Origin of the sequence: Embleya sp. NBC_00888 (genome assembly GCF_045207655.1) — a bacterium.
In the GTDB taxonomy this organism is placed as follows: domain Bacteria; phylum Actinomycetota; class Actinomycetes; order Streptomycetales; family Streptomycetaceae; genus Embleya.
Window position 1 is genome coordinate 1,553,393 of sequence record NZ_CP108784.1, and the last position, 461,373, is coordinate 2,014,765.

The window sequence follows — 461,373 nt, forward strand, 5'->3', positions numbered from 1 at the left end:
GCAGGCCCAGCGCGGGCAGGCCGGCCCGGGTCAGATCGGCGGCGGCCAGCATCGCGCGGGCCTCGGCCTTCCTGGCCGGGTGGGTGGAGTCCTCCAGGTCCAGGACGAGCATGTCCGCGTGTACCTTGCCCGGTTCGGCCACCGCCGCGATGCGCAGCGCCGGGGTGTACAGCAGGCTCGCGTGCGGCTTCATCGGGCACTCTCCCGTCCGAACAGCAGGTTCATCTTCCGCAGCGAGAACTCCTCGTAGCGGATCGGCTCGTAGCGCGCGGGGCGGTCGGCGGCGAACTTCGGGAAGCACTCGATGACGGTCTCGTCGTTGGCGAGCTTGAAGAACGCGATGGATTGGCGTCGCCGGTCGGCCAGGCGCACCCGGTGCGGGGTGGAGACGTACTCGTCGTTGGACCAACGGGCCATCAGGTCACCGATGTTGACGATGAAGCTGTCCCGGTCGCGGACCTCGATGTCCAGCCAGCGGCCCGAGCGGTCGCGGATCTGCAGGCCGGGTCCGTCCTGGGTGAGCAGCGTGATCAGGGTGCCGTCGGTGTGCTCCCCCATGCCCTGGTCGTTGACGAACTCGGGGTCGGTGCCCGGGTACAGGTGCGAGCGGAGCGAGTCGTTGGAGGTGTCGGTGCGGGTGGCGAAGAAGGTGCGCGGCAGGTCCAGGGCCAGCGCGAGCAGTTCGGCGATCCGGCCCGAGACCGCTTCGCAGGCCACGAAGTAGCGCTTGAGCGCGATGCGCAGCGCGGCCCCGGACTCGTCGGCGGGGAACGGCAGTTCCTCGTCGTCGTTGAGGATCAGTCGGCCGACGCTGAACTTCTCCACGTAGTCCGAGGGCATGTTCTGTTTGCCGGTGTAGGCGTAGGCGTTCTCGGACAACAACGCGCTGTGTCCGTAGGGGCTGTAGTCGTTGTCGCCGCGCGCGGTGCTGGTGCGCATCGCGAACTCGCGCTTGGTGGCCGGCGGGAGCCGGAAGAAGCGCAGCGACTGGGTGTAGGCGTCGTCGAAGACCTCGGGGGCGATGCCGTGGCCGCGCGCGATGAAGAATCCGGTGGTCCGGCACGCGTCGGAGATCTCGTCGGCGATGCGCCGTTCGGCGTCGGGGTGTTCGGCGTGCAGGCTGATGACCGGGATCATCGGTCTTCCTTCTGCCGGGGGACGAGGATCGTCCGCTCGAAGTCGATCACGGTCGCGCCGTCCTGGTTGAGGCCGGTGGAGTGCACGGTCACGATGCCCTCGCCGGGTCGGCTCGCGGATTCGCGTTTGCCGAGCACGCGGGTGCGCGCGTAGAGGGTGTCGCCGACGAACACCGGTGCGGTCAGCCGGACCTTGTCCCAGCCGAGGTTGGCCACGCCCTTGGCGCTGATGGTGGCCACCGTCATCCCGTTGACGATCCCGAAGGTGACCAGGCTGGAGACCACCAGGCGGCCGAAGGGCGTCTGTTCGGCGTAGACGGCGTCGATGTGCAGCGGGTGCTGGTTCAGGCACAGCAGCGAGCTCCACACGTTGTCGCTCATGCTGATCGTCCGGCCAGGCCGGTGTTCGACGACCTCGCCGGGGACGAAGTCCTCGTAGACCATGCCGCCGTCCTCCCGGTAGGTCCCGGGACCGACGGCGATGAAAGAGTTCGTCTTCACCGTTCTCCTTCTTCGATGCCGGCCCGGCGCAGTGCCGACCGGGTCGATCTCAGCGCCGCGTCGGCGGCGGTCGCGGCCAGGCCCAGGCCCCAGAACGTGCGTCCGTCCGCGTCCAGGGCCGTGAAGCAGGCCTTGGCCTCGCGGCTCGCACCCGCGGTGTCGGTGACGAGCACCTGGGTGAACTCGACGCCGTACGCCGCGGCGACGTCGGCGCGCACCTCGTGCTCGTCGGCGTAGGCGTGCGTGGTGGGCGCGTCGTCGACGCAGTAGGTCTCCCGCAGGAGCCGGTGGATCTCCGGCGGGTCGAGTTCGCGTCCGGTGGCGTCGGTGACGTCCTGGACGACGGTCGCGAAGTCGCGCCGCAGGGCGATCGGCAGGTCCAGGCCCCATCCGCTCTTGAGGACGTAGGCGATGCCACCCTTGCCCGACTGGCTGTTCACCCGGATGATCGCCCGGTAGTCGCGGCCGACGTCCCGGGGGTCGATCGGCAGGTACGGGACCTGCCACGGCGCGTCCCCGGTGTGCCTGCGGGCGCGTTCGGCCTGGGCGGCCAGCCCTTTGGCGATGGCGTCCTGGTGGGTGCCGGAGAACGCGGTGTAGACCAGGTCGCCGGCGTAGGGGTGTCGGGGGTGCACGGGCAGCCGGTTGCAGTCCTCGACGATCTCGCGGACCGCGTCGATGTCGGGGATCTCCAACTCGGGATCGACACCGCGGCTGAACAGGTTGAGGGCGAGTGTCACCAGGCAGACGTTCCCGGTGCGTTCGCCGTTGCCGAAAAGCGTGCCCTCGACCCGGTCGGCGCCTGCCAGCAGGGCCAGTTCGGCCGATGCGACGGCTGTGCCGCGATCGTTGTGCGGATGCACCGACAGGATGATCGCATCGCGTCGATCGAGGTTTCGGTGCATCCACTCCACCTGGTCGGCGAAGAAGTTGGGTCCGTGTGTCTCCACGGTGGTCGGCAGGTTCAGCACGAGCGGCCGCTCGGGCGTGGCGTCGACGACCTCCGCGACCCGGTTGGCGATCTCCAGCGCGAAATCCGGCTCGGTCACGTTGAAGGTCTCCGGCGAGTACTCGAACCGGATGTCCGAGCCGCTCTCCTGCTCCGCCAGGCGCACCATGTGCCGGGCGCCGTCGACGGCCATCCGCAGCACGTCCTGCCGCGACATGCCGAACACCACGTCGCGCCACAGGCACGCGGTCGCGTGGCACAAATGCACCACCGCGCGTTCGGCTCCGCGAATTGCGTCGAAGGTCCGCTCGATGAGTTCGGGACGCGCCGGTGTGAAAACCGACACCGTCACGTCGTCGGGAATCCCTTCCTTGATCACCGTTTCCCGTACGAAGTCGAAATCATCGACACTGGCCGCCGGATATCCGATCTCGATATCCTTGAAACCCATCGCGACGAGCAGTTCGAACATTCGCTTCTTGCGGCGCAGGTCCATGGGTTCGGCCAGCGCCTGATTTCCGTCCCGGAGATCGACCGAGGCCCACATCGGGGCCCGCTCCAGTATCCGGGTGGGCCACTCGCGCGGGAAATCGGCCGCCGGTCCCGGTGGCTCGTCCCGCGTGTAGCGGTGGAACGGCATCGATGAGGGGCGTTGCGGAAATCCCCGCCTCGGCCCCGGCAAAGAAAATGGCGAGCCCGGCGCACTCACGTCCACGACGACTCCCTCTCACAGTTTTCAGCGCTGCGAAGGTACCGAGCGCCCACGCACCGGGAAATCAGAGGATCCTCTAGAGCGAACCCTGGAATCGGGCCAATTGCCCGCATATTGGCCGATGGCGTGAACTCCGCGGTTGACGGCACCGGTTTCGTCCCGGCTAGGATTTCGGCATACCGATCGGCACCGAATTCATCGGCTCCTGCGAAATGGCGGCCCATGGCCAACTCGACCAGTTCGGACAACCACGCGCCGAAGGTGGCCGACCCGACCGTGCGGACCGGCCGGGTGCTGACGGTGGTCAGCCTGGGCTACGGGATGATCGTGATCGACATCAGCATCGTCAACGTGGCGATCCCGGCGATCCGCTCCAGTCTCGACGCGAGCCTGGCCACGATGCAGCTCGTCGTGGACGCGTACGTGATCGTGTTGGCGAGCCTGGTGCTGGCCGGCGCGGCGGCGGTCGGCCGGTTCGGCGCGGTGTCGATGTTCCGCTTGGGCATCGCGGTGTTCGGGGCGACGTCGGTGTTGTGCGGATTCGCGCCCGACGGGGGCACGCTCGTGGCGATGCGGGCCGCGCAGGGGTTGGGCGCGGTGTTGCTGGTGCCGGCCACGCTGGTGATGCTCACCGAGACCTACCGGGATCCGAACGACCGGGCCAAGGCCGTCGCGGTGTGGGCGATGGTCGCCGGGAGTCCGGTCGCGTTCGGCCCCATCCTGGGCGGCGCCCTGGTCACCGCGATCGGTTGGCGCAGCATCTTCCTCGTCAACGTGCCGATCGTGCTGGTCACGTTGTGGTTGTCGGCCGCGCACATGCCGCGCGACGATCCGCGGGCGCGGGCCGCCGCGCGCGAACCCCAGGATCTCCCGGGCCAGTTCCTGGCCATCGTGCTGCTCGGGGGCGTCGCGGTGGCGCTCACCGAGGGCCGCGAGCTGGGTTGGACCGCGCCGCTGCCGGTCGCCGCCGCGGTGACGGCGATGGTCGCGCTCGTCGCGTTCGTGATCAGACAGCGCACGTACGCGTTTCCGATGATCCCGGGCGACCTGTTCCGGGCCCCGGGGTTCCGCGGTTTCGTCACGGTGGGGTTGTTGTTGTTCACCGGCTACTACGGACTGGTCTTCTCCATCAGCGTGTTCCTCCAACAGGTGCACGGGTACGGTCCGGTCGCCACCGGACTGTGCTTCCTGCCCTCCGCGTTGCCGATCACCTTCATGCCGCTGGTCGCGGGGCGGGTCAACGCGCGACTCGGTCCCCTGCGGGTCCTGGTCGTCGCGATCGTGCTGACCCTGGTCGGCGGCGTGCTGCTGGCCCTGATCGGCGGGGACGCGCCGATCGGCGTCGGTGTCGGGCTCACCTTCATCGGCCTCGGCTTCGGTCTCGCGACGGTTCCGCAGATCACCCTGGTCATGACGACCGCGCCGGCGCACCGGATGGCGATCGCGAGCGGACTGCTGTCGGCGGCCCGGCAGTCCGGAACCATGATCGGCGTCGCGCTGCTCGGCGGCCTCCAGTCCGGCGACGACATCGCCGCGCCGGCGATCGGTGCGGTCGTGGCCTACCTGTTGATGGGGGTGGCCGCCGGGCTGGGGGGCCGGAGACTGCCGGCGCACGGCACGACGTAGCGACATCGCCGCGCGGCCCGCGGGGGCGCACATCGGTTCATCGGAACTCATCACATCCCGGAGTACTCATGTCCGATCAGCAACCGGATCGCGGTCGCGGCCTCGCCGCCCGGGTCGCACAACTGCGCGCGAGCGACCCGGAGTTCGCGCGGGCGGCGCCGTCAGCGGAGGTCGTCGAGACGATCCGCCGTGCGGACGGCGGCCTGATCGCCACGATCGCGGCCGCCATGAGCGGCTACGCGGACCGGCCGGGGCTCGGACGACGGGCCGAGCGCATCGTCCGAGATCCCGTCACCGGTCGCAGTGGCCTCCAACTCCTGCCCGAGTTCCGGATGTCGACCTATGCCGAGGTGTGGCAGCGGGTGGGGGTGCTCGCCGCCGCCTGGGCCGGCGAGCACGCCGGCGGCCTGGGCGTCGGCGACTTCGTGGGTGTACTGGGCTTCACCGGCGTCGACTACGCGACGATCGACCTGGCCTGCATGTACCTGGGCGCGGTGCCGGTCCCGCTGCCGACCGGATCGCCCGCCGAACGACTGGCGCCGGTCGTCGCCGAGACGCGGCCGCGGATCCTCGCGGCGGACGTCTCTTCGATCGAGGCCGCGGTCGACACCGTCCTGGGCTGCGACTCCATCGAGCGCCTGGTCGTCTTCGATCACGACGCGCGCGTGGACGACCACCGGGACGCGCTCGTCGCCGCGGCCGACAAGCTGAACGGGCGCGCCGCGGTGGTCTCGCTCCGGGACGAGCTGCGTGCCGGTGCGCGGCTGCCGGCGGTGGAACCCTACGACGACGACGATCCGGATCGGCTGGTCGGCCTGATCTACACGTCCGGCAGCACCGGCACCCCCAAGGGCGCGATCTACACCGCGTCGATGCTCACCCGGATGTGGCAGACCGGGCGCGGCGGCATGAGCAACGCGGGGGCGAACGGCGACACTCCGCTGCCGACGATCGTCCTGCACTACATGCCGATGAGCCACGTCAACGGCCGCGCGTGGCTGATCTCCGGCCTCTCCTCCGGCGGGATCGGGTACTTCGCGGCCCGCGCGGACATGTCGACCCTGTTCGAGGACATCCGCCTGTCGCGCCCCACGGTGCTGAGCCTGGTGCCCCGGATCTGCGACATGGTCCACCAGCGGTACCTCCTCGAGGCCGACCGGCTGTGCCGAACCGCCGCGGGCGCCGGCATCGAGCGGTCGGCGGCCGAGACCATCGCGCGCGAACGAGTCCGGGACGACATGCTCGGCGGCCGGATCGTCAGCGCACTGTGCGGCAGCGCGCCGTTGTCGGCCTCGATGCACACGTTCATGGCCTCGGTCCTGGGCACGAAGGTCGTCGACTGCTACGGGTCCACGGAGACGACCCGGGCGGTCGTCGTCGATCAGCGCGTGCGCCGACCACCGGTGACCGACTACAGGTTGGTCGATGTACCCGAGCTCGGCTACTTCGCGACCGACCGGCCGCACCCGCGCGGCGAGCTGCGGCTGAAGTCGGTGGGGCTGGTTCCCGGCTACTACCGGCAACCCGACGTCGACGCACGGACCTTCGACGAGGACGGCTACTACCGCACGGGTGACGTGTTCGCCGAGATCGCGCCCGACCGACTGGTCTACGTCGACCGGATCAACAACGTCGTCAAGCTCTCCCAGGGGGAGTTCGTCGCCATCTCCGCGCTGGAGGCGCTGTACGCCACGAGTCCGCGCATCGCGCAGATCTACGTCTACGGCAGCGCCGAACAGGCGTTCCTGCTCGCGGTGGTCGTCCCCGACCGGGAGCGCACCGACACGAGCGACGACGACCGGCTGCGGGCCGCGATCCTCGACTCGATGCGCGAACTCGCGCGTGCGGGCGGACTCCAGGCGTACGAGGTGCCGCACGACATGATCGTGGAAGCGCACCCGTTCTCGGTCGGGAACGGACTGTTGTCGGGAGCCGGGAAGGTGGTGCGACCCGCCCTCAAGGAGCGTTACGGGGCGCGGCTGGAGCGGTTGTACGCGGACATCGCGGCCGGGCGCGCGGGGCGGTTCGCGGCACTGCGGGACGCGGGCGGCGGCGTCGAGCCGTTGCCGGCCGTGCTGGCCGCGGTGCAGATCACCCTCGGGTATCCCTCGTCGCTGGTCCGGCCCGACGCGAACTTCACCGAGTTGGGCGGTGATTCGTTGTCCGCGCACACGTTCTCCACCGCGCTCGAGCAGATCTTCGAGCTGGAGGTCCCCGTCCAGGTGATCCTCGCGCCCACCGCGACGCTGATCGGCGTCGCGGAGTACATCGAGGCGGTGCGTGGGGGCGGCTCGACACGCCCCACGTTCGCGTCGGTACACGGCCGCGGCGCGGTGGAGGTGCGGGCGAGCGAGTTGACCCTCGACCGGTTCGTGGACGCGCGTGTCCCGGCCCGGATACCGGCCGCTCCGGCCGTCCCGGACCCTGCGGGTCCGGTCCGGAACGTGCTGCTCACCGGGCCGACCGGGTACCTCGGCGGCTTCCTGGCGATCGAGTGGCTGCGGCGTGTGGTGGCAACGGGTGGGCGGCTGACCTGCCTTGCCCGTGCGGGCGACGACGCCGCGGCACGGCGACGGGTGCGGGAGAGTCTGCGCGCCGCGGCGGCGGACCGTCTCGAGTGGTTCGACACGGTCGCCGCCGGGCACCTGGACGTGCTGGCCGCGGACGTGTCCGCGCCGAGGCTGGGCCTGGACCGGGCCGCGTGGGAGCGGGTGGCCGCCGAGACGGATCAGATCGTGCACGCCGCCGCACTGGTCAACCATGTGCTGCCGTACAGCCGGTTGTTCACGCCGAACGTCGTCGCGACGGCGGAGCTGATCGAGCTCGCGCTCACCGGTCCGATGAAGCGCTTCGCCTTCGTCTCGACGATCGCCGCCGCGATGGAGGCGGACGGGTCGATCCTGGACGAGCGGGTGGACGTCCGTACGGCCTCCCCGTCGCGGCGGTTGCACGACTCCGACGCGAACGGATACGCGACGGGCAAGTGGGCCGCCGAGGTCCTGCTGCGCGACGCGCACGAGCGTACGGGTCTGCCGGTCGTGGTGTTCCGTCCCGACATGATCCTGGCGCACAGTCGCCTGCCCGGCCTGCTGAACGTCCCCGACCGGTTCACCCGACTGATCCTCAGCGTCGTCGCCACCGGCATGGCGCCGCACTCCTTCTACCGACTCGACGAGAGCGGCGAACGCCGGCGGGCCCACTACAGCGGGCTGCCGGTCGACTTCACCGCCGAGGCGATCACCACACTCGCCGCGCGGCACCGGGACGGATACGCCACCTACAACACCGTCAACGCGAACGACGACGGCGTCTCACTCGACGAGATCGTCGACTGGCTCGTCCACGCGGGCCGTCCGATCACCCGATTCGCCGACTACGACCAGTGGCGCATGCGCTTCGAGGCGGCCATCCGCGGCCTCCCCGACCACCAACGCCGGGCGTCCCTGCTCCCCCTCCTTCCCGCCTACGCCCACCCGGCCACCCCGCGACCCCCCACCACGATCCCCACCACCCGCTTCACCGAAGCGGTGGCCGGTCTGCCCGTCGCCGAAGGCCGAATCCCCTCGATCACCCCGGAGTTCATCACCAAGTACGTCACCGATCTCACCGAACTCGGCCTGCTCCAGGGCTGATCCGAGACGGGCCGATTCCGGGAGCCACATGCGGGCCGCGGATGTCAAAGAGTGGGTGGGGCCTCACCAGGGCCGCGGGGCCGCGATGGGTTCCTTATCGATCCGCCCGAACTCGTCCTGTTCCAGCGCTGATCCGCACACGGCCCGACTCCGGGGGCCAGATGCGGCCGCGGATGTCAGGGAGTTGTCGGGACGCCGAACCAGTGGCGCAGGGCCTCGGTGAGGGAAGTGGGGTCGGCGGTCGGGGTGTCGGTGGCCCAGGCGGTGATGCCGTCGGGGCGGATCAGCAGCGCCGCCGTGGGGGTGGTGGCCTGGGCGGTGAGGATGGTGATCCGGTCGGGGTAGGCGGCGGCGGGCTTGCGGAGTTCGGGGGTGTCGCGGAGGTCCAGGAGCAGGGCTCGGCCGTCGTGCAGGTGCTCTGCCAGGCGCGTGCCGTCGGCCAGTTCGAGGTCGGGGGCGCTGCGGCCGACCAGGGGGTGGTCGCCGGGCAGGTCGTAGCGATGCAGCACGCCGGAGATGTGTTTGACGAAGTACGTGGTGCCGGTGGTGGTTTCCATCAGGCCCTTGACCACGGCGCGCAGCGCGCGGGCGTGTCGGTCCGGGCGCATCATCGCCACCTGGGCCCGGCTCCAGTCCAGCACCCAGGCGCCGATCGGGTGTCGTTCGGCGGTGTAGGTGTCGAGCAGGCCCTCGGGCGCGGGGCCGGTGATCTCGGCGGCCAGCTTCCAGCCCAGGTTCATCGCGTCCCCCAGGCCCAGGTTCAGGCCCTGGCCGCCGAACGGCGAGTGCACGTGCGCCGCGTCGCCGGCCAGCAGCACGCGGCCCTTGCGATACGTGCTCGCCTGGCGGGCGTTGTCGGTGAAGCGGGTCGCGGTGTGCACCTTGGTGACGGTCACCTCCACGCCGGACACGGCGCGCAGGGCGGCCTGCAACTCCGCGGCGGTGACGGGTGTTCGGCGGTCGGCCGGTGGGCCGTCGAACTCCACGGTCAGGATCCGCCCCGGCATCGGTCCGTGTGCGTAGATGCCGGTGTCGGTCGTGTTCCAGCCGAGGGCGAGTCCCTCGGCGCCGGTCATCTCCACCATCGCCTGGTGGCCGGTGATCTCGGGGGGTGTTCCGGGGAAGTCGAATCCGGCGAGCTTGCGCACGGTGCTGCGCCCGCCGTCGCATCCCACCAGCCAACCGGCCCGGATCCGGGTGTCGCCCGCGCGGACCGTGACCCCGTGCTCGTCGGCGGTGAAGTCGGTCAGTTCGCCGCCCCGGCGGACTTCGACGCCCGACCGGGCGGCGCGCTCGCCGAGCAGGCGCTCCAACGGCTCCTGCGGGATGAGGCCGATGTCACCGGCGGGGCCCAGGCCGGCGAACGCCGGATCGTCGTCGTCCAGCCGGGCGCCGCTGAGCGGGATCCCCGCGAAGTGCCCGGCGAACCTCGGAGCCGACTTCATCGGCGGCGCGTCCCCGTCGGGGAATCGTTGCCGGATGAACATGGCGATGCCTTCGAACGCCTTCGCCTGTACGTCCGCCAACGCGGGCAACAGCCCGCGCCGATCCAGTGCCGTGGCACTGGGCGCGTTGATCGCGCCGGCCTTGATCGTGGTGTCCACCTCGGTCAGTCGCTCCAGGACCACCACCGAGACCCCGGCCAACCGCAACTCGCAGGCCAACAGCAGCCCGACGGGGCCGCCGCCGGCCACCACGACGTCGTAATCCGTGCGCGCACTCGCTTCGCTGTCCGTGTTCATGATTTCACTATAGTCACTAAAAGTTTCGAGTCACTATAGTGTTCTCCTGTGCAGCGTAAGGATGAGGGTGACGAGGCGGCCGAGCGCCCGGGTGGTCTGCGGTTGCGGAAGAAGTTGGCGACCCGACAGCGGATCTCCGACGTCGCGACGTCGCTGTTCGCCGCGCGCGGGTTCGACCGCGTGACCGTCGCAGAGGTGGCCGAGGCCGCGGGTGTGTCGACGATGACCGTGTTCAACCACTTCCCGCGCAAGGAGGACCTCTTCCTGGATCGCATCCCCGAGGGCGTCGAAGTGGTGACGTCGGCCGTACACGATCGGGCCGAGGACGAGTCGCCGCTCGCCGCGCTGCGCCGGGTGTTGCTCGACCTGGCCGATCGGCGCCACCCGTTGTCGGCGGTCGGGGACCGGTTTCCGCACTTCTGGCAGGTGGTCCTGGACTCCCCCGCGTTGCGGGCCCGCACGCGCGAGGGATTGGCGGAGGCCGAGGACGCGCTCGCGGCGGCGCTCGCGCACGACCGCGGAACGCGGCCGGACGATCCGCGCACCCGGCTGTTCGCGGCCCTGGTCGTCGCGGCTTACCGCTGCGTCTACACCGGCACCGCCGCCCGGCTGATGGCAGGCGAGTCGGCCGACGACGTGGTCGAGGACCACCGGAGACGCCTGAACGACGCCTTCGACGCCTTGGCACGCGCCCTGGAGGCGTGAACCCGCCCGGGCCGCCCGGCACCGGCGACACCGCGGGCCGCCGACAAGACTGCGCCGACCTCACCCGCAAAGGTGAGGTCGGCGCGGTCGGGGTCTGCGGCCCGGGGCTCGCCCCGGTTACGGCGTTGCGGGCTTGCCGGCGGTGAAGAGCCAGGTGGTGAAGAGCGAATCGAGGTTCTTGCCGGAGATCCGCTTACTCAGGGCGATGAACTGGCGGGTGTCGCCGTGGCCGTAACGGCGGTCCGTAACCCAGGTCTTCAGGATGGTGAAGAACGCCTTGTCGCCGACGGTCTGGCGGAGCTTCTCCAGGACCATGGCGCCGCGCTCGTACGGCGGCTTGGCGAAGAGGTGCCCGCCGTCGCCCGGGTCGGCGGCCGGGAAGGACCACAACGAGTCGGTGGCCGGCAGCGCGTAGTCGGCGGCGAACTGCTGGGCGGTGCTGAGGCCGCCGTGCTCGGCGTCCCAGAGCCACTCGGCGTAGGTGGCGAAGCCCTCGTTCAGCCAGATGTCCTGCCACTTGGTGAGCGACACCGAGTTGCCGAACCACTGGTGTGCCGTCTCGTGCACGAGCGTGCCGATGCTGGGCGCCCGGTCGTAGATCGGCCTGGTCTGGGTCTCCAACGCGTAGCCGACGTCGGGCGCGTCCTCGACGATGGCGCCCGCCGCCTCGAACGGGTAGCGGCCGAACAGCTTGGTCTCCCACTCGATCACGGCGGGGAGTTGGTCCAGGACCGGCTTGGTCGCCGCGGCCTGGCTCGGCGCGACGGCGTTGTAGACGGGCAGGCCGTTCGCGGTCACGTACTGCTCGACCTGGAACCTGCCGATGCTCGCGGTGGCCAGGTAGGCGGCCATCGGCTTGGCCTCGCGCCAGGAGAAGGTGGTCTTGCCGGCCCGGTGCCGCTGGTCGCGAAGACGCCCGTTGGACACGGCGGTCCAGCCGTCGGGAACGGTCACCTCGACGTCGTAGGTGGACTTGTCGGTCGGGTGGCTGTTGCTCGGGAACCAGGTCATCGCGCCCTGCGGTTCACTGGCCACGAAGACCGAGTCGTCCGGCTGGATGATCCAACCGTCGGGCGAGCCGTCCGGGTCGTACACGTGCGCCGGGACACCCGAGTAGCCGATGACCACGGTGAACCTGCGGCCCTTGTCCAGCGGACGGGCCGGGGTGATGGTGAGTTCGGTGCCGTTGCGACTGAAGCCGGCCCGCCTGCCGTCGACCCGGACGCTGTCCACGTTCAGGCCGGACAGGTCGAGGTTGAAGGAACTCAGCCGCTGGGTCGCCGTGACGGCGAGCTCGGCGGTGGCCTCCAGGCGTCTGGTCGTGGGGGTGTAGTCGAGATCGAGATCGTAGTGGGCGACGTCGACCCCGCCGTTGCCGGACAGCGGGAAGTACGGGTCGCCCGCGCCCGGGGCACCGGGCGTCGCGGCACCTCCCGAGGTGGCGGCGCCGACCAGGAGCGCGGCGAGTACGGGGGTCGCGACGAGCGCGAGGGCGGGACGAGCGAACTTCGATGCCAAGGCGTGGGCCTCCTGTGTCGTGGCTGAATTCCGAGCCGGCGGCGGATCTGGCGGGCGCACGATCAACGCGTCGCCGGGTCCGCGCGCCGGTCTTCGCGCGTCGACCGTCGACCCGGCCATGGCGCGACGCGACACACGAATCCGACCCGGCGAAGGGTCGAACAGAGGACGAGTCGGACGAAGGATGACAAGAAGAACGTACGGAGGGACGTGATCACGGACGTGAGTGCCGACGGACGTACCGGAGAGGGACGAAGGAGCGGAGCGGGAACAAGGCGGGCGGGTCGAGGCACGCGGCGAAGCGCTCCGCGCCGGCAATCACTCTACGGTCGAACTCCCGGGCGAAGAACCTGCTGCGGGCAATCATCCGGATGAAGATCATCGCGCTCGGGCCGAGGCTCGGGCTCCGCTCCGAGCCCGAACGAACCCGCCCCCGGGGACCCGCGCCCGAACGCATCCCGGCCGCACCGGACTTCGGCTCGGGCCGACGCGCGGCCCCGCCGGCCGAGGTCGGCACGGTCCCTGGTCCATGTCCGAAACTGTACGACCCATGTCGTTCCAGCCGCTGGTAGCGCCCGAACCGCTCGGACATGATGATCGAGCGCTCCTTCCCACCAGGGAACTTCCGCTCGGGAACCTCCGGACGGATCCAGCGGAACCAGAAAGAGAAGCGATGACCGACAACGCCTCGAACCCGCCGGCCGCCGAGACCTCGGAGGCCGGCTCGGCCCGCCCGGTCGCCGTCTACGGTGCCTACGGGCACACCGCGCGCTTCGTGGTCGCGGAGTTGATCGCCCGAGGCCGGGCCGTGGTGCTCGTCGGTCGCAACGCCGGAAAGCTCCGGGAGATCGGCGACCGTTACCCGGGCGCGCCGGTGTGGGTCGCCGCCGCCGACGATCCCCAGGCGCTGGACCGCGCGTTCGCCGGCGTCGGGGCCGTGATCAACTGCGCCGGTCCGTTCTCGAGCACCTCGCTGCCGGTGGCCGACGCGGCGGCCCGCGCGGGTGCGCACTACCTGGACGTCGCGGCCGAACAGGCGGCTTCGGCCTCCCTCTTCGACACCCGCTCCGAGCGGTTCCGCGCGGCGGGCCTGGTCCTCGCGCCGTCCGTGGCCTTCTACGGCGGTCTCGGCGATCTCCTGGCCACCGCCGCGATGGGCGACTGGTCGGAGGCGGACGAGATCACCATCGCCTTCGCCCTGGACAGTTGGCTGCCGACCCAGGGCACCCGGCTCACCGGCGAGAGCAACGCGGGACACCACCTCGTCTACACCGGGGGCCGGTTGAGCCCGTTCTCGTACTCCACCGAGGTCTCCGACTGGGAGTTCCCGGCGCCGTTCGGCAAGCAGCGGACCAACGAGTTCGCCACGGCCGACCAGGTCACCATCCCTCGGCACCTGCGCACCCCGGAGGTGCGCGCCGTGATGAACCTCGCACCGCTGGAGGACATCCGCCACCCGGCCACGCCGGAGCCCTCCGCCACCGACGACCGGGGCCGCTCGGCCCAGACCTACCTCGTCGAGGCGGTCGTGCGCCGCGGCGACCGCGAGCGGCGCGCCGTGGTCGCCGGAAACGACATCTACGCGGTGACCGCGCCGATCGTGGTGGAGGCCACCGAGCGTGTCCTCGCCGGGCGGCACACCGGCACCGGCGCGCTCGCCGCCGGCCAGGCGTTCCCCGCCGCCGACTTCCTGCGCGCGCTCACCCCGGAGCACCTGACCCGCTTCGAGGTCTTCGCCGAGACCGGCGTGAGCTGACCGGGTCGCGGCGAGACGACCGCCGCCGGGCGTTCTCCGGAGGTTCATCCGTGGGCCACGGGTTCGTCCTGGCGGGGGGTCGGCCGATGCGGGTTGACTCGGCGTGCTCGCACGATCGGTGCTCCCGCGCGGTTTCGCCGCGTCCGGACGCAGAGAACAGGAGATGGCGTTGCGACGTATCCTTCCCGCGCTCGGTGTGGCCGGCGTGCTGCTGGCGACCCTGGTCGCGGTACCCGCCGCCGCGGCCCAGGACGACACCTCCCGCGCCTCGTCGCGGCCCTCGGCCGACCCGATCGTGATCGGGCACCGGGGTGCCAGTGGTTACCGCCCCGAGCACACCCTGGAGAGCTACCGCCTCGCGATCCGGTTGGGCGCCGATTACATCGAGCCCGACCTGGTCTCGACCAAGGACGGCGTACTGGTCGCCCGGCACGAGAACGAGATCTCCGGCACCACCGACATCGCCGCGCACCCGGAGTTCGCCGCGCGCAAGACCACCAAGACCATCGACGGGACATCGGTCACCGGCTGGTTCACCGAGGACCTCACCCTCGCCGAGCTCAAGACGCTGCGGGCGAAGGAGCGGCTGCCGCAGGTCCGGCCCACCAACACCGCGTTCGACGGCAGGTTCGAGGTGCCCACCCTCCAGGAGGTACTGGACCTGGCCCGGACCGAGGGCCGTCGGGCGCACCGCACGATCGGGGTGTACCCGGAGACCAAGCACCCGACCTACTTCCAGTCGATCGGTCTGCCGCTGGAGGAGCCGCTGGTGCGGACCCTGCGCGACAACCGGCTCACCGGGCGCAAGGACAAGGTTTTCATCCAGTCCTTCGAGACCGCGAACCTGCGCAAGCTGAACCGGATGACCGACGTCCGGCTGGTGCAGTTGCTCGACGCGAGCGGTCGGCCGTACGACCTGGTGGTGGCCGACGACCCGCGCAGCTACCAGGACTTGGTCAAGCCGGAGAACCTGAAGTGGATCCACACGTACGCGGACGGCATCGGCACCAACAAGAACCTGCTCGTCCCGCGTGACGCGGCGGGCAAGCTGCTCGCGCCGACCTCGGTGATCCGCGACGCGCACCGCACCGGACTGGTCGTGCACGCCTGGACGTTCCGCGCGGAGAACCAGTTCCTGCCGCTGGACTTCCGCCTCGGTGCCGACCCGAACGCGCGCGGCGACATCACCGCCGAGTACGAACTCTTCTACGGCCTGGGCCTGGACGGCGTCTTCGCCGACCAGCCCGACACCGCGGTCGCCGCCCGCGCGGGGCTGCCCGACTAGGCAGGCCCCGGATCCGCCACGCGCGACCGCCGGGCCACCCCCTCCGGCGCGATCGCCGCGTAACGGCAATCACGATCGCCACGTTCGACGCGCAGGGCCCCGTCCCGTCCACCCGGCGGCGCGGGGCCCTGCGTACGCCCGGGCGGGTGGTCGCCCGACCGGCTGCCGGGCGGACCGCACCGCCTCGTCGACCGGCTACCCGCCGAGTGCCGGCGCCGGCTTCGGGTCGGCGGGCAATCGGGGCAGCGCGCTGAGCAGTTCCCGGGTGTAGGGGTGTTGTGGGCGCTCGAAGAGCTCGTCGACCGGGCCGGACTCGACCACCCGCCCGGCCTGCATGACGATCACGTGGTCGCTGGTGTGGTGGATCACGCCGAGGTCGTGCGAGATGAACAGCAGAGCCACGCCCAGGCGTTCGCGAAGGTCGGCGAACAGGTCCAGGATCTGCGCCTGGATCGACACGTCGAGTGCGGAGACCGGCTCGTCGCACACCACGATCTCCGGTTCGGGCGCCAACGCCCGGGCGATGGCCACGCGTTGGCGTTGACCGCCGGAGAGCTGCTGTGGGCGACGGGTCAGCACCGTTTCGTCCAGGCCCACCAGGCGCAGGAGTTCGACGATGCGCTCCCGGGCGGCCCGGGTCGCGCGGCGGGTGAACGCGCCCAGGGCCTCGCCGACGATGCGTTCCACCGTCCAGCGCGGGTCGAACGAGCCCAGCGGGTCCTGCTGCACGTGCTGGATGTGCCGGCGCAGGTCTCGGCGCTCGGATTCGGGTCGGTCGGACCACCGTCGGCCGAGCAGATCGATCTCGCCCGCGTCGGGCGCCAGCAGACCCAGCACCAACTGTGCGACGGTGGTCTTGCCCGAGCCGGACTCGCCGAGCACGCCCAGCGATTGCCCGGCCCGCAGCGTGAACGAGACGTCCTGGACCGCGGGGCGCTCCACCCGATCGGGGCCCCGGTAGCTCTTGGCGACGCCGCGTACGTCCAACACCACATCGTCGGCGCCCCGTTCGCGCGCGGTGGTCGGCTCGGCGACGATCCGCGCGGCCTCGGGTCGCGGCCACGGCTCCGCGGTGTGCAGGCAGCGCGCGGTGTGTCCGGCGGCGAGTTCGACGCGCGGGGGCGGCTCGGTCCGGCATCGGTCGGTGACCAGCGGGCAGCGGGCCGCGTACGGGCAGGCATCCTCGACCACGGGACCCGAGATGCCGGCACGACCCGAAACGGCCGGGGAATCCGGGGAGGGGTCCGAGGAAGAGCCCGAGCCGGCCGGGGAATCCGAGGCGGTGGAGGAGCCCGAGCCCGCCGAAGCCGCCGCTCCCGGCAGCGACAGCCGGGTCCGTCGCGCGCGCGCCGACGGCACCGCCGCGAGCAGCGCCCGCGTGTAGGGATGGGCCGGCGCACGCAGCAGGTCCTCGACGGTCCCCTCCTCCACGAACCTCCCGCGGTACATCACCGCCACCCGGTCGGCCAGTCGTGCCACCACCGACAGGTCGTGGCTGATCAGCAGGATCGCGGTGCCCGCCGCCTTCTTCGCGGCGAGCAGATCCAGGATCCGGGCCTGCACGGTGACGTCGAGCGCCGTGGTGGGCTCGTCCGCGATCAGCACCGAGGGCTCGGCGGCGAGCGCGGACGCGATCAGGGCGCGCTGGCGCAGGCCGCCGGAGAGTTGGTGCGGGTATTGCCGGGCGCGCAGCTCGGGTTCGGGCACCCGGGCCTCGTCCAGCAGGGCGACGGCCCGGGCGGCGCGTGCGCGGGCCGGGACGACCCGATGGTTGGCGAGGGTCTCGGCGATCTCCGCGCCCACCCGGCGCAGCGGGTCCAGCGAGACCAGCGCGTCCTGGAGTACGAAGCCGACCCGGCGCCCGCGAATCGCCCGCCACCGGCGGTTGTCCAGGCCGGTGAGGTCCTCGCCGTCGAGTTCGAGGCGATCCGCCCGCACGCTCGATCGTGCGCCGGCCAGGCCGACCAGCGAGCGGGCGGTGACGCTCTTGCCGGAGCCCGACTCGCCGACGATGGCCAGGCATTCGCCGGCGGCGAGCGTGAGGCTCACCCCGCGCACCGCGTGGATCCGATCCCGCCCGCTGCCGAAGGCGACGTCGAGTCCTTCGACGACGAGCGTGGGATCGTCCGGGGCCGAGGTCGCGGTGTCGACCGCCGAGGCGGTCCCGGTCGCTCTCGTGTCACTGGCCGGCATCGACGCGCCGCCCTTCGAATCGACGTTGCAGGGTGCGGCCCACCACGTTCACCGCGACCACGGTCACGGTCACGGCCAGGCCCGGGAAGACCGCCGGGGCCCAGGCGATCTCCAGCAGGTCCCGGGACTGGGCGAGCATCGCGCCCCATTCGGCCGTGGGCGCCTGCGGCCCCAGGCCCAGGAAGCTCAGCGAGGAGCCGGCGATGATCGCGGTGCCGATGTTGACCGTGGCGAAGACCAACAGGGGTGGCAGCGCGTTGGGCAGGATGTGGCCGAGGAAGATGCCGCTGCGCCGGCGGCCGAAGGTGATCGCGGCGCGCACGTAGTCCGACTCGCGCACCACCAGTGCCTGGCCTCGGGAGAGCCGGACGAACCCGGGCGTGGCGGCGATCCCGATGGCCAGGGTGGCGTTGCCGGTTCCGGGGCCGAGCACCGAGACCACGATCAGCGCGAGCAACAGGCCGGGGAAGGCCAGCAGGATGTCGGTCACACGCATGATCGTCTCGTCCAGCACCCGGCTGCCGGTCGCCGCGAGCACCCCCAGCAGGGCGCCGGCCACGACCGCGACCAGGGTGGAGCCGAGACCGATCAGCAGCGACGGGCGGGCGCCGTGCACGACCCGGCTGAACACGTCGCGGCCGAGTTGGTCGGTGCCGAACAGGTGTTCCGCGCTGGGGCCCTGCAACCCGTGTACCGGGTCGACGGCGTTCGGCGGGTCGGTCGCGAACAGGCCCGGCCACAGTGCGGCGAGCGCGATCAGCGCCAGGACCACCCAGGCCACCGCGACTCCGGGGCGCAGCAGGCGGACCCAGTCGCGGGTGCGGGCCCGCGCGCCGACTCGGCCGCCGCCGGTGGCGGTGGTGCCGGCGAAGGCGCCGACGTCGACGGCGGTCATCGCGGGATCCCTTCCGCGCCGACCGGCACCGGCACGCGCCGGGCGTCCGGTTCGCCCTCGACCGCCGGCGACCCGAGTGCGGCGCCCAGGCCGCCGTCCGCCGGGGTGTGTACCCGGCCGCGCGCGAGCACGAGGCGGATCGCGCGCAGTACGGCGAGGTCCTCGCGCGGGTCGCCGGTCACCACGATCAGGTCCGCGTCCAGGCCCGGGGCCAACCGGCCGGTGCGCTCTGCCAGGCCGAGCGCCTCGGCGGCGATCACGGTGGCGCTCTCCAGCGCGGCCGTGGTCGGGATACCGGCGCGCGCGAACCATTCCAGACCGTCGACGTACAGCTCGAACGGCACGCCCGGCGTGCCCGCGTCGGTGCCGGCGATCAAGCGCACGCCGTTCTCGTACTGGTGGCGGGCCACCTCCAGCCACGGGCGCATGCGGGCGTCGCCGATCCGCGCGGCGGTCTCGCTCATGGTGATGCTCCAGGTCGGGCACACGAAGGCGCCGCTCGCGGCGATGGTGGCGATCAACGCGTCCCGCGCGGCGGGTTCGATCACCGGGCCGGCGGGCGTGCCGAACGAACAGTGCTCCAGGGTGCGCACGCCGGCCGTGATGGAGGCCTCGATCGCTTCCGCGCCCAGCACGTGCGCGGCCACCGGTCGGCCGAACCTGCGGGCCTCCTCGACGGCGGCGACGATCTCCTCGTCGGTGAGTTGGCGGTGCCAACCACGCGGTCCGCCGGGGGTCAGCCTGCTGCCGTTGACCAGCAGCTTGATCACGTCGACGCCGGCGCGCAGGTTGCGCCGTACCGCCGCCCGGATCTCGGGTACGCCGTCCGCCTCGCCGCCGAGGAACCAGAAGTGGCCGCCGGTGACCGTGATCGGCACGCCGGCGGTGAGGATCCGCGGGCCCGGCAGGTCGCCGGCGGCGACCGCGTCGCGCAGGCAGCCGGCGAGGTTGCCCCGGCCGCCGAGGTCGCGCACCGTGGTGACGCCGATGTCCAGCAGGCGCCGCGCGTGCCCGGCCATCGCCAACAGGAGTTCGCCGTCGCCGGCCTTGCCGATCGCGGACGCCTGCGCCGCGGTGGGGTCCAGGCTGAGGTGCACGTGCGTGTCGATCAGCCCGGGCAGGATGGTCGCGCCCGGGAACCGGTGGTGCGGCGTGCCGGGTTCCGCGCGTGCCAGGACGTCCGCGCGTGGGCCGAGGTCGGCGATCACGTCGTCGCGGACCAGTACCGCGCCGTCGGCGATCGCCTCTCCCTCGGGTCCGGCCAGGAGCAGATCGGCGCTGAGGATCCTCGTGGTCACCAGCTCGCCTCTTTCAGTCGGGGGTCCACGACCCGGTACAGCCAGTCGACGGCCAGGTTGATGACGGTGAACAGCAGCGCGGAGACGACCACGATCCCGGTGACCACGTTCAGGTCCCGCGAGGAGATGGCGGTCGCCAGGGTGCGGCCGATGCCCTGCCGGCTGAACACGCTCTCCACCACCACGGCGCCGCCCAGGAGCGCGCCGACCACCCAGCCGGAGAGGGTGATCATCGCGACCATCGCGTGCCGCAGGGCGTGCCGCAGGCGCACCGTGGTCTCACCGGTGCCGCGGGCCCGGGAACTGGTCACGAACGGTTCCTCCAGGGCCCGTTCGAGACCTTCGCGGAGCACCTGGGTGAACACGCCGACCATGCTCAGGCTGAGGGTGACCGCCGGCAGCACCAGACCGCGCAGGCTCGTTCCGCCGGTGGCCGGGAACAGCCGCAGGTGGAAGGAGAACACGGTGAGCAGCAGTACGCCGACCCAGAAGCTCGGGCTGGAGGTGAGGATCAGCTCGATGCCGGAGGACAACCGGCGCAGCGCCGGTCGGCGGCCCGCCGTGGCCACCGCCAGGAGCAGCGCGATCACGATCGCGATCAGGAAGCCGGCCAGGGCCAGTTGCACGGTGGGCCACAACTGGCTGCCGATGATGTCCGAGACCGAGTCGTTGAGTTGGTAGGAGGTGCCCAGGTCGCCGTGCAGGAGTCGGCTCAGGAAGTTGCCGTACTGCTGGATCAGCGGGCGGTCCAGGTCCATGTCGGCGCGGATCTGCGCGACCGCCTCGGGGGTGGGGGTGGTGCCGCCGAGCATCACCCGCACCGGGTCGCCCGGGGTCAGGCGCATCGCGCCGAAGGCGAGTGTGGCCGCGCCCAGCAGGACCAGGACGGCGAGCAGGACGCGGCGGATCAGCCATCGCAGGGTGTTCGAGCGCATGGTCACTTCCCCAGCCAGGCGTCGTAGAACAGCGGATAGGCGGCGGCCTCGAAGGTCACGCCGTGCACCTTCTTCTCGGCACCGATCAGGTAGGTCGGTACGTACATGGGCAGCGTGAGCGCGTGCTCGACCAGGTACTTCTGGATCTCGCCGTAGCGGGCCGCGCGGATCGCCGGGTCGGTGGTCGTCACGGCCTGCTCGAGCCAGGTGTCGATCTGCCGGTCGGCCAGCTTGAAGACGTTCAGGCCGCCCTTGGCCAGGGTCTGGCCGGAGCCGAACAGGGTGCGCAGCACGTCGGGTTCGGCCCGCACGTTGCTGGTGTCCCAGATGTCCATGTTCCCGGCGTAGACGTCCTTGCTGTAGGTGCCGGTGTCCTGGCCCACCCGGTCGATCTCGATGCCGACCTGCCTGGCCTGGGCCTGGATGCCCTCGCCGAGGATGTCCCGCTGTTCGCGGATCTTGGCGGTCAGCACCGGCCAACGCAGGCTGAGCCGGGTGCCGTTCCTGGTGCGCACGCCGTCCGAGTCGCGCCCGGTCCACCCGGCCTCGTCCAGGAGTCGGTTGGCCAGCGCCGGGTCGCGCGGCCAACTGCCCTCCACCGCGCGGTTGTAGCCGACCCCGTTGGGGCTGAGCGCACCCCAGGCGCGGTGGTACTGGCCGAAGTAGATGGCCTTGATCAGGCCCTCGACGTCCACGGAGCGTTGGAAGGCGATCCGGACGCGTTCGTCGGCGAAGGGTCCGCGCCCGGAGTTGAGGAACACGCTGTACACGCCGCCCGGGGCGTCGGCGCGCAGCAGTTGCAGCGAGCCGTCGCGCTTGACGGTGCGCACGTTCGCGGCGGGCAGACTGCCGATCACGTCGACCTGACCACTGGTCAGCGCGCCGACGCGGACCGCGTTCTCGGTGATGAAACGAATGCTCAGCCCGTCCAGGTGGGCCGGTCCGTCGTGCGCGGCGGTCGGTGGGGCCCACGCGTAGTCGGGGTTGCGGCGCAGCGAGATGCTCTGCTTCTTGGTCCACTTCTCGAACCGGAACGGCCCCGAGCCGACCGGCCGCGCGCAGGGGGCGGCGGGGTTGGTCAGCGACCTGGGTGACTGGATGCCGAGGTAGGCGGTGCTGAGCACCTGGAGGAAGGGCGCGTACGGGCGGGACAGGGTGATCCGCACGGTGGTCGGATCCGGCGCCGCGCTGCCCTTGTAGGCCGCCATCAGGCCGGCCGCGCCCTGCGACTTGGTCTTGGGGTCGACCACGTGGTCCAGGCTCGCCTTGACGGCGGCGGCGTCCAGCGTGGCGCCGTCGTGGAAGCGCACTCCCGATCGCAGCCGGAAGGTGTACGTCAGGCCGTCCGGCGAGATGTCCCAACTCTGTGCCAGCCACGGGTGGATCACGCCGTCGGGGGTGAGGTTCACCAACGAGTCGAAGATGTTGCGGTCGATCAGCGCGGTGACGTCCAGGGGGCTGACCGCCGGGTCGATGCAGGCCGGTTCCACGTCGGTGGCGAAGCTCAGCGTGCCGCCCGGGCGCGGTGCGGCGCCCGCCTGTTCGGCGGGGCCGTCGTCCGCCGCACAGCCCGAGAGGAGCACCGCCAGGGCCGCGCCGAGGGCCACGAGCAGGCGGGGTCTGCCCCGAGCCGTGCGTCGAACGATCGTGTGCATGCTGGGGCTCCTCGAGGGTGTGGCCGGTTCCGCCCGACGAACGCGGAACCCGTGCGGTGCGGACGGGCCGGCACCGGGGCGCCGGGGAACCGGGCACGGGGACGTTGATCGATCACTCTCGGTACGGGCGCTAAAGCCGTGCTGAAGTCCGGCGCGGCCACCGGCCCGCGGGCCTTCCGGCAACCGGTCCGCAAACCCTTCGACAGCCGGTCCGCGAGCCCCTCGACGCCCGGCCCGCGAACTCTTCGGCAACCGCCCACGAGCCCGTCGGCGCCCGGCTCGGCGGGCCGGTCTTAGCCGCGTTTTAGCGCGCCCGCACAGCCTTGCCGCAGCCGTCCCCGCAGCACGGGCACCCACGGGGGCAGCCGGAAGGCGCGTACGCGGCACCGGACGCGGGCTCGTCACCGCTGCGGGCCGACGGCGCCGCCGGCACTCGCACACGTGAAGGAAGGGCAAGGATGCACGCCTCGGATATCCACATCCTCGCGGTCGGCACGGCACTCCCGGGCCCGGCCGTGGACAACGCCGCCCTGGCACGACGGTTCGGCATGGAGGCGGTGTGGGAGCAGTGGATCGACGTCTTCATCGGCACCCGCACACGCCACCTCTCGGTCGACCTGGACAGCGGCGAGATCCGCTCCTCACTGGCCGAACTCGCCACCGCCGCCGCCGGGCGCGCACTCGCCGAGGCGGGCTTGGCCGCAAGCGACATCGACGTGATGGTGCTGGGTACGGCCACCCCGGACGTGCTGATGCCCGCGACGGTGAACATCGTCGCGGACCGGCTCGGCATCAACGAACTGCCCACCTATCAGCTTCAGTCCGGCTGTGCGGGCGCGGTGCAGGCGCTGGACGTGGCGAGCACCCTGCTGGCGACCGGCCGGCACCGCACCGCGCTCGTCCTGGGCGGCGACGTGTCCGCGAAGCACTTCGACCTCGACGTCGACCTGCGTGCGTTGTCCCCGGAGGAGCTGGTCAACTTCGTGCTCTTCGGCGACGGCGCGGGGGCCGCCGTGCTGAGCACCGAGCCGGTGTCCGGGTCGGTGGCGATCCGCGCGATCGTCAACCGGCTGACCGGGCTGGGCCGGGCGCCCGGACAGGTCATCGAGTGGTTCGGCCTGGCCGATCGGCACGCAGACCGGCCCGCCGCGAGCGAGGACTACAAGATGATCGAGGAGTCGGTGCCGGTGATGGCCGGCGAGATCCTCACCGAGCTCCTGGACGGGCTCGGCTGGGACGCGGACGACGTCGACTACCTCCTGCCGCCGCAGTTGTCCGGCCGGATGACCGCCCGGATCATGCGGACCCTGGACGCGCCTCGCGCGCAGGAGATCACCTGCGTGCACGAGACCGGCAACAACGGCAACGCGTTGCCGTTCCTGCAATTGGAGCGGGCGCTGCCCAAGATGGCCGCCGGCGACCGCGCCGTGGGCATCGCGGTGGAGTCCAGCAAGTGGATCAAGGCGGGCTTCGCCCTGGAGAAGATATGACCACCACCCCATCGCCCGCGGCCGCGAGCGCAGCTCCCGCCCCGACCGGAGTCGACGCGCTGCTCGCGCTGCACCGGGCCGACCGACTGGTCGCGCGGTACCCGACCGTGCGCGAACTGTTGACCGACGCGACGCCCGCGGAACTGGCGCGGGCCGGGGTGTTGTTGTCCCGCCTGGATCCGGACGCGGTCCTGGCCGCCCACCCGGGCGTGCGCACCGTCTCGGTCACCATCACCGGACACGGCACCCTGTCCGCGCTGACCGGCGCGCTCACCGGCGAACTGGCCCGCCACGGCCTGGTGTCCCGCCCGCAGGTCACCGACTTCGACAGCTACGTCTTCGAACTCTCGGACCCGGACAGCTCGTTGTACGCGGCCAAGGCGGACCTGGTGCTGTGCGTGCTCGACGCTTCGGTGGTCTTCGACGAGGTACCCCTGCCGTGGACCGCCGCCGACGTGGAACGGGTGTTGTCCGCCAAGGTGGGCCTGCTCGAACAACTCGCCGCGCGCTACGCCGGCACCGGGACCGGCACGCTGGTGCTCAACACGCTGCCGCTGCCCCGGGCGCACTCGGCGCAATTGGTCGATCACCGCTCCCGGGCCCGGCTCGGCGCGGTCTGGCGCGAGGCCAACGCGCGCCTGCTCCGGATCGCCGACGCGCACGCGAGCGTCGTCGTCCTGGACCTGGACCCGCTGCTCGCCGACGGCATCGCGGCCACCGAGCCGCGCCTGCACGTGTACGCCAAGGCGCACCTGTCCGCCGAACTCCTGGCCGGGTACGCCCGCGAGGCCGCGCACCTGGCCAACAACGTGGTCGGCCGGACCCGCAAGGTGTTGGTGCTCGACCTGGACAACACGCTGTGGGGCGGCGTCCTGGGCGACGACGGGATCGAGGGCATCGAGGTCGGCGCCGGCTACCGGGGCGAGGCGTTCACCGCCTTCCAACGCGTGGTCAAACAATTGGGCGCCCAGGGCGTCCTGCTCGCGGCGGTGAGCAAGAACGATCCCGACCCGGTCCGTGAGGCGCTGCGCGAGCATCCCCGAATGACACTGCGGGAGGCCGACTTCGTCCGGGTTGTGGCCAACTGGGCTCCCAAGCACGAGAACCTGGCCGAACTCGCGGCCTCGCTCAACCTCGGCCTGGACGCCTTCGTCTTCGTCGACGACAGCCCCTACGAATGCGGCCTGATCCGACGCGAGTTGCCGGAGGTCGCGGTGGTCCGGCTGGACGAGGAGCCGGCGCTGCACCCGGGTCGGCTGCTCGCCGACGGCTGGTTCGACACCCGCGAGCTGACCAGCGAGGACCGGGCCCGGACCTCGCGCTACCGGGACGAGCTGGATCGGCGCGACTTCCTGGACTCGTTCACCTCGCTCGACGACTACCTGAACGAACTGGGCGTGACCGTACGCGTCGCCCCCGCCGGCCCCGACGACACCTCCCGGGTGTCCCAGCTCACGCTGCGCACCAACCAGTTCAACCTGACCACCCGGCGGCTGCAACAGCCCGCCGTCCAGGCTCTGCTCGCCGACCCGGACGCCCTCGTCCTGACCATCCACACCGCCGACCGCTTCGGCGACAACGGTCTGGTCGGCGCGATCCTCGCGCATCGCCGCGACGACGCACTGTACGTGGACAACATGCTGCTGAGCTGCCGGGTGTTCGCCCGGGGCGTCGAGCAGTCGGCGCTGTCCGCGCTGCTGCGGCACGCGCGCGCGACCGGCGCCGAGGCCGTCTACGGCACATATCGGGCCAGTGCCAAGAACGGCAAGGTCCGCGACCTCTACCCCCGGTACGGGTTCGTGCCCGTCCCGGGCGAACCCGCGGTGTCCGGCGCGGATCCGCTGGATCCGGCCGCCGCGGACGAAGACGCGCTGACCTTCCGACACGACCTGGTCGACATCGTCCCGGTGCCCGGGCACGTCGCGCTGACCGAGACCTTCGAAGGAGAACCCGAGCGATGAGCACGTTGAACACCCTGGACGACTTCGTCGCGCTGGTCCGCGACGAACTGGGCCTGCCGATCACCTCGGCGAACGCGGCGGACTCCTTCGACCGATTGGCCGGCTGGGACTCGGTCCACCTGCTGTGGCTGCTCACCGCGCTGGAACGGCACACCGGTCGACGCATCTCGCTGCCGGACGTGCTGGAGGCGACCAGCCTGGAGGCCGTCTACACGCTGGCGGTGTCCGGATGAGCGGCGCGGGCGTCCCGGCGGCCCGCGAACGCCGGCACACGCTGTACTTCCTCGGCGAGATCCGCGCGTTCGCCCCCGTCTTCCTGGACACCGAGGTCGACATGAGCGCGGTGCTGGCACACCGGACCGCGACCCGGGGCACCGGCCGACCGTACTCGCTGGTGACCTACGTGTTGCACGGTGCCGCGCGGGTGCTCGCCGACCATCCCGAGGCCAACGCGGCGGCCCTGGGCGGGCTGGTGCCGCGCGTGCTGCGGCACGGTTCGGTGGACGGCAAGCTGACCCTGGACAAGACCCTCGGCGGCCGGCGCGTCGTGCTCTCGGCGGTGCTGCCCGATCTGGATCACGCGAGTCTGGCCGAGATCCAGCGGCAGGTGTGGCACTACGCCGACGGAGACCCGGCGACCATGCCCGAGTTCGCCGCGCTGACCAGACTCCAGCGGCTGCCCAGGCTGATCGGCGCCGTCGCCTTTCGCCGGGTGGTCCGGCCGCTGCGGACCCGGGCGCGGCGCTTCGGCACCTTCGCGGTCACCTCGCTCGGGCATCGCGCCGTGGACGGCTTCCACTCGGTCGGCGGCACCACCGTCACCCTGGGCGTGGGCCGGATCGTGCAGCGCCCGGTGGTGCGCGACGGGCGGATCGTCATCGCTCCGATCATGCGCCTGAACCTGGCCTTCGACCACCGCGTCATCGACGGCGCGGAGGCCGCGGACGTGCTGACCGAGATCAAGCAGGCCCTGGAGGACTTCACCGAGCCCGACCCGGGACCGGCCGAGCCGGCCGCCGCCCCGGAGCCGGCCGAGGCCGCCGAACCCCGCTCCCCCCTCACGGAAGGCAGCCCGAGGTGAACGACATCGACGAGCTCAAGCAGTTCGTACTCGTGCACGCCAAGGCCCAGAACATCCCGCCGGCGCACTACGGCGAGCTGCTCGGCCGGATCGACAACGACGACGACGGCGCGCCCGGCTCCTGGGCACGCGAGTGGTCGCGGGGCGCGGCCCGGCTGGCGGGCGACGGGAAGCTGCTGGAGGCGTGCCGGGACTACAACATGGCGCGTTTTCCCTACGTCGACGGCCCGGCCCGGCAGCAGGCGCTGGAGGGCTGCGTGTCCACGTTCGTCCGCTGGGCCGCCGAGCAGCCCGATCTGGAGCGGATCGACCTGGACCTGCCCGGCGGTCGGGTGGGCTGCTGGGCCACCGGGTTGACCGACGGGCCCGACGGCGTACGCAAGCCGCTGCTGCTGGTCACCGGCGGCATCGTGAGCGTCAAGGAACAGTGGGCCCCGGTACTGCTGATGGCCCGCAGACTCGGCCTGGCCGGGGTGGTCACCGAGATGCCCGGCGTGGGCGAGAACACGCTGGCCTACGACCGGGACAGTTGGCGGATCCTGTCCGACGTGCTGGACGCGGTGGCCGATCGCGCCGACGTCTCGCGTACGTACGCGGTCGCGCTCAGCTTCAGCGGCCACCTCGCCCTGCGCTGCGCGGTGTCCGACCAACGCATTCGGGGCGTCGCCACCGCCGGGGTCCCGGTCGGCGCGTTCTTCACCGACGCCGACTGGCAGAGCCGGCTGCCCAGGGTGACCGTGGACACCCTGGCCCGGCTGACCGGTGCCAAGCCCGAGAACCTGTACGCCCGGATGTCCGACTGGGCGCTGACGCCGGATCAACTGGCCGCCCTGGACATCCCGGTGGCCTGCACGGTGAGTCTGCGCGACGAGATCATCCCGCCGGCCGACCCGGACCTGCTGCGGGCGCACGTGCGCAAGCTGAGCCTGAACACCTATGACGACGTGCACGGTTCGCCCCGGCACGTGACCGAGACCAGGTTGTGGATCATCGTCTCGGTGCTGCGCATGATGGGCGCCCGCACCCCGCAACGCGCGATCCTGGAGGGCCTGTTGGCTGTGCTCCGGTTGCGCCGCCGGCTCACCGGGAGCGGCGGATGAGCGCGCGGGCGGGCACCTCGTCCCGCTTCCTGCCGCGTGAACCCGACGAGATCGGCGCGCCGCTGCGACTGTTCTGCTTCCACCACGCGGGCGGCGCGGCCTCGTCGTTCGGCGACTGGCGGCGCGCGCTCGGCCCGGGCGTGGACGTTCTGCCGATCCAACTCCCCGGCCGCGAGGGGCGGGCCCGGGAAGCGCGCGCCGGGGAGCTGACCGAGCTGGTCGCCGAGCTCGACGCCGACCTGGATCCGTGGCTGAGCGACCGGCCGTACGTCTTCTACGGACACAGCATGGGCGCGCTGGTGGCCCACGCGTTGACCCGACGGCGCTTCGAGCACGACCGCACACTGCCCGAACGGCTCGTGGTGGGCGCGTGCCCGGCACCGCATCTGCGCACGCCCCTGGACGGCGCCGCCGAGCGCACCGACGAGGAACTGGGCCGGTTCCTCCTGGACATCGGCGGCATGTCGCCGACCCTGCTCCGGTATCCGGAGTGGCGCCGCGCGGCGATCGCACTGCTGCGCGACGACCTGCGGTTGTGCGCGTCCGACCCGCATCGGGGCCACCCGGAGTACGGCGCGCGGCTGCCCTGCCCGATCGAGGTCTTCGCCGGCGTCGACGATCCGCTCGTATCGCTCCCGCACGCCGCGGCCTGGCACACCTACACATCGGCGCGGTGCCGCGTACACGTGCAATCGGGCGGCCACTTCTTCGCCCAGGAACCGGGCGCGGCCTTCGCGGCCCGCGCGCTGGCCCCACTCCTGCGCGCACCGGCGGTCGCCCGGGCCTGTTGACCGCCGACGCCCGGCCGTCGAGCGTACGACCACGAGCGTCGGACGTGGGCGTCGCCCGACACGGGGCCGGGGCCGCGTGACGGCTGTCGCACGACGACGCCCGGCCGAAGCGGGCCGCCGCCGAAGGCTGTACCGCGAGCGTCGAAAACCGGATATCGGACCAGGTCCGGTGGGGTGCCCAAGCGCCGTCCCACCGGGCCTTGTCGCGTCCCGGCGCCGGTCGGCACCCGGTCCCGGACGGTCCGCGCCGACGGCGGCGGTGCGCGGCCGGCCGCTTTAGACGATTCAAAGGCCGGCGTTAGTACCCGCGACAACTTTGGAGCCTGGCAGCACACGAACGGTCCTCAGGCATCCCCGCACGGTGCGGCCGCCGCGACCTGTTCACGACGAGGGGCAGTGACACGCGATGACAGGAAAGCCCGTGCCCGCCGCGACGACGCCGGCGACCGACGTCGACACCGCCGGCATCGACACCGACGCCGTCGCGATCGTCGGCATGTCCTGCCGGTTGCCCAGGGCGGAGCACCCGGCGGCCTTCTGGCGGCTGCTGCACGACGGCGTCGACGCGATCACCGAAGTCCCGGCCGACCGCTGGGACATCGACGCCTACTACGACGAGGACCCCTCGGCTCCGGGCAAGGTGGCCACCCGGCACGGCGGATTCCTGGACCGTGTCGACGGCTTCGATCCCGCCTTCTTCGGCATCGCCCCACGCGAGGCGGTGGCCATGGACCCGCAGCAGCGGCTGATCCTGGAACTGGGCTGGGAGGCCCTGGAGGACGCCGGCATCGTCCCCGGCACCCTCGCCGGCAGCCGAACGGGCGTCTTCGTCGGCGCCACCATGGACGACTATGCCGCGCTGCTGCACCGCGGCGGTCCCACCGCGATCACCCGGCACAGCCTCACCGGCGTCAACCGCGCCATCATCGCCAACCGCCTCTCGTACACGCTGGATCTGCACGGGCCCAGCCTCACCCTCGACGCCGCCCAGTCCTCCGCGCTGGTCGCCGTGCACACGGCCTGCGAGAGCGTCCGGCGCGGCGACTGCGAACTCGCCATCGCCGGTGCCGTCAACCTCAACCTCGTGCCGGAAAGCACCGTCGGCGCGAGCAAGTTCGGTGGGCTCTCGCCCGACGGTCGCTGCTTCGCCTTCGACGCCCGGGCCAACGGCTACGTGCGCGGCGAGGGCGGCGGCGCGATCGTCCTCAAGTCGCTCGCCCGCGCGCTGGCCGACGGCGACCGGGTGTACTGCGTCATCCGCGGCGGCGCGATCAACAGCGACGGCGCCACGCCGGGTCTGACCGTCCCCGACGCACGGGCCCAGGAAGCCGTCGTCCGCCTCGCGCACCGCGCCGCCGGCGTCGGTCCGGACGACGTCCAGTACGTGGAGCTGCACGGCACCGGCACCAAGGTGGGCGACCCGATCGAGGCCGCGGCGCTCGGCGCGGCGCTCGGGACCCGTCGCACCGCGTCCGGCGAACCACTCAGGGTCGGGTCGGCCAAGACCAACGTCGGGCACCTGGAGGGTGCGGCGGGCATCGTCGGGCTGCTCAAGATCGCGCTGAGCATCCATCACCGAGTGCTCCCGGCCACCCTCAACCACGAGACGGCGCACCCCGACATACCGCTGGCCGAGCTCAACCTGCGCGTACAGACCGAATCGGGTGCCTGGCCGCAGCCCGATCGACCGCTGATCGCGGGAGTCAGCTCGTTCGGCATGGGCGGCACGAACTGCCATGTTGTGCTGACGGAATCGCCCACCGCACGACTTCGGGACGATGTCGCGACGGCTGGGGGCGCGAGCGCCGGAGCGGACTCGGGCGCGGGCCCGGGTTCGGACTCGGACTCGGGCGCGGACTCGGGCGCGGACTCGGGCGCGGAGCAGCCGTTGGCACCGACGCCGTGGGTGCTGTCCGCCCGTACCCCGCAGGCGCTGCGGGACCAGGCGACCCGCCTGCACGCGTACGTCACCGCGCGCCCGGACGCGGACCCGGCCGCGATCGCCCGGACACTGGCGACCCGGCGGACGTTGTTCGCCCATCGGGCGGCCGTCGTCGCGGACCGGCGGGCCGGCTTCCTGGCCGGGCTGGCCGGACTCGCGGAGGACCAGGGCGGCGCCTCGGTCGTGCAAGGCACGTACTCGGGATCCGCCGGCGGGACGGCGTTCATGTACACCGGGCAGGGCAGCCAACGACCCGGCATGGGGACCGAACTGCGCGCCGCGTACCCGGTGTTCGCCGACGCCTTCGACGAAGCCGTGGCCCACCTCGACCCGCACCTGGACCGACCCCTCCGCGAAGTGATCGACCACCACCCCAAACTCCTCAACCAGACCCGCTACACCCAACCCGCGCTCTTCGCCCTCCAGAGCGCACTGCACCACCTGTTGATCCATCACGGCATCACCCCGAACTACCTCATCGGCCACTCCATCGGCGAACTCACCGCCGCCCACCTCGCCGGAGTCCTCACCCTCCCCGACGCCGCCACCCTCGTCACCGCACGCGGGCGACTCATGCAGACCGCGCCTTCCGGCGGCGCGATGATCGCGATCGACGCCACGCCGGAACAGCTCGCGGAACTCCTGGCCGATCACCACGACTTGGTGTCCATCGCCGCGCACAACGCGCCTCGGGCCACGGTGGTCTCCGGCGATCGCGACCGGTGCCGCCGGATCGCGGAACAGGCACGCGGCGCGGGACACAAGACCAAGGAACTCACCGTCAGCCACGCGTTCCACTCGCCGCACATGGACCCCGTGCTGGCGGAGTTCCGGGACATCGCGGCATCGCTGACGTATCACGCGCCGCACACCCCGCTCGTCTCCAACATCACCGGCACCATCGCCACCACCGAGCAACTCGCGGATCCCGCCTACTGGACCGAGCACATCCGCCACGCCGTGCACTTCCACGACGGCGTCACCACGCTCCACGGGCACGACGTCGCCACCTACGTCGAACTCGGCCCCGACAGCACCCTCACCACTCTCGCCCGGGGCACCGTCGAGAGCCTGCGATCGGGTGACTCCGCCCGGGACGCATCGCCCGCCTTCATCCCGACCCTGCGCCGCAGGCATCCCGAGGCCCACACGGTCGCCACCGCCATCGCGCACGCTCGGCTCCTGGACGCCGCCCCCGACTGGAGCACGCAGCTCACCACCGACCAGGTCGTCGACGACCTGCCCACCTACGCGTTCCAGCGTCGCCGCTACTGGCTCGCCGACCCGGCGCCGGGCGCCGATTCCGGACCGAGCGTCGAAGCCGCCGCGAAGACGGGCCCGGATCCCGCGTCGAACGCGGAACCCACGGAGGACGCGAAGAACACCGACGACGCGGAGACCCCGGAGCCGGCCAACCCGCTCGCGCGCCGCCTCGGCGGCCGGTCCGAAGCCGAACAAAAGCGCGTGCTGCTGGAGTTGATCCGCACCCAGGCCGCCATCGCGCTGGGCCACGTGACCTCCGACGCCGTCGACCCCGGGCAGAGCTTCAAGGAGTCGGGATTCGACTCGCTGACGGCGGTGGAGTTCCGCGACCGGCTCGCGACCTCCACCGGGCTGGACCTGTCCGCGACCCTCACCTTCGACCATCCGACGCCCCGGGTCCTGACCGACCACCTGTTGGCCCGGTTCTCCGGGATCGGCACCACGAACGACTCGCGGGCCCGGGTGATCGCGCCGCGCGACGACGATCCGATCGCGATCGTGGCGATGAGCTGCCGCTATCCGGGTGGCGTGCAATCCCCGGATCAGCTCTGGCAGTTGGTCAGCCAGGGCATCGACGCCATCACCCCGTTGCCGACGAACCGGGGCTGGGACGTCGACGAGTTGTACGCGCCGGAGCCGGGTGTACCGGGCAAGACGTACGCGCGAGCGGGCGGATTCCTGCACGACGCAGACGGGTTCGACGCGGAGTTCTTCGGCATCAGTCCGCGCGAGGCCGCCGCGATGGATCCCCAACAACGCTTGTTGCTGGAGACCGCGTGGGAGGCGTTCGAACAGGCGGGCATCGACGCGTCCACGATTCGCGGCAGCGACGCCGGAGTCTTCGTGGGCGCGATGAGTCAGGACTACGGCCCGCGCCTGCACGAACCGGCCGACGGCTTCGAGGGCTACCTGCTCACCGGCAGTACGGCGAGTGTCGCGTCGGGTCGGGTGGCCTACACGTTCGGGTTCGAGGGGCCGGCGGTGACGGTGGACACCGCGTGCTCGTCCTCGCTCGTCGCGATCCACCTGGCCGCACAGGCGCTTCGACACGGGGAGTGCTCGCTGGCGCTCGCCGGCGGCGCGGCCGTGATGGCAACGCCGGGCATGTTCGTGGAGTTCAGCCGCCAGCGCGGGTTGTCGCCGGACGGCCGCTGCAAGGCGTTCTCGTCGACGGCGGACGGCACCGGCTGGGCCGAGGGCGTCGGCCTGCTCCTCCTCGAACGCCTCTCCGACGCCCAACGCAACGGCCACCCCGTCGTCGCCGTCCTACGCGGCTCCGCCATCAACCAGGACGGCGCCAGCAACGGACTCACCGCACCCAACGGCCCCTCCCAGGAACGCGTCATCCGCCAGGCACTCGCCGCCGGCAACCTCACCCCCGACCAAATCGACGCCGTCGAAGCACACGGCACCGGCACCACCCTCGGCGACCCCATCGAAGCCCAAGCCCTCCTCGCCACCTACGGACACAACCGCCCCACCCAACACCCCCTCCACCTCGGCTCCCTGAAGTCCAACATCGGCCACACCCAAGCCGCAGCCGGCGTCGGCGGCGTCATCAAAATGGTCCTCGCCATCCAACACGGCCTACTCCCCAAAACCCTCCACGTCGACGAACCATCACCCCACATCGACTGGACCTCCGGCGCCGTCACCCTCCTCACCGAACCCACACCCTGGCCCGACACCAACCACCCCCGACGAGCAGGCGTCTCCTCCTTCGGCGTCAGCGGCACCAACGCGCACGTGATCATCGAACAAGCGCCGGTAGCCGATCCGGCACCGGCACCGGGCGATCCGGAGCCGGAAACCCCGGTCACCGCCGACCCATTGCCGCTGCCTTGGGTCTTGTCGGCGCGTACGCCGCAGGCCTTGCATGATCAGGCGCGGCGGCTGACTGAACATCTCGACGCTCGACCGGAGTCGGACCCGGCGGCTGTCGCCCGCGTACTCGCCGGGCGCACGCTGTTCGAGCACCGCGCGGTGATCATCGGCAACCACACCGCCACCCTGAGCGCCCTCGCACAGCAGCAGGAAGTCCCCGACCTCATCCAGGGCAGCGCCACCACCGACCCCGGCAAGATCGTGTTCGTCTTCCCCGGCCAGGGCAGCCAATGGGACGGCATGGCACTCGACCTCTACGCCACCTCCACGCCCTTCCGCGAGCACCTGGACGCCTGCGCCGAGGCACTCAAACCCTACGTCGACTGGAACCTCATCGACGTCCTCCACGCCAAACCGGGCACCCCCGACCCCAAACGCGTCGACGTCATACAACCCACACTCTTCGCCGTCATGACCTCACTCGCCCACCTCTGGCAACACCACGGCATCCACCCAGACGCCGTCATCGGCCACTCCCAAGGCGAAATCGCCGCCGCCTACACCGCCGGAGCACTCACCCTCGACGACGCCACCCGCATCGCCGCACTCCGCTCACAAACCCTCACCACCATCGCCGGACACGGCGGCATGACCAGCATCCCGCTCTCCGCCGACGACACCCACACCCTCATCCAACCCTGGAACGGCCGCATCCACATCGCCGCCCACAACGGACCCCACAACACCGTCGTCTCCGGCGACGCCACCGCACTCGACGAACTCCAACAACACACCCAGACCCGCGACATCCACGCCCGACGCATCGCCGTCGACTACGCCTCACACTCCCACCACGTCGAACCCCTCAAACAACGCCTCCTCACCGAACTCGCACCCATCAAACCCCAACCCGCCCACACCCCCTTCCACTCCACCGTCACCACCACCCACATCCACGACACCACCACCCTCAACCCCCACTACTGGTACGACAACCTCCGCAACCCCGTCCTCCTCCAACCCACCATCGAACAACTCACCACCACCGGCCACCACACCTACATCGAAACCAGCCCACACCCCGTACTCACCCACCCCATCACCGACACCACCGAAAGCCACAACGTCCACATCACCGAAACCCTCCGCCGCGACCAAGGCACCCACCACCGCTTCACCACCAGCCTGGCAACCCTGCACACCCACGGCATCGCCCCGTCCTGGCACGCCCACATCCCCGCGCATCGCACCACCGCCGACGATCCCCAACTGCCCACCTACGCCTTCCAACACCAGTCCTACTGGCTCGAGTCACTGCCCTCGGATCGAAACGCGACCGGGCTGGGGCTGCACCCGGTCGAGCACCCGCTGCTGACCGCCGCCGTCGAACTCGCGGACGCCGGAACGCACTTGTTCACCGGGCGGATCTCGGTCCGCACCCATCCGTGGCTCGCGGACCATGCCGTCCTGGACACCATCCTGTTGCCGGGTACCGCGTTCCTGGACCTCGCACTGCACGCGGTGGAGGCGACCGACACCGTCGCCCTCGAGGAACTCACCCTGGAGAGCCCCCTCGTCATTCCCGCCGTGGGCGCCGTCCAGCTTCAGGTCGCGCTCACCGCCCCGGACGACACCGGCCGACGCACCATCACCATCCACTCCCGCACCGACGACCCGAACACCGACCAACCCTGGACCCGACACGCCGTAGGCGCGCTCACCGCCGACGAATTCGTCTCCGCGGCACCCGCGTTCGATGCGACGAGCTGGCCTCCGCCCGGGGCGGTCGAGCTGGATGTGTCCGACCACTACGACCGGTTGGCCCTGCACGGCCTCGGCTACGGACCGGTCTTCCAAGGACTCCGGGTCGCCTGGCAGCTCGGCGACGAGCTGTACGCCGAGGTCGACCTGCCCCCGGACACCGACGTCTCCCGCTTCGGCCTGCACCCCGCGCTTCTCGACGCCGCGCTGCACCCGATGGGGCTGGCTCCGGCGCCGGAGCCGGTGGCGGATTCGAACGCGTCGGAGGTGACCCGGCCGGTGGTGCTCCCGTTCTCCTGGAACGGGGTACGGCTGCACCGCACCGAGTCGACCTCGGTCCGGGTGCGGCTCACCCCGGTCGGCGAGCACGCGGTGGCGCTGGAGGTCGCCGACCGCACCGGCGCCCCGGTGGTCACCGTCGAATCCCTCACCGTACGTCCGCTCTCACCCGAGCAGCTCGCCTCGGCGCGCGGCGGCGGCGCGACGGACTCTCTGTTCCGGTTGGGTTGGCAGCCGGTACCGGCCGGCCCGGTCGAGTCGGATGCCTGGGTCACCCTGGGTGCGGACAGCCCATTCCACCACTCCGACGCCGAAGGTGTCTCGTACGCCGATCTCGCCGCGCTGCGGGAGTCGTTGCGCGAGTCTCCGGGCTCGTTGCCGGGCATCGTCCTCGCGCCGGTCGGGTCCGCGCTCGACGGGGACGCCGCCCCGAAGGCGGTACGTACGGCCGTCGGCGAGGCGCTGGCCCTGCTCCAGGAGTGGCTGGCGGACGAGCGGCTCGTGGACAGCCGGCTCGTGATGGTCACCACCGGCGCGGTCGCCACCCGGCCCGGCGAGAACACGTCCGATCTGGCGGGCGCGGCACTCTGGGGCTTGTTCCGGTCCGCACAGAGCGAGCACCCCGAGCGGTTCACCCTGGTCGACACCGACGGCGGCGCCGGGTCGCGCCGGGCCCTGGCGTACGCCGTCGCGGGTAGCGAACCGCAACTGGCCTTGCGGGAAGGGAAGATCCTGGTCCCGCGCCTGGCTCGGGTCGGCGCGGCGGTAGCCGGGGACGATCCGGCGCCGCGCGTCCTCGATCCGAAGGGCACGGTCCTGATCACCGGCGGGACCGGTACGCTCGGCCGGCTGGCCGCGCGGCACCTGGTCACCGAACACGGGGCCAGGCATCTGCTGTTGACCAGCCGACGTGGACCGACGGCCGAGGGTGCCGGCGATCTCGCCGACGAACTCATTGGTCTCGGCGCCACCGTGACCATCACCGCGTGCGACACCGCCGACCGCGCGGCGCTCGCCGAGGTGCTCGACGCGATCCCCGCCGAGCACCCGCTCGGCGCGGTCATCCACACCGCCGGCACGTTGCGTGACTCGGTCGTCACCGGCCTGACGGGTGAACATCTCGACGCGGTCCTGCGGCCCAAGGTCGACGCGGCCTGGCACCTGCACGAACTCACCCGCGACCACGACCTCAGCCACTTCGTCCTCTACTCCTCGGCGGCGGGTTGCTTCGGCAATCCCGGGCAGGCCAACTACGCCGCCGCGAACACGTTCCTGGACGCGCTCGCCCACCATCGCCGGGCCCGGGGGCTCGCCGGCACGTCGCTCGCGTGGGGCCTGTGGGCCGAGACGAGTGCGCTGACCGGCGGCCTGGACCCCACCGACCGGGCCAGGGTGACCCGAGGCGGACTGCTGCCGCTGGACACGCGGGAAGGACTCGAACTACTCGACGCGGCACTCGGACTCGGCGCGCCGGCCTTGCTGCCGGCCCGGCTCGACCCGGCCGCGTTGCGCGCGCAGGCGGCCGACGGCACGCTGCCGGCGATCCTGCGCGAGCTGATCCGGCTGCCCGGTCGACGCACGTCGGCCGTCGGTGTGGAGCCGCTCGCCGATCGGTTGAACGGGTTGTCCGATGCCGAGCAGACCGCGCTGCTGCTCGACCTGGTGCGCGGCCAGGTGGCGGCGGTACTCGGGCACGCGAGTCCCGATGCGGTGGTCGCCGATCAGGGCTTCAACGATCTCGGCTTCGATTCGCTCACCGCCGTCGAGTTGCGCAACCGACTCAACGGCGCGACCGGCCTGCGGCTGCCCGCGACGCTGGTCTTCGACTACCCGACCCCGGTCGCGCTGGCGGGCTACCTCCGGGACGGCCTCGCGCCACGCACCTCGCCGTCCGCGCCGGCGCTGGCCGACCTGGACCGCCTCGAGGCGAGCCTGGCGCGCCTGGAAGCCACCGAGGACGAGGCCACGCGCGGTCGCATCACCCAACGCCTCCAGGCGGTGCTCTCCCGCTGGACCGCCCCCACGACCACCGCCGACGCGGACGTCACCGACCGCATCGACACCGCCTCCACAGACGACATCTTCGACTTCATCGACAACGAACTCGGCCGCTCCCTCCAATAGCCCTCACTCACCCAACCGAACCGCCCATGGCCAAGGCCAAGCCCAAGCCCAAGCCCAAGCCCAAGCCCAAGCCCAAGCCACGGTCTCGCACACCGCCGCGCCCACCACGCACCTTCCGCCCCCGTCACCACGCCCTCTCCGCCCCACTCCTCTCCGCCCCACTCCTCTCACCCCCGTGTCGCCACCACCGCGACCCAGACCACCCATCCCCCACCCATGCCTCCCCACCCGCGCGCCCCGCGCTACATGCGCCTCCTTGTCGAGGAGAAGTTCCGATGGCAACGAATGAAGAGAAGCTCGTCGACTACCTCAAGTGGGTGACCAACGACCTGCACCAGACCCGCCGTCGGCTCCAGGAGGTCGAGGCCAAGGAGGCCGGTCGCGGCCGCGAGCCGATCGCGATCGTCGCGATGAGCTGCCGCTATCCGGGCGGCGTCCGCACGCCCGACGACCTGTGGCGACTCGTCGCCGACGGCACCGACGCGGTGGGCGGCTTCCCGACCGACCGGGGTTGGGGCGTCGAGGAGCTCTACCACCCCGATCCCGATCGGCTCGGCACCTCCTACACCCGCGACGGCGGCTTCCTGCACGACGCGCACCACTTCGACCCGGAGTTCTTCGGCATCAGTCCGCGTGAGGCGATCGCCACCGACCCGCAACACCGGCTGCTCCTGGAGACGGCCTGGGAGGCGTTCGAGCGCGCCGGGATCGAACCGACCTCGCTGCGCGGCAGCCGTACCGGCGTGTTCGCCGGCGTGATGTACAGCGACTACGGGTCACGGCTCCAGACCCACGCGGCCGAGGAGTTCGAGGGATACATCGGCAACGGCAGCGCGAGCAGCATCGCGTCCGGACGCCTGTCGTACACGTTCGGCCTCGAAGGACCCGCGCTGACCATCGACACGGCGTGCTCCTCGTCCCTGGTCGCCATCCACCTGGCCGCCCACGCGCTGCGTCAGGGCGAGTGCACGCTCGCCCTGGCCGGAGGCGTCACCGTGATGGCCTCCCCGGGCCTGTTCGTGGAGTTCAGCCGCCAACGCGGTCTCGCGCCCGACGGCCGGTGCAAATCGTTCGCCGCGGCAGCGGACGGCGCCGGCTTCGCCGAGGGTGCCGCGTTGTTGCTGCTGGAGCGGCTCTCCGACGCCGAACGCAACGGACACCCCATCCTCGCCGTCCTGCGCGGCTCCGCCGTCAACCAGGACGGCGCCAGCAACGGACTCACCGCACCCAACGGCCCCTCCCAACAGCGAGTGATCCAACAGGCCCTCGCCGGCGCCGGACTGACGGCCGATCAGGTGGACGCCGTCGAGGCGCACGGCACCGGCACCACCCTCGGCGACCCGATCGAGGCACAGGCCCTGCTCGCCACCTACGGCCAGGACCGACCCACCGAACAACCCCTCTACCTCGGCTCGTTGAAGTCCAACATCGGCCACACCCAGGCCGCCGCCGGTGTCGCCGGCGTGATCAAGATGGTGCTGGCCATGCGGCACGGCCTACTGCCCAAGACACTGCACGTCGACGAACCGTCACCACACGTCGACTGGACCGCCGGCGCCGTCACCCTCCTCACCGAGGCCGAACCCTGGCCCGAAACCGACCACCCCCGCCGCGCCGGCATCTCCTCCTTCGGCATCAGCGGCACCAACGCCCACCTCATCATCGAGCAGGCACCCACCGTCGAACCCGACGCGGCGTCGGCGGCCGATCCGACCACCGGGACCGGTGACGCCCGCCCCGTCCCATGGCTGCTCTCCGCCCGTACTCCGCAAGCGCTTCGGGACCAGGCGCTGCGCCTGCACGCGCACATCGACGCGCATCCCGAGCTCGATCCGATCGCGGTCGCGCACACACTCGCCACCCGGCGGACCACGTTCGACCACCGCGCGGCCGTCGTCGCCGACAAGCGCGAGGACTTCCTGCTCGGCCTCACCGCACTGGCCCAGGGCCAGGTGAGCACCACGACGCTCCGGCACCACCACACACCCGCGGCCGGTCGCGTCGCGTTCATGTACACCGGCCAGGGCAGCCAACGCCCCGGCATGGGTGGTCAACTACGTTCGGCCCACCCGGTGTTCGCGGATGCCTTCGACGAAGCCGTAGCCCACCTCGACCCGCACCTGGACCGACCGCTCCGCGAAGTGATCGACCACCACCCCGAACTCCTCAACCAGACCCGCTACACCCAACCCGCACTCTTCGCCCTCCAAACCGCCCTCCACCACCTCCTCACCCACCACGGCGTGAAACCCGACTACCTCATCGGCCACTCCATCGGCGAACTCACCGCCGCCCACCTCGCCGGAGTCCTCACCCTCCCCCACGCCGCCACCCTCGTCACCACACGCGCCCGCCTCATGCAAACCGCACCCACCGGCGGCACCATGATCGCCGTGAGCGCCGCACCCAACGAACTGGCCGAACTCCTCACCGGACACGAGCACCTGGTCTCCGTCGCCGCCCACAACGCACCTCGGGCCACGGTGATCTCCGGCGATCGAGAGCTCTGCCTCCACATCGCCGAACAAGCCCGCGCAGCCGGCCACAAAACCAAAGAACTCAAGGTCAGCCACGCATTCCACTCACCCCACATGGACCCCATCCTCGACGAGTTCCGAACGATCGCGAGCACCCTCACCTACCACCCCCCACACACCCCACTGATCTCCAACACCACCGGCACCATCGCCACCACCGAACAACTCACCGACCCCACCTACTGGACCAACCACATCCGCAACGCCGTGCACTTCCACCACGGCATCACCACCCTCCACCACCAAAACGTCACCACCTACCTCGAACTCGGCCCCGACACCACCCTCACCACCCTCACCCAGGAAACCGTGCACGAGCTCCGCCGGGACGAGTCCGGTGCCCGGGGGGAATCGGCGTTCGTCCCGCTCCTGCGCGGACACCGCCCGCAGGCCCGGAGCGTGGCGACCGCCCTGGCCACCGCCCACCTGCACGGGGTGTCCGTCGACTGGCCGTCGGTACTCACCGGACCCGCCGGTCCGCCGCCGCCCGTCGGCCTGCCGACGTACGCCTACCAGCGGCAGCGCCTGTGGCTGGACGTACCGGAATCCCCGGGCTCCGAGGACGGGTTCGACGGTGTGGCGGAGGCGCCGGCCGACGCGCGCTTCTGGGCGGCGGTGGAGAACGACGATCCGGATGCGCTGGCGGACGCGTTGCACGTGGATGCCGACGGACAAGCCGCCCTGCGTGCGTTGTTGCCCGCGCTGACCGCGTGGCGGCGGCAGCGCCGGTGGTGGCACCGGGTGGTCTGGCAGCCGGTACCGGAGCCGTCGAGCGCGGTGTTGTCGGGCACGTGGCTGCTGCTCGCGCCGGCGGATCATCCGGCCGCCGACGACGTGTTCGCCGCGCTCGGCCGGCACGGCGCGCAGCCGATCCGGATCGAAGTCCCGGTCGCCGCGGACGGCGCGCCGGACGGGCCCGCGTTGTCCGCCGCGCTGGCACGGCATTGCGATCCGGACGGAGTGCTGGCCCTGGCGCCGGTCGACCCGGCCCCGGACCCGAATCCGGACCCCGCCGGTCGGCTGGTGCGGGTGCTGGCGGAGAGCGGGATCGAGGCGCCGCTGTGGTTGGTCATGCACGACGCGGTCGCGCTCCGCGGCGACGCAGCGCCGGCGCGGCCGGACCGGGCGCTCGCGTGGGGCCTGGCCCGGGCGGTGGGCGCGGGCGCACCGGACGGCCCGGGTACGGTCCGCCTGTTGGATCTGCCCGAGCGGCCGGACGAGCGGGCGACGGCGCGGCTGGCCGGGGTACTGGCGGGTGCCGACGTCGAGGACCAGGTGGCGATTCGGGCCACCGGGGTGTTCGTCCGGCGACTGGTGCGGGCCGCGCCCGGTGCGCGGGCGGCCGACGGCGGCGGCTGGAAGCCGCGTGGCACCACGCTGATCACCGAGGGCACCACATCCCTCGGTGCCCAGGTCGCCCGGTGGCTGGCCCGACGCGGCGCCGATCATCTCCTGCTCACCCGGGCCGTCCCGGGTGACACATCGGCGCTGGAGCAGGAACTGGCCGGCCTGGGCACGCGGGTGACGGTTGCCGTGTGCGACCCGGCGGATCCGGCCGAGGCGGTGCGGTTGCTCACGCTGGTCCCGGCCGAGCACCCGCTGGCCGCGGTGCTGCACACGACACCCGCCCCGGCCGCCGAGAGCGAGGCAACCACGCTCGTGGACAAGGGCGTTCACCGGTCGGCGGCGGCGAACCTGGATCGGGTCACCGAGCACCTGGACCTGTCCGCGTTCGTGCTCTTCTCCTCGCTGGCCGGTCTGCTCGGCACCTCGCCGGATCCGGCCGACGCCGGTACACACGCGTATCTGGAGGCGCTCGCCCAGGCACGCCGGCAGCGGGGGCTGCCGGCCGGTGTGGTGGCGTGGGGTCCGTGGGACTCGACCGGCGCGGGGGCGGTCGAGGTGGACGGGCTGCGGCCGGTGGCCGCGCAGCCGGCGATCGAGGCGCTGTTCGAGGCGCTGGCTCAGGCGCCGGATCGGGACGTGCCGAGCCTGGTCGTCGCGGACGCCGCGTGGGATCGCCTGCCGGCCCGCTTCGCGGGGGTGGGCGCGTCCGCGCTGGTGCGCGATCTCGCGGCGACGGACGCCCCCTCGGACCCGGCCGGCACCGGCGCGGCGGCCGACGCGGGTGATCGGTCCGTCGAGGTTCGGCGGCGGGTGCTGGCGGCCCCGGACGACGCGGCGGGCGAGCGTGTCCTGCTCGACATCGTGCTCGGACACGTGGCGGCGCTGCTCGGGCACGGGTCGGGCGCGGCGATCGACGCCGACGAGGACTTCGTCGCGTTGGGTTTCTCCTCGTTCACCGCACTGGAGTTGCGCAATCTGCTGAGTGCCGCGATCGGGATCGAGTTGGCCACGGTGGCGGTGTTCGACAATCCGACGCCCACCGCGCTGGCCCGGTTCCTGCGGCTGGAGATCGAGGCGAGCGAGCCGGTCCCGGCCGCGGTCTGAGCGAACTCCCGGTACCCGCACGGCGTCCCGCGACCGATTCGGTCGCGGGACGCCGTGCGTGGGTGTGGGTGCTCGGTGCCGTGACCGGCAAACGCACACGGGCACTCGGGTGCCGTGGCCGGGAACGCGCACAAGTGCTCGCTCTTGTGATCGGAAACTTGCCCGGGGGCAGGATGCCCCGGCCGCGAACCGTACCCGGGTGCTCGCTCCGGGACCGGAACCATGCCCGGGTTCTCCGTCCGCGCCGGGCGCCGGTCGGTCAGCCCGCGCGCGCCGGTGTGGCCTCGGCGGTGCGCAGGCCGCCCATGGTGAGTTCGAGGAGCCGGTCGGTCTGGCCCGCGTCGCTGGGGGCCTGTTCGATGGCCCAGGCGATGCCGTTGGCGATCTTGAGCAGGTCGGAGATGTCGGTGTCCTTGCGCACGGTGCCGGCCTGCTGGGCGCGCAGGAGCAACGCGGCGCCGGCCGAGCGCATCCGGGTGTGGCACGAGGACGCGGTGGATTCCTGTTCGAGCATGGTGGCCATCAGCGACGCGGCGAGCCCGCGGTAGGTGGTCGCGTAGGCGATCACCGAGCGCAGCCAGGTGGCCAACGCCTCCTCGGGCACAGGTGCGCCCAGCAGGGCCTGTGCCTCGCTGCACAACCCCTCGACGCCGTCGTGGAACACCGCTTCGAGCAGTGCGTGTCGGGTCGGGAAGTTGCGGTACAGCGTGCCGGGGCTGACTCCGGCGCGGCGCACGATGTCGTCCAGTGGCGCGTCCGGCCCGTGCTCGGAGAATGCCTCGCCGGCCGCGACGATCAGCCGTTCGTAGTTGCGCCGGGCGTCCGCGCGCATCGCACGTGCCGGGGGCTGCTCAGTCGTCATCGCCGATCCCCTGGTTGCACTGTTGCCGAAATCCTGGAAACGGGGCGTCCAGGATACGTCGGGGGCCGAACGGCCTTTGTACACGGTACCCGGCGGGCCCGGCGTCCGGTGCCGCACCGGGCCTGCCGGGGGACCGCCTTTCGGTCGATTGCCGAGTCCCAAAGGCGGGATTAGCGCGAGCAAAGAACGGCTTAAGCCCGCGACCGCACGCTCGAACCGACCGCCGCGTGATACCGGTTCGCCCCGGAGCGCTCGGCGCGGTCGATCGGCTCCCCGCCCGTACCGCCCGCCGTTGCCGGGCCGCCGACAGGAATGGCGATCCATGACCGGAATCGATTCCGCAAAGAAACAGAGCACGCTGCCCTCTCTCACCGGCATGCGGTTCTTCGCCGCACTGATGGTGTTCCTCGCGCACGCCTCGGATCAGCGGTTCTTCCGGGACGCCGGTTTCAGCGCCGACTTCAATGATGTCGTGCGCGGTTCCGGATATGTGGGGGTCGCCTTCTTCTTCGTGCTCAGCGGCTTCGTGTTGACCTGGTCCGCTCGGGCCGGCGACACTGCCCGGGCCTTCTGGCGCCGGCGCGCGGCGAAGGTGTATCCGAACACGGTGGTCGCGGTCGTACTCGCCGCGATCTTGTTGAGCACCACCGATCGGGTGCTCGAGGCGAGGGTCCTGATCCCGAACCTGCTGCTGATCCAGTCCTGGATTCCCGACCTGGAGATTTTCCTCGGGGTGAACCCGCCCACCTGGTCGCTGGCTTGCGAGTTGTTCTTCTATCTCTCGTTCCCGCTGCTGCTGGTGGGCATCAAGCGCATCCCGGGCCGCTACCTGTGGCCCGCGGCGGCGGGCGTGGCGGCGGTGGTGGCGGTGATGCCGCTGGTGGCCGAACTCATCCAGGGCGGCGTGATGTTCCCCCCGCCGGTGTCGGTGTCCTTCCCCAGGTTCTGGTTCGTGTACGCGTTCCCGCCGGTGCGGATGCTGGAGTTCGTGCTGGGCATGCTGATGGCCCGGATCGTGCTGAGCGGTCGGTGGATTCCGCTCGGTCGGCTGCCCGCGCTGGCGCTGGCGATCGGCGCGTTCGTGGGGCTCAAGCACGCGTCGACGCTGTTCTCCATCGTCGCGGTGATGGTGGTGCCGATCGCGCTGTTGATCTCCTCGGTGGCCGCCGCCGACGTGCGCGGCGCGCGGTCGTGGCTCGGCAGCCGGTTCGTGGTCCGGCTCGGCGAGATCTCGTTCGCGTTCTACCTGTTGCACCAACTCGTGCTGTCCTACGGGCATCGCTGGTTGGGCCTGCACCGAACCTGGAGCACCCCGGGCGCGTTCGGTGTGCTGGCGGCGCTGCTCGTGGTGGCGCTGGCGTTGAGCGCGGTGCTGCACGCCGTGGTGGAGCAGCCCGCGATGGCGCGATTCGCCCGGCCGAGGCGGCGGCCCGCCCCGATCGAGCCGGCCGCCGAGCCCGATTCCCGAGGCGGACCGGGCGCCGGGTCCGATTCCGGAGGCGGTACGGGTTCCGCGTCCGATCCGCGCGGCGGTCCGGGCGCCGGGTCGTCCGAACAGCGCTCGACGCTGCCGGCGGCGAACGCGTCGTCCGCTCGCGGCGAGCCGTCCACCGTGGACTGACGGCCCGTCACCCCAGATCTCCGGTACCACCGGCGCGGACGTCCGCGTCGCACCTTTCGCCCTCCTCGTTCGTTCGTCGCCCATCGGGCAACGGACCCACGGGGAGGGCGTCCTGTGTTTCCGTCCGGTTTCCCCAGCGTGTCCGCCCGTTGGACGCTCGGTCACGCCCAACGCGGATTTTCAGACAAGATCTGCACTCGGTGACCGGCCACCGCCTGTTGCGTAACGACTCGTGTGATCACCGGGTCGTTCGTCGTCCGGCCGTCGCGGACCAGGGCGGATACGGTGTCCGCGAGTGCCCGGATCGAAGAGACGTTCGGTTGGTGGGTGACCGAAAACCGCGTGCGGGCCGGATCGAACGGCTAAACGGAGAGAGTGTCGGGTTAGCCTGATCCCGCACCTGAACCCTGCGGGCCCGACCGACCCGGGGCCTACAGCCGAGGACGTTGACAGCACTCGAGGGGTCATCGTGATGTGCTTCATTCGACACCGCTCCACCTCAGCGATCCATGTGGGCACCACCTCCGACCGCTGCTGTCCGGGGCACTGTCCGCGCCCGTAGGGTCACTCGTCTCGCGTCCGAATCAGCCGGAGTCGCCCCATCCGCCCGCCCCGGCGGGGGGGTGATCCTCCCCAAGGCATCGGATCGCGACATTCGACGTCGCATTCGTCCGCGCCCGGTTCCGGGTGCGATCGAACATGCCGCCCGTCGCCACTTCGGCGAGGTCGGCGAATCCTTCCCGGAGCCTTGTGCCCGGGGTGAATTTGGTGTGCGCGGGGGAATGGAGTTGTGCCGTTATGCACGGGGATACGGTCGGATTGGTGGAACGCGGACGCGAGTTGGCGATATTCGGGGAGCTGCTGACCGGCTGCCGGGACCGGCGGGGCCGATTGTTGTTGGTGGAGGGCGCGGCCGGGGCCGGAAAGTCGTCGCTGCTCCTGGGCTTGCGCGAAGAGGCGTCGACGCGCGGATTCCGGATTCTCCAGGCCCGGGGTTCGCGGTTCGAGGAGAGTTTTCCGTTCGGGATCGTGCGCCAATTGTTCGAGCCTTTGCTGGCCTGCGCGCCGCCGGAGCTGCGGGCGGCGATGTGGTCCGGCGCGGCGGAATTGTCGGCTCCGTTGTTCGAATACGCCGGTGGTCTGCTTCCGCTCGGGGGCGACGACGGGCGGGGCAGCGCGGCCGAACGGCAGGCGTTGTTTCACGGTCTGTATTGGCTGTGCGTGAATGTCGCCGACCGCGAGCCGCTGGTGCTGGTCGTCGACGACGTGCAATGGGCCGACGAGTCGTCCCTGCGTTTCCTGCATTATCTGGCCACCCGGCTGGACGAGTTGCCCGTGGTCGTGGCGGTGGCCACCGAGTCGATGCGCTGGGGACCGCAGGCGGACGTGGTGCGCGCGATGGTGTCCTCGCCGCTGGCCCGGGTCGTGCGTGCCGAGCCGTTGACCGAGACGGGTGTGCGCGAGTTGGTGATCCGCGTGGTCGGCGCCGATCAGGGCACCGGATTCGCCCGGTTGTGCCACGAGGCCACCGGCGGCAACCCGTTCTTCCTGCGCGAGTTGCTGGGCGAACTCCAGGCGGACGGCGTGGTTCCGGTCGATGCGCCCGGCTCGCCCGCCGCGGGCGTTCCCGAATCGGCCGGCCCGGACGGCGAGGGGGTGCGGGTGTTGTCCCGGGCGGGCGACGCCCGCTGCGTGTCCGTCCCGGTGGGCCCGTGGGCCGGTTCGGCGTCCGGCGGCGATACCGGGGCGGTGGCCTTCGGGAAGGCCGTCGACCGGAGCGTACGGGCCGGCGAGGCGGTCCTGGGCTCCGAGGACCGCGCGCGGGGCGCCCTGGTCGAGGTGGGATCCGGCGCGCGCGCCGACGGGCCGGTCGCCGGCACCGGGCGGGCCGGCGTGTTCACCTCCCGAGCGGGCTCCACGTTCCCGGTGGCCTGGCGCAACGAGCCCGCCCCGGCGTTCGACGGTGTGGGCACCGGTGTGCCCGGGCCGGCTCCCGGGGGCGGCGCCGAGCGCGACGACCCCCAACGCGCGGTGTCCGTCCGTACGGTCCCCGCCGAGGACGGGATCGACGCCCCCACCGAGGACGGTCGTCGTGGGGACGTGGTGGCCCGGGTCTCCCGGCTCGCGCCGGGCAGCGTCTCGCGCAGCGTGGTGCGCCGGTTGCGGCTGTCGCCCGGCCCGGTCGCGGTGTTCGCCGAGGCGATGGCGGTCGTGGGATTGACCGCGGATCCGGTACTGGTGGGCCAGATCGCCGGGTTGAGCCGGGCCGAGGCCACCGAGGCGGTGGGCGTGCTGGTCGAACTGGGCATGGTGCACGCCGGTTCGCCATTGCGCTTCGTCCACCCGATCGTGCGCGAGACGTTGTACCGGGATCTGCCGCTGCGCCTGCGCCACCGCGCGCATGTGCGGGCCGCGCGGGCGCTGACCGGCGCGGGCACGTTGCGGGGCGAGGCGGCGGGCGAGGCCGCGGACCATCTGATGGAGGTGCCGCCGGCCGCGGATCCCTGGGTCGCGGACGTCCTGGCGGTGGCCGGGCGCGGCGCCCTGGCCCACGGCGACCCCGGAGCGGCGGTGCGCTATCTGCGCCGGGCCCTGCACGAACCGGCGCCGCCCGCGACCGTGCCGGCGTTGTGCGCGACGCTGGGTCGGGCCGAGTTGCGCGCGCGTGGCGGGCACGCCTGCCGCCGACTGGCCCAGGCCCTGGACGCCGCGCCCGATCCCGAGGCCCGGGCCCGGGTCGGTGTGGATCTGGCCTCGGCGCTGGTGGCCGCGTGCCGGCACGACGAGGCGATCACCCTGCTCCAGGGGTTACGCGAGGAACTGGCCGCCGTCCTGCCGAGGGACGGCTCCGATCCCGACGGCGAGGGCTTCCTGCGGGTGTGCATGGCGCTGACCGTGGTCGCCCAACTGATGCCCGCCACCCGGCACGTCGCCGCCCGCGAGCTGGCCGGCCTCGGCGAGTGGGCCGGCGAGCACCAGTGCGACGACCCGGCCACCAACCCGGTGCCCACCACCCGATGGGGGCCCGACTGCGTCTGCGCCGACATCCGCCGGGTGCTCATCGCCGCCGACACCGTGCAGGCGCTGAGCGAGGGCAGACCCGCCCAACAGATCGTCGAGCGTGTGCAACACGCGCTCACCCAGGGCTGCTTCGCGTACGGCAGGCTGGTCACCGGGCCGGACGGGGAACTGCATCCCATCCTGCTGCTGGCCGGGGCGCTCGCGCACTGCAACCGGCTGACCGAGTCGGACACGCTGCTCACCCGCGTCCTCTCCGACGCGCGCGATCAGAACCTGACCCTGGCCGCGGACGCCGCGCGGGCCTCCCGGGCCTGGGTTCGGTGGCAGCGCGGCATGCTCGCGGAGGCCGAGACCGACGCGCGCACGGCCCTGCGGGCGATCCATCCGGACGTCGCCGCCGAGGCCCCGCCACCGCCGGGGAGCGTGTTGTGCCTGGCCACCGCGGCGCTGGCGTCGACTCTGGCCGTCCGGGGCGATCTCACCGGCGCGGCCCGGCTGTTGGAGGACGCGCCGGACCTGGACACGCCACAGACCCTGACCCTGCTGCCGCTGCTGGTCGCCCGGGGGCGAGTACGGCTGGCCCAGGGGCACTCGGAGAACGCGCTCGACGACATCCTGCACGCCAGGGCGCTCTTCCATCGCTGGACCGCGCCGACCCCGGTCGCGTTCCTGCCCACCATCGACGCGGTCACCGCGCTGGTCCGGCTCGGCCGCACCGACGAGGCCCGGGCGCTGGCCGAGGCCCAGGTGCCCGCCGGGCGCGCGTTCGGGGCGCCGCGCACCATCGCCGGCGCCTTGCGGGCCACCGCGCAGACCGCGCGCGGTACCGACCGGGTACGGATCCTGGAGGAGGCCCTCCAGCACATCCGCACCACCCCGGCAGTGCCCGACCACACCCTGACCCTGCTCGAACTGGGCATCGCGCACCGACACAACGACCAGCACATGCAGGCCCGTTGCCGGTTGCGCGAGGCGGCCGACCTGGCCGAGAGTTGCGGCGCGACCGCGCTGGTCGCCCGCGCCCGGCAGGAGCTCGAAGCGATCACCTCACGCACCCGGGGCCGGCAACCGCGCCGGACCGGCCAGACCGGTCTGACGCCCCAGGAGCGCCGGGTCGCGGACCTGGCCGCGGCCGGATACCGCAATCAGGAGATCGCCCACACGTTGTTCGTGACGGTCAAGACCGTCGAGTGGCATCTCAGTCAGGTCTACCGCAAGCTCGGCATCAACTCCCGCGCCGAGTTGGGCGACACCCTGGAGACGGACGGCACCGAGAGCGCCTGACCGACCGACGACACCGGGACCGGCCGCACCAGGGCCGGTCCCACGTCTTCGCCTCGGCGGCCCGGGGCGGTTCGCGTCCTTGCGACCGGCGGCCCGAGCCACTCCCGTGTCCCCGCCCCGGCGGCCCGCGGCCGGGGTCGGCCGGACCTCGGCGCCGGGCCGCCGTTCGTGGTCGGATCCGTCCCGCCCGGTGGTTTCCCATACCGGTTTCGGTGCCACCCCTGGGCGGATGGCTGGGGGCATGCTGGGGTGCCCGGGGGGCGTGACCGGGGTCCGGGCGAGACACAATCGTGGTGAGGCTCCGTATACGGCCGCCGGCGTCCGAGTCCGGCCGGCGCCGAGGTCTCGACGGGACGTCGCCCGACGGCGCGCGATACCCCGGCCATCCGTCATCGCGTCGAGTGCGGTCCGCCCGGGCCGGCCAAGCCGGCCGGTCCGCCCGTCTCGACCGAAACCCATGGGGGAAGTCATGCGATATTCGATCCTGGGCCCACTGCACGTCATCGACGAGGCGGGCAACGGCGCCCCGATCAGCGCGCCCAAACTGCGCACACTGCTGGCGGCACTGGTCATCCGAGGTAATCAGGTCGTCTCGATAGATCAACTGATAGACGAGATATGGGGCGAGAATCCGCCCCGTCGGGTGACAGCCGCACTGCATGTGTACGTGTCCCAGCTCAGGCGATTGATCGGCAGGCCGGACGATCCCGAAGGCCCGATCGTCACCGGGGCGCCCGGATATCTGCTGCGGATGGCGCCGGAGGACCTCGACCTGTGGACCTTCCAGCGCCATGTGCAACAGGGGCGCGCGCATCTGCGGGTCGGCGCGTACCGCCAGGCGTCCGAGTCGCTGCGGGCCGCCCGGGACCTGTGGCGCGGGCCGGCGCTCGGGGAACCGTACGGCCAGGGGCCGCTGATCCGCGGGTTCATGACCTGGCTGGAGGAAGCCCGTTTGGAATGCACCGAGTTGCTGGTGGAGGCCGACCTGGAACTGGGCCTGCATCGGGAGTTGGTCGGCCCGCTGTACGCGCTGACCACCGAGCACCCGCTGCGTGAGGTGTTCCATCGGCAGTTGATGCTGGCGCTGTACCGCTCGGAGCGGCAGGCGGACGCGCTGCGGGTGTACCAGCAGGCCCGAGAGACGCTCAACGGCGAACTGGGCCTGGAGCCGGGACGGGCGTTGCGGGACCTGCAATTGGCGATCCTGACCGCCGACGAGCAACTCGACACCAGACTCGCGAGTTGACGTCGGTCCGTCGGCGGCCCGAAGGGGTCGCCGACGGACCGCGACTCACACGGTCGGCTCCTCCGCGATCGTGATCGCCTTCTCCGGACAGGCCCGCGCGCCGCGCAGGGCGGCGGCCCGTCGGGCCGGGTCGACCTCGAAGTCGCCCATCTCGTTGAAACCCTCGTCGGTGACCTCGTAGACCTCCGAGGCCAGCGCACTGCACATGGAATGCCCCATGCAGGCATCGGAGTTCACCCGGACGCGCATGCCCGCTACCCCCGTGCCCGGCCGAGCACGAGGTCGAGGTTGTGCAACCCCCGGCCGGGCGAGTAGTGATGCAGCGGCACGGTGCCCTCGGCGACGTGGTAGTTCGGCACGCGCTTGTGCCACTCCTCGACCGCGATGCCGATGATCCGGCGCGCGAGGTGCATCCCCAGGCACCGGTGCGGTCCGGTGCCGAAGGCGAGTTGACGGGTGGCGTTGCGATCGAAGTCCACCTCGTCGGGGTTCTCGAACGCGTCCGGGTCCAGGCCCGACATGCCCCAGGACAACAACACCCGATCGCCCTTGCGCATGGTCACGCCGTGCCGCTCGACGTCGCGGGTGACCAGACGCCCGGTCGAGGAGACCGGTTCGTGCCGGATGAGTTCCTCCACCACGGCGGGGATCCGGTCGGGATTCGCGTTGATCAGATCCTGGATCTCGGGGTGGCGGGCCAGGTACAGGAAGATCAGGCCGAGCTGCGCGGTGGTGCTGTCCAGGCTGGCGAGCATGGTCACGAACGCGGCGTTGATCATCTCGTCGCGGGTGAGTTCACGGCCGTCGAAGCGGCCCTCGACGAGTTGGCTGATCACGTCCCGGCGGCCCTGGGTGCCCTCCGCGCGGCGCTGATCGACCGCCTCGCCGAAGAAGTCCCAAAGCGGCTTGTTCGCCACTCGCAGATCCTCGTCGGTACGGGCGTTGGGGATGCCCTCGCGCCGCAGCCAGGTCTTGTGGTCGAGCAGTGTGCGCAGGTGCTCCCGGCCGATCCCGAAGCTGATCAGAAAGGTCTCGGCGGGCAGTTGGATGCCGAAGTCGGTGAGGAACTCGCAGCGCCCCGCGGCCACGATCGGCTCGATCGCGTCCACGGCGGCCTCCCGGATCCGGGGCGCGAAGTGGTTGACCACCCCGGGGTTGAACAGACTCGCCAGCGTCAGGCGCCACTTGCGGTGCTCCTCGCCGTCGAGCTGGATCGGGATCTGCTTGGTCGGGAAGATCTGCCGGTGCGGGATGACCAGTTCCGCGTTGGAGAACAACTCGGGGCTGCGCGCCGCCCATTCGATGTCCTCATAGCGGGTGAGGATCCAAAAGCCGCCCGCCTCCTCGGAGCGCACGATCGGCGCGCTCGCGCGCATCTGCTTCCAATACGGGATCGGGTCCTGCTGAAGCCAGGGCTGGTACAGGCTCCACTGCCGCGAGCGCTCGTCGACGGTGGCCGGCGCCTCGGGCACGGATGCCGGGGTCGGTGCCGGGGTCGGGGTCTGGGTCCGGGTGGTGTCGGTCATGCTCCTGCTCCTTCATGTCCTGGATCGGCCCGAAGGACGACGCCGGTGGGTGGATCCGCACGTGCGGTGGCCCGTCGTCGATCGCTCGCCGAGTGGGCACGCCGCCGCGGTCCGGGTCAGGCGGATGGGGCCGCCGGCGCGGCGGACGCCGCCTCGTCGGGTTCGCCGAACCACGTGGTCAAGGCCGAGCCCAGACCCTTGGCCCGGGCTCCGGCCGCGTCGTCGGCCCACGCGACGAACCCGTCCGGGCGGACCAGGACGAGCGTCGCGTCCAGGGCCGGTTCGGCGGAGCCCGCGGTGACGATGTCGACGCGGTCGGCCCACGCGATCGCCTCGGCCGGATCGGCCCCGCCGCCCGCGCCGCCGGTCAGGTCCACGAGCAGGCCGCGTCCGGTGCGCAGGAGTTCGAGCAGCTTCGTGTCGCCGGCACCGGTGTTCAGCGTGACCCCCGGGACCCGCCGGCCGACCAGCGCGTGCGGGTCGGCACCCGGGTCGGCGTCGGCCGGCGCCGGGTAGCCGACCGCCGTGGTCATCTCCAACAGGTGCCGGTTGACGCTCTCGATCGCGGTGAGTTCGGCGACCATGTCGCGCAGCGGGGTGATCTCGGCCAGCGGGTGCATCAGCGCCATCTGGGCCCGCGAGTGCAGCGCGACCCGCTCGCCGACCGGGCGGCGCTCGCTCTCGTAACTGTCCGGCAGGCCGGGCGAGGCGTGCCCGGCCAGCGTCGCGGCCAGCTTCCAGCCCAGGTTGAGCGCGTCGTGCAGACCGGTGTTGACGCCTTGCGTGCCGGAGATGAACAGCACGTGCGCGGCGTCGCCGGCCAGGAACACCCTTCCGTCCCGGTAGCGTTCGGCCAGCCGGGTGGGGCCGCCGTAGCGGGCGAGGTAGTGCGTCGTGGCCACCCGGGGCGCCTTGCCCAGCACCCGCCGTACGCTGTCGAGCAGTTCCTCGGTGCTCACCGGCACGTCGGCGGCCGGCGGCGTGGCGCCGAACTCGATCGTCATCAGCCGCAGCCGGCCCGGCTGGAGCGGCAGCGCGCCGAACACCCCGGCCGGGTACAGGCCGCCGTCGAAGGTGTCGTGCTCGCTCTCCTCGAGTTCCACGTCGCCGAGCACCCCGGCGTACTCCTTGCCGGACGCGACGAACTCGATGCCGGCCAACCGTCGTACGGTGCTGTCCGCGCCGTCCGCGCCGACCAGGTAGGCGGCGCGCAAGGTCTCCTCGGTGCCGTCCTCGGCGCGCGTGTGCACCGTGACGCCGTCCGCGTCCTGGGTGTAGTCGCTCACCCGCACGCCTCGGCGCAGCTCCACGCCCAGCTCGCCGGCCCGCGCGCGCAGCAGCCGCTCCAGGCGCCACTGCGGGTAGGCGTAGGTGTATTCGTTCGGGCCGACCGAGGTCAGGTCGAGCCAGTGGAAGGCGAACGGGGTGCGCGGCCAGGCGAACATCTCGTGTTCCCCGATGCGGTCCGCGAGTCCGCGCTGTTCCAGGATCTCCAGGGTGCGGCCGTGCACGGCCATGCCCGGGGAGAACTCGGGATCGTCGGTGCGCGGCTCCACCACCACGGGTTCGGCTCCGGCCAGGGCGAGTTCGCACGCGAGCAGGAGGCCGGTGGGGCCTCCCCCGGCGATCACGACGGTGCGGCTCATGCTCTTCTCCTCCGCGCTGGGCGTTGGGGGTCGGCCCAGAGCTTGAGCGCAACGGCTAAGGCTGGGCTTAAGGGCGCCGGGCGACCGGGCTCGCGAGGGCGTGCCGGAGTGCCCTTCACCCGGGCTCGGGAGCGCCGTCCCGGCGCCCCCGACGGGCAATCCCGGCGGGCCGCCGGCACCGGCCGCGTGAGCGGTCGTAAGAGTCGCTTTAGAACCGGCTGTGACAGTGGGCGCGAACGACCGGGGGCACCCGCCGGCGAGGCAGTGGGAGGGCCTGCCGCGGGCGTGGTCCCGCCCGGCGGTTGCGGTCTCACGGTGCCGAGGAGAAGCAGTCCATGACAGCACGGATCATCGCCGCCGACCGGGTGTTGCCCGGCGCGGGGGCCCCGGAGGTGCCCGACGGGGCGGTCCTGGTGGCGGACGGGCTGGTCCGGGACGTGGGCCCGCGTGCCGAGGTCCTCGCCCGGGCGCCGGTCGGCACACCGGTGGCCGATCATCCGGGCGCGAGCGTCCTGCCGGGGTTGATCGACAGCCACGTCCATCTCGTGTTCGACGCGAGCGCGGATCCGGTGGCCGCGTTGGCCGGAGTCGACGACCTGGACCTGCTTCCGGCGATGGCCAGCCGGGCAAGGCAGTTGCTGGACAGCGGTGTGACCACGGTGCGCGATCTCGGCGATCGGGGCGGCCTGGCCCGGCGGTTGCGGGACGCGATCGCCGCCGGGCTGCTGCCGGGGCCGCGGGTGCTCGCCGCGAACACGCCGCTTACCGTGCCCGGCGGGCACTGTTGGTTCCTCGGCGGCGAGGTGGCCGACCACGACGAGTTGCTCGCGGCGACCCGCGCGCACATCGCCTCCGGCGCCGACGTGCTCAAGGTGATGGCGACCGGCGGGAACCTGACCCCCGGCGGCCCCCAGGCGTGGCAGCGCCAGTTCGGCGCGGACGCGATCGCGCTGGTCGTGCGCGAGGCGCACGCCGCGGGACTGCGGGTGGCCGCGCACGCGCACGGCGCGGTCGGCGTCGAGGCCGCGCTGGCGGCGGGCGCGGACACCCTGGAGCACTGCACGTTCATCCCGGAGGCGGGCCCGGCGGCGGGCCCGGACGTACGGCTCGACCTGGTCCGCGAGATCGCCGACCGCGGGGTGTTCGTGTGTCCCACCTTCAGTCGCGCGTTCGACCTGACCCGGGAGCGGATCGGCCACGAGGCGATGGGCCCGTGGCTGGACGTGGCCCGGGTGTTGCACGAGCACGGCGTGCGCCTGATGGCCGGTACCGACGCCGGCATCGCGGGGGCGCGCTTCGACGCCTACGTGACCGGCCTGGAGTGGTTGGCGCGATCCGGCCTGGCCAACACCGACGTGTTGGAGATGGCCACCACGAACGCGGCGGACGGGCTCGGGCTGGGTGATCGCACCGGGCGGCTGGCCCCGGGCTTCGCCGCCGACCTCGTGGTCGTCACCGGCGATCCGCGCGCCGATCTCGCGGCGCTGCGCGCGGTCCGGCTGGTGCTGGCCGACGGCCGCGCGCATCTGCCGCCGGCCGAGGTCGAATCCCGGCTTCGCGCCCACCGCTGAGCGCCGGGCGGGCCCGCGCAGGATTGCCCGCTCGCCCCGAGGCACCCGGGGCCGCACCCGCCTGTCGGCGGACCCCCTCGTCACACATCGCACATCGGACATCGCACATCGCCGAGGAGTCGAGATGGAACGCACCGAGCACAGCGATCGCACGGTAGTCGTCGCGGGGGCCGGGCCCAGCGGCCTGATGTTGGCCTGTGAGCTGGCGCTGGTCGGCGTGCGCACGATCGTGCTGGAGCGATTGGTGGAGCCGCCGGGGTGGTCCCGGGCGCTCGGGCTGCAGTACGGCTCGATCCGGGCGTTGGAGCAACGCGGCCTGGCCGCACCGGTGTTCGAGTACGCACCGATCAAGCACTTCGGTTTCGGCATGTTGCGCTTCACCGGGCTGGAGGAACACCTGGTGCCGCGCCGGGTGCCGCAACGCCGGATCGAACAGCATCTGGAGGAGCGCGCGGTGGAGTTGGGGGTGGACGTGCGCCGGGGGCACGAGGTCGCCGACTTCACCCAGGACGAGTCCGGGGTCACCGTCACGGTGCGGACGGCGGACGGCGAGTACCGGGTGGCCGGCGCGTACCTGGCCGGGGCCGACGGCGGCGCCAGTGTGGTGCGCAAGCGGGCGGGCATCGACTTTCCCGGCACGCCGTCGGTGGCCGACGGCATCACCGGCGACCTGCGGATCCCGGTGGAGCGGCAGATCCGGATCGACCCGTCACTGCATCCGAACGGGATGTTCGCGCTGATCCCGTTGGAGGACGAACTGGTCCGGGTCACCGTCGCGGAGTTCGGCGCGCCCCGGACCGGGCGCGATGTCCCGGTCACCGAGGAGGAGTTGCACCGGCAGATCCGACACGTGGTGGGACGGGAGTTCGACCTGGGCACGCCGCAACTGTTGTCCCGGTTCGGCTCGTCCGCGCGGCAGGCCGAGCGCTATCGGCAGGGGCGGGTGATCCTGCTGGGCGACGCCGCCCATGTGCACTTCCCGATCGGCGGCCAGGGCTTGAACACCGGCTTGCAGGACGCGGTGAACCTGGGCTGGAAACTGGCCGCGACGATCCAGGGATGGGCTCCGGAAGGGTTGTTGGACACCTACGCCGTCGAACGACACCCGGTGGCCGCGCGGGTGTTGATGAACACGCGGGCCCAGTTGTCGCTGATGTTCCCGCTCTCCGAGGCCGAGCCGCTGCGCGAGGTGCTGGGCGAGTTGCTCGCGCAGGAGGAGGTCAGCCGGCATCTGGTGCACATGATGGCGGGAGTGGACATCCGCTACCCGGTCGCGGAGCGGTCCGGGATCGGCGCGGACGGGGGCGCCGCCGCCGAGGTGGGCGGGCACGCCCTGCTGGGCGAGCGCTTCCCGGACGCGACGCTGCTCACCGAGGCGGGCGAGACGAGCGTGGACCGGGTGCTGCGTACCGGCCGTGCGGTGCTCCTGGACCTGTCCGCGGGCGGCGCCGAGCCGTTCGACATCACCGGCTGGAAGGACCGGGTGGACGTGGTGCAGGCCGCCCCGATCCCGGAGTCGGCCGCCTCGGCGGTGCTGCTGCGGCCCGACGGGTACGCGGCCTGGATCCGCCCGGAAGGCGTGAGCGGGGACGGTGGCCTGCGACTCGCCCTGACCGGCTGGCTCGGCGCGCCCGCGTAACGACCGCCTGTTCGCCCGGTCGGCGCGCCCGCGTCACGATCCGCCCGTTCGCCCGTTCGGCGCACCGTGTTCTCGGCCCGAATTGCCGGGCCGGACACGCGTGTTGCCGATGCGATTGAAAAGTCGAGAGATCCTCCGTATCGTAAGTCGAGAGATCCTCCGGTTTGCTTTCGGCCCGGAAGGGGTGCCGTCGCGTGCCTCGCCCCGGCCGGCCACACCCGACCGGCACAACGGTCATCGCTGCGGACGCGCGAGCCCGCGCACGCTCACCGTTCCCCCTTCTTGGCCCCTTGTGGAGGCACCATGTCGACCCCGCCGGCAGTTGGCACACCGGCCGATCCGGTCTCGGCCGTCGAACGACGTGAGCGCCGCCCCGGCCTCGCGCTGGCCGTGATCCTGGCCTGCCAGCTGATGGTCATTCTGGACGCGACCATCGTCAACATCGCGCTGCCGGACATGCAGGAGGCCCTGGACTTCTCACCCACCGGCCTGACCTGGATCATCAACTCGTACACGCTCGCCTTCGGCGGGCTGCTCCTGCTCGGCGGTCGCGCCGGCGACATCCTCGGGCGCCGCAAGGTCTTCATCGCCGGCATCGCGCTGTTCACGCTCGCGTCGCTGGTCGGCGGCTTCGCCAACTCCGAGGCGATGTTGCTGACCGCCCGGGCCTTCCAGGGCGTGGGCGCCGCGTTCGCCGCGCCCAGCACCCTCGCGCTGTTGAACACCAACTTCGAGGGCCCGGCCCGCGCCAAGGCGCTCGCCGTCTACTCGGCGGTGTCCGGCGCGGGCATGGCCTTCGGCCTGGTCTTCGGCGGCCTGCTCACCGACGCCACCTCCTGGCGCGCGGTGTTGTTCATCAACGTGCCCATCGGCATCGGCATCCTCGCCCTGGCACCGCTGTACATCCGCCAGCCCGAGCGCCACCCCGGCCGCTTCGACATCCTGGGCGCGGTCACCTCGACCGCGGGCATGGTCGCCCTGGTCTACGGCTGCATCCGGGCCGCCTCCGACGGCTGGGGCGACGGTCTGACCATCGGCGCGCTCGTCCTGGCCGGGGTGTTGCTCACCGCGTTCATCGCGATCGAGTCCAAGGCCGCGCAGCCGATCACCCCGCTGCGCCTGCTCGCGCACCGCAACCGGGCCGGCGCGTACCTGAACATGCTGCTGCTGCCGGCCACCATGTTCGCGATCTTCTTCTTCCTCACCCAGTTCCTGCAGACCGTGATGGGCTACAGCCCGCTCAAGGCCGGCTGCGCGTTCCTGCCGATGGCGCTGTGCCAGTTCGCCTTCGCCCGGGCAACGCCCAAGCTGCTGCCCAAGTTCGGCCCCAAGCCGATCCTGGTCTTCGGCGGCGTCCTGGTCGCGCTGGGCATCCTGTGGCTGACGCAGATCGACGACTCCAGCAGCTACGCCGGCGGCGTGGTCGGACCGATGCTGCTGTTCGGCATCGGCTCGGGACTGAGCTTCATGCCACTGAACATGATCATCCTGTCCGAGGTCCCGCCCAAGGACGCGGGCGCCGCCTCCGGCCTGCTCCAGGCCCTCCAGCAGGTCGGCGCGAGCCTGGGTCTGGCCATCCTGGCCACCATCTCCGGCACCGCGAGCAAGAACGCCGCCAAGCACCCGCCGGCCGGCCTCGATCCCGAACAGACCGCACACCACGTGCTCACCGAAGGCATCTCCACCGCGGCCATCGGCGCGTCCGTCTTCGCGGTCGGCGCACTCGTCGTGTCGATCTTCGTGATCCGCCCCAAACCCCCCGCCCCCAAGCCCGCCGCCTGACCGCGTCCCGTGCCGCGTCCGGCGCCGACCGGCCCTTCGGAAGGAACTTCCCGCATGACGGACACAAGCAGTCGACTTCCCCTGTCGGTGCTGGACTTCGCACCCGTGGCGAGCGGTGCCTCGGCCGCCCAGGCTCTGCGCGACACCGTTCGGATCGCGCAGAGCGTGGACCGACTCGGGTATCTGCGCTACTGGATGGCCGAACACCACAACGCGCCCAACATCGCGAGTTGCTCGCCGCCGTTGATGATCGGTCGGATCGCCGCCGCCACCTCGCGGTTGCGGGTGGGTTCGGGCGGGGTGATGTTGCCCAACCACGCTCCGCTGGTGGTCGCCGAGCAGTTCGGCACCCTGGAGGCGCTGCACCCCGACCGGATCGACCTGGGCATCGGCCGGGCCTCGGGCACCGATCCGATCACCGCCCGGGCGCTGCGCCGCAGTTCCGACCCCGGTGACGACTTCCCGCAGCGCTTCGCCGAACTCCTGGACTACTTCGAGTCGCCCGCACACGGCGGCCCGATCTCCCCGGTCAGCGCGATCCCGGCGGAGGGCAACCGGCCGCCGATCTGGATGCTCGGCTCGAGCCCCTCCAGCGCCCGGATGGCCGGCATGCTCGGCCTGCCGTTCGCGTTCGCGCACCACTTCAGCGCGGAGAACACCATTCCGGCGTTGGCCACCTACCGGGAGAACTTCCGTCCGTCGGCCGACCTGGACCACCCCTACGCCATCGTCGCGGCCATCGTGATCGTCGCCGAGACGCAGGAGCGGGCGGAGTGGCTGGCCGGACCGATGGGGCTGTCGTCGCTGCTCCAGCGCACCAGCGGGATCACCGGGCCCTACCCCAGCCCGGAGTATGCCGAGGCCTTCGAATACAGCCGGGAGGAGCGGGAGTTCGTCCGCCAGCGGATAGCGGCGCACCTGGTCGGCGGACGGCACGACATCGCCGCCAAGATCGACGCGTTCGTCGACCGCACCGGCGCCGACGAACTCATGGCGCTGACCCTGGTGCACGGCGTCGACGACCGCATCCGCTCGTTCGAGATCCTCGCCGAGGCGACCGGACTGGTGCCCTCGGCGCACTCGGCCGACTCGCTGACGCGCTGACGCGCCGACGCGCCGACCCGCCGATTCGCCGGTCGCCCCATTCGCCGGCCGGCCGGCGAATCGGCCCGCGAACCCGGTTGCCTCGCCGGCGGCGGGGCAGCGATACCCCAGACCGCTCGACGGCCCGACCCCGGCCGTCGGGCGCACCGTGCCCGCCCGCCTCCATCCCCGTGAGCGGGCGGGCACCAACCCCGGTCCGGCGCGCGTGCGGGTCTCAGGCCGCCGGACCGGGGGCCATGTGCTTGTCGAACCAGGCCAGCAGCCGGGCGCAGTGGTCGATCACGGCCGGGAAGGCGCGCACCCCGTGGCCCTCCCGGGGATACACCACGAGCGTCGACTCCACGCCCGCCTCCACCAGCGCGCGATGGAACTCCCGGGCCTGCCCGGCGGGCGTGCAGCGGTCCAGCGCCCCCGCCGTCACCAGGGTGGGCGTACGCACGCTCGCCGCGAAGCGCAGCGGGCTGCGCTCGACGTAGCGGCCGGTGAACGAGAGTGGTTCGTCGGCCAGGAAGATCCGGTCGAAGTGCGGGATGTTGGAGGTGTGGTGCTGCGAGATCCAGTCGGTGACCGGGGCGATCGGCGCCGCCGCCGCGAACCGCGCGTCCTGGGTGATCAGCCACGCCGACATGAACCCGCCGTACGAACCGCCCATCACGCCGAGGCGATCCGGATCGGCGATGCCCCGGGCGACCATCGCGTCGATCCCGGACAGGATGTCCCGGGTGTCCGCCCCGCCCATGTCGCCGAAAACCCCCTCGACGAACCGCTGTCCGCGTCCGGAACTCCCGCGCGGATTGGGGTGCAGCACCGCGTATCCCCGACTCACCAGCAACGGCGTGCCCTGGAAGGCCAGCGACCAACTGTTCCGGAAGCACCAGACCGGGCCGCCGTGCAGGTGGGTCACCAGCGGATACGGTCCCGGGCCCGCCGGTCGGCACAGGATCCCCTGGATCTCCAGGCCGTCGGGGGCGGTCCAGCTCACCGCCTCGGCGATGCCCGCCCGCTCGCTCACGTGGTCCGCGCCCGGATGGCTCAGTGACGCGATCGTGCGCACCGATTGCCGTTCCACCAGCGCCAGTTCCGGGAATCGGTCGTAGCCGTGCCGCACTCCGGCGTGCCCGTGCGCGGAGAAGGAGAGTTCGGGATAGCGGCCACCGAAGGTCTCGGTGCCGCGCCAGAGTTCGGTGACCTTGCCACAGGTGCGGTCGTACTCGCCGACCACCGTGTCCAGCCCGGCTATGCCGGCCCACCCGAGCCGGTCCTCGTCGAGCCAGCCGGTCGAGGTGACGTCCACGCCGTTCGTGTCGATCCGCACCTCGTCCGTCGCCGCCCCGGTGCCATCCACCGCGAGCAGCACCAGGTCCCCGGCGACCACCTGGCGATCGGAGCACAACGCCTCCACCACGGCCACCGCGCGGCCCGACGGCGACCCGGACGGTACCCCGAACTGCCGCTCACCGGTGCGCAGTACGGTCTGCCTGCCGTCGGCCCGGGCGATCCACCGCAGGTCGGCGGTGTACCAGGCCTCCTCGCCCGCCTGCGGGCTCGTCACGCAGACCAGCGCGTCGGGACCCGCCCAGCACGCCTCCCACACGTTCGTCCCGGCCCCGCTCACCTGCCGCACGACCCGGCTTCCGGGCTCGTCGGCGAACTCCGCTATCCAGGCCGAACGTCCGCCGCCCTCGGGCGAGTTCGCGTCGACCTCGGGCGCCCAGTCGGGCACCTCGCCGGGCCCGGCCGCGGCCGTCCCGGAGCCCTGACCGCCCGCGAGGTCGGCGCCGTAGGCGGCCACGCCGAGCAGCAGCGCGGAACCGTCCGGCGCCCAGCTCAGGTATTCCACCATGCCGGGCACCCGGGGCCGCCACACGCTCGCCCCCGAAGCCGCGTCGAGCACGTCGAGTTGGAAGTCGCCCGGGCGCTCGGCGTCCGAGAGGTGGGCGAGCAGTGTCCCGTCCGGCGAGAACCGGGGCATGCGTTGGCTGCCGGCGCCCTCGGTCAGGATGCGAACTCCGGTCGCCTCGGCCAGACATACCCGGGTGACCGCGAGACCCACCAGCTCGGTGAACACGGAACCGGTGAAGGCGACCGACGTCCCGTCCGGCCGGATGCTCGGGTCGGCCGCCGCGTGCGCCGCGCCGAACGCGGGCTCGTGCAGCCGCCGGAAGTGCTGTTCGACGGCGTCGAAGTACTCGGGAGTCAACACAATCTCCATTCGGTGGTTCGGAAGCGCCCGACGGTCGCCCGGCTGCCGTCCGAGGGTGTTCCGACGGGGAGTCGGCGAACACCCACCGGGCGACCGCCGGAAAGCGATGCGGAACGCAATCGGAAGAGCGATGAGGAGTGCGATGCGGAAGCGATGAGGAGCACGGTGGGAAGGCGATGAGGAATGCGGTGGGAAGGCGCTCAGGAGTGCGGTGCGAAGGCGATACGCAAGGCACGACGACGTGCCGATTACCGACGGCGCGAGGGCATCAGCCGAACACCGTCCCGGAGTTGGCCGTGTTGACGCTGCGCCGGCGGGAGAACGCGCCCAGGTCGATCGGCTCGCCGGTGTGTACGCCGACGAATCGCACCGGTTTCGTGTCGTGATCGATCCCGCTCTCCACGCCCTCGATCAGGGCTGCCATCAACTGCCCCACCAGCGGCGCGTTCTTGAACTGGTTGCCGCTGGTGCCCATCGCCACATAGAAGCCGTCCAGGTCGGTGCGGTCGTAGATCGGCGTCCAGTCGTCGGCGACGTCGTACACCCCGGCGATGCCGCGCGGCCGGTTGGGCACGGTCAGCCCGGTCAGCCGCCGGGCCGCGCGGGTCACCTGTGCCTCGAAGACGTCCGGCGTCGGGTTCGGGTTGGCGGCGTCGGGGTCGTCGAGCCACTGGAGCGGGTCGCACTCCGGCTCGGTGCCGCCCACGAGCAGTCCGCCGTCGACCTCGCCGCGCAGATACACGCCCAGGTCCAGATCCGCCACGGTGACCCCGGCCGCCCCCTCCGGGTTGTAGCCGGCGGGTGCCCGCAGGTATCCGACCTCCTGCCGCATCGGCCGCACACCGATGGTGAAGTCGGCGCCCACTCCGGCCAGTTCGTTGACCCGGCCGGACCACGGCCCGGCCGCGTTGACCACGGTCGGGCAGGCCACCGCCGTGCCGTCGTCCAAGGTCACGCCGACCACCCGGCCGCCGGTCGACCGCACCGCGACGACGGTCCGCCGGAACCGGAACTCGGCGCCGAAGCGCGTCGCCGCCGCGGCCAGGTTCTGCGCGGCCAGTTGCGGATCGCTGATGTAGCCCGCGTCGGGCGTGAAGACCGCACCGAGCGTGCCGGCCGGCTCCGCCCAGAAGTCCTCGTCGTCCAGGCGCTTGGGCGGCCCGTACCGCCCGGTGTCCAGACCCGGGATCCTGGCCGCCAGGGTGTCGGCGTCCCACTCCTCGTAGGGAACTCCGACCGCGTCGAACAGCGGCAGGTAGGCACCGCGCGGCGCCGCGTCCACGTCGAGCAGGGCCAGGCCGCTGCGTTCGAAGCGGACCGGGTCCTCGACGTCGCAACCCAGGTGCTCGCGCCAGGCGCGCCAGCAGAACTGCGCCTCCCACGACGCGGCCACCCCGGCGTGCGTGGAGAAGTTGAACCGGATGACGGCGCTGGAGGCGCCGGTGGAGCCCAGGCCGACCCCGCCGGCCTTGTCCACCACGAGCACCCGCCGTCCGGCTCTGGCCAGTTCGAGCGCGATCGACGCGCCGATCACCCCTGCTCCGACCACCACGACGTCCGTGTTCATCCGGGTTTCCTCCCTGGCGATGCGGCGGCACACGGACGGGTGCCCGGTGGGTCGTCCCGGTCCGTGTCACCAGTCCAGTCTGACCGGCGGCCCGCTCCGGGGCAGTCGACCAACGTCGCGGATCCTGGTCGCTCGATGCGACGATCGTCGCGCCCCGGACCCGGTCCGCGCTCCGGGCGGGGCGTGGTCGCGGCCCGGCCCGTGCTCCAAGCGGGGCGTACTGCGGCCCGGCCGTCGACCACGCGGCGCGCACGGAGGAGGTTCGATGGGTGACGACGATCTGCAATCCCTGGTCGACGAGCTCTCCGAGCGCCTGCAGCGGTCCGTGGCGATCGACGACGCGGGCATCCGGTTGTTGGCCGCCAGTCGACACTTCGGCGACGAGGACGCGGTCCGGGTGGCCTCGGTGCTGAACCGGTCGGTGCTGCCCGAGATCGCCGACCGGGTACTGGCCCAGGGAATCGCCGGTTGGACCCGACCGGGCCGGGTGCTGATCGATGTCGCGGGCACTCGGCCGCGCTGGTGTGCGCCGATCCGCTGCGACGGGCTGCTGCTGGGCTACCTGTGGTTGATCGACGACGCGCCGCCCGCGACCGAGGCGCAGTTCGCCCTGGCCGAGGCGGCGGCCGAACGGGCCGGCGTCGTGCTGTACCGGCGGTTGTTGTTGCGCGAGCGGGTCAAGGCCCGGCACGAGGCGATCCTGCGCGAGCTGGTCGGGTCCGATCCGGCCGGTCGGCTCCAGGCCGCCGCGGATCTGCGGGCCGAGCAGGTGTTCACCGAGGAGGCCGGCCCGTTCCGGGTGATCGCGGCGCAGTGCGTCGACGAGCCGGGCGCGACGGACGGCTCGCGCGAGGTCGCGCTGGCGGCGGCGGTCGAGGACGGCCTGCGGGCGCTCCCGGAGCGGGGCCGGCTGATGGTCGCCCAGCGCTCGCGGGCCTGGATCCTGCTGGTGCCGCCGGCCGCCGCGGCGGCGGAGCTGCCGGACGTGCTCGGTGCGCGGATCACCACCAGGTTCCGGGGGCTGACCCACGGCGCCGGGCGGGTGGTGGTGGGGGTCGGCGCACCGGTGGATCGCCTCGACCTGGTGCCGGATTCGTACCGGCAGGCGCTGCTGGCCGTGCGCGCGACGCTGCTGGTGCCCGGTCTGGGCGATATCGCCCGCAGTGGTGCGTTGGGGCCCTACGACCTGCTTCTGCGGCTGCCCGCGGCGGAGCTGCGCGCGGCGGCTCGGGTGCCGGCCCTGGTCGCGCTGGAGCGGGCGGACGGTCACGGAGTGCTGCTGCCGACGCTGGCCGCGTTCCTCGACCACGCCGGCGACGTGCGGCGCACCGCCGCGTTGTTGTGCGTGCACCGGGCGACGTTGTACCACCGGCTGCGTCGGATCGAGGCGCTCACCGGCTGCCGGCTGGATCACGGCGACGACCGGCTGACCCTGCATCTGGGCCTCAAACTCCGCGCCCTGGCCGGTCCGGACCGACCCGACGCCGAGTGACCCCGTGGTTGCCGGGACGGGCGGGGGGCGGGACGCGAAGGGTTCCACCGCAAGATATCTTGATGTCGAGCAATGTTGCGGACATGGAGCGGAGCATCCTGTGACTGACCCGACCATCATCTATACGCACACCGACGAGGCCCCGGCCCTGGCGACGTATTCGTTCCTGCCCGTGGTCCAGGCGTACGCGGCGACGGCCGGGGTCAAGGTGGAGACCCGTGACATCTCCCTGGCCGGGCGGATCATCGCCCACTTCCCCGACCACCTGAAGGCGGACCAGCGGCTCGAGGACGCGCTCGCCGAGCTCGGTGACCTGGCCAGGACGCCCGAGGCCAACATCATCAAGCTGCCGAACGTCTCGGCCTCGATCCCGCAGCTCAAGGCGGCCATCGCCGAGCTTCGCGAGCAGGGCTACGCGCTTCCGGACTACCCGGACGACCCGAAGACCGACGAGGAGAAGGACGTCCGGGCGCGCTACGGCAAGACCCTGGGCAGCGCGGTCAACCCGGTCCTGCGCGAGGGCAACTCGGACCGCCGCGCCCCCGCGTCGGTCAAGAACTACGTCCGGGCGCATCCGCACCGCATGGGCGTGTGGACGGCCGACTCGAAGACCAACGTCGCGCACATGGTCGCCGACGACTTCCGCTCCACCGAGAAGTCCGCCGTGATCGCCGAGCCGGGCTCGCTGCGCATCGAACTGGTGGCCGAGGACGGCACCACCACCGTGCTGCGCGAGTCGGTACCGGTGCTCGCGGGCGAGGTCGTGGACGCCTCGGTGATGCGCGCGGCGGCGCTGCGCGAGTTCCTCGCCGCGCAGGTGGCCCGGGCCAAGGCCGAGGGTGTGCTGCTGTCGGTGCACCTGAAGGCCACCATGATGAAGGTCTCCGACCCGATCATCTTCGGCCACGCGGTCCGCGCCTACTTCCCGCAGACCTTCGCCGAGCACGGCGACGCGCTCGCGGCGGCCGGTCTGAGCCCCAACGACGGTCTCGGCGCGATCCTCAAGGGTCTCGAGTCGCTTCCGGACGGCGCGAAGATCAAGGCGTCCTTCGACGCCGAGCTGGCCTCCGGCCCGGCGCTGGCGATGGTCGACTCCGACCGGGGCATCACCAATCTGCACGTGCCCAGCGATGTGATCGTGGACGCCTCGATGCCGGCCATGATCCGTACCTCCGGTCACATGTGGGGCGCGGACGGCAAGGAGGCCGACACCCTGGCCGTGCTGCCGGACAGCAGCTACGCCGGCGTGTACCAGGTCGTCATCGACGACTGCCGCAAGAACGGCGCCTACGACCCGGCCACGATGGGCTCGGTGCCCAACGTCGGTCTGATGGCGCAGAAGGCCGAGGAGTACGGCAGCCACGACAAGACCTTCGAGATCCCCACCGCGGGCACCGTGCGGGTCGTCGACGGCGCGGGCACCGCGGTCCTGGAGCAGGTCGTCGGCGCCGGTGACATCTTCCGGATGTGCCAGACCAAGGACGCGCCGATCAAGGACTGGGTCAAGCTGGCCGTCACCCGCGCCCGCGCGACCGGCAGCCCGGCGGTGTTCTGGCTCGACGAGGGCCGCGCGCACGACGCGAACCTGATCGCGAAGGTCCGCGCGTACCTGCCCGAGCACGACACCGAGGGCCTGACCATCGAGATCATGTCGCCGGTCGAGGCGACCGCGTTCTCGCTGGAGCGCATCCGTCGCGGCGAGGACACCATCTCGGTGACCGGCAACGTGCTGCGCGACTACCTCACCGACCTGTTCCCGATCCTGGAGCTGGGCACGAGCGCGAAGATGCTCTCGGTCGTCCCGCTGATGGACGGCGGCGGCCTGTTCGAGACCGGCGCCGGCGGCTCGGCGCCCAAGCACGTGCAGCAGTTGGTCAAGGAGAACTACCTGCGCTGGGACAGCCTGGGCGAGTTCCTCGCGCTCGCGGTCAGCTTCGAGCACCTCGCGCAGTCCGTGGGCAACGCCCGTGCCCAGGTGCTGGCCGACACGCTCGACCGCGCCACCGGCACCTTCCTGGACAACGACAAGTCGCCCAGCCGTCGGCTCGGTGGCATCGACAACCGGGGCAGCCACTTCTTCCTGGCGCTGTACTGGGCACAGGAGTTGGCCGCGCAGACCGAGGACGCGGCGCTCGCCGAGGCGTTCGCGGGCCTGGCCCGGACGCTGACCGAGCAGCAGGAGACGATCGTCGCCGAACTGATCGCGGTACAGGGCTCGCCCGCCGACATCGGCGGCTACTACCGTCCCGACCCGGCCAAGGCGTCGGCCGTGATGCGCCCGTCGGCCACCTTCAACGAGGCCATCGCCTCGCTGGGCTGACCCGTTCGGGGCGGGCCGACCTCCCCGAGGTCGACCCGATCCCCGCGAACCCGGGCCGACACCCTCGAACCGCCCCGACCGGCATTGCGCCCGGCCGGGGCGGTTCGGCGTTTCCCGCGCCGGGAGTGGCCGGCCCGATGCTCAGTCGACGGTCACCGGGTGGCGCACGACCGCGTCGAAGAAGTAGCCCTGGGTGTTGAACGTCGAACGATCGGGCTGGGCCCGCCCCGAGGTGTCGCTCGCCCGGGCGAGCAGTTCCGTCGGGCCGGGGGTGGTGGGATGCCAGTCCACGCTCCAGCGCACCCAGCCGTCCCGACGCGGCTGGTCCCGCAGCCGCGCGCGGCGCCAGGTCGCGCCGCCGTCCGTGCTGACGTCCACCCGGCGTACGCCGCCCGCGCCGGACCAGGAGCGGCCGTCCAGGCGGTGCGTGACGCGTGGCGCGAAGTGGGCACCGGTGGGCAGTTCGAAGGCGCTCTTGAGGGTCTGTCGGGTCAGCGGCGCGCTGCCGCCCTCGGGGTGGGCGGGGCCGAACAGCCGGTAGAAGTCGGTGTTCCACGGCGAGTAGAGCGGCTGCGCGGAGACCTCGATGTCGCCGACCCACTTGATCGAGGAGATGCCCACCCACGACGGCACGACCACCCGCACCGGCGCGCCGTGATCGGCGGTCAGCGGCTCACCGTTCATCTCGTACGCGAGCAGCACGTCGTCGAGCGCCTTGGCCAACGGCAACGGCCGGCGGACCCGGCCCAGGTTGACGCCGCCGGTGACGTATTCCTCGTCCAGTCCCCGCGGCAACACGTCCACCGCCTCGCGGCGCAGACCCGCGCGGCGCAGTACGTCCGACAGCCGCGCGCCGCGCCACCGGGCCATGCCGATCGCGCCGAGCGTCCAGGCGGTACCGGCCACCGACTCGCCCTGTTGCGAGGTATAGAAGCTGCGGCCGTTGCCGGCGCACTCGATGGTGGCCGAATGGGTGTGTGCCGGCAGTCGGCGCAGGTCGGCCAGATCGAGTTCGATCGCGTGGGCCTGGTCCGCGGATCCGCGCAACCCGCTCCCCCACAACCGCAACCGCCAGTCCCGCGCGGACAGTTGCGGGGTCGAGGTGTGGTTGCGCACGAAGAACCGGTCGACGGGGGTGTGATAGCCGCTCCCGCGCAACGCGTGGAAGTTGGTCTCCGCGTTGGTGCCCCGGATGGTGAACAGCTCGGGCGGCAGCGGCTTGACGATCCCCGGGGCCGCGACGGCACTTCGGGCGGCGGGCGGCGCGGCCGGCGCGGGCGTGCGGCTCGTGTCGGTAGGGGCGGTGGAAGCGGTCGGGTCGGCCGCGTACGCGGTGCCCGCGGGCAGCACGGTGAGGACGCCCGCCGCGCCGAGCAGCTTGAGCAGGTCGCGTCTGGGCACCCCGTCGGCGCGGGCGGAGCCGCCGATCCACTGCCGCAACCGGTGTCGGTCGTAAGAGACTTCGCTGATCGGTGTCATCGTGGCTTCCTCTGCTGAGGGGACGTCGGGAGGGGCGCGGGCATACGGGCGCGGCGGTGCGTCGATTGCGCGGAGAAGGTCGGATCAACAACAGCGACGGCGCGGCACGGCGACGCGCGAAGGCGCGTTCTCGCCGGTGCGGCGGTGGCTGAGGATCACAGCGCGATGCTAGAGGACCCGACCGCGAGCCGTCGATGGAGCGCCGACAGTCGACCGCTCCCGGGCTCGTCCCTCCGGTTCGGTTCGGGGGTCGCCGCGCAGCGCCGCGCCCGTGCCGGCCGGGTGGAGAACCGGAGCGATTCGCGCGGCGACCGAGGCGGGCGGCCGAGCGCGCCGTCGGCTCCCGGCGCGCACCCGGGTATCGGCCGCCGAGGCGATGGGCGCGGCGGCCGGGAGGCTGGGCTCAGCGGCCGGCCAGCGGCCAGGCGTCCACGTCGCGGTAGTGGATCGGGCCCGGGCCCCGGCCGAAGTTGCTGCCGACCAGGTGCAGTCGCCGCGCGGACCAGCGGCGGCCGAGGAAGTCCTCCAGCTCGCGGGCGGCGGCCCCGATGCCGTCGGGGTTGTCCCGACGGGCCCGGGCCAGGGTCAGGTGCGCGCGCAGCGGCCGGTCCGCCGACACGACGCCGCCTGCCCGGACCACGCCGCGAACCGCGTCGGCCAGCGTGTGCAGCGCCGCCAGGTCGCCGCGCACGTCGCTCCACAGGACCCGCTCGTCGAACTGCCCGGCGCCGCGCAGTTCCAGCTCGACCGGCCGGGTCGAGGCGGCGACCTCGGCCAGCGGCGCGCGCAGGGCCTCGACCACGTCCAGGGCCACCTCGCCGAGAAAGGCGAGGGTGATGTGCCAGTCCTCGATCCGGTTCCAGCGCAGCCGCGGATGCGCGGCGTACACCGGCCGCAGCGCCCGGGCCAGTTCGTCCTTGGCATCGTCCGGCGGGGCGAGCGCCACGAACAGTCGTACGGTCCTGGGCGGCGTCGGGGCGTCGTCGATCACAGGTGATTTCGTACCGCATCACCGCCGACCACCGCGCGCCGGCCCACCGACACGGTCGAAAACTCCGTCGGGACGCGCCCGCACCCCGGCGGTCCTGCGCGGCCCGAGGCACCGCGTGCGATTCCGCTCCGCAGTCCTGCCGCCCCGGGTCGCGCGCTTGCCCGTACATCCGACGAACCCACCGTCGGTCACGCGCGACCCGGACGCGCCGGCGCTCGCACGCCTCCGGCCCGCCGCCCCCGTTCACCGGCGGGCCGGGCCCGGCGAACGGGTTCGACACTGCGGGTCCGGAGCGGCCGCCGGGAAGGTGATCCGCGTGTCCCGGACGGCGACCGCGTGTCCCGGCTGGTCACGGCCCCGACCGGAACACGTTTCGAACGGGACGGGACAGGGGTCCGGACCGAACACCGATCCGAGGATCGTCGGGGACCGGCTGCGGCCGCTCCCCCGAATCGATCGATTCGGGTCCGGATTTTCGCTTTTCTGGGACTCCCCGGCCCGCCGAACTGCCGGCACGATGGGTGCCGCATCAGCTACGGCGAGTGTGTATCGATCTGAGGAAACGGGAGACTCGTGACACGGCGTGACGACAGCGCTCCACAACCGGACAACGCGACCACGGCGGCGGAGTACGTGGCCGCGTTACGTGCCCTGCGCGAGTGGTCGGCGCTGACGTACCGTCAACTGGCGGCCAAGGCCGAGGCGTCCGGGCATGTACTGCCCGCCAGCACGGTGGCCGCGGCGCTCGGTCGCAGTACGTTGCCCAGGGCCGATCTGGTCGAGGCGCTGGTGTTCGCCTGCGGGCTGGACGCCGACGCCGCCGCGCGTTGGATCACGGTCCGTGAGAATCTCGCGGCGGGGCGCGTCCCCGAACGCCGGGTGGCCGAACCGCCCGAGTCGGCCGCCGGGTCGGCGGGCGAACCGCCGCCGGCATCGTGGTGGCGTCGCCGCGCCGCGGTGCCGATCTTGATCGGCGTGATCCTCGTACTGATCGCGATCGGCACGGTCCTCACCATCCGCCACTACTCCGACGACAAGGACGTTTCCCGCCTCGCCGACGGGCACTACCTGGTCAAGCCCGGCCAGATCGCCGACGAGTCGCTGTGCCTGGGCGAGGGCCCCGAGCGCAACGGGCGCACCGACCGGCCGTTGGCCGTGCAACGCCCGTGTGCGGGTCTGGTGCCGGACACCTACCTCAAGGCACTGGCCCCGGACGTCTACCAGATCGAGTGGCACCACCCGGTGGAGGGCATCGGCTGCCTGCGCGTGGACGAGGCGTTGCTGACCCCGGGCGCGCTGCTCAGCCCCGGCAACTGCACAGGTGCCGCCAACGAGCGCTTTCTGATCGAACCGGCCGACCCGCTCCTGCCCGGGCTCTTTCGGCTCCGCCCGGTGCACAGCGGCCTGTGCGTGGGGATCCTCGGCGGCCCCGCCGAGATCTCACCCGGGGCCGAGGCCGCACAGGCCGGCTGCGCGGGCACGGCCGACCAGCGCTTCCGGTTGGAGCTCGTACCGGAGCGCAAGAAGCCCTGAGCCCCGGGCGGGCCTCGCGCTGATCAACGGCCCGGTCAGGCGGGCAGGTTCGGGTGTCCGATGCCCTCGAACGGCTTGATCCGGACGATCGGTTCCCGGCCGCCGCGCTGCGGCACGGTCTGCGCGGTGCCCCAGGGCCGGTCCGGGAGGGTCACCGTGAAGGAATAGGTGTTCGCGCAGCCGGTGCAGTCGTACCGGTCCTGCCAGAGCTCGACGTCGGTGTCGCTGCCGGGGATCCGGGCGGCGTGCCGGTAGGTCGCGTGGCAACGGGTGCAGCGCTCACCGGGAGCGCAGGTGCCGCCGCACGGACAGGGCAGGTCGAGGCTCTCGGCGGGCTCCCAGTAGCGGGTGGCCAGCGCCGCGGCGGTCCGGGCGTCGGGGGCCTTGGACCCGCGCGGGACGGTCATCCGCCGGGCGGCGACGACGTACGACTCGCCGGAGGCGGCCATCCGGCCTCGGATCACGCCCTTGCGGACTCGGTTGGTGGTCATGCTTCCTCCGGCGATTGCCCACGGATCGGGTGTCGGGTACGGCCGGCGGCGCGGACGGGACCTCGGGACGTCGGACCCGCGTGGGCGGGGCCGCCGTACCTCACGATATCCGCCCTTCGCGGCGAGCCCGAATCCCGGCGGCGCGATCAGCCCGGACGCACCGCCCGGGAACCGGTCACCTCGGCGGCGAACGCGCGCACCCTCTCCCGCAGGCCGCGGTCGGCGGTCACCACGAGACAACGACGCGCGGGCGTTCTCGCGTGCTCGGCCGCGACGAACTCGACGATGCGGTCGTCTCCGCTGCCCGAGGCCCGCACGACCCGTACGCCGGGCACCTCGGCGACTCCGCGGGCCGCGCCCTCGACCACCAGGACCACGTCCAACGGCCCGCGCCGCGCCCACTCCGGCACGGAGCCGCCACCCGGCAACCCCGCCTCCGCCATCCCCACCAACGCGTCCCGCAACCGCTCGGTGGCCCCGTGCCGATCCCGCCACCACCCATCCGGCACCGACCCCACCACATTCGCCCCATCCACCACCACCAACGCCACCGCAGCACCACCCATCCCCCCATCCTGCCCACCCCCACCCCCAAACCGGCCCCGACACGGCAACAACCGACAACGACACAGCGCGCGGGACAGCGGAACGCAGCAGCGGGGCGGGAACACGGCGCGAGTCAGCGGGACGGGAACGCGGCGCGGGGCGGGCTGCGGGTCGGCACGAGGCTGGGCGGCGCGGCGCGGCGCGGGACGGGACGGGGCGAGGCGGGACGCGGCGCGGAGCACCCGGCCCGTCCGAACCTCCCCAGCCCGTCCGGCGTTTGAGGACAAAGCCGCAACAGGCCGCCCGGTCCCACCGGATCCGCACGACCGAGGGCCGCCACCGGAGGCCGCGGCTCGCGCAAAGGGGCCGAACCTCCCCAGCCCGTCCGGCGTTTGAGGACGGCGAGGGCGTCGGCTTCGCCGAGGGACCCGGCGGAGCAAAGGGCTCCGCGCCCCAGGCATGGAACGGCACCCGGCCACCGCGGGGGGCGGTGGTCGGGTGCCGGATCAGGGGACGAGGTGACGCGCAGGGGAGCCCGGAGTGTCCGGGTGCGCGTCGCCGGATCGGGTCAGGAGGCCGCGGCGGAGAACGCCACGAGGCCGTTGCGCCAGAGCTGGTTCACTCGCGCGCGTTCCGCGGCGTTCGGGTTCGGGTTGGTGCAGGACGTGCCGGGGCCGCCACCGGACATCAGTTCGCTGCACGGACCCGAGTAGTGGTCCGGCAGACCGAGCACGTGTCCGGTCTCGTGGGCGGTGACCCGGGTCGAGTTGTACTGCTGGTTCTGTCGGTAGTCGAGGAAGATGTAGCCGTTGCCGTGGCCGTCGGTGCTCGCGTAGGAACCTCGCGAGTCGTTGCCCTCGTAGTACCGGAAGTCGGGGTTGCTGCCCTCCTGGAGGCGGACGTTGGTGACCGAGCTGTTCCAGATCTGCGCGGACCGGGCGATCTGGGTGCGGAAGCTGGGGGCGTTCGCGGTGCTGTACACGACCGTGACCGCCGCCGCCGAGTTCGGCGCCGCGGCACGCTTGGCCGCCACGGACTTCATCACCGCGTCGAGGAAGGCCTGGTTCTGCGCCTGGTCCTCCTGGGCGGAGGTGTAGTGCGCGGAGGCGCGGAGGGGGGCCGCGACTCCGTCGGTGCCGGCCGCCGCAGCGGGCGCGGCGATCAGTCCGGCGGCGAGGCCGAGGCCGACCATGGCGGTGACGATGGTCTTACGGGGATTCCGGGGACGCACTGGGGACATGGGGGGCTCCTTGGGTGCCGAAGACCTGTTCGGTGCGCAACGAGTCTCACGGGAGCCCGGTCCGGCCCGGATGATGACAATCGGCGATAGCACGGTCGTATCACCACCCGTTCCCGTACCGTCACCGCACATTCACGCATCGTGTTACGCAAGATTCACGCTCCCCCGCCGATCCCGCGCGCACAGGTGTCTGGTACGACCTCGGTGGTGCGTCCTATCCTCCGCATCATGGAGCTCGAGGTGAGGCACCTCCGCGCACTGTGTGCCATCGGCGACACCGGCAGCCTGCACGCCGCGGCCCGGTTGCTCGGCATGACCCAGCCGTCCCTGACCGCACAGCTCAGACGAATCGAAAACGCTCTGGGCGCACCGTTGTTCGTCCGCGACCGGACCGGCAGCCGACCCACTCCACTGGGGCTCACGATGCTGCATCGAGCCCGACCCATCATGGCCGAGATGAGCGCGCTGGTCATCGACACCCAGGCCGAGGCGGTCCGAACCGCCGGTCCGCACCTGCGGATCGGCGGTACCGCCAACCGGGTGATCGCCGACTGGTTGCGCCGGTTGCGGCTGCGACTGCCCACCACGGACACCTATTTGCGGGTGGACGTGTCCGCGAGCACGCTGCTCGGGATGGTCGCCGCCGGCCAGCTCGACGTCGCGTTCGTGCACGAGGTCGAGGGCTTCCCGCTGCGCGTCCCGGACGGTGTGCGACGCCGCGTCCTGGTCGAGCGGGAACCGCAGTTCATCGCGATGTCCCCGGACCATCCGGCCGCCGCCGAGTCCGAGGTCAAGCTCGCCGAACTGGCCGACGACCAGTGGATGGTCGACCCGAGCGTGGACGGCGAATGGGAGGGCCTGCGCGAGGTGTTGACCGACGCGGGCATCAACCCCCGGATCCTGCACGGCGATTACCTCACGGCAGCGTCCCTGGTCGCGATCGGCGAGGTGGTCACCCCGTGCCAGCCCACGTCGCGGCCCCGACCGGACATGGCGGTGCGTCCGCTGGCCGGCGATCCGCTCGCGGTGCGGCTGTTCCTGGCCTTCCGCACCGACAACGGTCCCGCTCCGGCCCTGATCGACACCGTCTATCACGAGTTGGAGGCCGCCTACCGCGAGGCCGCGTGGCTCGCGGTGGCCTACCGACAACGGCTGCTGCGCGAGGACAGCCCGATCCTGCGCTACGACGCGTAGGACCGGTCACCGCGCCGCGGGCAGAGCCCGGCCCGGAGGCGCTCGCACGGCCGGCCACACGGCCACTCGCGCCGGTGCCGATCCGGGCGCGCCTCGGCGTGGGTGAAATGATGGCCCGAACTACCGGTTCGACCACACTGTGAGCCGGAACGTCCGGACCGTGAACAGTGAGGAACCCCCATGACGACCCCCGACGCCGGCAGCCCCGCCTCGGTCCCGGCCCCCGTGCGCGCGGACGCCGGCGCCACCCTCGCGCGGGAGGCGGCGCGCTTCGCCGGGCTCGGCTGGATGCGCGGCACCTCCGGGAACCTGTCCGTGGTGCTCTCGCGCGATCCACTGCGGCTCGCGGTCACCGCTTCGGGCCTGGACAAGGGCGAGTTGGCGCCGGACGACCTGGTCGTGGTGGACGCGGCCGGCGTACCGGTCCCGGAGGAGGCGAGCACGCCGCCGCGTCGGCCGTCCGCCGAGGCCGGGCTGCACGCCCGGGTGGTCGCGTTGACCGGCGCGAACGCGGTCTTCCACGTGCACACCGTGTCCGCCGTGCGCGCGGGTCGGCGCTGGCCGGCCGGGATCGAGGTGCGCGACCTGGAGATGCTCAAGGGCATCGGCCGCTCCGCGCACGACGAGACGGTCACCATCCCGGTGATCGCCAACAGCCAGGACATGACCGAACTCGGCGACCGGCTCGAGGCCGCGCTGATCCCGGGCGTGCCGGCCGTCGTGGTCGCCTCGCACGGGATGTACGTCTGGGGCGCGGACCCGATCCAGGCCCGGCACCACGTCGAGATCGTCGAATGGCTCCTCGACTACCGCGTCGCCGAGGGCTGAGCCCGACCCGCGGCACCCCCGGACCCGCAGGGACCCGCACGACGAAAAACGCGCGGGGCCGGAACCACGATCCGCTCGTGGCCCCGGCCCCGCGCGCCGCGGCTCAGTACTCGCGTACGCCCCTCTCGTTGACGATCGCGCTGATCAGCCGAGCCGGAGTGACGTCGAAGGCCGGGTTGAACGCACGCGAGCCGGCCGGGGCGACCCGGACGCCGGCCACCTCCAGCACCTCGGACTCGGGGCGCTCCTCGATGGTGATCTCGTCGCCGTGCGCGGTCGCGTCGTCGAACGTGGTCAGCGGCGCCGCGACCACGAACGGGATGCCCGCGTCGGCGCAGGCCAGCGCGACGCCGACCGAGCCGATCTTGTTCGCGGTGTCGCCGTTGGCGGCGATCCGGTCCGCGCCGATCACCGCGACGTCCGCCAGGCCGCGCAGGATGGTGCTCGCCGCCGCGCCGTCCGGCTGGACCAGGTGCGCGATGCCCTCCTGGTCCAACTCCCAGGCGGTCAACCGCGATCCCTGGAGCAGCGGGCGCGTCTCGTCGACATAGACCAACTCCAGGACGCCGCGCGCGTGCAGTTCGCGGATGATCCCCAGCGCGGTCCCCCACCCGGCGGTGGCCAATGAGCCGGTGTTGCAGTGGGTCAGTACGCGCAGCGGCCGGCGCTCGACCCGGGACAGAATCCAGTCCGCGCCGTGCCGGCCGATCGCGTGGTTGGCCTCGACGTCCTCGCGGACCACCGCCTCGGCCTCGGCGAGCACCGCCTCCACACCCTTGGCCGCGAACGGCAACACCCGGTCCACGCCGCCGGCCAGGTTGACCGCGGTGGGCCGGGCGTCCCGGATCCGGGCGACCTCGGCGGCCAGTCGGTCCGCGTCCCAGCCCTCGCGTTCGGCCTGCCGCATGGCCACCGCGACGCCGAACGCGCCGGCCGCGCCCAGTGCCGGCGCGCCGCGCACCGCGAGCCGGCGGATCGCGTCGATCAGCGCGTCCACGTCGGTGATGTCCAGGTGCACGATCCGCTGCGGCAACGCGGTCTGGTCGAGCAGGCGCAGGCCGGTGCCGTGCCAGGCGAGCGAGCGTATCTCGGAGGCCATCGGGGGTCCTTTCCGGGCGGGTGGTCGAGCGCCGGGCGCGGGCGGCGACCGCGCGGGCGGGCGAGGGCAACGGCCCGCCGGCACGCCACGGGTGGGAGCGAGCGCGTACCTCGGCACTACGGATGCTACGTGGCGGGCCGGCCCGGTCCCGACTCCCGCCCGGCATCCGGGACGACCGCGTGTCGATCCGGTAACCCAATGTTCACATCGTGGACAATCTGTCCACACTGTGAACAAGAGCAGGAAGTGCCTGGTGAGGGTGCTAACCTCCCCCCGAAACCAGTCGGATGTGATGATCACATCGAGACCCGAACTGGTGTGATCGGAAGGGAGCAGGCTGTGGCCGAAGCGTGGCGTCATGACGTACGTATCGAGTGCCGCGGCCGCTCCATGGCGTGTGACCGTCCGCCGCTTCCGCTCGACAAGCGCGGTGTACGCGGCGTCTGTGTCCGCCGCACCGGCCGCTGTTGTCGGCGCCTGTACTGATCGATCGCCCGCCGATCGATCGCCCGAACGCCGATCGCGACACGCGAACCCGTCGCCACCCCGAAGAGCCGCGGCGCCGTCCGGCGCCGAGACCCGCGGGACCGCGAGGTTCCCGTCCCCGAACCGCCGATTCCGCACCGCCCCGCCGGGGTCGACACTCCTCCCAAGGACGCTCATGTACCGCATCACCACCCGTCACCGCCTGACCGTGGCCGCCGTCGTCGTCGGCACCGCGCTGGCCGCCACCGCGTGCAACGCCTCCGCCGACAAGGACAAGTCCCCGGCCGCCGGCGGCACGGGCGGCGACTCGGCGAAGAACATCGTGTTGGTGACGCCCGAACCGATCGGCGTCAACGACTTCCTCAAGCTCGCCGCCACCGGCGCGCAGAACGCGGCCCGCAAGGCCGGCGGCAGCGCGACCGTGCTGGAGAGCAAGGACACCAGCGCGATCCAGCAGAACGTCGAGGCCGCGGTCCGCCAGAAGCCCGCCGTCGTGGTCGCCGTCGGCTTCGAGTTCGCCGACGTGCTGGCCCAGCAGGCCGAGGCCAACCCGAAGCAGCAGTTCCTGTTCGTCGACTCGTGCACCACCAAGCCGTACCCGAACATCACCTGCGCGACCTTCCGCGAGCACGAGGGCACCTTCCTCGCGGGCGCCGAGGCGGGCCTGTTGACCAAGAGCGGCAAGGTCGGCGCGGTGGTCGCGCTGGACAGCCCGCAGATCCGCCGGTTCTCCGACCCGTTCGGCGCGGGCGCCAAGCAGACCAACCCGGCGAGCGCCTTCACCCAGTTGTTCGTCGGCGGCCAGAAGCCGTTCAACGACCCGGCCCGGGCCAGCGAGCAGACCGCGTCGCTCAAGGCCAAGGACGTCGACCAGATCATGGGCGCCGCCTCCGCCGCGGGCAACCTGGGCGTGTTCAACGCGGCCAAGGCGGCCGGCGTCCAGGCGTACGGCGTCGACGTCAACCAGTGCTCCGCGGCGCCGGGCACGGTCGTGGACAACGTGATCAAGCGCACCGACATCGCGGTCGCCCAGGGCGTCGACCAGATCGTCGGCGGCAAGCCCGGCGGCGTCACCTCGTACGGCCTCAAGGAGGGCGGCATCACGCTCACCGGCATGGAGCCCGGCCTGGAGACCTCGCAGTGCCTGATCGCCCAGCACCCGGACGTGCTCAAGACCGTGCTGGGCCTGCGCGACCAGATCGTCGGCGGCACGATCACCGTGGCCGACCCGGCCGCCGCCAAGTAGTCGCCGAGCAGTCGCGGACTGCCCGCGGTTCGCCGGTGTCGGGTTCACGGACCCGACACCGGCGACCACCCCGCCCGGCCTCGCCCCCTTCCCACCGGAGATACGCCCGATGAACGATCAGCACGCCGCCGCCCCCGGTGCCATCGCCGAGGTCGAGATGCGCGGCATCGTCCGGCGTTTTCCGGGCGTGCTGGCCAACGACCGGGTCGACCTGCGGGTCGAACGCGGCGAGATCCACGCGGTCATGGGCGAGAACGGCGCGGGCAAGTCGACCCTGATGTCGATCCTGTACGGCCTGCAACGACCGGACGCCGGCCACATCCTGCTGCGCGGCAGCGAGCATTCCTTCGGTTCGCCCGTGCAGGCCATCGCGGCCGGACTGGGCATGGTCCACCAGGGTTTCAAGCTCTTTCCCTCGCTGACCGTCACGGAGAACGTGGTCTACGGCAGCGAGCCCACCCGGCGCGGCCTGGTCGACCGCGCCGCGGCGCGCGCCCGGGTCGCCGCGCTGGTCGAGACGCACGGTCTGCACGTCCCACCCGACGCGCGCGTCGCGGACCTGCCGGTCGGCGTCCAGCAGCGGGTGGAGATCCTCAAGCTGCTCTACCGCGACGCGCGGGTGCTGATCCTGGACGAGCCCACCGCCGTGCTCACCCCGGCCGAGGCGGACCGGCTGCTCGAGGTGATCCGCGGACTGGCCCGCTCCGGGCGCACCATCCTGCTGGTCACCCACAAACTCGGCGAGGTGATGGCGGTCAGCGACCGGGTCACCGTGCTGCGCGACGGCCGGGTCACCGCCCGGCTCGCCACCGCCGAGACCACCCCGGCCGAGATCGCGCTGGCGATGACCGGCCGCCGGATCGACCTGGACCGCACCCACCCGGCGGGCGCCCCCGCCGCCGAGGTGCTCGACGTGCGGGGCCTGACCGTCTCCGCCGGACGTGGCGCCAAGCCGCTGGTCGAGGACGTGTCGCTGACCGTGCGCGCGGGCGAGATCGTCGGCGTCGCGGGCGTGGCCGGCAACGGACAGAGCGAACTGGTCGAGGCGCTGGCCGGGTTGCGCCCGAGCAGCGCGGGCCGGGTGCTCGTGGCCGGCCACGACGTCAAGGACGCCTCGGTGCAGCACCGGCGCCAAGCGGGCCTGGCCTACGTACCCGAGGACCGGGCCACGGTCGGCGCCGCACGCGACGCCTCGCTGGCCGACAACCTCGCGATGGGCTTCCACCGCAGCCCGCCGCTGGCCGGCCGCGGCGGCTTCCTGCGGCGCACGGCGATCCGCGAGCACGCCGCGCGCGTGATCGAGCGCTTCGGGGTCAAGGCCGCGTCCTCCGCCGTCACCATCGGCACGCTGTCCGGCGGCAACCAGCAAAAGGCCATCCTCGGCCGGGAGATCACCCACGACGCGCCGCTGCTCCTGGTCGAGCAGCCCACCCGCGGCGTGGACATCGGCTCGATCGAGAACATCCACGCGCGGTTGATCGAGTATCGCGACGCCGGCCACGGCATCCTGCTGGTCTCCGCCGAATTGAGCGAGATCCTCGCGCTCTCGGATCGCGTCCTGGTCATGTACGAGGGCCGGATCGTCGCCGAACTTTCGCGCGCCGAGGCCGACGTGCACACGATCGGCCTGGCCATGGCCGGCGGCACCGCCACCCGCGCCACCGCCGACGCCGCGACGCACGCCGATGTCGACAGCGACGGCGACGACGACGGCCGGCAGGCCACCGCACCGACCACCGCCCACCAGGCCTGACGGGTTATCAGATATGACTGCCAGCAAGGCCGGTACGGCCGCCGAGCGCCCATCCGGTCCACTCGCGCACCTGGCGCTGCGCGTGCGCGGCGTGGTGTTCTCCCCGGTCACCGTGTCCATCGTGGCCGCGCTGATCCTGGGCGCGATCATCCTGGCCGGCACCGGCGCCGACCCGCTGACCGCGTACGGCTCGGTGCTCACCGGGGCGTTCGGCTCCGAGGGCATCGGCGACACGCTCGGCGAGTGCATCCCCATCGTCGGCATGGCGCTGGCGCTGGCCATCCCGCTGCGCGCGGGCCTGGTCAACCTCGGCGGCGACGGCCAACTCGTGCTGGGCGGCCTGGCCGCCGCCTCGGTGGGCCTGTACTCGCCCTTCCCCGACGTGATCACCGTGATCCTGGCGCTGCTCGCGGGCGTGCTCGCGGGCGGTCTGTGGGCCGCGCTCGCCGCCGTCCTGGAGACCAGGTGCGGCGTGCCGCTGCTGGTCTCCAGCCTGCTGCTGAGCTACCCGGCGATGTCGTTCGTGTCCTACATGGTGCGCTTCCCGCTGCTCCAGAAGGGCTCCGGCATCCCGCAGACCGACCGGCTGCCGGAGGGCGTCAAGCTGCCCGAGTTCGCCGCCGGATCCGGCGCGGGCACCGGGGTCAGCGTCGGCATCGTGCTGATCGTGCTGGCCGCGGTGGTCTACTTCGTGGTCGACCACCGCACCGCCGCCGGCTACGAGGTACGGATGACCGGCCTGGGCGCGCGCTTCGCCGGCTACGCCGGGGTGGACCGGTCCCGGCTGACCCTGCGGCTGATGTTCGCCTCCGGGTCGCTGGCCGGGCTGGTCGGCGCGATCGCCGTGCTCGGCTTCCCGTACCGCCTGGTCGACGGCGCGCTGACCACGCCGGGCTACACCTGGACCGGCCTGCTCGCCGCGCTGCTCGCCGCCGCGTCCCCGCTGGGCACGGTGGCCGCCGGCTTCTTCTTCGCCGCGCTGACCATCGGCGGCTTCGGCATGGAGCAGGAGACCGCGGTGCCGCAGCAGCTCACCGCCGTGCTCCAAGCCGTGGTGATCCTGTTCCTCGCGGTGCGCGGCGGCGTCTTCCGCAAGGGCGGTTGGTTGCGCCGGCTCGGCCGAGGACCCGACGCCGAGGCCCATCCACCACCGCCCGACGCCAAAACCGGCCTGGTCGACACCGGCGTACTCGAGACCGGCGTCGCCGGGCCGCTCGCTCCCGCGCGCGGCGACGGAGGTAACTGACCATGTCCTTCGACGCGGAACTGATCTTCTCCGCCCTGCGCGCGCTCACCCCGATCCTGTTCGCCGCCCTCGGCGGCGCGCTGTGCGAACGCGCCGGCGTGTTCAACGTGTCCCTGGAAGGCACCATGCTGATCGGCTGCTTCGCGGCCGTCACCGGTAGCTGGTTCGGCGGCAGCGTGTGGGTGGGCGTGATCTCGGCGGTGCTCGCCGCGATGGTCTTCTCGCTGCTGCTCGCGATCGGCGCGGTCACCCTGGGCGCGGACGCGGTCGTGTTGTGCATCGCGCTGAACCTGCTCGCCGTCGGCCTGACCGGCTTCCTGCTGCGCACCGTCTTCGGCAAGCAGGGCACCTTCGGCGACCCCGACCTCAAGGGCCTGCAACCGGTGGACATCCCCGGACTGGAGTCGGTGCCCTTCCTGGGCCGCGCGCTGTCCGGCCACTCGCCCCTGGTGTACCTGTCCTGGGTCGCGGTGGTGGTGATCGCCGTACTGCTGTCCCGGCACCCGTGGGGCGTCCGGCTGCGCGGCGTCGGCGAGGCGCCGGAGGCCGCCCAGTCGCTGGGCGTCGGCGTCGCGCGCTACCGCTACGCGGCGATCCTGACCTCCGGCGCGTTGTGCGGGCTCGCCGGCGCGCAGCTCGCGCTGGGCAACGTGACCCTGTTCTCCGAGAACATGACCGCCGGCCGCGGCTGGATCGCGGTGGTCGCGGTGATGCTCGGCCGTGCGCTCCCGGTCGGCGTCCTGCTCGCCGGCATCCTGTTCGGCCTGGTCGAGGCGGTCGGTTTCCGGCTCCAGGGCGAGGGCATGCCCCAGCAGGCCGCCGATGCCGCGCCGTACGTGATGACGCTGGTCGCGCTGTTCCTGGCCACCCGCTCGCGCACCAGGCGCGGCACCGCACCGCCCGGCCGGCTCACCGGCCGCATCCCTCGTCCCCGCCGCCTCGCCCGCACCACCTCGGAGCCGTCCACATGAGCAGCACCACTCGTCCGGCCGTACTGCCGATCACCAAGATCCCCAGCAGCGGCCTGCCCGCCCACGCGCTGGTCGTCGGCGACCCCGCCCGCGCCGCACTGGTCGCCGAGCGACTGGACGACGCGCGGCAGATCGGCGCCAACCGCGAGTACGTCAGCTACGCGGGCGGTTGGCGCGGCGTACCGGTCGTGGTGTCCTCGCACGGCGTGGGCGGTCCGGGCGCGGTGTGCCTGTTCGGCGAGCTGGCCGAGGCCGGCGTACGCACCTTCATCCGGCTCGGCACGGCGGGCGCGATGGCGCGCGGTGTGGGCGACGGCGACCTGGTGGTGGCCACCGGCGCGGTCCGCGACGACGGCGTGACCCAGCAGTTGGTGCCGGCCGAGTTCCCGGCCTTCTCCACCCCCGAGGTGGTGCTCGCGCTGCACGGCGCGGCCCGCGAGCACGGCGCGCCGCACCACCGAGGCGTCGTGTGGACCCGGGCCGCGTTCATGCCGGGGGTGCTCGAACTGCCGATGAAGCCGTACCAGGCGGCCGGCGTGCTGGCCATCGAGATGGAACTGTCCGCGCTGCTCGTGTTCGCCGCGCTGGGCGGACACCGGGCCGGCGGCGTGCTGGTCGTGGACGGCATCGCGGCCGACGACCTGGTCGACGAGTCCGGCGGCTCGACCTACGACCCGCACCGCCGGGTGGTCGCCGAGGGCGTCGAGCGCGGCGTCGTGGTGGCGCTGGACGCGCTGTACCGACTGGCCCTGGACGAGGCGGGCGAGGCGGCGGACCGGGCGTGACCGACCTGCTCGTCACCGGCGGCGCGGTGCTCACCGCCGACGCCGCCGACACGTACATACCCGACGGCGCGGTGGCGATCGAGGGCGGCCGGATCGTCGCGATGGGCACCGCGAGCGAGCTGGGCGCACGGTATCGCGCCGCGCCGACCCTGGACGCGCGCGGCTGTCTGGTGATGCCCGGGATGGTCAACGCGCACGCGCACTCGGCGATGACCCTGTTCCGGGGCCGGGCCGACGACGTCGACCTCCAGGTGTTCCTGGAGCGGTTGGTGGCCGCCGAGAGCGCGGTGCTGACCGCCGAGGTGGTGCGGATCGCGGTCCGGCTGGCGCTGGCCGAGTCGATCCGGGCGGGGGTGACCACCGCGATGGACATGTACTGGTTCCCCGAGGCGGGGCTCGCGGCCGCCGCCGAGGCGGGCTTTCGGCTGGTCACCGGGCCGACCTTCATGGACGTGCCCGGACCGCCGGACGGTCTCGACTTCGCCGCGCGCCTGCGGCTCGCGCCCGCGTCGCTGGGCCGCTCGACCACCCGCTGCGTGACCCCGCACAGCGCGTACACGCTGGCCCCGGAGCAGTTGCTCGCGGTGGCCGAACTGGCCCGCGAGCACGACGCGCTGCTGCACATCCACGCCGCCGAGAACGCGGTCGAGGTGGCGAGCGTGCGCGCTCGGTACGGCCGCCGCCCGGTGGAGCTCCTGCACGACCTCGGGCTGCTCCGGCCGGGCACCCTGCTGGCGCACGCGGTCTGCCTCACCGACGAGGAGATCGCGCTGATCGCGGCGTCCGGCGCGGGCGTCGCGCACTGCCCGGTGTCCAATCTCAAGCTCGCCTCAGGGGTGGCCCCGCTGCCCGAACTGCTGGCCGCCGGCGTGCCGGTGGGCCTGGGCACCGACGGCGCGGTCAGCGCCAACGCGCTCGACCTGTTCGGCCCGATCCGCGCCGCCGCGACGCTGCACCGGGTCACCCCCGGCGCGGCGCCCGACCCGACCCTGATCGGGGCGCGCGCCTCGGTGCGGATGGCCACCGTCGACGGCGCGCGGGCGATCGGGATCGGCGCGCTGACCGGGTCGATCGAGCTCGGCAAGGCCGCAGACCTGGTCGTCCTGGACCTGAACCGGCCGCACCTGACGCCCCGACACGACCCGTGGTCGATGCTCGCCTACGCGGCCGGGCCCGCCGACGTACGGGACACCGTGATCGACGGCCGGATCGTCATGCGCGATCGTCGACTGCTTACGATCGACGAGGGCGCCGCGATCGAGGAGCTGAACGCGCTCGCCGCCACGCTGCCGAACCCGTCCGGTCGACCGAATCGGGATCCCGAGATGAACGACACCCCACCGACGCGAGCATCGGAGGTCGCGCCATGAGTTCCACCACGCGCGGCTTCGTCGGCCGGCACACCGCCGCCGAACGCGACCCGAGACTGCCGCCGGGTCAGTACGACGCGCGCCACGACTTCCCCGTGCTCTCCGCCGAGGTCACCCCCGAACTGGCGCCGGCCGACTGGTCGTTCCGGATCGACGGCCTGGTCGAGCGGCCGCGCGCGTGGAGTTGGGAGCAGGCCCGCGCGCTGCCCCGCGAGAGCTACGACGGGCCGATCCACTGCGTCACGTCCTGGTCCAAGCTGAGCACCGACTTCACCGGCGTCTCGCTGGACACGTTCCTGGCCGAGGCCGGCCCCCTGGCGACGGCCACCCACGCGGTGGCCTACTCGCACACGGGCTACACCACCAACCTCGCGCTCGCCGACCTGACCGGCGGCCGGGCCTGGATCGCGTTCGACTTCGAGGGCGCCCCGCTGACCCCGGCACACGGCGGGCCGGCCCGACTGCTGGTGCCGCACCTGTACTTCTGGAAGAGCGTCAAGTGGATCGCGGGCCTGCGCCTGCTCGACCACGACGAGCCGGGCTTCTGGGAGGTCAACGGCTATCACCACCGCGGCGACCCGTGGGCGGAGGAAAGGTACTCGGGTGACTGAGGCGACCGCGGTGACCGAGGCGGGCGGGGCGAACGCGCCCGGCGCGCCGCCGATTCCGGCCTTCGCCGCGCCCGGTCGGGCCGCGCCGAGTCTGCGCGGGAAGGTGGACTGGCAGGCCGCGACGGTGGTCGAGGTGCGCCGCGAGACCCCCAACGCGGTCACCGTACGACTCGCGCTGCCGGTGTGGAACGCGCATGTCGCGGGCCAGCACTACATGTTGCGGCTCACCGCCGCGGACGGGTACACCGCGCAACGCCACTACTCGGTCGGCTCGGCGCCGGACGACACCGGGCACATCGAGTTCACCGTCGACCGCATGCCGGGCGGCGAGGTGTCCGGCTTCGTGCACGACGTGGCCCGGCCCGGGGACCTGCTGGAGGTACGCGGCCCGCTCGGCGGGTTCTTCGCGTGGGCGGGCGATCGGCCGGCGCTGCTCGTGGCCGGCGGTTCCGGCCTGGTCCCGCTGATGGCCATGGTCCGCCACCGCCGACGGCGCGGGCTCGCCGTGCCACTGCGCCTGGTGGCGTGTGCGCGCACCCCGGAAGACCTGTTGTACGCACGCGAGTTGGCCGAGCTGCCGGGCGAGGAGCACACCGTGCTGTACAGCCGCGCGGCGCCGAGCGGGTATCCGCATCCGGTGGGCCGGTTGCGCGCGGAGACGCTCGCGCCGCACGTGGCGGCGGTGCTCGCGGACGAGCGCTACGAGGTGTTCGTGTGCGGCTCGACCGGCTTCGCCGAGCACGCGGGCCGGTTGCTCACCGCGGCGGGGGTGCCGACCACGCGCATTCGGGTGGAGCGCTTCGGCTGAGCGCGGCCGGTGGTACGAACCGCCGTACCACCGGCCGCGTTTGGTCTTCGGCCGCGCTCGGTCACCGGGCGCGTTTCGTCACCGGCTCACGCGCGTGCGGGCTCAGACCTCGCGCAGGATCGGGCGGTCGCCGGTCAGATCCAGGCGCGCGAACGTCGCCGTCTCCGGGTGGTCGCCGACGCCTCGGTCGTAGTACGGCTCGTCCGCGTCGGGACGGCGTACGCCGATCGTCCACCAGCCCGCCTCGCGCGCCGCGTCCAGTTCCTCGACCAGGTCGGACAGGAAGACCAGCCGCTCTGCTCGCGGTTCGCCGATCATCTCCGCGATCGTGCGGTAGGACTCGGCCACCCGCTTGGGGCCCGCGTTCTCGGTGTCGAAGTGACCGGAGAACAGCGGCAACAACGAACCCTCCGGCGAACTGCCGAACCACGCGCGCTGCGCGGCGACCGAGCCGGACGAGAAGATGTACAACCGGTGCCCCGCCGCGTGCCACGCGCGCAGCGCCGGGATGGCGTCCGGGTAGAAGTGCGAGGTCAGTTCGCCGGACGCGAAGCCCTCGGCCCAGATCAGGCCCTGGAGGGACTTGAGCGGGGTGACCTTCTCGTCCCGGTCCAGCCAGCCTTCGAGCGCTTCGACGATGCGCTTGGTGTCCGCGTCCGGTTCGCCGATCAGCGCCCGCACGCCCTCGGCCGCGCGCACGACGTCCGGGTGGTCGCCGTGTTCGTCGAGCCAACGCGCGAAGTGCGTGCGGGAGTACGGGTAGAGCTGCTCGGTGATGAAGCCGGTGGCGCTGGTGGTGCCCTCGATGTCGACGACGACCTTCAGCGGGGCGGTGGTGGTGCCGTCGCTCACGCCGCGTACCCCGCCCAGATCTCGTCGAAGTCCGGGAAGCGGGAGGAGATCGGGTCGCCGGTGAAGTCGCCGATCCAGCCGTCCTCGTCGTGGAAGAACCGGATCGCGGCGACCGAGGGCTCGACGCCCATGTCGAACCAGTGGGTGATGCCCTTGGGCACCGAGAGCAGGTCGCCCGCCTCGCACAGCACGGCGTGCACCCGACCGGCGATGTGCAGGTAGAAGATGCCCGCACCCTCGACGAAGAAGCGCACCTCGTCGTCGTCGTGCGTGTGCTCGGTGAGGAACTTGGCACGCGCCCCGGCGGCCTTGGCCGGCCACTCCGGGTCGTCCGAGGGCTGGAGGCGGATCACGTCGACCTGGATGTAGCCCTCGGCGGCGGTGATCCGGTCCACCTCGGTCCGGTACGCCGCGATCACCTCGTCCTGGGTCGCGCCGTCGGGCAACGCGACATCGGCTGTCCAGCGCTCGAAGCGCACGCCGATCGGCTCCAGGGCACGCGCGATCTCGGCCGGGTCAGAGGTACGCAGAATCGGCGCGGCGGCGTCGGTCTCGGGCCAGACGGTCAGCAAGGACATGGCGTCCCTCCTTGGCTACTGAATCGGGGCGGACTCCCCGAGCGATCGGTCCCCGTTCGCGATCGGTCGCGGAGGCGATCGTGGACCGATCCCAAAACTACCGTCTCGACCCGTTCCGACCGAGAGCGCGGTCACCCTCCGAGACGGCGTCGCCGGCCCGGGCGGGCGTCACGTCCGAATAACGAACGCGATCGGTCGCCGACCGCGTCGAGCACGCCTGCCACCTCGGGTATCCGGCAAGTCGGACACCAGTCGTTATCGATTCGTGACAATCGACGTCCGAGGCTACGGGGAGATCACGAATCGGGCATTCGGGTTTGCTCGGGCTCTTTGTCGACCGCTTCCGGATCGGCCTAGGGTCGCCACTTCGCACCACCGGGTCCCGACAGCTTCCGGGCGCCGACTCCCGACCGTTCTGGGGCATTCGCGCCGACGGCTTTCGGGGGCCGGGGCTCGACAACTTCGGTCGACGGCCGCGGCGGGGCGTGACCTGTCCCCTGCGGAAGGAGCTGACCGCGTTTGCGTGCCGCCGATGCGAGACCCCGACCCGGTCCCGGAATATCCCGGCGCGGCCTGCTGCGCGGCGCCGGCGCCGTCGGCCTGGCGGTGGCCGCGGCCGGCACCGCCGCCGCGACCACCGGCTGCAGCCGGGTGGACCTGAACGACGAACCGGACGGCGGTACGTTGCTGCACCGGCTGCGCGAGCGCGGTTCGGTACGCATCGGCTTCGCCAACGAGGCGCCCTACAGCTTCCTCGACAAGGACGCCGAACTCACGGGCGAGGCAGCCGAGGTGGCCGATGCGGTCTTCGATCGCCTGGGCGTGCGCCGGATCGAACCGGTGCCCTCCGACTTCGGTGCGTTGATCCCGGGTCTGCGTGCGGGCCTGTTCGACATCGTCGGCGCCGGAATGTCCATCACTCCCACGCGGTGCGCGCAAGTGTTGTTCACCGACCCCGAGTTCGATGCCGCCGAGGCCTTCCTGGTGCCGAAGGGCAACCCGCGACGGCTGGCCACCATGGCCGATGTGGCCGCGAACTCGAACGTGCGGCTGGGCGTCCTGCTCGGTGCGGTCGAGGCGGACGTGGCCGAGCGAAGCGGCGTACCCGGCGCCCGGATCACCCGGTTCGCCGACCAGCCGAGCGCCTTCGACGGGATGATCGGCGGCCGGGTGGACGCGGTCGCGCTCACCTCGATCTCGCTGAACTGGGGCCTGCGCCAACGGGCACACGCCGACCTGGAGGTCACCGCTCCGTATCGGCCGGTCGTCGACGGCCGACCGATCACGGCGGCCGCGGGCGCGTTCGCGGTGACGCCCGATCAGACGGACTTCGTCGCGGCCTTCAACCGGGAACTGCACACGCTTCGAGACAGCGGCGAACTCCTGCGCATGCAAAGGCCATTCGGCTTCACCGAAGCCGATGTACCGGCCCCGGAGCTGACCGCACAGCGGGTGTGTGCGACATGAGCGACGGCAACCGCGCCGACCTGCGCAGGCCACCCGCCCGTCCCCGAATGGAGGTCGCCGGATGACGTCCGGGCAACTCGAACTGTTGCTCCACGGTGCGCTGAACACCGTCTACCTCACCTTGGGTGGCGGGGCGCTCGGCCTGGCCCTGGCGCTGGCCGCCGGGCTGGCCCGATGCAGCGAGCATCGGCTGCCCCGGTGGATCGGGGCATGCTACGTGGAGATCTTCCGCGGCCTGCCGACCCTGGTGCTGGCCTTCTGGTTCGTCTTCGTGGTCCCGGCCCTGGGTTGGCAGTTGAACCCGATGTGGGCCGGCATGCTGGCGCTCGGCCTGAACATCGGCGCGTATGCCGCCGAGGTGGTGCGCGGCGCGATCCGGGCGGTGCCGGCCGCACAGATCGAGGCCGCGATCGCCCTCAACTTCACCCGCACCCAGCGGATCGCACGGGTGCTGCTGCCCCAGGCCTACCGGGCCATGCTCCCGCCGCTGGGCAACAACCTGATCGAGTTGCTCAAGATGTCCGCTGTGGTGTCCATCGTGTCGATCCCGGACCTGACCTTCAACGCCCAGCTCATCCGGATGTCCTCGGGTGAGACCACCCTGGTGTTCACCGGCCTGCTGTTCGGCTACGCGCTGATCGCCCTGGTACTGATCACGCTGATCCGCGCGCTGGAACGGCGCGCCGTGCGCTCGCTCGGCCGAACACCGGAGCCCGGACCGCTGCAACGACTGCTGCGGCGCGCGGAGGTGGCCCGATGAGTTGGGATTGGGACTACGCGTGGGACATCGTCCCGGATCTGTGGTCCGGCATGCTGGTCGCGCTCCAGGCCACCCTGTACGGCTACGTGTTGGCGCTCGTACTGGGCCTGGTGTTCGCGCTGTTGCGGCGCAGCCCCACCCGTTGGGTATCCGTACCGGTCGCGCTGATCTGCGAACTGATCCGCTGTACGCCGCTGTTGGTGCAGTTGTTCTTCATGTTCTACGTGCTGCCCACGATCGGGATCGACTGGGCGCCGCTGACCGTGGGCGCGTTGACCCTGGGCATCCACTACGCGACCTACGTGTCCGAGGTGTACCGCGCGGGCATCGAGGGCGTGCCGGTCGGCCAGTGGGAGGCGGCCGTCGCACTCCACCTGCCGCGCCGGCGGGTGTGGACGTCGGTGATCCTGCCGCAGGCGGTGCCGCGGGTGTTGCCCGCGTTGGGCAACTACCTGCTCTCGATGTTCAAGGACACGCCGCAGTTGATCGCGATCACCGTGGTGGAGGTGTTCTCCACCGCCCGGGAACTCAACGCGGAGACCTTCCGCACGCTGGAGCCGTTCACCGTCGCCGGCGTCTTCTATCTCGTCGTCACGCTGGTGATGTCCGCGCTGTTGCGGCTGGTCGAGCGGCGGTTCGGGCGAGTGCGCTCGACCTGACGCCGCACGCCCGCACGGACCACCCGGCTCGACGTTGGAGGAACACACGATGACCCAGACCCAGACCCCGCCGACGCCCTCCACGGACCCGGTACCGCCCACCGACCTGATCACCTTCGAGGGGGTCGGCAAGCGCTTCGGCGACAACGTGGTGCTCGACGACCTGTCGTTCGGCGTGCGCGCCGGCGAGCGGGTCACCCTGATCGGGCCCAGCGGTTCCGGCAAGACCACCATCCTGCGGATGTTGATGACGCTGGCCCGGCCGGACACCGGCGTGATCGAGGTGGGCGGCGAACCGCTGTTCCACAAACGCCGCGAGGGTGGCCTGGTGCCCGCCTCGGAGCGGCACATCCGGGCCATGCGCAGTCGGATCACCATGGTCTTCCAACAGTTCAACCTGTTCCCGAACATGCGGGTGCTGCGCAACGTCACCGAGGCGCCGATCCGGGTGCACGGCGTCCCGAAGGAGGAGGCCGAGGCCCGCGCCGCCGACCTGCTCGAACTGGTCGGCCTGCGCGACAAGTTGTCCGCCTATCCGGCCCAACTCTCCGGCGGCCAGCAACAACGGGTGGCGATCGCACGGGCGTTGGCGGTCGAGCCGGACATCCTCCTGCTCGACGAGGTCACCTCCGCACTCGACCCCGAACTCGCCGCCGAGGTCTTGGACGTCCTGCGCGAGGTGGCCCACACCACCGACGTCACCATGCTGTGCGTCACCCACGCCATGCGCTTCGCCCGCGACGTCTCCGACCGAGTCCTGATGTTCTGCAACGGCCAAATCATCGAATCCGGACACCCGGAGTCCCTCCTCACCACCCCCACCCACCCCCGCACCCAACGCTTCCTCAAATCAATCCTCACCGAATCCTGACCCCCACCCCAACCAAACCACGAGCGCCCCAGCACGGCGGGCGGAGCAGCGCAGCGGACAAGCTCGGCGCGGCAGGCGGGCCGCCGCAGCGGGGAGGCGGCGCAACGGACGAGGGCCGGCACGGCAAGCGGCGCGGCGGGTGGGCCGGCACGGCGGGGAGGCGGCGCAACGGACGAGGGCCGGCACGGCAAGCGGCACGGCAGGCGGGCCGGCACGGCGGGCGGCCAGGCACGGCAAGCGGCGCGGCACGGCGGGCCGCACGGCGGGCGGGCCGCACGGCAGGTGAGTCGGCACGGCAGGTGAGTCGGCACGGCGGGCCGGCCGGCGCAGCGGGCGAGGCGGCACAGCGGGCGAGGGCCGGCGCGGCAGGGGGCGCGGCGGCGGGCGAGCCGTCGCGGCGAGCAGCAAGCGAGCGCGACCCATCCAGCCCGTCCGGCGTTTGAGGACAACCAGGCCGGAGGCCGGCCTCCACCAGCGACGCACGCACAGCGCACGCACGAACCGCAGCCACGCCTCAAACGCCCACCCAACCAATCCAGCCCGTCCGGCGCTTGAGGACAACCGGGCCGAAGGCCGGCCTCCACAACCGACCCACACAGCGCACGAGCGCACGCGCACACGAACCGCAGCGAACCCCCGAAAGTCCACCCAACCCATCCAGCCCGTCCGGCGTTTGAGGACAACCACGCCGGAGCCCACGTGCGCATCGGGGCCAACCACCCCCGGGCTACGGCAAGAAGCCCCCCGCGCGCGCCGCAACCACCGCTTCGACGCGGTTGTGCGCCCCCAACTTCCGCATCGCCGACCGCAGATAACTCTTCACCGTCTCCGGCCCCAGCACCAGCGCCCGCGCCACCTCCGCGTTGGTCCGCCCCACCGCGACCTGAGCCAGCACATCCGTCTCACGAGGCGTCAGCCGCACTCCCCGCGCCGCTCCACCGGACGCACTCGCGGCCGTCCGCGCCAGCCTCCCGCACACCTCCCGCAACCGCTCCCCCAGCCCCGGATCGCTCGCGACCCCCGCCAGCGCCAGCAGATCGGCGTGCGCCAACCGGATCTCCAACGCCGCCCACCCCGGCAACTCCGCCGCCCGCGCCATGCGTTGCTCGACCTCGCGGGCCACCGCGATCTCGTGCCCGGCGTCCCGCGCCGCGTCGCAGGCCGACGTCAGGATCCCGTCCCCGAAGTCGGACGGCCGCCGCAGCGCCCCGTACAGCACCGCCGCCACCCCGCGCCCCGCGAGCACCGGCACCGCGAACACCGCGCGCACCCCCTCCGTGGTGACCGCCCGGTCGTACTCGTGGCTGATCGCCGATGCCGCGACGTAGTCGACCACCCGGACCGGCCGCCGCGTGGTGATCGCCTTGCCGCCCACGCCGGTCCCCGCCACCACCGTCAGTCCCGACAACACGCGCGTCGAGGTTCCGCTCAGATACGAGATCACCAGCCGATCCCCCGCATCGGGACACGGCCCGGCGAACGCGACGTCCACCCCGGTCCGCGCCCGAAACCGCTCGACGGCCCGACCCACCGGATCACCGACCGACCCCGCGTATCCGCTCACGGCTCCTCCATATATCCCGCCACGGACGTTCCGCCCGACCTCGGCGCCCCACCACCGGCACCCACCACCGGCGCCCCACGCCCACGCAAGGGCAACGTACTCCCGCCCCCACCCCCACATCACCCCCATTCGGGGGTACTCCGCTCGCCGCCCCCACCCCCTCCCACCTACCTTCGCGACAGCACCGCCCCACGCCCACAGCACCCCGCACCACCCCACGCCGACGGCACCCCCCGCACCACCCCGGGCCCACGGCACCAGAGCACCACCACCCCGCCTCGCGCCCACGGCACCACAGCACCACCGCCCCACCACCGCCCCACCCTCGCGCCCACGGCACCCCCCGCATCCCGACCAGGCAGGTGACCCGCGATGACCGTTCCCGCGCCGCCCCCACCCCCGCAGTCCCCGGACGACCCGCCGGCCGACACCCGCCTCGCCACCCGCCAGGGCGAGCGCACGCCGCCGCTCCCGCACGAGACCGTCGGCGCCAACCTGGCCCGGATCGCCGCCACCTACCCCGACCACGACGCCCTCGTCGAGTGCGCGAGCGGCCGGCGCTGGACGTACGCGGAGTTCGACGCGGCCGTCGACGACCTCGCCCGCGCGCTGATCGGCGTCGGGATCGAGGCCGGCGACCGCATCGGCATCTGGTCGCCCAACTGCGCCGAGTGGACCCTGGTGCAGTACGCCTCCGCCCGGGTCGGCGCGATCCTGGTCAACCTCAACCCGGCCTACCGTGCGCACGAGATCGAGTACGCGCTGGCTCAATCCGGCACCAGGCTGCTGGTCGCCGCGTCGCGCGTGAAGACCAGCGACTATCCGGCGATGGTCACCGAGGTCCGCGCCGCCTGTCCCGACCTGGAACGCGTCGTGCACATCGACACCCCGGACTGGCCCGCCCTGGTCGCCGAGGGCGCCACCGTCTCGATCGACCGGTTGCGCGCCCGCGAGGCCACGCTGCGCCCCGAGGACGCGATCAACATCCAGTACACCTCGGGCACCACCGGCTTCCCCAAGGGCGCCACGCTCTCCCACCGCAACATCCTGGGCAACGGCTTCCTGGTCGCCGAGATCCAGGGCTGGACGGCCGACGACCGGGTGTGCCTGCCGGTGCCCTTCTACCACTGCTTCGGCATGGTGATGGGCAACCTCGGCGCGACCAGCCACGGCGCGTGCATGGTCGTCCCGGCCGCGCTGTTCGACCCGGCCGCCACGTTGCGCGCCGTGCACGAGGAACGCTGCACGGTCCTGTACGGCGTGCCGACCATGTTCATCGCCGAGCTCGCCCTGCCCGACTTCGAGGCGGGCAAGTACGACCTCTCCACGCTGCGCACCGGCGTGATGGCGGGCTCACCGTGCCCGGTCGAGGTGATGCGGCGGGTGATCGACCGGATGGGCATGACCGAGGTGACCATCTGTTACGGCATGACCGAGACCTCACCGGTGTCCACCCAGACCCGCCGTGACGACTCGCTGGAGCGCCGCGTGGGCACGGTCGGCCGGGTGCACCCGCATCTGGAGATCAAGGTGGTCGACCCGACCACCGGCGCGACCGTCCCGGAGGGCGCCCCCGGCGAGTTCTGTACCCGCGGCTACTCGGTGATGCTCGGCTACTGGCAGGACCCCGACCGCACCGCCGAGGTGATCGACGCGGACGGCTGGATGCACACCGGCGACCTCGCGACGATGGACGCGGACGGCTACGTGTCGATCGTCGGCCGGATCAAGGACATGGTGATCCGAGGCGGCGAGAACGTGTACCCGCGCGAGATCGAGGAGTTCCTGTACGGCCACCCGGACATCGAGGACGTCCAGGTCGTCGGCGTGCCCGACGAACGCTTCGGCGAGGAACTCATGGCCTGGATCAAACTCCGCCCCGGCGCCCCCGAACCGACCGCGACCCACCTCCGCGAGTTCTGCGCCGGCCGCCTGGCCCACTACAAGATCCCACGCTACGTACACCTCGTCGACGCCTTCCCGATGACCGTCACCGGCAAGATCCGCAAGGTGGAAATGCGCGAACGCTCCATCGAACTCCTCGACCGCGAACCCACCTGACCAACCCCGTCCTCGACTCAGCCGATCGATCGCCTGTTCGCATCGACTCTCGCCGCCGCGAATGTCGGCGCCAGTGCGCGGAGCAACCGTGTCTGCGGATCCGCGCCGGCCGACTCGGGGTATTCCTTGCGGAACTCGCGCAGATCAACCTCGCGGGTGAACAGGTCCGCCGTGAACGGGTGGCCTCCGTGGCTGGGATCGGAGGCCACGAAGGTCGCCCGCAGCAGGGGCACGCTCGGCGACGTGTTCTCGGCGAGCAGGACCGCGTCGTAGAGGTCCTTGCCCTGGGGATGGATGTCGTCGATCAACCACAGCAGCTTCCAGGCCAGGGACTGCTCCGGAGTGGCGCCGAGCAGCAGGTGTGTCCCGCTCCCGTCCGATCGCGGGATCTCGGTCGGCTCGGGTGCACTGGGCAGTTGTTCACCGAACACGAAGTCCAACTGCACCGTTCCGGACGGCATGCCGTCCGCCCGCCACGGCAGCACCAGCCGCCGGCCCGGGACGCGGTCGTAGGTCCAGATCTCGTCGCTCAACGCGAGGGTCGCCACGACTCGCACGTCGGGTTCGCCGCCGGTGTGGGATACCCGTTCGGCGCGCCGCGCGATGTCGGCGAACATCCGGTCGGTCCGGCCGTCCCGGGCGCCCCATCCGCTCGGCGTGACCACGAAGTCCAGGTCGCCGGGCTCGCGGGCCGCCGACCCGTACCACGCCTTCAGCAACACGCTGCCGCGCAGCACGAGATCGTCCACCCACCGGGAGCCGGCGACCGCCTCCAGTACATGGTCCATGGCCTGTCGGCGCGCCCGGTGCCAACGCGCCGCCGTCCCCGCGTCCTCGAATCGGGGTTCACCGGCACGCATCGCCCGCGTGTAGTGCGTGAGCGCCGGGTCGAACACGGGACTCTGCGCGACACCGGCGCCGGGTACGACGACGAGCGAACGCGGGAGTTCCAGGCGCGCCCGGCCGGCCTCGCTCGGCGTGGCGTGCGGCAGACGATCGGCCGCGGACCAGGGGCCACGAGGGAAGTCGGCCCAAGCCGCGTCGGTATCCGAGGTACGCCGGGCGTGCGAACCCGGCGAAGCGCGCGGGACATCGGCAGCGGATCGGCGCGGAGGCACGGAGGAGGCGGTCACGGTCCGATCATCGGACAGGTGGAAGGACATGGCGTTCGATTATTTCGACGGGTCGTTCGATGTCGGCGAGATCCAGGGCAATGGGGATCGCCGCCTGGTGTGGCGTTTCGGGGTGTTTCGGGGGCGATGCTGTTACCTTCGGGTAACTTTCCGGGCGAGGGGGACCGTATGGCCGGCACATCGTCGTCCGCGCGCGCTTTGGTGGCGTTGCTCGGCGGAGCGGGTGTGGCCCACTTCGTGTACCCGAGGCCGTTCGACGCGGTGGTGCCTCGAAGCCTGCCGGGCAGCTCGCGGGCGTGGACGCGGGGAAGCGGCGTGGCCGAGTTCGCCCTCGCGGCGGCGGTGGCCGTGCCGCGCACCCGGCGGGTGGGCGCCCTGGCCGCGGCGGCGTTCTTCACCGCGGTCTTCCCGGCGAACGTCAAGATGGCCGTCGACTGGCGTACCCGGCCGGCCCCGCAGCGTGCCGCGACCTTCGCCCGCCTGCCCCTCCAGGTCCCGCTGGTGTTGTGGGCGCTGCGCGTGGGGCGGGACGCGAGTCGGTCCTGAAGTCGACGTCGGCATCAGCCGGGGCCGCCCGCCGAGCCGCGCAGCACGGCGGCGCCCGCCCGTACGGCGGACCAGTCGGTGTCGGCGGGTCGGGACGTCGCGCGGGCCAACCACGTCACGCGGTCGAGTTGTTCGCGGCGTAGCGCGCGCAGGTCCACGTCGACTCCGGCAGGTGGGCCGCTCGCCTCGAAGCCGGCGACGCGTTGCTCCATCGCGGCGAACAACTCGCGGTCGAACGTGGTCACCGCGGCGATGAAGGCCTCGGTCGGGAGGGTGACCCGACCCGTCCGTGGGGCGGTGAAGGCGATCGGGTCGTCGTCGACCGGATCGGCCGCATGGGCCCAGGTGACGGTCATGGTGTCGGCAGCGCCCGAGAGCGTGCGCCGAAACCGGATGTCCGGCGCGGCGCGCAGGTGGCCCATGTCCAGCGCGTGACCCGCGTGCCAGTGCCGCGCGGCCTCGGCCTCCGGTGCCTCCGGGCGCGCCGCGTCGGGGATCGCGCCCGCCACGAAGTCGAGCAGATCCGGCGGCACCGGCTCCAGGACCCGTGGCATCAGCTCGACCAGGTCCTCCCACAACCGGACCACGTGGTAGTCGACGTAGTCGTCGAGGCCGGCCGGCTCCCGCGGCTCGGCGAGCCCGTGCGTCGACGAGGACCGCGGGCCCGGCGAACGCTCCGCGTAGCGCAGCAGTTCGTGCCCGCCCAGTTCGATCCAGTACCAACCGTCCGTCAGGATGAACCAGCCCAGCCGAGGCACGTCCTCGCCCCAGGGCCGGACATCGCGTACCGGCCGCAACACGAAACGAAACCGCAACATCCCGGGAGTCTCCCAGGCCCGCCACGCCCACCGCCCGCCGGGCGAACGCCGGTTCTCACCCCCGGGCGAACCCTCGCGCCCACCACCGAACGCACGCCCGTTCCCATCGCTGGGCAAATCCTCGCGCTCACCGCCGGGCGAACCCTCGCGCTCACCGCCGGGCGAACGAGCGCTCTCATCGACTCTTAAGACTCGTCTCACCCGCCGCACAGCCCCGCCCGCAACCGTGTCGTGCATGAGCCCCGCCCGCGAAGGAACGCACCGCGCGGCACGCCGCGGCCGATCCGTCCTCACTCCCCTGGCGGTCGTCCTCGCCTGTGCGACCCTGCTGTGGATGGTCGTCTCCGGCAACCGCGCGGAGCCGACCTCGTTCAGCCCCGCGCCGACCGCGAGTTCGGCCGCGGACCCGCCGGCGGTACCGCCCGAGAGCACGGAGCCCACGTTGCCGTCGACCGACGCCCCCACCGACGTCGCCCGAGGCGCCGACCGGCAACTCGCCGTCGGCCCGACCTCCGCCGGCGCCGCGTCCGCTCTCGCCGCCGCGCTGCCCGAAATATCGGGCAACCTGTCGGTGGCCATCCTCGATCCGGCCGGCGGCGAACCGGTCGGCTACAACACCGACCGGTCCTACGTCACCGCGAGCATCGTCAAGGTGGACATCCTGGCCGCGCTCCTGCTCCGGACCCAACAGGAGCACCGCACCCTCACCACCACCGAACGGGCCACCGCCGCCGCCATGATCGAGCGCAGCGACAACGACGCCGCCGACACCCTGTGGTCCGCCATCGGCGGCGCCGCCGGCCTCCGCACTGCCAACGCCACCCTGGGCCTCACCGAAACCGAACCGACCGGCCTGTCCTGGGGCCTGACCCGAACCACCGCCACCGACCAGGTCCGCCTGCTCGACGCGATCACCGCGACCGACTCCCCGCTCGACGCCGGCTCCCGCGCCTACCTGGCCGACCTGATGACCTCGGTCGAGGACGACCAGACCTGGGGCGTGGCCACCGCCGCCGACCCCGACACCACCCCGGCCCTGAAGAACGGCTGGCTCCCCCGCGACGCCACCGGCCTGTGGGTGATCAACAGCATCGGCCACATCACCCGCGCCGGCCGCCCGCTCCTGATCGCCATCCTCTCCGACGACCAACCCTCCATGCCCACAGGCATCACCCAACTCGAAGCAGTCGCCCGAGCCGCCGTCCCGGCCGTGGTAACCGCCGCGAACTGAGCCCGGTCCGCCCCCGCTTCGCCGCGGCCCCGGTCCGAAGGGCCCACGCCTCACGCGTCCCGCCGCAGGAAGCGCCAGGTGCCCAGGGCCAGGGCCAGGGCGGCGTAGCCGGCGAGGACCGTGAGGCCGGGCCAGGGGGCGATCGGGAGGTGGTTCAGGTCGCGGGTGGTCTGGATGGCCAGGCCCGCCGTCATCGGGGTGATCCGCTCCAGGCGGCGGTGCCAGTCCGGGTCGGCGATCGCCTGGACCAGGAGCGGGAGGATGTAGAGCAGGGTCAGCAGGACCGCGACCGCGCCGGTCGTGTCGCGCAGCACGAACGCGACGCCCATCGCCAGCAGCGCGATCAGCACCAGGTAGAGCACCGTGCCGCCGGCCGCGCGCAGCGTCGGCCCGTCGGTCGCGGACAGCCCGGGATAGCCGTGCTCGGGGGTGAAGCCGTTGCCGTCCAGGACCGCGCGCCCCGCCCACAGCGACCCGAGCACGCCGACCGTGCCCGCCGCCGCGACCATCGCCACCAGCAACATCGCCTTGCCGCCCAACAACACGATCCGGCGCGGCAGGGCGGTCAGCGACGTGTGGATCATCCCGGTGCCGTACTCGTTGCCGATCATCGACACCGCGAGCAGGACGACCGCGATCTGGCCGACCCGGACACCGGTCAGACTGTCCTTGGTGGTGTCCTCGAAGCACCCGGCCGGCGTCGCGCAGGCCGAGGCGTGCATGGCCGACGTGGTCAGTACGCTCACCGCCACCGTGGCCACCACCAGTGCGCACAGCAGCCAACCGGTCGAGCGCACGCTGCGCAGCTTGGTCCACTCGGCGAGCGCGGCGTTCCTCATGCGTCCCGCTCTCGCAGCCGCCACGCGGCGAGCGCCAGCGCGACCGCGGTGTACGCGCACAACACGCCCAGCCCGGCCCACGGTGCGATCGTGGTGTCGTACCGGTCGAAGGTGCGCTGGATGGCGAATCCGGCGGAGGGGGTGAGTCGTTCCAGCCACGCCCCGGTGGACACCGGCAGGCCGCTGCCCACGATGCGCGGGATCAGCAGCAGCGCGAGCACGAGGGTGATCGCGGGCGCGCCTCGGCGCAGGATCGCACCGACCGCCAGCGCGAACACCGCGGCGACCGCGAGCAGCACGGCCGTACCGATCAGCGCGCGCAGCACGTTCGGATCGGACAACCCGGCCGGGATGCGGTTCTTCGAGCGCTCCACCGGTCCCGTGGCCAGGAACGTCCCGAACGCGCCGACCAGTCCGGCGACGAACGTGGCCGCGCCGACCACGATGGCCTTGGCCGCGAGCACCCGCCCTCGGCGCGGGGTGGCGGCGAACGTGGTGCGGATCGTGTCCCGGTGGAACTCGGCGGTGATCGACACCACGCCGAGCGCGACCACGGCGATCAGCGCGATCAGTACGCCGCCGAGGATCGTCTGCGTGGCGTCCTCGCCGAACCGGTCCGGACCGATGTCGCCCCTGCCGATCACCGTGAAGGTGCCGTCCACCTCGGTGAAACCGGGCGGTGGGCCGGCGTCCGGCCCCTCCGTCGCCGGTCCCGCGGACGCGCCCGCCCCACCCGGTCCGGCCCGGTTCTGCCAGGTCCCGGCGGGCTGTTGCGGCGGCGCCGGCTTCAGGCTCACGTGGTCGAAGGTGGCCTTGCCGGTGGTGCTTTCCGAGGAGATGCCCTCGCTGCCGAACGCGCGCTCGACCTTCACCGCGTCCGGCGATGAGACGAACAGCCCGATCCGGGCGGTCCGCGGTAGATCGTCCAGGTCGACCCGGCCGACCCGACGCCACCCGGCGCCGTCGCTCGACTCGTACGCGGTGATCGTGTCATCGGCCCGAACCAGCTTGAGCCAGCGCGGCACCGGACCACCGCCGCCCGCCCTGTCGCTGTCGTATCCGCTGTGCAGGCGGACCCCGTGGTCGGGCGTGACCACCACCGCCGCGTACGCCGCGCCGAACGCGTCGCTCGCCCGGATCATCAGGCCCGCCTTGGCCCGCCCGGCGCTGCGCTCCTGCGTACTCACCCGGGCGACCAGCTCGCCGTCGCCGGCCAGCTCGCGCTCGACGAACTGGCCGCCGTCGGCGAAGTGGTCGGCCGAGTCGACCTTCTGTTGGCCGCCGCCGCTCGACACGTCCCGGATGCCGCTCCCGCCCGCGATCAGCAGGCCGACCAGCACGGTCAGCACGGCCGCCGCGGTCAGCGTGAGCAGCCATCGGCGCACCGACCTGAGCTTGGTCCACTCGGCGCGCAGCAGCCCACCGAAGCCGTCCCGGCCGCCGGTCAGCGGGCTTCGGTACGGCGTCGTCGTCGTGGGGTCGGCCATCATCGCTCCCCGGCGTCGGTCGCGGCGCGGAAGTCGACCGCGTCCCGGGTGAGTTCCATGTAGGCCTCCTCCAGCGAGGCGCGGTGCTCGGCGATCCCCGAGAACGGCACGCCGTGCTCGGTGAGCAGCCCGATGATCCGCTCCGCGTCCAGGCCGGTGACGGTCAGCGCCTCGCGCTCGGTGGCCGCGACGGTGGCGCCGACCCGGGTCAGCACGGTCATCGCCTCGCGGCGCCGCGCGGTACGCAGCACGATCCGGCCGCCCGACGCGGCGGCGAGCAGTTCGCCGATGCTCGTATCGGCGATCAGCCGGCCCCGGCCGATCACCACGAGGTGGTCGGCGCTGTCCTCGAGTTCGCTCATCAGGTGGCTGGAGACCAGCACCGCGCGGCCCTCCGCGGCCAGCGCGCGCAGCAGCCCGCGGATCCACATCACGCCCTCGGGGTCGAGGCCGTTGACCGGTTCGTCGAGCATCAGCATCGGCGGATCGCCGAGCAGCGCGCCGGCTATGCCCAGGCGTTGCCGCATGCCCAGCGAGAAGCCGCCCGCGGGCCGACGCGCCGCCGACGCGAGGCCGACGCTCTCCAGTACGTCGTCCACCCGACGCGCGGGCAGGCCGTTGGAGTGCGCCATCCACAACAGGTGGTCGCGGGCCGGGCGGGCCGGGTGCACCGCCGCCGCGTCCAGCAGCGAACCCAGGTGCCGCAGCGGCGTGCGCAGCGTGCGGTAGTGCCGGCCGCCGACCAGCGCGGAGCCCTCATCGGGTCGGTCCAGGCCGACGATCATCCGCATGGTCGTGGACTTGCCGGCGCCGTTGGGTCCGACGAAGCCGGTGACCTGGCCGGGCGCGACGGTGAACGAGAGGTCGTCCACGGCGGTCTGCGGACCGTAGCGTTTGCGCAGGCCGCGAACTTCGATGGTTGCTTCCATACCCAGGAGGCTATGAATTCGGCCGGGTCCGGCACATCACGCGGGCGAGCCAAACCGGGTTCCCCGTGCGGGGGGAAGCCCGCCGCACGCCTCCCCTGCGCGGGGGAGGCGGATTCCCCGGCCCGGGGGAAGCCGACCGCGTGGCCCGCCCGGGACAATGACGCCATGAAGCACAGCGATCCGGCCCCCGGCCGCGTCCTCGACCTCGGTCGTCGACGCGGAGAGCCGTGGTGGCACCTCTTCGGCGCGGGGGTGGTGCTCGGCTTGTTCTCGCTGCCGGAGACGGTGGTCCGCACCGCGCAGCGCTCCGACGAGGCGGCGGGCATGTTGTCGGTGGCGCTGATCCTGGGCCTGTGCGCGACGGTGCCGTTGGTCCTGATGCGGCACCGGCCGGCGACGGTGGCCGTGACGGTGACGGTGGCGGCCGTGTCCACCGGGGTGCTCTACCAGGGTGTCCCGATCGCCGCGACGATCGCGGTGGTGATCGCGTGGGCGGCGCTGGCACTCGGCCGGGTGCGCGGCGCCCGCACCCGCAACGCCGAGCGGGACGCCTCGCGACACGCGATCGAGAGCACCCTGCTGGAGTTCACCGCGCGTGGCGAACGGGCCAGGATCGCCCGGGAGTTGCACGACGTGGTCGCGCACCACATCTCGATGATCTCGGTGCAGGCGGAGACCGCCCGGCTGGCCACGCCGGGGATGCCGAAGGAGGGCGCCGAGCGGCTGCTCGCGATCGGCGACACGGCCCGCACCGCGCTCACCGAGATGCGCCGCCTGCTGGGGGTGCTGCGCGAGGACGCCGGCGCCGAGCCGACCCGCCGACCGCAGCCGGGCCTCCAGGAACTCCTGGAGTTGATCGACGAGTCCCGGGACTTCGCCGGCGCGGGCGTGCGGCTGATCGTGCGCGGGCGGATCGCCGTGCTCGATCCGGGGGTCGAGTTGGCGGCCTATCGCATCGTCCAGGAGTCGTTGACCAACGCGCGCCGGCACGCGCCCGGAGCCGCCGTCGACGTGCTGCTCGACTACTCCGACGAGGATCTGCTGCGGGTGCGGGTCCGCGACAACGGCCCGGGTCCGCGCGCCGGCGCCGGTCCGGGCGGGCACGGCCTGCTGGGGATGCACGAGCGCGCCGCCAGTGTGGGCGGCGAGTTGCGCACCGGGAACCCGTCGATGGGCGGGTTCCTGGTCGAGGCGATATTGCCGGCCGGCCGGGTGGCCGACACCGCGGGCATACCCGCCGGGGGGCTCCCCGCCGGGGGGCTCGCCGCCGCGGGAGGGGTCGGATGAGCGGGCCGGCGGCGTTGCGGATCGTGGTGGCCGACGACCAGGAGGTGGTCCGGGCCGGTTTCGCCGCCCTGCTGGACACCCAACCGGACTTCACCGTGGTCGGTACCGCCGCCGACGGCGCGGAGGCGATCCACCGCTGCCGCGAGCAGCGCCCCGACGTCGTGGTGATGGACGTGCGGATGCCGGTCATGGACGGCATCGAGGCCACCCGGCGGATCCGCGCGAACACCGTCGAGGACGAGCCGCCCCGGATCCTGATGTTGACCACCTTCGACCTCGACGAGCACGTCTACGACGCGCTGGTCGCCGGTGCCGGGGGCTTCCTGATCAAGGACGTGACCGCCGAGCGCCTGTTCGACGCGGTGCGCGTGGTGGCCGCCGGCGAGGCGCTGCTCGCGCCGAGCGTGACCCGCCGGCTGATCGGCGAGTTCACCCGGCTGCGTCCGCGCCCGGCCCCGCCCGGTCTGGCCGACCTCACCCCTCGCGAGGTCGACGTCCTGCGACTGGTCGCCGAGGGCCTGTCGAACGCGGAGATCGCCGGCCGCCTGGTGGTCGGCGAGGAGACGGTCAAGTCGCACGTGAGCCGGGTGTTGCGCCGGCTGGGCCTGCGCGACCGGGTCCAGGCGGTGGTCATCGCGTACGAGTCGGGCCTGGTCGTACCGCGCTCCGGCGGCCGATGAGCGCACCGGCCCCCGATGCCGCCCGACGCCACCGGGCTCCGCGGCCGGTGACCTCCGGGCACACGTCGGCGAGTCCGCGTGCGGGTTTGGGGCCGCCCGGGAGATCATCGAGGGATGAACACGACAGTGCACCTGGCCCAGCAGGCCGAGGCGGACGAATTGCTCGGGCGCAGTGCGTTGGCGGCGCTGGTCGGCATGCTCCTGGATCAGCAGATCCCGATGGAATGGGCCTTCGCCGGCCCGTACACGATCGCCCAGCGGCTGGGCCGCACCGATCTGGACGCGCACGAGATCGCCGCGTACGAGCCGGACGCGTTCGCCGAACTCCTGTCCACCAAGCCCGCCGTGCACCGCTATCCCGGGTCGATGGCGCACCGCGTGCAGCAGTTGTGCCAGTACCTGGTCGAGAACTACGACGGCGAGGCGAGCGCGGTGTGGGCCGACGCGGACACCGGTGTCGAGTTGCTCAAGCGGCTGCAGGCGTTGCCCGGCTTCGGGAAGCAGAAGGCACAGATCTTCCTGGCCCTGCTCGGCAAGCAGTACGGCGTGACCCCGAAGGGTTGGCGCGAGGCGGCCGGCGGCTACGGCGAGGCCGGCTCGCACCGTTCGGTCGCGGACATCACCGGCCCCGAGTCGCTGGCCAAGGTCCGCGCGCACAAGCAGGAGGCCAAGCGCGCGGCCAAGGCCGCCAAGGCGGCGAAGGAGTCCTGACCGCCCGCACGCACGCGGTCGGCTCACCCGCGCCGCCCGCCCTGTCGCCTCCGCCGTCTACGCAGACGTCGACGCGGGTGTCGACACGGATGTGGACGCAGGAGTCGACGCACCCGGCGCCGCCGGCGCGGTCCGCCCGGATCGGGGCAGGAACAGCGCGGCCGTCGCGGTCAGCAGGGTCGCCGCGCCGAGGATGCCCCAGGCCCGGTCGTACCCCTCCAGGGTGGCCGGCGCGCCCACCGCCGCGACGAACACCGCGACGCCGAGCGCCGCGCCCACCTGGCGCAGCATGGTGATCACGCCCGAGCCGGTGGCGAAGCGATCCGGGGTCAGCGCGCCGGTCGCGGTGGCGATCAGGGTCGGCAGGATCAGGCCGACGCCGATGCCGGTGAGGATCGAGCCGGGCAGCAGATCGCTCGCGTAGTGCGCATGCGGTTCGAGCCGCACGATCCACCAGCCCAGTCCCGCGCTGAACGACAAGCCGCCGGCCACGACCAGCGCACCCGGCCCGAAGCGGGACACGTAGCGGCCCGCCAGGATGCTCACGAACGGCACACACAGCGGTCCCGGCACGGTGCCGAACCCGGTGCGCAACGCGCTCCAGCCCCACACGGTCTGCATCCACATCGTGGAAGAGAACAACATCCCGGCGAACGCGACACCGAACAGGATGTTGGCGATTCCCGAGACGGCGTAGGTGCGGTTGCGCACCAGCGCGCCCTCGACCACCGGCCGCGGGTGGCGCCCGTTGCGCAGCAGGAAGCCGGCCACGAGCACCGCGGTGGCCACCCACACGCCCACCGCACGGCCGGAGAGCCATCCCCAGTCGGGCGCACGCACCACGCCCAGGGACAACGCGCCGATCGCCGCGGTCAGCAGCGCGGCGCCGAGCAGGTCCGGCAGCGGACCCCGGTCGGTGGGCGCCGTGTCGGGCAGCCGGCGCACGCCGAGCACCAGGGTGAGCACACCGATCGGCAGGTTGACCACGAAGACCCAGCGCCAGCCGGGTTCGAGCAGCAGCCCGCCCAGGATCGGTCCGAGCGCGGCGGCGAGCCCGCCGATCGCGGCCCACGCGCGGATCACCGAGCCGCGCCGCTCGGGCGGGTACGAGGAGAGCAGCAGGCCCAGCGACGCGGGCGTCAGCAGTGCGGCGCCGACCGCCTGGGCGAGTCGCGCGATCACCAGCACCGCGAGCGTGGGCGAGGCGGCGCACAGCGCGGATGCCACGGTGAACACCGCGATGCCGGCCAGAAAGGCGCGCCGGTGGCCCATCCGGTCGGACAACCGGCCGCCGGGCACCAGCAGCGCGGCGTAGACGACGGTGTACGCGTTGAGCACCCAGGACAGGTCGGCGAGCGAGGCGCCGGACCAGCTCTCGGCCAGCGAGGGCATCGCCACGTTGACGATGAACAGGTCGAGATTGACGAGTACGACGCCCGCGCAGACCAGGACTGCGGCGAGCGCGCGTGGCGGGTGATCCGGTTCGGTGCCGGCCATGACGGCTGCCTCCCAGGTGGGTTCCACGACTGAGTTGTATGACGGAACTCAACGTAGGGCTCGTCAGTTCTATAATGCAACTCACTGAGTCTCATGAAAGGACTCACCGGCTAGAATGGCGCCATGCGTCGCAAGAGTTTCCAGGAGATGGCCTGCTCGGTCGCCCAGTTCCTCGAGGTGGCCGGGGAGTGGTGGACGATGCTGATCGTGCGGGACGCCTTCCTGGGCGTGACCCGCTTCGACGACTTCCACGAGCGGCTCGGCATCTCCCGCAACGTGCTCACCCAGCGGCTGGAACACCTGATCGAGCACGGCGTGCTGACTCGGGAGGCCTATCAGGACAAGCCCGCGCGCTACGACTACCGACTGACCGACAAGGGCCGCACCATGTGGCCGGTCCTGAACGCGATGCGCCAGTGGGGCGACCAGTGGGCCGCCCCCGACGGCCCGCCGTTGATCGTCACGCACAGCGTGTGCGGCCAACCGGCCACCGCGGTACACGTCTGCTCACACTGCGGCGACCCGCTGACCTCTCGCGATCTGCGTGCCTCCGCGGGCCCGGGCGCCCGGGACGGCCTACTGGAGGGCCTGTCCCCCAAGGCCGCGCCCACCGCGTGACCCGAACCGCCCGCACGACGCCCACCGGGTGACCCCGACGCGCGCGTGCGCCGTGTGGCCCGACCGGCGTTGCGGACCGACCGGGCCGACATCGTTCGCAGGGATCAGAGCGTCGGCTCGGCCGGCGGCGCGGTCGGAAGCACGGTGAAACCGAGCTTGGTCAACGCCCGGGAAATCTCCGCCGCGCTGAAGTCGCGCGGAAGTTGGCCCGTGATCACCGAGCCCACCTGCTTGACCGGATAGGTACGGCGCCCGATACGGACCGATTCGCCGGTGATCGGGTCGGGCTTGACCCCGCTCATGGCGCGCTCCACCTCGTTCATCTGCAGGTGGAAGGACTGGCCAGCGATCGTGCAGCGCATATTGCCTCAGCAAAGGAAGGGGTGAGTGCTACCGGTGTGGCAAGTCTTGCGCAGTCCCGGCCGCAAGCACAGTCCATGACCGCCGTCCGGGGGCCGGCCGGGTAATGCGGGGTGATATGTCACATCGTGTCGTCTCGGGTTCGAGCCCTGTACACCCATCCGGCAAAAGCGGAATGCCTCGTTCCACCGCAGACAACCCCCACCATCGTCTGTCACCCTGCTCCGGGCAGTGACCAACCGTCGACCATCCGGAGTTACCCTCGGGGAGGACGAACGTGAACAGGCTCCCGAACGCGCCCGTCACCACAAAGGTCGCGTCCACACCGCTAAAGGTCGCGTCGACACCGTTGTGGGCGGAGTTCGGCCGTACCTTGCGGACCCGGCGCCGCCTCGCCGGCATGACGCAGCAGCAACTCGGGCTGCGCGTCGGCTACCACCACAGCCTGATCAGCAAGCTGGAGGCCGGGCTGCGCGAGCCGCCCGCCGGCCTACCGCGCCGACTCGACGATCTCCTGGACACCGGCGGGGACCTGTCCGCGCTGCTGACGAGTCGATCGATCCCGGCGCCCGCCCTGCACCGCACCCACTTCTCGGTGATCCCCGGCGGCGAGGCACCCGCGGGCCTCGCGCCGCTGGCCGACCGGTTCTGGCCCGATCGGCTGCCGTACCACGGGCTGCCCTGCCCGCTGCACGGCAAGGACGGCTGTCACGAGTGCGAGGTCCCGCCGTACGCCGACGCGCTCACCATCCTGGGCGCCATCGACGGGAACAACCCCACTGGCGTGGACCCCGACGTCGTACACGTGCTCACCGCCCTGCTCGGCGGCTACACCCAGGCCGGTCTGCACGGCGGCGCCACCACCGCGCTGGTCGGCTCGGTCGAATACGTGCTGCGCCGGATCGTCAGTTGGGCCGAGTCGCTGAACGCGCACGGCCGCTCGCCGCACGCGCAGTTGCGGTTGGCCGCCGACTACGCCCAACTCGCCGGTCGATTCCGGATGCAGCAGGGGCAGAGCGTGATCGGCATGGCCTGGTACGACCGCGGCCTCAACTGGGCGGACGTGTGCGAGAGTCCGGGCGCCCGCGCCTCGTTGCTCGGCGACGTGTGCTCGCTGGCCCGCCTCGACGGCGACGCGGCGGCAGCGCTGGCCTACGCCCGAGCGCTGGAGGCGGTGGACACCGGCCGAGCCTGGATCACCACGCTGGCGCAGCTCTACCAGGCCCGCGGGCACGCGCTCGGCGGTGACATCGGCGAGTGTCGGCAGCACATCGCCACCGCCCATCGACATGTGAACCGTTTCGACGAACGCGACCGGGCCGAGGCGCCGTGGCTGACCGGACTGGCCGGTCGGTTGCGGATGGAGGCCACCATCGGCGGCGCGCTGCGCGACCTGGCCGCGCGCACCGGCGATCTGGCCTCGGCCCGATCCGCGGTGCAGTCGGTCCAAGCCGCGCTCGACCTGCTGCCGGTACCGATGCGACCGGCGCGGGTGCTGCTCACCGTGCGCCTGGCCGACGCGCTCGCGTGCGCCGGTCAGCCGGACGCGGCGGTGCTCGCCGCCGCGCCGGTGGTGCACGAGGCGGCCGGCCTGGGCACCGCGACCACAAATCGGGAACTACTGGGCCTGCGCCGACGTCTGACCCAGCATTGGAGCGATCTGCCCGAGGTCCGCGACCTGTTGGAGCAGATGCCTGGTCAATGAGCGGCGGTCGGCCCGGAACCCCGGTCTCGAACGGCCCCGGAGCCGTCTTCGAGGCCCGAACGACCGCCCGATCGGTTGACCCGGCACTCCCGCGACTCCCGGGGTCTGCTTGGCGTTTGCCAGAATTTGCCGGCCGTTGCCGATCGCTTCACCCCATCCCCACACCCGTGTGAGTGTTTCGCTCGCTCGGGCACGAACCCGGCCTGCACGGTCGCCCGCGTCGCTCACGAGGCGTACGCGGCGCAAGCCGGCGACGTGGTCGAGGCACGCCTTCCACCCAAGGAGCCTCGATGAATCGCAGAACGACCACGGCCGGGACCGTCCTGGCCATGCTCGCCGGCTTGGCGATCGGCGCGGCCGGACCCACGGCCGCCGCCGACCCGTCCCCTCCCCCCGCCAACTCCCAGGCACTCGCGGTATCCGCCGCCGACCGGGCGGCCGCCGGCGGCCTGGACAGTCTTGCCAAGGGGCCCGACGAGCAGTACGAACGCCAGGTCGTGACCCCGTGGGTCGACGACCTGTACTCGGTCGCGTACCAGCGCACCTACCGCGGCCTCCCGGTCGTCGGCGGGGACGCCGTGGTACTGGCCGACGGAAAGGGCCGGGTGCGGGCGACCCAGTCCTCCACCGCAACGCGGGTATCGGTCACCACCCAGCCGACCATCACGGCCGGCGCCGCCGAGAGCACCTCCAAGGCGCAGCTCCCGGTCGTGGACAGGGTCGACTCGCACCGCCTGGTGGTCCGGGTCAAGGACGACAGGAGCGCGTTGGCCTGGGAGACCGTGCTGGTCGGTCGTACCGCGAGCGCGCCCAGCAGGTTGCACGTGTTCGTCGACGCGGGCACCGGAGCGGTGCTGGACAGCTACGACGACGTGCGCGCCGGCAGCGGAAACAGTCAGTGGAACGGGCCCAATCCGCTCGCCATCGACACCACCGGCTCGGGAAGTTCGTTCTCCCTGCGCGACCCGAACCGTCCCGGCCTGTCCTGTGCGGACTACGGCACCGGTCAGGTCTTCACGAAGTCCACCGACTCGTGGGGCAACGGGCAGGCCACCAGCAAGGAGACGAGCTGCGTCGACGCCATGTGGGGCGCGCAGAAGGAATGGAACATGCTCCGCGACTGGCTCGGTCGCAACGGGCACAACGGCAACGGCGGCAGCTGGCCGATCAAGGTCGGCCTGAACGAACTCAACGCCTACTGGGACGGCTCCTCCGTCACCATCGGCCACAACCAGGCCAACCAGTGGATCTCGTCGATGGACGTCATCGGCCACGAATTCGGCCACGGCATCGACCAGTTCACCCCCGGCGGCGCGGGCAGCGAGGCCGGACTCGGCGAGGGCACCGGCGACATCTTCGGCGCGCTCACCGAGGCCTACACCAACGAGCCCTCCCCCTACGACGTCCCCGACTACACCGTCGGCGAGACCGTCAACCTGGTCGGCCAGGGCCCGATCCGCTACATGTACAAGCCCTCCACCAACGGCGACCCCGACTGCTACAGCTCCTCCATCCCGAGCACCGAGGTCCACAAGGCCGCCGGCCCGCTCAACCACTGGTTCTACCTCCTCGCCGAGGGCACCACCCCCGGCGGCGGCAAGCCCAACAGCCCCACCTGCAACAACACCACCCTCACCGGGGTCGGCATCCAACAGGCCGGCAAGATCTTCTACGGCGGCATGCTGCTCAAGACCAGCGGCATGACCTACAAGAAATACCGCACCACCACCCTGACCTCGGCCAAGACCCTCGACCCCACCTGCGCCCTGTTCAACAAGACCAAGGCCGCCTGGGACGCCGTCAGCCTGCCGGCGCAGCCGAACGACCCCACCTGCAACGTGAGTCCGGGTCCCGACTTCTCCATCGCGATCAGCCCGACCAGCGGCAGCGTGGCGCCCGGTGGCACCGCGACCACGACGGTGACGACCAGCGTGACCCAGGGCGCGGCGCAGAACATCACCCTGTCGGCGGGTCCGCTGCCGTCCGGCGTGACCGCGTCGTTCAACCCGGCGACCGTGCAGGCCGGTGGCACCTCGGTGTTGACCCTGTCGGCGAGCGCCTCGGCACCATCGAGCACCACCGCGATCACCGTGACGGGTACGGGTACCAGCGTCACGCACACCGCGCAGTACAACCTGACCGTGTCCAGCGGACCCACCAACCCGAGTGACCCGCCGGACATCAGCGTCGCCAACGTGCAGGCGCACCTGTCCCAGCTCGGCACGATCGCCTCGCAGAACGGCGGCAACCGCCGCTCGGGCACCGGCGGTTACACCGCGTCGCTGGCGTACGTCAAGGGCAAGCTCCAGGCGGCCGGGTACACCGTCTCCGAGCAGACCTGCACCTCGTGCACCTACCGCGCCAACAACCTGATCGCCGACTGGCCGGGCGGCCCCGCCGACTCGACCGTCATGTTCGGCGCCCACCTCGACGGCGTCTCCGCCGGACCCGGCATCAACGACAACGGCTCCGGCTCCGCCACCCTCCTGGAGAACGCCCTCGCGCTCGCCCAGGCCAACCCCAGCCTCACCAAGCATGTGCGCTTCGGCTGGTGGGCGGGCGAGGAACAGGGCCTGCAGGGCTCGCAGTTCTACGTCAGCCAACTCACCTCCGCCCAGCGCAGCGCGATCAAGGGCTACTACAACTTCGACATGGTCGGCTCGCGCAACGCCGGCTACTTCATCAACAACATCAACTCCACCACCGCCGCACCGCTGAAGGCGTACTGGGACACGCTGAACCTGCGTCCCGAGGAGAACGTCGAGGGCCAGGGCCGTTCCGACGACTACTCCTTCCAGCAGGGCGGCATCCCCACCTCCGGCTACGCGGCGGGCGCCAGTGCCACCAAGACCTCGGCGCAGGCCACGAAGTGGGGCGGCCAGGCCGGAGCCTCGTACGACTCCTGCTACCACTCCGCGTGTGACACCACCGCCAACGTCGACGCCACGGTGCTCAACCGCAGCGCCGACGGTGTCGCCTACACCATCTGGAAGACGGCGGTCGGCGGCACCACGCCCGGGCCCGACTTCTCCATCACGGCCGTCCCGGCCGCCGGCACCATCCAGGTCGGCAGCCAGGGCACCACGACGGTGAGCACGGCCACCACGAGCGGCGCGGCGCAGACCGTGTCCCTCACCTCGAGCGGGGCCCCGAGCGGCGTGGGTGTGACCATCAACCCGACGTCCGTGCAGTCCGGTTCCTCCGCCACCGTGACCATCGCGGTCGCGGCCGGCACCACCCCCGGTACCTACCCGATCACCATCACCGGCACCGGGTCGGTCGTGCACTCGACCACGTACACGCTGACCGTCGGCGACGGCCCCAGCGGCTGCACCGCGCCCGCGTGGAACGCGAACACGGTCTACACCAACGGCAGCGTGGTCTCGTACAACGGCCACACCTACCGTGCCAAGTGGTGGACCCAGGGTGAGGTTCCCGGGACCACCGGGCAGTGGGGAGTGTGGGTCGACCTCGGCGCCTGCTGAGCGAGTCCGCACCTGATCTTCCCCGTTTGTGATGCCCGGTAGGCCGCGGTTCGGCCTACCGGGCATCACACCGTTCGTGCATCACACTGTTCGGGCGGGTCGCCGTTCGCCGGCACGCCGTCCGGGCATCACCCCCGGCGGGCGGCACACCGTTCGGCCCGCCGCGGCCGGCGTCGGCGGGCGGTGGCAGGATGGTGCGATGCGCCCGAATCCGGATGATTGCCCCTGGCCGGTGGACGGCTCGTTGCCCGCCGACCTCGTCGCGACGAAGGCCCTGGTCTACGACCCGAACGGATTCGTGTGCTCGGCGCCGGTGCCCGAGCCGGAGAGCGCGGAGTACGGCGCCCACGTGTTCACCGTCGACGGCGTCGAGGTCCGCTTCCGGGTCGCCAAGACCACACCGACCAAGGTCGGCCAGTTCGTCACGCTGTGGCGGCGCTCGGCGGCCGGCCCGATCGAGCCCCTGGCCGCCGAGGACCCGGTCGAGTTGGTCGTGGTCGGCACCCGCCAGGGCGACCACTTCGGCCAGTTCGTCTTCCCCAAGGCCGTCCTGCGGGACCGGGGCATCCTGTCCACGCACGGAACCGGCGGCAAACGTGCCTTCCGCGTCTACCCGCCGTGGGTGACGACGACCAACCGCCAGGCCGACCGGACCCGAACCTGGCAACTCGAGCACTTCCTGGCGATCCCAGCGGACGCCCTGCCGGACCCGGACCGCTGCCGGGCGCTCTATCACCCACGGACACAGGCCGCGGGCTGACCGAACCTTCCATCGGGAGGCGGGTTGCGGGGGTTCGACGGTTCGGCTGCTTCGAGGTCAGGGGGCTCCTCCGCACGCGGCGCGGAGCCGTACCAGCGTCGTGCGCATGCCCGCGCGGTTGCGGGCGGCGCGTTGTGCGGGCGGCGTACCGGTGAAGACCAGTCCGAGCAATTCGGCGACCCGGCGGCGCCATCCGGTGCGCCGGTGGTCGCTCCAGTACTCGGTGATCAGCGTCCCGCCCTCCACCGCCGCGAAGCGATAGCCCCAGCGCGCGATCGGCAGGCCGAACGAGGCGACGTCGAACGCGAATTCCCGGCCGGGATCCGCGATCACCACCCGACACGTGGTGAACCAGACCCACGGCCCCCTGCGGTTGACGCCGACGAAGCGGCGCCCCTTCGTCCAGATCCGGATCACCTCCGGGCTCCAGTCCTTCATCCGCCGGACGTCCGCGACGACGGCGTACGCGGCGTCCGGTGCGAGGGCCACGGCCAGGGCTTCCTCGACGTCCCAGGTGCGCTCCTCCGTCATCGGTTCACCCGTCCCGGGGCGGGTCCGTCGGGGTGGACGTCCGGGACGACGGCGGGCGGTGTGGGCTCGTGAGGCTTCATGGGGGCCACGCTAACACCAAATACAACGCACCGTCGCGTTGCATTTCGCTGCTAGTCTCGTGCCATGAACCGCAACGAGCAGCGCACGACGGCGACCCGCACCGCAGGTCCGCGCAGGTCCCAGGAGATCTTCGACGCCACCCTGGACCTGCTCGCCACCAAGGGCTACGAGGGCTTGACCATCGAAGGCGTCGCCGACCGCTCCGGCGTCAACAAGACCACGATCTACCGCTGGTGGCCGTCCAAGGGCGCCCTCCTCGGCGCCGCGCTCACCGGCGCGGGTCGGCTCGACTTCCCCCTACCCGACACCGGCAGCCTCCGCGGCGACCTGATCGCCCTGATGAACGGCATCGTCGCGCTGCTCACCACGCCACCGACGTCCGACATCGCCGTGGCAACCCTGGGCGCGGTAACCCAGAGCCCCGAACTGGCGGACCACACCCGCGAGTTCTTCGCCGACCGCCTGACCCGCGAACAACCCCTCTTCGAACGCGCCGTCGCCCGAGGCGAACTCGCCCCCGACACCGACCCGATGCTCCTGACGGACCTCATCGCCGGCGCCGCCTGGCTACACCTCGTCTTCCGCCGCCTCCCCCTCGACAACCACTTCGTCACCACCACGATCGACGTCATCCTCAACGGCGCCACACTCCACACGACCCCCCGATAGCCCCACCGCCGCAACGCCCCCGCGCTCCTGCCCATCCACGGGACGGCCTCCTCGACCCGCTGGTGGGCGCGGTCGGGGCCTGCCGGTGGATCGCAGGAATGTTCCCGCCCTCGCTCTGCGTAGCATGTGACGATGCGGTCCTCCTCGGGTGTACATGGGGCGCCGGCTGCGTGGGACGTGGCACGTCCACGGCGGCCCAGCCGGATGTCAGGTGTCGACATGGCCGGGTTCGACGTCCCCGGCCCGCTCGCGGGTGGCTTGCGGGTGGTCCCGCACCCGGCCGTGATGCTGGTACTGGAGTTCGGGGCGGCACCGTCCGTCGTGGACGACGGCGCCGGGCGGCGGCATCGGGGAAGTGTCGTCGCCGGGCCCGGGTTCGGTTGCGGAGGCATGGTCCGGGCGTGGGGCTCAAGCGTCGCGTGCGTGCAGGTCCGCCTGTCTCCGCTGATGGCCCGCACGGTTCTGGACGTCGGCCCCGCCGACCTGGACGGCACGCTGGTGACCTTGGCGGACCTGTGGGGCCGGGAGGCCTCACGGGTTCGCGAACAACTGGCCGAAGTCCCGTCGTGGGAAGGCCGCTTCGCGTTGACGGAGGCGCTGCTCGCCCGCCGATACCAGGCGCGGTCGCGGGTGGATCCGGAAGTGGCCTGGGCCTGGCGCCGGATCGCGGCCTCCCGTGGCCGGGTGCGGATCGAGGGACTGGCGGCTGAACTGGGTTGGAGCCGCAAGCGCCTGTGGACCCGATTCCGGTCGCAGGTCGGCATGCCGCCCAAGCGTGCCGCGACGCTGGTCCGCTTCGACCATGCCGTCCACCGCCTGGTCGCGGGCGACACCGCGACCCGAGTCGCCGCCGACGGCGGCTACACCGATCAGTCCCACCTGCATCGCGATGTCGCGGCGTTCACCGGCCTGACCCCGACGACCGTGACCGCCGAGCCGTTTCTGACCATCGACGACGTCGCCTGGCCGACCTCACGCCCGGGGCCACCATCCCCGGACACCGCATCGGACGCCGACTGGAGCGCGGGCGCCTCCACCGCGTGACGCGGGTCGGCCGGCCCGGCCGACGAAGTGGGGCCGCCCCGTTTGCGTCGAGGAGCGGCCCCGCGCCGCGAATGCGCCCGCATCCGTGGGGGACAGGGTTCGCGCGTTTCGGCCTCGATCGACCGCACGGGCGTTCTCAGTCCGCGGGTACCGGTTCGGCCGGCCGGGCCGTGAAGAAGCGGACGATGTCTTCCGCCGCAGTGGGGGACAACATCATCGCCTGGACTCGGGCGGACATTTCGCCGATCGAGTGAATCCGGGGGAACATCGCCTCCTCGTACGTCCGGATCGCCGACTCCGGGTCGGCGGGGTCGGCGGCGAGTCGGCCGGCGAGTTCGGCGGCGTCGAGCATGGCCTGATTGGCGCCCTCGCCGACCGGCGGCATGAGATGCGCGGCGTCGCCGATGAGGGTGACGCCCGGCCGGCCGGCCCAGCGCGTACCGATGGGCATCGTTTCGATCAGGCGCGGCGTCGGCACGCCGTCGCCGGCCTCGATGAGTGCGGTCAGGCGTGGATCCCAGTCGGCGAACATGTCCAGCAGAGCGCGCTTGCCACGGAATGTGTCGATGGGGCGATCGTCCGCGCGCAGCGAGATCCCGACCCGTACGCTGCCGTCGCCGAGGCGTTGCGCCGCCAGGATCCGGTTCACGCCGACGCACCACAGGTTCCCGGGGCCGACCAGCTCGGCGAGATCGGGATGGCGCCGGTCGACGTCGTCGATGTTCAGCTCGACGAGGGTGGCCACGTAGGACAGTTGCGCGTCGGTCAGCAGCGACCGGACGACCGAGCGCGCGCCGTCCGCGCCGATGAGGATGTCGCAGTCCGTGCGGTGGCCGCCATGGAACGTCAGTTCCCAGCCTCCCCCGGGTCGCGGGGTCGCCGCGGCAAGCCGACGCCGCCAGACGACCGTGCCCTCGGGAAGGGAATCGAGCAGAAGATCACGCAGTGCCCTCCGGTCGATCTCGGGTCGTCCGGAGAACGAGCCGGGTTGCGGCACATGGTGGATCAGGGTCCGTCCGCTCGGATCGAGGATGCGATGTTCCTCGCCCTCGGGCCGCGCCTCCGACCGGAACCGGCCGGCGAGACCCGCATCGGCCAGTGCCTGTTGCCCGGACTCCGGGTGCAGGTCGAGCGAGCCGCCCTGAGGCCGCGCGGATCGGCTTGCCTCGCGCTCGTACACCACCGCCTCGATGCCGTGCCGATGCAGGATCCGTGCCAGCGTCAGCCCGCCAAGGCCGCCACCGGTGATCGCGATACGCATTCCCATCTCCTTACCGTACACTGTATTCATGGATACACCGTACGGTAGTAAAGCGTTGTCCGTTTGGGAACGGCCCGAACCTCAGCCGCGGGCGGCGCCGGTGCCGTTGAGCCGCGAGAAGATCGCCGCCGCCGCGATCCGGCTTGCCGACGCGGAAGGCCTCGACGGCCTGTCGGTTCGCAAGATCGCCAAAGAACTCGGCGTCGGTCCGATGCGGCTCTACGACTATGTGATCAACAGATCCGAACTCCTCGATCTGATGGTCGACGTCGTCTATGCCCGGATCGCCGAGGTCGGCCCGCACTCCGCGTGGCGCGCCACGGTACTGGCCATCGCCCACGCGACCCGCGAGGCCGCCCTTGACCATGAGTGGTTTTCCGACGTGCTCGGCGGACGGCCGCATTTGGGACCGCACGCGCTCGCCGTGGGCGAAGCGACCGCGGCGGCGCTGAGCCAGGCCCCCACCGTGCGCGACATCGACGATCTCCAGCGGGCTTTGGGCGCCCTCAACGGCTTCATCATCGGAGCGATCCGCAGAGAGGTCACCGAGCGACGCACCGCCCGTTCCACCGGCACCGACGAAGCCGCCTTTCAGGCCGGCCTCGGCCCCTACCTCACGCGCATGTTGAACACCGGCAAGTACCCCACGGTCGCCCGGCTCGTCATCGACGGCGCCCACCTGAGCCCCGAGGAAACCTTCAAACACAACCTGACCACCGTCTTGGACGGCATCACAGGCGGACCCCACACGTGACCACTGCGGCCGGCGGCCGACACGCCCGGTTCGTTTCTCGAACGCCGTCCATCACGCCCGCGGCCTGCGTTTGCCCCCCAACCGGCAATCACGGCGGATCGTATGCGGGACGAGGTCTTCCGTCAGCACGAGTCACGCAGGCTCCGGCCGTCGATGGCTGCCCAATTCGATGGCGCTCCGGGCCGGCGATACCGGCCACGTCGAACCCGTGCGCGGGTGTGAGACGACCTGCGCTCCGTCCGGCGCCACACTCAACGCGAACTCCGCCACGCCGGGGCGGCCTTGCCCGATCCACCACGTACGCGCACGGACGACCTCGTCCCATAGACGTCGCGGTCCGGATTGGTACACCTCATGCGCGGAACGCCCGTCGTCCCAGCAGTCGACGGATGCCCACGAGCTGACGGCCGCGTCGTAGACCCACATCGTGAAGCCGCCGTTCCAGGTCTCCCGCGACCACCAGACCCCGGGCAGTTGCACGCCCACCGCGAACTGCCCGGCCCACTCGTTCACCACGTCGGCGGGCGACACGGTCGATTCGGATCGGTCCGCGTCCGCCGGCCATGGGCTCGTGAGGTAGAGGTCGTGCGACGGGCGGAAGAAGCGCTGTCCGCGCGCCCTCATGAAGGCCGACTGCGCGACGAATCGACCTGTGGCCGAGCCGCGTTCGTCGACGCGCAGGCGGACGTGACCCGATCCGCCGAAGAGCGGGCACCACGGCACCACGATGACGCCGTCGGGCCTCGTGTGCGTCAACCAGGCCGGGGGGACGTCGTAGACCGCGCACGTCGCGATCACGCGGTCGAAGCGCTCCCCCGGCAGTTCGACCGTGCCGTCCCCGACGATCAGGCGCGGAGTCGACCCGGCACCGTCCAGATTGGCGGCGGCTTGCGCGGCGACGACCGGATCCACCTCGATGCTGGTCACCGCACTCGGCCCGAGCCGGGCCGCCAACAACGCGGCGTTCCAACCCGTGCCGGTGCCGATCTCCAGGATCCGGTGGCCATCTCGAACGTCCAGCGCCTGCAACATGCCGAACACGATGGTCGGCATCGAACTCGACGAGGACGAGCGCGCACCCGGGCGGTACGCCCGACCCGGGGTGTCGTCCCACTGAGTCGTCAACGGCGTGTCCCGGTAGGCCGCATCGAGCCACGCATCCTCGTCCAGGTCGCGGTCGTACGCGTGCTCCCGGTCGTCGTCCCGCCCATCGGACCCGATCGCCTCACCCCAAACCCGACCGGGCAGAAACAAATGCCGAGGCGCGGCCCGCAACGCCTTCTCCCACTCCACGGGAAGCACCCCCGCCGCCCGCAACCGGGCAACGAGGGTGTCCAATGTGGGTCGTTCAGCCATCACTTCGCCTTGGGCTGTTGGCCGTCGTGGGTGTCGCCGTCCCCGTCAGCGCGTGGAGGGGCGGTCACGCCTTCGCTCGGCGGGCGAATCAGCTCTTGAGCACCTCGGTCAGCCGGGCCCAGGAGGTATGGGGGACCGCGAAGGTGCCGACGGTGAGGTCCTTGCTGTCCCGCACGGAGACGGCCGACGCGGTCGGCGCGGCCTCAACGCAGTCACCCGCGTTGTTCGAGTACGTGCTCTTGCGCCACCGGAGAGCATTCGGGTCGACCATGTTCACGTTGTCCATCTCAGTCCAGTCCTCGCTCGATGTTGGCGATGAGTCCACGACTATCTTCCTGGCTCAACGCGTCACCAAGCAGGCTGTCGTGAAGCCGGTTCAGCCGCCTGAGATCTCGCGGGTCCGACTTCATTTGACTACCCGAAAGACTATGTACGAAGGCGACCTCCGGCTCCGGAGTCGCCTGGGGGTTCTGGGGATCCTCGTAGCTGAGGATGTTGAACGCGCTGGCCTGAGTACCGGCAGCCCCCGCGCGGAATGAGATGACACGGAGTGATACGTGGTCCAACTCGGTGAGCCTCAACAGGTGCACGAGTTGCTCACGGTGAACTTCCGGGCCTCCGACCTCGAATCGGAGCGCCGCTTCGGTGACCACTGCTTCGAGGGTGAGCAGGGGAGGTTCGTACAGCCGCTGTTGGCGCCTGGCCCGAACCGCTACCAGATCATCGACTTGATCGGGACCGAGCGAATAGAACCCGACTGCCGTGACGGCCCGCGAGTAGCCCGCAGCCTGTAGGTGCGCCGGAATGGTCACCGGATGGTAGTCACGCCTCCGTGTGGCGTCGGCCTCTCGTTCGATCACTGCCGCATAGTTCGTGGTGACGACGTCCCCGTACTCCTCCCACCACGGCGGGCTGGCATCCCAAACGTGTTGCGCCAACTCCCGGAGTTCTGCGGCTTCCTGGTCGCTGAGTTCGTAATGCTTGATGAGCCGATCAAGCACCTCTGGCTTGCAATTTCTGAGGCCGTTCTCAATCCGGGTCAGTTGCGACACGCTCAAGTTGACCTGTCGCCCGACGTTCGCGGCAGTCGCCCTGCCGCGCAGCCCGCGAAGTCGATCACCGAAGTCTCGCCTGGCTCTGAAGCCGCTGATACTGCTGCTCGCCATGGACCTTCCCTCCTCGTCGCGCACTGTCCGGCGCGTCGCAACACATCACGGACATGGGCCGAGCGTAGCGGGCGGAGGTACGTCACACTCGTCTTTGGCAATTGCCAGGCACTGGCTTGACGATTGCACGATGCGAGGAGCAGTCTCTATCCAGTCACCTTGTGCGTTCTCAAGATGACGCAACGCAGCAGGATTGCTGTGCCCTGGCCCTGTCAAGCAAGGGGAAGTACGCCATGGCCACGTCGCCGCTCGTGAACCGAATCGATCTGCCCTCTGGCCCCCAAGCAGCCCCGATAGCAAGGGAGTTCATCACGCGATCATTCGCCGACCGAGAGGCGGTCGAGGTGCGGGAGCTGTTGCGGCTCGCGGCGTCCGAACTGGTCGGGAATGCCGTTCGGCATGCCGGTGGGGCGCGGTCCATCTCGTGTTCGGCTGTCGGGGGCGCGATCGTGGTCGAAGTCGAGGACGGCGGTGGGCCGTTCGCGCTCGCGGTGGAGCCGCCGGGGGACGGCGAAGCATGTTCGGGGCGTGGGCTGTTTCTCGTCTGGGCGCTCGGGTGCGGCCTCGGATCGGGACCGGTTCGAGGGGGCGGTAAATGGGTCCGGGCCGAGGTCGTGACCGAACTCCCCGCACAGGCACCCGCGTTGGGGCGGCCGTTTGTTGTCGCTCGGCTCTGAGGAGTCGGATCCGACCGTCCGTCAATGCCTACCGATCCACCTCGGAGTCGCCATGTCCGAAAACCGGCCGTGTTCCACCGGCATCCACGTCCTATCACCCGATCGGGTGGTGGGCCTGCTCCGGAGCTTCGACGCCGCCCACGCCTTCCTGACCTGCCTCTCCCTCGCGGACATCCGCCTCCTCCCCGGCGTCCCGGGCGGCCACGCGACCGTGGCCTGGGAAGCGCCGGGCCGGCGCGTACCGCGCACGTTCGACATCGCCCGGAACCAGGCCGCCTGGCTGGAGCAAGTCCCCGAATATCTCGGCAGGATCGACGCGATCATGCACGTATCGCCGGTCGGATCCCACCGCGACGGAGACCTCGCCGTATCGCACCCGGACGGCGCCTCGGCGCTGTTCCGGAACTCGGGAGACCCCGACCCCGACACTCCCATGACGATCGCAGTGATCACCGACGGCAACGGCGACGGCGACGGCGACGGGTGCATCCAGGTCACCGATCGCGGCGTCTGGCACACCCTCCTGCCGCAGGACATGCAACTCGTGCCCATCGGCGCCAACCTCGGCACCTACCTGACCACCCTCGTGCCACCCGGCGAATCCCTGCCCTACCAATGGTGCGTGCGCGCCCTCCGCCACTACTGGATCGGCGCGGTCTTCGTGCTCAACCAGCGAACCGCCGTCTACTGCCCATGCGGGCGCGACACCATGCGGCACTATCCATCCTGGGAAAGCACCCACCCGATCCGGCCGTGACCGTCGGGGCTGTTCAGTCCTCGAAGCCGCGCTCGGCCAGGATCCGGTCGATCCGCGCGCGGTGCGCCGCCTCCCACTGCTCCAGGGTTTCGCCGGCCTCCTTGGCCAACTTCGCCCGTGCGTCCCGGAGTACGTCCTCGCCACGCGCACCGGGCACGATCACGACGCCCTCCTCGTCGGCCACCACGATGTCGCCGGCCTCCACCCACACGCCGCCGCACCGCACCCGCTGGTTGAACGGCTCGACGGCCGTCTTCGTACCCGGGATCGGGATGACGCCCCGGGCGAAGACGGGAAAGCCCATCTCCCGCACCTCCGCCAGATCCCGGATCACCCCGTCGGCCACGAACGCGGCGATCCCGCGCCGCCGCGCGACGGCGCACACATTGCCACCGGCCAACGCGTAGTCCACGTCCCCCGATTCGACCACCACGATCGAACCGGGCTCGGCCCGATGGATGGCCGCGTGCACCATCAGGTTGTCCCCCGGCGGACACCGCACGGTGAACGCCGGACCGGCCACGCGCGGCACCCCGGGCCACAACGGACGGATGCCGATGTCCATCACCTGCCCACGCCCGAGCAGGTCGGCAAGGGTGGTCGGGGGTACGTCAGCGAATCCGGCCACGTCACTCATATCCATCCTTCGTTCACCAGCACCCGGCGGCCCGACGCCGGCGCGGCGACCCCGACGACCAGCCGCCCCACCCACCGCCCACCCGCCCCGACGACAGCGAGGCTACCGAAGCCATTCCCCGCCCATCACGAGGAGCCGCCGGCGAATGCCTCACCCGGGACCACTCTTTCGAGTGGTGCAACCGCGCCGTTGCCGGCCGTGGGCCGCCCGATCGCTACAACAGGAATCGCTACAACACGAGCGGACCTGTCACGGCGACTCTGGGGCGACGCGATGATGCACACGGGAATCACGATGGGGCGACGGACGGCCGCGCTGCTGGTGACGGCGACGAGCGTGGGCGCGCTGCTGTTCGCCCCCACGACGAGCGCGGCGGCACCGGTCGGGCCCGCGGAGGGCACCGGCACGAGCGAGGCCGCCGCGCGCATCCCGCTCCGGGACGCGATCGCCGACCTGCGGGTGGCCGACGAGGACCGTTCCGGCTACGACCGAGCCGCGTTCCGGCACTGGGTCGACGCGGACAAGGACGGATGTACGACACGCGCCGAAGTACTGCTCGAGGAAGCCGTCCTCCCGCCCGAGATCGGCGCCAAGTGCGCGCTCACGGGCGGCCGTTGGTACTCGTACTACGAGGACGCCTACGTCGACGGCGGGGCCGGCCTGGACATCGACCACATGGTGCCGCTCGCGGAGGCGTGGGACTCGGGCGCGTCCGCGTGGACGCCGCAGCTGCGCGAGCAGTACGCCAACGACCTCGACCAGCCTCGGGCGTTGGTCGCGGTGACGGCCAAGTACAACCGTTCGAAGGCCGATCAGGACCCGGGCACGTGGCTGCCGCCGTACGAGGGCGCGCGGTGTACGTACCTGACCGACTGGGTGACCGTGAAGACCAAGTACGACCTGGCCGTCGACACCACCGAACTCGCGACGCTCCAGAAGCTGGGCGCGCAATGTCCCAACGTGCCGATCACGCCCGGGACGCGGTGAGGCGACCGGGCGGTACCGGCCGGCCCACGGCCCGCTCGGCCTCGAACGCCGGGCGGGCCGAAGTCACGTCGCCCCACCTACCGCTCCCGGTTGCGCCACCGTTCCATGACCCCCACGAACTCCACTTGCAGGAAGGCGAAGAAGTCCGCTGATTCCTGGGCTCGAACGCCCGCCGGCGTATCCGGGCCCAGGGACTGCGCACCCTCGCGCAGGACGACCTCGAAGCGGGACAACATCTTGTCCCGCTCGCCGTAGGTCTCGTACCAGAGTTCGTCGTGCAACCGGTAGCGGTCCCGCCGGGAACCGGGCTCGCGCTCGCGGTGCACCATCCGGACCTGGGACAGGTAGGCGATCGCCGACGACACGGCGGCCGGACTGATCCGCAGCGCGTCGGCCAGCTCGGCCGACGTCATGCTCGCCGAGTCGGCCGCGAGCAGCGCGGCGAACACGCGCGCGGCCATCCGCTGCATACCGGCGTCGGCCAATTCGCTCGCGAAGCGTTCGATGTACCGCGTCACCTCGGCCTCGTCCCGCACCGGCCCATCGTCCCGCATTCGCGTCACCTTCCGATCCGCTTCCAACGCGCTTCGGACCCGCCTCGGACCGGCCCCGCCGCAGTTCCACCACCGTCCATGATTCTCGAATTCTTCAAACTTCACAACTTCCTGAAAGAAGCGTATGTTCTGAAACATGAACACGGCGATCAACGTCTCCGGTCTCCACAAGTCATTCGGCCGCACCCACGCCCTCGACGGCCTCGACCTGCACGTCACGACCGGTGAGGTGCACGGCTTCCTCGGGCCCAACGGTGCCGGGAAGTCCACCACCATCCGCGTCCTGCTCGGCCTCATCCGCGCCGACCGAGGCGATGTCACCCTCCTCGACGGCGACCCGTGGCGCGACGCCGTCGCCCTGCACCGCCGGGTCGCCTACGTACCCGGCGACGTCACGCTGTGGCGCAACCTCAGCGGCGGCGAGGTGATCGACCTGTACGGCCGGCTGCGCGGCGGCCTGGACCCGACCCGGCGCGCCGACCTGCTGGCCCGGTTCGAGCTCGACCCGACCAAGAAGGGCCGCGCCTACTCCAAGGGCAACCGGCAGAAGGTGGCCCTGGTCGCCGCGTTCGCCTCCGACGTGGACCTGCTGATCCTGGACGAGCCCACCTCCGGCCTGGACCCGCTGATGGAGGAGGTGTTCCGGGACTGCGTACGCGAAGAACGCGAGCGCGGCCGTACGGTCCTGCTGTCCAGCCACATCCTGGCCGAGGTCGAGGCGCTCTGCGATCGGGTCAGCATCATCCGCAACGGGCGTACCGTCGAATCCGGTTCGCTGACCGACCTGCGGCACCTGAGCCGGACCACCGTGCGTGCCGACGTGCGCGGCCCGGCGGACGGTCTGGCCGAACTCCCGGGCGTGCACGATCTGGCGGCGGCCGACGACCGGGTCGCGCTCCAGGTGGACAACGAGCACCTGGACGCGGTGCTGCGCCGGCTCGCCGAGATCGGCGTACGCGCCCTGACCAGCAGCCCGCCCACCCTGGAGGAGCTGTTCCTGCGTCACTACCGCGACCAGGAGGCTCCCGAACCCGTGGCGGTGTCCCGATGACCACCGCCGGCCTCGCGCCCTCCCTCGGCCCGGCCCGCCGGCTGGCCGGTACCGGCACCCTGATCCGGCTCGCGGTGCGCCGAGATCGGGTGATGCTCCCGGTCTGGGTGCTGGCCCTGGCCGCCGCGGTCTCGAGCGTGGAACGCTCGCTGGAGGACCTGTACGGCACCGCCGCCAAACGCGCCGAACTGGCCCACGACATGAGCGCCAACGGCTCGCTGCGCGCCCTGTACGGAACGGTCTTCGACGACTCCTACGGAGCCCTCACCACGTGGCGGATCGGTGGGTACACCGCGCTCCTCGCCGGTCTGATGAGCCTGCTCATCGTGATCCGGCACACCCGCGAGGAGGAGGAGACGGGCCGTCAGGAGGCGTTGTCCTCCGCGATGGTGGGTCGACGGGCGCCGCTCACCTCGGCCCTGACCACCGCCGCGCTGGCCAACGCGCTGCTCCTGGCGCTGTGTTCGGCGATCCTGCTCGGCGCGGGCCAACCGGCCGCCGGCTCCCTCGCGTTCGGCGCCGCCGTGGCGCTGTCCGGGCTGGTGTTCGCCGCCGTCGCCGCGGTCGCCGCACAGCTCACCGAGAACGCCCGACTCGCGAAGGGCGTCGCGGGCGCCGTCCTGGGCGCCGCGTTCGTCCTGCGCGCCTCGGGCGACGCGGCCCGGGACGCGGCCACGTCCGGCACCCACCCGCTGGTGTGGGTGTCGCCGCTGGGCTGGGCCGAGAACGTGCGGCCGTTCGCCGGCGACCGCTGGTGGGTGCTGGCCCTCCCGCTCGCCCTCACCCTCGGCTGCGTCGCCCTCGCCTACACCCTCGCCGACCGACGCGACCTGGGCGCGGGCTTCGTGCCGCCGCGACCGGGCCCCGCGCACGCGCCCGCGTCGTTGGCCGGGCCGTACGGCCTGGCCTGGCGGCTGCAACGCGGCACCCTGCTCGCCTGGGCGGTCGGCTTCGCCGTCGCCGGCGCGGTGTTCGGCGGCATCGCCGACGGCGCGCAGGACCTGGTCGGCGACAACGACGGGACCCGCGACCTGATCCAACGCATGGGCGGCCATGTCGCGCTGACCGACGCGTTCCTGTCCACGCTGGTCAACATGCTCGGCCTGGTCTGCGTGGTGTTCACCGCCGGCGCGGTGCTGCGCCTGCGCGACGAGGAGACGAGCGGTCGGGCCGAACCACTGCTGGCGAGCGCGGTCGGCCGCGCGCGCTGGGCGGGCGGGCACCTGGCGATCGCGTACCTCGGCCCGCTCGTGGTGCTGGCCGCGGGCGGTGTCGCGATGGGCCTGTCGTACGGGATCACCATCGGCGACGTATCCGGCCAGGTGCCCCGCCTCCTGCTCGCCGCGCTGGCCCAGGCGCCCGCCGTGTGGGCGCTGACCGGGCTCGCCGTACTGGTCGTCGGCGCACTGCCCAGGCTCGCCCCGGCGGTGTGGGGCGTGGTCGGCCTGGTGATCGCGCTCGGCTGGCTCGGCCCCGCGCTGAAACTGCCCCAGACGGTGTTGGACGTATCGCCCTTCGGCCACCTGCCCAAGCTGCCCGGCGCCGACGTCACGGCCACGCCGTACCTGTGGCTGCTCGCCCTCGCACTGGCGCTGCCGGCCGCGGGCCTGACCGCGCTGCGCCGCCGCGACCTGGGCTGAGGCCCGCCCGGCGACCGGAATTCGCTCGCGGGTCCCGGCCGCCGGCACGGCCCGCTGCGCGGTCCCGGCCGCCGGCGCCGGGCTCAGCCCATCTCCTCCAGCGTCTTGCCCTTCGTCTCCGGGACGAACTTGAGCACGAACGGGATGGACAGGACCGCGAAGCACGCGTACATCACGTAGGTCGCCGACAGGTTCCAGTCCGACAGCGTCGGGAACGACACGGTGATCACCCAGTTGGCGATCCACTGCGCGGAAGCGGCCACGCCCAGCGCGGCGGCGCGGATCCGGTTCGGGAACATCTCGCCCAGGAAGACCCACACCACCACGCCCCACGACAGTGCGAAGAACAGCACGAACGAATGGGCCGCGATCAGCGCGACGGTGCCTTCGGTGTCCGGGAGCTTGATGTTCTTGCCCTGGCCGGTCCGCGCCGAGAACGCCCACGCGACCATGCCGAGCGAGATCGCCATGCCGGCCGAGCCGACCAGCGCGAGCGGTTTGCGGCCCACCCGGTCGACCAGGGACATCGCGATCACGGTGCCGATGATGTTGATGATCGACGTGGTGAACGAGTACAGGAACGAGCTGTTCGGGTCGATCCCCACCGACTGCCACAACGACGCCGAGTAGTAGAAGATCACGTTGATGCCGACCAGTTGCTGGAACACCGAGAGCCCGATGCCGACCCACACGATCGGCAGGAACAGGAACCCGCCGCCGCCCAGCAGGTCCTTGAAGGTGGACTTGTGCTCGCGGCGCATCGCCTCGGTGATCTCCGCGACGCGCGCGTCCAGGTCGACGTCGTCGCTCTCCACCTCGGCCAGCACCTTCCTGGCCTGATCCACGCGTCCCACCGAGAGCAGGAAGCGCGGCGACTCGGGGATGGCGAAGGTGAACACGCCGTACAGCACGGCGGGCAGCACCATCACGCCCAGCATCACCTGCCACGCCTCCAGGCCGAAGATCAACTCGCCGCGCTGATCGCCGTCGGCGAGGTTGAGGATGCCCCAGTTGACCAGTTGCGAGACCGCGATGCCGGTGACGATCGCGGCCTGCTGGAACGAACCGAGCCGACCGCGATAGGCGGGTGGCGCGACCTCGGCGATGTACGCCGGACCGATCACCGACGCCATCCCGATCGCCACCCCGCCGAGCACCCGCCACATCGCCAGGTCCCACAGCGCGAACGGCAGCGCGGAGCCCACCGCGCTGACCGCGAACAGCACGGCGGCGATCTGCATCACCCGGATCCGGCCGATCCGGTCGGCGATCCGCCCGGCGACCGCGGCCCCGATCGCACAGCCCACCAGCGCGGCGGCGACCACCTGGGCGAGCAGGCTGGATCCGGGCTCGAACTTGCCGCGGATGCCCTCGACCGCGCCGTTGATCACCGAACTGTCGTAGCCGAAGAGAAACCCGCCCATCGCGGCGGCGGCGGTGATGAAGACGACGTGGCCGAGGTGCTCCGAGTAGGAGCCCCCGCTCGACTGCCCGGTTGTCCCTGTGCTGCCGGCCAACGCCGCCTCCTGCGGTCTGTGCACCTCGTCCCGAACCCGGCGCGGTGTGTGCGGTGCGCTGCTTCGGAGAAGTCGCCGGACTCTGAGAGTTGCCCGAGATCACCCGCCTAACCATGCGGTGCGCCCGGATGGCGTGCGGACGCGTGCCGATGACGCGCGGACGGCGTCCACCCGCGCGCCCGCGCCTCCCGCCGTCCGTCCGCACGGTCCGCCGAACGGGTGGACGCGGTCCGGTAACGACCTTGCCGGACACCCTTGACAGTGCCGAGAGGGCGGGCCTAATTTCCTCTACAACTCTTAGGAAGGTTTCCTAACAGTGGCGAGAGGGAGAACCGCTCATGGCCGGAAGCACCGAGCGCGGCGCGGGAGCGTCCGGGCGGGAGCAGGCCGGGCGGCCGAGCCTCTTGCGGGCCATCAACGACCGGGCCGCGCTCGAACTCCTCTTGCGGCACGGGCGGCTCTCCCGAGGCCAGATCGGCTCGATGACCGGCTTGTCGAAACCGACCGCCTCACAGCTGCTCTCCCGCCTGGAGGCGGCCGGCCTGGTCGTCGGGGTCGGCACCACCGAGGGTGGCCGCGGACCGGGCGCCCAGTTGTACGAGATCAACCCCGCGGCGGGACACGTCGCGGGCCTGGACGTCACGCCCGCCCGGATCCGGGTGGCCATCGCCGACCTGGCCGGACGCGTGGTCGGTGAGCACGAAATGCCCACGCCACGCCGCGAGGCGGCGGACACCCCCGGCCGGATTCGGGACGCGGTGCGCGCCGCGGCCAGGCCCGCCGGCCTCGACCTCGCCGATCTCGCCCACGTGGTGATCGGCATTCCCGGCGCGTTCGACCCGACCACCGAACAGTTCCGCTACGGCCGGCACCTCGCGGGCTGGCACACCCCCGGCGTGTTGGACGCCATCCGCGAGGAACTCGGCCTGACCGTGGACGTGGAGAACGACGTCAACCTGGCCGCGCTCGCCGAGCAACGGGACGGATCCGCGCGCGACGGCGGCGACTTCGTCCTGCTGTGGGTCGACGAGGGCATCGGGTGCGCGATCGTGCTCGGCGGCCGACTGCACCGGGGTTCCACCGGTGGCGCGGGCGAGGTCGGCTACATGCCGATGCCCGGCGCCCCGCTGCCGCACGACGTCAGCCGCCGCAACACCGGCGGCTTCCAGCAACTCGCGGGCGCGCCCGCCGTGTTGTCCCTGGCCCGCGCCTATGGGGTGGGCAGCCGTACCGCGCCGCAGGCGGTCGCCCGAGCGGTGCGCGCCACCGACTCGCGTGGTGGGGCCTTCCTCGACGAGCTGGCCAACCGACTCGCGGTCGGCCTCGCGGTGATCGTCTCGGTGCTCGATCCGGGGCTCGTCGTGTTGTCGGGGGCCATCCCGATGGCCGGCGGCGAGGCGTTGCGCTCCCGCGTGGTGGGCGAGTTGCACCGCCTCGCGATCCCGCGTCCGCGCGTCGTGCTCGGCGACGTACCCGCCAACCCCGTCCTCACCGGCGCCGTGCACGCGGCGCTCGACGTCGCGCGTGACGTCGTCTTCACCACGACCTGACGCACGCACACGCACACGCACGCGCACGCACGCACGCACGCATCAGCGGATCACCGGACCACCGCACGGCGCCACAAGACCGGATCCTTCGCACCCGCGGGTACCGACCGATGCCCCGGCCCCCGCCTCGGCCCTCGGTTCCCTCACCCGTACCACCGGCACCGTCGGCACCTTCGACGTCGCCGCCGCCACCGGTACCACCGGCACCACGGTTCGGCTGCAACACCCCTGCACCGCAAGCCACTTCGCAGCAGCCCAGGCTCCGCCGTACCACCGCAAGGCCCCCGGCGCCGCTCGTCCCGGCCGCGCCGCAGCCATCTCCGGAGGAGGACCCAGTGCACAGACTCCCACGGCTCCGTCGTTCCATCACGACCCTCGCGTGTGCCGCCACGCTCGCCCTGATGGCCTCCGCGTGCGCCGGCGACGACGGCGGCTCGGGAACCGGTGCGAACGAGGCGCCCGACAAGAAGGTCACCATCACCTTCTGGCACGGCTGGAGCGCCGAGAGCGAGACCAAGGCGGTCGAGGACCTGGTCGCCAAGTTCAACGTGAAGCACCCCAACATCAAGGTCAAGATCGTCTCCAACGTCACCGACGACAAGATCACCCAGGGCATCCGCTCCGGCAAGGGCCCGGACGTGGTCTCCTCGTTCACCACCGACAACGTCGGCCAGTTCTGTACGTCGGGCTCGTGGACCGATCTGGCGCCGTGGCTGGCCAAGTCCGGCATCGACCCGGCCGCGACCTTCCCCAAGCCGGTGCTGGACTACACCCAATTCCAGGGCAAGCGCTGCGCGTTGCCGCTGCTCGCCGACGCCTACGGCCTGTACTACAACAAGGACATGTTCGCCGCCGCGGGCATCACCCAGCCGCCGAAGACGTTCACCGAGCTGACCGAGACCGCCAAGAAGCTCAACCAGTTCAACGGGGACGGGACGTTCAAGGTGGCCGGCTTCGTGCCGACCTTCCACGCCTACGAGTTCTCCGCCGCGCACACGCTGGCCCAGTTCGGCCCGACGTACCAGACGCCCGACGGCAAGTCGAACCTGTCCAAGGACCCGGTCGTCCCGCAGTTCTTCAACTGGCAGAAGCAATTCGTGGAGAGCCAGGGCGGATTCGACAAGCTGGAGAAGTTCCGCACCACGTTCGGTGAGGAGTTCTCCGCGGAGAATCCGTTCATGAGCGGCAAGCTCGCGATGACCATGGACGGCGAGTGGCGCACCGCGATGATCGCCCAGGACGCGCCGAAGCTGAACTACGGCACCGCGCCGTTCCCGGTCCCGGACGACCAGGCCGACAAGTACGGCCGCAGCTACCTCACCGGGACCACCGTCGGCATCGCCAAGTCCAGCCACCACCAGGCCGCCGCCTGGGAGTTCGTCAAGTTCGTGACCACCGACACCGACGCGCTGAACGCGTTCTCGCAGGCGATCCACAACGTGCCCAGCACCAACGCCGCGCTGGCCGCGTCACCGCTGGCCAACGACGAGCACTTCAAGCCGTTCATCGACGCCTTCAAGCACCCCGCCAGCAACACCACGCCGGCCAGCCCCAACGGCGGCAAGTACCAGGTCACCCTGTCCGAGTACGCCTACAAGTGGGAGGCCGGCCAGGGTGGTGACCTGACCAAGAGCCTGGCCGATCTGGACAAGCAGATCGACACCGACGTGGCCCAGGTCAAGTGATCCGATGACCACGACCGCCCCCGCGGCGGCGAAGGTCCCGGCGGCGCTGCGCAGGCAGCGCCGCCGGCGGAACCTGCGCACGCTCGCGTTCCTGTCCCCGTGGCTGATCGGCTTCTCGGTCTTCTTCGCGTATCCGCTCGGCGCGACCGTGTACTACTCGTTCACCCGCTACGACCTGATCAACGCGCCGGTCTGGGTGGGCCTGCGCAACTGGAACTACGTGCTCAACGACTACCCGCCGCTGTGGCAGGCGTTGCGCAACACGCTGTGGCTGGTGGCGGTGATGGTCACCCTGCGGGTGATCTTCGGCCTGGGCCTGGGCATGTTGGCGATCCGGCTCAAGCGCGGCGGCGGGCTCTTCCGCACGCTGTCCTACCTGCCCTACCTGGCCCCGCCGGTGGCCGCCACGATCGGCTTCGCGTTCCTGCTCAACCCGGGCACCGGACCGGTCAACCACCTGCTCGGCAACGTCGGTATGCCGCAACCGGGTTGGTTCAACGACCCGGACTGGTCCAAGCCGGCGCTGACCCTGCTCGCCCTGTGGGGCATCGGCGACCTGCTGGTGATCTTCACCGCGTCGCTGCTGGACGTGCCGCGCGAGCAGTACGAGGCGGCCGAGTTGGACGGCGTCGGGCCGTGGCAGCGCTTCCGCTACGTGACCTGGCCGGCGATCACCCCGGTGGTGCTGTTCGCCGTGGTCACCGGCGTGATCCAGACGATGCAGTACTACACGCAGGCGATGGTGGCCGGAAAGGTCGCGAGCGGCATCATCGGCAACTCCGGCCAGTCCTTCGAACCGGGCTACCCGCAGGGCACCACCCTGACCCTGCCGCAACTGGTCTACGAGGAAGGCTTCTCCACCTTCAACACGGGTGCCGCGTGTGTGATCTCGCTGCTCCTGTTCGTGATCGCGATGGCGTTCACCTTCCTGCTGCTGCGCCGCCGCTCGGGCCTGCTCGACGACGACTGACGGGCTGTTCGACGACGACCGAGCGTGTGTGCGCACCGCGCCCGCGCCCCTCGCCGGTCACGGAAACCCGGACCGGAAAACCGAGTTCGACGATCCACCGTGCCCAGAAGGGATCGGATCCATGGCCCAGACCGTCACGGCCGAGGCCGCCGGCATCAAGCCCGCGATCGCGCCCGCCCGGACGCCGCCGCGCCCACGACGGCGCAAGCGCGTACTGACCTGGATCGGCGTGCACACGCTCGCCGTCACCGCCGTACTGTTCTTCATCCTGCCGTTCGTGTTCCTGTTCCTGACCTCGGTGATGAGCAACAAGCAGGCGCTGACCAGCGACCTGTGGCCCACCTCGTGGGAGTGGGGCAACTACAAGAAGGTGATGGAGACCCCGGGCTTCGGCACGTGGTGGCGCAACACGCTGATGTACGCCGGACTCGGCACCCTGTTCACCGTGGTCTCCAGCCTGCCGGTGGCCTACGCGCTGGCCAAGTTCCGGTTCCGCTTCCGGGGCGTGGCGCTGATGCTGGTGATCTCCTCGATGATGTTGCCGCCGCAGGTGATCGTCATCCCGATGTACATCTTCTGGGCCAAGCAGATGCACCTGAGCGGGACGTTGTGGCCGCTGATCATCCCGATGGCCTTCGGCGACGCGTTCACCATCTTCCTGCTGCGCCAGTTCCTGCTCACCATCCCGTCCGAATACCTGGACGCGGCCCGGGTGGACGGGTGCGGCGAGCTGCGCATCCTGATCTCGATCGTGGTGCCGATGATCCGGCCGGCGATCGCGGCGGTCGCGCTGTTCCAGTTCTTCTACTGCTGGAACGACTACTTCGGTCCACAGGTGTACGCGTCCGAGAATCCGGGCGCGTGGACCCTGTCCTACGGCCTGGAGTCGTTCAAGGGCGCACATCAGGTCAATTGGAATCTCATGATGGCCGCCACACTCCTCGTGATGGCGCCGGTGATCCTCGTGTTCTTCTTCGCCCAGAAGGCGTTCATCGAGGGCGTGACTTTGACGGGAGTAAAGGGTTGAAGCTCGCGGTGGTGGGCGGTGGGTCCACCTACACGCCCGAACTGGCCGACGGATTGGGCCGGTTGCGCGCAACCTTGCCGGTCGACGAACTCGTGCTCGTGGACCCGGTGATCGAACGACTCGAGCCGGTCGGCGCGGTGGTGCGCCGCATCCTGGCCCGGTACGGACACCCGGCCCGGGTGGTGCTGACCGATGACCTGGACGCGGGGGTCGAGGACTCCGACGCGGTGCTCTTCCAGCTCCGGGTGGGTGGTCAGGAGGCCCGCGGGCAGGACGAGGAGTGGCCGCTGGACTGCGGTTGCGTGGGACAGGAGACCACCGGCGCGGGCGGCCTGGCCAAGGCGCTGCGTACCGTCCCGGTGGTGCTGGACGCGGCCGAACGGGTGCGCCGCGCCGCGCCGAACGCGTGGATCGTGGACTTCACCAACCCGGTGGGCATCGTCACCCGTGCCCTGCTGGACGCGGGTCACCGCGCGGTGGGGCTGTGCAACGTCGCGATCGGCTTCCAGCGGCGCTTCGCCGCGATGCTCGACGTGACGCCGAACCGGGTGCGGCTGGACCACGTCGGGCTCAACCACCTGACCTGGGAACGCGGGGTGCACGTCCTGGACGAGTCGGGCGAGCCGGGTCCGGACCTGCTCCCGACGCTGCTCGCCGAGCACGGCCCGGCGATCGCCGCGGACATCGAACTGCCGGTGGAGCTGCTGCGCGCGCAGAGCACCGTGCCGTCGTACTACCTGCGCTACTTCTACGCGCACGACGCGGTGGTCTCCCAGCAGCGGCACACCGAGTCGAGGGCGCGGCAAGTGGCGGCGATCGAGCGGGAGTTGCTGGAGCTGTACCGGGACCCCACGCTGGACACCAAGCCCGCGCTGCTGGAGAACCGGGGCGGGGCCTACTACTCGGAGGCGGCGGTGGCGCTGGTCGCCGCGCTGCTGGGCACGAGCACCGACGAGGGCGACCGGATCCAGGTCGCCGACGTGCGCAACAACGGCACCTTGCCGTTCCTGCCGGACGACGCGGTGATCGAGGTACCGTCCCTGATCGACGCGAGCGGCGCGACGCCGCTCGCGGTGCCACCGCTGGGGCCGCTGCACTCCGGGCTGGTGGCACACGTGGCCGCGTACGAGGAGCTCGCGCTGGACGCGGCGCTGCGCGGTGGACGCGATCGGGTGGTCACCGCGCTGCTCGCCCATCCGCTGGTCGGGCAGTACGACATCGCCGAGGCGCTCACCGACCGGTTGTTGGCGGCGGGCAAGGAGCACCTGCCGTGGGCCCGGTGACGGAGGGCGGGGCCGATTCCGCCGCATCGGTCCCGGCCGTGCTCGCGATCGACGCGGGCAACTCCAAGACCGATGTCGCGGTGGTCGACGCGGACGGTCGGGTGTGGGGGCGCGGTCGGGGTGCGGGGTACGCGCCGTACCAGCTCGGCCAGGACGTGGCGGTCGAGCGCATCGCCGCGCTGGTCGAGGACGTGTTGGCGACGGCCGCGGGGGTCGGGCCGGTGGAGCACATCGCGGCGTATCTGGCCAACATCGACCTGCCGGTGGAGGAGCAGCGGCTGCGCAAGGAGTTCGAGGACCGCGGCTGGGCCCGTACGGTCACCGTCGGCAACGACACGTTCGCGGTGCTGCGTTCGGGTACCGACACCCCGCGCGGGGTCGCGGTGGTGTGCGGGGCCGGGATCAACTGCGTCGGCCTGTTGCCGGACGGCCGGACCGCGCGCTTCCCGTCGCTGGGGCGGATGACCGGCGACTGGGGCGGCGGGCTGGGCCTGATGGAGGAGGTGATGTGGTCGTCGGTGCGGGCCGAGGACGGGCGGGGTCCGGCGACCACGTTGGCGGGCGCGACGGCCGACCACTTCGGTCTGGCGTCGGCGACCGCGGTGGCCGAGGCGGTGCACCTGGGCGAGCTGTCCGGTGAACGGTTGCACGAACTGGTCCCGTTGTTGTTCCGGATCGCCGAGGCCGGGGACGCGGTGGCGGGCGAGGTGGTGGAGCGCCAGGCCGGGGAGATCGCGATGATGGCGGTGATCGCGCTGCGACGGCTGGATCTGCTCGCGGAGGAGACCGACGTCGTGCTGGGCGGCGGGGTCCTCGCGGCCCGGCCGCCGCTGCTGATGGCGGCGGTCGAGCGGCTGATCCTGGGTTCCGCGCCGCGGGCGGTGTTGCGGGTCGCGGTCGATCCGCCGGTGGTGGGGGCGGCGCTGTTGGGCCTGGATCGACTGCGCTCGGACGGCCGGGCGCCGGCCGACCCGGGGGGCGAGGCGGAGCGCCTGTTGCGCACGCGCTGGACGCGGACGTCGGCCTGAGCGGGGGCTGAGCCGGGGTCGGTTCCGGGTGGGCGGGGGTGTGGGTGCTCGTGGACGGTCGCGCGGGCGGTCGCGGGCGGTCGACCCCCGCTCGACCGGGGGTTGCGGGCCGAATACCCCGCGTGTGCGCGTCGGTCGCATACGATCCCGGCGGGGCGGGATGATCCGCGACGGGGCCCACATGATGCGGACGAGGACGACAGTGGGCGATTTCGCGTGATCGACGGCTCGATATCGGGCTTCACCCGCGACCGCGCGACGTGGCTGCTGTACCTGCACATGGCCGCGTTCGGCTACTTCCTGTACTGCTTCGGCCCCTCGGTCACGCTGCTCGGCGACGACCTGGGCGTGAGCAACGCGGTGGCGGCGCTGCACAGTACGGCCTACGCGGCGGCGGGCGTGTTGATCGCGCTGCTGGGCGATCGGCCGATGCGCCGGTTCGGGCGTGGGCGCACGTTGTGGGCGGGCTGTGTGCTGCTGAGCGTCGGTGTGCTGGCGTACTGCGCGGCGGGAACGCCGGCGGTGTCGCTGAGCGCGGCCCTGCTGTGCGGCTTCGGCGCGTTCCTGGTGGTCAACGTGGCCGGCACGGCGCTGGCCGACCACCACGGTCCGATCGCCGGACCGAGCGCCCTGAGCGAGGCGAACGGCCTCGCGGCCGGCGTCGGAATGGCCGCACCGCTCCTGATCGGCGTGCTGGACTCCTCCGGCGCGGGCTGGCGCTGGGCAATGATCCTGGTCCCGGCCCTCTTCGGCACCCTGGCCCTGGCCTTCGCCCGCACCCCGATCCCGGACCTGCCGCGAACGACACCGACGCCTCCGCCGGTCACCGGTGCGTCGGGTGAAGCGTCCGGGTCGGGTGGGTCGCCTGGATCGGGCGGGGCTCTCGGGTCGCCTGGGCCGGGCGAGTTGCCTGGGTCGGGTGGATCCGGCACGACGCATGGGTCAAGCACGTCGCCTGGGTCGCCTGAGTCGGAGGCATCGCACAGGTCGGGCAAGTCGCCTGGGCTGGGTGGGTCGCTTGGGTCTGGAGAGCCGCGCGGGTCCGGCGAGTCACCCGAGTCGGGCAAGTCGCGCGGATCGCTGCCCCCGGCCTATTGGTGGGCGTGGCTGTTGACGGTGTGCTCGGTGGCGGTCGAATTCTCCCTCTCCCTCTGGGCCTCCACGCTGCTGCGCGATCGCACCGGGATGTCCGAGAGCGCCGCCGCCACCGCGATGACCGCCGTGGTGGCCGGCCTGTGCCTGGGGCGCATGGTCGGCGGCCGACTCGCGCTGCGGGTCGCGCTGGATCGGCTGTACGGCGGCGCCGTCGCGGTGAACCTGGTCGGCTTCGCGCTGTTCTGGTCGGCCACGGTCCCCTGGCTCGCCTACGTCGGCCTGTTCGTCTCCGGCCTGGGCATGTCCGTGCAATTCCCGCTGGCCACCGCCGCCGCCATCCGCGCCGCCGCCGGCCGAACCGACCTCGCCGTCTCCCGTCTGGCCGTGGCCACCACCCTCGCCGCGGGCGGCGCCCCCTTCCTCCTCGGCCTCGCCACCGACCTCATGCCGGTCCGCACCGCCTTCCTCCTGCTCCCGATCCTCCTCATCGCCTCAATCCCCCTACTCCACAAAACCACCCACCCCAAGCCCCGGCCCTGACCACGCGATAAGCCCGCACCCGAACAACAGACACGGACACGGCGTCCCGGGCGGCAGCCACGGAAGGCACAACCGGCACGCGAGGAAGCCGGGCGGGTACCGGCGCGAACGCGGGCGGGTACCGGCGCGAACGCTGGCCGGTACCGGCGACAGGCGAGGACGCCGGGCAGGGACACGGACCGACCCGGGTAACCGGCGTGGGTGGCCGACACGGGCGAGGCCGGCGTGAGTGGCCGGCGTGGGTGGCCGGCGTGGGTGGCCGACACGGGCGAGGCCGGCGTGAGTGGCCGGCGTGGGTGGCCGGCGTGGGTGGCCGGCGTGGGTGGCCGGCGTGGGTGGCCGGCGTGGGTGGCCGACACGGGCGAGGCCGGCGTGAGTGGCTCGGCACGGGCGAGGCCGGCGTGAGTGGCTCGGCCCCGGCAAACCGGCACGCGCGAGGCCGGCGTAAGTGCCGCACGGCCACTCGGCCACACCCCCACGCCACCGCGCGCCCACGTCCCATCTCGCCGCTCCCCACACCCACACCCCCGCGCCCCGCGCCCCGCGCCCCGCGCCCCGCGCGCCCCGTCCCGCCTCCGTCTCCGGGTTCGTGTGAGGTGGGGGCGAGCGGGTAGGCGTTTTTTGCGGGGGACGATCATCCGCCTCTGGACAAGGATGAAGCCATGTTCCTATTGGGACTGCTGCTCGCCGCGTGCGCCGGAGCGTTCGCGGCTCTGCTGATCGCCTACAACACGTCGGGCGGGCCCGAGTACACGGTGAGTATCTTCGACACCGACATGGTCACGCTCAACTCGCTGGCGATCTTCTGCGCCGGCTTGGCGCTCAGCCTGATCTTCTGCGTCGGCCTGCTCATGATGGGCGGCAAGGCGCGGATGAGCCGGGCCCGCCGAAACCGCGAACGGCGCGCCCTCGACCGCGCCACCCTCGAACGCCAATCCGCCGCCGCCCGCGAGGAAGCCGCCCAGGCCCGTGAGCGCGCCACGCAGGCCGAAGCCCACGCCGAGCACACCGGCCCCGAACCCCGGGCCGCCGACCAGCCCACCGCCACATGGTCCGCCGATCCCGCCGACCACCCCCGTACCCGCACCGGCCCAGGCGGCTCCCACGGCCCCAACTGGAACGACAACAAGTAGACGAGCAGCAGCAACGACACGGTTCGGCGAAGGCCCTCATACCCGAGCGGATACGAGGGCCTTCGCCGAGTGTGCTCACAACACGTACGGCCAGAGTTCGAGCCAAGGCGTCTCGAAGCGGATCACGTCGCCCACCGACAGGTCCTCGATCCCCCGGGCCACGTCGATCGTGATGATCCCGAGGCCCAGCCGCATCACGACCTGGCGCGGATCAGACCCACCGACCCATTCCAGCGCGCCGGAAACCGCCATCCCGTCCCGCACGGGCGAGAACCCGGTGGGCGCTCCCACCGGCACGCGCGTCCAGTCCACGACGTCGTCCGGCGCATCGACCTCGACGTCGTACCACTCCCCCCGCATCGGGAGTTGGTGCGGAAAGGACCGCCCGACGTTCCAATAACCGATTCCGTCGCCGATCTCGGAGGTGAACACGACCCGCCTCGGCTCGGCATCCGCACGTCGCAGCACTCGAACCCGCATCCGCGCCCCCTACCCTCCCGACGACACGTTCGCCACCGAAGTCGCCCCCGTCCCCGTCCCCGTCTCCGCAAGGTGCGGGTACGAGGCGGAACGGCCCTGGAAGCTGAGGATTTTCGGGTTCCGGATCACGCCGTCGCGAATCTCGATCGCCTTCGCGATCGTCGGGTCCGCGTCCCACGCGGCCGGGCCGTCCATCACCGTGCCGAGATAGGGGACGAGGGCCTCGCTGATCTCCCACGTCGCGGAGTCCCACAGATAGGACGGGCTGTGGTCGACCGCGTAGTAGTGGCAGTTGTCCCCGACCGTGAACATCGGTTCCTCGAAGGTGGTCGGGCGGGCCCATTCGAAGCCCATCCCGTCGTCACACGAGACGTCGATGAAGAACGAACCCGGCCGATACTCCGGCAGATCCCGGTTCAGTACGAACGTCAAGGGCGCGTCGGTGTCCTGCCGGATGCAGTTGACCACGATGTCGTAGCCGGCGAGGTGGCTGCCCAGCGGCACCGGCCCGTCCTCGGTGAGCGCGTCCAACCGCGACGGGTCGTCCTCGCCCGACTGGAAGTGGCCCATCACGACCGAGGGCATCGGCGACGCGACCGCCACCGCGTCCCGCGAAGTCAACACCGTCACGTCCGAAACACCCATCGCCTCCAGGGCTATCACCGCGCCACGCGCGGTCGCGCCGAAACTGAGCACCGCCGCACGCATCCGGCGACCGTAGCTGCCGGTTGCGCCACCGAGCGCGAGCGCGTGCAACACCGAGCAGTAGCCCGCCAGTTCGTTGTTCTTGTGGAACACATGAACGCTGAACGCGCCTGCCGCGGTCCAGTGATTCATCTCCTCCCACGCGATCATCGTCAGCCTGCGATCGATCCCCAACTGGGTGATCGTCGGATCCTGCACACAGTGCGGCCAACCCCACAGCACCTGGCCGTCACGCAACGCGGCGACGTCCTCGTGGGTCGGCTTCGGCAACAACACCACGTCGCTCTCGGCGAGCAGGCGCTTACGCGGCAGCAGACCGGCCACGTGCCGAACCAGTTCGCCGTCCGCGACGCCGAAGCGCTCGCCGTACCCCTCCTCCAGGAACAGGTTCTCGCGCACGTCCGGCGCGATCCGCTCGACGTGCAGCGGGTGAACCGGGAGCCGGTGCTCGTTCTCCTTGAGTGAGGAGCCGAGAATGCCGATGGTCATGCGGGTCCTGCGAATCATGAGATTCCTTAGGTAGACCCCAAGTATCCGCCCTCAAGCCGACCCCCGGCCCCGGGCCGCGCCGCGCGCCCCGCCCCGCGCGGCCCGCCGCGCACCCCACGCCCGGGGTCCGGGACCCCGCACCCCGCACCCCACGCCCGGGGTCCGGGACCCCGCACCCCGCACCCGCGTTCAGCCGGGCAGCGCGTTCACCGCCTCGTCCGCGCTGTCCTGCCACAGCGTGGTGATCGGGTCGGAGACCGCGATCCCGGGTGCGGGAGCGCCGATCTCGCTCGCGGTGAAGGTGCTGCCGACGTACGCCGGATCGGCCGAGACGGTCAGGCTCGGCACATGGCGCGCCGAGCCGCCGCGGTCGTCGGTGCGCAGGGCCGCGTACAACCGCCCGTCGGCGTCGAGCCGCCGCTCCCCGCTCGACACCGGCGGAACCGGTCGCGCCGAGCCGTCCAGGCCGGCGAAGGTCACCGTCGGGAAGCGGTCGATCGTGCAGGCCGAGCCGCCGACGTTGGTGACCGTGACGAGTACGACACTGCTCGCGATCGGCGGCAGGGCACGCGCGTCGTAGGCGAGCGAGTCCTCGGCGCACGAGCGTGCGCGAGCGGCGGCGCTCCCCTCGGCGCCTGCGGTCGAGGCCGCGCCGGCGACCAGGACGGACGATGCCAGAGCAAGTGTGGTGACCGATGCAATAGTCTTCATGTACTCTCTGTATCCACCGTTACGGTTGGCTACACGCGCCGATGTACGCGCGCCTCCCACGGCCGAACCACCTTCGCGTCGATCGGCCCCGCGTTCCCGAGCACGAGCGGCGCGTCCGCCCATTCCGCCACCAGGTCGACCGGCACCGGAACCGCCTCGCCGGTGAAGTTGGCGAGCACCAGGAACGTGGTGTCGCGATACCGGCGGGTGAACGCGTACAGCCGCTCGTCGTCGGCAAGCAGCATGGTGAAGTCGCCGTGCACGAGCGCCGGTTCGCTGTGCCTGAGGGCGATCAACCGGCGGTAGTGGTGGTACACCGACTCCGGATCGGCGACCGCCGCCGCCGCGTTGATCGTGGTGTGGTTGGGATTGATCGGCAACCACGGTATGCCGGTGGTGAATCCGGCGTGCTCGGACGCGTCCCACTGCATCGGCGTACGCGCGTTGTCCCGACCCCGCGCACGCAGCCCGTCCAGGACCCGCGCCGGGTCCTCCCCCGCCCGGACGGCCTGCGTGTAGTGGCCCAGCGCCTCGATGTCGTGCACGTCCTCGATCGAGGCGAACGGCGCGTTGGTCATGCCCAGTTCCTCGCCCTGGTAGACGTAGGGCGTGCCCCGGTGCAGGTGCAGCACGGTGCCCAGCATGGTCGCCGAGCGCACCCGGTACTCGGGCCCGTCGTCGCCGAATCGCGAGACGATCCGCGGCTGGTCGTGGTTGTTCCAGTACAGGCTGTTCCAGCCCACCTCGGCGAGGCCGGTCTGCCAACGGCCCAGCGAGGCCTTGAGGTCGGTCAGTCGCAGCGGCCGCACGTCGAACTTGCTGCGGCCGAAGTCCAGCCCCACGTGTTCGAACTGGAAGACCATGTCCACCTCGCCGCGCGCCGGATCGGTGAACAGGCGGGCGTGCTCCAGCGTCACGCCGGGCATCTCGCCCACGGTGAGCAGCCGTTCGGGCCGCCCGGCGAAGACCTCGCGGTGCATCTCCCGGAGGTACTCGTGCACCCGAGGACCGCAGATGTAGTACGGCGAGCCGTCGCCGTAGAGGCCGTCGCCGTGCAGCGCGCCGTCCGGCAGGTCGGGGTCCTTCGAGATCAGGTTGATCACGTCCATCCGGAAACCGTCGACGCCGCGGTCCAACCACCACCGCATCAGCGCGTACACGGCCTGCCGGACCTGCGGGTTCTCCCAGTTGAGGTCGGGCTGCTTGGGGGAGAACAGGTGCAGGTAGTACTCGCCGCTCGCGCCGTCTTGTTGCCAGGCCGACCCGGAGAAGAACGACCCCCAGTTGTTCGGCGCCGCCGACTCCGAACCCGCAGACTCCGAACCCGCCGACTCCGAGCCCTCCCCCTCCCCCGCCGCGTCCCCGCCCTTGCGCGCCGGCCGCCACCAATACCAGTCCCGCTTGGCGCTGTTCGGCCCCTCGCGCGACTCGCGGAACCACGGGTGCTCGTCGGAGGTGTGGTTGACCACGAGGTCCATCACCAGCCGCATCCCGCGCTCGTGCACCGACGCGAGCAACCGGTCGAAGTCGGCCAGAGTGCCGAACAAAGGGTCGATGTCCCGGTAGTCGCTGATGTCGTACCCGTTGTCGTCCTGTGGCGACGGGTAGACCGGCGACAACCACAACACGTCGACGCCCAGCTCCATCAGATAGTCCAGCCGCGCGGTGATCCCGGCCAGGTCCCCGATGCCGTCGCCGTTGGAGTCTGCGAAGCTGCGCGGATAGATCTGGTACACCACCGCGGACTTCCACCACGCGTCGTCCGCATCCCGCAAACCGTCGAGTGCCATCCCTCGAACCCGTCCCCTCCGCGTCGACCACACCCCGGCGGATCCCGCCGAAGCCACCGTGTCTGTCCTGCCCCACCGGGCCCCGCTTCACCGGTCCGGCACGCGGGCACCGCCCCTCCCGCGCACACGCCCCGAACCCGTCCCTCACCCGACATTCCGCATGGGAGGATTCCCCGCATCGCACACAACGGCACGAGCGGGGGACGCGATGGCGGCGATCGGAGCCGAGCCCGTCGATCCGGCCGTCGGCGGACGGGCGCGGCCCGTCCTCGCGGCGGCCGAGCAACTGCACACGGCCGCACGCGCGGTCGCCGCGGATCACGCCGGCGCGCTCGACGCGGTACGTGCCGCGCTGTGGCCGCTCCAGGCCGGACTGGTGGCCGAGGCCCTGCGCGAGATCCCGATCGCGCAGTTGCGCGAGGCGACCGGCGGGCGGTTGCGGCTCGGCGCGTTGGAGGAGGCCGGGTACACGTCGGTGGGCAGTGTGCACGACGCGCAGCCGTACGCCCTGCGCCGGGTGCCGGGTGTGGGCGAGCAGACCGTGGCGCAGGCGGTGGCCGCCGCGCGGCAGATCGCCCGCGCGGTCGAGGAGACCGTCACCATCCGGATCGACCCGGACCACCCCACGCCGCAGACCACCGCACTGGTCCGCGCGCTGTACGCGGTGGTCGCGGCCGGCCCGGAGGCGCGTCGCGCGGTCGAGAGCGCCGTGCGACTGGCCGAGCGGCTGGGTGAGTTGCGCGCGGCGGCGGGTCCCGGTCGCCACCGGTTGCGGATGTTGTTCGCGCGCCCCGAGAAGCGCACCCGGGTCGCCGCGGCCGTCACCGAGTTGCGCGCGCTGACCGCGGACGCGATCGCGCGCGGCCTTCCCCTCGCGTTCGCGCAGACCTCGACGGACCTGCTGCGCATCCCGGGTTCCGACATCGAGGCCTGGGTCGACTTCGAGGTGCGCTCGGCGGAGTACTACAGCCTGCTCGCCGCGGTCTCCGGTCGGGTCCCGGACCGGGACGCGAGCGAGGGGTTCGTGCCCGCCGAGATCGCCGATCGGGTCAACGCGCAGTCGCTGGACGAGAGTCACCTGCGGGTGTCACTGCGCGGATACCAGTCGTTCGGGGCCCGGTTCGCGCTCAGCCAACGGCGATCGATTTTGGGCGACGAGATGGGCCTGGGCAAGACCGTCCAGGCGATCGCGGTACTGGCCCATCTGGCCGCGCACGGCAACGCCCGGTTCCTGGTGGTGTGTCCGGCGAGCGTGCTGATCAACTGGGAGCGCGAGGTGCGCCAACGCAGCACGTTGCGCGTGGTGCCGGTGTACGGGCCGACCCGGCGGGACGCGTTCGCCGACTGGCGCGAAACGGGCGGGGTCGCGATCACCACGTTCGACGGACTCAAGTCACTGCCCGGGGCCGCCGACGCGGGCGCGGTCGGGATGCTCGTCGTCGACGAGGCGCACTACGCGAAGAACCCGGAGACCGCCCGCTCGCGCGCGATCGCCGGCTGGGCCGAACACGCCGACCACGTCCTGTTCCTGACCGGCACGCCGATGGAGAACCGGGTCGAGGAGTTCCGCACGCTGGTGCGCTACCTGCAACCCGGGCTGCTGCCGGCCGTCGACGGCCGGAACACCCTGGCCGGCTCGCGCGCGTTCCGGAAGGCGGTGGCACCGGCCTACCTGCGCCGCAACCAGGAGGACGTGCTGACCGAACTCCCGGCACTGCTGCGGGTCGAGGAGTGGGAAGAGTTCAGCGCCGCCGATCGGGCCGCGTATCGCGACGCGGTGGCGGCCGGGAACTTCATGCGCATGCGGCGGGCGGCGTACGTGTGCGCCGACGACTCGGCCAAGTTGGAGCGGCTGCGCGAACTCGTCGCGGAGGCCGCCGAGAACGGCCTGAAGGTCGTGGTGTTCTCGTTCTTCCGGGACGTGCTCGCGACCGTGGGCGACGCGCTGGACGGCGAGCGTCGGTTCGGCCCGATCGACGGCGCGGTGCCGGCGGCCCGGCGGCAGGAGATGGTCGACGCCTTCTCGGCGGTGTCCGGGCACGCGGTGTTGCTCGCGCAGATCCAGGCCGGCGGGACCGGGTTGAACATGCAGGCGGCCTCGGTCGTGGTGATCTGCGAACCGCAGGTCAAGCCCACCATGGAGCATCAGGCCGAGGCGCGGGTGAACCGAATGGGCCAGGTGCGCACCGTGCAGGTGCATCGCCTGCTGTCTCCGGACAGCGTCGATCAGCGGATGCTGAACATCCTGGCCGACAAGTCGCGGTTGTTCGACGCCTTCGCCCGGCGCAGCGACGTGGCCGAGTCCACCCCGGACGCGGTGGACGTGTCCGACGTGTCGATGGCCCGGCGGATCGTCGAGGACGAGCAGCGCCGCTGGGCCGCGTCGGCGGGGGCGACCGGCTCCGCGGGCTGAACGCGCGGTCGGGTCGGCCCGCCCCGGACAACGATGGTGTCCGCTTCGGCCGGGGCCTCCGGCCCCCACGGCGCGCGCGGTGTGAACGCGCGATCCACCGTTCCGATCGGGTGCAAAGATCACCGTTCCGGGCAGATACCGGTCCTCGTACCAGGTCCGGCCGCACGGCCGGCACCGGCGGCGGGTTCGCGACGATCGGAACGATGGGGATGGTGCGGTGGAGCGACACGACGAGGCCGGCCCACGATCGCGGCCGTCGACGACCCGCGCACGGCGGCACGACTGGGACACCCGGCGCTGGCTGCTCGTGGGCGTCTCCGCGACGCTGGTGGTGCTGGCCCTGCTCGCGCTGCTCGGCACCTGGGTGTTCGCACGTTCGACGTCGGTCAACGGGCGTCTGGTCGACCACAGCTCACCGGCACTGATCGCGGCGGTGCGGCTGGAGACCGCCTACGGCGACCAGGACGCCTCGGTCCGGGACTACGTCCTGACCGGGAACGCGCCGCTCCTGGAGGTGTACTCGGCGAGCCACGAGGTAGAGCGCGAACAAGTGGCGGTACTGCGCGAGTTGTTGCGCGACGACCCGGCTGCGACGGATCGCCTGCGACTGGTGCTGGAGCGTGCCCGGGCGTGGGAGGACCGGGTGATCCGCCCGGCCCTGACCGTCGCGCCCGGGACCGCGCCGCCGGCGGAGGTACGCGCGGCCGTCGCCGACCCGGCGCCCTACCCGGCGCTGCGCGCGGCCACGCGCGACCAGCGGGAGCGCCTCCAACGGCAGCGCGACCTGGCCCGGGCCGACCTCCAGGACGTCCGCGACCTGCGTACGTGGGTGTTCAGCGCGATCGCGCTGGTGATCGTGGCGGGCGCGATCATGGTGTTCGCGGGGCTGCGTCGCGGTGTCACACTCCCGGTGGGCCGACTGGTGGCGGACGCGGACGCGGTGGCCCGGGGCGAGTTCGGGCACGAGATCACCCCCACCGGTCCGGCCGATCTGCGTACCCTGGCCGACGCCATGGAGGCGATGCGCCGCCGGCTCGCCGACGAACTGGCTTTCTCCGACGACGCCCGCCGTCGCCTGGACGAGCAGGCCACCGAGTTGCGCCGTTCGAACTCGGACCTGGAACAGTTCGCCTACGCCGCGTCGCACGACCTCCAGGAACCGCTGCGCAAGGTGGCGAGCTTCTGCCGACTCCTGGAGAAGCGGTACCAGGGCCGACTGGACGAGCGCGCCGACCGGTACATCGCCTTCGCGGTGGACGGCGCGGTCCGAATGCAGGCCCTGATCGACGACCTGCTCGCCTTCTCCCGGATCGGCCGCAGGCCGGCGAACGAGTCCTCGGTGGACCTGAACGCGGTGTTCGAGACGGTGGTCGGCGACCTCGACATCGCGATCCGTGAGGCGGACGCCGCGGTCGACCACGACCCGCTGCCCACCGTGCGCGGTGATCGCACCCAACTGTCCCTGGTACTCCAGAACCTGATCGCCAACGCGGTGAAGTTCCGCGAGCCGGACCGGCCGGTGCACGTCGCGGTGCGCGCGGAGCCGGTGGACGGGATGTGGCGGATCTCGGTGACCGACGACGGCATCGGCATCGATCCGGCCCAGGCCGACCGGATCTTCGTGATCTTCCAGCGCCTGAACACCCGCGAGGCGTATCCGGGCAACGGCATGGGCCTGGCCATGTGCAAGCGCATCGTCGAGTTCCACGGCGGCACGATCGCGCTGGACCCCGAACACACCACCGGAACCCGGATCACCTTCACCCTCCCCATGACGGAACCACCCGCAGCGACACCGCCCACGGGGTCGCCGACCGAGAAGACCCCGACCAAGGAGACTCCGGCCGAGAAGAATCCGGACGGGAAGGGTCCGGACGGGAAGGCTCGGACCGAATAGGCGCCGCCCGGCAAGTCGCCGGTGGCTTGCCCGCTACCACCCGGCGCCCGAGCCCGCCACCACCCGATCCGGCGTGATCGGCAGCGTACGCACCCGCACGCCGGTCGCGTGGAACACCGCGTTCGCGATCGCCGCCGCCGCGCCGATCACGCCGATCTCGCCCGCGCCCCGCGCGCCGAGGTCGCTGAGGTGCGGGTCCGGGCCGCCGACGAAGAGCACGTCCAGCGTGCCGACATCGGCGTTGACCGGCAGGTGGTAGCCGGCCAGGTGCGGTTCGACCACCTGCCCCCGGCGCGGGTCGATCGCGGTCGCCTCCATCAGGGCCTGGGCCAGCCCGAAGGTCATCCCGCCCAGCAGTTGACTGCGCGCGGTACGCGGATTGATCACCCGGCCGATGTCGAACGCGCCGACCATCCGCCGGACCCGGACCGTACCGGTCAGCGAGTCCACCGCGACCTCGGCGAAGTGCGCGCCGAACGACTGCACCGCGTACGGCGAGTTCGCGTCGGGATGGTGGTGGCCGACCGCCGACAACGAGGGCACCCCGATCCGCGCCAGCTCGCTCGCGAACGTCTCGGCACCGAACTCGATCGCGCCGATCTCCCGTTGGTACAGCGGCGATTCCGGATCGGCGACGGACGCCGCGAGCAGATCGTCGCGGACCGCCTCGCACGCGCGCCGGATCGCCGGGCCCACGTAGGCGACGGTCTGCGAGCCGATCGACGGCGGCGCCTCGGGCAGATCGGTGTCGCCGAGGCGGACGATGATCCGGTCCGGCACGAGGCCGAGCACATCCGCGGCGATCTGTCCGAACACCGTGTACGTCCCGGTGCCGATGTCGTGCGACGCGACACCGATCACCGCCGAACCGTCGACCCGCAGTTCGGCGTAGGCGGCGGCCGCTCCCGGGTCCATCTCGTGGGCCGCGGTCGCCATCCCGGTGCCGATCAGCACGTCGCCCTCGCGGCGGGTGCCGGGTGTGCGGTCGTCCGGTTCCCAACCGAACCGCTCGGCGCCCGCGCGGTAGCACTCCCGAAGGTGCTTGCTCGACCACGGCCGACCCGACGACGGGTCGGTGTCGGTGTGATTGCGCAGCCGCAACTCCAGCGGATCCATGCCCAGTTCGTGGGCCAGCTCGTCGAGCGCGGATTCCAGCGCGAAGGATCCGGGGGCCCGTCCGGGACCGCGTTGGAAGGTCGGCGCCTGCATGTCCAGCCGGACGATCCGCTGCCGAATGGCGACGTTCGGGCACGCGTACAGGGTCGAGGTGATCCCGCCGGTCGACTCGACCACGTTCTCGCCGGGCGAGGTGGCGGTGGTGCCGTCGTGTGCGATCGCGGTCAGTCGGCCGTCCCGGTGCGCGCCCAGCACGATCCGCTGCCGGGTCGCCGGCCGGGTGCCGCACGAGGTGAACATCTGCGGGCGGGTCAGCACGAGCCGGACCGGCCTGCCCACCCGGCGCGCCGCCGCCGCGGCCAGCAGCACGTGCGGCCAGACCGTGCCCTTGCTGCCGAAGCCGCCGCCGACGAAGCCGGACAACACCCGAACCTTGTCCACCGGCAGCCCGAACGCGGCAGCCAGCGCGACCCGCACCCCGCCCACATACTGCGTCGAGTCGTACACGGTGAGCCGATCGCCCGACCAGCGCGCGGTGGTCGCGCCCGGCTCCATCGGGTTCATGTGCTGCGGCGGTGTCTCGTAGTACGCCTCCACCGTCACGTCGGCCACCGCGAGACCGGTCGCCAGGTCGCCCCGGACGATGTCCTCGCGGCCCGGCGGGGTCTGCGCGATGGCATCCTCGATCCGCACCAGCGGCGCTTCGTGACGGTACCGCGTGCGGATCGACTCGGCGCCGGCCACCGCCTGTTCGAGGGTCTCCGCCACCACCATCGCGATGTGCTGCCCGTGGTGATGGATCACCGGGTCGGACAGCGGCGTGCGGCCGTCGCCCATCGGGCCGTTGTCGGCCGAGTAGAACGACGCGACCGGGCCGATGCCCAACGACCCGTCGGAGATGTACACCGCGAGTACGCCGGGCGCGGTCTCGGCGGCGGCGATGTCGGTTCCGGTGATCCGGCCCTTGGCGATGGTGCTCTGCACCAGCACCGCGTGCGCGAGGTCGGGCAGTGCCACGTCGCCGGTGTAGATCGCGGTGCCGGTGACCTTGACCGGGCCGTCCACGCGCGGTTCGGCGGCGCCGATCCAGGGCGTTTCCGGGCTCATGCGGGGTCCCCTTCCGGGGTGCTCGGGACTTCCGGGGTGCTCGGGGCGGCCAGGGTGTTCAGGGCGCGGGCGACGACCCGGCGGATCAGTTCGACCTTGTACGCGTTGTCCCTGCGCGGCACGGCCCCCTCGGCGGCGGCGTCACCCGCGTGGGCGAACGCGGCGCTGCTCGGCGGTGCGCCGATCAGCGCGGCCTCGGCCGAACGTGCCCGCCACGGTGTGGTCGCCACGCCGCCGAGCGCGATCCGGGCGTCCCGGACGATCCCCTCGCGTACCTCCAGTGCGACCGCGGCCGAACACATCGCGAACGCGAACGCGGCCCGCTCGCGCACCTTGAGGTAGTGCGAATGGGCGCCGAGCGCGGTCGTCGGCACCTCGACCCCGGTGATCAGCTCGCCGTGGGTCAGCGTGGTCTCCCGGTGCGGGGTGTCCCCCGGCGGCAGATGGAACGCCTCGATCGGCTCGACGCGCGGGCCGTTCGGCCCGTCGATCGACACCCGGGCCTCCAGCGCCAGCAGCGCGACCGCGAGGTCGGAGGGGTGCGTGGCGATGCAGTGCTCGCTGGTGCCCAGGACCGCGTGGCCCCGGTGGTCGCCGTCCAACGCGGCGCATCCGGAGCCGGGGTCGCGCCTGTTGCACGGCATCGTCGGGTCGCGGAAGTATCCGCAGCGGGTGCGCTGGAGCAGATTGCCGCCGAGCGTGGCCAGGTTGCGCAGTTGCGGGGAGGCGCCGGCCAGCAGGGCCTCGGACAACACCGGCAGCCGCTCGCGCACCACCGGGTGGGCGGCGAGGTCGCTGTTCGGGACCAGTGCGCCGATCCGGATCGTGTCGCCGGCCGGGTCCGGCGTCAGGTCGGTGAGCGGCAGCCGGCCGATGTCGACGAGGCCGGTGGGCGTGGCGACACCGCACTTCATCAGGTCGACGAGGTTGGTGCCGCCGGCGATGTACATCGCGTCCGGGCCGAGCTCGGTCCAGGCCCGCGCGGGTTCGGCCGGACGGGTGTAGGTGAAGGGGCGCATCGCGGCCTACCGCCCGGCCGAGGCGGCGATCGCCGCGACGATGTTGGGGTACGCGGCGCAGCGACACAGGTTGCCGCTCATCCATTCACGGACCTGGTCGTCGTCGCCGGCGTGGCCCTCGGCGAGGAGGGCCACCGCCGACATGATCTGGCCGGGTGTGCAGAAGCCGCACTGGAACGCGTCGTGGTCCACGAACGCCTGTTGCACCGGGTGCAACTCCCCTTCGGGGTCGCCGTCCAGGCCCTCGATCGTGGTCACCTCGCGGCCGTCGTGCATGAGGGCGAAGGTCAGGCACGAGGTGATGCGGCGGCCGTCGAGGAGCACGGTGCAGGCGCCGCATTGGCCCAGATCGCAGCCCTTCTTGGGGCCGGTCAGCCCCAGCCCGTCGCGTAGCGCGTCCAAGAGCGTGACGCGGGGGTCGACGCGGAGCCGTCGGGCTTCGCCGTTGACGTGGAGCTCGACTTCGTCGGCGGGGGGCTCGAGTGGCATGGTCCCTCCGGGGGGCTCTCGGGCCGTGTTCGCCCGGCCCGGGATCTGGGCTGGTACCCCCCTTGGTCCGTGATACACGGGTCGGTTGGGTTGGCCTCAAGCGCCGGCCCGGCTGAGGTTGGCCTCAAACGCCGGCCCGGCTGAGGTTGGCCTCAAACGCCGGCCCGGCTGAGGTTGGCCTCAAACGCCGGCCCGGCTGGAGTTACCCGCCCTTCGGCCGAGGTGGCCCCAAGTGCCGGCCCGGCTACTTGGCCTCAAACGCCGGCCGGGCTGAGTGTGATGCGGTGGGTTCGCTCAAGATGCTGGGGTTGGTCGGGGCGCCGGCATCGGCGGGAGTGTGGCATCGGTGGGAACGCCCTCGTTGGTGGGGACGCTCTGGTCCGATGGGACGCCCTTGTCAGTGGGCAGGCCGGTGTCGGCGGGGGTTGGGGGTGGGGTGGGGAGGGTGGGGATCGCGGTGAGGAGGGATTGGGTGTAGGGGTGGGTTGGGTGGCCGAGGACTTGGGGGGTGGGGCCGGATTCGACGGGTTGGCCTGATTTGAGGACCAGGACGTGGTCGCACAGGTGTTGGACTACGCCGAGGTCGTGGGAGACCAGGATCAGGGACAGGCCGAGTCGGGTGGTGAGGTCGCGGAGCAGGTCCAGGATCCGGGCGCGGACGGAGACGTCGAGTGCGCTGACCGGCTCGTCGGCGACCAGGACGCGGGGGTGCGGTGCGAGCGCGCGGGCGATCGCGATGCGTTGGCGCTGGCCGCCGGAGAATTCGTGGGGATGGCGGGTGCGCATGGCCGGATCCAACCCGACGGACGTCAGGACCTCGTCCACCCGAGCGTCGTGGTCGCCCTCGACGCCCAGGCATTCCAGTGGCTCGGCCACGATGTCGCGCACGCGCGAGCGCGGGTCCAGCGAGCTCATCGGGTCCTGGAGGACGATCTGTACCTCGCGCCGGAACCAGGTCAGCGTGCGCGCCGGTCCGGGCCGTACCTCGCGGTCGCGATAGCGGATCGTTCCCCCGTCCGGGCGGTCGAGCCCGAGCAGCAGTCGGATCAGGGTGGACTTGCCCGCGCCGGATTCGCCGACCACGCCCAGCGAGCCGCCCTCGGCCAGTTCCAGGTCGACGCCGCGCAGCGCGTACCGCTGCCCGGCCGGGCCCCACAACGATCGGCGCGGCAGGCGGTACGTCCGGGTCAGTCCCTCGGCGCGCAGCAGTACGGCGGGCACGGTCGCGGTCACAGTGCTGCCTCCACGGGCTCGGTCGCGGTACGAACGCCCGCCTCGGGGTCGGCCGGTTCGTGGTCCCCCGGCCCGGGGTCTGCCGCCTCGAACGCGCCGGCGTCGAACGCGGTCGCCCGCGCCGCGGCCAGCAGCGCGCGGGTGTAGGGCGCGTCGGGCTCGTGCAGGATCCGCTCCAGCGGCCCGTGTTCGATCACCCGACCGGTCCGCAGCACGGCGATCCGGTCGCTGACCCGGGACACCACCGCGAGGTCGTGCGTGATGAACAGCAGCGCGGTGCCCTGCTCGCGGGCCAACGCGTCGAGCAGCGCGAGGATCTCCCGCTGCACGGTGACGTCCAGCGCGGTGGTCGGCTCGTCCGCGATCAGGAGCGCGGGTCGGCACGCGAGCGCGATCGCGATGCCCACCCGTTGACGCTGGCCGCCGGAGAGTTGGTGCGGCCAGGCCCGGACCAACTCGGCCGGATCCGGCAGGCCCACCCGCTCGGCCAGTTCGATCGCCGCGAGGTCGGCCTGACGGCGACTCATGCCCCGGTGCAGGCGCAGCGGTTCGGCGATCTGGCGGCCGATCCGCATGGTCGGGTCGAGCGCGGTGAGCGGCTCCTGGAACACCATCGCGACTCGATCCCCGCGCACGCGGGCGAGTTCGCGCTCGCGTCTGCCGAGCAGCTCCACGCCGTCGAGACGAATGCTGCCGGTGACCTCGGCGCCTTCGGGCAGCAGGCCCAGCACGGCCAGCGCGGTGAGCGACTTGCCGGAGCCGGATTCGCCGATCAGGCCCAGTCGTTCGCCGGGCGCCAGGGTCAGGTCGACGCCGTCCACCACGGTGCGCCCGCCGATCCGGATGGTCAGGCCGGAGACCTGAAGCAGCGCGCCCTTGGTGGGCAACGGCGGTACCGGCGCCCGGACTTCGGCCCCGGTGTGCGCGTCGGCCCCGACCTTCGGGTCTCGGTGTCGCAGGCGTGGATCGCTCGCGTCGCGAAGCGCGTCGCCGAGCAGGTTGAAGCCCAGGACGGACAGTGCGACGGCCAGCCCCGGCCAGATCACGAGCAGCGGTCGGGCGGAGATGTAGGGCTGCTGGTCGTGCAGGATCCGGCCCCAGGACACCGCGGGCGCGGGGCTGCCGTAGCCGAGGTAGGACAGCGCGGCCTCGGTCAGCGACGCCACGGCCATCACCAGGGAGAGCTGCACCAGCAGGGTGGGGGCGATGTTCGGCAGGATGTGCCGGCGGACCGTGCGCCATGTGCTCGATCCGCTCGCGGTCGCCGCGAGCACGTAGTCGGTGCCGTGCACTCGCTCGATCTCGGCACGCGCGATCCGGGCCAGGTGCACCCCGAACGCGACGCCGATCGCACCGGACGCGGTCCACACCGAACCGCCGAACACCGCGGCCAGGATCATCGCGGTGAGCAACGCCGGGAACGCGATGGCGACGTCGATCAGTTGCACCACACCGGCCGCGAACCTCCGTGGTCCGAGCGCCGCGACCAACGCGAGCGGCACGCCGAGCGCGGCGGCGATGCCCGCCGACGCGAGCGCGATCAGCAGGGTCTCCCGGGAGCCGACCAGGATCAGGCTGAACTGGTCGCGGCCGAGCATGTCGGTGCCGAGCACATGGCCGTCCCGAAACGGCAGTAGCCAGGGAGCGTTCGGGTCGACGGCGGTGGGGTCGTACGGGGTCCAGACCAGCGACAACAACACCGAGGCCACCAGGATCGAGACCAGCGTGCCGCCGATCACGCCGTTGCGGTCGCGCAGCAGCGCACGCAGGAGGGTACGGTCCGCCGCGGCCTTCCCGGCGGTGGCCGCGCCGTTCTCGGCGATCGCCGCGCCCTGGTCGGCCCCGATCGAGAGGCTCTCGGGCGCGTTCGAGTTCCTCACGCGGACACCTCCCGGGTGCGAACGTCCGCCAGGCGCGGGTCGATCAGTCGTTGCGCGACGTCCACCAGGAAGCCCACGAACAGCACGATCGCCACCAGCAGCATCACCTCGCCCTGCACCTTGACCAGATCGCGGTTGCCCACGTCGGCGACCAGCATCGAGCCGACGCCGGGCAGGGTGAAGACCTTCTCCACCACGATGGCGCCCACCAGGAGCGCGGCGACCTGCACGCCGAGCATGGACAACACCGGGCCGGCCGCGTTGCGCACGCCGTGCCGCAGCAGTGCGCCGGTCCGGGTACGGCCCGCCGCGCGCGCGGTGCGCAGGTAGTCGCGGTGCAGCACGTCGAGGGTGGCCGAGCGGACGAACCGCAGCAGCACCGCGCCCTCGGACAGAGCCAGGGTCAGGGTGGGCAACACCAGGCTGCGACTCGCCTCGCCCGGGTCCGCCCAGCCGTCGACCGGGAAGCCCTGCGCGGGCAACAGCGGGGTCTGCACGGCGAACAGCAGGATCAGCACCAGGCCCACCCACAACGTCGGCAGTGCGATGCCCAGTTGGCTCGCCACGCTGATGGCGGTGCCGTCGCGGTGTTCACGACGCACCGCCGCGAGCATGCCCAGCGGCACCGCGAAGGCCAGCGCGAGCACCAGCGCGCCGAGCACCAGCGGACCGGTCACCCGGAGCTTCTCGCCCAGTTCGGCGGTCACCGACGAACCGTTGAGCTGCGAGCGACCCAGGTCGCCGGTCGGCACGTCGATCAGCCACGTCCAGTACTGGACGAGCAACGGCCGGTCCAGGCCCAGGTCGTGCCGGATCGCCCGCAGTTGGGCGGAGTCCGCGGTGATGCCGCCGACCGAGGTGGCGGCATCACCGGGCAGCAGCCTAAGCAGCGCGAAGGTCAGCACGCTCGCGCCGAGCAGGGACAACACGAGCAGTCCCAGCCGGCGCACGACGAACACCGTCATGCCGGGCTCCGCGGGGGTCTCCGGTGCGGCCGGACCCGATCGGCCCGCTCCGGGCGCCGCAACGGCCCTCGACGCGAGCTCACTTGGTGATCCCGATGGTGGCGAGGTTGAGTCGGCTGCTGGTGTGGTGCTGCGGTGCGCCGCTGACGCCCTTGCGCACGACGGTCAGCGTCTGCGCCTGGAACAGCCAGTCGGCGGCGGCGTCCTCGGTGACCTGGCGGCCGATCCGGGTGAGCAGGTCGGTTCGGGTGCGCTCGTCCGGCGCGGCCACCGCCTGCGCGTACCACTCGCGCACCTGCGCGTTGTCGTAGCCGAAGTAGTAGCCGGGCGTGGCGAAGTTGGCGATGTCGTGCGGCTCGGCGTGGTTGACCAGGCTCAGGTCGTAGTCCCTCGCGGTGTACACCTCGCTCAGCCAGGCGGTGAACTCCTGCTGCTTGACCGTGAGTTCGATGCCCGCTTCCTTGAGGTTGGCGACCAGCACGTCGCCGATCGCGGCGGGGTAGATGTTGGGGATCTTCAGGGTCAGCTTGAGGTTGTCCACGCCCGCCTCGGACAGCGCCTTGCGCGCCGCCGCGGCGTCGTGCGGGTCGATCGCGCTCAGGTCCTGGAAGCCCGGGTCGGAGGTGGGAATCGGTCCGCCGAGCCGAACGCCGGCCCCGCCGAGCGTCTTGATCAGCGCGTCCTTGTCGATCGCGCGTCGGATCGCGTGCCGCACGGCCGGGTTGTTCAGCGGCGCCTTGGCGTTGTTGATCGCCAACGTGTACTTGTCCGTGGTGGTGCCGCGCAACACGGTGAATTTGTCGTTGCCGGTGAACGGCTGGAGCAGGGTGGCCTCGGCCGCCGTCTCGATGTCGGTCTGGCCGGTGGCCTGCGCGTTGTTGGCGGCGTTGCGGTCCGGGATGTAGCTGAGCACGACCTTGGCCACCTTGGCCTTGGCGCCCCTGTACGCGTCGTTGCGCACCAGGGTGATCGCCGAGCCGCGCTGCCAGCCGTCCAGCTTGAACGGGCCGGTGCCGTTCTCGGCGGCGTCCAGCTTGCCGAAGTCGGTGCCCTTCTTGTAGACGACGCCGACCCGCTGGGTGAGTGCCCAGGTCAGGTTGCTGTCGCGCTGCTTGAGCGTGATCACCACGGTGGCCGGGTCGGGCGCGGCGACGTTCGCGATGGTGGCCAGGGTCTTGGCGTTCGGCTGCTTGGAGCCGGGCGCGAGCACCTGTTGCAGCGACCAAGCGGCGTCCTCGGCGGTGACGGGCGAGCCGTCGTGGAAGGTCGCGCCGGGAGTGAGGTGGAACGTGTAGGTGAGGCCGTCGGCGGAGGTCTCGAAGCCGGTCGCGAGCGCGGGCACGATCTTGTTGTCGGCGTTGGTGTCGACGCTGAGCAGGCCCTGGTAGACGTTGTCGAGCAGGACCTGCTCGACCGCGACGCCGGCAGTGGTGGTCAGGTTGAGGCTGGTCGGCTCCAGCACCAGGCGCACCTTGGCCGTCGCGTTCGGATCGAGCGCGCTGTCGGCGGGCGCCGGGGCCTGGGTGTTGGCACCGGTGGCGCCGGGGGTGGGGGTGCCGCCGGAGCCGCACGCGGCGAGGACCGGTCCGGCCAGGGCGAGGACGGCGGCTATGCGGAGCGCGGAGCGGCGCATGGCGGATCGATCTCCTTGCTGGAAAAGGGTGTTGCGGGGATGGCCGGGCGGGTCTTCGCGCCCCGTCGGACCCGCACGGGTTCGACGGGGCGCGGAGAAGTCCGACGGGATTCGAAAAACTCGCCCGGGCTCGGTGGCGCCCGAACGGGCGGGTGTTCAGTCGCGCGCGGCGGCCAAAACGAACTCGACGATTTCGTCGTGGACTTGGGCACGGTCGTTCTCGGCGAGCACGTTGTGCAGGTCACCCGGGAAGATCCGGGCCCGGGCGTTCGGCAGCGTCTTCGCGGCGGCCGACACGGCGCTCGCGGGCGCGAGGTCGTCGGCTTCGCCGTGGACGAAGAGCACCGGCCGGGTGATCGCGCCGGAGGCGATCAGTTCGGCGATCCGCTCGCCGCCCGCCTCCAGCGCGTCCAGGGTCTCCGGGCGCAGGCCGCCGGACCACACGAGCGGGTCGTTGCGCAGCCGTTCGGCGTATTCGGCGTTCCCGCACAACTCGCCCGGGTCCTTGCGCAGCGACATCGGGTCGATGCCGTGCTCGGCCAACAACGCGCGCAGGCCGCTCTCCCCCGGCGACAGGCCGGTTCCCGCGCCCGCCAGTACCAGCGCGCGGGCGGGCGCGGCGGCGGTACGCGTGCCCGCGAGGAGCAGCGTGACCGCCGAGCCGAGCGAGTGGCCGGCCAGGATCAGCGGCACGTCGGGGCGGCCGGCCGCGATGCGTTCGAGGATCAGTTCGGCGTCGTCGGCGAGCGCGTCCAGGCTCTCCACCAGGACGCGGGTGCCGTCACTGAGGCCGTGGCCGATCTGGTCCGGGGCCCACACCTCGATCCCGTCGGCGTTGAGGCGGTGTGCCAACGGCTCGTGCAGTGCGGCGTGTTCGCCCAGGCCGTGCAGGAACAGCACGACTGCGACGGGTTCGTCGGCGACGGGCCACACACGCAGGTGGAACTCGCCGCGCGCGCCGCGGATCCGGCTCTCGTGTACGGCCTGACTCGTCGTCATCGGCCGACCTCGCCGACCGCGAGGTCACCGGCGCCGGTCGCCGCGGCCAGGCCCCGGCGCAGGTCGGCGAGCAGGTCGTCGACACCTTCCAGGCCGATGGACAGCCGGACCAGCCCGGGGGTCACCCCGGCGTGGGCCTGCTGCTGCGGATCGAGTTGGGCGTGCGTGGTGGACGCGGGGTGGATGGCCAGGCTGCGCGCGTCGCCGATGTTGGCGAGGTGGCTGAACAACCGGAGCTCCTCGACGAATCGCCGACCCGCGGCCAGTCCGCCGGCCAGGTCCACCGACAGTACGGCGCCCGCGCCGTGCGGCAGGTAGCGCTTGGCCGCGGTGTGCCACGGGCTGGTGGGCACGCTCGGGTGGTCCACGCGCAGCACCTCGGGCCGCGCGTCGAGCCAGGCCGCGATGCGTTCGGCGTTGGCGGTGTGCCGTTCGATGCGCAGGGACAACGTCTCGATGCCTTGGAGCAGCAGGAAGCTGTTCAGCGGCGACACCGCCGGCCCCAGGTCGCGCAGGAGCCGCACCCGCAGGCGCAGTGCGTACGCGATCCGGTCGGCGCCGAACCGCTCCCAGAAGGACAGGCCGTGATAGGTCGGGTCGGGGGCGACCAGGCCGGGGTAGCGGTCCGGGTGAGCGCCGAAGTCGAAGGTGCCGCCGTCGACCACGATCCCGCCGATCGCGGTGCCGTGACCGCCGAGGAACTTGGTGGTGGAGTGCACCACGATGTCCGCGCCGTGTTCGAACGGCCGGAGCAGGTACGGCGTGGGCACCGTGTTGTCCACCACGAACGGCACGCCGGCCTGGTGCGCGATCTCGGCGACGGCGGCCAGATCGAGCACGTTGCCGCGCGGATTGCCGACGCTCTCGCCGAACAGCGCCTTGGTCCGCGGCCGGATCGCCGCGCGCCACGCGTCGAGGTCGTCCGGGTCGTCCACGAAGGTGACCTCGATGCCGAGATCGACGAAGGTGTGTTCGAGCAGGGTGCGGGTGCCGCCGTACAGCGAGGCCGCCGCAACCAGATGGTCTCCGGCCCGGGCCAGGTTCAGCAGCGCGAGCGTGGTGGCGGCCTGGCCGCTGCCCACGGCCACCGCCGCGGTACCGCCTTCCAGGGCGGCGATCCGCTCCTCCACCACGGCGGTGGTGGGGTTGGACAACCGGGTGTAGGCGTGCGTCTCCAGGTCGGTGAGCGCGAACGTGTCGGCGGCGTGCGCCGCGTCGCGGAACACGTAGCTGCTGGTCTGGTAGATCGGCACGGCCCGGGCGCCGGTACTCGGATCGGGTCGGGCGCCGGCGTGGACCTGAAGGGTCTCGAAAGCCGGTTCGGCGGGCGGTCCTTCGCTCGCGCGCTCGGCGACGGCCGGCGCGTCGGGCGCGCCAGGCGACTCGGACGACTCGGCCGCGGATATCGCACCCGACGACCCGGCACCGCGGTCGCCGTCGCCGTCGCCCGCCGATGCGGCCGGGATCAGGTCCGACCACCACCGCTCGACCACGCGCGGGTGCGAGCGCAGCCAGCCGATCAGCGCGTTCTCGCCGAAGGCGGGCTTGAGCGGATTGCTCGGGTCCTCGGTGACGCCGTCGGCCACCTCGGCCAACTCGGCGGGCAGGGTGAGCGGTTCGACCACCGAGTCCAGGCGCGGGCCGAGGAAGAACGGCAGCGAGTAGCGGTCGACGCCGGGCTGCGGGGCGATCACCCGGTGTTTCGTGGCACGCAGGTAGCCGCGTGTGGCGATCTCCAGCATCTCGCCGATGTTGAACACGAACGCGTCCGGCAGAGGCGTCGCGTCGATCCAGGAGCCGTCCCGGGCCTGCACCTGGAGGCCGCCGATGTCGTCCTGTTGCAACAGCGCGAGGTAGCCGTAGTCCTTGTGCGCGCCCACTCCCTGGTCGACGTCGGCACTCGGCCGGCCCGGGTAGTGCACGACCTTGACGTGGACCGCGGCCTCCTCGTCGAACCACTCGTCGAAGTAGCCGGTGTCCTGCCCCAGCGCGGCGGCCAGCGCGCGCAGCACCTCACGGCTGACCCGCAGCGCCTCCGCCTGCCACGCGAGCACCGTCTCGCGCAGTTCGGGCAGCGCGGCCGGCCACTGGTTGGGCCCGATCAGGCGCAGATAGGCGGGGTCGTCCGGGCCGAGCGCGAGCGCGGCGCGCTCCGGGCCGATGTCGAGTTGCTCGCGCCAGTCGGGTCCGCCCTGGGTGTACTCGGTGCCGGTGCGCGTATAGCCCCGGAACTGCGGCGAGTTGACGTTCTCGACCGCGAGCCGGTCCGCCTCGGGCAGCGCGAAGAAGCGCTTGGAGACGTCCAGGGCGCGGGCGCGCAGGTCCGGGTCGACGCCGTGGCCGACCACGTAGAAGAAGCCGATCTCGCGTGCCGCGTAACGCAGTTCGGCCAGGAAGCCGGCCACGTCAGCGGCGGGGTCGCGGAATCGGGAGATGTCGATCACGGGGAGGGTGGGCGGTGCGGTGGTTGCCATGACTGGGTCCTCGGTACAGCCTCGGTCCACCCGCGCCGGGCGGCGGCCCGAAAAGGGCCGAGCGGGGCGGGGCGAACGTGCGGCGAATGGGGCTGGATCGTGTACGCGGACGTCGCGGGACGAACGGCGGCGACGCGGGAGCGCCGGGCCCGGGCGCGGCGGACCGACGAGGGTCACGCGGGGCGGGGCACGCTCTGCTCATTCGGCGGCGAAAGGCCGCGCGAACGCAGGGTTCAGCGACAGATCTGGTCGAAGTGGTCGGCTCGTCGACCCACCCAGAAGGGGTCGAGCAGCGTGGAAGCGACCTGACGCGAAGTCATGGCGGTGATGAAAGCACGAGGAAGGCGGGTTGGTCCAGCCGGCTTTCCCCGAGGCCGGGTGTGCGGGATGCCCGGGGGTGAGCCGAGTCCGCCCGCCGGGCCCGTCTCCTGCGCCGCCGGCCGCTGCCGCGCAGGTCCTCCGGGTTACCCCGTGGCGCGAAGGCGATCGGGCCGCCTAGACTCACGGCCATGTCCAGCCCCATGCTCGTCAGTCGCCGCCACGTGGATCTCGTGCGCGTGACCAGCATGGCCTGTCGAATGTCGCACTGAACCCCGGTGACCGTTTCGGTCCCGGTGGTTCGCGCGGTGTGTGAGTCCGGGCGCTGACCCGCCGACTCCCCGCGTCCCGCTCCGCCCTTCCCGCTCTTCTCCCGCTCGGGCCCGTGTCGGCCCGGTCCTCGGTCGCGCACACCACGGGTCGGGGCCGGTTCGCCGCGCCCGCGGTCGACTCCGCGTACCCGACCGCGGAATCCGCGCATGCCCTTCGCCGGCTTGCCCCGGCCGGCCCCGACTCTTCCCGACAGCCCGACCCCACCGTCGACTCCCTTACCCCGCAAGGAGTTTCCCGATGACCATCGAAGCAACCGACGCGCCGAGCACGACCGAGGTGCCATCCACGATCGACGCGCCGCCCGCGGTCGAAGCCGTACCCGCCGACGACATCGCGTCGTGGTCCTTCGAGACCCGGCAGGTGCACGCCGGCGCCTCGCCCGATCCGACCACCGGGGCCCGCGCGGTGCCGATCTACCAGACCACGTCGTTCGTCTTCAAGGACACCGAGCACGCCGCCGGGCTGTTCGACCTGTCCCAGGAAGGCCACATCTACACCCGGATCCACAACCCCACGACCGACGCGCTGGAGCAGCGCGTGGCCGCCCTCGAAGGCGGTGTCGCGGCGGTGGCGACCGCGTCCGGGCAGGCGGCGACCACGCTGGCGGTGCTCAACCTCGCGGAGGCCGGCGACCACATCGTGTCGAGCTCGTCGCTGTACGGCGGCACCTACAACCTCTTCCACTGGACGCTGCCCAAGCTCGGCATCGAGGTCACCTTCGTGGACGACCCGGACGACCTCGACGCGTGGCGCGCGGCGATCCGGCCGCAGACCAAGCTCCTGTTCGCCGAGACGTTGGGCAATCCGCGTGGCAACGTGCTCGACGTGTCCGCGGTCGCCGACCTCGCGCACACCGCCGGCGTACCCCTGGTGGTGGACAACACGGTGCCCACGCCCTATCTGCTCCGGCCGCTCGAACACGGCGCGGACATCGTGGTGCACTCGGCGACCAAGTTCCTCGGCGGTCACGGCACCGCGATCGGCGGGATCGTGGTCGACGGCGGCACCTTCGACTTCGGCGCGCACCCGGACCGCTTCCCCGGCTTCAGCGAGCCGGACGCCAGTTACAACGGGCTGCGCTACTGGCCGGACCTGGGCCCGGGCGCGTACGCGGCCAAGCTGCGCGTGCAGTTGCTGCGCGACGTGGGCGCCTCGATCGCGCCGCTGACCAGTTTCCTGCTGCTCCAGGGGTTGGAGACGTTGTCGCTGCGGATCGAGCGGCACGTGGCGAACGCGAGTGCGCTGGCCGCGTGGTTGCAGGCCCGGGAGGAGGTGGAGACCGTGCACTACGCGGGTCTGCCGAGCAGCCGGTGGTACGACGCGGGCAAGCGCTATCTGCCGCGCGGCGCCGGCGCGATCGTCGCGTTCGAGCTCAAGGGCGGGATCGAGGCGGGCCGCCGGTTCGTGGACGGGCTGTCCCTGTTCAGCCACCTGGCCAACATCGGCGACGTGCGCAGCCTGGTGATCCACCCGGCGAGCACCACACACGCCCAGCTCACCGAAGCGGAGCGACTGGCCACCGGGGTCACCCCGGGGCTGGTCCGGCTCTCGGTCGGCATCGAGGGCCTGGCCGACCTGCGCGCCGACCTGGTGGCCGGTTTCCGCGCCGCACAGGCGGCCTAGCCGGGAATTCGGACGGACCACGCACCATGACGTACGACACGCCTACCGCTCCCGTCCCGGCGGGGCCTCGTTCGCTGATCCTGCCCCGGCCGCTGTGGACCGAGTCCGGGGAGCTGCTGCCCGAGGTCCGCGTCGGCTACGAGACGTGGGGTCGACTCGCTCCGGACCACTCCAACGCGGTCCTGGTCCTGCACGCGCTGACCGGCGACAGCCATGTCGCCGGTCCGGCCGGGCCGGGCTTTCCCACCCCGGGGTGGTGGGACGGCCTGATCGGGCCCGGCCGCACCCTGGACACCGACCGGTACTTCGTGGTCGCCCCGAACGCGCTCGGCGGTTGCCGGGGCACCACCGGTCCCGCCTCGCCCGGGCCCGGCGGTCGGGCGTGGGGAAGTCGCTTCCCCCGGTTGACCGTTCGCGATCAGGTGGCGGCCGAGGTGGCCGCCGCCGACCTGCTCGGGATCCGGCGCTGGGCGGCGGTGGTGGGCGGGTCGATGGGCGGCATGCGGGCCGTGGAGTGGGCGGTGACACATCCGGACCGGGTCGGCGCGCTGTTCCTGATCGCCACCACGGCGGCGGCGAGCGCGGAGCAGATCGCGTGGTGCTCGACCCAGCTCCACGCGATCCGGGCCGATCCGGACTGGGCCGGCGGCGACTATCACGACCGGCCGGCCGAGTCCGGGCCCTGGCGCGGGCTCGGCCTGGCCCGGCGGATCGCGCACGTCACCTACCGCAGCGAGGCCGAGTTGGCGGTCCGCTTCGGCCGCACCCGGCAGCCGGACGAGGGTCCGCGCGGGCGGTACGCGGTGGAGTCCTATCTCGACCACCACGCCGCCAAACTGAGCGCGCGCTTCGACGCGGGCAGCTACGTGGTTCTGACCGAGGCAATGAACAGTCACGACGTGGGCCGGGGCCGGGGCGGCGTGGCCGCGGCCCTGGCACGGGTCACCGCACCGACCGTGGTCGCGGCCGTGGACAGCGACCGGCTCTATCCGCCGAGCCAGCAGCGGACCCTGGCCGAGGGCATTCCGGGCGCGGGTCCGCTGCGGGTGGTCGAGTCGCCGCACGGCCACGACGGCTTCCTGATCGAACTCGACCAGGTGGCACCCCTGCTCGCCGAATTGTTGGAGCGGACCGGCGACGCGCATCCCGCCGAAGACGTGGATCGCGTCACAAACCCGGCCCCGCCCCGGAACACGGTGCTCGGCCCCACCGTTAGGCGGAGGTAGTCACAACCGGTAGGTAGCCCTCCACATCGCCCGCCCGGTGCCCGGCCGTGGGGATTCACCGCACCTGGTGCGGCCCTCGCGGACCGGCGCCGGCCCCGTCGAAAGGCCCATTCACCATGACTGCCCTGGCCCCCGCGCAGGTCCGCGCCCGGCTGACCGAGTTCACCGTGCTCGACGTGCGCACCCCCGGCGAGTACGCAACCGGCCACATCCCCGGCGCGCACAACGTCCCGCTCGACCGGCTGCGCGAGGCGGTGCCGGTCCTCCAGCGGGCCGGGCACCCCGAGCTGCTGATCGTCTGCGCGTCCGGGGCTCGCTCCGAGCGGGCCCGCGCCGAGCTGACCGCCGCCGGGATCGAGGCCGCGCACCTGACCGGCGGCACCTCGGCCTGGGTCTCCGAGGGCCACGCCCTGGACGGCCCGAGCGGCGCGCGCAACGTGTGGCCGATGGAACGCCAGGTCCGCCTGGCCGCCGGCGCGCTGGTGGTGCTGGGCCTGGCGGCCGGTCGCCGTACGCCCAAGGCCCGCCTGCTGGCCGGCGCGATCGGCTCCGGCCTGGTCTTCTCCGCCGTCACCAACACGTGCGGCATGGCGGCGGTCCTGGGCAAGCTCCCGCACAACCGCCCCGCGCCCGAGACCCCGGACCTGGCCACGACGCTGACGGCCCTCGACCGGGTCTGAGCGAAACGGGGCTCGAGCGAAGCCGGGCCTGCGCGCAGGCGGGCTTCGCCGATGCCGGCCGGGCGAGGCGTCGGCCGAGGCGAGCACCCGCGCGCTCGGTCGCTCGGTGCGGGCGGTTGGCTCGGTGCGCTCGCGTGATTCGCGTTGCATCGGCGGGTTCACCGAGCCCGTGTCTGCGGTGGGTCGACAACGATCAAAGTCGGCGCAAAGTGGGCTCCGGGGCGGAACCCGTCCGTTGGGTGCGGGCGTGTTCGGAAGTATGTTCCCGCTTCCGAACAGCCCCTGGAGTCAACCGGTGTCGAGCCTTTCCGCCCGTCGTGCCCTGCGCAGCCTGACCGTTCTCGCCGTGGCCGGCGCACTCGCGGCGGGCACCGCCGCGTGTTCGTCGGACTCGGGGGACAAGGCGGCGAAACCCGGTGGTCGCGAGGGTGCCGCGGAGGCCGGGCAGACCCCGTCGGACGCGCCGACGGCGGCCGATCCGAACACGTCGGTGCCGCCGCCGCTGGTACCGGACGCTCTGGTGCGCAAGTCGGCGAACGGTGGGCGTACCGTCGCGTTGACCTTCGACGACGGGCCGAGTCCACAGTGGACGCCGCAGGTGCTCGCGTTGTTGAAGGAGTACCGGGCCAAGGCGACGTTCTGCATGCTCGGCCCGAACGCGAAGGCCAATCCCAAGCTGGTCAAGCAGGTCGTCGCGGACGGCAACCGGCTGTGCGACCACTCGGTCACCCACGACGAGGGGATCGCCAAGCGCCCGCTGTCCCGGATCAAGTACGAGATCACCACCGCGCACGACCAAATAGTCGCGGCGGGCGGGCCGGGCACCAGGGTGGACTGGTTCCGCGCGCCCGGCGGGGACTGGTCCCCGCAGGTGCGCGCGATGGCGGCCGGTTACGGCATGCGCTCGCTGGACTGGTCCGACGACACCCGCGACTGGCAGCGTCCGGGTGCGGACAAGATCCTGGCCACCGCCGAGCGCGAACTCAAGCCCGGCGGGATCATCCTGATGCACGACGCCGGCGGCGACCGCGCGCAAACCCTGACCGCGCTCAAGCAGTTGCTGCCCTGGCTGGTGCAACAGGGCTACACGTTCGACTTCCCGGCCTGACCCTCGGCTCGCGGCGCGGGCGAGAGCGCCGAGATCGCCGGGACCAAGCCGTACGGATCCGGATGCACACCGGCGGAGAAGTCGAGCAGTTCCACCCGGTGCGGTACCAGGCGGACCAGCGCGAAGTCGTCCCCGGTGGGCCCGGCGGGAAAGAACGGCCGCAGGGTCTCATCCCACAGGTTGACCAACTCCGGTCCTTCGCGCAGGAATTCCGCGCGGGCGTAGAGCGTCGCGTAGGCCACCGTCGCGCGGTCCTCGACCGAGTAGGACACCTCCGGTCGGGCGATCAAGTCGAGCGCCTTACGTGAGCGCGGGCTCGTACTGATCCAGATCGTCGCGTCGTCCTCGACCGCGAGATGTTGCACCAGGCGCACACGCGGCGCGCCGGCGTCGTCGGTGGTGGCCAGGAAGCCCAGCGGGTACGAGCGCAGGATGCGCAGCGCCGCGTCGCGCAGGGTCGGATCGGGCAGGTTCGGATCGGGCTGGGTCGGGTCGGGCTGGGTCGGGGTGTCGACCGGGGAGGTCGGCATGATCCACCGCCAATCATTCGCCGTATCGGTGAGCCGTCTTGGTCGCGCCTTGATGGCCGTATTGGTTGAACGATACTAGAATCTCTATTCCAGAAAACGTCAAGGTACGAACAGGTCAGGGACGGGTGCTTGTGGGCCGTAAACCCAAATTCGGCGACGATGACTTCCTCGATGCCGTGCTGCGGGTCACCGCGCGTACCGGCGCCGGCGCCGTAACCGTCGCGGCGGTGGCCACCGAGGCGGGCGCGCCGGTCGGATCGGTCTATCACCGCTTCGCGTCGCGCGACCTGCTGCTCGCCCGGCTGTGGTTGCGTACGGTGCAACGCTTCCAGCACCCATTCCTGGCCGCACTGGCCGACCCCGATCCGGCCCGGGGCGCCACCCGCGCGATCGGGGCCGTCTTCGCGTGGGTGCGCGAAAGCCCGGACGAGGCGGCGGTGCTGCTGCTGCATCGTCGTGAGGACCTGATCGCGCGGTGGCCCGAGGAACTGGGTCCGGAGGCGGCCACGCTCAACGACGCCGTGGCGAACGCCCTGCGGGCCTACACCCGGGCACGTTTCGGCCGGGTCTCCCCGGCCGCCCTGGAGCGGGTCACCTTCGCGCTGGTGGACATCCCGTACGCGGCGGTGCGTCGGCACCTGGCGGCGGGCCGCACGCCGCCGGCGTCGATCGAGGCCGCCACCCTGCTCGCATCACGCGCGGCGTTGGGTGAGTGATCGCGGTGCGCCGCGCTCGAACAGCCACTCGAACAGCCGCTGGAGGGGCAATCGGGGTCGACCGCGATGCGGCTCGCGTCCGCGGTGACCGGCGCCCGCGCCGGACGCCCGTGACCTGCGCCCGCGCTCGACGTTCAGTCCTTGGGCGGATAGACCCGACACTGGCTGGTCGCCGTCGCGCGCACCGTTCCGGCTACGTCGGCCAGCGTCGCGGACGTGTTCGCCACCAGCCCGTCCAATCCCGCCCGCGCCCGGAACAGCGTCGGCCCACCCGCGCCCGCCTCCGCGTGCCACGTCACGTCCAGGTCCAGCGAGGTCATCACCGTCCCCCGCGCGGCCCCGCGATACGCCGCGTCCATCAGGTGCGCGTCGAACAACATCACATCGACCAGACGCTGCGCGACCGAGGCCGAGACCGTGTCCTCGCCCTCGTCCCGGTCACCGCCACCCCCACCGCCACCGCCGTCGCGCGGCGCAGGCCATTGCGGAACCGCCCACAGCGCGATCGAGTCGCCGTCGTCCACACGGAAGCCCCCGTCGAACTCCTCAGCCGACAACGGGTAGTCCACCGCCCGCTCGTCGAACCCGCCCAGGAACGGCACGATCTTCGCCAACCACGGCAGCCGAGGGCAGTCCTCCGGCCCGGGCACCCCCGCCGCCGCGCGCCGACCGGCACCCTCGGGAGGAAGCAGCCCGGGAGCGGCGAACCACGTCAACGCGGCGACCACCGGTTCCCCGCCTTGACGCACCGTCACCTGCACCGACGTCGCGGTCCGTCCACGTACCAACGGCAGGACCTCCAGCTCCAGTTCGCCCGCGACCGCGGTTTTCGTGAACACCGCCCGTAGGCTGCGCAGTTGCTTGCCCGGGGCGTACCGTGTCGCGCCCAGTGCGGCGATCGCGGCCGTGTACCCGCCGAACCCGCGACCGTCGATACAGAAGAATTCCGGCAGTTCGGCCACCGGCCCGGCACCGCCGCGCCCGCCGTCCCGAACCCGCAACTCCCCCAGCGGCGTGTCCACCGCGCAATCCCCGACCTCGCCAATATCCATCGTCGGATGTTGACACGCGGCCCCGCGCCACGCCAGAGCCACCCCCACCCGAGAGCCACCCGCCGAAGCGCCTGTTCACCGAAACGGTGCATCGATGAAAGCACCAGCGCGCGGGCGCCGTCCTCCGCACGGCCCAGCATCGCCGCCCATACCGACGTACCGGCGCCGGACCCGACACCCGTCTCGGCCGGGCCCGAAGGTCCGGGCGGACCGAACGGACCGGGCCGGGCGGACCGACCGGCCCGACCGGCCCGGGCGAGTTCGCCGCCACCTTGCGGCCGACACGCCTGATGGCCCGCCGGTCCGCGACGAGCGCATGATGATGGATGAGTCTGGTGGAATGCGTCGATTCATTGCATTCGTCGGGATTCGTCATCCGCGCACCCTGATCGGGCTCTCCGTGCTCTGCTCCGTCGTACTCGGCGGATCGGCGGCGGCACCTCGGGCCGAAGCCGCCGTGCCGACGGTCCCCGGGGGCGTCGCGGAAGCCGTGTCCGGGGTCGCGTCCGAGCCGGGCGGGGACATCACCCGCTCCGAGGTGCTGGAGCGCGCCGAGGACTGGTACGACCGCGACGTCCAATACGACCAGGCGGCCGAGGCTCCGGACCCGGAAGGTGCCCACGACTACCGCACGGACTGTTCCGGGATGGTCGCGATGGCGTGGCACCTCCCGAGCACCGACTTCAACACCGATTCGCTCGACCGGCGTTCGGTCACCGTACGGGTCGCTCCGAACGACCTGCTCCCCGGTGACGCCCTCGACGACACCGCCGACGGCCACGTGGTGATCTTCACCGGATGGGTGAGCCGCGGCACGGGTACGTTCACCTACATCCAGTTGGCCAACTCGCAGACCGACATGGCCAAGGGCACCGGCAGCTTCGACGGTCCGCTGCTCGCGGGCCTGCCGACGGCGAACTACTTCGGGCTCCGCTACAACCGGATCGTCGACGACTCGACGTCGAGTGTCGAATCGCCGGCGCGCGTCCTGGATCGATATCCGTGGCAGGCGCCGTGGAGTTCGGCTCGGCGCGTCGACCCGACCTCGGTCCGGCGAACGGGATCCGGCGGGTGACGCGACGGTCGGCGCCCGCCCACCCGCCGGCGCCGACCGCCCTCGCTACGCCGCGCACTCCTCGGCGGGCTCCCGCCGAGGCGCCGTGTCGAGGAAGCGCAGTACCTCGGCGACCACGGTCGGGTCGCCGAGCACTCGGCTGTGGCCCAGGCCCCGGGTGACGAACAATCGGGCCTGGTCGGGGTAGGCCGCCGCCAGCCGATGCCCCTGGTCGGCCAGGGCCATGTGGTCGTCCTCGTCGTGCACGACCAGGATCGGGACCCGCACCGACTCGGGACCGTACGACGCGGAGAAGCGCTGCCAGATGTCCGACTCCGGAGCCAACAGCCGAGCGTCCGCGCGCGCCCGCAGTGCGGCCTTCACCCGTGCGGCGAGGCCCAGTTCGGAGCTGAACCGGTCCAGCAGATACTCCATGTCGCACACCGCGCCGACCGCCACCACGCGCTCGGCCCGCACCCCCGAGCGCAGGGCTTGGAACGCGCCCAGCACGCCGAGGGAATGGGCGAGCACGGCGCGGAAGTCGCCGTACCGGTCCTGGAGTTGCCGAGCGATCTCGGCGTATTCGAGGACGTTGGTGCAGGTTCCGCCCGAATCGCCGTGCCCGGGCGCGTCGAAGGTGATCGGGGTCAACCCGCGGGCCCGCAATTCCTCGACGAACGCCGCGAATCGCGAACCGCGCGACTGCCAGCCGTGCAGCATCAATACCGGCTCGGCGCCGTCGCCCCACCGGTAGGTGACCACCCGCTTGCCGCCGACGTCCAGCGTTTCGGTGGTCGCGAACATGTGCGCCGAGCGCTCGGCGGGCCGTACCCGACCACGCATGACCGGGCGATGGAAGAAGCGGTACGCGAGCGCGCCGGCCGCTTGCGGGGACACCGCGCCGGTGGCCCGGAGCGCGACTCGCACGGATGTCATGACGGCGCTCATCCGGCCCGCCGATCCGGCGTCCGACCGAGCAGCGCGACGAGACGCTCTCCCGGCGTCGCGTCCGTCGGGGCCTCGACCGCGCCGCCGAACGCGCCGCCGGGCTTGCCCAGCTTCCAGCGCTCGGCGAAGGACAGCGCGATCAGGGCGAGTTCGGGATCGATGGTGTCGGGCGCACCGATCGTGCGGGCGACGTCCCAGGCATGGACGAGATTGTCGATGAAGTGCATCGCGGTCGCGACCGAGCCCGGGAACGACCCGAACTCCCGGATCAGCAATCTGCGTTCCGACACCTCGTCACCGGCCAGCGCCGCCACGACGTCGACCGCCGAGGTGGCGAAGTCGACCCATGGGTCGTCCCCGAGCGAGTCGTCACGCCAGGCGTCCGGTTCGGTACTGCCGCCGGCCGCGGCGATGAAGCCCCGATTCTCCGCGACCATGTGGCCGATCAGATCGCGGAGAGTCCACCCGGCACACGGAGTGGGCAGGTCCATCTGCTCGCTCCGGACCGGTCGGAGGGTGTCCAGCGCGAACACGATCGCGCGGCGATGCAACGCCCGCACGTCGAGAGCGCCGATCTCGGACCCGACAACGGCGAGCGTGCCGCCGCCGGGTGCCTTGGTATCGATCATGAATGTGCCCCTTGAGTCGCTCGATGGGTCGATGGCACGTGTGGTCGGTCGCGGAAGCGGCCGGGACGGCCGGGAATGGCTGAAACGGCCGGCGAACCGGTCGCGTCGCAGCACCGCCTGGCAAAACTGCACGACCGGTCGTACTATTTATTGAACACCGAGAGGCTGTCAAGACGGACCGGGAGATAATCGACGCCGATCGGCCGACCGGCCGACGTGCCGACCGGCGGAGCTGGGAGTGGTCGTGAGCGCGTCTCCGACGGATGGGCGGGTCCGCAAGGGCGACCGGACCCGACAGGCGATCGTCCGGCGCGCCGCCGACATCGCGTCCGTGGAGGGACTCGAAGGTCTCTCCATCGGTCGGCTCGCGGGCGACCTGGAGATCAGCAAGAGCGGGGTGTTCGCGCACTTCGGATCGAAGGAGGAACTCCAGCTCGCGGCGATCGGCGCGGCCACCGACATCTACATCGAGCACGTCGTGACACCCGCACGGACCGAGCCGGCCGGCCTGCTCCGGCTCTGGCGGCTGACCGAGGGCTGGATCGCCTATTCCCGCGACCGGGTCTTCCCGGGCGGCTGCTTCTTCTTCAACACCTCGGCCGAGTTCGACGCACGGCCGGGCCGGGTCCGCGATGCGCTCGCGCGATCGTGGCGTGGCTGGCGCGAACTCCTGATCACCGAGGCCGAAGCCGCGAAGACCACCGGCGAGGCCCCCGCCGACCTCGACGCGGCCCAACTCGTCTTCGAACTGATCGCGTTCCTGGAAACCGCAAACGGCATCAGCATGCTCCACGACGACAAGAGCGCCTACACCCGAGCCACAACCGCAATCCGCACCCGCCTCCTCACCACCGCCACCACCCCAACCACCCTCGCCCCCCACCTCCACCCATAGCCCGCCACCACCACACACCCGAGCAGCGACGCGAAACGCGGGACGCGGCAACGGATTGGGGGCGGGGCGCGCGACGCATGGACACGACGCGCGGGACTGAGGGAAGGCGCGACACGCCCAAACCACGGGGCGCGAGCGGGGCGGTTGGCGCGGGACAACGCGGCGCGAGGCGCGAGGCACGGCGCGGCGACGGGTTGGGGACGCAGCGCGCGGGACGAGTGAGGCGCGGTGCAACGCATGAGCAGGACGCGCGGGGCCGAGGGAAGGCGCGCGGCCTGGGACGCGACCACGACAGCTCGGGCGCACACGCGGCCGATGCAACATGGGCCCCACGACACGGTGCCACTCGCGCGTGGAGGCGGCGCCGCACAACGCGGGCGCGGCACGGCAACGTGCCCGTCGAGGCAACGCCCCGCACAACGCGGGCGCGGCACAACGCACAGATGGGCGCAGCGCGAGGCGCCGTACGCGTGGGCGCGACGCGCTGCAACGCGCGTGGGAGTGCGGCGACACGCGACACATCCGGGTGCGGTGCGGTGCGGTGCGGTGCGAGGCGAGGCGCGCGGGGGCGGGGCGGACGTCGGAGATATTGGACTGGTGGTTACAAAATCTGTTAGCGTTCTTGCATGGCTCGACCACGGCAGTTTGATGAGGAGCAGGCGGTGCAGGCGGCGCTCGAGGCGTTTTGGGCGACCGGCTATGAGGCGACGTCGACGCAGGACCTCTGTGACGCGACCGGGTTGGGCCGTAGCAGTATCTACAACACCTTCAGCAGCAAGCACGATCTGTTCCTGCGGGCGCTGCGTCGCTACATCGAGCACATGACGACCATTCAGGTCGCGAACCTGGAGAGCGATCGGCCCATTCACGACAAGATCCGCGAGCTGTTGGCCGCGATCGTGATCGACGAGGACGAGGAGACCGGCGACCGCCGGGGCTGCCTGGTCGTGAACACCGCGATCGAACTCGCGGGCCGCGACCCGGAGGTGGCCTCGCTGCTCAAGCGCGACTACGAGCGCCGGCATGCCGCGATCAAGGCGGCCATCGACGTCGGTCGGCTCGACGGCGACGTGGATCCGGCCAAGGACACCGACGCCCTCGCGCACACCGTGATCGGTACGGTCTCGGCCATCCGCCTGGCCTCACGCAGCGGCGTGAACCGCGCCGGCCTGGATGCGCTCGCGAACACGACGCTCGGCCTGCTGTAGGACACCGCCGCCGCACAAAGGTCACGACCGACCCGACGACCCGACGGCCGACGCCTCGCGCCCGCACTCCCGCACGCCCACGCACTCTCGCCGCGGATCACGCAGGATCACGCATGCCCATGTTTTGAACCGTTCATTACAAAACGAGATCCGCCACCTCCACCCGCACACCACCGACTCGGGAGTCCCCATGCCCCTAGCCGTCTACATCCTCGGCCTAGGCATATTCGCGCAAGGCACCTCGGAGTTCATGCTCTCCGGGCTGCTCGAAACGATGGCCGACGACCTCGGCGTGTCCATCCCCGACGCCGGCCTGCTGATCTCGGCCTTCGCCGTCGGCATGGTCGTCGGCGCGCCGTTGCTCGCGGTCGCCACGCTGCAATGGCCGCGCCGTACCGCGCTGATCGCATTCCAGGTCGTCTTCATCCTCGGCCACGTGGTCGGCGCGCTCGCGCCCGGCTACTGGCTCGTGCTGGCCACCCGCTTCGTCAGCGCCGTCGCGTACGCCGGCTTCTGGGCCGTCGCCGCCGTCACCGCACTCGGCCTGGTCGCGTCGAACGCCAAGGCCAAGGCGATGGCCGTGGTGGCGGGCGGCCTGTCGCTGGCCACCGTCGTCGGCCTCCCGCTCGGCACCATGATCGGCAACTGGGCCGGCTGGCGCGCGGCGTTCTGGGCGGTCGCCGCCCTCACCGCACTGAGCACCGTGGCGGTGTACGTGGTCCTGCCGCCCGGGCGCCCAACCCACGAGGCGCCGCGCTCGGTACGTACCGAACTGCGCTCGATGCGCCGGCCACAACTATGGGTCGCCTACGCGACCACCGCGTTCAGCTTCGGCGCCGTCGTCGCCGTCTTCAGCTACCTGGGCACGATGCTGACCAACACCACCGGCATCGGCGAGGCGTGGGTACCGCTCGTGCTGTCCTGGTACGGCGTGGGCGCGGTGGTCGGCATCACCGTGGGCGGCCGGGTGGCCGACGAGCACCCGTTCGGCACGCTGTACGCGAGCATCGGCACCATCGTGGCCGTGTCGATCCTGCTCGCGCTCACCGCCGAGAACGTCCCGATCACCCTCGCCCTGGTCTTCCTCCTCGGACTCGCCGGCTTCGCGGCCAACCCGGCCGTCAACGCCCGGGTGTTCGCCATCGCGGCCGACGCACCCACGCTGGCCGGCGCGGCCAACACGGCGTCGTTCAACGTCGGCATCACCATCGGCCCGCTCCTGGGCGGTCGGGTGATCGCGGCGGGCTTCGACTACGCCGCCGTCGCCTGGGTCGGCGCGGGCCTGGGCCTCGCCGGACTGGCCGCCGCCCGGATCGACTCGCGCATGCGTACCCGAGCCGGCGCGGCCGAGCCCGAGACGCCGACCGTCGCGACACCGGAGCCGGCCGGGCTCTCGGCGTAGCGGCACACGGACGCGGACGCGGTAGGCGAACGCGATACACGAACGCGATACACGAACACGACGCGCGAACACAACGCCCGAACACAACACGCGAACGCAAACACGACACGCAACCGCGACACCCAACGCACACCGCGACGAACAACCCGACACCCCGACGCCCCGCTATCCGCCCGCCCCCGAATCCGCGCCACGACGTGACCGTCCCGTCGCATCCCGCGACGGGCCGGTCCGATGCGCCTGACGTGGCATCAGATCCCTTGATTTCCCTGGGCTTCGGGGCTGCCGGCCGGGTTGTCGGCGGGTCTAATCTGATGGCCTGCTTCCGATGGTCCGTTTTCGGTCAAACGGGTAGATAGCACCCGTCTAGGACAGGACGGTTCACCATGGTCACCAGCGACCCCGCAAGACCCGCCTCGCCCGAACCGCCGCTGCGTCGCGCAGCCGGCGAGAAGGGCCTCAAGACCGGCGCGCTGAGCCTCGCCTCCAGTGTCGTGATCGGACTCGCCTCCACCGCACCGGCCTACAGCATCGCCGCGACGCTCGGCATCATCGTGGCAGGCGTCGGTCTCCAGTCGCCGATCGTCATGGTCCTGGCCTTCATCCCGATGTTCCTGATCGCCTACGGCTACAAGGAACTCAACGAGGACACCCCCGACTGCGGCACCACGTTCACGTGGGGATCGCGTACGTTCGGCCCGATGACCGGCTGGATGGGCGGCTGGGCGATCATCGTCGCGGACGTCATCGTGATGGCCAACCTCGCGCAGATCGCGGGCGAGTACGGCTTCCAACTGATCGGCGCCCACGGCCTGGCCGAGGACACCTTCTGGACGACGTTCGCCGGTGTCGTGTGGATCGTCCTGATGACCTGGATCTGCTACGTCGGCATCGAGCTGTCCGCGAACCTCCAGAAGGTGCTGCTGACCATCGAGGTCGTGGTCCTGATCGCGCTCGGCCTGACCGCGCTGTGGAAGGTCTACCTCGGCAACGCGCCGGACGGCTCGGTGCACATCGGCTGGTCCTGGTTCAACCCGTTCGAGATCGACTCGATCGACGCGCTGACCAAGGGCGTGTTGGCCGCGGTGTTCATCTACTGGGGTTGGGACACCGCCGTCGCGATCAACGAGGAGACCGCCGACACCAAGCACACGCCCGGGCGGGCCGCGGTGATCTCGACCGTGCTGCTGCTCCTGATCTACGTCCTGATCAGCACCTCGGCGCTGTCCTTCGCGGGCGCCGGCGACACCGGCGGCGGCCTGGCCAATCCGGACAACTCCGGGGACGTGCTGTCCGGGCTCGGATCGAGCGTGTTCGGCACCGAGGGGTTCGGCTGGTTCATGGCCAAGCTGCTCGTGTTCATGGTGCTGACCTCCTCGGCCGCGTCCACCCAGACCACGATCCTGCCGACCGCGCGTACCGCGCTGTCGATGGCCGCGCACCGGGCCATCCCGGAGAAGTTCGCCCGCGTGCACAGCAGGAACCTGGTGCCGACCTGGTCCACGGTCGGGATGGGTATCGCGTCGGTGGCCTTCTACGTGGCGATCACCCGAGTCAGTACCAACGTGCTGACCGACTCGATCGGCTCGATCGGGCTGGCCATCGCGTTCTACTACGGCATCACCGGGTTCACGTGCGTGTGGTTCTACCGACGCGTACTCACCCGCAGCCGGCGCGATCTGATCACCAAGGGCATCATGCCGGGCCTGGGCGGCGCGTTGTTGGCGTACTTCTTCGTCGACGCGTGCATCGTGTACGCGGACAAGGACTACGGCACCACCTACTGGACCCTGCCGTTCCCGCCGCACTGGCAACTGGGCGGGGTGTTCCTGACCGGGATCGGCGCGTTGCTCCTGGGTGCCGTGTTGATGCTCGGGTACCGGTTCGCGCATCCGGCGTTCTTCCGCGGCGAGACGCTGCCGCGCGCGGTGGCCGAGCCGGAGCCGCTGCCCGCGCCGGCCACGCCCGCGGGGTCGAGCGGATCCACCGGACCGAGCGGTCCGGCGGAGCGCTGACCCGGGTCGGTGGGCCCGTCCGGGGAGTCGGGCCCACCACCCGTCAATGCTCGCGGAACTGTTCCAACACCCGCCGGTCCCGCTTCGTCGGGCGGCCCGCGCCACGATCGCGTCGGGCGACCACGACCACCTCTTCGCGGGGCGGCGGCGGGGGGCTGTTGTCGATCAGACACTCGGCGGCCACGGGCGGCCCGACCCGCTTGCGGACGATGCGCTTGACCACCACGATCCGCTCGTGGCCGTCCTGCCGCACCCGCACCTCGTCGCCGATCCTGATCGACTGGGCGGGCTTCACCTTGTCGCCGTTGACCCGCACGTGCCCGGCCTTGCAGGCCGCGGCGGCGAGCGAGCGGGTCTTGGTCAGGCGCACGGACCAGATCCAACTGTCGACCCGTACGGTCCCCTCGTCTGTTGTTGCCATGACCCGACTCTAGAACGAGAACCCCCGTCGTGGCCCGCAGCGCCCTCGTTCCGGGCCGCCCGCTTCGACTCACCCGCCGCACCGCCCACCCTCGTTCCGTCCCGCCCGCGCTTCGACCCACCCGCCGCACCGCCCGCCCGCCTCCCCGGTCGCGCGATGTCGGCCGGCGCCGGCACCGTATGCGGCGACGCCGCGCGACGACGCGTCGTCGGGAGCGGTCGGATCCGTCGGGAGGATCGGCATGGGAGGCGCGAGAGCGGTGGGGATCGAATGACCGAGTGGGCGACGCTGCACAAGCTGATCGAGGCCGAGGACCCGCGCGCGGTCGGCGCGGCCCTGCACGGCCTCGATGCCGCCGGGCGCAAGGCGCTGGTCGCGCCGCTCGTCGCCTATGAACGTGCCGAACGGCGCGGCGGCGCCCGGGCCTGGCGCCGCCGACCCGCGTTGGCCGTGGCGGGCGCGGCGACACTGCCCGGAGCCGTCCCCCTGGCCGCGTGGCTGGGCCGGAACCCGCTGCGCATGTGGTCGGACGACGTCACCGACGAGGTCGGCGTGGAGCTGGTGATGGCCGCGCTGTCGGATCGGGCGCCGAATTGGCTGCCGGCGCTGATGACCCACCTGGCCGAGCGGTTGCCCGTGCGGCAGGAAGAGCGGCAGCGCTACCTCCTGGTCGAGGCGCTGACGGCGGCGACCGGGACGCCTCCGCCGTTGAGCGACGGCTACCTGCTGGCCTGGCTCCGCGAGCCGTGGAACAGCAACCTCCTGTCGCCTCGCGGTTCGTCGATCCCCGCCTCGTCGACCCTTGCCTCGCTGGGGAGTTCCCGTCTGCCCGGCGACCGCGACCGGAGCGCGGCGCTGCTGCTGCGGTTGTTCGAGGTCGACGGGGTGGGCGCGCTCTTCGACCGGTGGCCGACCTGGCCGGACTCGTTCCCGGACCTGATAGCGCAGGGTCGGGTCGGCCGGGCGGACGTGATCGCCGCGTGCGTCGCCCGACTCGGTCGGCCCGGGCGGCCCACCGAACTTGCGGGCCATCTGCGGGTGTTCGACGCACTGGCCGCCACCCCCGAGGAGATCACCGCACACGCCCGGGAGTTGGTGGGCCTGCTGACGATGGCGCCCGGCTCGGTGGCGAACGTCGCGCTGGCCGCGCTGATCCGGGCCGATGGCGCCGGGGTACTGCCGGCCGAGCTTGCCCTGGACGCCGTGGGCGCCGCGTGCACCCGGACCGAGAAGAAGCTCGTCCGCACCGCGTTGGGGTGGCTGGACACGGTGACCGGGCGCGACCCGGCGGCGCGCGCCGGCGCGGCGCTGTCGGTGCTCGCCGTCACGTTCGCCCAGCAGCCGGCGGATCTCCAGCACCGGGCCGTCTCCTCGGCGCTGCGCTGGATCGATCACGCGGACCGTCGGGATCGGGACGAACTGCTGGCCGCTGCCGTCGGATTGCCTCCGGACCAGCGGGACAGGCTGGGCGCCGGGCACGGTCGGGCCGCACCGGAGCCGCTCCCGCTGCCCGAGTTCGTTCCCGAGGAGATGCCCCCGCCGATCGAGGACCCGATGGAATTGGCGGTCGAGATCGCGGCGCTGTGGCGGCAGTCCCGCGGCGGGCCCGACCCGGTCGCGATCGAGCGGGTACTCGCCGCCCTCGTCGCCTTCTCCACCGCCGATCGAGCGGGGTTGCGGACCACGCTGGAACCGGTGTGCGCGCAGCACCCGTACCTGCCGAGCGAACTTCCCGAGGTGTCCCCGGACGACCCCTACCAATCGCCGCCGCCGTACGCCGACCCGTTGACGCACATGGTCGTCGCGGCCGTCGCCCCCGCCCGGGGCGGGCCCGCCGACCCCTATCCCGGCGTCGACCCGACACCCGGCGAACAGCACTGGCGGGCCTTGCTGCGACGACCGAAGTCGACGGCGTTGCACGAGGTGTACGCCCGCCGGCTGCGCGCGATCGCGGTCGGCATGGCCTATGCGCCCCGGCCGATGCTGCTCTCCACGCCCACGGCGGTGAACGGCCTGATCGAGCCGGCCGTGTTCGTCGATCGGCTGAGCCGCGCGGCGGCCGAGGGATGGCGACCCTGGCCGTTCGACCTGGAGCACGCGCTGCGCCGGCTGCCGATCGACCCGGAGCCCGAACTCGCCGCGCGGGCGGCGGCGTTGGGTACACCCGAGGGCGACCGGGCGGCGCTGCGGCTGGCCGCCGGACACGTACCCTCGGCCGGGCCGGCGGAGGCCGTGCGGCGGTCCACCGACCGCGGTCGGTACGGGTACCGGAACGCCGAGCCGGTGACCGCGACCCTCGCCATGGTGCCGACCGGGACCCGACTCGGGCTCGGCACACCCGAGCAGTGGCTCCTGGACGGCTACGACTATGCGGCCAACGCGCGCTGGTCGTCCTGCCTGCCGTCCTTCCTACCCGTCGATCGGGACCTGATCGCCGCGCACCTGGTACCGCAGTTCGCCCATCGCACCCGGTCCGGCCGCGGCGACGGGCACCTGCTCCCGATGCTCGCCGGCGCGGACGGCCCGGTCGGCGTCGGGCTCGCCCTGGCCCTGGCCCACGGCCTCAACGCCCGCGACCGCACCGACCGTACGCATGCCACGGACGCACTGACCATCCTCGCGGCACGCGGCCTTCCGGACGGGGCCCACCTCGGCGACCTGCTGGGCCGGATGACCGCCGACGGCGAACTCACCCTGACCCGCGTCGTCCCGGCCCTGCGCGACCTCGCCGACGCGGGCGCCGCCGAAGCCGTCTGGGACCTGCTCCGCGCCGCCCTCCCGCACACCCTGGGCGCCACACCACCACCCACCCGCCACGCCGACCTCCTCGAACTGGCCGTCCACGTGGCCGCCACCACCGGCGCCCGCGACTCCATCCCCGGCCTCCCCGAAGCCGCCGCCCCCGGCCCCTCCCGAACCCGAACCGAAGCCCGCCGCCTACTCACCACCCTGACCGGCCCCTGAACCCGACGGCCACGGGCCGATACCGGTTTTCTCGGGCGGGGAGGTCGCCTTTCCCGAGAACGAAAGCCAAGTCGCGCATCGCCCACGACGAATTCATGGCTGAAACCAGGCTCCGGCCGGCCAAATTTCGATTCACGATTTTGCTCGCCATTAGCCCGGTGACGCGCGTATGGAACCCATACGCCCCAACATGAGCAGCTTTATTGAAAAGTCGACATCGCGATACCGGCGAGGTAGAGCCCGCCTACCCCGGACGGTCACTGCGGAGATCACCGGCACCGGTGACAAGACCCTCGTCGAACTCACGGTCGATGTCGATGGCACGGCCGGCACCCAAACGGATACCTTGACCGCCACCGACAACCATCCCTTCTGGATCCCCGAACTCGGGCAGTGGAAGAACGCCGCGGACCTCAAGCCGGGCCAATGGCTGCAAACTTCGGCAGGCACCTGGGTCCAGCTCACGGCGACGCGGTCATGGGTTGAACACAGAACCGTCCACAACCTCACCATCGGCGACCTGCATACGTACTATGTGCTGGCAGGCGCCACGCCGGTTCTCGTTCACAACTGCGGCGATGAAGCCGGTGAAGTCGGTGAAGTCGGTGAAGCCACAGTTCATTTGGCCAATTACCCGGATGGCCATCAGCATGCTTTCCTGACGATTCGGCACGGTGACACAGTTCTGCGGACTCACCAGTTCGGAAGGCCGGGCAGTCCTAATGGAGTTACAACTTTCGAGCCTAGCGAGGTGCCAGCCATCACACTTAACGTGAAAATTCCCCTCCCCAGGCCTCTGAATGCGGTCATGAAGGCGGAGGATGCGATGTACAAGACAGACATGGGGAGATATCCACCCTATGATATGCCGAATCAAGCGTGCGTGACTTATTGTGCGCAAGTCTTGAATGCGGCCGGGGTTGATATGCCGACGCGTAACGATAAGGCGATAGACTGGCTTCTCGCGCGCCACAGATAGAGCGGGAGGAATTAAAAGTGTCTCGACCCGAAGGATGGGAATGGCTGGACGAGCCGCGAGAGGAGTGGGATATTCCTGATTCGCTGCGCGGACCCGCAAAATTGGTCCAATCCAACCTGGCCGCCGCGATTCTGTCATGTGATTTTCTGGACCATGATATTTTGGCGCTCGTGGGTCGCTTCATCACTGAGCATTCCCTATTCTATCTTCGCCCATTGGCAAAGGGGTTGAGCTTTCACGAACAGGCTTTGATTTCGGACGTCCTTGTCAAACATACACGGCGTACATTCGAGGCTTGGGAGCGGTTCAGACAGAGTGCCGAACAGGGAGGCCCTGCCGGGGAGATGCGTAGCCTCATGCAAGCGAATCGACTGGCACTTTCCAATGAGCTGAATAATGCGATCTCGGCTTTTCAGCAACTTCCGGGAAGTGTGGCGTGAGATCGCAGGCTGGGTCACGCGGCACGCCGCCCCCGGCCCAACTCGGTTGGGCCACTCGCAGGTGAGGCCGGTCGACTCTGCGACGCTTTAGCCACGTGTTCGGCTCGGGCCCGCGTCGCGCAAGCCAGGGGACCGCTCGTTCAAACCGAGCACGATGCCGGCGATCCGGCCCTGGTCGAATGCGTCCCACTCAAGGCACTGGTGGTCTTCGGAGTGGGCACGGCGGTCAGGCACCCAGGATGGTGTGGATGAGGCTGCGGACCTGGGTGTGAGTGGTGGGTGGGTCGGTGGAGAGGACGATCACTTGGGGAGCCGATTGCCCCGGATCGGCTACTGCCCATTGGATTTCGGTGCCTCGGGCAGCCATCGTGCGGGCGGCAGCCGTTACGTGTAGGCCGGTGGCGACGATGACGCGGCACTTGCGGGCTACCAGGGCGGATAGGTAGGTCTCCGCGTCGGCGGGGGATGTAGCGGTGATCGGGAGGCGTTGGGCGTTGACCTTGTCGGTGGCGGCGGCGTCGAGGAGGGCCTGCCAGGCGGCTTCGGCGGTGGCCGTGCCGGACGGGTCGTCGGTGCCGATCGCCGCGCATACCACCGGGTTCAGGGATGCGTTGCGGGCCACCGGGAGTCGCGGTTTGTCGTCGCCGTCGTCCCGGAGCGTGAAGAACGCGACGACTCCGGCAACCACCACGACCACGGCGACGGCCGCGGCGATCAGCTTGGTGCGCATTGGTATCGCCCATTCGTGCGAGGTCGTCGGCGCACCACGAGTCGGGGCACCCGGAGCGCTCTCTATCACCCCGGGCGCGGTGGCTCGCATCGGCCCTAACGGACCGTCAGGGATAGCACGTGTCGTGAGGACGCACATGCCGGGCACGCTGTGGGTTCACGGCAGGCGCCGAGGCCGAGGCGCACCCCTGCCCGCCTCAGTCCTCCCCGGTGCCGGAGCGCACGCGTTTGGCGATGGTGGTCAGGAAGGGGTCCTCCATCGACGCGAAGGGCTGGTCGTGGATCATGTAGGTCCAGGTGGAGCTGGGGCGTTGGATGTCGGAGCGTTCGGTGTCCAGGCCGGATTCGGTGATGTGGGCGGTGTCCAGGCGGTCGGCCGCGGCGGTTCGGGCGCGGGAGATCAGCGGGACGAAGGCGCGTTGCGTTTCGGCGTGGAACGCGTCGATCGGGTTCTGCCGGCCGAGCGCGCGCAGGTGGATGCCCTCGCGGAGATCGGCGGTGCGGGCCAGGTGCTCGCTCCAGGCCTCGTCGAGTTCGTACAGGAAGAGTTGTCGGGCGGCCTCGGCCAGGACCGATTCGCCCACCGCGTCCAGTAGTTCGGCCCAGCGCTCGGGGCGCAGGTCGGCCAGGATCCGGGCCGCCTCGTCGCCGTGCAGGACGCGGTGGCGCAGTTCGAGCACGTCCTCGCGCTGGAGCCGGAGTTGCCGGTTGTAGCGCCATGTGGTGCGGTGACCGTCGAGCAGCGCGCCCTCGGCCACCCGCTGGGCCTGCTCGACCCAGCGGCGCACCGAGGCGTCCCGAATGCGACCGTCGGCCTCCACCCGGGTGGGCCGAGGCGGCGGGTCGGAGGCGTGTCGGGTGATGGATTCGTCGTCCAGGCTGGTCAGGAACACCGACGTGCCCGGGTCGCCCTGTCGGCCGGCTCGGCCGCGCAACTGGTCGTCCAGTCGGCGGGTGGGGTAGCGGCCGACGCCGACGACGAGCAACCCGCCCAGTTCGGCGACCCGTTCGTGGTCCGCGCCGTCGATCCCGCCGAGCCGGATGTCCGTGCCTCGCCCGGCCATCTGGGTGGACACGGTGATCGCCCCGACCCCTCCCGCGCCCGCGATGATCGCCGCCTCGCGGCTGTCGTCCCGGGCGTTGAGCACCGCGCAGCGCAGCCCCGACTCCCGCAGCGCGGCGCCGATCTGCTCGGACTTGGCCACGTCCCGGGTGCCGACCAGGATCGGCCGACCGGTGGCGTGGGTGCGCTCGATCAGGTCGATCACCGCGACGTCGCGCGACTGTTCGCCGTCGTACAGCCGGTCCGGCTCGTCGACCCGTACGCACGGCAGGTTCGTGGGCAGGTCGCCGGTCTCCAGGCGGTAGAACTCACGGAGCTGCTCGGCCACGATCACCGCGGTGCCGGTCATCCCGGCCACCGTGGGATAGCCGCCGATCAGGTCCTGGACGATCATCTGGTCCAGCACCTCGCCGCGCGGACCGGCGACCAAGCCCTCCTTGGCCTCCACCGCCGCGTGCAGGCCGTCGGGCCAGCGTTGCCGCTGCGCCACCCGCCCGCGGTTGGCGTCCACCAGGCTGATCCGGCCCTCGCGGACCAGGTAGTCGACGTCGCGACGCAGCAGCACGCTCGCGTACAGCGCGACGTTGACCTGGGACAGGCGCGTGTCCATACCGAGCGCGAACAGGTTGTCCACCCCGAGCGCGCGTTCCACCTCGCTCACGCCCGCGTCGGTGAGGTGCACGGTCATGCCGTCCGTCTCGGCCTCGTAGTGCAGCCCCTCGACCAGGTCCGCGACCACCCGGGCGGCCTCGGCCTCGTCCGGGCCCGAGGCCACGCCGCCGGCCAGGACGAGCGGGGTCCGGGCCTCGTCGATCAGCACCGCGTCGGCCTCGTCGATGATCGCCACGTCGGGTTCGGGCAGCACCAACTCCGAGGCGTCGGTGCGCAATCGGTCGCGCAACGTGTCGAAGCCGACCTCACCGACCGCGACGTGCACGACGTCTTGGGCGTAGGCCGTCCGCCGCTGCGCGTGGGTGGCGTCCTGGGTCACGTGGGCGACGCGTACGCCCAGGAGTTCGTAGACCGGCCGCATCCATTCCGCGTCGCGGCGGGCCAGGTAGTCGTTGACGGACAACACGTGCACCCGCCGGCCCCGCATCGCGAACCCGGCCGCGGCCAACGCGCCCACCAGGGTCTTGCCCTCGCCGGTGGCCATCTCCACCACCGTGCCGCGAAGCAGGCTCAGCACACCCAGGAGCTGTACGTCGAAGGCTCGTTCCCCCAGCGTGCGATTCCCGGCCTCGCGGCCCAGCGCGCACAGCTCGACCAGCGCGTCGTCGTCCCATGAGCCCGCCGCGGCCCGCGTCCGCAGCGCGTCCGCCGCCGCCCGCAACCGCGCGTCGGAGAGTTCGCGCAGCGCCGACTCGCGCTCTGCCGCGCGCCGCACCAGCGGGCGCAGGCTCGTCGGGGCCACCGTTCCGGGTCTGCCCAGGAAGCGACGTACGGACCGGGTGAGAGCACCGGACGATCCCACTGGACCTCCACTTCCGCGGGCGCGTGCGCACCCGTGTCGTCTTGGGTACGCCGGCCGCCGTGCGATGGAGCATCCACGCCCCGAGCACCGCGCCCCGCACCGCGTCCCAACCACCACATCCCGCACACCGACCCCATCGCGTCGGCCCGCGCCCGGCCCGACGGCTCGGCCCGGTGCAGCCGACCGAACAACGAAGCGAGCCGTGCGCCTGTTCCCCCTCGGCGGATCAGCGGCCGGTTGTGATTCAGTCGTCGCAGAGATAATCTCTGCGTAGGCTAAATCGTCGCACGGGAGACGGAGCGAGTACGTCATGTGGATTCACGAACACACGGTCGACACCGAAATCGGCGCCGAGGCGATCTGGAAGGTCCTGTCCGACGTCGACAACTGGGCGCGCTGGGACACCTCGATGGAAGCGGTCTCGCTGGAGGGCCCGTTCGAGGTCGGCAGCCATGTGTCGATGACCCCGACCGGGCAACAACCCATCCGCTCGCGGATCGTGGCGATCGAGGAGAACGCGTGCTACGCGGACGAGACCGAGATCGACGGCCTGCGGCTCCGGTTCGGCCACACCCTGACCCGGCTGCCGACCGGCGGCACCCGAGTCGTGCATCGGCTGGAGATCACCGGTCCGGACGCCGACCGGGTGGGCCCGGAACTGGGCGCGGCCATCACCGCGGACTTCCCGGAGGCGATGGCCGCGCTGCTGAGCCACGCGCGGGCCTGACTCCCGGACGCGCGGCGGCCCGACCCCGCGCCGGCGAGGTCGCCGCGCTCGGGCATCCGCCGCTGCGAATACCGGCCTCAGGCACCCGCGCGCTCGTCGCTCAGTCGGCCAGGAAGTCGGCCCGCAGCCGGGTCAGGATGCGATTGAGCAATCGGGACACGTGCATCTGCGAGATCCCGAGCCGTTCGCCGATCTGGGCCTGGGTCAGTTCCTCACCGAACCGCATCGACACGATGGCCCGGTCGCGTTCCGGCAGCGCGGCCAGCAACGGCTTGAGCACGTGCAGGTTCTCCGCGATCTCGAAGCCGGGATCGACGAACGAGGACCGGGTGGCGTAACTCTCCGTCGGACCGTCGTCGCCGGCGGGCGCGTCCAGCGACGCGGCCGAGTAGCCGGCGGCGGCGGTCAGCCCCTCGGTGACCTCCTCGACGCTGAGGCCGAGTCGCTCGGCCAACTCGCCGGGCGTCGGCTCCCGGTCGAACTCGCACGTGAACGCGTCCCGGGCGCGGGCCAGCTCAAGCCGCAGCTCCTGAAGTCGGCGCGGCACGTGCACGGCCCAACTGGTGTCCCGGAAGAAGCGCTTGATCTCCCCCGAGATGGTGGGGATCGCGAAGGTCGGGAACTCGGTCCCGAACGACGCGTCGAAGCGGTCGATCGCCTTGATCAGCCCGATCGTGCCGACCTGGACCATCTCCTCGGTCGTCTCGTGCCGCGAGCGATAGCGGGCGGCCACGAACCGGACCAGCGGGATGTTGAGCTCGATCAGGGTGTTACGCACGTACTGGTACTCGTGCGTGCCCTCTTCCAACACCCGCAGTCGATCGAAGAGCACCTTGGACATCGCGCGCGCGTCGCTCGCGGTGACCTCCGCCATGTCTTCGACGGCCGGCAACTCGACTGTCTCCGGCGCGCCGGAAGACGCGAAGCGAGTGGCCTCCACGGCGGCTATGGACGCGGTGTCGGTGCCCGGGTTCATGGTCGACCTCCCCCTCTGTGTCGTACTTGTCTGTGGCGCACATGTCTGCGACGTACCGGTTTGTGACGTACTGATCCGTAGCCTACTCGTCCTGTTGCCACACATCCGCGCTCCACATGGTGCGTGATGAGCGGTGCCCGGCCATAATTGCCCCGCCACTTTGGACGTACACGTGTTCGGCGCGGAAATATCTCGGAACACCCCTACGCGCGGGTCGCGCCGGATCGGCCCAGGAGGACCCAGAGCAGGAACGGTCCTCCGAGCACCGTGCTGACCACGCCGACCGGAATCTCCGCGCCGTCCAGCACGACGCGGCCGAGCATGTCGGCCAGCACGATCAGGATCGCGCCGACCAGCATCGATCCGAGGATCGGCACCCGCAGCGGCCCGGCCAGTCGGCCGGCGATCACCGGCGCGGCCAGCGCGATGAAGCCCACCGGTCCGCAGATCCCGACCGCCAGCCCGGCCAGGCACACCGCCGCGATCAGGCAGATCATCCGGATCCGGGCCGGGTCCACCCCCAGCGAGGCGGCGGTGGAGTCGTCGAAGCGCAGCACGTCCAGCTTGCGGCCGAGCACGAGCGCGAGCGGGACCAGCACGGCCAGGCCGATCAGTACCGGCCCGGCCACGTCGTAGCCGCGCCCGTTCAGGCTGCCCAAACTCCACACGTACAGCGCACTGGCCGAGTTGAGCGAGCGTCGGGACAGCACCACCTGGGTGATCGCCGAGGCCAGTGCGGACAACGCGAGGCCCACCACCAGGACCCGATACCCGCGTTGGCCCAGACCGCCGGCGACCGCGGTGACCACCACGACGGCGACCATCGCGCCGATCGGTCCGGCCCACCACGCGCCGAAGGTGCCGCTCGCGCTGAACGTGACGGAGATCAGCACGGCCGCGGTCGCGCCGTCGTTGACGCCGAGCAACTCCGGGGTGGCCAGCCGGTTTCGGGCCAGGGTCTGGGTCAGACAGCCCGCGACGCCCAGCGCGGCGCCCGCCGCGACCCCGGCGATGATCCGGCCGAGCCGGAACTCCCGGACGAGCAGCACGTCGAAGTGGTCGCCGCGGCCGAAGACCGCGTCGAAGGTGCGGACCAGGCCCAGTTCGCGCTGTCCGGAGTAGACGGACAGTACGACCGCGCCGACCAGGGCGACGGCGAGCACGGTCGTGGTCAGTACGGCCCGGCCGGGCAGCAGCAGCGACAGGCCGCCCCGGCGCAGCACCAGGTGTTCGGGCACCGCGCGCAGCCGACGCGGCAGTCGGGTGAGCAGCGGCCGGAGCGGCGAGTGGCGGGTGTTGCGGGTGACCGGCTCGGCGGTGGCCGGGTCGGTCAGGCCGAGCGCGCCCAGCCGCCGCGAGCGGACCACGCCGATCAGCAGTGGTGCGCCGATCAGCGCGACGATCATCGAGACCGGGGCCTCGAACGGCCGGGACACCACGCGGGCCACCACGTCTGCGGCGGTCAGGACGCCCGCGCCGATCAGCGCCGCGAAGCACAGTTGCGCCGGGATCCGGGGGCCGACCAGGGTGCGGGCGAGGAAGCCCGCGAGCAGGCCGAGGAAGGAGATCGGGCCGACCAGGGCGACCGAGGAAGCGGTGAGCAGGGTCACCGCCAACGCGACCAGGACCCGGGTCCACGCCGGGCGGTGGCCCAGGCTGCGGGCCAGGTCGTCGCCCAGGACCAGGGCGGACAACGATCGGGAGGTCAGCAGCGCGATGGCGAACCCGACCGCGAGCACCGGGGAAAGGCTGCCGAGCGACTCGAAGCCCTGGATGCCGGCCAGCGAGCCGAGCACCCAGAAGCGGAACGTGTCGTACGCCTCGGCCGAGTTGACGATCAACACGTTGGTGATGCCGCCGAAGGTCGCGCTCAGCGCCGCGCCGGCGAGTACCAGACGCATCGGCGAACCGCCGCCGCGCTGACCGGAGATCAGCAGCACGAGCAGTCCGGCCACCGCCGAACCGGCGAACGCCCAGAGCAGGTAGCCGTATCCGGTCTGCACGCCGACCAGGGTGATGCCGAGTACGACACCGAGCGAGGCGCCGGCGTTGACGCCGAGCAGGCCGGTCTCGGCGAGCGGGTTGCGGGTGACCGTCTGGAGCAGGCAGCCGGCAGTACCCAGCGCGGCGCCCGCGAGCAGCGCGGTCAGCGTGCGCGGAAGCCGCAGATCGCGGATGACCAGGGTCAGATGGCTGTCCGAGCGCGCGCCGCCCCGGTCGAAGAGGTAGTCGAACGCGCCGCGCGCGCCGACCTCGCCGGCCCCCACCGAGAGCGAGAGCCCGGCCAGCACCAGTACGCCGGCCACCAGCGCGATCGCCGAGAGCAGCACCGTGCGCCGGCCGTGCGGGTTCCTCGACAGGGCGTCGGGGCGATCGTCCGCGGTGGGCTCGGGCGTCGCGTCGGCGGGGTCGCTCGGGAAACCCGCCGACTTTCCCGGAATCGGCTGATGCACAGTCATAAGGTGAGGCTAACCTAAGAAGACACGGCCCTTCGAGGGACTCCCGAGCACCCCCGGACACCCGCCCGGGTCCCATCGGGCGCCCGCGAACGCGACGCCGATGCGCCGTCCTCGCGGGCCCCGAGGGGTGTTTCGAAGGATGGCCGCCGGGAGTGGGCGCCGGTCGGCCACGCGGGTTCGGGCGGCTCGAGGACACCCCCACCACCATCGACCGTACGTGCGAAGTTAGGTTAGGCTCACCTAAGCCTCGACTCGGGGGCTGCGTTTGCCGAGGGGAATTTCGTGCACCCATCAGACCTCGCCGGCCGCGTCGCGGTGGTCACCGGCGCCGCGCAGGGCATCGGGGCCGCCGTCGTCCGGGCCCTCGTCGACCACGGTGCCACCGTCGCCGCCACCGACCGCGATCCGGTCGGTGTCAAGGCTTTGACGGCCGACGACGACACCGGCGCGGTGGTCGCCTATCCGCTCGACGTCACCGACGGCTCGGCGGTCTCCGCCACCGTGGCCGCGATCGAGCGGCACCTGGGCCCGATCGCCATCCTGGTCAACGTCGCCGGCGTGCTGCACACCTCACCGGTGACCGAACTCACCGACCGGGCCTGGTCGGACACGTTCGCGGTCAACAGCACCGGGGTCTTCCACACCAGCCGCGCGGTGGCCGGTCCGATGGCCGAGCGCGGCGCGGGCAGCATCGTCACGGTCGGCTCCAACGCGGCCGGCATCCCGCGCGCCGGGATGGCCGCGTACGCCGCGTCCAAGGCCGCCGCGACGATGTTCACGATGTGTCTGGGCCTGGAACTCGCGCGCAGCGGCGTGCGCTGCAACGTGGTCTCGCCCGGCTCCACCGACACCCCCATGCAACGCGCCCTGTGGACCGACGCGGACGCGCCGCGACGGGTGATCGAGGGCGACCTCGCCGGCTTCCGCACCGGGATCCCGCTGGGCCGGATCGCCGACCCCGCCGACATCGCCGAGGCGGTCGTCTTCCTCGCCTCGGACCGGGCCAAGCAGATCACCATGCACAACATGTACGTCGACGGCGGCGCGACGCTGCACGTGTGACGGACCCTCAGCACCCGCGCCGGGCCACGACCCACACCCGTCCCGCCCGGCTCGGCGGGCACCACCCGCACCCCGCACCGCTTCGGCTCGGCGTCCGATCGAGCCGCTCGGACTCCGCGACATCCCGCCGGAGAATCAAAGGAGCCTCAGGTGACCACCCCAGAAGCCACCGGTCTCGCCACAGTCGGCGCGGCGACCGCGCTGCTCGACGCGTATCGCCCCGGCAGCGCGCGCTTCTTCGCCTCCCCCACCCGCACCCTGCTCACCCACGGCACGCAGGTCGAAGTCGGGCACGACGAAAGGCCCTTGGCCGCTCGGGTGGCACAGACGCTGGCGGCCGCGAGCCCGGTCGGCGGGCGCGGTGCGATCGTGCTCGGCGCCGTTCCCTTCGACCAGGGCGAGCGCGCCGCGCTGGTGGTCCCGGAGACGGCGACCTGGGGACCGCCGCTGTCCGCCGACCCGCTGATCGCGCTCGCCGCACCCGAACCGACCGGCGCCGCCTGGGACATCCGCCCGGTGCCCGCGCCCGAGGTGTACGAGGCGGGCGTGGCCGAGGCCGTGCGGCGGATGCGCGCGGGCGCGCTCGACAAGGTGGTGCTGGCCCGCACGCTGGAACTGCGCTCGCCCGAACCCCTGGACATACCCGTGCTGTTGCAACGACTGGCTCGCCGCGATCCGCAGGGCTACACGTTCGCGGTGCCGGGGGTACGATCCGGCAGCACCTTGATCGGCGCCAGCCCGGAGTTGCTCGTCTCGCGCACCGGCCGCAACGTGCTGGCCAACCCGCTGGCCGGCTCCGCCAAACGCAGCGCCGATCTGGCCGAGGACGTGCGCCGCGCGACCGGCCTGCTCGAATCCGAGAAGGACCTGCACGAACACGCCGTGGTGGTGGCCGCGGTGCGCGCCGCGCTCGCGCCGTACTGCGAGACGCTGGAGGTGCCCGAGCGGCCGACCCTGGTCTGCACCGCCGCGATGTGGCACCTGTCCACCACCGTCACCGGCACCCTCCCGGCGCAGGACCCGGCCTCCGCGCTGGAGTTGGCCTGCGCGCTGCACCCGACCCCGGCCGTGTGCGGCACCCCGACCACGACCGCGCGCCGCGCGATCGCCGACCTGGAGCCGTTCGACCGGGGCCTGTACACCGGCATGGTCGGCTGGGGCGACGCGGACGGCGACGGCGAGTGGGTGGTCACCATCCGCTGCGCCGAGGCGGACACGGACACGCTGCGCCTGTACGCCGGGGCGGGCATCGTCTCGGCGTCCTCGCCGGCGGCGGAGACCGCCGAGACCGAGGCCAAGTTCGGCACCTTCCTGCACGCCGTGGCGGGTCGGCGATGAACGCCCCGAACTTCGTGCCCGCGCCCACCTGGCCCGCCGAGTTCGCCGAGCGCTACCGGGCCGCCGGTTGGTGGCGCGGCGAGACGTTCGGCGGCATGTTGCGCGAGCGTGCCGCCGCACACCCGGACCGGATCGCGATCGTGGACGGCGACCGTCGCTGGACCTACGCGGACCTGGACGAGCGGGCCGACCGGATCGCCGCCGGGCTGCTCGCCCGCGGGATCGGCCGGGGCGACCGGGTGGTCCTGCAACTCCCCAATGTGGCCGAGTTCTTCGGCGTGGTCTTCGCGCTGTTCCGGATCGGCGCGCTGCCGGTGTTCGCGCTGCCCGCGCACCGCGAGACCGAGATCGCCTACTTCTGCGCGTTCACCGAGGCGGTCGCCTACGTGATCCCGGACGTCTGCGAGGGCTACGACCACCGGGCGCTGGCGAGCAGGGTGCGCGCCGACCTGCCCTCGCTCGAGCACGTCCTGGTGGTCGGCGACCCCGGCGAGCACACCGCGCTGGCCGACGTGGACGCCGAACCGGTGGAGATCACCGACCCGCCCGGCCCGGGCGACCTCGCCTTCCTGCAACTGTCCGGCGGCAGCACCGGTGTGCCCAAGCTGATCCCGCGGACGCACGACGACTACATCTACTCGCTGCGCGGCTCCAACGAGATCTGCGCCGTGGACGCGGACAGCGTGTACCTGTGCGCGCTGCCCGCCGCGCACAACTTCCCGCTCAGCTCGCCCGGCACGCTCGGGGCGCTGTACGCCGGAGCGCGCGTCGTGTTGTGCCCCAGGCCCACTCCCGACGTGGCGTTCGCGCTGATCGAGCGCGAAGGGGTGACCATCACGGGCGTGGTGCCGCCGCTGGCGCTGGCCTGGACCGAGGCGGCCCAACGCGGCGGTTTCGACCTCAGCAGCCTGCGCGTACTGCTGGTCGGCGGCGCGAAGTTCAGTGCGGAGGCGGCCCGCCGGGTCGCCCCCACGATCGGTTGCACGCTCCAGCAGGTGTTCGGGATGGCCGAGGGCCTGGTCAACTACACCCGACTCGACGATCCGGAAGAGGTGATCGTCACCTCGCAGGGGCGGCCGATCTCGCCGGACGACGAGATCCGGATCGTCGACGACACCGACGTGGATCTGCCCGAAGGCGAGACCGGACACCTGCTCACCCGGGGTCCGTACACGATTCGCGGCTACTGGAACGCGCCCGAGCACAACGCGAGATCGTTCACCGAGGACGGTTTCTACCGCACCGGTGACGTGGTCCGCCGGCTCCCCTCCGGCCACCTCGTGGTCGAGGGCCGGGCCAAGGACCAGATCAACCGGGGCGGTGAGAAGGTCGCGGCCGAGGAGGTGGAGAACCACATCCTCGCCCATCCGTCCGTGCACGACGTGGCCGTGGTCGCGGTGCCGGACGCCTACCTGGGCGAGCGCACCTGCGCGTACGTGATCCTGCGCGGCGGCGCCGAACCGCTCAAACCGGTCGCGATCCGCCGCTTCGTCCGCGAGCGCGGCCTGGCCGGGTACAAGGTGCCCGACCATGTCGAGTTCGTCGAGACGTTCCCCTACACCGGCGTCGGCAAGGTCAGCAAGAAGGATCTGCGGGCGGCGATCGCCGCCGGAGTGGCCGAACACCGCGACTGAACAACGAACTCCCCCATCCCCTGTCGATTCCCGCCCCGAAAGGCCGCACCCGCCATGGCATTGCCGAAGATCGCCCCCTATCCGATGCCGGACGCGGCCGATCTGCCGACGAATCGGGTGGACTGGACCGTCGACCCGGCTCGTGCCGTGCTGCTCGTGCACGACCTGCAGAACTACTTCCTGTCCGCGTTCGAACCGGACGCCTCACCGGTCACCGAGTTGCTCGCCAATGTCGCCCGCCTCAAGGACGACTGCGCGCGGCTCGGTGTGCCGGTGGTCTACTCCGCGCAGCCCGGCGGCCAGAGTGCCGAACAACGCGGTCTCCAGCAGGACTTCTGGGGTCCGGGGTTGCCGGACGACCCGCACGCGGCGGCGATCGTGCCCGCCGTGGCACCCGGCCCCGCCGACACCGTGCTGACCAAGTGGAAGTACAGCGCCTTCGTGCGCACCGAGTTGCGCGCGTGGATGCGCGAACTCGGCCGCGACCAACTGGTGATCGTCGGTGTGTACGCGCACATCGGGGTGATGACCACCGCGTGCGACGCGTGGATGCAGGACATCCGGGCGTTCGTGGTGGCGGACGCGGTGGCCGACTTCACCTCGGACAACCACCGGATGGCTCTGCACTGGGCCGCCGCGAACTGCGCGGTGGTCACCGACACAGAGTCGCTGTTCGCGGGGAAGTAGACCGGACATGGCGCTTACTCTCGAACTGATCCGCACCGACGTCGCCGACATCCTCGGCGAGGACCCGACGGACATCCCGGACGACGAGAACCTGGTCGACTACGGCCTCGACTCGGTGCGGGTGATGGCCCTGGTGGAACGCTGGACCCGCGAACACGGTGTCGTGGTGGACTTCGCCGACCTCGCGGAGCGGCCCACCCTGGAGGGGTGGGCCGAACTGCTGTCACCCAAGCCCTAGGTCCTGTCCGGCGGACCCACCAGGATCCGCCGGACAGGGCCTGGTTCAGGAGCGGGACGGTCCCGGCGCGCACAGCGCGTGGTCGATCAGCGCCTTGGTCGCCGCGTCCTGGCGCGCACCGCCCGCCTCGTCGTTCTCGTCGACGCCGTTGCGCACCACCAGGACGGCCCGCCGGCCGTCGGCGGTGACGCCGTTCTCGCTGGAGAAGCCGAGATCGTTGCCGCCGTGGTGCCAGTACCGCCCGCCGCAACTGAGATCGGTGCTCTCCAGTCCCAGGCCGTAGCCGCGCCCCGGCTCGTCCGGGATCGGCTCCGTGCGGCGCATCTCGGCGAGTTCGGCGGGCCCGAGCAACCGACCGGAGAGCAGCGCGGCGAAGAAGCGGTCGATGTCGCTCGGCGTGCCGTACATCGCCCCCGCCGCGTCGGCGACGGTGTGGTTGAGCACGGTGGTGTCGGTGGGTCGGGTGTCGCCCGCGAAGGTGTGCTCGGCCTGCGCGTGCGGCTGCGGCAGATACGGGTCGTCGCCCGGGACCCGGGTGTCGTGCAGGCCGAGGGGACGCAGGATCCGGTCTCGTACCTCCTCGCCCCACGAGCGGCCGGTGACCCGGTCGATGACCATGCCCACGAGCAGGTAGTTGGTGTTCGAGTAGGCCCACGCCGTGCCGGGTTCGAACCTGCTGGGCAGGGTGAGCGCGGCGGCGACCAGGTCCTGGGGTCGATAGTGCCGGAAGCGGTTCTCCCGGTAGCCGCGCGCCGAGTACAGCGCCGGGACGGCGGAGGGCAGCGCGGTGTAGCCGGGGATCCCGCTGGTGTGTTGGAGCAGGTGCCGCAGGGTGATCCGGCGGCCGTCGTTGCCGTTGCCGCGCACCACGCCCGGGAGCCGGGTCTCGATCGGCTCGTCCAGCCGCAACCGGCCCTCGGCCACCAGTTGCAGGGTGACGGTGGCCACGAAGGTCTTGGTCGTGCTGCCGATCCGATAGTAGCCGTCCCGGGGCACCGGTCGGCCGGTGTGCGCTTCGGCCTCGCCGCTTCGGGTGGTGCGTACCGTGCCGGGCGCGGTGTAGCGCACGGTGACGCCGATCGCGCCGGCGTCGTGGATCGCGTCGGTGTCGCGCTGGAGGCGGGAGGCGGCCGGGTCGTGCGCGGTGGCCGGCTCGCCCGCCGCCGCAGTGGCGGTGGTCGTGGTGGCGAGCACGAGGCCGACGGCGAGCAGGCAGGCGACCCGGTACGGCCTCGAACGCAGGTGTGTGGTGGTCCGGTTCATCGCGTGTTTCCTCCGCGGAGGTGTCCGGGAGCGGCGGCCGATGTGGGCGCCGCTTCGGGGGGTGGTCGACGTGCGCTCAGGCCCCGGGGGCGAGCAGTCGGTCGGTCAGTCGTTGTACGGCGACCTCGGCGCGCAGCCCGATTTCGTCGCCGTCGTCGGTGCCATTGACCACGATCACGACGCTGCGTCGGCCGTCCTCGGTGACGCCCATCCGGATCTTGCTGCCCTCGATGTCGCCGCCGTGCCCCCAGCGGTATCCGCCGCCCGGCAGCGGTTGGCGCATCAGCCCCAGGCCGTAGCGCACCCCCGGCATGACCTGCTCGAAGTCGGCCGGCATCGGCACGGTCGTGCGCATCAGCGCGAGGTGCGCGGGCGGCAGCAGTCGGCCGCCGAGCAGCGCGGTGAAGAAGCGGTCCAGATCGGCGTGGGTGCTGATCATCTCGCCGGCCGCGTCGCCCCAGGACATGTTGCGGATGGTGGTGTCCACCCAGGCGTCCCGGTCCGGGAAGCGGTGGTAGGAGTGGGCGTACGGCGCGGGCAGGGTCGGATCGCCGCCGGGTGCGTAGGTGTCGCCGAGGCGAAGCGGGCGCAGCACCCGGGTGCGCACCTGGTCCGCCCAGGAGCGGCCGGTGACCCGTTGGATGATCATCCCGGCGAGCACGTAACCGGTGTTCGAGTACTCCCAGTTCGGCGTCGGGTCCTCGGGAGCGGCGGGCGGGAAGCTCGGGGCGAAGCGCATCGCCGCGTCGACCAACTCCCGGGCGTTCGTGTCGCGGAACCGCACCTGCTCGAAACCCGCCGCGGTATCCGGGAGTTCGATCGAGTAGTTGTGCAGGCCGCCGGTGTGCTGGAGCAGGTGGCGCACGGTCACCCGGCGTCCGTCGTTACCGTTGCCGGCGACCACCCCGGGCAACCATCGCTCCACCGAGTCGGCGAGCGAGAGCCGTCCCTCGGCCACCAGTTGCAGCACGACGGTGGCCACGAACGCCTTGGTCGCGCTGCCGATCCGCAGCCGCGCGTCGTGCGGTACGGGCCGCCCGGTGCGCAGGTCGGCCGGCCCCGCGTACGCCTGACTGCGCTCGCGCCCGTCGCGCACCACGATCGCGGCGTTCACGTAGCCGCCGTCCCGCAGCAGTTGTTCCGCCTCGTGGCGCAATCGGTCCCGGATGGGCGGCCGGCGCTCGGCGGCGGTGGCCGGCTGGGCCAACGCAACCGTCGACCCGGTCAGGGCCACGGCCAGCGCACAGCAGCGACGGCGGCTCAGGAGGGCGGGGCTGCCGGGGACACGGACCATGGGTGCGGACACGACGACTCCTCAGGGGTTCACCGATACCGCACCACCATCGCGCGCTCTCGTGCCCGCCCACGACCGTGCGGCCACCCGGACGCGAGGTGGTGGAACCCGGTGCGGCGGGGTGGGGCAGACCGAACCGGTGCGCGCGGGCGCGGCTGCCGTCCCACCGTGGGCGGGCGTCGGCGCGACCGTCGGACCGCCGCCGAGGATGGGCGCAACCGGCCCACGGCGGGTGGGCGTTGGCGCCGCCGGCGCAGCGCCGATGGGCGTTCGCGCCGCCCCCGCGGGCGTTCGCGCCGCCCCCGGACGTTCGCGCCCCTATCCCGCCGTGCCGGGTGCTCCCCCTCCGCGGCGCAGCAGGGCGTAGTCCATCGCGGTCCAGGCCATCGCCGTGGCGCCGTCGAGGATGGCCCGGTCGGCCGCCGGGGAGATCGCCGCTTCCGCGAAGGCCGCCTCGTGCGGGCCGCAGGTGCCGCCCGTGATGTCCAGGACCGGATGGATGGTCGGGATCACGTGCGAGACGTTGCCCATGTCGGTGCACGCGAAGGGGGGTCGCTCGATCGGGTCCGGGCGGCCCAACTCCCGTGCGTTGGCCCGCCACAGCGCGATCAGGGTCGGGTCGGTGCGGAAGTCCAGGTAGTCCGGCTCGGGGCGGGTCAGCCGGACCTCGCAGCCGATCGCCAGCGCGCCGGCCCGGAAGCAGGCCTCGACCCGGTCGCGCAGTTCGGCCAGGTCGGCCGCGTCGGTGGTGCGCAGTTCGTACTCGGCGGTGGCCCGCTCCGGGACCGCGTTGGGCGAGGTACCCGCCGCCGTGGTGATGCCGTGCACCCGCCAGTCCGTCGGCAACTGCCGTCCCAGCAGGCCCAGGGCGACCTGAGCCACCGTCAGCGCGTCGGCGGCGCTGCGTCCTTCGTGCGGGTTCAGGCTCGGATGCGCGCCCGTACCGAGGTATTCCACGGACAGCGTGCCGAGCGCGAAGGAGCGGAACTCGGCCACCTCGAACGGACACGGGTGCACCATCATCGCCGCGTCCACGCCGTCGAAGGCACCCGCGTCCAGGAGCAGCGCCTTGCCCGCGCCGCGCTCCTCGGCCGGGGTGCCGACCACGCGCACGGTCAGGCCCAGCCGATCGGCGACCGGGCCGAGCGCGAGGGCGGCGCCGACACCCGCCGCCGCGATCAGGTTGTGTCCGCACGCGTGGCCCAGGCCGGGCAGCGCGTCGTACTCGCACGCGATCGCGACCGTGATCGGACCGGACCCGATGCTCGCCACGAAGGCGGTGTCCAGGCCGAACGCGGGCGCGGTGACCGCGTAGCCGTGTGCGCGCAGCACGTCCGCGCACCAGGCCGAGGCCCGGTGTTCGGCGAAGGCCGGCTCCGGGTGGGCGTGGATGCGTCGGCTGAGCGCGAGCAATTCGTCCCGATCCGCCAGCACCCGATCGCGGATCGCGGCCCGGTCGGCATCCGAGGCCGGTCGGTCCGCCACGTCGGCCACGCTCATGTTCCGCTCCGCTTCATCGAGATTTCTTCGTCCCGGGGGCACCCTGACGGACCCTCGGAAGATAGCTTAGGCTTACCTAACTTCGCGTGCCGGGGACCGGTACGTGCCGCCTGCCGTCGTCGCGCCCCGGGAGTCTCCACACCATGCCTCACCACCAGGCCGAGACCACCGTTTCGGATGCCTCCGTGCCGGACCTCGCCGAGGCCGACGTGCCCGCGCCGGCGGCCGGCCCCGACGCCGCCCGGCTGCCGCTGCTCGCCGCCCAGGCCGGCATCGTCTACGCCCAGGCGCTGGCCCCGGGGGATCCGGTCTACAACACCGGTGACCGGGTCGAGATCCGCGGCCCGCTGGACGCCGACCTGTTCACCCGCGCGCTGCACCGGGTCGGTGTCGAGGCCGAGACGCTGCGCCTGCTGGTGGTGGCGGACGCCGACGGCACCTCGACCCAACGTGTCATCGACCACGAGCACCCGGTGCACCGCGTCGACCTGAGCACCGCCGAGGACCCGACGGCCCGGGCCCGGGCCTGGATGCGCGCCGACCTGGACCGGGCCGTCGACCCGAGCGCCGGACCCCTGGTCACCCACGCGCTGTTCCGCTTCGCCGACGACCACCACTGGTGGTACCGGCGGGTCCACCACGTCGCCGTGGACGCCTACGCGCTCACCCTGATCGGCCGCCGGGTCGCCGAGTTGTACACCGCCTTCGCCCGCCGGGACCGGCCCACCCCCAGCCCCTTCGGCAGCCTGCGCGACCTGGTCGCGGAGGAGGTCGACTACCGAGCGAGCGAAGCGTACGACACCGATCGCGCCTTCTGGCTCGATCACCTCGCCGACCGTCCGCGACCGGTCACCCTGTCCTCGGAGCCCGCGACTCCCCTGCCCGCGGCCCCGATCCTGCGCCGCGCCGTCGAACTTCCGCCCGACCGCGCCGCCCGGCTCACCGAGGCCGCCTCGATCGCCCGGGCCACCTGGGCCGAACTGCTGATCGCCGCCACCGCGGGCTACCTGCACCGCACCACCGGCGCCCGGGAGATCACCCTCGGCCTCCCGCTGCTGAACCGGCGCAGCCCCACCGCTCTGCGCACCCCGGCGATGACGGTCAACATCCTGCCGCTGCGGGTCGCGGTCCATCCCCGGGACACCGCGCCCGAGTTGCTGCGCAGGGTCGTGCTCGAACTGCGCGCCGTCCGCCGGCACCAGCGCTTCCGCCAGGAGGATCTGCTCCGCGAACTCGGCACCGGCGCACGTGAACAACCGCTGTACGGGCCGATGATCAACATCAAGGCCTTCGAGGGCGACCTGGATCTGGACGGCTCGGTCGCCCGGGTGCACAACCTGGCCGCCGGCCCCGTGGACGACCTGGCCGTCGGCGTCGTGCCGACCGCCGGCGGCGGCCTGCGGATCGAACTGGACGCCCCTCCCGCCCGCTACCGCGCGTCCGACCTGGCCGATCACGAACGCGGCCTGCTGCGCTACCTGGACGCGCTCGTCGAGTTGCTGCACGACGAACCCCGGCAGGCGATCGGCCGGATCGACCTGCTCACCCCCGACGAGGTCGTGCGGGCCACCGTCGGTCGCGCCGAACCACCGGTCACCACGACCCTGCCCGAGCTGTACTCGCACCAAGTCGCCCGTACGCCCGACGCGATCGCGGTCCGCGCCGGCGCGGACGCGCGTACCTTCGCCGAGGTCGATTCGGCCGCCAATCGACTCGCCCACGAGCTGATCGCGACCGGCGTCACCGCCGAGGTCCCGGTCGCCGTCGCGCTGCACCGCGGCGCGGACACCGTGGTCGCCCTGCTCGCCGTGCTCAAGGCGGGCGGCGTGTGCCAGTTCCTCGACCTCGGCCACCCGGCCCGGCGGATCGCCGACGTGTTGGCCGACACCCGACCCGGCTGCCTGATCGGCACCGCCGAGGCGGTCGCGGGGCTGCCCGCGCACGACGTCCACACCGTGCTCCTGGACGACCCGAACACCCGTGCCCGACTGGCCGCGCACCCGGACCGCACCCCGCGACCGCCGCGCCCCGAGCACAGCGCGTACGTGATCCACACCTCCGGCTCCACCGGTCGGCCCAAGGGTGTCGCGGTCTCGCACGCCTCGCTGGCCAACCTGTACGCGAGCCACGGCACCGACCACATCGCGCCCGCCGTCGAGCGCACCGGGCGCACCCGGCTGCGGATCGGCCACAGCGCCTCGTTCGCCTTCGACGCCTCGTGGGACCCGATCCTGTGGATGGCGCACGGCCACGAACTGCACCTGCTCGACGACGCCGGCTACCGCGACCCCACCACGCTGCTCGACTACCTGCACGAGCACCGGGTCGACTACCTGGACGTGACGCCCACCTACGCCGAGGCGCTGCTCGCCGAGGGCCTGGACGCCCCCGACCGGCACCACCCCGCCGTCGTGGTGGTCGGCGGCGAGAGCGTGCCCGAGCCGTTGTGGCAACGACTCTCCGCGATCCCGGGCAGCCGGCCGATCAACCTGTACGGACCCACCGAGACCACCGTCGACGCCTACTTCTGGGGCCCGGACGGCACCGGCGCCCCGGTCCGCGCCTCGCGCGCCTACGTCCTGGACGGCTCGCTGCGGCCGACCCCGGTCGGCGTCACCGGCGAACTGCACATCGCCGGCGCGTGCCTGGCCCGGGGCTACCTGAACCGGCCCGACCTGACCGCCGAGCGCTTCGTCGCCGACCCGTTCGGCGCCGCGCACGGCGATCCGGGCGGCCGGATGTACCGCACCGGCGACCTCGCCCGGCGTCGCGCGGACGGCACCCTCGAACTCCTGGGCCGGGCCGACGAACAGGTCAAGATCCGCGGCTTCCGGATCGAACCGGGCGAGATCCAGGCGGTGTTGGCCACCCACCCGGACATCGCGCAGGCCGCGGTGATCGCCCGGGACGCGGCGCACGGCAAACGACTGCTCGGCTACGCGGTCCCGGTCGCCGGTCGCACCCCGGACCCCGAGGCGCTGCGCGCGTACCTCGCCGACCTGCTGCCCGAACACCTGGTCCCGGCCGCGGTGCTCGTCCTGCCCGCGCTGCCGCGCACCGCCAACGACAAGATCGACCACCGCGCGCTGCCGGACCCGGCGCCCGTGGCGCCCGGTCTGCGGGAGGGTCCGCGCGGTCTGCACGAGGAGATCATCTGCGATCTGTTCGCCGCCGTCCTGGAATTGCCCGAACAACCTTCCCGAGACGCCGACTTCTTCGACCTCGGCGGCCACTCGCTGCTCGCCGCACGGCTCGCCGCACGGGCTCGGGAGAGCTTCGAGGCGCCGATCGGTCTGGCCGACGTCTTCCGCCGGCCGACCCCCGCGGGCCTGGCCGACTTGGTCCGGGCCGGCGCGGATCCCGAGGCGCGCCCGGTACTGGAACCGGTGCCGCACGCCGGCGACCGACTGCCGCTGTCGCCCGCACAGCGGCGACTGTGGTTCATGTACCGGCTCGAAGGGCCCAGTCCCACCTACAACATCCCGCTCGTGCTGACCCTGACCGGCTCGCCGGACCACACCGCGCTCGAGCGCGCGCTGGCCGACCTGGTGGCCCGGCACGAAACGCTGCGCACGGTCTACCCGGTGCTCGGCGAGGACGGGGACGAGCCCTACCAGCGGATCCTGACGTCCGATCAGGCCCGCCCCGAACTGTGCCTCGCGGCGTCCGGCGAGACGATCGCCGACGCCGTGCGCCACCGCTTCGACCTCGCCGTGGAACCACCGTTGCGCTGCACGCTGTTCCGCGCCGACGAGCACACCCACACGCTGGTCCTGCTCCTGCACCACATCGCCGGCGACGGCGCCTCCACCACACCGCTCGCCCGCGATCTGGCCACCGCCTACGCGGCCCGGGTCGCCGGTCGCGAACCGCGGTTCCCGCCGCTCGCGGTGCGCTACTCGGACCATGTCGCGTGGCAGGCCCGCCTACTCGGCACCGCCGCCGCGCCCACCGCGTCCGCCACCCGGCAGCTCGACTTCTGGAAGCACGCCCTCGCCGGTCTGCCGGACGAACTCGCGCTGCCCACCGACCGACCGCGCCCCCAGGTCGCCTCGTACGCGGGCGACACGGTGCCGTTCCACCTCGACGCCACCGCGCACGCGGGCCTGGCGGAGTTGGCCCGAGCGACCGGCACCAGCGTGTTCATGACCGTTCAGGCCGCGCTGGCCGCGCTGCTCACCCGGCACGGCTGCGGCACCGACATCCCGCTCGGCACGCCGGTCGCCGGGCGCGACGACGACGCCACCGCCGATCTGGTCGGATTCTTCGTGAACACCCTGGTGTTGCGCGCCGACACGTCCGGGTCGCCGAGCTTCCGCACCCTGCTCGATCGGGTGCGCGGCGCCACACTGGCCGCGTACGACCACGCCGACCTGCCCTTCGACCGGGTCGTGGACGAGCTCAACCCGCCGCGCTCGCTCGGCCGACACCCGCTGTTCCAGGTGCTGATCGCGTGGCAGTCGTTGCCCGACACCGAGTTCGCGCTCGGCCCGCTGACCGCGCGGATGACCGCCGTGCCGTCCGGGACGGCCAAGTTCGATCTCACCCTGAACGTGGGCGAGCAACCCGGCCGGGGCGTCGGCGGGTTCGTCGAGTACCGCACCGACCTGTTCGACCGGGCCACCGTGCTCGGCCTGTCCCGCCGCCTCTCCGCGCTGCTCACCGCGGCCGTCGCCGACCCGGACGCGCCGATCGACACCCTGCCCCTGCTCGACGAGCCCGAGCGGCACCGCGCGCTCGTCGAGTGGAACGCCGGGCCCACCGCGACCGCGACCGCCTCGGCCACCCTGGTCGCCCGCTACGAGCAGGCGGCCCGCGCACACCCCGCGCGGATCGCGGTGAGTTGCGCGGGCCTGTCGCTGAGCTACGCCGAACTGTCCGCCCGGGCCAACCGCCTGGCCCGGCTGCTGGTCGCCCGTGACATCGGACCCGGCGACATCGTCGCGCTCGCGCTGCCGCGCTCCCCGGAGTTGGTGGTCGCGCTGCTCGCGGTCGCCAAGGCGGGCGCCGCCTACCTGCCGCTCGACCCGGACTACCCGGCCGACCGGCTCGCCTACATGCTGGACGACGCCACGCCCGCCGTGCTGCTCACCGACTCGGCGACCGCACGCCGACTGCCCGCGCACGACCTGCCCCGAATCCAGGTGGACGGCAAGGACGCGGACGCCTACCCGAGTTCCGACCTGCGTCAGGAGCAGCGCAAGCGCCCGCTGCGCGCGAGCGATCCGGCCTATGTGATCTACACCTCCGGCTCCACCGGCCGGCCCAAGGGCGTGCCGGTCACCCACCACAACGTGGCCCGCCTGTTCACCGCGACGGACCACTGGTTCGGCTTCGGCCCGGACGACGTGTGGACCCTGTTCCACTCCTACGCGTTCGACTTCTCGGTCTGGGAGTTGTGGGGCGCGCTGCTGTTCGGTGGTCGCCTGGTCGTGGTGCCGCACCTGGTCAGCCGCGACCCGGCCGAGTTCCTCGACCTGCTCGCCCGCGAACGGGTCACCGTGCTCAACCAGACGCCGTCCGCGTTCCACCAGTTGGTGGCCGCCGACCGGGAGCGGCCCGGGCGCGAGCTCGCGCTGCGCTACGTGGTGTTCGGCGGCGAGGCACTGGAGCCCGCCCGCCTCGCCGACTGGTACGAGCGGCATGCCGACGACGCACCGCGACTGGTGAACATGTACGGGATCACCGAGACCACGGTGCACGTCTCCTACCATCCGCTCTCTCGCTCGTCGGCCGCCGCCGGGAGCGCGAGCACGATCGGGGTGAACATCCCCGACCTGCGCGTCTACGTCCTGGACCACCGGCTCCAGCCGGTTCCGCCCGGGGTGACCGGCGAGATGTACGTCGCCGGCGAGGGCCTCGCGCGCGGCTACCTGGGTCGGCACGCGCTGACCGCGACCCGCTTCGTGGCCGACCCGCACGCGGCCCGGTTCGGCGAGCGTGGGGCCCGGATGTATCGCTCCGGCGACCTGGCACGGCGCCGCGCGGACGGCGGCCTGGACTACCTCGGGCGGGCCGACCAGCAGGTCAAGATTCGCGGCTTTCGGGTCGAACTCGGGGAGATCGAGGCGGTGTTGGCCGCACATCCGGCGGTCGCGGACGCCGCCGTGGTGCTGCGCGAGGACACCCCCGGGGACAAGCGGCTGGTCGGCTACGTGGTCGCCGGGCCCGATGTCGGCGGTCCCGATGTCGAAAGGGTCGACGGCGAAAGGGTCGACGTCGAAGGGCCCGATGTCGGGAGGGCCGGCGTCGAAGGGCCCGCGCTGCGCGAATACGCCGCCGCGACCCTGCCGGTCCACATGGTCCCCTCCGCCGTGGTCGTGGTCGACCGGCTGCCGCTGACCGCGAACGGCAAGCTGGACCGCAAGGCGCTGCCGCACCCGGACCACACCGCCTCGGCCGGCGCCGCACGGGCTCCGCGCGGACCGCGCGAGGAGCGGCTGTGCGCGCTGATCGCGGACGTGCTCGGCGTGCCCGCGGTCGGCGTGCACGACAACTTCTTCGACCTCGGCGGCCACTCGCTGCTCGCGGTCCGCCTGGCCGGCCGGATCAAGTCCGCGCTGGGCGCGGACGTCGGCATCGGCACCATCTTCCAGGCGCCCACCGCCGCCGGCCTGGACGCCGCGCTGGAGGCGGCCGAGCACACCGACGCGTTGGACGTACTGCTGCCGCTGCGCCCGGCCGGCTCGACCGATCGGGCTCCGCTGTTCTGCGTGCATCCGGCCGGTGGCCTGTCCTGGTGCTACGCGGGCCTGATCCGGCACCTGCCGGCGGATCTGCCCATCCACGGCCTCCAGGCCCAGGGCGTCGGCCCGGCGACCGCCGGTGAACCGCTGCCCCGGACGCTGGAGGAGTTGGCCGCGCACTACGTCGACCGGCTGCGCGAGGTCCGGGCGGAGGGCCCGTATCGGCTGCTCGGCTGGTCGACCGGCGGGATCATCGCGCACGCGATGGCGACCCGGCTACAGGACCTGGGCCACGAGGTCGAGTTGCTCGCGATCCTGGACGCGTACCCGGCCGAGGGCTTTCGCGAGCTGCCGGTGCCCGACCGCGCGGAGGCGCTGGAGGCGCTGCTCACCATGGGCGGCTACGGACCGGAGAGTCTGGGCGGCGCGCCGCTCGAACTCGCGGAGGTGATCGCGGTGTTGCGTCGCGAGGGCAGTCCGCTGGCCGGCCTGGACGAGGCCACGATCGAGGCGCTCAACGACATCTACCTCAACACCAACCACCTCGTGCGGGCCTTCGACCACCGGGTCTTCCGCGGCGACGTGCTGTTCTTCCGGGCCACCGTCGACACCATCGACGACACGCTCACCCCCGACACCTGGGCCCCGTACGTGAGCGGTCGGATCGACAACACGAACGTGGCCTGCTCGCACAAGGACATGACCCTGGCCGGCCCGATCGCGCAGATCGCGCGTGTGGTCCTGGACCGCCTCACCGAGTTGGAGAACGACTCCCATGACCTCTCGTGACCACGACACCCCGACGAACCCGTTCGACGACGAGGACGGCGAGTTCCGGGTCCTGGTGAACGACCTCGGGCAACACTCCCTGTGGCCCGACTTCGCCGCCGTGCCGGACGGCTGGACACTCGCGCACGGGCCGTGCGCGCGCTCGGTCGCGCTGAACTGGATCGGCACCCACTGGACCGACCTCGGCCCGGCCGCGCGGTGACCGGGGAGCACACCGAACCGGCTCCCGAGGCAAGCGGCGAGCGCGGCGAAGCGGCTTCCGCAGGGACCGATGAGCGCGGTGGACCGGCTTCCGCCGCGACCGAAGAGCGGGACGAACCCGGCCCCCCGGCGACCGGCGAGCGGCGCCGACCCGCTCGGCCGGGGACCGCGAAGGGGGCGTCCGCGTGGATCGTGGTGGCCGTCTACACCGCCGCGATGTGCATGAACGGCCTGGATTCGACCATCGTCAATCCGGCCCTGTTGACCATCGCGGAGGACTTCGACCGGCCCGCGGTGGCCGCGAACACGGTCGAGATCGCGTTTCTGGTCGCCCTGGTGGCCGCGCTCCCGGTCGCCGGCCGGCTCGGTGATCGCTTCGGCACGAAACGCGTCTTCCTGGGATCGCTGGCCGTGTTCACCGCGGCCTCGGCCGCGTGCGGCCTGTCCCAGAACCTGGTCTCGCTGGTCCTGGCGCGCGTCGTACAGGGCCTGGCCGGCGGCCTGTTGACGCCGGTCGGGATGACCATCCTGTTCACCGCGTTCGCGCCGCACGAACGCATGCGGCTGGCCAAGTGGCTGATCGTGCCGACCGCGCTGATGCCCGCGCTGGGTCCGCCGCTCGGCGGCTTTTTGACCGAACACCTCTCCTGGCACTGGCTGTTCCTGGTCAACGTGCCGATCGGCACGGCCGCCGTACTGCTCGGCCTGTTCGGGCTGCGCGAGCACCACGCCGGTGTGGTCGGGCCGTTCGACCGCACCGGGTTCTGGCTCACCGTGCCGACCCTGGCGCTGCTCACCTACGCGCTCGGCTTCGGGCCCTCGCAGGGGTGGACCACGCCCGCCATCGCGATCGCCGGCATCCTCGGCCTGGTCCTGTCGGTCGTCGCGATCGCACACCAACTGCGCTCCGACGAACCGTTGTTGCGACTCCGGCTGCTCGCCGATCGGGCCTTCGGCCCGGCGACCGCGCTGGCCCTGGTCACCTCGGCCGGGCTGATGGGCGTGCTGTTCGTCTTCCCGCTGCTGTACCAGGCGGCGTTGGGCGCGTCGGCGCTGGACGCGGGGCTCGGGGTGTTTCCCGAGGCGGTCGGCCTGATGTTCGCGTCGCAGGTGGTGGACCGGCTGTTGCCCCGACTGGGCCCGCGCCGGCTCACCGCACCCGCCCTGGTCCTGGCCGCGCTGGTGTTCGGCGCGCTCGCGCTGCCGGGGGTCGCGGACAACGCCTGGGCGGTACGGGCGTTGATGTTCTGCGTCGGACTGGTACTGGGTACGGCGGTGTTGACCGTACAGATCGCCGGGTTCGGCGAGATCGAACCCGCCGACATGGGTCACGCGATGGCGCTGTTCACCATCGTGCGCACGCTCGGCGGGTCGCTCGGGATCGCGGCCGGCGCCGCGGTGATCGAGGCGGGCGGCGGTTCGGGCCACGACGCCGGTGCGCCGGGGCCGTATCGCGCGGCGATCTGGGTCACCGCCGGACTGGTCGCGCTCGGCGCGCTGTTCGCGCTGCGCCTGCCACGCGAGGCACCGGCGCCACCACCGTTCGAGGACGACGACGAGGCGGGTCACGGGACGGGACCCGGCGCCGAACCCGGAGCGGGTCACGAGGTCGAAGCGGGAGCGGGTCTCGGGACTGCTCCCGAGCCCGAGTCCGCCCGCACCGATTCGGCCGGCGCCTCAGCGCCCGTCCGAGGCTGACAGCAGGTCGACGAGTCCGACGGCGAGCCCGCCGCGCCAACAGGCGTAGTCGTGGCCGCCGTCGAACTCGGTGTAGGTGAGCGGATATCCGCGTTCCAGCAGGACATCGCGCAACCGGCGGTTCTCCGCGAGCAGCATCCACTCCAGCAGTCCCACCTCCAGGTGGAACCGGATCGGCAGACGCTCGCTCGTGGCGAACCGTCGGGTCAGCCATTCCGGTCCGTCGTTGCTCTCGTCCGGATCGGGCCACCAGAACGACCCGGACTGGGACAGCGCGTTGCCGAATCGGTCCGGTCGACGAAACGCCCCGAACGCCGCGGTCAGCCCACCCGCGCTCTGCCCCACGAGCACGGCGTGCGCGGGATCCCCGCTCACCCCGTGACGCCGGCCGGCCCACGGCAGCAGCACGTCCGCGAGCCAGTCCACGAACGATTCGCTACAGGTGAGATCGGCCATCCGCCGTTCCCGACCCATCGTGTCCACGAGCAGCGCCACGGTGGGCGGGATCCGGCCGTCGGCGTGCAGGTTGTCCAACGTGTCGCCGATCCCGAGCACCGAGCCCCAGACCTCGCCGTCCAGCAACACCGCCACCCGGTAGGGCTCGTGCCGCACGCCGGCGGGCACCAGCACACTCACCCGGCGTCCGTCGACCGTGGTGTCCAGCCGCGTCCCGCGCGGTACGCCCGGCCGGCGCCGCGCCCACGGCTGCGCGGGCGCGTCCGGCAGCGCCAGTACCGAGGACGGGTTGCGCCCGTCCCGCGCGGCCAGCGTGGGCGCGTGGTTGTACGGGTCGGGCACCGCCGCGTCCAACACGCCCAGCCAGGCCGCGCGATCGGTGCGCAACGTCCGGCCGCGCTCACCGGTGCCGACGAAGAACTGGTACGACGCGCGCAGGTCGGCGGGCAGCCGATGGGTGATCGCCCACACGTCGGTGCCGGCCACCCGGCGCATCAGATGCGGCGTCAGATCGCCCGCGTGCCGGTCCCGGTCGGTGAACGTGTGCAACAGCGCGAGTACGTCGTTCGCGGGCGCCGCCGAGTCGTCCCGCCACACGAAGGTGACCAGGCGCTGCCCGGGATCGGCCGGATCCGGCTCGATCAGCGGGGCGCCGACCTGCTCGACCCGGGCCCAGAACTCGGGCCCGGCGTCGACTCGTCCGGCGGCGACCGCCTCGGTCAGCGCGTGCAGGATGGGTGTGTCCATGATGCTGGTCGCTTTCTGCGCGAAGACGAAACGGGCGGTCGGGATCCCGCGGGCGGCACCGGCCCGGTCCCACGAGCCACCGCCCGCGCGGGCCGGGCCACGGCACGGGGCTCGACCCGCGCGGGCGGCGACCCCGATACGGGCTCGGCCCCGGGCGCGTGACGCTCCCGGGGCCGAGCACTGCCGATGACGGCGCGTCAGGAGGTGACGGACAGCGCCTTGTTCAGGTCGTTGAGCACCACGTCGGCGGCCAACGGGCCGCCCCGGGTGGACCACACCGAACCGTCCACGGTGACCACGTGGTTCTTCTTGACCGCGTTCAACTCCTTGTACGCCGGCTTGTCCTGAACCTCCTTGAGCGCGCTCGCGCCGTCCGAGGTGAGCGTGCCCAGGAACAGCCAGTCGCCGTCGATCTCGGAAATCTTCTCCAGGCTCAACGCGGGGGTGTGCGCGTTGCCGTCCTTGTCCTGCGCCTTGGGCCGGGTCAGACCCATGTCGAGCGCGACGCCACTGGCGAACTGGCGCTTCTCCATCCAGCTCGGCCCGTTCGGGTTCCAGCGCACGATGCTCACCGCGGCGCCCTTGTTCGCGGTCAGGTCCTCGCCGGTCTTCTTGGCCTTGGCCTCGTAGTCGGTGATCACCTTGTTCGCCTGGTCCAGCTTGTTGACCGCGTTGCCGATGCCCCGGAAGGACAACTTCCAGTCGTCGGTGGGCGCCATCGTGACCAGCGTCGCCGGGGTGATCTTGCGGAGTTGCTTGAGCACCTGCTCGTCCTGCATGTCGCCGGCCAGGATCAGGTCCGGCTTGGCCGCGATCACCTTGTCCATCACCGGCTGGAGCAGGTTCCCGACCACCTCCATGCCCTTGACCTTGTCGGCCAGGTAGGCCGGCGGCTTGTCCAGGCCCTGGCCGTTGGTGATGCCGACCGGCTTGACGCCGAGCGCGAGCACCGCGTCCAGGTCCTCCTGGGTGAGCACCACGATCCGCTTGGGAGCGACCGGTACCTGGACGGCGGTGCCGGTCGCGTCCTTGACGGTGCGCGTGCCACCGGCCGAGTCGCCGCCCGCCGGCGCGCCGCTGCCCTGGCTCGCGGCGGGCTTGTCGTCGGACTTCGAGTCGGAGTCGGAACCGCACCCGGTGAGCAGCAGGCCGGCCGCCCCCGCCACGGCGAACAGCCGAACCACGCGCCGCCGAGCGGTCGCGAGCGAGCGATGAGAAGAGGACATCTGGGACTCCGGGCGCGAGGAAGGGCGGGGGCCGGGGTACGGCACGACCCGCGAGGTCGCACTTAGGTTAGCCTTACCTTGCATGAGGTCCGCAAGGTGGTACGGGTCCCCATCGGTCCGGGTGGCCCATGTCACGCCCGAGCGGCGCACGTTCGATGCCCCTGCGGGGGATCTCGGCCGCTCGTACGGGTGACCCCGGCGTGATCGGCGGCTCGGGCCGGGCGCCGGTCCGTACGGTTTCCCGCATGAAGCGGACCACCGTGACGCGTTCGATGTTGTCGATGGCCGCAGCGGCCGTGCTCGTGCTCGCCGGCCTGGCCGCCCCGGCCACGGCCGACCCGCCCACGGCCGACCCGCCCACCGGCGGTTGCCTCGCCGACCGATTGACGCGACTGAGCACACTCCGGCACCGCCTGGACGAGCTCGCCCTGAACGGTCTGGCCGGCAACAGCCAGTACTGGTACGTCGATCACCGGCGCTGCACGCTCGCGATCGCGACGCTGCGGGGCGCCGCCGACCCGGTCACGTCGGCCTTCCTGCACACCGCCCGGATGTTGCCCGCGCCGGTCGAGATCACCGAACTCGGCGCGCCGGTCACCACCCGCGTGGCCAGGCGGCCCGCCGCAAGCCCCGACACCCGGGCCGCCACCGGGTTCCACGGCGGCAGCACGCTCTACAGCGGGCTCACCGGCACGGTCTTCATCTGCACCGCCGGCTTCAACGGATACCGCGCGAACACGACCGGCACGGCGGGCCATTGCGCCCGCGACGCACCCACCTGGTACGACGGCACCGGCACCCTGATCGGCACCGTCGACGAGTCCCGCTTCCCCGGCGCCGACTGGGCCGTCATCCCCGCGGCCGAGGGCCTGGACCTGACCTCCGACATCCTCGACGGCGACTCCACCACCACGATCACCGGCTTCGCCCGACCCCGACTCGACGACCGGGTCTGCGGCACCGGCGCCACCAGCGGCACCCGCTGCGGCACCATCGACGCCACCGACGTCACGGTCAACTACCCCGAGGGCCCGGTCACCGGCCTGGTCCGCAGCACCCAATCCGGCACCGCCGGCGACTCCGGCGGCCCGGTCCACACCGGCCACACCGGAGTCGCCCTGATCAGCGGCGGCCCACCCGAAGGCGCCCCCACCTTCCTCCAACCCCTGAACTTCTGACCCCCACCCCCGGGCGCACCGACACGCCCAGCAACCCACCCGAAGGCTCCTCCACCGCCCTCCAACCCCCGAACCTCTCAGCCCCACCCCCCGAACGCACCGACACGCTCAGCGGCGGAGGAGTTCGAGTTGGGTGGTGAGGGTGTCGATGCCGCGGTAGGTGAGGCCGACGAGGGCAACGTGTTTCCAGCGCAGGATGCCCTCGGCGTCGATGATGAAGACGGCTCGGCGCAGGGCGTTGCTGCCCAGGCCGATGCCGTAGGCCTCGACCACCTTGTGCTCGGTGTCGGCGAGCAGCGGCATCCGCAGGTCGTATTTGCGGGCGAAACGCTCGTGGCTGTCCAGTCCCTGCGGGCTGATCCCCCACACGGTGGCGTCGAGATCGGTGAATTGTTCGAAGCCGGAGGAGTATGAGCACAGTTGCTTCGTGCAGACAGCCGTGTCGTCGCCGGGGTAGAAGGCCAATACGACCGGGCGACCGCGCTGGGCGGACAGGGTCAGGGGAACGCGCTCGGCCTCGCCGTCGGTCAGGTGCACCGCGTCGAGGGTGAAGTCCGGCGCCGGGGCGCCGATCTCGGGGGTTTTGGACACGTCGTGGTCTCCTCGGGCGGGGTGGGCGGCGGCGTGGGGCCGGCGCACTGGGCACCGAGACGCTACCCGGCGTCGCTCACGGCCGTACCAGCGCCATCCGCCGGACCAGTAGCACGATCGCGGGAAGCGGGAAGAGCAGCAGGAACAGGTTGGGCAGCCACCACTCGGGCGCGAAGTCGCCGCGCAGCACCCAGAACGCGATGGCCTGGAGGCCGGCGGTGCTGGTCAGCACGAGCGAGATCAGCATCAGCGGGTGGGCGTTCCCGGTCTCGGTACGCCGGCCCAGGCGCAGCGCGGCCAGACCGGTCGCCGCGGCCGCGAGGTCGAGCGGTACGAACGAGTAGTTCCAATCGCCGATCACCGGATCGGCGTAGTCCTTGTAGGTGTACTCGGCCGGGATCAGCGCGAACAACGTGACGGTCCAGTACACCAGGAAGCCCACGTCGGCGACGGTCATCGAGACCCGGGTGAGGCACATCAGGTCGGCGCCGCGCGAGCGCACGGCCGCGCTACTCATGGGTCGTCCCGCCGTACAGGTAGAGCACCGCCACGCCGACGATCACCAGCGCCATGCCGAGCACCGTGCCCGGCCGGAGCGGCTCGTCGTAGAGCACTACGCCGCCGGCCAGTGCGCCGACGGTGCCCAGGCCGGACCAGATCGCGTACACCGGACCCACGTTCAGCGTCTTGAGCGCCCGCGCGAGCAGCACGAACGCGAGCAGGTAGCCGACCGCGACGACCGCACTCGGGACGAGCCTGGTCAGTCCGTGCGAGGCGCGCAGCGACAGGGTCGCGGTGACCTCGGCCAGAATCGCCCCGCCGACCAGCAGTCCCGCGATCACGCCGCGCCGCCTCGGGTGCGGATCAGATCGGTCAACAGCGCGCGCAGATCGGTGTGCGCGGCGTCGTGCGGAACGCCCAGGTCCAACAACCGGGCCGCCCACCAGCCGTCCACCGCCATCCGGACCAGGTCGGCGACCGCCGGGTCCAGGCCGTCCGAGGCCAGCCGACGCTGCCAGTGCGCGTAGCGCTCGCGCAGGCAGGCCAGCACCTCGGGGCCGCCGGCCGCGGCGAGCAGCGCGAGTGGGACCTGGTCGACGCCGCTGCGGTCGCCGGTCGGTGACTCCGCGGGGATGCTCGCGTCCAGCCACGCCAGCGCGAACGCCCCGGGCGGGCAACCCGGTTCGGGCAGCGCGGCCTCGAATCGGTCGGCCAGCCGTTCGACCACGCCCTGTACCAGCGCCTGCTTGCTCGGGAAGTGGTGCAGCAGTCCGCCCTTGCTGACGCCGGCCTCGCGGGCCACCGCGTCCAGCCGGACCGCCTCCACGCCGTCCCGGACCAGTATTCGTTCCACCGCGTCCAGCAGTCGATCGCGCATCGACGCACCACCCCTGTCCCGCTCTGGTTCCCTCCGGACCATCCGGACGGTCCGGAGCAACGGTAGCAGCGAATCACCTCGGCGCACGTGTCCTCGTTCGAGTGATCCACCGTGCACCGCACGGCAGTTGCCGCATCGCGAGAGGCCGCGAGAGGTCGGGGGGAGTCGGGAAGGGTCCGGTGGGACCCGGCGGGTCGTCGCTCGGCGGCTTGGGATACCGAAGCGGAGGTGGGCGGGGGCGAGCCCGGGGTCACTCGGTGGGCTCGCCGACGCGGCGTGGCGGCCGACGGGCTCCCGAGCCCGGGCGGCGGCTTCGCCGGCGGCGACCCGGGCGGCGGTCAGCCGGCCGGTTCCGCGCCCGAGGCCGACCCGGCGCCGGCCGGGTTCTCGTCGGTGGACCCGGCGGACGGGACCGCCTGTTCGGCTTCGGACGAGGAGTCCGTCGAGGCCTCGGCGCTCGACCCCGAAGCGGCGTCGGTCGCCGCCTCGGACGAGACATCCGTCGGCGTATCGGAAGCCGACTCCGAACTCTGCACCGCCGGGCTGTCCCCGTCGTCGTCCCCGTCCCCGTCCCCGGAACCGTTCACCAGCAGGCTCACCACCACGATCAGCGCGATCACCGCGACGATCGCGACGACCGCACCGATGATGTACGCGAGCCGCCGGCGCCGAGGCAGCGGAGCCGCCGGATCGTCGGGCAACGGCACGGTGGGCGACTGAGCCCGAAACGGCGGCGGCGAAGCGGGTCGGGTCGCCGGCGTCGGCTCCGCGGCAGGCGGAGCGGCGGCCGGCGAGGCCGCAGGTGTGGCGGCGGCGGCCATACCGGCCGGATGTACGGGTACCGGCACGGTCGTTCCATCCGCGCCCACCGGCCCCACCGCTCCCGCGGGCCCCTCCTCGTCCGCGGAACCTTCCGGCCCCGCCGGCTCCCCGGCGGCCGCGGGCCGCGCGAGCTCCGTCGGCGCGGCCAGTTGCCGCGCGATGTTCCGCGCACCGCTGTCGGTCACGTTCGCCGCGAGCAGCAGCCGGACTCGGTCCGCGTCCGGTCGCCCCGCCGGATCCTTGTCCAACAGGCCCAGGATCACCTTGGTCAACGGCCCCGCCCGACGCGGCTGCGGCGGCGGCTCACCCAGCACCGCGGCCATGCTCGCGTACGCCTGCTCGCGCCGGAACGGCGAAGTGCCCTCCACCGCCTGGAAGAGCGTGCAGCCCAGCGAGAAAAGGTCGGCGGCCGGCGTCGCGGCGTCCCCGCGCAGCCGTTCGGGCGCGATGTACTCCAACGTCCCGATCACCCCGGACGCGGTCAGCCCCGCGTCGTCCTCGTGCACCGCGATGCCGAAGTCGACCAGCGCGATCCGCCCGGTCGGCGCGAACAGCACGTTCGCGGGCTTGACGTCGCGATGCACGATGCCCAGCGCGTGCGCCGCGGCCAGCGCGTCCACCAGCGCGGTTCCGACCACCCGGACCTGCTCCACCGTCAGCGGGCCGTCCTCGGCCACCACCTCGGCCAACGTGCGGGACGGCACGTACTCCATCACGATCCACGGCACGCCGTCCTCGACCACCACGTCGTGCACGCTGACGATGTGCGGATGCTCGCGCAGCCGCGCCGCGTTCCGCGCCTCGCGCATGGCCCGGGCGACGCGCTGCTCGCGTTCCGCGTCCGGGAGCCAATCGCCGATGCTCACCTGCTTGATCGCGACCTCGACATGCAGCAGCTCGTCGGTCGCGCGCCACACCACACCCATGCCCCCGAAACCCAACTGCTCGAGCAGCCGGTATCGGGCGGCGACAAGACGACCCGAACCTCGCGTGTCCATGGCAGGCCCACCCCCGAATGACAGTGTGGGCCGGATTCGGTCACCGCGCCGGCAAACGGACATCCCGGATCGCGCCGATATCGCGCCGATCCGGAGGAAGCGGTGCCGGAATTCGTTCCCGACTCGTTGTCCGGGCTCGCGCGCGAGTCTCTGCCGCGAGGGTGCCCGATCCGGCACCATGACGTAATGAGCCGTGTGGAGAAACGCACGTCGACCGAGCCGCTGTTGCCCGCTCCGGCGCCGCGAGCCCTGCCGCCCCTGGCCGGCCTGCCCGTCGCGCTGATCGTGTTCGCGGTGTTCGCGGTGCAGACGGCGGTGTCCTCGCGCTACGGCTTCCATCGCGACGAGCTGTACTTCGTCGTGGCCGGCCGGCACCTCGCCTGGGGTTACGTCGACCAACCTCCGCTCACCCCGCTACTCGCCCGCGTGTCCGGTGAGTTGTTCGGGGACGACCCGCAGGATCTGCGGATATTCGCCGCGCTCGCGTGCGCGGCCACCGTGTTGGTCGTCGCGCTGATAGCACGCGAGTTCGGATCCGGCCGGCCCGGCCAACTACTGGCGGCGGCCTGCGCGGCCACGTCCGGCATCGTGCTCGGCGTCGGCCACCTGTGGTCCACCGCGACGCTGGACATCCTCGCGTGGCTCCTGGTGGCGTGGTTCATGCTGCGCCTGTTGCGCACCGGCGACGGGCGCTGGTGGCTCGCGGTCGGGGCCGCCGTCGGCGGCGCGATGCTCAACAAGTACCTGGTCGGCTATCTCGTGGTCGCGCTGCTCGTCGGCCTGTTCGCGGTCGGTCCCCGGGACGTGTTGCGCAGCCGTTGGCTGGGCGGGGGCATCGCGATCGCGGTCCTGCTCGGTACGCCCGGTCTGATCTGGCAGGCCGGCCACGACTGGCCGCAGTTCACCGTCGCGGGCGGCATCAGCTCGGACGACGGAACGACCAACCGGATCATGTTCGTCCCGCTGCAAATCGCCTACCTGTCACCGCTGTTCGTGCCGATCTGGGTGGCCGGCGGGATCCGCCTGTGGCGCTCGGAGCAGCTGCGCTGGGCCCGCTCGATACTGCTCGGCTACCTGGTCCTGTGCGTCCTGGTGATCGGCTCGGGCGGCAAGTCGTACTACGCGCTGCCGCTGCTGCTGGTCCTGGTGGCGGCGGGCTGCGAGCCGACCGTGCGGTGGGTCGCGTCCCGGCCCGCCAGGCGGGTACCGGTCGGCTCGATGCTGGTCATCGCCACCGTCACCAGCGCGGTGATCTCGCTGCCACTGCTGCCGGCCGCCAAGGTGAACGCGGTGAACGGGATCAACCCGGAGCAGGGCGAACAGATCGGCTGGCCGGAACTGGCCGACGCCGCGGCAGTGGCCTGGACCCGGATTCCGCCCGAACAACGCGACCGGGCGGTGCTGTTCGCGGGCAACTACGGCGAGGCGGGCGCGCTCGACCGGTACGGTCCCGCCCGCGGACTGCCCAAGCCGTACTCGGGCCACATGTCCTTCGCCGACTGGGGGCCGCCGCCGGACCGCGCCGACGGCCCGGTGGTGATCGTGCGCGAGGGCGAGGTCACACAACGGTTCCGGGACTTCGTCGACTGTCGCCTCGTCACTCGGGTGGACAACGGCAAGGGCATCGACAACGAGGAGCAGCACGCGGTGGTCGAACTGTGCGCGGGCACGGCACGGCCCTGGTCGAGTCTGTGGCCCGACCTGCGGCACTTCTACTGATCGACGGGCGGCGACCGGAGCCGGTCCGGGCCGAACGCGACCGGCCCGGACCGGCCCGCGCCCACCCGGGTCGACCCGCCCTCGCACAGGTGTCCGGATCGGTGGTCGGCGACCGGCCCGACCACCCGGGCACACCCCGGATCGGCCCGTACCGCGCCCGTAGGATGCGGCCACGCAGGGAGGAGCGTCATGGCGAATGCGAGTCCGCCCGGCTATCGCACCGGCGGCGAGGGGCGGCCGGGATCGTTGACCGGCTCGGCCTACCGGGAGATCCGGCGGCGGGTGCTGCACCTGGAGCTCGCGCCCGGCGCGCGATTCACCGAGAAGGCGGTGGCCGGCGAGTTGGGGATGAGCAAGACACCCGTGCACGAGGCGCTCGCGCTGCTCGCCGAGGACGGCTTCGTCGAGGTCATCCCCCGCAGCGGCTACCGGGTCTCCCGGGTCACCGTACGCTCCGCGCGCGAGCTGTTCGACCTGCATCGTGCGCTGGAACAGGACGCGGCGGCGTCGGTGGCGTGCCGGCCGACCGAGGTCACCACGCTGGTGGCCCGCGAGAACGCGTGGGTACGGACCCGACGACCGGTCGAGAGTCCGGACGCGTGGCTGGACCGGTACACCCGGCTGCATCTGCTGCTCGCCGAGCCGGTCGGGAATCGGCATCTGCGCCGCGCGCTGGGTGGGACCCTGCACGCGCACCACCGGCTGCTCCGGCTCTGCGTCGCCGCCGACGGCCCGCATCCTCGCACCATCGCGGGCGACGACGCGCCGCTGCTGGAGGCACTCGCGGCGGGCGACCCGGGCGCGGCACGGCGCGCGGTGCACACCCGGCTGACCGGATGTCGGGAGCGGGTGCTGGACACGCTGCTCTCCAGCGACGCGCTGCTGGACGTGAACATCGCCGGGCCCGCGTCCCGATCGTGATCACCGGCCGCGCGCCCCGACTGTGACCATCAGACCCGCGTCCCGACTGTGACCATCGGACCCGCGTCCCGACCGTGTCCCGGGCCCGCGTCCCGACCGCAATCCGTGCCCGCGCGGACCGTGATCACCGCGCCCTCGACCCGACCGTGATCGCCCGGCCACGCATCCCAACCGTGATCGCGCGGGCTCGCGCGGACCGTCGCCCGGATCGCGTCCCGACCCTGATGGTGACCGGTGCCGCGTACCGCCCCGACCGCCCGGGTTCACCCGTCGCGCAACAGCGTGCCCAGGTCCAGGTCGAGCAGGTCCGCCGGCGGCTCGGCGCCGAATCCGTCGTCGTCCGCACGGCCCAGCCGCGCGGCGACGGGCGGCACCAGCGCGGCGACCACGGCCGCGCCCAGGGCCCGGACGCCGGCCTCGACGGCGCTCGCCGCGGCCTCCGGATCACCCGCCGAGAGCGCGGCCCCCAATGCCCCGTGATCGGGCGCCGGCCAGCGCGGATCGCCGAGCGCGGCGGCCAGACACACATGCCGGAGGTGGTGGCGCAACACGTAGTGCTCGACCTCGGCGGCCCGCCCGTTCCCGGCCCGTTCGGCGAGCGCGGCGCCCAGTCCGAGCCACCCCAGCGGCTCCGGGCCGACACCCGCCCCGGTGCGAGAGCCGGACCGGTGACACGTGCCCGGTACGCCCGTCGCGACCACGGCCGCCGCCGCCCGCCGCCACGCGTCCGCGGTGTCCTCCAGCCCGCGCGGCCCCGCCGCGTCCCGCCGCCTCGCGGCCAGCCGGGCCAGCAACGTCTCGATCGTCAGGCGCAGTTCGAGCAGTTCGCGGATGTCGCGCAGGGTGACCGGCATGACCAGATAGCCCGAATGCGGCGCGACCGCGACCAGGCTCTCGTGGGTGAGCAGATTGAGCGCCTCGCGCACCGGCGTCTTGCCCATCCCCAGGACCGTCGCCAGCTCCCCCTCGCTGAACACCGTGCCGGGCACCATGTCCAGGCGCAGGATCCGACCGCGGATCGCCTCCCGGGCGAGGGCGGTCCGGCTTTTCCTGCGCGCTGTCGGGCTCGGCGTCATGTCCGGATTCTCCTCGGCTCCCGGCCGCGTTCCGGGTCGGCGGCGGGGATCGGCGAGGATCGGCAAACCGGCGGGTCGACCGGATCGAGGAACGCGCCCGACCCGCGCACCGCCCTCGACGCGGCCGACTTCACGCTTGCCCGGGGGGACTAATATCTCAGGGAGCCGAGTCGGCGACAAGGACACGGGGGTGCTCCGGCCCCGGATGGTGCCCACGACGTGGGGCCTTTGCCATCGCCGCCGCCGACTCCTGCGATGATCCTCGCGACGAGGAAGGTGGTTTCGGATGACCCGCGCGGCCCGCACGCCGACCGGCGCTGTTCCGGGGCGCGCCCGTTCGGTTGCCGGTCCTCCTCCGACGACGCGCGACCGGGCCTACCATCGGAATCGTGTCGAAGGCTCCACCGACCGCATCCGCGAGCCGCACCCGCACGCCATCCCCTCGGGACGAACGACCTTGGACATCGACATATGACCGCGTCGCAGCACACCCGATCCGCATCCCCCGTCACGCTCCTGCGGGAATGGCACGAGCGCGCCGACGGCGCCGCCCTGCACGAGGCCCTGTTCATCGGCCTGGGCGTCGACCTGCCGTACCTGGAGCGCGTGGCCGTACCGCTCGCCCGCGACCTCTCCGCGCGCGTCGCGATCCTGGGGGACGCCGCGCAGGAGACACACGACCCCGTCGAGGTGCGCGGCGCCGGCCGTGACTACCTCTACGCGCCCACCGTCTGTCCCGGTGGCCTGCGCGCCAAGCTCGTGGTGCTGCTCGGCGAGCACGCGTGCCGGATCGCGATCGGCGGCGGCACTCCCGGGCTGCCCGGCTGGGCCGACGACCGGTTGTGGACGGTGGTCGAGACCGAGCAGGACGCGTCCAACGCGCTGCTGGCCGACGTGGCCGACTGGCTGGACAAGCTGCCCGACCTGGACGGCGTCGCGATGGCCCCGTGGGCCGGCGAGTACCTGCGCGAGATCGCCGGGTTGCTGACCGAGCGACACATCATGGCGGACGAGACGCCCGGTCCCGAGGCCCGGTTGCTGGACAACCTGGACCGTTCGCTGCTGGCCCAGGTGCCGGCCGGTCCGGTCGGGGAGCTGCACGTGTACGCGCCGGCCGTGGACTCGACGGGCGACACGCTGCGCGAGCTGATCGCGCGGCTGTCCCCGGCTCGGGTGCGGGTGGGCGTGCACGAGAACTGGTCCGGCTACACCGGCGCGCTGCTGCGCTCGGCGCTCGCCGGCCGCCCGGCCGACGTGCTCGTACTGCCCGAACAGCGGCCGGCGCACGGCCGGTTCGCGCAGTGGCGGATCGGCGAGCACTGGTTCGCGCTGACCGGCAACGCCGACCTGACCCGGGCCGCGTTCGCGGACACCGCGGCCGGCGGCGGCGGTCTCGACCTCGCGGTACGCACGGTCGGCACCGACCTGCTGCCGCTCGGCGAGGGGCGCACCACCTCGCCCGCCGGCCTGGACGCGCTGCGCGGCGTCGCGGCCGGTGCCGAACTCGTCCTGCTCGGCGCCCAAGCGGACGGCGCGGGACTGCGCGTGGTGCTGTCCGAGGCCGCCCGCGAGCCGGTCACGGTGAGCACCTCCGCCGACGGATCGCCGGGCTCCTGGCGGGAGTTGGGCACCATAGCGAGCGGCGCGACGAGCGCCGGCTTCCCGCCCGCGGCCGGTCTGGGTCCGGCGGTACGGGGCAGTGTCACGCGCGCCGACGGCAGCGTTCTGCACTCCGCGGTGGTGTTCGCGTACAGCCCGGCCGCCGCCGCGCGACCGAGCGAGACACGGCTCACCCCGCGCCCGGAGCCCACGCCGAGCACGCCGCCGACGCCGCGGCCCGCCGCGCCGACTGCCGTGGTCGCGCCGCGCCCGATCGAGGCCCCGGCCGCACCACAGGCCACGCCCACGCCGCGCCCGCCGACACCGACTCCGAGTCCGGCTGCGGCACCGTCGCCCGCGCCGACTCCCTCACCCGTCGCCCCCGCCGCGCCCGCTGCGACGTCCGCCCTGCACGTCCCCACACGCACCGACCTCGAACCGATCCCGGCCCTCCCGGTCGAGGACAGTCCGTACGCCGACGCGATCGAGGAGTTCGCCGCCCACGGCTGGGTCGCCGGCATCGAGGACGGGATCTGGCGGATCACCGGCTCGTTCGGCAACCCGGTCCCGATCGCGGCGGTGGCCGCGACGCGCCTGGCGCAGTACGGCGAGGCGGTGCTGATCCAGGCCGGCAACGAACGCCGCTGGGCCTTCATGGCCTGGGACGCGCCCGACCTGACGCTGCTCAACTGGCCGGCGCGGAACTGGCGCAGCTACCAGATACGGCCCCCGGCCGACCCCGAGTCGCGCTTCCGGGGCGGCGACCTGGCGAGCGTCCCGGGCCGGGTCGGCCCGCTCAACCGCCAGATCGGCGACCCGCCGCCGGCCCTCCTGCGCGTCCTGGACGAGGTCGGCATCGGCTTCGCCGAACTGGTCAAGACGCTCCAGCAGATCGGCGGCTGACCGCTCCCGCCCCACGCCGCCGCCGGGCCCGCGTTCGCGCGGCCGATCCGTGGATACCTAGCGAGCGATCGTTAGGATGTCCACAACCAACACAATGCGCCCCGGAACGGCCGGAGCCCGTGCGCGGAATCAGGAGCCGGACCCCATGGCGGAGCCACTCGCGGCCGATCTGCGCGCCGACGGCCACACCGACTGGCGCGCGTACGATCCGCTGCTGCTGCCGCCGATCCTGGCCGCTTCGCTCGCCGCGTTCGACGAGCACGGGTATCACGGCACGACGGTGCGCGACATCGCGCGCCGCGTGGGTGTGACGGTGCCGGCGCTGTACTACCACTACCGGAACAAGCAGGCGCTGCTGGTCGAGCTGCTGCTCGGCTCGATGAACGCCGCGCTCGGCCGCTGCCGGGGCGCACTCGCCGAGGCGGACGACGCGCCCACCGCGCGGTTCGCCGCACTGGTCGAGTGCATCGTGCTGTACATGGCCAACCGCGCGCCGCTGGCCTTCCTGGACACCGAGATGCGCAGCCTCGAACCCGACAACCGCGCCCGCTACGTCGCGATGCGCGACGAACTCGAGGCCCTGATGCACGACGCGGTCCGCGACGGCGTCGCGCTGGGCGAGTTCACCACGCCGTACCCCGTCGACGCCGGCCGCGCCGTCCTCACCTGCTGCCAGGCCGTCGCCGACTGGTACCGCTCCACGGGCCCCTTGACCCCATCCCAGATCGCCGACCGCTACGTGCAAATCTCCTTGGCCACAGTCGGCCACACCCCAAAACCCACCCCACCCGGCACTTGAGGCCAACCCAACCAACACCCGACACCCAACACCGACCGAACCAAATCCAGCCCGGCCGGCACTTGAGGCCACCCCAACCCACACCCAACGCCGCCCGAACCACATCAGCCCGGCCGGCGCTTGAGGCCACCCCAGCCCGACCAACACCAGACGCCGACCGAACCGAATCCAGCCCGGCCGGCGTTTGAGGCCACCTCGGCCGGAGGCCGGCCAACCCAGCCCGGCCGACGCGCGCTTGAGGCCAAAAGGCCCAGCGCCCAGCGCCTACTTCGGCGCCATCCTGATCGCCCCGTCCAACCGAATCACCTCACCGTTGAGCATCTGGTTCTCCACGATGTGCGCGACCAGCGACGCGTACTCCGCCGGCCGCCCCAACCGGCTCGGATGCGGCACCTGCGCCCCGAGCGAAGCCCGCGCGGCCTCCGGCAACGACCCGAGCAGCGGCGTCTCGAACAGGCCGGGCGCGATCGTCATCACCCGCACCGCCAACCCCGCCAGGTCCCGCGCGATCGGCAGCGTCATCGCCGCGATGCCGCCCTTGGACGCGCTGTACGCGGCCTGCCCGATCTGCCCGTCGAACGCCGCGACCGACGCGGTGTTCACGATCACGCCGCGCTCGCCGTCCACCGGCTCGTGCCCGACCATCCGCTCCGCGGCCAACCGCAGCACGTTGAAGGTGCCGATCAGGTTGACGTTGACCACCCGCGCGAACACGTCCAGCGGGAAGGCGCCCTTGCGGCCCACCGTCCGCGCCGCGTCGGCCACGCCCGCGCAGTTGACCGTGATGGCCAACGTGCCGTCCGCGTCCGCCACCTCCACCGCGGCCCGTACGTCGTCCTCCCGGGTGACGTCGCCGGGCACGAACACGGCTCGCTCGCCCAGCAGTTCGGCAACTCCCTTGCCCTGCGAGGAGGGCAGGTCGAAGAGTACGACCGAGGCGCCCTTCGCGACGAGCAGTTCGGCGGTGGCCAGGCCCAGGCCCGAGGCGCCGCCGGTGACCAGGGCGGTGGTGCCTTCGATGCGCATGTGTGTGTCTCCGTAACAGTCAAGTGCGGGGTCGAGCAACAACGGGAAGACGGACGGGAAATCGGAGGCGAACCGCGATCACGCGGCCCGGGTGCGGTGGATCCGCGAGCTCACAGGCGTTCGATGATCATCGCGTTGGCCATCCCGCCGCCCTCGCACATCGTCTGGAGGCCGTACCGTCCACCCGTGGACTCCAGCACGCCCAGCAGCGTGCTCAGCAACCGCCCGCCGGACGCGCCGAGCGGGTGGCCGATCGCGATCGCGCCGCCGCGCACGTTCACCTTCTCCAGGTCGGCGCCCACGTCCGCCGCCCATGCCAACGGCACCGGCGCGAACGCCTCGTTGACCTCGAACGCGTCGATGTCGTCGATGCCCAGCCCGGCCCGTTCGAGCACCTTGCGGGTGGCCGGGATGACCCCGGTGAGCATCAGCAGCGGGTCGTCGCCGGTCACCGCGAACGCGTGGAAGCGGGCCCGCGGGGTCAGGCCGAGCGCGGTCGCCCGCTCCTCGCTCATGATCAGCGCGGCGGAGGCGCCGTCGGTGAGCGGCGACGAGTTGCCCGGGGTGATCCGCCAGTCGATCTCCGGGAAGCGCGCGCCCATGCCCTCGTCCACGAACGCGGGCTTGAGCCCGGCCAGCCCCTCCTCGGTGGTCGCGGGACGCACCGTCTCGTCCACCCGGTGCTCACCGCCGTCGAGGGTGATCGGCACGATCTCCCGGTCGAACGCGCCCTCCGCGCCGGCCTGTGCGGCGAGCCGGTGCGAGCGCGCGGAGAACCGGTCCAGCGTCTCGCGGTCCAGGTTCCATCGGGCCGCGATGAGTTCGGCCGAATAGCCCTGCGGGATCAACCCCTGCGGGTAGCGCTTGCCGAGCAGTTCGCCGAACGGGTCGCCCCCGCGCGCGGCGAAGCCCATCGGCACCCGGCTCATCGATTCGACGCCGCCCGCGATCACGATGTCGTACGCGCCGGCGATCACGCCCTGCGCGGCGAAGTGCGCGGCCTGTTGGCTGGATCCGCACTGCCGGTCCACGGTCGTCGCGGGCACGCTCTCCGGGAATCCGGCGGCGAGCACCGCGTTGCGGGCGATGTTCAGCGACTGGTCGCCGGCCTGGGACACACAGCCCGCGATCACGTCCTCGACCGACGCGGGGTCGAGCCCGTTGCGCTCGACCAGCGCGCGCAGGGTGTGTGCGAGCAGGTCGACCGGGTGGGTACCGGACAGCGCGCCGCCGGGCTTGCCCTTGCCGGACGCGGTGCGTACGGCGTCGACGATGACGGCTGTGGTCATGGGGTTTCGTCTCCTTCAGGACTGGCGGAACCGACGGACCGGCGGGCCCGGCCGGGCCACACCCGGCGGCCGACCGGCGCCGCCCCACGCGGTTCCGCGCCGCCCGCCGCCGGTGAGGTGAACCGGACCCCAAGGTTACTGAACGTTCGCTAAAGACATTCGACCCGCCGGCGCAACCCCTGTCAAGCATCGACCCGGGCACCGCCATCGTTCCCGGCCACGCCACTAGGCTGACGACCGTGACCAGCGCACCCGTACGCGAGCCACGCCAGCACCGCAGCCGCGTCACCCGAGCCAGGCTCCTGGACACCGCCGTCGAGGTCCTCGCCGAGTTGGGCTGGCTCGGCGGCACCGTCACCGTGGTCGCCGAGCGCGCGGGCGTCTCCCGGGGCGCCGTGCAGCACCACTTCCCCACCCGCGAGGATCTGTTCACCGCCGCGATCGACCACATGGTGACCGACCTGTTCGCCCGGATCCGGCTGGACGGCGCCCGGATCCCGCCCGGCCCCGAGCACACCGAGGCGGTGGTCGAGGCACTCGTGTCGATGTTCCGCGGCACGCTCTACCGCGCCGCGCTCAACCTGTGGGCCGCCGCCGTGCAGGACGAGGCGCTGCGGGTCAAGGTGGTGCCGCTGGATCGGCGACTGTGCGCCGCGATGTACGACATGGCGGTCGACCTGCTCGCCGCCGACGTGTCCCGCCCGGGGGTGCCCGCCGCCGTGGAGGCGACCCTGTCCCTCGCGCGCGGCCTGGGTGTGCGGGACATGCTCGTCGAGGACGAGGCGATCCGACGGGCGATCGTACGTCAGTGGGCCGGGCACCTGGGGTCCGTGCTCGCCGGTCCCGACGCGAGCTGACCCGCCTCCGCGCCGCCTTCGACGATTTCACGTTTCGATGACCAATCCTTGGCGGGAACCCGGCCCAATCCTGGACGGAACCGGACCCACGGGCCGTAACTTCACGGCGTGGACTGGAATCGACGGACCTGCGCCCGGCGCGGACACGAGACGTACGCTCCCGACGAACCCGCGTTGCGCGACCGACTGCACGCGAGCACGCCGGTCGGCGAGGCGTGGCGCTGCCTGCGCTGCGGCGACTACGTGCTCGGCGAGGTCAAGGGCCGCGGCCCGGCCGGCGACGCGCCGACGGTGATGCGCGGGCGGGCCCTGCGCGACGTGTTGATCCTGCGCTTTCTGGCCGTCGAGCGGGCCGCGCGCGGCGTACTGATCCTGCTCGCGGCCTACGCGGTCTGGCGCTTCAGCAACTCGCAGGACTCGGTGCGCAGGCTGTTCGAGGACGATCTGACCGCGTTCCGGCCGGTGGCCGAGCACTTCCACTACGACCTGGACCACTCGCCCATCGTCGACTCGATCCGCAAGACCTTCGACTACAAGCACTCGACGCTGGTCTGGGTCGCGATCGCGATGGTCGTCTACGCGGTGATCGAGATCGTCGAGGCGGTCGGCCTGTGGTTCCTCAAGCGCTGGGCCGAGTACCTCACGGTGGTCGCCACGGCGGCGTTCCTGCCCTTGGAGGGCTACGAGATGCGCGAGCACGTGAGCGCGTTCAAGGTGGCCACGCTCACCCTGAACATCCTCGCGGTGGTCTACATCATCGTCGCCAAGCGGCTGTTCGGGGTGCGAGGCGGCGCCGAGGCGTTCGAGCGCGAGCGGCACAGCGAATCGTTGTTGGAGATCGACGAGGCGATCCACCCCGGTCCGCCCCGGCAACCGTGGGAGGAGCACGTGCCCGCGGCCAAGACGCCGCACGCACGCACCCCCTGAACCGAGCGCCTCGCCCCTCCCCCGCCCGGCTGGGCCTAGGGCACCAGCACCAACCGTCCGCGCAGGCCGCCCGCGGCCAGTCGGGCGAACGCCTCGGCCGCGTCCGCCAGCGGGAAGGTCCGGGCCACCCGCAGGGTCAGCCCGCCCTTGTCGGCCAGCGCCGCGAGTTCGGCCAACCGCGCGCCGTCCGCGCGGATCCAGACCTGGTGCACCCGGGTCCCGCGCAATGCCGGCGGCGCCGCGCCCGCGTTGACCGCGACGAACGCCCCGCCGCCGCGCACCGCGTCCAGCGCGTCCGGCCCGAGCATCGCCGCGTCCAGCGCCGCGTCCGCGCCGCCGGGCAACAACGCCCGGATTCGGTCCGCGAGTTCGGCACCGCGCTCGACGAACCACTCGGCCCCGACGCCGCGTACGAAGTCCTCGTCCGCGGCACCCGCGACCGCCACCACGCGCACGCCGCGCGCCGCCGCGAGTTCGACCGCGAAGGCGCCGACCGCGCCCGCCGCACCGGTCACCACCAGGGTGTCCCCGGCGAACAGGTCGAGCAGGTCCAGCCCCTGCCACGCGGTCAGCCCGTTCAGCGGGATGGTCGCCGCCGCCACCGGATCCAGGCCGGCCGGCAGCGGCCCGACCGCCTCCGCGTCCAGCACCACGAACTCGGCCTGCGCGCCCGTCCGTACATCCAGCCGGTCGCGCAGCCCGAGCACCGCGTCGCCGCCGGCGAACCCGGTGACCCCCGGGCCGACCTCGGTCACCTCGCCCACGACGTCCCAGCCCAGCCCGAACACCTCGCGGGCACCCACCAGGCCGAACCGCACCGGCGCGCCGTCCACCACCAGCAGATCCACCGGGTTCACCGTCGCCGCCGCGACCCGGATCCGCACCTGTCCCGGTCCCGGTTCGCGGTCGGGTGTGTCCACGACCTCGACGACGGGCGATCCGGCTCGGGCGATCACCGCACGCATGACACCACTCCCACGTTCCGTGTGGCTGTGGGCCGGCCCTCCCGGCCCCTCGATCGACAACCTACGAAGAGCTACTCTCCAATGGAAAGCACGTACCCCGCAGTGCGTATGCCACCCGAAGGAGAGCCATGGCGACCCGTACCGCGGCCCAGCGCCGCACCGAGGCCCGCACCGCGTTCGACGCCTACATGGCGGACTGCCCGGCCCGCCGGCTCCTGGACGGGATCAGCGACAAATGGGTGAGCCTGCTGGTCAACGCGCTGGCGGACGGCCCGATGCGGTACAGCGACCTGTCCCGCCGGGTGGCCGGGGTCAGCCAGAAGATGCTCACCCAGACGTTGCGCAACCTCGAACGCGACGGCCTGGTCACCCGCACGGTCACCCCGTCCGTCCCGGTCCGGGTCGACTACGCGCTCACCCCGCTGGGCGCGAGCCTGCTGCCGCTGATGCTGGCCATCAAGACCTGGGCCGAGGAGCACATCCCCGAGGTGGACCGGGCACGCGAGCACTACGACGCGGAACACCTCACACCGAGCGGGACCCCGGGCACGATCTGACGGCCCCTCACCGACCCCCGCCCGCATCGGGCACGACCCGACACCCCTCGGCGGCCCCGCCCGCATCGGGCACGATCCGACACCCCCTCACCGGCCCCGCCCGCGACCGCCGTTCGCGCCGCGCGGCCCCGCGGGCCCGAGTGCTCGTGCCCCACCGCACGCGGGTGACCTGCCACTTCGCCGACGTCCGACGCACCGCGCGCTTGTGTTCGGGCCGCACGACGGCGGGTCACCAGCGGTCCGCCAGAACATCGCCGACTGTTCATTTTCCGTCCCGCCGAGGGTGTTTCCGGCTCCATATCGTGATCTTGACCGGCGGAACGGACGCCGGCCGAACCCCTCGAGGAGCCCTGTCGTGTCGCCTGGCCGTGAGACCCACGAGCGCGAACGGCGGATCGAACTGCTGATGGCGGAGAGCACGCCGCTGCGCAGGTACGTGAGCGGCATCCTGGGCACGGACCTGCACACGGTCGAAGACGTGGTCCAGGAAACGCTGTTACGGGCCTGGGAGGCTGTGGACCGCCTGGACTGGGACGGCAGACCGATCCGGATGTGGCTCTTCCGGGTCGCCCGCAACCTGGCCGTGGACGCCCGGCGGCGCAACCGGTCGCTGCCGGTGGGCATCGATCCCAGCGAGTTCGTCGGATTGCCCACGGTGCCCGATCCGGCCGCGACGGTGGTGGATCGTTGCGTACTGGTGGGGGCGTTGCGCGCGCTCGCGCCCTCGCACCGCGAGGCGGTCGCCCAGGTGCATCTGCTCGACCGCAGCGGCGCGGACGTCGCGCGCGCCCTGGGGATACCGCGCGGGACGGTCAAGTCCCGTACCTACCACGGGATCGCGGCCATCCGTCGGGAGCCGGCCGCGATCGAGGAGAGCGGATGACAGGCTCCGAGGACCTCGCCATGCGGGTCGCCGGATACGACATGACGACCCTGCTCGGCTACACGGGGATCGCCGTCCTCGTGTGCGCCCTCGCCCACTGGGCCGCCATGCGGCGCGGCGGCTGGCGCTTCGTCCGCCGCCGGTTGCGTCGCGAGATCGCGTTGACCGTGGCCGCGTTCGCCGAGCCGGTCACCGCTTTCACCCGATATCGGCGGCGCCGCCGATTGCTGGTTCGGGCACTGCGCGGGCCGAACACCTGGACCGACGCCGAGCACGCGCTACAGCTCGCGGCCGGCGTGTCGGCCGGTGCGCGTCCGTACGGCGCGCTGGTGGAGCGCGACGTGGTGGGCGTGCTGGTCGCCTGCGGGCCGGACCTGCCCGAGCCCGCCGAGCCGTGGGCGGTCGACGAACTCGACCCCCGGTTGTGGTGGATCGCCCGCACCGACCTGGAAGCGGGCACCGGTCCGGCGCCGTTGCTGGTGGCGATCGGCACCCGGCAGGACGCGGTGGTCTTCCTCGACCTGTTGACCGGTCCGCGCGTGCTCGCGGTGTCCGGCGAGCGGCGCGGCGCGCGGGCCACCGTGCAGGCGCTCGCGGCCCAGCTCGACGCCCGGCTGCCGGCCGGCGCGGTCACCGTCGCGGACGGCATCCACCCGCGGCATGCCGGGCCGAGCACCGCCGAGGCGTTCACCCTCGCGACCACCGCCGCCTCCAGCCGCCGCTACCCGCAGGTCGTGGTGTGCGCGGACACCCCCGATGTGCCCGCCGCCTCACCGGTGTCGGTGCTGACCCTGGGTTCGCCGCGCGGCCACGCCCGGCTGTTGGCGGTGTCCCCGACCGGCGCCCTGCTCGTGCACGGCACCCCGCTGCGGGTGGACGCCCGGCCGCTGCCGCGCGCGGTCGCCGCGACGGTGTGGCAACTGCCGCCGTGGTCCACCGAGGACGCCGCGCGCCCGGTCCCGATCGTGGCCGACCCGGACCTGGATCCGGCCCCGGGCGATGCCCCGACCCCGGACCCGGCATCGGGTTCGCTCCAGGGCGCGGCCCCGAACGAACCGGTCCCGCCGGCCGCGCACGACGACTTCGACGAGCCCGCCGACACCGACAAGCCGAGCGGCGTGTCCGTCGACGTGTGATCCCGCTTCCCACACGCCGGACGGGCCGTTGATCGGCCCGTCCGGCGTTTGCCCGTCCCTCCCCAGGCCGCACCCCCGGCCCCAATCCCCGCCCACCCCCAGGAGCACGCCAACGTGAGACTCACCGTCACCACCGTGGACGCTGCGGACGGTCTGCGCCGCGACCATCTCGTGGACCTCCCGCCCGGGAGCATCGTGGCGGACCTCGCGACCGCCGTGCGGCGACCGACCGTACCCGTCGAGGCCGCCCCCGAGGGGCGCGCCGCCGAGCTGAGCGCGTTCCTCGACGGCGACGCGTCGATCGACGGGCAGGCGCTCTACCTCGGCGACACCGCGCTGGACCCGCACGCTCCGCTGACCGTCTCCGGCATCCGCGAGGCCACCGTCCTGGGCCTGGGCGCACCGCCCGCCGAGCCCGATCGGGTGCACGCTCCCCGGCATCCCTTCGATCCGCAGACCCTGGTCCAGGTGCACGCGGTGTCCGGCCCGTACACCGGTCGGATCTGGCCGTTGGGCCCGGGCAGCCACGAGATCGGCGCCGACGAGGGCTGCGCGATCCGGCTGCCGGTCGCCGGCGTACCGGCCCGGGGCCTGTGGGTGACGGTCTGCCCCGACGGCTCGGCGTATTGGCACCGCACCGTCCCCGACGACGGCACGGTGCACGGCCGCGAGGTCGCGCCGCCGCCCACCGACGCGATCACCGCCGCCGCGGCGCTGCCTCGCCGGCACGAGGAACGCGTCCTGGAGGACGAGCGCGAGGCGGACCGCAAGGTCGAGCGGGACAGCGCGCGGATCGCCCCGCCCAAGGACCCCGTGGTCCGCGCCCCCGCGCCGCCGGGCACATCCTGGCCGCACGGGTCCGACCTGGTCGTCGGCCCGTCCCTGCTGCGGCTGTCCGGCCCCGTCGAGGCGGACGCCGACGTCACACCCTCCGACGACGGCATCGGCCTGGACTACAACCGGCCGCCGCGGATCGCCCCGCACCTGGACGCGGAGAAGATCCGACTGCCCTCGCCGCCGGTGGAGCCCAACCGGTTGCCGTTCCCGCTGCTGGTGATGATCGCCCCGCTGGTGATGGGCCTGGCGATGGTCGGGTTCTTCCAGTCGTACTTCTACCTGATCTTCTGCATCATGAGTCCGTTCATGGCGATCGCGAACTGGATCTCCGGCCGCCGCGGCAATCGGGTCAAACACCGGCTCGACGGGGTGCAGTACCGGCGCCGGTTGCGCGTCCTGCACGCCGACATCCGCGCCGCCGTGCGGCGTGAGCGCATCGTCCGCGGCGAGGTCGGCCCCGACCCGGCCGCGGTCGCGCTGATCGCGACCGGCCCGGGCAGCCGGCTGTGGGAGCGGCGCCGGCGCGACGCCGACCACTTGGTGTTGCGGATCGGCACGGTGGATCAGCCGTCGGTCAAGGAGGTCGAGGATCCGGCCCGGGACGAGCATCACCGCACCGCCCGCTGGACGTTGCCGGACACACCGATCGGCATCGAGATCGCCGACCACGGCGTGCTCGGGGTGGCCGGCCCCACCGAACCGATCCAGGCGCTGGCCCGCTGGCTGGTGATCCAGTCCGCCGCCCTGCACAGCCCGCGCGACCTGCGCGTGGTGGTGCTGACCGACCCCGACCGGGCCGCCGATTGGGCCTGGGTGCGCTGGTTGCCGCACCTGCGCCCGCAGTCCCGCTCGGCCGCGCCGGTCGTGCTGCTCGGCACCGACCCGGAATCCACCGCCAACCGGATCTCCGAACTGGTCGCGCAGATCCAGGGCCGAGCGCGCAGCATGGGCTCGTCGATGGGCCAGGCCATGTTCAGCGGCCCCGACATCCTGGTGATCGCGGACGGCGCCCGGCAGTTGCGCGAGGTGCCCGGCATGGTCCAGGTGCTCACCGACGGCCCCGCGGCCCGGGTGTTCAGCGTCTGCCTGGACGAACAGGAGCGGCTGCTGCCCGAGGAGTGCGCCTGCGTCGTGCTGGCCACGAGCCGACACCTGACGGTGCGCCAGACCGGGCTGCCGGACCTGGTGGACGTACGAGCCGATCACGTGGACGCCCTCTGGTGCGAGCAACTGGCCCGCTCCCTCTCACCGTTGCGCGACGTCAGCCCCGAACACGACAGCGGCCTGCCGCAGACCGTCAAGCTGCTCGACCTGGTCGACGCCGAGCCGCCGAAGGCGGAGGATTTCCTGGCCCGTTGGTCCCGCCGACCGGCCTCGACCACGTTCACCCTGGGTGCCGGGTACGACGGGCCGCTGCGGATCGACCTGGTGCGCGACGGCCCGCACGGGCTGATCGCGGGCACCACCGGCTCGGGCAAGTCCGAGTTGTTGCAGAGCTTCGTGGCCGCGCTCGCGGTGGCCAACCGACCGGACGAGTTGACCTTCGTCCTGGTCGACTACAAGGGCGGCAGCGCGTTCAGCGAGTGTGCCGAACTCCCGCACACCCTGGGCATGGTCACCGACCTGGACGAACACCTGGCCACCCGGGCGCTCGACTCGCTCGCCGCGGAACTGCGGCGGCGCGAACACCTGTTGGCGGAGGTCGGGGCCAAGGACCACCCCGAGTACCGGGGCAAGCGCACCGCCGACCCCGCACTGGCACCGCTGCCCCGACTGGTCCTGGTGATCGACGAGTTCGCCACCCTGGTCCGCGAGGTACCCGACTTCGTCGCCGGGCTGATCAACATCGCCCAGCGCGGCCGCTCACTCGGCATCCACCTGGTGCTGGCCACCCAGCGACCGGCCGGGGTGGTCACCGGCGACATCCGCGCGAACACCAACCTGCGGATCGCCCTGCGGGTGACCGATGCCGGCGAGAGCCAGGACATCATCGACACCATGGAGGCCGTGCACATCTCGGCCGGCACCCCGGGCCGGGCGCTGATCCGCACCGGACCCAACGCCGCCGTGCCGTTCCAGGCCGCGTGGGTGGGCGCCGAGCGACCCATCCCCGGCAGCGGCCCCGCCGCCGGCCCCACCCGCTCGGTGCGCGCCACCGAGCTGACCCTGAGCGGCCTCGGCCGCCCGGCGTCGCTGCCGGCGATCGAGGAGGGCCCGGACACCACGGACGCGCCCAACCCGACCGACCTCAACGCCCTGGTCCTGGCCCTGCGCGAGGCGGCCGAGGCGCTGCCGGACTACACCCCGCAGCCCAGCCCCTGGTTGCCGGCGCCGGCCGAACACGTACTGCTGGACGACCTGCCTTCGGTGGAACGGGCCGACACCGGCGCGCCCAACACCTCCCCACCGCCCATCCCCTACGCCCTGGAGGACGTCCCGCAACTCCAGCAGCAGCGGGTGACCACGATGGACCTGGCCACCTTCGGCCACCTGTACGTGATCGGATCGCCGCGCTCGGGCCGCACCCAGGTGCTGCGCACCATCGCGGGCGCCGCGGCGGCCACGGCGAGTTGCGCCGACGTGCACCTGTACGGGATCGACGCGGGCGGCGGCGGGTTGGCCGCCCTGGAGACCCTGCCGCACTGCGGCGCGGTGGTCTCGCGGCACGACATGGAGCGGATGGGGCGACTCCTCGGCCGCCTGGTGCGCGAGTTGACCGAGCGTCAGGAACGGTGCAGCACGCACAACGCCGCCGGGCTGGTGGAGCTGCGCCGGATGCTCCCGGCGGCCGAGCGCCCCGCGCACATCGTGGTCCTGCTCGACGGTTGGGACGCACTGGTGGGACTGCTCGACGACCACGATGGCGGACGCCTCGTGGACGACGTGATGCGCCTGCTGCGCGAGGGCGCGGCGGCCGGCATCCATATCGTGGCCACCTCCGAACGGGCGCTGCTCAGCGGCCGGTTGGCCGCGCACAACGACCACAAGCTGCTGCTGCGCCAGGCCGACCGGACCGACTACCAGATGGTCGGCATGCCGCTGCGCAAGGTGCCGGCGGTGATCCCGCCCGGTCGCGGCTGGCACGTGTTGTCCCAGACGGAGAGCCAGGTCGCGCTGCTGGCGCCGAACCCGAGCGGGCAGGAACAGGCCGAGGCGCTGCGCCGGATCGGCGTCGAGGCGACCCGCCGCGACACCGGGGTGGCGCGCGACCGCATGCCGGTGCGCATCCCGACGTTGCCGCGCGTGGTCGAGTTCGCCGCCGCGTACGAGCGGGTGCCGGCCGAGGTGCGCCGCCCGATGTGGGGGCTGCTCGGCATCGGCGGCGACAGCGCGGAGCCGATCGGGGCGGACTTCGCCGCCAAATCGGTGTTCTGCGTGATCGGTCCCTCCGGAACCGGGCGCAGCACCACCCTGGCGTCGTTGTCGGTGTCGCTGCTCGCGGGCGGCACCTCGCTGGTGGTGCTGACCCCGCGCGAATCGCCGCTGCGCGCTCTGGCGCAACACCCGCAGGTACGGCTGCTGACCGACGAGGACCCCTCCGCCGAGGACGTCGAGCGGGCTCTGGAGGACTTGTCCGGCCCGCGCGTGGTGGTCGTCGACGACGCCGAACTGCTCGGGATGCCCGCCGCCGACCGGGTCCTGCGCGACCTGGCGATCGCGGGCCGCGACCGCGGGCAGGGTCTGCTGTACGCGGGGTCCTACGACGCCCTCCAGGTGGCGATGGGCAGTTGGCTCACCGCGGCCCGACGCGGCAGCCGGAACGGGATCCTGCTCGCGCCGAAGAACATGCAGGAGGGCGACATGATCGGCACCCGCCTGCCGTCGAACGTGGTGCGTTCGGCGCCGCCGGTGCCCGGCCGGGGATGGACCGCGGGTCCGGGGAGCCTGCCGATGGCGGTGCAGGTGCCGCTGACGGTGTTGCGGCCGGCCGAGTAGCCGGCCGAACCTCCCGACCCGGCAAACGAGTTCGGGCCGCTTCCCCCGGGGGGAAGCGGCCCGAATCGTGGTCTGCGAAAGCTCAGTTCTTCTTCAGGTTCTTCGCCATCTCGACGTCCATCTCGTGCATCTGCGTGCGGATCTTGGCGAACATGTCGGAGAAGATCTGGATGCCGTCGATGGCGGCGGTCAGGCTGGTGTCGAACTTCGCGTACGCGTCGCGCATGGCCGGGCTCGACTCCTTGAAGACCATGCCGTTGTCCAGGAGCCCGTTCACGTCGGTGAGCAGGGTCTTGATCATCGGGGTGATCGTCTCGCGCGCCTTGGTGAGCTTGCCCGCGACCTCGTCGATCCGGGCGAAGTCGAGTGCGATATCGGGCATGGGTTCCTCCAGGGGAGATCGGCTCACCGCGGGGGTACGGCGAGCGGGGTCGGGTGCTGCGGGGGTTGCCGGAGCGGGCTCAGTCGCGGCGCGGGACGCGCCCGCCGCCACCGCCACCGCCGGGCGGAACGGGCTTCTCCGGCGGCGCGGGCGTGGTGTCCACCCACTCGTGCTTGCCGTCGGCGCGCGCGTAGGTGTGCGTCTTGCCCTCGGAGTCGACCACCTTCTGCGTACCGCCGCCGTTCGGGTTCAGGTGCGTCTCGGTGGTGGTCACGCCGCCGTCCGGCGCGGTGGACACGGTGGTGTAGTTCAGCCGGCTCGAGTCGTAGGTGGTGACCGAGGTATAGGTCTGGCCGTTGCTGACCACCTTGGTCTCCTCCTTGATCACGTTGCCGTTCGCGTCCAGGGTCAGATGGGTCTCGATCCGGCCGCCGTTGGGCGTGGTGATCACCTGGTCCAGCGGCGGCTTGTCGCCGGGGTCGGTGGCCTTGCAGAACTCGGGCACGCTGCCGTCCGGGCCGGGCTTGCCGCACTCGTCGATGTGGTCCTGCTTGTACTTCCAGGCGGCGACCTTGTTCCGCCACTCCTCCAGGCCCATCGTCGCGCCCATCACGCCCAGGCCCTCGGTGATCTGCGCGTCGGCGTTGAAGTACGCGTCGCCGACCTTGCCGAAGCAGTCGCCGAGCTTCTTGAGCAGGTCCTCGGCGCGGGTCATCGGGCCCGCGGCCAGCCGGTACAGGCTGCGGAACGCACCGGTCAGCGTCGGGTCGCCGAACACCGCCTGGGCGTCGGTGTAGCCGCCCTTGCCCAGGGTCGCGAAGTCGCTGGACTTGAGGGTGGGCGAGATCCGGGCGGCGAGGTCGTACATGTCCTTCTTGGCCTCGCTCAGCGTGCTGTAGTCCAGCGCGAAGTCGACCACGTCCGCTCCCGTCGGGCATCGCGAATCCACCGACCGGATCCGTCGCCGTGACCACGCCGGGGCCACCCGGTCGGTTCATCGGTGGATTCTCGGCGGGCTCGATGAACCGACCGGGTGGCTCGGGCGTGGTCACGGCGAGGTCGGGCGAGGTCCGGCGAGCACGGCGAGGAGACGACGGGTCATGGGCAATCGCCCCACCGACTGGAACGCGATCGGCCTGAGCACCGATCCCACTCCGGGCGACCCCGTTCGGCTGCGCACGCTGATCACCTCGATGGAGAGCCTGGGTCGGGTCGCCCGCGAGATCGACGACGCGTTGGGTTCGGTCCTGGACAAGACCGGCAAAGGCGCCTTCGTCGGGCAGACCGCCGACGCGCTGCGGGACAAGATCAGCGGCCCGCTCCGGGAGTTCGTGACGAGCATCGCGGACGCCTTCGAGAACTCGGCCAAGGCGCTGCACACCTACGTGGACGTGATGGAGACCCAACAGCAGGTCGCCGACACGGCGTTGTCCCATGGCCGGGACCTGCCCCTGGAGGACCCGCAGCGCGCCACCTACGGAACGACCGCGCGCACCGCGGGTGGCACCCAGCGCACCCAGGCCGAGGCCGCCGCGAAGGTGCTCAACGGTTCGGCGACCGGGATCAAGCAGCCGGTGTCGAACTGCGACCTGTTCTGGGAGGCGTTCAACTGGCTGGCGATCATCCTGATCCTGCCCGCGCTGCTGTTGGGCGGCCCGCTCGCGCTGCTCGCGATCGGGATCAACCTGGTCCTGTTCGTCAAGACCGCGGTGGACGTGGCGCACGGCAAGGCCGGACTGCTGGACCTGTTCCTGGCCGGCCTGGGCATCATCGCGCCGACCACCAAGGGCCTGAACCTGCTCAAGTTGTTCAAGGACGGCGCGAAGTTCCTCTGGAACAAGGGCATCAAGCCCTTCGCCCAGGCCGCGTGGGGTGCCCTCAAGGGCACCTTCGGCGCGGGCGCGTTCCGCTCCTTCGCGTTCATCCCGGGTCTGAAGGACTTCGCCCGACTCGCGGGCGGCTGGGTCAAGTCGGGCGCCCTGTGGGTGGGCGGGGCCGCGCTGAAGTTGCCGTCCTGGGTCGGCTCCGCGCTCGGCAAGGGCGGCCTCGCGGTGGTCAACGGCTTCAAGGCGATACCGGCCCTGTTCCGCGGCCTGCCGGGCATGATCAAGGGAGCCGCGGGCAGCACCTGGAAATTCCTCAAGAGCGAACTCGGCGGCACCAAGTGGCTGCGGCTGATCCTGCCGGTGGACGCGGCCGAGATCAGCCGGTTCGGCCTCAAGCGCGCGTTGCAGATCGGCTTCTACGAGCGCGGCGTGCTGGGCAAGTTCCGCTACGGCTCGCCGCTTCTGGCCGCGGGCGGGCGCGGCCTGAGCCAGATCCCGACGCCGCCGCCGCCGCACGGGGTGGGCGCGCTGCCCGAGATGTCGGTGGGCGAACTGTCCCGGATCCGGGCCGGCGACTGGTCCGGGTTCGGTGCGAACGAACTGCGGCTGAACAGCCTGGACCTGCCGACGAACCTGACCGTCACATCCCCCGGCGGCCTGCACATCCCCACCTCCTTCGGCGAGGTGATGCAGTTCGCGCCGGACGCGGTGCGCCGGATGGACGCGCTCGTGGACATCGGCGCGCGTGATCTGAAGATGGTGCAGATCGGCGACTGGGCCAAGCTGCCGACGCCGGCGGGAAGCACCCGGATGGAGCTCAACGCGGTCACCCCGATCGGGCAGCTCTCCCCGACCACCGGCGCGGCCGGCGCGGTGCACGCGCTGCCCACCCCGTCCGCGCTCCCGAGCGTCACGCACACCCCGTCCCCGACCTCGCTGTCCGCGCTCGACCTGGTCCAGACCGGGGCCGCCCACCGCCCGAACATGCCGTCACCGGTCACCGGCCATGTCCCGGGCGGCGGCGCCGGCGTCGGGCACCTGATCAACCCGAGTGCGATCAACCACGGCCTGACCTCGCCGGGCCTGCCCGCGGCCGGCATGACCAACCACGGCCTGTCGGCGCCGAGTCTGCCCGCCTCGGGCCTGGCCGATCACGGCCTGACCGGCCCGGGCCTGCGCGGCCACGGCACGCCCGGCCCGCATGTGGAGCTCAGGCCGACCGAGTTCGGCACGTCGACGAGCCTGTCCGCGCCGTCCCCGACGGCCCTGGCAAGCGGCCCGCCGCCGACGGCGCCGATCCCGGACCATGCCGGAAGCGCGCTCAACCTGCTGGACCACGGCCCCAGGACGCCGCTGCGCCTCGACTCGCCCGCCAACGCCGGCACGCTGCCCCCCGCACCGCCGCCGCACGGCCCGGGCGGTGCCGGCGCCGAACTGCGCCCCGGCCCGCCGACCGCGAACCAGGTCGCCGTCGCGCCGACCCCGCCGGCACTCGGCGGCGGGCCGGCCGGCCCGGCGAACCGGCTCTCCCCGACCCAGCTGGAACAGCTGTGGCAGCGCGACGCGGACCGGATCGGCGCGGTGTTCGGCAAAGCCGACGATCCGCTGCGGGCCGGCCGCATCGAGGCCTGGCGCGACCTGGCCTCGGCGCGCAACGAACTGGGCCGGGCCCAGCAGGTGTCGCACGACCTGGAGATCCGCCCCGGCGGGTCCTCCAAGCCGTCCCCGTTCGAGCGCGACGCCCGGCTCGCGGTGGACCACGCCTCGACCAAGGTGGAGACCGCGCTCACCCGCCTCGACCAACTCGGCGTGGACCCGGCCCACATCGACCGCAGCCTGGCCCAGGCGCAGGCGGAGAGCCTGCTGGAGCGTCCGAGGCTGGTCGGCGGCAGCGGGCAGGGTGCCGGCGGCGGGCACGGTGCCGGCGGCGGGTCACCGGTGCTGTCGACGACACCGGTCGCCGGGAGCGTCCCGCCGCCGACGGCGATCACCGCCCTGCATGTCGGCCTCGACTCGACCGGGCTGGACGGTGCGGTCATCCGCACAACGGTGAACGACGGCTACCGGGTCACCGACCCCGCGACCGGCCGCTCCGTCCGGTACGGCAACGACGGCACCGTCCTCGACGAGGGCCTCGCGCTCCACGCACCGGGTGAGCCCCGGTTCGTCGTCGACAACGGCACCGGCCACCCCTTCCTCACCGACGCGCACGGCACGCCCGTCACCGGCGTCGACGTCACCGTGGTGCGGGGCGGCTACCGGGTCACCGACCCCGCCGGGGGCCAAAGCATCCGCTATCGCGGCGACGGGGCCATCGCCGAGCGGGGCATCGCGCTCGGCGGGACCGGGGCACCCCGTTTCGTGGTCCACAGCGACGTGCGACCGCCGGTCCTGACCAACGCCCACGGCAAGCCGATCACCGACCACACCTTCGCCCCGATCGACAACGGCTACCGGGTCACCGATCCCGCCACGGGCCGCTCCATCCGGTACGCCGGCAACGGCAGCGTCGTCGAACACGGCACCGCGCTCCGGGGCGCCGGCGAAGCCCACTTCATCGTCCCCGGCGAGCACGGCCCCATCCTGACCGACATCCACGGCAACCCGGTCACCGGCGTCGACGTCACCGCGGTCAACGGCGGCGGCCACCGTGTCACCGAACCCGGCAGCGGCCACAGCACCCGCTACACCGGCAACGGCGCCGTAGCCGACCACGGCATCGCCCTCCAGGGCGCCGGCGAAGCCCACTTCATCGTCCCCGGCGAGCACGGCCCCATCCTGACCGACATCCACGGCAACCCGGTCACCGGCGTCGACATCACCGCGGTCAACGGCGGCGGCCACCGCGTCACCGAACCCGGCAGCGGCCACAGCACCCGCTACACCGGCAACGGCAGCATCGTCGAACACGGCACCGCCCTCCAAGGCGTCGGCGAAGCCCACTTCATCACCCACGGCGACGTCCTCACCGACATCCACGGCAACCCCGTCACCGGCGTCGACGTCACCGCGGTCAACGGCGGATACCGGATCACCGAACCCGGCAGCGGCGCAACCACTCGTTACCGCGGCAACGGAAGCGTCGCCGAACACGGCGTCGCACTGGGCGGTCCCGGCGAGGCGCACTTCGTGGTGTTCCGCGACGGCCGGCCCCCGGTACTCACCGACGTGCACGGCAAGCCGGTCACCGACCACACCCTGACCGAGATCGACAACGGCTACCGGGTCACCGACCCGGCCACCGGCCATTCCGTCCGCTACGACGCCAACGGCGGTGTGGTCGACCGGGGGATGGCCCTGACCGAACTCGGCGAGCCCCGCTTCATCGTCGGCGGCGACGCCGGCCATGTGCTCACCGACGTGCACGGCAATCCCGTCGCCGGCGTCGAGGTCACCCCGCTCGCCGGCGGCGGCCACCGGGTCACCGAACCGGTCGGCGGCCACAGCACCCGCTACACCGCGGACGGCCATGTCGCCGAACACGGCATCGCGCTCGGCGGCCCCGGCGCACCCCGCTTCGTCACCGGCGAGGGCGCGCACCGCACCGTCACCGACCTGCACGGCGCCCCGGTCGGCGACCGTACGCTGACCACCGTCGACAACGGCTTCCGGGTGACCGACCCCGCCACCGGCCACTCGGTCCGCTACGACACCACCAACGGCACCTTCGAGCGCGGCACGCTGCTCGGCGGCGAGGGCGAGGCGCACTTCGTCGTTGCCCGCGGCGACGCCGACCACATCCTCACCGACACGCACGGCATACACGTCACCGACATCGAGGTCACCGCGCTCAACGGCGGCGGTTTCCGGGTCACCGAGCCCGTCGCCGGCCAGTCCACCCGCTACCTCGCCGACGGTTCGATCGCCGAACACGGCATCGCCATCGGCGGTCCCGGCGAAGCCCGCTTCGTGGTCGGCGACGGCGCCGACCGGTTCCTCACCGACGTGCACGGCACCCGGGTCACCGACCGCAACCTCACCACCGTCGACAACGGCTTCCGCGTCACCGACACCACCACCGGCCACTCGGTCCGCTACGACACCACGACCGGCGCCTTCGAACGCGGCACCGTGCTGGGCGGTACCGGCCAAACCCGGTTCGTGGTGGGCGACACCCTCACCGACCCGCACGGCACTCCGCTCCCGCGGGAGCAACAGCTCGCCCGGCTCACCGACGCCAACGGCACGCACACCGGCTACCGGGTCGAGGTCGTGCACCCGAACACCGTGCGCCACGGCGAGTTCCACGAGTTCCGGCTGGACGGAACGGTCACCCGCGAGGGCTTCAACGTGCTCGACGACGGTCGGCTGACCAAGCACCAATACATCGTCGACCACACCGCGCCGACACCCACCTGGCGCCAGGAGTTCCGCCCGGGTCAGTCCCCCGACCGGGGCTTCACCCCCAACGACTTCCAACACGGCACGGCGGACCTGCACGGCGCCGCCAACGGTCGGATACAGCTCAAGTCGAACACCCCCGGGAAGGCGGTCGTCTTCGAACGCCGACTGCTGCCGAACGGGAACACGCTCGACGCGTTCCGGCGCACCGACCTCAACGGCTTCGGCTCGTTCAGCCAACGCACCAAGTGGGTCGAGTGGGGCACGGACGGTGTCCCGGTCGACAAGGGTTCGCGCAAGTTCGACACGTCCGGCTTCGGCTACACGGACGTCAACGAGCATTTCGTCACGGTGCGCGAATTCCGGGACACACTCCAGAAGTTCGGCGACAAGGCCGGACACACGCTGGGCGTCAAGGGCACAGACGGCTGGACCTGGCATCGCTACGACGGCGCGAGCCAGGAGTTGGCGAGCGGTCCGCGCACCCCGCACCGCGACGGCGGCTGGAGCGACCGGCACGGGCCGACAACCGGTGCTCACGCCGGGGAAGTGGTCCAGAAGCAGTGGGGTCCGATGCACCGGACCGACCACGCCCGGCACTACCTCGAACACCCGCTGGACAGCGCCGGAATCCGCAAGGCGTCCTGGGACGAGCACTCGCCGCAGGGCAAGGAGACCGGCAAGCACGAGGTCAAGCCGGACGGCTCGACGTTCACCACGACCCGCATCTCCGAGCAGCGCCCGCCCCAGTGGGCCCGCAAGTGGCTGAGCAACCACAGGGTCGAACCCACCGGCACCCACTCGTTCCTCGCCTCCGACACCCGCTACCAGGTGTTCACGTGGGAGAAGTCGGTCCCGGACGCGGACGGCAACCTGGTCCTGCACAGCAGCGGCGTCCGGTTCGTCGGCGACGACGGCAGCTCCTTCGACATCCTGGCCGACGGCGGTTTCGCCCGCTCGCAGGCCAAGTTGGCCGACGGCACGACGCTCAAGATCGGCGACTCGGTGACGCCGCACCCCTCGGCCCCCGCCGGGGCGACCCCGTGGAGCCGGGGCGACGAGGTCGGCTACCGGCTGGAGACCCCCAACGGACCGGGCGGGGCGATCTGGCAGGACCTGCGTCCGGTGGTGGGTGCGGACGGCACCACCCAGTGGGCGGTGGTGCGCGAGGGTTTCCCGAACGGCAACGTCCGCCACTACACCACGCCGGAACCCCCCGCTCCCGGCAGCGCCGGCCACGTGGCCAACCCGAGCAGCAACTGGGTCGAGTACGACAGCCACGGCTACATCACCGGCCGCAAGGACACATGGGAGCTCGCCGAAGGCAACTCGGTCACGATCATCGCGCGCGGCTCCTCGACCGCGAAGACCTGGCAGTGGGAACGGGTCAACGCCGCCGGTGAGATCCAGGAGTCCGGCAAGCGTGTGCTCTTCCGTGCTTCGGACGACCCCAAGCTGCCGTTCGACGACTCGTTCCGGGACTTCGACGCGGCGAAGAACCCGGTGCGCGAGCGACGCATGCTCGACAGCGGCCGGTACGTCGACTCGTGGAGGGTGCCCGGCACCGACACTTGGACGTGGCAGAAGTACAACCGGGCCGGCGGGATCGTCTCCAGCGAGGGCGACCGGGTGCGCAGTTGGTGGAACCCCAAGGCGGACCACGGCGCCGGCGCCTGGCAGGCGACCCCGCTCGACGGCAAGAACCTGCTCTTCCGCGACACAACGGTGAACGCGGGCGTGACGTCGGTGATCCACGAGACCCCGCCGCACATCACCGACGCACCGGCGCGCGTCCGCGAGTACGGACCGAACGAGGGCACCTCGATGAACACCGCCACCTGGAAGGAGTTCGACCACGGCACTGTGGTCCGCACCCGCGAGGCCAAGAGGACGCCCGAGGGCCAGCTCTACTTCCTGGAGACGGACGCGTGGCGCGGCCAGTGGCGGCGTTACGACACGAACGGCCACCTGGAGGCCCGGCGCACCGACGGCGGCGCGGTGATCGTCAACGATTCGCTGAACCGGTGGCGGGTAATCGGCAGCGAGTACGACTTCCGCGGCCAGGTGACCGAGGTGCGCGGCTGGGTGCGACGGATCCGTGAGGGTCAGCGCATGCCGTGGTCGGGCAGCACCGTCGGCATCGACGCGACGCAGTTCCGTTCGGCGCTGGCCGGGCTCCCGGGCATCTCGCCCACCGGCACCGGCGCCATCACCCTGGCCGAGGCCGCCTACCAGAGCTATGGAAAGTCGGTGCTGGTCAAGAAGCTCGCGGTGGAGTTCGCCCAGGAGTTCGCGATCGAGTTCACCGCGAACATCATCGTCGCCGACATCAACGCGCGGGCCCAGGGCAAGAGCCTGTCCGAGGTCGACTGGGCCAAGGCCGCGCTGAACGCGGCCGTGGGCGGCGTGGTCAAGGGCGGCGTGGGCGCCTTCGTACACGAGAACAAGATGGACGGCTTCCGCAAGCTCGGCGACTTCAAGAGCGGCTACGGCAACATCGACGGCGGCAAGCACTGGAACCGCAAGCCGGGCAACCACGACAAGACCTGGGCCAACGAGTGGGCGGGCAACGAGACCGCGGTGCGCTGGCGCAGCGGCACCTACGACTTCGGCTACAGCGCCGGCGTCGGCCTGTTGGCCGGTTTGGTCAACGGCAGCATCAACGCGAGCGTGTTCGGCGTCAAGGACTCCGACGGCGTCACCCACAAGCTCTCCGGCTGGGAGGCGCTGGGCGACGGCGCGATCGCATCGTTGTCCGGCGTGCTCAGCACCGGCAGCGTCTCGCTCGCCCGGATCGGTTTCCTCAATGCCGCCGGCGGTCGGTTCTTCCACCGCCAGGGGGCCACCGAGTTCCTGCTCAACATCGGCTTCAAGATCGGCGAGAAGATGTTCAACGGGTGGCTGCTGCCCCAGGTGCGCGCGGGCATGAACCCGGATTGGTACCAGCGGAAGGATGCGTAGCGCACAGATGTCGAGTGTCGACCGTCGAGCGGGCGGTGCCGGCGTGCCGGATGTCCGGGTGGCCGCCAAGGGCCGCGGCACGCATCGCCGGATCGCGGACGCGGTCCTGGCCGCGGCCCCCGGTGCGACCGTGTGGGTCGCCGCCGGCCACTACACCGAATCCCTGGTGCTGGCCCGGTCGGTGACGCTGTGTCCGGAACCGGGCGGCGGCGAGGTGGTGCTGACCGCAACCGACCGGGGACCGGCGATCACCGTGGACGCGGCGGACTGCGTGGTGCGCGGGCTGAGCGTGCACGGCGCGGGCACCGACGCGCCGGCGGTCAGCGTGGGTCCGGGCGCGGGCCTGATCCTGGCCGACTGCACGGTGACGGGCGGCCGGGTCGAGGTGCGCGGCGGGCCGGACCGACCCGACGAGGACGGCGCCGATCCGGACCTGGACGCCGCGCCGACGGCCGCCGGGAGCACCTCGGCGCTGCTGCTCACCGGCACGCGCGTGCGCGGCGCGCGGCTCGCGGGCCTGCATGTGTCCGGTGACGCGCGAGCCCGGGTCGAGGACGTCGAGGTGAGCGCGATCGAGGGCACCGGGATCGTGCTGTCGGGCGATGCGCGGGTGGGCGTGGCGCGGCTGCGCCTGGAAGCCACGTCGGGCTCGGGCATCCGGCTGCGCGGCCGGGCGATGTTGCGGCTGACCGATTCGGTGCTGCACGGCTGCGGGCGGGTGGGCCTGCTGCTGGAGGACGCGTCCTCGGCCGTGGCGGGCGAGAGCCGGGTGAGCGCGCCGGGCGCGGCCGGCATCCGGCTCGGCGGCAGCGCCCGGGCCGAGCTGACCGACTGTCGCATCCTGGACGCCGCAGCGGCCGGCATCGTGCTCGACGGCACCGCGCGGGTGGTCGCGCAGGGCTGCGCGGTGCGCCGCTCGGCGACCAACGGCGTGCTGCTCACCGAGGGCGCGGGCGCCGACCTGACCGACTGCCGGATCCTGGACTCCGGCTACGGCGCGGTACACGCCGCCGGCACCGCCGTGCTCAAGCTGGCCGACTGCCGGGTCCAGGGCACTCCCGAGCACGGCGTGCACACCGCGGACACCGCCCGGGTCGAGCTGACCGACTGTACGGTTTCGGCCGCCGCGATGACCGGGATCGCGGTCACCGGCCGGTCCTCGGCGGCGCTCTCCGGCTGCCTGGTCGCGGACACCGCGACCGGGATCGGCATCGGTTCGCCGACCGGGTCGCGGGTGTCCGGCTGCACGGTGCGCGCGGCCGGGCGGACCGGGATCGAGGTCACCGGCGAGGGCGTCGCCGAGTTGGCCGGCAACCGGGTCACCGGCGCGGGCGCCGCGGGCATCGTGTTCGACGCGGGTTCGCGGGCCGAGCTCGCCGGCGGCTCGATCGAGGACTGCACCGGCTCGGGCCTGGTGGTGTGGACCGGCGCCCGTCCCACGGTGCACGGTCTGCGGATCGAACGGCCGGGCAAGAACGGCCTGTACGTCGCCGAGCAGGCCGGCGGCACCTTCACCGGGTGCGACGTGATCGGCGCCGGCTACGCGGCGCTGCACGTGGGCGGCGGCGCGGATCCGCTGTTCCGCCGCTGCCGGGTGCGCGAGTGCACCGACGACCTGAGCACGGACCCGAACGCCGCGCCGGTGTTCGACGACTGCGATCCCGCGCTCGGCGCGGGCACCGATGCGCGGCTCGCGACCGCCGCGACCGCGGGCACCGCGCCGGGCCCCTCGGCCGGCGCCGCGTCCGTGCCGGAGTTGCCCGACGTGGTCGAGGAGAGCCTGCCCGACCTGCTCGCCGAACTCGGCGAACTGGTGGGCCTGGACGGGGTCAAGCGCGACGTGGCGTCGATGGCCAAGCTGATGCAGACGGTCCGGCTCCGGGTCGAGGCCGGGCTGCCCGCGCCGCCGCTGAGCCGGCACCTGGTCTTCGCGGGCAACCCGGGCACCGGCAAGACCACGGTGGCACGGCTGTACGGCCGGCTGCTCAAGGCGCTCGGCCTGCTCGGCCACGGCCACCTGGTCGAGGTCGACCGCAGCGCGCTGGTCGGCGAGTACGTCGGCCACACCGGGCCCAAGACCGCCGCGGCGTTCAACCGGGCGATCGGCGGCGTGTTGTTCATCGACGAGGCCTACTCGTTGTCGCCGCTCGCGGGCGGCAACGACTTCGGCTCCGAGGCGATCGCCACGCTGGTGAAGCTGATGGAGGATCACCGCGACGACGTCGTGGTAATCGCCGCCGGATACCCCGACGACATGGACCGGTTCGTGTCCTCCAACCCGGGCCTGGCCTCCCGATTCACCCGCACGCTGCTGTTCGAGGACTACGACGCCGAGCAGCTCGTGGCCATCGTCGAGCACCAGGCGGAGCGTCACCGCTACGAACTGACCCCCGCCGCGCGCACCGAACTGCTCGCGCTGTTCGCCGGCATGACCCGCGGCGGCGGCTTCGGCAACGGGCGTTCGGCCCGTCAGGCGTTCCAGGAGATGACGGAACGTCAGGCCGGCCGGGTCGCCGAACTCGACAACCCCGACGCGGCCCAACTGATCGCCCTGGAGGTCGCGGACCTGCCCGCGTCCCTCGCGGGCGCGACCGCGTGAGCACCGTCCCCCCGACACCTGGAGTCCCCGTGCCCGCCAACAACCGCCCGCACAACGGTGGTTCCCCCGACGACCCGAACGGCTTCGCGGCCACCTTCGCCCGCCGACCCGGCGCGGGCGCCCGAGGCCCGGTGCCCGGCCTGCGGGTCTGGGGCACGATCGGCGGCGCCGCGGCGCTGACCACCGGCGCGATCGTGCTGGTGCCGCTGCTGGCCGCGCCCGGCACCGCCGCCTCGCACCCCCGCCGCGATGTGCAACACGTCGCGGCGAACGCCGCGTTGCCGGGTACGCCCGCCGGCTGGGGCACCCCGGGCAGCGCCGAACCGGCTCCGGTCGAGGGGGTTCCGGTCGGTGCCGACGGCACGCCCACCGCACCGCAGGGTCCGCCCGGCGGTGCGCCGGTCGGCTACCAGCCGGGCGGCGTGCCCGGCACGGGGGCGGGCGGCTCGGTGGCCTACAACGGCGGTGCGGCCGGCGGGGGCGGCGGCGCGGTGGGCGGTGGTGGCGCGGGTGGCGGTGGTGGTGGCGGCGGTTCCGCCGTCCCCGGGGCCGGCGGGTCCACTCCGGGCGGTCCGGTCGCCGGCGGTGGCGGTGGCGGTACCACGTCGGGGGCCAAGCCGCCGGTGCCGCCGCCGAGCACTCCGGCCAAGCCGCCGGTGGCCCCGGCCCAGGGACCGCAGCAGGTCTACAACGGCTATGCCGGGCTGGGATGTTCGAACTCGGGCGCCGGATTCCGGGTACAGGGCGACTACAGCGACGGCAAGGAAGGCTGGTACAAGGTCGGCAGCGGCGGCCTGGGCACGGCCGGGTGCGGGGACGACTTCTGGGCGATCCCGATGTCCGGTTCCAAGACCAAGGACGACTCCAGTGTCGCCGCGGTATGGACCTGGAACGCCGGTGCCAAGGCAAAGAGTTGCTCGGTGCAGGTGTACGTGCCCGGCGGCTCCACCTGGCGCGACGCGGCCGGCAAGCCCGCGTTCTACCAGGTGCTGGACACCGACAGCGGCTCCGCTCCGGTCCGGTCCACCTTCACCGTCGACCAGACCGCGCACCGCGGCGCCTGGATCCAGGGCGTGAGCCTGCCGGTCAAGGACGGCAAGGTGGTGCTGCGCATGGTCAACCGGGGCGAGGACTGGGTGGGCTCGGACAAGACGTACGCGCATCTGGCCGCGGGCCAGGCGCGGGTGCTCTGTTACGACCGCTGACCCGGCGGCCGCTTCCTGCCGGCCGTTTCCCGCCGGCCGGGCCCTTCGCGGCCCGGCCGGTACCGGCGTCGCACGGGGGCGCCGCTCAGCGCGGGTACATCTTGACGACCTTGCCGTCCAGGTCGGCCCGCAGATAGCCGCCCCCGTAGTCGTCACTGACGTAGATCTTCAGCGCCGGCACCCGGTCGATCAGCCCGATGTCCAGGATCACGTAGCGGCTCTTGGGCGTGGTGATGCCCAGTTCCTTGTCGGCCTTGGCGATCAGCGCCGGCAGCGCGTCCCAGTTGACCTTCGTCAGGTCGATGGTCTTGTCGTCCCGGTCGGTCCCGGAGCCGGATTCCTTCTTGGTGACGCCGTCGCGGTAGGAGAAGCGGTCGTACAGGCGGGCGTTGCCGGCGACCGGCGCCTCCGTGAAGGCGTACTTGTCGTAGACGTTGAGTTCCTTGACCTTGGTGCCCCCGATCACCGGGGCCATGGCGTCGATCAGGCCGCGGATGGCGGTCGGGGTGAGCAGGTTCACCGTTTCCGCGGGGGGCTTGGTGGTGCGCGTCGCCGACGGCCGGGTGGGTATCGAGTCCACCGGGATTCCCGGCACGGAGGGCGACGGGGTGGGGCGCGCGCTGTCGCCGCCCTGCTTGCCGGCGCCGGCCTTCGTGTTCGAGTCCGAACCCGTGTCGCCCAGTTGGGAGGCCAGGACCAGCGCGACCAACCCGCCGACCAGGGCGGTGCCGACCGCGGAACCGGCGATGATCCGGGTTCGGCGGACCCGCTGCCGGTCCGGCGATTGGGGTTCGGCCGGGGTGAACGGCGTCGCATAGCGCGAGGAAGGCGGTACGGACGACGGTGGCGGGGTGGACGATGTCTGCCAGGCGCCGGAGTTCGTGTCCGCGTCGACCCGGTCCGCGCCCGACCAGGCCGGTCCCGTGTCCGCCGCGCGACCGCCGCCGAGGTCGGCCGGCTGCCAGGCGAGGGCGTCGGCGACCGGCAGCGCCGACGTGGTGTGCTGTGACGAGGGCCGCCCGGTCGGCTCGCCGGCCGCCTCGGCCAACAGCCGATCCAGGTGCGCCGCGTCCGGGCGGGCCGCGGGATCGCGGACCAGCAACGCCTCCAGGACCGGGGTCAGCGCACCCGCGCGGGTCGGCGCCGGCACCGTCTCGGTCAACACCGCGGCGAGCGTGGCCAGGCTGGTCGCCCGGCGCAACGGATGTTGTCCCTCGACCGCCACGTACAACATCATCCCCAGCGACCACAGGTCGGACGCGGCGTTGTCCTCCTCGCCGCGGATGCGCTCGGGCGCGATGTACTCGGGCGAGCCGATCAGGTCCCCGGTCGCGGTCAGACTCGTCGACTCGCGCAGCGCGGCGATACCGAAGTCGGTCAGCACCGGGCTGCCGTCGGCGCGCAGCAACACGTTGCCCGGCTTGACGTCGCGGTGGTGGATCCCGGCCGCGTGCGCGGCGCTCAGCGCGGACAGCACACCCCGGCCGATCACGGCGGCCTCGGCGGGCGGGATCGGCCCGACCATCAACCGGTCGTGCAGCGAGCCGCCCGGAACCAGCTCCATCACCAACCACGGGTGCGGAACCTCGGCGGCGTCCACGATGTGATGGATCGTCACCACATGCGGGTGATTCAGCCGGGCCAGCGACCTGGCCTCGCGCAGCACCCGCTCGCGCAACATCCGCGCGGCGGTCGGATCGTCCTCCAGCAGCGCCGGGTCCGGCGGCCGGACCTCCTTGAGCGCGACCTCGCGTTCCAGCGCCAGGTCACGCGCCCGCCAGACCAATCCCATGCCGCCACCACCGAGCCGCTCCAGCAACTCGAAGCGGCCGTCGATCACGCGTCTGCCAGGTACACCCGGGGTCATGCGGCACACCCTACAAATCCGGACTCCCACCCCCGCAATCGCCGGCCGCATCGTGGGCAACTCCCTCACCGGGAACCAACCCCCACCCGTCACACCCCATCCCCCGCCATCCGAGCGCGCACGCGCCGACCGGGAAGCCACGGGCCTCACCGGCCGGGTCGCTCGACTGTGGCCGGGGCGCATTGCGTCCCACCCCAAGCCGCATCCACCACCCCGTCATGCGAGCGCCAGCACGCCGACCGGGAAGCCGCGGGCCTCACCGGCCGGATCACTCGGCTGTACCCGGGGCACATTGCGTCACCTCAAACCCCGCCCCCCGACCCGCCATACGAGCGCGCACGCGCCGACCCGGGTACCACGAGCCTCGCCGACCGGGTCGCTCGACTGTGGTCGGAGGCATTGCGTCCCACCCCAAGCCCCGTCCCCCGACCCGCCATACGAGCGCCTGCGCGCCGACCGGGAAGCCGCGGGCCTCACCGGCCGGATCACTCGGCTGTGCCCGGGGCACATTGCGTCACCTCAAGCCCCGCCCCCCGACCCGCCATACGAGCGCGCACGCGCCGACCCGGGTACCACGAGCCTCGCCGACCGGGTCGCTCGACTGTGGTCGGAGGCATTGCGTCCCACCCCAAGCCCCGTCCCCCGACCCGCCATACGAGCGCCTGCGCGCCGACCGGGAAGCCGCGGGCCTCACCGGCCGGGTCGCTCGACTGTGGCCGGGGCGCATTGCGTCCCACCCCAAGCCGCATCCACCACCCCGTCCCGACCCGCCGTGCGAACCCCTGCGCACCGACCCGGAGGCCGGGCCTCGCCGGCCCGTCGCTCGGTTGCGGGCGGGGGCGTTGCGTCTCACCCCAAGCCGCATCCACCGCCACCGCCTTGCCCCAACCAGCCCCTCACCGCCCCGTCCCGTCTCGCCCGACCCGCCTCGTCCCCGTCTCGCCCCGCTCCTCACCACCCGCCCCGTCTCGCTCGTCCCGTCCCGTCCCGTCCCGCTCGCCCCGCCCGCCCCCGTCTCGCCCCCGTCTCGCCCCGCCCCCGTCTCGTCCCCGTCTCGCCCCGCCCCCGTCTCGTCCCCGTCTCGCCCCCGTCTCGCCCCCCGCCAGGGGTAGCGTGGTGGTTGGGTGCGGAACGTGATGGATGTAGGACTATCGGTTATTTTGATCATCACTTCTTGCTAGGGTCGGCGTAGAGGCGAGAGTGCCCCCGCCATGGGGCCGCGCCGCGATTCGCGCATTCGCCGGATGTGGACCACCTGACGACACGGATCACACGACACCCGATCTCCCACGGCCCCGCGAGGGGTCCGCGCCCCCACGTGTGAGGGCGATGCGACGGCGCCCGGACCCGGGCGCCCGGACCTGGGCCGGGTACGCGGCACACGAACCGGTGTGCGGGGTATGGCGATTCGGCATGCCCGAACGGGTGCGGGGTCGCCTCGGCCGACGAGAGGTCAGGGCGTTGATGGAAGCGTTCTTCAGGGGATGGGGCCGGGTCGCCGGGTTGTTGCCGGGGCCCGGTGATCTGCCGGCGATACGCCGCGCGCCGGGGCGGGATCTGCTGGCCGGTCTCACCGTCGCGGTGGTCGCGTTGCCACTGGCGTTGGCGTTCGGCGTGGCGTCGGGGGTCGGCGCGCAGGCCGGGCTGGTGACGGCGGTGGTCGCGGGCGCGCTGGCGGCGGTGTTCGGCGGGTCCAACCTTCAGGTGTCCGGACCGACCGGGGCGATGACCGTGGTCCTGGTCCCGGTCGTGCAACGGCACGGCACCGACGGCGTGTTGATGGTCGGCCTGATGGCCGGCGTACTGCTGGTCGTGGTCGCCGTACTGCGCCTGGGTCGGGCCGCGAAGTACCTGCCGCTGCCGGTGGTCGAGGGCTTCACCGCGGGCATCGCCGTGGTGATCGCGCTCCAGCAGGTGCCCGCCGCGTTGGGCGCGGCCGGCAAGGGCGAGAAGGTGTGGCAGGTCGCCGGGCACGCCACCCTCCGCTTTTTCGAACACCCGGACGCCGACGCGCCCGCGATGGCCCTCGGCGTCGCCGCACTGCTCCTGGTCGGCGCGCGATGGCGGCCGGGCGTACCGTTCTCGCTGCTCGCGGTGGCCGCCGCGACCCTCCTGGCCGAGGCCCTGCCCACCCTCGACGTGGCCCGGATCGGCAGCCTGCCCAACGGCCTGCCCGCCCCGTCCCTGGCCTTCCTCGACGCGTCGATGCTGGTCGTCCTGCTCCCGTCCGCCCTGGCCGTCGCCGCCCTCGCCGGCCTCGAGTCGCTCCTGTGCGCGAGCGTGGCCGACGGGATGACGACCGGCCAACGCCACGACCCCGATCGCGAACTCCTCGGCCAGGGCATCGCCAACCTGGCCACGCCCCTGTTCGGCGGCGTACCGGCCACCGCGGCCATCGCCCGAACCGCCGTCAACGTCCGCGCCGGCGCGTCCTCCCGGCTCGCCGCGCTCACCCACGCCGTCGTGCTCGCGGTGATCGTCTTCAGCGCGGCCGGCCTGGTCTCGCACATCCCGCTGCCCGCGCTGGCGGGCGTACTGCTGGCCACCTGCGTGCGCATGGTCCAGGTCTCCACGCTGACCGCGCTGGCTCGCTCCACGCGCGCCGACGCCGCCGTGCTCGCGGTGACGTTCGTGGTGACCGTCGCGGTGGACCTGGTCACCGCGGTGGTGATCGGCATCGCCCTCGCCGTCGTCCTGGCGCTGCGCCAGGTGACCCGCTCGGCCCGACTGGAGCCGGTACCGATCCCCACCGACGACGCGGAGGAGGACGCCGGGGCCGGGACCCGCGGCACGCCCGGGCCCTCGACCGGCCACATCGCGGTGTTCCGCCTGGACGGGCCGCTGTTCTTCCCGGCCGCGCACCGCCTGCTCACCCGGTTGTCCGAAGTGCACGACGTCCGGGTGGTCGTCCTGCGGATGTCCCGGGTGACCGCGATCGACGCGACCGGCGCCGGTGTCTTGGGCGAGGCGATCACCGACCTGGAGGTGCGCGGCGTCACCGTACTGCTCTCCGGCGTCCAGCCGAACCACGATCAGGTCCTGGACGCGCTGCGGATCGCCGAGCATCTACGCCGGGACCACCTGGTCTTCCCGGACACGCGCGGCGCGATCCGGCACGCCCGGGAACTCGCCCGCGCCGACCGCCCGAAACCGGCCGCCCACTGACGGCGCGCTCGCCGCCCCGCAAGCCCGCTCCTCAAGGCCGTCGAGGGAAACCCTCGAGGGAGCCCGCCGCTACTCGCCCAGGTAGTGGAACGCGAGCCAGAACACGCCGCCGATGATGTGCGTGACGAACAGGAAGAAGCAGAGCCAGATCAGGATGCCCTTCTCGGTCTGCTTCTGCGTCTCCCGAGGCCGCCGCGACACCACCGCGGGCGAAGCGGTCGGGGGAACGGGCGCGGACGGCGCGGACGGCCCGGTCGCGCCGGGCTCCGGGGCTGGTTCGGTCATCACGGTTCCTCGCGTCGGGCGGAGCAGACCTCCGGGGTACGCGCCCGGACTGCCCCGCCACGGTAACCGCCGCGCACGAGACACCCGCGACGACCACCCGCGCGGCACCATTCCGCTCGGCCCCGCCGTCCGGTCCTGCCGCCCGGCCCCGCCGTCCGGCCCGAGGGCTCAGCCCTGCCCCTCCGCCAGCACGCCGATCAGCCGCCCGACGCGATTGCTGATGATCATGTCCACGCCCATCGCCACCAGTCGGCGCATCACCCGCGGCGAGTCAACCGTCCACGCGCTCACCAGATAACCGTCCGCGTGGCAACGCTCGACCGAGGCCGCGTCGTACGCCCGCCAGCGCAGGTTGATGTACTCCGGCCGCAGGTCGCGCAGCACCGCCGCGTCCGGCACACGCGCGAACGAGTCGCCGCTGAGCCCGATGTGCGCGTGCGTGGCGTGCTCGCGCACCCGGCTCATCGCGACCGGCCCGCCGACGTACAGGATCCGCTCGTTCACTCCGTGTCGGTCGACCGCGTCGACGGCCGGCTCGGCCAGTTCGATCTCGCCGAAGTCGACCATCAACCCACCCCGGGTGCCCTTGATCAGTTCCAAAGCCTCGTCGAAGCTGGGCACCCGGTACTTCCCGCGCCGGCCGATCTCCTGGACCTGAGCCAACGTCAGGTCCCGGACCCGCGCGTTGCGCCACCACAACCGGCGCAGTGTCGCGTCGTGCAGGAGCACCAAGTGCCCGTCCCGGGTGATCTCGAGGTCGATCTCGACCAGGTCGGCGCCCTGGTCGAGGGCACTCGCCAACGACGGCAGGGTGTTCTCCCGAAAACGCCGGGGGTCGCCTCGGTGGGCCACGGCCAGGGTCACGACAAACCTCTCGATCGAGGACCGGCGGGCACACCGTACACGGGGGCCGACCGGCCCGGGCTCATCGCGCCGAGGCGCCGTCGGGCCCGCCGAATCCACGCAGCAGGGTGTCCACGATCCGGGTCGCGAGCACGTCCGCGTCCTCGCCCCGGTCGTCCTGCGCGGCCTCGTGGATCAGCGCGTAGTACACCCGCCGGGTCCAGTCCAGGTCGACGTCCGCACGCAGCACCCCGGCCTCCCTGGCCCGCCGGAAGAGCCGATCGCACCGATCGAGCACGTCGGCGTGCACGTGCGCCACCTCGGGGTCGTCGGTGCGCCGCGCGGTCATCGCGAAGCCCCACGCGAGCTTCACCCGCAGCACGTTCGCGGTGACCTGGTACAGCGCGACGGCGGGCGGCGTGGTGTCCGGCCGCCCGGCCGTCACCGCGTCGTGGAACTGTCGCGCGGCCCACACACTCATCGCCGCGACCAGCGCCTCGCGGGTGGCGAACCGCCGGTGCACCGTCGTCCTGGCCACCCCGGCCGCCTCGGCGATCTGCTCCATCGTGGCCGCCGGATCGGCGCTCAGCACCCGCTCGGCCGCCTCCAGGATCGCGCGCACGGTCCGCTCCGCGTCCGCGCGCAGCGGTCGCGTGCGATCCCCGGTACCACTCGCCTTCGAAGTCACCGTCGAACTGTACGACAAAGTCGCCGCTCAGTCCCTACTTGCAACATCAATGATGCATGTTCTAGGTTCAATGCATCACCGAAGCACCATTTAGTGCTTCGCGGCAGGCAGCACAGCACTACCCGAGGAGCCCTCATGGACCTGCGTCTCGACGGCAAGACCGCCCTGGTGACCGGCGCGAGCCGAGGCATCGGCCTGGCGATCGTGTCCGCCCTCGTCGACGAGGGCGTCCGCGTCCTGGCCGCCTCCCGCACCCTCACCCCGGAACTCGCCGCGACCGGCGCCCTGACCATGGCCGTGGACCTGGCCCGACCCGACGGGCCGATCCGGCTCGCCGAACGCGCCGCGGCCGAGTTCGGCCCGCTCGACATCCTGGTCAACAACGTCGGCGGCGGCGACGCGGGCGGAGACGATCAGACCGGCGGCTTCCTGAGTTTCACCGACGAGCAGTGGCTCGCCTCGTTCGAGCTCAACTTCCTGGCCGCCGTGCGCACCACCCGCGCCGCGCTGCCCGCGCTGCTCGACGCGCGCGGCGCGATCGTGAACATCTCCTCGATCGGCGCCCGAATGCCGCACGGCGGGCCGGTGACGTACACCACCGCCAAGGCCGCGCTGACCGCGTTCGGCAAGGCGCTCGCCGAGGAGTTCGGACCGCGGGGCGTCCGGGTCAACACGGTCTCCCCCGGCGCCGTGCGGACCGCGATGTGGGAGGCACCGGACGGCTACGGCGCCCAACTGGCCACATCCATGGGCCTGTCCCACGAACAGTTGCTCGCCGCGCTCCCCGGCGCGACCGGCATGGTCACCGGTCGCTTCGTCGAGCCCGCCGAGGTGGCGACCGCGGTCGCCTACCTGGTCTCCCCGCTCGCGGGCAGCGTGACCGGCACGGACCACCTCGTCGACGGCGGCGCGCTCAAGGCCGCCTGAGCCTCCCCCGCTTCCCGCGCCGCCCGGGCGATCCAGGCGGTCCAGGCGGTACGACGGGGTCTTCCGCCGCACGGGGCCCGTCGTACGCCCGAACCGCCGGCGCTCACCCCACCCAAGGCCGCACCCCCAGCGCCGGCAGCACCGTCTCGCCGATCCGGTACGCCTCCTCCAGCAAGGGGTTGCCGGACAGGATGAACGTGTCCACCCCCATCGCCTCGAACTCCTGCAACCGCTCGATCACCTGGGCCGTGGACCCGACCACCGCCGTCCCGGGCCCGGGCCGGAACAACCCCATCCCGGGCCACAGGTTCGGGTACACCTCCAACTCCCGCGCCCGGGCCGGGACCCGACCTCCGTGCTGGCGGAACTGCCGCTCCCAGCCGACCCCGTCCGCGTCCGCCGCCTGGCCCAACTGCCGCGCGTAGGTGGCGTGGCTGGTCACCTCCAGCAGCCGATCGGCCGCCGCCCACGCCTCGTTCTCGGTGTCCCGCACGATCAGGTGCAACCGCAGTCCGATCCGCAACGAACGCCCGTGCGCGGCGGCCCGCTCGCGGACTCGCTCCAGCTTCTCCTTGAGCAGGTGCGGCGGTTCGCCCCAGGTCAGGTAGACGTCGACGTGCTCCGCGGCCATCTCGATGCCGGCCGGGGACGAACCGCCGAACCACATCGGGACGTGCCCGCCGTCCCGATGCAGCTCGCGCAGCCCCGCGCCCGCCTGCCGCAGGTCGTAGAACCGCCCCTTGTGGTCGAACACCTCGCCCGAGGTCAGTCGCCGGACGATCGACCAGTACTCGGCGCTGAGTTCGTAGCGCTCGTCGTGGTCCAGATGCAGCCCGTACTCGCGCAGGCCCTCGGTCGAGCCGTTGACCACGTTGAAACGCAGCCGCCCCGCGCCGAACAACGCCTCGAAGCTCAGCGCCATCTTGGCCAGCAACGTCGGCGCGATCAGCCCGGGATGCACCGCGAGCAACGGTCGGAACGTCGGCGCCGCCGCGGCCACCACGCTGCCCAGCGACCACACGTCGTACAGGTCGGTCGCCAGCAACGCGCCACTGAACCCCAACCGGTCCACCGCGCCCGCGAGTTGCTGGAGGTAGGCCAGGTCGACCGGACGCCGGCCGGCGGGCTCCCACGGATACGGCCCCTCACGCGGGATCACGTACCACAACACCTCGGTGCTCATCGGGCACCGCCGACCGTCGCCGCGAGCACCCCGGCCACCAGCGGCGTCAACGCGTCGACCTGCGCGTCGGCCACCGTGATCGGCCGGTCGATGAACCCGTTCGCCACGAAGATGTCCGCGGCCTCCTGCTGCTCGGCGATGAACGCGGCCGGTACCGCCTCCAGCCGCCACGGCAGCGCGGCCAGCGCCTCGGCCCAGTCCGCCCGCGCGCCCGGCAGCTCGGCCGCGTGCAACCCGGCCGCCTCGTCGAGGTGCGCCGCGGCCCACTCGTCGGCCTCGCGCAGCGCGGCCACCACGACCGCGACCACCTCCGCGCGCTCCTCGGCGAACGCGCGGCGCGCGAAGAACACCGAGCGGTCGGTGATCACGTCGCCGACCCGGTGCAGCACCCGAAGTCCGGGCTCGCGCAGCGCGGCGACCAGCTCGGGACCCTGCGCGACCCAGCCGGCGATCTCGCCGGAACGCAGCCGCGCGGCCTGGTCCTGTCCCGCCACCGGCCGCACCGGCGTGATGTCGTCCCGGTAGGACAGCCCGACGTCGGCGAGCGCCTTGGCCACGAAGTGGGTCTGCCACGAACCGATGCTCAACACGACCGTGCCGTCCTCGAGGTCCGCCGGCGCGCGCACCGGGCCCTCGTCGGCCACCAGCAACGCGCCGTGCCCGGGACGCGGCGCGGACACCGCGACGTAGACGATGTCGTGTCCCTGCGCCTGACCGACGATCGGCGGCGTCGAACCGGTCCCGCCGAAGTCGATCGTGCCGTCGCCGAGCAGTTCGCCCACCCGGGTGCCCTCCACGGGCACCCAGGTCACGCTCTCCCCCAGCGGCTCCAACGCGCGCTCCAGGATGCCCAGCCGCGCGAGCAGGTACAACGACGGGTTGCTGCCGTGGACACCGATGGTGACGGTCATTCAGATCACTCCGGTCGAAGACGGGGACGAGGAAGAAGACGAGGAGAAGGACAACTCGGACGACGCGGACGACGCGGACGACGAGCCGCTGCCGACCGAAGCGGAGCGGGAGGACGCCCCGGCGGATCCGGAATCCGGCGTGCGCACGCCCAGATCGGCGAGCAACCGCCGGCGCAGCGCCGCGAACGCCGGATCGGTGGGGTCGCGCGGCCGGTCCACCGCGACCACCTCGTCGGTGACCAGGTTTCCGTCCCGCAGCACCGCGACCCGGTCGGCCAGCCGGATCGCCTCCTCCACATCGTGCGTGACCAGCAGCACGGCGGGCCGATGCACCCGGCACAACTCGCCGACCAGGTCCTGCATACGCAGCCGGGTCAGCGCGTCCAGCGCGGCGAACGGTTCGTCCAGGAGCAGCAGTTCCGGCTCGCGCACCAGTGCCCGGGCGAGCGCGACGCGCTGCGCCTCGCCGCCGGACAGGGTCGCCGGCCAGGCCTGGGCGTGCCCTTCCAGACCCACCTCGGTCAGCGCGCGCAGGCCGATCTCCCGGGTGGCCCGACCTCGCGGCAGGCCGACCACGACATTGGCCAACACCCGCTTGGACGGCACCAGTCGCGGTTCCTGGAAGACGATGGTGCGGGCCTCGGGGACCAGGACCGTGCCGCCGTCGCTGCGATCGAGCGCGCCGAGGATGCGCAGCAGCGTGGTCTTGCCGGTACCGCTCGCGCCGAGCAGCGCGACGAACTCGCCGCGGGCGATGTCCAGGTGCACACCGTCCAGGACGGCGCGGGTGCCGAACACCCGGCGCAGCCCCCGGATGTGTACCGCGACCTCGGCGGAGCGGGCGTGATCGGTGCTCATCGGCCCGCCCCCTGCCCCTGGTTGCGCCAAGGCATCAGCACCCGTTCCAGAATGCGCACCAAGGCGTCGGCGAGCAGGCCGAGGATCGCGTAGACCAGGATGCAGACGGTGAGGATGTCGGTGCGCGAGAAGCTCTGCGCCTGGCTCATCAGATAGCCGATCCCGGCGGTGGAGTTGATCTCCTCGGCCGCGATCAGCGCGATCACGCTCAGCGTCATGGACAGCCGCAGCCCGGAGAGCAGGGCGGGCAGCGCGCCCGGCAGGACCACCTCGCGCACCAGCGCGATCCGGCCGACGCCGAAGCTGCGCATCGCCTCGACCAGCTTGCGGTCCACGTTGCGCACCCCGCCGGAGGCGGAGACGTACATCGGGAACGCGGTGGCCACCGCGATCAGGATCACCCGGGCCGACTCGCCGATGCCGAACCACACCATGAACAGCGGGACCAGCGCGAGGAACGGCACGGTGCGCAACAACTGCACGGTGGAGTCCAGGAGTTCCTCGCCGAGTCGGGAGAAGCCGGTGAGCACGCCCAGAGCCAGGCCGATGGTGAGCCCGAACACCAGGCCCAGGCCGGCCCGACCCAGCGAGACCCGGAGCGCGTCCGGGAGTTGGCCGTTGTCCCACATCTCGCGCGCCGCGCGGAAGACGTCGGCGGGCGAGCCGAGCAGGTCCGGGCTGAGCGCTCCGCTGTGCGAGGCCCAGGCCCAGCCGCCGACCAGCGCGAGCGGGCCGATCGCCCGCAGCGCGGGGCTGAGGAAGCGCGGTCGGGGGCGCGGGAGTCGCGGACGCGGGGTGACCAGACCGGGGTACTCGCGCGCCCGGGGTTCGGTCTTGACCAACGTGGGCGCGCTCATCCGGTCGCTCCCGCGAGGGAGGCCACGTCCAGCAGGTGCGGCTTGACGTCGACCAGGCTCGGGGTGACCTTCTGGTTCAGGAAGAACTGGGCGACCTTGCCGAAGCGTTCCACGTCGGCCGGTCGGATCGGCTCGACCGTGGCGCCCTGGCGGGTGAAGTCGGTCTGGACGCGCTTGGGTTCGGCGCCGTACGCGGTGGGGCCGGAGTCGGTGAAGACGTTGATGTACGCGGCGGGGTCGGCGATCTCCTTGGTGCCGGCCTCGTGCAGGTAGGCGTAGAACGCCTTGACCACCTCGGGGTGCTTGTCCGCGAACGCGTTGCGCACCGCCCACACCGAGTAGTTGTCCGAGCCGAGCGCGCGGCCGTCGGCGAGGAAGCGCGCGTTGCCGGAGGCCAGCGCGGGCACCGAGTAGGTGGCCCAGGTGGCCCACGCGTCGACCTGACCGGCGGCGAACACCGGCGCGGTCTGGTCGGCGCGCAGGTAGACCCGCTCGACCTTGTCGGCCGGGATGCCCGCCTGTTCGAGTGCGGCCAGCAGGAGGTATTCACTGGTGCCGCCCTGCGAGCAGGCCACCTTCTTGCCGATCAGGTCCCGGATCGAGTGGATCTTCGAGTCGCTCTTCACCAGGATGCCCTCGCCCGCCAGGTCGGGGGCGGTGGCGCCGAACAGCTTGAAGCTCGGCTTCTGGCCGAGCGCGGCGACGGCGGAGGTGATCGAGCCGAGCGCGACGTCGAGTTGGCCGGCGTTGATCGCCTGCGCGGCCGGTGCGAACGGGCCCGCGCTGCCGGTCCAGGAGACCTTGGCGCCGACCTTGGCCAGCGCCGCGTCCAGGGAGCCGTCCTTCTTGCCGAGCGCGAGCACGCCGTTGTTGCCCGGGTCGGGGATGCGCAGCGTGATGTCGGTCTTGGTGTCGCCCGCGGCCGACGACGCCTTGGCGTCCTTCGACGAGGAGCCGCAGCCGGTCAGCGCGATCAGCGTCGCGGTCGCGAGCGCGACGGCGGACAGCAGACGGGTGTGACGGCGAGGGGGCCGGCTACTCATGGGATGCCTCCAGCGTGGATATCCGGGACGGTTCGGGGTCGAGCGACTGTTCGGGGTGCGCGCGCCCGGCGGGCGACGGCGCGGTGTCGACGGGGCGGGCGGGGTTCTCGGGTCGCGGCGGTGCGTCCACGGCCGATGCCCGTCGCGCGTCGGCGAGTTCGCGCGCGGCCCGCAACGGCTCCGGGGTCGCCCACGCGCGCACGTCCACGGGTTGGGCCAGGAAGCCCTGCCCGTACAGGAAGCGCTCCTGTCGCGCGAGCAGGTCCAGGCGCTCGGCGGAGAGGTCGATCCGCAGCGTGTCCGGGCCGAGTTCGCGGTACGCGCCGGCCACCCCGAACGCGCCCGCGCCGGTCTCGGCGCCCAGGATCCGGGCCACCTCGGCGGGATGCCCCGGGGCCCAGTCGGCCGCCTCGACCAGCACCGCGAGGAAGCGGGTGACCAATTCCGGGTGGTGGTCCAGCAGATCCCGGTGCACCGTGATCGGCCGGGGCGTGCCGTTGTTGATCCGCGCTCGCGGGTCGGCCGCCGCGTCCAGGTCGACCGCCACGACCGCGCCGTGCCGCGCGGCCGCCTCGACGGCGAGCGCGCCCTTGACGTACACGGCGTCCACGTCACCGCGCCCGAGCGCGGCCAACTCGGCCTCCCACTGGCCGATCCCGCGCGCCGCGGGCACCTCGACCGGACGTGCGTCGGACAGGGTCGAACCGGCCAGGGACAGTGCGCCGGCGAAGCCGTGCAGTGCCATCGCCCGCCAGAAGTCGATCGCGATGTCGTGCCGGGGAATCGCCAGCCGCAGCCCGCGCAGGTGCTCGGGCGCGCCGATGCCGCTGTCCGCGCGGACCAGGATCGCCTGGCTCTCCTCGATCCAGGTGAGTCCGACCAGCCGGGTCGCCTCACCTCGCGAACGTGCCCACAGCGCGGGCACGTTGCCGCCCTCGCGGAAGAGCCCGGGCAGCGCGTGCGTGTAGTGGTGGTCGGCGGCCACGTCGGCGGAGACGTCCTGCAGCGAGCGGACGGTGATGCCCTCGGCCGCGAACTCGGCGTCGAGCAGACCCAGATCTGCGGCGATGCCGGTGGCGGTGGGCACGGGACAGCGGGTGAACCACAGTTCGTCCGGACGGGCGCCGGTCACGGCGGTCATGGCGATACTTCCGTTCGCGTTGATGGCGGCGGGGGTCCGCGGCCCGGTCGGGCACGGCGCGGATCGACCCGGGACCGCGTCGGTCCGGGCAGGGGTCAACGGGTCACGCGTGGTCGGGGGGACCTACGCGTGGGCGGCATCGCGATCAGGCAGCGCGCGGACGCCGGACGTCGATCGGATCGATCGCTCGGACGCGGGCGTACCGGGGTTCGGTGCGGGGGTGGGTCAGCGACAGCCGGCGCTGGAGACGCGCGCGAGGTCGATGTGCCGGCGGCTGGTCAGCAGCGCGCGGGCGGTGGAGGACGGCGCGGTGTACAACGCGTCTGCGGACACGCGGGCCTCCCTCTCGGTTGCTTCGTCGATCACGGGCACGCCCGGCGGAATGCCCGGCGCACCAAAAGGCGCATCGGGGGGATCCTGGCACGATCCGCGCCACGCGATCAAACCTTCCCATGATGTGGGATACCTTGATGCTCTCCGGCACGGATCGTGGCGCACAGTGGTCGATCGGCTTGCCGTATGGTGAAAACCGCCTGTCGAACGGCGAGTTGGGGGTTCCAGTGGACGCAACCGCGGCGGATGCAAACGCGCCGACCACGAACGCGGCGGACACACGTGCGGCGCACGCCGGCGCGGCGGAGCCGACCGCACCGCGCGCACCCTCCGGCGCGCAGGCCGTCCAGCGCGCCCTGGGCATCCTGCACTGCTTCCGGGCGACCGGCACCGACCTGAGCGCGTCGGACATCGCCCGCCGGATGGACCTGTCGGTGTCCACCGCGCACCGCCTGGCCCGCACCCTGGTCGGCGCGGGCTTCCTCGATCAGGACGACCGCACCAGCCGCTACCGGCTGGGTCCCGTGGTCGCCGAACTCGGCCTGCTCGCCTACCACCAGCGCGGCCTGCACCACGCGGCGCCCGAGTTGGAACAGTTGTCCCGGCGCACCTCGGCGACCTCCGACCTGGCCATCCGCAGCGGTCGGCACGCACTGGTCCTGGTCGGCAGTTCGGTCCAGCCCGGCACCGGACTCGGTCTGCGCCGGCCACTGCACTCGACCGCGCTGGGCAAGGTCCTGCTGGCCTGGGCCGATCCGGCGGACGGCGGCCTGGAGCCGCTGCTGCCGCTGGCCCCGCAGACCGAGCGCACGATCGTGGACCCGGTGGCGTTGCAGGCCCAGTTGCAGGCGGCCCGGGCGGTCGGCTACGCGCTCAACGACGGCGAGTCGGTCCCGGGCGTACGCACCCTGGCGGTGCCGGTCCTGAACCGGGCCGGCCACGCGCACGCGGCCCTGGCCGTGCGGTCCACGCCCGCCGTGATGACCGACGAGCGCATCCCGTGGTTCCGCGACCGGGCCCAGGCGTGCGCGGACGCCCTGGAGGTACTGCTGTTGCCGCCGCATCGACGCCGACTGCGCGAGTCGGGGCTGCCCACGGAATAGGGTCCGCCCCGCGACTCCGGTCCGGAGTCGCGGGGCGGACCCTGCGCTTGGGGGCGTCGGTCGGGTCAGGCGGCGGCGACCAGCGCGTCGCGGCCGAGCACGCGGGTGCGGGTGGTGGTCACGGTCTCGGCCGAACGCGCCTTCGGCGCCGCGAACACGGCGAGCCGCAGGAAGGCGAATCGGGCCAGCCCGGCGATGCCCGAGGCGACCAGGTAGGTGCCCTGCTCGACCATGATGCTCGGCGCGGCCTGGACCGCGTGCAGGCCCAGCACGGCCGCCGTGGTGAACAGGTAGGCGACCACGGCCGACCCACCGGCCTGGGCGTGCGCCTTGAGGTCGGCGCGCCCGGCCCGGAAGGCGAACCGGCTGTGCAACTCGGTGGCCAGGAGCGTGCCGGCCACGGTGACCACGGCGTTGGCGGCGGCGATCGGCAGGTGGCCGGAGAGGGCGACGAGCGCGGCGCTGGAAGCCAGTCCGGTACCGCCGCCGAAGACCACGAAGCGAGCGAAGGAGGCGACCGTACCGGGCGTCGACGGCTGAGTGGTGTCCTGCTCTGCGACCCGGCTGCGGTTGTTCACGTGACTCTCCTTGACCCCCTGCGAGCCCTGTCGGCCCGTCTGGTTCAAACCTAGGGATCGCGCAACACATTCCCCATGGTGCCCACTTCCCTCTCTGGGTGGGGCTGGCCCCACCCCTCGACAGGCGGCCTGCCCCGCCCCCGCCGACACGTCCCCAGGGCGCCATCCACGACACCGGGTCGACAATTACCACTAAACCATCCCGAAACAGCACACCCGCAGGCCCGTAAAAGTGCGCGTACGGCCCGTCCGACGGCGTTCCCGTCGCGGATGTCTGCCTCGTCACACCACACGCTGCGTACTGGGAAGATCACATAAGGCATGCAGCGCCATCCACCCGCGGCGACGTAAGTCCGCCGACGCGAGGCGGCGGGCACCCGGCGTCCGGGCCGAGCCGGGCCACCACCGAGGCGCGCACATCCACATGGATACCGGCACCCGCTAGCATTAGTTTCGTGAGCACACGAATCGCGGACCTCGACGCCGGCGGCGCACCCCTGCTCGGCGAGCCGCTTCCGGTGGAGCTGGCCAACACCCGGTACGCGGTGCGCGGCGTACCGCACGAGGGACTCGCCGAGCCGGAGCACCTGGCCGCGTGGCTGCGCGACATCGCGCCACGGCTGAGCGCACCGCCGTCCGACGCCGCGCTGCTCGCGGTGGACGCGCGGGACCTGGCCGCGGCACTGGACCTGCGCGAGTGCGTCGCCGCCCTGCTGCACGCCGCGATGACCGACACCGCGCCGGCCGCCGACACCGTGGCCCGCCTCAACACGTACACCCGCGCCGCGCCGCACTGGCGCGAGCTGACCTGGCCCACCGCGACCACGCACACCCGGGCCGAGCCGATCGCCGCGGTTTTGGCCGAGCTCGCGGACGCCACCATCGACCTGGTCACCGGGCCCGACCGAGCCGAGCTGAGGCCCTGTCACGGCCCGGGCTGCGTGCTGCACTTCGTCAAGAACAACCCGCGCCGCGAATGGTGCTCCGCGGGCTGCGGCAACCGCGCCCGGGTGGCCCGGCACTACCAGCGCACGAAGAATCCGCCCCGAATGTAGGGAATTGGGGGTATTGGGGCATTAGCCAGAGATAAGGGAAGCCCCTGAAGACCGGAACACCCGCCTCCGAAAGACTCTGGGCGATTCCCAGCGAGAGGCTTCGATTTCCGATGCGCGTTTCCCGGATCTCCGGTGTGCTGTCCCCCACTCCCGCGCGCCGTCGTCGCGCCGGTACCCGCGCGTCCGCGGCCGCGGCCGCCGTCCTGGTCGCCTCCGCCCTGCTCACCGGCTGCCTCGGCAAGGACGACGACAAGAAGGACGACAGGGGGAGTTCCGCCGAGTCCAAGCCGCCGATGATCACCATGCCGCCGGCGCCGACCCTCCCGGCGAAGTCCGACCCGTCGACGGGCCCGGCCACCGGCGGTGGCGGTGGCGCCACCCCGTCCGGGACCGCGACCAAGCGCAGCGGCCAGGTCAAGATGATCAAGCTGCACAAGGGCGACTGCGTCGAGGAGAAGGGCGAGGAGCTCGTCACCGTCGCCTGCACGACGCCGCACGACGCCGAGGTGGTCGGGGAGTTCACCCTGCCGGCGAACATGTCGCCGACGAGCATGACCTTCCAGGACGACACCGGCAAGAAGTGCACAGAATTGGTCACCCCGACGGCCGCCCGCAACAGCGACCTCCCGTTGTCCAAGCTCACCCTGCGTCCCACCTCGGGCAGTTGGATCAACGAGAACGACCGCGACCTGACCTGCCTCCTCAAGCGCAACGACCACGTCAAGCTCATGGCTCCCCTGAAGTAGTCGCGACGGGCGGCCCGACGGCGGGCGGACCGCCCATGCCGCCGGGCGGACCGCCCAGGGGCACCCGTCCCGCCCGGGCGGGACGGGTGCCCGCCGCTCGAAAGTTACCGACTGGTTAACCCCAGGGTCTCCCGCCGGTAGCTGACGGACCGTCAGGATGGGTGTGCTCTGTGCTCGATTCGCCCGATCCGGCAGGTTCGGCCGGCTCGGTTGCCGACCCTGGAGGTCCCACCCCATGTCCCCCCTCTCCCGCCGCGGCTTTCTCGGCGCCGCCGCCGCGTCCGGCGCCGGGCTCGCCGCCGCATCGGGTCTCTCGCCCGCCGTCGCGGAAGCCGTCGCGGCCACCGCCGGCACGCCCGGCACGCTGGACGACGTCGAGCACGTGGTGATCCTGATGCAGGAGAACCGGTCGTTCGACCACTACTTCGGCACGCTGCGCGGCGTACGCGGCTACGGCGACCGCTCGCTGGTGCGCTTCGCCGGCGGCGGTGACGTCCTGCATCAGCGGCTGCTCGGCCTGGCCGGCGGCACCACCCTGCTGCCCTGGCACCTGGACACCGCGACCAGTAACGCCCAGCAGGTGCCCGGCCTGGACCACTCCTGGGGCGGCGGACACAGCGCGTGGGCCAACGGGCAGTACAGCAACTGGATCCCGGCCAAGTCGTGGCTGACCATGGGCCACTACCGTCGCGACGACATCCCGTACCAGTTCGCGCTGGCCGACGCGTTCACGGTGTGCGACCAGTACTTCTCGTCCGCGATGGCCTCCACCAACCCGAACCGCCTCTACCTGTGGACGGGCACCGTGGACCCGGCCGGTCGCGCCGGCGGACCGGTCGTGGACAACAGCGAACCGGGCTTTCGCTGGACCACCTACCCCGAGCGGCTCCAGGCCGCCGGCATCTCCTGGCGCGTCTACCAACAGCAGGACAACTACGACGACAACGCGCTCGCGTGGTTCGACGCCTTCCGCACCGCGCCGCAGAGTTCGCCGCTGTACGTGAACGGCATGGCGCGGCGCGGCCCGAAGGCGTTCGCCGACGATGTCGCGGCCGGCGCGCTTCCCGCGGTGAGCTGGATCGTGGCACCCACCGAGGAGTCCGAACACCCGAACTACCCTCCGGTCAAGGGCGCCCACTTCACCGCCTCCCATGTGCTGGACGCGCTCGCCGCGCACCCCGAGGTGTGGGCCAAGACCGTGGTCCTGCTCAACTACGACGAGAACGACGGGTTCTACGACCACGTCGTACCGCCCACCGCCCCGGCCGGCACGCCCGACGAGTACATCTCCGGCGCACCGATCGGACTCGGTCCGCGCGTGCCGATGATCGTCATCTCGCCCTGGAGCCGGGGCGGCCGGGTGTGCTCGGAGGTCTTCGACCACACCTCGGTGCTGCGCTTCCTGGAGAACTGGACCGGGGTCCGCGAGGACAACATCTCCGCGTGGCGACGCACCGTCTGCGGAGACCTGATGAGCGCGTTCACGTTCACCGACAAGGATGTCTCCTTCCCGTCGCTGCCCGACACCCGCGCCCTGCTCGACGAACTCGCCCGGCAGAAGTGGAAGCTGCCTCCGCTGATCCCGCCGATCGTTCAGCGGCAGCCGGTCCAGGAGAGCGGCGACCGGCCCGCGCTGCCGATCGACTACGGCTTCGCCACCACGTCGCGCACCGATGCCGACCAGGGCCTGCTGTGGATCCGGGTGGAGAACACCGGCCGACTGGGGGCGGGTCTGTCGATGTACACGGTCAACCACCGCAAGTTCGGCGCGTGGCAGTACACCGTGCCGGCCGGCGGCGCGGTCGAGGACTTCTTCAGCGTGGGAAGCGTCAGCGGCGGCCCGTACGACATCGACGTGCACGGCCCCGACGGCTACCTGCGCGGCTTCAAGGGCGACGTGCGCACCTGGGCCGATCCGGCGAGGCCGCACCCCGAGGCGAGCGCCGTCGCCCTCCCCGGGCGCAGCCTGGACGTCACCCTCACCAACGCCGGCGGCGCGTCCACCACCTTCACCGTGCGCGGCGCCGGCCCGGCCCGGACCGTACCGGTCCCGGCAGGCGGTACCACCCGCGTCACCGTCGGCGCGGAGCCGACTGGTCACTACGACGTCACCGTCACCGCCGACACCCGGGACGACTTCGCCCGCCGGTTCGCCGGCCGCCTGTACCACTGACCCGCGACAACACGGTCCCACCACGGCCCCGCACACGCTCTCCGGGCGAGGCGGGGCCGTGCGCGTTCCCGGCGTGCCGGCGACCACCCGCCGAGGGCACCGCCGACGCCGCCCGAAGCCCACCATCCGCCGCCGCGCGGACCGCGAACACCCCGGCCCCTCTACCGCTTTCGGCCGATGTCATGTCCCGATCCCGATCGATTCACCCGTTCGAGGGGCTTGTGCGCCACACACCCGATCCGCCCCACGCGTCCGCGTAGCCTGGCGCCCGCGACGGTGCTTCCCCTGCCCGCCGGGGCGCGACCCCGCCCGCACGGGACCCACTCGAGCACCCCCGCTCGGCGACCGAGCACAGCCCGCCGAGCGGTCCCCGCAGGACACCCGCACGATTCGTTTCCGACATTTTTCGAGGATGCCGATGGTTCTCGCTGGATCGTCCCCCGGAGGCCGACGGCCGGCCCTCGCGTGGGTCCTCCCCCTCCTCGTGACAGCCGTGTGCGCGGCCGCGGCCGTGGCCGCGGTCTCCCCCCAGGCCCGTCCCGCGGTGGCCCTGTGCGGTGGACTCGCGACCGTCGCCGTCGCCGTGTGCGCCGCCGAGGCCGGCCGCCGCGGGCGTACGATCACGCAATTGCACCTGCGACTCCAGCAGCAACAGGTCGGCCTGCGCCGGCGCCTCGCCGCGCAGGAGGCGGAAACGGTCCGGCTCTCCGAGGAGTTGCTCCCGGAGGCCATCGGCCGCCTGCAGATGGGCGAGCCGGTACCGGAGGTGATGCGCAAGGTCGCCCCGCAGCCGGACGACCCGACCGAGTTCGCGGTCGCACACCGCAACGTGATCCGCTCGGTGATCGACACCGTCAGCGCCGAGGAGGACATGCGCGAGTCCGCCCAGCGCGCGTTCGTCAACATCGCCCGCCGCGTCCAGGCCACCATCCACCAACAGGCCCAGGACATGCGGGACATGGAGGACCGACACGGCGACGACCCGGTCGTCTTCCGCGACCTCCTGCACCTGGACCACGGCAACGCGCTGATCGGCCGGATGGCGGACAGCATCGCCGTGCTCGGCGGCGCCCGCCCCGGTCGCCAGTGGGAAACCGACATCGGCATGTACAGCGTGCTGCGCGGCGCGATGTCGCGCATCCTGGACTACCGCCGGGTCAAGCTGCACTCCGTCGTCGAGGTCGCGGTCATCTCGCAGCACGTCGAGCCGCTGATCCACGCGATCGCCGAACTGCTCGACAACGCCACCCGATACTCGCCGCCCTCGACCACCGTGCACCTGAGCACCGTCGAGGTCCAGACCGGCATCGCCGTCGAGATCGAGGACGCCGGCGTCGGCCTGAGCGAGGAGGCCCGCCGCCGCGCCGAGCGCATCCTGTCCCTGGACGGCGACGCGCTCAACCTGGGCGACCTGGGCGAGACCCCGCGCCTGGGTCTGACCGTGGTGGGCCGACTCGCGCACGCCAACAACTTCAAGGTGATGCTCCGCCCGTCGGCCTACTCCGGCGTGCGCGCCGTCGTGGTCATCCCGCAGGACCAGATCACCGCGAACGTGCCACCGATGTACCCGATGCCGGAGCACCTCCAGCACCTGGACGAACTTCCGTCCCTGCACGACATGATGACCGACACTCCGGTCGGCACCGAACTGGGCGCCAACGGCCTCCCGCAGCGCCGCCGGCGCAACCTGGGCACCGTGCCGCGCGCCGGGGGAACGCGCGGCGGGCACCGCGCGAACGCGTCGAAGCCGGCCGCCGCACCGGTCGAGGATCCGCCGCCGGGGCTCGGACTGGACGCGTTCCTCAGTGGCATCAACGGCGAACTACCGTCCAGTGAACGGCGATCCGAGACCGGGGACGATTCGTGGGGCGATGGGGGATATCGATGACGGGGTACCGACCGAACATGGACTGGATGCTGGCCGACCTGGCCAAGAGCGTGCCGTTCACGCGCTACATCGTGCTGCTGTCCGCCGACGGCCTGCGGATGGCCCAGCACAACACCGCGGCCGACACCGCCGACCGGCTCGCCGCCGCGTGCGCGGGCCTACAGAGCCTCGCCGCCGCGATCGCGTCCGAATTCCCCAAGGGCGACGGCCGGATGCGGCTGGTCGTGATCGAGGTCAACGGCGGCTACTTCTACATGATGGCCGCCGGCGCGGGCGCCTATCTCGCGGTGCTGGCCGACGGTCAGGTGGACACCGGCCTGCTCGGCCACCGGATGCGCGACCTGGTGATCCGGATCGGCGAACACCTGACCAGTCCGCCGCGCCACGACGGGGCCTTTCCGTGAGTGTGCCGAGGCGCTCACGGCGCGACCCGCACCCCGAGCGGCTGTACCTGGTCGGGGAAAACCCGGAGACGCAGGACCGGTTGGACCTCGTCACCCTGTTCGTGGCCAAGCACGAGCCCGAGCGCGGGATGTCCCCCGAGCTCGCGACGATCCTGCGGATGTGTGAACAACCGTTGTCCATGGCCGAGATCTCCGCGCACATGCGATTGCCGACCAGCGTGCTGACGCTGGTCCTGACGGACATGGTGACCACGAATCAACTCGAGGCGCGGGCACCGATCCCGGCCGCCTCGTTGCCCGACATCGATCTGCTCAAGGCGGTGATGCATGGACTACAAAGGCTCTGAGACCCTCGCCGGGCCGCGCCCCGAGGACATGCTGCCGGCGACGGCCGCCGCCGCGATCAAGGTCGTCGTCGTCGGCGGCTTCGGCGTCGGCAAGACCACGCTGGTCGGCGCGGTCAGCGAGATCCGGCCGCTCACCACCGAGGAGACGATGACCCAGGCGGGCGTCGGCATCGACGACCTCGCGGGCATCGAGGCCAAGACCACCACGACCGTGGCGATGGACTTCGGCCGGATCAGCCTCGACGAGCGCCTGGTCCTCTACCTGTTCGGCACCCCCGGACAGGAGCGCTTCTGGTTCCTGTGGAACGGCCTGTTCGACGGCGCGCTCGGCGCCGTGGTCCTGGTCGACACCCGGCGCCTGGAAGTGTGCTTCGACGTGATGGGCCGGCTCGAGGATCGCGGCGTGCCGTTCGTGGTCGCGGTCAACACGTTCCCCGAATCGCCGGCGCACTCCATGGACGAACTGCGCGGCGCGCTCGACCTGGACGAGTCGGTACCCATGCTCGATTGCGACGCGCGCAGTCGCGGCTCCAGTCGGGACGTCCTGATGGCCCTCATGCAATACCTCTACACGCTCACCACGAACCGGGAGACGCAATGACCGCTCCTCCCCCCGTTCCGCCGCCCGGCTGCCCCGCGCACGCGGGCGCGACGGCCACCGAGGGCATCACGAGGTTGTACGGACCGGAGACGATCGCGGACCCGGGCGCCACCTACGAGAGGTTGCGCGCCGAGTACGGGGCGGTCGCGCCGATCCTGGTCGACGGCGACTTCCCCGGCTGGCTGGTGCTCGGCTACCGGGAGAACCTGGAGGTCATGCGCACGCCGAGCCGGTTCTCCCGGGACGCGCGCAACTGGCGCGACTGGCGCGAGGGCCGGATCCCGCCGGACGCCACGATCCTGCCGATCATGGAGTACCGCCCGGACTGCGTGTCCAGCGACGGCGCCGAGCATCAACGCCTGCGCAGCGTGGTCACCGAGAGCCTGGACCGGTTCGACCGACGCGGCATCCGCAAACACGTCCAGCGACTCGCGCACGACCTGATCGACCGGATCGCCGCGGACGGCCACGCCGACCTGGTCGCGCAGTTCGCGCAACAGTTGCCGATGCTGGTCATCGCGCAGTTGTACGGTCTGCCCGACGCGATGGGTCCACGTCTGGTCGAGGCCAGCGCCGAGCTGATGATGCAGAGCGAACGCGCGCTCGAATCCAATGAGTTCATCCTGCGCACGCTGCGCGACCTGGCCGACCGCAAACGTGCCGAGCCGGCCGCCGACTTCCCGTCCTGGCTGATCGAGCACCCGAACAAGCTGTCCGAGGACGAGGTCCTACACCACCTGCGGCTGGTCATGGTCGCGGCGAACGAGCTGACCATCGCGCTGATCGCGAACACGCTGCGGGTGGTCCTGACCGACGACCGGTTCGCCGCGTCGCTGGCCGGCGCACGGCTGACCCTGCCCGACGCGGTCGAGCAAGTCCTGTGGGACGAACCGCCGTTGTGGGTCATCCCGGGCCGCTGGGCGCTGGTGGACACCGAGTTGGGCGGGCGCCGGATCAAGGCCGGCGACCTCCTCGTGCTCGGCGTCATGGCCGGCAACGTCGACCCGCAGATCCGTACCGACCTCACCGTGCCGGTCCACAACAACCGCGCCCACCTGGCGTTCAGCGGCGGCGCGCACCTGTGTCCGGGACAGGACATCGGCCGAGCGATCACGGACACCGCGATCGACACACTCAACAGCCGGCTTCCCGACATCCGCCTGGCCCACCCGGACCGCCCACCCGCCTGGCACGCGGCCACCTGGGCCCGCTACCTCACTTCCCTTCCGGTCGAGTTCACCCCGGTCCCGCTGGTGAAGCCCACCGAATGGACCCGCCCTCCACGCCCACCCCGCCCCACCACACCCCCCGACTCCCCGATCTCTCCCCTCCCCACCACCTGGTGGACCCGCATCACCACCTGGCTCTTCGGCTGACCAACAGAGCGCCGGGCCCACCCCCGGCGCTCCCGTCCCCTCCTCCGCAAACCACGAAACAAGGCACGGGCAACCCCAATCAGCCCGCCCGGCGCTTGAGAACACCCAGGAACCCACCCGGCCCAACCCGCGACCCGGCAACGAGCCACTCTCCGCAGCCGCAGACCAAATCAGCCCGTCCCGCGCTCGAGGACACCCCAAGCCCCACCACCACAGACCGCAACGCCCACGCGAACCCAACCAGCCCGTCCCGCGCTCGAGGACACCCCGGAACGCACTTGGCCCGACCCGCAAGCCGGCCCACCCCGACTCGGCAACGAGCCACCCTCCGCAAGCCGCAGACCAAAACGCGGGCAATCCAAATCAGCCCGTCCGGCGCTTGAGGACACCCCGGAACCCACCCGGCCCGACCCGCAAGCCGAACCGCACCGACCCGGCAACGAGCCACCCCTCCGCAACCGCAGACCAAAGCACGGGCAAACCAATCAGCCCGTCCGGCGCTTGAGGACAACCAAGGCCCCGCCACCGCGGACGGCAACCGTCCACGCGAACCCCACCAGCCCGTCCGGCGTTTGAGGACACCCCGGAACCCACCCGGCCCGACCCGCCCCCACAGCCCGTCCGGCGTTTGAGGACAAGGCGCTAGACCGCGCCCGTGATCACCCGCAAGAGCCCACCGACCGCATCCGCCATCGCCGACCGCGCAGCGACCAGCGCCGGCCGCGGATCGGCCTTCCCCGGCTCGGCGACCAGCCGCGACCGCAGCGTGCCGGTGTAGGCGATGTTCAGCGCCGTGCCCACGTTGATCTTCGTCATCCCCGCACCCACCGCCCGCCGCAGCTCCGCGTCCGGCACCCCCGAGGACCCGTGCAACACGAGCGGCACGCCCACCGCCGCGCGCAACCGCGCGATCAGGTCGTGGTCGAGCGTGGCGGTCCGGTCCAGCATCGCGTGACTGCTGCCGACCGCCACGGCCAACGCGTCGACCCCGGTCGCCCGCACGTACGCCGCGGCCTCGTCCGGATCCGTGCGAGCCCCCGGCGCGTGCGCGTCGAGCGCGGGATGGCCCGGCTTGCCGCCGACCTCGCCGAGCTCGGCCTCCAGGCTGATCCCGCGCTCGTGTGCCCAGGCCACCGCGTCCGAGGTGGCCGCCACGTTCTCCGCGTAGCCCAGCCGCGACGCGTCGAACATGACCGAGCTGATCCCGGTCCCCTCGGTGGCCGTCAGCAGATCCACCGACTCGACGTGGTCCAGGTGCAACGCGACCGGTACGGCCGCCTCCTCCGCGAGCGCCCGGCACGCCGCCGCGAGCGGACCCAGCCGCCCACGCCGAAACTTGACGGCGTTCTCGCTGATCGCCACCACGACCGGCAGTCCCGCCTCCTCCGCCGCGATCAGCACCGCCTCGGCGTGTTCCAGCGTGATCACGTTGAACGCGGCCACCCCGACCCCGTCCGCACGCGCCGCGTCGGTCAATATCCCCGTCGAGGTCAACGGCATGTCATCTCTCCTCGTGAACGATCCCGACAACAACCGGCCCCGAGCACCCCGGCACCCGAACACCAAAACCCAAACCCGCACCCGCACCCGCACCCGCACCCGCACCGGCACCGGCACCGGCACCGGCACCCAAAAGACACGCACCCACACCCGCACCACGCCACCCCACCGCGCGCAAGCCGACCGCACACCCACCGGCCCACGTCCCGGCCGGCCCGCGGCGCAACCTCATCGCGGCGGCTCCACCACATCGACCCGCACCCTCGGCAGCCAGCTCCGGTACAACTCGCCGTCCACGTCACCCGCCATCGGCGCCGCCACCGCCGCCGCCGACAGCGCCACCGCGTCCCGCAACCGGTCCGGCCACGGGCCGCCCTCGGCCAACCCGCGTGCCAGCGCCGCCACGGCCGCGTCACCCGCGCCGGTGGCGTTGCCGCGTACCGAGGTGGGTGGCGTCGCCCGCCACCAGCCCTCGTCGGTCCCGGCGAGCATGCCCTCCGGACCGAACGAGGCGACCACCGCCGTCCCGGCCCGCGCCGTCCCCGCCAGCCGCGCGACCGCCCGCAGCGGATCCGCCTCACCCGTCACGGCGAGCAACTCGTCCGCGTTCGGCTTGACCACGTCCGGCCCGGCCGCGACACCGGCCGACAACGCCGGCCCCGAGGCGTCCAGCAGCACCGGCACCCGCGCGGCCCGAGCGAGCGTCACCAACTCCGCGTAGCCACTCACCGAAACGCCCGGCGGCAGACTCCCGGACAGCACCAACACCGAGGCTTCCGGCAGCAGTTCGGCCGTGGCCGCGACCACCAGGGCCCATTCCCGCGCGGTCCGCGCGGGGCCGAGTTCGTTGAGCGACGTCGCGCCGCCCGAGTCGGTCTCCACGATCGTCGTGGTGCAGCGCGTCTCGCCCGCCACCGGCACCGCCGTCAACGCGATGTCCGCCGCCGCGAGGTCGGCCCGTATTCGCTCACCCGTGGCACCGCCCAACGGGGCCACCGCGGTGACGGCGACGCCGAGCGAGCGCAGCACGCGTGCGACGTTGACGCCCTTACCGCCGGCCCGTCCCTCGACCGACGCCGGCCGATTCGCGCCGTGTCGGATCATGCGTTCCAGGTGGTAGGTGACATCCCAGGCCGGATTCGGCGTCACCGTGACGATCACGACGCCCTCCGCCCGACGGACTCGACGGACCCGTCCCGGGGCCCGCCGTCGACACCCACGCCGAGCGTGTCCCTCACGACGCGTCCAGCACCACGGACCGGGTGAGGTGCCGCGGCTCGTCCGGGTTCAGGCCGCGGCTCTCCGCGATCGCGACCGCGAGCTTCTGCACCCGGACCAGCTCCGCCATCGGGTCGAGCGCTCCGGCCACGAACGTGCCACCGGTGGCCGCGACCTGCTCGGCCAGGCCCTCGGGCACCGGCCCGAACACCCAGGTGACCCGGTTCGGCGCGGCGATGCTGATCGGCCCGTGCCGGTACTCCATCACCGGGTAGCTCTCCGTCCACGCCCCGGCGGCCTCGCGCATCTTCAGCGCGGCCTCCGCCGCGAGCCCGACCGACCAGCCCGAGCCCAGGAAGGTGAACTGCTCCGCGCCCACGAACTCCGGTTCGGGCAGCCACGCGACGGCCTCCTTCGCGTCCCGTACGGCCCCGTCCAGGTCCGCGCCGACGTGCGCCCGCAGCAGCGCGAGGGCCGTGGTGGCGAACCGGGTCTGCACGACCGAACGCTCGTCGGCGAAGTCGAGCATCACGAGCTCGTCCGCCGCGGTCACGATCGGCGTCCCGGGCGTGCCGGTGATCGCGGTGGTGGCGACCGTGCCCCGGATCTCCGCCAGCAGCCGCAGTACCTCGGTGGTGGTGCCGGAGCGGGTCAACACGACGACCCGGTCGTAGTCCCGTACGCCCGGGAACTCCGAGGCCGCGAACGCGTCGGTGACGCCGAGCCCGGCCCGCTCGCGCAGCACCGCGTACGCCTGTCCGATGAACCACGAGGTCCCGCACCCGACGATCGCGACCCGCTCACCGGGGCTCGGTAGTCCGGCGCAGTCCGCGGCCAGCGCGGCGGCACGCGCCCACAGATCGGGCTGAGTGGCGATCTCGGCAGAGGTGTGGTTCACGGTCGTCATGACGCTCCCGGGTCCTGGCGCGCAGCACCGCGCGGACTGCGCACTGCTGCACTCGCATGCTTGAAACTATTCATTTGATAGCAGTTTCACGCACGAATGAGCAATGCCGCTCACCATGATGGGGTCCGATTCACCCGGATTCGATCTGAAATATCCACCACGCCCGTGCCGCGCACCCGGCGACATCGGCCCTGTCGCCCGCACGCGACCGCCGCTACATTGGCCCGGCTCGGGCGGCCCGGCCCACCCCGCCCGCGCCACGAGCCCGCGCCACGAGCCCACGCCCCACGAGCCCACGAGCCCACACACCCGCCCCGCCCCACCCGACGGGAGATCCGTGCACACCGAAGGACGTCCCGCACCCGCCAACCGGACCGCCTGGCAGACGCTGCTCGCCGATCTGGAGGAGCGCCGAACCCGATCGCGAGCCATGGGCGGCCCGGCGAAGGTCGCGCGCCACACGGTCGCCGCCCCCGGCCGAATGTCCGCCCGGGCCCGGGTCGCGACTCTCCTCGACGACGACTCGTTCGCGGAACTGGGCACGCTCACCGGCGGCGCGGACATCCCCGCCGACGCGTTCGTGGCCGGTTCGGGGCTGCTGGACGGCCGCCCGGTGTTCGTGGGTGCCGAGGACTTCACCGTGCAGGGCGGCTCGATCGGCCCCGGCGCCGCCGCCAAGCGGGCCCGGCTCGTTCGGCTGGCCGGTCAGGAACGCGCGCCGCTGGTGACCCTGCTCGAAGGCGCCGGGCACCGGGCGGGCAACGCGCTCGCCGGCCACACGGCCACGCCCAACGACCTCCAGGCCCTGGCCGACCTCGCCGGACTGGTCCCCACCGTCGCGATCGTGCACGGCCCGTCCGCCGGGCACGGCGCGCTCACCGCGCCGCTGTCCGATTTCGTGATCATGGTGGAAGGCAGCGGAGCGCTCTTCACCGCCGGCCCACCCCTGGTCGAGGCGGCGACCGGCGAACGGGTGGACAAGCACACCCTCGGCGGCAGCGGGGTGCACTGCGTGGTCAGCGGCGTCGCGCACAACGCCGTTCGCGACGACGCCGCGGCGCTGCGCCTGGCCCGCCGCTACCTCTCCTACTTCCCGTCACACGCCTGGCAACATCCGCCGTACGCGGGACCGGACTCGGGCAACACCGACACCGGCCCGCGAGCCACCGAGGCGCTCCTGGACCTGATCCCGCCGGACCCGCGCCGGCCGTACGACGTCAAGGCCGTGCTCGCCGAGGTCTTCGACGCGGGCACGCTCCTGGAGCTGCAACCGGCCCACGGCGCCTCGATCGTCACCGCGCTCGCCCGCCTCGGCGGCCACGCGGTCGCGGTCCTGGCGAACCAACCCGCGGTCCGGGCGGGCACCATCGACGCGGACGCCGCCGACAAGGCCGCCCGCTTCCTGTCCGTCGCGGGCGCGTTCCACCTGCCGGTGGTCTTCCTCGCGGACAACCCCGGCGTCCTGGCCGGCACCGCCGCCGAGCGTTCGGGGGTGCTGCGCGCCGCGGCCCGACTGTTCGCCGCCCAGCACCGCCTGCGCGTTCCGAAGCTGCACCTGACGGTGCGCAAGGCGTTCGGCTTCGGCAGTTCGGTGATGGCGATGAACCCGTTCGACGCGCAGACCGTGTCCTACGCGCTGCCCGGCGTCACCCTCGGCGGCATCCCGGCCGCCGCGGGCGCCGCCGCCGCGAAGCAGGACGCGGACACCACCCGCCGGCTCACGTCGAACGAGGCGAGCGGCCCGTGGCGCTCGGCGAACGCGCTGTCCTACGACGACGTGATCGCACCCACCGAGGTCCGCGACGCCCTGCTCACCGGCCTGACCCGCGCCCGAGCCCGACTGACCGGCCCGACCGAACCGAACCGCCGCCCCGGCTACCTGCCCTAGGAGCGCTCCGGAGCCAGGACCTAGGCTCACCACATGGACGGTTTGGGTGACCTGCTGCGCGGGATCAGGGCCGACGACGCGCTCTTCGACCGACGGACGCTGCCCCCGGAGACCTCCGTACGGATCACCTCCGGCGCGCCGTTGACCCTGTGCACGGTGGTGCGCGGCAGCGGCCGACTCGTCCCCGAGGACGGCCCCTCCCTCCCGCTGCGCCCGGGTGACGCCGCCCTGGTCCGGGGTCCCGCGCCGTTCACGTTCGTCGCCGACCCACGCCCGGGGCACGAGACGGCGACGGACTCGGACCAAGGCGACGAGTCCTTCGCCGAGTTGCTCTGCGGCTCCTACCGCGCGCACGCCGACATCGGCCGTCGACTGCCCGCCGCGCTCCCCCCGGCCCTGGTCGTCCCCGACGACCAGGGCTGCGAGGCGGTGTTGGGCTTCGTGTCCGACGAGGTCGCCGCCGACCGGCCGGGCCAGAGCTTCGTCCTGGACCGGCTGCTCGACTGGATGCTGGTCTGTACGCTCCGCGCCTGGTTCGACCGCCCCGAGGCGCATCCGCCCGCGTGGTACCTGGCCCTGGCCGATCCCGTCGTCGGCACCGCCCTGCGCGCGGTCCACGACGCCCCGGCCCGGCCGTGGACGATCGCCGCCCTGGCCGCCGAGGCGGGCGTCTCCCGCACCTCCCTCGCCGAGCGCTTCACCGCCCGGGTCGGCACGCCGCCGCTCACCTACCTGACCGAGTGGCGGATGGCCCTGGCCGCCGAATTGCTCACCGAACCGGACGCCACGGTCGCCGCCGTGGCCCGCCGGGTCGGCTACGCCGACCCGTTCGCCTTCAGCACCGCCTTCAAGCGCGTCCGCGGCCTGAGCCCCACCGCCTACCGCACGACCCACGCGGCGTAACGCCGCTACTCGGGCAGTTGCTCGAACATCCAGCGATGTCCCTCGGGGTCGGCGACGCTGTAGGCGCGCCCGTGCCCGGTGTCGCGCGGCGGCGCCAACACGGTCGCGCCCGCGTCGCGGGCCACGGCGAAGTGCGCGTCCAGGTCGGCGACGTGGACGTGCACGCCGTCCACCACGTAGGGCACGGACAACCACCTGTCCGCGTCCGCGCAGGTCTCGGCGTGCCGCCGGGGCGAGCGGTAGTCGGGCGTCGGCTCGGCGAGCATGATCAGCCCGCCCTCGGGGGTGGCCAACTCACCGTGGCCCACCGAACCGTCCGGCATCATGATCCGAGTCACCTCCCGGAAGCCGAACGCCCGACTCAGCCAGTCCAGCGCGGCGGCGTCCTGGTAGGAGATCATCGGCGTGACGGTCTGCGACATGGTCGACTCCTTCGATCGTGCGGTGCTCGCGCTTCCGAGTCCGGTCGCGCCGAGCGCGCCGGTCTTGGCCGAACGGGAACAGGCGAGTGGCCCGCCCCCACCCGGTCGCCCCGGCGCCCCGGACGCACGCACATGTCCCCCGGTTTCTCGCCCATGTCGGCCGGGCCCGGCCCGGATCAAGCTGGGCGCATGACGGAAACCACGCAGCTCCCCATCCTCGTTCTCGGCGGGACCGGCAAGACCGGCAGCCGGGTGGTCACCGCGCTCCGCGCCCGCGGCGCCACCGTGCGCGTCGCCTCCCGCTCCGCCGAGCAGCGCTTCGACTGGACCGACGACCGCACCTGGGGCCCCGCGCTGGCCGCCGTCTCCGCCGTCTACCTGGTGCCCCTGGACGGTGTCCCGACCGGTCCGGCCTTCGTCCGCCGAGCGGTCGACGCCGGGGTCGAGCGCATCGTGCTGCTCTCCGCGCGCGGCACCGACGTCCCCGGCTACTTCGCCGCCGACGACCCCGGCAACCAGGCCCGCCTCGACCTGGAGGCGGCCCTTCGCGCCTCGGGCATCGAATGGACGATCCTGCGTCCGGGGTGGTTCGCGCAGAACTTCAGCGAGGGCTTCTTCCGCGACGAGGTGCGCGCCGGCGAGTTGACGCTGCCGACCGGCGCCGCGTCGGTGTCCTTCGTCGACACCGAGGACATCGCCGCCGTCGCGGTGGCCGCCCTGCTCGACCCCGGCCACGCCGGCGAGACGTACGAGCTGTCCGGCCCCCGGGCGGTGACCTTCGACGAGGCCCTCGCCGAGATCGCCGCCGTGACCGGCCGGCAGGCCCGCTACGTCCCGGTCGACCCGGCCGGGTACACCGCCGAGCTGATCGCCCGGGGTCTGCCCGAACTCGACGCGAGCATGTGGGCGTCGGCCCTGAACGGCATCCACCGCGGCCTGGAGGCCAAGATCTCCGACGGCGTGCAGCGCGCGCTGGGCCGCCCCGCCCGCGACTTCACCGACTTCGTCCGCGCGGCGGCGGCGACCGGCGCCTGGACCGCCTGACCCCACGGCCGGACCGCCCGGCCCACACCGAACCGACACCGGGCCGGACCCGATGCCGCGATGGGCGGCCGACGACTCGACCAGAGCCGTCGGCCGCCCATCGGCACGCGCGCGCCCGACCCCGCCCCGGCAGCCCCGGCCACCGCGCCGCAAGCCTCGCCGATGATCGAATTCACCACCCGTTTGCGCGCCCGTATATCGATCCACCGATCACCCGCACGTCATCCACGCGCGTCATCTTCCGCACGGCCCACTATTCCGTGCATCCGACTCTCGATCACCGCGCCGAATCGATCTCGCGCGGCCCGCTCTTCGATTGCCGTATCGATTAGCCGAATAGTGTGCGACGAAGATCGCGACGGAGATCCTTTACCGCGTCGACACGTCCGCCCTATCCCGCCGACCGTCATCGCGCAACCGCGCCCGCCGTCACTCGAATAGCCGAAGAAATCACCCACCGCGCACTGCTATTTTCGCGCCGCGTCCGCCACCCGCACGCATTACCGCCGAGCCGACCGAGGAAATCCCGCCCGCCGCTTTCCGCGGGGCCCGCCGGCGGCCCCGCCGCGACGCCCCGAGGAGCCGGCCCGGGCACCCGCTCCGCACCGCGGACGTCCGCCCCGTGCGTAACGCGCCGGCAGGCGGGCATTCTCAAGACAGGTCCAGGACCGCACGACCGACGCCGATGCCCGACCCGATCCGCACCACCACGAGAAAATTCGACCCCACAGCATCGGCACTCGGATATCGTCGATCCCCGGCCACGGCAGCGCCGTCGGGCCCGGAACCCCGGGCTCACCGGCGCGACCACGCAGACCAGCGGGCCGTCCCGCACACTGGGGAACCCACAGCTCGAAGCCCCTGCGGACCGACGTGACCCAGGTCACGCTCGCGGAGGCGTAACACTTGTACCGATCGGAGCGATGCCTTGAGTGGCGCCGGCAGCGCCGACGGATCCGGTCCCGCGGATGCGTCATCGATTCGGTGTAGTTGCGGCGCCGCAGCATGCCCGCGTGAACCGAGAGGTTATTTGTGACCCCGAGCTCGTCCAGCACGCTTCCCAACAGAATCGCCGAATCGGAATCTCTGGTGGCGCTCATCGAGCGTGGCCGTGCCGAAGGATCGATTACCGGCGAGGACATACGCCGAGCCTTCGAAACCGACGCCATCCCTGCCACGCAGTGGAAGAGCATCCTCCGTAGCCTCAACGAGGTCCTCGATGAGGCCGGTGTGACCTTGACCGTCAACCCGGTCAAAGAGACCCAACGGAGAGACGTAGCCACAACTCGGCGATCTGTCAAGAAGACGCTATCCACGCGCTCAACCCGTGTCAAGAACACAGAGACCTTGCCCGCGCAAGTCACGCCCGCGGCAACGGAATCGGGAGAGTCCGTCGTGGAATCTGCTCCGAAGCCGAAGAAGGCCGCAGCCAAGAAGAAGGCCGCGGCCAAGAAGACCACCACCACCGAGACGACCGCCGTCGAGTCGCCCGCCCCCAAGGACGGCGACGAGGCACTGGTCGAAGAGGATCTGTTCGACGAGCCCGCCGAGGCGGCGGCTCCCGAGGTCGGTCCGAGCGGCTTCGTCCTCACCACGGACGAGGACGACGCACCGCAACAGCAGGTCACCACGCCGGGTGCCACCGCGGACCCGGTCAAGGACTACCTGCGACTGATCGGCAAGGTCTCGCTGCTCAACGCCGAGCAGGAGGTGTCGATCGCCAAGCGCATCGAGGCCGGCCTGTTCGCGTTGGAGAAGCTGGACTCCGAGCCCGGCCTGACCCCGCAGTTCCGGCACGAGCTCGAGCTCGTCGCCGAGGACGGCAAGCGTGCCAAGAACCACCTCCTGGAGGCCAACCTCCGCCTGGTGGTCTCGCTGGCGAAGCGCTACACGGGTCGCGGCATGCTCTTCCTGGACCTCATTCAGGAGGGCAACGTCGGTCTCATTCGTGCGGTCGAGAAGTTCGACTACACGAAGGGCTTCAAGTTCTCCACGTACGCCACCTGGTGGATTCGCCAGGCGATCACCCGGGCCATGGCCGACCAGGCGCGGACCATCCGCATCCCGGTGCACATGGTCGAGGTGATCAACAAGCTGGCCCGCGTACAGCGCCAGATGCTCCAGGACCTGGGCCGCGAGCCCACCCCGGAGGAGCTGGCCAAGGAACTCGACATGACCCCGGAGAAGGTCGTCGAGGTGCAGAAGTACGGCCGCGAGCCGATCTCCCTGCACACCCCCCTCGGCGAGGAGGGCGACAGCGAGTTCGGTGACCTCATCGAGGACACCGAGGCGATCCGGCCGGCCGACGCGGTCAGCTTCACGCTGCTCCAGGAACAGCTCCACTCGGTCCTGGACACCCTCGCCGAGCGCGAGGCCGGCGTGATCTCGATGCGCTTCGGGCTCACCGACGGCCAGCCCAAGACGCTCGACGAGATCGGCAAGGTCTACGGGGTCACCCGTGAGCGGATCCGCCAGATCGAGTCGAAGACCATGTCGAAGCTGCGCCACCCGTCCCGCTCCCAGGTGCTGCGCGACTACCTGGACTAGGCAGCAGGACCCCGGGTACGGACGGACCGCCACACCGGCGGCCTCCGTCCGTACCCGGCGCCACACCTTGCGTGCCACGCCCTCTGCGGCACGCCCTCCGTCCCACGCCCCGGCGTCGCCGTCAGGGCGTCAGTCGATGCGGACCGCGGAAGAGGAACGTCGCGTCCCGGATCGACGGCAGGTCCAGGAGCAGCATCAGCAGCCGACCCAGCCCCAGGCCCAGACCGCCGTGCGGCGGGATGCCGTAGCGGAAGCAGTCCAGGTAGGACGCGAGCGGTGCCGCGTCCAGGCCCTTCTCCCGCAGTTGGGCGAGCAGTCTTTCGTGGCGGTGCTCGCGCTGCGCGCCCGTGGTGATCTCGACGCCCTTCCACAGCAGGTCGAAGCTCTCGGTCAGCGTCGGGTCGTGGTCCGGACGCAGGTGGTAGAACGGCCGAATCCCGGCCGGGAAGCGGGTCACGAAGACGAACTCGTGCCCGGTCTCCGCCGCGATCGACGCGGACAGCGCGCGTTCGCCCTCCGGGTCCAGGTCGACCCGGGTGCCGCTCGGGTCCCAGCCCTCGGCCCGCAGTCGGCGCAGCGCGTCGGCCATCGTGATCCGCGGGAACGGCAACTCGGGGACGGTCACCTCGACGCCGAGGAGTGCCTCGATCGACGCGCCGTGCACGGACCGGACGTCGGCCAGGACCGCCCGCAACAACCGCTCCTCGAAGGCCATCACGTCCTCGACCCCGTCGATCCAGGCCAGTTCGGCGTCGACACCGGTGAACTCGGTGGCGTGCCGGGACGTGTAGGACGGCTCGGCGCGGAAGACCGGTCCGATCTCGAAGACCTTGTCGATGCCCGCCGCGATCGCCATCTGCTTGTAGAACTGCGGCGACTGGGCCAGATAGGCCGGGCGGCCGAAGTAGTCGACGGTGAACACCTCGGCGCCGGATTCGGACGCGGTGCCCATCAGCTTGGGCGTGTGCAGCTCGGTGAAGCCCTCCGCCGCGGTGACCCGACGCATCGCCTGTTCGACGGTGCTCTGGACGTCCAGGACCAGCCGTCGGTCGGGGCGCCGGAGGTCGAGGAATCGCCAGTCGAGTCGGCGGTCCGGGCCGGTGTGGGCGTCGATCGGCAGCCCGGGTTCGGCCCGCGAGAGGATCTCGACCCGTTCGGGAAGCAGTTCCAGAGCACCGAGTCGGACCACGTCGTTGGCCACGACCCGGCCGGTGATCCGGACCGCCGACTCGGGGGTGACCTGCTCGAACGCGGCCTCGATCGGGTCGTCGGCGCCGACGCGGCGGTGGGTGACCTGGACCCGACCGGTGTGGTCGCGCACCACGACGAACTGCATGCGGCGCTGTCGGCGCAACGTGTCGACCCACCCGTGGACGGTGACCCTCTCGTCGAGATGTTCGGACAGGTCACGGACGAGGGCGCGCGGCATGGCGGCAACTCCCTTGGTTGCGGGCGCGTTGGTCGCGCCGGGTACGGCGGGTGGTAGACGGCCACCCGAGGAGATCGTCAGCGTAGGTGGCCGGGTCGGCGGTGTCGCCGGATTAATCGGCGGTGGAAGGCACGGGGTGGAGCGGGGACGAGCAAACGCCGGCCGTCCGCCGGGCACCGGGACCACCGCGTCGCAGCGCCGCGATCGAGCCCGCGCGGGTGACCCGACAGGGTGGTACATCTGCTGACTTGTCCGCCCGTGTGGGCGCGAACTGCCTTTTGCAGCCCGGGAATTGATGACCAGCCGCGTTACCTGCGGTTTACCATCGGCGGTGTGCCGCACCACCCCCAACCGGCGGCCGCGAGGTGTCGAGATCATGACCGAGAACGCTGGAGACCGAGTGTGGTCGACGAAGCCCGCCGGTGAGCGACCACCGCCCGGCATCGACGTCAACGTGCCGAGTGTCGCGCGCATCTACGACTTCCTGATCGGCGGCAAGGACAACTACGCCGCCGACCGCGAGGTGGCCCGCAAGTTGATCGCGGTGGCGCCCGATCTCGAACACGACGCCGGCGCCCATCGGCGGATCCTGCACCGGGGCGTGCGCTTCCTGGTCGAACAGGGCATCCGCCAGTTCGTCGACATCGGATCCGGTCTGCCCACCGCGCAGAACACCCATCAGGTCGCCCAGGCGATCGCGGCCGAGACCACCGTGGTCTACGTCGACAACGACCCGATCGTGCTCGCGCACGGTCGCGCGCTGCTCGCCGAGAACGACCGCACCACGGTGATCACCGCCGACCTGCGCGAGCCCGAGTCGATCCTGAAGAACCCGGACCTGTTGCGCCTGATCGACTTCGATCGGCCGGTCGCGCTGATGCTGCTGGGCGTGATCCACCACATCAACGACGACGAGGATCCGGCCGGGCTGGTGCGCACCTACCTCGACGCGTTGCCGTCCGGCAGTTGGCTGTTCCTGACCCACTTCCTGCACAGCGGCCCCGAGTCGGAGCAGTTGGAGCGGGTCATGCAGGGCTCGCACAAGAGCGGGCGCTTCCGCGAGCGCGAGGAGGTCGCGGCCTACCTGGACGGCCTGGAGACGGCCGACCCGGGCCTGGTCTACATCGACCTGTGGCGGCCCGAGGAGCCGGTGGACGAGGCGACCCTCTCGGTCACCCAGCGCCTGGTCCTGGGCGCGGTGGCCCGCAAGCCGTAGCCGGGGCGGTCGTCACTCACCGCTTCGCGCGCTGGTCGGTGCCGGCGAGCTTGCCGGTGCCGATCGCGATCCGGTTCCAGGTGTTGACGGCGAGGATCAGGGCCATCAGGTGGGCCAGCTCGCCTTCGTCGAATCGGTCCGCGGCCCGGGCGTAGACGTGGCCCGGGACCCCGTCGGCCGCGACCAGGGTGAGCGCCTCGGTCAGCGCGAGGGCGGCCCGTTCCCGCTCGGTGAAGAAGTGCGCGGCCCCGCGCCAGAGCGCGACCAGGGCCAGGCGTTCGTCGTCCGCGCCCGCGTTGTGCGCGTCGGTCCAGTGCATGTGCAGGCAGTACGCGCAGCCGTTGAGCTGCGAGGCGCGGACCTGGACCAGTTCGACCAGCGCGGGGTCCAGCCCCTCCCGGGCGGCGGCGTCGAAGCCGATCAGGGCCTTGAACACCTTGGGTACGGCGCGGGCGAAGTCGACGCGGCAAGCCCCGGGGTCGGGGTGGGAACGGGGTTCGGGGGTGGCCTCGGTGGGCCGATCGATGCGGTGCTCGCTGCTCATGTCGACGAAGCTCATGTCGACGAATGTAGGCGCGAAAGAGACCTGGTATAGGGTTCAGTTCCATGTCGGAAGACGAGGTCAATTCCGCCGAGTGGAGCGGCCGTGACCTGCATCTGGAGTTGTCCGGTACGGGCAGCCGGCGGGCGGTGCTGATCCGGGCGATCCGGACGGCGATCCGCACCGGTCGGCTGGCCCCGGACACGCCGCTGCCGCCGTACCGGTCACTCGCCGCCGATCTGGGCATCGCCCGGAACACGGTCGCCGACGCGTATGCCGAGCTGGTCGCGGAGGGCTGGTTGACGGCGCGTCAGGGCTCCGGGACCCGGGTCGCCCGGCGGGCCGAACCGCTGGCCGCGCCGCGCCGCCGCGCCCGGACCGAATTGCCCGCGCGGCCCGCCGGCTCGACCCACAATCTGCGCCAGGGGCAGCCGGACGCGGCGTCCTTCCCGCGTGCCGCGTGGGTCGCGTCCGCCCGCCGGGCGCTGAACGCCGCGCCGAACGAGGCGTTCGGACCGGGCGATCCGCAGGGGCGTCCGGAGTTGCGGGCCGCGCTGACCGACTACCTCGCGCGGGTGCGCGGGGTGCGTACCCATCCGGATCGCATCGTGATCTGCTCGGGCTTCGCGCACGCGTTGCGGCTGCTGTTCGCCGGCGTGCTGCGCGGGCCGGCCGCCGTGGAGTCGTACGGACTCGCCTTCCATCGCTCGATCCTGGCCGCCGCGTCGATCCGCACGCTGCCCCTGGCGATCGACGAACACGGCGCCGACACCGACGCTTTGGCCGCGCGGGCGAACGCGCGTGTGGCCGTGCTGACGCCGGCTCACCAGTTCCCCACCGGCGGCCCGTTGTCGCCCGAGCGGCGGGTCGCCGCGCTGGACTGGGCGCGGGCCCGGGGCGGGATCGTGCTGGAGGACGACTACGACGGCGAGTTCCGTTACGACCGGCGTCCGGTGGGCGCGGTCCAGGGCATGGATCCGGACCGCGTGGTGTACGTGGGATCGGTCAGCAAGAGCCTGTCCCCCGCGATCCGGCTCGGTTGGATGGTGCTGCCCGAGCACCTGGTCGACGACGTCCTGGCGGCGAAGGGCCTGCGCGAGGCGTGGGCCGGCGTCACCGATCAGCTCACCCTCGCCGACTTCATCGAGGGCGGCCACTACGACCGGCACATCCGCCGGATGCGCCGGCGCTACCGCGCCCGCCGGGACCATCTGCTCGCCGCGTTGGCCGAACACGCCCCGCACGTCACCGCGACCGGCATCGCCGCCGGCCTGCACGCCGTGCTGCGCCTGCCGCCCGGCACCGAGTCCGCCGCCGTCAAGGCCGCCACCTGGCAGGGCCTGGCCCTCGACGGCCTGGCCGCGTTCCGCCACCCGGACGCGACGGGCCCGGCTCCGGACGGCCTGGTGGTCGGCTACGCGACGCCCCCGGACCACGCGTACCCGGCGGCGGTGGAGGCGCTGTGCCGGTCACTGCCGCCGGCGGAGGGCGAGTAGGGCGAATCTCGGTCCGGGCGCGGGCGGTGAGCCGGGACACGGTCGAGACGACGGCTACGGGGCGTCGGTCGGGCCCATGGGGAAGACCACGATTCGACTGACGCCGTGGAAGCTGTGTTTGCCGAGGGGTTCCTCTGCGGCGACCAGCCATCGCCCGTCCGGGGACCAGGCGAGTGCGTCGACCCAGGTGGTCAGTTGGCGACCCATGACGATCTTGCGGTCGGCCATCCGCCACACACAGAGCTCGTGCGGTCGCTCCCCGCTCGGCACCAGGTAGGACAGTTTCCGGCTGAAGCTGCCGATCGCGAGGTAGCCGCCGTCGGGATTCGACGCGATCTCGAACAGACGCTCCGAGGCGTCCGTGACCTTGTCGACGACCTCACCCGTCGCCGGGTCGACTGTGTAGAGGTTCTGCTGCGCTCCCAGGAACAGCCGGGAACCGTCCCCGGAGAAGGCCGTGCACTGGATCGGGTCCCAGCGACCGGCGTGCGATATCCGCCGATGCGGCGACTGCTCCGTGGGGTGGAGGTCGTAGCCGCCCTCGGCCCCGCCGTTGGGCACGATCCGGTAGACGCCGTCGTGCGAACGCATGTGCCCCGCCTGGAAGGGGGCCTCGACCTCCGCCCGGTCGTTCAGGTCGATGGCCCATTGCGGTTGGACCTTGACGTCTTTGCGCGTGCCGTAGTCCTTGACCGTGAGCACGTGCTCGCCCGGCACCCACATCATCATCGGCACCGACCAGCGACCTTCCGCCCGGGTGTGCACGACCTCGCTCCAGTCGGAGGTGTCGTACACCCAGATCCGGCCCTGGTCGCTACAGGCGGCGAGGTACTTGCCGTCGTCGGAGAACTCCAGGTGGGTCACGTGGTCGTGGGTGAGGTCTCCGGCGGCCGTGTCGAACGGGGCCCATGTGCGGACCGGGTGCGCCAGGTCCGGGAGGTGCGGCGCGTCCTCGTCCGTCCAGGTGTCGGCGTTGAGCGGGAACATCGTCGTGCCCCACGCGTCGCCCACACGAAGCGGCTCCAGCCAGCGCCGATCCGTGACCCGGACGTCGTACTCGAAGCGCACCAGCAGGTCCTCGTCCTGCCACCCACCGGCGCGCGCGTAGGAGAAGTCCTGCAACCGCCGCCACTGCGCGGCGGTGGGCGGATGGTTGTCCGTGGCGACCCGCTCGATCCCGGACACGAATCGGCGCGCGTTGGCCTCGACCCAGGCGTAGTCCAAAACGGTGTCGATATCCACGAACTCGCTCAAGGGGCCCTTGCGGCCGGCCCCGGCATAGTCGGACGCCGCCTCCCACAGCAGGTGGAGGAAGAAGCCGAGGTCGTCGGGCACGGACGGGTACGTGCGGGCCCCCGGGTCGTAATGGACCACGAAGACCTCCACGCCGAAACGGAGCTGCTCCGCATCGACTCGGAGTACGCGGACGCCGTACAGGTCGGTGGACATATCGCGGTTTCCCCCGGCGATCAGGTGACAGGACCCGCCGGATGTTGCCACAGGCTCCGGACAGCGGGGGCGATCCCCGCCGGAGCGCGCGCCCTCCCCGGGCACGACCGGCCGACGCGGTCCCCCGATCCCCCGATCCCGACCTACGCCAACGCGTTGACGATCGTGCCGAACACCCGTGGCAGGCGGTGGGCCGCGGGGACGATCAGGCGGGCCGTGTGCGGGTGGGAGCGGGCGGTCAGGAGGGATTCGGTGAGCAGGCGGTGGCGGCGGGAGAGCCGGCGCCAGTCGGATTCGTAGCGTTCGGGGCTGCCCGCGACGAGCGCGGCGACCAGGGCTCGGGCCGAGGCCAGGGCCAGCGCGACGCCCTCGCCGGTGAGCGCGTCGGTGTAGCCGGCCGCGTCGCCGACGAGCAGGACGCGGCCCGCGACCCGGGTGCGGACCCGGCGGCGCAGTGGCCCCGCGCCGCGCACCTCGCCGGCCGCCGCGCCCGCCAACCGATCCCGCAGCGCCGGGAACGCGGCGAGGTGGTCGTCGTAGGACCGACCGCGCGGCCCCAGCACCGCGACGCCGACCAGGTCCGGGCCCACCGGCGTCACGTACGCCTCGCCGCGCGGCGACCAGTGCACCTCGACGAAGTCGGTCCACGGCGCGACCTCGAAGTGCCGGCGCAGCCCGTACCGCCGAGCCCGGCGATCCGGCACGGCGGGCCCGAGGGCGGCCCGGATCGGTGAGTGCAGGCCGTCCGCGGCCACCAGCCAGTGCGCGCTCAGCCCGGCCGCGGTCACCCCGTGCGCGTCCTGCCGCACGTCGGTGACCCGCCCGACCCGGTGCTCCACGCCCAGCGCCAGCGCCCGTTCGTACAGCGCGGCGTGCAGCGTGGTCCGCCGTACACCCAGTCCCGATCCCTCCCGGAACCTCGCCTGCACCGCGTGCCGGGCGTCCAGGTACCGGATCCCGGCCAACGGCCGCCCCGCGGGCGTGATCCCCAGCCGGGCCAGCGCGGCCACGCCCGTCGGCATCAGTCCCTCCCCGCACGCCTTGTCCACCGGCGCCGGCCGCGGCTCCACCACCACCACGCGCAGCCCCGCGAGCGCGCCGTGGATCGCGGTGGCCAGACCGGCCGGCCCACCGCCGGCGACGAGCAGGTCGATCACGCGGTCGCCGCCGACAACGCGGTCGACTCGCAGCGGATCCGGACCACCATCAGCGCGGCGTTGAGTCCGGTGAACGCGAGCGCGGTGACCCACGCGCCGTGCACGAGCGGCAGGGCCAGGCCCTCTACCGCGACCGCGACGTAGTTGGGGTGCGGCAACCAGGGCAGCCGGTACGGCCCGGTGCGCACCAGCGGAAGTCCCGGGACCACCACGACCTGGGTGTTCCAGCGCGGCCCCAGCGCGGTGATGCACCACCAGCGCAGCGCCTGCGCGGCGAGCACGAGGGCGACCATCGACCACCCGAACCAGGGCACGAACGGTCGGTCGCCCAGCCCCACTTCCAGGACGCACGCGAGCAGCAGGCCGACATGCAGCACGACCATCGGCAGGTAGTGCCCCTGTCCGCTGACCACGCCGCCCCGGGCCAGGCTCCAGGCCAGGTTGCGCCGGGAGACCACCAACTCGGCGACACGTTCGAGGGCGACCAGGCCCACCAGTGCGAAATACCAGTACATCCCCGACCTACCACTCCAGGAGGACGAGCTCGGAGCAGAACCCCGGGCCCATCGCGATCATCAGACCCGGCGTACCGGGATCGGGCCGGGCGGCCATCGTGTCGCGCAGCACGTGCAGCACCGAGGTGGACGACAGGTTCCCCGTCGAGGCCAGCGAACGCCACGTCAGGTCCAGGGCCCCGGCCGGGAGTTCGAGCGTCTCGGCGACCGCCTCGAGCACCTTCGGGCCACCCGGGTGGCAGACCCACGCGGTGATGTCGGCCGGGGTCAGGTCGTGTTCGGCGAGGAAGGTCCGCACGTCGCCGCCCAGATACTCGCGGACCACGTCGGGGACGTCCGAGCCGAGCACGATCCGAAACCCGGAGCCGCCCACGTCCCAGCCCATCACCCGGGCCGAGTCCGGATACATGCGACTGCGGCTGGAGACCACCCGCGGTCCGCGCCCGGGGCCGGTCCGCGCGTCGCCGCAGGCGATCACCGCGGCCGCGCCGTCGCCGAACAGCGCGCCCGCGACCAGGTTGGCGATCGAGGCGTCGTCGCGCTGGAGGGTGAGCGAGCACAGCTCGACCGAGACCAGCGCGGCGACGTGCTCGGGCCACCCGCGCAGGTAGTCGTGCAGGCGGGCGATCCCGGCGGCGCCCGCGACGCAACCGAGGCCGAACACCGGCAGCCGCTTGATGTCCGCGCGCAGGCCGAGCCGGCCGACCAGGCGCGCGTCGATCGAGGGCACCGCGAGGCCGGTCACCGTGGTGAACACGATCAGGTCCAGGTCGCGTGCGCTCAGCCCGGCGGCGCCGAGCGCGGACTCGACCGCCTCGGCCGCGAGCTCCACCGCGACGTCCAGGTAGGCGTCGTTGGCGGCGCCGAAGTCGTCGAGCTTGGCGTAGTGGTCCAGCGGCAGCGCCAGATGGCGGGTGTGCACCCGGGCGCTCGCGTGCAGCCGATCCAGGACGCGGCGATCGGCGCCGGCGGGCAGGCACATCGCCGCGAACGCCTCGGTGATCTCGGCTTGCGGGTATCGGTGCGGCGGCAGTGCGCCACGGACGGCTGCGATGCGGGTCATGGCGTATCCCCGGCTGGATGAGGAGCGAAGACGCTGGGCGGCGAACGGAACCGGCGGCGAGCGGGAACGCTGGAACAGTGCCCAGCGGGAACACCGAACCCACGTCGTTTGCCCGCACTCGTCGCTCGCATGCGCCGGACGTACGCCGGCCACCCGGAGAGGACACCCACGTGAGTGAAGCCGCCACGCCGAGCGGAGCCACGCCGCACAGAGCCACGCCGAGCGGAGCCACCCCGCACACCCCCGTACACCCCGGCGGGCGCCCCGCCGAACACGCGCCCTTGCTCGGCCTCCTGTTCGCCTGCCACCTCGGCCCGACGCTCGCCGTCACCGCCCTGACCACCGCGCTGGCCGTCGCGGCCGGCCGCGATGCCAAGGGCTGCGCGCTCGTCGGCGCGGCAGTGCTCAGCGGGCAGTTGTCGGTCGGCTGGTGCAACGACGCGGTGGACGCGGACCGCGATCGGGCCGCCGGGCGCGTCGGCAAGCCGGTCGTCGCCGACCTGGTCACGGCCGAACGGGTGGCACTCGCCGCCCGAACCGCGCTCGTGGCGTGCGTACCGCTGTCCTACGCGTCGGGGCCGGCGGCGGGCACCGCGCACCTGGTCGGGGTGGGTGCCGCGTGGGCGTACGACCTCGGGGTCAAGGGCACCGTCGGGTCCTGGGTGCCCTACGCGGTCGGCTTCGCGAGTCTGCCCGCGTTCGTCGCGTTCGGGCTGCCCGGGCGGCCCGCGCCCGCGTGGTGGGTCGTCTCCGCCGCCGCGCTGCTGGGCTGCGGCGCGCATCTGGCGGACGCGCTGCCGGACCTGGGCGCCGACCACGCGGGCGGCGTACGCGGCTTGCCGCACCGGCTCGGTCCGACCGGGATCCGCGCGCTCACCCCGCTGCCGCTGCTCGGCGCCACCGCGCTGCTCGCGTACGGCCGACCGGACCGGGCCGGCCGGCTCGCACTGACCGGTGCCGGTGTACTGGCCGCCGCGGGCGCGCTGCTCGGCGGCCGACGCCCCGCCGTTCCGTTCGCCACCGCGATCGGTGTCGCCGCGATCGACGTGGCGCTCCTGCTGCGCCGGGGGACCGGCATCGCCCGCGCCGGCTCACGCGCCCTCCGGCGAGTATCACGCCAATGCGCGTAGACCCCGGCCGGCCAGAGCCGTTTCGGTATGCCCTGGAAAATCACCCGATGGGGTGAAATGTCGGCATCGCTGCTTGACATTCTGTCAAATTGGATCTTCGTAATTAACAATCTGTCCCATTGTCCCGTACAGAGCACCAGGAAATCATTCATGCCCATAGCTCGATCCCGGATTCGCCCAAACCGCCCGCAGATCGGGCACCGCGAGTCAGCTCGTGCCATGCCGGCCACCTTGTCCCCTCATACCTGGAGGAACCCGCACATGAGCGGACGCCTTACCCACCGCCGCCTGATCGCCTGTGCCGCAACCCTGGTCGCGGGCTCCATGCTCCTGACCGGCTGTGGGGACGATGGCGGCGACAGCGCGCTCGGCAAGAAGGACGAGAACGCGCCGTTCTTCAAGATGCTCCCGCCGGACGTCCAGAAGTCCGGCAAGCTCAAGATCGGCTCGGAGATCGCGTACGCACCGATCGAGTTCATGAAGGGCGGCAAGGCCGTCGGCGTGGACCCCGAGCTGGCCGCCGCGCTCAGCAAGCAGCTCGGTGTCAAGTACGAGTACAAGAACTCCCCGTTCGACTCGCTGATCACCGGGATCACCTCCAAGCGCTTCGACCTGGTCATGTCCGCGATGACCGACAAGAAGGAGCGGCAGGGCCAGGGCCTGGCGTTCGTCGACTACTTCCGCGCCGGTACCTCGATCCTGGTGCAGAAGGGCAACCCGCAGAACATCAAGTCGCTCGACGACCTGTGCGGGAAGATCGTCGCGCTCCAGCAGGCGACGACCAACGAGGACGTCGCCGCCGCCCAGTCCAAGAAGTGCGAGGAGTCGGGCAAGGGCGCGATCACGATCCAGAAGTACGAGCACGACGGCGAGGCCCTGCTCAAGCTCAAGAGCGGTGCCGCCGTCGCCGACCTCAACGACTTCCCGGTCGCCGCGTACAACGCGCAGACCTCCGGTGACGGCAAGGACTTCGAGGTCACGGGCGAACAGATCGATGCCGGCCTCTACGGCATCGGCGTCGGCAAGGACAACCAGCAGCTCCAGCAGGCGCTGAAGTCGGCCCTGGAGGCGCTGATCAAGAACGGCGAGTACGCCAAGATCCTGAACAACTGGAAGGTCGAGGCCGGCGCCGTCACCGAGGTCACCATCAACGGCGGCACTTCCTGATCCGAGGTCCGGCCCCGCCCGCCCACCCGGCGGCGGGGCCGGACCCGGCGGACCGTCCCACCGGGCCACCCCGTGCCCGCGCCCGCACTCGTGCTCCAAGAGGAGGTCACCTACCCGTGACCACACCCCCAACCCCCGCCGCCGACAAACAGCCGGCCAAACGGGAACACATCAAAGCGATCCCCGTGCCGCACTACGGTCGCTGGGTCGCCGCCGCCGTGGTCCTGGCCCTGGTCGGCCTCCTGATCAACGCGTTCGCGAACGCGAAGATCCACTGGAGCGTGACCGGCGACTACCTGTTCGACGAGGAGATCATCAAGGGTGCCGTCAACACGCTGAAGATCAGCCTCTACTCGATGGCGCTCGGGCTCGTACTCGGCGTGCTCGCCGCGATCGGGCGGCTGTCCGGCAATCCGGTCACCGCGACCGTCTCGTCGGTCTACATCTGGTTCTTCCGCGGCACGCCGGTCCTGGTCCAGCTGCTCATCTGGGGCAACCTCGCGCTGATCTTCCCGACCATGTTCGGCCATAACACCAACAACTTGATCACCCCGATCTGGGCGGCGCTGCTCGGCCTCGGCATCAACGAGGGCGCGTACATGGCCGAGATCGTGCGATCGGGCATCCAGTCCGTCGACGAGGGCCAGACCGAGGCGGCCCACGCGCTCGGCATGTCCAAGGGCCGTACCCTGCGCCGGATCGTGCTGCCGCAGGCGATGCGGGTGATCGTGCCGCCCACCGGCAACGAGTTCATCAACATGCTCAAGACGTCCTCGCTGGCCAGCGTGGTGGTCTACCCCGAGGTGCTGCAGAAGGCCAAGGACGTGTACACCAACAACCTCGCGGTGATGGAGCTGCTCTTCGCGGCCTGCTTCTGGTACCTGCTGCTGACCACCGTCTTCAGCATCGGCCAGTACTACCTGGAACGCCGCTTCTCGCGCGGGGCCAGCCGGGCGCTGCCGCCCACCCCGCTCCAGCGGATCAGGGCCAACCTGTTCCCGACCCGGCGTTCGGGAGTCGAGATCCGATGACGACCAACTTCGACAAGCCCGCGCCCGGGTCGGCCGGCTCCGGCCGGCCCATGGTCAAGGCCGAGGACGTCTGCAAGTCGTTCGGCCCGCTGGAGGTGCTCAAGGGCATCGACCTGGAGGTCGGCGCCGGCGAGGTCATGTGCATCGTCGGCCCCTCCGGCTCCGGCAAGTCCACCTTCCTGCGCTGCATCAACCACCTGGAGAAGGTCAACGCCGGGCGGTTGTGGGTGGACGGCGAACTCGTCGGCTACCGGGAGAAGGACGGCCGGCTCTACGAGCTGCGCGACAGCGAGGTCGCGCTCAAGCGGCGCGACATCGGCATGGTGTTCCAGCGCTTCAACCTCTTCCCGCACATGACCGCCGCGGGCAACATCATGGAGGCGCCCACCCAGGTCAAGGGCATCAGCAAGCCCGCCGCCCGGGAGCGCGCGCACCAACTCCTGGAGCGGGTCGGCCTGGGCGACAAGGCGGACGCCTACCCCGCCCAGCTCTCCGGCGGCCAACAGCAGCGGGTGGCGATCGCCCGCGCGCTGGCCATGGACCCCAAGCTGATGTTGTTCGACGAGCCGACCTCCGCGCTCGACCCCGAACTCGTCGGCGAGGTCCTGGACGTCATGCGCGGCCTCGCCGAGGAGGGCATGACGATGATCGTGGTCACCCACGAGATGGGCTTCGCGCGCGAGGTCGGCGACTCGCTGGTGTTCATGGACGACGGACTCGTGGTCGAAGCGGGGGCGCCTCGCGAGGTGCTGAGCAACCCGCAGCACGACCGCACGAAGGCGTTCCTGTCCAAGGTGTTGTGACCGGCCGGACACGATGTGCTCCGTCCGGGGCGGTGATCCGCCCCGGACGGAGCAATTCCGTTCGCGATCCGCGTCGAGTGGGGTAGGGGCAACGGTGTAACCCGGATCGGGAGTCCGGGGTTTGACACCGCGGAGGAATCCGTCATGCCGCACACCGCCGACCGCCTGGCCGCGCTGACCCAGCAGGTACTCGGCCGCCCGTCACCGATCCGGATCCGGGCCTGGGACGGCAGCGAGGCGGGGCCGCCGGACGGCCCGACCCTGGTCGTCCGCAACCGACGCGCGCTGCGCCGGCTGATGTGGAAGCCCGGCGAGCTGGGCTTCGCGCGCGGCTGGGTGTCCGGCGACCTGGATGTGGACGGCGACCTCTACGACGCGCTGGACCGACTGGCCGGCATCGCCCTGCACCGGGACGAACCGCCGCCCGTGAGCGCACCGGCGGCCAAGACGGTCGCCGCCCGCCCCCAGTGCCCCGAGCGCCCGCTGCCGTCCGTGCGGACCGCGCTCGGCGCGCTGCGCCCGATGGGCGAGGCACTCACCCTGACCGGCCTGCCGGTACCGCCGCCCGCGCCCGCCGAGGAGGTCCGCCGCCGCCGGGGCATGCTGCACAGCCTGCGCCGCGACCAGGAGGCGATCCGGCACCACTACGACGTCGGCAACGACTTCTACGCGCTGATCCTGGGCCCCTCGATGGTCTACTCGTGCGCCTACTGGGACCGCCCCGACGCGACCCTGGAGGACGCCCAGCGGGCCAAGCTGGACCTGGTCTGCCGCAAGCTGGCGCTGGGCCCGGGGATGCGGCTGCTGGACGTGGGCTGCGGGTGGGGCTCGATGGCGCTGCACGCCGCCGAGCACTACGGCGTGCAGGTGGTCGGCATCACCATCTCGCGCGAACAGGCCGACCTGGCCCGCAAACGGGTCTCCGAGGCGGGGCTGACCGGCCGGGTGGAGATCAGGATCCAGGACTACCGCGAACACGCCGACGGCCCCTACGACGCGATCTCCTCGATCGGCATGGCCGAACACGTGGGCCGGATCCGCTTCCGTGAGTACGCCGACTCGTTGCACGAACTCCTGCGTCCCGGCGGCCGGTTGCTCAACCACCAGATCGCCCGCCGTCCCGCGCGAGACGAAGCCCACTATCACGTCGACGAGTTCATCGACCGCTACGTCTTCCCGGACGGCGAGCTGACGCCGGTGGGCAGCACGGTGTCGGTGCTGGAGGAGGCGGGCTTCGAGGTGCGGGACGTGCACGCGCTGCGCGAGCACTACGCGACCACGCTGCGCGCGTGGGTGGCCAACCTGGAGGCCGCCCGGGACCGCGCCACCCGGCTGACCTCACCCGGCAGGGTCCGGGTCTGGCGCCTGTACATGGCCGCCTCGGCCCTGGCCTTCGAACAGAACCGCATCGGCGTCAACCAGATCCTGGCCGTCAAGACCCCCGCCTCGGGCCGCTCGGGCATGCCGCCGACCCGGACGATGTGAGCAACACGGCGGGCGGTTGCGGGCGGGCAGTAGGGTCGCGCCGTGACAGATGGGATCGGGGCGGGCGACGACGGGGCGGAGCCGGCTGCGGCGGAGGACCGGGGTCGGTTCCGCGCTGTGCCGGCGGTGGGCTACAACGGTCTGACCGCAGGTCGCGTCGTTTCGCTCGCGGACCTGGTGGAACGGTGCGGCGGCGGCCCCGACGGAGTGCGCGAGACGGCGGCCATGGTCGATCTCCCGGTGGAGGAGGTCGCCACGGCGGTCGAGGACGCTGCGCCCTATCGAATCGTGCTGGTGTGCGTCCGGCCCGGTGACCCGGTCTTCGGGGTGGACATCTCGCACTTCGAGCCGCGGTGGGCCAGGGCGGGCCACCCCGACGTGCAACGCTGGTTCGAGGAGATCGGCTTCGACCCGGACGGCGACGAGGTTCGGGTGCAGGTGTCGGTGGATCCGGGAGAAATGCCCGCCGCAAACGCCTCGATGCTCACTCACTCGCTGTACGTGTCGTACGTGGAGGACGCGATGGCGTTGCGCATCGCGCGGGGCCGGGTCGAGGCGGGCGGGCTCGGGCCGGGGCGATCGACGGGCGAGGCCACGGTGTCGGCCGGCGATCCGGTGTGCAAAGCCCTGACGGCGATCGTCCGTGGGTTGGTCGACGGCCACGACTGGTGGCCCGGCGACGCGTTCCGCTGGGTGGAGTGGGCGATCCTTCCCTTCGTGGCCGGCTCGACCCGCGCGGAGGGCATGCGCTTCCTCGATCGGGGCAGTGCCCTCGATTGGGCCGACCTGGTCGAATTCGGGAAGGACGACCTGGAGGGCCTTGCCGACCTGGTCGAGCGGGCCGCGTTCGTTCCCGCGCCGGAACCCGCGCCGGTCGATCCCGGGCAGATCGCGGAGACGATCGGCGGGTGGGGTGCCGCGTTGTCCTGCCGGCTGGAATGGCCGGTGGATGCCGAGCCGACCGCCCGTGAGCTCGTGGCGACGATCACGGGCGGCGAATCGGTTCCGGACGACGCACTCGAATCGCTCGAACTCTCCTCCGTGCGAGTGGCGTTGGATCCTGTCGAGACCGGCGGCCGACTGCTCACCTGTACGCCCCGCGCCGACGCGACCTGGCAGGACGTGACGGTGGCGCTGCGGACCATCGCGTGGCGGGTCGAGCGGGCCGGCGCGACCCGGATGAGCGTCGAGATCGCCGGCTCCGTCGACTGACCGGGACGAGCCGGGCGCGGCGCCTCGGTGTCCCGCGATGGTCAGTCCAGGATCGCGATCGGGTTTCCCCGACCGGGGACCGGCACGCGCCGGCACACCAGACCCGCCGCGCGCAGCCGGAACATGATCGCCCTCAGGTCCGCGGACACGTCCTGCCACGACGCGTCGGGCTCGGGCTCGCACGAGACGTCCCACTGCTCCTCACCGGGGTCCGACCCCGAAAGGATTCTGTCGGGGTCCACCGGCCCCGAACGGATTTTGACGGTCATGCGGTCGTTCTCCAGGCGAGCGACCCGGCCGCCTGTGACCTGTCGGCTGCCGGCCACCACCGAGGCGAGCACGTCGAGTTCGCCGTCCCACGCCACGTGGAAGACGATCGGTGGCGGGTGTTCCCCGAGGGCGAGCCCGCCGAACGCCGGATCACCGGGTTCGGGCACCCTGCGCGGTCGCAGTCGGCTCCAATCGGCCGCATGCTCCTGTCGCCACGGATCCACCTCGAAGTAGATCCTGCCCGCCCAGTCCTCCGCACCGTACTCGAAGAGGAAACGCTCGTTGTCCTCGTCGGTGAAGTCCCAACGATAGGGCCGGAAATGCCGGTCGACCCGGATATGGGCCTCGCTCGCGGGGATCCCGAACTCCCGGCTCATCGCCTCGACGATCCGGGACAGGTACTCGTACACCTCGTCGGTCCCACGCACGCCGAACCCCGGCGTCGGGGGCAAGGGGTTCTCGGAGGAAGGGATTCGCGTCTCCACGGAGCGACTCTATTCACCCGCCGACAGCGACCGGCACACGACTCCCACCGCCGCCCACCTCTCCGGCCGTCGCACCGACGCGCCGTGGCCGACGCCGAGATCGGAACGGCCCCGACACCGTGGAGCTTCAAGCGTCGGGGCCGCGCTTCCGGTTCTCTAGAGGGCCTTTCGCGGGATCGACGCCCCGCAGTCCACCCGACCACCGCGCGGCCCGGTGTGCCACGTCCACTGGCCGTCGCCCGTCACCGTGACGCCGTGCTCCTCGCGCGGGGGTTCACCCCGCGCACGCCACGCCGCGTAGGCGTCCTCGATCTCCCGCCACAGGTCGCGCGGCCCGCCCTCGTTCACCTCGAACGAGTGGGCGTCCGGTACGTAGTCGACGGATGCCCAGGACTGCCCGTCGGCGTACCACGTGGTGAACTCCCCGGCGTGCGCTCCCCTCCCGAAGAACGTGCGCTGCTCGACATCGGGCAGCCGAAGCCCGATCGCGAAATCCGCGTGCTCCTCCTGAAGGGGTCGCGGATCCGTCGTCGTGTGGCGGACCCTGCCCGCGCTCGGGTCGGCGATCACGTCACCCACGAAGCGCCGGGTTGTCCTTCGGCGGCACGGGCCTGTCCCACTGACCATCCCGCTGCCGCTGGGGGGTCTTGGCGTCGCCGTCCTTGTCGTCTTTGGCGTGGTTCGCCATCGTCTTGCCTCCCGAGGTGGTGTGTGTCGAGCCGATGCCGGTCGGTGGAGGCGTCGGTATCGCCGTCATCGCTCCTTCTCCTCCTCGTCGAGCAGGAAGGGAGGTTCCGCCCAATCGGCCACCGCACCCAACGGGCAACCGACTCGCTCCAGGTCGGACAACAACGCGAACCACTCGGGGCCGACCGGCGGTTGCACGGTCGCCAACATGCCCCTGTCCACGGCGCACAACTCCGTAAGCGTGCCGTCCGGCCGGAGCGTCGCGTCTTCCCCGCCGACGTATCTCACGCTCCGATACAGAATCGGCGAAGGTGGCCGAAGAATGACCAAGTCCCTTACCTGGCAAGCGAATTCGATCCCACTACGCAAGCGCAGATGAACCTGGCGCCCCCGCACGTCCATAAGCACACCCTCGCGACCCGAATAGGCGTCACGACACCACGCGTGCCGATAGCGCTCGAAGAACGCGAGCCCCCGATCGAGATCCTCCTGGGTACTCCCCGAAACCCGCTGCCGCGTGGTCATCGGACGTTCCGCCCACCCGAGTGCGGCGCGCGAATCCACAGCAACAACCGCGAGCGCAAACGAAGTCGCGGTCTCGGGAGTGGGGTGAACGCAGCGGTATCGGCATCCGCCCCGCCGACCCACTCCCAAATCAGCAGCCTCAACCGCTCGTCCTGCCAGTCGCGATCTTCCACCGGAACCGGCACCGAAGCACGTTGAGTCCACCCGAATTGATATGTCATCGTGGGTACGTGTCCTTTCTGTGAGGGGCACGCAGGGAGTGGGGCGACTCGCCAAAGTTGAGCCCCACTCCCTACGCCCGTCGCAGCCTCACCCTTCGGCCTGCGACGTCTTGAGCAAGGGATTGCCTCTCCCTTCCGTACACGGTCTGTCGCTCTGCGTCCCCATCATGAGGTGGGAGAGCTAGCCTGTGCATCTCGGCATCGTTACCGATTTGCGGTGGAACGGAAGGGGGAACGCCCGTGCGATACCAAGAGAAAGACCTCGAACCCCAAGGCTCGCCACGGCAGATGTTCGGGCGGGAGATTCGGGTCAAGCGCAAGAGCGTGGGCATGTCACTGACGGAGTGCGCGTCGATCCTGGGCTACAGCAAGGCGGCGATGTCTCGATACGAGACCGGCGAGAGCACCATCCCACCGGACATGCCGGCAAAACTGGATATCGCTTTCGAGACGGACGGGTTTTTCGTACGGCTTTACCAGATGGTGGAGCACGACCAATTCCCGGACCGTTATCGCGGGTTCATGGCGCTGGCGGCGAAGGCAGAGGCGATCCTGGAGTACTCGGCGCTCACCGTGCCTGGGTTGTTGCAGATCCCTGCCTACGCCCGCGCGCAGTTCAGCAGGTTTGTGCCCAGGTGGCCGGACGCCGAGATCGAACGAAAAGTTGCCGCACGCGTCAATCGGCAAAGCATCTTTACTCGGGAACACCCGCCGCGCTACGGCGCAATCCTTGACCAGGCGGCCATCAGCCGCGTGATCGGTGGCCCAGCCGTCATGCGCACGCAACTCGAAGTGCTCTTGCCTCGGATGGACACGCGGTACGGCACGATCCAAGTCCTACCGTTCAACTCCGGAGCCCACCCGCAATTGGGCGGATCGCTGACGTTGCTGACCCTGCCCGACAGTGAGCCCGTCGCATACCTCGAAGGTAGCCACACCGGCCAGTTGCGTGAGGATTCCGCTACTGTCGCAGAGCATCAAGCGGCATACGATTGTCTACGCGCCTACGCCCTCTCCCCCAGGGAGTCGGCCGAGATGATCCGGGCGGTCATCGAGGAGTTGGAAGCATGCAAGGGACCCGGGACGCAACCGCCGCGACGTGGCGTAAGAGCTCCTACAGCAACTCGGATGGGGGCAACTGCGTCGAGGTCCGCAATGATCTCCCGGGCGTCGTCCCGGTACGTGACTCGAAGGCCCCAGCCATAGGTCAACTCCTCATCGGCGCAACGTCATGGACTGCACTGACCGACGCCCTCCGGGACTAACTCGACCCCCTCCGGCCCTCTGTTCTAGGCAATCCGCAAGCGGTCGGCGAGGGCGAGGAGTGGGGTCGATCTGCGGCGTTCGCGTGAGACCAGGTCCGTGACGACTCGGCGGGATGTGGCGTGGTAGCGCATCCATTCCGGGGCGGTGTGTTCGGCCTTGAGCATGGCGCGGGTTGCGCGGTCGTCGTTCGCGAGGTCGATGTGGGCGAGGGCGCGGTCGACGTAGTAGCGCGCCTGCCAGGTGGGCGGGAGGCTGTTCAGGTCGGTGACCGCCGTGCTTCGGCCAATGCCTGTTCGGGGCGGTCCATTTCGACGAAAGCGTTGACCGTGGCGACACCCGCGTTGGTGGGGCCGAACGGGGTGGCGTAGTCGATGCGGTCCGTGCCGATGCGGGCGGCGGCGGCATTGGCGAGACGCAGGAGTTCGGCGGCGGTGTCCTTGCGCTCCGCGCGGACGGCGGCCGAGGCGGCGCGTAGCAGCAGGATGCCCCACAGGGCCACGTCGATCAGCGGTGTCTTCGTCCACGACGGCTCGATCTTCTCCGCGGTTGCCTCGGCCACCCTTTGCGCGTCGTCTATCCGCCCCTGCTTGCTGAAGATCCAGGACAGCGTGGACATGCCGATGACTTCGAGCCGGGCATCATCGGAGTTCCCGGCTGCGATCCTGGCCCGCTCCATAGCCGTATAGGCCGCGTCCTCCTTGCCGAACGCGGCCAGAGTCGTTGCCGCGACCTGGTACGCCTCCGCCAGGATGGCGAACGAGGCGGCGCGATCGGCGCCGGAGTGCTCGCGCGTCGCGGACCGCGCATCCGAGATGAGTCGCGGCAATACGGTGGCGATCTCCGACAGCTTCCCGTCACGCCGGATCGCCTCCGTCGACCTCAACGCCTCTCGAAGGTCGAGGACGGACGGCGATTCCCCGTCGGCGACCGCCATTTCGTCTTCGATCAACTCGGAGACCGGAGTCACGGCCCGCCGGAGCGCCAACAGGCTCGATAGCGGATCCCGATGCGCCGCGCCCTCGAACGTGGTCGGCTGCCCGATCAGGATCGACGTTTCCACGTCGAGCGCGCTCGCGAGCGCGTTGAGCGTGGAGAGCCGGGCCGTGAGGCGCTGGTTCTGTTCCAGCTTGCGAACGACGTCGACGGAGACCCCCGCGGCAGCGGCGAGCGACTCCTGAGTGTGGTCCCTCCGCAGACGCAACCGCGCGATGCGATCCCCGATGCTGTCTTGCATGGTCAGGACTCCCGGCAAGGTAGGCGCTGACCCCACGGTACGCCCGCAGACCGGCCGGGAATCGCGGGAACCGACCAACGGCTCACGTCATACAACGTCTACGCGTAGTAGCGCGCCTGCCAGGTGGGCGGGAGGCTGTTCAGGTCGGTAATGCAACGGGCCTCGGCCGACGCCTGTTCCGGCCGGTTCATTTCGACGAAGGCGTTGACCCAGGCGAACAAAGCACTACCGGCGGTTGCTCGGCCATAGGACGGGGGCAACACACTCGTCGTACTGCTGGTTGCACCCGAGTCGGCAGCGATGATCCGGGCGACCATCAAGGAGTTGCAGTCATGCAAGGAATCCAGAACGCAGACGTCAGCTTGTGGCGCAAGAGCACGTACAGCAACGGGGATCAAGGCAACTGCGTCGAGGTCCGCGATGATCTCCCGGGCCTCGTCCCGATACGCGACTCGAAGGACCCGAGCATAGGCCAACTCCTCATCGGCGCAACGCCATGGACTGCACTGACCAACGCCCTCCGGAACTGACTCACCCCCCGGCCGCACCCGCGTTCCACGCGATGCGCGAGCGATCGGCGAGGGCGAGGAGTGGCGTCGACCTGTGCTTCGACCGAGAGGCACGTGGATCGGAGCGAAGGCCGTGGAGTCGAGAGTCGCGGAGGATCCCGGTGGCTCCCGGCACCTCGCCGGCGGCGAGATCGTCCGGGCCGCGTATCGGGCGCTGGGCGCATGACCTGGCTCGGGAGTACCTCCCCGGTCCGGAGCACGTGATCGGCGGAGCCCCGCCGGCCTTCGTTGTCGAAGTCGATAAGAAGGCCGACGAGTTGGTCCGTACCGTAGAAGCCCGGTATCTCGACGGGACCTCGTACCGGGGCGCAACGGGCCGGTTCACTGACCCGATGGACCAGGCGTCCAGTGCGGCGCCCGGCAACGTTCACCCCGTCGCGGTGTTCGATGCGGTGCCTCGGTGTGCCGCCGGAACGTTCTCGTACTGGGCGTACTTGGACGTTTCGGCGGTGCAGCGAGGGGCCGTGCCGGGCGCCGCGACGGGGTGAACGTTGCCGGGCGCGGAGCTAGGTCGAGACCGTCGGCGAGGGAGCGGATGAGGCTCCGGGGAGGGGCGCATCGGTATCCCGCGCGCCGGCGATGCCGATGGTGCCGTCGGGGAAGCGCTGGACCGAGCGCACGCCGGGCAGCAGGTTCAGCAGGCAAGGGGTGCCGATGAGGACCGCCGCGGCCAGCAAGGTCATGCGCATCCCGAGGAATTGGGCGACTGGCGCGGCGGCGGCGTAGCCGGCGGGCATGGCGATCAACGAGATCATCCAGTCCAGTGAGGTGACGCGGGCCAGCATCTCCTCGGGGAAGAGCTGTTGTTGCGTCGTCGCCAGGACCTCGCCGGTAAGCGAGGTCATAGCCCAGGCCACAGCCACGCCGAGAGCGATGACGAAGAGCGGGGCGGGGGGAGCGAGTAGCGCCAGCGGGGCGATGCCGAGCAACCCGGCCGCGTTCGTGGCGACCAGTGGACGGCGCGGCCGGTAGTGCAGCGCGGCCAGCCCGCCGGTGATGGAGCCCACCGAACCGGTGATCATGATCACGCTCCAGGCGGTGGCTCCGCCGTGGCCGTTCTCCATCACGACCGGGCCCAGGACGAAGAAGAACGCTATCGCGAAGTTCCACACGCCCCAGCAGAGCAGGTTGGCCAGATACCAGCGGCGCTGGGCCACCACCAACCAGCCGTCGCGCAGGTCTGCGAAGAAGTGCTGTTTCTCGGACCGCTGCGCCTGCTTGCGCGGGTGCATTCGGGAGAGCAGCACGAAGCTCAGTAGAAAGCTGACGGCATTGACGAGGATCGCGGTGCCTGGACTGGAGATCGCCAGCAGCAGCGCGGCGAGGGCCGGGCCGAGCACCTTGGTGGCGCTGTCGGTCAGGCCGAGCAGAGCGTTCGCTGGTTGCAGCTGCTCAGCGCCGATGAGCTCGGGTAGGACGGCCCTGGATGCCGGGGTGAAGAAGGCGAAGGCCATGCCGGCGATCGTGTAGGTGACGGCGAACTGCCAAACCGCTGCCTGATCCAGGAATATCATCACGGCGAGCACGCCGTAGCAGACCGCCTGGATGGCGTCGGCCACCATCAGCACGAGCTTGCGGGACAGTCGGTCCGCCCAGACCCCGCCCACCGGCAGCATCACCACCTGGCCGACCGCCTGGCAAGTCAGCACCGCGCCGACATCAAAAGCGCTGCCACCCGAGCGCAAGATGGCGAAGACCACTGTTACCGGTATCAGGCCATTGCCCACGGCGGAGATGCTGCGCGCGGTCCACAGGAGGCGGTAGGGGCGATCCCGCAGCGGGCTCAACGATTTTGGCAAAGGCATGGGCGGCCGTCCTTTTCGAGTAATCGGGTTTCGCTGAACTGCCAAGGGTTCGCGGAGAAACAACCTGCCGATGTCGTCGACCGTCATGCCGTTCCCGTCGCCCACGATCGCGGCGGCCTCGGCGCTGATCGCGCGGATGTCGTCGGGCGTGCCCTCACCGCCGTCGGGGACGACCTGGGTGCCGACGGACGCGGCGGCCAGGAGGCGGGCACCGGCGGCGGGGGCGCTGTCAGCGCCATGACGCCAGTCCAGTAGGTGTTCTGGAAGCCGATCAGGACGCGGGTGGTGTCGGCAGGGCAAGGCGGCCGGGTGTCCAGGCCGATGGCGTCGCGGAGGTCCGTGAGGCAGTCATGGTGCTTCTGCCTCGTGCGTTGTTTCCGGTCAGCGAGTATCGCCGTCCCGCGTGTGTGGCTCGGGATCGGGGAGAAGGCGTCAGACGGTCATGCGGAACCGCCGCCGGTAGGCCGCAGGCGTCGTGCCGATCCGCTTGCGCAGTGCGCGGTGGAGCGTCTCCACCGAGCCGAGCCCGCACACGGCGGCGACCTGGTCCAAGGGCTGGTCGGTGCCCTCCAGGAGGCGGCGGGCCGCTTCCACCCGCGCGGCCTCGACGTAGTCGCCCGGAGTGGTCCCGGTCTCCTGACGGAAGACCCGCGCGAAGTGGCGCTCGCTCAGGCACATCCGTGTCGAGAGGGCGGCGGCGGACAGGTCGCCGTCCAAGTGGTCGACGATGAACATCCGCAGATCGTCGATGTCGCGGCGGGTCGCGGGTGGCCGACTCAGCGGGACCGAGAACTGGCTCTGGCCGCCCTGGCGCTTGAGGTACATGACCAGTTGCCGGGCCACCGTCAGGGCGACCTCGTCGCCCAAGTCCTCGGCGACCAGTGCCAGGGCCAAGTCCAAGCAGGAGCTGATCCCGGCGCCGGTCCACACACTGCCGCAACGCACGAAGATCGGGTCGGGGTCGACGGTGATCTCGGGATGATCGGCCGCCAACCGCGCCGCAGTCGACCAGTGCGTCGTCGCCGTCTTGCCGTCGAGCAGCCCGGCGGCGGCCAGCAGGTGTGCGCCCGTGCACACCGACACGACCCGCCGGGCCAGCGGTGTGACCCTGGCGATCCACGCCACCACGTCGTCGTCCACACGGGCGACCCGGCCGCCGGGGCCGGCATCGACCGCCCCGGGGACCAGCAGCGTGTCCAACACGCCGTCCACCTCGTCGAAGGACAGGTCCGCGACCAGCCGCAGCCCCGCCGACGTGGCCACCTCGCCGCGGGTCTGCCCCGCAAGCTCGACCTGGTAGCCGACGGCGCCGCCAGTCTCCCGGTTGGTCAGGGCGAAGACCTCGGCAGGGCCGCTGACGTCGAGGAGGTCGACGCCGGGGAAGACCGCGATGACGACACGGCGGGTGCTGGACATGGATCCATCTTGACCGCGCTACTCGGCGGCGACAATGACGGTCTGCTGTCAGATCCGGACATGACCGTCCGGCATACGCGCCGGTGGGCCCTGTCCCGTAATTGGTGGCCGGCCGGATCGTGCTCGCCGTCGACGACCCGCGCATCGGGTACCTGACGATCGGCGCGACTTCATGGACAGCACTGACCGACGCCCTCAGGAGCTGACTCGACCCGGCCGACCCCTACGCCTCCGGCACCGCTTCCGAGGGGCAGCCGAACATCTCGCGGCACGCGTCCAAGCCCTCGATCTCGGTTGGGATCGTGCGGTGTTCCCGCCAGGCGTCTCGGGTCAGGCGTAGGCGGCGGGCCGGGCGCGGGGGGCCGCTTTCGTCGGCGGGGAGGATTTCGATGCCGTCGTCGGCGTAGCCGAGGCGTCGGGAGACCGCCAGCGAGGGTGCGTTGTCCAAGAGCGCCGAGGAGATGGCCCACTGGGCGCCGAGGCCGGCGAAGGCCAACTCCAGCATCGCGGCGCGCATCTCCGTACCGAACCCGTGGCCCTGGTGGGCCAGGCCCAGCCAGGAGCCCGAGCCGATCTCGCGCCGGCGGGCGAAGTCGGTGGCGCCGCAGTCCTGGAGGCCGATCACCCGACCCTCGTGCACGACGGCGAGCAGCAACTTCCAGTCCTCCGGCCGCCAGTTCGCCCACGAGCCCCAGTAGAACTTGAGTGCCTCCCGGGCCCGCGCCGGATACGGCGCGCGCGTCCACGGCGTACTGAACGGCATGAAGTCGGGCGCGTGCACGCCGAGTTCGGCGAGTTCGACCAGCGCCACCAGGTCGTCCTGGCTCGCCGGCCGCAGCTCCAGTCGAGGCGTGGTCAACCGTAGGCCGAAGACCGGCCAATGATCAGTGAGCATGGTCGATTCTCGACGGGACACCCCTCCCCACGCGACCGAATTCCGCCGCCGCGACCGCCGCTACCGCGTCCCCGCCGTCGGCGCCAACCCGTGCAGCAGCAGGTCCGCGAACACGTCGCCGACCTCGCGCGGCGACATCGGCCCGTCGAGCTGGTACCAGCTGTTCAGATGGTGCACGCCGCCGAAGAAGTTGTGCGTGGCGATGTCGGCCGACACGTCCGCGCGCAGCAGGCCCTCGCGCTGGCCCTGCTCGATCAGCGAGCGGAAGCGCTCGTGGTAGCGCCGCCGCTCGGCCCGGATCTCGTTGCGCTTGTCCGGCGCGAGCAGGTGCATCGAGCGGAAGTAGACCACCGCGTCGTCGATGTTGCCCAGCGTGGTGACCACCACGTCCGCCGCCGCCTCGCGCAGCCGGTCCACGACCGGCTCGGGGCCGTCCGCGATGGTGTTCAGCCGCTCGGTCTGCATCGCGAGCATGCGGTGGTAGATCTCCACCAGCAGGTCGTCCTTGGACGCGTAGTAGTGGTACATCGCCCCCTTGGTGACCCCGGCGGCGGCCACGATCTCCTGGACCGAGGTGCTCTCGAAGCCGCGCTCGGCGAACATCCGCGAGGCGATCCGGAGCAGCCGCTGGGGCAGGGGTGCCTCGTCGGCCTCGGACAGAACCGGTGCCGCGTTTCCACGACCTCTAGCCGCCATGATGTCCAACCTTTCGGGGGAGCGTTCGACGCCACCCTAGCCAAGATACCGACCGGTCGGTACCGTAATTCGCGCACGGCACGTCTCGCGCACCCTACGGCCACGGAACGTCCGCGCCGTCTGCGACCAGGGAGAGGAAGGCGCCGGTGGACTTCAGCTACGACGCACGGACCGAGGAACTGCGGGAGCGACTGCTCGCGTTCATGACCGAGCACGTGTACCCCGCCGAAGCCGTGTTCACCGATCAGGTGGCCGATCCGGGCGCCGATCCGTGGGGTCGGCCGCCGGTGATCGAGGAGCTCAAGGTCGAGGCCCGCAAGCGCGGCCTGTGGAACCTGTTCCTGCCGGGCGCCGAGGGCGCGGGCCTGACCAACCTCCAGTACGCGCCGCTGGCCGAGATCGCCGGCCGCAGCCCGCACCTGGGCCCGGAGGCGCTCAACTGCGCCGCGCCCGACACCGGCAACATGGAACTGCTGCACGACTTCGGCACGCCCGAGCAGCAGGAGCGCTGGCTGAAGCCGCTGCTGGAGGGCACCATCCGCTCGGCATTCTGTATGACCGAGCCCGACGTCGCCTCCTCCGACGCCACAAACATCACCACGAGCATCGTCCGCGACGGCGACGAGTACGTGATCGACGGCCGCAAGTGGTGGTCCTCCGGGGCGATGGCGCCCACGTGCGAGATCCTGGTCGTGATGGGCAAGACCGACCCGGACGCGCCGCGCCACCGCCGGCAGAGCATGATCCTGGTGCCGCGCGACACCCCGGGTGTGCAGATCCGGCGCGGGATGCACGTCTTCGGCTACACCGACGGTCCGCACGGCGGCCATGCCGAGGTGGTCTTCGACAACGTACGGGTGCCCGCCGCGAACCTGGTCGGCAACGCCGGCGACGGCTTCGCCATCGCGCAGGCCCGGCTCGGGCCCGGCCGGATCCACCACTGCATGCGGCTGATCGGGATGGCCGAGCGCGGCCTGGAACTGATGTGTCGCCGGGTGGTCGCCCGCGAGGCGTTCGGCGGGCCGCTCGCCGACCAGGGCGTGATCCAGGAGTGGATCGCCGAATCCCGGGTGCGGATCGAGCAGTTGCGGCTGCTCGTGCTCAAGACCGCGTGGCTGATGGACACCGTCGGCAACCGCGGCGCGCACCGCGAGATCCAGTCGATCAAGATCGCCACGCCGCTCACCGTCGAGTGGATCCTGGACAAGGCCATCCAGGCGCACGGCGCGGGCGGCCTGTCCCAGGACTTCGTGCTCGCGTCGCTGTGGACGCACGCGCGCACGCTGCGTCTGGCCGACGGGCCGGACGAGGTACACCGTCGTTCGCTCGCCCACCGCGAGCTCAAGTCCTACCGAGAGGCAGCCGCCCAGTGAGCGACTCGTCCCGTCCCGTAGCCATCGTCACCGGCGCGAGCCGAGGCATCGGCCTGGGCATCGCCCAGGCCCTGGTCGCACGCGGCGACCGGGTCTGCGTGACCGCGCGCGGCGCGGACACGCTGGCCGAGGTGGTGGCCTCGCTCGGCGGTCCCGAGCACGCGATCGGCGTCGCGGGCAAGGCGCACGACCCGGTCCACCAGGACGCCGCGGTGGCCGCGACCCTGGAGGCGTTCGGCCGGATCGACATGCTGGTCAACAACGCCGGCATCAACCCGGTGTACGGCCCGCTGGTGGAGCTCGACCTGGACGCCGGGCGCAAGATCCTGGAGGTCAACCTGCTCGCCGCGCTCGCGTGGACGCAGCGCGTGCACAAGGCGTGGCTGGGCGAGCACGGCGGCGCGATCGTCAACGTCTCCTCGCTCGCCGGCGCGCGGCCCGCGCACGGAATCGGCTTCTACGGCGTCAGCAAGGCCGCGCTGACCCACCTGACCGCCCAGCTCGCGAGCGAACTCGGCCCGCGGGTGCGGGTGAACGCGGTGGCGCCCGCGGTGGTCAAGACGGTCTTCGCGACCGCGCTGTACGAGGGCCGTGAGGAAGAGGTCGCGGCTGCCTACCCGATGGGCCGGCTCGGCGTGCCCGAGGACGTGGCCGGCGCGGTGGCGTTCCTGCTGTCCGAGCAGGCGAGCTGGATCACCGGCCAGACGCTGCTGGTCGACGGCGGCGTGAGCCTGTCCGGCGGTGTCGGATGACCGCGCTCGCCGGCGCCGGGGTGGTGATCACCGGTTCCGGTGCCGGGATCGGCGCGGCCCTGGCCCGCCGCTTCGCCGCCGACGGCGCCCGGGTGGTGGTCAACGACCTGGACGCGGACGCGTGCCACGCGGTCGCCGCCGAGATCGACGGCATCGCGCTGCCCGGCGACGCGGCCGGCGAGGAGGGCGTCGCGGCGCTGATCGCGGGTGCCCGCAAGGCCCTCGGCGGCGAGATCGACGTCTACTGCGCCAACGCCGGCATCGGCGAGGGCATGGGCCTGGACGCCCCGGAGGCGGCCTGGGAGCGTTCGTGGGACGTCAACGTGATGGCGCACGTACGCGCCGCGCGGCTGCTCACCCCGGCCTGGCTGGCCCGGGGCCGGGGCCACCTGGTCACCACGGTCTCCGCCGCCGGCCTGCTGACGATGCTGGACGCGTCGGCGTACTCGGTGACCAAGCACGCCGCCTACGCGTTCGCCGAGTGGATGGCGATCACCTACGGTGCCAAGGGCATCACGGTCCAGGCGGTCTGCCCACTGGGCGTGCGCACGGCGCTGCTCGGCGCGACCGGGGAGGCCGCCCGGCTGATCCTGGACGACGGCGCGATCGAGCCGACGGAGGTCGCCGACGTGGTCGCCGAGGCGGTCACCACCGGCGCCCCCTTCCTGATCCTGCCGCACCCCGAGGTGGCCCGGATGTACGCGGGCCGGGCCGCCGCCCCGGACCGCTGGCTGGCCGGCATGCGCAAGCTCCAGGCCCGCCTGGATGTCGCGAAGGACGGCTGACCGCTCGGCCCGAGACGGCGGCGCTCGCCAGGCCGTCCCGGGCCGGTGTGCTCATCCTCGGCGCAGCGCCGCCAACTGCTCGGCGAACGGCACCACTTCGTCGATCGGGTCGCCCTCGCCGGCGCCTCCGGCTTCGCGCCTGGGCAACCCCGCCGCGAGGTCGGCGAGTTCGCCGCCGGCGCGGGCGATCCGGGCGGACAGGTCGTCGCCGGCACCGGCCGCCGCGCCCCAGTCGTCGGTCGCCGCGTACACCGAGGTCGGCACGACCGTGGCCCGCAGATAGGCGAACATCGGGCGCAGCGCGTGCTCCAGGGCCAGCGAGTGCCGTGCGGTACCGCCGGTCGCCGCGATCAGCACCGGTTTCCCGGTCAGCGCGGTGTGGTCCAGTACGTCGAAGAAGGACTTGAACAGCCCGCTGTAGGACGCGGTGAAGATCGGCGTGACCGCGATCAGGGCGTCCGCTCCGGTGACCGTCTCGATCGCGGCGCGCAGACCCGGCGGCGGGAAGCCGGTGACCAGGTTGTGCGCGATATCCACCGCGACGTCGCGCAGTTCGACCACCCGGACGTCCGCCTCGACGCCTCGATCGGCCGCTTGCCGACGCGTGGCCTCGGCGAGGCGATCGCCGAGCAGGCGGGTGGACGAGGGCTTGCCCAGTCCGGCCGAGACGACCACGAGCTTGAGCGGTTGCGCCTTGGGCGACATGGTGGGCTTCTTCCTTTCTCTCCGGTCTCGCCGGTCTGTCCGGCTGTACAGGGGTGTTCGGCCGGTCACAGCGCCGGTGCGGCCTCGTTGGTCGGCGCGACCTCGCTCGCCGCCGCGTCCCGTCGGGCGACCAGCGCCGCGTGCGTCGGGCCGGCCGGCACGTTCGTCCCGCGCCGGGCCGCGAACTCCTGGCGCAGCACCGGGATCACCTCTTCGCCGAGCAGGTCGAGCTGCTCCAGCACGGTCTTCAGCGGCAGGCCGGCGTGGTCCATCAGGAACAGTTGGCGCTGGTAGTCGCCGAACGAGTCGCGGAAGGTCAGCGTCTTGTCGATGACCTCCTGCGGGCTGCCCACGGTCAGCGGCGTCTGGTCGGTGAACTCCTCCAGCGACGGACCGTGGCCGTACACCGGCGCGTTGTCGAAGTAGGGGCGGAACTCGCGTATCGCGTCCTGCGAGTTCCTGCGCAAGAACACCTGTCCGCCGACGCCGACGATGGCCTGCTCGCGGGTGCCGTGCCCGTAGTGCTCGAAGCGGTCGCGGTAGAGGTTGATCAGCCGGACGAAGTGGTCCCGGGGCCAGAAGATGTTGTTGGCGAAGAACCCGTCGCCGTAGTAGGCGGCCTGCTCGGCGATCTCGGGGCTGCGGATCGAACCGTGCCACACGAACGGCGGCACGCCGTCCAGCGGTCGCGGTGTCGAGGTGAAGCCCTGGAGCGGCGTACGGAAGCGGCCCTCCCAGTCGACCACGTCGTTGCGCCACAGCTCGTGCAGAAGCGCGTAGTTCTCGATCGCCAGCGGGATGCCCTGGCGGATGTCCTGACCGAACCACGGGTACACCGGCCCGGTGTTGCCCCGGCCCATCATCAGGTCCACCCGGCCGTCGGCCAGGTGCTGGAGCATCGCGTAGTCCTCGGCGATCTTCACCGGGTCGTTCGTGGTGATCAACGTGGTCGAGGTGGAGAGAATGATCCGCTCGGTCTGCGCGGCCACATAGCCGAGCAGCGTGGTCGGCGACGAGGGCACGAACGGCGGATTGTGATGCTCCCCGGTCGCGAACACGTCCAGACCGACCTCCTCGGCCTTGAGCGCGATCGCCACCATCGCCTTGATCCGCTCGTGCTCGGTGGGCTCCCGGCCGGTGGTGGGGTCGACGGTGACGTCTCCGACGGTAAAGATCCCGAACTGCACGATGACCACTCTCTCAGATAGTTGAACTCTCAATCACCCCCTGAAAGCAAGATACGCCGCCCCCTATTCCCACCCGAGTCCGGGCCGGGCCGGGCCAGGGCGCGGCGGGCCGGGGCGGCCGGGCCGGGGCGGGCCGGGGCGCGGCGGGCCGGGGCGCGGCGGGCCGGGGCGCGGCGGGCCGGGGCGCGGCAGGGGCGCGGCGGGGCCGGGGCGCGGCGGGCCGGGGCGCGGCCGAGGCGGGGCGCGGCCGGATCGGAGCGGAGCCGGAGGCCAGGCGAGGCGGAGCCGGGCCAGGGCGGAGCCGGCGCCGGGACGGGGCACCAGGCCGTACGGGCGCGTAGCGGACGTGCATCCCGGGCGCGTAGCGAACGGCCCGACCGTGACCGCGTAGCGGACATGCATCCCGAGCGCGTAGCGAACGGCCCGACATGCATCCCGGCGCCCGACCGGGCACGGCCTCAACGCAGCCGCCCCGCACCACGCCGCCCCGCCACGCCCCCGCGCCTCCCACGGGCTGTCTCCCACAGGGGCGCGGCCGGATCGGAGCGGAGCCGGAGGCCAGGCGAGGCGGAGCCGGGCCAGGGCGGAGCCGGCGCCGGGACGGGGCACCAGGCCGTACGGGCGCGTAGCGGACGTGCATCCCGGGCGCGTAGCGAACGTGCATCCCGGGCGCGCAGCGAACGGCCCGACCGTGACCGCGTAGCGGACATGCATCCCGAGCGCGTAGCGAACGTGCATCCCGGGCGCGCAGCGAACGGCCCGACCGCGTAGCGGTCATGCACCCCGGGCGCGCAGCGCCCGGCCCGACATGCATCCCGGCGCCCCGACCGGGCACGGCCTCAACGCAGCCGCCCCGCGCCGGGTCGGAGCAGCCGGGACAGGGCCGGAGCCCCAGGGCTCAACGTGCCCTGGGGCTCCGGCCCAGCCAGGGAGCAACGCGGCCTGAGGGCCACGGCACCGAAGCCCGCCTGATGCGAGGCAGCACAACATGGGAGCCCGCGCGGACACACGAGCGTGTGGCACACCGGTGTGCGGCACGCCACCGTGCGGCACGCCGGTGTGCCGCACACCACCGCGCGGCACGCCACCGCGCGGGTTCAGTCGCGCAGGATGCCTAGGCTTACCGCGAGTTCCGCCTCGGTGACGCGGCCCGCCGCCGTTGCGTCGCCGGATCGGATCGCCGCGACCATTGCCGCGTGCGCGTCGGCGCCCGGGTCCGCCGAGGCGGTGCGCAGGCCCTTCTCGTCCATCACCGCGAGCAGGTCCAGCAGGCCCGGCCGCATGGTCACCTGGAACACCGCGAACAGGTCGGTCAGCACGTCGTTGTGCGCCGCCGCGACAATGCTCGCGTGGAACGCGATGTCCGCGTCGATGTACGCCTCGTCGTCCCCGAGCGCGGCGGCCCGCGCGGCCAACCCCGCCTCCAGCGCCGCGAGGTCCTCGTCGGTACGCCGCTCCGCGGCCAACATCGCGGCCCGCACCTCGATCAGGTTGCGCACCTCGTACACCTCGGCCGCCGAGGCCCGCCGCAGCCGCGTGGTCAGGTCCTCGACCGGCTCGGTGGCGATCACGAAGACGCCGGACCCCTGCCGGGACTCGACCAGACCCGCACCCGCCAGCGCGCGGATCGCCTCGCGCACGGTCGAGCGGCCGATGCCCAGTTCCTTGCCGAGCGCCATTTCGCCGGGCAGTTTGGTGCCCACCGGCCAGTGCCCCGCGGCGATCCGATCACGAAGCCGTTCGGCCGCCTGGCCGACCAGCGGACTGCGGCGCAGGGGGCCGAACGTCATCGTGTCACCCTCACATCTCAGGTTGTCTGACGAATCCTAACCCGCCGACACCCCGATCCTCCCCTCCCGCTCCCGCGCGCGAGCCCGCTCCCCCGCGCGGGCCCGATTCACCGCCGACACGGTCGCGTGCACCGAGGCGGCCAGGATCGAGGTGTCGATCCCGACGCCCCACCGGGTGACCCCGTCCACCCGGCACTCCACGTACGACGCCGCCTGCCGGTCGCCGCCCGCGCCGATCGAGTGCTCGACGTAGTCCAGGATCTCGACCCGGATCCCGGCAGCGCCGAACGCCGACGTCAGCGCGGACAGCGGTCCGTTCCCCTCGCCGACCACCGAACGCCCGACCACCGAACGCCCGCCCGCCGCATCGGTGAGCGTCCCGGTGAACACGTGCCGTCCCGGTTCGACCTCCTCGGCCCGCCATCCGCTCACGTCCACCGGCGAGCGCCGGTCCGGGTACTCGCGCCGGAACAACTCGCCCAGCTCGGCCGAGGTGATCTCCTCACCGCTGTCGTCGGTGGCCTCCTGGACCACCCGGGAGAACTCGATCTGGAGCCGGCGCGGCAGGTCCAGGCCGTGCGCGCTCTGCATCAGGTAGGCGATGCCGCCCTTGCCTGACTGACTGTTGACCCGGATCACCGCCTCGTAGTCGCGGCCCACGTCGGCGGGGTCGATCGGCAGGTACGGCACGTCCCACGGCGCGCGGTCCGCGGGCAGGCCCAGCTCCTCGGCCTGCCGGGCGTGCCGCGCGAAGCCCTTCTTGATCGCGTCCTGGTGGGTGCCGGAGAAGGCGGTGTACACCAGGTCGCCGCCGTAGGGGTGGCGGGCGTGCACGTCGATCCGGTTCGCGTACTCGACAGTGCGCCGGATCTCGTCGATGTCGGAGAAGTCGATCATCGGATCCACCCCCTGCGTGTGCAGGTTCAGCGCGAGCGTGACCAGGTCCACGTTGCCGGTCCGCTCGCCGTTGCCGAACAGGCAGCCCTCGATCCGCTGCGCGCCCGCCAGCAGCGCCAGTTCGGCGCACGCGACGCCGGTACCGCGATCGTTGTGCGGGTGCACGGACAGGATCACCGCGTCCCGGCGGGCCAGATGCCGGTGCATGTACTCGATCTGGTCGGCGTACACGTTCGGCGTGGCGATCTCGACCGTGGCCGGCAGGTTGTGGATCACCGGCCGGTCCGGGCTCGCGTCCCACAGCTCGGTGACGCTGTCGCACACCTCCAGGACGTAGTCGGGCTCGGTCAGGTTGAACACCTCGGGCGAGAACTCGAACCGGATGTCCGCATTCGGCCGCGCGTCCGCGCCACGCGCGACGTCCTTCGCGCCGGCCAGGATCAAGCCGTGCAGCGCGGCCCGGTCGTGTCCGAGGACGACCTCGCGCCAGGTCGGCGCGGTCGCGGTGTACATGTGCACCACGGCGTGCGCGAGTCCCTCGATGGATTGGTGGGTGCGTTCGATCAGGTCGGTCCGGGCGGCGGTGAAGACCACGATGGTCACGTCGTCCGGGACCGCGTCGCTCTCGGCCAGGTGCCGGACGAAGTCGTAGTCGGCGCGGCTGGCCGACGGGTAGCCGACCTCGATCTCCTTGAAGCCCATCGCCACCAGCAGGTCGAACATCCGCCGCTTGCGGGCCGGGTCCATCGGCTCGGCCAGTGCCTGATTGCCGTCCCGCAGGTCCACCGGAACCCACAGCGGCGCCTGTTCGATCCGCCGGGTGGGCCAGGTCCGCTCGGTCGGGTCGATCCCGACCCGGACCCGTTCGTGCGCCGGGCGGTAGCGGTGGTGCGGCATCGCGCTCGGGCGCTGCCGGTTCCAGTGCGGCCGATCCTCGGGGATGGGGCCGGCGGGGGTGCGCAGGGTCGGGAACTTGTCTTCGGTCATGGTGCGGAATCGTCCTCGCGGTCGAAATGGTCGACCGGCGGCACCGAACCCCGCGGCGGGGTGCCGGTCGGATCAGACCCCGCCGCGGCGGCCGAGAAGGAGAACGCGCAGCTTCATGGCGAGGACGCTAGCACAACTTGTCTGACAACCTGATGTCTCTTTCGAGAACTGCCGGCGCAAAAGAAAGAAGCAACGCACCCAGGCACCACGCCGCACGACGCCCCAGGGCACGCCCGCACACGCCCTGGCACAGTGCCCCTGCAACGCGCACACGCCACAACGCACACGCACCCCAACACCCGCCCCCAACAAAAGGAGGCGCCGACCCGGTTACCCGGAGGCGCCTCCCTGGACCGACCGCGTGGAGTCGGGATGTTCAGAGATTGCTCAGCTTCGCGTAGGGACGGCAGATCCGCTCCTGACGCGACCCGAAATCGACAGTGACCGCGATGTCCTCTTCGACACCGACGATCCGACCGAGTCCGTACTGATCGTGCGTCACTCGTGCACCGAGTTCGAAATCCTCGATGATGGGAGCGACCGGGACATTGAAGGGACTGGTGGGCAGAATGCGCCGGGTCACGGCTGACGTCGTCATCCCCACCAGTATGCGCCTGTCGGGTGACGCGCGGGGCGTTCGGGGGCGGTATAGGCGAAGCCGTAACCGGAAAGTGTCCCCACGATATGGCGGTTCGAATCCCGTAGAACCCGACCGAAATGCCGCACGGCCAACCCTGCCGCAGGTCACGCGGGATCCGGTCGGGACCGCGTTCTCGCACTGTAAGCGGACAACGCCCCGGTACACCCGATTGGGCCGATCGGGCGAAGCCCGAACGCATCGCCGACGCCTGTCCCGGCCGCCCCGGCACCGTCGGGCCGCCGTACCGACCCCGGCCCGCCGATAGGGTCGGCGGCATGAGCGACAGCACTGCCCCGGTGGACATCGAGCTGGTCAGGCCGCCCGAGATCCTGCTCGAGCACGACGAGGTGCGGGTCTTCCACAGCGGCATCCTGCGCACGCCGGCCGGCCTGTACACCAGCATCGGCATGGAGACCCTGGCCCGTCCCACCGGCCCGCGCCCGCCGGCGCCGCCGCTGTTCGGGCAATACGGGGTGTCGGTGACCCGCTCGGGCGACCGGTTCGCCCACTCGGCGCTGGCCACGACGTTGTCGGCCGGGCCGATCCGGTTCACCTCCTGCCTGTTCGGTCCCGTCCCGGACGGCGATCTGGTGCTGGACGTGGTGCTGCCGACCATCCCGCGCCGCCTGGTGCTGCGCTTCGACTCGGACCGGCACGACGGCACCGGCCTGACGCTGAGCACGCCGCCGGCGATCGTGCGCACCGAGGCGGGCGTGACGTTGTGGCACGCGGGGGTGTTGCGTACGGACGCCGGTCGGCTCACCCACGTGGAGGCGACCTCCGCGGACGACCGCGCGCTCGGCGGCGCCAAGTGGGACGTCGAACACAAGCCGCTGGCGGTGACCTGGGACGACCCGACGCCGGCCCGCGAGGCGCGGCAGCGGGGGCGGGACTTCGTGAGCACGGACAGTTGGATCGCCGCACCCGACGCGCACGGCACGCTCTCGTGCGCGCCGCTGGACGTGACGCGGGAGCTGTAGCGGCACTCCCGCCCGGTCGGGTGGGCGCCGCCGACCCAAGTCCCGGCGGGGGACGGAACACCCGCTCTACAGGTCAGACCCGCCGGTGGCGTCGATCGTGGTGCCGGTGACCCAGCGGGCGTCGTCGGAGGCCAGGAACGCGACCGCGTCGGCGATGTCGGCGGGTTGCCCGACCCGGCCCAGTGCCGCGCGACCCGCGGCCTGCGCCTGGGCCGCCGGATTCCCGCGCAGCCAACCCGCGTTGACGTCGGTGTCGACGATGCCGGGAGCGACATTGTTGACCGTGATCCCGCGCGGGCCCAGGTGCTTGGCCAGGGCGAGCGTGAACGCGTCCAGGGCGCCCTTGGTCATCGCGTACGCGATCGCCTCCGGGAAGGCGATCCGGGTCGCACCGGAGGTGACGGTGACGATCCGGCCGCCGTCGCGCAGTACGGGCAGTGCCTCGCGGGTGAGGAAGAACGGCGCCCGGGTGTTGACCGCGAACACCCGGTCGTAGCCGGCCTCGGTCTCCGCCTCGATCGGCCCGGTCGAGCCGATCCCCGCGTTGTGCACCAGGATGTCCAGCCCCTCGACGCCGAACTCGGCCCAGCCGGCCCGCAGTCCGCCCAGGAGCGTGTCCACGTCGCCCGGTACGCCGAGTTCGGCGTGCACCGCGAAGGCCCGCCCGCCGGCCGCCCCGATCGTCGCGACCACCTCCTTCGCGGCGGCCTCGTCCCGGCCGTAGTGCACCGCGACCAGCGCCCCGTCCGCGGCCAGCCGCTCGGCGATGGCGCGGCCGATCCCCCTGCTCGCGCCGGTGACGAGCGCGGTCTTGGCGGTGAGCGTGTGCATGGTGGCGCCTTTCGTCCACGACCACTTCTTTAGCGATCGCTACAAATCTGGTTCGGCAGCACCGTACCCCAGATTTGTTAGCGATCGCTACAGAAGAATCACCGAGCCGACCCCAGACCCTGATCGGCCGCCGATCCGGCGAGCATCAGCGTGGTCTCCTCGATCCGAAGGAATCGGCCGTCCGGCGCGAACTCGCCGAACACGTACACCTCCATCAGCACGGTCGCGCCGTCCACCTTGCGCACCTCGACGGTGTGCCGATCGGCGTAGCGCGACCCGTCGAACAGTTCCTCGTGCAGGTACACCCGGCCGCCGGTCACCACCGAGCGCAGGTGCGCGATGTGTTCGACGAAGCCGGCCCGGTCCGACCAGACGCCGTCGGTGCGCTGGCGGTAGTCCGGCGCGAAGTGCCGGTCGACCGCGGTGTCGAGATCCAACCCCGAGCGGAAGAGGAGGTCGGTGAGGGCGGGAACGATTGCGGTTTGCGTCATGGCGAGGTGACTCCGATCCGGGCGGTCCGCGCAGGACGGCCCACGCGAAGGAAATGCGTGCTTGGCGCACGCTTTTGACCATAGCCCATAAGCGTGCGCGGCGCACGCTAATCTGAGGTCATGGAACATGTGGTGGGACACGAGGTCGCGGACGCGCTGGGTCTGCTGCTCCGGCGCGGCACGCGCGCGAACCTGTACGCACGACTGACCGAGGGCCTGGGGCCGGCCGTGGACGAGGTGACGTATCCCGTGCTCAGCGGGCTGGCCCGAACCGGGCCGCGCAGCGCGGCGGACCTGGCCGGCGAGATCGGCCTCGACCGATCCGGCGTCAGCCGTCGCGCATCCCGCCTGGAGACGGCCGGCCTGGTCCGCCGCCGGCCCGACCCGGACGACCGCCGGGCCGTACTGCTCGCACTGACCGACGCGGGCACCGCCTGCGTCGAGGAACTGCGCGAGCGGCTCGCGACCCGGATCGAGGCCTCGCTCGCGGGCTGGCCCGCCGACGAGGCGCGGGTGTTCGCGCGCGGACTGCGCCGATTCGTCGAGGACGGGCCGTTCACGGAGGCGTAGCCCGGCCCACCGGGGCATAGCCGCACTCGCCCGGGCACCCACTCGCTCGGGCACCACCCGCCCGGGACCCACTCGCTCGGGCACCACCGGCCCGGCACCCACTCGCCCGGGCACCACCCGCCCGGAGGCCGCCCACCGGGCGCCATCCCCCCGGGCGCACCACCCGCCCGAGTGCCATTCGCTCGATCGAGTGCCATTTGCCCCCGAGTGCGCTTTGCCGATTCTTGACTTTACATGCGTATGGTCACGTCCTATGTTTACAGACGTAAGCTAACAAGCGTTCATCCATGGGGGTCCTCGTGAGCAGCACAGAAACCCGATCCGCCGCCTCTCGCGCCGACGAGACGGAACCCGCGGGTCACCCCCGTCGGTGGGCCGCGCTGCTCGTGCTCTGCTCGACGCTGGTGGCGGTGACGCTGGACAACTCGGTGCTCAACACCGCGCTGCCCGCGCTGGCGAAGGGGCTGGACGCGTCGACGGCGGATCTGCAGTGGATCACCGACGCCTACACGCTGGTCTTCGCCGCCCTGCTGCTGCTCGCGGGCAGCCTGGGGGCCCGCTTCGGCGCGCGACGTGCCCTGCTCGGCGGACTGGCGCTCTTCGGAGCCGGATCGGCGATCGCGGCGGTGTCCTCGACCGCGGCCGAGCTGATCGCCTGGCGGGCGGTGATGGGACTGGGTGCGGCGTTCGTGATGCCCGCGACGCTGGCCATCATCATCCGGATGTTCCCGCCGGTCGAACGCGCCAAGGCGTTCGCCGTCTGGTCGGCGTCGGCCGGCGTGGGCGTGCTGATCGGCCCGGTCACCGGCGGCGCGCTGCTGACCCACTTCTCCTGGTCCAGCGCGTTCTGGATCAACGTCCCGCTCGTGCTCGCCGCGATGGTCGGCATCGCGCGGATCGTGCCGAGCATCCCGCGCGCGGGCACCGCCCGACTCGACCTGCCCGCCGCCGTGTTGTCCGTGATCGGTCTGGGCGTCCTGGTCGACGCGATCATCGAGGCGCCGGAGCGCGGCTGGACCGCACCGGTCACGCTCGCCGAGCTCGGCGCGTTCGTGCTGCTCGGTGCGGTGTTCGTGGCCTGGGAGCTGCGCCGCGACGAACCGATGGTGCAGATCCGCCTGTTCGCCAACCGGGGCTTCGTGCTCGCCGCCGCGACGCTCGCGGTGACCTTCTTCGCGCTCTTCGGCACGCTGTTCGTGCTCTCCCAGTACTTCCAGCTCGTGCACGGCTACAGCCCGCTCAAGGCCGGCCTCGGCGCGATGCCGTTCGCCGTCGCGATGGCCACGATGTCCGGGCTGTCCCCGGTGGTCACCGCCCGGCTGGGCATCCGGGCCACGCTCACCGTCGGGCTCGCCGCGATCGCGGCCGGCCTGACGGTAATGGGCCTGACCACCGGGACGGACACCCCGTTCGCCGCGCTCGCCGGGGAAATGGCCCTGGTCGGCGCGGGGATGGGGATGATGATGGCCCCCGCGAGCATGGAGATCACCGCGTCGGTGCCGGTGCGCTACTCGTCGATGGCCGGCGCGCTCAACAGCGTGGTCCGCGAACTCGGCGGCATGCTGGGCATCGCGGTGGTCGGCACGCTGGTGTCCTCGCACTACCGGAGCGAGATGGCCGACCAACACCTGACCGGTCCCGCGGCGGTCGCCGAAGACGACCTGCACAGCGCGTACGGGGTGGCCGGGCACCTGTCCCCCGAGTCCGCCGACCGACTCACCTCGGCCGCCGACCATGCCTTCACCGCCGCGATGAACAACGGCGCCCTGGTGGCCGCGGCGGTCGCCGCGATCGGCGCGATCGTGGTCGCGATCGGTCTGCCCAGGCGTACCGGCAGCACCCCGGTCGCCGCCGGACAGCCCGCCGAATCGACCAACACCCAGGCGGTGCAGCCCGCCTGACGGATCGTCACCACAGCGCACGGCGGCCGGCTCGTTCCGGTCGCCGTGCAACCGTCGTTCGGCGACCCGTCGTCGACACACCCGAGGAGGCACCCATGCCCGCGAGCGCCGCTTCCACGCCTCGTACGCTGACCGCCATGGACGACGATCAGGGGCCGAACCGCCGACGCAATCGCCGCGGCCAGGGTGCGCTTCTGCGCGACGACATCCTCGCCGCGGCGACCGCGCTCATCGAACGCGACGGACACTCCGGCGACGTGACGCTGCGCCGGATCGCGCGCGAGGCCGCGATCACCGCGCCGTCGATCTACGCGCACTTCAACGACCTCGACGACATCCTCGACACCGTGCTCAACGGCTACTTCGACGACTTGCAGGCGGCCATCGTGGCCGCCGCGGCCGAGGAGACCGAGGCGGACCGGTCGCTGCTCGCGGGTTGTCGGGCGTACGCCCGGTTCGCCATGGATCGCCCCGGCCGCTACCGCGCGCTGTTCCACCGGATGCGCCCGCCGAACACGGATCCGGCCGAACCGGTTCCCGCGATGCCCAGTCGGATGGACGTTTTCCAGACCCTGATCGACGCGATCGCGGCCGCCGCGGCGGCCGGTCACTCGGCCGGGACCGACCCGTTCGAGGACGCGTTGGCCGTCTGGGCCGCGATGCACGGCGCGATCCTGCTGCGGATGACCGCGCCCGTCTTCGACTGGCCGCCGCTGACCGACTTCATCGACACTCTGGTCATCCGCACGGCGCGACTGACCTGAGGCGCCGCCGAGACGCCGATTTTCGAACCCGATCGATCCGAAGGCGACCGGTATGTCCACTCTCCTGGGCGTCACCCGGTCCGGGCGTGCCATCGCGGGCCCCGGCATGGAAGGGTGTCCCTACGGATCGAGTCCAGTTCGAGAGCAGGAACGCACCATGGCTGACGAGACACCCGCGAACGAGACACCCGAGGAGACGGCCGCCGAGGCCGCCGAGGCCGAGACGCCCGAGGACGAGACCAAGCGCAAGTTCCGCGAGGCACTCGCCCGCAAGCGCGGCACCAAGACCGATGGCACCGGCGAGGGCCCCGGCGGCGACGGATCGAAGATCCACGGCGCGCACGGGCCCGCCGCACAGCAGCGCTCGTTCCGCCGCAAGAGCGGCTGACTCGGACCGCTCACGGCCCGAGCCGCACCCCGATTCGGCCCGAAACGCACCATCGAGGGACTGCCTTCGCCGGGTTACCGAGCAGTAGGATCGCCAGATCTCATGGCATGCCTCCTGCCCGCCCGGCGAAGGGTTCCCCGTGTTCGACTACGACGTCCTGGTCATCGGTTCGGGTTTCGGCGGATCGGTCGCCGCGTTGCGGCTGACCGAGAAGGGCTATCGGGTCGGCGTCCTGGAGGCCGGCCGGCGCTTCGCCGACACCGACTTTCCCAAGACGTCATGGCAGTTGCGCGACTTCCTGTGGGCCCCCGCGCTCGGCCTGACCGGCATCCAGCGCATCCACGTGCTCAAGGACGTGGTCGTGCTGGCCGGAGCGGGCGTGGGCGGCGGATCGCTGAACTACGCGAACACCCTGTACGAGCCGCCACAGCCGTTCTTCGACGACCCGCAGTGGGGCCACATCACCGACTGGCGTACCGAACTCGCGCCGTTCTACGCCCAGGCCAAGCGCATGCTCGGCGTGGTGACCAACCCGCACACGACGCCCGCCGACGAGCACATGAAGGCCGTCGCCGAGGACATGGGCGTGGGCGACACCTTCCATCTCGCACCGGTCGGCGTGCTCTTCCCCGAGGAGGGACAGCGGCCCGGCGAGGAGGTGGCCGACCCGTACTTCGGCGGGGTCGGCCCGCGCCGGACCACCTGTACCGAGTGCGGCTCCTGCATGACCGGCTGCCGGGTCGGCGCGAAGAACACGCTGCTCAAGAACTACCTCCATCTGGCCGAGCGGGCCGGTGCCGAGGTGCACGCGGAGCGTACGGTGCGCCGGGTCCGGCCGCTGGGCCCGCGGTGGCACGCGGACGGGTCCGCCGGCGGCTACGCGGTGGAGACCGTGCACAGCGGCCCCGCGACGGCGCCTCGTTCGCCGCGCACCTGGACCGCCGAGCAGGTGGTGTTCGCCGCCGGCACCCTGGGCACCCAGCGCCTGCTGCACCGGATGGCGGCGGAGCGTACGCTGCCGCACCTGTCCGGCACGCTCGGCCGACTGACCCGGACCAACTCCGAGGCGTTGGTCGGCGCGGTGGCACCGACCACCGGTGTGATCGACGCGACCCGCGGGGTGGCCATCACCTCCTCGTGGCACCCGGACGCGGACACCCACATCGAACCGGTCCGCTACGGCAAGGGCTCCAACGCGATGGGGCTGTTGCAGACGCTGCTCACCGACGGGGACCGACCCCGAGTGCGCCAACTCCTGGTGAACGCGCTGCGGAACCCGGCCCAACTACGGCTGCTGAACGTGCGCAACTGGTCCGAGCGGGCGATCATCGCGCTGGTGATGCAGTCCCGGGACAACTCGCTGACGGTGTACCGCAAGCGCGGCCTGTTCGGGCGCACCAGGATCACCACCCGGCAGGGCCACGGGGAACCCAATCCGAACTGGATCCCGGCCGGCCACGAGGCGGTCCGGCGGATCGCCGAGCGCCTGGGCGGCGTGGCCGGCGGCACCTGGGGCGATCTGGCCAACGTGCCGATGACGGCGCACATCCTGGGTGGCTGCGTGATCGGCGATTCGGCCGAGACCGGCGTGGTCGACCCGTACCAACGCGTGTACGGCCACCCGGGCCTGCACATCCTGGACGGCTCCGCGGTCAGCGCGAACCTGGGCGTGAACCCGTCCCTGACCATCACCGCGCAGGCGGAACGAGCCACCGCGATGTGGCCCAACCGCGGCGACGCCGACACCCGCCCCGCCCTGGGCGCCGCCTACCGACCGATCGCCTACACCCCGCCGACGGCCCCGGTGGTCCCGGCAAGCGCACCGGCGGCGTTGCGACTACCGATCGTGGAAGTGCGCTCCGCCCCCGTCCCGCCCCGCGACTGACTCCGACGGGCAGCCTCGGCGACGCGGGCGCGCGGTCCCGCCGGCGTCACTTGTGCAGGACGCGGGCTCGGCGGGCCCCGGCGGCCTCGTCGGGGGCGTCGGTGTGGCGGGGGACCTTGGGGCGCGGAGGAAGACTCCCGGTCGAGATCACCAGGCCCTGTCCGGCGGATCCCGGTGGGTCCGCGTCGTCCGGCACCGCGCCTCGCCGCACCGAAGAAAAGGTCGCATGGAACCACCATGTGGCTGTTTCTCCGGCACGCCGATGCACCGCACCGGACGACGCGACCTGATCCACCAAGATCCGCCGGAGACAGGACCTAGCCGCGATACAGGTCCCGCGCCGCTCTGGATTCGGCGGCCCAGTGGTGCGCGTTCCAGGTCTCGGCGATTTCGGCGGCCCGGTCGAAGTGCTCGGTGGCCTCCTGCTCGCGGCCCAGGAAGCGGGCGAGTTCGCCCAACGTGTGCGCGGGCGGCCGGATCGCCAGGGACACTCCCGCGCAGCCCGGCGCGGCGTCGTGCAGGGGCGACAGGGTCGGGTAGAGCGCGGCGGCCTCGTCGTGTTCGGCCAGCGCGACCACCGCCGCCGCCCGGAAGGTGGACATCAGGGTGTGGAAGAAGTCCGCGCGGATCGGCTCGACGGACGCGCGCATCGCCCGCGCCTCTTCCATCCGGCCGTCGGCGGCCACCGCGAGGGCGCACAGGTCGGCCACGAACGGGCCGAAGCCGGCCAGGATCTCCGGCGCCTGCGGGGCCAGTTCGGCAAGTCGGCCCTGGCTGAGCCGAATCGTGGCCAGGGCCAGCCAACGCAACCCGAGCGCGTGCAGCGAACCCTGCGCGATCATCGGCTCGGTGGCCCGGAGGTACCGTTCCTCGGCCTCCTCGAGGCGGCCCTCGATGTGCGCGAGGGCGGCGAGCGCGCACGCGCCGACGCCGATCGCCTCCGGCATGCGGTACGCGTCGGCGATCGCCACGCTCTCGTCCACCAACCGACGGGTGGTCTTCGAGTCGTTCAGGTCGGCCGCGGCGGTGGCCAGGCTGAATCGGGCGTACCAGCGGTGCGCCGGTAGGTCGAACGTGTCGGCGAGGCGGATCAGTTCGCCGGCCGACGCGGCTCGTGCCGACGCGTCCGCACCATCGGACTGGTTGCCGATCAGGGTGGCCAGCGTGAGCGCGCGCAGGTCGGGGTCGCCCAGGTCGGCGGCCAGCGCGACGGCCTCCTCGGCCAGCGCGCGCGGGTCCGGATCGTTCCGCTCGCCGACCAGTTCCCCGGCGTAGCCGTTCAGCAGCCGGCACCGCGTCTCCGGGGCGAGGTCGGTCCGCGCGATCAGCCGGCGCAGCGCCGCCACCACGCCGAGGTCCAGCACCCCGTACGGCCGGCTCTGCCACGGCGTGGGCACCGTCCAGGCGGTGAACGCGGCGATCGTCAGGTCGTCGCGGTGCGCCGACTCGGCGGCGTCGAACGCGCGTTGCCGGGTCTGTCGGGCCGCCGCCACGTCGCCCGCGCGCACCTGCGCGCGCAGCAGCCGGCCGAACAGGTCGGCGCGCTGCGCGTCCCGGTCGCCCGGGGTGTCGGCCGGGATCCGATCCAGGCACTCCAGCGCGCGGGTGAGCAGGGCGACCGCGGTGTCGTGGGCGAAGCGGCGCTCGGCCAACTCGGCCGCGGCGATGCCCGTCTCGACGGCCCGGGCGGCGGTGGCCGCCGTGGCCGCGTTGCCGTAATGGTGGGCCAGCGCCGAGACGTCGCGGGTACCCAGGCGTTCCAGCGCGGCGGCGATCCGGGTGTGCATCCGGGTCCGGCGCAGCCCGCTCAGGTCCGCGGCCATCGTGTCCCGCACGAGCGCGTGCACGAACCGGATCCGGCCGGGGGCCGGTTCGGTGAGCAGGCCGGCGATCAGGCCGGCGTCCAGCGCGTCCACGACGCCGCCCTCGTCGACCTCGGCCGCCTCCACCAGCACGTCCACGTCGACCTCGCGGCCCGCGACCGAGGCCAGGCGCAGGACGGCGACGGCGGGTTCGGGCAGCCGGGCCAGCCGGCGGCGCAGCACGTCGCGCACGCCCTCTGGCACGTCGGAGAGCGCGACCAGGGCGCCCTCGCTGTCCAGCAGGCGGGCGCTCTCCCGGACGTAGAACGGATTGCCGCCGGTGCGTTCGGCCAGCGCGACGATCGTCGCGGCGTCGACGGGGGTCTGTGACACGGCGTCCACGACCCTGGCCACGGCGGCCTCCGGCAGGCCGGCCAGCGCCAGGCGCACGGGTGAGCGGCGGGCCAGGCCGGCCAGCGTCTCGGTGAGGCGTCCGTCCACCTCGTCCGGGCGGTACGCGGCCACCACGAACAGCGGCGCGCCCGCGGCGTCGCCGTCGGCGCCGGCGGCGCCGGCGGCGAGCAGGGCCAGGGTCTCGGCGTCGGCCCGATGCAGATCGTCCAGCAGGATCGCCAACGGTTGCCGTCGGGCGGCGGCGGCGAGCCAGGACCAGACCGCGCGGTGCAGCCGGAACCGGCCCGCCGAGGTGTCCTGCCCGGGGCCGTCGCCCTCGTCGTCGCCGAGCAGCGGTGCGAGCGCGGCGGCGGCCTCGGGCGGCGGCGGGACGATCGCGGCGATCGCGCGCAGCGCCTCCACCCACGCCCACGCGGGCGGCGCGCCGTCCACCTCGGGACAGCGCCCGGTGGCCACGAGCAGTCCGGCCTGCTCGAGTCCGGCGCCGAGCCGACCCAGCAGCGCGGACTTCCCGAGTCCGGCCTCGCCGGTGACCAGCGCGACGCGCAGGCCGGCCGACGCGACTTGCTCGGCCTCGCCCAGGAGTGCGGCGAGTTCGCCGTCCCGGCCGACGAAGAGCTCACCGGTGACGCCGGGGTGGGGGTCGACGCCGGCTCGCGGATCGATGGCGGCGGCGATCGCGTCGTACGGCGTTCCTGCGGTCGGCCCGGCCGGATGGTCACCGGACGCGTCCTCGGCGCTGTGGGCGCTGTGGGCGCGGGCGCCCCGAGCGGGCTCCTCGACGTGGCTCCCGCTCCGGCCGCCCGCGGGATCGGGCGCACCGGTCGCGGCGGGCCCGGCCTCGGGGTCGCTCGGTGCCCGGCCGACCCCCGGGCCCGGGCCCTCGACCGCCGCCTCCGCCGGCCCCGTCGCCGCGCGCAGGACGTGCATCCGTCGGCCCAGGATCGCCGCCTCGACCTCGGTGAGCGCCGGGCCCGGGTCCAGGCCGACGTCGGCCGCCAGTACCGCGCGGGCCCGGCGCAGGGTGGCCAGCGCGTCGGCCTGGCGGTTGCCCGCCCACAGCGCGAGGGCGTGCAGCCGCCAGGCCTCCTCGCGCAGCGGGGCGTCCCGGGTGAGTCGCTCGGCGTCCGCCGCCGCGGCTGCCGCCGCGCCCGATCGCAGCCCGGCGGCGATATGCAACTCCCGTGCGCTCAGGTGCAGTTCGCCCAGTCGGGCGGCCTCGTCCAGGGCCCACGGCTCATCCGAGGCGGCGGCGAACGCCGGTCCGCGCCACAGCGCCAACGCCGTCTCGACCACGGTCCGGGCCTCGACCGGTGCGGCGTCGAGTCGCTCGCGCGCGGCCCGGAGCAGGCGCTCGAAGCGCCACGCGTCCACCGCGTCGTCCGGGAGCCGCAGCGCGTATCCGGGCGCCGCGCTGACCAGGACCGTGGCCGGCGCCCGCCGGGCCCGGCCCGGTTCGAGCAGGCGACGCAGGTTGGACACGTACGCCTGGAGCGAGGTGACGGCCTGCGCGGGCGGTTCGCCGCGCCACAGGTCCTCGATCATCCGGTCGATCGAGACGACCCGCCCACGCGCGGCCACCAGGAGCGCGAGTACGGCACGCTGGCGCGGACCGCCCAGCGGGACGGTCACATCGTCCACATCGGCCTCGAACGGGCCGAGCACGCGCAGGTACACCATTTCTCCCCCATCCCGGTCCCCCGGCACGTTCGGCGGCGGGCCGGGCGTCGAACAACCCCGCCGGACGGCTCCATGTTCCTTCCAGGATTCCTCCAAGACGGCCGGACCAGGCTATGAGCATGCCCGGCGGCAACCGCGCCGAGGGCCCACCGAAGGGATCCACCATGACCGCCTCGCCCATCACCCCCGCGTCCGCCGGCTTCGACACCCGGGACATGGTGATCGTCCACCGCGGGTTGCGCCGCGAATCGCGCCTGCTGGTCGAGTTGGTCGGCGCCGTCGAGCCGGGCGACACCACCCGGGCCAAGGTGCTCGCCGAGCACTTCGACCTCTACCGGCTGGGCCTGCACGGCCACCACACCGGCGAGGACGAACTGCTGTGGCCGCCGCTGCTGGCCCGGGTCGACCTCGAGGCCGAGCTGGTCCTGCGGATGGAGGCCCAGCACGAGCGGGTGGCCGGCTCGCTGACCGCCGCCGAGGAACTGGTCCGGGCGTGGGTGGCGAACCCCGGCGTCGGCGAGCGGGACGCCCTGGTCGCGGCGCTCGCCGAGCACCGCGCGGCGTTGATCGAGCACCTCGACGAGGAGGAGGCCGAACTGCTCCCGCTCGCCCAGCGGCTGCTCACCGCGAGCGAGTGGCATGCGATGGGCGAGCACTTCGTGGAGACCACGCCCAAGCCGCAGATCCTGCTCCTGCTCGGCGTGGTGCTGGAGGACGCCGAGCCCGCCGAGCGGGCGACCATGCTCGGCGGGCTCCCGCTGCCGGCCCGGCTGATCTGGCACCTGGTCGGCCGCCGCATGTACGCGCGCACCGTCCGTCGGGTCCGCGGCTGAATCGCTGCGCGCCGCCGATACGCCCGACGGCGTGCCCGTACCGCCCGCCGGGTCTTCCTGCCCGAGCCGCCCGGCGCGGGGCCCGCGTGCGGCCTCCGGCGCCCGGTGTCCGACGTGCGACGACCGGCGGCGCGCGGGCCTCGGTGTCGGCCTCGGGCGCGCGATCGCGGCCGATTGGGTTGGATGGGTCCATGACCACCGCTCTCGCCCTTCACCCCGCCCTGACCCACCCCGAGTTGCTCGCCGACCCGGTGGCCGGCGCCCTGGCCGATTGGCCCGCCGAGTCCGCCGGGCTGGTCGAGGTCGCCGCGATCGACCCCGAGCTGGCCGACACCGCCACGTTCTGCGCCCGCTACGACGTGGCCCCGGCCGACAGCGCGAACTGCGTGGTGATCGCGGCCAAGCGCGGCGGCACGGTCACCTACGCCGCGTGCCTGATCACCGCCACCACGCGAGCCGACGTGAACGGCCTGGTCCGCCGGCACCTGGACGCGCGCAAGGCGTCGTTCGCGCCCGTGGAGGCCGTACTGGCCGCGACCGACATGGAGTACGGCGGGATCACCCCGATCGGCCTGCCCTCGGACTGGCCGATCCTGATCGACGCCGCCGTCGCCGCGCATCCGCGCGTCGTGGTCGGCTCCGGGATCCGCGGCTCCAAGCTGTGGGTGCCGGGCCGGCTGCTGGCCGAACTGCCGGGCGCGCAGGTTCTTCCCGACCTCGGCGTGCCCCTGGCCTGAGCGTCGGGTCGCCCGCCCGCCCCGGTTCGGCGCGGGCAGGCGACCCCGACGTCAGCAGTGGTGCGTGAACAGGCTCAGTCCGACGCCCTCCGGTACCGGCACCGGCATCGTGTCGACCCTGGGGTGGACCGTCCGGCCCGCCTTGATCGTCTCCTCGATGACGATGTCCAGGAGCGCCTCCCCCGGCACCGTCACCGGATTCGCGCTCAGGATCACCAGGTCGGCCAGCTTGCCCACCTCGATGCTGCCCTTCTCCGCCTCCTCGCCGTACTGATAGGCCGCGTTGATCGTGATCGACTTCACCGCGTCCGCCCCGGACACGCACTGATGCTTGCCGAGGGTGATGCCGGATCGGGTCTTCCTGGTGACCTGACCGGACAGGATCGCGAGCGAACTCGGCCGGGCCACGGGTGCGTCGTGATGCGACGTGTAGACCATGCCCCGGGCCAGGGCCCATTGCGCGGGCGAGATGTCGACCGCGCGCGACTCGCCCAGCACGGTCTCGACGTACCAGTCGCCCCAGTAGAACGTGTGCATCGAGAAGAACGACGGGATGATGCCCAAGCGGCGGAACTCGCCGATCTGGTCCTCGCCCGCCGTCTGACAGTGGATGCCCGTCGTACGCCGATCGGCCGGCTCGGACTCCTCGGTCGCGATCCGCACACAGCGGATGAACTGGGCGATCGCCTCGTCGCCGTTCACGTGCGCGATCACCTGCCAGCCGTGCGCGAAGCCGGCTCGGACCTGCTCGAGGGCGACCTCGTCCTCCAACGTCGGGTAACCGCAGTAGTCGTCGCACTCGTTACCGGGCGGAGTCTTGTACGGCTCGCGCAACCAGGCCGTCCTGCCCTGCGGGGAGCCGTCCAGGTTGAGCTTGATCCCGGCGGCCCGGAGGCCGTTCACGTACTCCCCGCTCGCGTCGACCAGGTGCGGGGTCTTGATCGCGTCGGCCGCCTTCACGTAGACGACCACGTCCAGGGGCAGCGGCTCGGCCGCCGCCAATGCGCGCAGGTCACCCAGTACGGCCAGCTCGGCGGCACCTTCCTGCACGGTGGTGAAGCCGTAGCTCGCCGCCGCCTTCAGGCCCTTGTCCAGGAACAGGGCCCGGTCGCGCTCGTCGATGCCCATGATCGCGCGACCGGAGGCGGGAGTGAACGCGGTCTCCTCCAAGACCCCGTTCGGCTCGCCGAAGGGCAGCACCGACTCGTCGCCGCGCCGGATCACCCCGCCCTTCGGGTTCTCGGTGGCGGCGCTGTAGTTCAGCACCTCGAGCCCCTTGCTGTTCACCGCGCCCAGGTGGAACGACTGGTGGATGGCCAGCACCGGCCGCTCGGTGGAGACCAGGTCCAAGTCCTCCCGGGTGGGATGCAACTCGCCGTCGAGCAACGCGTCGTCGTAGCCGAACCCGACGATCCACGCGGAGCGCCGGCCGACCTCACTGTCACCGAACTCGCGCAGCTTGCGCACGATCGTGTCGATGTCACCGACATCGCCGTCCGGCTCGCCGAGCAGGTCGGCGACCGTCTCCTGGAGGCCGGTGCCGACCACGTGGCCGTGCGGATCGATGAAGCCGGGGAGCAGCGCCCGGCCGTCCAGGTCGCGCAGTTCGGTCGTCGTGCCCTGCCACCGCGCGAGTGCCTCGTCGAGACCGCCGACGAAGACGATGCGGCCGTCCTTGACGGCGACCGCCTCCGGCCGCGCACCGTCCTCCGCCACGACCCTCTTCGGACCGGGCCCGTCCGCCACCGTCTCGATTTCGCCGCCGTGGAAGATCACGTCGGCCTCGCCGGAACCCACCCCGGCACCCTCACGTCCTTCGGACATCACCATTCACCCTCACCTTCATCGCGCACCGACTCGTGTCGCTACGAAGTCTGTCGGCGACGCACCGTGACAACGAAGAAGAATTCCGGACATCCTTCCCCGATCGCGCGCACCGGACAGTCCACGCCGCGGGCGCGGGGGTTGCGCGGGGGCGCGGGAGTGGCGCGGGAGCGCGGGGCGCGGGAGTGGCGCGGGCGCGAAGGGCGTGGGCGCGGGGATGACGGGCGCGGTGAAGGGCGCGGGCGCGGAGGGCCGGAGGCACGCGGGCTGCCGAAAGGAGGGTGCCGGGCCCGCGGACTCGGCCGCGGGATAGCGGGGCGGGTCGCAGGCTGCTGTGGTGGTGGCGGCGCGAGTCTCGGGCGGCGGGCCTGGGAGCGGCCTCGGGTCGCGGACTGTGCAATCGCGCGCCTCCGATATCGAGTTGCCGAATCACGTCACGGTGAGGGAAGGCGCCGGTCGCAACCACGGGATCACGGGTCACGGGCCTCGCGTGGAGGGCCGGGCTCGGGTCGCGAGCCACGCGATTGCCGGTTTCCGGCCACGGGCGGCGGGGCGCCGACGGGCTCGGGGCGCAGGCTGCGGTCGTGGGCCGGCGGTTCTGGGCTGCGGGACCAAGGGGCGCCGACGGCGGGGGACGCGGGGCGCGGGGGCGGGGCGCGTCAGTGGGTTGGGGTGGGGCCTCGGTTGGCTTGGAGGAGTTGGGCCAGGCCCTGCCGGGTTGTTACCAGGACCACTCGGTCGGTGGGGCGTAGGAGGTATCCCGGGTGGAGTTCCCACTGGAGGTCGCGCTGTGGGGCCGCGTCCCGGCCGAGGTCGGCGCGGCGTTCCGCCGGATCGGCCACGTCCAGCGCGAGCACCCGCCACAGTCCGGCCCGAAACGCCTCCGCGACCGTCTGCCCCTGCAACTCCGGGTGGCCGGCCACGTCGATCGCCGCGAACAGCAACACCTCGCGCTCCACCGGGATCGCGCCCAGGATCTGCCGACCCATCACGGCCCCCGCGAAGGCCGGCGCGGACAGCGAGGAGACGCTGCGGCTGCGGGTCAGCGCGTTCGGGTAGGACTCGCGCAGCGTGCGGTTCACCATCTTGGCGAAGTCGTCGTCGAACAGTCGCATCGCCACCCGTAGTTCGGGATCGACCTCGCGGGCGTACAGGGCCGCCTCGAGGTTGATCGCGTCGTCGCTGGTCAGCGCGAGCAGCACCCGGCTGGTGCCGATGTGCGCGGCCTCCAGCACGCCTTCGCGGGTGACGTCGCCGATCACCACCGGCACCCGACGCGCGTGCGCGGTCGCGATGCCCAGCGCCTGCGGGTCGCGTTCCACGCACACCACCGGTATGCCCAGGTCGCACAGCCGATCCAGCACGCGCGTACCGATCTTGCCCAGACCCAGCAGCACCACGTGGTTGGCGATCGCGCGCGGCGGCGGGCGCTGGGTGGTCGCGGTGCGGAACGTGCCCAGGCTCTCCAGCACCACCGCGAACAGCACCGGCATCAGGGCCATCCCGGCGAGCCCGGACAACACCTGCAGGACCTGCCGTCCGGTGCCCTCGCCGATCGCCGGATCGCCCATTCCGAACACGTCCAGGATCGAGCGGTAGGCGGCGCGCAGCGGCGGATCCCCGGTGACCCACCAGGTCAGGCCCGCGAACACGAAGAGCAGCGCGACCAGGCCGAAGATCGCGTACCGCAGCCGGGGCGGGAACAGCGTGGCCACCGGCAGTCCCTGCGGCAACCGGGGCCGGTTGACCGGTGCGCCGCCGCCCTCCTCCAGGGTGATCGTCTCCAGCACGGTCCGCCCCCGGGTCCGTCCCGCCGCGGCCACCGCGCCGTCGTCCGGCAGCAACTCCGGGCTGCCGCCCACCCCGTCGGAGGCGAGCGCGAGCGTGTACAGGTACGACGCGGGGTCGCGCTCGTCGGCGGGCCGCTCGGCCGCCCGCAACAGCAGCCCGTCCGCCTGAACCACCTTGCCCGCGCCGGAGATCGCCGCCGCGACCAGGGCCGGGGTGGCGGTGTCCGCGTCGGAGAGCACGGTCGTGGTCACGTCCCGGGCCGAGAGGTCCCCGATTCGGGCCACCACCGCGCGGTCGAGCAGCTCCTCCAGGTGTCGGCCGAGCTTGCGGTTGTACAGCCGCACCACGAGTCGGATGTTCGGGTTGATCCGCCGGGCCCGTAACGCCGCGTGGATGTTGGCCCGGTCGTCCCGGTAGACCAGGGCGAGCGCCATCGCGCCCGACACGCCCGCCGAGCGCAACGCGTCGTCGTCCGGCTCGGCCGCCTCCACCACCGACACCGACAACCCCCCGCCGCGCGCGAGGTCGTCGATCTGCGGGCCGTGGTTGCGGTGCACCGAGGGCAGCAGCACGGTCACGTGCTCGCCGTAGACGTGCGCGAGTTCGTAGGACAGCCGTTGCGCGAGCGCGTCGTCGCCGCACACCACGAGGTGGCCGGCCCGAGGCGGAGGAGTCAGGTGATGCGCGGGAGTCGACACACCCCCAGCCTGCCTCCCGATCCCTCCCCCGTCAGCCCCTTTCCGCACCACTGATCACTTCGAACACACCGAACGAACGGGTCGCGCGCACGAATCCGCCTCGCACACCGACCACATCGAACGGACCACGTACAACGAACAAGCCGAGAAGACCGAGCACGACCGATGACGGCCGGACCCGGCCCACCCCCGTCAGGTCCCCGTGGTGTCCGAGATCAGCAGATCCAGCACGCCCGGCAGACCCCCGGCCACGAACGCCTCACGCTGCCGATCGGCCCCCGTGCCCTGCAGGATCAGTCGGTCCACGAGCGAGAACACCCGGGCGGTGTCCCCGAATTCGTCCAGCACCGGGGTCACGTGCTCGAGCAGCTCGCAGACCAGGTCCCCCGCCTCGATCCGGCGGGCCGTACCCGCCGGCCCCACCGGCCCGAACAGATCGCCCTCCAATCCGTCCCGAGCCGCCAACCAACACGCGGCCCGGAGCAGTTCCGGCTCCGGTGCGGCGTACGGCACCTTCTCGTCGTGCTGCTGCAGCGCGGTCACCACCAACGCCCGCACCAGACCCGCGAGCATCACCGCGTCGTCCGCCCGCAACTGCACGTCCGGGCACCGGATCTCGACGGTCGGGAACCGCTCGGAAAGCCGCACCTGCCAGTACACCTGACCCCGGTCGAGCATCACGCCCACCGCGAGCAGCGCGTCCACCCGCCGTTCGTACTCCTCCAGGTCGGCGAACAGCGGCGGTTGCCCCTCCACCGGCCAGCGCGCGTAATGGATCGTGCGCCAGCTCGCGAAGCCGGTGTCCAGCCCCTGCCACAGCGGCGAGTTGGCGCCCATCGCGACCAACACCGGCAACCAGGGCCGGATCCGGTTGACCACTTGCACGCCGGTCTCCCGATCGGGCACCGCCACGTGCACGTGCATCCCGTGGATGAGCTGCACGTCGGCCAATCGCCGGGCGTTCGCCCGGATCGCCAGGTAGCGCGGATGTTCGCTCACCTCCATCAGCTTCCCGTCGCCGGCGGGCGCGGTCCCGCAGGCGACCATCCGGCAGCCGATCCGCTCGGCCGCGGCCGACAGCTCGCGGCGCATCCGGGACAGGTGCCCGCCTATCTCGTCGAGCGAGGTGCACACCGGCGTCGCCACCTCCAACTGCGCCTTCAGTAATTCCGGCTGCACGTCGCCGAGGTCGATCCCGGGCCGCAGGCTCGCCTCGGCCCGGACCCGCTCGGCCGCCGGTACCGGCAGTCCGCTGACCGGGTCCACGAGCAGGTACTCCTCCTCGACACCCAGAGTGGTCATCACCGAACCGTCCTTTCGAGCGGGCGAACCCGCCGGGCAGGGCCTCCACCTGGACATGACCATCCGTAGCCGGTGCACGTCACGACCCGTGCCCGCACCCGCCGGCCCCGGGACGACCCCGGACCCCGCCAGGTGCGACATCGCGACCCGCGACGCGCTCGACCATGATCCGGACAGGCCGTACTACTTGGGAGGACTCGATCGGTTGTACCCGTAATCACCGCAGGTCGACACGTCGACCCGAATGCGCGTCCGAACCAATCGCCACCGCGGCGGGGCCGGCGCGCCCGATGTCCGCGCGTTGTGATGGGGTGGAACCCGAAAGTGGGACGGGCGAGTGCGGGGGCGAGTGGTGGCACGGGTACAGATCACGAACAAGGCCGTTCTGGTCGGATTGTTGTTCGAGGGAGCGGCCGTCGGCGACCTCGGGCGGGTCCGCCATCGGATCGGCGACGACGTGGTCGGCGCGCTGCTGGGCGATCCGAAACTCGCTCCGAGCCTGCGTTCGCTCGCCGCGCGGGACCCCGACCCGTGGGTGCGCCGCGCCCTCGCGCACAACGGGGCGGTGCTCACCGCGGCGGATCTGGCCGCGCTGCTGGAGCAGCCGGACCCGGTCGTGGACCGGATCGTGTACGCGCACCCCGAGGCCGGCGCGTGGATGCGCCGGATCGTGCTCGCGCCCGGCCGCCATGCCGACACCCCGCACCCGCTGACCGCGCTGCATGAGGAGTTGCTCGCGCAGCCCGCCGAGGGCGAGTTGCCGCGCCGACTGGGCGCCGCGGTGGTCGCCGATCGACCGGACTTGGTCGCGCACGCGCTGCGGGCGTGTGCCGGCGGCCTGACCGCCGCCGAGGAACTGCGCGGCCTGCTGTCGCTGAGCCTGCACGGCGGCACCGACCTGCTCGCCGAGGCGTCGCGCCACGTGCGGCCCGAAGTGGCCGCGACCGCCCTGCCGGTCGGCGAGGTGGTCACCGCGCGTCCCGAACTGGCCGACGCGGTGGCCGAGGCCGAGGGCAGTGCCGGGATGATCGCCGAACTGCGCGCCGGCCTGCCGCCGTTGACATGGCGTCGGGAGATCGACTGGGTCGCCGTGCGCGACGAGCAGCGGCGCGAACCGCTGCCCGAGTCGATCGCCGCGCTGCTGGCCGCCGACCCGGACTGCCCCGACGACCTGCTCGTCGCGCTGTACACCGCGCACCCGACGGTGGTGGGCCCGGTCGCCCGGCCGGCGCTCGCGATGTTGCGCGCGGCGATCGGCACCCCCAAACACCCGGCGCTGGCCCGGATCGCCGCGCTCACCCGCGACCTGGCCGAACCCGCCGACCTGGCCCGGGTGGTGCACGAGGTGACCCCGGCCCGAACCGCCGTCGCCACCCTGGTCGAACTGCCCGAATGCGCCGAGCTGCGCGACCTGTTGCACCGGCACCTGGGCACCCACGCCGACCGCTGGACCACGCTGCGCGCCGTACTGCCGCGCCGGCGCGAAGCACTGCCCGCCCTGCTGGCCGGCATCGCGGCGGGCACCGTGACCGCGCAGCCGGAGCCCGCCGGCGGCCCGCCGCCCACGCTGACCAAGCCCTACCGGCACCTGCTCACCGCGGCCGACCCCGACGACCTGCGGGCCCTGCTGCCCGACCTGCCCGACTCGCTGGTGCGCGACCTGCTCTCCAGCGGCTCGCTCCCGCGACGCGTGCGCGAGGCGGCGATCACCTCGACCGACCCGCGCGCGTGGGAGGCGATCGCCCGCAACGTCGGCCTGGACATCCGCGAACTGGCCCGCCTGGTGGCCAAACAAGTCCCGACCGTGGACGCCGCCGCCTACCTGAGCCTGCGCTCGACGCCGTCGCTGCGCCGCGCCATCGCCGCGCGCGCGCCGTTGGCCCCCGGCCTGCGCGCCGAACTGCTCGCCCACGGCGACCGTCGCACCCTGTTGCCGCTGGTGGCCAGTGGTGATCCGGAACTCGCGGGCCGCGCACTGTGGTTCGGCTGCCGCAAGATCGCCCAGCAGTACGCCTACGTCAAGGTCTGGGAACGGCACGGCCCGGCCGGTGTACGCACCCTGCTGGACAGCAGCGGCACCGGCACCGCGGCGCAGATCCGCAAGCGGGTGGAGGCCGCGCTCAAGGCCGAGGACGGCCTGGCCGACCTGCGCGAGAGCGGCGAACCGTACGAGGACCCCGCCACGCTGCCGCACCGCTTGCAGACCCGCACCAGTCGCACCACCGTGCGCGACCTGGTGCACGAGCCGTACGCGCACGACTTCGCGCTGTTGATGGCGGCCGAGCGGGAGGAACCGTTCGCCTTCGAGGCCGTCGACGATCTGATCCGCCACGAGGACGCCACCGACGAGGACCGCGCGCGGCTGCGCCTGGTGCTGATCAACGCGCAACGCAACTACGCCCGCCGGACGAACGACACCCTGCCGGAGGAATGGCTGCGCACCGAGCCGTTCGACGGGAACGAGAACTGGGTGGACGAGGCGGTGGAGTACGACCTGCTCGATCCCGCCCGGCTGATCGACGTGGCCCATCCGGCGCAGGCGGTGGTGACGGCCGCGCGCCGGGTGAACCCGACGACCGTGCTGGCCCCGATGCGGGCCCGGCTGGCCGAGCTGACCCGGGAGCATCTCGCGGGCCACACCGAGGCGTTGGCCATCGCGGTCGGTCTGATCGACGGCTTCAACGCGTCGCTCGCCGAGTTGGTCACCGTGGCCGGTCAGGCCGCGGGTCCGCGGCCGGGAGCCGAGGAGTTGGCCCGAGCGGACGCCGCCACGCTGGCCGCCGCGCGGCGCGAGGCGGCCGAGACGGCGAACAGCGCACCGGTGCCCGCCACCGCGCCGGCATCGACCACCCGGCGTGCCGGCACGATCCGGGCCGCCGATCCCGATCGCAGGTCCCGGCTGGTCGCGGCGCACTTCCTGCGCGACGTCGCGGCCGGTCCGGATCCGGTGCCCGTCCCGGTGCCGGAGGATCCGGCCGTGCTCGCGGCGCTGGCCTCGGTGTCGACGGTCGACGCGCCGGGCTACGAGTACCCGAGTTGGCTCTACGAGGCGTGTTTCGGCAGCGACTCGGTGCAACCGCGGGTGGCCCTGGGACGCCGGGTGTTCGACGAGTCGGTCGCCAACGACCTGATCGACCTCGGCGAGCCCGAGGTGCTGACGTCGATGGCCGAGAACAAGGGCCTGGAGGAGCCGACGAAGGACCGCATCACCGCGCTCCTGGCCGGAAACCCCGCCGAGCGGCCCGAGCAGTACCCGACCAGGGACACCTGGCCGGGCCTGACCAAGCCGAGTTCGTACCTGCGCTGGATCCGCGAGTACTACGACGAGAGGCGTGGCGGCGGCGACTTCCTGGCCGAGGGCGCGTATCGGCACGGCATCGTCGGCCCCACCGACGTGCTCGGCGTGCTCCCCACCCCGGCCCTGACCCCGCTGCCCAGGAAGTGGCGCGCGCTGGCCTTGGCCGGCCCGCTGAACCGGGCGGTCGAGGCGCTGGTCGCCGAGCGACTGGGCGTGGACCCGGAGCGATGGTCGCGCGCGCTCGTCGCGATGGACACCGCGGGGGATCTCCCGTTGCCGGAAGTCCTGGACGTGAAACCGGAGTCCGCTCCCGACGAGACGTTCGAGTGGGGGCGGCTCGAGTCGCCGATCACCGTCGAGTTCGAGACGGTGCGTCGGAGCGCCCATCGGGTGCGCCGCGCTTGGCGGTGGCCGGCCGGCAACCTGCTCCTGCGCGCGTCCGCCGAGGCGCTCGCGGTGCTGCTGCCGCGACTGGGCGAGCACGCCTACCCCACGCTGTGGGCCTACGCGGACTACGTCGAGCACCACGCGCCCGCGCTCGACGAGTACCCCTTCCTCACCCGGGATCGGACCACGCTGCGGATCCTGGCCACGCACAGTCGCGACAGCGCGATCCGGGCTCGGCTCGCGCGCTTGGACGACCCGGTGCTGAACGCGGACCTGTACGGCTCGCCGCTGGTCCCCGGCAACGTCGTGGTGCGCCGCGCGGTGCTCTCCCGCGTGCCGCAGGGGCGTCCGGCTGCCGGGTCGCCGGCTCTGCTGCCGCTGGATCCGGAGCTGCGCGAACGGCTCCTGGTCGACGACAAGGCGACCGCGTCCGTGCTGCCGGCGCTGCGGTTGCGGGTCGAGGCGGCCGACCCCGAGGTGATCGAGCACACGCTGCGCCGACTGGGCAAGAAGGCCTCGCTGTTGGACCGACTCCTGGGCGTGCGGGGTCTGTTGCGGTACGGCGGCGCGGATCGTGTCGGCGATCTGGTCGAACAGGGCGTGCTCGGCGCGACGGCCGGCCGGGTGGTGGCCAAGGCCCTGGCGACGGCCGATCCCGACGCGGCGCTCACCGAGCGGATCGACCGCGAACGCGCCGGCGACAAGCTGGTCGCCAAGCTGCGCAGGTGCACGCGGGGCTCCGAGACGGACGAGGTGCTCGACCTGCCGTACCTGCGCGACTGGGACCTGATCGTGGCCGAGCACGAGCGGGAGCCGTTCCCGGCCGACGTGCTGAACCGGCTCGTGATCCAACCGGACTCGCCCGCGCGGCTGCTCGAACTCGGGCCCGTGCACTTCCGGATCGCCCGCACGGCCGCGACGCTGGACGCGGAGCACGCGCGTGCCTCGGTCGCCTTCGGCCGCGAACTGCTCGGCGACACCGCGTGGCACATCCACCTGGACCGCCTGGTCACGACCGGCCTGCTGACCGGCCACGACCTGGTCCACCGCGCCCGCGGCGCGGCCTCCGTGCTGCGCTGGATCGCCGAGGCGGCCATCCGGATCGAGGCCGATCCCACGATCCGCGCCGCCGCCGACGAGGCGCGCACCGAGATCGCCGCCCTGATCGAAACCCACCTGGGCGGCGACCCGACCAAGTGGTCCCGCGCCTTCGCCGCCCTCGCCGGCTGCGATCCCACCTGGAGCCCGGAGGCTCCCGGCTCGACGATCACGGCCCTGCTGACCCGCTGACCCGCCGAACGGACGACGACGCACCCGAACGAGTCGGCCCGGAGCACCGGACGGACACCCACCCCGTCCCGACCGGCGCTCGGGCCGGCTCGGCGGCGACGGCGGGGCCGAGCCGAACCCACCGTCGCCGGGCCGTAGGGCCTAAACGGTCGGCCCGGTCCGCGCTCACGGCCGGCGAAAAGCCGCGTCGAGAACCCCCCGAACCCGCCCCCGGGCGAGGCCGATCGGCCGGACCCGCTTGCGCGTCCTCGAACCCGTGCGCCAGCCTCGGGAGATGCCCTCGGATACCCGTGTCCACGACATCGTCCTGTTCGGCGCGACCGGGTTCACCGGCGAACTGACCGCCGCCTATCTGGCCCGCGCCGCTCCGCCCACGACCCGCTGGGCCCTGGCGGGCCGCGACGCGGAGAAGTTGCGCGCGCTCCGCGACCGCCTCGCCGTGATCGACCCGCGCCACGCGGACCTCCCCCTGCTGTGCGTGCGCGCCGACGACACCGCCGCCCTGGCCGAACTCGCCGCCTCGACCCGCGTGGTGGCCACCACCGTCGGGCCCTATCTCCGGCACGGCGGCCCGCTCGTCGCCGCGTGCGCGGCGGCCGGCACCGACTACGTCGACCTGTGCGGCGAGGCGGAGTTCGTCGACCGGGTCTACCTCGACCATCACGCCACAGCGGTCGCGACCGGGGCGCGACTCGTGCACGCGTGCGGCTTCGACTCGATCCCGCACGACCTGGGCGTGCTGTACACCGTGGGCCTGCTGCCCCGGGACGTACCGATCCGGGTGGACGGCTTCGTCCGGGCGAGCGGCACCTTCTCCGGCGGCACCTTCCACTCCGCGATGAACGCGTTCACCCGACTCCGCGAGGCCGACCGCGCGCATCGGGCCCGCCGCGCCGCCGAGCCCGCGCCGCTCGGCCGCCGGGTCCGGATCGGCACCGGGCCGCCCCGGCTGGACCGCACCACCGGGATGTGGGCGATCCCGCTGCCCACGATCGACCCGCACGTGGTGGTCCGCTCCGCCGCCGCGCTGCCCGACTACGGCCCCGACTTCGGTTACCGGCACTACGCGGCCGTCAAGCACCTCCCGGTCGCGCTGGCCGGCGCCGTCGGCCTGGGCGCCCTGGTCGGCCTGGCCCGGATCGGCCCGGTCCGCGAACGCCTGCTCGCCCAGCGCGCGGCCGGCACCGGCCCCTCCGCCGCCGCCCGCGACAAGTCCTGGTTCCGGGTGCTGTTCGTCGCCGACGCCGGCGACCGCCGGCTGATCACCGAGGTGGCCGGCGGCGACCCCGGCTACACCGAGACCGCCAAGATGTTGGCCGAGTCCGCGCTGTCCCTGGCCCACGACCGGCTCCCGGAGACCGCGGGCCAGACCACGTCGGCCGCCGCCCTCGGCGACGCCCTGATCACCCGTCTGCGCTCCGCGGGCATCTCCTTCCGCGTGCTCCGCGACGAGAAGCGCCCCTGATCGGCGCCGCACGCCCTCCGCCGACCGGTCCGTACAGCCCGCCGGCGGCACCGACATGCCCTGGGCCGTCCGGGGGACCGTGTGTGTACCCGACCGCCGTCGCGACCAGGTTCACCCCATGGCCGATCTACCGGTGTATCCGCCCATGCTCGCCACCTCGGGATCGTTGCCGCCGGCCGCCGAGGACGATCGTTGGGCGTACGAGACGAAGCTGGACGGTCAACGGTGTCTGGGCTATCTCCCGGGGGACGGCACGGTGCTGCTGCGGGCGCGCTCGGGGGCCGACATCACCGGCGCCTACCCGGAGCTGCGCGCGCTGCGCACCGCGTTGGGCACCCGGTCGGCGGTGCTGGACGGCGAGGTGGTCGCGCTGGACGAGCGCGGGCACAGCGACTTCGAACGCCTTCAGTCCCGGATGGGGTTGGCCGACCACCCCGCCGACGCGGCCCGGATGCGCGATCGGGTGCCTGCCCGGCTGCTGCTGTTCGACGTCTTGCTGCTGTCCGGCCGACCACTGATCGATCGTCCGTACACGGAGCGGCGTCGGGTGCTGGAGGGGCTCGAACTGAACGGGCCGCACTGGTCGACGCCGGCAGCGCTGGTCGGGCACGGCGAGACCGCGCTCACGGCGACCCGCGCGGAGGGCCTGGAGGGGTTGGTCTGCAAGCGGCTGGACTCGGTGTACACCCCGGGCGAGCGCTCGCGGCACTGGGTGAAGATCCGGCACGTGCACACCCTGGACGTGATCGTGGGCGGCTGGGTGCCCGGTCGCGGCCGGCTCACCGGTCTGCCCGGCGCGCTGCTGGTCGGCGTGCGCGAGGGTGGTGTGCTGCGTTACGTCGGCGCGGTGGGCACCGGCTTCGGTGACCGGGACCGGGCCGTCCTGGGCGAGTTGTTGCGGGTGTCCGCGATCGACGCGTGCCCGTTCACGCCGCAGCCGGAGGTGGTCGGCGCGCGCTGGGTGCTGCCCCGGCTGATCGGCGAGGTCCGGTACGCGACACTCACTCGCGCGGGACTGCTGCGCCACCCGTCCTGGCATCGCCTGCGCCCGGACCTGGCCGAGGACTGATCCGGGGCGGCCGATGCCCGCGGAGCGTGTCCTACGGCAGCCGGCCGGTGGTGCTCGCGGCCAGCAGCGGCGCGAAGACGTCGCCGTCGCGCGTCACCCGTTCGAGGACTTGGGCCGGGTCGAACACCAGCTCGGCGTCCGACTCGATCTCGGCCCAGGACACCGGCGTGGACACGGTCGGCTCGGGCTGCGCGCGCAGTGTGTACGGCGCGGCGGTGGTCTTGGCACTGGCGTTTTGGCTCCAGTCCACGAACACGTGTCCCGCCCGCAGATTCTTGGCCATCCGGTACACGACCAGGTCGGGCCGATCCCCCTCCAGGCGCACCGCGAGCGCCTTGGCGTACGCCCCGACCGCGGCCTCCGGGGTCGGCTCCAGGGCCGCGTACAGGTGCAGCCCCTTGCTGCCCGAGGTCTTGGCCACGCAGGTCAACCCGTCCGCCGCGAGCAGGTCGCGGGCCAGTAGCGCGACCTCACGGCATTCGGCCATGCCCGCCCCCGGCCCGGGGTCCAGGTCCAGCACCAGCCGGTCGTGGCCGTCGGGGTCGGCGCCCCACTGCGGCACGTGCAGCTCGATCGCGGCCAGGTTGGCCGCCCACATCAGGGTGGCCAGCGAGTCGACGTCGACCTGGTGCCTGCTCTCGTCTCGGCCGACGACCTCGATCGTGCTCACCCAGTCGGGCGCACCGGGCGGCACGTGCTTGTTGTAGAAGCGACTCCCGCCGTCCACGCCGTGCGGAAAGCGGATGAACGTGGCCGGGCGCCCGGCCAGGTGCGGGAGCAGGACCGGGGCGACCTTGGCGTAGTAGTCCAGCGCCTGGCCCTTGGTGTATCCGGTCTCGGGCCACCACACCTTGTCCAGGTGGGTGAGCGTCAGCGAACGTCCGTCGACTGTCGTGGCGATGCGGTCCGACATACGGTAAAGGTCCCCTTGTGTCCAGATTTCGATGCATAGTCCGCGAAAGTGGAGAGCCGATGCGCAGCAGTTGGAAAGGCGCGATCACGTTCGGACTGGTGAGCATCCCGGTCCAACTCTTCCCCGCCACCGAGGAACACAACGTGCCTCTGCATCAGGTGCACGAGAAGGACGGCGGCCGGATCCGCCTCAAGCGCTACTGCGAGTTGGAGGAGCGCGAGGTCCCGTACAAGGAGATCGCCAAGGCGTACGAAGCGCCCGACGGCCGGCAGGCGGTGCTCACCGACCAGGACATGGCGGAGTTGCCGCTGCCCAGCAAGAAGGTCATCGACGTGCTCGCGTTCGTGGACGTGGACGAGATCGACCCGCTGATGTTGTCCAAGGCGTACTACCTCCAGACCGCGACCCCCGCCGCCGCCAAGCCGTACGTGCTGCTGCGCGAGGCGCTGAACAAGGCGGGCAAGTCCGCGGTCACCAAGATCACCCTGCGCACCCGGGAGAGCCTGGCCCTGCTGCGCGTGCACGACGACATCCTGATCCTGCAGACCATGCTCTGGCCGGACGAGGTGCGCACGTCCGAGGGGCTGGCCCCGGAGGGCCGGTTCGACATCCGGCCGCAGGAGTTGAAGATGGCCACGTCGTTGATGGACACGCTGAGCGAGGACTTCGACTTCCAGGCGCTGCACGACGACTACAAGGAGGCGCTCGACTCGCTGGTCGTCGCGCGCCTGGAGGGCACCGCCCCGGCCGCCGCCGAGGAAGAGCGGGCCGAGACGCCGGACAACGTGGTCGACCTGATGGCCGCGCTCACCGCGAGCGTCGAGGCGGCGAACAAGGGCCACGGCCGGGCCTCGTCGGGCCGGAAGAGTGCCGCGCGCAAGCCGGCGGCGAAGACCTCCGCGAAGACCTCGACGAAGGACTCGTCGGGGACCGAGTCCTCGGCCGAGTCCTCGGCGAAGTCGAGCACGAAGAAGAGCGCGGCGAAGAAGACCACGCGCAAGCGCACCAGCGCCTGAGCGCCGGGGCGACCGCCGGCGGCCGGTCGGCGGTCGGCCGCCGGCGGTCACTCGGTCGGGAAGGCCGCCACCCGCTGGTCCAGGGGCACCGGCTCCTCGGCGATACCGTCCGCCGAACCGCTCGCGAACCGCGCGCACACGCCGCGGCAGGCGAAGGTCTGCCGTTCCTCCACATGCCCGACCGGCACCGCGTCGTGCGCGGGTCGGTCCGCTGCGGCCCGCAGGTCGCGGCCGCACATCGTGCAGGCCAGGCCGTAGGTCATCTCGACCGTGGTCTCCGGTCGAGAGCTTCGGCGGTGTCCCGCGATCGAGTGCTGTGAGTACATGGGTTCGAATCCTCTGGTCGGTCTGGTGCGCGGATGTCCGGATCGCCGCAGACGACGCCGCCATGGGTGACGGCATACGAGGTGCCCTCGGTCTCCCCAAAGTACTCCTCCCGTTCCGCCGCCCAGACCCCCTCGCGGAATCGTTTCGACACCGGATCGTGTTCGCTCGGACCGATCCTCGGCGACCGATCCCGGGCATGGCCGCGGGGCCCGTCGCTTCGACGGGCCCCGCGTCCGGCGGTTCGACGACGTGTCGACTACCAGCGATACCAACGCCCACGACGGCCACCCGCACCGGCGCTGCGGAACACGAACCCGAGGGCCCAGAGCACCAGCACGATCACGGCTATCCACCAGAGGGCTTTCAGGGCGAATCCTGCACCGAACAGGATCAAAGCGAGCAAAAGCACGACAAGCAGCGGAATCATCTTGAACCACCTCCGCCCGACGTCTGCCCCGAATGATTCGCTTCACGCGGTGCGATCGCAGAGTTGTTCGGAGACCTATGCCGGGGGCTCCGCGCGCAGGTCCGCGGCCACCCGCGCGCCGATCTCCCGCACCACGTCCGCGAGCAGTTCGACATCCGCCTCGGTGGTTCGCCAGTTCACGATCGCCGGGCGCAGTGCGACCCGGCCCCGGTAGACGGTGGTACCCGCGTACACCCGACCGTCCTCGTTGAGTTCGGCGCCGAGTCGGCGGTTGAGCTCGTCCGACTCGGCCTCACCGGTCGGCGCGGCCGGGCGGTAGCGGAAGCACACGACGCACAGTTGCACCGGGGCCAGCAACTCCAGGTCGGGGGCCTGCTCGACCAGCGCGCCGAGGTGGTTCGCGAGGTCGTTGTGCCGCTCGATCATCGCCCGGTACCCGGAGCGGCCGTACGCGCGCAGCGTGGCCCAGATCGGCAGTGCCCGGGCCCGGCGTGAGGATTCCGGCCCGAGCGAGCCGTAGTTGAGGTGGGTGTCGCCGGCGCCGGGCAGATACGGGGCGTTCCACGCGCCGAACGCCCTGCCCATCACCGCGGCGTCGCGGACGAACACGAATCCGCTCTCGTACGGCACGTTGAGCCATTTGTGCCCGTCGGACGCCACCGAGTGCGCGCGCTCGACGCCCTTGACCAGATGCCGCAACCGCGGCGAGACGCCGGCGAACAGGCCGAACGCGCCGTCCACGTGCAGCCACGCGCCGTAGCGTCGGGCCAGGTCGGCGAGCGCGTCGATCGGGTCGAAGTCACCGGTGTCCACCTCGCCGGCGGTGGCGATGAGTACGGCGGGCCCGTCGATCTCGATCAGCGCGCGCTCCATCGCGTCGATGTCCACCCGACCCGCGTCGTCACGCGCGCACACCCGGAGCGTGTCCCGCCCGCAGCCCAGGATCTGCAGAGCCTTGCGGTTGCTGGGATGCACGTAGCCGCTGGTGAGCACCGGCATGGTCGGCAGTCCGGCCAGCCCGTCGGCGGTGACGTCCACGCCGTGTTGCGCGGCCCACCAGTACCGCGCGCAGGTGAGCGCGGTGAGGTTGGCGAACGTCGCGCTCGGGGTGAGCACCGCGCCGTACGAGTCGGGCAGCCCGAACAGGTCCTTGAGCCAACCGAGCACCACCGTCTCGGTCTCGGTCGCCAGCGGCGACGCGACCCACAGTCCGGCCACCTGGTCGAGCAGCCCGGTGATCCAGTCGCCGGCCTGGGCGGCCGGGGTGGCTCCGCCGACGACGAAGTGGAAGAACCGGGGCCCCGAGGACTGCGTCGCGGCGCGGGTGCCCACGTCGAGCAGTTCCTCGATGCTGGCCAACGTGCCGTCGCCGCGCTCGGGCAGCGGTCCGCCCAACCGGTCGAAGAGCACGTCGGCGGCCGGGATCCGCACCGGCAGCCCGGGCAGCGCCTCCAGGTAGGGGCCGGCGGCCTTGGCCACCAGGTCGAGGGCGGGCCGGGCGAGGTCACGTTCGTGGAGGGGGTCAGCCATCCTTGCAGGGGACCACGCGAAGCCCGGCCGCGTCGAGTATTTCCGTGTCGCGCAAGGCTGTTGACGGATCATCAGGCTCGCCGTGCGTGGGCCGAAGCGGGAGTGGGGAAGATCCCGTGCCGGGGGGCCGATGACCTCGACCTGGAGGAAGCGTGACAACCGACATCGCGCGGACCCATCACCGGGGCGGTGACCTCGACGAGATCCGGCGAGTGCTGCTCGACATCTACGCCGAGGTCTACGCGGCGGATCTGGACCGCCCCTTCCACTCGGTGTCGACCTTCGCGGAGCGGTTGGCGCGTTATGCCGCGGCGCCCGGCTTCGAGTGCGTCGTGGGGTGGAGCCGCGACATCCCGGTCGGCTACGCCTTCGGGTACACGCTCCAGGCCGGCGCGCGCTGGTGGACCGGACTCACCGAGCCGGTGCCGGCGGCGGACATCGAGGAGGACGGACGGCGTACGTTCGCGCTCAACGAACTGATGGTCCGCGAACCCTGGCGCGGTTCCGGCGCGGCGCGCACCATCCACGACACACTCCTCGCGGCCCGCACCGAACAACGGGTGACCCTGCTGGTGGATCCGACCCACCCCAGGGTCCTCGCGCTGTATCTGCGCTGGGGCTATCGAGTGCTCGGCGACCTGCGTCCGGCCTGGCCGGACGCGCCGCTGCTCACCGCGCTGGTCCTGGATCGCCCCTGACCGGCGTCGGTCGCCGGCCAACCCGGCGGCGGGTGTGTGGCGTACCCGAGGCGTGTCCTGGGACGTCCCGCCGAGAAGCTTGCCTCTGTTTAGTTTCGGCGCGCGTGCGTAGGGTGCGCGCCATGAGTGACGCGACCGCGAACAAGCGGCTGATCGAACAGTTCTGGCAGGACCTGTACGCCCGCGACTTCGCCAAGGTCGCGGCCTACTTCGCCGCCGACGGCCACTACACGGACGTCGCCGCGCCCGGGCCCGGCGCGACCGGACCGGCGGCCGTGGAGGCCCGGCTGCGGCTGGGCCTGGAGATGCTCTCCGGCTACATCCACCACCACAAGAGCACCGTCGCCGAAGGCGACCTGGTGGTGACCGAGCACGCCGAGGAGTGGCACTGGGAGAGCGGCGAGCAGGTGGTGCTGCCGTTCGTGTCGATCCACGAGTTCCGCGACGGCGAGATCGTGCGCTGGCACGACTACTGGGACTTCGGCACGTTGATGAACGCCGCACCGCAGTGGTGGTTGGAGCACGTCGCCAAGGGCTACGCGCAGGACGCCTGACCGGCCGACCGTTCGCCTGACCGGCCGACCGCTCGACGCCGGGTGCTCCGGCCGACCGCCCACGACCTCGGCCGTGGGCGGTTCCCGTGCCGGTGGGAGCACCCGCCCGCCCCGGAGCAGGCGCTTCCCGGGGCACCCGATCGGGACGGTCAGGTGCGCGGTTCGATGCGTTCGACCACCGTGTCCGCGATCTGCGCCAGCATCGCGATCTGTTCCTCGGTGAGCAGGTCGATCAGGTTCCGCCGGACCGAGGCGACGTGGTGCGGCGCGGCCTCCTCGATCACCCGCAGCCCCTCGGCGGTCAGCACGACCTCGGCGCCGCGGCCGTCGCCCGCGCACTCCTCGCGGCGGACCAGGCCTCGCTGCTGCATACGTTTGACGTGGTGCGACATCCGGCTCTGCGACCACCACATGCGCTCGGCCAACTCGCCCAGTCGGCGGCGATGGCCGGTCGCCTCGGACAGCTCGGACAACACGTCGTAGTCCGGGTCCGACAGCCCCGAGTCGACGGCGAGATCACGGGCCACCCGGGTATCCACGAGCAGTCGCAACCGGCGATACCCCCGCCACGCGCGCTGCTGCCCGGGGTCCAGCCAGGGCGTCTCCTCGATGCGGGCCATGGCCACCAATCTAGCAGCTACTTGACATGTCATGTACTTGGTCGGACGATCTACATGACACATCAACTACTTCGCCCACCCCGACGAGCGCCGGGAGTGCGGCCAGGAAGGCGGATGCCTCGTGACCGCCCCCGTTCGCCTGCCGAATCGGCTGATCCGCCTGTTTCTCGGCCTGGCCCTGTTCGGCGTCGGCATCGCGCTGATGGTGCGCGCCCGACTCGGCCTGGACGCGTGGAACGTGCTGCACGAGGGCGTCGCGGAGCGAACCGGGCTGCCGTTCGGGCAGGTCGTGATCGGCACCGCCGTCCTGGTCCTGCTGCTGTGGATCCCGCTGCGGCAGCGACCCGGGTTCGGCACGATCGCCAACGTCGTGGTCGTCGGCCTGGTCGTGGACGGCGTGTTGTGGCTGATGCCCGCACCGGAGAACCTGCCGCTGCGGGCGGCGCTGTTGGCCGCCGCGATCATGATCACCGCGCTCGCCACCGGCTTGTACATCGGCGCCGGACTCGGCCCGGGCCCGCGCGACGGGCTGATGACCGGTTGGGCCGCTCGCGGCCACTCGATCCGGCTGGGCCGCACCGTGATCGAGCTGACCGTCCTGGGAACGGGCGTCCTGCTCGGCGGCACGGTCGGCGTCGGCACGATCGTCTTCACCCTCGCCATCGGGCCGCTGGCCCACTGGTTCCTGCCTCGACTGACACCGAAGCCCGTAGCGAAAGCGAGTCGCCCACGATGGACACGAAACTCCTCGGCACCGACCGACGCGGCGTCCTCACCACGCTCAAGCGGGACGGCCGCCCCCAGCTCTCCCCGGTCTCCTACCTGTGGGAGCCGGACCGCCGGTTGATCCGGATCTCGGCCACCGTCGACCGCGCCAAGACCCGCAACCTGGCCCGCGACCCGCGCGCGAGCTTCCTGGTCACCGCTCCCGACTACGACGCCTACCTGGTCGCCGAGGGCCACGCCGAGATCAGTGCCGCGTGCCAGTCGCCCGACGACCCGATCGCCGACGAACTCGTCGAGGTCTACCGCCTGATCGTCGGCGAGCACCCGGACTGGGCCGAATACCGCGACGTGATGGCGACGGAACACCGCGTGGTCATCCGGATCACCGTGGAGCGCACCTACGGCTGGTCCCGCACCTGAGCGGACCACCCCGAATACGTCGCGTTCCCGGGCCGCGGGGTTGCCCGGGAACGCGACCCGCCCGACCGCCCGCGCACCGACACCGGCCGCGGGTCCCGACCGCCGGCCGGGCCGACCCCGCGGCCGTCGGTGCTGTGCGCCGATCGTCCCGCGCCGCCCCCGGACCGGGCACGCGAGAATTGGTCCAGGTCTCGGCACGACGTAGAGTTCCGCCGGGGTTTTGTGGCGGCGGCGAGCACAGGAAACGGCAACGGCGATGACAGCGAGTAGCGAGATTCAGGCGGACACGGGCGTGGCGGAGGGCATCGATCCCGCGCGTATGGAGTTGTGCCTGAGCGTGCTCGCCGAGGTCGAGGAACTGGACGTCGAGCACCCGGACGCGATCCGGATCCGGCGGGCCACGGCCGGGATCTACAAGAGCGTCAAGGAGCGCCGCCGCAAGGAGCGCCGGGACCGGGTGATCGCCAACGACGAGGCGGTCACCGCCGCCACCGCGACCGGCGCGCCGGGCCGGATCGACGACGAGACCCTCGGCATCGCGCTGACCACGGTCACCACGACCGAGATCGCCGGCGTTTTGGAACGCGCCCGGGCCTGCTACATCTGCAAGAAGCGCTACCGCGAGGTGGACGCGTTCTACCACCAGCTCTGTCCCGAGTGCGCCGCCGAGAACCGGGCCCGCCGCGACCAGCGCACCGACCTGACCGGACGCCGCGCCCTGCTCACCGGCGGCCGGGCCAAGATCGGCATGTACATCGCGCTGCGCCTGCTCCGCGACGGCGCGCACACCACGATCACCACTCGCTTCCCCAACGACGCGATCCGCCGCTTCGCCGCGATGCCGGACAGCGCGGACTGGCTGCACCGGCTCAAGATCGCCGGGATAGACCTGCGCGACCCGGCCCAGGTGGTCGCGCTGGCCGACTCGGTGGCCGAGGCCGGACCGCTGGACATCCTGATCAACAACGCCGCGCAGACGGTGCGCCGGACCCCGCAGGCGTACGCGGCACTGGCCGCCGCCGAGGCCGCGCCGCTGCCGGCCGGCGAACTGCCGGAGATGGTCTCGTTCGGACACATCGGCGGCAGCGGCCACGTACTGCTGCCCGGCCAGTCCCGCGCGGAGGAGCAGGCGCTGACCCCGCAGGCACTCACCGCGCTCGCCCTGACCAGCGGTTCCGCCTCGCCCGCCCGGATCGAGACCGGCACCGCGATCGACGCAGGCGGCCTGGTCCCCGACCTGGATCCGGTCAACAGTTGGACGCAACGCGTGCACGAGGTGGACCCGGTCGAGTTGCTCGAAGTGCAACTGTGCAACGTGACCGCTCCGTTCGTGCTGGTCAGCCGGCTGCGTCCGGCGATGGCCGCGGCCAAGGCCCGGCGCAAGTACGTGGTCAACGTGTCCGCGATGGAGGGCCAGTTCAGCCGCGGCTACAAGGGCCCCGGCCACCCGCACACGAACATGGCCAAGGCCGCGCTGAACATGCTGACCCGCACCAGTGCCGAGGAGATGCTCTCCGACGGCATCCTGATGACGGCCGTGGACACCGGCTGGATCACCGACGAGCGCCCGCACCCGCAGAAGATGCGGCTCGCCGACGAGGGCTTCCACGCGCCGCTCGACCTGGTCGACGGCGCGGCCCGGGTGTACGACCCGATCGTGCGCGGCGAGGCCGGCGAGGACCTGTACGGCTGCTTCCTCAAGGACTACGCGCCGGCCGCCTGGTAGGCCGCCGACCTGCGTGTTCCGGCCCCGGCGGAGGTTCCCGCCGGGGCCGGTTCGGGTTCGTTCGGGATTCGCCGAAAAAAACTTTCGCCGGCGCTGAACCCTTTCCGACCCCTCCCCCGTACTGCTGGATGTCGACGCGCAACGACCGGCACGCGAACCGGTCGACTCGGGAACGGAACCCAAAATCCGTCTCCCATACGCCGTTCGACAAATCCATCGATCATCTTCCGGGGGTTCACCATGTCTGTTTTCAGCACCCGCAGCCTCGCCGCCGTCGCCATCGCCGGTGCGCTCGGTCTCGGACTGTCCGCGTGCGGCAGTGACTCGAAGGACGACGGCAAGGCCGCCGGCACCGCGACGCAGCCCACCGGGCAGCAGTCCCAGCCCGCGCCGAACACGGCCGGCACGCCCGGCGCGCCCGCTCCGAGTGCGAACGGTACGGCGGGCAAGGCCGTGCTGAAGGCGGGCACGGACGCCAAGCTCGGCCCGATCGTCGCCGACGGCGCCGGCTTCACGCTGTACCGCTTCGACAAGGACACCGCCAAGCCGTCCAAGTCGAACTGCGAGGGCGACTGCCTCGCGAAGTGGCCCGCCGTCACCACCACCGGCGGCGTCACCCTCAACGGCGTCGACCAGTCCGTCGTCGGCAGCGTGACCCGCAGCGACGGCAGCACCCAGGTCACCATCGGCGGCTGGCCGGTGTACCGGTTCGCGGCCGACACCAAGCCCGGCGAGACCAAGGGCCAGGGTGTGGGCGGCACTTGGTTCGCGGTGACCCCCGACGGCAAGAAGGCCGGCGTGACCGCGACCACGGCGCCGCCGAGCGACAAGCCCTCGACCGGCGGCTACGGCTACTGATCGAGCCGAGCGCCGACGCGGCCTCGGCCCGCCACCGCTCCCGGCCGACTCCCAAGCGGCACAAGCCGATTGGCCATCCACAGGCACCACGGCAACAGCATCACGGCAACGACGCCGCGGTAACGACACCGCGGCGGTGACTCCGGCCCGCGCCCCCGCGCCACGCACGCGGACGAGGCCCGGCCGGACAACCCACGCGCATTCCACGACCCATGTCTTCGGGGAGACTCGTCATGTCCGCACGCAAGTACACGCTGCCCACCGTCGCCTTCGCCGCCACGCTCGCGCTCGCGGTCACCGGATGCTCGTCCTCGGACACCAAGTCCGGTGCCACGAAGAACGATTCGACCAACGTGTCCGCGGCCAAGGCGGGCAACGACCCCGGCTCGCCCGGTGCCGAACACGGCGGTGAGCACGGCTCCGATCACGGCGGCGCGGTACCCGCCTCCGACCGGACCACCACCGGCGCGGCCGAACCCGCGACCGGCGAGGAGACCTTCTTCGCCGCGGGCCTGTCCGGCGCCAACGAGGTCCCCGGCGGCAACGCGGCGGTGGGCGACAAGGACGGCAAGGGCACCGCGCTGGTCCGGATCAAGGGCGACCAGGTCAGCTTCGGGATCCGCTGGGAGGGCACCGGCGCGCCGACCGCGGCCCACCTGCACCTGGGCGGCAAGGGCAAGAACGGCGAGGTCAAGGTGCCGTTCTTCGCGACCGCGCTGCCCGACACCGCGAACGCGGTGACCGGAAGCGTCAAGGTCACCGACGCCGCGCTGCTGGAGAAGATCAAGAGCGACCCGGCGAGCCTGTACTTCAACGTGCACACCGGCGAGTTCCCCGGCGGCGCCATCCGCGGCCAGTTGGTCGGGCTCGCCGGCCCGGTCGACATGAACAGCGTGCTCAAGAACGGCACGTTGCCCGCCGAGGCAACCGGGAAGCAGGAGGTGCAGAACGCCGAGGGCAAGAAGACCGGCGACCCGGACGGCCGCGCGGACACCTCGGTCCGCCCGTGGGGCAACTGCATCGACTGGTCGTTCTCCTGGACCGGTGTCGCCCCGCCCACGCTGGGCCACCTGCACAAGGCCGCGGCGGGCGCCAACGGTGACGTGGTCGCGCCGCTGTTCGACGCGAAGGGCGGGCTGCCGCAGTCGGTGACCGGCCTGGCCGGCACCGTGGAGGGCATCGACCCGGCCGTCGTCGAGCGGATCAACGCGACGCCGGCGAACTACTACACCAACCTGCACACGGGCGAGTTCCCGGGCGGCGCGGTGCGCGGACAGCTCGACCGCAAGGTGGCCCCGAAGTCGCCGGCGCTGAACCTGTCGGTGCTCACCGGCAAGCAGATCTACCAGTGCACGACCAAGGACGGCGCGAGCTCCTTCACCCAGCTCGACGTGGCGGCCAAGCTCCAGGGCGACCTCAAGCACAGCTTCGTGAACCCGACCGCCGGCCCGCCGCAGTGGATCGCCCCGGACGGCAGCGCGGTGACCGGCGCAGTGGCGACCAAGCTGCCGAACGGGGACGGCAACATCCCCGAGCTGGTGCTGAAGGCGACCCAGACCGGCAAGCCGGGCCTGCTGCTCTCCGCGACCACCCAGGTGCTGCGGCTGAACACCCGGGGCGGCGTGGCTCCGGCCGGCACGTGCGACCCGGCGACCCGACCCACCGCCGAGGTGCCGTACCAGGCCGACTACCTGTTCATCGGCTGACCGAAATCCCGCTCCCCCGAGCCGGATCGTCCCCCGGAAAGACCCCGAAGGGCCGCGCGTCCGACCCCCACGCGCGGCCCTTCGGCATGTCCGCTCCCGCAGCCGGGCCCGGGTCTCACTCGGGCAGCGCGACGACCATCTTCCCGGTGTTCTCCCCGCGCAGCATGCCCAGCAGCGCGTCGAGGTTGTTCTCGATCCCCTCGACGACCGTCTCGCGGTACTTGAGCTTGCCCTCCTTGATCCAACCACCGACCTCGGCGAGGAACTCGTCGCGCCTGCCGAAGTGGTCGATGACGATGAAGCCCTGGAGCCGCAGCCGCTTGCCGATCGACAACGCCAGGTTGCGCGGCGCCGGGGTCGGCTCGGTGGCGTTGTATTGCGCGATGGCGCCGCACATCGCGACCCGGCCGTGCGTGTGCAGCGCGCCGATCGCGGCCTCCAGGTGCTCGCCGCCGACGTTGTCGAAGTACACGTCGATGCCGTCCGGAGCGGCCTCGGCCAATTGCCCGGCGACCGGCCCGTCCTTGTAGTTGAACGCGGCGTCGAAGCCGTACTCGTCCACCAGCAGCTTGACCTTGTCCGCCGAGCCGGCACTGCCGATCACCCGCGAGGCGCCCTTGAGCCGGGCGATCTGGCCGACCTGACTGCCCACCGCGCCGGCCGCGCCGGAGACGAACACCGCGTCGCCGGGCTTGAAGGACGCGACGTCGAGCAGGCCCGCCCACGCGGTCATACCCGGCATGCCCAGGACACCCAGGTAGGCGGACAGCGGCGCGAGGTCGGGGTCGACCTTGACTGCGCCGGCGCCCTTGCCGGCGACCACCGAGTACTCGCGCCAGCCGAGCCAGTGCTGTACCGCGTCGCCCACCTCGAAGCCGGCCGCCTTGGACGCGACGACCCGGCCGACCGCACCACCCTCCATGGCCTCGTTCAGCTTGAACGGCGGGGTGTACGACTTGACGTCGTTCATCCGACCGCGCATCGCGGGGTCGACCGACAGGAACAGGTTGCGGATCAGCATCTGCCCGTCGGCGAGCTCCGGGATCTCGACCTCGCGCAGGGCGAAGTCCTCCTCCTTCGGCCAGCCCTTGGGGCGGGCCAGGATGTGCCATTCGCGGCTGGTGGTGGGTGTCATCGGGCGTGGCCTTTCTCGGCGGTGCGGAGTGGGTCGGGAGACGGGGGGTCGGTAGGGGTGTTGGTCCGGCGGTGCGTCCCGTGCGGTGGTTCTGGCCGTCAGGCGTCCACGGACTCCTGGGTCCGCGGCACGGACACGGCGACCGGTTCGGCCCTTGCGGGTACCCGCTTGAGACCGAGCAACGCCACCCCGACGACCAGCACGAGCATCACCCCGGCGATCACGAAGCTCAGCGTGAACCGGCTCTCGGCCGGAATCGGCGGGAAGCCCGCGGGCAGGCCGGCGACCGACTTGGAGGCGAGCAGCGAGGTGATCACGGCGCTGGCGATCGAGCTGCCGACGCTGCGCGAGATGGAGTTGAGCCCGTTCGCGATGCCGGTCTGGTGGTGCGGCACGTTGGCCACGATCAGCGCGGGCATCGCCGCGTAGCCGAACGAGATCGAGATGCCGGTGAGCATGCCCGCGAGGATCACCGACGCCGAGGCGCCGTGCCCGAAGGCCAGCCACGCGAAGCCGGCGATGCCCACCAGCGAGCCGATCACCAGGGTCATCCGGGCACCGATCCTGCCGACCAGGAGGCCGCCCAGCGGCGCCGCGAGCAGCGAGATCAGCGCGCCCGGGAGCAGGTATTCGACCGAGGCCCGCAGCACCGACGCGGTGAATCCGTACCCGGCCACCCGCTCCGGCATCTGGACCAGGTAGGAGATGCCGATGAACTGGCTGAACGCGGCGAAGCCGACGAACAGGCCGGCCAGGTTGGTGAGCAGGACCGGACGGTGCACGAACATCCGCAGGTCCACCAGCGGGTCGGCGACCCGGCGCTCGACCTGGACCCACACAGCCGCCATCAGCACGGCGCCGACGAAGGAGCCGATCGTCCGGCCGGACGCCCAGCCCCATTCGTGCCCCTGCGAGATGCCCAGGAGCAGCAGCACCAGGAACAGGCCGAGAGTTGCCGCGCCGAGCAGGTCGATCCGGCCGCCCGCCTTGGTACGACTGGTCGGCACCCGGAGGATCACCGCGAGCAGGGCGACGGCGGACAGGATCGCGGAGAACCAGAAGACCAGGTGGTAGTTCGGGTCGTCGCCGCGGGTGAGCAGTCCGGTGGCCACCAGCGAGAGTCCGCTGCCGAACGCGAGCGTGCCGCTGATCAGCGACATCGCGCCGGGCAGCTTCTCCATCGGCAGTTCCTCGCGGATGATCGACAGCGCGAGCGGGAAGATCGCGGTGGCCGCGCCCTGGAGCACCCGCCCCAGGATCAGCAGCGGCAGCGAGGACGTCACCGCCGCCAGCACCGAGCCGGCGATCATCACGCCCAGTACGCCGATCAGTGTCGGCTTCTTGCCGTGCTGGTCACCGAAGCGGCCGAGCAGCGGGGTGAACACCGCCGCGGACAGCAGCGTTGCGGTGGTCACCCAGCCGACTCCGGCGGGTGTGGTGCCCAACTCCTGCTGGAGCAGTCCGAGGATCGGGATGACCTGGGTCTGCGCCATCGCGACGACCATGGCGGCCAGTCCGAGCGCGAGGATCAGCGGGGCACCGGATCCTCGCTTGTCGGCGGTGGCGGTACTGGAGCCGGTGCCGGTGCCGGGCGGGGTGGGACTCACGGAGACGCTCTTTCTTCGGGGAGGCGGGATCGGGACGTCTTGTCGGGACGTCTCTGGACGTCTCGGAACATCTCGGGACGTCGAGGCGAAGCTTTGCAGCCTCGATGGTTGAAGTCTTCAAGCAATAGGACCGACCGTAGACACCCGCAAATTGCTACGTCAAGTTCAAAGGTTGAAGTCCTCAACCTTTTTGCGTTAACTTGGAGCCATGAGCAGCGCCACGGACACCGACGTCGATCCCAGCACCCCGAGCACGGCCGAGATCATGGACGCCATGGCCGCCGTGGGCACCGCGTACTTCCACGACTTCGCCGCGGTGGTCAGCCGGCACGGCCTGACCTCGGTGCAGGCCAAGACGCTCTCCCTGCTCCGCCGCCCGCTGCCGATGCGCGGGCTCGCCGACCGCCTGGTGTGCGACGCCTCCAACGTCACCGGCATCGTGGACCGGCTCGAATCGCGCGGCCTGGTGCGCCGCGAGCCCAATCCCAACGACCGCCGGGTCAAGAACGTGGTGGCCACCGAAGAGGGCCACGCCACGATCCGCCGCATCCGCAGCGAGATGCACACCACCCGCGCGGCACTGGACGGCCTCACCACCGACGAGCGGCTCGCGCTGTACACCCTCCTGGGCCGACTGCGCCCGGCCATGGAGACCGCGCACCCCTGACCCGGGCCCGGGTCGGCGCTCAGCGGCCGGGCGGCCGGTCCGGCAGGCCGAAGGTCGGGAACAGCGCCCGATCCATGAACGACACCACCCGGGTCACGCCCGCGTCGGTGAGGGTGAGCACCTGGATCGCGTGCGGACGCATGACCCCGTCCGGATCCGGCGCGTACAGCGCGAACGCCGGTTGGCCGTTGGCGGCCGTGCGGATCATCCGGCCGCCGCGCAGCAGTGCCGGGCAGCGGGCCGCGATCAGCGCCACGATCGCCTCGGGTCCGACGAACCACGACGGCGTCGGCGGCATCTCCCAGACCGCGTCCTCGGTCAGCACCCCCATCAGCGCGACCATGTCGGCGTTCTCGAAGGCGGCGGCGTAGCGGTCCAGCAGTGCGCGTTGGGCCGGCTCGCCGGGCCCGCGGACCTCGCTCGCCACCGGCGCCACCTCGGCGAGTCGGGCCCTGGCCCGCTGGAGCACGCTGTTGACCGCGGCCGTGCTGATCCCGAGCAGGTCGGCCGCCTCGGCGGCCCGGGTGCCCAGCACGTCCCGCAGGATCAGGACGGCGCGTTGCCGCGGCGGCAGGTATTGGAACGCGGCGGTCAGCGCCAACCGCATGCCCTCGCGCGCGGTCACGATCGCGGCCGGGTCGGCCGCGCCCGCCGCCGCGCGGGTCTCGGCGACGAACAGCGCGTCCGGAATCGGCTGCAGCCAGGCCGGTTCGGGCAGCGCGGCGGCCAACGGGGCGGTCGGATCCTCGGTCGGCCCACCGAGGCCGGCCGGAAGGTCGCGGCGCCCCCGACGTCGTTCCAGCGCGCGCAGACACACGTTGGTCGCGATCCGGTACAGCCACGTCCGCAGCGCGGCTCGGCCCTCGAAACCGGCATAGCCGCGCCAGGCACGCAGGTAGATCTCCTGCACCAGGTCCTCGGCGTCGTGGACCGAGCCGAGCATTCGATAGCAGTACGCGAGCAGTTCACGCTCGAACGGGCGGGTGAGCCGGACGAATTCTTCATCGCCGTGCACCGTCGTGGTCATCTGGTCCCCCTTGGCTCCGTCCTCTCTACAGATCCGCGCCGACCGGAAAACTCATCGGTCGGGCGCGGGCCGGTCGCGCCGCGCTCGCCACCGATGACATTTCCCGGGCACCCGGATCGGTATCGGTACAACCCGATCCGGCCGCGGCGGCCGAGAGAGCAGGAACAGATGAGTGGCGAACGCAGCGGGCCGAGCCCGGCATCGGCGCGCGGGTGGGTGTTGGCGCTGGCCGCGGTGGCATCCGTGATGGCCGCCCTGGACACTCTGGTCGTGTCCACCGCCCTGGGCACGATCCGGGACGATCTGGGGTCGTCCGTAGAGGAGTTGGAATGGACGGTGAACGCGTACAGCCTGAGCTTCGCGGTGTTGTTGCCGACCGCGGCGGCGTTCGGCGACCGGTTCGGTCGGCGGTTGATGTTCGGTACGGGCCTGGCCGGGTTCGTGCTCGCCTCGGCGGCCTGTGCGCTGTCGCGCGATGTGCCGACGCTGGTGGCGGCGCGGGCCGTGCAGGGTGTCGGCGCGGCGCTGGTGATGACGCTCGCGCTGGCGCTGGTGGGCGCGGCGTTTCCGGCCGAGCGTCGGGGCATGGCGATCGGGGTGCTCCAGGGCGTGACCGGACTGGGCGTGGGTTGCGGGCCGCTGGTGGGCGGCGCGATCGCCGACGGGCTCGCCTGGGAGTGGATCTTCTGGCTCAACGTCCCGATCGGTCTGCTCGCACTGCCGCTGGTGTTCACCCGGCTGCCGGAGAGCTTCGGCACCCGCACCACGCTGGACCTGCCCGGGGTCGCGCTGGTGAGCGGCGGCGCGTTCGGGTCGGTATGGGGCCTGGTTCGGGGGAACAGCGTCGGGTGGGGCAGCCCGGAGGTGATCTACGCGTTCGTGGCCGGCGCCGTGCTCACGATCGGCTTCGTCCGGTGGGAACTCCGTTCGCCCGCACCGATGGTGCCGATGCGCCTGTTCCGCTCCCGGGCCTTCTCGGCGGGCAACGCGGTGAGCTTCTTCATGACCGCGTCGCTGTTCATCGGCGTGTTCTTCTTCGCCCAGTTCCTCCAGAACACGCTCGGCTACGGTCCGCTCGACGCGGGTCTGCGGCTGCTGCCGTGGACCGGGACCCTGTTCGTCTGCGCGCCGATCGCCGGCGCACTCGCCGACCGGGTCGGTGAACGACCGCTGCTCACCGGTGGGTTGCTGCTCCAGGCGATCGGCATGGGGTGGCTCGCGCTGCTCGCCGAACCCGGACTCAGCTATGGCGCGATGATCGCCCCGTTGGCCGTGGCCGGGTGCGGGATCTCGATGGCGATCCCCACCGTGCAGAGTTCGGTGGTCGGCGCGGTCGATCGTGCCGAGATCGGCACCGCGGCCGGGATCAACGGCATGATGCGCCAACTCGGCGGCGTGTTCGGCATCGCCGTCGCCGTCGCGATCTTCGCCGGCGCGGGCAGTTACGCCTCGCCGGCCGCCTTCGCCGACGGCTTCGTCCCGGTCGCGGCGCTCGGCGCGGGCCTGTCCCTCGCGGGCGCGGCGACCGGCCTGCTCCTACCCGCGCGCCGCCCGACCACGCCGCCCGCCGGGTCGCCGGGTACGCCCACCCGGATCGACGCGGCGTCGGTGGGGTGAGCCGGGGGCCGGCAACGGCCCGGCCACGGCGCGTGGTGGGGCGGCGCTTCGAGTGGGGCGGCGCTTCGGGTGCGCACGGGGCGAAATCGGTTGCCGAGGCGGGCGTGCGCCGGACACGCTCGCTCGGTGATCGACCTTCCCGACGCCGCGACCGAAGCCGAGTACCGGGCGATCGCCCGGGCGACGACGCGGCCCGCCGCATGACCCCGGGTCCGGCCCCGGACGACGGCGTCTTCGAGTCCGACTCCGGCTTCGAGCCGGTTCCGCTGGAACTGGGGCACCCCGCCTGGGTGTTCCCCACCGTCGGCGGTGCCGAGGCGGAGGCCGTCCGGCGCGCTCTCGACGAGGCCGACGCGCACGTGCGCGCGCTCGGCGCGCACGTCGGCGTCTCCGCGTCCGTGCGCTACGAGTGCCAACGCCTGGCGGACGTGACCCTGGCGAGCGTGCAGGGTGTACTCGAACTCCCCGGCGGCGTCGTCTTCCTCGCCGCGCTCTACTTCCCCCGCCGCTGCGGGTTCGACCTGCGCTGGGGCCCACCGTGGGTGGTCGAGGCCGACATCACCCGGTACTGCCCGGCACCGGCGGACTGCGCCGGCCACCCTGTCGCCGACTCGTCCGGCGAACACGACACCCCCCTCGCCGCCGCCCGGGCCTTCGCCGACATCACCCGATGGCTCCGCGACCGGGCACTCACCCGCACCCGACCCGAGTGGCTCGCCGCCACGCCGACACCCGCGTGTCCGCCCTTCCGGCCACCATCGGCGCCGGCCGTCGGCTGACGTGCGGGCGGTCGGTCAGGGGCGGGGGATGTCGGCCAGGCCGCGGATGAAGATGTCCAGGCCGAACTCGACGCGGTCCATCCGGCCGCCGCTGATCATGTGCGGCTTGAGCGCGGTCAGGGTCGGGAAGCGGTCCCGGGGCAACGCCTCGATCACCTCGCCCAGGTACGCCTGGGCCATCGCCATCGGGTCCTCGCCCGCCTCGGACCGGGACAGGTGCAGCGCGCCCTCGTAGACGTCGGCCGAGATGTAGAGCTGGAGCACGTCCAGCACCCACGCGCTGGCCTGTTCCGGAACACCGCCGCTGCGCATGACGGCCAGCAGCCCCTCGCTGATCCGGAGCGCGTTGGGCCCCGAGGGGATCGCCGCGAGCACCGCCCGGCCCAGGTCGTTGTGCGCGGCCAGCACCGCCCGGAAGCCCAGCGCCACCTCCTTGAGCTGGGCCTGCCAGCGATCGGGATCGGGGACCGGGATCACCACGTCGCCGAGCACGTGGTCCAGCACGAGTTCGAGCAGTTCCTCCTTGCTCGACACGTGCACGTACAACGACGCCGGTCCGGTGTCCAACTCGTCGGCGACCCGCCGCATGCTCACCGCCTCCAGCCCGCCCTCGTCGAGCACGGCCAGCGCCGCGCGGACGATCGACGCCCGACTCAGCGGCGGACGCACCGGCTTGGCCCGCCCGCGGCGCCACGGTGGCGTGGGCAGATCCGGCATCTCGGCGCCCGGGTCCGCGGCAGGTGGGCCGGGCGTGGCTCGGGGTCCGGTCCGCGGTGTTCTCGCCATCTGTAGCCGTCCTGTTTCGATCGAGGGTTGCGCACAGCGTAGTCGACCCGAACACTGACTCCTGGAACGAACGTTGATCGTCACAACGAACAGCATTCGTATCGCCACGAACATCATTCGTCGAGGAGAACAGTGAACGCGAACACATCGCCGCCGCCCGTACCGACGCCCGCCCCGGTTCCGCCCGCGGCCGCGGCTGCCGCGCCTCATCCGCGGCGATGGGCCGCGCTCGCCGTGGTCCTGCTGGCCGAGACGATGGACCTGCTCGACTCGACCGTGGTCGGAGTGGCCGCGCCGTCGGTGCAGGCGGACCTGGGCGGTGGTTCGACCGGGCTCCAGTGGATCGCCGCCGCGTACACGCTGACCTTCGCGGTCGGTCTGATCACCGGCGGCCGGCTCGGCGACATCCTCGGCCGCCGCCGGACGTTCCTGATCGGCCTCGGCGGCTTCACGGTGAGCTCCGCGCTGTGCGCGGCGGCGCCGTCGATCGAGCTGTTGATCGCCGCCCGCGCGGTGCAGGGCCTGTTCGCCGCGCTGACCATCCCGCAGACGTACTCCGTGGTGGTGTCGGTCTTCGCGCCGGCCGAACGCGGCAAGGCGTTCGGCCTGTTCGGCCCGGTGATGGCGCTGGCCTCGGTGGGCGGCCCGATCGTGGCGGGTGGGCTGATCGAGGCGGATCTCGCGGGCACCGGGTGGCGGGCGATCTTCCTGATCAATGTGCCGCTGGGGGTGTTGGCCATCCTCGGCGCGCTGCGCTACGTACCGGAGTCACGGGCGCAGCGGCGGCCCGGGCTCGACCCGATCGGCATGGTGCTGGTCTCGGCAGCCGTATTGCTGCTGGTTCACCCGCTGGTCCAGGGCCGCGAATCGCACTGGCCCGCCTGGACGTTCGTCTCGATGGGCGCCGCACTGCCGGTCCTGGTGGGGTTCGCGTGGTGGCAGCGGCGGGTCGCGCGCTCGGGCGGATCGCCGCTGGTGGTGCCGAGCCTGCTCGCCAAGCGCGCGTTCACCGGCAGCCTGCTGGTCGGCCTGGTGTTCTTCGCCGCGATGAACGGACTGATCCTGGTTTTCGGCCTGTTCCTCCAGATCGGCCTGGGTTGGTCGGCCGTCCACGCCGGCCTCGCGAGCACGCCGATCGCGCTGGGCGTGGTGCTCGGCGCGGTGGGCGCGGGCGCCGTCCTGGTCCCGAGGTTCGGCCGCACCGTGCTGCACGCGGGCGCCATCGTGATGGCCGCGGGCGCGGGCGCCCTGTCCTTGACGCTGCGCCGGCTCGGCCCGGACGTCGACACCTGGCACCTCACGCCGGCCCTGCTGGTGGTCGGGATCGGGACGGGCCTGGTGCTCGCGCCGTTCTTCGACATCGCGTTGGCGAGCGTCGAGGACCACGAGACCGGTTCCGCGTCCGGCGTCCTGAACGCCAACCAACAGCTCGGCGCGACGCTGGGCGTGGCGATCCTCGGCACGCTGTTCTTCGATCTCGCCGCCGATCCGGACGCCGTGCGTCGGGCGGGTGCGTACACCCACGCGCTGGAGCGGACCCTGTGGGCGGTCGTGGCCGCCCTCCTGCTCGTCGCCCTCACCGCGTTCCTGCTGCCGCGTCGACCGCGCGAGGACGACGCGGGCGACCCGGACGACGCGGACGACAAGGGCCGCCGGCACGCCGAGCCGGCCGACGCTCCGGTGAGCGGCCGGGCGCCGGCGGTCGCGACGGTCGCCGAGTCGGCGGGCGCCCCGATCGCGACCGGCTCGAACCCGACCCGCGCGCCGCTCTCCACCGTCGCCGAACCGACGGGAGGGGACCGATGACCCGACGACCCCGGACGTGAGCCCCGGGTTCGTGCCATGCGAGCCGATCCGGACCGCCGAGCGGGACGCGGCGACGGCGCTGCCCGCGGCGTTCGTCGCCCGGTCCCCGCACCCGGATGTGCCGATCCGGACGTCGCTCGGCGCGCCGAGCGTGCGTGCCGGCCCCACCCACCGTCGCCGGCACCGCGTCCGCCGGGCCGGTTGAGCCCGGTCGGCCGCGGCCGTCCTAGGCCGGAGCCGCCGGCGGACCCGGCTGGGGGTTCGGGGGTGCGGCTCCCGTCGGGATCGTGCCGCCGAGGGCGCGCCAGAGGAGGGACGCGGTGCGGTACGGCCAGTTCGGCGGGATCGGGGCGCCCGCGAGTTCGCGGGCATACCAGGCGCCGGTGCACATGGTCAGCGCGATCTCCAGGTCCGCGTCGGCGGCGAGGTGGCCCTGTCGGCGGGCCGACTCCAGCGCGGCCAACAGGCGGGCCCGCCGCGGCGCGATCACCCGGGCCCGGTAGCGGGCGCGCAGGTCCGGGTCGGTGGTGTCCTGGAGCATCGTGCCGACCAGCGAGAGCCGGCCGGACTTCGAGACACCGCGCTGGAAGTCGGTCAGCTCGGCCACCAGCGTGGTGAACGGATTGTCCGCGGCGAGGTCCGCGCGGTCCTCCTCGGCCAGCGCGGCGACCACCGCCGCGGCGAGCTCGGCCTTGCCGGGCCAGCGGCGATACAGCGCCTGACGGGTGGTGCCCGCCTCCTGGGCGACGGCCGCGAGCGACATCCCGGCGTACCCGTCCCGGGCCAGATGGCGTCCCGCCACGGCCAGGATCCGGGCGTCGATCGCGCTGTCCCGGGCGCGACCGGAACCGCGACTGGCACTTTCCATTTCAATACACTCCTGTATTGTATTGAATCAGCACCGCACCGAGACAGGGGTAGCGAGCGTGACCATCGTGTTCAACCGTCCCATCATCCCGTCGGGCCGACCCATCGGTTGCACGCCGTGATCGGCGCGCCGACCCAGGCCCGGCTGCGGTCGCTGCTGATCCGGGCACGTGTCCTCGACCACGAACTCACCCGGCGGATGACCGACGCCGACGCGGGCGAGCCGCTGCGCGACACAGTGCTCCGGCCGATGACCGAGGCGCTGATCGAGATGGGCGGGGATACCGCCGGACCTCAGCCGAGTGAGCCGCCCGCCGCCGGCACTCCCGCCGATACCGACTGGGATCCGGCCGGCCCGGTCCGGGAACTCGCCTCGGACGTCACCCGGTTGCGCGCACAGATCAACCCCGAACCGCCCACGGGCCTGGTCGAGGCCGCGGCGGCGCTGCAACACCTGGCCTGGCTGTTCACCGACGGTGACGCCGAACGGGACGCCCTGGTCGCCGAGTTCACCGACATCCAGGGTGAGCTGCCGACCCGCATCCAGGTCGCGCCGGACGGGCCGTACCTGGTCACCAATGCGACCCACGTCACCGACCGGCTCGGCGAACCGATCCCGGTGCTGCCGCAGACCGCGCTGTGCCGCTGCGGCGAGTCGGCGACCAAGCCGCTGTGCGACGGCAGCCACGCCCGGATCGGCTTCAGCGGCGCCAAGGATCCGGGCCGCGTGCCCGACGAGCGCCACACCCACCCGGGCAACCCGGTCGAGGTGACCGACAACCGGGGCCTGTGCGCGCACTCGGGCCTGTGCACCGACCGGCTCTCCTCGGTGTTCCGGCAGAAGGAGGAGCCGTTCGTGGCGCCGTCCGGCGGCCGGATGGACGAGATCGTGCGGACCGTCCGGGCCTGCCCGTCCGGTGCCCTGGACTACCTGCTCGACGGGCACGAACCACCCTCGCAGCAGCGCGAACCGGCGATCGAGGTATCGCTGAACGGCCCGTACCGGGTCACCGGCGGCATCCCGCTGGTCGGCGCCGACGGCGAGCCGGAGCCGCGCGGCCCGGGCGCGCCGACCGAGCGCTACAGCCTGTGTCGGTGCGGCCATTCGCGAAACAAGCCGTTCTGCAGCGGGATGCACTGGTACGTCGACTTCGCCGACCCGCCGCCCTCCGCCGAACCCACGCTCTACGAATGGGCCGGCGGGTTGCCCGCGCTGACCCGGATGACGCACATCTTCTACGACAAGTACGTCCCGCAAGACCCGCTGCTGGCACCGCTGTTCGCTCGGATGGCGCCGGATCACCCGGAACGGGTGGCGGCCTGGCTGGTCGAGACCTTCGGCGGTCCCAAGCTGTACAGCGAGCGCTACGGCGGTTACGACCACATGGTCGGCGAGCACGCCGGCAAGGCGCTCAAGGAGGAATGGCGGGCCCGCTGGGCGCAGTTGATCAGCCTCGCGGCGAACGACGCGGGCCTGCCCACCGACGCCGAGTTCCGCGCCGCGTTCGCCGGCTACGTCGAGTGGGGTTCGCGGATCGCGGTGGAGAACTCCCAACCCGGCGCCCGCCCGCCGGCCCACATGCCCGTACCGCGCTGGTGGTGGGTCTGCGGCGCCACCCCGGGCGCCCGGGCGTCGGCACTGGCGCCACCCCCGAAAGAGGATACGACCGACATGCCCCTGCCGACCGCGGACGAGCCGATCGGCTTCGACGAGCACATCAGGCCGTTGTTCCGGGAGATGGACCGCAAGTCGATGAGTTTCATGTTCGACCTGTGGGCACACGCCGACGTCAGTACGCACGCCGAGGCGATCCTGGCCCGGCTGCGCCAGGGCACGATGCCGTGTGACGGCGCCTGGCCGGCGGAGCGGGTGGACGCGTTCGCCCGCTGGGTCGCCGAGGGCAAGTCCGAGTAGTTCGGCGGACATCGGCCGGCGGTCCGCGCCACGGCGCGGGCCGCCGGCACCGACCCGATTCCCGATACGAGCCGGTCGGTTGTCCGACGACTTCGGATGTGTACCGATTCCTCGACAGCCCTCCGTCGCCGGCCCAAACCACGAATGCCCCCAGTACAGTCGGCGAACGTAGGGAATCGGTACTGCGGAGGCAGGCGGACGTGACATCCATACCGGCGGGGAACGCGGGGGACGGCGACGAGAAGGCCTGGCGGTTGCCTCGACTCGACGAGGTGGAGAGTCGGCTGCCGGCTCGGATCGACACGAGCATCCCGCACACCGCCCGGATCTACGACTATCTGCTGGGCGGCAAGAACAACTTCGCGGTCGACCGCGCGACGGCGGACGCGATCGTCGCCGCGATCCCCGATCTGCCGGTCACCCTGCAACTCAACCGGCTCTTCCTGCGCCGCGCGGTGCGCTACGCGGCACGCCGCGGCATCCGCCAGTTCCTGGACATCGGCACCGGCATCCCCACCGCGGGCAACACCCACGAGGCGGCCCACGAGATCGCCCCGGACGCCCGGGTCGCCTACGTGGACAACGATCCGATCGTGCTGGTGCACGGGCGCGCGCTGATGACCGACGCCGGACCGGGCCGGATCACCTTCACCCAGGCCGATCTGCGCGCGCCCGAGGACATCCTGAGCGCGCCCGAGGTGCTGGAGGTGATCGACTTCGGCGAGCCCGTCGCGCTGATGCTGGTCGCCATCCTGCACTTCATCCGGGACGACGAGAAGCCGCACGAGATCGTCGCCCGGCTGCGCGACGCTCTGCCCGCCGGCAGCATGCTCCTGCTCTCGCACGCGTCCTTCGACGCCAACCCGAACCAGGGCCGCAAGGGTGCCGACGGGTGGAAGAACGCCTCCGCCGAGATGACCATGCGCCGATACGACGACATCCTGGCCATGTTCGCCGGGTTCGACCTGGTCGAACCCGGCCTGCGCACCCACTGGAACCCCGACGCCGAACCGGACCACCCCCTCGACACGGTCGAGAACGTCTGGGGCTACGGCGCGGTCGGCATCAAGCCCAGAGGCGTGTCCTAGCCGCCACGCTCGCGTCCCGACCCGGGGCGCGAGCAGGCCCGCCGGCGGTGCCGACGGGCCGCTCGTCGGGTGGAGGGGTCACCCGGTCTCGCCGGCGACCATCGACGGAAGCGGTGGTTCCGGTTCCGGCTCGGGGCGCCGACGCATGATGGATTCGGCGATCTCACCGCTGCGGACCGCGATGTTCGACAGCAGCGACGACGTCAGCCCGTGGGTGTGTTCGGTGCCGCCCTGGAGGTAGATGCCACAGGCCAGTTCGGGCGTGGTGACCAGCCGGTAGTCCCGGGTCACCCGGTATCGGCCGGTCTCGTCGCGCAGGCAGTGCCGATCCAGGTCGCCGAGCAGCGCGGTCGGCTCCATGCCGTCGTAGCCGGTGGCGAACACGATCGCGTCCACGTCCAGTTCCCGTGACTCGTCGGCCGGCAGCGACAGCAGCGACACCCGCGTCTCGTCACCGGCCCGCTTGACCTGGTCGACCCGGGTCAGGTTGAGGAAGTGCAACCGCCGGAGGCCACGCACCTCTTCGTCGTACGAACGCCGGTACAGGTCGCGGATCACCTCGTCGTCGACCACCGAGTAGTTGGTATTCCGGTGGTAGTGCCAGAACGCCTCTCGGGAGCGGTCCGTCCCGAAGTAGTAGGTGTCCACCGCGCCCGGGTCGAAGATCTGGTTCGCGAAGGGGGTGTCGTCCGCGACGCAGTAGCCGTAGGACGGGATGATCGAGAACACCTGCGCGTCCGGCAACTCGTCGTAGAGGAACCGGGTGATCTCGGCCGCGCTCTGCCCCGCGCCGACCACCGCCACCGACCTCAGGTCGGACCGGTTCATCCGGCTGTACTTCTCCAGGAACTCCGAGCTGTGCCAGACCCGTTCGTCGCGCAGCACGCCCTTGGGCATGCGCGGTACCAGGCCGGTCGAGATGGCCACGTTGCGCGCGTCGACCACCCTGGTCGCGGAGCCGCTGCGGATCTCGAGTTGCACATGGTCGGCCGCGGCCTCGGCCTTCGCCGCCGCCGGCACCCGGATCCCGGTGACCTCCGAGCCGTAGCGAACCCGGTCGGTGAAGCCGGCCGCGGCCCACTCCAGGTACTGGTGGAATTCCTGGCGGGTCGGAAAGAAATCCTGATTGTTGACGAACTGTGCGAGCCGGTCCGATGCGTGCAGATACGACACGAAGCTGAATCGCGACACCGGATTGCGGAAGGTCGCCAGATCCTTCATGAAGGAGATCTGCATGGTCGTCGCGGGCAACAGCATATTGCGGTGCCAGCCGAACGCGGGCTGTCGCTCGAAGAACATCGCCGCCGGCTCGGCCCGGTCACCCGGCGCCTCGGCTCGATACTCGTCCAAGGCAATGGCCAGCGACAGATTGGACGGGCCGAATCCGATGCCCACCACGTCGTAGATTTCGCGTGCAAAAGTGCCCATAGAAAACTCTCCCGCTAGCGTGGCGGCGACAGGGACTTCCGTATCTTCGACGAGTCGTCACGGAACCGGCAGGAAACGCCGGTCGTGGATTCAGGATGGAATTCGTCGAACGTGCCCTATGATCCCATATCTCTCGACCGGCCGTCCGGGAGAAACGCATTCGGTATTGCGCCGGGGGGCACCGCAGCTTCAACTTAAGGGGGCCGGGCACGCCTTTCAAGGGCTCGGTCCGCAATACAGCCGGGTACGCCGTCCTGCCGACGGGACAACACTTCGGTCCGACCGTCGACGCGACCGTGCCCGCGCGCGCCCGGACCGCCGGCTTCCTCTCGTGGAGCCGTGCGCCGCACCAGGTCACCGAAAGGGTGAGTTCCGCATGTTCGTTCCCAAGCAGTATCGCGAACCGGACGGTTCGTGGATGGTCGAGCTGATCCGCAGAAATCCATTGGCACTCCTGGTGCTGAACGGCACCCCGGCGGACGGCCCTTTCGCCACGCATCTGCCGATCATTCCCGACCCGGAGATGACCGACGAATGGACCGATGACCTGTCCGGAGCGACATTGCTGGGCCACATGAACCGGGCGAATCCGCATTGGGGCGCGCTGACCACCGGCGACACCGTGCTGCTGACCTTCACCGGCCCGCACGCGTATGTCTCGCCGACCGTGTACGAGACCACCCCGGCCGCGCCCACCTGGAATTTCACCTCCGTGCACGTCCGCGGCACGGTGCACAAGATCGATTCGCTGGAGGAGACCCTCGGCGTCGTGCAATCCACCGTACGGGCCTTCGAGGACGAGTTCGGCAACGCGTGGGACATGTCCGAGTCGGTCGACTACTTCCGCAAGATCGTGCCCGCCGTGGGCGCGTTCCGGGTCCGGGTCTCCCGGGCCGACGGCATGTTCAAGCTCAGCCAGGAGCAACCGGCCGAGGTACGCGACCGGGTGGTGCGCTCGTTCGACGGGCGCGAGTGCACCCGCCATCGCGAGACGGCCGCGATGATGAGCCGGTTGCCCTGACCTGGGCGAAACCACGCCGATGGGCCCGCGCTCGGTCGTGAGCACGGGCCCCGAGGTCGTCACCGACCGAGTCGCCCCGGGCCACTCGGATCCTGCGATGTCGCCCTACCGCACGCCGATACCGGCATACTCCCTACCGCCCTACCGCCCTACTGCCTTGCCCGCCTTGCCGCTTCGGCGCCGCCGAAGCGTCACACGCTCACACCGGCCTGCTCCTGGACGTCCTCCAGGACCCGCTCGGCGGCGTGGTCGAGCGTGGCGAGCACCCACTGCTCGAAGTCGATACCCGATTGTTCCGCGGCCTTGTGCCACCAGCGGATGCGATCACCGGGCACCGCGAGGCGGCGCGTCGCCTCGGTTTGACGACCGTCGCGCACTTCGTCCGCCCGCGCATCTCGGATAGCGTTGCGCAACTGCTTGGTGGTCCACTTCATCTGTTCGGCACGGTCCAGCCACAGTTCCTGTTCGGAAACGGGAAGCGAGGCCAGCTCCGCATGATGCTGAAAACTCAGAGCCGATCGCCGGCGATCGAACTCGAATCGTCGCGATACCCACGCATAATTCCTTAGCGTCTGATAGCTTAATCCCGCGGCACGTATCCCTCGTTGATACAGGTCTGTGTAATGGTCCTTTCCATACACAAGCCAGTCGCCGAGCCACCACGAAGAGGAATCCAAGATTCCGGACAGCTTGCGCCCGGCCTGCTCCCAGTCTTCGAAGGTGATATCTGCAGGTATTTGCAGACCCACTTTCGTCGTGAGCAGACGGCCGCAATGCGGATTATCTCCGGCGACTCTTCGCGGTCGAGCCACAATCCCGGGGCCCGAGCGAAGCTGTGTATCCCTTGCGCTTTCGTGACTTCTGGTTTGATTCGCCACCATGCCTCCATGTGAGTGCACGCTCGAACAAGCGAATTTTGCGCCATTCGCTGCTGCTACTGCGCAGCTCGTTGCCACGGGGGTATGCCAGACATATCCGATATGCATTCGATCGTCCACCGTGCCCGCACGGCCGACTCCGCCGATCTCCCTCGGATCACTCCTGGCCGGGCGATCGGCGACACGGACTTCGGAAGCGCGCAGCGATACCGCACGACCATCGCGGTCGCACGGCCGGACAAGGTCGACATATGTACGAATGCGTGCATCAACGACTCGCCCCGTTCGCCTCTTTACAGATCCCCGTTGGCGTTGCGGCTGTCGGCGTCACACCCTGCCGACACCTGAAGATCCACATTCAAAGTGGTTCTCTTCGAAGGCCTACCCGAGTAGATCCCAGCGACTGCCGGAAATCAAGGAACCGGCCGCTAATTGTTTCGGAGCGACACCGAGCGCAACCGCTCGGTAGTCGGCCCCGCCATTCCGGCACCGGCGAGAAATAACCGTCCAACCGTGTCGTGCCCTCGGCCGGCCACGGAAAAGAGCCTACACACCGGGGGTGTCGATCCCTGTTCCGGCCGGGGTTCGAGTCGGCCGGGTTTCGCGGGGGCGGTCACTATAGAGGTATTCACCTGTTCCGGCTCGGCTACTCACGCGTCTTGACGCCGTCCTAACGGCATGGATAGACGGAAGCCACCGCGTATTCATAGCGAAGCCGGGTTCGGAATACCTCCGGCCATCCGGATGGATTTCACCAGGACCCGCTCGGCGCCCGGATCGGCGACCCGTCGCAGCGCGTCGAGCGCTGCGATTCGGCCACGCGGGATCGGGGTGGCAGGGTGCTCCGGAGCGTGGTCGAGAGCCGGCGGTTCGATGCTGTGAGGTTGAGTCCGGCTACGTTCCGACACCGTTCTCGCCGGGTTCGGGGGCGGCGGGCGGTTGGTACGGGTGCCCGGTCGCCGGAGTCGCCCGGCCGCCGGCGGCGCGTGCGCCACGCGATCGAACACCTGATGCGCCGGCGCGGGCACCACCGGGCCGGGTCGATCCCGCGCAGCCTCGACTCCACCGATCCCGGGGCCGGTTCGCGGGCTGTCCCGGCAACGGCCGCGGGCGGCACTCGAGCAATCGCGGCCGGAGACCGGCGGCGGCGCGCGGCGGTCGGCCGACGCGGGTGCCTCCCCGCCCCTCCACCCCGGCGGCCGGCGCGAGCTCATACCTCGGGTGGTCGATTTGCCGCGCGGGTTCGATCCCGCGATGCTCGCCGGGCCATTGCATCCGCGCCGGGCATCGAAATCGTTGGCATTACGCGGGCCCGGCGCACCGGAAATCGCGATTATCGATCGCCTGTGGTGAATATCCATGGCGCTCTCGCGGCACCGGGAGGTCGGCGCTGTTGTCCCGTCGACGGGACGAGGCGCGCCCCCACCTCGTGCTAGCTTCGGTCGGCGGCAATCCCGCTCTTTGTCGGCCTGCGCACATCGTGCGCACGCCGTGTTTTCGCCCGGTGGAACGCACCGTTTCGCACCGGCATTGATTTCGCCCCGGACACAATCACGGAGAACAAGGGAATCAAGGTGGCCCAAACAAACGTTGAACAAATCTCGAACAACAACCGTACGGCTCGGTCGCGACGTTTCCTGATGTGCCGGCCGACCTATTTCGACGTCACCTATTCGATCAATCCGTGGATGGATCCGAGTGTGCCCACCTCGGCGGACACCGGCCTGGCCCAGTGGAAGCAGCTCCACGACGCCTACGTGGCACTCGGCCACGACGTCGCACTGATCGAGCCGGTGCCCGGACTGCCCGACATGGTGTTCGCGGCCAACGGCGCGACCGTCATCGACGGCAAGGTGCTCGTCGCGCGATTCCGCCACACGCAGCGCGCCGACGAGGCCCCTGCGTACCTCGACTGGTTCCGCACCGCCGGCTGGGCGCAGGTGCATCAGGCCGAGTACATCAACGAGGGCGAGGGCGACTTCCTGTACACGGGAAGCGAAATCCTGGCCGGCTGCGGCTTCCGCAGCGACCTGCGCGCGCACGACGAGGCCCGCGAGTTCTTCGGCATCCCGGTGGTCGGCCTGACCCTGGTCGACCCGCGCTTCTACCACCTGGACACCGCGCTCGCGGTGCTCGGACCGGGCGAGATCATGTACTACCCCGAGGCGTTCGCCCCGGACAGCCAACGCCTGCTGGCCGAGCGCTTCCCGGACGCGGTCCTGGCCGACGAACCCACCGCCGCCGTCTTCGGGCTCAACGCGCTGTCCGACGGGCGGCACGTCCTCATGCCGGAGCGGGCCGTCGAGCTCGCCGGCTCGCAACTGCGCGAGCGTGGCTTCGTCCCGATCGGGATCGACCTCACCGAACTGCTCAAGGCCGGCGGCAACGCCAAGTGCTGCACGCTCGAACTGCGCGGCTGAGCAAGCAGGCGGCGCGCGAGTACGGTGCCGGTGCCGCGGGGCTGCGGGGCCGCCGCGCGGGAACTGCCCACGCCCGGCGGGCGGTTCGTCCGGGTTGAGTCCCGTCGACGGGACACCCTTCGTCGGCGCCGGTACCGACGGCCCGCCCGGCCGGGCATCGTCGTGAACGCGCGTGTGCCCGGCTTTCCGCGATTCGCCGAATTCCCCGCGAGGAGGCGCGCCGACGACGCCGGGCTCCCGTTGACCGTTCACCGTATTCCAGGCGGAGGGTATGCTCGGGCTCGGTCGAAAACGGCTACCCGGGACGCGGATCGAGAACTCGATCGGCGCCCGGCCCGCCCCGATCCGTGCACGGGTCCACCGAATACCCGTATCGAAGCCCGGGCGAAGCCGATTGCCGGTCCCCATCCATGGACCGCCACCGCAAGAACCCTCACCCGCGTGCGCCCCCGGCTTCGGCGCGGAGAACCTCCGTCGAGGAAGCGCCGGCACCGGGAAACCGAGCACTCCGGGAATCCCCGGAATGTCGCGCCCCGGAATCCCGGGACTCCCGGAATGTCGCGCCCCGGAATCCGGGGATCAAGGAATCCGACCGCGGTAGGATCCGCCACCCGGATCAACGACGCCGCGCCGATACCCGAATCGACGACCGGCACGAACGGCCCTGATCACGTCCGGCTGCCGCGCGTGGTCGCCGGCGCCTCGGCGCCGGCCGGCTGAACGCGATGGCGCGGGAACTCTCGCCCACGCCGAGAACCGGTCCACCATCCGGCCGACTTGGTCGCGAACGCGGCGAACGCCGCCGGGGCGGCGTGCGAGCGTACGCCGCCCCGGCCGCTCGGCGCCGCGCGATCGACGACGGCGCGGGTGTCGGCCGTCGTGATCGCCACCGAACCGGGTGAGCCCGTCGCATCCGACGAGCGCACCGCATCCGGCGGGTCCGCCGCATCCCGCGGCCTTGCCACCCTCCGCGGACCCTCGGCATCCGAGCGGCCCGCCACGCCAGGTGGGCCCGCCGAACCCGGCGGGCCCACCCAGGCGTGTCCCTCAATCCCCCATCACATCCGAGATTCCGTCCAACGAGTTGGATGGAGAAGTTGACTCCACCCCGACCTCGCGAGCGGGCGAACGGTGCGAAGTCGGTGCCGACCGGACCCGAACCAGGCACCCGGTCCCCGGTCCGGGCCGAACGAGGCACACGAGCCCCCTAGGGTGTTGCCTGTTTCGGGATACGGATCTCGACTACGGGGTGAGGAGGCCGGTCGGGGTGTCCGATGTGGACGTACCGGGTTCGAGCCCGTCGGGTTCCGACCCGCCGGGCTCCGACGAGGAGACCAAGTTCGTCACGATGCTCTATCGCGAGTACTCGCGGCCGTTGCTCGCGGTCGTCTCGCGGTTGAACGGCGGCGATCGCCAACGCGCCGAGGACAGCGTGCAGGAGGTGCTGGTCCGGGCCTGGCGCAACCGCGCGAAGCTGGATCCCGCCGCGCCGCTGTTGCCGTGGCTGGTCACCGTCGCCCGCCGACTCGTCATCGACGAGCAGCGGGCCCGCGCGGCCCGGCCGCCGGAGGTCGGCGACGAACCGTTGGCCGCGCTGCCCACCGGCGACGAGGTCGATCGCCTGCTGCGTTCGGTGGTGGTCGGGGACGCGTTGGACGCCCTCTCCACATCGCATCGGGAAATTTTGATCGAAACGTTCTTCCGCGACCGTACTGTCAATCAGGCGGCCGACGTACTCGGCATCCCGGCGGGTACGGCGAAGTCGCGCGTGTACTACGCGCTGCGCGCCCTGCGGGTCGTCCTGGAGGAGAGGGGGGTGTCGGCATGAGCGTCCAACCCGAACACGCGGATATCGCCGCGTATGCCCTCGGCCTGCTGGAGCCGGCGGACCGGGACGCGTTCGAGGAGCACCTGGCCACGTGCGACCGGTGTCTCGACGAGCTGGCCGACTTCTCCGGCATGGCCACGCTGCTGACCGAGCTGCGTGACGAGGGTGTGTACGAACTTCCGGAGCCGCGCGATCAGGCCGAGCCGTCCGCGCCGGTCGCGGCCGCACCGCCTGCGCACACCACGCGGGCATCCGGACCGATCCTGACATCGGTTTCGGAACCGACCGGTACTCCGGCGACGGCCCCACCCGCGGCACCCACCGCGGCGTCGACCGCCGCTCCGGCCGCCGGGTCCGGCCCCGTGGACGAATTGGCCGCGCGTCGAGCCACCCGGCGCGGACCCCGATGGTCCCTGCTGGTCGCCGCGTGCGTCGCGCTACTCGTGATCGGCCTGGGCGCGGGCGTGCTCACCGGGCGGACCTGGCTCAAGGACGACTCGTCCACATCGGCGCAGGATGTGCCGTTCGACCCGATCAAGGCCATCACCAAGAACGGCACGAGCGTTCGGGCGAGCGATCCGACCACCGGCGCGGCCGCACAGGTCGCGCTGGAGGGCAAGGCGTGGGGCACCAACCTCGCGCTCGAACTGCGGAACGTACGCGGTCCGCTGCGGTGTTCGCTGATCGCGGTGGACAAGAACGGCAAGGAGCAGCAGATCTCGAGCTGGAGCGTGCCGGCCAAGGGCTACGGCGTGCCGGGCTCGGAGGCACCGTTGGTGGTACAGACCGGCACCTGGACGCCCAAGGACCAACTCGCCCGTTTCGACGTGCGCACCTCGGACGGCGGGACGTTGGTCAGCGTACCCGTGTAGTTCGGGCGGCACGCGCGGTACCTGCGGGACGTGCGGGACGGGCAGGAGCACGAGCGGTGGGCGCGCCCGGGTGACCGGGTAACCGGCCGAGCCGGAACGAACGCCGGTCCTGATGCCTCGTCGGATCCGACGAGGCATCAGGACCGTTCGGTTCGGGGCGGGTTACGCGAAGCGGCCTTGCAGCAGCCAGACCCCGGGGGCGCCGGGGTCGGCGACCGGGTCGCCGAGCAGGCCCCAGAATCGCTCCACCACCGCGGCGCGCGGCACGTCGGCCACGTCCATTCCTTCCGGGAAGACCGAGCTGAGCGCTTCGAGCACCTCGCCGATGCGTTTGCGGCGCATGCCGATCAGCCGGGTGATGTCCGGCAGTTGGGTCTTCCAGCGGCCCACCACGGCCTCGGCGAGCAGGGTCTCCAGTTCCGGGCCCACCCCGGACACCTCGGCGAGGTCACGCATCGACAGGCCGAGCGCGCGGACCAGGAAGCCGGTCCGCTCCTCGTCGGCCCGCCACTTGTTCGCCCGTTCGAGTCGGGTGTAGCCGAGCTCCTTCATCCGGACCCGCTTGGCGAGCTCGGCGCGGCCGAGGCCGGCCGCGATCCGGTGGTCCTGGAGGTTGGTCGGTCGGCCGCCCATGAGTTGGCTCACGGGAACGACCAAGGACTTGGCGAGGGCGAGCAGTTCGGCTTCGTTCGGGCGCTCCGTACCGGCTTCCCACTGGGCCACGGTCGACGGCAGTACCCGCAGCTCGTACGAAGCCAATGTCGCGGCCACACGCTCGCAGGTTAGCGCCATCACCCCCCGGGCAGAGGCGGCTGCGGACGGCGAGAACGCCGGTCGGACATCGAGGTCATTGGGGTCGGTCACGCGGCAAGCATAGAAACCCCCGGCGGCGGCGTGGCGCCGACGTCGATGTGGAATCGGGCGAAGTGGCCCACATCCGACGGACATCGGAGCCGCTCGCGGTCCCCGCGGGTCGGACAGTCGGCCACACCGGGTCCGCACCCGGTCGACACCGATCGGCAACCGGTCGGCAACCGGTGATTACCGGTGCGGTCGCAGCTTCGTCACGTGTCGCGGCAGCGCCGGCGCGATCGACCACAACACCTCGGCCTCGATCTCGCCCGGATTCGTCCATCCGTGTTCCAGCCGCGCGGAGAACGTGGTCGAGTCGCCCGCGCCCAGGTGTCGCACGGTGCCGTCGACGGTCAGTTCCAGACTGCCGCGGACCATGTACGCGAACACCGTCTCGGCCTCCAGCGTGTACGCGCCGCCGGAACCGCCGCCCGGGCTCAGCACGGTACGCATCACCTGCACCCGGGTCTCGTCCGCCGGGGTCAGCAGGAACTCCTCGATCCCGATGCCGCCCATCTCCAGCGGCGCGCCGATGCCGCTGCGCACCACGTCTTGGTCGGGATAGTCGAACAGGGCGGCGATGCTCGTGCCGACCGCGTCGCAGATGCGCAGCAGGGTCGGTACCGACACCGACGCCTTGCCGCGCTCGGCCAGGCTCAGGAAGCCCTTGGTCACGCCGGCGGCGCCGGCCACCTGGACCAGGGTCAGCCCCTGTGCCAGGCGCAGTTCGCGCAGCCGCGGGCCGACCCGGGACATCCGGCTGGAGGTGTCCCTGCCGGTCTCCTTGGCGGTGTCACCGCCGGCGTCGCCGGAGGTGTCCCCGGGCGTGGCCACGGCGGGCTCGGCTTCGGGCTCGGAGCCGGGCGGGCGGCTCGGGCCTTCACCGCGATGTTCACCGGGTTCTTCTCCGGAATGTGCTGGCACGCGCGACACGCTACCCGCCCTCCCCCGCTTCCTCGCACCGATCGTGGCCCGCTCGGCGGTCCATAAAGGTTCGGATTCACCCCGCTCGGGGTCTTTACGCCACGAGTTTACTCCTGTAAAACCTTGACGAAAGTTTAGCGCCACTAAACGCGATTCCGTCCAGCCTGGAGCAGTCATGCGCACCATCCCCTCGCCGGCACCCGCCGACCGCATCCGCGGCGTGGTCCTGCGCCCCGGCAACGACCTCACCATGACCGACCTCGTCCTGGCCCCGCCCGGCTCGGGCGAGGTCGAGGTCGCGGTGGTCGCGGCCGGCGTGTGCCACTCGGACCTGCACGTGGTGCGCGGCGAGTGGGACGTGCCGATGCCGGTCGTGCTGGGTCACGAGGGTTCCGGCGTGGTGACCGCGCTCGGTCCGGACACCGAGGACTCGGGCCTGGCCGTCGGCGACCACGTGGTGCTGTCCTGGGTGCCCGCCTGCGGCGCCTGCCGGTACTGCCTCGCCGGCCGCCCCGCCGCGTGCTCCCTGGTCGCCGAGGTGGTCGCGCCCCGGGGCGTCCTGTACGACGGCACCAGTCGGCTGAGCTCGACCGACGGCGAAGAACTGCACCACTACCTCGGCGTGTCCTCGTTCGCCGACCGCGTGGTGGTCCCGGTCTCCGGCGCGATCAAGGTCCGCAAGGACGCGCCGCTGGACGCGCTGGCCCTGGTCGGCTGCGCCATCGCGACCGGCGTGGGCGCGGTCCGCAACACCGCGGGCGTCGAGGCCGGCGCGACGGTCGCGGTGATCGGCTGCGGCGGTGTGGGCCTGTCCTGCGTCCAGGGCGCCCGACTCTCCGGCGCGGGCCGGATCGTCGCGGTGGACGTGGTCGCGGACAAGCTCGACCTGGCCCGCAAGCTGGGCGCGACCGACACGATCGACGCGAGCGCGGTCGACCCGGTGGCGGCGCTGCGCGCGCTGGTCCCCGAGGGCCTGGACTACGTGTTCGACGCGATCGGCAAGATCACCACCACCGAGCAGGCCGTCGCCGCGCTCGGTCAGGGCGGCGCGGCGGTGATCGTCGGCCTCCCGCCGACCGGCAGCACCGCCCGGTTCGACCCGCTCGCACTGGCCGAGGCCGATCAGCGCATCCTCGGCTCGAACTACGGCTCGGTGGTCCCCCATCGCGACATCCCGATCCTGGTCGACCTCGTGGTCGGCGGCTTCCTGGACGTCGAGTCGATGATCTCGGCGCGGCGCCCGCTGGAGGAGGCCGGGGACGCGCTCGCGGAGCTCAACGAGGGCCGCGCGCTTCGCCAACTGTTGATCACCGGCCACCGGCCGACGGCGTACGAACCGGCCGAACCGGGCGTGGCCGCCGCCGACTCGGCCGCCTACGACTCGGCCGCGTACGACGCGTACACGGCGTACGCCGCGCCCCGGTCCGCCTCCGGCCCGAGCACCCACACCCCGTCCGCGTACGACCCCACCAAGCGCGAGGGCTGACCGATGACTACTCTCACCCCAGGTAATTCGGCCGGAAAGTCCGGAAAGGCGGCAAGCGTGCCCACATCCGCAGCCTCGTCCGGCGCCCCGACCCCCGGCGCCCCCTCCTCCGGCGCCGCAGCCCCCGGCGGGACCGACAGCGGCCTGGCCCGACGCAGTGTGACCAGCTTCGAGGTGGGCGCGCAGAGCGTGGCCAACGTCGCGCCGAGCGCGGTCATCGCGTTCGCCCCCGCGAGCATGGCCGCGTCCGCCGGCAACGGCGCGTGGTTCTCGTTCTTCCTGGCCATGGCCGCGGTGCTGGCGATCGCGTACTGCATCTGCGTGTTCGCCCGCCGCCGGGCCGGCACCGGCTCGCTGTACGCGTTCACCCGGCTCTCGCTCGGACCGTCCGGCGCGTTCGTGACCGGCTGGGCGCTGTTGATCGGCGCGGTGTGCATCGGTTCCGGCTCGCTGGCCGGCGCGGGCTACTACACCGGTCGCGCGCTCGACGGGATCGGCGTGGGCGCGTTCACGGGTGTGGCCGGTCAGGTGCTGCTGGACCTGCTCCTCGCCGCGATCGCGGTCCGGCTGACCATCGCGAGCGTGCGCACCGCCGCGCGCGTGGCGGCGACGCTGGAGGTGATCTCGATCGTGCTGATCGTGGTCGTGCTCCTCGCGGTGTTCTTCAAAAGCGGCAACGACCTGTTCGACACCGACCAACTCACCCTGAGCGGCGGCACGCTCGACGGCGTGGTGTTCGCGGTGGTCCTGGGCGTGCTCGGCTTCGTCGGCTTCGAGGGCGCGGCCTCGCTGGGCGCGGAGGCGACCGACCCGTACAAGGCGATCCCGCGTGCGGTGCTGGGCAGCGCGCTGCTGGCCGGGCTGTTGTACATGTTCGCCACCTACGCCCAGGTGGTCGGCTTCGGCGGTCCGGACGGCCTGGTGGCCAGTGCCGACCCGATGGACGAACTGGCCGAACTCTCCGGGCTCGGCTTCCTGAAGTTCTTCCTGCACGCGGGCTTCGCGGCCTCGTTCCTGGCGGTGGTGATGGCCTGCGTCACCGTCGCGGCCCGACTGCTGTTCGGCATGGCCAGGGAGGGTGTCGTCCCGGCGCGCCTGGGCCGGGCGCACCCGACCCACCAGACCCCGTCCGCCGCGATTTGGGTGATCACCCCGTTCGTGGCGATCCCGACCGTGGCGGTGATCCTGGCCGGCACCGACGGCCTGGACGCGACCACCTACATCGACACGATCGGCGTCTTCGGCTACATGCTGTCGTACGTGCTGGTCTGCCTCGCCGCACCGCTCTTCGTCCGCAAGACCGGCGCCCGAGCCCTGGCGATCACCTGGGCCCTGGGCCTGATCGGCGCGGCGGCGATGGTCTACGTCTTCTACCGCAACCTGTGGCCGGTCCCGGAGTCCCCGCTCAACGTGCTGCCGTACGTCTTCGTCGGCGCGCTGGTGGTGGGCATCGCCGGCTACGCGATCCTGCGCCGGCGGGACCCGCAACGCGCCGCCCGCGCAGGCACCTTCGCCGACGACGCGACCTGACCCCCGCCCCGACCACCCGCCGCCGCCTCCCCGCACCGGGGAGGCGGCGGCCTCGCGTCTCTCGCGGCGCGCACCGGCCTCGCGTCTCTCGCGGCGCGCACCGGCCTCGGGTCGAGCCGGCGTCGACCGCCGGGCGTGGCATCCCACCGGCCGCCCTCATCCGGTATCGAATCCGGCAAATGACGAGAAATGGTTTTTCGCGGTATCGCGTCGGCTCGGGTGAATTTCGATTTGTGGGCGGATTTCCCCGGACGTGAATTGACTAAACTTCGGGTTACCACGATTCTTGCGTTCGGCGGCCCAGGGGTGGGGACCCCGGTGACAGACCCGGGCAGCGGGGGCCGCCTTTCATGAGGAGTCGTTTCTTTCATGTTCAGGACCCGGCGGGGTATATCCCGCGTGGCTTCGGCGTTCGCCGCCACCGGTATGGCCGCGGTCGCGGTCGTCGGTCTGGCGCCTTCCGCGCACGCCGACACCGACGGCACCAAGCTCCGATTCCGGGGCCACGTGGACGACACGGAGGGCTCGGTGCGCCTGAAGGGCCACCCCTTCGGCGTGCAGACCGAGTTGATGATTCTCAGCCAGGAGCGCCGGGGGACGCCCGAGGTCCTGGTCTACTGCATCGACCTGGACACCACGGTCCGCGACGACGCCGAGTACCGCGAGGGCACCTGGGGGGAGTCCTGGCTCAACGACACGGCCAAGGTCGCGAAGATCAACTGGGTGCTGAACAACTCGTACCCGAAGACGTCCGACCTCAACGCGCTGGCCAAGACCGCGGGTCTGCCGCTGCACGAGCGCAAGGGCAAGAAGTTCTACGACCTCGACGCCGCGGAGGCCGTCGCGGCCACCCAGGCGGCGATCTGGCACTACAGCAACGGCGTCGACGCGAGCAGCAGCAACGGCGAGGACGTCAACGCGCTCTACGCGTACCTGACCGGCCCGGCCAACAAGGGTGAGTCCGCCGAGCCCGGTGCCTCGCTCGAGCTGTCGCCGACCACCAAGTCCGGCAACGACAGCGACACTCCGGGCGTCGGCCCGATCACCGTCAAGACGTCCGGGACCGACCCGGTCACGGTCAAGCTCGACGGCACCGTCCCGGCCGGCGCCTCGCTGGTGGGCAAGGACGGCAAGCCGATCGACTCGGCCGCCAACGGCACCGAGCTCTACGTCAAGGCACCCAAGACGCCGGGCGAGGCCAAGATCTCGGCGACCACCAAGGCCGGCATCAACATCGGTCGGGTCTTCCTGGGCAAGAACCGCAAGCACACCCAGACCCTGATCACCGCGGGCTCGCAGCCGTTCTCGGCCAGTGCCTCGGCCCAGGTCAAGTGGAGCCACAAGCCGGTTCCGGTCCCCTCGTCGGCGTACAAGGAGGACTGCGTCCAGGGCGGCGTCACCGTCACGCTGAAGAACACCGGTGACGGACCGGCCGACTTCAAGGTCGACGGCACCACGGTGACCGTGCCGCCGAGCTCGACCAGGACGCAGTTCGTCAAGGTCGCCGAGGACACGGCCTACACGATCACGGTGTCCGGTCCGGGCAACTACGCCGCGACGTACACGGGCAAGCTCGACTGCGTCGAGACGCCGACCGTCCCGCCGACGACCGCACCGCCGACGACCCTGCCGCCGGTCGCCACCACGACGCCGAGCACGCCCAAGCCGCCGACCTCGAGCGCGCCGTCGACCCCGGCGACGTCCGCCGCGCCGACCACCTCGGCGCCGGCGACCACGTCCGCCCCGCCGACGACTTCGGCGCCGGCCACCAGCTCGGCCCCGACCACCCCCTCCGCTCCCGCGAGCTCGTCCGCGCCCGCGACCAGCTCGGCGCCCCCGGCCACCAGCGCGCAGCCGACCGGCAGTGCGGGGCCGACCAAGCCGATCGTCGAGCCCGGCACCGACGACCCGGCGGTTGTCGTGCCCTGGCTCCCGGTCGCCCCCGCGGGCAACGGCAAGGACCTCGCCAAGACCGGTGGCGACGACTCCTACACCGTCATGATCGCCGGCGCGGCCGCCGCGCTGCTGCTGGCCGGCGGAGGCGCGATCTACTTCAACCGTCGCCGCGCTCGCCACGAGGCCTGACGCCGTCGAGGCGAACCACCGCACGAACGCCGAACCGGGTCGGATCACCGGGTGATCCCACCCGACCACAAGGGCCCCGCCGCATGGCGGGGCCCTTGCCGTTTCCATCCGCGATTCCCGTGCGTATTTCCGCGAATGCGATCCGTGCTTTGTCGACAGCGCGATTCATTTCCCTTATCGCACCGGGACGGCTCGACAATTCGAGAGAACTCGACCGGTACACGGCCGTGACGATTCTCCGTCGCCGTTGCCGTAATGCCCGGATATCGCCGGGCCGCCGGATCGCCCGGCCTGCGACAAAGGCAAAAGGGCCGGGTCGCGGAACCCGGGTCAGCGGCCCGTCGCGAGGTTGGCACCGCCGGTGCAGTCGATCACCGTGCCGGTCATGAAGCCGTTGCCGACGAACAGGCGGATCACGTCGGCGACTTCGTCGGCCCGGCCGACTCGACCGACCGGCGTGGCGGCGCTGATGCCGGTGAAGAGTTCGGCGCGGGCCTCGCTCGGTATCGCCTCCCACCATGGAGTGTCGATCACGCCGGGCGAGACCGCGTTGACCCGGATCGGCGCGAGCTCGACCGCGAGCGGCGCCACCATCGCCTGCAACGCGCCGTTGATCGCGGCGAGTCCGGCCGTGCCGGGGAAGGCCGCCCCGGCGGAGGCCGCCGTCACGAACGTGACCGAGGCGTTCGCCGAGAGCCGGGGCAGGGCCGCCTGGAGAACGCGGACGAACGGCCAGAACTTGCCCGCGAAGCCGGCGGCGAGGTCGTCGAGGTCCAGACCGGCGATCGGGCCGCTGCCCGCGGCCCCGCTGAGCGCGAGGACGAGGTGGTCGATCGGCTCGGTCGAGGCGGCGAAGAACTCGTCCACCCCGGCCTGATCCGTCGCGTCGAGCCGGTGACCGGTGGTCTTTCCGCCGATCCGCTCGACGGCCGCGTCGAGTCGGGCCCGGTCGCGGCCGGTGATCACCACCTCGGCTCCGTCGGCGGCGAGCAGGGTGGCGGTCGCCTCGCCGATGCCGGAACTGCCGCCCATGACGAGGACGTGCCGGCCGTGCAGGGAACGGGACAGAGACATGGGTGCCTTGCCTTCTCTTCGGGTGTCGAGCCGTGGCATGTCGCGGTCGGCCGTCACGAGTGATCGTGAGCCGTGGCGCGCCGGACCGATCCGCGGCGTACCGACTTCGCGCGGGTCTTGGTGGCGGCCGACTCCCGAGTTGACGAGACCGACTGTCTCGACAAAGCATTGCCGAGACTCACGGTCTCGTCAAGCGGGTATGCTGCTCCCATGAGTCCCGAGAGCCCCGAGAGTCCCGACGACGGCGCCCCGCGCCGCGCGCACACCGGCCGGCGCCGCAACGAGGACGCCCGCCGGGCGATCCTGGACGCCGTCCTGGTGTTGCTCGCCGAGTCCGGCGGCGCACCGGTGACGATCGACACCATCGCCCGCGCCGCCGGCGTCGGGAAGCAGACCATCTACCGCTGGTGGCCTTCGAAGGGCGCGGTCCTGTTGGAGGCCCTGACCGGTCTGGCCGGTGACGTCGTGTCTCCCCCCGAGGCGGCGACCCTGCGTGCCGACCTGACCGCCTTCGTACTCGCCACCTTCCGCGGCGCGCGGGCCGAATCGACCGCGGCGGTACTGCGTTCGCTGGTCCGCGAGGCCGCGCGCGATCCGCACGCCGCCGACCTGGTCCGCACCTTCACCGAATCCCGCCGGGACGCGCTACGCGCGCTGCTGGCCCGTCATCCGGACGAACTCGCGCCGGACGCCGACCTCGACCTGATCGTCGACCAGCTCTACGGGCTGTTCTGGTATCGCTTCCTGCTCGCCCACCGACCGCTGTCCGACCGGGCCGCCCACGCACTCGCCGGCGCGCTCGCCACGCAGGCCGGGACATCGTCCCGAGGGCGAAGGTGACCGACGCCGGGCAGGAAGCCGGCCGTCGTCGGGAATGATCGGCCGCGTCGGCGACCTGTACTCGACGACCGTTCGCTTCGGAGGGACCCCGACCATGTCACACCGCATCATCAACCCCGACGGCCTGCACGACCCGGTGCACTTCGGCTACAGCCACGTGGCCGTGGCATCCGGGGAGCTCGTCTTCGTCGCCGGACAGTACGCGTCGGACGCCGACGGCCATGTGACCACCGACGACTTCGCCGAGCAGGTCGAGGAGTCGTTCGCCAATCTGCGCACGGCGCTCGCGGCCGTCGGCCTGGACCTGAGCCACATCGTCCAGTTGCGCACGCATATCGTCGACCACGATTCCGACAAGCTGGCCATCCTGGGCAAGGCGATCGGCGAGATCTGGGGCTCCGTCCCGCCGACTCAGACGCTCAGCGGCGTCGCCGCGCTGGCCCTGCCCGAGATGTTGTTCGAGGTCGACGCGATCGCCGTACGCCCCTGACCCCCGCCACGACCCGAGGCGCCGGCCGGGCGGACCCGACCCGGCCGGCGCGAGCGGCCACCTCTCGGCGACCGCCGGCCGTCGCAGCTGTGCCGTCCGCCGGACGTGCGCCGTCCGTCAGGCCTGCACCAGGTGCGACCGCTGCCGCCCCAGCCGGTCGATCTCCATCTCCATCACATCGCCCTCCGCCAGGTACGGGAAGCGCCCGGACAGCGCGACGCCCTGCGGCGTCCCGGTGTTGACGATGTCGCCCGGCTCCAGCACGAGATACTGCGACAGGTGGTGGATCAGGTACGCGACGCCGAAGATCATGTCGGCCGTCGTCGAGTCCTGCCGGCTCTCGCCCCCGACCCACGAACGCAGCCCGAGGGTCTGCGGGTCGGGAACCTCGTCGGTGGTCACCAGCCACGGGCCGAGCGGGTTGAACGTCTCGCAGTTCTTGCCCTTGGACCACTGTCCGCCGGACTGCTCCAACTGGAAGGCGCGTTCGGACACGTCGTTGCTGATCGTGTAGCCCGCGACGTGCGCCAACGCGTCCTTCGGTGACGCGAGGTACCGCGCCTGCCGGCCGATCACGACGGCGAGTTCGACCTCCCAGTCGGTCTTGACCGCGCCGCGCGGGATCAACACGTCGTCGTAAGGCCCGGTCAGGGTGTGCGGCGTCTTGTAGAACAGGATCGGCGTGCTCGGCGGCTCGGCGCCGGATTCGGCCGCGTGTGCCGCGTAGTTCTGGCCGATGCACAGGATCGCGCCGGGGGCGGCCACCGGCGCGCCGACCCGCTGGCCCGCGACGTCGATCTCCGGCAGCGTGCCCGCCGCCGCGGCCTCGCGGACCCGCTCGACGCCGTCGGAGGCGAAGAACGCCCCGTCGATGTCGACGGTCAGCCGGCTCAGGTCGAAGTGGCGGCCGTCGGCGGCGAACAGTACGGGCCGTTCGTTGCCGGGTTCGCCTACGCGCATCAGGCGCACGGTGATCTCTCCAGGTACGTGAAGGTGTCGATGGTGGAACTGTGAAGGAGGTTCAGCCGACGCGGGTGAGCGCCTCGGGGCCGACCTCGTGATCGAGCGGACGGCCCGTCAGATAGCGCTCCACCTCGTCGAGGACGATGTCGCCCTGGCGTCGGCGACACTCGACCGTACCGGCGGCCCGATGCGGCGTCAGCAGCACATTGGGCAGTGCCCGGAACGCGTGGTCCATGGGCAGCGGCTCCGCGTCGTAGACATCCAGCGCGGCGTCGATCCGGCCGGTGCGCAATTCCGCGAGCAGCGCCCGCTCGTCGACCAGCCACGAGCGCGCGGTGTTCACCAGGCCCGCGCCGTCCGCGAGCAGGGCCAACTCGCGGGCCCCGATCAGGTGCCGGGTCGCCGGCAGCGACGGCGCGTGCAGCGCGACGATGCGACTTGTGGTCAGGAGCCGGTCCAGGTCGACGAGTTCGACTCCCAGATCGGCCGCGTCGGCGGCGCTCAGGGTGGGGTCGGCGACCTGGACCCGGGCGCCGAGCGCACGAGTGACCTCGATGTACGCGCGACCGGTCCGGGACGCGCCGACCACGCCGATCCGGGCGCCGAGCACCTCGTGCCGGGCCGGTGCGATCGAGGCCGCCTCCCACTCGCGTCCACCACGCAACGCGTGGTCGTAGCGATGGGTTTGATGCAGCAGCGCGAGGGTGAAGGCCAGCGCCACCTCGGCCACGGACCGGGCCATGCCCTGGCCGGCCTGCGTCACCCGCACCCCGCGCGCGAAGGCGTCCGCGCCCACGACCGGCGTGATCGCCGCGCCGGTGTGCGCCAACAGCCCGACCCGGGGCGCCGCCGCGAGCAGCTCGCCGGTCAGTCGGGGCATCCCCCACGACGACACCACGACGTCGGCGACCCCGAAGGCCGCGCGCAGCGTCTCGACATCGGCGGGATCGTCCACCGTCACGAGGTCGGCCACCGCCCGCAGCCGCTCGGCCGGCCCGCCCGGACCGGCCGGGTCCGCCGCGCCGAAGAACTCCGCGCGCAGCCCGGGCGGCACGGCCAGCGCGACCACGGCGCGATCGGGCCGCCCACCGGCCGGGCCCGGACTAGGCGAGCCAGGCATCGAGGTGCTCCGCCACGAACGCGTCGTCGGTCAGCCACGGGTAGGCCTTCGACACCCGCTCGATCTCCTCCGCCTGTCCCGGCGACAGCGCCTCCGCCGGATCCAGGCACCACGTGCCGGCCAACAGGCCCTGGCGCCGGAGCACCTCGTGCACGCCCGCGATGCAGCCGCGGAAGCCACCGCGCACGTCGAACACCGCCGAGTTGGCGTCGGTCAACTCTGGTGCCTGACCCAGAAGTTCGACCATCAGCCGGTGATCGCCCGCGCGGGCGCGGCGAACCCGGTCGAGCAGCGTGACCGCGGTCGACGTCCAGACCGCCCACTGGCCGAGCAGGCCGCCGGCGAACCAGCGCGGCCGCTCGCCGGCCCGATACGGGGTGAGCAGGTCGGTGATGATCGCGTCGTCGTTGCCGGTGTACAGCGCCACCTCGCCCGCCCGGTCGGCGTCGGCCACCGCCGAGAGCACGTCCGAGGTGCGGTAGCGGTCGAACGGCGCGATCTTGATCGCGGCCACACTCGGGATGTCCGCGAACGCGCGCCAGAACCCGGGGGTCAGGAACCGCCCGCCCACCGCGTCCTGGAGGTAGAACCCGATCACCGGCAGCACCTCGCCGACCGCGCGGGCCCGGTCCAGCAGCCCCTGTTCGTCCGCACCCGGCACGGCGGGGCTGAGCAGCACCGCGTCGTAGCCCAGCGACGCGGCGAGTTCGGCCTCGGCCACCGCCTGCGCGGTGTACCCGCAGGCTCCGGCCACCCGTACCACCGGGCGGCCCGCCTCGCGCGCGACCGTCTCGGCGGCCAGTTCCAACACCGGCCGCAGCAGCCCGACCTCGGGCCTGCGGATCTCGAACTGCGTGGTGTGCACGCCGACCGCGATCCCGCCCGCGCCGGAGCCCAGGTAGTACCGGGTCAGCGCCCGCTGCCGGCGCTCGTCGAACCGTCCCTCGGCGTCCAGCGCGAGCGGATGCGCGGGGATCACGGTGCCTTCGAGCAACAACTCGATCGGCGAGAGCGGCGATCCGGCCGAACCGGTCTCGCCGGCCGAATCGATCGAACCGGCCGGGTCGACCGGGTCCACCGCGCCGACCGAACCCGGGTAATCCGTTGCGGAGTTGATCACGATGCCTCAGAACTTTCCGTCGCGGACCTGGAACTTGGTGGCCTTGCCGGACAGCGGATACCCGCGCCGGATCCAGTCCGCCTGCCAGGCCACGAGTGTGCGCAGGGGGACCTCGGGATAGCCGAACAACTCGTGGCACAGACTCGCGTCGGACAACAGCGCGCTGCCCGACTCGGCACCGGTCACGATCGCCTCCCGGCCGAACTCGGCACCGAACAGCGTCGCCAGGCGCCGTACGGACGCGGTCTCGGGACCGGTCAGGTTCACCGTGAACGGCGTCGCCGCGTGCCCGAGCGAACGCAGCGCGACCTCGTTGGCGTAACCCTGCCACACCACGTTGGCCTGACCCGTCGTCACATCCACCGGCTCGCCCGCGTACACCGCCGCCGCGATGTCGGCGAGCACGCCATAGCGCAGGTCCACCGCGTAGTTGAGCCGGATCAGCGCGACCCGGGTGCCGCGCGTGGTCGCGGCGTGGGTGAACACCCGCTCGCGGCCCAGGCAGGACATCGCGTACTCGCCGACCGGCCCGACCGGGTCGCTCTCCACGCTGCCGCCGGAGCCCGCTGCCACCAGCGGGTACACATTGCCGGTGGAGAACGCGGCGATCCGCGCGGCCGGATAGCGGCGCGCGATCCGGTCCGGCAGCGCGGCGTTGACCGCCCACGCGTGCTCGGGGGCGCCGGCCGAGCCGAACTTGGCCCCGACCATGAACACCACATTGCCCGCGTCCGGCAGTTCGGCCGGGTCGCCGGTCATCAGGTCGAACGCGACGGTGCGCACACCGTCGGCCTCCAACGCCTCGGCCGCGGCGCGGTCCGACCAGCGCGAGACCGCGTACACGCGCACCTCGCCGCGCCCGCCCGCGTCCAGCGCGCGGCGGGCCAACCGGCACAGGCTCGGGCCCATCTTGCCGCCCGCGCCGAGCACGACCAGGTCGCCCTCCAGATCGGCCAGGTCCGCGATCAGCGCCGCGGACGGGGTCGCGAGGAGTTCCTCCAACGCGGCCTCGCCGTCCGGGAACGCGAGCCCGGCGGGCGTGCCTTTCGCTTCGGCCACAGCTACAGCCACCTCATTCATGACGCGAGATCAGCCCTTGATTCCGGTTGCCGCCACGCCTTCGGTGACGTAGCGCTGGCCCACGAGGTAGGCCATGAAGATGGGGACGAACGCGACCACGGAGCCCGCGAGGACCACGTTCAGCGGCACGTTCTGTTGTTGCAGCGAGGCGATGCCGACGGTCAGCGTGCGCATGTCCGTACTCTGACCGACGATCAACGGCCACAGGAAGTCGTTCCAGTGCCACAGGAAGACGAACGTGCCCAGGGTGGCCAGGATCGGCTTGATCAGCGGCAGCACGATCCGGACGAAGATCTGGAACTCCGAGGCACCGTCGATCTTGGCCGCCTCGAACAGCTCGTCCGGCAGTCCCTGGATGAACTGCCGCATCAGGAACACCGCTTGCGCGTTGGCCAGCGACGGCAGGATCAGACCCCAGTAGGTGTCGACGCCGTTCATCTTCGCGATCAGGACGAACGTCGGGATCATCGTCACGTGGTACGGAACCATGACCATCGACAGGAACGACCAGAACATCGCCTCGCGGCCGGGGAATCGCTTCTTGGCGAACGCGTAGCCGGCCAGCGCGGACAGCAGCAGCGTGCCGAGCACGCCGACGATCGAGTAGATGAGCGTGTTGATCAGCCACTGGGGGACGTCCTGCGAACCGAGGACGTCGCTGTACGCGCTGGTGGTCAGGTTCCACGGCAGCAGGCTGCCCGGGAACTCGACCGCGCCGGACGGCTTCAGGGACAACACGACCATCGCGTAGAACGGGAAGATCGTGGCCAGCGCGACCACGCCGAGGAGCAGGCCGCGCAGCACCTTGCCGCGCCGGGTGCCGCGCATCGCGTATGGCACGGTGTCCTGCTCGCGCCGGGGACCGGAGCGGTCGCGGCGGCGCAACCGCAGGCGGGCGCCCGCCGGTTCGCTCTTCGCCGCGGCGACCGGCGGCGGCGTGATCTCGGCGACCTCGTGGGTGTCGAGGGACATGGTCACTTCTCCTTCCCGATCACCAGGCGCTGGATGATCGCCACGATGAGCGTCAGCACGAACAGGGCCAGGCCGATCGCGCTGGCATAGCCGAGATCGAAGTACTTGAAGCCGGCGTCGTAGAGCTGGAAGACCAGCGTGTAGCTGGCGTTCGCCGGGCCGCCGCCGGTCATCACGTACACCGCGTCGAAGACCTGGAAGCTGGCGGTGGTCTCGATCACGGCGAGGAAGAACAGCGCGGGCTTCAGGCTCGGCGCGATGATGTAGCGGAAGCGCTGCCAGGGACCGGCGCCGTCGGTGAGCGCGGCCTCCTCCAGTTCCCGGGGCACGTTCTGCAGGCTGGCCAGCAGGATCAGCATGCCGTAGCCGAACCGCGACCAGATGCCCACGATCGCCAGCGCCGGCACCACGAACACGTCGTCGGCCAGCCAGGATCCGGTGTGTCCGCCGATCCAGCTCATCACCGTGGACCACGGTCCGTCGGTGGAGAAGATCCAGATGAAGACGGTGGAGGCGAGCACCAGGCTGGTGACCACCGGCAGGAAGAAGATCGAGCGGAACAGCTTCGAGCCGCGGAACGCGCGCCGGGTCAGCAGCGCGAGCCCGAGCGCGGCGATGATCGTGCCGGGCACGGTGATCACCGTGTAGAGCACGGTCACCCTGAGCGAGGACCAGAAGACCGGGTCGTCCCACAGGCGGGTGAAGTTGTCCAGGCCGGTGAACTTCGGCGAGTCCATCAGCGAGTAGTCGGTGAAGCCGAGCAGCACGCCGGCGATGCTGGGGCCGAAACGGAACAGCACGAACAGCACGAAGGCGGGCAGGACGAACAGCAGCCCGATTCGGGCCTCGCGGCGGGCGTGCGGCCCGCGTCGGCGGAGCCTGCGGGATTGTTCCGCGACTGCGGCCACGGGGACCTCCTTGGGCTGAGGAACGGATGAGGGGATGGGAACGGATCAAGCGCGGATGGCGGGAGAGGACAAACGCTGGTGGGCGGCCCGGACGCGGGGGCCGGGCCGCCCGGTCGGGGTCAGCGCGCGAGCAACGCGTTCGCCGCCTTGGCCGCGTCGTTGAGCGCGTCCTTGGGGCTCTTGTTGCCGATCAGCGCGGCCTGGATCTCCGGCGCGAGCACGCCCATCACGTCCCGCGACTTCTCCTTGAGCGGGCCTGCGCTCATCACGTCGAGCGTCTTGGCCACGTCGGCCTGGAGCTTGTCCCCGGGGTAGGGATCGGCGGCCGAGGTGCGGGCCGGGAAGTAGCCGTTGGACTTGACCAGCGCGAGGCTGTTCTCCGGCTTGGCGACGAAGGAGATCCACTTGCCGGCGGCGTCCTTGTTGGCGCCCTTGAGCATCGCGAACGAGCCGACCGTGCCGTACCCCGCGGACTTGACGTCCTTGAGCGGCGGCAGCACGACCGTGTTCTCCTTGCCCCAGAACTTCTCCACGTCGGCCGGGGTGTTCTGCCACGTGCAGGCGACCTTGCCCTTGGCCACCGGGGTCTGCTCCAGCTTGGGCGTGGTGGTGACCTGGTCCTTGTCCGTGTAGCCCTTGTCCACCAGGGTCTTGAGGAAGCTCAGCGCCTTGACGCCGGCCTCGGAGTTGAACGCGACCGACTTGCCGTCGGCGGCGAACACGTCACCGCCCGCCTGCCACAACATCGGGTACCAGGTCAGGTTCAGCGTCTGCTGGGTGTCGCCGCTGTAGCTGGTCGCCTGGTAGCCCTTGTCCTTGAGCTTCGGCGCCAGGTTGAGCAGGTCGTCCCAGGTGGCCGGGTAGTTCGTCTCGCCGACCGCGGCGAACACCCGCTTGTCGCAGATCAGCGGGTTGGCGCTGGTCAGCAGCGGGGTCGCCATCGGCTTGCCCTCCACGCTCACCGAATCCAGCGCGGCCTTGCGGTAGTCCGCCTTGTCGGCGGCGGGCATGTACTCGTCCGCGGGCACCAGGCTGCGCTGGTACTTGGGCAGTTGGTCGGGCACGAGGTAGACCACGTCCGGGCCCTTGTTCGCGGCGATCGCGGTGGCCAGCGCGGTGTCGCGGTTGGCCCACGGGTAGGTCCCGACCTTGACCTTGTAGCCGGGGTTGGCCTTGCTGAACGCGTCGCTGAGGCCGGCCCAGTACTCCTTGTTCTTCGCCTCGTCGGCGATCACCGGGTACATCCAGGTGGTGATCGACTTGCCGCCCGAGCCGGGGCCGGAGGAACCGCCGCACGCGGCGAGGCTCACGGTGAGGGCGGTGGCGAGCACCGGGAGGGCGATCACGCGGACGGTACGCGGACGGATGCTTCTTCTCATGGGGGTCGCGTCTCCTGACAGCGGGGTTTGACGGGGTGTCAGTTCAAGAACCGAGGCGGGGCCCGACCGCTCGCCCACCGCCGGCAGGCGGCGAGGGCGGGACGGCTCGAGCGGCCGGACCGGCTCGGGGGTTGCTCAACCGAACGGGGCGTCGCTCAACTCGCGGGTACGGCCTCGGTGTTGCCGCCGTGTCGGGAGCGTTCGACGGCGAACGCGGCAAGGTGGCTGCCGAGCGAGTCGACGCCGTTGGAACGGATGTGGGCGTGGTCGCCGGTGGCCAGCGCGGTGACGAACGCGTCGATCAGCGCGGTGTCGCCGCCGCCGTGTCCGTCCGCCGCGTTCGACCCGGAGGCACCCGCGTCGTGGGTGACCACCCGGTCGTCGGCGAAGGTGTGCACGGTGACCTGCTCGCCGTCGCCGCGCAACCAGCCGTGGCTGCCGAAGATCCGCACCTGGCGGTGCGTCTGCTCGGTGAACGCGGTCATCGTGAACGTCGCGGTGATCCCGCCGGACAACTGCATCGCCACCACCTGGTGGTCCACCACGTCGTTGTCGCAGTGGTAGACGCAGCGCCCGTACGGGCCTTCGCGCAGCGCCCGGACCAACTCGGCCTGATCCTGCGGCCCGTGCGCGGCGTCGGTGACGTGGTTGATCGGCCACGCGTCGCCGGTCCGGCGCAGCGCCGGGAAGTAGAGCTTGGGACCCGAGTACGGACAGTCGGGTTCGACCGCGCAGTCCAGGCAGTTGCGGGCCGAACCGACCGGCGCGTTCTCCGGCTTGAAGTGCGCGAGGCCGCCGAAGCTGGCCACCGTCTCGATCCGGGCGCCGGTGACGTACCCGATCCAGTCCAGGTCGTGCGAGGACTTGGCCAGGATCATCGGCGAGGAGTCCGCCTCCCGGCTCCACGGTCCGCGCACGTACGAGTGCGCGTAGTGCCACCAGCCGACCGGCTCCAGCAGGTCCAGGCTCACGATCGAGCCGAGCACACCGGAGTCCAGGACGCCCTTCACCAGGTCGGTGTAGGGCGTGTAGCGCAGCACGTGGCACACCGCGAACGGGACGCCGGCCGCGGCGACACCGTCGACGATCCGCCGGCAGTCCGCCTCGGTGGCGGCCATCGGCTTCTCGGTGAGGATCGCGTAGCCGGCCCCGGCCAGTGCCAGGATCGGCTCCACGTGTTCGCGGTCCTGGGTGGCCACGATCACCGCGTCCGCGATCCGCTCGTCGAGGAGCGCACGCCAGTCCTCGAACTGCACGCTCGCGCCCGACGCTTCCCGGGCGGAGGCGCGCGGGTCGGCCACCGCGACCAGTTCGGCGCGGTCGGGGTGCCGATGGATCCAATCGGTGTAGGTCAGGCCTCGGTTGCCCGCACCGACCAGGGCGACCCGTACGGGTCGGTCGGTGATGGCCGGTCGGCCGGTGTTCATGGTCGAACTGGGGGAGGTCATGGTGCTTCCCGTGGTGCGAGGGTGTTGCGGATACGACGGTGGCCGCGCGTACGAGCGTGCCGCGGGCCCTGGGTGACGGCGGGTCAGAGGAGTTGGTTGCCGGCGGTGTGCGCGACGCGCGGGCCCTCGTCGGGCAGTGCGGTACGCGTGACGCCGTCCTCGACGCAGCCGCCGTGCAACAGCGCGCTGTTGCCGCCGAAGGCCGCGCCGGCGAGTTCGAGCCGACCGCCGGTGAACGTGCTGCCGCCCGCGCGATAGCGGTTGGGTCCGTCGGTGACCAGCACGTGTGCGGTGGCCGGGTCGGCGGCGGTGGACACGCAGCCGTCCAACTGCCAGGAGACGGTGCGGGCGCCGCCGGTGCGCGACAGCAGCGCGCGGGCCGCGTTGGTGCCGCCGAGCCGGGTCCGCGACAGCGCCACACTCTGGTCGCCGGTGCCCGCGAACCGCAGGCCGCTGTCCCGCAGTTCGCCGCCGGCCACGCTCAGCGCGGGGCCGGTCACCGTGGTCGGCGCGGCGGTCGGTGTGCCCACCAGCGTGCAGTCGGTGAGCACGAGCCGCCCGGCGTTCTTCAGGCTCGCGTTGTCCAGGCCCTTGAGGGTGACCCGGTGCAGGTGCAGTTCGCCGCTCACGTTGGCCTGGGTGATCTCGGCGTCCTTGCCGAGCGTGAACGTCGAGTCGGCGATCACGTTGGCGCGCTGCGAACGGTTGGACACCTGCGACACGATCAGCGGCCCCGAGGCGGTGCAGCCGCGGATCTGCACGCCGTCCGCGTTGACCCACAACATCCCGGAGCCGGCCAGCGCCGGCTTGCCGATCACCTGCATGTCCTCCAGGGTCAGGTCGGTGATCTTGACCCGGGCCACGAACCACGAGCACACGTGCTTGCGCACGGTGATGCGCTTGGCCACCGAGCCCCACGCGGCACCGGAGTTGGCGAAGGTCATCAGACCCGAGTTGCCGGTGTAGACGAGGTCGTGCTCGAACTGACCGTGCGTCACGAACGGGCCTTGGTCGTCGCCGTCGCCGTGACAGTTGGTCACGTAGCAGTAGGCGGACGCGGTCAGGTCGTTGAGGTGCCGGCTGTTCGCGACGTGGCAGTCCTCGACGTGCCCGTACAGGCAGTAGATCTGCTGGGTGAGGTAGCCCGCGCCGCCCCACGTGACGCTGGCCGGGTTCTTCAGCGAGCACGCCCGGGTGCGGTAGTGGGTGCACCAGCGGCGCATCACCACCGGCCAGAACGTGCCGACCGCGTCGACGTGTTCGACGTCGCAGCGGATCGTGTACTCGTAGGCGATCGGGTGCGACCCGGTGTACTGGTCGCCGTCCTGGATGCCCTGGAAGACCATGTTGCGCACGTGCGCGCGGTCCACCGGCTCGATCCGGGTCCAGGTGAAGGTACGGCCGGCGGCGAGGTCCCAGCCGATCTTGTAGCCGACCCGGATGTGCGTCGCGTCGACGAGCCGGGTGATCTCGACCAGGCGCTGCACCTCCTGCTCGTACTTGCCCTTGCCCGGTTCCGGGTCGATGGTGACCGCCCACCAGTCGCCGACCTTGAAGGCCGCGCTGTCCGGTACCTCGAAGACGTCCGCCAGGTCGGGCATCGGCTGGGACAGCTTGGCCTTGACCACCGTGTCGGTGACCTTGCCCTTGAAGTACAGGACCGCGCCGAACGGGTTGTCGTGGGTGTTCTTCTCGATGCCGGTGGTACGGACGGTGTGTCCGCCGAAGTCGAGGACGATCCGGGAGCGGCCGAAAGTGTGCCGCTTGACGAAGAGCAGATCGGTGTGGGCCTCGATCCGGTGGATGTACGGGTCGTCGACCATCGCGTCCAGCGCGGCGTCGGCGGGGACCTTGTCGTCCAGGATGCCGAACCGGCGGAAGTCCATCACCCCGTCGTGCACCTGGATCCACCGACCCTCCCGCTTGGGCGAGGGGTTGGCCAATACGGTCCCGCCGTTGACCGGCAGGCTCGCGCGCGGGTCCCAGCGCACCACCATGCCGCCGCCGTCGCCCGCCGCGTGATACCCGGCCACCACCACGATGGTGTTCGGGGCCAGTCGACGGGTCTCCAGGCGCAGCAGCGCGGCGACGGTGGCGACACCGGTGGGGACGTTGCCGTCCTCGTGTCGATCGTCGGAGGACGAGGACGCCGACGAGGCGGCGGCGGCCGTACCCGTCGCGGCGGTGCCGGCCAGGAGCAGACCGCCCAGGCCGCCCGCGGCGAGCAGGCGGCGGCGGGAGGACGCGGGCGCGCCCGACGGGGTCGTGGCGGCGGTGGATGTTTCGGGGGACGTGCTCATCGGGACCTCGGCCTTCGGCGGCAGGGGGGTGAGGACGCTTCCCGTGACACGTGCCGATGCGGCGTTCCCAACGGGTGGGAAACGCGCGGCGGATGGCTTGGGGTGGGCCGCGTGGGTCCGGTGACGGACCGTCGACCCCAGGGCCGGAAACCGGGCACGATTCGTGGCAGCGAACGTGCGGGCCCTGATGAGTCAAGGAACGTAGACCCGCCCGACGTTCCTGGTCAAGACCTCATGGCGGACTTTCATCGTCCGTGATCGGGGGAACACGATGGGGTCGCGGCGTATTGTCCCGTTGCGACCCCATCGGTCCGATTGTTCACCGGCATTTCTCAGCCGGCGTCCACCTCGCCCTCGCCACTCTCCGTGCTGCCCAACTCGCGGCTGACCCGCAGCGCGCCGGCCCGCACCTGGCGGCCCAGTTCCTGGAATCGCCAGCCCGGCAGGTCGAGCTTGAGGCCGGTGATGCTGATCGCGCCCACGCACAGGTCCCGGTGGTCGCGGACCGGGCTGCCGATGCAGAAGATCCCGTCCGCGTCCTCCTCGTCGTCCAGCGCGTAGCCGGTCTGCCGGATGTCGCGCAGGTGCGCGAGCAGGGTCGCGGTGTCGGTGATCGTGTGCGACGTGCGCCGGGGCAGGCCCGAGCGCTCGATCACCGCGCGCGCCTCGGCCTCGGGCAGCGCGGACAGGATGGCCTTGCCCAGTCCGGTGCAGTGCGGCAGTTCGCGCACCCCCATGCGCAGGTCCAGGCGTACCCGCTGCTCTATCCCGACCTGGTCCACGACCACCGCGAGCCCGCCCTCGGGCACCGCGAAGCGCGCGGCCATGCCGGTCTCCCTGGTCAGTTCGGCCAGCACCGGCCGGGCCACATCGCGCAGGGACACCTGCGACTGGGCCCGATCGCCGAGCCGGGCCAGGCCCATCCCGAGCCGGTAGCGCCGATTCATCCCTTCCCCGTCGTCCGAGACGAGGCCGTAGCCGCGCAGGGTCTGGAGCAGTCCGAAGGTGGCGCTCTTGGAGATCCCGCAGGCCTGACCGACCTCGGTGACGCTCATGCCGTCCCCCGGGCCACGTGTGGAGAGCACCTCGAGGATGTCCGCGGCCCGGGCGACGGACTTCACCCAGTACTTCGACTCCTCGACATTCTCGTTAACGCTGTTCGACATAGCAGAACACATTACCGGTCCGGACCCCTTGACTGCCTCGTACATCCAAATGTAAGGTCTGGAACTGTTCGGTCCTGTCGAACAGTGTTCAGAAAACACGGTGTAGAGCAAGCGCAACACCTGCGACGCGTGCCGAAGGCGGATGGCGCCGGTGATCCAAGGCCTGGCAGGGCCGCGGATCCGAACGGTCACGAACGACGCAAGGAGCCCACCGATGAGTGTCGGCACAGCCGCCACCGACTCCCTTCCCGCCCGAGCCCTTCGGGTCATCCCGGGCGGGGTGAACAGCGGTCAGCGCCGGATCCCGGGCCTGACCGAGCTGGTCGTCACCAACACCAGCGGCGCGAACTTCACCGATGCCGAGGGTCGCGTCTTCACCGACTACCACTCCGCGTTCGGCCCGCCGCTGCTCGGCCACAACGACCCGGACGTGCGGCGCGCGGTGCACGAGGCGGCGGGCCGCCTGGACCTGACCGGCGTGGCCGTCACCGAGGGCGAGATCACCCTCGCCGAAACCCTGGTCGAACTGGTCCCCTCGGTGGAGAAGGTGCTGCTCACCAGCACCGGCAGCGAGGCCACCTTCCACGCGCTGCGGGTCGCCCGCGCGGTCACCGGTCGCCGACTGGTCGTCAAGTTCCAGGGCTGCTACCACGGTTGGCACGACTCGGTGAGCCTGAACGTGATCTCCTCGCCCGACGCGGTCGGCGCACACGACCCGATCTCGACCGGCATCCTGCCCGAGGTGCTCGAGGCCACCCTGGTCCTGCCGTTCAACGACCCGGCCGCGGTGCGCACCGCGTTCGCCGAGCACGGCGCGGCCATCGCCGCGGTGATCCTGGAGCCGATCCCGCACAACGTCGGCTGCCTGCTGCCCGACCCCGAATTCCTCGCCACGCTGCGCGAACGATGCACCGCACACGGTTCGGTGCTGGTCTTCGACGAGGTCATCACCGGCTTCCGACACGACCTCGGCGGTTACCAGAAGATCGCCGGCGTCACCCCGGACCTCACCACCTTCGGCAAGGCCATCGCCAACGGCGCCCCGGTCGGCGCGCTCGGCGGCCGGGCCGACCTGATGGACCAGTTCAGCACCCTCCCCGGCGCCCCCGCGTTCTTCGCCGGCACCTACAACGGCCACCCGTGGGTGGTCGCCGCCGCCCTGGAGACGCTGCGCAAGCTGCGCGAGGAGCCGGTACACGAGCACGTGTTCCGGCTCGGCGAGCGGGTTCGCACCGGCCTGGGCGAGATGTACACCCGGCTGGGCATCCCGGCCGTGGTCACCGGCTACGGCTCGGTGTTCGTCACCTACTTCATGTCCGGCGGCGTCCCGCGCAGCTACGACGACCTGCTCGCCAACGACGCCGGCCTGTTCATCGGCTACCGCCGCCGGCTATTGGAGCACGGCGTGTTCGAGCTGCCACTGAACCTCAAGCGCAGCCACATCTCGTACGCGCACACCGACGCGGACGTCGACCACCTGATCGCCGCGACCGAACTGGCCGTACAGGACGCGATCAAGGACGGCGGAATCGACGAGTTGGCCGGCACGTCCACGATGGGCGGCGCGATCGAAGGGACGGCACGCTGATGTTGGTCGTCGACCGCACCCGACCCACCGGCCCGGCCGGCCGGATCACCCACGTCGAGACGCTGCTCCTGGGCACCGCGTGGCGCGACTTCGGCTACGTGCGCGTGCACACCGACCAGGGCCTGTCCGGCGTCGGCGAGATCACCCACCCCTACCGGGTCGCCGAAACGGCCGCGCTGGCCCAGGCGTTGGCGAACCGGCACCTGATCGGCGCCGACCCGTTCGACACCGAGGAACTGTGGCTGCGGCTGTACCAGGGCGACTTCCTGCGCGGCGGAGACGTCGGCGGGATCGCGCTGTCCGGCTTCGACCAGGCCATGCACGACCTGATGGGCAAGGCGCTGGGTGTCCCGGTGTACCGGCTCACCGGCGGCGCCTGCCGCGACCGGGTCCGGGTGTACGCCAACGGTTGGTACAACGGCGAGCGCGAGCCCGACGTGTTCGCGGCCAAGGCCAAGGAGACCGTGGCCAAGGGCTACTCGGCACTCAAGTTCGACCCGTTCGGGGCCGGCCTGCACGAGCTCTCGCGCGCCGAACTGCGCCAGTCGGTCGAGCTGGTCGGCGCGGTCCGCGAGGCGATCGGGCCGGACGTGGACCTGTTCATCGAGGGCCACGCGCGATTCGCGATGACCACCGCGTCCGCGCTGCTGCGGGCTCTGGAACCGTTCGACATCGGCTGGCTCGAGGAGCCGATGCCGTGGACGCACATCGAGCGCTACGCGGAACTGCGTGCCCGCGCGCCGTTCCCGATCTCCGGCGGCGAGCACTTCCACAACCGCTACGAGTACAAGCAGTTGTTCGCCACGAACGCGGTGGACATCATCCAGCCCGACCTGTCCATGGCGGGCGGACTCACCGAGGTGCGCAAGATCGCCGCGATCGCCGACACGCACGGCGTCATGGTCGCCCCGCACAACTCCAACTCGCCGCTGTGCACCACGGTTTCCGTGCACGCCTCGCTCGGGATCACCAACTTCAAGATCCTGGAGACGTTCGACGGGCTGCTGGAGCCGTTCGTCTTCGACGCGGTACGCGGCACGTTGCCGGTGACCGCGGACGGGCACGTGGAGATCCCGACCGCGCCGGGCTTCGGCGTCGAGCTGGACGACGACGTGTTCGCCGAACACCCGCCCACCCACCGCTTCTGGAACATGTTCTCGGACGGCTGGGAGAAGAGGAACCGCACATGAGCGCCGGCCGCTCGGGCATCGTCGACGTGCACTCCCATCTGTTCCGCCAGTGTTGCGACTTCGACGACGTGTTCAAGGCCGACTCGGCCCGCGCGCACGACGGCGAGGTCGACCTGACCGTGCGCTGGGCCGACTACGCGGCGTCCAGCCCGGCGGACACCCGGACCGTCGTGGTCGGCGGCAAGGCCCGGCGCAGCGGCCTGTGGGTCGAGGACAAGGCGGTCGCCGAATACGTGGCCGAGCAGCCCGATCGACTGATCGGCTATCTGTCGATCGACCCGACCCAGACCGGCTGGCAGGACGAACTACGGTTCGGTCACCAGGAGTTGGGCCTGCGTGGAATCAAGTTGATGCCGATGTACGCGGGCTTCGACCCGGGGGATCCGCAGTACGACCCGCTGTTCGCCTACGCCGAGAGCAACGGCCTGCCGATCCTGGTGCACACCGGCACCACGTTCGTCTCGGCGGCACCGATCGCCTACGCGCAACCCCGGTTGCTGGATCCGGTCGCGATCCGCCATCCCGAACTGCGGATGGTGCTCGCGCACCTGGGCCATCCGTTCGAGGGCGAGTGCATCGCGGTGATCCGCAAGCACCCACACCTGTACGCGGACGTCAGCGCGCTGCACTACCGCCCGTTCCAGCTTTGGCACAGCCTGCGGCTGGCCCAGGACTACGGCGTGCTGCACAAGCTGCTGTTCGGCAGCGACTACCCGTTCACCACGGTGGACGCGTCGGTGGCGGGTCTGCGTGCGGTGGCCGCCGTGCCGGGCATCCCCGGTCTGCCGCCGTTGGATCGGGACGCGGTCGAGCAGATGATCTTCCGCGACGCGCTGCCCCTGCTGGGGTTGTCGTGACCGGCCCCTCGGCGCCCGGCGGGCCGGGCGTCGTGCCGGTCGGCGGGCCCGGCGCGAGCTTCGCGCTCACCGACCGCACCGCCCTGGTCACCGGCGCCGCCGGTGGTCTGGGCCGGGCGTTCGCGGTCGCCCTCGCGGCGGCGGGCGCCGACGTCGTGCTCACCGACCGTCCGGGCGTGGACCTCACCGAGACGAGCGCCCTGGTCGAGGCCTGCGGCCGGACCGCCCGGATCCGGCCGTTCGACCTGGCCGACACCGCCGGGCTGGCCGGCTATGTGGACGAACTGCGGGCCGAGGTCGGCCCGTTGCACATCCTGGTCAACAACGCCGGTACCGCGGCCCTGGAGCGGTTCAACGAGATCACCGTGGCGAGTTGGCGCCGGGTGCTCGCGGTGAACCTGGATGCGGTCTTCTTCCTCTCCCAACGGGTCGCCGAGCATATGATCGCGGACCGCGTGCCGGGCCGGATCATCGCGGTGACCTCGAAGAACGCACATGTGGCCGAGGCCGGTCTGGCCCACTACAACGCCTCCAAGGCGGGTGTGGACCTGCTGGTGCAAAGCCTCGCGGTGGAACTGGCCCCGCACGGGATCACCGTCAACGCGGTGGCCCCGGGCATGGTCGAGACCCCCATCGACGGCGATTTCCCGCTCGATCGCGAGCCGTTCGAGGCCGCCTACCGCGAACGCATCCCGCTCGGGCGGTACGCCACGCCCGACGAGTGCGCGGGCGCCGTGGTCTTCCTCGCCTCACCCGCCGCGTCCTACGTGACCGGCACCCGGATCGTGGTGGACGGCGGTGTGCTCGCCGACCAGATGCCCCGGATGCGCCACATGCCGCCATACCGCAACTCGCTCTGACTCACCGGCGCGTCCGGATCGGCCCCACTCCGGGGGTCCGGCTCCGGACGCCCCGCATACCCCTTCGTGCACGGATCGAGAAAGTGAGCGGGACCCCCATGTCCTCACTCGGTTCTTCCCCTTCGTCGTCCCGCCGCCGCCTGTTGGCCGCGGGTGGATTGGGCGGGCTGCTGCTCGCCGGCACGGCGGCCGCGGGTACCGCCTCGGCCTCCCCCGACGACAACCGCGACGGCGGGCGCCGCGAACCCTCCGACAGCGTGCCGACGATCGCCGCCCTCTTGGATCTGGAAACCCGCCGTCTACCCGCCGACACCATGGTCTCGGTGGCGGGCTATCACGCGGCGGGCGACGGCGGCGGCATGGTGGTGCGCTGGGACCCGCGCTCGAAACTGCCCGCCAACGGCGGCACGGTGCACACGATCGGCTCGCCCAAGCGGGAGGGTCGGTGGATCCAGGTGCACGACGGGGTGATGGACTTCCGCCGGTTCGGCATCCTGGACGACAAGGTCCCCGCCGACGCCGCGCTGGACGCGATGGTCGACGACCCGTACATCCACCGGATCGAGGCCCACAGCGACCTGCTCTTCGTCAAGCGGCACACCTTCGGCCGCTCCCGGATCGTCCTCGACTTCGGCGGACACACCGTCCGCACCACCGGCATCGAGAAGAACACCCACGACAACCCGTTCGGCGCGGTCCTGTACTTCAAGGGCAAGGTCACCGACACGGTGGTCGCGTACCCGCTGGCCGAGACCGTCATCGAACTCACCGACGCCTTCCCGGTGCCGGACTCCGGCAGGTTCAAGGTCGGCGAGTGGTGGACCGTGGAGATCGACCCGATCGCGGGTGGCGGCACCTATGAGCGCGAGTTGCAGAAGCTGGTCGAGATCACCCAGATCGTCGACGGCAAGCACATCCGGGTGGACTACCTCAACGGCTGGGAACTGGCCGCCGGACGCCGCATCACCTGGACCCGGGTCGAACCGGTCCGGCGCGCCGACGTCCGCAACATGGTGTTCTTCGGCGCCGGCCCCGCCGACGACGAGTACACCGGCTCGCACCCGGTCGCCTACGAGTACGCGGTGCGCTGCGACGTGATCGGGATCGAGGCCACCGGGTCGTTCTGGCCGGTGATCATGCGCCGTTGGTGCACCCACTTCCACACCGCGCGCTCCTCGCTGAAGAACCCGCCGACGGTGATGTACGGCGGCGCGGGCTACCTGACCCAGCAGATCTACTGCCTGTACGGCCGGGTCGAGGACTGCGTCTCCAGCAACGCCCGACACCTGAACGACCTGACCGCGTCCGCCTACTGTCACGTGGTCAACTGCCACGGCGACGGCGACGATCAGGGCGGCAACCCGTTCACCACGCACGGGCAGTACGAGCACGACCTGCTCTTCGAGGGCAACTCGGGACTGATGGACATCGCGAACTCCGGTGTCCTGTGGGGAACTTCGGCGAAACGCATCACCGTGCGCGACCACGTGTGCTCGTGGTTCGTCGCGGGCACGAAGATCACCGACCTGACCCTGGAGAACGTCCGGGTGATCCCCCGACCGACGTTCGACCCGGGCGGCACCCTCCAGGTCAACGCGGATGGCGTACAAATGCGCGGCTGCGTCGCGCACACCTTCGCGATCGGCCGGCGCTCGGCCCGCTCCACCCGGCCGAACGTCATCGAGGGCTGCACGTTCCACCTGCCCGCGAAGCAGGTGCTGGTGCAGACGCCGGTGACCAACACCGTGCACTTTCGGGACTGCACGTTCACCGGCGTGGACGGCGCGATCCTGCGCGGTTCGGGCGAGGTCGACTTCGACGGGTGCACGATCGTCGGGGCCTCGCCCGCGGCCGCACCGCTGGAGGTGGGCGCGGCCGTGCTGCGGCTGACCGCGAGCACGCTGACCGACACCGGCGTGGTGCTCTCCGCGGTCCGCGACCAGAGCGTGCACATAAGCGCCGGCACCCGGATCACCGGCGGCAACGGCGCCGGTGCGCTGCTGTCCCGAGCCGCCGGAACGGGCGTCGCACGCTGGCAGTTGCACGACGCGGCGTCCACCACCGACGGCGCCCACGTACGGCTGGAATCCGGGGTCAACCACTGGGTGGCCACCGGGACCCGGTTCACCGGCGGCCGATTGGAACTGCGCCCGCAGGCGTTCGCCGGCGCGTCCACGGCGCTGCACACCACGTGCGTCGAGGACGGCGTCACCCGGACCGCGCTGCCCACGGACGGCCCGCGGGTGGTCACCACCGGGAACCTGGCGATCTGAGATGGAACCGCGCACCACCACCTCGGCCGACGATCCGGCGCTGCGCGCCCTGTGGGCGGTGGCCTTCCCGGACGCACCCGGCCTGCCCTCGCTGCACGCGCACGACCCGGGCCGGCACGAGCGCACCCTGGTCGTCGCCGCCGACGACGGCGCGATCGACGCCGTCCTGCACTGGCAGCCCCGCCCGATCCGCGACGCGGCGGGCGGGGTCGAGGTGGTCGGTTGTGTGGGCAGCGTGGCCAGTGCGCCCCGAGCCCGCGGCCGAGGGCTGATCCGCCGACTGCTCGCGGTGGCGATCGACGACATGACCCGGTACGGCTGCGCGTGGTCGCTGATGTTCAGCGGCACGCCCGGCGTGTACACGGGATCCGGTTGGGAGACCTTCCCGACGCCGTATCTGCGCGGCGTGGCCGGGTCCGAGGCGGCGTGGGGCGATCGTCGGGTGCGCCGGGCGCGGCCCGCCGACCTGCCCCGGATGATCACGACGCACGCCGCCTCGAACGCGAACCGGCCGCTGACCACGGTGCGTTCGTCGGCCGACTGGGCACACCGCTTCCCGCACTGGTACGCGTCGCCCGCCCGGGTGTTGGCCACCGAGCAGGGCGACTACGCGGTGATCCGCCCGGACACCGGCGAAGTGGTCGAACTCGCCCACGGCCCGGGCCGTCCGTACGCGCTGCCCGCGCTGTTGCGCGAGGCGCTGTACGAACTCGGCGGCCCGGGCACGGTGGTGACGTTGCGGGTGCCGATCGACGCGGCGCTCACCCGGGCGATCGGCGCCGTGCTGACCGACGTGAGCACCGGCCACACCGACTTCGGTCTGGCCCGGCCGATCCAGAACGACCGGGCACGGGTACGCGCCACGGTCACCGCCCCCGGTGCCACGCACTGGCTGGGGGACGCGTTCTGATGCATCGTCAGGACGCCCGCACACCGCCCGGCTCGGCGAGGAATCACCCCGTGCCGCCGAGCCGGGTGCCGGTTCTGGTCGGCGGTGACACCACCGTGGTGTGCACCGCCGATCCGGACACCGGTGCGCTGGTGGAGACCGGCCCACCGGTGTCGGTGCGCACCGCGTACGCGGCCGGCCACCCGCGCCTGGACCTGGTCTACGGCGTGGACGAGGCGCTCGACGGCACGATCACCGTGCTCGAGCCGGGCCGGCACCCCCGGCTCCGGCAACGGGTCTCCTCACGCGGCTCGATCCCGTGCCACGTCGCGGTGTCCCCCGCCGGCGGGCACCTGCTCGTCGCCAACTACGGCACCGGCGATCTGCTCGTGTACCGCCTCGACGCGCACGGCGCGCTCGCCGAGGTGACCGAGCAGATCGCGCTCCCGGGCCCGGGCTCGCGGGCGCACCCGGAACGGCAATCCGCCGCGCACCCGCACCAGATCGTGTTCGAGGACCGGGACACGCTCACCGTCGTCGACCTCGGCGGCGACGTCCTGCTCACCTACCACCTGAGCGCGGGCCGCCTGCGGCTGCGCTCCACCCACCGCGTCCCGACCGGCACCGGGCCGCGCCACCTGAGCGGCCGTTGGCTGCTCGGCGAACTCGACCCGGCGATCCTGGCCCTGCCCGACCTGACCCGGCATCCGCTCGCCGCGCCGGGCCTGCCCTCGGCCATCGTCGCCGCGCCCGACGGCGCGCACGTGTACGCGGCCAACCGGGGCCCGGGCACGATCACCACCCTGGCCACAACCGCCCCGCACCCGATGTCCGACCTCCCCGCCGGCGGCGCCGCCCCGCAGGATCTGGCCTTCGTCGGCGACGTGCTCTACGCGGCCCTGCCCGACGCGGACGCGGTCGCCGCCTTCCGGTGGACCCCCGGAACCGGCGCGCTGAGCCCGCTGGGCATGGCGCTGCGCACCCCCGACCCACGCTGCCTGCTGCCGCTGCGCCGGCCGTGACCGGCGACCGGCCCGCCCGGGACCCGCGGTTCCGGCGCTCGAAAGGGCCCGGATGGCTCGGATCGCACGAATGACCCGGCCCGCCCGACCGGGCCGGGCCCGGCCGAGCCGTCCGCCCCCACCCCGCCCCCGTCAGGCCGAGCGGAAGACCTCGCTCACGCTGGTGAAGCTGTCCTTCGCGTGCCCGGCCTCGATGGCCCGCCGGAAGATCTCCGCAACCGCGCTCGGCAACGTCGCGTCCGCCCCCGACTGGAGCGTCGTGTGCACGACGTGCTCGATGCTCACCAGGCCCATCGCCAGGTTGTCCACGTCGCCGCCGTGCTCCCCGGCGTCCAGACGCGGCGCGTAGAAGGCGAGGAAGTCCGGTACCGACGCGGCCGTCGCCGACGCGTGCGGCAGGAACTCGGCGGCCGAGATGCCGTTCGCCCGCGCCACCGTCAGCGCGTGCAGGGCGGCGGTCATCGAGGTCCAGAAGATGTCCATCTGAAGCTGGTACAGGAGTGCGGCAAGGCCGGGGTCCGCGCCTCGGTAGTCGGTCCCGGTCAGCACGGCCAGGGTGTCCCGATGTGCCTCGAACACGTCGGCCGGGCCGCTGTAGAAGGTCGACATCTCGGGCGAGCCGATGCCCGACGGCGGCGACTGGACGCCACCGGTCAGATGCCGGGCGCCGTGCCCCGCCGCCCACTCGGCCCCCGCCCTGGCCCGCGCGGGGGTGTCCGAACTGAGGTTGACCAGCACCCGACCCGACAGCGCCGCCGCGGCCGGTTCCAGGATCGCGTGGACCGCGTCGTAGTCGGTCAAGCTCAACACCACCAGCTCGTTCGCCGCCAACGCGGCCTCGATCGTGGCGGCCCGCGCCGCTCCCTCGGCCACCAGCGCGTCCGCCTTGCTCGCGGTCCGGTTCCATACGGTCACCGGATGACCGGCGGCCAGGAACGCGCGGGTCATCGCCTGTCCCATCGGGCCGAGACCGATGACCGTGACCGCCTGCTCGCCGGCCGCCTGCTTGTCGCCCATGAGTACTCCAAGGATCTCGCGATGCATGGACTAGAACGAACGCTCTATCCAGTCCCAGGAATGTAGCACACCACTAGAGCGAACGCTCTATCCAATCTGGAACGAACGCTCTATCCGATAAACTCGCCGCGTGAAGACCAAGGCGCAGCAGCACGAGTCGGTCGCCCCCGCCGCCGGGACGACCCCGCTCGGCACCCGCGAACGCATCGTCCGCACGGCTTCGCGGCTGATGCAGCGACAGGGCTACGACGGCACCGGGATCAAGCAGATCTCCACCGAGGCCGGCGCCACGCTCGGCTCGATGTACCACTTCTTCCCGGGTGGCAAGCAGGAGTTGGCGGTCGCCGCGATCCGGCACGGGGACGGCGAGTTCGCCGACGTCCTGCGCGACGTGCTGGCCGCCGAGCCGGACCCGGGCGCGGCGATCCGCGAGCTCACCCGCAGTCTGGCCGAGGGGCTGCGCGCGTCCGACTGGGTCGACGGCTGCCCGGTCACCGCGACCGCGCTCGGCACCGCGACCGGCGCGCCCGACATCCAGGCCGCCGCGGCCGAGGCGTTCGCACACTGGCGGGAGCTGGTGCGGGTGCGGCTGGTCGAGGTCGGCCTGGCCGAGACGGACGCCGAGGGCCTCGCGCAGACCGTGATCAGCACCCTGGAGGGCGCCGAACTGGCCGCGCAGGTCAGCCGGAGCGAGCAGCCGCTGCTGCTGGCCGGCGTCCACCTGACCCGGCTGATCGACACCTACGAGCGCGGCACCGCGCCGGCCGGCTGAGCGCACGACCGGGCGCCCCGAGAGCAGGACCGGGCGGCGGCCACGAACCCGGCCGAGTGCGGATCAGCGCCCCTCGCCCGCCCGCACCACGCCGTTCTCGTACGCGAACACCGCCGCCTGGGTGCGATCGCGCAGGTTCAGCTTGGCCAGCAGCCGGCTCACGTGCGTCTTGACCGTCTGTTCGCTCACCACCAACCGCGCGGCGATCTCGGCGTTGGACAACCCCTGCGCGATCAGCGCGAGCACCTCGGTCTCCCGCTCGGTGAGCCGCTCGACCCGGCCGCGCGGTCCGGCCTCGGGCGGGCCGAGTCGGGCGAACTCGGCGATCAGCCGGCGCGTCACGGTCGGCGCGAGCAGCGCCTCGCCGTCCGCCACCACCCGCACCGCGTCCGCGAGTTGCACCGCCGAGGCGTCCTTGAGCAGGAATCCGCTCGCGCCCGCGCGCAGCGCCTCGTAGACGTACTCGTCCAGGTCGAAGGTGGTCAGCACCAGGACCCGGGTGGTGTTGCCCGGGTCGGCGGTGATCTCGCGGGTCGCGGCCAGCCCGTCCAGCACCGGCATCCGCACGTCCATCAGCACCACGTCCGGGCGCAGTACGGCGACCTGTTCGACCGCGTCCCGCCCGTGTACGGCCTCGCCGACCACGTCGATCCCGGGCTGCGCGCCGAGCAGGACCGAGAAACCCTCGCGCACCATCATCTGGTCGTCGGCGATCAGCACCCGGATGGCCATCGATGTCACTGCTCCTCGGTCGGCAGGAAGACGTCCACGTGGTAGCCCCCTTCGGGAGTATGCCCGGCGTCCAACGTGCCGCCGATCATCGCCGCCCGTTCGCGCATGCCCAGCACGCCGTGCCCGGAGCCCTCCCGCGCGGGCGCGCCGGCGTTCGGCGCGGGCTCGTTGGTCACCCGCAAACCGATCCCGGTCGGTACGTACGCGACCTCGACCCGCACCCGCGCGCCGGGCGCGTGTCGCAGCGCGTTGCTCAGCGCCTCCTGGCCGATCCGGTAGGCGGACAGGTCGACGCCCTGCGGCAACGGGCGCGGCGCGCCGACGGTGACGTGCTCCACCGTCATCCCGGCCGCGCGGACGTTGTCGATCAGTTCGGGCAGCCGGTCCAGGGTGGGCAGCGGGGCCGGCCGGCCCTGCCCGTCCAGCTCGCCGTCACCCTCCGGCCCGGTGCGCAACAGGCCCAGTACGCGCCGGAGTTCACCGAGCGCGTCGACCGCGTTGGCGCGGATCGTCACGAAGCTCTGCACCAGTTCCGGCGGTGGGTCCGCGACCCGGTAGCGGGCCGCCTCGGCCTGGATCGCGATCACCGACATGTGATGCGCGACCACGTCGTGCAACTCGCGTGCGATCCGGGCGCGTTCCTCCAGGAGTGCGCTGCGCTCGCGCTCGGTGGCGGTCAGGTCGGATTGCACCGCGAGCTGCCGGCGCGCATCGCTGCGGCCCCGGAAGGCGACCACGACCACCATCACTATCGCGGTCATCATCGCGACCGCAGGCATCGTGCCCCAGTGCGAAGGGTCGTTCTGCGCGTTCCGGACCAGGACCACGCCCAGCAGGGTGGTGATCAACCAGGTCTCCACGACGATGCGCAGCCGGGCGTGGAAGGCCACATAAGCCATCACCACGACCTGCGCGAAGACACCCACGGCCGTCCACGGCCACTGGATGTGGTCGTGCCCGTTCGACTCGCCGGCGAGGGCGCACGCCACGGTCGCGGCGAGCGACATCCACCACGCGACGAGCGGCCGTTGCGGCGCGAGCAGGATCGGCGCACCCGTGGCCAGGCCCAGTGCGAAGCCCAGGCCGCCGGACACCCCGGGATAGCCCGCCAGCACCGCACCCTGAATACCCACGGTGATCACGACCGCGAGGTAGAGCAGAGCGCGCGCGATCGCCACGCTGCTGAACGGGGCCGGCGGGCGCTCGGTGCGGACCCGGACATCGAACAGGTCCTCGCGCAGCGCGGTCAGCCCTCGGTTCATCCGACCGACCCGAGTTGCGCCGCCGCCGGGATCGTCGATCCGCTCGGTATCAACCGCTCGCTGCGCTCTGCCCGCCTTGACACTCACCCACGGCAGGCTATGAGGCACGACCGGTCCACGGCATCCCCGCCCCGGGTGATCCCGGGTGTCACTCTCAGGAGCTACGTGCGATGCCCGGACCTGCCCGCGCCGGCCTCCCAGCGATGGAACACCGCCCACAGCGCGAGCAGCACGGCGGCGAAGGCCGACATCCACCCGACGCGCGCCGCGATCCACGGCAGCCCGTCCGGCGCCGTGCCCAGGCCAGGCAGACCGCCGAGCCCGATGCCGATCGAGGTCACCGCGAGCATCGCGCTCTGATGCCACAGGAACACCGTCATCGCGGACAGGTTGACCAGCGCGACCGCCGCCCAGATCCCGGGGTGCCGGCTCAGCGCCCGGCGCAGCGGTGCCCGCACCAGCAGCGCGAGCCCGCATTGGGCCAGGCCGAAGGCGACCGCGGCGGCGGTGGGCGGGTTGAGGTTGGAGATCGCCTCGCCCGGGACGCCGACCATGCTGACCGGATAGCCGCAGTAGCGGATCAGCCCGGCACACGCGAACGCTCCGGCCACCAGCAGCGGCGCACCGAGCCGCTCGATCCGCGCCCGGTGCGGCCCCGCCCACAACACGCCCAGGCTGTACGGGACGAGCCAGCCCGCGAGTACGTTGACCCAACCCACCGCGGCCGGCCCGTCGGCGGCGAAACGGGTCAGGTCCACCAGTGCGACCGTGCCGATCGCGAGCACGGGTCCCGCCCGGCCGAGCCGGACCACGAGCGGGGTGAGCGCGGTCAGGCCCGCGTAGACGAGCACGAACCACAGCGGTGACAACACCAGCTTGCCCAGCGTGTGCAGGGTGTCGCCGGGCACGAAGTCGGCGAGCAGCGCGATCGCGACGGTCCACACCGCGAGCAGCGCGGCGATCGGCCGGCCGAGCCGGATCATCCGCCGCCGGGCCCACGGTCGGTAGCGGTCCGCGCGTGCGTGGGATCGCGCCGCGACGTACCCGCCGACCAGGAAGAACACCGCGAGCGGCTGGAGCAGCCAGGTGACCGGCGCGTAGTCGGGCAGCCGGCGCAGCGGGCTGTCGGTCTGCCAGTGGTCGGCGCCCGCGTACACGCCCGTGACGATCCAGTGGCCGAACACGACGCCCAGGATGGCGATCGCCCGCAGGCCGTCCACCTCGCGCTCGCGGTCCGCCGGTGTCGAGTCCGCGATCCGACGGACCAGGACGCCCGGTTCACGCATGGGTCACCTCCGCGGCACGGCCCCGCGCGATCAGCGCGAGGTTGTACAGGGACGGCCCGCCGGGCCGCAGGTAGTCCGAGTGGCCACCGGCGCCGGCCGCGAACTCGCGCGCGCCGAAGCCGTGCCCGGTCGGGTCGGCGCCGAAGCCGACGGTGGTGTCGAAGAACGGGATGCTCACGTTGGGCACCAGGTCGATCCAGTCCGCGCCGCCCCGACCGGCCCAGACCCGGGCGCCGGTGGCCAATTCGTCCCGGTCGTCCACACCCAGGCCGGGGCTGCCGAACACGGCCAGGTCGGCGACGTCGATCCGGGAGACCGCGCGCCCGCACACCACCGAGCCGTACGAGTGGCACAGCAGCGATACCTGCGCGGCGGGCGCCACGGTGTACAACCCGGCGACGAACCGGCGCAGTTCGCGCGCGCCGTCGTCGGCCCGGCCGGTGGTCAGCACGTCGAGGCTGATCGTGCGCGGCGGCGAGTAGCCCAGCCAGGCGATCACCGCGACACGCGTGGTCGGGTCCTGGCGGCGGATCTCGTCGTAGAGCGCGCGGGCGCCGCCGGCGGGGGTCGAGTACGGCTTGTCGCCGCGGGTGTCGTAGTGGTCCAGGTCGCTGTCGCTGCCCGGTACCACGACCGCGATCCGGTTGGCGCCGGCCAGGTCGCCGAGCACCTCGACCGCGCGGACCCGGCCCGCGCGTCCATCGAAGGACAGGAAGGTCCGCGCCGGGTCGGCCATCCGCGCGAGATGCTCGGCCCGTCCGGTGTGACCAGTGTCCCGGGCCAGGCCGGCCGCCTCGGCGATGGCGCGCTGGTTGGCCGCGTAGCGCTCGCCCAGCGTCGCGGCGGACATCGCGGGCAGCGTCGGTGGTGTCGGTGCCGCCGCGTCCGCGACGCCCGCGCCGGGTCCGGCCAACGCCCCGGCGACCAGCGCCGAGACCAAGCCCATTCGCAGCCGACCACGCATGTCCCGCTCCCGTCCTCGAAGTACGAACACGAAGCTAGGAATCGGCGTCGGTAGCCCGCGTCGCGCCGGAGAGTGGACTCCGCGGGTAGCTCTCCGGGACTACACGGGTCACCCGCGCGACACCGAATCAGGACAATTCACTACACCTGTTGTGCTCGGGCCGGCTCGGGCCGGCTCGGGCCGCCTCGGTGCCGGTGATCGACGCACCCGAACCGGGGGGAGCCTCAGGTACCACCCCGGCTCTCCTCCGCTGGACCGACGCGCCTCGGCCCGGGCCGGCTAGCGTTGAATCCGTGACTTTTCGCCCCGTGGCCGCATCGGGCCCGCGCCCCTTCCCGTCCTGGTCCCCGGCCCGACGCTCCCGCGCCTTCGACGTCACACTCGCGCTCTCGGTCGGGCTGCTCGGCTCCGTGCTCGGGTTCGTCCAACACTTGCGCGACTCCGATGGGGACTTCGCGGACACCGGCGCGTGGCTGTCGTTCGCGGCCGGGCTGATCGCCGGGCTGGTGCTGGTCGTCCGCCGCCGGCATCCGGTGTGGTGCGCCGCGATCGTGGCGATCACGCTGTTGCGGGAACAGGCTCTGGCCGCGTTCTTCGCGGCGTACGCGGTCGCCGTGTACATGAGCGACCGACGCAGGATGTGGGCCGCGGTCGGCCTGCTGTGCCTGGCCACCTGGCAGCCGTGGAACTGGCGGGATCTGGGCAACGGCACCGCGAACACGCTCGCGATCCTCACGCCCGCGTGCTACGGCCTGTACATCGCCTCCCGTCGCAGGCTCGTCGCCGCGCTCGGCGAACGAGCCGAACGGGCGGAGCGTGAACAGGAGTTGCGCGCCGAGCAGGCGCGCGAGGAGGAACGCAACCGGCTGGCCGGGGACATGCACGACATCGTCACGCACCGGGTCAGCCTGATGGTGTTGCAGGCCGGTGCGATGCGCTCGCGGGCGCCGGACGAGGCGACCCGGGCGGCGGCCGAGGACCTGCGCTCGACCGGATGCCAGGCGCTGGCCGAACTCCGCGACTTGGTCGCGGTGTTGCGCACGGGCGAACGGTGCGACGCGGGCGCGCCGGTGGAGCCCGCCGTGCTCGACCTGTCCGCCCTGGTCGCCGAGTCGCTCGCGGCCGGCGTGGAGGTGCGGTTGCACGTGGAGGGCACCGTACGCACCGCCTCGCCGGTGGTGGTGCGGACCGCATATCGCGTGGTCCAGGAGTCGTTGACCAACGTGCACAAGCATGCTCCCGGTGCCGTCGTCCGGGTTCTGGTGCGCCATGCCCCCGACGAGCTGCGGATCACCGTGAGCAACACCGCGGCCACCCGCCCGCGCGAGATCGAACTGGGCTCCGGCGGCACGGGGTTGGTCGGTCTGCAACGGCGGATCGAGTTGACCGGCGGCACCTTCCGCGCGGGCCCGCGCCCCGACGGCGGATTCGAACTGGACGCCCGGCTGTCGGTCGCGTCGACCGCATCGGACCGGGCGCACAAGGTGCTCACGGCGCGCGAGGCGCACGAGGCTCCGGAGCCGACGAAGCCGGTCCGGCCCGCCGCGTCGAGCCCGAGCGAACGGCCGACCGCGCCCACCCGGCCGATCCGCGCACGGCCGACCCGGGCCGGCGCCGACCGGTCGCGGCGACCCGCGCCGGACCGATCGGAACCGGACCCGAAAACGGCACCCGGAGTCCTGACCGCGTCACATCCCGAAACCGGCTGATACCCGACGGATCCCCCCGCATCGGGTTCCGCATCCTCGACACGTGTCACCGCCGCTTGGGTGTTGACTTGGCCGGCCCTCGGATGGACCCTCGGGCCAGCCACATCGCGGGTCGCCGGCGGCGGGCGCCGGCTCGACATCGCACCGTCCAGGCACGCCCTCATCACGTGGCGCCGGAACGTCCACCGACCCACGCGTCGTCGACCCATCCGGCACCTCGGCACCGCAGCATATCGATCTTCCGGAATCGGAATCTCCGCTTCCGTATGTCGAATTCCCCCGGGCTGCAGGCCCTCGGGACGCCCCGGAAAGGCCTCCTGATGCCGCGAGTGAACGATTCGAATCCGGACCACCCCACCGACTCCCCAAGCCCCGCGCGGAGCACAACCCCCGGCACGCCGTCCCGTCGGGCCGTCCTCGGCGGTCTCGCCGGCGCCGCGCTCGCCGCGACCCAGTGGACCCCCGCCGGTCTGCTGCCCGCGACCGAGGCGGTCGCGGCGCCGACCCCACCGAACTTCCCGCCCGGCATCACGCTGGGCGTCCAGCAGTACAAGAACTGGTCCGGCGAACTGCGCGCCGACGACGTGTGGACGGCGGTGCCCGCGCACCCCTCCGACGTCGTGGTGCTCGCGAACTGGGCCCGCGCCAACGGCTATCGGCTCCGGCCCCGCGGGATGAGCCACAACTGGTCGCCGATCCTGATCCCGGCCGGCGCGGACACCTCGCACACACTGATGGTCGACACCACACAGAACCTGACCTCGCTGGTGGTCAACCCGGGATCGCCCACCACGGTCACCGTCGAGACCGGGTGCAGCGTCGAACGCCTGTTGACCAAACTGGAGGAGGCCGGGCGCGGGTTGATCGCGGCCACCGCGCCGGGCAAGTTGAGCGTCGGCGGCGTGCTGGCCATCGGCGCGCACGGCAGCGGAATCCCCAAGTCGGGCGAGAGTCTTCCGCAGGGCGGCACCTACGGCACGCTGAGCAACCTGGTGTTGTCACTGACCGCGGTGGTGTGGGATCAGGCCGCCGGTGCCTACGTGCTCCGGACCTTCCCCCGCAACGACCCGGAGATCGGCCCGTTCCTGGTGCACCTGGGCCGGGCCTTCGTCACCGAGGTCACCCTCCAGACCAACGCGAACCAAAGACTGCGCTGCCAGAACTTCTACCACGACCAGATCGGCACGCTGCTGGGCCCACCCGGCGGCAGCGGCAAGAAACTCGCCGACTACATCCGCGACTCGGGCCGGGTCGAGGTGATCTGGTTCCCGTTCACCACCGTGCCCTGGCTCAAGGTGTGGAGCGTGGCGCCGAGCAAGCCGTGGGTCTCCACGCAGATCAACAACCCGTATCCGTACACGTTCGCCAACTTCGTCACCGAGGAACAGGCCGAGTTCCTGGCCGACATCGCGACCGGCAACGTCGGCGCGACCGAGGTGTTCACCAACGCCGAGATGGCGGTGGTGGGTTCGGGCCTGATCGTGACCTGGACCTGGGACATCTGGGGCTGGTCGAAGAACACCCAGCTCTTCGTCGAACCGACCACGCTGCGCATCCACGAGGGCGGCTGGGCCGTGCTGACCACCCGAGCGAACGTGCAGCGCGTGCTCAACGAGTTCTTCGTGAAGTACACCGGCCTGCTGGGCGCGTACAAGGCCAACGGCCGGTATCCGTGCAACAGTCCGATCGAACTGCGGGTGACCGGCGTCGACCGGGCGAGCGAGGTGGTCACCGCGAACGCGGTCGAGCCCACGCTCTCCGCCGCCCGACCGCGCCCCGACCACCCGGAGTGGGACACGGTGGTCTGGCTGGATGTGGCGACCCTGCCCGGCACGCCCGCCAACCACGACTTCTACCAACAGATGGACGCCTGGATCTGGGGCAACTACACCGGCGACTACGCGTGCGTGCGCCCGGAGTGGTCCAAGGGCTGGGCGTACGGGATCGGCGGCGCGTGGACCGACACGGCCGCGATCACCGGCCGGATCCCGAACTCGTTCCGCACCGGCCTTCCCACGACGAGCAACTTCGACGCCGCGCGGGCCACCTTGAACAAGTACGACCCGAGCCGGGTCTTCTCCAACACGTTCCTGGACGTCCTGCTGCCCTGACCACCTCCACCCGACACGGCATCCTCCCCACCCGGTGCGACCCGGGCGGGGAGGTACCGTGCTGCGATGCGCACTGTGGAACTGACCCTGGACGGAGCCGCCGAACTCGCGGTCCGTCGCGTGTGGAAGGAACTGGCCGACCTCGGCATGCCCGGACAGGGCCCGCGGCCGTCCGCCGCCGACCGCCCGCACATCACCCTCGGGACCTGTCACGAACTCACCGACCCAGTACGCGAGTTGCTCGCCGAGGCGCTCACCGCGCTGCCCCTGGAGGTCGAGCTCACCCGGCCGGTGCGATTCGGCGGCCGATCGCGCACCGTGGCGTGGGAGGTCGCGCCGAGCGACGCGCTGCTCGCACTCCAGTTGCGGGTGTGGCGCACGATCGACGCGGAGAACCCGTACCACCACCCCGCGGCCTGGGCCCCGCACGTCACGCTCGCCCGCACCCTGCGCCCGGGCGACGCGTGGCAGGAACACGCGTGGCGACTGCTCCGGGGACGGCCCGCCCTACCCGCGCTGCTGACCGGCGCGCGCAGCTACGACTACGCCACCGACACCGCCGAGGACCTCCTGACGCCCACCGGGGCCGTGCCGGCATCCGGCTGATCGGTTCGGGCCGGGCCCGGTCGTCAGCCGTCGCCGTCGAGCCAGCCGTCGTCCAGCGCGCCGTTGTCGTCGTACACGACGAACTCGCGTTCCACCGAGGCGATCTCGTACCCGGCCAGCGCGGCCACCAGGTCCGCCGTCGCGCGCGCGGCGGCCTGGTCGCCCATCCCGTGGCAGCGCTGCGTGACGAACCGCTCGGATCGCCCGTCCGCCCGGGTCCGACGCGCGTTGTGCGACAGGTGCGCGCCGTGCCCGACCACCTCGGCGGCCAACGCGGCCAGGTCGGCGTCCTCGGCGAGCACGAGCTTGAGGTGATGCTCGAAGTACAGCCCGGGCCCGAGCGCCCGCGCCTGCGCGTCGCCGGCCGGAACGCCGGGATGCCACGGCGCCGCCTCGATCTTGGTCCGGGTCACCGGATACCCGTCCCGGCGCAGCACCGCGGCGAGTTCGGCGGCCCGCTCGCGGGCCCGGGTCAGGGTCGTGGTCGCCCGCTCGGTCACCATCGGCTGGGACACCGTGTGCCCGCGCGCGAGCACGATGTGGGTCAGCCCCACGCCGTACGCGCCGGCCCGACGGGCCAGCCCGTCCACGTCGTCGGTGCGCACCGTCACGTGCGTCTCGAACACCCCGGCGAGGTCGTCAGGGAAGGCCCGGCCGGCCCTGCCGGAGTGGCGGGCGTGGTCGGTCTCGGTGGCTTCGGTCGGCGCGTGCACCGCCCCATCCTCGCAGGTGGCGACGGGCGCCACCGGGAATAATCGGTACCCGGACCGGGCGCCGGGATCCGCATAATGGCCCGCATGCCGAGCCGAGCCGAAGAACTCATCGCCACCCTGGACGCGCTGCCCCACCGCGAACGCGTGCGGGAGATCGCCCGCGTCGCCCGGCGGCTTCGCGGGTCCGCCGAACTGCCCGCGACACTGGCCGTGTTGGCCGGACAGGGCGGTTACGAGCGCGGTGTCGCGTTGACCATGGCGATCGTCGCGGGCGATGTCGAGCACGTGCTGCGGACCACCCGGGATCCCGATCTCGCGTTGGCCCGCCGCGCGGTGAGCGCGGCCCGTTCGCTGCCGGTGCCCGACGACGCGTTGGCCGCGTTGCTGGACGACGCCCCCTCCGTGCTGCGCGACACCGTCTACCGCGCCATCCGCGCGGGCCGGCGCACCGCGTTGGCGGATCGCGTCATCGCCGAGGTGCTCGCGATCCGCGGACCTGCCGAGGCAGCCCGGGTGCTGCCGGCGTGCGGTCCGACCGTGGCGGCCGAGTACGTCGGCGTGCTCGGGCACATCGACCGGGTCCGGGACGCCTTCCTGCGCCGGTATCCGGCACTCGGCCTCGACGACGCTGAGCACCTGCTGGACGACCTGCCCGTCTCCGACCGGGACACGTGGTGGACGAACCACGGTCGCGGCGTGATCGCGGCCGGTGAGCGATTCCCGCATCGGGTGCTGGACCTGATCGAGCGTCACCCCACCCGCGGGCCGCTGCCCTGCGCGTTCGTCGGCGGCATCCAGCCGTTCGTCACCGCGGATCGGAAGCGGGTGCTGCGCCTGCTCGCCGCCTCCGAGCGGCGCGGCCGGACCCTGTCCGGAGTGAGCGCGAGCGCGCTGCGCCGACTCGTGGACACCGGGCCCGACTCCGCCGACCTGATCGCGCTCGGTCGCGCGGTGCGCACCGACGAGGCGGTCACCATCCGCCTGCTCAAGGCGATGGCGCCGAGCCGGCGCGCCGGGTTCCTCGACGCCGTTCACGCCGACCGGGACCGGAGTCGGGACATGCCGAGCGGCGCCCTGCTCGACGTGCTTCCGCACGCGCGTCGGCACGCCGAGGCGCGCCGGATGCTCGCACTCGCCTCGATCGTGGCCGACGAGCCGCGCCGCCTGCCGCTGCTCGCCTTCCTGCCACTCGCCGAGGCGCACGCCGAACTCGACGCGACCACGCGACTTCCCGACCCCGGCGCCCGGGCCGAGGGGTATCGGCGACTGATCGCGTGCGCGGCCCGGACCGGCGACCCCGAGCAGTTCGGCGCGGTACTGCGCTCGCTGACCCGGCTGCGGAACGAACAGGACCCGGTGCGCGGCGCGGCGTTGTTCGCGATCGCCGAGGCGCATCCGGGCCTGTTCGACGCGGAGGTGGTGGACGTGCTCACCGACCTGGTGCGGGACACCCTGGAGGCGCGGGACACCTCGTACCGGACCCGATCCGCCCTGACCGACCTGGCCGCACGCCTGCTGACCCATCATGTCGTGGGCGGCGCACCGGAGTTGACCGGATGGGCCCTGACCACCTTCGAGCGGGTGGCGGGCCGGTCGGGGGTGGTCCGACTGGCCGGCCTCGCGGACGATCTGCGTCGCGGTCGCGAACGGGAGATCCTGGAGGCGCTGTTGCCGTGGATCCGGGCTCAGGTCGCCCGAGGCGAGCACTGGCTCGCGTTCGCCCTCGCCGGCACTCTGGACCGGCGGGCGTGGGCACTGGAGCCGTTGCAGGAGATCCTGCGCCTGGCCACCCGCGCCGACTCGGACGCCGTCGCGGGTACCGCGATCGGGCTGTGGTTGGCCGATCCGCGTCGACGCGCCGAGCGGGTCGCCGAGTTGGTCGGGTGGGACGAGTCGACGCCGACCCTGCCGGTGGTCCTGCACGCGCTCGCCTATCGCCGCACCGACCTGCTCGACGGCTACCTCGCCGGCCGCACGTTGCGTGGTCGCTTCGCCACGCGTGGGGTGCGCTGGATCCCGTACCTTCCGTTCGACGGCATGGCGCGGCTGTTGCCCAGGCAGCAGCGGGCCTACGCGGCGCGGCTGGTCGAACTCGCGGACGACGTGCGCCAGCACGTCGATACTCGGGTGCACGCGATCCGCCGGCTGGCCCGGGTGCCCGGGTTCGGTCGTCCCGCGGTGCTGCGGTATCTGACCGCCACCGAGGTGCCGTTGATGGAGGCCGCGCTGAGCGGTCTCACCCATACCGACGACCCCGGCGCGGCGTTGCCGATCCTGCTCGCGCACATGGGCGACGATCGGGCCCGGGTCGCGGCGTACTCGATGTCGCGCGCCGCGCGGTACGTGCCGCCGAGTGTGCTCGAACCGGCGCTGCGGCAGGTGCTGTTCGGGCCGGCCAAGGTGACCTCGCGCAAGGAGGCGGCCCGGATCGTGGTGCGCGAGGCGCTGCCCGGCGCGGTCGAGTTGTTGGCGCACGCGTGGTCGGCGCCGGATCAGCATCGGGACGTGCGCGGCGCGATCCTGTACCGGTTGACCACCCGGCTGGACGACGAACGTTCGTGGACGGTGCTGCGGGCCGGAATCGAGGGTCCCCGGGAGGCGGCCCAGGCGATCGTGGCCCGGCCGCCGGCCGCCCTCGCGCCGGCCCGGCGAGCCCGGTACGCGGAGCTGATCGGCACTGCCTGCGCGAGCGCGGACACCGAGGTGCGGCGGGCCGCCTATCGGGCCTTCCCGCGCTGGGCCCGGTATTCGCCCGACGGAGTCGCCGCGATCGCCCGCGCGGTCCTGGACCCGGCCGACCCGGTCGGGTGGCGCGAGGCGGCCGACGCGCTGCACACCTTCACCACGGACGGCGTCGCGCCGGAGACCTACCTCGACGTGATCACCACGCTGATCGTGTCGGACGGCGCACCGGACGCGCCGAACGCCGAGCCGGAGCAGGACCGCCCGGCCCGACGGCGGTTGACCGTGCTGCTCGACCAGGCGCGTGCGTGGGCGGTCCGCGCCCCGGCCGAATCGGCGCCGGTACTGCGGCCGGTGCGGGCCGCGCTGGCGGGCGTCCCGGAGTTGCGGATCGAGGCGGCGACGTTGACCGCGTCGGTCCTGCCGCTGTCCGGCGACGCGGTCGGCGCCGGCTTCGCCGATCTGGTGGAATTGTGCGCCGGCCGGGCGCTGCCCGCCATCCGCGCGGCCGGCGTGCTGCGCGATCGTCTCGGCCGGGCCGGCGCGCCGATCGATGCCACCGCGCTGACGGCCGCCGCGCGCGAACTCGCCGCGTGTCCGGCGCCGGCGGCCGGGTTGTTCGGCTGCGAACTGGCCCGCGCGCTCGGCGTACGGGCCGGGTGGCCGGCCGAGTGGCGCGCGCTGCTGCGCGAACTGCGCGCACACCCGGATCCGGACGTACGCGAGAGCGCACTGGCGGTGCGCACCACGTCGACCTGAACCGCCTTCCCCCGCCGGGTGATCGGGGCGACACGCCCCGACCGCCGACCGGTGCCTGGGCCGAACAGGGCGATCAGCTCTGCTCGGTGCGCAGCAGGCGCAGGAACGCCTTGATGCCGGAGATCACTTCCTGGTTGTCCGTCAACTGGCTGACGGTGTCCTCGAATCGGCGCCCGAGAGCGTCGATCTTGTGGTCGGCCGCGCGATACCTCTCGATCCCCCGCTGGGTGTCCGCGGCGGTCGAGGTCTTGAGCAGGTTGAGCGCTGCGCCCAGTTCCCCGGTGGTGGTCTCCAGCCTCTCGCACCTGGCGTCCAGGGCCTCGACCTTGGTCTCCAGTACGCTCACCCGCTCGACCAACACGAGTACGTCGTCGCGGGGATGGGTCACCTCGCGCAACATGCTCCGCAGCCGCTGACCGAGGTACTCCAGGTACGCCTGGCTGGGCCGGAACATCGTGCTGAGCAGATAGAACCCGGCGAACCAGTAGCCCACCACGCCACCGGACGCCCAGGTGATCACCGCGATCACCCCGGCCGAGACGACGTGCGCGCCGATCGCTCCCCACAACAACCGGCGGGCGATCCGGCGCGCCTCCGGGTCGCGCGCCTCCGGGACCGCGAGGCCCTTCTCCCGGCTGATCGCGATCTCCCGGATCAACTGCCGGGCCCGGAAGTACAGGTTCCAGGGCACGGTCAGCACCGCGATCAGCCAGAACAGACACAGCGCTCCGGCGCCCAGCGACAACAGATCGGTCAACGACGTGTCGTTGACGAAGTACAGGACGATGCCCAACACCGTCGTCCCGACCAGCAGCAAAGCTCCCAAACCTTTGGCCGCACTCACCCGAACTCCACTCCCCACCCGGTGATCCGGCCGTCCATGCGGCCGACCTGCTCGGACTGTAGGGCACGCCGATCAAGCCCGCAGGTGCGTCGCGCCCAGCGCGCACCGGCGCCCGGCTCCTCGCGGCGCGGGCCGGGTGTCAGGTGTGATCGGGGAACCACGAACCGTGCATGCCGGCCGGGACTCGGCGCGGCAGTCGCACGACCGCGAGCGGTGCCGCGGTGATGTCCCTCGCGTCCAGCACCAGCAATTCCGAGGCGTGCCCGGACAGATCGCCGACCATCGTGAGCAGGTACCCGTCGTCCTCGGCGGTGCCGTCCTCGGCGGGTACGAACACCGCCTCGCCGGGCATCCGGTCGGGCCCCAGGCCGGCGATCCGCCGCTCCCCGGTGGCCCCGTCGTATTTGACGATCGCGTGCTCGTGCAGTCCGCCGCCGGGAAAGGCGATCGCGTAGCCGAAGCGATGCGGGCGGCCCAGCCTGCGGGCGTCGATGGTCGGGAAGTCGGTGACCAGTTCGTCGAGTTCCTCCTCGCCGGACACCCCCGAGACCGGGTCCAGGATCCAGCGGTGCCGGACCGCGCCGATCAGCGGCGTGTCCGGGTGCCCGGGCGCGCCCACCCACCACTTCCAACTGCTCTCCCACGAGGACCGGTCGAATCGTGGCCCTTCGAGCACGATCCGCCCGCGCGCGTCCTGGTACGCGTTCTCCACGTGCAACAGCGCGCCGGCCCGCACGTCGAACCAGGTCACCGCGGCCGGCCCGGTGCGCGGCAGCACGCCGATCCGCGGCGCGTACGAGTCGCTCCAGCGGTACGGGATGCCGGAGCGCTCGGCCGGGTTGAACACCACCGGCAGGTCCAGCCAGACCACGTGATGCTCCGTCAGACCGAAGTCGTGCATGAACGAGGGTCCCGCGCCGGGGATCACCTCGGCCCGGGTGATCCGCCCCGGTGCCGACGCGACGTAGTAGGTCAGGTACGGCGGGAACGGCGAGCAGCCGAAGAAGTGCAACTCGCCGGTGACCGGATCCCGCTTCGGGTGCGCGGTCATTCCGGTGGTCAGCCGACCGGCGAAGTCGTACGGGCCGACCGTGTGCAACTCGCGGGTGACCTCGAACGGGAGGTTGCCCTCCTGGAGCGCGAGCAACCGGCCGCCGTGCTCGACGATGTGGGTGCCGGCGATGCTCGCGGTCGGGTCCGCGGTGCCGTCCTCGCGCACGAGCGGCGCGCCGGCCGGCGCGGGAGTACGCACCCAGCGGTTGCGGTACCACTCGGCGCGCCCCTCGCGCAGCCGTATCCCGTGCAGCATGCCGCTGCCGCGGAACCAGTGGCCGGGCACGTCACCGGGCCTGGGGTTGTGCCCGTTGCGGATGTACCGGCCGTTCAACTCCGGTGGAAGCGTGCCCCGCACCGCGAGATCGTACCCGGTGATCTCGTCGACCACGGGTGCGAAGTGGCCGCTGAGGTAGGGCTTTCGGATGCTCATCATCGGTTCTCCCCGTCGAACGACTCGGACGACTCGGAACGACAACGATGGACCATCCACACCGCGCCGAGCGCCTCGCGGCGGCGCGGCCACAGCCTATTACGGGCATTCTCCAACGTTATGGGCAATCACGTTTGTTACGCTTGATAGCTGGACATCATCGCTGACGGCTCCGGACACCCTCGCGGACGACTTCGACCCGGCCTGGTCAGCGGGTCCGCACACGAAAAGCGGGCCGGGGCTCGAAAGCCCCGACCCGCCGTTCCTTCGCGCGGCTCGCCTACCGCGCGCCCAACTCCTCGGCGAGCGCGGTCGCGAACGCGTCGACGTCGCCCTCGGTGGTGTCGAACGCCGTCATCCAGCGCACCTCACCGATCGACTCGTCCCACGTGTAGAACCGGAACCGCTTCTGCATCCGCTCGGTGACATCCGCCGGCAGCACCGCGAACACCGCGTTCGCCTGCGGCGTGCGGGTCAGCGTCACGCCGTCGAGGTCGGCGACCCGCTCGGCGAGCAGGGCGGCCATCGCGTTCGAGTGCCGTGCGTTGCGCAGCCACAGGTCGCCCGCGAGCAGCGCCTCGAACTGCACCGACATGAACCGCATCTTCGACCCGAGTTGCATCGCGGCCTTGCGCAGGTACCCGACGCCGCGCGCCGCGTCGGGGTTGAGCACGACCACGGCCTCGCCGAACATCAGGCCGCTCTTGGTGCCGCCGAAGGACAGCACGTCCACGCCGACATCCGTGCTCAGCGCGCGCAGCGGCACGTCCAGCGCGGCGGCGGCGTTGGCCAGCCGCGAGCCGTCCAGGTGCGCGAGCATGCCGTGCTCGTGCGCGTGCGCGACCAGCGCGGCGATCTCGTCCGGCGTGTAGACCGTGCCCAGTTCGGTGCTCTCCGCGAAGGAGACCACCCGCGGTTGCGCACGGTGCTGGTCGCCCCAGCCCCACGCCTGGGTGTCCACGAGTTCGGGGGTGAGCTTGCCGTCCGGCGTGTCCACGGCGAGCAGCTTGAGACCGGCCACCTTCTCCGGCGCACCGCACTCGTCCACGTTGATGTGCGCGGACGCGGCGCAGATCACCGACTCCCAGCGGTCGGTCATCGCCTGGAGACCGACCACGTTGGCGCCGGTGCCGTTGAACACCGGGAACACCTGGGCCCGTTCGCCGAAATGCGCGCGAAAGACCTCGGTGAGGTGCTCGGTGTAGACATCCTCGCCGTACGAGACCTGGTGACCCCCGTTGGCAATGCCGATCGCGGCCAGCACCTCGGGGTGGATGCCCGCGTAGTTGTCGCTGGCGAAGCCACGCGTGTCGGGGTCGTGACGCGGAGTCAGGGGATGTTCAGGCACAGTCGTTTCCCGTTCAGATCGATGGCCGGGGTGCTCCACAGTCCGGCGATCTCGACGGCGAGATCGGCCACGTCGGTGAATCCGGCGAACTTGGCGTTGGGTCGAGCCTGCCGCATCGCGTCGTTCACGAGCGCCTTGACCACCAGGATGGTGGCCGCCGCGTCGGACTCGGCGAACGCGTCGGCCAGCGCGAGCGTCCAGGTCTCCGCGGCCGCCTTGGCCGCCGCGTAGCCCGCGTTGCCCTGGGTGGGCTGCCCGGCCGCAGCGGCCGAGACCAGCACGAACCGCCCGCGCGGGCTGCGCGCGAGTGCTTCGTGGAAGGCCAGGCTGGTGTGTTGCACGGTACGCACGAGCAGGTCGTGCAGCAGCGTCCAGTCCTCGAGCGAGTTGTCGGCGAACCGCTTTCCGCCGCGCCACCCCCCGACCAGGTGCACCAGGCCGTCCACCCGCCCGTGCTCGCGCTCGACGTCGTCCGCCCACCGGCGCGTGGCGGCCGGGTCGAGCAGGTCCACCACCGCGCCGTGCGTGCCGGGCGCGGCCTCCACACTCTCGTGCAATCGCCCGGCGTCCGCGTCCGCGCCGTACACGTGCGCCCCGGCGCCGGCCAGCCGCGCGAGCACGGCCCGTCCGGTCGGCCCACCCGCGCCGGCGACCGCGATCACCGCGCCGTCGAGACCCTTCGTCACGCCCACTCCTCGTTCACCCTGCCGTTCACTGTCCACTGTTCGCCCCGGTGTCACCGAGCCGCTCATCACGGATCCCCGCCGCGGGGTTCACGACGCCTCGGCCGCGTCCTCGTCCTCCGTCAGGCGCTCCACCGGGCTGTCCGCGGTGATCCCGCGGGTGGACGCGATCACGTCGCGCAGCCGCCGGTTCAGCGCCTCGTAGAACATGCTCAGCGGGAACTCGTCGGGCAACACCGCGTCCACGAGCGCCTTCGGCGGCCCGTCCATCGGCAGCGCGGCAGCGCCCTTGGCCCACACCGAACCGGGATGCGGGGAAACGTACTTGGCGACCAGCGCGTAGCCGGCCAGCCAGTGGCCGACCTTCGGCCGGTCCACACCCTCGCGGTAGAGCCGGTCCACCTCTTCGTACAGCCCGAGCACCGCTTCGGTGATCCGGTCCCAGTCCACCGTCAGCCGGTTGTCCGCCCACTCGAGCACACCCGCGCGGTGCAGGTAGGCGAACAGCAGTTGTCCGCCCAGACCGTCGTAGTTGCGCACCCGGCCCCCGGTGACCGGGAAGCGGAACAGCCGGTCGAAGATCACCGCGTACTGCACCGAACGCGCGGTCGACACGCCCTCGCCGGCCAGCGCGACCGCCTCGCGGAACGCGGTCAGGTCGCAGCGCAGTTCCTCCAGCGCGTACATCCAGAACGGCATCCGCTGCTTGATCATGAACGGGTCGAACGGCATGTGGCCGCGCATGTGGGTGCGGTCGTGGATCAGGTCCCACAACACGAAGGCGTCCTGCGCGAGCTGCTGGTTCTCCACCAACTCGGCCGCGTCCGAGGGAAGTTCGAGATCGAGGCTGTGCGCGGCGGCAACCGCGACCCGGCGGAAGCGGGCCGCCTCGCGGTCGCAGAAGATGCCGCCCCAGGTGAACCTGGGCACCTCGCGCACGGCCACCGTCTCCGGGAAGAGCACCGCCGAGTCGGTGTCGTAGCCGGCGGTGAAGTCGACGAACGCGATCGGCACGAACATCGCGTTGTCGTAGCGCTCGGCCTCCAGCGCGGCCAGCCACTGCGGCCACACCACCCGCAGCAGCACGGCCTCGACGTTGCGGTTGGGATTGCCGTTCTGGGTGGTCATCGGGAACACCACGAGGTGCTCCAGACCGTCGTGCCGAGCCTGCTCCGGGCGGAACGCGACGAGCGAGTCCAGGAAGTCGGGACGGCCGAAGCCGTCCGCCGCCCAGCGGGCGAAGTCGGCGACGACCGCTTCCAGGTACGCCTCGTCGTGCGGGAACAGCGGTGCGAGCCCGGTGACCGCCGACGTGATGTCGGCGACCAGGGCGCGGGCGGACGCGTGCTCGGACGGCTCGATCGAACCGTCCTTGGCCTGCAACGGACGCAGGTCGGCGACGGCTTCCTTGAGCACGGGCCACAGCGGGTGGTCTACGGCGGTACGGACGGCTACGCGGGTCATGTTCGACATGGAACCCTCTCAGGAGAAAGCAGGAACCACGGTCAGAAGAACCTATGTCAAAAGAATTTAACGCCGCAAGGGCATTTCAAACGCAATCTTATCGTCGCTGGTACGTTTTGCCCGAATAAGTTGAAAATGCGACCCGGCCGCCTTCCGGAGATCGACGCCGCGTTTGGAGGAAGCCACAAGATGTGACCGGCCCGAACCGCCGACGTCTGTGCCTATTGACCGCCGATCCGGCCCGTCCCTACAGTCTCCTTCTGATCAACGGAATATTGATTCCGTATAGCGAAATAATCGGCAGGGGAACGCCCCGGATCCGCATCCACTCCCACTGCCCGATCCTGCGATCCAGTACGTCCAATGGGCCGGGCCGTCCTACGACGGCACCCGATGTGGAGGCGCCGATCATGGGCTGGAGAACCACCAGGAAGACCGCGGGCGCGGCGGGATCGCCGGGCGATGCCGCCGACGGGGCGTCACCGGGGGCCGGGGCGTCGCCCGTGCACCCCGTGGACGAGGTGCTGCCGCCGGGGCGCATGCTGGCCGGCGCCCTGCAACACGTGGCCACGATGTACGCCGGAGTCGCCGCGCCACCGCTGATCATCGGCGGGGCGCTGGGCCTGTCCACCGCGGAGCTGACCACGCTGCTGGGGGCGAGCCTGCTGATCGCCGGGCTCGCCACGCTGCTGCAGACGCTCGGCTTCTGGCGGATCGGCTCACGACTGCCGTTCGTCAACGGCGTCACCTTCGCGGTGGTCTCGCCGATCCTGGCGGTGGCCGCGGCCAAGCAGGACGCGACACTGCCGGTGATCTTCGGCGCGACGATCGTCTCGGGCGTGTTCTGTTTCCTGCTCGCGCCGGTCTTCTGTCGACTGATCCGCTTCTTCCCGCCGGTGGTCAGCGGCACGGTGATCACCCTGATCGGGGTGTCCCTGCTGCCGGTCGCCGGGAACTGGTCGCAGGGCGGCGACAGCAAGGCGGCCGACTACGGCTCGACGACCAACCTCGGGCTCGCCGCCGCCACGCTGGTCGCGATCCTGGTCCTGCACCGGGTGCTGACCGGCTTCCTGCAGCGCGTCGCGATCCTGCTCGGCCTGCTCTTCGGCACCCTGCTGGCCATCCCGTTCGACAAGGTGGACGGCGGCGCCCTGGGCGACCTGGCCGTCTTCGAGGTCCCACAGCCGTTCGCGTTCGGCGCGCCGCAGTTCGACGTGTCGGTGACCGTGTCCATGCTCGTGGTGATGATCGTCTGCATGACCGAGTCGACGGCCGACATCATCGCGCTGGGCGAGGTGGTGGACAAACCCGCCGACGATCGCACGATAGCCGGCGGTCTGCGCGCCGACGGCCTGGCCACCGCGCTCGGCGGGGTGTTCAACGGCTTCGCGTGCACGGCCTTCGCGCAGAACATCGGCCTGGTCGCGCTGACCCGGATCCGCAGCCGGTTCGTGGTCGCGGTGTGCGGCGGATTCCTGGTCCTGATGGGCCTGATGCCGATCGTCGGCGGCCTGGTCGCGCTCGTCCCGCAGCCGGTCCTCGGCGGCGCCGGCGTGGTGCTGTTCGGCACCGTCGCGGTGGCCGGCATCCGCACCCTGGGCAAGGCCGACCTCGACGCCGGCCCCAACGCGCTGATCGTGGCGGTGGCCCTGGCCTTCGGCGTCTTCCCGATCGCGTTCCCGGACTTCTACCACGCGTTCCCGGACAAGGTCGCGATGATCGCCGAGTCCGGCATCTCGGCCGGCTCGATCATCGCGGTCGTCCTCAACCTGCTGCTCAACCACACCGGATCCGCGTCCCGCGAAGCGGCCGACGAACCGGCGATCCCCGCCCCCACCCGGTCCGCAGGAGCCACCGAACTCCCCAGCCGGGCCTGATCGATCGACGAAGCGAACGGCAACACGGCCACACGGCGTTCCATTTCGGTCACCACCGACCGGACATGGGCGTGGGCCCCGCCGAAGTCCTCGACGGGGCCCACGTGTTGCCGTTCGTGCGTCAGACGGCGAGCTTGGTGCCCACGCTGATCACGTTCGGGTTGTCACCGATGACACCCGAGTTGGCGGTGTACAGGGCCTGGTAGCCACCCTTGACGCCGAGCTTGGCGGCGACGGAGGAGAGCGTGTCACCGGCCTTGACGGTGTAGCTGCCGGAGCCCGAAGCCTGCTTGCTCGCGGCCGACTTCGACGCGTCCTGCGCGGCGACGTCCTGCTTCGGCTGCACCTGGACCTTCGGCGCGTCGGCGCCGGAGTTGCGCGGTGCGGTCTCGGTCGCCGACTCGGCCTTGGCCGCGGCCTTCGGCTCGTCCTGGGCCTTGGTCTTGCCGGTGGTCGAGGACTCGGCCGTGGCGGACGCGTTGCCGCCCTTGGCCAGACCGGCCTTCTGCGAGCAGACCGGCCAGGCGCCGGGGCCCTGCGCGGCCAGCACGCGCTCGGCGACCGCGATCTGCTGTGCCTTGCTCGCCTGCGCGGCGCCGGCCGCGTACTCGCCGCCGCCGAAGGCGTTCCAGGTGCTCGGGGTGAACTGCAGACCGCCGGAGAAACCGTTGCCCGTGTTGATGCTCCAATTCCCGGTGCTCTCGCACTGCGCGACCGCGTCCCACGTGGACGAGGACGCCGCGTTCGCGCTGCCCGCCATGCCCACGAGGGGAAGGACGAGACCCGCACCGGCGGCGACGGCGATGCCGGCGCGACGGCCACGAGAGAGCGAGCGAACGGGAGCGGTGATGGCACGGAAGGTCATTGATTACCTCGTCGGGCGCCTACGAAGTTAGCTGTCGGGTTCGGACGATTGGCCCGGCCTCGCCTGAAAACAGGCATGGCTTCACCCCACGACATCGACATTGCCGATGCCGGCACTCACTTGGTTCCCCCGCTCCTGCCGCCAGTCGATATCGACTGCTTCCCTCGGGCGGCGGCAGGATTCGGCGTACCGCCCGGGGAGTCCGCTTGTGCGAACAACCACGAAGCTACGCACCGGGCCGCCGGGTTGGCAAACATTTCGGGTGCTTTGTGAGGTGCCCCATAGGCAGGAATAACACCGATTTGCCCGATATGTCGCCATCCTCGCAGCTCACGGCGCCGGCGTCCACGGTGCGCGGCCGCGTGGTCACCCGTGCGGCACCGTCGGGCTATTCCGTCGCGGGCAGCTCCACTGGTACGACTACCCGCTCCACGTCCCAAAGGAACGTCGCGCCGCCGGTCGCGAAATTGGCGACGTCGGCCACCGTGGCCCGGCCCTCGGGCGAATCCAGGGTTGCCTCGATACCCGCGCGGGTCGGCGCGTACAACCCGACCACCAGGTAATAGGGCGGCTGCGCGCCGGAGGGGTCCGGATCGCACTTGCCGATGGTCCAGCCGGTCAATCCCGGCATCGTGCGGGCGAGCGGGACGTGCTTCTCCCAGTAATAGGCGTCGAACGCCGCCGGGTCCTCGGGGTGGCCATACAGCACGGTCAGCTTGTACACACGCGACTCCTCGTGGTCGTGGTGGATGTGTCCTGCTGGTGGTGCCCTGTGCGTCCTGCCTCCGACGTGGCACGCCCGGTGCGTCCCGCCGGTACCGCCCTGCGTCCGGCACGAGATGCCCGGATTCGTACGGCGCGGTGCCTACCGGGCTCCGATGGCCTTGAACGCCCGCGCCTGCTCGGTGATGGCCGTCTCGGTCGGCAGCCGTTCCATGCTGGAGGCGCCGAAGAAGCCCACCACGCCGGTGGTGTGCGCCAGCACGTACGCGGCGTCCTCGGGCTCGGCGATCGGCCCGCCGTGGCACAACACCAGCACGTCCGGGTTCACCTCCGCCGCCGCGTCGCGCATCCGCTGCACCCGCTCCACCGCCTCGTCGAGCGAGACCGCGGTGCTCGCGCCGATGCTGCCCTTGGTGGTCAGCCCCAGGTGCGGGACCAGGACGTCCGCGCCGGCCGCGGCCATCGCGCGGGCCTGCTCCGGATCGAAGACGTAGGGCGCGGTGAGCAGGCCGCGCTCGGCGGCCAGCCGGATCATCTCCACCTCCAGGTCGTAGCCCATGCCGGTCTCCTCCAGGTTCTGCCGGAAGACACCGTCGAACAGGCCGACCGTGGGGAAGTTCTGCACGCCCGCGAAGCCCATCGCGGCGAGTTGGTCCAGGAAGTGCGGCATGATCCGGAACGGATCCGTGCCGCACACCCCGGCCAGCACCGGAGTACTCCGCACCACCGGCAGCACCTCGCCGGCCATCTCGACCACGATCGCGTTGGCGTCGCCGTAGGGCAGCAGCCCGGCCAGCGAACCGCGTCCGGCCATCCGGTAACGGCCGGAGTTGTAGATGATGATCAGGTCCACGCCGCCGGCCTCGGCGCACTTGGCCGACAATCCGGTGCCCGCGCCCGCGCCGATCACGACGCCGCCCTGCTCGACCGTCCTGTGCAGTCGGCCCCGCGCCTCGCGTCCGTCCATCTCAGTCCACACGTCCCTTCGTGATCATCTCGTGCAGTCGATCCGCCGCCGCCGTGGCGAACGCCGGATCGTTGATGTCCGTCGCCGCCTCGTGCAACTCGACGGCACTGCCCGCGAGTCCGGACCGCAACTCGTCGAACAGCGCCTTGTCGGCGACGGAATCGTAGAAGGGCGCGCCCTCGACGTCGATCGCCGAGACCCCGCGCAGCGGCAGGTAGAGGGCGGTGGGACCGGTCGCGGCGATCAGTTTCGCGGCGATCCGCCGACCCAGCTCGGCGTTCTCCGCCGGCGTGGTGCGCATCAGCGTCACGGTCGGGTTGTGCACGTACAGCTTCCGCTCCTCGAACCGCTCGGGCACGGTATCGCGCGGGCCGAAGTTGACCATGTCCAGCGCACCCACGCTGACCACCTGCGGCAGCCCCATCCGCCCGGCCGCGGTCAGCCGTTCGGGGCCCGCGCTCAGCACCCCGCCGACCAGGTCGTCGGCCAGCTCGGTGGTGGTCAGGTCGAGGATCCCGGCCAGGAAGCCCGCCTCGGCCAGGTTCTCCATCGAGGTGCCGCCGGCGCCGGTGGCGTGGAAGACCAGCACCTCGTAGCCCAACTCGGTGAGCCGCTCGCGCGCGGCGTCCACGGCCGGCGTGGTCACCCCGAACATCGACGCCGCGACCAGCGGACGGCCCTCGCCGCTCACCCCCGCGACCGCCGCGCGATCCTCCGCGTAGCCGCCCGCCATGCCCGCGATCGCGTCCGCCGCGTTGCCCAGGATCCGCTCGGAGAGCCGGTTTATCCCGGCGATGTCCACGACGCTGTACATCATCGTGACGTCCACCGCGCCGACGTAGGGCGACACGTCGCCCGCGGCCATCGTGGAGACCAGCAGCTTGGGCACACCGACCGGCAGCGCGCGCATCGCGTAGGAGGCGATCGCCGACCCGCCCGAGCCACCCATCGCGAGCACACCGTCCACCCGGCCCTGGTCGAACAGCTCGCGCAGGATGGACGCGGCGCCCTCGGCCATCGCGGCGGTGGCCGCGCCCCGGTCCGCGCGGGTGCGCAGGTCGGCCAGATCGGTGCCGGCCGCCGCCGCGACGTCCGATGCCTGCACGTCGGCCTGGGCGAGCGACTCGCCCAGCACACCCACGTTCATCAGGACCACCTCGGCTCCCCGGGCCCGCAGCCGGTAGGCCAGCCACGCGTATTCGGATCCCTTGGTGTCGAGCGTTCCGATCAGTACGACGGTGGGCATCGGTGCCTCCGGTGGTGTCGGTACGGCTTGCCGGGTTGACTCTTCGGCGGCGGACGGCCGCGCACAGTAACCCAACCGGATGATCATGGCGATGGAAAGCACCGTGCGATAGGACGGGTGGCGAGTTACGAAGTTTTGGCACGTCACGGAGGTATCGATGGCGGAGGAACCGGACGCACGGGTCGCAATCGTCGCGGGAGCCGGCGACGGCATCGGGCGCGCCTGCGCGCTCGCCCTGGCCCGGGACGGCGCGGATCTGGCGCTGGCCGCGCGCCGACCCGAGCCGCTGCGCCGACTCGCCGAGGAGATCGGCGGGCTGACCGGCCGTCGGGTGCTCGCGATACCCACCGATCTGGCCGACCAGGCCGAGTGCCGGGCGCTGGTGGACACCGCGGCCCGGGAGTTGGGCCGGGTCGACGTGGTGGTCAACGTCGCCACCTACAACCCCTCGGGGCGGCTGGAGGACCTGGATCCGGCGGAGTTCCGGCGGGCGTTCGAGATCAATGTGCTGGGCGTACTGGCCGTCTCGCGCGCCGCGCTGCCGTACATGCGCGCGGTCGGCGGCGGCTCGATCGTGCAGATCAGCTCGGAGGCGCCGCGCGCGAAGCTGGTGAACCTGGGCGCGTACGCGGCGACCAAGGCCGCGATGGAGGTCGCCTCCGGTGTGCTGGCCAAGGAGGTCGGGCCGGACGGCGTGCGGGTGAACGTGGTGGTCGCGGGCTACACCGAGAACGCCAAACTGGCCGCGTACATCGCCGACATCGCGGCCCGCCGACAGGTACCCGAGGCCGAGGTGCGCGCCGAGATGACCAAGTCGTCGGCGCTGCGCCGGATCACCCTGCCCGAGGACATCGCGGACGCGGTCGCGTTCCTGTCCTCGCCCGGGGCCAGGGCGATCACCGGCACGGTCACCCCGGTCACGTCGGGCGTGTCCTTCGGCTGACCCACCGCGACGCACACCGGCCGCGCGGTCGCCTCCGCGCGGTCGCGTCGCAGCCTGTCGAGGGCGCGCCGCGCGCCCCTCCGCGGCCCCTCGCCGGCACTCGGCGGTGTCCCGGACCCGCTCAGCGCAGCTTGAGCGCCAGGAAGAAGTCCACCTTGTCCTCCAGCCGGGCCAACTGACGCCCGGTCAACTCCTCGATCCGGCCGATCCGATAGCGCAGCGTGTTCACGTGTACGTGCAACCGCGCCGCGCACCGCGTCCAGGACCCGTCGCAGTCCAGGAACACCTCCAACGTGCCGACCAGATCGGCCTGATGGCTCGCGTCGTACGCGCGCAGCGGTTCCAGCAGGCGCCCGCGGAACGCCCGCCGCACGTCCTCCGGCACCGCCGCCAACAGCGCGACGTGCGACGCGAGTTCGGCATGCCCGACCACCTCGACCCGACCGGACCTGGTGGCCGCGATCCGGCCCGCGTGCCAGGCCTCCTCCAGTGCGCCGCGCAGCCCGTCGGCGCGGGCCACCCGCGCGCTCACCCCGATGTGCACCCGTACGCCGCTCGCGATCGGCCCCTCCAGCGCGGCCAGCCGCTCGCGCAGCAGCCGCGTGGTGGGGTCGGGTTCGCCGCCCTCCTGGTCCTGCGGAGGCTCGCCGGGGATCAGCGCCACCGCGCCCGGCCCGGTCGCCGACACCAGGGCGGCGCTCGGTTGATCCGCCAACGCCTCCTCCAGCAGCACCCGGGCCAGCCGCCGCGCGTCGCGCGAGGGCAGGTCCGGGATGGTGGCGGTGGCGAACTGCCAGCAGGTCTCGCCGGAGTCGTCCGGTTCGGCGACCCGCAGCCGCGCGGCCACCTCGACCGGATCGGCACCGGCCGCGAGCAGGTTGAGCACGTCCTCGGACAACCGCCGGGTACGCCGACGCTGATCCTCGACCCGATCCCGACCCACCGACACCAGCCGGACCAGCTCGCCCAGCAGCGTCTGGTGGCGGTCCGGCCAGTCGGTGACGTCGTCCTCGACCGCGAGGAACCAGTCGCCCCACGCGTCCGGGTCGGCCGAGCCGCCCGCCTCGGGCACCGGAAGCAGCGAGAACGAGCGCCCGTCCACGCGATAGCGGAACGGCACCCTGGCCCTGCGCTCGCGGGCGGCGAAGTGCGCGCGAGCCATCTTGACCCGCAGCTCCGGCGCCAGTTCCGGCCCGCCGGCGGCGGCCTGGCGCCCGGTCAGCGAGAGCACCCAGCAGTGGATGTCGATATCGGCCGCGATCAGCCCGAGCACCCCGTCCAGCCCCGCGCCGCCGGCAGCGGCCTGGACCAGGCGCCGGTGCCGGTCGACCACCGCGGTCAGGTCGCCGGCCCGCTCGGCGGAGATCCGGCGGATCACGAACTCGGTCAGATGCGCGAAGGAGAGCTCCTCCTCGACCGCGAACAACGGCAGGTGGTGCCGCTCGCAGGCCTGCACCAGATCCGCCGGGATGTCGCCGATCTCGGCCTGCCCGGCGGCCAGCGCGGTGGCCCCGCCACCGGTCAGCACCCGGACGAAGCGCTCCGAGTCCTCCGGACCCGAGCGCCAGCCCATGCCGGTCAGCACCAGGGCGCCGGCCGTCAGGTACCGGCTGGGGTCGTGCAGGTCCGTGGTCATCACGGCCCGCACCGCCCGGTCCAGCTCCCCTTGCCCCACCAACAGCCGGATCCCGGGTATGCCGGTACCGGCTATTCCGTCGCCGAGAAGCGCGCGCAATCGCATCGACGGCCCCCTCTCGATCGAGCCTGCGTGGCCTCGGCACACGCGGCGGATCCGTCATACCGGTTCGACGACCGGACGAACACTTGGAGAAAAGTACGGGAACGACACCCGCTTGACACGCCTGGGTCATGTCTTTGGTGGGTACTCACAGTGACCCTCGTCTCGGTGTACTGGTGCGCACCCTCCGATCCACACAACCCGAAGCGAAGCGCCCCCCGCGACGGGTACAAGGACGGTAGGGCCATACGCAAGGCAGAAGGAGACACCCGTCATGGAATTCCTGCGGCCCGCGACGTGGGAGGAGGCGCTCGCCGTCAAGGCGCAGCACCCGTCCGCGGTCCCGATCGCCGGTGGCACCGACGTGATGGTCGAACTGAACTTCGATCGGCATCGTCCGGAAGCCCTGTTGGATCTCAACCGTATCCACGAGCTGCACACCTGGCAGATCGAGGACGACGACACCGTGCGTCTCGGTGCCTCCGTGCCGTACGCGAAGATCATCGACTCGCTGCACGACCGGCTTCCGGGCCTGTCGCTGGGCGCGCGCACGGTCGGGTCACCACAGATCCGCAACCGGGGCTCGGTCGGCGGCAACCTCGGTGGCGCGTCGCCCGCGGGCGACGCGCACCCGCCGCTGCTCGCGTCCGGGGCGACCGTCGAGGCGGCCTCGGTACGCGGCACCCGGCTGATCCCGATCGACGACTTCTATCTCGGGGTCAAGCGCAACGCGCTGGAGCCGGACGAACTGATCCGGGCGATCCACATCCCGTCCGCGACCGGGCCGCAGCAGTTCGCCAAGATCGGCACCCGCAACGCGATGGTCATCGCGGTCTGCTCGTTCGCGGTCGCGCTGCATCCGCCGGCCCGCGACGTACGCACCGGGATCGGCTCGGCCGCACCCACCCCGCGGCGGGCGACCGAGGCCGAGGCGTTCATCCGCGCCGAGCTCGAGGACACCGGTCTGTGGACCTCCGGCGCCGAGCTGCCCGTGGCCACCGCCAAGCGCTTCGGCGAACTGGTCGCGCGGGCCGCGGCGCCGATCGACGACGTGCGCGGTTCGGCCGCGTACCGGCGACACGCGCTGGCCGTGATGGCCCGGCGCACGCTGATCTGGACCTGGAACGACCACCGCACCACCGGGAGGGCCGCCGCATGAAGGTCACATTCACCGTGAACGGCCGCCGGACCGAGGCGGACGACGTATGGGAGGGCGAGAGCCTGCTGTACGTGCTGCGCGAACGGGTCGGCCTGCCCGGCTCGAAGAACGCGTGCGAACAGGGCGAATGCGGCTCCTGCACGGTCTATCTCGACGGCGACCCGGTCTGTTCGTGTCTGGTCGCGGCCGGCCAGGTGCAGGGCCGCGAGGTCGGCACCGTCGAGGGCCTGGCCGACGGCGACACCCTGGACCCGGTCCAGCAGGCGTTCGTGGACGCGGGCGCCGTGCAGTGCGGATTCTGTACGCCGGGGTTGCTGGTGCAGACGCACGACCTGCTGAACCGGGCGCACCGCCCCTCCGACGCGGAGATCCGCGAGGCGCTCTCGGGCAACCTGTGCCGCTGTACGGGCTACGAGAAAATCATGGACGCGGTCCGCCTCGCCGCCGCCCGCAAGGCCGACGCCCGCGACGCGGCCTCGGCCGTACCGGAGGGCTGAGCCATGGCCGGTCTGACCAAGCCGAAGAACCTCCAGGACGTGACCGCGCCCGGCCGGGACGGCATCGGCGCCTCGCCGCTGCGCCCGGACGGCATCCTCAAGGTCAAGGGCGACTTCGCCTACTCCTCGGACCTGTGGCACGAGGACATGTTGTGGGGCATGGCCCTGCGCAGTCCGCACGCCCGGGCCCGGATCCTGTCGGTGGACGTGTCCGGCGCACTCGCCCAGCCGGGCGTGTACGCGGTGCTCACGCACGAGGACATCCCCGGCGCCAAGTACTACGGCCTGGAGATCCAGGACCAGCCCGTGCTGGCGATCGACGAGGTGCGCTTCCACGGCGAGCCGATCGTGATCGTCGCGGCCGACCACCCCGAGACCGCGCGCCGAGCGGTCGCCAAGATCGTGGTCGAGTACGACGTGCTGCCCTCGATCGGCCCGGTCGAGGCGCTGGATCCGGAACGGTTCGGCTATGTTCACGCACCGGCCGACTACAAGGCGCACGCCTTCGGCAACATCGTGCACAGCCAGCACATCCACCACGGCGACGGCGATTCGGCCGAGGTGCGCGCGCTCGCCGACGTGATCGTGCGCGGCGAGTACGAGGTCGGCATGCAGGACCAGGCGTTCCTGGGTCCGGAGTCCGGTCTCGCGGTGCCCGCCGAGGACGGCGGCATCGACCTGTACGTCGCCACCCAGTGGCTGCACGTGGACCAGCAGCAGATGTGCCCGGTGCTGGGCCTGCCGCCGGAGAAGGTCAGGCTCACCCTGGCCGGCGTCGGCGGCGCGTTCGGCGGGCGCGAGGACATCTCGATGCAGGTGCACGCGTGCCTGCTCGCGCAGCACACCGGCAAGCCGGTCAAGATCGTGTACAACCGCGAGGAGTCCTTCTTCGGCCACGTGCACCGCCATCCGGCGACGATGGTGTTCGAGCACGGCGCCACCCGGGACGGCAGGCTGGTCTTCGTCAAGGCCGAGATCGTCCTGGACGGCGGCGCCTACGCGTCCGCCTCACCCGCCGTGGTCGGCAACGCGGCCTCGCTGGGCATCGGGCCGTACGTGATCCCCAACGCGGTCGTCGACTCGATGGCGGTGTACACCAACAACCCGCCGTGTGGCGCGATGCGCGGATTCGGCGCGGTGCAGATGTGCTTCGGCTACGAGACGCAGATGGACCGGCTGGCCGAGGAACTGGGCCTGGATCCGGTCGAGTTGCGCCGGATGAACGCGATGGAGCAGGGCTCGGTGCTGCCCACCGGGCAGACCGTGGACGCCCCCGCGCCGGTCGCCGATCTGCTCCGGCGGGTCAAGGAGATGCCGCTGCCGGAGGTGGAGAACTGGCGTACGGCCGACGGCCCGGATGTGCGCGAGCTGCCCGGCGGACTGTCCAACACCACCCACGGCGAGGGCGTGGTGCGCGGGGTCGGCTACGCGGTCGGCATCAAGAACGTCGGCTTCTCCGAGGGCTTCGACGACTACTCGACGGCCCGGGTCCGGTTGGAGGTGATCAACGGCGTGCCGGTCGCGCTGGTGCACACCGCGATGGCCGAGGTCGGCCAGGGCGGGGTCACCGTGCACGCGCAGATCGTGCGCACCGAGCTGGGCGTGGACCAGGTGACCATCGCGCCGGCGGACACCCGGGTGGGCTCGGCGGGTTCGACGTCCGCGTCCCGGCAGACGTACATGACCGGCGGCGCGGTCAAGCTGGCGGCCGAGACGGTGCGCGCCGCGGTGCTCGCCCGCGGTCGGGCTCGGTACGGCTGGGCGCCCGCGTCCACGGCGGGCCTGCGGCTGTCCGGCGGCAAGGTGGTCAACGCCGCCGGCGAGGTCGTCGCCGACCTGGTCGAACTGCTCGGCGACGAGCCGGTGGACGAGACCACCGTGTTCCACCACCGCCCGACCGAGGCGTTCGACAAGGTCACCGGGCAGGGCTTCGGGCACGTCCAGTACACCTTCTGTGCGCACCGCGCGGTGGTGGACGTGGACGTGGAACTGGGTCTGGTCAAGGTGATCGAGCTGGCCGCGGCTCAGGACGTCGGCAAGGCGATCAACCCGCTCGCCGTGGTCGGCCAGATCCACGGCGGCAGCACCCAGGGATTGGGCCTGGCGGTGATGGAGGAGATCATCGTCAGGGACGGCAAGGTCCGCAACCCCTCGTTCACGGACTACCTGATCCCCACCATTCTCGACACTCCGCCGATGCCGGTGGACGTACTCGAACTGGCCGACCCCCACGCGCCGTACGGGCTGCGCGGGGCCGGCGAGGCACCCACCCTCTCCTCGACACCGGCGATCGTCGCGGCGATCCGCGCGGCGACCGGCCTCGCGCTGAACCGGGTACCGGTTCGGCCGGAACATCTCACCGGGACCTGAGACACCGTCAGTTCTGGTTTCAAGACCTTGTACGGCCCCGGCGGCGGCGCAGACGCCTCCCCCGGGGCCGGACCGGCCCGACTCCGCACGGCCGATCGCCGTGTCGTCGAACGGACGCGCCCCCACGCAGAAAAGTCGTCGCGCTCGCCTGCCCGAAGCACTCGGGCAGCCCCGACGCGGCGACCGGCTCCACCCCAACAACACCTAAGACACTTGGGAGTGGGAAGTGGCTCAGACCTCGGTTCCGACGGAACCCGGCGAAAATCCCCCGCATCCGCCACACGGATCCGGGACGATCCTCACCGGCGACCCGTCGCCCCCGTCCGGCTCGGCCGGCTCGGGCGCATTGGACAAGTACTTCAGGATCAGCGCGCGCGGCAGCTCGGTGGGCCGCGAACTGCGCGGCGGCCTCACCACCTTCATGGCGATGGCATACATCCTGCTGCTCAACCCGATTCTGCTCGGTGGCAAGGACGTCAAGGGGCATCAACTCGACCCCGCGCAGATCACCACGATGACCGCGCTGGCGGCGTTCATCACCACGGTCGCGATGGGCCTGATCGGCAACGTGCCGCTCGCGCTCGCCGCGGGTCTGTCGGTGGCCGGCGTGGTGGGCAATCAGGTGGCCGCCGAGATGACCTGGCCGCAGGCGATGGGCCTGTGCGTCATCTACGGCCTGATCATCATGTTGATGGTCGTCTCGGGTCTGCGCGAGCGGATCATGAACGCCATCCCGATGGCGCTCAAGCACGCGATCACCATCGGCATCGGGCTGTTCATCGCGATGATCGGCCTGAACAAGGCCGGCGTGGTCACCGAGAACGCCGCGCCGGGCGGACCGCCGGTCACGCTCGGCCCGGCCGGGGAGCTGGCCGGCTGGCCGGTACTGATCTTCGCGGTCACGGTGATCAGCATCTTCCTGCTGATGGCCCGCAACATCCGCGGCGCGATCCTGATCGGCCTGGTGTTCGGCACGCTGCTGGCGATGGTGGTCAACGCGGTCGTCGACATATCCGACAAGACCTGGGGCGGCGGCGTCCCGAACCTGCCGGACAAGGTGGTCGACTCGCCCGACTTCGGGCTGTTCGGTGATGTGAGCGTGTTCGGCGGCTTCGCCGAGGCCGGCGGGATCACCGCCTCCGTCCTGGTGTTCACCCTGGTGTTCGCGGGCTTCTTCGACGCGATGGCGACCATCATCGGGATCGGCAACGAGGCCAAGCTCGTGGACGACAAGGGTCGGATGCCCGGCCTGTCCAAGGCCCTGGCCATCGACGGCGCGGGGGGCGTCATCGGTGGCGTGACCAGCTCGTCCGGTCAGACGGTGTTCATCGAGTCGGCCACCGGCGTCGGCGACGGCGCGCGCACGGGTCTGTCCAGCGTGGTCACCGGCGGCATCTTCGGCCTGATGTTGTTCTTCACGCCGATCGCCGGCGTGGTCCCGGACCAGGTCGCGGCCGCGGCCCTCGTGGTGATCGGCTCGATGATGATCACCCAGGTCAAGCACATCGACTGGGACGACAAGGCGGCGGCGATCCCGGCGTTCCTGACCATCGTGCTGATGCCGTTCACGTACTCGATCACCGCGGGCGTCGGCGCCGGCGTGATCGTCTACACCCTGATCAAGGCCGCCCAGGGCAAGTTCCGCGACATCGGCCCGCTGATGTGGGTCCTCACCCTGGCATTCCTCGTGTTCTTCGCCCTGCATCCGATCAAGGAGTGGTTGGGCGTCAGCTGACGCACCGACCGCGCCACCCACACCCCAGGAGACGTCGATGCTCGACCTCGGGACCGAAATCGCGGCATGGCGACGTGCGGGAACGCCATACGCCCTGGCCACCGTGGTCGGCGTCAGCGGGAGCGCGCCCCGCCCCCCGGGTGCGGCGCTCGCGGTGGCCGCCGACGGCACGGTCGTCGGCAGCGTCTCGGGCGGGTGTGTGGAGGGTGCGGTGTACGAGCTGTGCCGCGAGGCGCTGGAGAGCGGAACCCCGGTGCTCCAGCGCTTCGGCTACAGCGACGAGGACGCCTTCGCCGTGGGGCTCACCTGTGGCGGAGTGCTGGACGTGTTCGTTCGACCCGGCGGCGACGCCGCCGTGGAGGCGGCGTTGGCCGCGGCCGAGCGGGACGTCCCGGTCGCCGCGGCCCAGGTCGTGGCCGGGCCTGCCGAGCTGCTCGGCGCGGTGATCACGGTGATCGCCGACGCGGAGGTGATCGGTACGTACGGCGCCGATCCCGCGCTGGACGCGTCGGTGATCGACACGGCCCGGGCCATGCTGAACGCGGGCCGCACCGGCTTGTCGACGCTGCGTCCGGACGGCCGCCCGTGCCCGGAGGCGGGCCCGGACGACATCACCGTCTTCGTCGAGAGCCGCACCCCGCCGCCCCGTCTCCTGGTCTACGGCGCGATCGACTTCGCGGCGGCGGTGGCCCGGATGGGCAAGCTGCTCGGCTACCACGTGACGGTGTGCGACGCCCGCGAGGTGTTCGCGACGCGACGGCGCTTCCCGGAGGCGGACGAGGTCGTCGTGGACTGGCCGCACCGCCACCTGGCCTCGATCGCTCCGTCCCTGGACCGACGCACGGTGGTCACGGTGCTCACCCACGACCCGAAGTTCGACATCCCCCTCCTCGACCTCGCGCTGCGCTTGGACCTGGCCTACGTCGGCGCGATGGGCTCCCGCCGCACCCACGAGGCCCGCCTCGCCCGCCTCCGCGAAACCACCCTCACCGACCGGGAGTTGGCCGCCCTCCACTCCCCCATCGGCCTGGACCTGGGCGCCCGAACCCCGGAGGAGACAGCCCTGTCGATCTTCGCCGAGGTCATAGCCACCCACCACGCCGCCACCGGCCTCCCCCTTCGCACAGCCACAGGCCCCATCCACCCCAAGGCCGCCTGACCCCGCCTCCGACCCCAGCCGCCCCTCCACCCCACCCGGCACTCCCCAACCCGACCGACACGCAAGACCCCCCCCCAACCCACCCAGGCACCCCACAACAGCCCGGCCGGCGTTTGAGGCCACCCTTCAACCGGGCCAACGTCTAAAGCTCCCCATCAAGCCCGACCAGGCACCCCTCCAGCCCGGCCGGCGCTTGAGGCCACCATCAACCCGGCCAACGTCCGAGCCCCCATCAAGCCCGACCAAGCACCCCTCCAGCCCGGCCAGCGCTTGAGGCCACCTTCAACCCGGCCAACGTCCGAGGCCCCCATCAAGCCCGACCAGGCACCCCTCCAGCCCGGCCGGCGCTTGAGGCCACCCTTCAACCCGGCCAGGCACCCCTCCAGCCCGGCCGGCGTTTGAGGCCAACCAAGCAACCCAACAGCCCGCCGGCGCATGAGGCCCCATCCGCGCAACCCGAGGCGCCCAGGTAACGCCCATCCGCCCCCGAAACGCCCCGAGGCCCCCAGCGCTCGCCGGGGGCCTCGGGGATGCTTACGAGGGGGGGTGGGTCAGTCGCGTTTGAGGGAGCCCTTGATCTTGTTGATCGCCTCGTTGGCCTTGTCCTTGGCGCTCGTGACGGCTTCCTTGGCCTTGGCCGAACCCTGGTCCTGCTGACCCTCGTCGCGCAGGTCCTCGTTTCCGGTCGCCTCGCCGACCTTCTCCTTGGCCTGGCCGCCGACGTCCTGGGCCTTGTTGCGGATGTTGTCGTCGATGCCCATGTCTCGGGTCTCCTGTCACGATCGACCGCGCGCGTCCGTTGTTCGCGCGACGTCCAGCCCGACCTATAACCGGAAACGACCCATCCGACACAATTTGCCGACCCTCGTGACCTTTGTCACCCGACTCGGGAGATCTCCACGTTCTCCAGGACGCCGAGCGCGTCGGGCACCAGGATCGCCGCCGAGTAGTACGCCGTGACCAGGTAGGAGATCAGCGCCTGCTCGTTGATGCCCATGAATCGCACGGACAGGCCGGGCTGGTACTCGTCCGGCAGGCCGGTCTGGTGCAGGCCCACCACACCCTGGTCGTCCTCACCCGTACGCAGCACCAGGATCGAACTCGTGCGCGCCTCGGAGATCGGGATCTTGTTGCACGGGAAGATCGGCACCCCGCGCCAGGCCGGGATCTGGTTGCCGCCCACGTCGACCGTGGTCGGGTACAGGCCGAGCCGGCTGCATTCGCGGCCGAACGCGGCGATCGTGCGCGGGTGGGCCAGGAACAGCCGGGAGCCGCGCCGCCGGCTGAGCAGCTCGTCCATGTCGTCCGGCGTCGGCGGGCCCGCCTGGGCCTGGATGCGCTGCTCGTAGTCCGCGTTGTGCAGCAGGCCGAACTCGCGGTTGTTGATCAGCTCGTGTTCCTGCCGCTCGCGCAGCGCCTCGATGGTCAGTCGCAACTGCTGCTCGATCTGATCCATCGGCTGGTTGTACAGATCGGCCACCCGGCTGTGCACCCGCAGCACCGTCTGCGCCGCGCTCAACTCGTATTCGCGCGGCTTGAGTTCGTAGTCCACGAAGCTGCCCGGCAGCACCGCCTCGCCATGGTGGCCGGCGGACATCGGGATCTCCGCCTCACCCTTCGCGTTCTGCGGCCGGCCGCTGCCCTCGACGTAGTCCGCGAGGTGATCGCGCAGCGTGTCGGCGTGGACCCCGTCGAACGCGTCCCGCGGCATCTCGAGCACGATCACCGAGGTGGCCGCCGTGGCCGTGTAGTCCCAGGTCGACTCTCGGTCGACGAGCATCTTCTCGCCGAAGTGGTCGCCGTCGCCGTGCAGTCCGAGCGAAGTGCGATCGCCGTACGGTCCCACCCCGAACTTGCCGATCTTGCCGTGCACGACCAGGAATACCCGGTCGTTCGGCTCGCCGATCGTGGCGAGCGTCTCCCCCGCCGCGAACTCCCGCCGCACGAAGCGGTCCGCCAGCGCGCGCAGCACCTCCTCGTCCTCGAACCCGCGCAACGGAGCCAGTTCGCTCAACTCCGCCGGAATCACCCGGACTTCCGATCCGGTCTGGACGAACTGCACCCGCCCGTCGCCCACCCGGTAACTCAACCGCCGGTTGACCCGGTACGTACCACCCGACACCTGGACCCACGGCAACATCTTCAGCAGCCACCGAGACGTGATGTCCTGCATCTGCGGGACGGTCTTGGTCGTGGTCGCGAGATTTCGCGCCGCCGCCGTCGCAAGACTCGAACGAGCCTGCGTGTCCTGGGCCTCACTGTTCGTATCGGCCCCAGCATCGATCGACAACGATTCCGCCTCCCCTGGATGAACCGGTCTTCGCGGTCAATCGTTGCCGGTGCGAGGGCAGCCGGCCATTACCCGAACGGGTGAGACTGGAGAGGCGTCGAAGTGGCTATGTAACTACGGTTGCCCTTGGGTTTCCGGGCCACACGGCCCCACGCGGCATACGCCCGAACGGCCGAACACGCGCCCGGACGTCCGAGGACATCCGGGCGCGCGCGTCGACCCGACCCGATCGGGCTTCGGGTGGCTCTCGTCCGGGGCCGGACCCGCCGGCCTCGGGGGTCAGACGTCCCGCATCGCCGCGACCGCCCGCTTCACACGCGTTCCGTACTCCGGATCCGCCGCGTGGAAGTGCTGGAGCACCCGATCCACGATGTCGTCCCGGGTGACCTGGCCCAGGCTGCCCGCGATGTTCTCGACCAGCCGAGCCCGTTCCGCGTCGGACATCAGCCGGTACAGCTCGCCCGCCTGGAAGAAGTCGTCGTCCTTCGCGTGCGCCGGTGCCGCGTGCGCGCCGGCGTGGCCGGTCACCGCGAGCGGAGCGGACAGCGGCTCGCCGCTCTGGTACGGACCGCCGAAGCTGTTCGGCTCGTAATTCCGGGCCCGCCCGGCGGTGTTGGTCGCCATCGCGCCGTCCCGCCCGTGGTTGACCGCCACGGTCGCCTTGGGCGCGTTCACCGCGAGCTGCGTGTGGTTGACGCCCAGGCGGTAGCGGTGCGCGTCCGCGTAGGCGAACAGCCGGCCCTGGAGCATCTTGTCCGGGCTCGGCCCGATCCCCGGCACGAAGTTGTTCGGGCTGAACGCGGCCTGCTCGACGTCCGCGAACACGTTCTCCGGGTTGCGGTTCAGGGTCAGCCGACCGACCTCGAGCAGCGGATGGTCCGCGTGCGGCCACACCTTGGTCAGGTCGAACGGGTTGAACCGGTAGCGCGGCGCCTCGGCGACCGGCATCACCTGGACGTACAACGTCCAGGACGGGAAGACACCCCGGTCGATCGCCTGGTGCAGGTCGCGCTGATGCGAATCCGGGTCCTCGCCCGCCAGTTCGGCGCCCTCGGCGCTGGTGAGCGTGCGGATGCCCTGGTTCGTCGTGAAGTGGTACTTGACCCAGAACGCCTCGCCCTCGGCGTTGACCCACTGGTAGGTGTGCGAACCGAAACCGTTCATGTGCCGGTAGGACGCCGGGATGCCCCGGTCGCCGAACAGCCACGTGACCTGGTGGGTGGCCTCCGGCGAGTGCGACCAGAAGTCCCAGACGTTGTCCGGCTCGGTCGTCCCCGTGTACGGGTCGCGCTTCTGCGAGTGGATGAAGTCCGGGAACTTCAGCGGGTCCTTGATGAAGAACACCGGCGTGTTGTTGCCGACGAGGTCGTAATTGCCCTCCTCGGTATAGAACTTCACCGCGAACCCGCGCGGATCGCGCACCGCGTCGCCCGCGCCCAGGTTGCCCGCGACGGTCGAGAAGCGCTGGAACACCTCGGTCCGCCGCCCGACCTCGCCCAGGAAGTGCGCGCGCGTGTAGCGGGTGACGTCCTCGGTCACCTCGAACACGCCGTACGCGCCGGACCCGCGCGCGTGCACCACCCGCTCCGGGATGCGCTCGCGGTTGAACCGGGCCAACTTCTCGATCAGGTACTGGTCCTGGAGCAGCAGCGGGCCGCCGGCCCCGGCCGCCGCGCTGTTCTGGTTGTCGAAGACGGGCGCACCGGCCTCCGTCGTCAGTATCGGCTTGCTCATAGCAGAGTTGACTCCCTGTCAGCTATTCCGGGGAATGGCGGCGCCGGTCTTTCCGAGAGTGGGTGCACCGAGAGTGGGTGCACCGAGGGCCGGCTGTCGCGGGCCCTCGGTGCGTGCGAACGTCCGCTGCCGCTCCGAGGATCCGAAACGGTTTCGCAGGGCCGTCAGACCGGCCTCGGTCAGCCGTCCCGGCAGGCGCAGTCGGGCCACCCCGCCGTCCGGGAAGACCTCGATGCGCACGTGCGTCACGGGCGGTACGTCGGTGAGCCGGAACCGGTGCCGGGTGTCCGGCTGCACCCGGGTGCGCGGCAGCAGTTCGAACCAGGCGTCCGGGTCCACGCTCGCGTCGCTGCCCATCAGGGCGACCCAACCCGGCGCGTTGCCGAGGTAGTTGTCGATGTCGATCTCGGCGGCCAGGATCTCCGCCTGCTCGACCAGGCGTACCCGCACCCAGTCGTGTCCGTCGTCCCGTCGGCGCCGGGTCTCCCAGCCCTCGCCCATCACCCGCGAGCGGCCCGGCGCGTTGAGGTTGTGCGGCGAGGAGAAGTAGCGGTCGCTGGCCGCCTCGGCCAGCGCGCCGTACTCCTGCGCCGCGAGGTCCACCGTGAGCCCGTCCAGCCAGGCCGGATCCGGCACCGCCTCGCCGTACACACGCAGCCGGGCCACCCCGCCGTCGGGGAAGATGTTCAGCCGCACATGGGTGAACCGCTGCCCGGAGGTGACGGTGAACGGGTGTGCCGTGTCGCCCTTGAGGTCGGTGCGCGCGACGATCGTGGTCCACCGCACCGCCGGGTCGAGCAGTTCCTCGACCGAGGGTGTGCCGGGCACGGACGCGGCCTCCACCGAACCGCTCGGCGGGTAGTTGCCGGTGAAGAACGCGGTGTCCACCACGATCCCGCGCAGCACACCGGGCACGCCGAGCCGGACGATCGCCCAGTCGTGCGCGTCCGGTTCGGGATGCGGGTGCTCGGCCGAGGAGCCGCGCCGGCGGCGGGTCTCCCAGCCGTCCATGATCTGGCCCTTGGGGCCGAACGTGTGCGGTACGAAGACCGGCGGCTCGGCCTTGAGCAGGTTCTCCTTCTCGGCGAACCACTCGTCGTTGGCGGCCACCACGCCCGCCCCGAGGGCGCGCGAGGCGAGGTTGACGTATTCGGTGAAATCGGCGGTCATCGGCTGATCTCCTCGTCCGGAAGGGAGGTCGACGGCTACTCGGCTACAACTCGGGACGAGGGGGCGGGCCGTGGCCGCGCAACCGGCGCATTCCCGGGGTGATCACGTGGCGGTCTCCGTCCGGTCCAGGAGCCGCCCGCGCGGGCTTCCGTGCACGTCCACCGGCGCGCCCGCGAGCCACGTGGTGCGCACCGTGCCGGTGAGCGCGCGGCCCGCGTACGGGGTGACCGGGTTGCGGTGGTGCAGCCCGGCCGGGTCCACGGTGAACACCGCGTCCGGGTCGAACGCGACCAGGTCGGCGTCGTATCCCGGTGCGATCGCGCCCTTGCGGGCCAGACCCACCAACCGGGCCGGGCCGGCCGCCATCAGCGCGACCACGTCGGCCAGTTCGAAGCCGCGTGCCCTGGCCTCGGTCCAGACCGTGGCCAGGCCCAGTTGCAACGACGCGATCCCGCCCCACGCGGCGGCGAAGTCGCCCACGTCCAGCCGCTTGAGATCGGCGGTGCACGGCGAGTGGTCGGAGACCACGGCGGCGAACGAGCCCGCCTCGATCCCGCGCCACAGCCGGTCGCGGTTGTCCCGGGAGCGGATCGGCGGGCAACACTTGAACGCGGTGTCGCCCGCCGGAACACCCTCGGCGACCAGGGTCAGATAGTGCGGGCAGGTCTCGGCGGTGACCGCGATCCCGTCCGCGCGGGCGGCGTCCAGGAGCGGCAACACCCGCGCCGAGGACACGTGCAGGACGTGCACGCGTGCGCCGGTGCGCTTGGCGATGTCGAGCAACTGCTCGACCGCGACCGTCTCGGCCGCGTCCGGCCGGGACGCGAGGAAGTCGGCGTACGCCCGGCCGGGCACCTGCGGCGCCGCGTCCAGCACGTGCGGCGCCTCGGCGTGGATGATCGCCAGGGCGTCCAGCCGCGCCTGCTCGGTCAGCGCCTCGGCCAACTCGGCCGCGTTCACGTGCGGGAACTCGTCCACACCGGAGGGCGCGAGGAAACTCTTGAACCCGTACACGCCCGCCCGGTACAGCGGTTCCAGCTCGTCGGTGTTGCCCGGGATCGCGCCGCCCCAGAAGCCCACGTCCACGTATACCCGACCGCGCGCGACCTCCTGCTTGACCCGCAGCGCGTCGAGCGTGACGGTGGCCGGAATCGAGTTCAGCGGCATGTCGATCAAGGTGGTGACGCCACCGGCCGCCGCCGCCCGGGTCGCGCTCGTGAAGCCCTCCCACGCGGTGCGGCCCGGCTCGTTGATGTGTACGTGGGTGTCCACCAGGCCCGGCAGCAGGGCGAGTTCGCCCAGATCCTCGACCGGCGCGCCGGCGGCGCTGCGATACGGCGCCACGTCGGCGATCCGGCCGCCGGCCACGATCACGTCGGCCGGAAGCTCGCCGGCCGGGGTGAACACGCGGCGCGAGCGCAGTACGAGGGTGGGGGTGTGGGTCACGACGCGTCCTCCGGGTCCACGGGATGGGCCGAGCCGATCCGGTCGGTCGAACCGGGCCGATCCGTCGAACCGGTCCGGTCCGGCGAGTCGGTCGGGTGATGCGATGCGGTCGGGTCGTGCGATGCGGACCGGCCGCCCGGGTCGACCCCGTCGGCCGGGCCCGTGAGCAGGTCTCGGGCCAGGCGTTCGCCCGCGTCCTCGGCCAGTTCGCCGGCGCGGGTCATGCTGTCGGCGCCGAGATCGACCAGCGCGTAGGCCGCCACGATGCCGGCCGCGTCGAGTTGAACCCCGCTCAGCTCGACGCGGCCGCACACCACCGCCACGGGTACACCCCGTTCCCGGGCGGCGACCGCGACCCCGGCCGGTGCCTTGCCGTGCAGGGTCTGCCGGTCCAGGCTGCCCTCTCCGGTGACCACGAGATCCGCCCCGTCGAGCAGTTCGTCGAAGCCCAGGAGTTCGAGCAGCAGGCCGATGCCGGGCCGGACGCTCGCGCCGAGCAGCGCCAGCGCGCCGAACCCGGCCCCACCCGCGGCACCCGCCCCGGGCACCTCGGCCAGTTCGGGCGCGACCACCTCGGCCCAGCGCGCGAGCGCCGAGTCCAGAAGCCGAACCTCGTCCGGCGAGGCGCCCTTCTGCGGCCCGTACACCGCCGCGGCCCCCTTGGGGCCCAGCAGCGGATTGTCCACGTCCGAGGCGATCACCACCTCGACGCCGGCCAGCCGGGTCGTCAGGTCGCCGCGCTCGATCCGGTCCAGCCGCAGCAGCGCGGCCCCGCCCCGGGGCAGTTCCTCCCCCGCCGCGTCCAGCAGCCGTACGCCCAGCGCGCGAGCCAGCCCGGAGCCGCCGTCGGTGGAGGCGCTGCCGCCCAGGCCGAGCACGATCCGGGTGCAACCCAGCTCCAGCGCCCGGCCGATCAGCTCGCCCACCCCGGTGGTGTCCGCCGTCAGCGGCGCGGGCCCGTCCGGGAGCAGCGCGAGCCCCGAGGATTCGGCCAACTCGACCACCGCGGTTTGGCCGCGCACGGCGAGCGCCGCGCCCACCGGCCGCCCGGTGGGGCCGGTGACCCGTACCGGGATGCGCGCGAAGCCGGCGGCCACCGCGGCGTCCACGGTGCCCTCGCCGCCGTCGGCGATCGGCAACACGCGCACGTCCGCGTCCGGACGGGCCCGCCGGATCCCGGCACCGATCCTGACCGCGGCCTGCACGGCGGTCAGGGTCCCCTTGAACTTGTCGGGGGCCAGGACGACGACCGGTCCCATGCGCTGCTCCTTCGGGTGGGCTGCCGGAGGGGATGTCCGGGGTCGGCGCGGAGCCGACTGATCGGACACCGTGCCGAGGCACAGTCAACTACGTGGCTGCCGCTCTCGGCGAGATCGACAGGGGGTGGCGACGGTCCGACGCGGGCGCGACACCACGCGTGCTCGACGGTCCGACGCGGGCACGACTCGACGCGTGCGAGCGGGTGGCAACCGCCCGGTGACGCGGGCGCGACACCACGAGTGGGATCAGCGTCACCGGGCGGAATCAAGGGGAGCGGGGCGGGCCCCTGGGAGGGTCGGACGACTCGACCCGCCCCGCTCCGGACCTGACGAGCGGGTACGCCCCGCCCGGTCACCCGTGGTCGGCCGCGCGGCCGACCACGGGCCGCGGACCGGCTACGGAACCGGCTCGAACTCCTTGACCGCGTCGATCGCCGGCCCGTGCGGCGTGTTCGCCTCGCGCTCGATCATGATCTCCACCAGGACCGGGCGCGAGGTGCGCTGCGCCTCCTTGCGGGCCCATTCCATGGTGGACCGGATGTCGTCCGGCTCCACCACCCGCTTGCCCGAGCAGCCGTACGCCTCCATCAACTTGACGTTGTCGGTGCCGACCTCGTCGTAGTGGATGTCGACCTGGAAGTTCATCTCGTACGGGATCGACGCCTGGCGGATCAGCCCGAGGTACTCGTTGTTGATCATGATGATCACGAACGGCACGTTGTACTGCGCCGCCACCGCGAGCTCCTCGACCAGGTACTGGAAGCCGTAGTCGCCGACGATGCCGACCACCTCGGCGTCCGGGTCGCTGTGCTTGAGCGCCTTCTTGACGCCGATCGCCGCCGGGATCTCCCAGCCGAGCGGGCCGGCCTGGCCGCAGACCTGGTAGTGGCGCGGCTTGTAGGCCTTCTGGTGCTGGCCGCCCCAGATCTGGTAGAGGCCGATCGCGGTGACGAAGTAGGTGTCCTCGTCGAAGACCTCGTTGATCTCCTTGTACACCCGCGGCGCCTTGATCGGCACGCTGTCGAAGTCCTCGCGCCGGGTCAGCGTCGCGCGCAACTCCCGGATCCGGGCCACCCACGCGCCCGCCTCGCGGCGGATGCCCCGCTCCTTCGCGGTGGCCAGGATCGCCTGGAGGAAGTGCCGGGTATCCGAGACGATGCCCAGGTCCGGTTCGAAGACCTTGCCGATCTGGGTCGGCTCGATGTCCACGTGGATGAACTTGCGGGTGCCCCGGTAGACGTCCAGCGTGCCGGTGTGCCGGTCGCCGAAGCGCGCGCCGAGCGCGAGCACCAGGTCGGACTCCAGGAACGACGCGTTCCCGTAGCGCTGCGAGGTCTGCACGCCGGTCATCCCGCTGTAGAGCGCGTGGTTCTCGTCGATCGAGCCCTTGCCCATCAGGGTGACCTGCACCGGGATCTGAAGCAGTTCGGCCAGCTCGACGAGCTCCTCGTGCGCCTCGCCGATGATCACGCCGCCACCGGAGAGCAGCAGCGGACGCTCGGCGGCGAGCAGCAGGTCCAGGGCGGCGTCCACGCGCGGCTGGTGCGGGAGCACCTCGCTCACCGGCAGCGGCGCGTCCACCTCGGAGTCCCACCAGATCTCCTGCTTCTGCACGTCCAGCGGCAGGTCGATCAGCACCGGGCCGGGCCGGCCGGAGCGGGCCAGCCGGAACGCCTCGCGGAAGATCCACGGCGCCTGTGCGGCCTCCTTGACCTGCACGGACCACTTGGTCACCGGCTTGGCGATCTCGACGATGTCGACCGCCTGGAACGCCTCCTGGTGCAGCTTGCTGGAGACGGCCTGGCCGGTGATGCACACGATCGGAATGGAGTCGGCGAGCGCGGTGTACAGGCCGGTGATCATGTTGGTGCCGGCCGGACCGGAGGTGCCGATCGCGACGCCGACCCCGCCGTTCGTACGGGCCCAGCCGTCGGCCATGTGGGTCGCGCCCTCTTCGTGCCGGACGATCAGGTGCTCGATGCCGCCGACCGTTTCCAGCGCCTGGTACAGCGGCAGGATCGCCGCGCCGGGACAGCCGAACGCGGTGTCCACGCCTTCGGACCTGAGCACCTCGACGACGGCGTTCATGACCGGAACTCGACGGGGTGCCATCAGTTGTCTCCCTGCTTCGAACTGCCTCGCTCGGAACTGCCTTGGCCGGAACCGCCTGGGCCGGAACCGCCTTGCGCGGGAATGCCGTTGAGCCTTTCCAGGCCGAGCAGCAGACCGGAGTGGTCCAGCCCGCCGCCGCCCTGGGCGCGCAGCGACGCGACGAGTTGCGCGGTCAAACCGGCGAGCGGCAGCACGAGGTCGAACTCGCGGGCCGACTCGGTGACGATGCCCATGTCCTTGTGGTGCAGGTCGATCCGGAACCCGGGCTTGAAGTCGCGGTCGCGCATCACCCGGGCCTTGCGGTCCAGGACCGTGCTGCCGGCCAGGCCGCCGGCGAGCACCTTCAGGCCCGCCTCGGTGTCCACCCCGGCACGTTCGAGGAACAGCAGTGCCTCGGCGACGAGTTGGATGTTGCCCGCGACGATGAGCTGGTTGGCCGCCTTGACCGTCTGGCCCGCGCCGTGCGGGCCGACGTGCACGATGGTCTTGCCGAGCACCTCGAACAGGGGCAGCGCGGCGGCGAAGTCCGCCGCCGCACCGCCGACCATGATGGAGAGCACCGCCTCGATCGCGCCCGCCTCGCCGCCGCTGACCGGGGCGTCCAGCACTCGCAGCTTGTGCTCGGCGCCGGCCTTGGCCACCGCGATCGAGGTGCCGGGCTTGATCGAACTCATGTCGATCACCAGGGTGCCGGGCTTGACCGTGTCCAACACGCCGCCGTCGCCGAACATCACCTTCTCGACGTGCGGATCGGCCGGGACCATGGTGATCACCACGTCCGCGTCGCGCACCGCCTCGGCGATGTTCGCCGCGCCCTTGCCGCCGGCCGCGATCAGCCGGTCGATGGCGTCCCGTTCCAGGTTGAACCCGGTCACCTCGTGGCCGGCCCGGACCAGGTGGGCGGCCATCGGACCGCCCATGATGCCGAGACCGACGAAACCGATCCTCTTGCTCGCGCCGGTCATCCGGCCCCTCCCTTGGTGTCGCGCAGCTCGCGCGGAAGCCAGCCGAAGCTGTCCGCGCTCGGGCCGACGGGCTTGTATTCGAGGCCGACGCGCCCGGTGTACCCGGCGGCGACGAGTCGGCGGAACAGGTCTTCGAAGTCCAGCCCGCCGGTGCCCGGTTGCCCCCGTCCGGGGGTGTCGGCGATCTGTACGTGGCCGAACCGGTCGGCGTACGTGTCGATCACGGCGGTGAGGTCCTCGCCGTTGCGGTCGAGGTGGTACAGGTCGCACAGGAAGGTCGCGTTGCCCAGGCCGGTCTCGGCGTTGACCTTGTCCACCACCGCCACCGCTTCGGCGGCGGTGGTCAGCGGATACCGCGCGTTCTCCGGCGTGTTGAGCGCCTCGATCAGCACGATCGCGCCGATGCCGTGCGCGGCCCGGGCTGCCAGGGCCAGGTTCTCCAGAGCGAGTTCGTCCTGGACCCGCGGGTCCACACCGTCCTCGCGGTTGCCGTACAGCGCGTTCAGCGCGCGGCAGCCCAGGCTCTCGGCGAAGCCGGTCGCCGCGGCGATGTTGTCCCGGAAGCGCGCCGATTCGGCCGGCTGGGACAGCAGGCCGCGGTCGCCGGCGGGCATGTCACCCGCGTCGAAGTTCAGGCCGACCAGGTCGACGCCGGCGTCGCGGATCGCTCGGGCGAGCGTGTCCAGCTCGGCGTCGGCGGGGGTCGGGCCGCCGAAGGGCCACCACAGCTCGATCTCGGCGAAGCCGGCCTCGGCGGCGGCAGCGGGCCGCTCGAGAAGCGGGAGTTCGGTGAAGAGGATCGAGAGATTGATGTCGAAGCGCAGATCACGAGCGCTCACGGGATCACCTCTTCCACGTCGGTTCCACAATGCGGAAGTAAGATTCTGCTCACCGGAATGATGCCACGCGCCTTCAACAGTTTGTCAAGGGTGGCCGCCGCAGTCTGACCCACGCGCGCCCCGCCGACCAGCCCCCACCCCAGGCCGGCCCCACCCCCGCCGAACTCCGCCGGTCGCACTCCGTCGGCCGAGCTCCGGCATGGGGCACCCACCTGACATCCGCACCCCCACACGACGAATCGCCGGCCCGCGGCGCGGGCCCGGCGAGGTTCCGGAGCCGGGCGCTAGGGTTCGAGCGTGCGATTGCGGATTGAGTTCTCGACCGAGCCGTTCGACCTGGACGGCGTGCCGGCCCACGCCCTGGAGGCCCGCCGGATCCTCGACGAAGCGGGCCTCGACGTGGAGGTCGGCCCCTTCGGCACGACCGCCGAGGGCGAGGCCGACGTGGTCCTCGCCGCGCTCGACAAGGTCTACCGAGGCGCGCTCGAGGTCGGCGCGACTCGGATCTCGGTACAGGTCACCACCGTGCCGACGGCGCCGGGAGGCCCCGCGTGAGCCCCGCCGAACACCCGCTGGCCGCCGCGATCAAGCCGCTGGTGACCGCGATAGGCGCGCAATTCGTCACCCCGGACGAGGCCGGCCCCGAGGACGTCGTGCTGGACTGGGAGGGCGAACCGGCCGTCGCCGTCCGCCTCCCCGGCCTCGGCACCGCCCTCGACCGCCTCCTCGGCGACGCGGAACGCCAGTACGGCCCGCTGGCCGACCTCGACCGCGAGGCCAAACAGCGCGTGGTCCGCACCCTCGAACAACGCGGCGCCTTCACCATCCGCCACGGCGTCGAGACCGTGGCCGCGGCCCTGGGCGTGAGCCGCTTCACCGTCTACAACTACCTCAACCGCGAATCCCGAGGCTGAACCCGGCCCCCTCGGACGTACCCCGACCCGGCACCGACCCGCGACCCACCCCGACCGGCGCCGACCCGCGCGAGGGCGAGCGCCGCCGCGCCCGGAAAGGAAGTGCCTCCCCCACGCGAGCACTTCCGCGAGCCGCGTTTCCGGCGGGTCACGTTGTATTCACCACGGTGATCGACTTCAACAAACTGTTGACGCGGGAGTTTCGGAGCGCCTAGCGTTCCGGCCATCGCCGCGTCGGGGTATTCGCTCGGACGCGGCGCATGGCTCTGGACGGGCATGCCCGCCGAGTGAGGAGGTTCCCGACATGTCATCAGCGCCAGGACTCGACAGGTTCGACGCCGCGTCCGCCGAAGAGGCGATCCGACTGCTCGGTGAGGTCTGCGCGAGTCGTGCCTGGATCGGCGCGCTGCTCACGGCCCGGCCCTATGGCGACCCGGAGAAGTTGTACGCGAGATCCGACGAGGCGGTCGCGATCCTGACCGCCGACGATCTCCAGGAGGCGATCGACGGTCACGCCGTGATCGGCCGCCCGCGCCACGACGATCCGCAGTCGACGCGCGAGCAGTCCGGGGTACACCGGGCGGGTGACACGGTGTTGGCCGACCTGCGGGCCGGGAACATCGCGTACGAACAGCGGTTCGGCCGGGTCTTCCTGATCTGCGCGAGCGGTCGCAGCGCCGCGGAGATGCTCGCCGAACTGCGACACCGACTCGACAACGACCCGGCGTCCGAGTGGGAGGTCACCCGCGAGGAACTGCGGAAGATCAACCGCCTGCGCCTGGAAGGGCTGATCTCCGCGTGATCTCCACCCACATCCTGGACACCAGCGAGGGCCGGCCGGCGCCGGACGTGCCGGTCGAGTTGTCCCGGCGCGAGGCCGACGGGACGTGGACCGTACTGGGCAACTCGGCGACCGACGCCGACGGACGCTGCCCGGATCTGCCGCCGCTGGGCGTGGATCCCGCCGCCGGCCCGGTCGACGTACGACTGGTCTTCGACGTCGCCGCGTACCGCCGCGCGCGCGGCGAGACGCCGTTCTTCCCGGAGGTCCGGGTGGTCTTCACCGCCGACCCCGGAACGCATTACCACGTACCGCTTTTGCTCAACCCGTACGGATATTCCGTCTATCGAGGGAGCTGACAGGCATGCCGATGGTGCTCGGCCAGAATCAGTACGGAAAGGCGGAGACCCGCGTGGTCCGGGTCCGCCGCGACACCGAACGGCACGAGGTCAAGGACCTCAACGTCAGCGTCGCGCTGTCGGGCGAGTTGTCCGACACCCACTTCACCGGCGGCAACGGCAACGTGCTGCCCACGGACACCATGAAGAACACCGTGTTCGCGTTCGCGCGCGAGCACGGCATCGACTCGGCCGAGGCCTACGGCATACGCCTGGCCCGGCACTTCGTCGAGTCGCAGCCCTCGATCACCCGGGCCCGGGTGCGGATCGAGGAGTACCCCTGGAACCGCGTCCCCGCCGCCGAGGCGCGCAATCGCTTCGTCGGCGCGGACGAGATCCACCACTCGTTCGTCCGGGACGGCGGCGAGACCCGGACCACCGAGATCGTCTGGGAGCACGGCCGGGTCCGGGTGATCTCCGGACTCAAGGACCTGGTCGTGATGAACACGACGGCCTCCGAGTTCTGGGGCTACATCAAGGATCGGTACACCACCCTCCAGGAGGCGTACGACCGGATCCTGGCCACCCAGGTCACCGCGCTCTGGCGGTTCTCCTTCGACGCGGCCGACGGCGCGAGCGAACCGAACTGGGAGCGCTCGTACGCCCAGGTCCGCCGGCACCTGCTGGAGTCCTTCGCCGAGACGTACTCCTACTCGCTCCAGCAGTCCCTGTACGCGATGGCGAACCGGGTGCTGACCCATCGACACGAGGTGGACGAGGTTCGGCTGTCGCTGCCGAACAAGCACCACTTCCAGGTCGACATGGATCGGATGGGCGTCAAGAACGACAAGGAGGTGTACTACGCCGCCGACCGGCCCTACGGTCTGATCGAGGGCACCGTGCACCGCGAGGGTGTCATTCCGCTGATTCCGGTGGACTGACCTCGATCGTCGGGCATAACCCCCGGAGGATTCTTCATCCGCCGTCCCGCCTCCGGGGCCCGCGCGCAGGACCAGACGGCGGTTCGTTCGTACATTGGACCGCTGCCGCAAGGGACTGCCCATGTCTGTAGGAAACACCGCGCAGAACTCCGCCGGCTCCGCCCCCTCCGTGGCGGGCTCCGCCCACGTCGCCGGTTCCGGGCGCATCGTGATCGAGAACTGCGCGATCGCGACCGTCGACGCGCGGGACACCGAGTACACCTCGGGCCACATCGTGGTCGCGGGCAACCGGATCGAGTCGGTCGGCGCGGGTGCCGCCCCGGCCGGCCTGGAACGCGTCGTCCGCCGGATCGACGGCACGGGCCACCTGGTCACCCCGGGACTGGTCAACACGCACCACCACTTCTACCAGTGGATCACCCGCGGCCTGGCCCAGGAGTGCAACCTCTTCGACTGGCTCGTGACGCTCTACCCCACCTGGGCGAAGATCGACGACGAGATGTGTTACGCCGCCGCGCAGGGCTCGGCCGCCGCGCTGCTGCGCTCGGGGTGCACCACCTCCACCGATCACGCGTACGTCTTCCCCAAGGACGGCGGCGACATCCTGGGCGCGGAGATCCGCGCGCTGGCCGAACTGGGCATGCGTTTCCAGCCCACCCGGGGCTCGATGGACCTGGGCGAGTCGCAGGGCGGGCTGCCGCCGGACGCGTGCGTCGAGGACACCGACGCCGCGCTGGCCGCGACCGCCGAGGCGATCGACACCTGGCACGACCCGTCCTTCGACTCGATGGTGCGGATCACCGCCGCGCCCTGCTCGCCCTTCTCCGTCACTCCCGAACTCCTGCGTGGCGCCGCCGAGTTGGCCCGCGCCAAGGGTGTGCGACTGCACACCCACGGCTCGGAGACGGTGGAGGAGGAGGACTTCTGCCACGAGAAGTTCGGCATGGGCCCCACCGACTACCTGGAAAGCGTCGGCTGGTTGGGCGAGGACGTGTGGATGGCGCACTGCGTACACATGAACGACTCGGACATCACCAAGTTCGCCGCCACCGGCACCGGCGTGGCGCACTGCCCGTCCTCCAACGCGCGCCTCGCCGCGGGCATCGCACGCGTTCCGGAGATGCTGGCCGCCGGCGTCCCGGTCGGCCTGGGCGTCGACGGCACCGCCTCCAACGAGTCGGGCGAGCTGGGTACGGAGCTGCGCAACGCGCTGCTGATCGCCCGACTGCGCCGCGGCCCGGCGGCGATGACGGCCCGCCAGTCGTTGCGGCTGGGCACGATGGGCGGCGCGAAGGTGCTCGGCCGCGAACGCGAGATCGGTTCGCTGGAACCCGGCAAGCTCGCCGACCTGGCCATGTGGCGCGTGGACGACGTCCTGCACGCGGGCATCGCCGACCCGGTCGCGGCCCTGGTCCTGGGCGCGGCGGCACCGCTGACCCTGCTGCTGGTGAACGGCCGCGAGGTGGTCGAACAGGGACACCTGTCCCGAGTCGACGAGGAGCAGATCGCCCGCAACGTGGCCCACGCGGCGGCCCGCCTGCGCGCCGAGTAGCAGCCGACGGGAATCCCTGACACACCGTCACGCGGCCGAAGGTCCACCGGACTTCGGCCGCGTTTCGGCGTGTCCGGGCAATCGGCCGGTCCGGTCGATCCGCCGTGGTCCCGGTCCCGGGTGTCGCCGTCAGTCGCGCGTCGTCGCGGCCTTCGCGACCAGGGCCAGCGGTACGGTCGCGCACCGGGTGGCGGAGGCCACGGTCATGGTGCGCACCCCGGTGCGCCCGGCGATGTCGACCAGGCGCGCCGCGTCGCACAGGTAGGCCCGCGCGTGCGGGACGTCCCGGGCGCACGTGGCCGCGTCGACGAAGGCGGGCAGCCACGGTCGGCCGTCCTGCCCGTGGATGAAGACCACCGACTCGTCATCGTCGATCGGGACCACCACGCCGCCGGCCACGATCGCGGCAAGCAGGTCGGCGGGATCGGTCCCGCTCTCGTCGGCGCGGTCGAGGAGGGCGGCCAGGGCCGGGTTCGCGGCAGTCATGCCATGATCATATGGGCCCTGATTGTCGGGATTCGGCACCGCCGACCGACGGGCTCCCGGGGCACGCGAAACGGGCGGGTCCGACCTGGATCGGACCCGCCCGTCACCTGCCGCCCGCCGTCCCGACACCTCGGGAGCCGGGAACCGCTACGCGTCGCGCCCCAGCGTCCGCAGATACGCCCGCCAGCCGCCGAACTCGGTGATCTCCTTGTGCCTGCCCGACTCCGACTCGCCGCGGCGCAGGATCATCGAGAAGCAGGCCGAACCGTCCTCGAGCTTGATGATCCCGAACTCCAGCTCGGCTGGCTCGGTGGGCAGCAGGTTGTCGCGCAGCACCTCGTCCGGGACCTCGTACACCTCGCCCGCGATCTGCGCCTCGCTCGCCGGATCGGGCAGCAGGCCCGGGCAGCGGTCGCCGATCGAGAAGAAGCGATAACCGGGCGCGGTACGGGTCTTGGCGACCAGCGGCGCACCCTCCAGGTGGTGGTGGAACGGACCACCCTCCATCGCCTGGCCGTTGAGGAACATCCGTGCCATGTGCTGCCTCCTGTTCGATGCCCGCGCGAGAACCGTCGGCGGCGCTCGGCGCCGCAGACGCAGGCGACGAGGTTTCGCCGTCGCCGAGGTATCCCGAGAAGAAGATGAAGAAGATGAAGATGCGGAACGACCGGGCCCGCCCGATTGGACGCGCCCCACGACCGCCGGGGTGGGCCCGGCCGTTCCGCGCTTGTGGGGGATGTGCGAACGGCTCGACTCAGTCCAGGAGTTCGCATCCCGGCAGGGTGAGGAATTCGACGAACTCGTCGGCGAGGGCCACCTTGAGGAACAGGTCGCGCGCGTCCGTCCAGCGGCCCGCCTCGAACCTGTCGTCGTCGATGTCCTCGCGCAGCGCGCCCAGTTCCTCGACGACCAGACGCCGGACCAGGTCCGAGGTCACCTTGTCGCCGGTGTCCGCGAGCACCACACCGTTGTTGATCCACTGCCACACCTGGGACCGGGAGATCTCCGCGGTCGCCACGTCCTCCATCAGGCCGAAGACGGCGACCGCGCCGTATCCGCGCAGCCACGCCTCCAGGTAGCGCAGCCCGACGCCGACCGCCGCGTGCAGCCCGGCGTTGGTCGGCGACCCGTCCGCGGACGCCACGTCCAGGAGCTGATCCGCCGTCACCTCGACGTCGTCCCGGGTGCGTTCGATCTGGTTCGACCGCTCGCCGAGCACCGTGTCGAACGCCTCGCGGCAGACCGGCACCAGGTCCGGGTGGGCCACCCAGGACCCGTCGAAGCCGTCCCCGGCCTCACGGTCCTTGTCGTCGCGCACCTTCGCCAGCGCCGCCGCGTTGGCCACCGCGTCGCGTCGCGAGGGAATCACCGCGGCCATCCCGCCGATCGCGTGCGCGCCGCGCCGGTGGCACGTGCGCACCAGCAGGTCGGTGTACGCGCGCATGAACGGCGCGGTCATGGTGACCACGTTGCGGTCCGGCAGCACGAACGCGTCGCCCGCGTCGCGGAAGTTCTTCACGATGCTGAACAGGTAGTCCCAACGGCCCGCGTTCAGGCCCGACGCGTGCTCGCGCAGTTCGTAGAGGATCTCGTCCATCTCGAACGCGGCCGTGATCGTCTCGATCAGCACGGTCGCGCGGATCGTGCCGCGCGGGATGTCCAGCAGGTCCTGCGCGTGCCGGAACACGTCGTTCCACAACCGGGCTTCGAGATGGCTCTCGATCTTGGGCAGGTAGAAGTACGGGCCCAGGCCCCGGTCGAGCAGGCGGGCCGCGTTGTGGAAGAAGTAGAGCCCGAAGTCGACCAGCGCGCCGGCCGCCGGGACGCCGTCGACCAGGATGTGCCGCTCGTCCAGGTGCCAGCCGCGCGGGCGCATCACCACGGTGGCCAACTCGTCGTCCGGGCGCAGCGCGTACGTCTTGCCCTCGGCGGTGGAGAAGTCGATCCGCCGGTCGTAGGCGTCGATCAGGTTGAGTTGGTGGGCGACGACGTTGTGCCAGGTCGGCGCCGAGGCGTCCTCGAAGTCGGCGAGCCAGATCTTCGCGCCGGAGTTGAGCGCGTTGATCGTCATCTTGCGATCGGCCGGACCGGTGATCTCCACCCGTCGGTCGCGCAGTGCGGGCGGCGCTTCGGCCACCCGCCAGTCGGCGGCGCGTACGTCGGCGGTCTCCGGCAGGAAGTCGAGCCGGCCGGTGCGGGCGATCTCCTCGCGTCGGGTCCGGCGCAGGTTCAGCAGTGCGTCGCGACGGCCGCCGAATCGGCGTTGCAGGCTCGCCACGAAGCGCAGCGCGTCGGTGGTGAGCACTTCGTCCGCTCGCGGCACGGAGCCGCCGGTCACTGTGCTGTGCTTGACCACGATGGCCGGTGCACTCATGGGTGGCTCTCCTTCGCCGTCGACGCTCTTTTGTAGAGTGGACATTAGTTTCCGGGAAACGGAAGTTCAACAACTTGTTGAATAAATTCTCGACGGAGGATCACGCCGTGGCCGCAGTCAACTCGAGCACCAACGGCACAGCCAACGGCGCGAGCGGTGGTGTCCAGTCGCTGGAACGCGCGTTCGACCTCCTCGAACTGCTCG

Annotated in this window: 366 protein-coding genes, 2 pseudogenes and 1 riboswitch (2 of these 369 only partly in view); of the genes and pseudogenes, 191 read left to right on the forward strand and 177 right to left on the reverse strand. The window is 71.9% G+C overall.

All coding sequences use genetic code 11. From position 1 onward, the window contains the following. The 4 genes in view from OG948_RS06060 to OG948_RS06075 are tightly spaced (at most 53 nt apart) and all read right to left on the reverse strand, a layout consistent with a single transcriptional unit that may run on beyond the window. On the reverse strand, window positions 1-193 hold the start of the coding sequence (locus OG948_RS06060) for an HpcH/HpaI aldolase/citrate lyase family protein (RefSeq protein WP_406294414.1). It extends 686 nt beyond the left edge of the window; 193 of the gene's 879 nt are visible here — the first part of the coding sequence; it begins with the start codon at window positions 191-193; its stop codon lies off the left edge, out of view. Next, window positions 190-1,137, reverse strand: a complete 948-nt coding sequence (locus tag OG948_RS06065) for an isopenicillin N synthase family dioxygenase (RefSeq protein ID WP_406294416.1) — start codon at window positions 1,135-1,137, stop codon at window positions 190-192. The genes OG948_RS06060 and OG948_RS06065 overlap by 4 nt, the downstream gene beginning before the upstream one ends. Then, entirely contained in the window at window positions 1,134-1,580 is a 447-nt protein-coding gene (locus tag OG948_RS06070) for a MaoC family dehydratase (RefSeq protein WP_406300191.1), read from the reverse strand. The genes OG948_RS06065 and OG948_RS06070 overlap by 4 nt, the downstream gene beginning before the upstream one ends. Window positions 1,581-1,633: 53 nt before the next feature. After that, window positions 1,634-3,226 carry a 2-isopropylmalate synthase gene (locus tag OG948_RS06075; protein ID WP_406294418.1) on the reverse strand — a complete coding sequence of 531 codons (1,593 nt, stop codon included), beginning with the start codon at window positions 3,224-3,226 and terminating at the stop codon, window positions 1,634-1,636. 294 nt (window positions 3,227-3,520) lie between these two features. On the opposite strand from OG948_RS06075, the gene OG948_RS06080 reads away from it, so the two are divergent. Together OG948_RS06080 and car are read left to right on the forward strand one after the other, a co-directional pair. Continuing rightward, window positions 3,521-4,924, forward strand: a complete 1,404-nt coding sequence (locus tag OG948_RS06080; RefSeq protein WP_406294419.1) for an MFS transporter — start codon at window positions 3,521-3,523, stop codon at window positions 4,922-4,924. 68 nt (window positions 4,925-4,992) lie between these two features. Next, complete coding sequence (gene car, locus OG948_RS06085; protein ID WP_406294421.1) at window positions 4,993-8,556, forward strand: carboxylic acid reductase; 3,564 nt, start codon at window positions 4,993-4,995, stop codon at window positions 8,554-8,556. Window positions 8,557-8,732: 176 nt separating this feature from the next. Here the strand turns inward: car and OG948_RS06090 are convergent, their stop codons facing one another. Further along, the gene (locus tag OG948_RS06090) at window positions 8,733-10,298 is read right to left on the reverse strand and encodes an FAD-dependent monooxygenase (protein WP_406294423.1); all 1,566 of its coding nucleotides are present in this window, start codon (window positions 10,296-10,298) and stop codon (window positions 8,733-8,735) included. 48 nt (window positions 10,299-10,346) lie between these two features. On the opposite strand from OG948_RS06090, the gene OG948_RS06095 reads away from it, so the two are divergent. After that, a complete protein-coding gene (locus tag OG948_RS06095) occupies window positions 10,347-11,003 on the forward strand; it encodes a TetR/AcrR family transcriptional regulator (RefSeq protein ID WP_406294425.1) in 657 nt (218 codons plus the stop codon). Window positions 11,004-11,120: 117 nt separating this feature from the next. Here the strand turns inward: OG948_RS06095 and OG948_RS06100 are convergent, their stop codons facing one another. After that, complete coding sequence (locus tag OG948_RS06100; protein ID WP_406294427.1) at window positions 11,121-12,521, reverse strand: M1 family metallopeptidase; 1,401 nt, start codon at window positions 12,519-12,521, stop codon at window positions 11,121-11,123. 673 nt (window positions 12,522-13,194) lie between these two features. On the opposite strand from OG948_RS06100, the gene OG948_RS06105 reads away from it, so the two are divergent. Both OG948_RS06105 and OG948_RS06110 read left to right on the forward strand, forming a co-directional pair. Continuing rightward, window positions 13,195-14,277, forward strand: a complete 1,083-nt coding sequence (locus OG948_RS06105) for a saccharopine dehydrogenase family protein (RefSeq protein WP_406294428.1) — start codon at window positions 13,195-13,197, stop codon at window positions 14,275-14,277. A gap of 163 nt (window positions 14,278-14,440) precedes the next feature. Continuing rightward, on the forward strand, window positions 14,441-15,562 hold the full coding sequence (locus OG948_RS06110; RefSeq protein WP_406294429.1) for a glycerophosphodiester phosphodiesterase: 1,122 nt from the start codon (window positions 14,441-14,443) through the stop codon (window positions 15,560-15,562). A 195-nt stretch (window positions 15,563-15,757) separates the two neighbouring features. Here OG948_RS06110 and OG948_RS06115 read toward each other — a convergent pair whose 3' ends face one another. Genes OG948_RS06115 through OG948_RS06135 form a run of 5 tightly spaced genes read right to left on the reverse strand, consistent with a single transcriptional unit; the run spans window position 15,758 to window position 22,538 of the window. Continuing rightward, a complete protein-coding gene (locus OG948_RS06115; RefSeq protein WP_406294430.1) occupies window positions 15,758-17,755 on the reverse strand; it encodes a dipeptide ABC transporter ATP-binding protein in 1,998 nt (665 codons plus the stop codon). Next, window positions 17,742-18,650 carry an ABC transporter permease gene (locus OG948_RS06120; RefSeq protein WP_406294431.1) on the reverse strand — a complete coding sequence of 303 codons (909 nt, stop codon included), beginning with the start codon at window positions 18,648-18,650 and terminating at the stop codon, window positions 17,742-17,744. Before OG948_RS06120 ends, OG948_RS06115 begins: the two co-directional genes overlap by 14 nt. After that, window positions 18,647-19,948, reverse strand: coding sequence for an amidohydrolase family protein (locus tag OG948_RS06125; RefSeq protein ID WP_406294433.1), 1,302 nt, complete (start codon window positions 19,946-19,948; stop codon window positions 18,647-18,649). Before OG948_RS06125 ends, OG948_RS06120 begins: the two co-directional genes overlap by 4 nt. Next, on the reverse strand, window positions 19,945-20,883 hold the full coding sequence (locus tag OG948_RS06130) for an ABC transporter permease (protein ID WP_406294435.1): 939 nt from the start codon (window positions 20,881-20,883) through the stop codon (window positions 19,945-19,947). Before OG948_RS06130 ends, OG948_RS06125 begins: the two co-directional genes overlap by 4 nt. Before the next feature lie 2 nt (window positions 20,884-20,885). Beyond that, window positions 20,886-22,538: an ABC transporter substrate-binding protein gene (locus OG948_RS06135; protein WP_406294436.1), complete on the reverse strand. Its 1,653-nt coding sequence runs from the start codon at window positions 22,536-22,538 to the stop codon at window positions 20,886-20,888. 458 nt (window positions 22,539-22,996) lie between these two features. On the opposite strand from OG948_RS06135, the gene OG948_RS06140 reads away from it, so the two are divergent. The 8 genes from OG948_RS06140 (at window position 22,997) to OG948_RS06175 (ending at window position 43,142) form a co-directional block, all read left to right on the forward strand. After that, entirely contained in the window at window positions 22,997-24,028 is a 1,032-nt protein-coding gene (locus tag OG948_RS06140) for a 3-oxoacyl-ACP synthase III family protein (protein ID WP_406294438.1), read from the forward strand. Then, window positions 24,025-25,989: an HAD-IIIC family phosphatase gene (locus tag OG948_RS06145; protein ID WP_406294440.1), complete on the forward strand. Its 1,965-nt coding sequence runs from the start codon at window positions 24,025-24,027 to the stop codon at window positions 25,987-25,989. Before OG948_RS06140 ends, OG948_RS06145 begins: the two co-directional genes overlap by 4 nt. Continuing rightward, window positions 25,986-26,222 carry an acyl carrier protein gene (locus tag OG948_RS06150; RefSeq protein ID WP_395872950.1) on the forward strand — a complete coding sequence of 79 codons (237 nt, stop codon included), beginning with the start codon at window positions 25,986-25,988 and terminating at the stop codon, window positions 26,220-26,222. The genes OG948_RS06145 and OG948_RS06150 overlap by 4 nt, the downstream gene beginning before the upstream one ends. Continuing rightward, entirely contained in the window at window positions 26,219-27,070 is an 852-nt protein-coding gene (locus OG948_RS06155) for a 2-oxo acid dehydrogenase subunit E2 (protein WP_406294441.1), read from the forward strand. The genes OG948_RS06150 and OG948_RS06155 overlap by 4 nt, the downstream gene beginning before the upstream one ends. Continuing rightward, on the forward strand, window positions 27,067-28,170 hold the full coding sequence (locus OG948_RS06160) for an alpha/beta hydrolase (protein ID WP_406294442.1): 1,104 nt from the start codon (window positions 27,067-27,069) through the stop codon (window positions 28,168-28,170). Before OG948_RS06155 ends, OG948_RS06160 begins: the two co-directional genes overlap by 4 nt. After that, window positions 28,167-28,961, forward strand: coding sequence for a thioesterase II family protein (locus tag OG948_RS06165; RefSeq protein WP_406294444.1), 795 nt, complete (start codon window positions 28,167-28,169; stop codon window positions 28,959-28,961). Before OG948_RS06160 ends, OG948_RS06165 begins: the two co-directional genes overlap by 4 nt. A gap of 406 nt (window positions 28,962-29,367) precedes the next feature. Beyond that, window positions 29,368-38,154, forward strand: coding sequence for a type I polyketide synthase (locus tag OG948_RS06170; RefSeq protein ID WP_406294445.1), 8,787 nt, complete (start codon window positions 29,368-29,370; stop codon window positions 38,152-38,154). A gap of 275 nt (window positions 38,155-38,429) precedes the next feature. Then, the gene (locus OG948_RS06175) at window positions 38,430-43,142 is read left to right on the forward strand and encodes a type I polyketide synthase (protein ID WP_406294447.1); all 4,713 of its coding nucleotides are present in this window, start codon (window positions 38,430-38,432) and stop codon (window positions 43,140-43,142) included. A gap of 259 nt (window positions 43,143-43,401) precedes the next feature. On the opposite strand, the gene OG948_RS06180 is transcribed toward OG948_RS06175, so the two are convergent. After that, the gene (locus tag OG948_RS06180; protein ID WP_406294449.1) at window positions 43,402-44,004 is read right to left on the reverse strand and encodes a TetR/AcrR family transcriptional regulator; all 603 of its coding nucleotides are present in this window, start codon (window positions 44,002-44,004) and stop codon (window positions 43,402-43,404) included. A gap of 322 nt (window positions 44,005-44,326) precedes the next feature. On the opposite strand from OG948_RS06180, the gene OG948_RS06185 reads away from it, so the two are divergent. The 3 genes from OG948_RS06185 to OG948_RS06195 all read left to right on the forward strand — a co-directional run bounded on the left by OG948_RS06185 (window position 44,327) and on the right by OG948_RS06195 (window position 51,176). After that, window positions 44,327-45,625 (forward strand): acyltransferase family protein, encoded by a 1,299-nt coding sequence (locus tag OG948_RS06185; protein ID WP_406294451.1) that lies wholly within the window; start codon window positions 44,327-44,329, stop codon window positions 45,623-45,625. A gap of 822 nt (window positions 45,626-46,447) precedes the next feature. Further along, window positions 46,448-49,930 carry an AAA family ATPase gene (locus OG948_RS06190; protein WP_406294453.1) on the forward strand — a complete coding sequence of 1,161 codons (3,483 nt, stop codon included), beginning with the start codon at window positions 46,448-46,450 and terminating at the stop codon, window positions 49,928-49,930. 469 nt (window positions 49,931-50,399) lie between these two features. Next, on the forward strand, window positions 50,400-51,176 hold the full coding sequence (locus OG948_RS06195; RefSeq protein WP_395873821.1) for a BTAD domain-containing putative transcriptional regulator: 777 nt from the start codon (window positions 50,400-50,402) through the stop codon (window positions 51,174-51,176). A gap of 45 nt (window positions 51,177-51,221) precedes the next feature. Here the strand turns inward: OG948_RS06195 and OG948_RS06200 are convergent, their stop codons facing one another. The 3 genes from OG948_RS06200 to OG948_RS06210 form a co-directional block, all read right to left on the reverse strand. After that, entirely contained in the window at window positions 51,222-51,425 is a 204-nt protein-coding gene (locus tag OG948_RS06200; protein WP_406294455.1) for a ferredoxin, read from the reverse strand. Window positions 51,426-51,430: 5 nt separating this feature from the next. Next, entirely contained in the window at window positions 51,431-52,702 is a 1,272-nt protein-coding gene (locus OG948_RS06205) for a cytochrome P450 (protein ID WP_406294457.1), read from the reverse strand. 116 nt (window positions 52,703-52,818) lie between these two features. Continuing rightward, entirely contained in the window at window positions 52,819-54,348 is a 1,530-nt protein-coding gene (locus OG948_RS06210) for an FAD-dependent monooxygenase (RefSeq protein WP_406294458.1), read from the reverse strand. 335 nt (window positions 54,349-54,683) lie between these two features. On the opposite strand from OG948_RS06210, the gene OG948_RS06215 reads away from it, so the two are divergent. The 4 genes from OG948_RS06215 to OG948_RS06230 all read left to right on the forward strand — a co-directional run bounded on the left by OG948_RS06215 (window position 54,684) and on the right by OG948_RS06230 (window position 60,444). Beyond that, window positions 54,684-55,919 carry an amidohydrolase family protein gene (locus OG948_RS06215; RefSeq protein ID WP_406294459.1) on the forward strand — a complete coding sequence of 412 codons (1,236 nt, stop codon included), beginning with the start codon at window positions 54,684-54,686 and terminating at the stop codon, window positions 55,917-55,919. A gap of 124 nt (window positions 55,920-56,043) precedes the next feature. Then, on the forward strand, window positions 56,044-57,558 hold the full coding sequence (locus OG948_RS06220) for an FAD-dependent monooxygenase (RefSeq protein WP_406294460.1): 1,515 nt from the start codon (window positions 56,044-56,046) through the stop codon (window positions 57,556-57,558). 303 nt (window positions 57,559-57,861) lie between these two features. Beyond that, a complete protein-coding gene (locus OG948_RS06225) occupies window positions 57,862-59,340 on the forward strand; it encodes an MFS transporter (RefSeq protein ID WP_406294462.1) in 1,479 nt (492 codons plus the stop codon). A 54-nt stretch (window positions 59,341-59,394) separates the two neighbouring features. Continuing rightward, window positions 59,395-60,444 (forward strand): LLM class flavin-dependent oxidoreductase, encoded by a 1,050-nt coding sequence (locus OG948_RS06230; RefSeq protein WP_395873829.1) that lies wholly within the window; start codon window positions 59,395-59,397, stop codon window positions 60,442-60,444. A 214-nt stretch (window positions 60,445-60,658) separates the two neighbouring features. On the opposite strand, the gene OG948_RS06235 is transcribed toward OG948_RS06230, so the two are convergent. Further along, window positions 60,659-62,656 carry a S9 family peptidase gene (locus tag OG948_RS06235; RefSeq protein ID WP_406294464.1) on the reverse strand — a complete coding sequence of 666 codons (1,998 nt, stop codon included), beginning with the start codon at window positions 62,654-62,656 and terminating at the stop codon, window positions 60,659-60,661. A 259-nt stretch (window positions 62,657-62,915) separates the two neighbouring features. Further along, window positions 62,916-64,214: an NAD(P)/FAD-dependent oxidoreductase gene (locus OG948_RS06240; RefSeq protein WP_406294466.1), complete on the reverse strand. Its 1,299-nt coding sequence runs from the start codon at window positions 64,212-64,214 to the stop codon at window positions 62,916-62,918. Between the two features lie 265 nt (window positions 64,215-64,479). Between OG948_RS06240 and OG948_RS06245 the strand changes: the two genes are divergently transcribed. Together OG948_RS06245 and OG948_RS06250 are read left to right on the forward strand one after the other, a co-directional pair. Next, complete coding sequence (locus OG948_RS06245; protein WP_406294468.1) at window positions 64,480-65,706, forward strand: PucR family transcriptional regulator; 1,227 nt, start codon at window positions 64,480-64,482, stop codon at window positions 65,704-65,706. A 100-nt stretch (window positions 65,707-65,806) separates the two neighbouring features. Beyond that, window positions 65,807-68,026, forward strand: coding sequence for an NADP-dependent isocitrate dehydrogenase (locus tag OG948_RS06250; RefSeq protein ID WP_406294469.1), 2,220 nt, complete (start codon window positions 65,807-65,809; stop codon window positions 68,024-68,026). Between the two features lie 141 nt (window positions 68,027-68,167). On the opposite strand, the gene OG948_RS06255 is transcribed toward OG948_RS06250, so the two are convergent. Both OG948_RS06255 and thpR read right to left on the reverse strand, forming a co-directional pair. Beyond that, window positions 68,168-69,505 carry a sulfite oxidase gene (locus tag OG948_RS06255; protein ID WP_406294470.1) on the reverse strand — a complete coding sequence of 446 codons (1,338 nt, stop codon included), beginning with the start codon at window positions 69,503-69,505 and terminating at the stop codon, window positions 68,168-68,170. A 403-nt stretch (window positions 69,506-69,908) separates the two neighbouring features. Beyond that, window positions 69,909-70,496: an RNA 2',3'-cyclic phosphodiesterase gene (gene thpR / locus OG948_RS06260; protein ID WP_406294472.1), complete on the reverse strand. Its 588-nt coding sequence runs from the start codon at window positions 70,494-70,496 to the stop codon at window positions 69,909-69,911. Between the two features lie 573 nt (window positions 70,497-71,069). Here thpR and OG948_RS06265 point away from each other — a divergent pair. Then, complete coding sequence (locus tag OG948_RS06265; protein ID WP_406294474.1) at window positions 71,070-72,029, forward strand: hypothetical protein; 960 nt, start codon at window positions 71,070-71,072, stop codon at window positions 72,027-72,029. A 35-nt stretch (window positions 72,030-72,064) separates the two neighbouring features. Here the strand turns inward: OG948_RS06265 and OG948_RS06270 are convergent, their stop codons facing one another. The 3 genes from OG948_RS06270 to snpA all read right to left on the reverse strand — a co-directional run bounded on the left by OG948_RS06270 (window position 72,065) and on the right by snpA (window position 74,306). Next, entirely contained in the window at window positions 72,065-72,520 is a 456-nt protein-coding gene (locus OG948_RS06270) for a hypothetical protein (protein WP_406294475.1), read from the reverse strand. 146 nt (window positions 72,521-72,666) lie between these two features. Then, window positions 72,667-73,086 (reverse strand): NTP pyrophosphohydrolase, encoded by a 420-nt coding sequence (locus OG948_RS06275; protein ID WP_406294477.1) that lies wholly within the window; start codon window positions 73,084-73,086, stop codon window positions 72,667-72,669. A gap of 548 nt (window positions 73,087-73,634) precedes the next feature. Then, window positions 73,635-74,306, reverse strand: coding sequence for a snapalysin (gene snpA, locus OG948_RS06280; protein WP_406294479.1), 672 nt, complete (start codon window positions 74,304-74,306; stop codon window positions 73,635-73,637). 228 nt (window positions 74,307-74,534) lie between these two features. Here snpA and OG948_RS06285 point away from each other — a divergent pair, with 228 nt between their 5' ends. Together OG948_RS06285 and mtnB are read left to right on the forward strand one after the other, a co-directional pair. After that, window positions 74,535-75,500: a LysR family transcriptional regulator gene (locus OG948_RS06285; protein WP_406294480.1), complete on the forward strand. Its 966-nt coding sequence runs from the start codon at window positions 74,535-74,537 to the stop codon at window positions 75,498-75,500. A gap of 180 nt (window positions 75,501-75,680) precedes the next feature. Next, window positions 75,681-76,328, forward strand: a complete 648-nt coding sequence (mtnB, locus tag OG948_RS06290) for a methylthioribulose 1-phosphate dehydratase (protein WP_406294482.1) — start codon at window positions 75,681-75,683, stop codon at window positions 76,326-76,328. 103 nt (window positions 76,329-76,431) lie between these two features. On the opposite strand, the gene mtnA is transcribed toward mtnB, so the two are convergent. Further along, window positions 76,432-77,427, reverse strand: a complete 996-nt coding sequence (gene mtnA / locus OG948_RS06295) for an S-methyl-5-thioribose-1-phosphate isomerase (protein ID WP_406294483.1) — start codon at window positions 77,425-77,427, stop codon at window positions 76,432-76,434. A gap of 661 nt (window positions 77,428-78,088) precedes the next feature. Between mtnA and OG948_RS06300 the strand changes: the two genes are divergently transcribed. From OG948_RS06300 to OG948_RS06335, 8 genes are all read left to right on the forward strand, one after another. Next, complete coding sequence (locus tag OG948_RS06300) at window positions 78,089-79,159, forward strand: BMP family ABC transporter substrate-binding protein (RefSeq protein ID WP_406294485.1); 1,071 nt, start codon at window positions 78,089-78,091, stop codon at window positions 79,157-79,159. A gap of 109 nt (window positions 79,160-79,268) precedes the next feature. After that, entirely contained in the window at window positions 79,269-80,912 is a 1,644-nt protein-coding gene (locus tag OG948_RS06305) for an ABC transporter ATP-binding protein (RefSeq protein ID WP_406294487.1), read from the forward strand. Window positions 80,913-80,925: 13 nt separating this feature from the next. Then, on the forward strand, window positions 80,926-82,158 hold the full coding sequence (locus tag OG948_RS06310) for an ABC transporter permease (protein ID WP_406294488.1): 1,233 nt from the start codon (window positions 80,926-80,928) through the stop codon (window positions 82,156-82,158). A gap of 2 nt (window positions 82,159-82,160) precedes the next feature. Next, a complete protein-coding gene (locus OG948_RS06315) occupies window positions 82,161-83,129 on the forward strand; it encodes an ABC transporter permease (protein WP_406294489.1) in 969 nt (322 codons plus the stop codon). Further along, window positions 83,126-83,914, forward strand: a complete 789-nt coding sequence (locus OG948_RS06320) for a nucleoside phosphorylase (RefSeq protein ID WP_406294490.1) — start codon at window positions 83,126-83,128, stop codon at window positions 83,912-83,914. The genes OG948_RS06315 and OG948_RS06320 overlap by 4 nt, the downstream gene beginning before the upstream one ends. Further along, complete coding sequence (locus OG948_RS06325) at window positions 83,911-85,284, forward strand: amidohydrolase family protein (RefSeq protein WP_406294492.1); 1,374 nt, start codon at window positions 83,911-83,913, stop codon at window positions 85,282-85,284. Before OG948_RS06320 ends, OG948_RS06325 begins: the two co-directional genes overlap by 4 nt. Next, a complete protein-coding gene (locus OG948_RS06330; RefSeq protein ID WP_406294493.1) occupies window positions 85,281-85,895 on the forward strand; it encodes a sulfite oxidase-like oxidoreductase in 615 nt (204 codons plus the stop codon). Before OG948_RS06325 ends, OG948_RS06330 begins: the two co-directional genes overlap by 4 nt. Further along, window positions 85,888-86,703: a ferredoxin reductase gene (locus OG948_RS06335; RefSeq protein ID WP_406294494.1), complete on the forward strand. Its 816-nt coding sequence runs from the start codon at window positions 85,888-85,890 to the stop codon at window positions 86,701-86,703. Before OG948_RS06330 ends, OG948_RS06335 begins: the two co-directional genes overlap by 8 nt. Before the next feature lie 102 nt (window positions 86,704-86,805). Here the strand turns inward: OG948_RS06335 and mtnC are convergent, their stop codons facing one another. Both mtnC and OG948_RS06345 read right to left on the reverse strand, forming a co-directional pair. Beyond that, window positions 86,806-87,555 carry an acireductone synthase gene (gene mtnC, locus OG948_RS06340; protein ID WP_406294495.1) on the reverse strand — a complete coding sequence of 250 codons (750 nt, stop codon included), beginning with the start codon at window positions 87,553-87,555 and terminating at the stop codon, window positions 86,806-86,808. Then, the gene (locus tag OG948_RS06345; RefSeq protein ID WP_395873852.1) at window positions 87,552-88,133 is read right to left on the reverse strand and encodes a 1,2-dihydroxy-3-keto-5-methylthiopentene dioxygenase; all 582 of its coding nucleotides are present in this window, start codon (window positions 88,131-88,133) and stop codon (window positions 87,552-87,554) included. The genes mtnC and OG948_RS06345 overlap by 4 nt, the downstream gene beginning before the upstream one ends. A gap of 519 nt (window positions 88,134-88,652) precedes the next feature. On the opposite strand from OG948_RS06345, the gene ehuB reads away from it, so the two are divergent. The 4 genes from ehuB (at window position 88,653) to ehuA (ending at window position 91,890) form a co-directional block, all read left to right on the forward strand. Further along, the gene (gene ehuB / locus OG948_RS06350) at window positions 88,653-89,600 is read left to right on the forward strand and encodes an ectoine/hydroxyectoine ABC transporter substrate-binding protein EhuB (RefSeq protein WP_406294496.1); all 948 of its coding nucleotides are present in this window, start codon (window positions 88,653-88,655) and stop codon (window positions 89,598-89,600) included. Between the two features lie 61 nt (window positions 89,601-89,661). Next, complete coding sequence (ehuC, locus tag OG948_RS06355; RefSeq protein WP_406294497.1) at window positions 89,662-90,360, forward strand: ectoine/hydroxyectoine ABC transporter permease subunit EhuC; 699 nt, start codon at window positions 89,662-89,664, stop codon at window positions 90,358-90,360. Continuing rightward, entirely contained in the window at window positions 90,357-91,019 is a 663-nt protein-coding gene (gene ehuD, locus OG948_RS06360) for an ectoine/hydroxyectoine ABC transporter permease subunit EhuD (RefSeq protein WP_406294498.1), read from the forward strand. The genes ehuC and ehuD overlap by 4 nt, the downstream gene beginning before the upstream one ends. Before the next feature lie 49 nt (window positions 91,020-91,068). Beyond that, the gene (ehuA, locus tag OG948_RS06365) at window positions 91,069-91,890 is read left to right on the forward strand and encodes an ectoine/hydroxyectoine ABC transporter ATP-binding protein EhuA (protein ID WP_406294500.1); all 822 of its coding nucleotides are present in this window, start codon (window positions 91,069-91,071) and stop codon (window positions 91,888-91,890) included. Between the two features lie 727 nt (window positions 91,891-92,617). Here ehuA and OG948_RS06370 read toward each other — a convergent pair. After that, complete coding sequence (locus OG948_RS06370) at window positions 92,618-93,454, reverse strand: LuxR C-terminal-related transcriptional regulator (RefSeq protein ID WP_406294501.1); 837 nt, start codon at window positions 93,452-93,454, stop codon at window positions 92,618-92,620. 372 nt (window positions 93,455-93,826) lie between these two features. Between OG948_RS06370 and OG948_RS06375 the strand changes: the two genes are divergently transcribed. After that, entirely contained in the window at window positions 93,827-95,515 is a 1,689-nt protein-coding gene (locus tag OG948_RS06375) for an AMP-binding protein (RefSeq protein ID WP_406294502.1), read from the forward strand. Window positions 95,516-95,532: 17 nt separating this feature from the next. On the opposite strand, the gene OG948_RS06380 is transcribed toward OG948_RS06375, so the two are convergent. Next, window positions 95,533-96,648: a nucleotidyl transferase AbiEii/AbiGii toxin family protein gene (locus tag OG948_RS06380; RefSeq protein WP_406294503.1), complete on the reverse strand. Its 1,116-nt coding sequence runs from the start codon at window positions 96,646-96,648 to the stop codon at window positions 95,533-95,535. A 168-nt stretch (window positions 96,649-96,816) separates the two neighbouring features. Between OG948_RS06380 and OG948_RS06385 the strand changes: the two genes are divergently transcribed. Beyond that, window positions 96,817-97,194, forward strand: coding sequence for a hypothetical protein (locus OG948_RS06385; protein ID WP_406294505.1), 378 nt, complete (start codon window positions 96,817-96,819; stop codon window positions 97,192-97,194). A gap of 14 nt (window positions 97,195-97,208) precedes the next feature. Here OG948_RS06385 and OG948_RS06390 read toward each other — a convergent pair whose 3' ends face one another. After that, window positions 97,209-98,012 (reverse strand): DUF5984 family protein, encoded by an 804-nt coding sequence (locus tag OG948_RS06390; protein ID WP_406294506.1) that lies wholly within the window; start codon window positions 98,010-98,012, stop codon window positions 97,209-97,211. Between the two features lie 235 nt (window positions 98,013-98,247). Between OG948_RS06390 and OG948_RS06395 the strand changes: the two genes are divergently transcribed. Next, entirely contained in the window at window positions 98,248-99,243 is a 996-nt protein-coding gene (locus OG948_RS06395) for a serine hydrolase (protein ID WP_406294507.1), read from the forward strand. Between the two features lie 50 nt (window positions 99,244-99,293). On the opposite strand, the gene OG948_RS06400 is transcribed toward OG948_RS06395, so the two are convergent. Genes OG948_RS06400 through OG948_RS06410 form a run of 3 tightly spaced genes read right to left on the reverse strand, consistent with a single transcriptional unit; the run spans window position 99,294 to window position 102,498 of the window. Continuing rightward, window positions 99,294-100,082, reverse strand: a complete 789-nt coding sequence (locus OG948_RS06400) for an ABC transporter permease (RefSeq protein WP_406294509.1) — start codon at window positions 100,080-100,082, stop codon at window positions 99,294-99,296. After that, on the reverse strand, window positions 100,079-101,569 hold the full coding sequence (locus OG948_RS06405; RefSeq protein WP_406294511.1) for an ABC transporter permease subunit: 1,491 nt from the start codon (window positions 101,567-101,569) through the stop codon (window positions 100,079-100,081). Before OG948_RS06405 ends, OG948_RS06400 begins: the two co-directional genes overlap by 4 nt. Continuing rightward, window positions 101,569-102,498, reverse strand: coding sequence for an ABC transporter ATP-binding protein (locus tag OG948_RS06410; RefSeq protein ID WP_406294512.1), 930 nt, complete (start codon window positions 102,496-102,498; stop codon window positions 101,569-101,571). Before OG948_RS06410 ends, OG948_RS06405 begins: the two co-directional genes overlap by 1 nt. A gap of 165 nt (window positions 102,499-102,663) precedes the next feature. Between OG948_RS06410 and OG948_RS06415 the strand changes: the two genes are divergently transcribed. The 3 genes from OG948_RS06415 to OG948_RS06425 all read left to right on the forward strand — a co-directional run bounded on the left by OG948_RS06415 (window position 102,664) and on the right by OG948_RS06425 (window position 105,176). Next, window positions 102,664-103,785 (forward strand): sensor histidine kinase, encoded by a 1,122-nt coding sequence (locus OG948_RS06415; RefSeq protein WP_406294513.1) that lies wholly within the window; start codon window positions 102,664-102,666, stop codon window positions 103,783-103,785. Further along, window positions 103,782-104,465, forward strand: a complete 684-nt coding sequence (locus tag OG948_RS06420; RefSeq protein WP_402241508.1) for a response regulator — start codon at window positions 103,782-103,784, stop codon at window positions 104,463-104,465. Before OG948_RS06415 ends, OG948_RS06420 begins: the two co-directional genes overlap by 4 nt. 114 nt (window positions 104,466-104,579) lie before the next feature. Then, window positions 104,580-105,176 (forward strand): HhH-GPD-type base excision DNA repair protein, encoded by a 597-nt coding sequence (locus OG948_RS06425; protein WP_406294514.1) that lies wholly within the window; start codon window positions 104,580-104,582, stop codon window positions 105,174-105,176. 57 nt (window positions 105,177-105,233) lie between these two features. Here the strand turns inward: OG948_RS06425 and OG948_RS06430 are convergent, their stop codons facing one another. Continuing rightward, window positions 105,234-106,700: an MFS transporter gene (locus OG948_RS06430; protein ID WP_406294516.1), complete on the reverse strand. Its 1,467-nt coding sequence runs from the start codon at window positions 106,698-106,700 to the stop codon at window positions 105,234-105,236. Between the two features lie 96 nt (window positions 106,701-106,796). Between OG948_RS06430 and OG948_RS06435 the strand changes: the two genes are divergently transcribed. Next, a complete protein-coding gene (locus OG948_RS06435) occupies window positions 106,797-107,291 on the forward strand; it encodes a winged helix-turn-helix transcriptional regulator (protein WP_406294518.1) in 495 nt (164 codons plus the stop codon). 104 nt (window positions 107,292-107,395) lie between these two features. On the opposite strand, the gene OG948_RS06440 is transcribed toward OG948_RS06435, so the two are convergent. Further along, on the reverse strand, window positions 107,396-107,653 hold the full coding sequence (locus OG948_RS06440) for an SCO5918 family protein (protein ID WP_395873870.1): 258 nt from the start codon (window positions 107,651-107,653) through the stop codon (window positions 107,396-107,398). Window positions 107,654-107,928: 275 nt separating this feature from the next. On the opposite strand from OG948_RS06440, the gene OG948_RS06445 reads away from it, so the two are divergent. The 3 genes from OG948_RS06445 (at window position 107,929) to OG948_RS06455 (ending at window position 113,601) form a co-directional block, all read left to right on the forward strand. Then, window positions 107,929-109,356, forward strand: a complete 1,428-nt coding sequence (locus OG948_RS06445) for a multiprotein-bridging factor 1 family protein (RefSeq protein ID WP_406294519.1) — start codon at window positions 107,929-107,931, stop codon at window positions 109,354-109,356. A 290-nt stretch (window positions 109,357-109,646) separates the two neighbouring features. Next, window positions 109,647-112,841 (forward strand): M28 family peptidase, encoded by a 3,195-nt coding sequence (locus OG948_RS06450; RefSeq protein ID WP_406294521.1) that lies wholly within the window; start codon window positions 109,647-109,649, stop codon window positions 112,839-112,841. Between the two features lie 199 nt (window positions 112,842-113,040). Continuing rightward, window positions 113,041-113,601: a MepB family protein gene (locus tag OG948_RS06455; RefSeq protein WP_406294523.1), complete on the forward strand. Its 561-nt coding sequence runs from the start codon at window positions 113,041-113,043 to the stop codon at window positions 113,599-113,601. Between the two features lie 57 nt (window positions 113,602-113,658). Here the strand turns inward: OG948_RS06455 and OG948_RS06460 are convergent, their stop codons facing one another. Further along, complete coding sequence (locus tag OG948_RS06460) at window positions 113,659-114,132, reverse strand: SRPBCC family protein (RefSeq protein WP_406294524.1); 474 nt, start codon at window positions 114,130-114,132, stop codon at window positions 113,659-113,661. Between the two features lie 144 nt (window positions 114,133-114,276). On the opposite strand from OG948_RS06460, the gene OG948_RS06465 reads away from it, so the two are divergent. Together OG948_RS06465 and OG948_RS06470 are read left to right on the forward strand one after the other, a co-directional pair. Continuing rightward, window positions 114,277-114,882, forward strand: a complete 606-nt coding sequence (locus OG948_RS06465; protein ID WP_406294526.1) for a TetR/AcrR family transcriptional regulator — start codon at window positions 114,277-114,279, stop codon at window positions 114,880-114,882. 204 nt (window positions 114,883-115,086) lie between these two features. Beyond that, a complete protein-coding gene (locus OG948_RS06470) occupies window positions 115,087-115,926 on the forward strand; it encodes a helix-turn-helix domain-containing protein (RefSeq protein WP_406294528.1) in 840 nt (279 codons plus the stop codon). 136 nt (window positions 115,927-116,062) lie between these two features. On the opposite strand, the gene OG948_RS06475 is transcribed toward OG948_RS06470, so the two are convergent. Next, window positions 116,063-117,187 (reverse strand): FAD-dependent oxidoreductase, encoded by a 1,125-nt coding sequence (locus tag OG948_RS06475; RefSeq protein ID WP_406294530.1) that lies wholly within the window; start codon window positions 117,185-117,187, stop codon window positions 116,063-116,065. A 28-nt stretch (window positions 117,188-117,215) separates the two neighbouring features. Here OG948_RS06475 and OG948_RS06480 point away from each other — a divergent pair, with 28 nt between their 5' ends. Beyond that, complete coding sequence (locus OG948_RS06480; protein ID WP_406294532.1) at window positions 117,216-117,941, forward strand: TetR/AcrR family transcriptional regulator C-terminal domain-containing protein; 726 nt, start codon at window positions 117,216-117,218, stop codon at window positions 117,939-117,941. A gap of 132 nt (window positions 117,942-118,073) precedes the next feature. On the opposite strand, the gene OG948_RS06485 is transcribed toward OG948_RS06480, so the two are convergent. The 3 genes from OG948_RS06485 to OG948_RS06495 form a co-directional block, all read right to left on the reverse strand. Further along, window positions 118,074-119,297, reverse strand: coding sequence for a methyltransferase domain-containing protein (locus OG948_RS06485; protein WP_406294534.1), 1,224 nt, complete (start codon window positions 119,295-119,297; stop codon window positions 118,074-118,076). 88 nt (window positions 119,298-119,385) lie between these two features. Continuing rightward, entirely contained in the window at window positions 119,386-119,583 is a 198-nt protein-coding gene (locus tag OG948_RS06490) for a DUF397 domain-containing protein (protein WP_406294535.1), read from the reverse strand. Between the two features lies 1 nt (window position 119,584). Continuing rightward, window positions 119,585-120,463: a helix-turn-helix domain-containing protein gene (locus tag OG948_RS06495; RefSeq protein WP_406294537.1), complete on the reverse strand. Its 879-nt coding sequence runs from the start codon at window positions 120,461-120,463 to the stop codon at window positions 119,585-119,587. A 233-nt stretch (window positions 120,464-120,696) separates the two neighbouring features. Between OG948_RS06495 and OG948_RS06500 the strand changes: the two genes are divergently transcribed. Then, window positions 120,697-121,140 carry an ATP-binding protein gene (locus OG948_RS06500; protein WP_406294538.1) on the forward strand — a complete coding sequence of 148 codons (444 nt, stop codon included), beginning with the start codon at window positions 120,697-120,699 and terminating at the stop codon, window positions 121,138-121,140. 52 nt (window positions 121,141-121,192) lie between these two features. Further along, window positions 121,193-121,897: a hypothetical protein gene (locus OG948_RS06505; protein WP_406294540.1), complete on the forward strand. Its 705-nt coding sequence runs from the start codon at window positions 121,193-121,195 to the stop codon at window positions 121,895-121,897. A 13-nt stretch (window positions 121,898-121,910) separates the two neighbouring features. Here the strand turns inward: OG948_RS06505 and OG948_RS06510 are convergent, their stop codons facing one another. Then, entirely contained in the window at window positions 121,911-122,534 is a 624-nt protein-coding gene (locus OG948_RS06510; RefSeq protein WP_406294542.1) for an RraA family protein, read from the reverse strand. Between the two features lie 294 nt (window positions 122,535-122,828). Between OG948_RS06510 and OG948_RS06515 the strand changes: the two genes are divergently transcribed. After that, the gene (locus OG948_RS06515) at window positions 122,829-123,521 is read left to right on the forward strand and encodes an HNH endonuclease family protein (RefSeq protein ID WP_406294544.1); all 693 of its coding nucleotides are present in this window, start codon (window positions 122,829-122,831) and stop codon (window positions 123,519-123,521) included. A 77-nt stretch (window positions 123,522-123,598) separates the two neighbouring features. Here OG948_RS06515 and OG948_RS06520 read toward each other — a convergent pair whose 3' ends face one another. Next, window positions 123,599-124,075 carry a GbsR/MarR family transcriptional regulator gene (locus OG948_RS06520; protein ID WP_406294545.1) on the reverse strand — a complete coding sequence of 159 codons (477 nt, stop codon included), beginning with the start codon at window positions 124,073-124,075 and terminating at the stop codon, window positions 123,599-123,601. 136 nt (window positions 124,076-124,211) lie between these two features. Between OG948_RS06520 and OG948_RS06525 the strand changes: the two genes are divergently transcribed. Then, window positions 124,212-125,126, forward strand: coding sequence for an ATP-binding cassette domain-containing protein (locus OG948_RS06525; protein ID WP_406294546.1), 915 nt, complete (start codon window positions 124,212-124,214; stop codon window positions 125,124-125,126). After that, entirely contained in the window at window positions 125,123-126,766 is a 1,644-nt protein-coding gene (locus tag OG948_RS06530) for an ABC transporter permease (protein ID WP_406294547.1), read from the forward strand. Before OG948_RS06525 ends, OG948_RS06530 begins: the two co-directional genes overlap by 4 nt. Before the next feature lie 83 nt (window positions 126,767-126,849). Here OG948_RS06530 and OG948_RS06535 read toward each other — a convergent pair whose 3' ends face one another. After that, on the reverse strand, window positions 126,850-128,283 hold the full coding sequence (locus OG948_RS06535) for a sugar porter family MFS transporter (RefSeq protein WP_406294548.1): 1,434 nt from the start codon (window positions 128,281-128,283) through the stop codon (window positions 126,850-126,852). A 338-nt stretch (window positions 128,284-128,621) separates the two neighbouring features. Between OG948_RS06535 and OG948_RS06540 the strand changes: the two genes are divergently transcribed. The 8 genes from OG948_RS06540 (at window position 128,622) to OG948_RS06575 (ending at window position 138,594) form a co-directional block, all read left to right on the forward strand. Then, window positions 128,622-129,833, forward strand: a complete 1,212-nt coding sequence (locus OG948_RS06540) for an ROK family protein (protein ID WP_406294549.1) — start codon at window positions 128,622-128,624, stop codon at window positions 129,831-129,833. A 401-nt stretch (window positions 129,834-130,234) separates the two neighbouring features. Further along, window positions 130,235-131,518 (forward strand): ABC transporter substrate-binding protein, encoded by a 1,284-nt coding sequence (locus OG948_RS06545; RefSeq protein ID WP_406300192.1) that lies wholly within the window; start codon window positions 130,235-130,237, stop codon window positions 131,516-131,518. A gap of 4 nt (window positions 131,519-131,522) precedes the next feature. Beyond that, window positions 131,523-132,488 (forward strand): carbohydrate ABC transporter permease, encoded by a 966-nt coding sequence (locus OG948_RS06550; protein WP_406294550.1) that lies wholly within the window; start codon window positions 131,523-131,525, stop codon window positions 132,486-132,488. Window positions 132,489-132,609: 121 nt separating this feature from the next. After that, on the forward strand, window positions 132,610-133,515 hold the full coding sequence (locus OG948_RS06555) for a carbohydrate ABC transporter permease (protein ID WP_406294551.1): 906 nt from the start codon (window positions 132,610-132,612) through the stop codon (window positions 133,513-133,515). After that, the gene (locus OG948_RS06560; protein ID WP_406294552.1) at window positions 133,512-134,798 is read left to right on the forward strand and encodes a 6-phospho-beta-glucosidase; all 1,287 of its coding nucleotides are present in this window, start codon (window positions 133,512-133,514) and stop codon (window positions 134,796-134,798) included. The genes OG948_RS06555 and OG948_RS06560 overlap by 4 nt, the downstream gene beginning before the upstream one ends. Continuing rightward, window positions 134,786-135,826 carry an N-acetylglucosamine kinase gene (locus OG948_RS06565; RefSeq protein WP_406294553.1) on the forward strand — a complete coding sequence of 347 codons (1,041 nt, stop codon included), beginning with the start codon at window positions 134,786-134,788 and terminating at the stop codon, window positions 135,824-135,826. Before OG948_RS06560 ends, OG948_RS06565 begins: the two co-directional genes overlap by 13 nt. Window positions 135,827-136,042: 216 nt before the next feature. Beyond that, a complete protein-coding gene (locus OG948_RS06570) occupies window positions 136,043-137,461 on the forward strand; it encodes an MFS transporter (RefSeq protein ID WP_406294555.1) in 1,419 nt (472 codons plus the stop codon). A gap of 662 nt (window positions 137,462-138,123) precedes the next feature. Beyond that, window positions 138,124-138,594 carry a hypothetical protein gene (locus OG948_RS06575; protein WP_406294557.1) on the forward strand — a complete coding sequence of 157 codons (471 nt, stop codon included), beginning with the start codon at window positions 138,124-138,126 and terminating at the stop codon, window positions 138,592-138,594. A 75-nt stretch (window positions 138,595-138,669) separates the two neighbouring features. On the opposite strand, the gene OG948_RS06580 is transcribed toward OG948_RS06575, so the two are convergent. From OG948_RS06580 to OG948_RS06595, 4 genes are all read right to left on the reverse strand, one after another. Beyond that, on the reverse strand, window positions 138,670-139,074 hold the full coding sequence (locus OG948_RS06580) for a hypothetical protein (RefSeq protein WP_406294559.1): 405 nt from the start codon (window positions 139,072-139,074) through the stop codon (window positions 138,670-138,672). 9 nt (window positions 139,075-139,083) lie between these two features. Further along, on the reverse strand, window positions 139,084-140,286 hold the full coding sequence (locus OG948_RS06585; RefSeq protein ID WP_406294561.1) for a N(5)-(carboxyethyl)ornithine synthase: 1,203 nt from the start codon (window positions 140,284-140,286) through the stop codon (window positions 139,084-139,086). 171 nt (window positions 140,287-140,457) lie between these two features. Continuing rightward, window positions 140,458-140,979 carry a DUF4232 domain-containing protein gene (locus tag OG948_RS06590; protein WP_406294562.1) on the reverse strand — a complete coding sequence of 174 codons (522 nt, stop codon included), beginning with the start codon at window positions 140,977-140,979 and terminating at the stop codon, window positions 140,458-140,460. Between the two features lie 29 nt (window positions 140,980-141,008). Further along, window positions 141,009-142,769, reverse strand: coding sequence for an alpha-glucosidase (locus OG948_RS06595; protein WP_406294564.1), 1,761 nt, complete (start codon window positions 142,767-142,769; stop codon window positions 141,009-141,011). 208 nt (window positions 142,770-142,977) lie between these two features. Here OG948_RS06595 and OG948_RS06600 point away from each other — a divergent pair, with 208 nt between their 5' ends. Beyond that, a complete protein-coding gene (locus OG948_RS06600; protein ID WP_406294565.1) occupies window positions 142,978-145,182 on the forward strand; it encodes a DEAD/DEAH box helicase in 2,205 nt (734 codons plus the stop codon). A 217-nt stretch (window positions 145,183-145,399) separates the two neighbouring features. After that, window positions 145,400-147,079 carry an ATP-binding protein gene (locus OG948_RS06605; protein ID WP_406294567.1) on the forward strand — a complete coding sequence of 560 codons (1,680 nt, stop codon included), beginning with the start codon at window positions 145,400-145,402 and terminating at the stop codon, window positions 147,077-147,079. A 33-nt stretch (window positions 147,080-147,112) separates the two neighbouring features. Here the strand turns inward: OG948_RS06605 and OG948_RS06610 are convergent, their stop codons facing one another. From OG948_RS06610 to OG948_RS06655, 10 genes and pseudogenes are all read right to left on the reverse strand, one after another. Further along, window positions 147,113-149,302 carry a xanthine dehydrogenase family protein molybdopterin-binding subunit gene (locus OG948_RS06610; RefSeq protein ID WP_406294569.1) on the reverse strand — a complete coding sequence of 730 codons (2,190 nt, stop codon included), beginning with the start codon at window positions 149,300-149,302 and terminating at the stop codon, window positions 147,113-147,115. Next, entirely contained in the window at window positions 149,299-150,321 is a 1,023-nt protein-coding gene (locus OG948_RS06615; protein WP_406294570.1) for an FAD binding domain-containing protein, read from the reverse strand. The genes OG948_RS06610 and OG948_RS06615 overlap by 4 nt, the downstream gene beginning before the upstream one ends. Before the next feature lie 6 nt (window positions 150,322-150,327). After that, window positions 150,328-150,810 carry a (2Fe-2S)-binding protein gene (locus tag OG948_RS06620; RefSeq protein ID WP_406294572.1) on the reverse strand — a complete coding sequence of 161 codons (483 nt, stop codon included), beginning with the start codon at window positions 150,808-150,810 and terminating at the stop codon, window positions 150,328-150,330. A 294-nt stretch (window positions 150,811-151,104) separates the two neighbouring features. Next, window positions 151,105-152,043 carry an ABC transporter ATP-binding protein gene (locus tag OG948_RS06625; RefSeq protein WP_406294574.1) on the reverse strand — a complete coding sequence of 313 codons (939 nt, stop codon included), beginning with the start codon at window positions 152,041-152,043 and terminating at the stop codon, window positions 151,105-151,107. Continuing rightward, on the reverse strand, window positions 152,040-153,923 hold the full coding sequence (locus OG948_RS06630; protein ID WP_406294575.1) for an ATP-binding cassette domain-containing protein: 1,884 nt from the start codon (window positions 153,921-153,923) through the stop codon (window positions 152,040-152,042). Before OG948_RS06630 ends, OG948_RS06625 begins: the two co-directional genes overlap by 4 nt. Continuing rightward, window positions 153,920-154,888 (reverse strand): ABC transporter permease, encoded by a 969-nt coding sequence (locus OG948_RS06635; protein ID WP_406294577.1) that lies wholly within the window; start codon window positions 154,886-154,888, stop codon window positions 153,920-153,922. Before OG948_RS06635 ends, OG948_RS06630 begins: the two co-directional genes overlap by 4 nt. Window positions 154,889-154,967: 79 nt before the next feature. Then, a complete protein-coding gene (locus tag OG948_RS06640; protein ID WP_406294579.1) occupies window positions 154,968-156,521 on the reverse strand; it encodes an ABC transporter substrate-binding protein in 1,554 nt (517 codons plus the stop codon). Between the two features lie 156 nt (window positions 156,522-156,677). Beyond that, the gene (locus tag OG948_RS06645) at window positions 156,678-157,520 is read right to left on the reverse strand and encodes an alpha/beta fold hydrolase (RefSeq protein WP_406294580.1); all 843 of its coding nucleotides are present in this window, start codon (window positions 157,518-157,520) and stop codon (window positions 156,678-156,680) included. Continuing rightward, a complete protein-coding gene (locus tag OG948_RS06650; protein WP_406300193.1) occupies window positions 157,517-158,926 on the reverse strand; it encodes an O-acetylhomoserine aminocarboxypropyltransferase/cysteine synthase family protein in 1,410 nt (469 codons plus the stop codon). The genes OG948_RS06645 and OG948_RS06650 overlap by 4 nt, the downstream gene beginning before the upstream one ends. A 243-nt stretch (window positions 158,927-159,169) precedes the next feature. Then, a pseudogene (locus tag OG948_RS06655) lies at window positions 159,170-159,994 on the reverse strand (isopenicillin N synthase family dioxygenase); the annotation flags it as partial. 509 nt (window positions 159,995-160,503) lie between these two features. Here OG948_RS06655 and OG948_RS06660 point away from each other — a divergent pair. The 5 genes from OG948_RS06660 (at window position 160,504) to OG948_RS06680 (ending at window position 165,282) form a co-directional block, all read left to right on the forward strand. Further along, on the forward strand, window positions 160,504-160,584 hold the full coding sequence (locus OG948_RS06660; RefSeq protein WP_395864073.1) for a putative leader peptide: 81 nt from the start codon (window positions 160,504-160,506) through the stop codon (window positions 160,582-160,584). Between the two features lie 298 nt (window positions 160,585-160,882). After that, complete coding sequence (locus OG948_RS06665; protein WP_406294581.1) at window positions 160,883-162,268, forward strand: bifunctional o-acetylhomoserine/o-acetylserine sulfhydrylase; 1,386 nt, start codon at window positions 160,883-160,885, stop codon at window positions 162,266-162,268. A 26-nt stretch (window positions 162,269-162,294) separates the two neighbouring features. Beyond that, window positions 162,295-163,494, forward strand: a complete 1,200-nt coding sequence (locus OG948_RS06670; protein ID WP_406294583.1) for a homoserine O-acetyltransferase — start codon at window positions 162,295-162,297, stop codon at window positions 163,492-163,494. 116 nt (window positions 163,495-163,610) lie between these two features. Beyond that, window positions 163,611-164,174, forward strand: coding sequence for a rhodanese-like domain-containing protein (locus OG948_RS06675; RefSeq protein WP_395863988.1), 564 nt, complete (start codon window positions 163,611-163,613; stop codon window positions 164,172-164,174). A gap of 295 nt (window positions 164,175-164,469) precedes the next feature. Beyond that, window positions 164,470-165,282: a polysaccharide deacetylase family protein gene (locus tag OG948_RS06680; protein WP_406294585.1), complete on the forward strand. Its 813-nt coding sequence runs from the start codon at window positions 164,470-164,472 to the stop codon at window positions 165,280-165,282. On the opposite strand, the gene OG948_RS06685 is transcribed toward OG948_RS06680, so the two are convergent. Beyond that, complete coding sequence (locus OG948_RS06685; protein ID WP_406294587.1) at window positions 165,258-165,812, reverse strand: pyridoxamine 5'-phosphate oxidase family protein; 555 nt, start codon at window positions 165,810-165,812, stop codon at window positions 165,258-165,260. The two genes, OG948_RS06680 and OG948_RS06685, sit on opposite strands and share 25 nt — an antisense overlap. 131 nt (window positions 165,813-165,943) lie before the next feature. Between OG948_RS06685 and OG948_RS06690 the strand changes: the two genes are divergently transcribed. Then, entirely contained in the window at window positions 165,944-166,528 is a 585-nt protein-coding gene (locus tag OG948_RS06690) for a TetR/AcrR family transcriptional regulator (RefSeq protein ID WP_406294589.1), read from the forward strand. Between the two features lie 134 nt (window positions 166,529-166,662). Here the strand turns inward: OG948_RS06690 and OG948_RS06695 are convergent, their stop codons facing one another. Further along, complete coding sequence (locus tag OG948_RS06695) at window positions 166,663-167,580, reverse strand: acyl-CoA thioesterase domain-containing protein (protein WP_406294591.1); 918 nt, start codon at window positions 167,578-167,580, stop codon at window positions 166,663-166,665. 340 nt (window positions 167,581-167,920) lie between these two features. Between OG948_RS06695 and OG948_RS06700 the strand changes: the two genes are divergently transcribed. Then, window positions 167,921-168,655 (forward strand): hypothetical protein, encoded by a 735-nt coding sequence (locus tag OG948_RS06700; protein ID WP_406294592.1) that lies wholly within the window; start codon window positions 167,921-167,923, stop codon window positions 168,653-168,655. Between the two features lie 45 nt (window positions 168,656-168,700). On the opposite strand, the gene OG948_RS06705 is transcribed toward OG948_RS06700, so the two are convergent. Both OG948_RS06705 and OG948_RS06710 read right to left on the reverse strand, forming a co-directional pair. Continuing rightward, window positions 168,701-169,570: an alpha/beta fold hydrolase gene (locus tag OG948_RS06705; protein WP_406294594.1), complete on the reverse strand. Its 870-nt coding sequence runs from the start codon at window positions 169,568-169,570 to the stop codon at window positions 168,701-168,703. A gap of 8 nt (window positions 169,571-169,578) precedes the next feature. Continuing rightward, entirely contained in the window at window positions 169,579-170,211 is a 633-nt protein-coding gene (locus OG948_RS06710; protein ID WP_406294595.1) for a TIGR03086 family metal-binding protein, read from the reverse strand. Between the two features lie 244 nt (window positions 170,212-170,455). Between OG948_RS06710 and OG948_RS06715 the strand changes: the two genes are divergently transcribed. The 4 genes from OG948_RS06715 to OG948_RS06730 all read left to right on the forward strand — a co-directional run bounded on the left by OG948_RS06715 (window position 170,456) and on the right by OG948_RS06730 (window position 175,731). Further along, window positions 170,456-171,106, forward strand: a complete 651-nt coding sequence (locus tag OG948_RS06715; RefSeq protein WP_395863972.1) for a TetR/AcrR family transcriptional regulator — start codon at window positions 170,456-170,458, stop codon at window positions 171,104-171,106. A 626-nt stretch (window positions 171,107-171,732) separates the two neighbouring features. Then, window positions 171,733-172,314, forward strand: a complete 582-nt coding sequence (locus OG948_RS06720) for a TetR/AcrR family transcriptional regulator (protein WP_406294596.1) — start codon at window positions 171,733-171,735, stop codon at window positions 172,312-172,314. Between the two features lie 190 nt (window positions 172,315-172,504). Then, window positions 172,505-173,716, forward strand: a complete 1,212-nt coding sequence (locus tag OG948_RS06725) for a Cmx/CmrA family chloramphenicol efflux MFS transporter (protein WP_406294598.1) — start codon at window positions 172,505-172,507, stop codon at window positions 173,714-173,716. Between the two features lie 386 nt (window positions 173,717-174,102). After that, a complete protein-coding gene (locus OG948_RS06730) occupies window positions 174,103-175,731 on the forward strand; it encodes an APC family permease (RefSeq protein ID WP_406294599.1) in 1,629 nt (542 codons plus the stop codon). 43 nt (window positions 175,732-175,774) lie between these two features. Here OG948_RS06730 and OG948_RS06735 read toward each other — a convergent pair whose 3' ends face one another. Further along, window positions 175,775-176,152: an RNA-binding S4 domain-containing protein gene (locus OG948_RS06735; RefSeq protein WP_402232905.1), complete on the reverse strand. Its 378-nt coding sequence runs from the start codon at window positions 176,150-176,152 to the stop codon at window positions 175,775-175,777. A 270-nt stretch (window positions 176,153-176,422) separates the two neighbouring features. Between OG948_RS06735 and OG948_RS06740 the strand changes: the two genes are divergently transcribed. The 3 genes from OG948_RS06740 to OG948_RS06750 all read left to right on the forward strand — a co-directional run bounded on the left by OG948_RS06740 (window position 176,423) and on the right by OG948_RS06750 (window position 180,535). Then, window positions 176,423-179,116 carry a DUF6493 family protein gene (locus OG948_RS06740; RefSeq protein WP_406294601.1) on the forward strand — a complete coding sequence of 898 codons (2,694 nt, stop codon included), beginning with the start codon at window positions 176,423-176,425 and terminating at the stop codon, window positions 179,114-179,116. Window positions 179,117-179,306: 190 nt separating this feature from the next. Continuing rightward, window positions 179,307-180,095 carry a polymorphic toxin-type HINT domain-containing protein gene (locus tag OG948_RS06745; RefSeq protein ID WP_406294602.1) on the forward strand — a complete coding sequence of 263 codons (789 nt, stop codon included), beginning with the start codon at window positions 179,307-179,309 and terminating at the stop codon, window positions 180,093-180,095. Between the two features lie 17 nt (window positions 180,096-180,112). Then, the gene (locus OG948_RS06750) at window positions 180,113-180,535 is read left to right on the forward strand and encodes a hypothetical protein (RefSeq protein WP_406294603.1); all 423 of its coding nucleotides are present in this window, start codon (window positions 180,113-180,115) and stop codon (window positions 180,533-180,535) included. Between the two features lie 226 nt (window positions 180,536-180,761). On the opposite strand, the gene OG948_RS06755 is transcribed toward OG948_RS06750, so the two are convergent. Beyond that, entirely contained in the window at window positions 180,762-181,265 is a 504-nt protein-coding gene (locus tag OG948_RS06755; protein ID WP_406294604.1) for a hypothetical protein, read from the reverse strand. A gap of 196 nt (window positions 181,266-181,461) precedes the next feature. Beyond that, window positions 181,462-183,801, reverse strand: coding sequence for an accessory Sec system translocase SecA2 (gene secA2, locus OG948_RS06760; protein ID WP_406294605.1), 2,340 nt, complete (start codon window positions 183,799-183,801; stop codon window positions 181,462-181,464). Between the two features lie 310 nt (window positions 183,802-184,111). Here secA2 and OG948_RS06765 point away from each other — a divergent pair, with 310 nt between their 5' ends. Then, a complete protein-coding gene (locus OG948_RS06765) occupies window positions 184,112-184,528 on the forward strand; it encodes an SRPBCC family protein (protein ID WP_406294606.1) in 417 nt (138 codons plus the stop codon). 100 nt (window positions 184,529-184,628) lie between these two features. Here the strand turns inward: OG948_RS06765 and OG948_RS06770 are convergent, their stop codons facing one another. Both OG948_RS06770 and fhuB read right to left on the reverse strand, forming a co-directional pair. Continuing rightward, window positions 184,629-185,504, reverse strand: a complete 876-nt coding sequence (locus tag OG948_RS06770; RefSeq protein ID WP_406294608.1) for a SigB/SigF/SigG family RNA polymerase sigma factor — start codon at window positions 185,502-185,504, stop codon at window positions 184,629-184,631. A 203-nt stretch (window positions 185,505-185,707) separates the two neighbouring features. Next, entirely contained in the window at window positions 185,708-187,963 is a 2,256-nt protein-coding gene (gene fhuB, locus OG948_RS06775; protein WP_406294610.1) for a Fe(3+)-hydroxamate ABC transporter permease FhuB, read from the reverse strand. Window positions 187,964-188,245: 282 nt separating this feature from the next. Here fhuB and OG948_RS06780 point away from each other — a divergent pair, with 282 nt between their 5' ends. The 5 genes from OG948_RS06780 to OG948_RS06800 all read left to right on the forward strand — a co-directional run bounded on the left by OG948_RS06780 (window position 188,246) and on the right by OG948_RS06800 (window position 192,922). Next, on the forward strand, window positions 188,246-189,025 hold the full coding sequence (locus OG948_RS06780) for a 2,3-dihydro-2,3-dihydroxybenzoate dehydrogenase (RefSeq protein ID WP_406294611.1): 780 nt from the start codon (window positions 188,246-188,248) through the stop codon (window positions 189,023-189,025). Between the two features lie 150 nt (window positions 189,026-189,175). Beyond that, the gene (dhbC, locus tag OG948_RS06785; protein ID WP_406294613.1) at window positions 189,176-190,363 is read left to right on the forward strand and encodes an isochorismate synthase DhbC; all 1,188 of its coding nucleotides are present in this window, start codon (window positions 189,176-189,178) and stop codon (window positions 190,361-190,363) included. Continuing rightward, window positions 190,360-191,997, forward strand: coding sequence for a (2,3-dihydroxybenzoyl)adenylate synthase (locus OG948_RS06790; protein ID WP_406294615.1), 1,638 nt, complete (start codon window positions 190,360-190,362; stop codon window positions 191,995-191,997). Before dhbC ends, OG948_RS06790 begins: the two co-directional genes overlap by 4 nt. 54 nt (window positions 191,998-192,051) lie before the next feature. Continuing rightward, a complete protein-coding gene (locus OG948_RS06795) occupies window positions 192,052-192,684 on the forward strand; it encodes an isochorismatase family protein (RefSeq protein WP_406294616.1) in 633 nt (210 codons plus the stop codon). Window positions 192,685-192,691: 7 nt separating this feature from the next. After that, window positions 192,692-192,922: a phosphopantetheine-binding protein gene (locus tag OG948_RS06800; RefSeq protein ID WP_406294618.1), complete on the forward strand. Its 231-nt coding sequence runs from the start codon at window positions 192,692-192,694 to the stop codon at window positions 192,920-192,922. Window positions 192,923-192,967: 45 nt separating this feature from the next. Here OG948_RS06800 and OG948_RS06805 read toward each other — a convergent pair whose 3' ends face one another. From OG948_RS06805 to OG948_RS06815, 3 genes are all read right to left on the reverse strand, one after another. Continuing rightward, window positions 192,968-194,185 carry a serine hydrolase domain-containing protein gene (locus OG948_RS06805; protein ID WP_406294620.1) on the reverse strand — a complete coding sequence of 406 codons (1,218 nt, stop codon included), beginning with the start codon at window positions 194,183-194,185 and terminating at the stop codon, window positions 192,968-192,970. Between the two features lie 76 nt (window positions 194,186-194,261). Further along, complete coding sequence (locus OG948_RS06810) at window positions 194,262-195,491, reverse strand: serine hydrolase domain-containing protein (RefSeq protein WP_406294621.1); 1,230 nt, start codon at window positions 195,489-195,491, stop codon at window positions 194,262-194,264. Between the two features lie 306 nt (window positions 195,492-195,797). Next, window positions 195,798-196,979: an amidohydrolase gene (locus tag OG948_RS06815; RefSeq protein WP_406294622.1), complete on the reverse strand. Its 1,182-nt coding sequence runs from the start codon at window positions 196,977-196,979 to the stop codon at window positions 195,798-195,800. 143 nt (window positions 196,980-197,122) lie between these two features. On the opposite strand from OG948_RS06815, the gene OG948_RS06820 reads away from it, so the two are divergent. The 3 genes from OG948_RS06820 to OG948_RS06830 all read left to right on the forward strand — a co-directional run bounded on the left by OG948_RS06820 (window position 197,123) and on the right by OG948_RS06830 (window position 206,353). Further along, window positions 197,123-204,454, forward strand: coding sequence for an amino acid adenylation domain-containing protein (locus OG948_RS06820; protein ID WP_406294623.1), 7,332 nt, complete (start codon window positions 197,123-197,125; stop codon window positions 204,452-204,454). Further along, window positions 204,441-204,656 carry an MbtH family protein gene (locus OG948_RS06825; protein WP_406294624.1) on the forward strand — a complete coding sequence of 72 codons (216 nt, stop codon included), beginning with the start codon at window positions 204,441-204,443 and terminating at the stop codon, window positions 204,654-204,656. Before OG948_RS06820 ends, OG948_RS06825 begins: the two co-directional genes overlap by 14 nt. A 215-nt stretch (window positions 204,657-204,871) precedes the next feature. Beyond that, the gene (locus tag OG948_RS06830) at window positions 204,872-206,353 is read left to right on the forward strand and encodes a DHA2 family efflux MFS transporter permease subunit (protein ID WP_406300194.1); all 1,482 of its coding nucleotides are present in this window, start codon (window positions 204,872-204,874) and stop codon (window positions 206,351-206,353) included. On the opposite strand, the gene fes is transcribed toward OG948_RS06830, so the two are convergent. Together fes and OG948_RS06840 are read right to left on the reverse strand one after the other, a co-directional pair. Further along, entirely contained in the window at window positions 206,333-207,556 is a 1,224-nt protein-coding gene (fes, locus tag OG948_RS06835; RefSeq protein WP_406294626.1) for an enterochelin esterase, read from the reverse strand. The two genes, OG948_RS06830 and fes, sit on opposite strands and share 21 nt — an antisense overlap. Before the next feature lie 197 nt (window positions 207,557-207,753). Further along, window positions 207,754-208,782 carry an ABC transporter substrate-binding protein gene (locus tag OG948_RS06840; RefSeq protein ID WP_406294627.1) on the reverse strand — a complete coding sequence of 343 codons (1,029 nt, stop codon included), beginning with the start codon at window positions 208,780-208,782 and terminating at the stop codon, window positions 207,754-207,756. 245 nt (window positions 208,783-209,027) lie between these two features. Here OG948_RS06840 and OG948_RS06845 point away from each other — a divergent pair, with 245 nt between their 5' ends. After that, the gene (locus tag OG948_RS06845; RefSeq protein ID WP_406294628.1) at window positions 209,028-209,960 is read left to right on the forward strand and encodes a S1 family peptidase; all 933 of its coding nucleotides are present in this window, start codon (window positions 209,028-209,030) and stop codon (window positions 209,958-209,960) included. A 108-nt stretch (window positions 209,961-210,068) separates the two neighbouring features. On the opposite strand, the gene OG948_RS06850 is transcribed toward OG948_RS06845, so the two are convergent. The 5 genes from OG948_RS06850 to OG948_RS06870 all read right to left on the reverse strand — a co-directional run bounded on the left by OG948_RS06850 (window position 210,069) and on the right by OG948_RS06870 (window position 213,749). Next, window positions 210,069-210,551: a peroxiredoxin gene (locus OG948_RS06850; RefSeq protein WP_406294630.1), complete on the reverse strand. Its 483-nt coding sequence runs from the start codon at window positions 210,549-210,551 to the stop codon at window positions 210,069-210,071. Window positions 210,552-210,627: 76 nt separating this feature from the next. Then, window positions 210,628-211,068, reverse strand: a complete 441-nt coding sequence (locus OG948_RS06855; protein ID WP_406294632.1) for a DUF5360 family protein — start codon at window positions 211,066-211,068, stop codon at window positions 210,628-210,630. After that, a complete protein-coding gene (locus OG948_RS06860) occupies window positions 211,061-211,393 on the reverse strand; it encodes a DMT family transporter (protein WP_406294633.1) in 333 nt (110 codons plus the stop codon). Before OG948_RS06860 ends, OG948_RS06855 begins: the two co-directional genes overlap by 8 nt. Further along, window positions 211,390-211,929 (reverse strand): TetR/AcrR family transcriptional regulator, encoded by a 540-nt coding sequence (locus OG948_RS06865; RefSeq protein WP_406294635.1) that lies wholly within the window; start codon window positions 211,927-211,929, stop codon window positions 211,390-211,392. The genes OG948_RS06860 and OG948_RS06865 overlap by 4 nt, the downstream gene beginning before the upstream one ends. A 338-nt stretch (window positions 211,930-212,267) precedes the next feature. Further along, the gene (locus tag OG948_RS06870; RefSeq protein ID WP_406294637.1) at window positions 212,268-213,749 is read right to left on the reverse strand and encodes a serine/threonine-protein kinase; all 1,482 of its coding nucleotides are present in this window, start codon (window positions 213,747-213,749) and stop codon (window positions 212,268-212,270) included. Window positions 213,750-213,935: 186 nt separating this feature from the next. Between OG948_RS06870 and OG948_RS06875 the strand changes: the two genes are divergently transcribed. Together OG948_RS06875 and OG948_RS06880 are read left to right on the forward strand one after the other, a co-directional pair. After that, window positions 213,936-215,468, forward strand: coding sequence for a glycosyltransferase family 39 protein (locus OG948_RS06875; RefSeq protein ID WP_406294638.1), 1,533 nt, complete (start codon window positions 213,936-213,938; stop codon window positions 215,466-215,468). Between the two features lie 189 nt (window positions 215,469-215,657). Next, window positions 215,658-216,389: a GntR family transcriptional regulator gene (locus OG948_RS06880; RefSeq protein ID WP_406294639.1), complete on the forward strand. Its 732-nt coding sequence runs from the start codon at window positions 215,658-215,660 to the stop codon at window positions 216,387-216,389. A 263-nt stretch (window positions 216,390-216,652) separates the two neighbouring features. Here OG948_RS06880 and OG948_RS06885 read toward each other — a convergent pair whose 3' ends face one another. Next, window positions 216,653-217,465, reverse strand: coding sequence for a GntR family transcriptional regulator (locus OG948_RS06885; RefSeq protein ID WP_406294641.1), 813 nt, complete (start codon window positions 217,463-217,465; stop codon window positions 216,653-216,655). A 471-nt stretch (window positions 217,466-217,936) separates the two neighbouring features. On the opposite strand from OG948_RS06885, the gene OG948_RS06890 reads away from it, so the two are divergent. Then, a complete protein-coding gene (locus OG948_RS06890; RefSeq protein WP_406294643.1) occupies window positions 217,937-219,967 on the forward strand; it encodes a hypothetical protein in 2,031 nt (676 codons plus the stop codon). Between the two features lie 145 nt (window positions 219,968-220,112). Further along, window positions 220,113-220,766 carry a TetR/AcrR family transcriptional regulator gene (locus OG948_RS06895; protein WP_406294645.1) on the forward strand — a complete coding sequence of 218 codons (654 nt, stop codon included), beginning with the start codon at window positions 220,113-220,115 and terminating at the stop codon, window positions 220,764-220,766. Between the two features lie 264 nt (window positions 220,767-221,030). Here OG948_RS06895 and OG948_RS06900 read toward each other — a convergent pair whose 3' ends face one another. Then, the gene (locus OG948_RS06900; protein WP_406294647.1) at window positions 221,031-221,792 is read right to left on the reverse strand and encodes a 3-hydroxyacyl-CoA dehydrogenase; all 762 of its coding nucleotides are present in this window, start codon (window positions 221,790-221,792) and stop codon (window positions 221,031-221,033) included. 110 nt (window positions 221,793-221,902) lie between these two features. Beyond that, window positions 221,903-223,081 carry a thiolase family protein gene (locus OG948_RS06905; RefSeq protein WP_406294648.1) on the reverse strand — a complete coding sequence of 393 codons (1,179 nt, stop codon included), beginning with the start codon at window positions 223,079-223,081 and terminating at the stop codon, window positions 221,903-221,905. 239 nt (window positions 223,082-223,320) lie between these two features. Here OG948_RS06905 and OG948_RS06910 point away from each other — a divergent pair, with 239 nt between their 5' ends. Together OG948_RS06910 and OG948_RS06915 are read left to right on the forward strand one after the other, a co-directional pair. Next, window positions 223,321-223,938, forward strand: a complete 618-nt coding sequence (locus OG948_RS06910; RefSeq protein WP_406294650.1) for a TetR/AcrR family transcriptional regulator — start codon at window positions 223,321-223,323, stop codon at window positions 223,936-223,938. 108 nt (window positions 223,939-224,046) lie between these two features. Further along, window positions 224,047-224,865: a DUF2127 domain-containing protein gene (locus tag OG948_RS06915; protein WP_406294652.1), complete on the forward strand. Its 819-nt coding sequence runs from the start codon at window positions 224,047-224,049 to the stop codon at window positions 224,863-224,865. Between the two features lie 35 nt (window positions 224,866-224,900). Here the strand turns inward: OG948_RS06915 and OG948_RS06920 are convergent, their stop codons facing one another. Next, the gene (locus OG948_RS06920; protein ID WP_406294654.1) at window positions 224,901-225,830 is read right to left on the reverse strand and encodes a zinc-binding dehydrogenase; all 930 of its coding nucleotides are present in this window, start codon (window positions 225,828-225,830) and stop codon (window positions 224,901-224,903) included. Between the two features lie 128 nt (window positions 225,831-225,958). Between OG948_RS06920 and OG948_RS06925 the strand changes: the two genes are divergently transcribed. The 4 genes from OG948_RS06925 to OG948_RS06940 all read left to right on the forward strand — a co-directional run bounded on the left by OG948_RS06925 (window position 225,959) and on the right by OG948_RS06940 (window position 233,179). After that, the gene (locus tag OG948_RS06925) at window positions 225,959-226,387 is read left to right on the forward strand and encodes a winged helix-turn-helix transcriptional regulator (RefSeq protein WP_406294656.1); all 429 of its coding nucleotides are present in this window, start codon (window positions 225,959-225,961) and stop codon (window positions 226,385-226,387) included. Between the two features lie 355 nt (window positions 226,388-226,742). Further along, window positions 226,743-227,270, forward strand: coding sequence for a sigma-70 family RNA polymerase sigma factor (locus tag OG948_RS06930; protein ID WP_406294658.1), 528 nt, complete (start codon window positions 226,743-226,745; stop codon window positions 227,268-227,270). Further along, a complete protein-coding gene (locus OG948_RS06935; protein ID WP_406294660.1) occupies window positions 227,267-228,406 on the forward strand; it encodes a hypothetical protein in 1,140 nt (379 codons plus the stop codon). Before OG948_RS06930 ends, OG948_RS06935 begins: the two co-directional genes overlap by 4 nt. 114 nt (window positions 228,407-228,520) lie before the next feature. After that, window positions 228,521-233,179 carry an FtsK/SpoIIIE domain-containing protein gene (locus OG948_RS06940; protein ID WP_406294662.1) on the forward strand — a complete coding sequence of 1,553 codons (4,659 nt, stop codon included), beginning with the start codon at window positions 228,521-228,523 and terminating at the stop codon, window positions 233,177-233,179. Window positions 233,180-233,261: 82 nt separating this feature from the next. Here OG948_RS06940 and OG948_RS06945 read toward each other — a convergent pair whose 3' ends face one another. Continuing rightward, window positions 233,262-233,561, reverse strand: a complete 300-nt coding sequence (locus OG948_RS06945; protein ID WP_406294664.1) for a hypothetical protein — start codon at window positions 233,559-233,561, stop codon at window positions 233,262-233,264. 79 nt (window positions 233,562-233,640) lie between these two features. Then, the gene (locus OG948_RS06950) at window positions 233,641-234,510 is read right to left on the reverse strand and encodes a hypothetical protein (RefSeq protein WP_406294666.1); all 870 of its coding nucleotides are present in this window, start codon (window positions 234,508-234,510) and stop codon (window positions 233,641-233,643) included. 151 nt (window positions 234,511-234,661) lie between these two features. Between OG948_RS06950 and OG948_RS06955 the strand changes: the two genes are divergently transcribed. From OG948_RS06955 to OG948_RS06965, 3 genes are read left to right on the forward strand one after another with little or no spacing between them, the layout of a single operon-like run. Then, window positions 234,662-242,689 carry a hypothetical protein gene (locus OG948_RS06955; RefSeq protein WP_406294667.1) on the forward strand — a complete coding sequence of 2,676 codons (8,028 nt, stop codon included), beginning with the start codon at window positions 234,662-234,664 and terminating at the stop codon, window positions 242,687-242,689. A gap of 7 nt (window positions 242,690-242,696) precedes the next feature. Next, window positions 242,697-245,288, forward strand: a complete 2,592-nt coding sequence (locus OG948_RS06960; RefSeq protein WP_406294669.1) for a right-handed parallel beta-helix repeat-containing protein — start codon at window positions 242,697-242,699, stop codon at window positions 245,286-245,288. A 29-nt stretch (window positions 245,289-245,317) separates the two neighbouring features. Further along, a complete protein-coding gene (locus OG948_RS06965) occupies window positions 245,318-246,493 on the forward strand; it encodes a hypothetical protein (RefSeq protein ID WP_406294671.1) in 1,176 nt (391 codons plus the stop codon). A gap of 85 nt (window positions 246,494-246,578) precedes the next feature. On the opposite strand, the gene OG948_RS06970 is transcribed toward OG948_RS06965, so the two are convergent. Next, window positions 246,579-248,360, reverse strand: a complete 1,782-nt coding sequence (locus OG948_RS06970) for a serine/threonine-protein kinase (RefSeq protein WP_406294673.1) — start codon at window positions 248,358-248,360, stop codon at window positions 246,579-246,581. Window positions 248,361-249,824: 1,464 nt separating this feature from the next. Between OG948_RS06970 and OG948_RS06975 the strand changes: the two genes are divergently transcribed. Beyond that, window positions 249,825-251,525 (forward strand): SulP family inorganic anion transporter, encoded by a 1,701-nt coding sequence (locus OG948_RS06975; RefSeq protein ID WP_406294675.1) that lies wholly within the window; start codon window positions 249,825-249,827, stop codon window positions 251,523-251,525. A 69-nt stretch (window positions 251,526-251,594) separates the two neighbouring features. On the opposite strand, the gene OG948_RS06980 is transcribed toward OG948_RS06975, so the two are convergent. The 3 genes from OG948_RS06980 to OG948_RS06990 all read right to left on the reverse strand — a co-directional run bounded on the left by OG948_RS06980 (window position 251,595) and on the right by OG948_RS06990 (window position 253,341). Continuing rightward, complete coding sequence (locus OG948_RS06980; protein ID WP_406294677.1) at window positions 251,595-251,810, reverse strand: hypothetical protein; 216 nt, start codon at window positions 251,808-251,810, stop codon at window positions 251,595-251,597. Between the two features lie 168 nt (window positions 251,811-251,978). Next, complete coding sequence (locus OG948_RS06985; protein WP_406294679.1) at window positions 251,979-252,674, reverse strand: glycerophosphodiester phosphodiesterase; 696 nt, start codon at window positions 252,672-252,674, stop codon at window positions 251,979-251,981. 61 nt (window positions 252,675-252,735) lie between these two features. Then, complete coding sequence (locus tag OG948_RS06990) at window positions 252,736-253,341, reverse strand: TetR/AcrR family transcriptional regulator (RefSeq protein WP_406294681.1); 606 nt, start codon at window positions 253,339-253,341, stop codon at window positions 252,736-252,738. 135 nt (window positions 253,342-253,476) lie between these two features. On the opposite strand from OG948_RS06990, the gene OG948_RS06995 reads away from it, so the two are divergent. Next, window positions 253,477-254,268, forward strand: a complete 792-nt coding sequence (locus OG948_RS06995) for an SDR family NAD(P)-dependent oxidoreductase (RefSeq protein WP_406294683.1) — start codon at window positions 253,477-253,479, stop codon at window positions 254,266-254,268. A 103-nt stretch (window positions 254,269-254,371) separates the two neighbouring features. Here OG948_RS06995 and OG948_RS07000 read toward each other — a convergent pair whose 3' ends face one another. The 7 genes from OG948_RS07000 to OG948_RS07030 all read right to left on the reverse strand — a co-directional run bounded on the left by OG948_RS07000 (window position 254,372) and on the right by OG948_RS07030 (window position 260,594). Next, window positions 254,372-255,451 carry an LLM class flavin-dependent oxidoreductase gene (locus OG948_RS07000; protein WP_406294685.1) on the reverse strand — a complete coding sequence of 360 codons (1,080 nt, stop codon included), beginning with the start codon at window positions 255,449-255,451 and terminating at the stop codon, window positions 254,372-254,374. Further along, the gene (locus OG948_RS07005) at window positions 255,448-256,362 is read right to left on the reverse strand and encodes an ABC transporter substrate-binding protein (protein ID WP_406294687.1); all 915 of its coding nucleotides are present in this window, start codon (window positions 256,360-256,362) and stop codon (window positions 255,448-255,450) included. The genes OG948_RS07000 and OG948_RS07005 overlap by 4 nt, the downstream gene beginning before the upstream one ends. Beyond that, window positions 256,363-257,220 carry an ABC transporter ATP-binding protein gene (locus tag OG948_RS07010; RefSeq protein ID WP_406294689.1) on the reverse strand — a complete coding sequence of 286 codons (858 nt, stop codon included), beginning with the start codon at window positions 257,218-257,220 and terminating at the stop codon, window positions 256,363-256,365. It abuts the gene before it with no gap. After that, window positions 257,217-258,077 carry an ABC transporter permease gene (locus OG948_RS07015; protein ID WP_406294691.1) on the reverse strand — a complete coding sequence of 287 codons (861 nt, stop codon included), beginning with the start codon at window positions 258,075-258,077 and terminating at the stop codon, window positions 257,217-257,219. Before OG948_RS07015 ends, OG948_RS07010 begins: the two co-directional genes overlap by 4 nt. Further along, on the reverse strand, window positions 258,074-259,120 hold the full coding sequence (locus OG948_RS07020) for an ABC transporter substrate-binding protein (RefSeq protein WP_406294693.1): 1,047 nt from the start codon (window positions 259,118-259,120) through the stop codon (window positions 258,074-258,076). Before OG948_RS07020 ends, OG948_RS07015 begins: the two co-directional genes overlap by 4 nt. Next, on the reverse strand, window positions 259,113-260,261 hold the full coding sequence (locus tag OG948_RS07025; protein WP_406294694.1) for an ABC transporter substrate-binding protein: 1,149 nt from the start codon (window positions 260,259-260,261) through the stop codon (window positions 259,113-259,115). The genes OG948_RS07020 and OG948_RS07025 overlap by 8 nt, the downstream gene beginning before the upstream one ends. Window positions 260,262-260,486: 225 nt before the next feature. After that, window positions 260,487-260,594 (reverse strand): putative leader peptide, encoded by a 108-nt coding sequence (locus OG948_RS07030; RefSeq protein ID WP_395863859.1) that lies wholly within the window; start codon window positions 260,592-260,594, stop codon window positions 260,487-260,489. Between the two features lie 227 nt (window positions 260,595-260,821). Here OG948_RS07030 and OG948_RS07035 point away from each other — a divergent pair, with 227 nt between their 5' ends. After that, window positions 260,822-261,697 carry an IclR family transcriptional regulator gene (locus tag OG948_RS07035; protein WP_406294697.1) on the forward strand — a complete coding sequence of 292 codons (876 nt, stop codon included), beginning with the start codon at window positions 260,822-260,824 and terminating at the stop codon, window positions 261,695-261,697. Window positions 261,698-261,762: 65 nt separating this feature from the next. Here OG948_RS07035 and OG948_RS07040 read toward each other — a convergent pair whose 3' ends face one another. Further along, the gene (locus OG948_RS07040) at window positions 261,763-262,275 is read right to left on the reverse strand and encodes a hypothetical protein (RefSeq protein WP_406294699.1); all 513 of its coding nucleotides are present in this window, start codon (window positions 262,273-262,275) and stop codon (window positions 261,763-261,765) included. A gap of 455 nt (window positions 262,276-262,730) precedes the next feature. Here OG948_RS07040 and OG948_RS07045 point away from each other — a divergent pair, with 455 nt between their 5' ends. The 8 genes from OG948_RS07045 to OG948_RS07080 all read left to right on the forward strand — a co-directional run bounded on the left by OG948_RS07045 (window position 262,731) and on the right by OG948_RS07080 (window position 270,865). Next, window positions 262,731-263,330 carry a CGNR zinc finger domain-containing protein gene (locus OG948_RS07045; RefSeq protein ID WP_406294700.1) on the forward strand — a complete coding sequence of 200 codons (600 nt, stop codon included), beginning with the start codon at window positions 262,731-262,733 and terminating at the stop codon, window positions 263,328-263,330. A gap of 110 nt (window positions 263,331-263,440) precedes the next feature. Further along, window positions 263,441-264,076, forward strand: a complete 636-nt coding sequence (locus OG948_RS07050) for a septum formation family protein (RefSeq protein WP_406294701.1) — start codon at window positions 263,441-263,443, stop codon at window positions 264,074-264,076. Between the two features lie 235 nt (window positions 264,077-264,311). Further along, window positions 264,312-266,249: a phosphocholine-specific phospholipase C gene (locus OG948_RS07055; protein WP_406294702.1), complete on the forward strand. Its 1,938-nt coding sequence runs from the start codon at window positions 264,312-264,314 to the stop codon at window positions 266,247-266,249. Window positions 266,250-266,733: 484 nt separating this feature from the next. Then, window positions 266,734-268,137 carry a sensor histidine kinase gene (locus OG948_RS07060; protein ID WP_406294704.1) on the forward strand — a complete coding sequence of 468 codons (1,404 nt, stop codon included), beginning with the start codon at window positions 266,734-266,736 and terminating at the stop codon, window positions 268,135-268,137. Window positions 268,138-268,154: 17 nt separating this feature from the next. Next, window positions 268,155-268,541 carry a roadblock/LC7 domain-containing protein gene (locus OG948_RS07065; RefSeq protein ID WP_406294706.1) on the forward strand — a complete coding sequence of 129 codons (387 nt, stop codon included), beginning with the start codon at window positions 268,155-268,157 and terminating at the stop codon, window positions 268,539-268,541. After that, entirely contained in the window at window positions 268,538-268,888 is a 351-nt protein-coding gene (locus tag OG948_RS07070) for a DUF742 domain-containing protein (RefSeq protein ID WP_406294707.1), read from the forward strand. Before OG948_RS07065 ends, OG948_RS07070 begins: the two co-directional genes overlap by 4 nt. After that, the gene (locus OG948_RS07075) at window positions 268,869-269,489 is read left to right on the forward strand and encodes a GTP-binding protein (RefSeq protein ID WP_406294709.1); all 621 of its coding nucleotides are present in this window, start codon (window positions 268,869-268,871) and stop codon (window positions 269,487-269,489) included. Before OG948_RS07070 ends, OG948_RS07075 begins: the two co-directional genes overlap by 20 nt. Next, the gene (locus OG948_RS07080; protein ID WP_406294711.1) at window positions 269,486-270,865 is read left to right on the forward strand and encodes a cytochrome P450; all 1,380 of its coding nucleotides are present in this window, start codon (window positions 269,486-269,488) and stop codon (window positions 270,863-270,865) included. The genes OG948_RS07075 and OG948_RS07080 overlap by 4 nt, the downstream gene beginning before the upstream one ends. A 642-nt stretch (window positions 270,866-271,507) precedes the next feature. On the opposite strand, the gene OG948_RS07085 is transcribed toward OG948_RS07080, so the two are convergent. The 3 genes from OG948_RS07085 to OG948_RS07095 form a co-directional block, all read right to left on the reverse strand. Continuing rightward, window positions 271,508-272,365: a class II fructose-bisphosphate aldolase gene (locus OG948_RS07085; protein ID WP_406294712.1), complete on the reverse strand. Its 858-nt coding sequence runs from the start codon at window positions 272,363-272,365 to the stop codon at window positions 271,508-271,510. A 228-nt stretch (window positions 272,366-272,593) separates the two neighbouring features. Continuing rightward, window positions 272,594-273,526 (reverse strand): 1-phosphofructokinase family hexose kinase, encoded by a 933-nt coding sequence (locus OG948_RS07090; protein WP_406294714.1) that lies wholly within the window; start codon window positions 273,524-273,526, stop codon window positions 272,594-272,596. A gap of 73 nt (window positions 273,527-273,599) precedes the next feature. Then, a complete protein-coding gene (locus tag OG948_RS07095; RefSeq protein WP_406294716.1) occupies window positions 273,600-274,490 on the reverse strand; it encodes an SIS domain-containing protein in 891 nt (296 codons plus the stop codon). A gap of 337 nt (window positions 274,491-274,827) precedes the next feature. Between OG948_RS07095 and OG948_RS07100 the strand changes: the two genes are divergently transcribed. Together OG948_RS07100 and OG948_RS07105 are read left to right on the forward strand one after the other, a co-directional pair. Then, complete coding sequence (locus tag OG948_RS07100; protein ID WP_406294718.1) at window positions 274,828-276,378, forward strand: acyl-CoA carboxylase subunit beta; 1,551 nt, start codon at window positions 274,828-274,830, stop codon at window positions 276,376-276,378. 33 nt (window positions 276,379-276,411) lie between these two features. Beyond that, on the forward strand, window positions 276,412-277,281 hold the full coding sequence (locus OG948_RS07105; RefSeq protein WP_406294720.1) for an AraC family transcriptional regulator: 870 nt from the start codon (window positions 276,412-276,414) through the stop codon (window positions 277,279-277,281). A gap of 5 nt (window positions 277,282-277,286) precedes the next feature. Here the strand turns inward: OG948_RS07105 and OG948_RS07110 are convergent, their stop codons facing one another. After that, window positions 277,287-277,703 (reverse strand): VOC family protein, encoded by a 417-nt coding sequence (locus OG948_RS07110; protein WP_406294722.1) that lies wholly within the window; start codon window positions 277,701-277,703, stop codon window positions 277,287-277,289. Window positions 277,704-277,892: 189 nt separating this feature from the next. Here OG948_RS07110 and OG948_RS07115 point away from each other — a divergent pair, with 189 nt between their 5' ends. Then, window positions 277,893-278,747: an NAD(P)H-binding protein gene (locus OG948_RS07115; RefSeq protein WP_406294724.1), complete on the forward strand. Its 855-nt coding sequence runs from the start codon at window positions 277,893-277,895 to the stop codon at window positions 278,745-278,747. A 1,032-nt stretch (window positions 278,748-279,779) separates the two neighbouring features. Next, window positions 279,780-281,294, forward strand: a complete 1,515-nt coding sequence (locus tag OG948_RS07120; RefSeq protein WP_395863827.1) for an RNA polymerase sigma factor — start codon at window positions 279,780-279,782, stop codon at window positions 281,292-281,294. Between the two features lie 121 nt (window positions 281,295-281,415). Here OG948_RS07120 and aspS read toward each other — a convergent pair whose 3' ends face one another. Continuing rightward, a complete protein-coding gene (gene aspS, locus OG948_RS07125; protein ID WP_406294727.1) occupies window positions 281,416-282,723 on the reverse strand; it encodes an aspartate--tRNA(Asn) ligase in 1,308 nt (435 codons plus the stop codon). Window positions 282,724-283,099: 376 nt separating this feature from the next. Between aspS and OG948_RS07130 the strand changes: the two genes are divergently transcribed. Continuing rightward, complete coding sequence (locus tag OG948_RS07130; protein WP_406294729.1) at window positions 283,100-283,939, forward strand: SAM-dependent methyltransferase; 840 nt, start codon at window positions 283,100-283,102, stop codon at window positions 283,937-283,939. Between the two features lie 16 nt (window positions 283,940-283,955). Here the strand turns inward: OG948_RS07130 and OG948_RS07135 are convergent, their stop codons facing one another. Next, on the reverse strand, window positions 283,956-284,498 hold the full coding sequence (locus OG948_RS07135) for a carboxymuconolactone decarboxylase family protein (protein WP_406294731.1): 543 nt from the start codon (window positions 284,496-284,498) through the stop codon (window positions 283,956-283,958). A 47-nt stretch (window positions 284,499-284,545) separates the two neighbouring features. Here OG948_RS07135 and OG948_RS07140 point away from each other — a divergent pair, with 47 nt between their 5' ends. Continuing rightward, a complete protein-coding gene (locus OG948_RS07140) occupies window positions 284,546-285,976 on the forward strand; it encodes a PLP-dependent aminotransferase family protein (protein ID WP_406294733.1) in 1,431 nt (476 codons plus the stop codon). Between the two features lie 54 nt (window positions 285,977-286,030). Here the strand turns inward: OG948_RS07140 and OG948_RS07145 are convergent, their stop codons facing one another. The 4 genes from OG948_RS07145 to OG948_RS07160 all read right to left on the reverse strand — a co-directional run bounded on the left by OG948_RS07145 (window position 286,031) and on the right by OG948_RS07160 (window position 290,238). Further along, a complete protein-coding gene (locus OG948_RS07145) occupies window positions 286,031-287,425 on the reverse strand; it encodes a WD40 repeat domain-containing protein (protein WP_406294735.1) in 1,395 nt (464 codons plus the stop codon). A 143-nt stretch (window positions 287,426-287,568) separates the two neighbouring features. Next, the gene (locus tag OG948_RS07150; RefSeq protein ID WP_406294737.1) at window positions 287,569-288,582 is read right to left on the reverse strand and encodes an NAD(P)/FAD-dependent oxidoreductase; all 1,014 of its coding nucleotides are present in this window, start codon (window positions 288,580-288,582) and stop codon (window positions 287,569-287,571) included. Then, entirely contained in the window at window positions 288,579-289,097 is a 519-nt protein-coding gene (locus OG948_RS07155; RefSeq protein WP_406294739.1) for an isoprenylcysteine carboxyl methyltransferase family protein, read from the reverse strand. Before OG948_RS07155 ends, OG948_RS07150 begins: the two co-directional genes overlap by 4 nt. 7 nt (window positions 289,098-289,104) lie before the next feature. Then, the gene (locus tag OG948_RS07160) at window positions 289,105-290,238 is read right to left on the reverse strand and encodes a type III polyketide synthase (RefSeq protein ID WP_406300195.1); all 1,134 of its coding nucleotides are present in this window, start codon (window positions 290,236-290,238) and stop codon (window positions 289,105-289,107) included. Window positions 290,239-290,330: 92 nt separating this feature from the next. Here OG948_RS07160 and OG948_RS07165 point away from each other — a divergent pair, with 92 nt between their 5' ends. The 6 genes from OG948_RS07165 (at window position 290,331) to OG948_RS07190 (ending at window position 296,988) form a co-directional block, all read left to right on the forward strand. Further along, entirely contained in the window at window positions 290,331-291,290 is a 960-nt protein-coding gene (locus tag OG948_RS07165; RefSeq protein ID WP_406294741.1) for a UbiA family prenyltransferase, read from the forward strand. 261 nt (window positions 291,291-291,551) lie between these two features. After that, a complete protein-coding gene (locus tag OG948_RS07170; RefSeq protein WP_406294743.1) occupies window positions 291,552-292,457 on the forward strand; it encodes an ABC transporter substrate-binding protein in 906 nt (301 codons plus the stop codon). A 116-nt stretch (window positions 292,458-292,573) separates the two neighbouring features. After that, window positions 292,574-293,488, forward strand: a complete 915-nt coding sequence (locus OG948_RS07175) for an amino acid ABC transporter permease (protein WP_406294745.1) — start codon at window positions 292,574-292,576, stop codon at window positions 293,486-293,488. Then, window positions 293,485-294,291 carry an amino acid ABC transporter ATP-binding protein gene (locus tag OG948_RS07180; protein WP_406294746.1) on the forward strand — a complete coding sequence of 269 codons (807 nt, stop codon included), beginning with the start codon at window positions 293,485-293,487 and terminating at the stop codon, window positions 294,289-294,291. Before OG948_RS07175 ends, OG948_RS07180 begins: the two co-directional genes overlap by 4 nt. Before the next feature lie 144 nt (window positions 294,292-294,435). Further along, on the forward strand, window positions 294,436-295,776 hold the full coding sequence (locus tag OG948_RS07185) for a class I SAM-dependent methyltransferase (protein ID WP_406294747.1): 1,341 nt from the start codon (window positions 294,436-294,438) through the stop codon (window positions 295,774-295,776). Window positions 295,777-295,818: 42 nt separating this feature from the next. Further along, complete coding sequence (locus tag OG948_RS07190; RefSeq protein WP_406294749.1) at window positions 295,819-296,988, forward strand: hypothetical protein; 1,170 nt, start codon at window positions 295,819-295,821, stop codon at window positions 296,986-296,988. 41 nt (window positions 296,989-297,029) lie between these two features. Here the strand turns inward: OG948_RS07190 and OG948_RS07195 are convergent, their stop codons facing one another. From OG948_RS07195 to OG948_RS07210, 4 genes are all read right to left on the reverse strand, one after another. After that, window positions 297,030-297,743 carry a hypothetical protein gene (locus OG948_RS07195; protein ID WP_406294751.1) on the reverse strand — a complete coding sequence of 238 codons (714 nt, stop codon included), beginning with the start codon at window positions 297,741-297,743 and terminating at the stop codon, window positions 297,030-297,032. Between the two features lie 156 nt (window positions 297,744-297,899). Beyond that, a complete protein-coding gene (locus OG948_RS07200) occupies window positions 297,900-298,322 on the reverse strand; it encodes a hypothetical protein (RefSeq protein ID WP_406294752.1) in 423 nt (140 codons plus the stop codon). Continuing rightward, window positions 298,315-298,500, reverse strand: a complete 186-nt coding sequence (locus tag OG948_RS07205; RefSeq protein WP_406294753.1) for a hypothetical protein — start codon at window positions 298,498-298,500, stop codon at window positions 298,315-298,317. The genes OG948_RS07200 and OG948_RS07205 overlap by 8 nt, the downstream gene beginning before the upstream one ends. Then, window positions 298,497-298,652 (reverse strand): hypothetical protein, encoded by a 156-nt coding sequence (locus tag OG948_RS07210; RefSeq protein WP_402233024.1) that lies wholly within the window; start codon window positions 298,650-298,652, stop codon window positions 298,497-298,499. Before OG948_RS07210 ends, OG948_RS07205 begins: the two co-directional genes overlap by 4 nt. Before the next feature lie 812 nt (window positions 298,653-299,464). Between OG948_RS07210 and OG948_RS07215 the strand changes: the two are divergent. Both OG948_RS07215 and OG948_RS07220 read left to right on the forward strand, forming a co-directional pair. Beyond that, window positions 299,465-300,208, forward strand: a pseudogene (locus OG948_RS07215) (helix-turn-helix domain-containing protein); the annotation flags it as partial. A gap of 35 nt (window positions 300,209-300,243) precedes the next feature. Beyond that, window positions 300,244-300,441 carry a DUF397 domain-containing protein gene (locus OG948_RS07220; RefSeq protein ID WP_406294755.1) on the forward strand — a complete coding sequence of 66 codons (198 nt, stop codon included), beginning with the start codon at window positions 300,244-300,246 and terminating at the stop codon, window positions 300,439-300,441. A gap of 257 nt (window positions 300,442-300,698) precedes the next feature. Here OG948_RS07220 and OG948_RS07225 read toward each other — a convergent pair whose 3' ends face one another. Continuing rightward, the gene (locus tag OG948_RS07225) at window positions 300,699-301,676 is read right to left on the reverse strand and encodes a helix-turn-helix domain-containing protein (RefSeq protein WP_406294756.1); all 978 of its coding nucleotides are present in this window, start codon (window positions 301,674-301,676) and stop codon (window positions 300,699-300,701) included. A 98-nt stretch (window positions 301,677-301,774) separates the two neighbouring features. Next, complete coding sequence (locus tag OG948_RS07230; protein ID WP_406294757.1) at window positions 301,775-301,936, reverse strand: hypothetical protein; 162 nt, start codon at window positions 301,934-301,936, stop codon at window positions 301,775-301,777. A gap of 72 nt (window positions 301,937-302,008) precedes the next feature. Between OG948_RS07230 and OG948_RS07235 the strand changes: the two genes are divergently transcribed. Further along, complete coding sequence (locus OG948_RS07235) at window positions 302,009-302,206, forward strand: DUF397 domain-containing protein (protein WP_406294759.1); 198 nt, start codon at window positions 302,009-302,011, stop codon at window positions 302,204-302,206. Window positions 302,207-302,751: 545 nt separating this feature from the next. On the opposite strand, the gene OG948_RS07240 is transcribed toward OG948_RS07235, so the two are convergent. The 4 genes from OG948_RS07240 to OG948_RS07255 all read right to left on the reverse strand — a co-directional run bounded on the left by OG948_RS07240 (window position 302,752) and on the right by OG948_RS07255 (window position 307,057). Continuing rightward, window positions 302,752-304,350, reverse strand: coding sequence for an MFS transporter (locus OG948_RS07240; RefSeq protein ID WP_406294760.1), 1,599 nt, complete (start codon window positions 304,348-304,350; stop codon window positions 302,752-302,754). A gap of 132 nt (window positions 304,351-304,482) precedes the next feature. Further along, entirely contained in the window at window positions 304,483-305,466 is a 984-nt protein-coding gene (locus OG948_RS07245) for a GlxA family transcriptional regulator (RefSeq protein ID WP_406294762.1), read from the reverse strand. A 223-nt stretch (window positions 305,467-305,689) separates the two neighbouring features. Next, window positions 305,690-306,361: a GNAT family N-acetyltransferase gene (locus tag OG948_RS07250; RefSeq protein ID WP_406294764.1), complete on the reverse strand. Its 672-nt coding sequence runs from the start codon at window positions 306,359-306,361 to the stop codon at window positions 305,690-305,692. Window positions 306,362-306,421: 60 nt separating this feature from the next. Next, the gene (locus tag OG948_RS07255) at window positions 306,422-307,057 is read right to left on the reverse strand and encodes a TetR/AcrR family transcriptional regulator (RefSeq protein ID WP_406294766.1); all 636 of its coding nucleotides are present in this window, start codon (window positions 307,055-307,057) and stop codon (window positions 306,422-306,424) included. A 146-nt stretch (window positions 307,058-307,203) separates the two neighbouring features. On the opposite strand from OG948_RS07255, the gene OG948_RS07260 reads away from it, so the two are divergent. From OG948_RS07260 to OG948_RS07270, 3 genes are read left to right on the forward strand one after another with little or no spacing between them, the layout of a single operon-like run. After that, on the forward strand, window positions 307,204-308,430 hold the full coding sequence (locus tag OG948_RS07260; RefSeq protein WP_406294768.1) for an acyl-CoA dehydrogenase family protein: 1,227 nt from the start codon (window positions 307,204-307,206) through the stop codon (window positions 308,428-308,430). After that, window positions 308,427-309,182: an SDR family oxidoreductase gene (locus OG948_RS07265; protein ID WP_395863787.1), complete on the forward strand. Its 756-nt coding sequence runs from the start codon at window positions 308,427-308,429 to the stop codon at window positions 309,180-309,182. The genes OG948_RS07260 and OG948_RS07265 overlap by 4 nt, the downstream gene beginning before the upstream one ends. Continuing rightward, entirely contained in the window at window positions 309,179-309,967 is a 789-nt protein-coding gene (locus tag OG948_RS07270) for an SDR family oxidoreductase (protein WP_406294770.1), read from the forward strand. Before OG948_RS07265 ends, OG948_RS07270 begins: the two co-directional genes overlap by 4 nt. A gap of 51 nt (window positions 309,968-310,018) precedes the next feature. Here the strand turns inward: OG948_RS07270 and OG948_RS07275 are convergent, their stop codons facing one another. The 5 genes from OG948_RS07275 to OG948_RS07295 all read right to left on the reverse strand — a co-directional run bounded on the left by OG948_RS07275 (window position 310,019) and on the right by OG948_RS07295 (window position 316,131). Further along, a complete protein-coding gene (locus OG948_RS07275; protein WP_406294772.1) occupies window positions 310,019-310,672 on the reverse strand; it encodes an FMN reductase in 654 nt (217 codons plus the stop codon). Between the two features lie 65 nt (window positions 310,673-310,737). Beyond that, the gene (locus OG948_RS07280; RefSeq protein WP_406294773.1) at window positions 310,738-311,859 is read right to left on the reverse strand and encodes an LLM class flavin-dependent oxidoreductase; all 1,122 of its coding nucleotides are present in this window, start codon (window positions 311,857-311,859) and stop codon (window positions 310,738-310,740) included. A gap of 1,097 nt (window positions 311,860-312,956) precedes the next feature. Next, window positions 312,957-313,649, reverse strand: coding sequence for a FadR/GntR family transcriptional regulator (locus OG948_RS07285; RefSeq protein ID WP_406294775.1), 693 nt, complete (start codon window positions 313,647-313,649; stop codon window positions 312,957-312,959). Between the two features lie 36 nt (window positions 313,650-313,685). Next, window positions 313,686-315,533: a 2-isopropylmalate synthase gene (gene leuA, locus OG948_RS07290; RefSeq protein WP_406294777.1), complete on the reverse strand. Its 1,848-nt coding sequence runs from the start codon at window positions 315,531-315,533 to the stop codon at window positions 313,686-313,688. A 376-nt stretch (window positions 315,534-315,909) separates the two neighbouring features. Then, window positions 315,910-316,131, reverse strand: a complete 222-nt coding sequence (locus tag OG948_RS07295) for a hypothetical protein (protein ID WP_026218929.1) — start codon at window positions 316,129-316,131, stop codon at window positions 315,910-315,912. A 317-nt stretch (window positions 316,132-316,448) separates the two neighbouring features. On the opposite strand from OG948_RS07295, the gene OG948_RS07300 reads away from it, so the two are divergent. Next, on the forward strand, window positions 316,449-317,153 hold the full coding sequence (locus OG948_RS07300; protein WP_406294778.1) for a hypothetical protein: 705 nt from the start codon (window positions 316,449-316,451) through the stop codon (window positions 317,151-317,153). A 66-nt stretch (window positions 317,154-317,219) separates the two neighbouring features. Here OG948_RS07300 and OG948_RS07305 read toward each other — a convergent pair whose 3' ends face one another. Then, window positions 317,220-317,984: an SDR family oxidoreductase gene (locus OG948_RS07305; RefSeq protein ID WP_406294780.1), complete on the reverse strand. Its 765-nt coding sequence runs from the start codon at window positions 317,982-317,984 to the stop codon at window positions 317,220-317,222. A 98-nt stretch (window positions 317,985-318,082) separates the two neighbouring features. Continuing rightward, window positions 318,083-318,475, reverse strand: coding sequence for a nuclear transport factor 2 family protein (locus OG948_RS07310; RefSeq protein ID WP_406294782.1), 393 nt, complete (start codon window positions 318,473-318,475; stop codon window positions 318,083-318,085). A gap of 120 nt (window positions 318,476-318,595) precedes the next feature. Here OG948_RS07310 and OG948_RS07315 point away from each other — a divergent pair, with 120 nt between their 5' ends. The 5 genes from OG948_RS07315 to OG948_RS07335 all read left to right on the forward strand — a co-directional run bounded on the left by OG948_RS07315 (window position 318,596) and on the right by OG948_RS07335 (window position 323,983). After that, on the forward strand, window positions 318,596-319,045 hold the full coding sequence (locus OG948_RS07315; protein ID WP_406294784.1) for a MarR family winged helix-turn-helix transcriptional regulator: 450 nt from the start codon (window positions 318,596-318,598) through the stop codon (window positions 319,043-319,045). Window positions 319,046-319,344: 299 nt separating this feature from the next. Next, the gene (locus tag OG948_RS07320) at window positions 319,345-320,946 is read left to right on the forward strand and encodes an MFS transporter (RefSeq protein WP_406294785.1); all 1,602 of its coding nucleotides are present in this window, start codon (window positions 319,345-319,347) and stop codon (window positions 320,944-320,946) included. A gap of 137 nt (window positions 320,947-321,083) precedes the next feature. Beyond that, complete coding sequence (locus OG948_RS07325) at window positions 321,084-321,710, forward strand: TetR/AcrR family transcriptional regulator (protein WP_406294787.1); 627 nt, start codon at window positions 321,084-321,086, stop codon at window positions 321,708-321,710. A gap of 157 nt (window positions 321,711-321,867) precedes the next feature. After that, window positions 321,868-322,098 carry a DUF5302 domain-containing protein gene (locus OG948_RS07330; protein WP_406294788.1) on the forward strand — a complete coding sequence of 77 codons (231 nt, stop codon included), beginning with the start codon at window positions 321,868-321,870 and terminating at the stop codon, window positions 322,096-322,098. A 139-nt stretch (window positions 322,099-322,237) separates the two neighbouring features. After that, on the forward strand, window positions 322,238-323,983 hold the full coding sequence (locus OG948_RS07335) for a GMC oxidoreductase (protein WP_406294790.1): 1,746 nt from the start codon (window positions 322,238-322,240) through the stop codon (window positions 323,981-323,983). A gap of 46 nt (window positions 323,984-324,029) precedes the next feature. Here the strand turns inward: OG948_RS07335 and OG948_RS07340 are convergent, their stop codons facing one another. Next, on the reverse strand, window positions 324,030-324,194 hold the full coding sequence (locus OG948_RS07340) for a hypothetical protein (protein ID WP_406294792.1): 165 nt from the start codon (window positions 324,192-324,194) through the stop codon (window positions 324,030-324,032). A gap of 106 nt (window positions 324,195-324,300) precedes the next feature. After that, on the reverse strand, window positions 324,301-327,879 hold the full coding sequence (locus tag OG948_RS07345; protein ID WP_406294794.1) for a BTAD domain-containing putative transcriptional regulator: 3,579 nt from the start codon (window positions 327,877-327,879) through the stop codon (window positions 324,301-324,303). A gap of 164 nt (window positions 327,880-328,043) precedes the next feature. Here OG948_RS07345 and OG948_RS07350 point away from each other — a divergent pair, with 164 nt between their 5' ends. Beyond that, entirely contained in the window at window positions 328,044-328,712 is a 669-nt protein-coding gene (locus tag OG948_RS07350; protein ID WP_406294795.1) for a hemerythrin domain-containing protein, read from the forward strand. A gap of 191 nt (window positions 328,713-328,903) precedes the next feature. Beyond that, on the forward strand, window positions 328,904-329,449 hold the full coding sequence (locus tag OG948_RS07355) for a YbaK/EbsC family protein (protein WP_406294797.1): 546 nt from the start codon (window positions 328,904-328,906) through the stop codon (window positions 329,447-329,449). A 51-nt stretch (window positions 329,450-329,500) separates the two neighbouring features. Here the strand turns inward: OG948_RS07355 and OG948_RS07360 are convergent, their stop codons facing one another. From OG948_RS07360 to OG948_RS07370, 3 genes are all read right to left on the reverse strand, one after another. After that, window positions 329,501-331,273, reverse strand: a complete 1,773-nt coding sequence (locus OG948_RS07360) for an amidohydrolase (RefSeq protein WP_406294799.1) — start codon at window positions 331,271-331,273, stop codon at window positions 329,501-329,503. Window positions 331,274-331,932: 659 nt separating this feature from the next. Next, window positions 331,933-333,762, reverse strand: coding sequence for an NAD-binding protein (locus tag OG948_RS07365; protein ID WP_406294801.1), 1,830 nt, complete (start codon window positions 333,760-333,762; stop codon window positions 331,933-331,935). A 192-nt stretch (window positions 333,763-333,954) separates the two neighbouring features. Further along, the gene (locus OG948_RS07370; protein WP_406294803.1) at window positions 333,955-335,064 is read right to left on the reverse strand and encodes a glutamate--cysteine ligase; all 1,110 of its coding nucleotides are present in this window, start codon (window positions 335,062-335,064) and stop codon (window positions 333,955-333,957) included. A 352-nt stretch (window positions 335,065-335,416) separates the two neighbouring features. On the opposite strand from OG948_RS07370, the gene OG948_RS07375 reads away from it, so the two are divergent. The 3 genes from OG948_RS07375 to ligD (OG948_RS07385) all read left to right on the forward strand — a co-directional run bounded on the left by OG948_RS07375 (window position 335,417) and on the right by ligD (OG948_RS07385) (window position 342,573). Further along, window positions 335,417-340,039, forward strand: coding sequence for a hypothetical protein (locus OG948_RS07375; protein ID WP_406294804.1), 4,623 nt, complete (start codon window positions 335,417-335,419; stop codon window positions 340,037-340,039). Window positions 340,040-340,313: 274 nt separating this feature from the next. After that, entirely contained in the window at window positions 340,314-341,504 is a 1,191-nt protein-coding gene (locus OG948_RS07380; protein WP_406294806.1) for a saccharopine dehydrogenase family protein, read from the forward strand. Between the two features lie 118 nt (window positions 341,505-341,622). Further along, window positions 341,623-342,573 (forward strand): non-homologous end-joining DNA ligase, encoded by a 951-nt coding sequence (ligD, locus tag OG948_RS07385; RefSeq protein ID WP_406294808.1) that lies wholly within the window; start codon window positions 341,623-341,625, stop codon window positions 342,571-342,573. 31 nt (window positions 342,574-342,604) lie between these two features. Here ligD (OG948_RS07385) and ligD (OG948_RS07390) read toward each other — a convergent pair whose 3' ends face one another. Beyond that, window positions 342,605-343,486 (reverse strand): non-homologous end-joining DNA ligase, encoded by an 882-nt coding sequence (ligD, locus tag OG948_RS07390; protein ID WP_406294809.1) that lies wholly within the window; start codon window positions 343,484-343,486, stop codon window positions 342,605-342,607. A gap of 59 nt (window positions 343,487-343,545) precedes the next feature. Here ligD (OG948_RS07390) and OG948_RS07395 point away from each other — a divergent pair, with 59 nt between their 5' ends. After that, window positions 343,546-344,502 carry a Ku protein gene (locus OG948_RS07395; RefSeq protein WP_406294810.1) on the forward strand — a complete coding sequence of 319 codons (957 nt, stop codon included), beginning with the start codon at window positions 343,546-343,548 and terminating at the stop codon, window positions 344,500-344,502. Window positions 344,503-344,549: 47 nt separating this feature from the next. Here the strand turns inward: OG948_RS07395 and OG948_RS07400 are convergent, their stop codons facing one another. From OG948_RS07400 to OG948_RS07410, 3 genes are all read right to left on the reverse strand, one after another. Next, complete coding sequence (locus OG948_RS07400; RefSeq protein ID WP_395863732.1) at window positions 344,550-344,828, reverse strand: hypothetical protein; 279 nt, start codon at window positions 344,826-344,828, stop codon at window positions 344,550-344,552. 257 nt (window positions 344,829-345,085) lie between these two features. Then, window positions 345,086-345,256 carry a DUF5670 family protein gene (locus OG948_RS07405; RefSeq protein ID WP_355537031.1) on the reverse strand — a complete coding sequence of 57 codons (171 nt, stop codon included), beginning with the start codon at window positions 345,254-345,256 and terminating at the stop codon, window positions 345,086-345,088. Window positions 345,257-345,331: 75 nt separating this feature from the next. Then, window positions 345,332-346,786: a pyridoxal phosphate-dependent decarboxylase family protein gene (locus OG948_RS07410; RefSeq protein WP_406294813.1), complete on the reverse strand. Its 1,455-nt coding sequence runs from the start codon at window positions 346,784-346,786 to the stop codon at window positions 345,332-345,334. Between the two features lie 152 nt (window positions 346,787-346,938). On the opposite strand from OG948_RS07410, the gene OG948_RS07415 reads away from it, so the two are divergent. Beyond that, window positions 346,939-347,484, forward strand: a complete 546-nt coding sequence (locus OG948_RS07415) for a GNAT family N-acetyltransferase (RefSeq protein ID WP_406294815.1) — start codon at window positions 346,939-346,941, stop codon at window positions 347,482-347,484. A gap of 122 nt (window positions 347,485-347,606) precedes the next feature. Continuing rightward, window positions 347,607-348,038 carry a nuclear transport factor 2 family protein gene (locus tag OG948_RS07420; protein WP_402233091.1) on the forward strand — a complete coding sequence of 144 codons (432 nt, stop codon included), beginning with the start codon at window positions 347,607-347,609 and terminating at the stop codon, window positions 348,036-348,038. A gap of 149 nt (window positions 348,039-348,187) precedes the next feature. Here OG948_RS07420 and OG948_RS07425 read toward each other — a convergent pair whose 3' ends face one another. Beyond that, complete coding sequence (locus OG948_RS07425) at window positions 348,188-348,658, reverse strand: MarR family winged helix-turn-helix transcriptional regulator (RefSeq protein ID WP_406294817.1); 471 nt, start codon at window positions 348,656-348,658, stop codon at window positions 348,188-348,190. A 121-nt stretch (window positions 348,659-348,779) separates the two neighbouring features. Here OG948_RS07425 and OG948_RS07430 point away from each other — a divergent pair, with 121 nt between their 5' ends. The 5 genes from OG948_RS07430 (at window position 348,780) to OG948_RS07450 (ending at window position 354,094) form a co-directional block, all read left to right on the forward strand. Next, the gene (locus OG948_RS07430; RefSeq protein ID WP_406294819.1) at window positions 348,780-349,505 is read left to right on the forward strand and encodes a YitT family protein; all 726 of its coding nucleotides are present in this window, start codon (window positions 348,780-348,782) and stop codon (window positions 349,503-349,505) included. Next, window positions 349,391-349,804 (forward strand): PPOX class F420-dependent oxidoreductase, encoded by a 414-nt coding sequence (locus OG948_RS07435; protein WP_395863720.1) that lies wholly within the window; start codon window positions 349,391-349,393, stop codon window positions 349,802-349,804. Before OG948_RS07430 ends, OG948_RS07435 begins: the two co-directional genes overlap by 115 nt. A 256-nt stretch (window positions 349,805-350,060) precedes the next feature. Beyond that, the gene (locus OG948_RS07440) at window positions 350,061-351,530 is read left to right on the forward strand and encodes an SDR family NAD(P)-dependent oxidoreductase (RefSeq protein WP_406294822.1); all 1,470 of its coding nucleotides are present in this window, start codon (window positions 350,061-350,063) and stop codon (window positions 351,528-351,530) included. A 240-nt stretch (window positions 351,531-351,770) separates the two neighbouring features. Continuing rightward, window positions 351,771-352,388 (forward strand): hypothetical protein, encoded by a 618-nt coding sequence (locus tag OG948_RS07445; protein WP_406294824.1) that lies wholly within the window; start codon window positions 351,771-351,773, stop codon window positions 352,386-352,388. Between the two features lie 233 nt (window positions 352,389-352,621). After that, the gene (locus OG948_RS07450) at window positions 352,622-354,094 is read left to right on the forward strand and encodes a CHRD domain-containing protein (protein ID WP_406294826.1); all 1,473 of its coding nucleotides are present in this window, start codon (window positions 352,622-352,624) and stop codon (window positions 354,092-354,094) included. A 115-nt stretch (window positions 354,095-354,209) separates the two neighbouring features. Here the strand turns inward: OG948_RS07450 and OG948_RS07455 are convergent, their stop codons facing one another. Together OG948_RS07455 and OG948_RS07460 are read right to left on the reverse strand one after the other, a co-directional pair. Then, window positions 354,210-355,229, reverse strand: coding sequence for an NADP-dependent oxidoreductase (locus OG948_RS07455; RefSeq protein WP_406294827.1), 1,020 nt, complete (start codon window positions 355,227-355,229; stop codon window positions 354,210-354,212). 98 nt (window positions 355,230-355,327) lie between these two features. Further along, window positions 355,328-356,836: an MFS transporter gene (locus tag OG948_RS07460; protein ID WP_406294829.1), complete on the reverse strand. Its 1,509-nt coding sequence runs from the start codon at window positions 356,834-356,836 to the stop codon at window positions 355,328-355,330. Window positions 356,837-357,044: 208 nt separating this feature from the next. On the opposite strand from OG948_RS07460, the gene OG948_RS07465 reads away from it, so the two are divergent. Beyond that, window positions 357,045-357,503 carry a MarR family winged helix-turn-helix transcriptional regulator gene (locus OG948_RS07465; protein WP_406294831.1) on the forward strand — a complete coding sequence of 153 codons (459 nt, stop codon included), beginning with the start codon at window positions 357,045-357,047 and terminating at the stop codon, window positions 357,501-357,503. A 19-nt stretch (window positions 357,504-357,522) separates the two neighbouring features. Here the strand turns inward: OG948_RS07465 and OG948_RS07470 are convergent, their stop codons facing one another. Continuing rightward, window positions 357,523-358,530 (reverse strand): sigma-70 family RNA polymerase sigma factor, encoded by a 1,008-nt coding sequence (locus OG948_RS07470; protein WP_406294833.1) that lies wholly within the window; start codon window positions 358,528-358,530, stop codon window positions 357,523-357,525. A gap of 168 nt (window positions 358,531-358,698) precedes the next feature. Between OG948_RS07470 and OG948_RS07475 the strand changes: the two genes are divergently transcribed. Then, window positions 358,699-360,147 carry an MFS transporter gene (locus tag OG948_RS07475; protein ID WP_406294834.1) on the forward strand — a complete coding sequence of 483 codons (1,449 nt, stop codon included), beginning with the start codon at window positions 358,699-358,701 and terminating at the stop codon, window positions 360,145-360,147. A gap of 200 nt (window positions 360,148-360,347) precedes the next feature. Next, window positions 360,348-360,926, forward strand: coding sequence for a hypothetical protein (locus tag OG948_RS07480; RefSeq protein WP_406294836.1), 579 nt, complete (start codon window positions 360,348-360,350; stop codon window positions 360,924-360,926). Window positions 360,927-360,941: 15 nt separating this feature from the next. On the opposite strand, the gene OG948_RS07485 is transcribed toward OG948_RS07480, so the two are convergent. Next, window positions 360,942-361,712, reverse strand: coding sequence for a TetR/AcrR family transcriptional regulator (locus tag OG948_RS07485; protein ID WP_406294838.1), 771 nt, complete (start codon window positions 361,710-361,712; stop codon window positions 360,942-360,944). Between the two features lie 132 nt (window positions 361,713-361,844). On the opposite strand from OG948_RS07485, the gene OG948_RS07490 reads away from it, so the two are divergent. After that, entirely contained in the window at window positions 361,845-363,518 is a 1,674-nt protein-coding gene (locus OG948_RS07490) for an MFS transporter (RefSeq protein ID WP_406294839.1), read from the forward strand. A gap of 226 nt (window positions 363,519-363,744) precedes the next feature. On the opposite strand, the gene OG948_RS07495 is transcribed toward OG948_RS07490, so the two are convergent. Then, window positions 363,745-364,386, reverse strand: a complete 642-nt coding sequence (locus OG948_RS07495) for a TetR/AcrR family transcriptional regulator (RefSeq protein WP_406294841.1) — start codon at window positions 364,384-364,386, stop codon at window positions 363,745-363,747. Between the two features lie 117 nt (window positions 364,387-364,503). Between OG948_RS07495 and OG948_RS07500 the strand changes: the two genes are divergently transcribed. Then, window positions 364,504-366,300 (forward strand): CDGSH iron-sulfur domain-containing protein, encoded by a 1,797-nt coding sequence (locus tag OG948_RS07500; RefSeq protein ID WP_406294843.1) that lies wholly within the window; start codon window positions 364,504-364,506, stop codon window positions 366,298-366,300. A gap of 200 nt (window positions 366,301-366,500) precedes the next feature. Further along, complete coding sequence (locus OG948_RS07505) at window positions 366,501-367,388, forward strand: SAM-dependent methyltransferase (RefSeq protein WP_406294845.1); 888 nt, start codon at window positions 366,501-366,503, stop codon at window positions 367,386-367,388. A gap of 78 nt (window positions 367,389-367,466) precedes the next feature. On the opposite strand, the gene OG948_RS07510 is transcribed toward OG948_RS07505, so the two are convergent. Beyond that, window positions 367,467-368,816 carry a lysine N(6)-hydroxylase/L-ornithine N(5)-oxygenase family protein gene (locus tag OG948_RS07510; protein ID WP_406294847.1) on the reverse strand — a complete coding sequence of 450 codons (1,350 nt, stop codon included), beginning with the start codon at window positions 368,814-368,816 and terminating at the stop codon, window positions 367,467-367,469. A 376-nt stretch (window positions 368,817-369,192) separates the two neighbouring features. On the opposite strand from OG948_RS07510, the gene OG948_RS07515 reads away from it, so the two are divergent. Continuing rightward, window positions 369,193-369,837 carry an FMN-binding negative transcriptional regulator gene (locus tag OG948_RS07515; protein ID WP_406294849.1) on the forward strand — a complete coding sequence of 215 codons (645 nt, stop codon included), beginning with the start codon at window positions 369,193-369,195 and terminating at the stop codon, window positions 369,835-369,837. 191 nt (window positions 369,838-370,028) lie between these two features. On the opposite strand, the gene OG948_RS07520 is transcribed toward OG948_RS07515, so the two are convergent. Next, window positions 370,029-370,586, reverse strand: coding sequence for an LmbU family transcriptional regulator (locus OG948_RS07520; protein WP_406294851.1), 558 nt, complete (start codon window positions 370,584-370,586; stop codon window positions 370,029-370,031). A gap of 1,703 nt (window positions 370,587-372,289) precedes the next feature. On the opposite strand from OG948_RS07520, the gene ddaH reads away from it, so the two are divergent. The 3 genes from ddaH (at window position 372,290) to OG948_RS07535 (ending at window position 375,835) form a co-directional block, all read left to right on the forward strand. After that, complete coding sequence (gene ddaH, locus OG948_RS07525; protein ID WP_406294853.1) at window positions 372,290-373,135, forward strand: dimethylargininase; 846 nt, start codon at window positions 372,290-372,292, stop codon at window positions 373,133-373,135. Window positions 373,136-374,402: 1,267 nt separating this feature from the next. Then, window positions 374,403-374,963: a sigma-70 family RNA polymerase sigma factor gene (locus tag OG948_RS07530; protein WP_395863689.1), complete on the forward strand. Its 561-nt coding sequence runs from the start codon at window positions 374,403-374,405 to the stop codon at window positions 374,961-374,963. After that, window positions 374,960-375,835 carry an anti-sigma factor family protein gene (locus OG948_RS07535; protein ID WP_406294855.1) on the forward strand — a complete coding sequence of 292 codons (876 nt, stop codon included), beginning with the start codon at window positions 374,960-374,962 and terminating at the stop codon, window positions 375,833-375,835. The genes OG948_RS07530 and OG948_RS07535 overlap by 4 nt, the downstream gene beginning before the upstream one ends. A 162-nt stretch (window positions 375,836-375,997) precedes the next feature. On the opposite strand, the gene OG948_RS07540 is transcribed toward OG948_RS07535, so the two are convergent. Next, window positions 375,998-376,606, reverse strand: a complete 609-nt coding sequence (locus tag OG948_RS07540; protein ID WP_406294856.1) for a hypothetical protein — start codon at window positions 376,604-376,606, stop codon at window positions 375,998-376,000. A 270-nt stretch (window positions 376,607-376,876) separates the two neighbouring features. After that, complete coding sequence (locus OG948_RS07545; RefSeq protein WP_406294858.1) at window positions 376,877-377,611, reverse strand: helix-turn-helix domain-containing protein; 735 nt, start codon at window positions 377,609-377,611, stop codon at window positions 376,877-376,879. A gap of 175 nt (window positions 377,612-377,786) precedes the next feature. Here OG948_RS07545 and OG948_RS07550 point away from each other — a divergent pair, with 175 nt between their 5' ends. The 3 genes from OG948_RS07550 (at window position 377,787) to OG948_RS07560 (ending at window position 382,712) form a co-directional block, all read left to right on the forward strand. After that, entirely contained in the window at window positions 377,787-379,097 is a 1,311-nt protein-coding gene (locus tag OG948_RS07550; RefSeq protein ID WP_406294860.1) for a zinc-binding dehydrogenase, read from the forward strand. A gap of 57 nt (window positions 379,098-379,154) precedes the next feature. Next, on the forward strand, window positions 379,155-380,627 hold the full coding sequence (locus OG948_RS07555; protein WP_406294861.1) for an APC family permease: 1,473 nt from the start codon (window positions 379,155-379,157) through the stop codon (window positions 380,625-380,627). Between the two features lie 369 nt (window positions 380,628-380,996). Beyond that, the gene (locus tag OG948_RS07560) at window positions 380,997-382,712 is read left to right on the forward strand and encodes a Cys-Gln thioester bond-forming surface protein (protein ID WP_406294862.1); all 1,716 of its coding nucleotides are present in this window, start codon (window positions 380,997-380,999) and stop codon (window positions 382,710-382,712) included. A 330-nt stretch (window positions 382,713-383,042) separates the two neighbouring features. Here OG948_RS07560 and OG948_RS07565 read toward each other — a convergent pair whose 3' ends face one another. Then, window positions 383,043-383,786 (reverse strand): SDR family oxidoreductase, encoded by a 744-nt coding sequence (locus OG948_RS07565; protein WP_406294864.1) that lies wholly within the window; start codon window positions 383,784-383,786, stop codon window positions 383,043-383,045. 210 nt (window positions 383,787-383,996) lie between these two features. Here OG948_RS07565 and OG948_RS07570 point away from each other — a divergent pair, with 210 nt between their 5' ends. Both OG948_RS07570 and OG948_RS07575 read left to right on the forward strand, forming a co-directional pair. Continuing rightward, window positions 383,997-384,626, forward strand: coding sequence for a TetR/AcrR family transcriptional regulator (locus tag OG948_RS07570; protein WP_406294866.1), 630 nt, complete (start codon window positions 383,997-383,999; stop codon window positions 384,624-384,626). A 94-nt stretch (window positions 384,627-384,720) separates the two neighbouring features. Beyond that, window positions 384,721-385,116, forward strand: coding sequence for a RidA family protein (locus tag OG948_RS07575; RefSeq protein WP_406294867.1), 396 nt, complete (start codon window positions 384,721-384,723; stop codon window positions 385,114-385,116). Window positions 385,117-385,233: 117 nt separating this feature from the next. Here the strand turns inward: OG948_RS07575 and OG948_RS07580 are convergent, their stop codons facing one another. The 10 genes from OG948_RS07580 to OG948_RS07625 form a co-directional block, all read right to left on the reverse strand. Then, the gene (locus OG948_RS07580; protein WP_406294868.1) at window positions 385,234-386,085 is read right to left on the reverse strand and encodes a fumarylacetoacetate hydrolase family protein; all 852 of its coding nucleotides are present in this window, start codon (window positions 386,083-386,085) and stop codon (window positions 385,234-385,236) included. A gap of 52 nt (window positions 386,086-386,137) precedes the next feature. After that, window positions 386,138-387,199, reverse strand: a complete 1,062-nt coding sequence (locus OG948_RS07585) for a hydroxyacid dehydrogenase (protein ID WP_406294870.1) — start codon at window positions 387,197-387,199, stop codon at window positions 386,138-386,140. After that, window positions 387,183-388,202, reverse strand: coding sequence for a dihydrodipicolinate synthase family protein (locus OG948_RS07590; protein WP_406300196.1), 1,020 nt, complete (start codon window positions 388,200-388,202; stop codon window positions 387,183-387,185). The genes OG948_RS07585 and OG948_RS07590 overlap by 17 nt, the downstream gene beginning before the upstream one ends. A gap of 123 nt (window positions 388,203-388,325) precedes the next feature. Further along, window positions 388,326-389,399: an NAD-dependent epimerase/dehydratase family protein gene (locus OG948_RS07595; protein ID WP_406294871.1), complete on the reverse strand. Its 1,074-nt coding sequence runs from the start codon at window positions 389,397-389,399 to the stop codon at window positions 388,326-388,328. Window positions 389,400-389,408: 9 nt separating this feature from the next. Next, a complete protein-coding gene (locus OG948_RS07600; protein ID WP_406294872.1) occupies window positions 389,409-390,371 on the reverse strand; it encodes a carbohydrate ABC transporter permease in 963 nt (320 codons plus the stop codon). A 2-nt stretch (window positions 390,372-390,373) separates the two neighbouring features. Beyond that, window positions 390,374-391,279 (reverse strand): carbohydrate ABC transporter permease, encoded by a 906-nt coding sequence (locus tag OG948_RS07605; protein WP_406294873.1) that lies wholly within the window; start codon window positions 391,277-391,279, stop codon window positions 390,374-390,376. 119 nt (window positions 391,280-391,398) lie between these two features. Then, window positions 391,399-392,658 carry an ABC transporter substrate-binding protein gene (locus tag OG948_RS07610; protein ID WP_406294874.1) on the reverse strand — a complete coding sequence of 420 codons (1,260 nt, stop codon included), beginning with the start codon at window positions 392,656-392,658 and terminating at the stop codon, window positions 391,399-391,401. 155 nt (window positions 392,659-392,813) lie between these two features. Next, window positions 392,814-394,106, reverse strand: coding sequence for a Gfo/Idh/MocA family protein (locus OG948_RS07615; protein ID WP_406294876.1), 1,293 nt, complete (start codon window positions 394,104-394,106; stop codon window positions 392,814-392,816). Window positions 394,107-394,189: 83 nt separating this feature from the next. Next, window positions 394,190-396,406, reverse strand: a complete 2,217-nt coding sequence (locus OG948_RS07620; RefSeq protein ID WP_406294877.1) for a peptidase C14 — start codon at window positions 396,404-396,406, stop codon at window positions 394,190-394,192. A 332-nt stretch (window positions 396,407-396,738) separates the two neighbouring features. After that, window positions 396,739-397,572, reverse strand: a complete 834-nt coding sequence (locus OG948_RS07625; RefSeq protein ID WP_395863658.1) for an IclR family transcriptional regulator — start codon at window positions 397,570-397,572, stop codon at window positions 396,739-396,741. A 214-nt stretch (window positions 397,573-397,786) separates the two neighbouring features. Between OG948_RS07625 and OG948_RS07630 the strand changes: the two genes are divergently transcribed. The 7 genes from OG948_RS07630 (at window position 397,787) to OG948_RS07660 (ending at window position 406,251) form a co-directional block, all read left to right on the forward strand. Then, window positions 397,787-399,160, forward strand: a complete 1,374-nt coding sequence (locus OG948_RS07630; protein WP_406294878.1) for an aspartate aminotransferase family protein — start codon at window positions 397,787-397,789, stop codon at window positions 399,158-399,160. Further along, window positions 399,160-400,350 carry a mandelate racemase/muconate lactonizing enzyme family protein gene (locus OG948_RS07635; protein ID WP_395863654.1) on the forward strand — a complete coding sequence of 397 codons (1,191 nt, stop codon included), beginning with the start codon at window positions 399,160-399,162 and terminating at the stop codon, window positions 400,348-400,350. Before OG948_RS07630 ends, OG948_RS07635 begins: the two co-directional genes overlap by 1 nt. Continuing rightward, window positions 400,347-401,207 (forward strand): amidohydrolase family protein, encoded by an 861-nt coding sequence (locus OG948_RS07640; protein WP_406294879.1) that lies wholly within the window; start codon window positions 400,347-400,349, stop codon window positions 401,205-401,207. Before OG948_RS07635 ends, OG948_RS07640 begins: the two co-directional genes overlap by 4 nt. Before the next feature lie 32 nt (window positions 401,208-401,239). Beyond that, window positions 401,240-402,067: an SDR family NAD(P)-dependent oxidoreductase gene (locus tag OG948_RS07645; protein WP_406300197.1), complete on the forward strand. Its 828-nt coding sequence runs from the start codon at window positions 401,240-401,242 to the stop codon at window positions 402,065-402,067. A gap of 83 nt (window positions 402,068-402,150) precedes the next feature. After that, window positions 402,151-404,340, forward strand: a complete 2,190-nt coding sequence (locus OG948_RS07650) for a peptidase C14 (protein WP_406294881.1) — start codon at window positions 402,151-402,153, stop codon at window positions 404,338-404,340. A 1-nt stretch (window position 404,341) separates the two neighbouring features. After that, window positions 404,342-405,250, forward strand: a complete 909-nt coding sequence (locus OG948_RS07655; protein WP_406294883.1) for a GNAT family N-acetyltransferase — start codon at window positions 404,342-404,344, stop codon at window positions 405,248-405,250. Then, on the forward strand, window positions 405,250-406,251 hold the full coding sequence (locus tag OG948_RS07660; RefSeq protein ID WP_406294885.1) for a lactonase family protein: 1,002 nt from the start codon (window positions 405,250-405,252) through the stop codon (window positions 406,249-406,251). Before OG948_RS07655 ends, OG948_RS07660 begins: the two co-directional genes overlap by 1 nt. A gap of 132 nt (window positions 406,252-406,383) precedes the next feature. On the opposite strand, the gene OG948_RS07665 is transcribed toward OG948_RS07660, so the two are convergent. Next, window positions 406,384-407,268: an NAD(P)-dependent oxidoreductase gene (locus OG948_RS07665; protein WP_406294886.1), complete on the reverse strand. Its 885-nt coding sequence runs from the start codon at window positions 407,266-407,268 to the stop codon at window positions 406,384-406,386. A 130-nt stretch (window positions 407,269-407,398) separates the two neighbouring features. On the opposite strand from OG948_RS07665, the gene OG948_RS07670 reads away from it, so the two are divergent. Further along, the gene (locus tag OG948_RS07670; protein WP_406294888.1) at window positions 407,399-408,040 is read left to right on the forward strand and encodes a TetR/AcrR family transcriptional regulator; all 642 of its coding nucleotides are present in this window, start codon (window positions 407,399-407,401) and stop codon (window positions 408,038-408,040) included. Window positions 408,041-408,103: 63 nt separating this feature from the next. On the opposite strand, the gene OG948_RS07675 is transcribed toward OG948_RS07670, so the two are convergent. From OG948_RS07675 to OG948_RS07690, 4 genes are all read right to left on the reverse strand, one after another. Then, window positions 408,104-408,772, reverse strand: a complete 669-nt coding sequence (locus tag OG948_RS07675; RefSeq protein ID WP_406294889.1) for a response regulator — start codon at window positions 408,770-408,772, stop codon at window positions 408,104-408,106. Between the two features lie 5 nt (window positions 408,773-408,777). After that, the gene (locus OG948_RS07680; protein ID WP_406294891.1) at window positions 408,778-410,121 is read right to left on the reverse strand and encodes a sensor histidine kinase; all 1,344 of its coding nucleotides are present in this window, start codon (window positions 410,119-410,121) and stop codon (window positions 408,778-408,780) included. Window positions 410,122-410,195: 74 nt separating this feature from the next. Next, window positions 410,196-411,320 (reverse strand): acyltransferase, encoded by a 1,125-nt coding sequence (locus tag OG948_RS07685; protein WP_406294894.1) that lies wholly within the window; start codon window positions 411,318-411,320, stop codon window positions 410,196-410,198. Continuing rightward, on the reverse strand, window positions 411,313-412,284 hold the full coding sequence (locus OG948_RS07690) for an alpha/beta hydrolase (RefSeq protein WP_406294896.1): 972 nt from the start codon (window positions 412,282-412,284) through the stop codon (window positions 411,313-411,315). Before OG948_RS07690 ends, OG948_RS07685 begins: the two co-directional genes overlap by 8 nt. Before the next feature lie 293 nt (window positions 412,285-412,577). Between OG948_RS07690 and OG948_RS07695 the strand changes: the two genes are divergently transcribed. From OG948_RS07695 to OG948_RS07705, 3 genes are all read left to right on the forward strand, one after another. After that, window positions 412,578-413,993 (forward strand): sensor histidine kinase, encoded by a 1,416-nt coding sequence (locus OG948_RS07695; protein ID WP_406294898.1) that lies wholly within the window; start codon window positions 412,578-412,580, stop codon window positions 413,991-413,993. Window positions 413,994-414,313: 320 nt separating this feature from the next. Beyond that, window positions 414,314-416,104, forward strand: coding sequence for a cholesterol oxidase substrate-binding domain-containing protein (locus tag OG948_RS07700; protein ID WP_406294900.1), 1,791 nt, complete (start codon window positions 414,314-414,316; stop codon window positions 416,102-416,104). Between the two features lie 66 nt (window positions 416,105-416,170). After that, window positions 416,171-416,710, forward strand: coding sequence for a 2'-5' RNA ligase family protein (locus OG948_RS07705; protein WP_406294901.1), 540 nt, complete (start codon window positions 416,171-416,173; stop codon window positions 416,708-416,710). Window positions 416,711-416,733: 23 nt separating this feature from the next. Here the strand turns inward: OG948_RS07705 and OG948_RS07710 are convergent, their stop codons facing one another. Further along, window positions 416,734-417,423 (reverse strand): hypothetical protein, encoded by a 690-nt coding sequence (locus tag OG948_RS07710; protein ID WP_406294903.1) that lies wholly within the window; start codon window positions 417,421-417,423, stop codon window positions 416,734-416,736. Between the two features lie 84 nt (window positions 417,424-417,507). On the opposite strand from OG948_RS07710, the gene OG948_RS07715 reads away from it, so the two are divergent. Then, a complete protein-coding gene (locus tag OG948_RS07715; protein ID WP_406294905.1) occupies window positions 417,508-420,864 on the forward strand; it encodes a hypothetical protein in 3,357 nt (1,118 codons plus the stop codon). Between the two features lie 73 nt (window positions 420,865-420,937). On the opposite strand, the gene OG948_RS07720 is transcribed toward OG948_RS07715, so the two are convergent. The 5 genes from OG948_RS07720 to OG948_RS07740 all read right to left on the reverse strand — a co-directional run bounded on the left by OG948_RS07720 (window position 420,938) and on the right by OG948_RS07740 (window position 426,698). Beyond that, window positions 420,938-421,708: a hypothetical protein gene (locus OG948_RS07720; protein ID WP_406294907.1), complete on the reverse strand. Its 771-nt coding sequence runs from the start codon at window positions 421,706-421,708 to the stop codon at window positions 420,938-420,940. 139 nt (window positions 421,709-421,847) lie between these two features. Beyond that, the gene (locus tag OG948_RS07725) at window positions 421,848-423,197 is read right to left on the reverse strand and encodes a carotenoid oxygenase family protein (RefSeq protein WP_406294909.1); all 1,350 of its coding nucleotides are present in this window, start codon (window positions 423,195-423,197) and stop codon (window positions 421,848-421,850) included. 277 nt (window positions 423,198-423,474) lie between these two features. After that, a complete protein-coding gene (locus OG948_RS07730) occupies window positions 423,475-424,542 on the reverse strand; it encodes a threonine aldolase family protein (RefSeq protein ID WP_406294910.1) in 1,068 nt (355 codons plus the stop codon). After that, complete coding sequence (locus OG948_RS07735) at window positions 424,524-425,294, reverse strand: SDR family NAD(P)-dependent oxidoreductase (RefSeq protein ID WP_406294912.1); 771 nt, start codon at window positions 425,292-425,294, stop codon at window positions 424,524-424,526. The genes OG948_RS07730 and OG948_RS07735 overlap by 19 nt, the downstream gene beginning before the upstream one ends. Window positions 425,295-425,315: 21 nt before the next feature. Further along, complete coding sequence (locus OG948_RS07740; protein WP_406294913.1) at window positions 425,316-426,698, reverse strand: DUF6421 family protein; 1,383 nt, start codon at window positions 426,696-426,698, stop codon at window positions 425,316-425,318. Between the two features lie 401 nt (window positions 426,699-427,099). On the opposite strand from OG948_RS07740, the gene OG948_RS07745 reads away from it, so the two are divergent. Continuing rightward, window positions 427,100-428,566, forward strand: a complete 1,467-nt coding sequence (locus OG948_RS07745) for a nucleobase:cation symporter-2 family protein (protein ID WP_406294915.1) — start codon at window positions 427,100-427,102, stop codon at window positions 428,564-428,566. 121 nt (window positions 428,567-428,687) lie between these two features. Here the strand turns inward: OG948_RS07745 and OG948_RS07750 are convergent, their stop codons facing one another. The 4 genes from OG948_RS07750 to OG948_RS07765 form a co-directional block, all read right to left on the reverse strand. Beyond that, window positions 428,688-429,431: a transglycosylase family protein gene (locus tag OG948_RS07750; RefSeq protein WP_406294917.1), complete on the reverse strand. Its 744-nt coding sequence runs from the start codon at window positions 429,429-429,431 to the stop codon at window positions 428,688-428,690. Next, window positions 429,432-429,623, reverse strand: a riboswitch (cyclic di-AMP (ydaO/yuaA leader). A gap of 196 nt (window positions 429,624-429,819) precedes the next feature. Further along, window positions 429,820-430,155, reverse strand: coding sequence for an EthD family reductase (locus OG948_RS07755; protein ID WP_406294919.1), 336 nt, complete (start codon window positions 430,153-430,155; stop codon window positions 429,820-429,822). 141 nt (window positions 430,156-430,296) lie between these two features. Next, window positions 430,297-431,121, reverse strand: coding sequence for a phosphoenolpyruvate hydrolase family protein (locus OG948_RS07760; protein WP_406294921.1), 825 nt, complete (start codon window positions 431,119-431,121; stop codon window positions 430,297-430,299). 1 nt (window position 431,122) lies between these two features. Continuing rightward, a complete protein-coding gene (locus OG948_RS07765; protein WP_395863608.1) occupies window positions 431,123-432,367 on the reverse strand; it encodes a Tm-1-like ATP-binding domain-containing protein in 1,245 nt (414 codons plus the stop codon). A 157-nt stretch (window positions 432,368-432,524) separates the two neighbouring features. Between OG948_RS07765 and OG948_RS07770 the strand changes: the two genes are divergently transcribed. Continuing rightward, the gene (locus tag OG948_RS07770) at window positions 432,525-433,310 is read left to right on the forward strand and encodes an SDR family NAD(P)-dependent oxidoreductase (protein ID WP_406294923.1); all 786 of its coding nucleotides are present in this window, start codon (window positions 432,525-432,527) and stop codon (window positions 433,308-433,310) included. Between the two features lie 121 nt (window positions 433,311-433,431). Here the strand turns inward: OG948_RS07770 and OG948_RS07775 are convergent, their stop codons facing one another. Then, window positions 433,432-435,051, reverse strand: coding sequence for a PucR family transcriptional regulator (locus OG948_RS07775; protein WP_406294925.1), 1,620 nt, complete (start codon window positions 435,049-435,051; stop codon window positions 433,432-433,434). Between the two features lie 271 nt (window positions 435,052-435,322). Between OG948_RS07775 and OG948_RS07780 the strand changes: the two genes are divergently transcribed. The 5 genes from OG948_RS07780 to OG948_RS07800 all read left to right on the forward strand — a co-directional run bounded on the left by OG948_RS07780 (window position 435,323) and on the right by OG948_RS07800 (window position 441,968). After that, window positions 435,323-436,207, forward strand: a complete 885-nt coding sequence (locus OG948_RS07780) for an FAD binding domain-containing protein (RefSeq protein ID WP_406294927.1) — start codon at window positions 435,323-435,325, stop codon at window positions 436,205-436,207. Further along, window positions 436,204-436,704: a (2Fe-2S)-binding protein gene (locus tag OG948_RS07785; RefSeq protein ID WP_406294928.1), complete on the forward strand. Its 501-nt coding sequence runs from the start codon at window positions 436,204-436,206 to the stop codon at window positions 436,702-436,704. Before OG948_RS07780 ends, OG948_RS07785 begins: the two co-directional genes overlap by 4 nt. Before the next feature lie 3 nt (window positions 436,705-436,707). Then, window positions 436,708-439,074 carry a xanthine dehydrogenase subunit D gene (gene pucD / locus OG948_RS07790; protein WP_406294930.1) on the forward strand — a complete coding sequence of 789 codons (2,367 nt, stop codon included), beginning with the start codon at window positions 436,708-436,710 and terminating at the stop codon, window positions 439,072-439,074. Window positions 439,075-439,369: 295 nt separating this feature from the next. Beyond that, complete coding sequence (locus tag OG948_RS07795; protein ID WP_406300198.1) at window positions 439,370-440,809, forward strand: NCS2 family permease; 1,440 nt, start codon at window positions 439,370-439,372, stop codon at window positions 440,807-440,809. Between the two features lie 37 nt (window positions 440,810-440,846). Further along, window positions 440,847-441,968 (forward strand): XdhC family protein, encoded by a 1,122-nt coding sequence (locus tag OG948_RS07800; RefSeq protein WP_406294932.1) that lies wholly within the window; start codon window positions 440,847-440,849, stop codon window positions 441,966-441,968. Between the two features lie 551 nt (window positions 441,969-442,519). On the opposite strand, the gene OG948_RS07805 is transcribed toward OG948_RS07800, so the two are convergent. From OG948_RS07805 to OG948_RS07845, 9 genes are all read right to left on the reverse strand, one after another. Continuing rightward, entirely contained in the window at window positions 442,520-442,729 is a 210-nt protein-coding gene (locus OG948_RS07805) for a CsbD family protein (RefSeq protein WP_395863587.1), read from the reverse strand. 116 nt (window positions 442,730-442,845) lie between these two features. Next, window positions 442,846-444,258, reverse strand: coding sequence for a family 2B encapsulin nanocompartment shell protein (locus tag OG948_RS07810; protein ID WP_406294934.1), 1,413 nt, complete (start codon window positions 444,256-444,258; stop codon window positions 442,846-442,848). Between the two features lie 279 nt (window positions 444,259-444,537). Beyond that, window positions 444,538-445,992, reverse strand: a complete 1,455-nt coding sequence (locus tag OG948_RS07815; RefSeq protein WP_406294936.1) for a catalase — start codon at window positions 445,990-445,992, stop codon at window positions 444,538-444,540. An 18-nt stretch (window positions 445,993-446,010) separates the two neighbouring features. Further along, window positions 446,011-447,162 (reverse strand): allantoicase, encoded by a 1,152-nt coding sequence (gene alc / locus OG948_RS07820; protein WP_406294937.1) that lies wholly within the window; start codon window positions 447,160-447,162, stop codon window positions 446,011-446,013. A 102-nt stretch (window positions 447,163-447,264) separates the two neighbouring features. Continuing rightward, entirely contained in the window at window positions 447,265-448,608 is a 1,344-nt protein-coding gene (gene allB, locus OG948_RS07825; RefSeq protein ID WP_406294939.1) for an allantoinase AllB, read from the reverse strand. Then, window positions 448,605-449,867 (reverse strand): glycerate kinase, encoded by a 1,263-nt coding sequence (locus tag OG948_RS07830; protein WP_406294940.1) that lies wholly within the window; start codon window positions 449,865-449,867, stop codon window positions 448,605-448,607. Before OG948_RS07830 ends, allB begins: the two co-directional genes overlap by 4 nt. 396 nt (window positions 449,868-450,263) lie before the next feature. Beyond that, window positions 450,264-451,979, reverse strand: coding sequence for a glyoxylate carboligase (gcl, locus tag OG948_RS07835; RefSeq protein WP_406294941.1), 1,716 nt, complete (start codon window positions 451,977-451,979; stop codon window positions 450,264-450,266). Next, complete coding sequence (locus OG948_RS07840) at window positions 451,979-452,944, reverse strand: 2-hydroxy-3-oxopropionate reductase (protein ID WP_406294942.1); 966 nt, start codon at window positions 452,942-452,944, stop codon at window positions 451,979-451,981. The genes gcl and OG948_RS07840 overlap by 1 nt, the downstream gene beginning before the upstream one ends. Further along, window positions 452,941-453,783, reverse strand: coding sequence for a TIM barrel protein (locus tag OG948_RS07845; protein ID WP_406294944.1), 843 nt, complete (start codon window positions 453,781-453,783; stop codon window positions 452,941-452,943). The genes OG948_RS07840 and OG948_RS07845 overlap by 4 nt, the downstream gene beginning before the upstream one ends. Before the next feature lie 297 nt (window positions 453,784-454,080). Here OG948_RS07845 and OG948_RS07850 point away from each other — a divergent pair, with 297 nt between their 5' ends. The 6 genes from OG948_RS07850 (at window position 454,081) to OG948_RS07875 (ending at window position 458,309) form a co-directional block, all read left to right on the forward strand. Then, window positions 454,081-454,338 (forward strand): thiamine-binding protein, encoded by a 258-nt coding sequence (locus tag OG948_RS07850; protein ID WP_406294946.1) that lies wholly within the window; start codon window positions 454,081-454,083, stop codon window positions 454,336-454,338. Then, window positions 454,335-454,697, forward strand: a complete 363-nt coding sequence (locus OG948_RS07855; RefSeq protein ID WP_406294948.1) for a helix-turn-helix domain-containing protein — start codon at window positions 454,335-454,337, stop codon at window positions 454,695-454,697. The genes OG948_RS07850 and OG948_RS07855 overlap by 4 nt, the downstream gene beginning before the upstream one ends. 304 nt (window positions 454,698-455,001) lie before the next feature. Then, entirely contained in the window at window positions 455,002-455,499 is a 498-nt protein-coding gene (gene uraD, locus OG948_RS07860) for a 2-oxo-4-hydroxy-4-carboxy-5-ureidoimidazoline decarboxylase (protein WP_406294950.1), read from the forward strand. Beyond that, on the forward strand, window positions 455,496-455,837 hold the full coding sequence (gene uraH, locus OG948_RS07865) for a hydroxyisourate hydrolase (RefSeq protein WP_406294951.1): 342 nt from the start codon (window positions 455,496-455,498) through the stop codon (window positions 455,835-455,837). The genes uraD and uraH overlap by 4 nt, the downstream gene beginning before the upstream one ends. Window positions 455,838-455,842: 5 nt before the next feature. Further along, window positions 455,843-456,757, forward strand: a complete 915-nt coding sequence (gene pucL, locus OG948_RS07870) for a factor-independent urate hydroxylase (protein ID WP_406294952.1) — start codon at window positions 455,843-455,845, stop codon at window positions 456,755-456,757. A gap of 121 nt (window positions 456,758-456,878) precedes the next feature. After that, window positions 456,879-458,309 carry an 8-oxoguanine deaminase gene (locus tag OG948_RS07875; RefSeq protein ID WP_406294954.1) on the forward strand — a complete coding sequence of 477 codons (1,431 nt, stop codon included), beginning with the start codon at window positions 456,879-456,881 and terminating at the stop codon, window positions 458,307-458,309. 129 nt (window positions 458,310-458,438) lie between these two features. Here the strand turns inward: OG948_RS07875 and OG948_RS07880 are convergent, their stop codons facing one another. The 3 genes from OG948_RS07880 to aceB form a co-directional block, all read right to left on the reverse strand. After that, window positions 458,439-458,795, reverse strand: a complete 357-nt coding sequence (locus OG948_RS07880; RefSeq protein WP_406294955.1) for an SseB family protein — start codon at window positions 458,793-458,795, stop codon at window positions 458,439-458,441. Between the two features lie 147 nt (window positions 458,796-458,942). After that, window positions 458,943-459,332, reverse strand: a complete 390-nt coding sequence (locus tag OG948_RS07885; protein ID WP_395863560.1) for a gamma-glutamylcyclotransferase — start codon at window positions 459,330-459,332, stop codon at window positions 458,943-458,945. 217 nt (window positions 459,333-459,549) lie between these two features. Then, window positions 459,550-461,169, reverse strand: coding sequence for a malate synthase A (aceB, locus tag OG948_RS07890; RefSeq protein ID WP_406294957.1), 1,620 nt, complete (start codon window positions 461,167-461,169; stop codon window positions 459,550-459,552). A gap of 107 nt (window positions 461,170-461,276) precedes the next feature. Between aceB and OG948_RS07895 the strand changes: the two genes are divergently transcribed. Beyond that, window positions 461,277-461,373 carry the 5' end (the start) of an IclR family transcriptional regulator gene (locus OG948_RS07895; protein WP_406294959.1) on the forward strand. It continues 719 nt past the right edge of the window, so only the first 97 of its 816 coding nucleotides appear in the window; the start codon lies at window positions 461,277-461,279; its stop codon lies beyond the right edge, outside the window.

Excerpts from the sequence above, each read along its gene's own strand:
- OG948_RS06400 (WP_406294509.1), bottom strand. The coding sequence starts at position 100,082 with ATGAGGAACGCCGCGCTCGCCGAGTGGACCAAGCTGCGCAGCGTGCGC.
- OG948_RS06450 (WP_406294521.1), top strand. The coding sequence starts at position 109,647 with ATGAATCGCAGAACGACCACGGCCGGGACCGTCCTGGCCATGCTCGCC.
- OG948_RS06920 (WP_406294654.1), bottom strand. The coding sequence starts at position 225,830 with ATGCGTGCGGTGATCGCCCGAGCCGGATCGCCCGTCGTCGAGGTCGTG.
- OG948_RS07625 (WP_395863658.1), bottom strand. The coding sequence starts at position 397,572 with ATGTCGAACAGCGTTAACGAGAATGTCGAGGAGTCGAAGTACTGGGTG.
- ligD (WP_406294809.1), bottom strand. The coding sequence starts at position 343,486 with ATGTCGGACCGCATCGCCACGACAGTCGACGGACGTTCGCTGACGCTC.
- OG948_RS06800 (WP_406294618.1), top strand. The coding sequence starts at position 192,692 with ATGGCGCTTACTCTCGAACTGATCCGCACCGACGTCGCCGACATCCTC.
- OG948_RS06480 (WP_406294532.1), top strand. The coding sequence starts at position 117,216 with ATGGATACACCGTACGGTAGTAAAGCGTTGTCCGTTTGGGAACGGCCC.
- OG948_RS06505 (WP_406294540.1), top strand. The coding sequence starts at position 121,193 with ATGTCCGAAAACCGGCCGTGTTCCACCGGCATCCACGTCCTATCACCC.
- OG948_RS06180 (WP_406294449.1), bottom strand. The coding sequence starts at position 44,004 with ATGACGACTGAGCAGCCCCCGGCACGTGCGATGCGCGCGGACGCCCGG.
- OG948_RS07360 (WP_406294799.1), bottom strand. The coding sequence starts at position 331,273 with ATGTCCGAAGGACGTGAGGGTGCCGGGGTGGGTTCCGGCGAGGCCGAC.
- OG948_RS06865 (WP_406294635.1), bottom strand. The coding sequence starts at position 211,929 with ATGCGCGATCGACTGCTGGACGCGGTGGAACGAATACTGGTCCGGGAC.
- gcl (WP_406294941.1), bottom strand. The coding sequence starts at position 451,979 with ATGGCACCCCGTCGAGTTCCGGTCATGAACGCCGTCGTCGAGGTGCTC.
- OG948_RS07105 (WP_406294720.1), top strand. The coding sequence starts at position 276,412 with ATGGACGGTTTGGGTGACCTGCTGCGCGGGATCAGGGCCGACGACGCG.
- OG948_RS07550 (WP_406294860.1), top strand. The coding sequence starts at position 377,787 with ATGCGCACCATCCCCTCGCCGGCACCCGCCGACCGCATCCGCGGCGTG.
- OG948_RS06645 (WP_406294580.1), bottom strand. The coding sequence starts at position 157,520 with ATGACGACGAGTCAGGCCGTACACGAGAGCCGGATCCGCGGCGCGCGC.
- OG948_RS06215 (WP_406294459.1), top strand. The coding sequence starts at position 54,684 with ATGACAGCACGGATCATCGCCGCCGACCGGGTGTTGCCCGGCGCGGGG.
- alc (WP_406294937.1), bottom strand. The coding sequence starts at position 447,162 with ATGACCGCCGATTTCACCGAATACGTCAACCTCGCCTCGCGCGCCCTC.
- OG948_RS07715 (WP_406294905.1), top strand. The coding sequence starts at position 417,508 with ATGCCGAGCCGAGCCGAAGAACTCATCGCCACCCTGGACGCGCTGCCC.
- OG948_RS06465 (WP_406294526.1), top strand. The coding sequence starts at position 114,277 with ATGAACCGCAACGAGCAGCGCACGACGGCGACCCGCACCGCAGGTCCG.
- OG948_RS07300 (WP_406294778.1), top strand. The coding sequence starts at position 316,449 with ATGAGCGACAGCACTGCCCCGGTGGACATCGAGCTGGTCAGGCCGCCC.
- OG948_RS07380 (WP_406294806.1), top strand. The coding sequence starts at position 340,314 with ATGCCCTCGGATACCCGTGTCCACGACATCGTCCTGTTCGGCGCGACC.
- OG948_RS07575 (WP_406294867.1), top strand. The coding sequence starts at position 384,721 with ATGTCACACCGCATCATCAACCCCGACGGCCTGCACGACCCGGTGCAC.
- OG948_RS07110 (WP_406294722.1), bottom strand. The coding sequence starts at position 277,703 with ATGTCGCAGACCGTCACGCCGATGATCTCCTACCAGGACGCCGCCGCG.
- OG948_RS06300 (WP_406294485.1), top strand. The coding sequence starts at position 78,089 with ATGTACCGCATCACCACCCGTCACCGCCTGACCGTGGCCGCCGTCGTC.
- OG948_RS06410 (WP_406294512.1), bottom strand. The coding sequence starts at position 102,498 with ATGGAAGCAACCATCGAAGTTCGCGGCCTGCGCAAACGCTACGGTCCG.
- OG948_RS06165 (WP_406294444.1), top strand. The coding sequence starts at position 28,167 with ATGAGCGCGCGGGCGGGCACCTCGTCCCGCTTCCTGCCGCGTGAACCC.
- OG948_RS07180 (WP_406294746.1), top strand. The coding sequence starts at position 293,485 with ATGACGACCAACTTCGACAAGCCCGCGCCCGGGTCGGCCGGCTCCGGC.
- OG948_RS06080 (WP_406294419.1), top strand. The coding sequence starts at position 3,521 with ATGGCCAACTCGACCAGTTCGGACAACCACGCGCCGAAGGTGGCCGAC.
- OG948_RS07140 (WP_406294733.1), top strand. The coding sequence starts at position 284,546 with ATGTCGGAAGACGAGGTCAATTCCGCCGAGTGGAGCGGCCGTGACCTG.
- OG948_RS06170 (WP_406294445.1), top strand. The coding sequence starts at position 29,368 with ATGACAGGAAAGCCCGTGCCCGCCGCGACGACGCCGGCGACCGACGTC.
- OG948_RS07815 (WP_406294936.1), bottom strand. The coding sequence starts at position 445,992 with ATGAGCAAGCCGATACTGACGACGGAGGCCGGTGCGCCCGTCTTCGAC.
- OG948_RS06105 (WP_406294428.1), top strand. The coding sequence starts at position 13,195 with ATGACCGACAACGCCTCGAACCCGCCGGCCGCCGAGACCTCGGAGGCC.
- OG948_RS06875 (WP_406294638.1), top strand. The coding sequence starts at position 213,936 with ATGAGCCGTGTGGAGAAACGCACGTCGACCGAGCCGCTGTTGCCCGCT.
- OG948_RS07515 (WP_406294849.1), top strand. The coding sequence starts at position 369,193 with ATGTTCGTTCCCAAGCAGTATCGCGAACCGGACGGTTCGTGGATGGTC.
- OG948_RS07615 (WP_406294876.1), bottom strand. The coding sequence starts at position 394,106 with ATGACCTCCCCCAGTTCGACCATGAACACCGGCCGACCGGCCATCACC.
- OG948_RS07270 (WP_406294770.1), top strand. The coding sequence starts at position 309,179 with ATGACCGCGCTCGCCGGCGCCGGGGTGGTGATCACCGGTTCCGGTGCC.
- OG948_RS07005 (WP_406294687.1), bottom strand. The coding sequence starts at position 256,362 with ATGACCGTCACCATCGGTGTCCACGGCAGCAACCCGTCGTTGTACCTG.
- OG948_RS06675 (WP_395863988.1), top strand. The coding sequence starts at position 163,611 with ATGACTGCCCTGGCCCCCGCGCAGGTCCGCGCCCGGCTGACCGAGTTC.
- OG948_RS07880 (WP_406294955.1), bottom strand. The coding sequence starts at position 458,795 with ATGACTGCCGCGAACCCGGCCCTGGCCGCCCTCCTCGACCGCGCCGAC.
- OG948_RS06585 (WP_406294561.1), bottom strand. The coding sequence starts at position 140,286 with ATGATTCGCAGGACCCGCATGACCATCGGCATTCTCGGCTCCTCACTC.
- ligD (WP_406294808.1), top strand. The coding sequence starts at position 341,623 with ATGGCCGATCTACCGGTGTATCCGCCCATGCTCGCCACCTCGGGATCG.
- OG948_RS06725 (WP_406294598.1), top strand. The coding sequence starts at position 172,505 with ATGCCCCTAGCCGTCTACATCCTCGGCCTAGGCATATTCGCGCAAGGC.
- OG948_RS07405 (WP_355537031.1), bottom strand. The coding sequence starts at position 345,256 with ATGATTCCGCTGCTTGTCGTGCTTTTGCTCGCTTTGATCCTGTTCGGT.
- OG948_RS06615 (WP_406294570.1), bottom strand. The coding sequence starts at position 150,321 with ATGCGCCCCTTCACCTACACCCGTCCGGCCGAACCCGCGCGGGCCTGG.
- OG948_RS06540 (WP_406294549.1), top strand. The coding sequence starts at position 128,622 with ATGGCCGGAAGCACCGAGCGCGGCGCGGGAGCGTCCGGGCGGGAGCAG.
- OG948_RS06955 (WP_406294667.1), top strand. The coding sequence starts at position 234,662 with ATGGGCAATCGCCCCACCGACTGGAACGCGATCGGCCTGAGCACCGAT.
- OG948_RS07705 (WP_406294901.1), top strand. The coding sequence starts at position 416,171 with ATGCGCACTGTGGAACTGACCCTGGACGGAGCCGCCGAACTCGCGGTC.
- OG948_RS06440 (WP_395873870.1), bottom strand. The coding sequence starts at position 107,653 with ATGCGCTGCACGATCGCTGGCCAGTCCTTCCACCTGCAGATGAACGAG.
- OG948_RS06395 (WP_406294507.1), top strand. The coding sequence starts at position 98,248 with ATGAGCCCCGCCCGCGAAGGAACGCACCGCGCGGCACGCCGCGGCCGA.
- OG948_RS06755 (WP_406294604.1), bottom strand. The coding sequence starts at position 181,265 with ATGCGCACCAAGCTGATCGCCGCGGCCGTCGCCGTGGTCGTGGTGGTT.
- OG948_RS06740 (WP_406294601.1), top strand. The coding sequence starts at position 176,423 with ATGACCGAGTGGGCGACGCTGCACAAGCTGATCGAGGCCGAGGACCCG.
- OG948_RS06375 (WP_406294502.1), top strand. The coding sequence starts at position 93,827 with ATGACCGTTCCCGCGCCGCCCCCACCCCCGCAGTCCCCGGACGACCCG.
- OG948_RS06415 (WP_406294513.1), top strand. The coding sequence starts at position 102,664 with ATGAAGCACAGCGATCCGGCCCCCGGCCGCGTCCTCGACCTCGGTCGT.
- OG948_RS06905 (WP_406294648.1), bottom strand. The coding sequence starts at position 223,081 with ATGACCACAGCCGTCATCGTCGACGCCGTACGCACCGCGTCCGGCAAG.
- OG948_RS06175 (WP_406294447.1), top strand. The coding sequence starts at position 38,430 with ATGGCAACGAATGAAGAGAAGCTCGTCGACTACCTCAAGTGGGTGACC.
- OG948_RS06815 (WP_406294622.1), bottom strand. The coding sequence starts at position 196,979 with ATGAGCGTGGCCGACGTGGCGGACCGACCGGCCTCGGATGCCGACCGG.
- OG948_RS06580 (WP_406294559.1), bottom strand. The coding sequence starts at position 139,074 with ATGCGGGTTCGAGTGCTGCGACGTGCGGATGCCGAGCCGAGGCGGGTC.
- OG948_RS07745 (WP_406294915.1), top strand. The coding sequence starts at position 427,100 with ATGGGCTGGAGAACCACCAGGAAGACCGCGGGCGCGGCGGGATCGCCG.
- OG948_RS07475 (WP_406294834.1), top strand. The coding sequence starts at position 358,699 with ATGAGTGGCGAACGCAGCGGGCCGAGCCCGGCATCGGCGCGCGGGTGG.
- OG948_RS07455 (WP_406294827.1), bottom strand. The coding sequence starts at position 355,229 with ATGACACCCACCACCAGCCGCGAATGGCACATCCTGGCCCGCCCCAAG.
- OG948_RS07630 (WP_406294878.1), top strand. The coding sequence starts at position 397,787 with ATGAGTGTCGGCACAGCCGCCACCGACTCCCTTCCCGCCCGAGCCCTT.
- OG948_RS06530 (WP_406294547.1), top strand. The coding sequence starts at position 125,123 with ATGACCACCGCCGGCCTCGCGCCCTCCCTCGGCCCGGCCCGCCGGCTG.
- OG948_RS06695 (WP_406294591.1), bottom strand. The coding sequence starts at position 167,580 with ATGGATATTGGCGAGGTCGGGGATTGCGCGGTGGACACGCCGCTGGGG.
- OG948_RS06735 (WP_402232905.1), bottom strand. The coding sequence starts at position 176,152 with ATGGCAACAACAGACGAGGGGACCGTACGGGTCGACAGTTGGATCTGG.
- OG948_RS06840 (WP_406294627.1), bottom strand. The coding sequence starts at position 208,782 with ATGTCCTCTTCTCATCGCTCGCTCGCGACCGCTCGGCGGCGCGTGGTT.
- OG948_RS06115 (WP_406294430.1), bottom strand. The coding sequence starts at position 17,755 with ATGCCGGCCAGTGACACGAGAGCGACCGGGACCGCCTCGGCGGTCGAC.
- OG948_RS06885 (WP_406294641.1), bottom strand. The coding sequence starts at position 217,465 with ATGACGCCGAGCCCGACAGCGCGCAGGAAAAGCCGGACCGCCCTCGCC.
- OG948_RS06705 (WP_406294594.1), bottom strand. The coding sequence starts at position 169,570 with ATGACATCCGTGCGAGTCGCGCTCCGGGCCACCGGCGCGGTGTCCCCG.
- OG948_RS07635 (WP_395863654.1), top strand. The coding sequence starts at position 399,160 with ATGTTGGTCGTCGACCGCACCCGACCCACCGGCCCGGCCGGCCGGATC.
- OG948_RS07310 (WP_406294782.1), bottom strand. The coding sequence starts at position 318,475 with ATGACGCAAACCGCAATCGTTCCCGCCCTCACCGACCTCCTCTTCCGC.
- OG948_RS06120 (WP_406294431.1), bottom strand. The coding sequence starts at position 18,650 with ATGACCGCCGTCGACGTCGGCGCCTTCGCCGGCACCACCGCCACCGGC.
- OG948_RS07560 (WP_406294862.1), top strand. The coding sequence starts at position 380,997 with ATGTTCAGGACCCGGCGGGGTATATCCCGCGTGGCTTCGGCGTTCGCC.
- OG948_RS06205 (WP_406294457.1), bottom strand. The coding sequence starts at position 52,702 with ATGACCGACACCACCCGGACCCAGACCCCGACCCCGGCACCGACCCCG.
- OG948_RS07370 (WP_406294803.1), bottom strand. The coding sequence starts at position 335,064 with ATGACCACTCTGGGTGTCGAGGAGGAGTACCTGCTCGTGGACCCGGTC.
- OG948_RS06855 (WP_406294632.1), bottom strand. The coding sequence starts at position 211,068 with ATGAGTAGCGCGGCCGTGCGCTCGCGCGGCGCCGACCTGATGTGCCTC.
- OG948_RS06470 (WP_406294528.1), top strand. The coding sequence starts at position 115,087 with ATGTCAGGTGTCGACATGGCCGGGTTCGACGTCCCCGGCCCGCTCGCG.
- leuA (WP_406294777.1), bottom strand. The coding sequence starts at position 315,533 with ATGACCGAAGACAAGTTCCCGACCCTGCGCACCCCCGCCGGCCCCATC.
- mtnA (WP_406294483.1), bottom strand. The coding sequence starts at position 77,427 with ATGGCCTCCGAGATACGCTCGCTCGCCTGGCACGGCACCGGCCTGCGC.
- OG948_RS06550 (WP_406294550.1), top strand. The coding sequence starts at position 131,523 with ATGACCACGACCGCCCCCGCGGCGGCGAAGGTCCCGGCGGCGCTGCGC.
- OG948_RS07485 (WP_406294838.1), bottom strand. The coding sequence starts at position 361,712 with ATGGCGAGAACACCGCGGACCGGACCCCGAGCCACGCCCGGCCCACCT.
- OG948_RS06590 (WP_406294562.1), bottom strand. The coding sequence starts at position 140,979 with ATGAAGACTATTGCATCGGTCACCACACTTGCTCTGGCATCGTCCGTC.
- OG948_RS06895 (WP_406294645.1), top strand. The coding sequence starts at position 220,113 with ATGGCGGAGCCACTCGCGGCCGATCTGCGCGCCGACGGCCACACCGAC.
- OG948_RS07665 (WP_406294886.1), bottom strand. The coding sequence starts at position 407,268 with ATGGGCGACAAGCAGGCGGCCGGCGAGCAGGCGGTCACGGTCATCGGT.
- OG948_RS06490 (WP_406294535.1), bottom strand. The coding sequence starts at position 119,583 with ATGGACAACGTGAACATGGTCGACCCGAATGCTCTCCGGTGGCGCAAG.
- OG948_RS07885 (WP_395863560.1), bottom strand. The coding sequence starts at position 459,332 with ATGGCACGGATGTTCCTCAACGGCCAGGCGATGGAGGGTGGTCCGTTC.
- OG948_RS06455 (WP_406294523.1), top strand. The coding sequence starts at position 113,041 with ATGCGCCCGAATCCGGATGATTGCCCCTGGCCGGTGGACGGCTCGTTG.
- OG948_RS06495 (WP_406294537.1), bottom strand. The coding sequence starts at position 120,463 with ATGGCGAGCAGCAGTATCAGCGGCTTCAGAGCCAGGCGAGACTTCGGT.
- OG948_RS06500 (WP_406294538.1), top strand. The coding sequence starts at position 120,697 with ATGGCCACGTCGCCGCTCGTGAACCGAATCGATCTGCCCTCTGGCCCC.
- OG948_RS06805 (WP_406294620.1), bottom strand. The coding sequence starts at position 194,185 with ATGAACCGGACCACCACACACCTGCGTTCGAGGCCGTACCGGGTCGCC.
- OG948_RS07770 (WP_406294923.1), top strand. The coding sequence starts at position 432,525 with ATGGCGGAGGAACCGGACGCACGGGTCGCAATCGTCGCGGGAGCCGGC.
- OG948_RS06575 (WP_406294557.1), top strand. The coding sequence starts at position 138,124 with ATGTTCCTATTGGGACTGCTGCTCGCCGCGTGCGCCGGAGCGTTCGCG.
- OG948_RS07075 (WP_406294709.1), top strand. The coding sequence starts at position 268,869 with ATGGACTACAAAGGCTCTGAGACCCTCGCCGGGCCGCGCCCCGAGGAC.
- OG948_RS06520 (WP_406294545.1), bottom strand. The coding sequence starts at position 124,075 with ATGCGGGACGATGGGCCGGTGCGGGACGAGGCCGAGGTGACGCGGTAC.
- OG948_RS06670 (WP_406294583.1), top strand. The coding sequence starts at position 162,295 with ATGACGTACGACACGCCTACCGCTCCCGTCCCGGCGGGGCCTCGTTCG.
- OG948_RS07685 (WP_406294894.1), bottom strand. The coding sequence starts at position 411,320 with ATGCGTGAACCGGGCGTCCTGGTCCGTCGGATCGCGGACTCGACACCG.
- OG948_RS06970 (WP_406294673.1), bottom strand. The coding sequence starts at position 248,360 with ATGACCCCGGGTGTACCTGGCAGACGCGTGATCGACGGCCGCTTCGAG.
- OG948_RS06545 (WP_406300192.1), top strand. The coding sequence starts at position 130,235 with ATGGCCTCCGCGTGCGCCGGCGACGACGGCGGCTCGGGAACCGGTGCG.
- OG948_RS06275 (WP_406294477.1), bottom strand. The coding sequence starts at position 73,086 with ATGGGTGGTGCTGCGGTGGCGTTGGTGGTGGTGGATGGGGCGAATGTG.
- OG948_RS07225 (WP_406294756.1), bottom strand. The coding sequence starts at position 301,676 with ATGCAAGACAGCATCGGGGATCGCATCGCGCGGTTGCGTCTGCGGAGG.
- OG948_RS06150 (WP_395872950.1), top strand. The coding sequence starts at position 25,986 with ATGAGCACGTTGAACACCCTGGACGACTTCGTCGCGCTGGTCCGCGAC.
- OG948_RS07095 (WP_406294716.1), bottom strand. The coding sequence starts at position 274,490 with ATGACGACCGTGAACCACACCTCTGCCGAGATCGCCACTCAGCCCGAT.
- OG948_RS07470 (WP_406294833.1), bottom strand. The coding sequence starts at position 358,530 with ATGACCACGACGGTGCACGGCGATGAAGAATTCGTCCGGCTCACCCGC.
- OG948_RS06980 (WP_406294677.1), bottom strand. The coding sequence starts at position 251,810 with ATGACCGAACCAGCCCCGGAGCCCGGCGCGACCGGGCCGTCCGCGCCG.
- OG948_RS07010 (WP_406294689.1), bottom strand. The coding sequence starts at position 257,220 with ATGAGCACCGATCACGCCCGCTCCGCCGAGGTCGCGGTACACATCCGG.
- OG948_RS07055 (WP_406294702.1), top strand. The coding sequence starts at position 264,312 with ATGTCCCCCCTCTCCCGCCGCGGCTTTCTCGGCGCCGCCGCCGCGTCC.
- OG948_RS06825 (WP_406294624.1), top strand. The coding sequence starts at position 204,441 with ATGACCTCTCGTGACCACGACACCCCGACGAACCCGTTCGACGACGAG.
- OG948_RS06435 (WP_406294518.1), top strand. The coding sequence starts at position 106,797 with ATGCGTCGCAAGAGTTTCCAGGAGATGGCCTGCTCGGTCGCCCAGTTC.
- OG948_RS07495 (WP_406294841.1), bottom strand. The coding sequence starts at position 364,386 with ATGGAAAGTGCCAGTCGCGGTTCCGGTCGCGCCCGGGACAGCGCGATC.
- OG948_RS06330 (WP_406294493.1), top strand. The coding sequence starts at position 85,281 with ATGAGTTCCACCACGCGCGGCTTCGTCGGCCGGCACACCGCCGCCGAA.
- OG948_RS06130 (WP_406294435.1), bottom strand. The coding sequence starts at position 20,883 with ATGCGCTCGAACACCCTGCGATGGCTGATCCGCCGCGTCCTGCTCGCC.
- snpA (WP_406294479.1), bottom strand. The coding sequence starts at position 74,306 with ATGTCCCCAGTGCGTCCCCGGAATCCCCGTAAGACCATCGTCACCGCC.
- OG948_RS06820 (WP_406294623.1), top strand. The coding sequence starts at position 197,123 with ATGCCTCACCACCAGGCCGAGACCACCGTTTCGGATGCCTCCGTGCCG.
- OG948_RS07800 (WP_406294932.1), top strand. The coding sequence starts at position 440,847 with ATGCTCGACCTCGGGACCGAAATCGCGGCATGGCGACGTGCGGGAACG.
- OG948_RS07875 (WP_406294954.1), top strand. The coding sequence starts at position 456,879 with ATGTCTGTAGGAAACACCGCGCAGAACTCCGCCGGCTCCGCCCCCTCC.
- OG948_RS07000 (WP_406294685.1), bottom strand. The coding sequence starts at position 255,451 with ATGAGCACCGAGGTGTTGTGGTACGTGATCCCGCGTGAGGGGCCGTAT.
- OG948_RS06240 (WP_406294466.1), bottom strand. The coding sequence starts at position 64,214 with ATGAACACGGACGTCGTGGTGGTCGGAGCAGGGGTGATCGGCGCGTCG.
- OG948_RS06070 (WP_406300191.1), bottom strand. The coding sequence starts at position 1,580 with ATGGTCTACGAGGACTTCGTCCCCGGCGAGGTCGTCGAACACCGGCCT.
- OG948_RS07445 (WP_406294824.1), top strand. The coding sequence starts at position 351,771 with ATGTCTGTTTTCAGCACCCGCAGCCTCGCCGCCGTCGCCATCGCCGGT.
- OG948_RS07735 (WP_406294912.1), bottom strand. The coding sequence starts at position 425,294 with ATGAGCGGCTCGGTGACACCGGGGCGAACAGTGGACAGTGAACGGCAG.
- OG948_RS07565 (WP_406294864.1), bottom strand. The coding sequence starts at position 383,786 with ATGTCTCTGTCCCGTTCCCTGCACGGCCGGCACGTCCTCGTCATGGGC.
- OG948_RS07600 (WP_406294872.1), bottom strand. The coding sequence starts at position 390,371 with ATGTCCCTCGACACCCACGAGGTCGCCGAGATCACGCCGCCGCCGGTC.
- OG948_RS06515 (WP_406294544.1), top strand. The coding sequence starts at position 122,829 with ATGGGGCGACGGACGGCCGCGCTGCTGGTGACGGCGACGAGCGTGGGC.
- OG948_RS06555 (WP_406294551.1), top strand. The coding sequence starts at position 132,610 with ATGGCCCAGACCGTCACGGCCGAGGCCGCCGGCATCAAGCCCGCGATC.
- OG948_RS06720 (WP_406294596.1), top strand. The coding sequence starts at position 171,733 with ATGGCTCGACCACGGCAGTTTGATGAGGAGCAGGCGGTGCAGGCGGCG.
- OG948_RS07355 (WP_406294797.1), top strand. The coding sequence starts at position 328,904 with ATGACCACCGCTCTCGCCCTTCACCCCGCCCTGACCCACCCCGAGTTG.
- car (WP_406294421.1), top strand. The coding sequence starts at position 4,993 with ATGTCCGATCAGCAACCGGATCGCGGTCGCGGCCTCGCCGCCCGGGTC.
- OG948_RS07250 (WP_406294764.1), bottom strand. The coding sequence starts at position 306,361 with ATGCTCACTGATCATTGGCCGGTCTTCGGCCTACGGTTGACCACGCCT.
- OG948_RS06420 (WP_402241508.1), top strand. The coding sequence starts at position 103,782 with ATGAGCGGGCCGGCGGCGTTGCGGATCGTGGTGGCCGACGACCAGGAG.
- OG948_RS06320 (WP_406294490.1), top strand. The coding sequence starts at position 83,126 with ATGAGCAGCACCACTCGTCCGGCCGTACTGCCGATCACCAAGATCCCC.
- mtnB (WP_406294482.1), top strand. The coding sequence starts at position 75,681 with ATGACGACCCCCGACGCCGGCAGCCCCGCCTCGGTCCCGGCCCCCGTG.
- OG948_RS06945 (WP_406294664.1), bottom strand. The coding sequence starts at position 233,561 with ATGCCCGATATCGCACTCGACTTCGCCCGGATCGACGAGGTCGCGGGC.
- pucD (WP_406294930.1), top strand. The coding sequence starts at position 436,708 with ATGGCCGGTCTGACCAAGCCGAAGAACCTCCAGGACGTGACCGCGCCC.
- OG948_RS06845 (WP_406294628.1), top strand. The coding sequence starts at position 209,028 with ATGAAGCGGACCACCGTGACGCGTTCGATGTTGTCGATGGCCGCAGCG.
- OG948_RS07510 (WP_406294847.1), bottom strand. The coding sequence starts at position 368,816 with ATGGGCACTTTTGCACGCGAAATCTACGACGTGGTGGGCATCGGATTC.
- OG948_RS06485 (WP_406294534.1), bottom strand. The coding sequence starts at position 119,297 with ATGGCTGAACGACCCACATTGGACACCCTCGTTGCCCGGTTGCGGGCG.
- OG948_RS06710 (WP_406294595.1), bottom strand. The coding sequence starts at position 170,211 with ATGATCGATACCAAGGCACCCGGCGGCGGCACGCTCGCCGTTGTCGGG.
- OG948_RS06225 (WP_406294462.1), top strand. The coding sequence starts at position 57,862 with ATGTCGACCCCGCCGGCAGTTGGCACACCGGCCGATCCGGTCTCGGCC.
- OG948_RS06195 (WP_395873821.1), top strand. The coding sequence starts at position 50,400 with ATGCGATATTCGATCCTGGGCCCACTGCACGTCATCGACGAGGCGGGC.
- OG948_RS06700 (WP_406294592.1), top strand. The coding sequence starts at position 167,921 with ATGCGTCGATTCATTGCATTCGTCGGGATTCGTCATCCGCGCACCCTG.
- fes (WP_406294626.1), bottom strand. The coding sequence starts at position 207,556 with ATGGACACACCCATCCTGCACGCGCTGACCGAGGCGGTCGCCGCCGGA.
- OG948_RS07775 (WP_406294925.1), bottom strand. The coding sequence starts at position 435,051 with ATGCGATTGCGCGCGCTTCTCGGCGACGGAATAGCCGGTACCGGCATA.
- OG948_RS07205 (WP_406294753.1), bottom strand. The coding sequence starts at position 298,500 with ATGACGGCGATACCGACGCCTCCACCGACCGGCATCGGCTCGACACAC.
- OG948_RS07840 (WP_406294942.1), bottom strand. The coding sequence starts at position 452,944 with ATGACCGGCGCGAGCAAGAGGATCGGTTTCGTCGGTCTCGGCATCATG.
- uraD (WP_406294950.1), top strand. The coding sequence starts at position 455,002 with ATGTCATCAGCGCCAGGACTCGACAGGTTCGACGCCGCGTCCGCCGAA.
- ehuD (WP_406294498.1), top strand. The coding sequence starts at position 90,357 with ATGAGTTGGGATTGGGACTACGCGTGGGACATCGTCCCGGATCTGTGG.
- OG948_RS07425 (WP_406294817.1), bottom strand. The coding sequence starts at position 348,658 with ATGGCCCGCATCGAGGAGACGCCCTGGCTGGACCCCGGGCAGCAGCGC.
- OG948_RS07785 (WP_406294928.1), top strand. The coding sequence starts at position 436,204 with ATGAAGGTCACATTCACCGTGAACGGCCGCCGGACCGAGGCGGACGAC.
- OG948_RS06790 (WP_406294615.1), top strand. The coding sequence starts at position 190,360 with ATGAACGCCCCGAACTTCGTGCCCGCGCCCACCTGGCCCGCCGAGTTC.
- OG948_RS07145 (WP_406294735.1), bottom strand. The coding sequence starts at position 287,425 with ATGTCCACCGACCTGTACGGCGTCCGCGTACTCCGAGTCGATGCGGAG.
- OG948_RS06900 (WP_406294647.1), bottom strand. The coding sequence starts at position 221,792 with ATGCGCATCGAAGGCACCACCGCCCTGGTCACCGGCGGCGCCTCGGGC.
- OG948_RS07245 (WP_406294762.1), bottom strand. The coding sequence starts at position 305,466 with ATGTCCAGCACCCGCCGTGTCGTCATCGCGGTCTTCCCCGGCGTCGAC.
- OG948_RS06345 (WP_395873852.1), bottom strand. The coding sequence starts at position 88,133 with ATGTCCTTGCTGACCGTCTGGCCCGAGACCGACGCCGCCGCGCCGATT.
- ehuA (WP_406294500.1), top strand. The coding sequence starts at position 91,069 with ATGACCCAGACCCAGACCCCGCCGACGCCCTCCACGGACCCGGTACCG.
- fhuB (WP_406294610.1), bottom strand. The coding sequence starts at position 187,963 with ATGACTGTGCATCAGCCGATTCCGGGAAAGTCGGCGGGTTTCCCGAGC.
- OG948_RS06635 (WP_406294577.1), bottom strand. The coding sequence starts at position 154,888 with ATGACGGTGTTCGTCGTGCGCCGGCTGGGACTGCTCGTGTTGTCCCTG.
- OG948_RS07660 (WP_406294885.1), top strand. The coding sequence starts at position 405,250 with ATGCATCGTCAGGACGCCCGCACACCGCCCGGCTCGGCGAGGAATCAC.
- OG948_RS06255 (WP_406294470.1), bottom strand. The coding sequence starts at position 69,505 with ATGACACCGATCAGCGAAGTCTCTTACGACCGACACCGGTTGCGGCAG.
- OG948_RS07170 (WP_406294743.1), top strand. The coding sequence starts at position 291,552 with ATGAGCGGACGCCTTACCCACCGCCGCCTGATCGCCTGTGCCGCAACC.
- OG948_RS06390 (WP_406294506.1), bottom strand. The coding sequence starts at position 98,012 with ATGTTGCGGTTTCGTTTCGTGTTGCGGCCGGTACGCGATGTCCGGCCC.
- OG948_RS07750 (WP_406294917.1), bottom strand. The coding sequence starts at position 429,431 with ATGACCTTCCGTGCCATCACCGCTCCCGTTCGCTCGCTCTCTCGTGGC.
- OG948_RS07255 (WP_406294766.1), bottom strand. The coding sequence starts at position 307,057 with ATGGCGGCTAGAGGTCGTGGAAACGCGGCACCGGTTCTGTCCGAGGCC.
- OG948_RS07480 (WP_406294836.1), top strand. The coding sequence starts at position 360,348 with ATGACCCCGGGTCCGGCCCCGGACGACGGCGTCTTCGAGTCCGACTCC.
- OG948_RS07410 (WP_406294813.1), bottom strand. The coding sequence starts at position 346,786 with ATGGCTGACCCCCTCCACGAACGTGACCTCGCCCGGCCCGCCCTCGAC.
- OG948_RS06765 (WP_406294606.1), top strand. The coding sequence starts at position 184,112 with ATGTGGATTCACGAACACACGGTCGACACCGAAATCGGCGCCGAGGCG.
- OG948_RS07585 (WP_406294870.1), bottom strand. The coding sequence starts at position 387,199 with ATGCCTGGCTCGCCTAGTCCGGGCCCGGCCGGTGGGCGGCCCGATCGC.
- OG948_RS07450 (WP_406294826.1), top strand. The coding sequence starts at position 352,622 with ATGTCCGCACGCAAGTACACGCTGCCCACCGTCGCCTTCGCCGCCACG.
- aspS (WP_406294727.1), bottom strand. The coding sequence starts at position 282,723 with ATGCCGCGCGCCCTCGTCCGTGACCTGTCCGAACATCTCGACGAGAGG.
- OG948_RS06145 (WP_406294440.1), top strand. The coding sequence starts at position 24,025 with ATGACCACCACCCCATCGCCCGCGGCCGCGAGCGCAGCTCCCGCCCCG.
- OG948_RS07830 (WP_406294940.1), bottom strand. The coding sequence starts at position 449,867 with ATGGGACCGGTCGTCGTCCTGGCCCCCGACAAGTTCAAGGGGACCCTG.
- OG948_RS07435 (WP_395863720.1), top strand. The coding sequence starts at position 349,391 with ATGGACACGAAACTCCTCGGCACCGACCGACGCGGCGTCCTCACCACG.
- OG948_RS07595 (WP_406294871.1), bottom strand. The coding sequence starts at position 389,399 with ATGAATGAGGTGGCTGTAGCTGTGGCCGAAGCGAAAGGCACGCCCGCC.
- pucL (WP_406294952.1), top strand. The coding sequence starts at position 455,843 with ATGCCGATGGTGCTCGGCCAGAATCAGTACGGAAAGGCGGAGACCCGC.
- ehuC (WP_406294497.1), top strand. The coding sequence starts at position 89,662 with ATGACGTCCGGGCAACTCGAACTGTTGCTCCACGGTGCGCTGAACACC.
- OG948_RS07325 (WP_406294787.1), top strand. The coding sequence starts at position 321,084 with ATGGACGACGATCAGGGGCCGAACCGCCGACGCAATCGCCGCGGCCAG.
- OG948_RS06830 (WP_406300194.1), top strand. The coding sequence starts at position 204,872 with ATGTGCATGAACGGCCTGGATTCGACCATCGTCAATCCGGCCCTGTTG.
- OG948_RS06640 (WP_406294579.1), bottom strand. The coding sequence starts at position 156,521 with ATGCGCCGCTCCGCGCTCCGCATAGCCGCCGTCCTCGCCCTGGCCGGA.
- OG948_RS06285 (WP_406294480.1), top strand. The coding sequence starts at position 74,535 with ATGGAGCTCGAGGTGAGGCACCTCCGCGCACTGTGTGCCATCGGCGAC.
- OG948_RS07020 (WP_406294693.1), bottom strand. The coding sequence starts at position 259,120 with ATGAGTAGCCGGCCCCCTCGCCGTCACACCCGTCTGCTGTCCGCCGTC.
- OG948_RS06460 (WP_406294524.1), bottom strand. The coding sequence starts at position 114,132 with ATGACGGAGGAGCGCACCTGGGACGTCGAGGAAGCCCTGGCCGTGGCC.
- OG948_RS07305 (WP_406294780.1), bottom strand. The coding sequence starts at position 317,984 with ATGCACACGCTCACCGCCAAGACCGCGCTCGTCACCGGCGCGAGCAGG.
- OG948_RS07535 (WP_406294855.1), top strand. The coding sequence starts at position 374,960 with ATGAGCGTCCAACCCGAACACGCGGATATCGCCGCGTATGCCCTCGGC.
- OG948_RS06155 (WP_406294441.1), top strand. The coding sequence starts at position 26,219 with ATGAGCGGCGCGGGCGTCCCGGCGGCCCGCGAACGCCGGCACACGCTG.
- OG948_RS07275 (WP_406294772.1), bottom strand. The coding sequence starts at position 310,672 with ATGTCGCCCAAGGCGCAACCGCTCAAGCTCGTGGTCGTCTCGGCCGGA.
- OG948_RS07085 (WP_406294712.1), bottom strand. The coding sequence starts at position 272,365 with ATGCCGTTGACCTCGACGGGGATATTGACCGACGCGGCGCGTGCGGAC.
- OG948_RS06475 (WP_406294530.1), bottom strand. The coding sequence starts at position 117,187 with ATGCGTATCGCGATCACCGGTGGCGGCCTTGGCGGGCTGACGCTGGCA.
- OG948_RS07345 (WP_406294794.1), bottom strand. The coding sequence starts at position 327,879 with ATGGTGTACCTGCGCGTGCTCGGCCCGTTCGAGGCCGATGTGGACGAT.
- OG948_RS07725 (WP_406294909.1), bottom strand. The coding sequence starts at position 423,197 with ATGATGAGCATCCGAAAGCCCTACCTCAGCGGCCACTTCGCACCCGTG.
- OG948_RS07330 (WP_406294788.1), top strand. The coding sequence starts at position 321,868 with ATGGCTGACGAGACACCCGCGAACGAGACACCCGAGGAGACGGCCGCC.
- OG948_RS07420 (WP_402233091.1), top strand. The coding sequence starts at position 347,607 with ATGAGTGACGCGACCGCGAACAAGCGGCTGATCGAACAGTTCTGGCAG.
- OG948_RS07130 (WP_406294729.1), top strand. The coding sequence starts at position 283,100 with ATGACCGAGAACGCTGGAGACCGAGTGTGGTCGACGAAGCCCGCCGGT.
- OG948_RS06510 (WP_406294542.1), bottom strand. The coding sequence starts at position 122,534 with ATGAGTGACGTGGCCGGATTCGCTGACGTACCCCCGACCACCCTTGCC.
- OG948_RS06220 (WP_406294460.1), top strand. The coding sequence starts at position 56,044 with ATGGAACGCACCGAGCACAGCGATCGCACGGTAGTCGTCGCGGGGGCC.
- OG948_RS07640 (WP_406294879.1), top strand. The coding sequence starts at position 400,347 with ATGAGCGCCGGCCGCTCGGGCATCGTCGACGTGCACTCCCATCTGTTC.
- OG948_RS07765 (WP_395863608.1), bottom strand. The coding sequence starts at position 432,367 with ATGCCCACCGTCGTACTGATCGGAACGCTCGACACCAAGGGATCCGAA.
- OG948_RS06065 (WP_406294416.1), bottom strand. The coding sequence starts at position 1,137 with ATGATCCCGGTCATCAGCCTGCACGCCGAACACCCCGACGCCGAACGG.
- OG948_RS06140 (WP_406294438.1), top strand. The coding sequence starts at position 22,997 with ATGCACGCCTCGGATATCCACATCCTCGCGGTCGGCACGGCACTCCCG.
- OG948_RS06770 (WP_406294608.1), bottom strand. The coding sequence starts at position 185,504 with ATGAACCCGGGCACCGACACCGCGTCCATAGCCGCCGTGGAGGCCACT.
- OG948_RS07185 (WP_406294747.1), top strand. The coding sequence starts at position 294,436 with ATGCCGCACACCGCCGACCGCCTGGCCGCGCTGACCCAGCAGGTACTC.
- OG948_RS06960 (WP_406294669.1), top strand. The coding sequence starts at position 242,697 with ATGTCGAGTGTCGACCGTCGAGCGGGCGGTGCCGGCGTGCCGGATGTC.
- OG948_RS06685 (WP_406294587.1), bottom strand. The coding sequence starts at position 165,812 with ATGCCGACCTCCCCGGTCGACACCCCGACCCAGCCCGACCCGACCCAG.
- OG948_RS06235 (WP_406294464.1), bottom strand. The coding sequence starts at position 62,656 with ATGGAGATTGTGTTGACTCCCGAGTACTTCGACGCCGTCGAACAGCAC.
- OG948_RS07065 (WP_406294706.1), top strand. The coding sequence starts at position 268,155 with ATGGACTGGATGCTGGCCGACCTGGCCAAGAGCGTGCCGTTCACGCGC.
- OG948_RS06135 (WP_406294436.1), bottom strand. The coding sequence starts at position 22,538 with ATGCACACGATCGTTCGACGCACGGCTCGGGGCAGACCCCGCCTGCTC.
- OG948_RS07780 (WP_406294927.1), top strand. The coding sequence starts at position 435,323 with ATGGAATTCCTGCGGCCCGCGACGTGGGAGGAGGCGCTCGCCGTCAAG.
- OG948_RS06310 (WP_406294488.1), top strand. The coding sequence starts at position 80,926 with ATGACTGCCAGCAAGGCCGGTACGGCCGCCGAGCGCCCATCCGGTCCA.
- OG948_RS07690 (WP_406294896.1), bottom strand. The coding sequence starts at position 412,284 with ATGCGTGGTCGGCTGCGAATGGGCTTGGTCTCGGCGCTGGTCGCCGGG.
- OG948_RS06935 (WP_406294660.1), top strand. The coding sequence starts at position 227,267 with ATGACAGGCTCCGAGGACCTCGCCATGCGGGTCGCCGGATACGACATG.
- OG948_RS07570 (WP_406294866.1), top strand. The coding sequence starts at position 383,997 with ATGAGTCCCGAGAGCCCCGAGAGTCCCGACGACGGCGCCCCGCGCCGC.
- OG948_RS06110 (WP_406294429.1), top strand. The coding sequence starts at position 14,441 with ATGGCGTTGCGACGTATCCTTCCCGCGCTCGGTGTGGCCGGCGTGCTG.
- OG948_RS07440 (WP_406294822.1), top strand. The coding sequence starts at position 350,061 with ATGACAGCGAGTAGCGAGATTCAGGCGGACACGGGCGTGGCGGAGGGC.
- OG948_RS06610 (WP_406294569.1), bottom strand. The coding sequence starts at position 149,302 with ATGAGCCCGGAAACGCCCTGGATCGGCGCCGCCGAACCGCGCGTGGAC.
- OG948_RS06525 (WP_406294546.1), top strand. The coding sequence starts at position 124,212 with ATGAACACGGCGATCAACGTCTCCGGTCTCCACAAGTCATTCGGCCGC.
- OG948_RS07015 (WP_406294691.1), bottom strand. The coding sequence starts at position 258,077 with ATGAGCGCGCCCACGTTGGTCAAGACCGAACCCCGGGCGCGCGAGTAC.
- OG948_RS06595 (WP_406294564.1), bottom strand. The coding sequence starts at position 142,769 with ATGGCACTCGACGGTTTGCGGGATGCGGACGACGCGTGGTGGAAGTCC.
- OG948_RS06745 (WP_406294602.1), top strand. The coding sequence starts at position 179,307 with ATGAGCAGCTTTATTGAAAAGTCGACATCGCGATACCGGCGAGGTAGA.
- OG948_RS06660 (WP_395864073.1), top strand. The coding sequence starts at position 160,504 with ATGTCCAGCCCCATGCTCGTCAGTCGCCGCCACGTGGATCTCGTGCGC.
- OG948_RS07700 (WP_406294900.1), top strand. The coding sequence starts at position 414,314 with ATGCCGCGAGTGAACGATTCGAATCCGGACCACCCCACCGACTCCCCA.
- OG948_RS07620 (WP_406294877.1), bottom strand. The coding sequence starts at position 396,406 with ATGAGCACGTCCCCCGAAACATCCACCGCCGCCACGACCCCGTCGGGC.
- OG948_RS07295 (WP_026218929.1), bottom strand. The coding sequence starts at position 316,131 with ATGACGACGTCAGCCGTGACCCGGCGCATTCTGCCCACCAGTCCCTTC.
- OG948_RS07135 (WP_406294731.1), bottom strand. The coding sequence starts at position 284,498 with ATGAGCTTCGTCGACATGAGCAGCGAGCACCGCATCGATCGGCCCACC.
- OG948_RS07050 (WP_406294701.1), top strand. The coding sequence starts at position 263,441 with ATGCGCGTTTCCCGGATCTCCGGTGTGCTGTCCCCCACTCCCGCGCGC.
- OG948_RS07080 (WP_406294711.1), top strand. The coding sequence starts at position 269,486 with ATGACCGCTCCTCCCCCCGTTCCGCCGCCCGGCTGCCCCGCGCACGCG.
- OG948_RS07465 (WP_406294831.1), top strand. The coding sequence starts at position 357,045 with ATGAGCAGCGCCACGGACACCGACGTCGATCCCAGCACCCCGAGCACG.
- OG948_RS07805 (WP_395863587.1), bottom strand. The coding sequence starts at position 442,729 with ATGGGCATCGACGACAACATCCGCAACAAGGCCCAGGACGTCGGCGGC.
- OG948_RS06665 (WP_406294581.1), top strand. The coding sequence starts at position 160,883 with ATGACCATCGAAGCAACCGACGCGCCGAGCACGACCGAGGTGCCATCC.
- OG948_RS06315 (WP_406294489.1), top strand. The coding sequence starts at position 82,161 with ATGTCCTTCGACGCGGAACTGATCTTCTCCGCCCTGCGCGCGCTCACC.
- OG948_RS06075 (WP_406294418.1), bottom strand. The coding sequence starts at position 3,226 with ATGCCGTTCCACCGCTACACGCGGGACGAGCCACCGGGACCGGCGGCC.
- OG948_RS06620 (WP_406294572.1), bottom strand. The coding sequence starts at position 150,810 with ATGCCACTCGAGCCCCCCGCCGACGAAGTCGAGCTCCACGTCAACGGC.
- OG948_RS06890 (WP_406294643.1), top strand. The coding sequence starts at position 217,937 with ATGACCGCGTCGCAGCACACCCGATCCGCATCCCCCGTCACGCTCCTG.
- OG948_RS07235 (WP_406294759.1), top strand. The coding sequence starts at position 302,009 with ATGCAAGGAATCCAGAACGCAGACGTCAGCTTGTGGCGCAAGAGCACG.
- OG948_RS07315 (WP_406294784.1), top strand. The coding sequence starts at position 318,596 with ATGGAACATGTGGTGGGACACGAGGTCGCGGACGCGCTGGGTCTGCTG.
- OG948_RS06925 (WP_406294656.1), top strand. The coding sequence starts at position 225,959 with ATGGCGACCCGTACCGCGGCCCAGCGCCGCACCGAGGCCCGCACCGCG.
- OG948_RS06245 (WP_406294468.1), top strand. The coding sequence starts at position 64,480 with ATGGGTGACGACGATCTGCAATCCCTGGTCGACGAGCTCTCCGAGCGC.
- OG948_RS06230 (WP_395873829.1), top strand. The coding sequence starts at position 59,395 with ATGACGGACACAAGCAGTCGACTTCCCCTGTCGGTGCTGGACTTCGCA.
- OG948_RS06795 (WP_406294616.1), top strand. The coding sequence starts at position 192,052 with ATGGCATTGCCGAAGATCGCCCCCTATCCGATGCCGGACGCGGCCGAT.
- OG948_RS06090 (WP_406294423.1), bottom strand. The coding sequence starts at position 10,298 with ATGAACACGGACAGCGAAGCGAGTGCGCGCACGGATTACGACGTCGTG.
- OG948_RS06730 (WP_406294599.1), top strand. The coding sequence starts at position 174,103 with ATGGTCACCAGCGACCCCGCAAGACCCGCCTCGCCCGAACCGCCGCTG.
- OG948_RS06305 (WP_406294487.1), top strand. The coding sequence starts at position 79,269 with ATGAACGATCAGCACGCCGCCGCCCCCGGTGCCATCGCCGAGGTCGAG.
- OG948_RS06405 (WP_406294511.1), bottom strand. The coding sequence starts at position 101,569 with ATGGCCGACCCCACGACGACGACGCCGTACCGAAGCCCGCTGACCGGC.
- OG948_RS07740 (WP_406294913.1), bottom strand. The coding sequence starts at position 426,698 with ATGTCGAACATGACCCGCGTAGCCGTCCGTACCGCCGTAGACCACCCG.
- OG948_RS06270 (WP_406294475.1), bottom strand. The coding sequence starts at position 72,520 with ATGACCACCAACCGAGTCCGCAAGGGCGTGATCCGAGGCCGGATGGCC.
- aceB (WP_406294957.1), bottom strand. The coding sequence starts at position 461,169 with ATGAGTGCACCGGCCATCGTGGTCAAGCACAGCACAGTGACCGGCGGC.
- OG948_RS06210 (WP_406294458.1), bottom strand. The coding sequence starts at position 54,348 with ATGAGCCGCACCGTCGTGATCGCCGGGGGAGGCCCCACCGGCCTCCTG.
- OG948_RS07350 (WP_406294795.1), top strand. The coding sequence starts at position 328,044 with ATGACCGCCTCGCCCATCACCCCCGCGTCCGCCGGCTTCGACACCCGG.
- OG948_RS07610 (WP_406294874.1), bottom strand. The coding sequence starts at position 392,658 with ATGAGAAGAAGCATCCGTCCGCGTACCGTCCGCGTGATCGCCCTCCCG.
- OG948_RS06200 (WP_406294455.1), bottom strand. The coding sequence starts at position 51,425 with ATGCGCGTCCGGGTGAACTCCGATGCCTGCATGGGGCATTCCATGTGC.
- OG948_RS06880 (WP_406294639.1), top strand. The coding sequence starts at position 215,658 with ATGGCGAATGCGAGTCCGCCCGGCTATCGCACCGGCGGCGAGGGGCGG.
- OG948_RS06185 (WP_406294451.1), top strand. The coding sequence starts at position 44,327 with ATGACCGGAATCGATTCCGCAAAGAAACAGAGCACGCTGCCCTCTCTC.
- OG948_RS07655 (WP_406294883.1), top strand. The coding sequence starts at position 404,342 with ATGGAACCGCGCACCACCACCTCGGCCGACGATCCGGCGCTGCGCGCC.
- OG948_RS07285 (WP_406294775.1), bottom strand. The coding sequence starts at position 313,649 with ATGACGTTCGGCCCCCTGCGCCGCAGTCCGCTGGTCGGCCAGGCGGCC.
- OG948_RS06600 (WP_406294565.1), top strand. The coding sequence starts at position 142,978 with ATGGCGGCGATCGGAGCCGAGCCCGTCGATCCGGCCGTCGGCGGACGG.
- OG948_RS07025 (WP_406294694.1), bottom strand. The coding sequence starts at position 260,261 with ATGACCGCCGTGACCGGCGCCCGTCCGGACGAACTGTGGTTCACCCGC.
- OG948_RS07220 (WP_406294755.1), top strand. The coding sequence starts at position 300,244 with ATGCAAGGGACCCGGGACGCAACCGCCGCGACGTGGCGTAAGAGCTCC.
- OG948_RS07675 (WP_406294889.1), bottom strand. The coding sequence starts at position 408,772 with ATGGCCATCCGGGTGCTGATCGCCGACGACCAGATGATGGTGCGCGAG.
- OG948_RS07395 (WP_406294810.1), top strand. The coding sequence starts at position 343,546 with ATGCGCAGCAGTTGGAAAGGCGCGATCACGTTCGGACTGGTGAGCATC.
- OG948_RS06425 (WP_406294514.1), top strand. The coding sequence starts at position 104,580 with ATGAACACGACAGTGCACCTGGCCCAGCAGGCCGAGGCGGACGAATTG.
- OG948_RS06870 (WP_406294637.1), bottom strand. The coding sequence starts at position 213,749 with ATGGACACGCGAGGTTCGGGTCGTCTTGTCGCCGCCCGATACCGGCTG.
- OG948_RS07400 (WP_395863732.1), bottom strand. The coding sequence starts at position 344,828 with ATGTACTCACAGCACTCGATCGCGGGACACCGCCGAAGCTCTCGACCG.
- OG948_RS06385 (WP_406294505.1), top strand. The coding sequence starts at position 96,817 with ATGGCCGGCACATCGTCGTCCGCGCGCGCTTTGGTGGCGTTGCTCGGC.
- OG948_RS07760 (WP_406294921.1), bottom strand. The coding sequence starts at position 431,121 with ATGGACGGACGCGAGGCGCGGGGCCGACTGCACAGGACGGTCGAGCAG.
- OG948_RS07115 (WP_406294724.1), top strand. The coding sequence starts at position 277,893 with ATGACGGAAACCACGCAGCTCCCCATCCTCGTTCTCGGCGGGACCGGC.
- OG948_RS06995 (WP_406294683.1), top strand. The coding sequence starts at position 253,477 with ATGGACCTGCGTCTCGACGGCAAGACCGCCCTGGTGACCGGCGCGAGC.
- OG948_RS06975 (WP_406294675.1), top strand. The coding sequence starts at position 249,825 with ATGGAAGCGTTCTTCAGGGGATGGGGCCGGGTCGCCGGGTTGTTGCCG.
- OG948_RS07155 (WP_406294739.1), bottom strand. The coding sequence starts at position 289,097 with ATGTACTGGTATTTCGCACTGGTGGGCCTGGTCGCCCTCGAACGTGTC.